392 protein-coding genes, 7 tRNA genes, 14 pseudogenes and 2 riboswitches (1 of these 415 only partly in view) are annotated in these 442,481 nt (G+C 71.4%); of the genes and pseudogenes, 176 read left to right on the top strand and 237 right to left on the bottom strand.

From position 1 onward, the window contains the following. The 5 genes and pseudogenes from ACH4TL_RS10480 to ACH4TL_RS10460 form a co-directional block, all read right to left on the bottom strand. Window positions 1-91: pseudogene (locus tag ACH4TL_RS10480) on the bottom strand (electron transfer flavoprotein subunit alpha/FixB family protein); the annotation flags it as partial. Between the two features lie 84 nt (window positions 92-175). Next, window positions 176-961, bottom strand: coding sequence for an electron transfer flavoprotein subunit beta/FixA family protein (locus tag ACH4TL_RS10475; protein WP_398425206.1), 786 nt, complete (start codon window positions 959-961; stop codon window positions 176-178). A gap of 198 nt (window positions 962-1,159) precedes the next feature. Continuing rightward, on the bottom strand, window positions 1,160-1,666 hold the full coding sequence (locus ACH4TL_RS10470; RefSeq protein ID WP_398308909.1) for a flavin reductase family protein: 507 nt from the start codon (window positions 1,664-1,666) through the stop codon (window positions 1,160-1,162). Between the two features lie 56 nt (window positions 1,667-1,722). Continuing rightward, complete coding sequence (locus ACH4TL_RS10465) at window positions 1,723-1,806, bottom strand: putative leader peptide (RefSeq protein WP_398311475.1); 84 nt, start codon at window positions 1,804-1,806, stop codon at window positions 1,723-1,725. Window positions 1,807-1,900: 94 nt separating this feature from the next. Continuing rightward, window positions 1,901-2,245 (bottom strand): TlpA family protein disulfide reductase, encoded by a 345-nt coding sequence (locus ACH4TL_RS10460; RefSeq protein ID WP_398308912.1) that lies wholly within the window; start codon window positions 2,243-2,245, stop codon window positions 1,901-1,903. 219 nt (window positions 2,246-2,464) lie between these two features. On the opposite strand from ACH4TL_RS10460, the gene ACH4TL_RS10455 reads away from it, so the two are divergent. Continuing rightward, window positions 2,465-3,196: a lysophospholipid acyltransferase family protein gene (locus ACH4TL_RS10455; RefSeq protein WP_398308915.1), complete on the top strand. Its 732-nt coding sequence runs from the start codon at window positions 2,465-2,467 to the stop codon at window positions 3,194-3,196. A 62-nt stretch (window positions 3,197-3,258) separates the two neighbouring features. On the opposite strand, the gene ACH4TL_RS10450 is transcribed toward ACH4TL_RS10455, so the two are convergent. The 3 genes from ACH4TL_RS10450 to ACH4TL_RS10440 form a co-directional block, all read right to left on the bottom strand. After that, window positions 3,259-4,320, bottom strand: a complete 1,062-nt coding sequence (locus ACH4TL_RS10450) for a threonine aldolase family protein (RefSeq protein ID WP_398308918.1) — start codon at window positions 4,318-4,320, stop codon at window positions 3,259-3,261. Continuing rightward, on the bottom strand, window positions 4,317-5,102 hold the full coding sequence (locus ACH4TL_RS10445) for an SDR family NAD(P)-dependent oxidoreductase (RefSeq protein WP_398308921.1): 786 nt from the start codon (window positions 5,100-5,102) through the stop codon (window positions 4,317-4,319). Before ACH4TL_RS10445 ends, ACH4TL_RS10450 begins: the two co-directional genes overlap by 4 nt. A gap of 68 nt (window positions 5,103-5,170) precedes the next feature. Further along, window positions 5,171-6,574: a DUF6421 family protein gene (locus ACH4TL_RS10440; RefSeq protein ID WP_398308924.1), complete on the bottom strand. Its 1,404-nt coding sequence runs from the start codon at window positions 6,572-6,574 to the stop codon at window positions 5,171-5,173. Window positions 6,575-6,860: 286 nt separating this feature from the next. On the opposite strand from ACH4TL_RS10440, the gene ACH4TL_RS10435 reads away from it, so the two are divergent. Then, the gene (locus ACH4TL_RS10435; protein WP_398308927.1) at window positions 6,861-7,544 is read left to right on the top strand and encodes a glycerophosphodiester phosphodiesterase; all 684 of its coding nucleotides are present in this window, start codon (window positions 6,861-6,863) and stop codon (window positions 7,542-7,544) included. 43 nt (window positions 7,545-7,587) lie between these two features. Here ACH4TL_RS10435 and ACH4TL_RS10430 read toward each other — a convergent pair whose 3' ends face one another. Further along, the gene (locus ACH4TL_RS10430) at window positions 7,588-8,142 is read right to left on the bottom strand and encodes a GNAT family N-acetyltransferase (protein ID WP_398308930.1); all 555 of its coding nucleotides are present in this window, start codon (window positions 8,140-8,142) and stop codon (window positions 7,588-7,590) included. Between the two features lie 114 nt (window positions 8,143-8,256). Here ACH4TL_RS10430 and ACH4TL_RS10425 point away from each other — a divergent pair, with 114 nt between their 5' ends. Continuing rightward, the gene (locus ACH4TL_RS10425; RefSeq protein ID WP_398308933.1) at window positions 8,257-8,643 is read left to right on the top strand and encodes a VOC family protein; all 387 of its coding nucleotides are present in this window, start codon (window positions 8,257-8,259) and stop codon (window positions 8,641-8,643) included. Between the two features lie 16 nt (window positions 8,644-8,659). On the opposite strand, the gene ACH4TL_RS10420 is transcribed toward ACH4TL_RS10425, so the two are convergent. Together ACH4TL_RS10420 and ACH4TL_RS10415 are read right to left on the bottom strand one after the other, a co-directional pair. Then, window positions 8,660-8,983 (bottom strand): AzlD domain-containing protein, encoded by a 324-nt coding sequence (locus tag ACH4TL_RS10420; protein WP_398308936.1) that lies wholly within the window; start codon window positions 8,981-8,983, stop codon window positions 8,660-8,662. After that, entirely contained in the window at window positions 8,968-9,675 is a 708-nt protein-coding gene (locus tag ACH4TL_RS10415) for an AzlC family ABC transporter permease (protein WP_398308939.1), read from the bottom strand. The genes ACH4TL_RS10420 and ACH4TL_RS10415 overlap by 16 nt, the downstream gene beginning before the upstream one ends. A 138-nt stretch (window positions 9,676-9,813) precedes the next feature. On the opposite strand from ACH4TL_RS10415, the gene ACH4TL_RS10410 reads away from it, so the two are divergent. The 5 genes from ACH4TL_RS10410 to ACH4TL_RS10390 all read left to right on the top strand — a co-directional run bounded on the left by ACH4TL_RS10410 (window position 9,814) and on the right by ACH4TL_RS10390 (window position 13,863). Beyond that, window positions 9,814-10,350 carry a helix-turn-helix domain-containing protein gene (locus ACH4TL_RS10410; protein ID WP_398308942.1) on the top strand — a complete coding sequence of 179 codons (537 nt, stop codon included), beginning with the start codon at window positions 9,814-9,816 and terminating at the stop codon, window positions 10,348-10,350. Between the two features lie 141 nt (window positions 10,351-10,491). Continuing rightward, complete coding sequence (locus tag ACH4TL_RS10405; RefSeq protein ID WP_398308945.1) at window positions 10,492-11,079, top strand: DUF5134 domain-containing protein; 588 nt, start codon at window positions 10,492-10,494, stop codon at window positions 11,077-11,079. A gap of 112 nt (window positions 11,080-11,191) precedes the next feature. Beyond that, entirely contained in the window at window positions 11,192-12,127 is a 936-nt protein-coding gene (locus ACH4TL_RS10400; RefSeq protein WP_398308948.1) for a M56 family metallopeptidase, read from the top strand. Between the two features lie 81 nt (window positions 12,128-12,208). Beyond that, window positions 12,209-12,898: a phosphatase PAP2 family protein gene (locus ACH4TL_RS10395; protein ID WP_398308951.1), complete on the top strand. Its 690-nt coding sequence runs from the start codon at window positions 12,209-12,211 to the stop codon at window positions 12,896-12,898. Further along, a complete protein-coding gene (locus ACH4TL_RS10390; RefSeq protein ID WP_398308954.1) occupies window positions 12,895-13,863 on the top strand; it encodes a pirin family protein in 969 nt (322 codons plus the stop codon). The genes ACH4TL_RS10395 and ACH4TL_RS10390 overlap by 4 nt, the downstream gene beginning before the upstream one ends. Before the next feature lie 522 nt (window positions 13,864-14,385). Here the strand turns inward: ACH4TL_RS10390 and ACH4TL_RS10385 are convergent. Further along, complete coding sequence (locus ACH4TL_RS10385; RefSeq protein ID WP_398308957.1) at window positions 14,386-14,523, bottom strand: hypothetical protein; 138 nt, start codon at window positions 14,521-14,523, stop codon at window positions 14,386-14,388. A gap of 149 nt (window positions 14,524-14,672) precedes the next feature. Here ACH4TL_RS10385 and ACH4TL_RS10380 point away from each other — a divergent pair. Next, window positions 14,673-14,786: pseudogene (locus ACH4TL_RS10380) on the top strand (IS5/IS1182 family transposase); the annotation flags it as partial. A gap of 95 nt (window positions 14,787-14,881) precedes the next feature. Here the strand turns inward: ACH4TL_RS10380 and infA are convergent. Beyond that, window positions 14,882-15,105 (bottom strand): annotated as a pseudogene (gene infA, locus ACH4TL_RS10375) (translation initiation factor IF-1). After that, window positions 15,102-15,260: pseudogene (locus ACH4TL_RS10370) on the bottom strand (GNAT family N-acetyltransferase); the annotation flags it as partial. The pseudogenes ACH4TL_RS10370 and infA, both read right to left, overlap by 4 nt. 319 nt (window positions 15,261-15,579) lie before the next feature. Here ACH4TL_RS10370 and ACH4TL_RS10365 point away from each other — a divergent pair. The 9 genes from ACH4TL_RS10365 to ACH4TL_RS10325 all read left to right on the top strand — a co-directional run bounded on the left by ACH4TL_RS10365 (window position 15,580) and on the right by ACH4TL_RS10325 (window position 24,033). Continuing rightward, window positions 15,580-15,762 carry a hypothetical protein gene (locus tag ACH4TL_RS10365; protein ID WP_398308960.1) on the top strand — a complete coding sequence of 61 codons (183 nt, stop codon included), beginning with the start codon at window positions 15,580-15,582 and terminating at the stop codon, window positions 15,760-15,762. Between the two features lie 59 nt (window positions 15,763-15,821). Continuing rightward, window positions 15,822-16,889, top strand: coding sequence for an amidohydrolase family protein (locus tag ACH4TL_RS10360; protein ID WP_398308963.1), 1,068 nt, complete (start codon window positions 15,822-15,824; stop codon window positions 16,887-16,889). 687 nt (window positions 16,890-17,576) lie between these two features. Further along, window positions 17,577-18,335 carry an SDR family NAD(P)-dependent oxidoreductase gene (locus ACH4TL_RS10355; RefSeq protein ID WP_398308966.1) on the top strand — a complete coding sequence of 253 codons (759 nt, stop codon included), beginning with the start codon at window positions 17,577-17,579 and terminating at the stop codon, window positions 18,333-18,335. Window positions 18,336-18,349: 14 nt separating this feature from the next. Further along, on the top strand, window positions 18,350-19,015 hold the full coding sequence (locus ACH4TL_RS10350; RefSeq protein ID WP_398308969.1) for a TetR/AcrR family transcriptional regulator: 666 nt from the start codon (window positions 18,350-18,352) through the stop codon (window positions 19,013-19,015). Window positions 19,016-19,365: 350 nt separating this feature from the next. Beyond that, entirely contained in the window at window positions 19,366-19,758 is a 393-nt protein-coding gene (locus tag ACH4TL_RS10345; RefSeq protein ID WP_398308972.1) for a nuclear transport factor 2 family protein, read from the top strand. Window positions 19,759-19,780: 22 nt separating this feature from the next. Further along, window positions 19,781-20,479 carry a type 1 glutamine amidotransferase domain-containing protein gene (locus ACH4TL_RS10340; RefSeq protein WP_398308975.1) on the top strand — a complete coding sequence of 233 codons (699 nt, stop codon included), beginning with the start codon at window positions 19,781-19,783 and terminating at the stop codon, window positions 20,477-20,479. Window positions 20,480-20,651: 172 nt separating this feature from the next. Next, complete coding sequence (locus tag ACH4TL_RS10335; RefSeq protein ID WP_398308978.1) at window positions 20,652-21,521, top strand: helix-turn-helix domain-containing protein; 870 nt, start codon at window positions 20,652-20,654, stop codon at window positions 21,519-21,521. 240 nt (window positions 21,522-21,761) lie between these two features. Next, window positions 21,762-22,970 carry an MFS transporter gene (locus ACH4TL_RS10330; RefSeq protein ID WP_398425204.1) on the top strand — a complete coding sequence of 403 codons (1,209 nt, stop codon included), beginning with the start codon at window positions 21,762-21,764 and terminating at the stop codon, window positions 22,968-22,970. Window positions 22,971-23,094: 124 nt separating this feature from the next. Beyond that, window positions 23,095-24,033 (top strand): zinc-binding alcohol dehydrogenase family protein, encoded by a 939-nt coding sequence (locus ACH4TL_RS10325; protein ID WP_398308984.1) that lies wholly within the window; start codon window positions 23,095-23,097, stop codon window positions 24,031-24,033. A 320-nt stretch (window positions 24,034-24,353) separates the two neighbouring features. On the opposite strand, the gene ACH4TL_RS10320 is transcribed toward ACH4TL_RS10325, so the two are convergent. Continuing rightward, entirely contained in the window at window positions 24,354-25,226 is an 873-nt protein-coding gene (locus ACH4TL_RS10320; protein WP_398308987.1) for a helix-turn-helix domain-containing protein, read from the bottom strand. Window positions 25,227-25,473: 247 nt separating this feature from the next. Between ACH4TL_RS10320 and ACH4TL_RS10315 the strand changes: the two genes are divergently transcribed. The 6 genes from ACH4TL_RS10315 to ACH4TL_RS10290 all read left to right on the top strand — a co-directional run bounded on the left by ACH4TL_RS10315 (window position 25,474) and on the right by ACH4TL_RS10290 (window position 30,957). Continuing rightward, complete coding sequence (locus tag ACH4TL_RS10315; protein ID WP_398308990.1) at window positions 25,474-25,806, top strand: carboxymuconolactone decarboxylase family protein; 333 nt, start codon at window positions 25,474-25,476, stop codon at window positions 25,804-25,806. Window positions 25,807-25,899: 93 nt separating this feature from the next. Next, a complete protein-coding gene (locus ACH4TL_RS10310; protein WP_398308993.1) occupies window positions 25,900-26,307 on the top strand; it encodes a cupin domain-containing protein in 408 nt (135 codons plus the stop codon). Window positions 26,308-26,345: 38 nt separating this feature from the next. Further along, window positions 26,346-27,362, top strand: coding sequence for a zinc-dependent alcohol dehydrogenase family protein (locus ACH4TL_RS10305; protein ID WP_398308996.1), 1,017 nt, complete (start codon window positions 26,346-26,348; stop codon window positions 27,360-27,362). A gap of 113 nt (window positions 27,363-27,475) precedes the next feature. Next, the gene (locus tag ACH4TL_RS10300) at window positions 27,476-28,867 is read left to right on the top strand and encodes an MFS transporter (RefSeq protein ID WP_398308999.1); all 1,392 of its coding nucleotides are present in this window, start codon (window positions 27,476-27,478) and stop codon (window positions 28,865-28,867) included. A gap of 43 nt (window positions 28,868-28,910) precedes the next feature. Then, window positions 28,911-29,282, top strand: a complete 372-nt coding sequence (locus ACH4TL_RS10295) for a DUF2255 family protein (protein ID WP_398309002.1) — start codon at window positions 28,911-28,913, stop codon at window positions 29,280-29,282. 88 nt (window positions 29,283-29,370) lie between these two features. Continuing rightward, entirely contained in the window at window positions 29,371-30,957 is a 1,587-nt protein-coding gene (locus ACH4TL_RS10290; RefSeq protein WP_398309005.1) for a Na+/H+ antiporter, read from the top strand. Between the two features lie 66 nt (window positions 30,958-31,023). Here the strand turns inward: ACH4TL_RS10290 and ACH4TL_RS10285 are convergent, their stop codons facing one another. The 4 genes from ACH4TL_RS10285 to ACH4TL_RS10270 form a co-directional block, all read right to left on the bottom strand. Beyond that, entirely contained in the window at window positions 31,024-31,893 is an 870-nt protein-coding gene (locus ACH4TL_RS10285) for a helix-turn-helix domain-containing protein (RefSeq protein WP_398309008.1), read from the bottom strand. A gap of 210 nt (window positions 31,894-32,103) precedes the next feature. Further along, window positions 32,104-33,105 (bottom strand): aldo/keto reductase, encoded by a 1,002-nt coding sequence (locus ACH4TL_RS10280; protein WP_398311478.1) that lies wholly within the window; start codon window positions 33,103-33,105, stop codon window positions 32,104-32,106. A gap of 147 nt (window positions 33,106-33,252) precedes the next feature. Beyond that, window positions 33,253-34,242 (bottom strand): aldo/keto reductase, encoded by a 990-nt coding sequence (locus ACH4TL_RS10275; RefSeq protein WP_398311481.1) that lies wholly within the window; start codon window positions 34,240-34,242, stop codon window positions 33,253-33,255. 260 nt (window positions 34,243-34,502) lie between these two features. Then, window positions 34,503-35,546, bottom strand: a complete 1,044-nt coding sequence (locus tag ACH4TL_RS10270) for an NAD(P)-dependent alcohol dehydrogenase (RefSeq protein ID WP_398311484.1) — start codon at window positions 35,544-35,546, stop codon at window positions 34,503-34,505. A gap of 349 nt (window positions 35,547-35,895) precedes the next feature. Between ACH4TL_RS10270 and ACH4TL_RS10265 the strand changes: the two genes are divergently transcribed. The 4 genes and pseudogenes from ACH4TL_RS10265 to ACH4TL_RS10250 all read left to right on the top strand — a co-directional run bounded on the left by ACH4TL_RS10265 (window position 35,896) and on the right by ACH4TL_RS10250 (window position 39,226). Continuing rightward, a complete protein-coding gene (locus ACH4TL_RS10265) occupies window positions 35,896-36,852 on the top strand; it encodes a zinc-binding alcohol dehydrogenase family protein (RefSeq protein WP_398309011.1) in 957 nt (318 codons plus the stop codon). 133 nt (window positions 36,853-36,985) lie between these two features. After that, entirely contained in the window at window positions 36,986-37,972 is a 987-nt protein-coding gene (locus tag ACH4TL_RS10260) for an aldo/keto reductase (protein ID WP_398309014.1), read from the top strand. 53 nt (window positions 37,973-38,025) lie between these two features. Further along, window positions 38,026-38,448, top strand: a pseudogene (locus ACH4TL_RS10255) (hypothetical protein); the annotation flags it as partial. A 292-nt stretch (window positions 38,449-38,740) separates the two neighbouring features. Continuing rightward, window positions 38,741-39,226: a GNAT family N-acetyltransferase gene (locus tag ACH4TL_RS10250; protein WP_398309017.1), complete on the top strand. Its 486-nt coding sequence runs from the start codon at window positions 38,741-38,743 to the stop codon at window positions 39,224-39,226. Here the strand turns inward: ACH4TL_RS10250 and ACH4TL_RS10245 are convergent. From ACH4TL_RS10245 to ACH4TL_RS10235, 3 genes are all read right to left on the bottom strand, one after another. Then, complete coding sequence (locus ACH4TL_RS10245) at window positions 39,187-39,522, bottom strand: hypothetical protein (protein WP_398425201.1); 336 nt, start codon at window positions 39,520-39,522, stop codon at window positions 39,187-39,189. The genes ACH4TL_RS10250 and ACH4TL_RS10245 overlap by 40 nt on opposite strands. A gap of 485 nt (window positions 39,523-40,007) precedes the next feature. Further along, window positions 40,008-42,578 (bottom strand): ABC transporter permease, encoded by a 2,571-nt coding sequence (locus ACH4TL_RS10240; protein ID WP_398309023.1) that lies wholly within the window; start codon window positions 42,576-42,578, stop codon window positions 40,008-40,010. A 3-nt stretch (window positions 42,579-42,581) separates the two neighbouring features. Beyond that, window positions 42,582-43,331 carry an ABC transporter ATP-binding protein gene (locus tag ACH4TL_RS10235; protein ID WP_398311487.1) on the bottom strand — a complete coding sequence of 250 codons (750 nt, stop codon included), beginning with the start codon at window positions 43,329-43,331 and terminating at the stop codon, window positions 42,582-42,584. A 317-nt stretch (window positions 43,332-43,648) separates the two neighbouring features. Here ACH4TL_RS10235 and ACH4TL_RS10230 point away from each other — a divergent pair, with 317 nt between their 5' ends. The 3 genes and pseudogenes from ACH4TL_RS10230 to ACH4TL_RS10220 all read left to right on the top strand — a co-directional run. After that, window positions 43,649-44,890 (top strand): sensor histidine kinase, encoded by a 1,242-nt coding sequence (locus ACH4TL_RS10230; protein ID WP_398309025.1) that lies wholly within the window; start codon window positions 43,649-43,651, stop codon window positions 44,888-44,890. After that, window positions 44,878-45,531, top strand: coding sequence for a LuxR C-terminal-related transcriptional regulator (locus tag ACH4TL_RS10225; RefSeq protein ID WP_398309028.1), 654 nt, complete (start codon window positions 44,878-44,880; stop codon window positions 45,529-45,531). Before ACH4TL_RS10230 ends, ACH4TL_RS10225 begins: the two co-directional genes overlap by 13 nt. A gap of 552 nt (window positions 45,532-46,083) precedes the next feature. Continuing rightward, window positions 46,084-46,290 (top strand): annotated as a pseudogene (locus tag ACH4TL_RS10220) (hypothetical protein); the annotation flags it as partial. 143 nt (window positions 46,291-46,433) lie between these two features. Here the strand turns inward: ACH4TL_RS10220 and ACH4TL_RS10215 are convergent. Then, the gene (locus ACH4TL_RS10215) at window positions 46,434-46,973 is read right to left on the bottom strand and encodes a cupin domain-containing protein (RefSeq protein WP_398309031.1); all 540 of its coding nucleotides are present in this window, start codon (window positions 46,971-46,973) and stop codon (window positions 46,434-46,436) included. 100 nt (window positions 46,974-47,073) lie between these two features. On the opposite strand from ACH4TL_RS10215, the gene ACH4TL_RS10210 reads away from it, so the two are divergent. Both ACH4TL_RS10210 and ACH4TL_RS10205 read left to right on the top strand, forming a co-directional pair. Continuing rightward, on the top strand, window positions 47,074-47,628 hold the full coding sequence (locus ACH4TL_RS10210) for a MarR family winged helix-turn-helix transcriptional regulator (RefSeq protein WP_398309034.1): 555 nt from the start codon (window positions 47,074-47,076) through the stop codon (window positions 47,626-47,628). A 90-nt stretch (window positions 47,629-47,718) separates the two neighbouring features. Beyond that, window positions 47,719-47,922 (top strand): annotated as a pseudogene (locus ACH4TL_RS10205) (hypothetical protein); the annotation flags it as partial. 42 nt (window positions 47,923-47,964) lie between these two features. Here ACH4TL_RS10205 and ACH4TL_RS10200 read toward each other — a convergent pair. The 4 genes from ACH4TL_RS10200 to ACH4TL_RS10185 all read right to left on the bottom strand — a co-directional run bounded on the left by ACH4TL_RS10200 (window position 47,965) and on the right by ACH4TL_RS10185 (window position 51,709). After that, complete coding sequence (locus ACH4TL_RS10200) at window positions 47,965-48,669, bottom strand: flavodoxin (RefSeq protein WP_398309037.1); 705 nt, start codon at window positions 48,667-48,669, stop codon at window positions 47,965-47,967. 95 nt (window positions 48,670-48,764) lie between these two features. Next, on the bottom strand, window positions 48,765-49,616 hold the full coding sequence (locus tag ACH4TL_RS10195) for an aldo/keto reductase (RefSeq protein WP_398309040.1): 852 nt from the start codon (window positions 49,614-49,616) through the stop codon (window positions 48,765-48,767). A 40-nt stretch (window positions 49,617-49,656) separates the two neighbouring features. Further along, window positions 49,657-50,685, bottom strand: a complete 1,029-nt coding sequence (locus ACH4TL_RS10190) for an alcohol dehydrogenase catalytic domain-containing protein (protein WP_398309043.1) — start codon at window positions 50,683-50,685, stop codon at window positions 49,657-49,659. 46 nt (window positions 50,686-50,731) lie between these two features. After that, complete coding sequence (locus ACH4TL_RS10185; protein WP_398309046.1) at window positions 50,732-51,709, bottom strand: aldo/keto reductase; 978 nt, start codon at window positions 51,707-51,709, stop codon at window positions 50,732-50,734. A 216-nt stretch (window positions 51,710-51,925) separates the two neighbouring features. On the opposite strand from ACH4TL_RS10185, the gene ACH4TL_RS10180 reads away from it, so the two are divergent. After that, window positions 51,926-52,822 carry a helix-turn-helix transcriptional regulator gene (locus ACH4TL_RS10180; protein WP_398309048.1) on the top strand — a complete coding sequence of 299 codons (897 nt, stop codon included), beginning with the start codon at window positions 51,926-51,928 and terminating at the stop codon, window positions 52,820-52,822. 588 nt (window positions 52,823-53,410) lie between these two features. Here ACH4TL_RS10180 and ACH4TL_RS10175 read toward each other — a convergent pair. Beyond that, window positions 53,411-53,596 carry a hypothetical protein gene (locus ACH4TL_RS10175; RefSeq protein ID WP_398309051.1) on the bottom strand — a complete coding sequence of 62 codons (186 nt, stop codon included), beginning with the start codon at window positions 53,594-53,596 and terminating at the stop codon, window positions 53,411-53,413. An 11-nt stretch (window positions 53,597-53,607) separates the two neighbouring features. Then, window positions 53,608-54,045 (bottom strand): phosphotransferase, encoded by a 438-nt coding sequence (locus ACH4TL_RS10170; protein ID WP_398309054.1) that lies wholly within the window; start codon window positions 54,043-54,045, stop codon window positions 53,608-53,610. Between the two features lie 279 nt (window positions 54,046-54,324). Between ACH4TL_RS10170 and ACH4TL_RS10165 the strand changes: the two genes are divergently transcribed. Then, entirely contained in the window at window positions 54,325-54,975 is a 651-nt protein-coding gene (locus ACH4TL_RS10165) for an alpha/beta hydrolase family protein (RefSeq protein ID WP_398309057.1), read from the top strand. Between the two features lie 167 nt (window positions 54,976-55,142). On the opposite strand, the gene ACH4TL_RS10160 is transcribed toward ACH4TL_RS10165, so the two are convergent. Both ACH4TL_RS10160 and ACH4TL_RS10155 read right to left on the bottom strand, forming a co-directional pair. Then, window positions 55,143-55,268: a hypothetical protein gene (locus tag ACH4TL_RS10160; protein WP_398309060.1), complete on the bottom strand. Its 126-nt coding sequence runs from the start codon at window positions 55,266-55,268 to the stop codon at window positions 55,143-55,145. Window positions 55,269-55,326: 58 nt separating this feature from the next. Then, a complete protein-coding gene (locus tag ACH4TL_RS10155; protein WP_398309063.1) occupies window positions 55,327-56,322 on the bottom strand; it encodes an aldo/keto reductase in 996 nt (331 codons plus the stop codon). A gap of 126 nt (window positions 56,323-56,448) precedes the next feature. Here ACH4TL_RS10155 and ACH4TL_RS10150 point away from each other — a divergent pair, with 126 nt between their 5' ends. Next, window positions 56,449-57,309 (top strand): helix-turn-helix transcriptional regulator, encoded by an 861-nt coding sequence (locus ACH4TL_RS10150; RefSeq protein WP_398309066.1) that lies wholly within the window; start codon window positions 56,449-56,451, stop codon window positions 57,307-57,309. Window positions 57,310-57,477: 168 nt separating this feature from the next. Here ACH4TL_RS10150 and rph read toward each other — a convergent pair whose 3' ends face one another. After that, window positions 57,478-60,099 (bottom strand): rifamycin-inactivating phosphotransferase, encoded by a 2,622-nt coding sequence (gene rph / locus ACH4TL_RS10145; RefSeq protein ID WP_398309069.1) that lies wholly within the window; start codon window positions 60,097-60,099, stop codon window positions 57,478-57,480. Window positions 60,100-60,617: 518 nt separating this feature from the next. After that, entirely contained in the window at window positions 60,618-61,328 is a 711-nt protein-coding gene (locus ACH4TL_RS10140; protein ID WP_398309072.1) for a class I SAM-dependent methyltransferase, read from the bottom strand. A 303-nt stretch (window positions 61,329-61,631) separates the two neighbouring features. On the opposite strand from ACH4TL_RS10140, the gene ACH4TL_RS10135 reads away from it, so the two are divergent. Further along, window positions 61,632-62,408, top strand: a complete 777-nt coding sequence (locus ACH4TL_RS10135; protein WP_398309075.1) for an SDR family oxidoreductase — start codon at window positions 61,632-61,634, stop codon at window positions 62,406-62,408. A 57-nt stretch (window positions 62,409-62,465) separates the two neighbouring features. Here the strand turns inward: ACH4TL_RS10135 and ACH4TL_RS10130 are convergent, their stop codons facing one another. The 3 genes and pseudogenes from ACH4TL_RS10130 to sigJ form a co-directional block, all read right to left on the bottom strand. Continuing rightward, window positions 62,466-63,362, bottom strand: a complete 897-nt coding sequence (locus ACH4TL_RS10130) for a LysR family transcriptional regulator (RefSeq protein WP_398309078.1) — start codon at window positions 63,360-63,362, stop codon at window positions 62,466-62,468. Window positions 63,363-63,490: 128 nt separating this feature from the next. Beyond that, window positions 63,491-64,148: pseudogene (locus ACH4TL_RS10125) on the bottom strand (aldo/keto reductase). Window positions 64,149-64,325: 177 nt separating this feature from the next. Further along, entirely contained in the window at window positions 64,326-65,228 is a 903-nt protein-coding gene (gene sigJ / locus ACH4TL_RS10120) for an RNA polymerase sigma factor SigJ (RefSeq protein WP_398309081.1), read from the bottom strand. A gap of 110 nt (window positions 65,229-65,338) precedes the next feature. Between sigJ and ACH4TL_RS10115 the strand changes: the two genes are divergently transcribed. Continuing rightward, entirely contained in the window at window positions 65,339-65,731 is a 393-nt protein-coding gene (locus ACH4TL_RS10115; protein ID WP_398309084.1) for a hypothetical protein, read from the top strand. Here the strand turns inward: ACH4TL_RS10115 and ACH4TL_RS10110 are convergent. From ACH4TL_RS10110 to ACH4TL_RS10100, 3 genes are read right to left on the bottom strand one after another with little or no spacing between them, the layout of a single operon-like run. Further along, window positions 65,721-66,164, bottom strand: a complete 444-nt coding sequence (locus ACH4TL_RS10110; protein ID WP_398309087.1) for a PaaI family thioesterase — start codon at window positions 66,162-66,164, stop codon at window positions 65,721-65,723. The genes ACH4TL_RS10115 and ACH4TL_RS10110 overlap by 11 nt on opposite strands. A gap of 52 nt (window positions 66,165-66,216) precedes the next feature. Next, window positions 66,217-66,888 (bottom strand): enoyl-CoA hydratase-related protein, encoded by a 672-nt coding sequence (locus ACH4TL_RS10105; protein WP_398309090.1) that lies wholly within the window; start codon window positions 66,886-66,888, stop codon window positions 66,217-66,219. 57 nt (window positions 66,889-66,945) lie between these two features. Next, entirely contained in the window at window positions 66,946-67,515 is a 570-nt protein-coding gene (locus ACH4TL_RS10100) for a TetR/AcrR family transcriptional regulator (RefSeq protein WP_398309093.1), read from the bottom strand. Between the two features lie 154 nt (window positions 67,516-67,669). Here ACH4TL_RS10100 and ACH4TL_RS10095 point away from each other — a divergent pair. The 6 genes and pseudogenes from ACH4TL_RS10095 (at window position 67,670) to ACH4TL_RS10070 (ending at window position 72,851) form a co-directional block, all read left to right on the top strand. After that, window positions 67,670-68,828, top strand: a pseudogene (locus ACH4TL_RS10095) (cytochrome P450). A gap of 12 nt (window positions 68,829-68,840) precedes the next feature. After that, window positions 68,841-69,239 carry a hypothetical protein gene (locus ACH4TL_RS10090; RefSeq protein ID WP_398309096.1) on the top strand — a complete coding sequence of 133 codons (399 nt, stop codon included), beginning with the start codon at window positions 68,841-68,843 and terminating at the stop codon, window positions 69,237-69,239. A gap of 307 nt (window positions 69,240-69,546) precedes the next feature. Continuing rightward, on the top strand, window positions 69,547-70,062 hold the full coding sequence (locus ACH4TL_RS10085; protein WP_398309099.1) for a hypothetical protein: 516 nt from the start codon (window positions 69,547-69,549) through the stop codon (window positions 70,060-70,062). A gap of 93 nt (window positions 70,063-70,155) precedes the next feature. Next, a complete protein-coding gene (locus ACH4TL_RS10080) occupies window positions 70,156-70,998 on the top strand; it encodes a DUF4097 family beta strand repeat-containing protein (RefSeq protein ID WP_398309102.1) in 843 nt (280 codons plus the stop codon). 78 nt (window positions 70,999-71,076) lie between these two features. Next, window positions 71,077-72,066 (top strand): ATP-binding cassette domain-containing protein, encoded by a 990-nt coding sequence (locus ACH4TL_RS10075; protein WP_398309105.1) that lies wholly within the window; start codon window positions 71,077-71,079, stop codon window positions 72,064-72,066. Continuing rightward, window positions 72,063-72,851, top strand: a complete 789-nt coding sequence (locus tag ACH4TL_RS10070; protein ID WP_398309108.1) for an ABC transporter permease — start codon at window positions 72,063-72,065, stop codon at window positions 72,849-72,851. The genes ACH4TL_RS10075 and ACH4TL_RS10070 overlap by 4 nt, the downstream gene beginning before the upstream one ends. 39 nt (window positions 72,852-72,890) lie before the next feature. On the opposite strand, the gene ACH4TL_RS10065 is transcribed toward ACH4TL_RS10070, so the two are convergent. After that, window positions 72,891-73,649 (bottom strand): transporter substrate-binding domain-containing protein, encoded by a 759-nt coding sequence (locus ACH4TL_RS10065; protein ID WP_398309111.1) that lies wholly within the window; start codon window positions 73,647-73,649, stop codon window positions 72,891-72,893. A 99-nt stretch (window positions 73,650-73,748) separates the two neighbouring features. Here ACH4TL_RS10065 and ACH4TL_RS10060 point away from each other — a divergent pair. The 3 genes and pseudogenes from ACH4TL_RS10060 to ACH4TL_RS10050 all read left to right on the top strand — a co-directional run bounded on the left by ACH4TL_RS10060 (window position 73,749) and on the right by ACH4TL_RS10050 (window position 80,212). Further along, window positions 73,749-75,322, top strand: a pseudogene (locus ACH4TL_RS10060) (FMN-binding glutamate synthase family protein). 68 nt (window positions 75,323-75,390) lie between these two features. Beyond that, a riboswitch (cobalamin riboswitch) is annotated at window positions 75,391-75,615 on the top strand. Window positions 75,616-75,780: 165 nt separating this feature from the next. Further along, entirely contained in the window at window positions 75,781-78,099 is a 2,319-nt protein-coding gene (gene metE, locus ACH4TL_RS10055) for a 5-methyltetrahydropteroyltriglutamate--homocysteine S-methyltransferase (protein ID WP_398309114.1), read from the top strand. Window positions 78,100-78,238: 139 nt separating this feature from the next. Next, the gene (locus tag ACH4TL_RS10050) at window positions 78,239-80,212 is read left to right on the top strand and encodes an APC family permease (protein ID WP_398309117.1); all 1,974 of its coding nucleotides are present in this window, start codon (window positions 78,239-78,241) and stop codon (window positions 80,210-80,212) included. A gap of 32 nt (window positions 80,213-80,244) precedes the next feature. On the opposite strand, the gene ACH4TL_RS10045 is transcribed toward ACH4TL_RS10050, so the two are convergent. Continuing rightward, on the bottom strand, window positions 80,245-81,198 hold the full coding sequence (locus ACH4TL_RS10045) for an EamA family transporter (RefSeq protein ID WP_398309120.1): 954 nt from the start codon (window positions 81,196-81,198) through the stop codon (window positions 80,245-80,247). 70 nt (window positions 81,199-81,268) lie between these two features. Between ACH4TL_RS10045 and ACH4TL_RS10040 the strand changes: the two genes are divergently transcribed. Then, the gene (locus ACH4TL_RS10040; RefSeq protein ID WP_398309123.1) at window positions 81,269-82,144 is read left to right on the top strand and encodes a LysR family transcriptional regulator; all 876 of its coding nucleotides are present in this window, start codon (window positions 81,269-81,271) and stop codon (window positions 82,142-82,144) included. Window positions 82,145-82,269: 125 nt separating this feature from the next. Here the strand turns inward: ACH4TL_RS10040 and ACH4TL_RS10035 are convergent. Continuing rightward, a pseudogene (locus ACH4TL_RS10035) lies at window positions 82,270-82,533 on the bottom strand (APH(3'') family aminoglycoside O-phosphotransferase); the annotation flags it as partial. Window positions 82,534-82,789: 256 nt separating this feature from the next. On the opposite strand from ACH4TL_RS10035, the gene ACH4TL_RS10030 reads away from it, so the two are divergent. Further along, window positions 82,790-83,422 carry a TetR/AcrR family transcriptional regulator gene (locus ACH4TL_RS10030; RefSeq protein ID WP_398309126.1) on the top strand — a complete coding sequence of 211 codons (633 nt, stop codon included), beginning with the start codon at window positions 82,790-82,792 and terminating at the stop codon, window positions 83,420-83,422. Here ACH4TL_RS10030 and ACH4TL_RS10025 read toward each other — a convergent pair. Beyond that, the gene (locus tag ACH4TL_RS10025; protein ID WP_398309129.1) at window positions 83,413-84,894 is read right to left on the bottom strand and encodes an LVIVD repeat-containing protein; all 1,482 of its coding nucleotides are present in this window, start codon (window positions 84,892-84,894) and stop codon (window positions 83,413-83,415) included. The two genes, ACH4TL_RS10030 and ACH4TL_RS10025, sit on opposite strands and share 10 nt — an antisense overlap. Window positions 84,895-84,983: 89 nt before the next feature. On the opposite strand from ACH4TL_RS10025, the gene ACH4TL_RS10020 reads away from it, so the two are divergent. Further along, the gene (locus tag ACH4TL_RS10020) at window positions 84,984-85,724 is read left to right on the top strand and encodes a DUF305 domain-containing protein (protein WP_398309132.1); all 741 of its coding nucleotides are present in this window, start codon (window positions 84,984-84,986) and stop codon (window positions 85,722-85,724) included. Window positions 85,725-85,856: 132 nt separating this feature from the next. Then, on the top strand, window positions 85,857-87,200 hold the full coding sequence (locus tag ACH4TL_RS10015; RefSeq protein WP_398309135.1) for an FAD-dependent oxidoreductase: 1,344 nt from the start codon (window positions 85,857-85,859) through the stop codon (window positions 87,198-87,200). Window positions 87,201-87,224: 24 nt separating this feature from the next. On the opposite strand, the gene ACH4TL_RS10010 is transcribed toward ACH4TL_RS10015, so the two are convergent. After that, the gene (locus ACH4TL_RS10010) at window positions 87,225-87,596 is read right to left on the bottom strand and encodes an ArsR/SmtB family transcription factor (RefSeq protein WP_398309138.1); all 372 of its coding nucleotides are present in this window, start codon (window positions 87,594-87,596) and stop codon (window positions 87,225-87,227) included. Window positions 87,597-87,742: 146 nt separating this feature from the next. Here ACH4TL_RS10010 and ACH4TL_RS10005 point away from each other — a divergent pair, with 146 nt between their 5' ends. The 6 genes from ACH4TL_RS10005 to ACH4TL_RS09980 all read left to right on the top strand — a co-directional run bounded on the left by ACH4TL_RS10005 (window position 87,743) and on the right by ACH4TL_RS09980 (window position 93,978). Beyond that, window positions 87,743-88,858 (top strand): NADH:flavin oxidoreductase/NADH oxidase, encoded by a 1,116-nt coding sequence (locus ACH4TL_RS10005; RefSeq protein ID WP_398309141.1) that lies wholly within the window; start codon window positions 87,743-87,745, stop codon window positions 88,856-88,858. A gap of 145 nt (window positions 88,859-89,003) precedes the next feature. Next, window positions 89,004-90,095 carry a WD40/YVTN/BNR-like repeat-containing protein gene (locus ACH4TL_RS10000; RefSeq protein WP_398309144.1) on the top strand — a complete coding sequence of 364 codons (1,092 nt, stop codon included), beginning with the start codon at window positions 89,004-89,006 and terminating at the stop codon, window positions 90,093-90,095. A 58-nt stretch (window positions 90,096-90,153) separates the two neighbouring features. After that, a complete protein-coding gene (locus ACH4TL_RS09995; protein ID WP_398309147.1) occupies window positions 90,154-90,831 on the top strand; it encodes a uracil-DNA glycosylase in 678 nt (225 codons plus the stop codon). A 39-nt stretch (window positions 90,832-90,870) separates the two neighbouring features. Next, a complete protein-coding gene (locus ACH4TL_RS09990; RefSeq protein WP_398309150.1) occupies window positions 90,871-91,716 on the top strand; it encodes a phospholipid scramblase-related protein in 846 nt (281 codons plus the stop codon). A gap of 22 nt (window positions 91,717-91,738) precedes the next feature. Continuing rightward, window positions 91,739-92,752 carry an N-acetylglucosamine kinase gene (locus tag ACH4TL_RS09985; RefSeq protein ID WP_398311490.1) on the top strand — a complete coding sequence of 338 codons (1,014 nt, stop codon included), beginning with the start codon at window positions 91,739-91,741 and terminating at the stop codon, window positions 92,750-92,752. Window positions 92,753-92,976: 224 nt separating this feature from the next. Continuing rightward, window positions 92,977-93,978 (top strand): hypothetical protein, encoded by a 1,002-nt coding sequence (locus ACH4TL_RS09980; RefSeq protein ID WP_398309152.1) that lies wholly within the window; start codon window positions 92,977-92,979, stop codon window positions 93,976-93,978. A 121-nt stretch (window positions 93,979-94,099) separates the two neighbouring features. On the opposite strand, the gene ACH4TL_RS09975 is transcribed toward ACH4TL_RS09980, so the two are convergent. Next, a complete protein-coding gene (locus ACH4TL_RS09975) occupies window positions 94,100-95,140 on the bottom strand; it encodes a lactonase family protein (RefSeq protein WP_398309155.1) in 1,041 nt (346 codons plus the stop codon). A gap of 110 nt (window positions 95,141-95,250) precedes the next feature. Then, window positions 95,251-96,936 (bottom strand): FUSC family protein, encoded by a 1,686-nt coding sequence (locus ACH4TL_RS09970; protein WP_398309158.1) that lies wholly within the window; start codon window positions 96,934-96,936, stop codon window positions 95,251-95,253. A gap of 81 nt (window positions 96,937-97,017) precedes the next feature. On the opposite strand from ACH4TL_RS09970, the gene ACH4TL_RS09965 reads away from it, so the two are divergent. The 6 genes from ACH4TL_RS09965 to ACH4TL_RS09940 all read left to right on the top strand — a co-directional run bounded on the left by ACH4TL_RS09965 (window position 97,018) and on the right by ACH4TL_RS09940 (window position 101,646). After that, window positions 97,018-97,524 carry an Lrp/AsnC family transcriptional regulator gene (locus ACH4TL_RS09965; RefSeq protein WP_398309161.1) on the top strand — a complete coding sequence of 169 codons (507 nt, stop codon included), beginning with the start codon at window positions 97,018-97,020 and terminating at the stop codon, window positions 97,522-97,524. A 115-nt stretch (window positions 97,525-97,639) separates the two neighbouring features. Then, window positions 97,640-98,191 (top strand): hypothetical protein, encoded by a 552-nt coding sequence (locus ACH4TL_RS09960; protein WP_398309164.1) that lies wholly within the window; start codon window positions 97,640-97,642, stop codon window positions 98,189-98,191. Then, window positions 98,191-99,330 (top strand): hypothetical protein, encoded by a 1,140-nt coding sequence (locus ACH4TL_RS09955; RefSeq protein WP_398309167.1) that lies wholly within the window; start codon window positions 98,191-98,193, stop codon window positions 99,328-99,330. The genes ACH4TL_RS09960 and ACH4TL_RS09955 overlap by 1 nt, the downstream gene beginning before the upstream one ends. 12 nt (window positions 99,331-99,342) lie before the next feature. Beyond that, window positions 99,343-99,840 carry a hypothetical protein gene (locus ACH4TL_RS09950; RefSeq protein WP_398309169.1) on the top strand — a complete coding sequence of 166 codons (498 nt, stop codon included), beginning with the start codon at window positions 99,343-99,345 and terminating at the stop codon, window positions 99,838-99,840. 51 nt (window positions 99,841-99,891) lie between these two features. Continuing rightward, a complete protein-coding gene (locus ACH4TL_RS09945) occupies window positions 99,892-100,599 on the top strand; it encodes an HAD family hydrolase (protein ID WP_398309172.1) in 708 nt (235 codons plus the stop codon). 78 nt (window positions 100,600-100,677) lie between these two features. Beyond that, on the top strand, window positions 100,678-101,646 hold the full coding sequence (locus ACH4TL_RS09940; RefSeq protein ID WP_398309175.1) for a D-alanyl-D-alanine carboxypeptidase family protein: 969 nt from the start codon (window positions 100,678-100,680) through the stop codon (window positions 101,644-101,646). A gap of 72 nt (window positions 101,647-101,718) precedes the next feature. On the opposite strand, the gene ACH4TL_RS09935 is transcribed toward ACH4TL_RS09940, so the two are convergent. The 6 genes from ACH4TL_RS09935 to ACH4TL_RS09910 all read right to left on the bottom strand — a co-directional run bounded on the left by ACH4TL_RS09935 (window position 101,719) and on the right by ACH4TL_RS09910 (window position 111,063). Continuing rightward, window positions 101,719-103,950, bottom strand: coding sequence for a hydantoinase B/oxoprolinase family protein (locus ACH4TL_RS09935; protein ID WP_398309178.1), 2,232 nt, complete (start codon window positions 103,948-103,950; stop codon window positions 101,719-101,721). Between the two features lie 26 nt (window positions 103,951-103,976). Beyond that, on the bottom strand, window positions 103,977-106,088 hold the full coding sequence (locus tag ACH4TL_RS09930; protein ID WP_398309181.1) for a hydantoinase/oxoprolinase family protein: 2,112 nt from the start codon (window positions 106,086-106,088) through the stop codon (window positions 103,977-103,979). Between the two features lie 122 nt (window positions 106,089-106,210). Then, window positions 106,211-107,347 carry an XdhC family protein gene (locus ACH4TL_RS09925; protein ID WP_398309184.1) on the bottom strand — a complete coding sequence of 379 codons (1,137 nt, stop codon included), beginning with the start codon at window positions 107,345-107,347 and terminating at the stop codon, window positions 106,211-106,213. Then, on the bottom strand, window positions 107,340-109,478 hold the full coding sequence (locus ACH4TL_RS09920; RefSeq protein WP_398309187.1) for a xanthine dehydrogenase family protein molybdopterin-binding subunit: 2,139 nt from the start codon (window positions 109,476-109,478) through the stop codon (window positions 107,340-107,342). Before ACH4TL_RS09920 ends, ACH4TL_RS09925 begins: the two co-directional genes overlap by 8 nt. Further along, window positions 109,475-110,467 (bottom strand): FAD binding domain-containing protein, encoded by a 993-nt coding sequence (locus tag ACH4TL_RS09915; protein ID WP_398309190.1) that lies wholly within the window; start codon window positions 110,465-110,467, stop codon window positions 109,475-109,477. Before ACH4TL_RS09915 ends, ACH4TL_RS09920 begins: the two co-directional genes overlap by 4 nt. Next, window positions 110,464-111,063, bottom strand: a complete 600-nt coding sequence (locus ACH4TL_RS09910; protein WP_398309193.1) for a (2Fe-2S)-binding protein — start codon at window positions 111,061-111,063, stop codon at window positions 110,464-110,466. Before ACH4TL_RS09910 ends, ACH4TL_RS09915 begins: the two co-directional genes overlap by 4 nt. A 246-nt stretch (window positions 111,064-111,309) precedes the next feature. Here ACH4TL_RS09910 and ACH4TL_RS09905 point away from each other — a divergent pair, with 246 nt between their 5' ends. Continuing rightward, window positions 111,310-111,888, top strand: a complete 579-nt coding sequence (locus ACH4TL_RS09905) for a TetR/AcrR family transcriptional regulator (protein WP_398309196.1) — start codon at window positions 111,310-111,312, stop codon at window positions 111,886-111,888. On the opposite strand, the gene ACH4TL_RS09900 is transcribed toward ACH4TL_RS09905, so the two are convergent. Then, window positions 111,885-112,661, bottom strand: a complete 777-nt coding sequence (locus tag ACH4TL_RS09900) for a LysR family substrate-binding domain-containing protein (protein WP_398309199.1) — start codon at window positions 112,659-112,661, stop codon at window positions 111,885-111,887. The genes ACH4TL_RS09905 and ACH4TL_RS09900 overlap by 4 nt on opposite strands. Window positions 112,662-112,745: 84 nt before the next feature. Between ACH4TL_RS09900 and ACH4TL_RS09895 the strand changes: the two genes are divergently transcribed. Then, window positions 112,746-113,159: a DUF5997 family protein gene (locus ACH4TL_RS09895; RefSeq protein WP_398309202.1), complete on the top strand. Its 414-nt coding sequence runs from the start codon at window positions 112,746-112,748 to the stop codon at window positions 113,157-113,159. Between the two features lie 25 nt (window positions 113,160-113,184). Here the strand turns inward: ACH4TL_RS09895 and ACH4TL_RS09890 are convergent, their stop codons facing one another. After that, window positions 113,185-113,952 carry a class II aldolase/adducin family protein gene (locus ACH4TL_RS09890; RefSeq protein ID WP_398309205.1) on the bottom strand — a complete coding sequence of 256 codons (768 nt, stop codon included), beginning with the start codon at window positions 113,950-113,952 and terminating at the stop codon, window positions 113,185-113,187. A gap of 56 nt (window positions 113,953-114,008) precedes the next feature. Then, complete coding sequence (locus ACH4TL_RS09885; protein ID WP_398309208.1) at window positions 114,009-115,484, bottom strand: sodium:solute symporter; 1,476 nt, start codon at window positions 115,482-115,484, stop codon at window positions 114,009-114,011. Window positions 115,485-115,681: 197 nt separating this feature from the next. Between ACH4TL_RS09885 and ACH4TL_RS09880 the strand changes: the two genes are divergently transcribed. Next, window positions 115,682-117,280, top strand: coding sequence for a PucR family transcriptional regulator (locus tag ACH4TL_RS09880; RefSeq protein ID WP_398309211.1), 1,599 nt, complete (start codon window positions 115,682-115,684; stop codon window positions 117,278-117,280). A gap of 16 nt (window positions 117,281-117,296) precedes the next feature. Here ACH4TL_RS09880 and ACH4TL_RS09875 read toward each other — a convergent pair whose 3' ends face one another. Beyond that, window positions 117,297-119,621 (bottom strand): glycosyl hydrolase family 95 catalytic domain-containing protein, encoded by a 2,325-nt coding sequence (locus tag ACH4TL_RS09875; protein WP_398309214.1) that lies wholly within the window; start codon window positions 119,619-119,621, stop codon window positions 117,297-117,299. A gap of 165 nt (window positions 119,622-119,786) precedes the next feature. Continuing rightward, complete coding sequence (locus tag ACH4TL_RS09870) at window positions 119,787-120,095, bottom strand: hypothetical protein (RefSeq protein ID WP_398309218.1); 309 nt, start codon at window positions 120,093-120,095, stop codon at window positions 119,787-119,789. Window positions 120,096-120,210: 115 nt separating this feature from the next. On the opposite strand from ACH4TL_RS09870, the gene ACH4TL_RS09865 reads away from it, so the two are divergent. From ACH4TL_RS09865 to ACH4TL_RS09850, 4 genes are all read left to right on the top strand, one after another. Then, on the top strand, window positions 120,211-121,560 hold the full coding sequence (locus tag ACH4TL_RS09865; protein ID WP_398309221.1) for an SGNH/GDSL hydrolase family protein: 1,350 nt from the start codon (window positions 120,211-120,213) through the stop codon (window positions 121,558-121,560). 117 nt (window positions 121,561-121,677) lie between these two features. Beyond that, on the top strand, window positions 121,678-122,967 hold the full coding sequence (locus ACH4TL_RS09860) for a hypothetical protein (protein WP_398309224.1): 1,290 nt from the start codon (window positions 121,678-121,680) through the stop codon (window positions 122,965-122,967). Window positions 122,968-123,114: 147 nt separating this feature from the next. Then, window positions 123,115-123,735: a DUF4255 domain-containing protein gene (locus tag ACH4TL_RS09855; RefSeq protein ID WP_398309227.1), complete on the top strand. Its 621-nt coding sequence runs from the start codon at window positions 123,115-123,117 to the stop codon at window positions 123,733-123,735. After that, window positions 123,732-125,885, top strand: a complete 2,154-nt coding sequence (locus tag ACH4TL_RS09850) for an ATP-binding protein (RefSeq protein WP_398309230.1) — start codon at window positions 123,732-123,734, stop codon at window positions 125,883-125,885. The genes ACH4TL_RS09855 and ACH4TL_RS09850 overlap by 4 nt, the downstream gene beginning before the upstream one ends. A 23-nt stretch (window positions 125,886-125,908) precedes the next feature. On the opposite strand, the gene ACH4TL_RS09845 is transcribed toward ACH4TL_RS09850, so the two are convergent. Then, window positions 125,909-127,507 carry a helix-turn-helix domain-containing protein gene (locus ACH4TL_RS09845; RefSeq protein WP_398309233.1) on the bottom strand — a complete coding sequence of 533 codons (1,599 nt, stop codon included), beginning with the start codon at window positions 127,505-127,507 and terminating at the stop codon, window positions 125,909-125,911. Between the two features lie 275 nt (window positions 127,508-127,782). Here ACH4TL_RS09845 and ACH4TL_RS09840 point away from each other — a divergent pair, with 275 nt between their 5' ends. Further along, window positions 127,783-128,412 (top strand): LuxR C-terminal-related transcriptional regulator, encoded by a 630-nt coding sequence (locus ACH4TL_RS09840; protein WP_398309236.1) that lies wholly within the window; start codon window positions 127,783-127,785, stop codon window positions 128,410-128,412. A gap of 184 nt (window positions 128,413-128,596) precedes the next feature. On the opposite strand, the gene ACH4TL_RS09835 is transcribed toward ACH4TL_RS09840, so the two are convergent. Beyond that, window positions 128,597-129,946, bottom strand: coding sequence for a ricin-type beta-trefoil lectin domain protein (locus ACH4TL_RS09835; RefSeq protein WP_398309239.1), 1,350 nt, complete (start codon window positions 129,944-129,946; stop codon window positions 128,597-128,599). A 192-nt stretch (window positions 129,947-130,138) separates the two neighbouring features. Here ACH4TL_RS09835 and ACH4TL_RS09830 point away from each other — a divergent pair, with 192 nt between their 5' ends. The 12 genes from ACH4TL_RS09830 (at window position 130,139) to ACH4TL_RS09775 (ending at window position 145,468) form a co-directional block, all read left to right on the top strand. Next, window positions 130,139-131,758 (top strand): phage tail sheath family protein, encoded by a 1,620-nt coding sequence (locus ACH4TL_RS09830; protein ID WP_398309242.1) that lies wholly within the window; start codon window positions 130,139-130,141, stop codon window positions 131,756-131,758. Between the two features lie 60 nt (window positions 131,759-131,818). After that, window positions 131,819-132,262, top strand: coding sequence for a phage tail protein (locus tag ACH4TL_RS09825; RefSeq protein ID WP_398309245.1), 444 nt, complete (start codon window positions 131,819-131,821; stop codon window positions 132,260-132,262). Beyond that, entirely contained in the window at window positions 132,262-132,741 is a 480-nt protein-coding gene (locus ACH4TL_RS09820) for a hypothetical protein (RefSeq protein WP_398309248.1), read from the top strand. Before ACH4TL_RS09825 ends, ACH4TL_RS09820 begins: the two co-directional genes overlap by 1 nt. Further along, a complete protein-coding gene (locus ACH4TL_RS09815) occupies window positions 132,738-132,902 on the top strand; it encodes a DUF6760 family protein (RefSeq protein WP_398309251.1) in 165 nt (54 codons plus the stop codon). Before ACH4TL_RS09820 ends, ACH4TL_RS09815 begins: the two co-directional genes overlap by 4 nt. Before the next feature lie 3,075 nt (window positions 132,903-135,977). Next, window positions 135,978-136,415, top strand: coding sequence for a phage tail protein (locus ACH4TL_RS09810; RefSeq protein ID WP_398309254.1), 438 nt, complete (start codon window positions 135,978-135,980; stop codon window positions 136,413-136,415). Next, window positions 136,415-137,140: a peptidase M23 gene (locus tag ACH4TL_RS09805; RefSeq protein WP_398309257.1), complete on the top strand. Its 726-nt coding sequence runs from the start codon at window positions 136,415-136,417 to the stop codon at window positions 137,138-137,140. Before ACH4TL_RS09810 ends, ACH4TL_RS09805 begins: the two co-directional genes overlap by 1 nt. A 55-nt stretch (window positions 137,141-137,195) precedes the next feature. Then, on the top strand, window positions 137,196-139,103 hold the full coding sequence (locus ACH4TL_RS09800) for a VgrG-related protein (RefSeq protein ID WP_398309260.1): 1,908 nt from the start codon (window positions 137,196-137,198) through the stop codon (window positions 139,101-139,103). Between the two features lie 51 nt (window positions 139,104-139,154). Beyond that, window positions 139,155-139,628 (top strand): GPW/gp25 family protein, encoded by a 474-nt coding sequence (locus ACH4TL_RS09795; protein WP_398309263.1) that lies wholly within the window; start codon window positions 139,155-139,157, stop codon window positions 139,626-139,628. After that, a complete protein-coding gene (locus tag ACH4TL_RS09790) occupies window positions 139,628-141,655 on the top strand; it encodes a putative baseplate assembly protein (protein WP_398309266.1) in 2,028 nt (675 codons plus the stop codon). Before ACH4TL_RS09795 ends, ACH4TL_RS09790 begins: the two co-directional genes overlap by 1 nt. A gap of 1 nt (window position 141,656) precedes the next feature. Continuing rightward, on the top strand, window positions 141,657-142,223 hold the full coding sequence (locus tag ACH4TL_RS09785; RefSeq protein WP_398309269.1) for a phage tail protein: 567 nt from the start codon (window positions 141,657-141,659) through the stop codon (window positions 142,221-142,223). After that, window positions 142,220-143,458 carry an NADase-type glycan-binding domain-containing protein gene (locus ACH4TL_RS09780; RefSeq protein ID WP_398309272.1) on the top strand — a complete coding sequence of 413 codons (1,239 nt, stop codon included), beginning with the start codon at window positions 142,220-142,222 and terminating at the stop codon, window positions 143,456-143,458. The genes ACH4TL_RS09785 and ACH4TL_RS09780 overlap by 4 nt, the downstream gene beginning before the upstream one ends. Window positions 143,459-143,485: 27 nt before the next feature. Beyond that, window positions 143,486-145,468 carry a DUF4157 domain-containing protein gene (locus ACH4TL_RS09775; protein WP_398309275.1) on the top strand — a complete coding sequence of 661 codons (1,983 nt, stop codon included), beginning with the start codon at window positions 143,486-143,488 and terminating at the stop codon, window positions 145,466-145,468. On the opposite strand, the gene ACH4TL_RS09770 is transcribed toward ACH4TL_RS09775, so the two are convergent. Further along, window positions 145,453-146,112: a response regulator gene (locus tag ACH4TL_RS09770; protein WP_398309278.1), complete on the bottom strand. Its 660-nt coding sequence runs from the start codon at window positions 146,110-146,112 to the stop codon at window positions 145,453-145,455. The two genes, ACH4TL_RS09775 and ACH4TL_RS09770, sit on opposite strands and share 16 nt — an antisense overlap. Then, entirely contained in the window at window positions 146,085-147,377 is a 1,293-nt protein-coding gene (locus tag ACH4TL_RS09765; protein ID WP_398309281.1) for a sensor histidine kinase, read from the bottom strand. Before ACH4TL_RS09765 ends, ACH4TL_RS09770 begins: the two co-directional genes overlap by 28 nt. A 166-nt stretch (window positions 147,378-147,543) precedes the next feature. Here ACH4TL_RS09765 and ACH4TL_RS09760 point away from each other — a divergent pair, with 166 nt between their 5' ends. The 4 genes from ACH4TL_RS09760 to ACH4TL_RS09745 are packed head-to-tail and all read left to right on the top strand — an operon-like array spanning window position 147,544 to window position 152,078. Then, window positions 147,544-148,302, top strand: coding sequence for an ABC transporter ATP-binding protein (locus ACH4TL_RS09760; protein WP_398309284.1), 759 nt, complete (start codon window positions 147,544-147,546; stop codon window positions 148,300-148,302). Continuing rightward, complete coding sequence (locus ACH4TL_RS09755; protein WP_398309287.1) at window positions 148,296-150,761, top strand: ABC transporter permease; 2,466 nt, start codon at window positions 148,296-148,298, stop codon at window positions 150,759-150,761. The genes ACH4TL_RS09760 and ACH4TL_RS09755 overlap by 7 nt, the downstream gene beginning before the upstream one ends. Window positions 150,762-150,765: 4 nt before the next feature. Then, window positions 150,766-151,635, top strand: a complete 870-nt coding sequence (locus ACH4TL_RS09750) for a helix-turn-helix transcriptional regulator (protein ID WP_398309290.1) — start codon at window positions 150,766-150,768, stop codon at window positions 151,633-151,635. Window positions 151,636-151,640: 5 nt separating this feature from the next. Next, complete coding sequence (locus ACH4TL_RS09745) at window positions 151,641-152,078, top strand: VOC family protein (protein ID WP_398309294.1); 438 nt, start codon at window positions 151,641-151,643, stop codon at window positions 152,076-152,078. A 45-nt stretch (window positions 152,079-152,123) separates the two neighbouring features. Here ACH4TL_RS09745 and ACH4TL_RS09740 read toward each other — a convergent pair whose 3' ends face one another. Then, window positions 152,124-152,741, bottom strand: coding sequence for a hypothetical protein (locus tag ACH4TL_RS09740; protein ID WP_398309297.1), 618 nt, complete (start codon window positions 152,739-152,741; stop codon window positions 152,124-152,126). A 108-nt stretch (window positions 152,742-152,849) separates the two neighbouring features. Beyond that, on the bottom strand, window positions 152,850-155,396 hold the full coding sequence (locus ACH4TL_RS09735; RefSeq protein WP_398309300.1) for an ATP-dependent Clp protease ATP-binding subunit: 2,547 nt from the start codon (window positions 155,394-155,396) through the stop codon (window positions 152,850-152,852). A gap of 258 nt (window positions 155,397-155,654) precedes the next feature. Between ACH4TL_RS09735 and ACH4TL_RS09730 the strand changes: the two genes are divergently transcribed. Further along, entirely contained in the window at window positions 155,655-157,646 is a 1,992-nt protein-coding gene (locus ACH4TL_RS09730) for a non-reducing end alpha-L-arabinofuranosidase family hydrolase (RefSeq protein ID WP_398309303.1), read from the top strand. A gap of 76 nt (window positions 157,647-157,722) precedes the next feature. On the opposite strand, the gene ACH4TL_RS09725 is transcribed toward ACH4TL_RS09730, so the two are convergent. After that, window positions 157,723-158,142 carry a YjbQ family protein gene (locus ACH4TL_RS09725; RefSeq protein WP_398309306.1) on the bottom strand — a complete coding sequence of 140 codons (420 nt, stop codon included), beginning with the start codon at window positions 158,140-158,142 and terminating at the stop codon, window positions 157,723-157,725. 101 nt (window positions 158,143-158,243) lie between these two features. On the opposite strand from ACH4TL_RS09725, the gene ACH4TL_RS09720 reads away from it, so the two are divergent. From ACH4TL_RS09720 to ACH4TL_RS09690, 7 genes are all read left to right on the top strand, one after another. Next, window positions 158,244-158,327: a putative leader peptide gene (locus ACH4TL_RS09720; RefSeq protein ID WP_370593019.1), complete on the top strand. Its 84-nt coding sequence runs from the start codon at window positions 158,244-158,246 to the stop codon at window positions 158,325-158,327. An 89-nt stretch (window positions 158,328-158,416) separates the two neighbouring features. Beyond that, complete coding sequence (locus ACH4TL_RS09715) at window positions 158,417-159,229, top strand: ABC transporter permease (protein WP_398309309.1); 813 nt, start codon at window positions 158,417-158,419, stop codon at window positions 159,227-159,229. Further along, entirely contained in the window at window positions 159,202-159,978 is a 777-nt protein-coding gene (locus tag ACH4TL_RS09710; RefSeq protein ID WP_398309312.1) for an ABC transporter ATP-binding protein, read from the top strand. The genes ACH4TL_RS09715 and ACH4TL_RS09710 overlap by 28 nt, the downstream gene beginning before the upstream one ends. A gap of 67 nt (window positions 159,979-160,045) precedes the next feature. Beyond that, window positions 160,046-161,083, top strand: a complete 1,038-nt coding sequence (locus ACH4TL_RS09705) for an ABC transporter substrate-binding protein (protein WP_398309315.1) — start codon at window positions 160,046-160,048, stop codon at window positions 161,081-161,083. After that, window positions 161,083-162,246, top strand: a complete 1,164-nt coding sequence (locus ACH4TL_RS09700; RefSeq protein ID WP_398309318.1) for an LLM class flavin-dependent oxidoreductase — start codon at window positions 161,083-161,085, stop codon at window positions 162,244-162,246. The genes ACH4TL_RS09705 and ACH4TL_RS09700 overlap by 1 nt, the downstream gene beginning before the upstream one ends. 119 nt (window positions 162,247-162,365) lie before the next feature. Further along, window positions 162,366-165,272 carry a SpoIIE family protein phosphatase gene (locus tag ACH4TL_RS09695; protein WP_398309321.1) on the top strand — a complete coding sequence of 969 codons (2,907 nt, stop codon included), beginning with the start codon at window positions 162,366-162,368 and terminating at the stop codon, window positions 165,270-165,272. A gap of 118 nt (window positions 165,273-165,390) precedes the next feature. After that, window positions 165,391-166,539 (top strand): NAD(P)-binding domain-containing protein, encoded by a 1,149-nt coding sequence (locus ACH4TL_RS09690; RefSeq protein WP_398309324.1) that lies wholly within the window; start codon window positions 165,391-165,393, stop codon window positions 166,537-166,539. On the opposite strand, the gene ACH4TL_RS09685 is transcribed toward ACH4TL_RS09690, so the two are convergent. The 11 genes from ACH4TL_RS09685 to ACH4TL_RS09635 form a co-directional block, all read right to left on the bottom strand. Further along, window positions 166,492-168,522 (bottom strand): hypothetical protein, encoded by a 2,031-nt coding sequence (locus tag ACH4TL_RS09685; RefSeq protein ID WP_398309327.1) that lies wholly within the window; start codon window positions 168,520-168,522, stop codon window positions 166,492-166,494. The genes ACH4TL_RS09690 and ACH4TL_RS09685 overlap by 48 nt on opposite strands. A gap of 39 nt (window positions 168,523-168,561) precedes the next feature. Continuing rightward, window positions 168,562-169,803 (bottom strand): acetyl-CoA carboxylase biotin carboxylase subunit family protein, encoded by a 1,242-nt coding sequence (locus ACH4TL_RS09680; RefSeq protein WP_398309330.1) that lies wholly within the window; start codon window positions 169,801-169,803, stop codon window positions 168,562-168,564. Between the two features lie 143 nt (window positions 169,804-169,946). Next, window positions 169,947-170,966, bottom strand: coding sequence for a LacI family DNA-binding transcriptional regulator (locus ACH4TL_RS09675; protein WP_398311494.1), 1,020 nt, complete (start codon window positions 170,964-170,966; stop codon window positions 169,947-169,949). A 139-nt stretch (window positions 170,967-171,105) separates the two neighbouring features. Then, entirely contained in the window at window positions 171,106-172,620 is a 1,515-nt protein-coding gene (locus ACH4TL_RS09670) for a glycoside hydrolase family 28 protein (RefSeq protein ID WP_398309333.1), read from the bottom strand. Window positions 172,621-172,750: 130 nt separating this feature from the next. Then, the gene (locus ACH4TL_RS09665) at window positions 172,751-173,773 is read right to left on the bottom strand and encodes a LacI family DNA-binding transcriptional regulator (protein ID WP_398311497.1); all 1,023 of its coding nucleotides are present in this window, start codon (window positions 173,771-173,773) and stop codon (window positions 172,751-172,753) included. Beyond that, complete coding sequence (locus ACH4TL_RS09660) at window positions 173,770-175,197, bottom strand: BNR repeat-containing protein (protein ID WP_398309336.1); 1,428 nt, start codon at window positions 175,195-175,197, stop codon at window positions 173,770-173,772. The genes ACH4TL_RS09665 and ACH4TL_RS09660 overlap by 4 nt, the downstream gene beginning before the upstream one ends. 19 nt (window positions 175,198-175,216) lie before the next feature. Then, on the bottom strand, window positions 175,217-175,537 hold the full coding sequence (locus tag ACH4TL_RS09655; RefSeq protein ID WP_398309339.1) for an L-rhamnose mutarotase: 321 nt from the start codon (window positions 175,535-175,537) through the stop codon (window positions 175,217-175,219). Between the two features lie 11 nt (window positions 175,538-175,548). Next, entirely contained in the window at window positions 175,549-176,673 is a 1,125-nt protein-coding gene (gene rhaS, locus ACH4TL_RS09650; protein WP_398309342.1) for a rhamnose ABC transporter substrate-binding protein, read from the bottom strand. Between the two features lie 29 nt (window positions 176,674-176,702). Beyond that, complete coding sequence (locus ACH4TL_RS09645) at window positions 176,703-177,674, bottom strand: ABC transporter permease (RefSeq protein ID WP_398309345.1); 972 nt, start codon at window positions 177,672-177,674, stop codon at window positions 176,703-176,705. Next, window positions 177,671-178,705, bottom strand: a complete 1,035-nt coding sequence (locus ACH4TL_RS09640; protein WP_398309348.1) for an ABC transporter permease — start codon at window positions 178,703-178,705, stop codon at window positions 177,671-177,673. The genes ACH4TL_RS09645 and ACH4TL_RS09640 overlap by 4 nt, the downstream gene beginning before the upstream one ends. Then, window positions 178,702-180,210 (bottom strand): sugar ABC transporter ATP-binding protein, encoded by a 1,509-nt coding sequence (locus tag ACH4TL_RS09635; RefSeq protein WP_398309351.1) that lies wholly within the window; start codon window positions 180,208-180,210, stop codon window positions 178,702-178,704. The genes ACH4TL_RS09640 and ACH4TL_RS09635 overlap by 4 nt, the downstream gene beginning before the upstream one ends. Window positions 180,211-180,411: 201 nt before the next feature. Here ACH4TL_RS09635 and ACH4TL_RS09630 point away from each other — a divergent pair, with 201 nt between their 5' ends. From ACH4TL_RS09630 to ACH4TL_RS09570, 13 genes and pseudogenes are all read left to right on the top strand, one after another. Further along, entirely contained in the window at window positions 180,412-183,618 is a 3,207-nt protein-coding gene (locus tag ACH4TL_RS09630; protein ID WP_398309354.1) for an alpha-L-rhamnosidase, read from the top strand. 33 nt (window positions 183,619-183,651) lie between these two features. Beyond that, window positions 183,652-184,812 (top strand): L-rhamnose isomerase, encoded by a 1,161-nt coding sequence (gene rhaI, locus ACH4TL_RS09625; protein ID WP_398309357.1) that lies wholly within the window; start codon window positions 183,652-183,654, stop codon window positions 184,810-184,812. Window positions 184,813-184,869: 57 nt separating this feature from the next. Continuing rightward, window positions 184,870-186,909, top strand: coding sequence for a bifunctional aldolase/short-chain dehydrogenase (locus ACH4TL_RS09620; protein ID WP_398309360.1), 2,040 nt, complete (start codon window positions 184,870-184,872; stop codon window positions 186,907-186,909). Window positions 186,910-187,171: 262 nt separating this feature from the next. Beyond that, window positions 187,172-188,647 carry a rhamnulokinase family protein gene (locus tag ACH4TL_RS09615; protein ID WP_398311500.1) on the top strand — a complete coding sequence of 492 codons (1,476 nt, stop codon included), beginning with the start codon at window positions 187,172-187,174 and terminating at the stop codon, window positions 188,645-188,647. After that, window positions 188,638-189,390 carry a (Fe-S)-binding protein gene (locus ACH4TL_RS09610; RefSeq protein ID WP_398309363.1) on the top strand — a complete coding sequence of 251 codons (753 nt, stop codon included), beginning with the start codon at window positions 188,638-188,640 and terminating at the stop codon, window positions 189,388-189,390. Before ACH4TL_RS09615 ends, ACH4TL_RS09610 begins: the two co-directional genes overlap by 10 nt. Before the next feature lie 29 nt (window positions 189,391-189,419). Beyond that, window positions 189,420-190,886: a LutB/LldF family L-lactate oxidation iron-sulfur protein gene (locus tag ACH4TL_RS09605; protein ID WP_398311503.1), complete on the top strand. Its 1,467-nt coding sequence runs from the start codon at window positions 189,420-189,422 to the stop codon at window positions 190,884-190,886. Window positions 190,887-190,891: 5 nt separating this feature from the next. Further along, window positions 190,892-191,563, top strand: coding sequence for a lactate utilization protein C (locus ACH4TL_RS09600; protein WP_398309366.1), 672 nt, complete (start codon window positions 190,892-190,894; stop codon window positions 191,561-191,563). Between the two features lie 120 nt (window positions 191,564-191,683). Continuing rightward, window positions 191,684-192,277 carry a hypothetical protein gene (locus tag ACH4TL_RS09595; protein ID WP_398309369.1) on the top strand — a complete coding sequence of 198 codons (594 nt, stop codon included), beginning with the start codon at window positions 191,684-191,686 and terminating at the stop codon, window positions 192,275-192,277. Next, window positions 192,277-196,902: pseudogene (locus ACH4TL_RS09590) on the top strand (putative T7SS-secreted protein). The gene ACH4TL_RS09595 and the pseudogene ACH4TL_RS09590 overlap by 1 nt, the downstream one beginning before the upstream one ends. Window positions 196,903-196,938: 36 nt before the next feature. Next, window positions 196,939-197,163: a hypothetical protein gene (locus tag ACH4TL_RS09585; RefSeq protein ID WP_398309371.1), complete on the top strand. Its 225-nt coding sequence runs from the start codon at window positions 196,939-196,941 to the stop codon at window positions 197,161-197,163. 297 nt (window positions 197,164-197,460) lie between these two features. After that, the gene (locus ACH4TL_RS09580; RefSeq protein ID WP_398309374.1) at window positions 197,461-197,850 is read left to right on the top strand and encodes a hypothetical protein; all 390 of its coding nucleotides are present in this window, start codon (window positions 197,461-197,463) and stop codon (window positions 197,848-197,850) included. A gap of 98 nt (window positions 197,851-197,948) precedes the next feature. Further along, window positions 197,949-198,470, top strand: a complete 522-nt coding sequence (locus ACH4TL_RS09575) for an HAD domain-containing protein (RefSeq protein ID WP_398309377.1) — start codon at window positions 197,949-197,951, stop codon at window positions 198,468-198,470. Between the two features lie 237 nt (window positions 198,471-198,707). Continuing rightward, window positions 198,708-199,418, top strand: a complete 711-nt coding sequence (locus ACH4TL_RS09570) for an HAD family hydrolase (RefSeq protein WP_398309380.1) — start codon at window positions 198,708-198,710, stop codon at window positions 199,416-199,418. A 100-nt stretch (window positions 199,419-199,518) separates the two neighbouring features. On the opposite strand, the gene ACH4TL_RS09565 is transcribed toward ACH4TL_RS09570, so the two are convergent. Then, window positions 199,519-200,703, bottom strand: coding sequence for an erythromycin esterase family protein (locus ACH4TL_RS09565; protein WP_398309383.1), 1,185 nt, complete (start codon window positions 200,701-200,703; stop codon window positions 199,519-199,521). A 76-nt stretch (window positions 200,704-200,779) separates the two neighbouring features. Here ACH4TL_RS09565 and ACH4TL_RS09560 point away from each other — a divergent pair, with 76 nt between their 5' ends. After that, complete coding sequence (locus ACH4TL_RS09560) at window positions 200,780-201,472, top strand: TioE family transcriptional regulator (protein ID WP_398309386.1); 693 nt, start codon at window positions 200,780-200,782, stop codon at window positions 201,470-201,472. A 42-nt stretch (window positions 201,473-201,514) separates the two neighbouring features. On the opposite strand, the gene ACH4TL_RS09555 is transcribed toward ACH4TL_RS09560, so the two are convergent. The 5 genes from ACH4TL_RS09555 to ACH4TL_RS09535 form a co-directional block, all read right to left on the bottom strand. Continuing rightward, window positions 201,515-201,991 carry a hypothetical protein gene (locus ACH4TL_RS09555; protein ID WP_398309389.1) on the bottom strand — a complete coding sequence of 159 codons (477 nt, stop codon included), beginning with the start codon at window positions 201,989-201,991 and terminating at the stop codon, window positions 201,515-201,517. Between the two features lie 21 nt (window positions 201,992-202,012). Then, window positions 202,013-202,702, bottom strand: coding sequence for a hypothetical protein (locus tag ACH4TL_RS09550; RefSeq protein WP_398309392.1), 690 nt, complete (start codon window positions 202,700-202,702; stop codon window positions 202,013-202,015). A gap of 107 nt (window positions 202,703-202,809) precedes the next feature. Beyond that, on the bottom strand, window positions 202,810-203,697 hold the full coding sequence (locus tag ACH4TL_RS09545) for an aminoglycoside phosphotransferase family protein (RefSeq protein WP_398309395.1): 888 nt from the start codon (window positions 203,695-203,697) through the stop codon (window positions 202,810-202,812). Window positions 203,698-203,807: 110 nt separating this feature from the next. Then, complete coding sequence (locus tag ACH4TL_RS09540) at window positions 203,808-206,153, bottom strand: FtsX-like permease family protein (RefSeq protein ID WP_398309398.1); 2,346 nt, start codon at window positions 206,151-206,153, stop codon at window positions 203,808-203,810. Further along, a complete protein-coding gene (locus ACH4TL_RS09535) occupies window positions 206,150-206,893 on the bottom strand; it encodes an ABC transporter ATP-binding protein (protein ID WP_398309400.1) in 744 nt (247 codons plus the stop codon). Before ACH4TL_RS09535 ends, ACH4TL_RS09540 begins: the two co-directional genes overlap by 4 nt. A 127-nt stretch (window positions 206,894-207,020) precedes the next feature. On the opposite strand from ACH4TL_RS09535, the gene ACH4TL_RS09530 reads away from it, so the two are divergent. Together ACH4TL_RS09530 and ACH4TL_RS09525 are read left to right on the top strand one after the other, a co-directional pair. Continuing rightward, entirely contained in the window at window positions 207,021-207,902 is an 882-nt protein-coding gene (locus tag ACH4TL_RS09530; RefSeq protein ID WP_398309403.1) for a sensor histidine kinase, read from the top strand. Between the two features lie 44 nt (window positions 207,903-207,946). Then, window positions 207,947-208,672 (top strand): response regulator, encoded by a 726-nt coding sequence (locus tag ACH4TL_RS09525; RefSeq protein WP_398311506.1) that lies wholly within the window; start codon window positions 207,947-207,949, stop codon window positions 208,670-208,672. 262 nt (window positions 208,673-208,934) lie between these two features. Here ACH4TL_RS09525 and ACH4TL_RS09520 read toward each other — a convergent pair whose 3' ends face one another. Then, entirely contained in the window at window positions 208,935-209,924 is a 990-nt protein-coding gene (locus ACH4TL_RS09520) for a WD40 repeat domain-containing protein (protein WP_398309406.1), read from the bottom strand. Between the two features lie 446 nt (window positions 209,925-210,370). Between ACH4TL_RS09520 and ACH4TL_RS09515 the strand changes: the two genes are divergently transcribed. The 7 genes from ACH4TL_RS09515 to ACH4TL_RS09485 all read left to right on the top strand — a co-directional run bounded on the left by ACH4TL_RS09515 (window position 210,371) and on the right by ACH4TL_RS09485 (window position 219,840). Next, a complete protein-coding gene (locus ACH4TL_RS09515; protein ID WP_246096865.1) occupies window positions 210,371-210,526 on the top strand; it encodes a hypothetical protein in 156 nt (51 codons plus the stop codon). A gap of 39 nt (window positions 210,527-210,565) precedes the next feature. Continuing rightward, window positions 210,566-212,167 (top strand): penicillin-binding transpeptidase domain-containing protein, encoded by a 1,602-nt coding sequence (locus tag ACH4TL_RS09510; protein WP_398309411.1) that lies wholly within the window; start codon window positions 210,566-210,568, stop codon window positions 212,165-212,167. 163 nt (window positions 212,168-212,330) lie between these two features. Then, entirely contained in the window at window positions 212,331-213,596 is a 1,266-nt protein-coding gene (locus tag ACH4TL_RS09505) for an ROK family protein (RefSeq protein ID WP_398309414.1), read from the top strand. Window positions 213,597-213,775: 179 nt separating this feature from the next. Next, window positions 213,776-215,032 carry an ABC transporter substrate-binding protein gene (locus ACH4TL_RS09500; protein ID WP_398309417.1) on the top strand — a complete coding sequence of 419 codons (1,257 nt, stop codon included), beginning with the start codon at window positions 213,776-213,778 and terminating at the stop codon, window positions 215,030-215,032. A gap of 23 nt (window positions 215,033-215,055) precedes the next feature. Then, window positions 215,056-216,039, top strand: coding sequence for a carbohydrate ABC transporter permease (locus ACH4TL_RS09495; RefSeq protein ID WP_398309420.1), 984 nt, complete (start codon window positions 215,056-215,058; stop codon window positions 216,037-216,039). A gap of 53 nt (window positions 216,040-216,092) precedes the next feature. Beyond that, window positions 216,093-216,908, top strand: a complete 816-nt coding sequence (locus tag ACH4TL_RS09490) for a carbohydrate ABC transporter permease (protein WP_398311509.1) — start codon at window positions 216,093-216,095, stop codon at window positions 216,906-216,908. Window positions 216,909-216,921: 13 nt separating this feature from the next. Beyond that, window positions 216,922-219,840 (top strand): glycoside hydrolase family 2 TIM barrel-domain containing protein, encoded by a 2,919-nt coding sequence (locus ACH4TL_RS09485; RefSeq protein ID WP_398309423.1) that lies wholly within the window; start codon window positions 216,922-216,924, stop codon window positions 219,838-219,840. A 21-nt stretch (window positions 219,841-219,861) separates the two neighbouring features. On the opposite strand, the gene ACH4TL_RS09480 is transcribed toward ACH4TL_RS09485, so the two are convergent. From ACH4TL_RS09480 to ACH4TL_RS09465, 4 genes are read right to left on the bottom strand one after another with little or no spacing between them, the layout of a single operon-like run. After that, window positions 219,862-220,614: an amino acid ABC transporter ATP-binding protein gene (locus ACH4TL_RS09480; protein WP_398425196.1), complete on the bottom strand. Its 753-nt coding sequence runs from the start codon at window positions 220,612-220,614 to the stop codon at window positions 219,862-219,864. 17 nt (window positions 220,615-220,631) lie between these two features. Next, window positions 220,632-221,282: an amino acid ABC transporter permease gene (locus ACH4TL_RS09475; RefSeq protein WP_398309429.1), complete on the bottom strand. Its 651-nt coding sequence runs from the start codon at window positions 221,280-221,282 to the stop codon at window positions 220,632-220,634. Further along, complete coding sequence (locus ACH4TL_RS09470; protein ID WP_398309432.1) at window positions 221,282-222,022, bottom strand: amino acid ABC transporter permease; 741 nt, start codon at window positions 222,020-222,022, stop codon at window positions 221,282-221,284. Before ACH4TL_RS09470 ends, ACH4TL_RS09475 begins: the two co-directional genes overlap by 1 nt. 51 nt (window positions 222,023-222,073) lie before the next feature. After that, a complete protein-coding gene (locus tag ACH4TL_RS09465; protein WP_398309435.1) occupies window positions 222,074-222,913 on the bottom strand; it encodes a transporter substrate-binding domain-containing protein in 840 nt (279 codons plus the stop codon). Window positions 222,914-223,130: 217 nt separating this feature from the next. Here ACH4TL_RS09465 and ACH4TL_RS09460 point away from each other — a divergent pair, with 217 nt between their 5' ends. Together ACH4TL_RS09460 and ACH4TL_RS09455 are read left to right on the top strand one after the other, a co-directional pair. After that, on the top strand, window positions 223,131-223,970 hold the full coding sequence (locus ACH4TL_RS09460) for an IclR family transcriptional regulator (protein WP_398309438.1): 840 nt from the start codon (window positions 223,131-223,133) through the stop codon (window positions 223,968-223,970). A 47-nt stretch (window positions 223,971-224,017) separates the two neighbouring features. Further along, entirely contained in the window at window positions 224,018-224,809 is a 792-nt protein-coding gene (locus ACH4TL_RS09455) for a maleylpyruvate isomerase family mycothiol-dependent enzyme (RefSeq protein ID WP_398309441.1), read from the top strand. Here ACH4TL_RS09455 and ACH4TL_RS09450 read toward each other — a convergent pair. The 7 genes from ACH4TL_RS09450 to ACH4TL_RS09420 all read right to left on the bottom strand — a co-directional run bounded on the left by ACH4TL_RS09450 (window position 224,796) and on the right by ACH4TL_RS09420 (window position 233,034). After that, on the bottom strand, window positions 224,796-226,724 hold the full coding sequence (locus tag ACH4TL_RS09450; protein WP_398309444.1) for a DUF2264 domain-containing protein: 1,929 nt from the start codon (window positions 226,722-226,724) through the stop codon (window positions 224,796-224,798). The genes ACH4TL_RS09455 and ACH4TL_RS09450 overlap by 14 nt on opposite strands. Next, entirely contained in the window at window positions 226,721-227,770 is a 1,050-nt protein-coding gene (locus tag ACH4TL_RS09445) for a rhamnogalacturonan acetylesterase (protein ID WP_398309447.1), read from the bottom strand. The genes ACH4TL_RS09450 and ACH4TL_RS09445 overlap by 4 nt, the downstream gene beginning before the upstream one ends. Window positions 227,771-227,970: 200 nt before the next feature. After that, the gene (locus ACH4TL_RS09440) at window positions 227,971-228,426 is read right to left on the bottom strand and encodes a peroxiredoxin (protein WP_398309450.1); all 456 of its coding nucleotides are present in this window, start codon (window positions 228,424-228,426) and stop codon (window positions 227,971-227,973) included. Window positions 228,427-228,523: 97 nt separating this feature from the next. Next, window positions 228,524-229,720 carry a Gfo/Idh/MocA family protein gene (locus ACH4TL_RS09435; RefSeq protein WP_398309454.1) on the bottom strand — a complete coding sequence of 399 codons (1,197 nt, stop codon included), beginning with the start codon at window positions 229,718-229,720 and terminating at the stop codon, window positions 228,524-228,526. A gap of 40 nt (window positions 229,721-229,760) precedes the next feature. Continuing rightward, window positions 229,761-231,140 (bottom strand): ABC transporter substrate-binding protein, encoded by a 1,380-nt coding sequence (locus ACH4TL_RS09430; RefSeq protein ID WP_398309457.1) that lies wholly within the window; start codon window positions 231,138-231,140, stop codon window positions 229,761-229,763. 9 nt (window positions 231,141-231,149) lie between these two features. After that, window positions 231,150-232,097, bottom strand: coding sequence for a carbohydrate ABC transporter permease (locus ACH4TL_RS09425; protein WP_398309461.1), 948 nt, complete (start codon window positions 232,095-232,097; stop codon window positions 231,150-231,152). Window positions 232,098-232,107: 10 nt separating this feature from the next. Next, window positions 232,108-233,034, bottom strand: coding sequence for a carbohydrate ABC transporter permease (locus tag ACH4TL_RS09420; RefSeq protein WP_398309464.1), 927 nt, complete (start codon window positions 233,032-233,034; stop codon window positions 232,108-232,110). A 183-nt stretch (window positions 233,035-233,217) separates the two neighbouring features. On the opposite strand from ACH4TL_RS09420, the gene ACH4TL_RS09415 reads away from it, so the two are divergent. Then, the gene (locus ACH4TL_RS09415) at window positions 233,218-234,387 is read left to right on the top strand and encodes an ROK family protein (RefSeq protein WP_398311512.1); all 1,170 of its coding nucleotides are present in this window, start codon (window positions 233,218-233,220) and stop codon (window positions 234,385-234,387) included. A 53-nt stretch (window positions 234,388-234,440) separates the two neighbouring features. Here the strand turns inward: ACH4TL_RS09415 and ACH4TL_RS09410 are convergent, their stop codons facing one another. From ACH4TL_RS09410 to ACH4TL_RS09395, 4 genes are all read right to left on the bottom strand, one after another. After that, on the bottom strand, window positions 234,441-234,749 hold the full coding sequence (locus ACH4TL_RS09410) for a hypothetical protein (RefSeq protein ID WP_398309467.1): 309 nt from the start codon (window positions 234,747-234,749) through the stop codon (window positions 234,441-234,443). A 36-nt stretch (window positions 234,750-234,785) separates the two neighbouring features. Continuing rightward, on the bottom strand, window positions 234,786-236,069 hold the full coding sequence (locus ACH4TL_RS09405) for an amidase (protein WP_398309471.1): 1,284 nt from the start codon (window positions 236,067-236,069) through the stop codon (window positions 234,786-234,788). Between the two features lie 35 nt (window positions 236,070-236,104). Beyond that, window positions 236,105-236,950, bottom strand: coding sequence for a family 16 glycosylhydrolase (locus ACH4TL_RS09400; protein WP_398309474.1), 846 nt, complete (start codon window positions 236,948-236,950; stop codon window positions 236,105-236,107). A gap of 160 nt (window positions 236,951-237,110) precedes the next feature. Beyond that, entirely contained in the window at window positions 237,111-237,530 is a 420-nt protein-coding gene (locus ACH4TL_RS09395) for an ankyrin repeat domain-containing protein (RefSeq protein ID WP_398309479.1), read from the bottom strand. 211 nt (window positions 237,531-237,741) lie between these two features. On the opposite strand from ACH4TL_RS09395, the gene ACH4TL_RS09390 reads away from it, so the two are divergent. Further along, entirely contained in the window at window positions 237,742-237,936 is a 195-nt protein-coding gene (locus tag ACH4TL_RS09390; RefSeq protein WP_398309482.1) for a hypothetical protein, read from the top strand. A 1-nt stretch (window position 237,937) separates the two neighbouring features. After that, window positions 237,938-239,536 (top strand): hypothetical protein, encoded by a 1,599-nt coding sequence (locus tag ACH4TL_RS09385; protein ID WP_398309485.1) that lies wholly within the window; start codon window positions 237,938-237,940, stop codon window positions 239,534-239,536. Between the two features lie 35 nt (window positions 239,537-239,571). On the opposite strand, the gene ACH4TL_RS09380 is transcribed toward ACH4TL_RS09385, so the two are convergent. After that, the gene (locus ACH4TL_RS09380; protein ID WP_398309488.1) at window positions 239,572-241,095 is read right to left on the bottom strand and encodes a PLP-dependent aminotransferase family protein; all 1,524 of its coding nucleotides are present in this window, start codon (window positions 241,093-241,095) and stop codon (window positions 239,572-239,574) included. Between the two features lie 159 nt (window positions 241,096-241,254). Here ACH4TL_RS09380 and ACH4TL_RS09375 point away from each other — a divergent pair, with 159 nt between their 5' ends. Both ACH4TL_RS09375 and ACH4TL_RS09370 read left to right on the top strand, forming a co-directional pair. Continuing rightward, the gene (locus tag ACH4TL_RS09375) at window positions 241,255-241,953 is read left to right on the top strand and encodes a YitT family protein (RefSeq protein WP_398309491.1); all 699 of its coding nucleotides are present in this window, start codon (window positions 241,255-241,257) and stop codon (window positions 241,951-241,953) included. A gap of 256 nt (window positions 241,954-242,209) precedes the next feature. Further along, window positions 242,210-242,587: an RNA polymerase-binding protein RbpA gene (locus ACH4TL_RS09370; RefSeq protein WP_009713547.1), complete on the top strand. Its 378-nt coding sequence runs from the start codon at window positions 242,210-242,212 to the stop codon at window positions 242,585-242,587. Between the two features lie 101 nt (window positions 242,588-242,688). On the opposite strand, the gene fxsA is transcribed toward ACH4TL_RS09370, so the two are convergent. After that, window positions 242,689-243,279, bottom strand: coding sequence for an FxsA family membrane protein (fxsA, locus tag ACH4TL_RS09365; RefSeq protein ID WP_398309494.1), 591 nt, complete (start codon window positions 243,277-243,279; stop codon window positions 242,689-242,691). A gap of 128 nt (window positions 243,280-243,407) precedes the next feature. Between fxsA and ACH4TL_RS09360 the strand changes: the two genes are divergently transcribed. The 6 genes from ACH4TL_RS09360 to ACH4TL_RS09335 are packed head-to-tail and all read left to right on the top strand — an operon-like array spanning window position 243,408 to window position 247,190. Continuing rightward, complete coding sequence (locus tag ACH4TL_RS09360; protein WP_398309497.1) at window positions 243,408-243,572, top strand: hypothetical protein; 165 nt, start codon at window positions 243,408-243,410, stop codon at window positions 243,570-243,572. Beyond that, window positions 243,569-244,024: an MrpF/PhaF family protein gene (locus ACH4TL_RS09355; RefSeq protein WP_398309500.1), complete on the top strand. Its 456-nt coding sequence runs from the start codon at window positions 243,569-243,571 to the stop codon at window positions 244,022-244,024. Before ACH4TL_RS09360 ends, ACH4TL_RS09355 begins: the two co-directional genes overlap by 4 nt. Next, window positions 244,021-244,290, top strand: coding sequence for a Na(+)/H(+) antiporter subunit B (locus ACH4TL_RS09350; RefSeq protein WP_398309503.1), 270 nt, complete (start codon window positions 244,021-244,023; stop codon window positions 244,288-244,290). Before ACH4TL_RS09355 ends, ACH4TL_RS09350 begins: the two co-directional genes overlap by 4 nt. After that, window positions 244,287-245,030, top strand: a complete 744-nt coding sequence (locus ACH4TL_RS09345; protein ID WP_398309506.1) for an MnhB domain-containing protein — start codon at window positions 244,287-244,289, stop codon at window positions 245,028-245,030. The genes ACH4TL_RS09350 and ACH4TL_RS09345 overlap by 4 nt, the downstream gene beginning before the upstream one ends. After that, a complete protein-coding gene (locus tag ACH4TL_RS09340; protein WP_009713552.1) occupies window positions 245,027-245,371 on the top strand; it encodes a sodium:proton antiporter in 345 nt (114 codons plus the stop codon). Before ACH4TL_RS09345 ends, ACH4TL_RS09340 begins: the two co-directional genes overlap by 4 nt. Before the next feature lie 4 nt (window positions 245,372-245,375). Continuing rightward, on the top strand, window positions 245,376-247,190 hold the full coding sequence (locus ACH4TL_RS09335; RefSeq protein WP_398309511.1) for a complex I subunit 5 family protein: 1,815 nt from the start codon (window positions 245,376-245,378) through the stop codon (window positions 247,188-247,190). An 86-nt stretch (window positions 247,191-247,276) separates the two neighbouring features. Here ACH4TL_RS09335 and ACH4TL_RS09330 read toward each other — a convergent pair whose 3' ends face one another. The 5 genes from ACH4TL_RS09330 to ACH4TL_RS09310 all read right to left on the bottom strand — a co-directional run bounded on the left by ACH4TL_RS09330 (window position 247,277) and on the right by ACH4TL_RS09310 (window position 252,913). Further along, window positions 247,277-247,468, bottom strand: a complete 192-nt coding sequence (locus ACH4TL_RS09330; RefSeq protein ID WP_398309514.1) for a Rho termination factor N-terminal domain-containing protein — start codon at window positions 247,466-247,468, stop codon at window positions 247,277-247,279. A gap of 87 nt (window positions 247,469-247,555) precedes the next feature. After that, window positions 247,556-248,290: a polyprenol monophosphomannose synthase gene (locus ACH4TL_RS09325; RefSeq protein WP_398311515.1), complete on the bottom strand. Its 735-nt coding sequence runs from the start codon at window positions 248,288-248,290 to the stop codon at window positions 247,556-247,558. Window positions 248,291-248,436: 146 nt separating this feature from the next. After that, entirely contained in the window at window positions 248,437-250,137 is a 1,701-nt protein-coding gene (gene lnt / locus ACH4TL_RS09320) for an apolipoprotein N-acyltransferase (protein ID WP_398309517.1), read from the bottom strand. Window positions 250,138-250,747: 610 nt separating this feature from the next. Next, window positions 250,748-252,391: an amidohydrolase gene (locus ACH4TL_RS09315; protein WP_398309520.1), complete on the bottom strand. Its 1,644-nt coding sequence runs from the start codon at window positions 252,389-252,391 to the stop codon at window positions 250,748-250,750. A gap of 81 nt (window positions 252,392-252,472) precedes the next feature. Beyond that, entirely contained in the window at window positions 252,473-252,913 is a 441-nt protein-coding gene (locus tag ACH4TL_RS09310) for an Lrp/AsnC family transcriptional regulator (protein WP_398309524.1), read from the bottom strand. A gap of 160 nt (window positions 252,914-253,073) precedes the next feature. Here ACH4TL_RS09310 and ACH4TL_RS09305 point away from each other — a divergent pair, with 160 nt between their 5' ends. Next, on the top strand, window positions 253,074-253,505 hold the full coding sequence (locus ACH4TL_RS09305) for a hypothetical protein (RefSeq protein WP_398309527.1): 432 nt from the start codon (window positions 253,074-253,076) through the stop codon (window positions 253,503-253,505). Window positions 253,506-253,599: 94 nt separating this feature from the next. Here the strand turns inward: ACH4TL_RS09305 and ACH4TL_RS09300 are convergent, their stop codons facing one another. After that, entirely contained in the window at window positions 253,600-254,772 is a 1,173-nt protein-coding gene (locus ACH4TL_RS09300) for an acyl-CoA dehydrogenase family protein (RefSeq protein WP_398309530.1), read from the bottom strand. A 349-nt stretch (window positions 254,773-255,121) separates the two neighbouring features. On the opposite strand from ACH4TL_RS09300, the gene ACH4TL_RS09295 reads away from it, so the two are divergent. The 4 genes from ACH4TL_RS09295 (at window position 255,122) to adh (ending at window position 259,710) form a co-directional block, all read left to right on the top strand. Further along, entirely contained in the window at window positions 255,122-256,375 is a 1,254-nt protein-coding gene (locus ACH4TL_RS09295; protein WP_398309533.1) for a glycoside hydrolase family 18 protein, read from the top strand. Between the two features lie 200 nt (window positions 256,376-256,575). Continuing rightward, window positions 256,576-256,734 (top strand): hypothetical protein, encoded by a 159-nt coding sequence (locus tag ACH4TL_RS09290; RefSeq protein ID WP_398309536.1) that lies wholly within the window; start codon window positions 256,576-256,578, stop codon window positions 256,732-256,734. Window positions 256,735-256,777: 43 nt separating this feature from the next. Further along, window positions 256,778-258,118, top strand: a complete 1,341-nt coding sequence (locus ACH4TL_RS09285) for a GAF domain-containing protein (protein ID WP_398309539.1) — start codon at window positions 256,778-256,780, stop codon at window positions 258,116-258,118. 68 nt (window positions 258,119-258,186) lie between these two features. Next, a complete protein-coding gene (adh, locus tag ACH4TL_RS09280) occupies window positions 258,187-259,710 on the top strand; it encodes an aldehyde dehydrogenase (protein ID WP_398309543.1) in 1,524 nt (507 codons plus the stop codon). Between the two features lie 232 nt (window positions 259,711-259,942). On the opposite strand, the gene ACH4TL_RS09275 is transcribed toward adh, so the two are convergent. Beyond that, window positions 259,943-260,413 carry a VOC family protein gene (locus ACH4TL_RS09275; RefSeq protein ID WP_398309546.1) on the bottom strand — a complete coding sequence of 157 codons (471 nt, stop codon included), beginning with the start codon at window positions 260,411-260,413 and terminating at the stop codon, window positions 259,943-259,945. Between the two features lie 93 nt (window positions 260,414-260,506). Continuing rightward, window positions 260,507-261,562: an alpha/beta fold hydrolase gene (locus tag ACH4TL_RS09270; RefSeq protein WP_398309549.1), complete on the bottom strand. Its 1,056-nt coding sequence runs from the start codon at window positions 261,560-261,562 to the stop codon at window positions 260,507-260,509. A 225-nt stretch (window positions 261,563-261,787) separates the two neighbouring features. On the opposite strand from ACH4TL_RS09270, the pseudogene ACH4TL_RS09265 reads away from it, so the two are divergent. Together ACH4TL_RS09265 and ACH4TL_RS09260 are read left to right on the top strand one after the other, a co-directional pair. Beyond that, window positions 261,788-261,886 (top strand): annotated as a pseudogene (locus tag ACH4TL_RS09265) (NADP oxidoreductase); the annotation flags it as partial. 283 nt (window positions 261,887-262,169) lie between these two features. Further along, window positions 262,170-262,796: an isochorismatase family protein gene (locus ACH4TL_RS09260; RefSeq protein WP_398309552.1), complete on the top strand. Its 627-nt coding sequence runs from the start codon at window positions 262,170-262,172 to the stop codon at window positions 262,794-262,796. Window positions 262,797-263,499: 703 nt separating this feature from the next. Here ACH4TL_RS09260 and ACH4TL_RS09255 read toward each other — a convergent pair. The 3 genes from ACH4TL_RS09255 to ACH4TL_RS09245 form a co-directional block, all read right to left on the bottom strand. Further along, window positions 263,500-264,159 carry an NADPH-dependent FMN reductase gene (locus ACH4TL_RS09255; protein ID WP_398309554.1) on the bottom strand — a complete coding sequence of 220 codons (660 nt, stop codon included), beginning with the start codon at window positions 264,157-264,159 and terminating at the stop codon, window positions 263,500-263,502. A 271-nt stretch (window positions 264,160-264,430) separates the two neighbouring features. After that, window positions 264,431-265,036, bottom strand: a complete 606-nt coding sequence (locus ACH4TL_RS09250) for a dihydrofolate reductase family protein (RefSeq protein WP_398309557.1) — start codon at window positions 265,034-265,036, stop codon at window positions 264,431-264,433. Between the two features lie 173 nt (window positions 265,037-265,209). Beyond that, on the bottom strand, window positions 265,210-267,630 hold the full coding sequence (locus ACH4TL_RS09245; protein ID WP_398309560.1) for an FHA domain-containing protein: 2,421 nt from the start codon (window positions 267,628-267,630) through the stop codon (window positions 265,210-265,212). Window positions 267,631-267,868: 238 nt separating this feature from the next. Between ACH4TL_RS09245 and ACH4TL_RS09240 the strand changes: the two genes are divergently transcribed. After that, the gene (locus tag ACH4TL_RS09240; RefSeq protein ID WP_398309563.1) at window positions 267,869-268,480 is read left to right on the top strand and encodes a DUF4232 domain-containing protein; all 612 of its coding nucleotides are present in this window, start codon (window positions 267,869-267,871) and stop codon (window positions 268,478-268,480) included. 70 nt (window positions 268,481-268,550) lie between these two features. Here ACH4TL_RS09240 and ACH4TL_RS09235 read toward each other — a convergent pair whose 3' ends face one another. Further along, complete coding sequence (locus ACH4TL_RS09235; RefSeq protein ID WP_398309566.1) at window positions 268,551-268,787, bottom strand: DUF3311 domain-containing protein; 237 nt, start codon at window positions 268,785-268,787, stop codon at window positions 268,551-268,553. A 102-nt stretch (window positions 268,788-268,889) separates the two neighbouring features. Between ACH4TL_RS09235 and ACH4TL_RS09230 the strand changes: the two genes are divergently transcribed. Further along, window positions 268,890-270,386, top strand: coding sequence for a sodium:solute symporter (locus ACH4TL_RS09230; protein WP_398309569.1), 1,497 nt, complete (start codon window positions 268,890-268,892; stop codon window positions 270,384-270,386). 7 nt (window positions 270,387-270,393) lie between these two features. Here the strand turns inward: ACH4TL_RS09230 and ACH4TL_RS09225 are convergent, their stop codons facing one another. The 12 genes from ACH4TL_RS09225 to ACH4TL_RS09170 all read right to left on the bottom strand — a co-directional run bounded on the left by ACH4TL_RS09225 (window position 270,394) and on the right by ACH4TL_RS09170 (window position 284,187). Then, on the bottom strand, window positions 270,394-271,647 hold the full coding sequence (locus ACH4TL_RS09225; protein ID WP_398309572.1) for an MFS transporter: 1,254 nt from the start codon (window positions 271,645-271,647) through the stop codon (window positions 270,394-270,396). A 12-nt stretch (window positions 271,648-271,659) separates the two neighbouring features. Beyond that, on the bottom strand, window positions 271,660-272,901 hold the full coding sequence (locus ACH4TL_RS09220) for a GNAT family N-acetyltransferase (protein ID WP_398309575.1): 1,242 nt from the start codon (window positions 272,899-272,901) through the stop codon (window positions 271,660-271,662). A 38-nt stretch (window positions 272,902-272,939) separates the two neighbouring features. Next, on the bottom strand, window positions 272,940-273,632 hold the full coding sequence (locus ACH4TL_RS09215; RefSeq protein ID WP_398309578.1) for an aspartyl/asparaginyl beta-hydroxylase domain-containing protein: 693 nt from the start codon (window positions 273,630-273,632) through the stop codon (window positions 272,940-272,942). 64 nt (window positions 273,633-273,696) lie between these two features. Then, window positions 273,697-274,350, bottom strand: a complete 654-nt coding sequence (locus tag ACH4TL_RS09210; protein ID WP_398309581.1) for a class I SAM-dependent methyltransferase — start codon at window positions 274,348-274,350, stop codon at window positions 273,697-273,699. Window positions 274,351-274,381: 31 nt separating this feature from the next. After that, window positions 274,382-276,487 (bottom strand): aminotransferase class V-fold PLP-dependent enzyme, encoded by a 2,106-nt coding sequence (locus ACH4TL_RS09205; RefSeq protein ID WP_398309584.1) that lies wholly within the window; start codon window positions 276,485-276,487, stop codon window positions 274,382-274,384. Then, on the bottom strand, window positions 276,469-277,659 hold the full coding sequence (locus ACH4TL_RS09200) for a phosphonoacetaldehyde reductase (protein WP_398309587.1): 1,191 nt from the start codon (window positions 277,657-277,659) through the stop codon (window positions 276,469-276,471). The genes ACH4TL_RS09205 and ACH4TL_RS09200 overlap by 19 nt, the downstream gene beginning before the upstream one ends. Then, window positions 277,656-278,795 carry a thiamine pyrophosphate-dependent enzyme gene (locus tag ACH4TL_RS09195; protein WP_398309590.1) on the bottom strand — a complete coding sequence of 380 codons (1,140 nt, stop codon included), beginning with the start codon at window positions 278,793-278,795 and terminating at the stop codon, window positions 277,656-277,658. The genes ACH4TL_RS09200 and ACH4TL_RS09195 overlap by 4 nt, the downstream gene beginning before the upstream one ends. Then, the gene (locus ACH4TL_RS09190; protein ID WP_398309593.1) at window positions 278,792-279,691 is read right to left on the bottom strand and encodes an isocitrate lyase/phosphoenolpyruvate mutase family protein; all 900 of its coding nucleotides are present in this window, start codon (window positions 279,689-279,691) and stop codon (window positions 278,792-278,794) included. The genes ACH4TL_RS09195 and ACH4TL_RS09190 overlap by 4 nt, the downstream gene beginning before the upstream one ends. A 40-nt stretch (window positions 279,692-279,731) precedes the next feature. Beyond that, window positions 279,732-280,922, bottom strand: a complete 1,191-nt coding sequence (locus tag ACH4TL_RS09185) for a pyridoxal phosphate-dependent aminotransferase (RefSeq protein ID WP_398309596.1) — start codon at window positions 280,920-280,922, stop codon at window positions 279,732-279,734. Continuing rightward, on the bottom strand, window positions 280,919-282,031 hold the full coding sequence (locus tag ACH4TL_RS09180) for an Ldh family oxidoreductase (protein ID WP_398309599.1): 1,113 nt from the start codon (window positions 282,029-282,031) through the stop codon (window positions 280,919-280,921). Before ACH4TL_RS09180 ends, ACH4TL_RS09185 begins: the two co-directional genes overlap by 4 nt. Before the next feature lie 105 nt (window positions 282,032-282,136). After that, the gene (locus ACH4TL_RS09175) at window positions 282,137-283,297 is read right to left on the bottom strand and encodes a glycerate kinase (protein ID WP_398309602.1); all 1,161 of its coding nucleotides are present in this window, start codon (window positions 283,295-283,297) and stop codon (window positions 282,137-282,139) included. After that, a complete protein-coding gene (locus ACH4TL_RS09170; protein ID WP_398309605.1) occupies window positions 283,294-284,187 on the bottom strand; it encodes a TauD/TfdA family dioxygenase in 894 nt (297 codons plus the stop codon). The genes ACH4TL_RS09175 and ACH4TL_RS09170 overlap by 4 nt, the downstream gene beginning before the upstream one ends. Window positions 284,188-284,380: 193 nt before the next feature. Between ACH4TL_RS09170 and ACH4TL_RS09165 the strand changes: the two genes are divergently transcribed. The 4 genes from ACH4TL_RS09165 to ACH4TL_RS09150 all read left to right on the top strand — a co-directional run bounded on the left by ACH4TL_RS09165 (window position 284,381) and on the right by ACH4TL_RS09150 (window position 287,253). After that, a complete protein-coding gene (locus ACH4TL_RS09165; protein ID WP_398309609.1) occupies window positions 284,381-285,943 on the top strand; it encodes a sodium:solute symporter in 1,563 nt (520 codons plus the stop codon). Next, entirely contained in the window at window positions 285,940-286,533 is a 594-nt protein-coding gene (locus ACH4TL_RS09160) for an RNA polymerase sigma factor (protein ID WP_398309612.1), read from the top strand. The genes ACH4TL_RS09165 and ACH4TL_RS09160 overlap by 4 nt, the downstream gene beginning before the upstream one ends. Beyond that, window positions 286,530-286,835, top strand: a complete 306-nt coding sequence (locus ACH4TL_RS09155; protein ID WP_398309615.1) for a hypothetical protein — start codon at window positions 286,530-286,532, stop codon at window positions 286,833-286,835. The genes ACH4TL_RS09160 and ACH4TL_RS09155 overlap by 4 nt, the downstream gene beginning before the upstream one ends. 67 nt (window positions 286,836-286,902) lie before the next feature. After that, window positions 286,903-287,253: a DUF779 domain-containing protein gene (locus ACH4TL_RS09150; RefSeq protein ID WP_398309618.1), complete on the top strand. Its 351-nt coding sequence runs from the start codon at window positions 286,903-286,905 to the stop codon at window positions 287,251-287,253. Between the two features lie 47 nt (window positions 287,254-287,300). Here ACH4TL_RS09150 and ACH4TL_RS09145 read toward each other — a convergent pair whose 3' ends face one another. The 3 genes from ACH4TL_RS09145 to ACH4TL_RS09135 form a co-directional block, all read right to left on the bottom strand. Beyond that, window positions 287,301-289,481 (bottom strand): putative bifunctional diguanylate cyclase/phosphodiesterase, encoded by a 2,181-nt coding sequence (locus ACH4TL_RS09145; RefSeq protein ID WP_398309621.1) that lies wholly within the window; start codon window positions 289,479-289,481, stop codon window positions 287,301-287,303. Between the two features lie 368 nt (window positions 289,482-289,849). After that, a complete protein-coding gene (locus ACH4TL_RS09140; protein ID WP_398309624.1) occupies window positions 289,850-290,527 on the bottom strand; it encodes an Hsp20/alpha crystallin family protein in 678 nt (225 codons plus the stop codon). Between the two features lie 41 nt (window positions 290,528-290,568). Further along, on the bottom strand, window positions 290,569-290,832 hold the full coding sequence (locus tag ACH4TL_RS09135; protein WP_398309627.1) for a UBP-type zinc finger domain-containing protein: 264 nt from the start codon (window positions 290,830-290,832) through the stop codon (window positions 290,569-290,571). A gap of 199 nt (window positions 290,833-291,031) precedes the next feature. Between ACH4TL_RS09135 and ACH4TL_RS09130 the strand changes: the two genes are divergently transcribed. Together ACH4TL_RS09130 and ACH4TL_RS09125 are read left to right on the top strand one after the other, a co-directional pair. Further along, complete coding sequence (locus ACH4TL_RS09130) at window positions 291,032-292,744, top strand: PucR family transcriptional regulator (RefSeq protein WP_398309630.1); 1,713 nt, start codon at window positions 291,032-291,034, stop codon at window positions 292,742-292,744. A gap of 57 nt (window positions 292,745-292,801) precedes the next feature. Continuing rightward, the gene (locus tag ACH4TL_RS09125) at window positions 292,802-293,449 is read left to right on the top strand and encodes an endonuclease (protein ID WP_398309634.1); all 648 of its coding nucleotides are present in this window, start codon (window positions 292,802-292,804) and stop codon (window positions 293,447-293,449) included. A 10-nt stretch (window positions 293,450-293,459) separates the two neighbouring features. On the opposite strand, the gene ACH4TL_RS09120 is transcribed toward ACH4TL_RS09125, so the two are convergent. Then, window positions 293,460-294,134: a hypothetical protein gene (locus ACH4TL_RS09120; protein WP_398309637.1), complete on the bottom strand. Its 675-nt coding sequence runs from the start codon at window positions 294,132-294,134 to the stop codon at window positions 293,460-293,462. Between the two features lie 126 nt (window positions 294,135-294,260). On the opposite strand from ACH4TL_RS09120, the gene ACH4TL_RS09115 reads away from it, so the two are divergent. The 5 genes and pseudogenes from ACH4TL_RS09115 to ACH4TL_RS09095 all read left to right on the top strand — a co-directional run bounded on the left by ACH4TL_RS09115 (window position 294,261) and on the right by ACH4TL_RS09095 (window position 299,483). Continuing rightward, window positions 294,261-296,405: a WD40 repeat domain-containing serine/threonine protein kinase gene (locus tag ACH4TL_RS09115; protein ID WP_398309640.1), complete on the top strand. Its 2,145-nt coding sequence runs from the start codon at window positions 294,261-294,263 to the stop codon at window positions 296,403-296,405. 78 nt (window positions 296,406-296,483) lie between these two features. Continuing rightward, a complete protein-coding gene (locus tag ACH4TL_RS09110; RefSeq protein WP_398309644.1) occupies window positions 296,484-297,440 on the top strand; it encodes a MerR family transcriptional regulator in 957 nt (318 codons plus the stop codon). Between the two features lie 9 nt (window positions 297,441-297,449). Next, window positions 297,450-298,073 (top strand): FMN-binding negative transcriptional regulator, encoded by a 624-nt coding sequence (locus tag ACH4TL_RS09105; RefSeq protein WP_398309647.1) that lies wholly within the window; start codon window positions 297,450-297,452, stop codon window positions 298,071-298,073. A gap of 132 nt (window positions 298,074-298,205) precedes the next feature. Next, window positions 298,206-298,526: pseudogene (locus ACH4TL_RS09100) on the top strand (Gfo/Idh/MocA family oxidoreductase); the annotation flags it as partial. Between the two features lie 108 nt (window positions 298,527-298,634). After that, complete coding sequence (locus ACH4TL_RS09095; RefSeq protein ID WP_398309650.1) at window positions 298,635-299,483, top strand: sugar phosphate isomerase/epimerase family protein; 849 nt, start codon at window positions 298,635-298,637, stop codon at window positions 299,481-299,483. A 34-nt stretch (window positions 299,484-299,517) separates the two neighbouring features. Here ACH4TL_RS09095 and ACH4TL_RS09090 read toward each other — a convergent pair whose 3' ends face one another. From ACH4TL_RS09090 to ACH4TL_RS09035, 12 genes are all read right to left on the bottom strand, one after another. Next, a complete protein-coding gene (locus ACH4TL_RS09090; protein WP_398309653.1) occupies window positions 299,518-300,339 on the bottom strand; it encodes an alpha/beta fold hydrolase in 822 nt (273 codons plus the stop codon). A 64-nt stretch (window positions 300,340-300,403) separates the two neighbouring features. Then, window positions 300,404-301,018 (bottom strand): RraA family protein, encoded by a 615-nt coding sequence (locus ACH4TL_RS09085; protein ID WP_398309656.1) that lies wholly within the window; start codon window positions 301,016-301,018, stop codon window positions 300,404-300,406. Then, window positions 301,015-301,680 carry an RraA family protein gene (locus ACH4TL_RS09080; protein WP_398309659.1) on the bottom strand — a complete coding sequence of 222 codons (666 nt, stop codon included), beginning with the start codon at window positions 301,678-301,680 and terminating at the stop codon, window positions 301,015-301,017. The genes ACH4TL_RS09085 and ACH4TL_RS09080 overlap by 4 nt, the downstream gene beginning before the upstream one ends. Next, complete coding sequence (locus ACH4TL_RS09075; protein ID WP_398309661.1) at window positions 301,677-302,342, bottom strand: RraA family protein; 666 nt, start codon at window positions 302,340-302,342, stop codon at window positions 301,677-301,679. Before ACH4TL_RS09075 ends, ACH4TL_RS09080 begins: the two co-directional genes overlap by 4 nt. 97 nt (window positions 302,343-302,439) lie before the next feature. Then, a complete protein-coding gene (locus ACH4TL_RS09070; protein WP_398309663.1) occupies window positions 302,440-303,258 on the bottom strand; it encodes an S-methyl-5'-thioadenosine phosphorylase in 819 nt (272 codons plus the stop codon). Beyond that, a complete protein-coding gene (gene mtnC / locus ACH4TL_RS09065; RefSeq protein WP_398309666.1) occupies window positions 303,255-303,974 on the bottom strand; it encodes an acireductone synthase in 720 nt (239 codons plus the stop codon). The genes ACH4TL_RS09070 and mtnC overlap by 4 nt, the downstream gene beginning before the upstream one ends. Next, a complete protein-coding gene (locus ACH4TL_RS09060) occupies window positions 303,971-304,549 on the bottom strand; it encodes a 1,2-dihydroxy-3-keto-5-methylthiopentene dioxygenase (protein WP_398309669.1) in 579 nt (192 codons plus the stop codon). The genes mtnC and ACH4TL_RS09060 overlap by 4 nt, the downstream gene beginning before the upstream one ends. Beyond that, entirely contained in the window at window positions 304,546-305,244 is a 699-nt protein-coding gene (gene mtnB / locus ACH4TL_RS09055; RefSeq protein WP_398309672.1) for a methylthioribulose 1-phosphate dehydratase, read from the bottom strand. The genes ACH4TL_RS09060 and mtnB overlap by 4 nt, the downstream gene beginning before the upstream one ends. After that, window positions 305,241-306,836, bottom strand: a complete 1,596-nt coding sequence (gene mtnA / locus ACH4TL_RS09050; RefSeq protein ID WP_398309675.1) for an S-methyl-5-thioribose-1-phosphate isomerase — start codon at window positions 306,834-306,836, stop codon at window positions 305,241-305,243. The genes mtnB and mtnA overlap by 4 nt, the downstream gene beginning before the upstream one ends. Before the next feature lie 951 nt (window positions 306,837-307,787). Then, a complete protein-coding gene (locus ACH4TL_RS09045) occupies window positions 307,788-308,708 on the bottom strand; it encodes an aminoglycoside phosphotransferase family protein (RefSeq protein WP_398309678.1) in 921 nt (306 codons plus the stop codon). Window positions 308,709-309,041: 333 nt separating this feature from the next. Further along, entirely contained in the window at window positions 309,042-309,647 is a 606-nt protein-coding gene (locus tag ACH4TL_RS09040; protein WP_398309681.1) for a dihydrofolate reductase family protein, read from the bottom strand. A 61-nt stretch (window positions 309,648-309,708) separates the two neighbouring features. Then, the gene (locus ACH4TL_RS09035) at window positions 309,709-311,094 is read right to left on the bottom strand and encodes a peptidase C39 family protein (RefSeq protein WP_398309684.1); all 1,386 of its coding nucleotides are present in this window, start codon (window positions 311,092-311,094) and stop codon (window positions 309,709-309,711) included. Between the two features lie 166 nt (window positions 311,095-311,260). Here ACH4TL_RS09035 and ACH4TL_RS09030 point away from each other — a divergent pair, with 166 nt between their 5' ends. Continuing rightward, window positions 311,261-311,893, top strand: a complete 633-nt coding sequence (locus ACH4TL_RS09030; RefSeq protein WP_398309687.1) for a uridine kinase — start codon at window positions 311,261-311,263, stop codon at window positions 311,891-311,893. 408 nt (window positions 311,894-312,301) lie between these two features. Next, entirely contained in the window at window positions 312,302-314,200 is a 1,899-nt protein-coding gene (locus ACH4TL_RS09025) for an AAA family ATPase (protein ID WP_398309690.1), read from the top strand. An 11-nt stretch (window positions 314,201-314,211) separates the two neighbouring features. Here the strand turns inward: ACH4TL_RS09025 and ACH4TL_RS09020 are convergent, their stop codons facing one another. From ACH4TL_RS09020 to ACH4TL_RS08970, 11 genes are all read right to left on the bottom strand, one after another. Then, window positions 314,212-315,366, bottom strand: a complete 1,155-nt coding sequence (locus ACH4TL_RS09020; RefSeq protein WP_398309693.1) for a hemolysin family protein — start codon at window positions 315,364-315,366, stop codon at window positions 314,212-314,214. Then, window positions 315,363-316,787 carry a hemolysin family protein gene (locus ACH4TL_RS09015; protein WP_398309696.1) on the bottom strand — a complete coding sequence of 475 codons (1,425 nt, stop codon included), beginning with the start codon at window positions 316,785-316,787 and terminating at the stop codon, window positions 315,363-315,365. Before ACH4TL_RS09015 ends, ACH4TL_RS09020 begins: the two co-directional genes overlap by 4 nt. A 220-nt stretch (window positions 316,788-317,007) precedes the next feature. Beyond that, window positions 317,008-317,466: a PH domain-containing protein gene (locus ACH4TL_RS09010; RefSeq protein WP_398309699.1), complete on the bottom strand. Its 459-nt coding sequence runs from the start codon at window positions 317,464-317,466 to the stop codon at window positions 317,008-317,010. A 51-nt stretch (window positions 317,467-317,517) separates the two neighbouring features. Then, the gene (gene hisG, locus ACH4TL_RS09005; protein ID WP_391175666.1) at window positions 317,518-318,366 is read right to left on the bottom strand and encodes an ATP phosphoribosyltransferase; all 849 of its coding nucleotides are present in this window, start codon (window positions 318,364-318,366) and stop codon (window positions 317,518-317,520) included. A gap of 47 nt (window positions 318,367-318,413) precedes the next feature. Beyond that, a complete protein-coding gene (locus tag ACH4TL_RS09000; protein WP_009713585.1) occupies window positions 318,414-318,698 on the bottom strand; it encodes a phosphoribosyl-ATP diphosphatase in 285 nt (94 codons plus the stop codon). Window positions 318,699-318,744: 46 nt separating this feature from the next. Then, window positions 318,745-319,218 (bottom strand): 6,7-dimethyl-8-ribityllumazine synthase, encoded by a 474-nt coding sequence (gene ribH, locus ACH4TL_RS08995; protein ID WP_398309702.1) that lies wholly within the window; start codon window positions 319,216-319,218, stop codon window positions 318,745-318,747. A 35-nt stretch (window positions 319,219-319,253) separates the two neighbouring features. Further along, window positions 319,254-320,627 carry a bifunctional 3,4-dihydroxy-2-butanone-4-phosphate synthase/GTP cyclohydrolase II gene (locus ACH4TL_RS08990; RefSeq protein ID WP_398309705.1) on the bottom strand — a complete coding sequence of 458 codons (1,374 nt, stop codon included), beginning with the start codon at window positions 320,625-320,627 and terminating at the stop codon, window positions 319,254-319,256. Next, on the bottom strand, window positions 320,624-321,319 hold the full coding sequence (locus ACH4TL_RS08985) for a nicotinamide riboside transporter PnuC (RefSeq protein WP_398309708.1): 696 nt from the start codon (window positions 321,317-321,319) through the stop codon (window positions 320,624-320,626). Before ACH4TL_RS08985 ends, ACH4TL_RS08990 begins: the two co-directional genes overlap by 4 nt. Next, a complete protein-coding gene (locus tag ACH4TL_RS08980) occupies window positions 321,316-321,954 on the bottom strand; it encodes a riboflavin synthase (RefSeq protein WP_398309711.1) in 639 nt (212 codons plus the stop codon). The genes ACH4TL_RS08985 and ACH4TL_RS08980 overlap by 4 nt, the downstream gene beginning before the upstream one ends. Before the next feature lies 1 nt (window position 321,955). After that, window positions 321,956-323,035 (bottom strand): bifunctional diaminohydroxyphosphoribosylaminopyrimidine deaminase/5-amino-6-(5-phosphoribosylamino)uracil reductase RibD, encoded by a 1,080-nt coding sequence (gene ribD, locus ACH4TL_RS08975; protein WP_398311518.1) that lies wholly within the window; start codon window positions 323,033-323,035, stop codon window positions 321,956-321,958. A 203-nt stretch (window positions 323,036-323,238) separates the two neighbouring features. Then, a riboswitch (FMN riboswitch) is annotated at window positions 323,239-323,369 on the bottom strand. A gap of 341 nt (window positions 323,370-323,710) precedes the next feature. After that, window positions 323,711-325,015 (bottom strand): alginate lyase family protein, encoded by a 1,305-nt coding sequence (locus ACH4TL_RS08970; protein WP_398309714.1) that lies wholly within the window; start codon window positions 325,013-325,015, stop codon window positions 323,711-323,713. A gap of 157 nt (window positions 325,016-325,172) precedes the next feature. On the opposite strand from ACH4TL_RS08970, the gene ACH4TL_RS08965 reads away from it, so the two are divergent. Further along, window positions 325,173-326,402 (top strand): MFS transporter, encoded by a 1,230-nt coding sequence (locus ACH4TL_RS08965; RefSeq protein WP_398309717.1) that lies wholly within the window; start codon window positions 325,173-325,175, stop codon window positions 326,400-326,402. A 6-nt stretch (window positions 326,403-326,408) separates the two neighbouring features. Here the strand turns inward: ACH4TL_RS08965 and ACH4TL_RS08960 are convergent, their stop codons facing one another. Then, complete coding sequence (locus ACH4TL_RS08960; protein ID WP_398309720.1) at window positions 326,409-327,881, bottom strand: FG-GAP repeat domain-containing protein; 1,473 nt, start codon at window positions 327,879-327,881, stop codon at window positions 326,409-326,411. Between the two features lie 198 nt (window positions 327,882-328,079). Between ACH4TL_RS08960 and ACH4TL_RS08955 the strand changes: the two genes are divergently transcribed. Together ACH4TL_RS08955 and ACH4TL_RS08950 are read left to right on the top strand one after the other, a co-directional pair. After that, window positions 328,080-329,459: a uracil-xanthine permease family protein gene (locus ACH4TL_RS08955; RefSeq protein ID WP_398309723.1), complete on the top strand. Its 1,380-nt coding sequence runs from the start codon at window positions 328,080-328,082 to the stop codon at window positions 329,457-329,459. Between the two features lie 129 nt (window positions 329,460-329,588). Further along, a complete protein-coding gene (locus ACH4TL_RS08950) occupies window positions 329,589-330,332 on the top strand; it encodes a DUF5995 family protein (RefSeq protein WP_398309726.1) in 744 nt (247 codons plus the stop codon). Here ACH4TL_RS08950 and ACH4TL_RS08945 read toward each other — a convergent pair. The 4 genes from ACH4TL_RS08945 to ACH4TL_RS08930 form a co-directional block, all read right to left on the bottom strand. After that, window positions 330,293-332,002, bottom strand: coding sequence for a flavin monoamine oxidase family protein (locus ACH4TL_RS08945; RefSeq protein WP_398309729.1), 1,710 nt, complete (start codon window positions 332,000-332,002; stop codon window positions 330,293-330,295). The two genes, ACH4TL_RS08950 and ACH4TL_RS08945, sit on opposite strands and share 40 nt — an antisense overlap. A 59-nt stretch (window positions 332,003-332,061) precedes the next feature. Next, window positions 332,062-332,859, bottom strand: coding sequence for a carbon-nitrogen hydrolase family protein (locus tag ACH4TL_RS08940; RefSeq protein WP_398309731.1), 798 nt, complete (start codon window positions 332,857-332,859; stop codon window positions 332,062-332,064). Window positions 332,860-333,009: 150 nt separating this feature from the next. Continuing rightward, on the bottom strand, window positions 333,010-333,465 hold the full coding sequence (locus ACH4TL_RS08935; RefSeq protein WP_398309734.1) for an Lrp/AsnC family transcriptional regulator: 456 nt from the start codon (window positions 333,463-333,465) through the stop codon (window positions 333,010-333,012). A gap of 11 nt (window positions 333,466-333,476) precedes the next feature. Then, entirely contained in the window at window positions 333,477-334,949 is a 1,473-nt protein-coding gene (locus ACH4TL_RS08930) for an amino acid permease (RefSeq protein ID WP_398309737.1), read from the bottom strand. Window positions 334,950-335,263: 314 nt separating this feature from the next. On the opposite strand from ACH4TL_RS08930, the gene ACH4TL_RS08925 reads away from it, so the two are divergent. Together ACH4TL_RS08925 and ACH4TL_RS08920 are read left to right on the top strand one after the other, a co-directional pair. After that, on the top strand, window positions 335,264-335,509 hold the full coding sequence (locus tag ACH4TL_RS08925) for a hypothetical protein (protein WP_398309739.1): 246 nt from the start codon (window positions 335,264-335,266) through the stop codon (window positions 335,507-335,509). Continuing rightward, window positions 335,506-336,333: a DUF2637 domain-containing protein gene (locus ACH4TL_RS08920; protein WP_398309742.1), complete on the top strand. Its 828-nt coding sequence runs from the start codon at window positions 335,506-335,508 to the stop codon at window positions 336,331-336,333. The genes ACH4TL_RS08925 and ACH4TL_RS08920 overlap by 4 nt, the downstream gene beginning before the upstream one ends. Before the next feature lie 144 nt (window positions 336,334-336,477). Here the strand turns inward: ACH4TL_RS08920 and ACH4TL_RS08915 are convergent, their stop codons facing one another. The 3 genes from ACH4TL_RS08915 to rpe all read right to left on the bottom strand — a co-directional run bounded on the left by ACH4TL_RS08915 (window position 336,478) and on the right by rpe (window position 339,801). After that, a complete protein-coding gene (locus ACH4TL_RS08915) occupies window positions 336,478-337,917 on the bottom strand; it encodes a GuaB1 family IMP dehydrogenase-related protein (protein ID WP_398309745.1) in 1,440 nt (479 codons plus the stop codon). Window positions 337,918-338,000: 83 nt separating this feature from the next. Next, window positions 338,001-338,990: a sugar-binding transcriptional regulator gene (locus tag ACH4TL_RS08910; protein WP_398311521.1), complete on the bottom strand. Its 990-nt coding sequence runs from the start codon at window positions 338,988-338,990 to the stop codon at window positions 338,001-338,003. 127 nt (window positions 338,991-339,117) lie between these two features. Next, a complete protein-coding gene (rpe, locus tag ACH4TL_RS08905) occupies window positions 339,118-339,801 on the bottom strand; it encodes a ribulose-phosphate 3-epimerase (protein WP_398309748.1) in 684 nt (227 codons plus the stop codon). 213 nt (window positions 339,802-340,014) lie between these two features. Here rpe and ACH4TL_RS08900 point away from each other — a divergent pair, with 213 nt between their 5' ends. Then, window positions 340,015-340,983, top strand: coding sequence for a serine hydrolase (locus tag ACH4TL_RS08900; protein WP_398309751.1), 969 nt, complete (start codon window positions 340,015-340,017; stop codon window positions 340,981-340,983). Window positions 340,984-340,986: 3 nt separating this feature from the next. On the opposite strand, the gene ACH4TL_RS08895 is transcribed toward ACH4TL_RS08900, so the two are convergent. From ACH4TL_RS08895 to fmt, 4 genes are all read right to left on the bottom strand, one after another. Continuing rightward, entirely contained in the window at window positions 340,987-343,206 is a 2,220-nt protein-coding gene (locus tag ACH4TL_RS08895; protein WP_398309754.1) for an NADP-dependent isocitrate dehydrogenase, read from the bottom strand. An 83-nt stretch (window positions 343,207-343,289) separates the two neighbouring features. Beyond that, the gene (locus ACH4TL_RS08890; RefSeq protein WP_398309757.1) at window positions 343,290-344,738 is read right to left on the bottom strand and encodes an RsmB/NOP family class I SAM-dependent RNA methyltransferase; all 1,449 of its coding nucleotides are present in this window, start codon (window positions 344,736-344,738) and stop codon (window positions 343,290-343,292) included. 52 nt (window positions 344,739-344,790) lie between these two features. Next, window positions 344,791-346,719 carry an ABC transporter ATP-binding protein gene (locus tag ACH4TL_RS08885; protein ID WP_398309760.1) on the bottom strand — a complete coding sequence of 643 codons (1,929 nt, stop codon included), beginning with the start codon at window positions 346,717-346,719 and terminating at the stop codon, window positions 344,791-344,793. A gap of 145 nt (window positions 346,720-346,864) precedes the next feature. Continuing rightward, complete coding sequence (fmt, locus tag ACH4TL_RS08880) at window positions 346,865-347,794, bottom strand: methionyl-tRNA formyltransferase (protein ID WP_398309763.1); 930 nt, start codon at window positions 347,792-347,794, stop codon at window positions 346,865-346,867. A 235-nt stretch (window positions 347,795-348,029) separates the two neighbouring features. Here fmt and ACH4TL_RS08875 point away from each other — a divergent pair, with 235 nt between their 5' ends. Further along, window positions 348,030-348,551 carry a hypothetical protein gene (locus tag ACH4TL_RS08875; protein WP_398309766.1) on the top strand — a complete coding sequence of 174 codons (522 nt, stop codon included), beginning with the start codon at window positions 348,030-348,032 and terminating at the stop codon, window positions 348,549-348,551. 4 nt (window positions 348,552-348,555) lie between these two features. Here ACH4TL_RS08875 and ACH4TL_RS08870 read toward each other — a convergent pair whose 3' ends face one another. From ACH4TL_RS08870 to pyrR, 14 genes are all read right to left on the bottom strand, one after another. Then, the gene (locus ACH4TL_RS08870) at window positions 348,556-350,706 is read right to left on the bottom strand and encodes a primosomal protein N' (RefSeq protein WP_398309769.1); all 2,151 of its coding nucleotides are present in this window, start codon (window positions 350,704-350,706) and stop codon (window positions 348,556-348,558) included. Between the two features lie 87 nt (window positions 350,707-350,793). Beyond that, window positions 350,794-352,002: a methionine adenosyltransferase gene (gene metK, locus ACH4TL_RS08865; RefSeq protein WP_179937790.1), complete on the bottom strand. Its 1,209-nt coding sequence runs from the start codon at window positions 352,000-352,002 to the stop codon at window positions 350,794-350,796. A gap of 320 nt (window positions 352,003-352,322) precedes the next feature. After that, window positions 352,323-353,540 carry a bifunctional phosphopantothenoylcysteine decarboxylase/phosphopantothenate--cysteine ligase CoaBC gene (gene coaBC / locus ACH4TL_RS08860; protein WP_398309773.1) on the bottom strand — a complete coding sequence of 406 codons (1,218 nt, stop codon included), beginning with the start codon at window positions 353,538-353,540 and terminating at the stop codon, window positions 352,323-352,325. A 132-nt stretch (window positions 353,541-353,672) separates the two neighbouring features. Further along, window positions 353,673-353,933, bottom strand: a complete 261-nt coding sequence (rpoZ, locus tag ACH4TL_RS08855) for a DNA-directed RNA polymerase subunit omega (RefSeq protein ID WP_020867048.1) — start codon at window positions 353,931-353,933, stop codon at window positions 353,673-353,675. A 58-nt stretch (window positions 353,934-353,991) separates the two neighbouring features. After that, complete coding sequence (gene gmk, locus ACH4TL_RS08850) at window positions 353,992-354,558, bottom strand: guanylate kinase (RefSeq protein WP_398309776.1); 567 nt, start codon at window positions 354,556-354,558, stop codon at window positions 353,992-353,994. A gap of 39 nt (window positions 354,559-354,597) precedes the next feature. After that, the gene (locus tag ACH4TL_RS08845) at window positions 354,598-354,921 is read right to left on the bottom strand and encodes an integration host factor (RefSeq protein ID WP_009713618.1); all 324 of its coding nucleotides are present in this window, start codon (window positions 354,919-354,921) and stop codon (window positions 354,598-354,600) included. 204 nt (window positions 354,922-355,125) lie between these two features. Further along, complete coding sequence (gene pyrF / locus ACH4TL_RS08840) at window positions 355,126-355,989, bottom strand: orotidine-5'-phosphate decarboxylase (protein WP_398309779.1); 864 nt, start codon at window positions 355,987-355,989, stop codon at window positions 355,126-355,128. A gap of 146 nt (window positions 355,990-356,135) precedes the next feature. Further along, window positions 356,136-357,236, bottom strand: a complete 1,101-nt coding sequence (locus ACH4TL_RS08835; RefSeq protein WP_398311524.1) for a quinone-dependent dihydroorotate dehydrogenase — start codon at window positions 357,234-357,236, stop codon at window positions 356,136-356,138. A gap of 79 nt (window positions 357,237-357,315) precedes the next feature. Then, complete coding sequence (carB, locus tag ACH4TL_RS08830) at window positions 357,316-360,627, bottom strand: carbamoyl-phosphate synthase large subunit (RefSeq protein WP_398309782.1); 3,312 nt, start codon at window positions 360,625-360,627, stop codon at window positions 357,316-357,318. After that, window positions 360,620-361,759, bottom strand: coding sequence for a glutamine-hydrolyzing carbamoyl-phosphate synthase small subunit (gene carA / locus ACH4TL_RS08825; RefSeq protein WP_398309785.1), 1,140 nt, complete (start codon window positions 361,757-361,759; stop codon window positions 360,620-360,622). The genes carB and carA overlap by 8 nt, the downstream gene beginning before the upstream one ends. Beyond that, entirely contained in the window at window positions 361,756-362,334 is a 579-nt protein-coding gene (locus ACH4TL_RS08820; protein ID WP_398309788.1) for a hypothetical protein, read from the bottom strand. Before ACH4TL_RS08820 ends, carA begins: the two co-directional genes overlap by 4 nt. Continuing rightward, window positions 362,331-363,626, bottom strand: coding sequence for a dihydroorotase (locus tag ACH4TL_RS08815; RefSeq protein ID WP_398309791.1), 1,296 nt, complete (start codon window positions 363,624-363,626; stop codon window positions 362,331-362,333). The genes ACH4TL_RS08820 and ACH4TL_RS08815 overlap by 4 nt, the downstream gene beginning before the upstream one ends. 2 nt (window positions 363,627-363,628) lie before the next feature. Further along, window positions 363,629-364,609: an aspartate carbamoyltransferase catalytic subunit gene (locus tag ACH4TL_RS08810; protein WP_398309794.1), complete on the bottom strand. Its 981-nt coding sequence runs from the start codon at window positions 364,607-364,609 to the stop codon at window positions 363,629-363,631. Window positions 364,610-364,754: 145 nt separating this feature from the next. Then, window positions 364,755-365,339 (bottom strand): bifunctional pyr operon transcriptional regulator/uracil phosphoribosyltransferase PyrR, encoded by a 585-nt coding sequence (pyrR, locus tag ACH4TL_RS08805; RefSeq protein ID WP_398309797.1) that lies wholly within the window; start codon window positions 365,337-365,339, stop codon window positions 364,755-364,757. A 222-nt stretch (window positions 365,340-365,561) separates the two neighbouring features. Between pyrR and bldD the strand changes: the two genes are divergently transcribed. Further along, window positions 365,562-366,062: a transcriptional regulator BldD gene (gene bldD, locus ACH4TL_RS08800; protein ID WP_014056259.1), complete on the top strand. Its 501-nt coding sequence runs from the start codon at window positions 365,562-365,564 to the stop codon at window positions 366,060-366,062. Between the two features lie 126 nt (window positions 366,063-366,188). Here bldD and nusB read toward each other — a convergent pair whose 3' ends face one another. The 14 genes from nusB to rpsD form a co-directional block, all read right to left on the bottom strand. Then, complete coding sequence (gene nusB / locus ACH4TL_RS08795; protein WP_398309800.1) at window positions 366,189-366,662, bottom strand: transcription antitermination factor NusB; 474 nt, start codon at window positions 366,660-366,662, stop codon at window positions 366,189-366,191. A gap of 2 nt (window positions 366,663-366,664) precedes the next feature. After that, complete coding sequence (gene efp / locus ACH4TL_RS08790; RefSeq protein WP_055557542.1) at window positions 366,665-367,231, bottom strand: elongation factor P; 567 nt, start codon at window positions 367,229-367,231, stop codon at window positions 366,665-366,667. A gap of 96 nt (window positions 367,232-367,327) precedes the next feature. Beyond that, a complete protein-coding gene (locus tag ACH4TL_RS08785; RefSeq protein ID WP_398309804.1) occupies window positions 367,328-368,434 on the bottom strand; it encodes a M24 family metallopeptidase in 1,107 nt (368 codons plus the stop codon). A 57-nt stretch (window positions 368,435-368,491) separates the two neighbouring features. Beyond that, on the bottom strand, window positions 368,492-369,448 hold the full coding sequence (locus ACH4TL_RS08780; RefSeq protein ID WP_398309807.1) for an AAA family ATPase: 957 nt from the start codon (window positions 369,446-369,448) through the stop codon (window positions 368,492-368,494). A 297-nt stretch (window positions 369,449-369,745) separates the two neighbouring features. Then, window positions 369,746-370,846 carry a 3-dehydroquinate synthase gene (aroB, locus tag ACH4TL_RS08775; RefSeq protein ID WP_398309810.1) on the bottom strand — a complete coding sequence of 367 codons (1,101 nt, stop codon included), beginning with the start codon at window positions 370,844-370,846 and terminating at the stop codon, window positions 369,746-369,748. After that, a complete protein-coding gene (locus tag ACH4TL_RS08770) occupies window positions 370,843-371,325 on the bottom strand; it encodes a shikimate kinase (protein ID WP_398311527.1) in 483 nt (160 codons plus the stop codon). The genes aroB and ACH4TL_RS08770 overlap by 4 nt, the downstream gene beginning before the upstream one ends. Window positions 371,326-371,372: 47 nt before the next feature. Next, window positions 371,373-372,557 (bottom strand): chorismate synthase, encoded by a 1,185-nt coding sequence (gene aroC / locus ACH4TL_RS08765; RefSeq protein ID WP_398309813.1) that lies wholly within the window; start codon window positions 372,555-372,557, stop codon window positions 371,373-371,375. A 178-nt stretch (window positions 372,558-372,735) separates the two neighbouring features. Then, window positions 372,736-373,581, bottom strand: a complete 846-nt coding sequence (locus tag ACH4TL_RS08760) for a shikimate dehydrogenase (protein ID WP_398309816.1) — start codon at window positions 373,579-373,581, stop codon at window positions 372,736-372,738. Window positions 373,582-373,589: 8 nt separating this feature from the next. Next, complete coding sequence (gene mltG / locus ACH4TL_RS08755; RefSeq protein ID WP_398309819.1) at window positions 373,590-375,374, bottom strand: endolytic transglycosylase MltG; 1,785 nt, start codon at window positions 375,372-375,374, stop codon at window positions 373,590-373,592. Window positions 375,375-375,465: 91 nt separating this feature from the next. Further along, on the bottom strand, window positions 375,466-375,930 hold the full coding sequence (ruvX, locus tag ACH4TL_RS08750) for a Holliday junction resolvase RuvX (protein ID WP_398309822.1): 465 nt from the start codon (window positions 375,928-375,930) through the stop codon (window positions 375,466-375,468). A gap of 2 nt (window positions 375,931-375,932) precedes the next feature. Continuing rightward, complete coding sequence (alaS, locus tag ACH4TL_RS08745) at window positions 375,933-378,620, bottom strand: alanine--tRNA ligase (RefSeq protein ID WP_398309825.1); 2,688 nt, start codon at window positions 378,618-378,620, stop codon at window positions 375,933-375,935. After that, the gene (locus ACH4TL_RS08740) at window positions 378,620-378,949 is read right to left on the bottom strand and encodes a DUF6167 family protein (RefSeq protein ID WP_398309828.1); all 330 of its coding nucleotides are present in this window, start codon (window positions 378,947-378,949) and stop codon (window positions 378,620-378,622) included. Before ACH4TL_RS08740 ends, alaS begins: the two co-directional genes overlap by 1 nt. A gap of 8 nt (window positions 378,950-378,957) precedes the next feature. After that, window positions 378,958-379,404 carry a DUF948 domain-containing protein gene (locus ACH4TL_RS08735; RefSeq protein ID WP_398309831.1) on the bottom strand — a complete coding sequence of 149 codons (447 nt, stop codon included), beginning with the start codon at window positions 379,402-379,404 and terminating at the stop codon, window positions 378,958-378,960. Window positions 379,405-379,650: 246 nt separating this feature from the next. Beyond that, a complete protein-coding gene (gene rpsD / locus ACH4TL_RS08730) occupies window positions 379,651-380,262 on the bottom strand; it encodes a 30S ribosomal protein S4 (RefSeq protein WP_009713641.1) in 612 nt (203 codons plus the stop codon). A 196-nt stretch (window positions 380,263-380,458) separates the two neighbouring features. On the opposite strand from rpsD, the gene ACH4TL_RS08725 reads away from it, so the two are divergent. After that, window positions 380,459-381,205 (top strand): DUF2470 domain-containing protein, encoded by a 747-nt coding sequence (locus ACH4TL_RS08725; RefSeq protein WP_398309836.1) that lies wholly within the window; start codon window positions 380,459-380,461, stop codon window positions 381,203-381,205. Window positions 381,206-381,236: 31 nt separating this feature from the next. Here ACH4TL_RS08725 and ACH4TL_RS08720 read toward each other — a convergent pair whose 3' ends face one another. The 4 genes from ACH4TL_RS08720 to ACH4TL_RS08705 form a co-directional block, all read right to left on the bottom strand. Then, window positions 381,237-382,604, bottom strand: a complete 1,368-nt coding sequence (locus tag ACH4TL_RS08720) for a replication-associated recombination protein A (protein ID WP_398309840.1) — start codon at window positions 382,602-382,604, stop codon at window positions 381,237-381,239. Between the two features lie 127 nt (window positions 382,605-382,731). Continuing rightward, window positions 382,732-383,379 (bottom strand): vitamin K epoxide reductase family protein, encoded by a 648-nt coding sequence (locus tag ACH4TL_RS08715; RefSeq protein WP_398309843.1) that lies wholly within the window; start codon window positions 383,377-383,379, stop codon window positions 382,732-382,734. Between the two features lie 271 nt (window positions 383,380-383,650). After that, window positions 383,651-384,913: a histidine--tRNA ligase gene (gene hisS, locus ACH4TL_RS08710; RefSeq protein ID WP_398309846.1), complete on the bottom strand. Its 1,263-nt coding sequence runs from the start codon at window positions 384,911-384,913 to the stop codon at window positions 383,651-383,653. A gap of 14 nt (window positions 384,914-384,927) precedes the next feature. After that, a complete protein-coding gene (locus ACH4TL_RS08705) occupies window positions 384,928-385,647 on the bottom strand; it encodes an MBL fold metallo-hydrolase (RefSeq protein ID WP_398309849.1) in 720 nt (239 codons plus the stop codon). Window positions 385,648-385,805: 158 nt separating this feature from the next. Here ACH4TL_RS08705 and ACH4TL_RS08700 point away from each other — a divergent pair, with 158 nt between their 5' ends. After that, window positions 385,806-386,669 (top strand): peptidylprolyl isomerase, encoded by an 864-nt coding sequence (locus tag ACH4TL_RS08700; RefSeq protein WP_398309852.1) that lies wholly within the window; start codon window positions 385,806-385,808, stop codon window positions 386,667-386,669. A 215-nt stretch (window positions 386,670-386,884) separates the two neighbouring features. After that, entirely contained in the window at window positions 386,885-388,114 is a 1,230-nt protein-coding gene (locus tag ACH4TL_RS08695; protein WP_398309855.1) for a DUF349 domain-containing protein, read from the top strand. Between the two features lie 78 nt (window positions 388,115-388,192). On the opposite strand, the gene ACH4TL_RS08690 is transcribed toward ACH4TL_RS08695, so the two are convergent. The 15 genes from ACH4TL_RS08690 to pgsA form a co-directional block, all read right to left on the bottom strand. Further along, window positions 388,193-390,715, bottom strand: a complete 2,523-nt coding sequence (locus ACH4TL_RS08690; RefSeq protein WP_398309858.1) for a RelA/SpoT family protein — start codon at window positions 390,713-390,715, stop codon at window positions 388,193-388,195. 166 nt (window positions 390,716-390,881) lie between these two features. After that, entirely contained in the window at window positions 390,882-391,475 is a 594-nt protein-coding gene (locus ACH4TL_RS08685) for an adenine phosphoribosyltransferase (RefSeq protein ID WP_398309861.1), read from the bottom strand. Further along, window positions 391,472-392,605, bottom strand: coding sequence for a protein translocase subunit SecF (gene secF / locus ACH4TL_RS08680; RefSeq protein WP_398309864.1), 1,134 nt, complete (start codon window positions 392,603-392,605; stop codon window positions 391,472-391,474). Before secF ends, ACH4TL_RS08685 begins: the two co-directional genes overlap by 4 nt. A gap of 1 nt (window position 392,606) precedes the next feature. Continuing rightward, window positions 392,607-394,358 (bottom strand): protein translocase subunit SecD, encoded by a 1,752-nt coding sequence (secD, locus tag ACH4TL_RS08675; RefSeq protein ID WP_398309867.1) that lies wholly within the window; start codon window positions 394,356-394,358, stop codon window positions 392,607-392,609. A 152-nt stretch (window positions 394,359-394,510) separates the two neighbouring features. Further along, the gene (gene yajC / locus ACH4TL_RS08670) at window positions 394,511-395,044 is read right to left on the bottom strand and encodes a preprotein translocase subunit YajC (RefSeq protein WP_398309870.1); all 534 of its coding nucleotides are present in this window, start codon (window positions 395,042-395,044) and stop codon (window positions 394,511-394,513) included. A gap of 204 nt (window positions 395,045-395,248) precedes the next feature. Further along, window positions 395,249-396,352 carry a Holliday junction branch migration DNA helicase RuvB gene (gene ruvB, locus ACH4TL_RS08665; RefSeq protein WP_398309873.1) on the bottom strand — a complete coding sequence of 368 codons (1,104 nt, stop codon included), beginning with the start codon at window positions 396,350-396,352 and terminating at the stop codon, window positions 395,249-395,251. A 67-nt stretch (window positions 396,353-396,419) separates the two neighbouring features. Beyond that, on the bottom strand, window positions 396,420-397,040 hold the full coding sequence (gene ruvA / locus ACH4TL_RS08660) for a Holliday junction branch migration protein RuvA (RefSeq protein WP_398309876.1): 621 nt from the start codon (window positions 397,038-397,040) through the stop codon (window positions 396,420-396,422). After that, window positions 397,037-397,582 (bottom strand): crossover junction endodeoxyribonuclease RuvC, encoded by a 546-nt coding sequence (ruvC, locus tag ACH4TL_RS08655; RefSeq protein WP_398311530.1) that lies wholly within the window; start codon window positions 397,580-397,582, stop codon window positions 397,037-397,039. Before ruvC ends, ruvA begins: the two co-directional genes overlap by 4 nt. Window positions 397,583-397,734: 152 nt before the next feature. Then, the gene (locus ACH4TL_RS08650; RefSeq protein ID WP_398309879.1) at window positions 397,735-398,487 is read right to left on the bottom strand and encodes a YebC/PmpR family DNA-binding transcriptional regulator; all 753 of its coding nucleotides are present in this window, start codon (window positions 398,485-398,487) and stop codon (window positions 397,735-397,737) included. Between the two features lie 165 nt (window positions 398,488-398,652). Next, complete coding sequence (pdxT, locus tag ACH4TL_RS08645) at window positions 398,653-399,252, bottom strand: pyridoxal 5'-phosphate synthase glutaminase subunit PdxT (RefSeq protein ID WP_398309882.1); 600 nt, start codon at window positions 399,250-399,252, stop codon at window positions 398,653-398,655. Between the two features lie 95 nt (window positions 399,253-399,347). Continuing rightward, entirely contained in the window at window positions 399,348-400,280 is a 933-nt protein-coding gene (gene pdxS, locus ACH4TL_RS08640; protein WP_009713658.1) for a pyridoxal 5'-phosphate synthase lyase subunit PdxS, read from the bottom strand. A 205-nt stretch (window positions 400,281-400,485) separates the two neighbouring features. Then, a complete protein-coding gene (locus ACH4TL_RS08635; protein WP_398309886.1) occupies window positions 400,486-401,028 on the bottom strand; it encodes a hypothetical protein in 543 nt (180 codons plus the stop codon). Between the two features lie 11 nt (window positions 401,029-401,039). Next, the gene (locus ACH4TL_RS08630) at window positions 401,040-402,236 is read right to left on the bottom strand and encodes a glycosyltransferase family 4 protein (RefSeq protein ID WP_398309889.1); all 1,197 of its coding nucleotides are present in this window, start codon (window positions 402,234-402,236) and stop codon (window positions 401,040-401,042) included. Then, complete coding sequence (locus tag ACH4TL_RS08625) at window positions 402,233-403,162, bottom strand: phosphatidylinositol mannoside acyltransferase (protein WP_398309892.1); 930 nt, start codon at window positions 403,160-403,162, stop codon at window positions 402,233-402,235. Before ACH4TL_RS08625 ends, ACH4TL_RS08630 begins: the two co-directional genes overlap by 4 nt. Next, entirely contained in the window at window positions 403,159-403,827 is a 669-nt protein-coding gene (pgsA, locus tag ACH4TL_RS08620) for a phosphatidylinositol phosphate synthase (protein ID WP_398309895.1), read from the bottom strand. The genes ACH4TL_RS08625 and pgsA overlap by 4 nt, the downstream gene beginning before the upstream one ends. Before the next feature lie 206 nt (window positions 403,828-404,033). On the opposite strand from pgsA, the gene ACH4TL_RS08615 reads away from it, so the two are divergent. Further along, window positions 404,034-406,244: an elongation factor G-like protein EF-G2 gene (locus tag ACH4TL_RS08615; RefSeq protein WP_398309898.1), complete on the top strand. Its 2,211-nt coding sequence runs from the start codon at window positions 404,034-404,036 to the stop codon at window positions 406,242-406,244. Between the two features lie 186 nt (window positions 406,245-406,430). Continuing rightward, on the top strand, window positions 406,431-408,086 hold the full coding sequence (locus ACH4TL_RS08610) for a hypothetical protein (protein ID WP_398309901.1): 1,656 nt from the start codon (window positions 406,431-406,433) through the stop codon (window positions 408,084-408,086). Window positions 408,087-408,167: 81 nt separating this feature from the next. On the opposite strand, the gene ACH4TL_RS08605 is transcribed toward ACH4TL_RS08610, so the two are convergent. The 4 genes from ACH4TL_RS08605 to ACH4TL_RS08590 all read right to left on the bottom strand — a co-directional run bounded on the left by ACH4TL_RS08605 (window position 408,168) and on the right by ACH4TL_RS08590 (window position 412,705). Continuing rightward, a complete protein-coding gene (locus ACH4TL_RS08605) occupies window positions 408,168-408,728 on the bottom strand; it encodes an HIT family protein (RefSeq protein WP_398309904.1) in 561 nt (186 codons plus the stop codon). A gap of 72 nt (window positions 408,729-408,800) precedes the next feature. Then, window positions 408,801-410,780, bottom strand: coding sequence for a threonine--tRNA ligase (gene thrS / locus ACH4TL_RS08600; protein WP_398309907.1), 1,980 nt, complete (start codon window positions 410,778-410,780; stop codon window positions 408,801-408,803). A 129-nt stretch (window positions 410,781-410,909) separates the two neighbouring features. Continuing rightward, window positions 410,910-412,127 (bottom strand): hypothetical protein, encoded by a 1,218-nt coding sequence (locus ACH4TL_RS08595; RefSeq protein ID WP_398309910.1) that lies wholly within the window; start codon window positions 412,125-412,127, stop codon window positions 410,910-410,912. Beyond that, window positions 412,127-412,705 (bottom strand): DUF4365 domain-containing protein, encoded by a 579-nt coding sequence (locus ACH4TL_RS08590; protein WP_398309913.1) that lies wholly within the window; start codon window positions 412,703-412,705, stop codon window positions 412,127-412,129. The genes ACH4TL_RS08595 and ACH4TL_RS08590 overlap by 1 nt, the downstream gene beginning before the upstream one ends. Window positions 412,706-412,867: 162 nt before the next feature. On the opposite strand from ACH4TL_RS08590, the gene ACH4TL_RS08585 reads away from it, so the two are divergent. Next, window positions 412,868-413,593, top strand: a complete 726-nt coding sequence (locus ACH4TL_RS08585) for a 3'-5' exonuclease (protein ID WP_398309916.1) — start codon at window positions 412,868-412,870, stop codon at window positions 413,591-413,593. 15 nt (window positions 413,594-413,608) lie between these two features. Here ACH4TL_RS08585 and ACH4TL_RS08580 read toward each other — a convergent pair whose 3' ends face one another. The 10 genes from ACH4TL_RS08580 to ACH4TL_RS08535 all read right to left on the bottom strand — a co-directional run bounded on the left by ACH4TL_RS08580 (window position 413,609) and on the right by ACH4TL_RS08535 (window position 422,178). After that, a complete protein-coding gene (locus ACH4TL_RS08580; RefSeq protein ID WP_398309919.1) occupies window positions 413,609-413,983 on the bottom strand; it encodes a VOC family protein in 375 nt (124 codons plus the stop codon). Between the two features lie 112 nt (window positions 413,984-414,095). Further along, window positions 414,096-414,167, bottom strand: a tRNA-Val gene (locus ACH4TL_RS08575). A 65-nt stretch (window positions 414,168-414,232) separates the two neighbouring features. Beyond that, entirely contained in the window at window positions 414,233-414,700 is a 468-nt protein-coding gene (locus ACH4TL_RS08570; RefSeq protein ID WP_398309922.1) for an SRPBCC family protein, read from the bottom strand. 25 nt (window positions 414,701-414,725) lie between these two features. Continuing rightward, window positions 414,726-417,482 (bottom strand): Tat pathway signal sequence domain protein, encoded by a 2,757-nt coding sequence (locus tag ACH4TL_RS08565; RefSeq protein ID WP_398309925.1) that lies wholly within the window; start codon window positions 417,480-417,482, stop codon window positions 414,726-414,728. A gap of 82 nt (window positions 417,483-417,564) precedes the next feature. Further along, window positions 417,565-418,167 (bottom strand): hypothetical protein, encoded by a 603-nt coding sequence (locus ACH4TL_RS08560; RefSeq protein ID WP_398309928.1) that lies wholly within the window; start codon window positions 418,165-418,167, stop codon window positions 417,565-417,567. A gap of 5 nt (window positions 418,168-418,172) precedes the next feature. After that, the gene (locus ACH4TL_RS08555; protein WP_398311533.1) at window positions 418,173-419,039 is read right to left on the bottom strand and encodes a carbohydrate ABC transporter permease; all 867 of its coding nucleotides are present in this window, start codon (window positions 419,037-419,039) and stop codon (window positions 418,173-418,175) included. A 17-nt stretch (window positions 419,040-419,056) separates the two neighbouring features. Continuing rightward, complete coding sequence (locus tag ACH4TL_RS08550; protein WP_398309931.1) at window positions 419,057-420,070, bottom strand: carbohydrate ABC transporter permease; 1,014 nt, start codon at window positions 420,068-420,070, stop codon at window positions 419,057-419,059. A gap of 11 nt (window positions 420,071-420,081) precedes the next feature. Next, window positions 420,082-421,365 carry an ABC transporter substrate-binding protein gene (locus ACH4TL_RS08545; RefSeq protein WP_398309936.1) on the bottom strand — a complete coding sequence of 428 codons (1,284 nt, stop codon included), beginning with the start codon at window positions 421,363-421,365 and terminating at the stop codon, window positions 420,082-420,084. A 207-nt stretch (window positions 421,366-421,572) separates the two neighbouring features. Continuing rightward, window positions 421,573-421,644 (bottom strand) — tRNA-Val (locus tag ACH4TL_RS08540). 75 nt (window positions 421,645-421,719) lie between these two features. Next, complete coding sequence (locus ACH4TL_RS08535) at window positions 421,720-422,178, bottom strand: TIGR02611 family protein (RefSeq protein WP_398309939.1); 459 nt, start codon at window positions 422,176-422,178, stop codon at window positions 421,720-421,722. 190 nt (window positions 422,179-422,368) lie between these two features. On the opposite strand from ACH4TL_RS08535, the gene ACH4TL_RS08530 reads away from it, so the two are divergent. Both ACH4TL_RS08530 and ACH4TL_RS08525 read left to right on the top strand, forming a co-directional pair. Beyond that, on the top strand, window positions 422,369-422,782 hold the full coding sequence (locus ACH4TL_RS08530) for an SsgA family sporulation/cell division regulator (protein ID WP_003959770.1): 414 nt from the start codon (window positions 422,369-422,371) through the stop codon (window positions 422,780-422,782). A 200-nt stretch (window positions 422,783-422,982) separates the two neighbouring features. Beyond that, window positions 422,983-423,546 (top strand): CGNR zinc finger domain-containing protein, encoded by a 564-nt coding sequence (locus ACH4TL_RS08525; RefSeq protein ID WP_398309942.1) that lies wholly within the window; start codon window positions 422,983-422,985, stop codon window positions 423,544-423,546. A 3-nt stretch (window positions 423,547-423,549) separates the two neighbouring features. Here the strand turns inward: ACH4TL_RS08525 and ACH4TL_RS08520 are convergent, their stop codons facing one another. Together ACH4TL_RS08520 and ACH4TL_RS08515 are read right to left on the bottom strand one after the other, a co-directional pair. Beyond that, window positions 423,550-423,720, bottom strand: coding sequence for a hypothetical protein (locus tag ACH4TL_RS08520; RefSeq protein WP_398309945.1), 171 nt, complete (start codon window positions 423,718-423,720; stop codon window positions 423,550-423,552). A gap of 69 nt (window positions 423,721-423,789) precedes the next feature. After that, window positions 423,790-424,260: a hypothetical protein gene (locus ACH4TL_RS08515; protein WP_398309948.1), complete on the bottom strand. Its 471-nt coding sequence runs from the start codon at window positions 424,258-424,260 to the stop codon at window positions 423,790-423,792. Window positions 424,261-424,395: 135 nt separating this feature from the next. On the opposite strand from ACH4TL_RS08515, the gene ACH4TL_RS08510 reads away from it, so the two are divergent. Further along, window positions 424,396-424,905: a DsbA family protein gene (locus ACH4TL_RS08510; protein WP_398309950.1), complete on the top strand. Its 510-nt coding sequence runs from the start codon at window positions 424,396-424,398 to the stop codon at window positions 424,903-424,905. Between the two features lie 61 nt (window positions 424,906-424,966). On the opposite strand, the gene ACH4TL_RS08505 is transcribed toward ACH4TL_RS08510, so the two are convergent. The 3 genes from ACH4TL_RS08505 to ACH4TL_RS08495 all read right to left on the bottom strand — a co-directional run bounded on the left by ACH4TL_RS08505 (window position 424,967) and on the right by ACH4TL_RS08495 (window position 427,833). Next, on the bottom strand, window positions 424,967-425,812 hold the full coding sequence (locus tag ACH4TL_RS08505) for a GNAT family N-acetyltransferase (protein ID WP_398309953.1): 846 nt from the start codon (window positions 425,810-425,812) through the stop codon (window positions 424,967-424,969). Window positions 425,813-425,896: 84 nt separating this feature from the next. Next, the gene (locus ACH4TL_RS08500) at window positions 425,897-426,718 is read right to left on the bottom strand and encodes an aminotransferase class IV (protein ID WP_398309956.1); all 822 of its coding nucleotides are present in this window, start codon (window positions 426,716-426,718) and stop codon (window positions 425,897-425,899) included. Next, window positions 426,715-427,833: a chorismate-binding protein gene (locus ACH4TL_RS08495; RefSeq protein ID WP_398309959.1), complete on the bottom strand. Its 1,119-nt coding sequence runs from the start codon at window positions 427,831-427,833 to the stop codon at window positions 426,715-426,717. Before ACH4TL_RS08495 ends, ACH4TL_RS08500 begins: the two co-directional genes overlap by 4 nt. 170 nt (window positions 427,834-428,003) lie before the next feature. Here ACH4TL_RS08495 and ACH4TL_RS08490 point away from each other — a divergent pair. The 5 genes from ACH4TL_RS08490 to ACH4TL_RS08470 all read left to right on the top strand — a co-directional run bounded on the left by ACH4TL_RS08490 (window position 428,004) and on the right by ACH4TL_RS08470 (window position 428,453). After that, window positions 428,004-428,076: transfer RNA gene (locus tag ACH4TL_RS08490), tRNA-Gly, on the top strand. Between the two features lie 28 nt (window positions 428,077-428,104). Beyond that, window positions 428,105-428,175, top strand: a tRNA-Cys gene (locus ACH4TL_RS08485). 1 nt (window position 428,176) lies between these two features. Continuing rightward, a tRNA-Val gene (locus ACH4TL_RS08480) sits at window positions 428,177-428,248 on the top strand. Window positions 428,249-428,298: 50 nt separating this feature from the next. Further along, a tRNA-Val gene (locus tag ACH4TL_RS08475) sits at window positions 428,299-428,370 on the top strand. Window positions 428,371-428,381: 11 nt separating this feature from the next. Beyond that, window positions 428,382-428,453: transfer RNA gene (locus ACH4TL_RS08470), tRNA-Val, on the top strand. A 203-nt stretch (window positions 428,454-428,656) separates the two neighbouring features. Here ACH4TL_RS08470 and ACH4TL_RS08465 read toward each other — a convergent pair. Next, window positions 428,657-428,863, bottom strand: a complete 207-nt coding sequence (locus ACH4TL_RS08465; protein ID WP_398293052.1) for a hypothetical protein — start codon at window positions 428,861-428,863, stop codon at window positions 428,657-428,659. A gap of 645 nt (window positions 428,864-429,508) precedes the next feature. Between ACH4TL_RS08465 and ACH4TL_RS08460 the strand changes: the two genes are divergently transcribed. After that, on the top strand, window positions 429,509-430,864 hold the full coding sequence (locus ACH4TL_RS08460) for a serine/threonine-protein kinase (protein ID WP_398309962.1): 1,356 nt from the start codon (window positions 429,509-429,511) through the stop codon (window positions 430,862-430,864). A gap of 487 nt (window positions 430,865-431,351) precedes the next feature. Here ACH4TL_RS08460 and ACH4TL_RS08455 read toward each other — a convergent pair whose 3' ends face one another. From ACH4TL_RS08455 to ACH4TL_RS08420, 8 genes are all read right to left on the bottom strand, one after another. Then, the gene (locus tag ACH4TL_RS08455; protein WP_398309965.1) at window positions 431,352-432,170 is read right to left on the bottom strand and encodes a TrmH family RNA methyltransferase; all 819 of its coding nucleotides are present in this window, start codon (window positions 432,168-432,170) and stop codon (window positions 431,352-431,354) included. A gap of 64 nt (window positions 432,171-432,234) precedes the next feature. Continuing rightward, the gene (gene cobA / locus ACH4TL_RS08450; RefSeq protein ID WP_398309968.1) at window positions 432,235-433,452 is read right to left on the bottom strand and encodes a uroporphyrinogen-III C-methyltransferase; all 1,218 of its coding nucleotides are present in this window, start codon (window positions 433,450-433,452) and stop codon (window positions 432,235-432,237) included. A gap of 135 nt (window positions 433,453-433,587) precedes the next feature. Continuing rightward, a complete protein-coding gene (gene cobT / locus ACH4TL_RS08445; RefSeq protein WP_398309971.1) occupies window positions 433,588-438,234 on the bottom strand; it encodes a nicotinate-nucleotide--dimethylbenzimidazole phosphoribosyltransferase in 4,647 nt (1,548 codons plus the stop codon). Window positions 438,235-438,512: 278 nt separating this feature from the next. Next, on the bottom strand, window positions 438,513-439,766 hold the full coding sequence (gene cbiE / locus ACH4TL_RS08440; protein ID WP_398309974.1) for a precorrin-6y C5,15-methyltransferase (decarboxylating) subunit CbiE: 1,254 nt from the start codon (window positions 439,764-439,766) through the stop codon (window positions 438,513-438,515). 297 nt (window positions 439,767-440,063) lie between these two features. Then, window positions 440,064-440,720 carry a GNAT family N-acetyltransferase gene (locus tag ACH4TL_RS08435; RefSeq protein ID WP_398309977.1) on the bottom strand — a complete coding sequence of 219 codons (657 nt, stop codon included), beginning with the start codon at window positions 440,718-440,720 and terminating at the stop codon, window positions 440,064-440,066. A gap of 171 nt (window positions 440,721-440,891) precedes the next feature. Beyond that, window positions 440,892-441,719, bottom strand: coding sequence for a MetQ/NlpA family ABC transporter substrate-binding protein (locus ACH4TL_RS08430; protein WP_398309980.1), 828 nt, complete (start codon window positions 441,717-441,719; stop codon window positions 440,892-440,894). A 30-nt stretch (window positions 441,720-441,749) separates the two neighbouring features. After that, window positions 441,750-442,463 (bottom strand): methionine ABC transporter permease, encoded by a 714-nt coding sequence (locus ACH4TL_RS08425; RefSeq protein WP_398309983.1) that lies wholly within the window; start codon window positions 442,461-442,463, stop codon window positions 441,750-441,752. Then, window positions 442,460-442,481: the 3' end of a methionine ABC transporter ATP-binding protein gene (locus ACH4TL_RS08420; protein ID WP_398309987.1), read on the bottom strand. Its footprint extends 1,061 nt past the window's final position; the window shows 22 of its 1,083 coding nt (coding positions 1,062-1,083); the start codon falls outside the window, past its right edge; it ends in the stop codon at window positions 442,460-442,462. The genes ACH4TL_RS08425 and ACH4TL_RS08420 overlap by 4 nt, the downstream gene beginning before the upstream one ends.

Here is a 442,481-nt window from a genome sequence, read left to right as displayed (position 1 = left end):
CGCCGACGCGGCGGGCGAGGGTGAGCAGTTCGAGGGTGGGCTTGCGGACGGCACCGTCCACGTGGTCGACATAGACGAGGACTTCAGCCATGGGACTTCTTCTCTCCTGCGAATCCGAGGTGTCTGGGGGCGGCGGCGGGACTCAGATGAACTTCTGACCCGCGAGGCTGCCTAATTAGACGAATTTGCGCTCCGCGAGGAAGGCGGCGAGCTGCTTGCCGCCCTCGCCCTCGTCCTTGACGATCGTGCCCGCGGTACGGGCCGGGCGCTCCTCGGCGCCGTCGACCTTCGTCCAGGCGCCCTCAAGACCCACTTCCTCGGCCTCGATGTCGAGGTCGGACAGGTCCCAGGAGGTCACCGGCTTCTTCTTGGCCGCCATGATGCCCTTGAAGGACGGGTAGCGGGCCTCACCCGACTGGTCGGTCACCGACACCACCGCCGGAAGCGACGCCTGAAGCTGCTCGGTCGCCGTGTCGCCGTCCCGGCGGCCCCTGACCGTGCCGTCCTCGACCGAGACCTCCGACAACAGCGTGACCTGCGGGACGCCCAGGCGCTCGGCGAGGATCGCCGGGAGCACGCCCATGGTGCCGTCGGTGGAGGCCATGCCGCAGACGACCAGGTCGTAACCGGTCTTCTCGATCGCCTTGGCCAGCACCAGCGAGGTGCCCAGCGCATCGGTGCCGTGCAGATCGTCGTCCTCGACGTGCACGGCCTTGTCGGCGCCCATCGACAGCGCCTTGCGCAGCGCGTCCTTGGCGTCCTCCGGACCCACGGTCAGCACCGTGATCTCCGCGTCGTCCGCCTCATCGGCGATCTGGAGGGCCTGCTCGACCGCGTACTCGTCCAGCTCCGAAAGCAGGCCGTCCACATCGTCACGGTCGAGCGTCAGGTCCTCGGCGAAGTGCCGGTCGCCGGTAGCGTCGGGCACGTACTTCACACAGACAACGATCCTCAAGCTCACGCCGGCTCTCCTACTGCATCGTCTCTTCCGGGCTGCCTTGTGCTGGCAGCATAGGCGCCCTCGGGGGCTCTTCCCGGTCGGTTCGCGGCCGGGGCGGCCCATGCACCGAACGAAATATTACTCGCCAGTACACCCAGGGTGTTCCCCGGACGCAACCCGCTTGAACTGTGACCTTGCCAACGGATGATCAGCGGGCGCTCAGTCGCGCAGCGCGTTGAAGCGTCCCTGGTGGTACAGGAGCGGCCGTCCGGCCCCCGCCGGGTCGCCCGCGACCACCTCGCCGATCACCACGCGATGGTCCCCGGCGGGTATGCGCGCCACCACCCGGCACACCAGCCACGCCAGCACCCCGTCCAGCACCGGCACTCCCTCCGGCCCGGTACGCCAGCTGGTGTCGGGGCCGAAACGGTCCGCGCCGCTGCGGGCGAAGGTCGCGGCCAGCTCCCGCTGGTGCTCCCCCAGGACGTGCACGCCGACGTACTCGGACTCGGCGATCACCGGCCAGCTGGAGGAGCCCTTGCCGACGCCGAACGACAGCAGCGGCGGCTCGGCGGCGACGGAGGCCAGGGAGGTCGCGGTGAAGCCGACGGGGTGCGGCCCCTGCGCGGTGATCACCGCGACGCCCGCGGCGTGCCTGCGGAAGACGGAGCGGAAGAGTTCGGGGGCGCTGAGCCGGGGCGTGCCGAGGTCGGGCGAAGCGGTCATGGGCATGTCCTTCTGCGGTGGGGTGCGGGCGGGGGGTGCCGTGCTGTCGTCGTCGCTCACCCGCCCGGACACCGCGCACTCGCGGTCCGCAAGAGATCCACGTGTACGCGTCCGTAGAGAAAGAGAAGGCCAGGCCGCATGACGTCACCCTGACGACGCGCGCGGCGCACCGTCAAGTGCGGACCGGCGGACGGGACTCCGCCGCGGGCTCAGCCGCCGTGACCTCACGCCGCGTCAGACCGCCTCGCCCAGAGCGGCGATGACGTCCGCGGTCCGCGGCTGCCCGGCCGCGCGGCGCACGATCCGGCCGTGGGCGTCGAGCACCAGCACAGTGGGCGTCCGCACGATGTCCAGCATCCGTACGAGTTCCAGATGCGCCTCGGCGTCGATCTCGACATGGGTGACGCCGTCGACCATGTGGGCCACCTCGGCCAGGACCCGCCGGGTGGCCCGGCAGGGCTGGCAGAAGGCGCTGGAGAACTGGACGAGGGTGGCCCGGGGCCCCAGATCCGCTCCGAGCTGGGCCGCCCCGAGCCGCTTCCCCTCGTCCTCCGCGCCCTGCCGCTGGTCGTGTCGCACGCTGTCCTCCGTATCCGATGCGGTCACATAGGGTGCAGCGACATGGGCCGTTAGGGGATTCCCCAGAGCCCGACGTGATGAGGATCTCGCGGATGGGCGGGGACCCGCGCTAGCACAGAGAGATGACATAGGGCACCATCTGCCAGAAGCCGGGAAACCTACGGCTGCGTAACTTCCGCCGGGAGAGCCCTCCCAGGGAAAACGATGAAGGGTCCCTCTATGGCAGAGCTCGTCTACCCGCCGGTGATCGGCGCGGCCCGCACCATGTTCAAGGCGCTGGACCTGCGTATCGACATGAAGGGCACCGAGAACGTCCCGGAGCGGGGTGGCGCGGTTCTGGTGAGCAACCACATCGGCTATCTCGACTTCGTGTTCGCCGGGTTCACCGCCCGTCCGGCGAAGCGGCTGGTGCGGTTCATGGCGAAGGAAGCGGTCTTCCGCCACAAGGTCTCCGGGCCGCTGATGCGGGCCATGAAGCACATTCCGGTGGACCGGGCCGCGGGCATGGACGCGTACAAGCACGCCCTGAAGGCGCTGCGCGCGGGCGAGATCATCGGCGTCTTCCCCGAAGCGACCATCTCGCGCTCGTTCGCCCTCAAGAACTTCAAGTCGGGCGCGGCCCGGCTGGCCCAGGAAGCGGGCGTACCGGTGCTGCCGATGGCGCTGTGGGGGACGCAGCGGCTGTGGACCAAGGGCCACAAGCGGGCGCTGGGGCGCAACCACTTCCCGATCACCATGCGGGTCGGCGAGCCGATGGAAGCCGACCCGACGGAGCCGTCCGACACGCTCACCGAGCGCGTGCGGGGGCGGGTGCAGGAGTTGCTGGAGGCGGCGCAGCGAGCGTACCCGGTGCGGCCGAAGGACGCGGACGACACCTGGTGGGTCCCGGCCCACCTGGGCGGCACGGCGCCCACCCCGGCGGAGGCCATCGCCCTGGACCGCGGGCGGTAATTCCCCGGGGACGCGGCGCGGCCGCCTCCCCGGGTGGGAGAGGCGGCCACGGCGGAGAGCGGCTAGCGCTTCATCTCCTCGCGGAGGGCCGCCACGAAGCCGTCGACGTCCTCTTCCCGGGTGTCGAAGGAGCACATCCACCGCACATCGCCCGCCGCCTCGTCCCAGAAGTAGAAGCGGTACCGCTTCTGGAGGCGTTCGCTCACATCGTGCGGCAGCCGCGCGAAGACCGCGTTGGCCTGGACGGAGTGCAGAATCGTCACGCCTTCGACCCCGCGCACCCCCTCGGCGAGCCGCCGCGCCATCGCGTTGGCATGGCGCGCGTTGCGCAGCCACAGGTCGCGCGCGAGCAGGGCCTCCAGCTGGACGGAGACGAACCGCATCTTGGATGCCAGCTGCATGGACAGCTTGCGCAGATGCTTCATGGCACGCACCGCGTCCGGGTCGAGGACGACCACGGCCTCGCCGAAGAGCATGCCGTTCTTGGTGCCGCCGAAGGACAGCACGTCCACGCCCGGCACATTGGTGAACGACCGCATCGGCACGTCCAGCGCCGCGGCCGCGTTGGCTATCCGCGCCCCGTCGAGGTGGACCTTCATGCCGCGCTCATGGGCGTGCTCGCAGATCGCACGGATCTCGTCGACCGTGTAGACGGTGCCCAGCTCGGTGTTCTGGGCGATCGAGACGACCTGCGGCATCGCCCGGTGCTCGTCGTCCCAGCCGTACGCCTCCCGGTCGATGAGGTCGGGGGTGAGCTTGCCGTCCTCGGTGGGCACGGTGAGCAGCTTCAGCCCGCCGACCCGCTCGGGCGCACCGCATTCGTCGACGTTGATGTGCGCGGTGTCCGCGCAGATGACGGCGCCCCAGCGGTCGGTGAGCGCCTGGAGCGCGACGACGTTGGCGCCGGTGCCGTTGAAGACCGGGAACGCCTGCGCGTAGGGGCCGAAGTGGCTGCGCATGACGTGCTGGAGATGCGCGGTGTAGTCGTCCTCGCCGTAGGCGACCTGATGGCCGCCGTTGGCGAGGGCGAGCGCGGCGAGGATCTCCGGGTGGCCGCCCGCGTAGTTGTCACTGGCGAAGCCGCGTACCTCGGGGTCGTGATGACGGCGTGCGTCGGTCCTCACGGCTTGGGAGTCAGCCACTGGCGGGTTCCGTTCACTTCCCGGGCGGGCCGCTCCCAGACTCCGGCGATGGCGTCGGCCAGCTCCGTGACGTCCGTGAAGCCCGCGAACTTCGCGTTGGGGCGCTCCGCGCGCATGGCGTCGTGCACCAGCGCCTTGATCACCAGGATGACAGCAGCGGCCGGGGGACCGCTCTCGCCCCCCAGCTTGCCGAACGAGTCGCCGAGCGCGAGCGTCCACGCCTCGGCGGCGGCCTTGGCGGCGGCGTACGCGGCGTTGCCCGCGGTCGGCTGGGACGCGCCAGCCGCGCTGATCAGCACATAGCGGCCGTTGCCGGTGCGCCGCAGGGCGTCGTGGAAGGCGAGCGAGGTGTGCTGGGCGGTGCGGATCAGCAGATCGTGCAGGGTGTCCCAGTCGGCGAGCGGCGCGTCGGCGAAGGTCTTGCTGCCGCGCCAGCCGCCGACGAGGTGGACCAGGCCGTCGACGCGGCCGAACTCCTTCTCGATCCGGTCGGCCCACGCGCGGGTGGCGTCCAGGTCGAGCAGGTCGATCGTCTCCCCGGTGACGGTGGCGCCGCCGTGGGCGTAGCGCGCGGCGTCGACGGCCTCGGCCAGCCGCGCGGGGTCGGAGTCGGAGGCGACGACGGTGGCACCGGCCTCGGCCAGACGGAGCAGCGCGGCGCGGCCCGCCGGGCCCGCAGCGCCGGCCACCGCCACCACGGCGCCGTCCAGAGGCGTCCTGCCGCCCGGCTCGTTGGGGGTCGGGCTCGACGTCGGTGTGGTCATGCTCGCTGTCTCCTCGTCGTCCGGTGCCGTGCGGCCGTCCGGTGGTGTGGCGCGGTCCGCCGCGGGGCTCACGCCGCCGCTCGTACGTCGTCGCCGCCACCGGCGGTGATGCCCTTGGTGGAGGCAACCACGTCCCGCAGCTTCTTGGCGAGAGCCTCGTAGAACATGCTCAGCGGAAATTCGTCGGGGAGCACGTCGTCGACGAGCTTGCGCGGCGGCTGCGTCAGGTCAAGCGCGTCGGGGCCCTTGGCCCAGACGGAGCCGGGGTGCGGGGCGAGATAGGTCGACACCAGCTCGTACGCCTTGAACCAGTGGACGAGCTTCGGCCGGTCGATGCCGTCCCGGTACAGCTTCTCGATCTCACCGCACAGCTGGTTGGTGACCTGCGAGGCGCGCGACCAGTCGATGTGCAGGGTGTTGTCCGTCCAGCGTACGACGTCGTGCTGGTGGAGATAGGCGAACAGCAACTGGCCGCCGAGCCCGTCGTAGTTGCGGACCCGCTCACCGGTGACGGGGAAGCGGAACATCCGGTCGAAGATCACGGCGTACTGGACGTCACGGGCCTGGGCCAGCCCCTCAGCGTCGAGCTTCACGGCCTCCTTGAAGGCGGTGAGGTCACAGCGCAGCTCCTCCAGGCCGTACATCCAGAACGGCTGGCGCTGCTTGATCATGAAGGGATCGAACGGCAGGTCGCCATGGCTGTGGGTGCGGTCGTGGACCATGTCCCACAGGGCGAACGCCTCCTGGCAGCGCCGCTGGTCGGCGAGCATGTCCCGGATGTCGTCGGGGAGTTCGATGCCCAGCGCGCGGACGGCGGCCTCGCTGACCCGGCGGAAGCGGGCGGCCTCGCGGTCGCAGAAGATGCCGCCCCAGGAGAAGCGCTCGGGGGCCTCGCGCACGGCGATGGTCTCCGGGAAGAGCACGGCCGAGTTGGTGTCGTAGCCGGAGGTGAAGTCCTCGAAGGCGAGCCCGAGGTAGAGCGGGTTGTCGAAGCGGGTGCGCTCCAGCTCGGCCAGCCAGTCGGGCCAGACCATGCGCAGGACGACCGCCTCCAGATTGCGGTTCGGGTTGCCGTTCTGCGTGTACATGGGGAAGACGACGAGGTGCTGGAGGCCGTCGGCGCGCCCCTGCGCGGGCTGGAAGGCGAGCAGCGAGTCGAGGAAGTCGGGGACGCCGAAGCCGTCGTCGGCCCAGCGGCGCAGATCGGCGACGAGCGCGCGGTGGTACGCGGCGTTGTGCGGGAGCAGCGGGGCCAGCTCCTCGATGGCCGCGATCACCCTTTCGAGCGTGTCGCGGGCGCGGTGGCGCGGTGGCGCCCCCTCGGCGTCGAAGTCGATGGAACCGTCCTTGGACTGCCAGGGGCGAATCGTTTCTACAGCACCTTTGAGGGCTGGCCAGGCCGGGTGTTCGATCACACGCTCCGCAGGCAGAATGCCACCGTCCGCTATCACGGACGAAAGAATTTCCGTCATGACGACTCCTTCACCGGAGAACCTTCCGTGTAGACACCGTATCTGTGGATGACCTCGCCGCTCAAGGCCAGGTAACGGAAATCGTCCTGCGTCACCTCCGCATCACCGCCGTTTTTCCTGCCCCATCCGCCCCGGACCATGCCACGGCCGTGCTTGAGCGGTCCTGCCGGAGTCGGCCGTTAGGCTGAGCGCCGGTCCGGCGAGCCCGTGCCTCCACACCAGCCGTAGAGCGGCCGAAGAAGCGGCCGAAGAGCGTCGAAAAGCCCGACAGAAGAGCGAGATCACGTTGACCTTTCTCACCATCGGACACCGCGGAGTGATGGGCGTCGAACCGGAGAACACCCTGCGCTCCTTCGTCCGGGCCGAGCACGAGGGCCTGGACGTCATCGAACTGGACCTGCACCTCAGCAAGGACGGCGCGCTCGTCGTCATGCACGACGCCGAGGTCGACCGCACGACCGACGGCAAGGGCCCCATCAGCGACTTCACCCTCGCCGAGCTGCGCGAACTGGACGCCGGGGACGGCGAGCGGATTCCGGTCTTCGAGGAGGTCGTGGACGCGGTGAAGGCGCCGCTCCAGGCCGAGATCAAGGACGTGGCCGCCGCACGGGCCCTGGCCGAGGTGCTGACCAACCGCGATCTGCTCGGCCGGGTCGATGTGATCTCCTTCCACGACGAGGCCCTCGCCGAGATCCGCACCCTGCTGCCCAGCGCCCGCACCGCCCTGGTGGCCAGCCGCTACGGGCTCGACGCCATCGACCGGGCGCACGCCGTCGGCGCCGGGATGCTGGTGCTCAACATCCGCCGGCTGACCCTGGAGCTGGTGGAGCGCGCCCACGCCGCCGACCTCAAGGTCATCGGCTGGACGGTGAACACCCCGGACCATCTGAAGCTGGCCCGCGGCCTCCGCCTCGACGGCGGCACGACCGACTTCCCGGAGATCCGCCGGGCGGCGCGCTACACGGCGTGAGCGCTCACACGGCGTGAGCGCCGCGCTTCCGTGGTGAGGTCGTTCAGCCCAGCGGCTTGACCAGCAGCTCGAACTCGAGATCGGCGCGGCGCGGCACGCCGAAGCGCTCGTCGCCGTACGGGAACGGGGTCATCCGTCCCGTACGGGCGTAGCCGCGCCGCTCGTACCAGGCGATCAGCTCCTCGCGGGCGGTGATCACCGTCATGTGCATCTCGCGGACGGCCCACTCGGCCGCCGCGAACCGCTCGGCTTCGGCCAAGATCAGCTTCCCGAGGCCGCCGCCCTGGAGCCCGGGCCGCACGGCGAACATGCCGAAGTAGGCGTGGTCGCCGCGGCGCTCCAGCTGGCAGCAGGCGATCAGGTCGCCGTCCCGCTCGACGAGCGTCATCCGGCTGTCCGCGCCCCGTACGACGGCCCCCACGCCCTCGGGGTCGGTGCGCTGCCCGCCCAGGATGTCCGCCTCCGTCGTCCATCCGGCCCGGCTGGCGTCCCCGCGGTACGCCGACTCGATCAGCGCGACCAGCGCCTCGACGTCGGCCTCGGTCGCCCCGCGGTAGGTGAGCGCGCCGGTGGCGGTGTTCGCGGCGGGGTGGTTCATGGTGCGGTGTCCTCTCCCTGGCGGGTCCCGGCGGGCGGCCGGGTGACCCCGCGGATGACGGGAAGAAGACCCTAACCCCGTCCCGCCCGGGCCGGGGTGCGTAGGGTCGCGGTCATGGTGCACGTACTGAGCAGCCGCACACTGCTGCGGCCGACGGACCCCGAGCGCTCGCGGGCCTTCTACGGCGAGGCGCTGGGCCTGCCGATCTACCGCGAGTTCGGGACCGGCCCCGAGCGCGGCACGGTCTACTTCCTGGGCGGTGGCTTCCTGGAGGTCTCCGGCCGCTCCGACACCCCGCCCGCACCCGGGCTCCAGCTGTGGCTCCAGGTCGCGGACGCGGAGGCGGCCCACGAGGAGCTGGCGGCCCGGGACGTGGAGATCCTGCGGCCGCCGAAGAAGGAGCCGTGGGGGCTGGTCGAGATGTGGATCGCCGATCCGGACGGCGTGCGCATCGCGGTCGTGGAGGTCCCCGAGGACCACCCCCTGCGCTACCGCCCCTAGTCCACGTCTGCCTCCGCTAATCCACACCGAGCAGGCGCAGCCCGGCCGCGGTGACGGCCGCGGCCAGGACGACCACCAGGAACGGCGCCTTGCGCCAGGCCAGCGCTCCGGCGACCGCGACCCCGGCCGGGCGGGCGATCCCGGCGGGGCCGTGGCCCTCGGTGAGCGCCGTCGTCGCCGCGACGGCGGCCAGCAGGACGATGGCGGCCGTCTCCATCAGCTTCTCCACCCGGGGCGGGAGCGTGATCCGGCTGCGCAGCAGCGGTCCGGCGATCCGGAGGGCGTACGTACCGGCCGCGAGCGCGAGGATCGCGGCGGCGAGCGTCAGGGAGCCGGGCACGGGCGCTCCTCCTCGGAGTGATTCGGTTCGTGCGGTACGGCCGCCAGCGCCACCCCGGCCAGGGCGAGCAGGACGGGCACTCCGGCGGGCAGGAAGGGGGTGGTCGCCAGGGCGATGACGACGCCCGCCGGGACCGCCCGGCGCTTGTCCCGGTCGCGCAGCGCGGGCAGGACCAGGGCCAGCAGGATGGCGGGGAACATCGCGTCCAGACCGAACACATCGGTGTCGTCGATGACGCTGCCGATCAGGCCGCCGCTCACCGCGCCCAGCGGCCAGCAGAGAAGGACGCCGAGACCGCAGGCCCAGTAGGCGGCGCGCTGCCGCGCGATGCCGTCCTGGGCGAGCGCGAAGACAACGCTCTCGTCGTTCATCAGATGGCTGCCGAGGAGGCGCCGACCGCCGCGTCCCAGGACATCGGGCAGGGCCAGCCCGAACGGCAGGTGGCGGGCGTTGACCACCAGCCCGGCCAGCACCGCAGCGATGGGGCTGCCGCCCGCGGCGATGAGCCCGATGAACAGGAACTCCGAGGCACCGGCGAGCACCAGCACGCTCAACGCGGCCGGAACCCACAGCGGGAGACCGGACGCGACGGCGATCGCCCCGTACGACAGGCTGGTGACGCCCACGGCCAGGCAGACGAGCGCGATGTCCCGCAGCAGCACACGATCGAGCGTTCTCCATATCGAATGCATGACGCATAGAATGAACAACGCGGGGTGCGTTCGTCAAACCGAACATTTATCTTCTGGAGCGAACGGATGGCACAGGATTCACCGGCAGCGGCTTCGGAGGCTCTTACGGGCGCCTCGGCAGCCTCGGGAAAGGTCCCGATGGACTCGATCGCGGCCGTACTGCGGCGCGAGCGCGGCCGCGCCGGGTTGTCGCTCACCGAGGTGGCGCGGCGCGCCGGAATCGCCAAGTCCACGCTCTCCCAGCTGGAGTCCGGCAGCGGGAACCCGAGCCTGGAGACCCTGTGGGCGCTGTGCGTCACCCTGGACGTGCCGCCCTCGCGGCTCCTCGACCCGCCGCGCCCCCGCGTCCACGTCATCAGGGCCGACGAGGGGGTGACGCTCGCCTCCTCCCAGGCCGACTACCAGGCCGCCATGCTGTCCGCGGGCCCGCCCGGCGCGCGCCGGGACATCTACCGCCTCAGCGCCGAGCCCGGTGCGGTGCGCGCCTCCGATCCGCATATGCCCGGGGTGGTGGAGCACGTCGTCCTGGCCGCGGGCCGGGCCCGGGTCGGCCTCACCGACGACCCGGTCGAGCTGCGCCCCGGTGACTACGTCGCCTATCCGGGCGACCTGCCCCACATCTTCGAGGCGCTCGAACCGTCGACACGGGCCGTGCTCCTCTCCGAACACACCTGATCCACACCTCCCGGCCCTTCCTCACCACCCGCCGGGCATCCGCGCGCTCCCCCGCTGCGCCCGTGCGCTCCCGTAACCCGGTCCGCGCGCGGGCAACCTCCCGGCATACGTCCGCGATGTTCCGGACCAGGGGGGTGTGCCGTGCACGGACCTGCGCAGGTCGGCTGGCTGCTGGTCGCGCTGTGCGCCGCCACCGGCACGTACTGCCTGCTCCAGATGCGCGGCGAGCCGACAGGGCCGGGCCGCCGGATCGCGCGCGCCGAGGCGCTCATGGGGTGGGGCATGGCGGCGATGGCCGTGCCGTCCGCCGTCCTCGATCCCCGGCCGTGGGGGCCGCCCGCCTTCGCGGCGGTGTTCGGCGTGGCGGCCGTACGGGCGGTGGGGCATCACCATCTGCACCACGCCATAGGCGCGTTGGCGATGGTGTACATGGCGTGCGCGATGATGACGGGTTCCCCGGGCGGCCACGCCCGTCACGCCTCCATGGCGGCGGGTGGTGACATGCCGTCGGACCGTCTGGCGGTCGGCATACCGGTGCTCACCGGCGCGCTCCTCGCCTACTTCGCGGTCTACGCGGTCCGGTCCGGTCTGCGGCTGCTGCCGATGACGGACGGTGCGGTGGCGGCGGTCGGCACGCCGTCCACCGGCTGGTCGCGGCGGCCCGAACTGCGGCACGCCTGCCGCCTCACGATGGCGATAGGGATGTTCGCGATGCTGCTGACGCTCTGAGCCCGCCCGCCGACGCGTACGCCGGGTGACGGCGACGGGCAAACCGTGGCGTGCGTCACTTCGTCCGCGCGGACATACCCGGGCCGACCGCCCCGACCATAGGCTGACGGCCATGATGGTCCCGCTCGCGCTGATGGGCCTCGGCGCGCTGGTGGCGGCAATGGCGCCGCGCCTGATGTCCCGTTCCACATGGGTCGACCGCGAACCCGTACTCGCACTCTGGGTATGGCAATGCGTCGTCGTCGGAGTGCTGCTGTGCTGCGCGCTCACCATGGCGCTCACCGCCGCCGCGGCCTCTGAGGCCGTCCGCGGCAACGTCTTCGCCCCCGCGCCCAACGGCGTCGTGGAGGCGTACGCGCTCTCCGGCTACGGCCCCTGGGCGGCGCCCGTCGCCCTCGCCCTGGCCTTCGGCGCCGTGTGGTCCGCGGTGATGCTCACCCGCGAGATCGGCCGCGCCCGCGCCTGGCGCCGGCAGCACCGCGCCGAACTCCTCGTCCGCTCCCCCGTCTTGCCCGGCGAGGAGCCCGCCGGGGAGCGGCTGGTGGTCTTGGAGGGCGACAGGCCCGACGCCTGGTGGCTGCCGGGCGCCATGCCCCAGCTGGTCATCACGACCGCCGCCCTGCGCCGCCTCAAGGGGCGTCGGCTGGACGCGGTGATCGCCCATGAGCAGGGCCACGCACGGGCCCGTCACCACTGGCTGCTGCACTGCGCGGGCGCGCTCGCCGGAGGCTTTCCGCAGGTGCCGGTGTTCGCGGCGTTCCGGGACGAGGTGCACCGGCTGATCGAGCTGGCCGCCGACGACTCCGCGTCACGGCGGTTCGGCCGGACGACGACGGCGCTGGCGCTCGTCGAACTCAACGAGGACCGCGGGGTGTTCGGCCCCTGCCCCAGCGGGCTCGGGGAGGTCCCGCAGCGGGTGGACCGGCTCCTGGCGCCCGCGGCCCGCTTCTCCCCCGTACGCCGGCTGCAACTCACCGCCGCGGCCGCGCTGGTCCCCGTCGTCCCCCTGGTCGTGACCCTGGTCCCGGCCCTGCGCGTGCTGGGCTGAGCCGCGCCGCCCCCGAGGTTCCCACGTGCGGCCGATCCGCGTGGTGGCACCGCACGCCCGACGTCGGCGATCATCGACACCATGCAGCCGCAGAACCACCACGCCCACGCGCTGCGCATCGCAACGGTGCTCAGCGTCCTCTCCGCCGTGCTGCTCGCTCTCGTCGCCGCCCGCTGGGGGCCGCTGACGGGCGCGGACCGGGACATCGTCGTCCCGCTGCACCGCGTCGCACTCGACCATCCCGGCTGGACCGAGACCAACAGAGTCCTGACCGACTGGGTCTGGGACCCGTGGACGATGCGCGCCCTGACCGCCGCGATAGTCCTCTGGCTGCTGCTGCGCCGGGAGCGGACGCTCGCCCTGTGGATCGTCGTCACGGCCGCCACCGGTACCGCCCTCCAGCAGGGCGTGAAGGCACTCCTCGACCGCCCCCGCCCGCACTGGGCCAACCCGGTGGACACGGCGCACTACGCCGCCTTCCCCTCCGGGCACGCCCTCACCGCGACCGTCACCTTCGGACTGCTGCTCTGGCTGCTGAAGCTGCACGGCGCCCCCGCCGCCTGGCAGCGCCTGGCCACCGCCGTGGCCGCCGTCTCCGTGCTCGGTGTCGGACTCACCCGGCTGTACCTGGGCGTCCACTGGCCCAGCGACGTCCTCGGCGGCTGGCTGCTGGGCGCGACGCTGGTCGCCTGGGCGGCCGTCTTCTACCCGCACCCCGTTATCCACAGGCACGAGCGGAAATCCTCCTCCGATGGGAAAGTTCGTCCATGAGCAATCTCGATCTGCGGCCAACGGCGACCGTCTGCGGCGGCCGCGCCGACGTCACCGCGCAGCCGGTGCGCGAGCTGCTGACCTCCAAGCAGGTCCCGCTGGGCGAGTCCACCGTGGTGCGCCGCCTGCTGCCGAACCTGGGCCGGCGCATGATCGGCGCCTGGTGTTTCGTCGATCACTACGGCCCGGACGACATCGCCGACGAGCCGGGCATGCAGATCCCCCCGCACCCCCACATGGGCCTCCAGACGGTGAGCTGGCTCCACGACGGCGAGGTGCTGCACCGGGACAGCCTCGGCAGCCTCCAGACCCTGCGCCCCGGCGAGTTGGGGCTGATGACCTCCGGCCGGGCCATCGCCCACTCCGAGGAGTCCCCCCGCGCCCACGCCCGCCTCCTGCACGGCGCCCAGCTCTGGGTGGCCCTCCCTGACAGCCACCGCCACACGGCCCCCGCCTGGGAGCACCACCCCGACCTGCCGCAGATCAGCGGCGGCGGAGGTCTCCGCGCCACCGTCATCCTCGGCGACCTCGACGGCGCCACCTCACCCGGCACCACCTTCACGCCCCTGATGGGCGCCGACATCACCCTGGCCGCGGGCACGGCCACCCACCTGCCGGTGCACCCCGACTACGAATACGCGGCCCTCACGATGTCCGGCGAAGCCGAGATCGACGGCGTCCGCCTGTCCCCCGGTTCCCTCCTCTACCTCGGCTGCGGCCGAAGCGAGCTCCCCCTGCGGGCCGATGTGGACAGCGCGTTCATGCTGCTGGGCGGCGAGCCGTTCGAGGAGAAGCTCGTGATGTGGTGGAACTTCATCGGGCGGTCCCACGACGACATCGCCCAGGCCCGCGAGGACTGGCACGCGGGCTCCCGCTTCGGCGAGGTCCACGGCTACGACGGTCCCCCGCTGCCCGCTCCCGAACTCCCTCCGGTGCCCCTGAAACCGCGCGGACGCATGCGCTGACCTGGGCTTTCATCCAGGGTGAGCCGCCACCGAACGCTTGATCATTTCCGGTCGAATCCCAGCGGCCGCATGACGCGGACACGTCTCCTGCGGCTGCTTCACCGAGGCAGCGACGAGTCCCAGGTTTGACCGTCTGTGACAGCCTCTGGCGGACCTTATGCTGACCCAACGCTGACTTTCCTGACCCTTCATCAGGTCGGAACGTCCGCTCGATCCACCCGACGGGTGCACGGCGCAAGCCGGGATCGGAGCCAGGTCGCGCTGCGCGATGTTTGAGCGACGCTCCTCGCTGGCCACTGCGGCTTCACGATGAGATCGGGCGGCAACGCGGCACGCGCCGCTCTTGTTGCTCCTCTACAAGCCGACAGGAGTGTCGGGAGGCCAATGTCCGGCGCATGAGGCGGCTGTGATCAGGTGTGGACTCGCTGCCCCGTGGTCTGATCAATGCGGCAGATGCAGCCTGGTGCTGACCTAGATCACGTTGGCCGCACGGCTGCTTTCAGGATTCGCAGCTCGGGGCAGTCAGGTGCTCTTCAGCCTCGCCCAGAGGCCGGTCGTCTCCTCGATCATGGAGAGGACCCCTCCGGCGTTCCTGAGCGACATGGTCGGCAGGCGCTCCAAGACGTCGGCCAGCTCGGCGGCGGTGTGATTCTTGAGCATGTGCCTCCCTCTACTTCCGTGCCGGACTGAAATCTCCCGTGCGGTCCGACAGCAAATTACGCCAGCGCAGGCCCTTGATAGGGGGCTCCCGAGCATATTCGAAGGCCGGGTTCAGCGCGGTGTACGTCAAGCCGCTAAGAGCGGTGCCGGACCAGCTGTGCCTGGGGGGCATCCTGTATGTGCTGCACATCGCCTGGCAGCTGCCGCCCCTGGAGCTGGGGTGCGGCTCGGGCCAGACCTGCTGGCGGCGGCTGGAGCGGTGGCCGCCGCGACCGTGCGAGCCATCATCGGGCCCCGGCCACGGAAACGCCGTGACCGGGGGCCCAGGATCAGCTACCGCCGAAGGTGCCGACCGCCGCTAGTTCCGGTACCGGAACACGATCCGGCCGCGCGTCAGGTCGTACGGCGGGAGCTCACCAGCACCCGGTCTTCCAGCACGATCTTGAAGTAGTTCTTGCAGATCTTCCCGCTGATGTGCGCGAGCACCCGGTGACCGTTCTCGAGCTCCACCATGAACATGGCGCTGCGCAGGCACTCGACGACCTTGCCCTCGACCTCGATGACATTCTTGTTCTTCGTCATCGCACCAGCTCCAGGTTGCTGCTCATCGGCCGGGCGGCAATGCCCTCGAACAGCGCCGAGGCTGCTCGGTTGGACTCGTGGACTTCGGTCCAGCCCGCGGCGAACCCGGAGCGGTGCAACGGCCCCAGCGCGTGGCCCAGCAGCGCGCGATCTACATCCGCCGAAATCTGCACGAGTCGCCGGCGTCTGTTCAGGCCAAGGAAGCCGACGCGCTGGTCAAGAACCCCGTTTTCGACGTCATCCGCGGACACTGGCGGACCATCCTCGCCCTGATGTTCGCGAACGGCGCCATGGGGGCCTCCTTCTACGCCTATGGGACCTTCGCCGTCAGCTACGCCACGGCGGAGATCGGACTCTCCCGCACCCTTGCGCTCCTGTCTGTGGTGATCGCAGGGTGCGCTGATCGACACCGGCTCCTCTGCGCTCTACATCCTCGCGGTCGCGCTCGGCGTCGGCCACGGCTCCGCCTGGTCGGTGGCGGCGGCCTTCTTCACCGAGTTCTTCCCGCCCCAGCTCCGCTACAGCGGATCCGCGATCAGCTACCAGGTCTCCGCTGCGGTCGGGGCGATCGCCCTCAGGGGGGCCGCGAGGAAGTCGAACGAACTCGCACAGCGCCAGCAGGTCCCGTCCGAGGCACCAGCCCCGGCGAGCACATGAGCGGCCCATCCGTCCCGGTGGCCAGTGCGTGACACCGTACGAAGGAGATCCTGTCGGCGATGTTGGATCCGCGATTCTTCAAAAGCTCCGATTCCGGCCGGCCGACCGAGTTCGGTGTGATTTACCCTTCGGACGAACGGTGGCTGGCCACACGAACACGCGAGGAGGTCTGCGACCCGGAACTCGAGATCGTCGACCCCCACCACCATCTCTGGGAGCAGCCGTTCCCCTATCAGCTCACCGACCTGGTGTCCGATCTGTCAGGCGGACACCGGGTCGGGGCAACGGTCTTCGTCGAGTGCGGGGCCGGCTACCGGACTGGCGGCCCGGAGGTCATGCGCCCCGTCGGCGAGACCGAAGCCGTGGCCCAGCAAGCCGCCGTACTGGACGCTGCGGGGAGTCGGACGCGGATCGCCGCAGGAATCGTCGGATTCGCCGACCTCACCATGGGTCCCGGAGTCCAGAGCCTGCTGGAGCAGCACGTCGCGGTTGCCCATGGACGGTTTCGTGGGGTGCGGTTCAGCACAGGGTGGGATGCCAGCGATCGCATCGAGAACGCGCAGGCAGCCAAGCGCCCCGGCATGCTCGCCGAGCCCGGGTTTCGCGAGGGCGTACGCGCACTCGCGCGGCTCGGCCTGTCCTTCGATGCCTGGGTGTTCCACACGCAATTGACCGAAGTGGCCGACCTGGCCGACGCCTCCCCTGGGCTGGAGATCGTGCTCAATCACTGCGGAGGCTCATTGGGCTACGGACCGTACGCCACCGACCGTCGGGGGCACTTCGCGCGTTGGGAGTCCTCACTGTTCGAGCTCGCCCGGCGACCCAACGTCTCGTGCAAGCTCGGCGGCCTGCTCGCCCGCGGCGCTGCCTTCGACTATCTCACTGCAACGGTCCCGCCTACGTCGGAGCAGCTCGCCCTGATAGGGAAACCATGGCTGGAGACGTGCATCGAGGCCTTCGGACCATCGCGCTGCATGTTCGAGAGCAACTATCCGGTCGAGAAGATGGGAGTGGACTACACCACCCTGTGGAACGCGTTCAAGAAGGCCACAGCCGAGGCGTCGCCCCACGAGCGGGCTCTTCTGTTCTCAGGCACCGCCCGGCGGGTTTACCGGCTGCCGAACTGACGAGCGCCCGTCTCGACAGGCCAGCGCACTCGGACACGCCTGCGGGGGCGTCAGGAGGAGACTGCCGACCCTCGCTCACGCTGTCAGCGCCCGACCAGGCGCGCGTGAAGCCGGACCCGGATGTGGCCACAATCCCGTAGGCCCCGGCCACCACTGCGCGAGGCCTCTGCCACTGTGGCGCGCGCTGGACGATCTCGACGTGGATACTGCTGCTGCGCACTCTGACAGCAGCCACCCCGGCAGCGATGATCACGTGAGGACATCGGTTACTCCGGTGATCGCCAAGCTCGCCGACCCGGGCGATGCACGAGCAACTCGCCCCCCGCCGCCGCCACTTCCGTGGGCTGAAGGCGGGCGGCCACCCTGATCTCGGTGCCGGGGCCGGCGCCGGGTCCGCCACCGAGGAGTTTGATCCCAGCCAGGTCCCCGCTCACCGGAGCGACCCGTCAGGTAGGGCACGCCAAAGTCCTGCATACGCCGACACACCTCGGCTGAGCCGCCAACCCACGAACCGTCTGTGACCTGGGCACATGCCGACGTCGCAGGCGGTCGATCATGCGTATCCGGTTCGTCGGGGCCGCGTCCGAGAACGAGCGGTGGGGCGCGCGACCGGCACCTTTTTGAGCGGAGCGCTCCGCTCCGATAAGTTGGACGCAGAACACCTCGCCCCGCCGACTCGGAGGACACATGAAGGCGACGAACAAGCCGACTGCCCTGGTCACCGGAGGCAGCCGGGGAATCGGCGCGGCCACATCGCGGGAACTGGCTGCCCGTGGGTACCGCGTGGCCGTCAACTACTTTTCGAACCGCGAGGCGGCCGACCAGGTGGTCAAGCGGATCGAGGCCGACGGCGGCGAAGCCTTCGCCGTCCAGGCCGATGTCTACGACCCCAACCAGGCGGCCGAACTACTGGAGCGCTCCGCAGACGGCGGACGCCTGGACGTCCTCGTCTGCAACGCCGGTGCCCGGTTCACCCCGACCCCGCTCCATGCCCTCACCTGGGACGACTTCAACACCAAGGTGACGAACGAGCTCGCGTCCGTCTACACGCTCACCCAGCGGGCGTTGGCGATCATGGCAACCCAGGGTCGGGGGCGGATTATGTATGTCTCCAGTGCCGTGGCCGACGGCCCGCCCACTACGGGCATGGCCGCGCACGGCACCGCCAAGGCCGCGCTGAACACCTTCGCCCGCTTCGTGGCCTTCGAGGCCGGTCCGCTGGGTGTCAACGTCAACGTCGTGGCGCCCGGCTTCGTGCACACCGAGGCCAGCGCCACACAGCCGCTGGAGTTCCAGCAGCGCTTGGTGGAACGCACCCCGCTCGGACGTGTTGCGGATCCGGAGGACGTGGCCCGCGCGATCGCGATGCTCGTCGGCGACGAGGCCGCCTTCATCACCGGCGCTGTCGTCTCCGTGGACGGTGGGCAAACTCTGGCGCGCGGCTGAGGGAGAATTCCGCCATGGGCGACAAGAACGCAGGCAAGCCTCGCGGTCGGCAGCGGGAGGCGGACCGCAACGATGCCCGCCTCATACAGGCGGCTCGCGAGGTCTTCGCCGAGCTTGGCTGGGACGCCCCCGTCTCCGAGATCGCCCGCCGCGCCGGCATCGGCATGGGCAGTCTCTACCGCCGCTACCCCAGCAAGGAGTTGCTGGCTCAACGCATGCGGATCGCGGGGATGGAACAGCTCGTGACCCAGGCGCGTACAGCTCTCGCCGAGGAGCCTGATCCCTGGGCGGCTTTCGCCCGCTTCCTGCGGGACGCGCTGTCAGCCCAGGGGCCCAGCGGTCCGCTTCTCCCTCTCGTCGGCGGTCGGCTACCGGCCACAGAGACGATCGTGGCCGCCAGGAACAGGCTGCGTTCCGCGCTCGACGAGCTGGTGGAAGGCGCGCACCGGGCCGGAGTGCTGCGCACTGATTTCACGTCCGCCGATATCCCCTTGCTGCTGGAACACCTCAGTACACGCATCCCCGTCGCCAATGAGCGTGCCACCACGCTGCATCTGCGGTACCTGGACCTGCTCCTCGCCGGGCTCCGCACCTCGGCTCTCGCCGAACCCACCCCCTTGCCGACACCTGCACCGCATTGGGCGGAACTCGCTGAGCTGTGGAACGCGCCCACGGAATGAATGGGTGACGACCAAAAGATATCCACAGAAGAGAATTAGTGTAGCGTCCACTTAATTCTCACTGTCTGCGCCCCTCGCTCTTGCGGGGGGGGGGACCGGCTTACCCGGATTGCAGCATGCAGGGGAAATTTCCTTCCCCCTCACAACGCGTTCTTCCGATGCAATGCTTGGTTTCGCACTGAGCAAGGCACGTGTAGGGATCTGCCGTCATGCCCCATTCCACCCGCCCAAGGGCGCCATTGTTTTCCGTTGGGGCGGTGGAGGCCACACCCTGCGCCGGACGGAAACCCCCTTGCCGCCCGAGCACCGGGCCCTTCTTGTCGTAGCCGATCCCCCCAAAGGAGCGATCCATGACCGAATCCCCGAACGTCGCCCTGATCCGGCGCCTGTACGAGTCCGGAATGGCCCCGGAGGTCACCGAGGATGTCATGGCCGAGGACCTCGTCTGGGACATAACCCCGGGCTTCCCGTACGGCGGCGTGTACCACGGCTGGGGCAGCGCGTCGAACGACTTCTTCGGCAGGCTGGCGCCGAGCTTCGAGTCCTTCGGAGCGGTCCCCGAGAACTTCTTCGGGGACGACGCCGACCACGTCTTCGTATACGGGCACTACCGCGGCCGCACCAACGGCGGCAACGAAGTCGACGCCCGGTTCATCCACCTGTGGACCATCCGCGACGGCAAAGCAGCCCGGCTACAGCAGGCCGCCGACAGCCACGTCCTCCAGGAAGCCCTGAAGGACTGAAACCAACACCGGGAGACTCCTCATGGCGAAGATCCTCTTCGTAATCACGGCGTCCGACCACTGGACGCTCGCCGACGGCACCCCTCAGCCTGCCGGCTTCTGGGCCGAGGAAGCCCTCGGCCCGTACCAGGTCTTCAAGGGGGCCGGGTACGAGATCGCGGCGGCGACCCCCGGCGGCGTACCGCCCACGGCGGACGCGCTCAGCCTCAGCCCGGAGTTCAACGGCGGCGAGGAAGGCGCGCGGCACATGCGGACCGCGCTGCGCGAGGCGACCGAGCTGGCGCACCCGCTGCGCATCGAAGACGTGGACATCGACGACTACGAGGCCGTCTTCTATCCGGGCGGCTGGGGCCCGATGGAGGACCTGCCCGACGACGCCGAGTCCGGCAAGCTGCTGACCGAGTGGCTCGCCTCGGGCAAGCCCGTGTCCCTCGTGTGCCACGGCCCCGCGGCGCTGCTCGCCACCATCGGTCCCGACGGGACGTCCCCGTTCGCGGGCTACCGTCTGACCGGCCTCTCCAACGCCGAGGAGAAGCAGAACGGTCTCGCGGACCGCGCGAAGTGGCTGCTGCAGGACCGCCTCGTCAACGACCTCAAGGTCGACTATCGCGAGGCCGACCCGTTCACCCCGCACGTCGAGGTGGACCGCACTCTGTTCACCGGCCAGAACCCGGGCTCGGCGGTTCCGCTGGCTCAGGAGGTACTCAAGACGCTGAGTTGATCTCACAGCCGCATGTACTCTCCGTGGCCCAGTACGCGCCCTGGGCCGCCAAGCCCTGTATGGCTCGCCGCCATACAGGGCTGAACCATATGATTTCCATGTGTGGACCAGGCCAACGTAGGAAGGATCTCTCCCCCTCACAACACCGGGCTTCTGTGCGAGGCTGGGGATCATGAACCGCAACCCGCATCTGAACGAGCTGGGTGAGTTCCTCAAGGCACGCCGTGCCGAGCTCAATCCCGCCGACGTCGGACTCCGCGGCGGGCAACGGCGGCGTGTGCGCGGTCTGCGCCGCGAGGAAGTGGCCCTTCTCGCCGCGATCAGCACCGAGTACTACGCGCGGATCGAGCAGGGCCGTCTCCCGGCGTCAGCTCCGCTGCTGGACGAGATCTCGCAGGTGCTCCGCCTGAACGAGGACCAGCGCACCTACCTCTTCGACCTCTCGGCGAAGGAGACGGCGCGTCCGTCCACATCCGGCGATCGCCAGCGGGTGGATACTCAACTGCAGCGCATGCTGGACGACCTCACCGCCACTCCCGCTTTCGTCATCGGCCGGCGGACCGACATCCTGGCCTGGAACCAGCTCGCCGCCGCCCTGTGGACCGATTTCGGGCGCTACCCCGAGCAGGAGCGCGTGTTCATCAGGCTGCTGTTCACAGAACCCTGGATGCGCGAACTGTACGCGGACTGGGAGGAGGTCACCCGCCTGGCGATCGCGCAGTTGCGCATGGAGAGCGCGCGGTACCCCGGCGACCCGCGCCTTGCCGCTCTGGTCGACGAGTTGTCCACCCGCGACGCACAGTTCCGTCAGTGGTGGACCGAACATGACGTCGCGATGCGGGGCAAGGGGACGAAGAATCTTCGGCACCCGGTGGTGGGGGAGCTGACGCTCGACTGGGACACGCTCATGTGCGCCACAGACCCCGAGCAGAGCATCATCGTGTGGACGGCCGAGCCCCGTTCCCCTACCTACGACGCGCTGCGACTCCTGGCGTCCTGGGCCGCGGACCAGAAACGGTCGGCCTCCGGCACCGTCGGGTAAGTCTCCATGGGGGGAGAAAACCATCCCCCGGTCAGAACTATCCCGGGCGAAAAGTCTCCCCTGCAAGGGCTGGGAAAAGTGAGCGAGTATCGCTGAACGGGAGAGATTTCCCCACCTGCCTCCCGCACCGGACACCTGCCCCAACGGAGAGAGACCGTGGCCACACCGGATAGGCCAACACCACCCCCGCCTGCAACCGCATCCGAACACCTGAACCCATTCACCGCACGCCGCACCTTCATGACTCGCGGGCTGACCTTCCTGTTCGCGGTGGCGGGGGGCGCAGCCGTCGGAAACCTGTACTGGGCCCAGCCGCTACTCGACTTCATCGCCACGGACCTGCACGCTTCCCCCACCGCGGCCGGGTGGCTCGTCACAGCCACGCAGATCGGATACGCCGCGGGCGTCCTGCTCATTGTGCCGCTCGGTGACGTACGTGACCGGCGAAGGCTCATCCCCTCGATGTTGCTGTGCTCCGCGGTCGCGCTGCTGTTGTGCGCGCTGGCACCCTCGTTCGGGATCCTGCTGATCGCCATCACCCTGTTGGGCGTCACAACCGTATCCGGGCAGCTGCTCGCTCCGCTGGCCGGTGACCTGGCTGACGACGACAACCGCGGCAGCGTGGTCGGAACGGTGGTATCCGGCATCCTCACAGGCATCCTGGTATCCCGCACGGTCAGCGGGCTGATAGCCGGTGCTGCCGGCTGGCGCACCATCTACGTCGTGGCAGCAGCAGCCGCGGTCGTCTTCGCCGCGCTGTTGCACCGGGCGATCCCTTCGCTTCCGCCAAAGACCGGCATGCCCTACCCGACGCTCATCGCCTCGGTCATAAGCGTCGTGAGACGTGAGCGCGCCGTGCGCTGGACCCTGGCTCTGGGAACCTTGGCGTTCGCGGCTTTCACGATGTTCTGGACGTCACTGACCTTCCTTCTCAGCGGCCCGCCTTTCAGTTACTCCGTGACGGAAATTGGGCTCTTTGGGCTCGCCGGTGTGGCGGGAGCCCTTGCCGCCCAGCGCGCCGGTCGGCTGCACGACCGCGGCCTGTCGCTGCCCGCGACAGGAATCGCCTGGGCCCTGGCCCTTGCGGCCTTCGTCCTGGCAGGGTTCGCCGGGCACTCCGTCACGCTCGTCGTGGTCGTCATCGTCCTGCTGGACATAGCCGTCCAGGGCGTCAACCTGCTCAACCAGTCGCGGATGTTCGCCGTGTCCCACGAGGCACGCAGCAGGCTCAACACGGCCTTTGTCACAAGCAACTTCCTCGGCGGCGCGATTGGCTCGGCCGCCGCCTCGGCGCTGTGGACGACGGGCGGTTGGACGGCCGTGACCATCGCGGGCATGGCCGTCAGCTGCTTCGCGCTCGTCGTTTGGACGCTCGGGCGCCGGGGCCCGCTCGTCGTTCCGCCACGCTCTGAGTCATCGCCTCTGGAACAGCCTCAGTCGCTCCGCTAAGGGGGAAGGATCCCTCCCCCCTATAAGCGCATCCCAGCCAAGAAACCTCCCCTTTTCCCCACGCGTACGAGGCGGAATCGTCGAGTACCTCAACGACCGCATGCCGAGCAATGAGGTAATTCGAATGAAGGCAGTAGGTTTCACGGAATTCGGCGGGCCGGATGTGCTTCAGGTCCTGGACCTGCCCACGCCCGAGGCCGGCCCGGGCGAGTTGCGCATCCGGGTACACGCTGCGACCGTCAACACGGTCGATGCGCTCCAGCGCGGCGGCCGCGGCCCGTCCGGATCCGCGGACGCCAAGCCGCCGTTCGTACCCGGTACGGACGCCTCAGGCATCGTGGACCAGATCGGACCGGGCGCTGAGACGGATCTCCGGGTCGGTGACCGGGTGATGGCGATCGTCGTACCCACCGGCTCGCACGGCGCGTACGCGGAGCAGATCGTGGTGCCGGTGGAGTCGGTGGTCCGCGCTCCTCAGGGCGCGACCGACGCACAGGCGGCAGCGCTCCCGATGAACGGCCTGACAGCGCGGCTGGCGCTGGACACGCTCGGCCTGGAGCCCGGGCAGACCGTCGCGATCACCGGCGCGGCGGGCGCGGTCGGAGGGTATGCCGTTCAGCTGGCCAAGGCGGACGGGCTCCGCGTGGTGGCCGATGCCTCGGACCCGGACGAAGTACTGGTCAAGGAACTGGGGGCAGACGTCGTACTCCGTCGCGGTGCCGAGTACCCGGACCGGGTGCGCGCGGCACTACCCGACGGGGTGGACGGACTCGTCGACGGCGCGTCGCTGGGCAGTCTCACCGCGCGGGCCGTCCGCGACGGCGGCCGAGTTGTGACGCTGCGCGGCTTCGACGGTCCCGGCGAGCGAAACGTCGTCTTCGAGCCGATCGTCGTGTTCCGCTATGCCCGGGAGCACGCCAGGCTCGACCGGCTGCGGCAGCAGGTGGAGGAGGGTCGTATCACGCTCCGGGTCGCGAAGATCCTTCCCGCGGGGCAGGCCACCGAGGCACACCGGCTCCTCGCCGAGGGAGGGCTGCGTGGCCGACTGATCCTTACGTTCTGAGCACACGACAGGGGAAGCCAGCGACGATCGGCTCCGACGTCACCGTGCCTCTGGGTGTTGGCTCGCTGCAGTAGGCGCAGTGGATTGATCGTGTCGGCGCTGCTGACAGGACGCCTCCGTTGATCTAGGACACCGGGCAGTCGTGCCCCCTTCAGCCATTCTGGATCCCGTCCGCAGACGGTGACTGTACGAAGCGCCCGGGGCGGCCGCCGTCGTGGTGTTTCACGCACCACCGCCTGTGAAACGCCGCCACGGCATGTTGCAGGATGCAGGTGATCAGGCCCGCAGCCGACCGGAGGAAGACGGTCAACGGCGTGCCGTCAGCTGAGCCGGTCAGCCTCGGCGTCGTCGATCCGGTCGGCGGCCCATGACGCGAGAAGACGCAGCCCGTCGTGCGAAGGGCTGCCGGGCTCCGCCGTCCAGACGACCAGTTCCTGGTCGGGATTGGAACTGCAGGTGAGGGTGTCCCAGTCGAGAACAAGTTCACCGACGACAGGGTGGTGGAACTTCTTCGTGCCCATGCTGCGCGATGCCACGTGGTGGCGTCCCCACCACTGCCCGAAGTCCTCGTCCTGCACGGAGAGTTCGCCGACCAGGCTGGTCAGCCGCGGTTCGTCCGGATACTTGGCGGCGAGCATGCGAAGCTGGGCCACACAATCACGTGCGACGGTGCGCCAATCCGCGTACAGCGTCCTCATACGCGGGTCGGTGAAGAGGATGCGCACGTAGTTCCGCTTCCTTTCCGGCACCTCTGCGAAGTCCGTGAGCAGGGCGGCGGCAAGCGGATTCCAAGCCAGGATGTCCATACGGCGGCCGATGACCACACCAGGAGTCGCTGTCAGATCGTCGAGCAGGCGCCGCAACTGCGGCTGCACCTTTTGCGTGGCCTGGCGGCGGGATCGTACCGCCTGCCGACCAGCCAGTTCGAACAGGTAGTCGCGCTGGTCGTTGTCCAGATGCAGGACCTGAACGACAGCGGCCAGGACCGACGCGGACGGCTGGATGCGGCCCTGTTCCAGCCGTGTGTAGTAGTCGGTACTGATGGCGGCGAGCAGGGCGACCTCCTCCCGGCGCAGGCCGGCCACACGCCGCCGGCAACCGGTGTCGGGCAGACCGACGGTTCGCGGGCGCAATTCGGCCCTTCGTGCCTTGAGGAACTCTCCCATCTCGTTAAGGTGCGGATCTCTGGTCATGCTGGACAGTCTCTCACCGCTCGGTCTTCAAGAAGGGGGGAAGGATTTCTCCCCTGGATAAGCCTGTCCGAGGATGGAATTCTCCCCTTTGCGGGCTCACGCGATAGTGGCAGGGTCGGCGGCCGGGGCCGGCTGGCGAGGCAATCCCCTCAAACAGGCGGCCCCTCTCTTCAGTGAGCACATAACCGGCCCCCGGCTGAAGGCCGGGTGACCTGGATTCCGATACACACGCTAGGAACACCACTCCATGACCGAACGAAAGAAGTTCGCGCCGCCGGCGATCCAGGAGTTCGCCCCGAAGCTCGCCGAGGTGACCGACACGGTCCTGTTCGGTGACATCTGGGAGCGGCCGGGGCTGTCCCCCCGCGACCGCAGCCTGGTCACCGTCACCGCTCTCGCCGCTCTCTATCGCGCCGACCAGCTCGGTTTCCACCTCGGCAAGGCGCTGGAGAACGGCGTCACCAAGGACGAGCTGATCGAGGCCCTCACCCACCTCGCCTTCTACGCCGGATGGCCCAACGCCATGACGGCGGTGAATCAGCTCAAGGCAATCGTGGAGGAGTCCGACCAGTCCGCCTGAGGTCCCCACCGGCCGCGCCCCATCACGGACTCGCCCCCACATACCGCCGCCGCACCGCGCGGCGGCAGCACCGCCCCCGAGGGAAAGACACACATGGAACTGCTGACGCAGCCCCCAACCATGAAGCTTCCCGCTGAGTGGTTCACCGGCGACGCCTACGCCGACGTGATCTACCGTGGCGAGGGCCCCTCTCGCATGAGGGCCAACATGGTCCGGTTCACTCCCGGTGCTCGCACCGCCTGGCACTCCCACTCTTTGGGCCAGACCCTCTACATCGTCGAGGGCATCGCTTTGGTGCAGTCTCGTGGCAGCGACATCATCGAGGCGCATCCCGGCGACGTCCTCTACACACCGCCGAGCGAGGAACACTGGCACGGTGCCGCGCCCGGCCAGTTCATGACCCACCTCGCCCTCTGGGAGACGGACGACGCCACCTGGCTCGAACACGTCTCGGACGACGAGTACAACGGCCCGCGTGTCAGCACGCGTAACCACCCCTGACGCCACGGCAGACACCCCACTAAACCTGAGAAAACATCATGCGAGCAACCATCATTCACGCGCCCGGTGACATCCGGGTTGAGGACACCCCCGAGCCGAAGATCGTGGCACCGACGGACGCAGTCATACGCACCGTTGCCACCTGCGTGTGCGGCTCCGACCTATGGGACTATCGAGGCATCAACCCGGTCGCCGAGCCCCACCCGATCGGGCACGAGTACGTCGGCATCGTCGAAGAGGTGGGCAGCGACGTAGCGACCGTCAAGCCCGGCCAGTTCGTCATCGGCTCCTTCTTCGCCTCCGACAACACCTGCCCTATCTGCCGGACCGGCTACCACACCTCCTGCCAGCACCGGGAGTTCATCAACGGCTGCCAGGCCGAGTACGTCCGTATCCCCCTCGCCGACGGCACCCTGATCGCCACCCCGGAGCAGCCGACGGAGGAGCTGGTCCCGAGCTTGCTGGCCCTGTCCGACGTCATGGGCACCGGCTGGTACGCCGCCAAGGCGGCCGAGGTCGAGGCCGGTTCGACGGCCGTGGTCGTCGGCGACGGCGCGGTGGGCCTGTCCGGCGTCATCGCCGCGAAGGAGCTGGGCGCCGAGCGCATCATCGCTATGAGCCGGCACGAGTCCCGACAGAAGCTGGCCCTGGAGTTCGGCGCCACCGACATCATCACCGAGCGCGGAGAGGAGGGTGTCGCCCGCGTCAAGGAGCTGACGAACGGTGTCGGCGCCGACTCGGTCCTGGAGTGTGTCGGCACCCAGCAGTCGATGCACCAGGCACTGCTGTCCACCCGCCCCGGCGGGGGCGTCGGCTTCGTCGGCGTTCCCCACAACGTGCAGGTCGACGGCGAGCAGCTCTTCTTCTCCCACGTCGGCCTGCGCGGTGGCCCCGCTCCCGTGCGTGCCTACCTTCCCGACCTGATCGACCGCGTGTTCAGCGGCCGTATCACCCCGGGCAAGGTCTTTGACCTCACCCTGTCCCTGGACGAAGTCGCCGAAGGTTACAAGGCCATGGACGAACGCCGCGCCATCAAGACGCTGCTGCGTCCATGACCCGAAGCCAGGCGGCGGTGGGTGCGAGATCGGCTGTGCCCGCAGCCGCCGGCACCACCGTCGCCGATGTGCGACCCCCTTCGTATGCCTTCCCCGGTCCCAGGAGTCCCCGCATGTCCGCCCCGCTCGCCGCGTCCCCATCCACTGCTGATGGTGCGCAGCAGCGCCGTCCGGCCCCCGTCTACGCGCTCTCGGCCGCCGTGCTCGGCTTCTTCGTCATCACCCTCGACGCCTCGGTTGTCAACGTTGCCCTACCCGACATCCGCGGTGACTTCGGCAGTGGCATGAGCGGACTGCAGTGGGTGATGGATGGCTACACGCTGATGTTCGCGGCGCTGCTGCTGTCCGCGGGTTCCCTGAGCGACCGGGCCGGTGCGCGGCGTGCCTTCGGGACCGGTCTGGCGGTGTTCGTCGCCTCCTCGGCGGCGTGCGGTGTGGCGCCCGACCTGGCGACGCTGATCATCGCTCGCATGGTGCAGGGCTTGGGCGCCGCGATGATGACGCCGTCGTCTCTGACGCTGATCCGCGAGGCCTATGGCGACCCGGCCAAGCGAGCCCGGGCGATCGGGCTGTGGACCATCGGCGGCGCCGTGGCCGCAGCCGCCGGCCCCGTGGCAGGGGGCGCCCTGAATCTGGTCAGCTGGCGGATGATCTTCTTCATCAACCTGCCGGTCGGTTTGGCCGCGCTGTTGCTGCTGGCCCGGGTGGCGCATTCACCGCGACGCGAGGTGCCGATGGACTGGGCCGGGCAGATCGCGGCCGTACTGGCCATGGGAGCGCTGACTTTCGGTGTGATCGAGGCCGGCGCCGACGGGCTCGGCGCGCCCCGCGTGCTCGTGTCGCTGACTATCAGCGTCCTGGCACTGGCGGTCTTCGTCAGCGCCCAGGCACGCGGAAAGCACCCGATGGTCCCGCTGGACCTGTTCCGCTCCCGGGTCGTGGTGATCGCCTCGGGGACCGGCTTCGCGTTCATCGGCGGCTTCCAGGGCATGGTGTTCGTCTACAGCATCTACTACCAGGAGCAGCGCGGGCTCTCGTCCTTCGCCACCGGCCTGGCCTTCGTACCGATGACCATCCTGTCCGGCTTCGTCAGCGTGCTGGCGGCCAGAATGGCAGAGAGGTTCGGACCCCGCGTGCCCATTGTCGGCGGCATGCTCTGCATGGGCACCGGCATGACGGTGCTGGCACTCCTGCCCGCCTCCACCCCCGTGTGGGCGCTGTCCCTCGTGATGCTTCCGGTGGGCATTTGCGGCCCGCTGGCCATGGCTCCGACGACGGCGGTCCTCCTGGACAACGTTCCCGCCCACCGCTCCGGCGTGGCCGCAGGCGTGTTCAACACCAGCCGCCAACTGGGCGGCGCCCTGGCCGTCGCGGTGTTCGGCGCCCTGCTGGCGGCCGACGACGACATCCTGCACGGCCTGCGCGAAAGCCTGGCCATCACCGCGGTGATGGCCTTCGTCAGCGCCGCGGCGAATCTGCTCCTGGTGCCGACCCGACGACCGTGACGAACCGCTTCCCGCCCTAGTCAAGGAATGTGGAGAAACACCGATGACGGCATGGACACGCGATGAACTCAACCGCATCGCCACCGCTGAGGAGTTGGAGATGGCGCCGCTCAGGCACAACGGCACCCTGCGGGGATCGGTGCCGATCTGGGTCGTCCGCGACGGTGACGACCTCTACGTCCGCTCCTTCCGAGGCACGGATGGCGGCTGGTGGCGCACGGCACGTGCGAGCCACGAGGGGCATATCCGCTCCGGCGGAGTCGACAAGGACGTCACCTTCGTGGAGGTGCAGGACGACGAGATCAACGACCGCATCGACACGGCGTACCGCACCAAGTACGGCCGCTACGGCGGCGCCTACGTCAACCCCATGGTCGCCGCGCGCTCCACGACGCTGCGGCTGATCCCCCGCTGAACAGGACTTCCGAAGGGCAAGACGGTCCCGGCGGAAGCCGCTGCCCTCCCCCCCCACCGGCAGCCGGTCCAGCACAGGAGTAAGCGCCATGCTCGGTCTTGAACTCGTCGTCGTCCTGGGCGCGGCCGTGCTGCTGGGCAATGCCCTGGGGCAGCGCTTCGGCGTCGCGCCGCCCGTCGTGCTGCTCGTCGTGGGCGCGCTTCTCGGCTTCGTCCCAGCCGTCCGCCAGACTCAACTCCCGCCCGACCTCGTACTGTTGCTCTTCCTCCCCGTGCTGCTGTACTGGGAGAGCCTGACCACGTCCATGCGCGAGATCCGCACGAACCTGCGCGGCATCGTCCTGCTCAGCACGGTCCTGGTGATCCTCACCGCGTGGGCCGTCGCCGCCGCCGGGCACGCGCTCGGACTGCCGTGGGGGGCGGCGTGGGTCCTGGGCGCGGCCGTTGCTCCCACCGACGCGACCGCGGTCGGCGCCCTGGCCGGTTCCCTGCCGCGCCGTGAGGTCACCGTGCTACGGGCGGAAAGCCTCGTCAACGATGGCACCGCGCTGGTCGTCTACGGGCTGGCGGTCGGCATCACCGTCGGCGAGGAGCACCTCACCCTTCCGCACGTCGGAGCGTTGTTCCTGCTGGCGTACGGCGGCGGGGCCGCTGTGGGCGTGGCGGTCGCCTGGGTCAACATGAGCCTGCGGCGCCACCTGGACGATCCCCTGCTGGGCAATCTCGTCATGATCCTGGCCCCGTTCACTGCCTATCTGCTCGCCGAACTGATCCACGCCTCCGGCGTGATCGCGGTCGTCGTGAGCGGACTGATCATGGCGCAGGTGGCTCCGAGCCTGATCCGCGCCGAGCACCGTCGCCAGGCGTTGGCCTTCTGGCCGCTGGCGACCTTCATCATCAACGGCACCCTGTTCGTCCTGGTCGGGGTGGAGCTCCAGTACGCGTTCCGCCACTTGAGCCGCTCCGATCTGCGGGTTGCCCTGATCGCGATCGCCGTGGTCAGCGTGGTGCTGGTCCTCGTTCGGTTCGCGTTCCTGTTCTCCTCCGCCTACCTGATCCGCCTGATCGACCGACGTCCGCAGCAGCGACTGCGGAGGATCAGTCACCGCGCCCGCACTGTCAGCGGCTTCGCGGGCTTCCGGGGCGCGGTGTCGCTGGCCGTTGCACTGTCCGTACCGGAGACCGTCGACTCGGGCGCCACCTTCCCCGACCGTGCCTTCATCGTGTTCGTCACCTCCGGCGTCATCGTGGTGACGCTCGTGGTGCAGGGTCTGCTGCTGCCGGGTGTGGTGCGCTGGGCCCGGCTGCCGCGCGACACGTCGGTCGACGAGGAGCAGATCCTCGCCGAGACCACGGCGACCGAGGAAGCCGTCAAGGCACTGCCGGAACTCGCCGCCCAGCTGGGGACCACTCCCAAGGTCACGGAGTGGCTGCGCCAGGAGCACGAAGCCCACCTGGCGACCGTACGGGCCAGAGGCGCCGGCACCGACGAAAATCCCGCCCTGCTCCACAACCGCCACTACACCGACCTCCACCTCGCCCTCATCGCCCACAAGCGCGCGACCGTCGTCCGCCTGCGCGATGAACAGCAGATAGACGACACCGTGCTGCGCCGGCTCCAGACCGCCCTGGACTACGAAGAGGTACGGCTGGCCGGACGCGAGCAGGTGGAGTGAGCCGAGCCGGCCTCGACCACGCAACGTCCCAGAGCCCAGGTCCGCTCTGCCTGCTCAGCGCACACGTCACACGGCGCCGTCCAGTCCCTCCGGCGTCCTCTCGATCGTGGACGCCAGAGAGCGCAAAGACTCGTGTGTCGGGCTTCCGGGCTCCGCGGTCCACACCACAAGCTGCTGCTCGGGATCCTCGGCGCACATGAAGGTGGACCGCTCAAGGGCCAGGTCGCCGACCACGGGATGCCGGAGCAACCTCGTGCCGCCGGCCCGCACGGCGACATCGTGCGAGGTCCACCACAGCCGGAACTGCGGATCCAGCGCGGAAAGCTCTTCGACGAGGGCTGTCAGTCGAGGGTCGTCGGGGTTCCGCCTGCTGTCCATGCGCAGGTGGGACAGGGCCAGGCGAGCCATGTCCTCCCAGTCCCGGTACAGCGCGCGGATCGCGGGCTCGGTGAACACCAGGCGCACATAGGTCCGCTGCTCCTCCGGGACACGCCCGAAGTCCATCACCAGGGCGGCGGCCATGGCGTTCCACGCCAGCAGGTCGGTGTTGCGCCCGATGACGAACCCCGCGGTCAGGTAGAGGTCGTCGAGCAGATGCCGCATCTGCGGCTGGACCCGTTGGCGAACGCTCCGGCCGACGGTGGGCGAGGACGTCTTCCCCGCGAGGGTCAGGAGGTACTCGTGCTGATCGCAGTGGAGGCGGAGCACCTGCGCGAGCACGTCGAGGACGGCCCTCGATGCCTGGACACGTCCCTGCTCAAGCCGGGTGTAGTAATCGGTACTGATCGTGGCCAGCCGAGCGACTTCCTCACGCCGCAGACCGGGAACACGCCGTGACTCACCGCTGCCGGGCAGCCCGGCCTCGCCGGGACTCAGCTTTGCACGGCGCGCCTTGAGGAAGGCCCCCAGTTCCTCAAGGCTCGGATCGCGTCGCACACCCACAGCTTCGCACGTTGCCGCGATCCCGCGCCAAACGCCCCTCCACCACAAACCCTGTCGTCACCTGGAGGCCGAGACGCCGGGCAAAGGGCACGAGGTGTGTGACCCCAGTCATCACCGAGGGGCTCCGCAAACCTTCCTCTGCTCCGCAGGAACACCCCGTAGTCCACCGGTTGCGGTCCGGAGCCCTTCTCGGTCCAAGGTGGCTCAGCGCGCCGGCGGACGGTCAGCGGCGCTCATACCGGTTGCCAGCCGAGGCGTGTAGTGCTTCTCGAGCGCAGCGATTTCTTCGTCCGTCAACGTGATGTCGAGGGCCGCGGCGGCATCCAGCAGTTGTCGCGGTTTGGAGGCCCCGACGATCGGGGCGCTGACGACTGGATTCGCCAAGACCCACGCGAGCGCGATCGTGGCCATGGACACCCCACGTGCCTGGGCCACCGACTGCACTGCGTTGACGATCTCCCGATTCGACTCCTCTTCGACGAACAGGCGCCCGTACGCGGGGTCGCTTTCGGATCGAAGGGTCTCCTCACCCCATGGCCGGGTAAGCCGACCGCGCGCCAGCGGGCTCCAGGGAACGCTCCCGACACCTTGATCGGCGAGCAGGCCGAACATCTCCCGTTCCTCTTCACGCATGAGGAGGTTGTACTGATCCTGCATGGAGACAAACCGCGTCCATCCATGCAGGTCAGCGGTGTATTGCAGCTTGGAGAACTCCCACGCCAGCATCGACGATGCACCGATGTAACGCACCTTGCCCGCCTTCACGACATCGTGAAGGGCCTCCATCGTCTCTTCAGCGGGCGTCTCGTAGTCGAGGCGATGGATCTGGTAGAGATCCACGTAGTCGGTGCCGAGCCGGGTCAGCGACGCGTCAATCTGCTCCATGATCGCCTTGCGTGACGTTCCGGAGCCACCGGGGCCGGTGTGCATCGGATAGAAGACCTTGGTGGCAAGCACGATGTCCTCGCGGCGCGAGTACTTCTTGATCGCGCGCCCGACAATCTCTTCCGAACTGCCGAAACTGTAGGCGTTGGCGGTGTCCCAGAATGTGATGCCCAGTTCGACAGCCTGCCGAAAGACCGGCTCCGATTCCTCTTCACTAAGTGCCCATTTACTGAAACCGCTCGAGGTATCCCCGAAAGTCATACAGCCGAGCGCGAGCCGACTGACAACGAGCCCTGAGGTTCCAAGTCGTGCATATTGCATAAATACTCCAGTTGACGGTAATAGCAAATTCCGCTGACGGATTGCAGCCGTGAGGCGGCCACCGAAGCAACAGGCGACGCGCTTGGCGTCGCGGTAGCGGTAGCGGTACAAGATCAAGCGGCCACACTTGACGCCTTGCTCGCCGAGCTACCAGGCGTACGCTTCGGGAGCCTCGCCTCCGGGACCCGGCCAGATCTCGTCGAGCTCTCGAAGAGTCTCCGGGGAAAGGCTCAGCTGCGGGGCTCGAAGTGTCTGGTACAGCTGCTCGGAGGTTCGCGGCCCGACGATGGTGGTCGCCACCGCCGGGTTGTTCAGCAGCCAGGCGAGCGCGACGTCGGCGGGTCGCTCGCCGAGGTCCGCGCACAGGGCTTCGTACCGTTCGAGCTGCGACCGGTAGTGCTCGACAGTGGCCAGGAAGTCGGGGGATGAGCGTCGACCGTTGTCGGCCTTCTGCAGGGCGCCGCCGAGCAGGCCGCCGCCCAGCGGGCTCCATGGGATCAGGCCGAGGCCGTAGTGGCGCAGCGCGGGGATCAGTTCGAGTTCGACCGTGCGGGCGTTGAGGTTGTAGAGGCTCTGCTCGGAGACGAGACCGAGGAAGTGGCGCTTGTCGGCTTCCTGCTGGGCGGTGGCGATGTGCCAGCCGGCGAAGTTGCTGCTGCCGACGTAGGTGACCTTGCCCTCGCGGACGAGTTGCTCCATGGCCTGCCAGATCTCGTCCCACGGTGTCGAACGGTCGACGTGGTGCATCTGATACAGGTCGATGTGGTCGGTCTTCAGCCGTCGTAGGCTGTCTTCGGCGGCCTTGCGGATCTTGTAGGCCGACAGGTACTTGTCGTTCGGGCCGGTACCCGTGGGCTGGTAGAGCTTGGTCGCCAGCACGATCTGGCCGCGCCGGCCACCGCCCTGGGCCAGCCAGCGGCCGATGATCTCTTCGGAGAGGCCATAGCCCACCTCCATGTCGGGCGACTGCGGGCCGCCGTACACGTCGGCGGTATCGACGAAGTTGATACCTTCCTCAACTGCGCGGTCGAGGATGGTGAAACTGCTGGACTCGTCGGTGACCCAGCCGAAGTTCATGGTCCCCAGGCCGAGCTTGCTCACCTTCAGACCTGTTCGGCCGAGGTGGTTGTACGTCATCGTCATCGGTGGTGCTTCTATCTGGTAGTGGCAGTACGTCGCGTACGGGGCCATCAGGTCTCGTACATCCGTTTGAAGGGCAGGGCAGGCCCCACCCCCGACAACCCGCCAGTTTCGTGGTCGGCGTACCGCCGCCGTTGACGTCGGCTACGTCGCCCGCTGACGTCTTTCTGTGTTGCCGGTCGTGGTTCTTCCTGTACGCGGACGTCCCGATGCAGCCCAAGGGTTGCACCGCAGCGGTCTCACCCTTGCGGTCCGAGTCAGGCCAGCGTCGCGATGTCGATCACGAACCGGTAGCGGACGTCGGAGGAGAGGACTCGCTCGTACGCCTCGTTGATCTTCTCAACCGGGATGGTCTCGATCTCCGCGCCGATGCCGTGCTCGCCACAGAAGTCCAGCATCTCCTGGGTCTCCCTGATTCCGCCGATCGACGAGCCGGCGTATGACCGGCCACGTGCGAGGAGGGAGAACACGTTCAGTGACAGTGGTTCCGCCGGAGCACCGACGTTGACCATGGTGCCGCCGACTGCCAGCAGCGAGAGGTAGGCATCGACGTCGAGCTTGGCGCTCACCGTGTTGATGATGAGGTCGAAGGTGCCCGCCAGTTCCTCGAAGGTGGCCGGGTCGCCCGTGGCGCGATAGTGGTCAGCACCCATGCGCAGACCATCGTCCATCTTCTTCAACGACTGGGATAGAACGGTCACTTCCGCGCCCATCGCATGCGCGAACTTGACGCCCATGTGCCCGAGTCCGCCCAGCCCGACGATAGCGACGTTCTTGCCAGGCCCGGCGCCCCAGCGATGCAGCGGCGAATAGGTGGTGATTCCCGCACACAGCAGCGGGGCGGCCTCGCCCAAGGCGACGCTGTCAGGGACACGGACGACGAAGTGCTCGTCGACGACGGTGTGGGTGGTGTATCCGCCCTGAGTCGGAGTCCCGTCCCTGTCCTGGGAACCGTAGGTGAGCGTGGTGCCGTTGAGGCAGTACTGTTCCTCACCCTTGCGGCAGGAGTCGCAGGTGCGGCACGAGTTGACCATGCAGCCAACGCCGACGCGGTCGCCGACAGTGTGCTTGGTGACCTCGGAGCCGACTTGGGTGACCACTCCGGCGATCTCGTGGCCGGGGGCCACGGGATAGTGCACCGGACCCCAGTCGCCACGGACGTGGTGGATGTCCGAGTGGCAGATGCCGACGTACTTGTTCTCGATCAGGACATCGTGCGGGCCGACATCGCGGCGCTCGATGGTGGTCTGAGTGAGCGGTTCGGTCGCGCACGTAGCGGCGTACGCGTTGACGCTGAACACGATTCTCCAAACGGGGATGAAACTGGTCGTAGCCGCAGCAACCACGGTTGTCACTGCATGCCTGTAGGCAGCCTCGTCCGCCACGGATCGCTCGCTCAGGAGGCCTGAATTTCACGGGACCGATGTTGTGCGGCATCCGTCCGGACGCAAGAGTCCTTGGCCGCGTCCGCTGCTGCCATACATAACAAGCTGCCACGTCCAGCCATCTGTGTACAGGGGAAGGTTTTATCCTGGGAAAAATCCTTCCCCCCTTCAGGATCGAGTGCTCTGGGTACGATGATTTCTGGCTCGCGGCGAGAAATGCATTAAGCCTCGCCATGTCACACCGCAAGAAGTGAGGAACGGCCGGATGAAGGTCATTGGACTGAGCGAGTTCGGCGGCCCGGAAGTACTGCAGTCGTTCGAGCTCCCGGACCCGCGCCCTGAAGCCGGCGAAGTGCGGCTCCGTGTTCACGCCGCCGGGGTGAATCCGGTCGACGCGATGGTCCGGTCCGAGCAGTTGGGGCAGATGTACCAGGGCCTCACCCCGCCCTTCGTTCCCGGGATGGAGGTCGCCGGAACCGTCGAAGAGGTAGGAAGCGACGTCGACCATCGCTGGGGCCTGGTACCAGGTGCGCACGTCGTCGGATTTGTTGACAACAGTGGGAGCCACGGTGGCTACAGCGAATATCTCGCCCTTTCCGCGGAGTCCGTGGCCATCGCTCCCTCGGGAGCGTCAGCTGCCGAGACAGCCGGTTTCCTCAACAATGCGCTCACTGCTCGGAATGTGCTCGACGCATTCCGGCTGCGACCAGGAACAACAATCCTGGTGACGGGGGCCGCGGGATCGGTCGGCGGATACCTTGTCGAACTCGCTGCCGCCGAGGGCCTTCGTGTCGTGGCGGTCGCGGCCGAGAACGATGTGGACCTCGTGCGCTCGCTGGGAGCACAGGTAGTGGTCCCCCGCGGCCCTGGCATCGCCGAGCGGGTACGCGATGAGCTTGGCGCTCCGGTGGACGCTGTCGCCGACGCCGCCTTGCTGCACGAACAGATCACTCCCGCCGTCCGTGACGGCGGCCAGATCGGCATCCTGCGCGTCTGGGACGGCGATCCCGGGCGTGGAATCAGTGTCAAGCACCTCAACGTGCGCGAGCGGCGGTCGGACCGGGACGCCATCGTCCGTCTCTGCGACCAGGTCGAGGACGGCACCATCACGCTCCGCCCCGCCATGACCTTCGACGCGAGCGATGCGGTGGCCGCGCACATCCGCCTGGACCAGGGCGGCCTGCGTGAGCGGATCGTGCTCAATTTCGACCGCGGCATGTGAGGGCACGCCTCACCAGAAGCCGCTTCGCTTAAGTAGACGCCCGGAATACCGAATGCCCTCTTGCTCTCGCTTCCCATCCGAACATTATCCGGAATTCAAGAGCAAACGACATATTCGGCAATAAGGAGAAAACATGCACACGCGAATGCTCGGACAAGACCTGCGTGTCTCGGCTATCGGCCTCGGCGCGATGGGAATGTCGCAGAGTTATGGTCCCAACCCTGGTGACCGAAACGACATGATCGCCGTGCTCCGTGGGGCCGTCGACCAAGGGGTCACGTTCATCGACACCGCGGAGGTCTACGGCCCCTACGTCAACGAGGAGCTCGTCGGTGAAGCCCTCGCCCCGGTGCGTGATCAGGTAGTGATCGCCACCAAGTTCGGTTTCCGCATCGAGAACGGTGCTCCCGTCGGACTCAACAGCCGCCCCGAACAGATCCGTGCGGTCGCTACAGCCTCCCTCAAGCGGCTCCGGGTCGAAACGATCGACCTCTTCTACCAGCACCGCGTCGACCCGGAGGTGCCGATCGAAGACGTCGCCGGCACAGTGGGCGAACTCGTCCAGGAGGGCAAGGTCCGCTGCTTCGGGCTCTCCGAGGCCAGTGCGCAAACCATCCACCGTGCACATGCCGTCCACCCGGTGACGGCAGTGCAGAGCGAGTACTCACTGTGGACACGGGATCCCGAGCAGCAGGTTCTGCCGACCTGCACGGCACTCGGGATCGGCTTCGTGCCGTTCAGCCCGCTCGGCAAAGGATTCCTGACCGGGACGGTGGACGCGTCGACATCGTTCGCGGATGGCGACGTCCGCACGACGATCCCTCGGTTCACGGCGGAGAACCGGGCGGCGAACCGGGCTCTCGTCGAGCACATCGCAACGCTCGCCCAGGCCAAGGGTGCCACGCCCGGGCAGGTCGCACTCGCCTGGCTCATTGCGCAGCATTCATCGATCGTGCCGATTCCCGGAACGCGGCGTATCGCCCGCATCGAGGAGAACATCGGCGCCACCCAGCTGCCGCTCTCCGCAGACGAACTGACAGCCCTCAACGAACTCGCCAGTCGAGTCGGGGTACAGGGTAACCGTTACAACGAGCACCACATGTCGCTTGTCGACAAGTAACGGCCGACGGGAGAGTCCAGGCCGTCGCGGCCGAAGCAGGTGCCACTCCCGCGCAGATCGTTCTTGTTTGGCTGCATGCGCAGGGTGGCAACATCTCACCCATTCCTGGTACCAAGCGCGTGCACCGGGTCGAGGAGAACACCGCAGCCGATTGCGTCCATCTGGCCGCTGTGCAGATCCAAGAGCCCAGCAGCCTGCCGCCCGCCGCGGGTGAGACGCACACGGAGGCGGGACTGCAGATGCTCGCTCGAACGCTGACCTCAGGAGGCATCCACGGCACCCCCAGTCGGCGTTCCGGGAATGCCTCATGCCGTCGGTCGACCATCCCCTGCCTGCCCGACGTTCGAACAGCACTCGCGTCCGCACAACCGTGCTCTGTCGATACCTTCAGAGCGATCACGCTGCCCGAAGACAGACACCCCAACATGGTCACTCACCGTGAAGCACCCTGCCGCACCGGCACCGCGGCCGACTGACCGCCGATCTCGCAGTAACCACGGGAGGCACTCCCCCAGCGGGCCTCGGTGACACCAAGCCCAAGGTGGCATGGCCTCAGCCAAACGGCTGGTTGAGGCCATCCCGCCTCCTGCCGTTACCCCCCTGGTTACGCGGCCCACTGGCGGAGCCCCAGAGTCCCCTGATCGCCATGTGGAAAATGGACCCTTTTCCACATGGTGGGCTGTCCTAGCCTCGTCGGCATGACAATGAACAACGCGTCCCTGACGCACCACGACGCTGAGGGCGCCACTGCTTTGTTGGAGGAGTTGTGTGACGCGTACGCGGACGCGTACGGGGTGGAATCGCACGAGGAGAAGACGAGCGCGTTCCGCCCGCCGGGCGGAGAAACAGTTCACACGGCCTGGCTTCACCCTGGTGGTTGCGCGGGCTGAAGGCCGGCTCGTCGGGTTCGTGTTCGGCTACACCCTGCCGGTCGGGGACACGCACTGGTGGGGAGGGGTGCAGCCGGAGCCGTCGGCGGCGTTCTTGGAGGAGACGGGGTCGCGGACGTGGGTGCTGTCGGAGATCGAGGTGCGGCGCGCGTGGCAGGGGAATGGCGTGGGCCGGACGCTGCATGACGCGGTGCTCGGCACTCGGAGCGAGGAGCGAGCAACGCTCGCGACGGGCCCAGACGCTCCGGCGCAGAAGGTGTACACCGGCTGGGGGTGGCAGCTGGTCGGCAGGATTCCCGGGGATGATGACGACTACTACTCGGCCTACGACTTGTTCGTGCTGGAGCTGCCGGTCAGCCGGTAGTGGGCCAGAAAGTCGTCGAGCTTGCGCACGGCCCGGCTGCGCTGCCAGGGCGTGAGGGCCGTGCGAAGGTCGGCGATGCGCTCGGTGATGCGTGGGGAGCGGTTGAAGCTGGAGATTCGGGCGATATCGCCGACGATGGCGCTGGCGTCGCTGACCTTGTCCGCCACGCGGTCCACACCGCATTCGGCACCCTGGCCACCGTCGGCGCCGACTTCAGGGTCATCCGTACGCGCAGTGTGGACGCCGCCATCGCTGAAGCCCTCGTTTGTGGGGTCAAGCCAGGCACGCAGCCTCACCACGACGGCATGACACATCGTGGAGGCTGCCCGATGTGGGCCACACTCACCAACCTGGTCAGCGCGTCGCCGTGGGTGCTGCTGTTCCCTCCGCCCAGCCCTCACCGGCATCACCATCTTCGCCGTCAGCTGCATAGGCCTTCGGGGCACGGCGCCCCAGGAACGCCCAGCCATCCTTCGCGAATGCGCGGAGATGACACGGGCGCTCAGCAAATTTCCACCCTTTAGACGGCAGCGATAGCACATGAGCATCCCCAGTGCGTGGGGTTGACCGAGAACGTGCTGGGACTTCGGCACGGCCAGGACGTAGCCGGCTCCGGCCCAGCGTGTGGCGGAAGCGCCATTCCTGGCCGTAGGCGGAATCCGCGGTCACCCAGGCGATCGGCAGCGGGGAGGCCAGGGCGCAGGCGACCATTGCCTTGGCAAGTTCGCCCTTGTTGCGAACCCCTGGTCTTCCCCAAGGACGGTGGCGATCCTCGCCCCCACTACTCTCGCAGCCCGATGGCGTGTACCGGCGCCGTACCCAGCGCCCATCGGGTGGGCAGCAGGATCGCCAGCGCGCCGATCACAGCCGCCGCCGCAACGATCCCCGAGTACAGCAGCGGAGGGATGTACGGCCATGGTGATCCGGTCAGTCCGAGGCTGACGGTCACCAGGGGAAGCAAGGGCACCGCACTGCCGATGACCACCGCGGTGATCACGACGATGACTGTCTCCACCCTCATCATGAGCGTCACCTGCCGGGCGGGGGCGCCCACGAGCCGGAGCAGGGCGAACTCCCGTACGCGGCTCAGGGTTGCCATCACCAGCGTGTTGGCGACCGCGATGGCCAGGTACCCGAAGACCAGGGCCAGCGGAAGGGCGCTGGTGAGCACGCTGGACGCCGCCCGGTCCTCCTGAGCGGCCGACATGCCCGCGTCATCGAGGACGTCGGTCCCGGGGTAGCGCTCGCCGAGATCGTCCAGCGCGGCTTTGACCTTGTCCTTGTCGGCGTCGGGCGTCGCCTTGACGAACACGGAGTCGTCCACGCGCCGGTTGCTGTGCTGGAAAACGGTGCTCTGCGGCAGGGTGACATCACCGAACCCCAGTCCCCGCTGGTAGACCGCCACCACTACCGGCTTGGCTTCCACGCCGTCGGGCAGATGCAGCCGGGCCTGCTCGCCCACGCTCACACCCAGCGTGTCGGCGGCGCCGCTGCTGAGGGCCACGGTCCCCTCGCGCAGCCGGTTCACGCTGCCGTCGGTCACCTTCAGGTCCATGGTCTTCTCCAGCCCTTCGGGGGTGACCCCCTGGGCCTGGTACTCGAAGATTTCCGGCGAGCCCCATAGCGGGCGCGAGGCGGACAGCTCCACGCGGACGACTCCGGTGGCCGCGGCCACGCCTGGCAGACGGGCCGCGTCCGTGGCCGCGGGCACGGGGACGCCGCCCGCGGCGCCGCTCAGGGTGAAGTCGGCCACCGTGCCTTGTTCCGCTTGGTCCCGGGCGGCCTCGGCGGTCGTGGTGGGGATGAAAAGCTGCACCATCGCGAATCCGATCGCGAGCGTCAGCGGGCCGATCCCGGCGGCCAGCCGCCTCGCGTTGGCCCGGGTATTGGCCACCGCCAGCCGGCCGTGGGGGCCGGTGCGCCCGCGGACAGGTCGGGCCAGCAGATGTGTCGAGAGGCTCACCACCGGAGGGCTCAGAAGCAGCACCGCGATCACCATCACCAGGCCACCGGTGCCCGCTCCGGCTACGGCGAAGATGCTGCCGAAGAACAGCGGCAGCAGGGCGGCGGCGACACCGAGCAGGAACAGCGCCACGCCCAGAGTCACCCGGCCCCGGCCCAGTTTCGGCTGGTCCACGGCCGCTTCGCCCATCGCCTCCACCGGACGGATGGCCACCGCACGCCGGGCCACACCAAGGGCCGCCACTTCGGCGGCGATGATGCCGGCGGCCACGGCGACGAGCATGGGTACCGGCCCGTAGGAGAGCGCGAAGTCCTCGGGCACCATGCCGATGGTGGTCAGCGCCGCCCGCATGAGCTGGGCGACCAGAATTCCGGGGAAGCAGCCGAGCACTGTTGCCACACCCGAGACGAGCAGTGCCTCGGCGGCCATCATCTTGTAGACCTGCCGGGGAGTGGCGGCGATGGCGCGCAGCAGGGCCAGTTCACGACGGCGCTGGTGCACGTTGAGTGCCAGGGTACTCGCCACCACGATCATCACGATGAGGATGACCGTCGCGCCGAGCGAGCCGGCCAGTTCCTGGAGTTCTTCCCGAGCGTTGGCCACATCGGGGTTCTCCACCTGGCTGCGGTCCGAGCCGGTTCGCGTGCTGACCGCCTGCCCGGGCAGGGCGTCCTCGATCCTTTCCGCGAGCTTCTCCGCGTCAGTTCCCGACGTGGCGATGACTCCGACTGCCTGCACCCGGCCTGGGTCGCGGGACAGCCGCGTCGCGTCGGATTCGGTGAAGAAGATGGGGGCGGAGCGCAGCTGTGTGTCCGCGGACTTGAGCCTGGCGATGCCGGTGACCGTGAACCGGGCGGCGGACTGGGTGGTCGCCAGCTTCACCCGGTCTCCCGGGGCGAGCTCAGCCCGCTCGGCGAGGTGTTCGTCGAGCACGACCTCGCCGGTCCGCTCCGGTGCCCGTCCACCGGTCAGTTCGAAGGGGCCGAGGACCGCGCTGTCCCAGCCGTGTCCCGTGGAGGGCCGGTCGTTGTCGCCGTCCACCAGGTCGCCGGAGCCGTTCACCACCTGGGCGGGGAAGCTGATATCGCCGACGGCCTTGCGGACGCCCGGTACCCGGGCGATCTCGCGGACCAGGCCGCGGTCCAGCGCGGCCGGTTCGGCCAGCGGCTTCTCCTTGGTCTTGCCGTCACGGACCTTGAAGGTCTGTTCGCCGCTGACGACAACGGCGGCTCCCGCGTAACGCTGGGTGGGGACGCCGGACCCGATGCCCGACTGGAGAAGGATGCCGAACGCGGTGACCAAGGCGGATGCGCCGACCAGCGCGACGAACGCACCGACGAGTCCCGCCTTGCGTTCCCTGAGGGTCATGCGGACGAGTCGGAAGATCATCGTTCACCACTCCCCGAGGCGTGTCATGCGCTCCGCCACCCGCTCGGGTGTCGGGAACCTCATCACCTCGGCGAAGCAGCCGTCGGCGAGGAAGGCCACTTGGTGCGCGTGGGAGGCCGCGACGGGGTCGTGGGTGACCATCACCACCGTGTGCCCGGTGGTGTCCACGACGTGGCGCAGGAGCTGGAGGACCTGCCGTCCGGTGCGGGTGTCCAGGGCTCCGGTCGGCTCATCGGCGAAGATGACTTCGGGGCGGGTGATCAGAGCCCTGGCGATGGCCACCCGCTGCTGCTGGCCGCCGGAGAGCTGGGAGGGCCGGTGGCCCGTACGGTCGGCCAGTCCGACCTGGTGCACGACCTGATCGAACCATGCGGGTTCCGGCGTCTGCCCGGCGAGCATCATGGGCAGGGTGATGTTCTCCGCCACCGTCAGCGAGGCGAGCAGGTTGTAGGCCTGGAAGATGAATCCGACCCGTTCCCGGCGGAGCATCGTGAGTTCGGCCTCGTTCAGTGTCGCCAGGTCCGTGCCGCCCAGGTGCACCGAACCGGAGCTGGGCCGGTCGAGTCCCGCCGCGCAGTGCAGGAAAGTGCTCTTGCCCGCGCCGGAGGGACCCATGACAGCGGTGAAGCTGCCCCGATCGAAATTGATGGTCAGGTCACGCAGGGCCGCGATCTTCCCCGCGCCCCGTCGGTACGTCTTGCTCACGCCCTGGAGCTGGACCGCCCAGCGGCTTCCGGATTGCGGCGCGGCGATCCCCGCAACCGTGTCCTGTGTTTCGCCGCTGGATATCCCGCCGGCACCCGCACCTTGACCCACCGCCGTTTTCCCCCTTTGACGAAGAGTTCATCTGCTGTCCGCACCAACGCTAAGGACGTGGATTGCCACAGGACACGGTGTGCACTGGTAGATAAAAGGTGCAGCTTGCTGCACCTTTTATCTACCAGTCGCCACCAGGAACAAGGCAGCGAGCTGGACGCCGGTGATAATGTGCGCACGACGTGTGTGGAGGGGTGGGGCGGGAGATGACTGTGGGCTACCACAGAACTATCCACACGGACTCCGTTCGCACGATGACCTGGCGGGCATTCGTCTCCCGGTTCTTTGCGTCCGTGCCGTATGTCCTGCTCAGCGGTGGCACCGCGCTGGTCGGCCTGCTGGGGCTGTATGCGCTGCTCTTCGTCTTCGCGCTGAGCCTGCTGGGGCCAGGGCTGTTGCTGTTGCCTGCCTCCCTGAGCCGATTACGCCGCAGCGCCGACGCCCATCGCCGCCGGGCAGCGGAGGTACTGGGCACCGGGATCGGGTCGGACTACCGCGTGCCCAAGGGCGGTCTGCTGGTCCAGGCGCACACCATGCTGACCGACCGGGCCACCTACGCCGATCTCGCGTGGCTGCCGCTACACGCACTTCTGGGACTGTTCAACTGCGCTCTGGCGCTCGGCCTGTGCGTGGGAGCGGTGAGCTGGCTGACCACTCCGCTGTGGTGGCTTCTCGTACCGCGGGTGCAGTTCCTCTTCTGGGAGGTCAGCTCCTGGACGGATTCGCTGGCAGCGGTGGCCGTCGGCTTGGCCTACGCCGCGCTGGCCGCGTTCCTCGTACCGACGCTGGCCCGGTCCCACGCGCGGATGACCCGTTTCCTGCTCAAGGCACGGCGCCGCAAGGTGGCCCTCGCACGCCGGATCGAGGAACTGACCGCATCGCGCGCCGAGGCCCTCGACGCCCATGCCGCGGAGCTGCGCCGCATCGAGCGCGATCTGCACGACGGCGCCCAGGCCGGTCTGGTGAGCATCTCCCTGCACCTTGGCCTGATCAAACAGGCGGTCACCCGCCACCCGGAACAGCTGCCGGAAATGATCGGCCGGACGCACGAACTGGCCGAGCAGGCCCTGGCACAGCTGCGCCAGGCCGTGCGCGCCATCTTCCCCCCGATCCTCGTCGACCGCGGACTGGCCGAAGCGGTACGGTCCCTCGTCGCCGCTTGCCAGGTGCCCACCGAGCTGGACGTCGAGATGGCCACGGCGGGTGGGCGGGCTCCCATCGCCGTCGAATCCGCCGCGTACTTCGTGGTTGCCGAAGCCCTGACGAACGTCGCCAAACACAGCGGCGCCACCGAGGCCCAGGTCCGGCTGCACACCACGAGGGACAGGATTCTGATCTCCGTGTGGGACAACGGCCGGGGCGGTGCGTCGGAGGACGCCGGAAGCGGGATCCGGGGTATCAGGCGCCGAGTCGCGGCGTTCGATGGGACTACAGAGCTGACCAGCCCGGACAAAGGGCCGACCACACTCCGAGTGGAGCTGCCGTGCGGATCGTGATCGCCGAGGACAACACCCTGCTGCGGGAGGGACTGTCGCTCCTGCTGACCAACGCCGGGCATGAAATCTGCGCGATGGTGGCGGACGGGGGCAGCCTCCTGCCCACGCTTTTGGAACACCGGCCGGACGTCGCCGTTCTGGACGTTCGGCTGCCGCCGGACTTCCGGGACGAGGGGCTGCGCGCCGCGATGGCCGCCCGGATGGAGATCCCCGGCCTGCCGGTACTGGTGCTGTCCCAGTACGTCGAGCAGGCTTACGCGTCCAAGCTGCTCGCCCAGGATGCCTCCGGGGTCGGATACCTGCTCAAGGACCGGATCGGCCGCATCGAGGAGTTCCTCCAAGCACTGGAACGGGTCGCGGAGGGCGGTGTCGCGATAGATCCCGAGGCGATCTCACAGCTCATGGTCCGCAGAACACGCAACGACCCGTTGGCCGCGCTCAGTTCGCGGGAGCGCGAGGTGCTGTCCCTGATGGCCGAAGGGCATGGCAACACCGCCATCGGAAGGCTCTTGTTCATCGCCGAGACCTCGGTGAACAAGCACATCGGGAACATCTTCAGCAAACTCGGTCTTCCCACGACCGACGGCAGCCACCGACGCGTACGCGCCGTGCTCGCGTACCTGAACGCCGCCAACGCATGAACAAGGGGCGTGCCGGCCACGTCCAGTCACACCCCTCAGCCCGGCAGGCACCGCGCCACCCCGATCAGCTCACGGTGGCGCGCCAGACCCCCAGACGATGAATCCCGACATGCCGGCTACACCAAGCTGAGCGTCACATTGATACAGACACCCACTGCCACAATGGCCAGCAACACCCACGGCCACAACCGACGTTCTTTTGGAGCCTGCCATTCAGACATCATGTTTCCTTTCGCCGTGAGGAATGAAGAACAGAACGGCCCGGAGTTGGGCTCACTGCACAGTGAGAATAATTCCCGGGGAGGAGCCCCGGGAGTCAAGCTTCCTGCAGTCCACAGGTGCAGTTCTCTGCACCCGTCCCCACACACCGGACTGTTCCGTCATCCGCTGCGTGAGATCACGGACCGCGGCCCACACCACCACGGCGGGTCGCGTTGGAGAACACCCGATGCCAGGCGGGCTCAGATCTGCGCGCTGTCCGTCACCGCCGAAGAGGTGCCGCCCCGCAGGGAAGTGAGAAGTCGGATCTGGAATGGCGGCTCACGCGGTTAGCAGTCGCCGGTTGGTGTCGGCGCCACCGAAGCAGTGCCGCGTGAGCTGAGCGAGTGCGGTGTGGTGGATGTCGTGCGCGCCGAGGTTGCCGAGCGACTGGAGGTTGCGGCGCAGTCGACTGCGCCCGCGCACGCTGACCGAGCCGCGCAGCTGCGCGCGGAGGCGGCCGTGCTGCTTCGCTTCCTCCACGGTCCCAGCACCGCATAGGGAACGGCGTCGTCTCGCACCCGAGCGGCGTGGGAGCAGGGCTGGGGATAGGTACGACCACCGCGTGACGCTCCGGACGGCACCGTGGCGTAAGCGGAACAGTCCGCTCCTCCTCGTGAGGACCAGGAGAAGAGCGGTCGCGGTCAGTCTCCGCGGCCAGGGGTACGTCCTCCGCGGGCGGGCGTACGGCGGGATCGAGCCCGGCTCCACACCGGACTGTCGAGGAAATGGTTGTCGAAGCGGTCCTGAGCGTCCAGGATCTCCTGCGGGTCGGCGGTTCCCCGGCGGACTCGGTCCAGCAGGCGGAAGTACTCGAATCGCTCGACGCCGGGGGCGATGACGATCAGCACATCGGCGTCCGAACCCGGCTCGGCCGCGAAGGCGTGCGGCATGCCCGGGGGCACGACAAGGAAGTCGCCTTCGTCCGCGATGATCACCTCATCCCCGGCGAGCGCCTGAAGTCTGCCGCCGAGGACGAAGAAGAGTTCGGCGGAGTTGTTGTGGTGGTGCGGCACCGCCCCGTCGGCACCCTGACGCAAGGTCACCCGCTGACTGCTCAGCGCCCCTGAGGTGGTGCTGGAATCGGCGAAGAGCCGCGTGGTGTTCGCCGCACCGCTCAGCGTTTCCGCCTCGGCCTCCCGCAGGAATACCGCACTTCGGCCATCTGAGGTGATCAAGGACATCTGTCGCTTCCGTTCATCCGGCCCGACTTTCGCCAGAGCAGTTGGTTACGCGTCGAATAGTACGACAGCGAATTATCTGGTCTCGAATAGCATGGGGCACGTGGTGAAGAAGACTCAGCAGAGCCAGAAGACCGGGCAGTCGCAGCACACCGACACGGTGGACGAGGTCCTTGCCCAGTGGCAGCGGGAACGACCTGATCTGGACCTCGTGGCCATGGGTGTCTTCGGCAGGCTCGGGCAGCTCTCCCTCCTCCTTGCCCCGGCCCTCGATGAGGTGTTCACCCGCCACGGCCTGCAGTCCGGCGAGTTCGACGTGCTGGCCGCCTTGCGCCGCTCGGGTCCCCCGTACACCCTGATTCCGTCGGTGCTCGCCAAGACCCTGATGCTCTCCCGCGCCGGAATGACCAACCGTCTGGACCGCCTGGAGGCGGCGGGCCTGGTGGAACGCACCCTCGATCCCGCCGACCGCCGCAGCTTCCGGGTCTCCCTCACCGGCCGCGGCTATGAAGTCGTCGACGCCGCCGTGACCGACCACGTCGCCAACGAGAACCGCCTCCTCGCGTCGCTCACCGCGGAAGAACGCGCGACTCTCCACCGGGCCCTGCGCGGCCTCCTCCGCGCCGTGAGTGACACCGGGCCGACCCGCGCTGTGTAAACGCCGGGCATCGGTCCGCGCGCCCAGCACGGCCCGGAATCCGAAGTGACGCCACGGCGTGCAGGGCGTTCCCGGCACGGCCTGCGCCCGGCTGGCCTGGCTGGTCAAGGGCACGAACGCGGTCTCCGGCAGGTCCTGGACGAGGACATCGCCCGCCTGTCCCCGCTGCGCCACGCGAACCTCAACTGCCTGGGCCGCTACAGCTTCCGTGGCGCCGTCCCCGCCGGCGGTGGTCCGCGCCCGCTGCGGGACCCGGCCTCCGGCGATGCGGACGAGGCCGCCGAGCAGCCGTGAGCTCGCGGTCCCGGCCGAGCCGAGACGTGCTCGGCAGAGCGGTCACCTGGCGGGCAGCCCGATGCGTCGCAGCCATGCCTCGACTTCGGTGTCGGCGTCCTTGACCTCTTCGCCGCGTACTGCGAGGCCCTCGGCGAGGGTCGCTCCGGGGCAGGAGGCGGCGTAGTCGCGTTCGGTGGTGCCCAGGCCGCTCATGGCGTACGTGGTGACCGGGTGGACGGTCTTGCCGCGGAAGTCGAGGGCTTCGGTGAACGTCGTCATGATCATGGGTGCCCGGACGTTCCAGATGGGGCTGGCCAGGAGGATGGTGTCGTAGCCGTCGAGGGAGGGCCGGCGGCCTTCGATGGCCGGTCGGGCGTCGGTGTCCTGCTCGCGGACGTTGCGCTTCACCGTCGCGCCGTAGTCGCGCGGGTAGGGGACGGCGGCCTGGATCCGGTAGGTGTCGCAGGCGATGCGGCCGGTGATCTTCTCGGCGAGCACCTCGGTGTTGCCGACCTTCAGGTCGGTACGCCCGCCGTAGTAGTAGTTCTCGCCCGGGCGGGAGAAGCAGGCCAGCAGGACTCGTTTCACGGGGCTTCCGGTCGTCACGGCGGACTGGGAGGGAGCGGGGGAGGCGCTGGGCGGTGGTGAGGACGGTGAGCAGCCCGCAAGGTGGGTCACGCTCGAAGCGGCGGCTGCTGTCAGCAGCGCGCCGCGCAGAACGGTGCGCCGGCTCGGCAGGGCGGCATGGTGCTGTGGCGTGATCACGGTGGACGGCTCCCGGTGCGCCGCGAAGAGTGCGGGGCCGGGCGGGTGCCCCTGGCGTTCGGGGCACCCGCGGCCGACGAGGGGTTGTCTTGCCTTCAGCTGTCCAGGCGGCGCCTGGCGAGCCAGGTGACCATCTCGGGGTCGTGGTGGTCGAAGAACAGGGAGCTGCCGGTGTCGAGGGTGGCGATCTGGGCCATCTGCTCGTCGGTGAGCTCGAAGTCGAAGACGTCGAAGTTCTCGGCCATGCGCTCGGCCCGCACCGACTTGGGGATGGCGATGACGCCGCGCTGCGTGAGCCAGCGCAGCACGACCTGGGCGACGGACTTGCCGTGCTGCTTGCCGATCCCGGCGAGCAGCGGGTTGGTGAACAGGTCGTTCTTGCCTTCGGCGAACCCGCCCCAGGACTGGATCTGCACGCCGTGCTCGCGCATGAGGTCCTGGTAGTCGGCGCGCTGGAAGAAGGGGTGGGTCTCGATCTGGTTGACCTGCGGAGTGATCTCGTTGTTGAGGATCAGGTCGATCAGTCGGTCGGGGTAGAAGTTGGCGACGCCGATCGCCTTCGCCGCGCCCTCGCGGTTGAGCGCCTCCATGGCGCGCCACTGGCCGTAGACGTCGCCGAAGGGCTGGTGCATCAGGTACAGGTCGAGGTGATCCAGGCCCAGCTTGGTCAGGGACGTCTCGAACGCGCGGCGGGCGTTGTCCTGGGCGGGGGCGTCCTGGACCCACAGCTTGGTGGTGACGAACAGCTCCTCGCGCGGGATGCCGCTGGACTTGATGGCGTGACCGACGGCTTCTTCGTTGCCGTAGGCGGCGGCGGTGTCCAGCAGGCGGTAGCCGGCGGCCAGGGCTTCGGAGACGGCGCGCTCGGTGTCCTCGGCGGGGATCTGGTAGACACCGAAGCCGAGGAGCGGCATCTCGACGCCGTTGTTGAGGGTGACGGTCTGCATGAGCGGGACGTCCTTCGCTGTGCGGGTAGGGGGCGGGTGGTCAGGGGCGGAGGAGTGCCTTGAGGACCTGGCGGTCGGCCATGGCCCGGTAGGCGTCCGGTGCCCGGTCGAGGGGGAAGGTCTGGTCGAAGACGCGGCCGGGGCTGATGGTGCCGTCCACGACGTCGGCGAGCAGTTCGGGGATGTAGGCGCGGGCGGGGCTGGCGCCGCCGGTCAGGGTGATGTTGCGCATGAACCCGGCCGGGCCGATCGGTCCCTGCTCGTACTGGGGGACGCCGAGGCGGCTGATGGTGCCGCCGTCCAGGACCGCGCCCAGCGCGGTGTCGAGGGCCTGGCGGGTGCCGACGGCCTCGATGACCTTGTCCACGCCGCCGGTCAGCTCGCGGATCCGGGCGATGCCCTCCCGGCCGCGCTCGGCGACCACGTCGGTGGCGCCGAACTCGCGGCCCGGGCCGGTGCGGGCTTGGTGGCGGCCGGCGAGCACGATCCGCTCGGCACCGAGCCGCTTGGCGGCGATCACCGCGCACAGGCCGACCGCGCCGTCCCCGACCACCAGCACCGTATCCCCGCGGCCGACGCCGGCGGTGAAGGCGCCGTGGTGGCCGGTGGTCATCACGTCGGACAGCGCCAGCAGCGACGGCAGCAGCGCAGAGTCGGCAGCCACCGGCAGCTTCACCAAAGTGCCGTCCGCGTGCGGGACACGGACGGCTTCGCCCTGCCCTCCGTCCACGCCGTCGAAGCCGTACCGGCCGCCGTTGCGGCAGGAGATGTGCAGGCCCTTGACGCAGTAGTCGCAGGTGTTGTCGCTGTAGGTGAACGGGGCGACGACCAGATCACCGCTCTTCAGGCCGGTCACGTCCGGACCGGTCTCCTCGACGACACCGAGGAACTCGTGCCCCATGGGGCGGCCGGTGCCGGTGGCGGGCATCGAGGCGTAAGGCCACAGATCGCTGCCGCACACACAGGAGGCGACGACGCGAACCACGGCGTCGGTGGGCTGGACGATCTTCGGGTCGGGCCGGTCCTCGACGCGGACGTCACCGGCTCCGTACATCACTGCTGCACGCATCGGGGGATTACTCCAAACGGGGGTCGTGCGGGGTGGTGGGGATGGATCAGCGTTCGAGCATCCGGGCTTGGGCCTCGGTGTGGGTGGCGCCGGCGGCGGGCGGCAGGGTGGAGAGCTTGTCGAGCTGCTCGGCGGTCAGCGTGACCGTGTCGGCGGCGGCGTTCTCCTCGACCCGGCTGACGCGCTTGGTGCCGGGGATCGGGGCGATGTCATCGCCCTGGGCGAGCAGCCAGGCCAGTGCCACCTGCCCGGGCGTGGCACCGGCTTCGTCGGCCAGGGCCTTGACCTCGTCGGCGAGCGCCAGGTTGTGCTGGAAGTTCTCACCCGTGAAGCGCGGGTTGTCGCGACGGAAGTCGTTCTCGTCGAACTGGTCGGTGGAGCGCAAGGTGCCGGTCAGGAAGCCGCGGCCCAGCGGGGAGAACGGCACCAGGCCGATGTTCAGCTCCCGCAGGACGGGCAGGACGCGGTCCTCGATACCCCGGGTGAACAGGGAGTACTCGGACTGGACCGCGGTGACCGGCTGGACGGCGTGGGCGCGGCGGATGGTGTCCGGACCGGCCTCCGAGAGCCCGAAGGCGCGGACCTTGCCCTCGGCGATCAGCTCGCCCACGGCGCCGGCGGTCTCCTCGATCGGCGTGTTCGGGTCGACGCGGTGCTGGTAGTACAGGTCGATGTGGTCGGTGCCCAGCCGCTTCAGGGAACCCTCGACCGCGGTGCGGATGTTGGCCGGGCTGGAGTCCAGGTTCCACGCGCCTTCGCCGGCGTGCGAGACCAGGCCGAACTTGGTGGCCAGCACCACCTTCTCCCGGCGGCCCTTCAGCGCCCGCCCGAGCAGCTCCTCGTTGGTGTAGGGGCCGTAGATCTCGGCGGTGTCGATGAGCGTGACGCCCAGCTCAAGGGCTCGGTGCACGGTCCTGATCGACTCCGCGTCATCGGTGCCCGAGCCGGTGTAGCCGTGGGACATGCCCATCGCACCCAGCCCAATCCGGGAAACCTCCAGGTCACGCAGCTTGATGTACCGCATCTCGCCTTCTCCGGTCTGTGGTGTCGCCCGTCCCCTCGCTCTCGCCCGGCCCGGCAGGTCGTGCCGGTCGGAGCCTGGGCGATGCCGAGGGGGCGGCGTCTTCCTCATCAACCTTCGCCCGGATTGCTCCGGTGTGGCAGGGCGAACTCTTCAGGGGTAATGACAGGGCCCCCTCCCGTCTGCAGGTACGGCGGTCTGCCGGGTGAAACTGGAGCCATGGCATCCCAGAGCGCGAACAGCGAGGGCGCCGAGCTGGGCCGCTTCCTGCGGGCCCGCCGCACCCAGACCAGCCCCGAGCACGTCGGCCTCACCATCGGCGCCGGCATCCGCCGCACCCCCGGCCTGCGCCGCGAGGAACTGGCCACCCTCGCCGGCATCAGCATCGACTACTACGTACGCCTCGAACGCGGCAAGGAGACCCGCCCCAGCCCCGCCGTCCTCGACTCCCTCGCCCACGCCCTGCACATGGACGACCAGGAACACCAGCACCTGCGCGAGCTCGCCGCCCGCGCCGCCCGCTACGCCCCTGAACCGCCCCCGGCCCCCAGCTGCACCGTGCGCCCCCACCTGAAACTGCTGCTGGAATCGCTGCGCCCGAACCCCGCCTACGTCATCAGCCGCAGCATGGACATGCTGGCCTGGAACCCCGGCGGCCTCGCCCTGTACGCGGGCCTGGAGGACTGGCCGGCCAAACACCGCAACCTGGCCCGCTACCTCTTCCTCCACCCCGCCTCGCGGAACCTGTTCACCGACTGGGACCGCCAGATCACCGCCTGCGTCGCCCGCCTGCGCGCCGTCGCCGGCACCGCTCCCGACGCCCCGGACCTGACCAACCTCGTCGGCGAGCTCCTTCTCAAGAGCCCCGACTTCGCCCGGCTGTGGGAACGCTACGAGGTCACCGGCCGTAAGCCCGCACAGAAGACCTTCCAGCACCCCCGCGTCGGCAAGCTCACGCTCACCTCCCAGTCCATGCATCTGGAAGGCACCCCCGGCCAGCGCATCGGCGTCTACACCGCCGAACCCGGCACCCCCGACCACGACGCCCTGCTCCTGCTCGACATGACCGCGCCCGCAGCCACCCCCCACCAGGAAGTCCCGCACACATCGCCCTGACCGCTGTTCTCGCAAACGGGGTCCTTTGCGCGAGCAAAATCAATCTTGGGTCGCCGGACCCCTGCCGATCCCGGATTCGCTCGCAAATCCCGTTCTCGCTCAAAAGCAGGATGGACCCCCTTCTGAGACTTGCATTGTGCGAAATTCCGGATCCATGACGGGCCCTCGCCGCCCCTCCCCGGCCGACCGGTCGGACGCCGACGACGTCGAACAGCACGCCTGCCCGAAGTGCGACGCCCAGCCCGGCTCGCCCTGCCGCTCACGCGGCACCCCGCCGCCGACGCCCAGATCAGCACCCTCGTCCGCGTCCGCCCCCGGTCCGAGGAGGCGCTGAGGACGGCGCGGGAGGTCAAGGCGCACGCCCCGCACTGCCGGGTCATGGCCGCGACGCCGCCGAACTCACCGCCCTGGCGGACCACCCCACCGCCCTGTTCGCGTTCTTCGCCGCGACGGCGGAGACCGAGCGGGAGAACGTTCGCGAGTCGACGCTCGAAGGGCTCGACAACGTCTATCCCCAGCTCAAGAGGCTCGAACGAGCATGCTGGTTACATAAGCGCCTTGTCATCAACTTGCCGTTCGGTCCATCCGCTAATGGGCAGCGAGGATCTCCTCAAGAACGAACGACGCATCCGTCGGCAGGCCATCGCCATCGCGAACCGCTCCGGCGCAGACGACCAGGGCCTTCCAGAGCGCCCAGCCTTGTCCACACTCCCAGGTCGCCTTGTCCACCCCTAGCCGATCGCGGAACGCGGCCCGGCTCTTGCCGGTCAGCATCGTCCAGGCGATCAGACTGGCTTACCGTCCCACGAGGCTCGCAACGCCCGTTCCGAGATCTCCTCGGCGGTCTCGGTCCGGATCAGGCCGTCCAACGTCTCCAGGGCTGCCCGGGCCCACCCGTCGTAGGTCGTCAGTGGCCCGCCTCGGAACCAATTGTGCAGTCCCGGGCCCGGTCCGCCTGTCGGGTCGATCCGCTGCAGGGACACGAGGAACTCCGCAAGGTGAATAGCGAAGGCCGTCATGTCCTCGACGACGGCACGGCCCGCAGGCTCGCCACCGATCCACCGATCCACCGACCAGTTGTGCGGAAAGCCCTCATCAGGCACGCCCTCGGCCAGCGGAACCGGGACCTCCAACGGCAACGCGGGTGCGAGAACCGGAAGCCACCGGTGCTCCTTCTCCACCGCCAGCGCGAACTCCGCGGCAGTCGGTAGCCGCACCAGCATCCCGTCACCGAGGCGAAAGGTGCAGTTCCCAACCCTGCACATCGACCGGCGGACCTCAAGGTGTCAAGCCGGAACCTACAAAGGCGTTGTGCGTCGGCCCCGCGCCCGCGGATGGCAGCCGGGAGAGCGGCAGACGGTGGAAGTCGACGGCTGGCCCCGGCTGGAGGCGGCGGCCGCGGCGCGAGCCAGGGACGCCGGTCCCGCTGGAACCCGCGACGCCGCGAGCAGGCTTCGGTGAGACTGTCCTTTGCCCCTGCTGACCCGACGTGAAGGAGCGAGATGCAGGCACTGACGCTTGGTCCCACGAACCGTGGGCCTGTCGTGCTCTTCGCGGCTGGAGCGGGCGGCGATCCGGAGCGTTACCGGCCTCTGCTGGATGACCTGGCAGCCCATGACTGCCAGGTCATCGCGCCTTGCTTCGAGCGCTTTGCGGCGCGGGAGGCGACCACTGCCGAGCTGCTCGCCCGCCCGGTCGGGCTGATCGAGGCGCTCCACCGGTGGGCGTCTCCGGACGCGGCTGTCGTGGTGGTCGGCCATTCGATCGGTGGATGGGCCGGCCTCTGTCTCGCCGGTGCGACACCGTGGGGGCGGGACGGCAAGCCGCTGGATGTCCCACGAGAGCCACGCGTCGGCCGTCTCGTCTTGTACACGCCCGCTGCCGGCTGGTTCGCCGCTCCGGGCGCCTTGGACGCGGTGACAGCTCCGATGCTCGTCTACGCGGGAGAGATGGACACCGTCACACCCGTCGAGCAGGCCATCCACTTGAAGAGCGCGCCAGCCCAGGTCGACCTTCGCGTCGTGCCGGGGGCTGGTCACTTCAGCTTCATGAATTCGCCTCCGCCGGGCACGGTCGAAGACCAGGGCTTCGACCGTCCCCGGTTCCTCGCTGACCTCGCGCAAGCGACCATGGAGTTCGCCACGGTGTCGTGAGGTGACGTGACGCGCCGTTCGGACGCTGGTCCGGACGGTGCACCTCTACGCGATCGCCGACGGCAGGCGGCCTACCACCGCTACGGCGGAGTGCCGTCGATCCGCCCCGTACGACAGGGAGCGAGTGAGCCACACCAGTTCGCCAGCGGTCATCTGCCGAGACATGGTCACGACGGCGTCCCATCGCCCCGTTCGGCAGCGAGTGCGCGATGGTCGTCGGCGTCGGTGATGGCCCACGGACGCAGCGTCAGCCGGGCGGTTTCGAGCTGAAGCGGCATCGGCGGATACGGCACAGCGACACCCTACCGACGCCGCGATGAGTCGTCGCCTTCCTCGAAGGCGGCACCGGGATCAGTTGCCGACGCCGAGGCCGGACATGAACGCGGACGGATATCGGTCGCCACGTGCCGCGCCCGGCGGCACCGCCTTCTCGATCTCGGCGAGGTCGTCCGCGGTGAGGATCAGCTCCATCGCGGGCAGCGCCTCGGCCAGCCGGTCGCGGGTTCGAGCGCCGACCAGCGGCACGATGTCGTCGCCCCGTGCGGCCACCCATGCGATGGCCAGTTGGGCGACGGTGCACCCCTTTGCGTCGGCGACCCGGCGCAGTGCCTCCACGAGGGCGAGGTTGTGTTCCACGTTCCCGCTCGTGAATCGCGGGCTGAGGCCGCGGCCGTCGCCGGGGGCCGCCGTGCGGCCGGCGGACCAGTGTCCGGAGATGAGGCCGCGGCTGAGGACGCCGTACGCGGTCAGGCCGATGCCGAGCTCCCGTAGCGTGGGCAGAACGTCCGCCTCCACCGCGCGGGAGATCAGCGAGTACTCGATCTGGAGGTCGGCGACCGGGTGCACGGCATGCGCCCGGCGGATCGTCGCCGCGTCGACCTCCGAGAGGCCGAGGTGGCGGACGTACCCGGCTTCGATCATCTCCTTGATCGCGCCCACCGTCTCCTCGATCGGCACCGCCGGGTCCAGCCGGGCGGGACGGTAGATGTCGATGTGGTCGGTGCCCAGCCGGGTCAGCGAGTAGGCCAGGTAGTTCTTCACCGCCTCGGGACGGCCGTCCATCCCGCCGAAATCCGGGCCCGGCCCTCGCAGCATGCCGAACTTGACGCTCAGCTGGTAGCTGTCCCGGTCCCGGCCGCGCAGCGCCTCGGCGAGCAGCAGCTCGTTGTGGCCCATCGCGTAGAAGTCGCCGGTGTCGACCAGCGTGACCCCGGCGTCCAGCGCGGCGTGCACGGTGGCGATGCTCTCCGCGCGGTCGGCCGCGCCGTAAGCGCCCGACATGCCCATCGCGCCCAGGCCCAGCGCGGAGGTGGCCGGGCCGGTGCTGCCCAGGGTTGTTGTCTGCATCGCGTGCTCCTTCGTCGTCGATCCGCCGCCCACTGTGCGCCCGCGCCGCGACGCACGGGAGCGGAGCGTTCATCCTGGGAGCGCCGCTCCCTGGATCGGCTCGCCCGCCGCGAGGACCATGGGGACATGCAACGTGACCAGCTCGCCGACTTCCTGCGCCGCCGTCGCGAGGCGATGCGCCCGTCCGAGGTCGGCATCGCCGAGGGGCCCCGCCGCCGCACCACCGGGCTGCGCCGGGAAGAGGTGGCCACGCTCGCCGGTATGTCGGTGGACTACGTCGTACGCCTCGAACAGGGCCGCAGCAGCCAGCCCTCGGTCCAGCTGCTCGGCGCGCTGGCCCGGGCGCTGCGCCTCTCCGACGACGAGCGCGACCACCTGTTCCACCTGGCCGGCCACCGGCCCCCGCCCGCCGACACAGTGGCCCGCCTGGCCCGTGCGGGCCTGATCCGCATGCTCGACCTGCTCGGCGACACCCCGGCCCTGGTCCTGTCCGACCTGGGCGAGGTGCTCGCCCAGAACCGGGCCGCCCTCCTGCTCATGGGCGACCACACCGGCTTCACCGGCGATCGCCGCTACCTCGCGTACCGCTGGTTCACCGACCCCGCGGTCCGCGCCGTCACCCCGCCCGAGGAGCGGGAACGCCACGCCCGCCAGCTCGTGGCCGACCTGCGTGCGGCCGCCGGTCGGCGAACCGGCGACTCCACGGTCGCCGGGCTCGTCGACCGGTTGCGGGCCGCGAGCGCGGACTTCCGCCGGATCTGGGCCGAGCACGAGGTGGCGGTCCGGCGCGCCGACCGCAAGACCCTGCTGCATCCGCGGGTCGGCCGCCTGCTGATGGACTGCGAGACCCTGGTCACTCCCGACCAGGGCCAGCAGCTGCTGGTGCTCACCCCAGCGGACGCCGAGGCCCGCGAGCGGCTGGAGCTGCTGCGGGTCATCGGTATCGAGGAGTTCCCCACGGGGGCGACGGACACGACGGCACGGTGAATTGTCCACGGGGGTGCTCGCCGATTCCCGCGCGCCGCTGTGCGCCATGCTGAGGACGTGACACCGCGAGCGGGGCAGGGGACGGGTCGCCGCCCGGTCCTCCCCCTTCACCGCCACTGATGCGTCGCTCGATGCGCGGACGAGTCCGAGGCTCCCCGGTGTGGTCGGTCAGGACAGGATCTCGACGTACCCATCGGTTCCGTGTATGCGGATCCGCTGACCGTCCCGGATCAGCCGGGTGGCCTGCTCCACGCCCACGACGGCCGGCAGGCCGTACTCCCGGGCGATCACCGCGCCATGGGTCATCAGACCGCCGACCTCCGTCACCAGGCCCGCGATTCCGACGAACAGCGGCGACCAGCTGGGGTCCGTGAAGCTCGTGACCAGGATGTCGTCCGCTTCGAGATCGGCCTCCGCCATGTCGAGGATGACGCGGGCCCTCCCCTCGACGGTCCCGGCGGAAACCGGTAGGCCGATCAGGGCTCCGGCCGGCACGTCGTCGCGCCGGTACGCCCCGGTGATGGCCTCACCGTCCGAGGTGAGCACCCGGGGCGGTGTGAGCGCCTGGTACGTGCGGAACGCGTCCTTGCGCTGCTGGATGAGCTGGTCGAGCTGGTCGTCCACCTGGTTCGTGCGGACGACGTCGTGGAACTCCTGGAAGGTGAGGTAGAAGACGTCCTCCCGCTCAGGAAGCACGTCGGCCTGCACGAGGCGCTCGGCCTCTGCCAGCAGTGCCTGCTTGTAGACGAAGTAGCGGCTGACGATGTCGTACTTCGGGTACTCCCGGTACCCGATGAAGGTTCGGACGCGGTCGATCATCCGCTTGGTCTCGTCGGCCTTCTGCTCCCCGTCCGGCAGGGCCCGCAGGCGTGACAGCACGTCCTGTTCCTTCTGCCGCGCCTTCTGCCGCCCTTCCTCGAAGCGCCGTTCGGCGGCGCCCGGTTCGAAGTTCCTGACGTTGTCGAGGATCACGGGCACGAGCATGGAGGGGCGCTCGCGCCAACGCGGCCTCGTGACGTCGATCTCGCCGACGCAGCGCATGCCGTACCGGTCGAGGTAGGTCTCGATGGCATCGCGCGCCTCGGCACCGCCCGTGAGCTTCGCCAGCTCGCCCAGGAAGCCCTCGTCCTCGACGCCCTGGAGGAACGCCACCACCTCCGGATGCGGACGGATCACGTCCGCGACGTCGAGCAGCGCCAGTCCCATCTCCGACGTGACGTTGCCGGGGGCGGACAGCGTGAGCGTGTCAGCCACGTTCTTCTCGCCCAGCCACTCCCCCAGCTTGTCGTTGAGCCACCACGTGGCATCCATCCCCGCCATGATCACCGGCAGGTTCAGCGGATCACCGAGGACTCGCTTGTGCTCCTCGAACGCCTCCAGCAGGAAGTCGAACAGCGCCGGTCCGGACTTCGTCCGGATGTCGCGCTCCACAGCGGCGATGGACGCCTGGCTGCGCTCGATCAGCCCGGTGACGAGGGCCGGATCGGTCTCGATCGGGGCTGGCGCGCCCCCGGGCGGCGGCCCGGCGGACTGCGGCGTGCCGGGAGGGGCGTCCGGGAGCGACGGGAGGAAATCGTCGCGGTCGAGGACGGCGTCCAGGGCGTACCTGAACAGCGGATCATGTTTCCCCACGACGTCCAGGAGACCGGCGCGGCCCGCGGGCGAGGCCAGGCGCGGGGTGGCGTCCACGAAGAGCCTCCCACCGGCCTCGTGCATCGGCACCCTGGCCGTCAGCTGCCACATGGAGAGCCCCAGGGGCTTCATGGCATCGGTCATCATCTGCTGATGACCGACGGAGAGATAGACGTGATTCTCCTGGTCGCCGGTCTCGGGGATGGGGAACAGCGTCGTGATCGGCCGACTCTGGACGATCTGGAAGTCGTCGTCGACCAGGCACCATTCGATGTCCTGCGGGCGGCCGAAGCGCGCTTCGATCCGCCGCCCGAGCCGCACGAGCCGCACGGCCTGCGCGTCCGTCAGCGTCGGCTGCTCCTGCCGCTGCGAGTCGATCGCCACTTCCCGCGTACCGCCGGCCGGCAGGGCGTGAACGGCACGCTGTTTGGCGGCGATGGTCTTGGCGACGACTTCGCCGTCTCGCACCGTGAAGACGTCCGGGTTCACCAGGCCGGAGACCAGGGCCTCGCCGAGGCCGAATCCGGCGTCCACGGTGGCGACCTTCCGGTTTCCCGTGACGGGGTCGGCCGTGAACAGGATGCCCGCCGCCTGCGAGAAGACCATCTGCTGTACGACCACGGCCATGTGGACCGTACGGTGGTCGATGCCGTTCCGCTGGCGGTAGATCACGGCCCGTTCGGTGAACAGCGAGGCCCAGCACCGGCTGACGTGCTGGAGGATCGCCGCTGGCCCCACGACATTCAGGTACGTGTCCTGCTGGCCCGCGAAGGAGGCCGTCGGCAGGTCCTCCGCCGTCGCGCTGGATCGTACGGCGCAGGCGGCCTGCTCGCCGAGCCGGGCGAGCGCGCCGGTGATCGCCGCCGCGAGATCGCCCGGGATGGCGATCCCTTCGATGGTCCGGCGAATCCTCGCGCTGAGCGTGCGGATCGCCTCCCGGTCGTCCGGGTTCACGCGCGACAGCTGATCGAGCCGATCGTCGATGGACGGCGCTTCCGCCATGATCCGCCGGAAGGCGTCCGTCGTCACACAGAAGCCCCCCGGCACGCGGATGCCGTCGATCCGCGACAGCCCGCCCAGCTGCGCGCCCTTGCCGCCGACGACCGCGACCTGCGTCTCGTCGACCTCTTCAAGATCCACCACGTACTGCTCGGTCATCGCGACACCCCTCCGCGGCAGGTCGCATCACCGACGCGTCCAGCGCTGTCGAACACACGCACTTCGTATCCCCATTTCCCCAGGTTGTGGCCTCGGCCGACGATTCTGCGCCGCGACCCGGGTCTTGCCGCAAGCCCCCCAACGCGCTATAACTTAAGAGTGGCAAGGAGAGGTCTCCTTGCCTTTGTCTTTGTCCGCGCCTTGTGCGGTGGGTCTCCGGGCCGGGGGTGTGGGGTCGCCGTCGGTGTACGGCTCCGGGGCTACCGAAACATGTTCACCATCATCTGATGAATCAGTCCGAGAGCCGCGATGGCTACCAGCCACCACGCGGGATCACGCCACGGGCGCTTGGGCCAGCCATCATCCTCCATCTCGAACCCCTCGCCTGTTCAGCTCGCTCCTGGGGGACAGTCGCACGCCATGTGAACGACGAGAGTTATCAGGGGTCACCAAGGGGCTCGGGGATGCGAAAGCGACGCTGGTTCCCAACGCATTTCGAGCGGTCGCCGTCCGCTTGATCAGAACGCGCGGAACTCCTCGAAAGGCGGCTCGAAAGAGGGATCGGGCAGGCGAAGAGCCTTGCAGCGGATCCTCGGTTCGTCCCGGGGACCAGCAAGGACCGTCGTCGCGGTTTCGCTGGGGAAGGCATCGGGAATCGGCATCCACCCCAGGTTCCGCTCGTAGTAGTGCGCGGCGGTTCGTACCGACGGCGCCCAGTCGTCGTCGATGACGATCAGCCCGCCAGGCCGGACGATCTTTCGCAGGAAGTAGAGATCGACGAAGACTTCATGAAACCGGTGACTGCCGTCCACGAATGCCGCGTCGGCGGTGAGCCCCTCGGTGAGGAGTTGCGGGAGCGCGATCGAGGAAGGGGCGCGCATCAGCGACGCGATCGAATCCAGCCCGGCTGAGCACAGCAGATCCCAGCCGACGTTGGACCATTCACTTTCTTGTAATGGGTCGATGATGATGTGCCGGGGACGAGGCGGTTCGACAGTGAACAGCGCCTCGCCGATCGCGAGTGCGGAACTGGCGTATGCGAGACCGACCTCGACCACCGTCTGCGCGCCCTCGGAGATCAGGAGGTCACGCAGCTGGTCGCAATCGCGTTCGGGAACGGTGACCGTCTCGAAGTCCGCCTCGCGGTCCCGCGTCCGCGGAGGGCCCTCCTGCGCGAGCCTCCGACGCACCTCGCGGATTCGCGTCTTACGTTCATCCGACGTCGTCATGCCGGTCACCTTCCCACACCCAGGGGTCACTTCGCCCGAGCGCCGGGACGTTTGGCCCGCGGCGCTGTCGAGGTGCGTCGCCGCGGCCTGGTCGAGCCGGAGGGGGCTTGCGCGGGCGGGGTGTCATAGGTGTTCCCTATGGCACCTGCTGACATTTCGTCTTTGCCTCTCGATCTTTTCCGTACGTACCGTGAGACAGCTCGACGAGGTGCTCACCGCGAATTCTCCGAAGAATCGCGCCCTGCGCACGCCGAACCTTTTCCGTCGAGCGGACAATGACGCGATCGAGAGGGACCGGTGGGAATGACCACGATCGAGAACGGATCGGGAACGCGAGAACTCGCGGGAAAGCGGGCCCTGGTCACGGGCGGTTCTCGCGGAATCGGCGCGGCCGTCGTACGCCAACTCCTGCACGCGGGTGCCGAGGTGCTCACGACCGCCAGGTCGGCGACGAGCACCGTGCCGGAAGGGGCCGCCTTCGTACAGGCCGACGTGCGGACGCGGGCCGGGGCTGAGGCGCTTGCCGCGGCCGTGCGGGAGGCGTTCGGCGGGGTGGACATCCTGGTTCACAACGCGGGCGGGGCACGGCCCCACCCAGGGGCCTTGGCCATTCCCGACGAGGAGTGGCAGGACGCGCTGGACCTGAACTACCTGGCAGCGGTGCGGCTGGACTCGCTGCTGGTACCGGGGATGCGGGAACGCCGTTCGGGGACGGTCGTGCACCTCTCCTCGGCCGCGGTCCTCACCCCGGTTGGGCCGTTCCTGCACTACGTGGCGGCGAAGGTGGCGCTGGAGAGCTACAGCCGGGGACTGGCCCTGGAGCTGGCCCCGTTCGGAGTCCGGGTCAACACCGTCTCTCCCGGCAGGGTCGCCACCCCCGGCGGCGAGGAAACGCGGGAGCGGTGGGCGCGCCTCAACGCTGCGCCGGGCCAGACCAACGCCGCCGACACCGTGCCGCTGGGGCGCGATGGTAGGCCCGACGACATCGCGCAGGCGGTGCTGTTCCTCGTGTCCGGCCGGGCGAGTTGGCTGACCGGGAGCAATCTCATCCTGGACGGCGGTGAATTCCCCCGGAGGTGACGCCGACGGAATCCCGGAAAGCTGGTTCCGAAAAGAGGCCCGCCTTCTTCTCTGCCGTCAGGGCACCGGCGAGAAGGAAACGGACGCGGACCAGGTTTCCTGACGCAGGAGTTCGAGCAGGGCCGTCTCCGCCGGGCCCGCGCCGTGCCGGACCACGGCGATGACGGGCTGGGACACGGCCGGGAGCACCGGGCGGACCAGGTGCTCGTAGCCGTGGGGTACCGCGGAGGCCGGTACGAGCGTCACGCCCAGCCCGTGGGCGGCCCAGCGCACGGCCGTCGCCGTCTGGGACACGCGGGCGGCCGTGGTCGGGGGCAGATCGTTGTCCCGCAGCACGTTCAGCAGTACGCCGTCGAGCGCGCTGTCGCGGTCGAACCTCACCCACAGCTCCCCCTCCAGCGCGCGCAGCTCGACCCGGTCCGCGGCGAGCTGCCGGTGCCCGGCGCCCAGCACCGCGACGAACTCCTCGTCACCGAGGTGGTGGGCGTCGGCGGGGCTCTGCTCGCACGCCGCCATCAGGGCGAGGTCCAGCACGCCCCGGCGCCCCAGCCGCTCCAGCTCGGCGGAGCTCGGCTCCTCGAAGACGGTGACCTCAAGACGCGGGAAGCGGCGACGCAGCGCGCCCAGCGCACCCGGCAGCTGCCGGGTGCCGAAGCCCATCTGCACCGCGACCGCCAGCTCGCCCACCAGCTCGTCGGCACCGGCCCGCGCCGTCGCCCTCGCCCGCCGCGACGCGCTCACCGCGACCTCCGCCTCCCGCAGGAACGCGCGGCCGACCACCGTGGGCACCAGTCCGGTCGGCGTACGGGCGAACAGCTCCACGCCGAGTTCCCGTTCCAGGCCGCGGATCTGCTGGGACACCGACGGCTGCGCGACGTGCAGCCGCTCCGCCGCCGCCGTCACCGAGCCCTCCTCGGCAACGGCCAAGGCGTACTCGAACTGACGAAGGCTCATGGGCTCCCCGCCCCCTCCCCGCGATCAACCCCGTCGTCAACGTTGTCTTCGTTGTCGTCGTAAGGAACCCGGTTCCTCAGGCGGAGATTCCCATGACGTCCACCAGGGCCGTGCCGACCGTGTCGCTGTCAGCCCATGGGGATCTCGCTGGAGCGGGACTCGATGGCATCGAGCGCGGCGAGGGTCGCGGCGTCGAGGGTGATCTCGCCGACCGCCATGTTGGCCTCCAGGTGGGCGGCGTCGGCGGTGCCGGGGATGAGCAGCACGTTCGGGGCGTGGTGCAGCAGCCACGCGAGGCCGACCTGGGAGGGGGTGACGCCGAGGGACTCGGCCGCGGCCCGGACGGCCGGTTCGTCGCGAGCTGGTCGTCGAGGTCGACGACCTGGTCGCCCTCGGGGCGCAGCCCGGGCCCTGTGTCCATGCGGCGGAGGTTGACGACCGCGAGCCGGTCGACGCCGAGGCTGCGCAGGTTGTCCTCGACGCCGGCGCGCAGCTGCTCGGGCCGCTGCGCCAGACGCAGCGGCAGGCGCCCGCCCGGGTTGGGTTCGGCGCCGACCTTCGTGACGACCAGGGCGTCGTCCTCGGGGCGCAGCACCTCGCGGATCACGTCGTTGGCGAAGCCGAAGCCGTAGAACTCGGCGGTGTCCACGTGGTCGACGCCCAGCTCGACCGCGCGACCGCCGCGACGGCCTCGTCGCGGCGGTCGCGCAGGCGCTCGAGCTGCATCGCGCCGTAGCCGATCCGTGCCACGGTGCGGCCGGCGAACGAAGCGGTGACTGTGGTCATGACGCTGTCTCCTCGGTCGGTGTGGCGCCATGATCCGGTGGGCGATCGGGGTGGCGCGCTCCCGGGCCCCGGCAGGCTCGTGATGCTCGGCCTTGACGAGCCGCGCCGTGACGCAATCGTGCAGCATCGCGCGCGTCCGGTCCGCCATGTCGACGACGGTGTCTCGCGTCGTCGTTCCTACGGCTCGTCCGGCGTCCACAGGCGCAGCTTCTCCGGGTTGCGGACCACCCAGATCCGGCTGGCGCGACCAGCGGAGACACCGAACGCGGCCACGGTCACCGTGACACCCGCGCGCTGGGCGACCAGGCCGGGCGCACCGGCCACCGAACGCTCCAGGAGCCGTAGCCCCGGCGCCTTGCCGGCGATCGCGATCATGTACTGGGCGATGCGTGCCCCACCCTCGACCGGGTGCGGCACGGCGCCGACCAGGCCGCCGCCGTCGGCGGTCATCACGGCGTCGGGGTCGAGCAGGCCGACGAGAGCCGCGATGTCCTTGGCCTCCCACGCCTCCTTGACGCGCCGCACGACTTCAGCCTGCCCCGCCGCCGCGGCCACCGGGGCGTGCGCGGCGCGCACCCGCCGCCGGGCCGAACTCGCCAGCTCCCGGCAGGCCCCCGGGGTACGGCCCACGATCCCGGCGATCTCGGGGAACGGGTAGCGGAACACGTCGTGCAGCACGAACGCGACCCGCTCGGCCGGTGTCATCGATTCCAGGACGACGAGGAACGCCATGGTCACCGACTCGTCCAGGGCGATCTGGTCGGCCGGGTCTGCGGCGTCACCCCCGCGGGCCCATTCGCTGCGGTCGGGCAGCGGCTCGGGCAGCCACGCACCGACGTAGCGCTCGCGCCGGGCCCGCGCCGAGCCCAGCACGTCCAGGCAGATGCGCCCGGTCACCGTCGTCAGCCAGGCACCGGGGGACGCGACGGCCTCCCGCTTGCTCCGCGGCTGCGCGTACCAGCGGGCGTACGCCTCCTGCACGGCGTCCTCGGCCTCGGCCAGCGAACCGAGCAGCCGGTAGGCCACATTGATCAGTCGGCGCCGCTCGCCCGCGACCTCCGCCGCGCCCCACCTGCCCATGACCACTCCCCCGGCCCGCCGCCCTCACCTTGCATTCCGCGTGTCCGCGTCGTCGGGCTGATGAGACCTTACCGAGCTGACGCCTCCGGGCGGACAAAGGGGACAACGTGATGACCACCCAGCCGACGGCGACCGCGACCACCTCGTTCCTGCGGATGGCGATCGCCCTCCAGACCCTGACCATCCTCTTCCAGGCGGTCAGCGCCGGAGTGCTGCTGACCTCCTCGTACGGCGAACCGCTGCACGGCATCGGGGCACGCGTGATGTACGGCGCGTCGATGCTGTACGTGCTCGCCGCGGTACTGACCTGGCGGCCGGGCGGCGGCTCGCCCCGCCCCATCGCCCACGCGTCCGGCTTCCTCGCCCTCGCCTCGGTCCAGGTCGTGCTCGGTATCGCGCACGTCCCGTCGGTCCATGTCCCGCTGGGCGTCCTGATGTTCGGCCTGAGCGTGCTGGCGCTGGCCCGCCGGAGCGCGGAAGGCGGCTGGCGCTCTAGAGGATGAGGCAGGTGGTGGTGGCGTGGGCGATCAGCTTGCCCTGGTCGTCCAGCACCTTTCCGTCCGCGGTGGCGGTGCGGCGGCCGGCGTGGATGACATTGCCTTCGGCGGTGAGCGTCTGTCCGTCGGTGCGGGCGGCCCGGATGTAGTTGACCTTGAGTTCGAGGGTGGTGTAGCCGCCACCAGCGGGGAGGGTGGTGTGGACGGCGCACGCCATGGCGGAGTCGAGGAGGGTCGCGGCGATGCCGCCGTGGACGGTGCCGAGGGGGTTGGCGAAGTCGGGGCGGGTGTCGAGGGAGACGACGATACGGCCGTGCTCGACCTCGTCGAAGCGCATGCCGAGCAGACGGCCGATGGAAGGAATGTCGGTGGGGCGTTCGGTCTGCACCCAGCGCATCAGTTCCAGGCCGGTCATGGCTGCGAGGTCGGTGGTGGTCACGGGTCGTACTCCTTGGGCGGTGGGGCGTTCGTGAGGTGGGCGGTGGGGCCGGTCAGCCGAACGGGTTCGTGGTGTCGCGCAGGGTGACCAGGACCGGGGCGTACATACGGGCCTTGATGGTGCCGAGCGTGTCACCGGCCTTGCCCACCTGCGCGTGGGCGATTTCGACGGCGGTGGAGCGCACCGCCTCCTCGGCGACGGCCTGGTCGACGATGCCGACGGCCGCGGCGTCGGACCCGCCGTAGCGGCGGGCCGTGACCATGGCCTCGTGGGCGGTCCGCGGTGTCAGCCGGGCCTGGATGAGGGCGGACATGCCCGGAGTGAAGGGGATGTTGATGTCCGCTTCGGGCAGGCACCAAAAGCCCCGGTCGGCGCGCATGACACGGAAGTCGTGGGCGAGGGAGAACATCGCGCCCGCGGCGAAGGTGTGCCCTTGCAGCGCCGCCACGGTGACGACCGGCAGCGACAGCAACCGCGCGAACAGTTCGTGGACGGAGACGACGTAGTCCCGGTGCTGGTCGGCGTGGGCGAACAGCCAGTCCAGGTCGAGCCCGTTGGACCAGAACTTGCCGGTGGCGGCGGTGACCAGGGCGCGCGGGCCTTCCGCCTTCTCCACCTCGTCCAGCGCGGCGCCGACGGCGGTGACCCAGTCGGGGTGGAAGCGGTTCTCTCCGTCCCCGAGGTCGAGGACGAAGACGTTGTCCTGACGGTCGAGCGAGGGCATGGCGAACTCCTTCGGGCCGAGCAGATACTCAATGGCAGATGCTCAATGGGGGTCAGGTCAGGTGTCCGGGCTCTCGGGGCAGTGGCGCAGGGCGTTGAGCAGCAGGTCGTGGATCTCGGCGGCGGCCGCCTCCAGCGGCTCGGTGCTCCGCTCGGCACGGCACATGATCACCGCGCCCTCGACCGCGGCGATGATGAACGCGCCGAGCCTCCGGCTGCGCTCCTCGGTCAGACCGTGGCGGACGAAGAGGCCCGCGAGAGCCTCCCGCCAGCGCGCGAAGACGGCCGCCGCGGAACGGGCCAACTGGGGTGCGTCGTCGTTGGTCTCCACGGCCACCGCCACGATCGGGCAGCCCGCCCGGAAACCGCTCTCCACCAGCCGCTCATGCCACAGCGCGAAGAACGCGTCGACGGCCGCGACCGGATCGTCCGCCTGCGCGGCGGCGTCGATCAGCCCCGCGATGAAGTCCCCCGCCAGCGCCACCGCCTCGTCGATGAGCTGCGCCCGCCCACCGGGAAAGTGGTGATACACCGAGCCACGAGGGGCACCGCTGTGGGCGAGCACCCGGTCGACGCTCGTCGCGCTCGCCCCGTACTCGCGCAGCAGCGCGGCGGCGCTGAGGATCATGCGGTCGCGACTGTCACTCCTGCGCGGACTCACCTGTCCCCCTTCCCGTGCGTGGAGCCCCTACGAGCTACCTATCGGTAACTTATGGGGTGTGGCATAGAACAGGCAAGGGGTGCGGCTGCCACCCTTGAACGTCGAAGGAGAGGCTGACGCCGTGCAGGAATCCGCAGAGGACCGCCAGAAGCCCCCCACGTGCCCGGTACGGCCCGTGCGCGGTGGCTCCGCCGGGCACACCGCTTATCTCGTCACCGGATACGCGGAAGCCAGGCAGGCGCTCGGCGATCCACGCCTGTCGAAGAACACTTCCGCCTTCTTCGCCGACAAGGGCTCCACGCGCCGACTGCACCCCGCCGTGACGCGGAACATGCTGGCCAGCGACCCTCCGCAGCACACCCGGCTGCGCAAGCTGGTGACCACGGCGTTCACCAGGCGGGCCGTCGCCGAATTGCGTCCGTTCATCGAACAGGTCGCCGATGCGCTGCTGGACGCATGGCCTCCGCAGGGCGAGGCCGACGTCGTCGCCGACCTCGCCATGCCGCTTCCCGTCACCGTGATCTGCGAGCTGCTGGGCGTTCCCGAAGGTGACCGGCCGGACGTCAAACGCTGGTCCGCCGATCTGTTCGCGGCGGGCCGACCCGACCGGATCGACGCGGCCTCGCACGCGATGGCCGGGTACATGACGGACCTCATCGCCGAGAAGCGCGACCGGCCCGGCGACGCCCTTCTGGACCGCCTCATCCGGGTGCGCGACGGCGGAGACCGGCTCGGCGAGGAGGAGTTGGTGTCCCTCGCCGTTCTCCTGCTCGTCGCCGGGCACGAGACCACCACCAACTTCATCGGCAACGCGCTCCTCGCGCTCCTTCAACAGCCCGCCGATCTGGAACGGTTGCGCCACGACCCGGATCTCGTCCCGGGCGCGCTGGACGAGCTGCTTCGCCACGACTCCCCCGTCAGCACGGCCACGTTCCGGTACACCACGGAGGCCGTCACCCTCGGCGGCACCGAAATCCCCGCCGGCGCTCCGGTGCAGGTGGCCATCGGCGCCGCCAACCGCGATCCCGCCCGCTTCGCCGATCCCGACCACCTCGACCTCGGACGGGACGACGCCACCGGACACATCAGCTTCGGCCACGGCATCCACCGGTGCGTCGGCGCTCCGCTGGCGAGAGCCGAGGCGGAAGTCGCCCTCCGGAAGGTCCTGCTCCGCTACCCGGACCTCCGGCTGGCGGTGCCCCCGGACCAGCTGGTCCGGCGTCCGACGCCTGGTCCACGGCCTGACGGCGCTCCCCGTCCTCGTCGGTCATGGCGGATGACACCGCCGACCGGTGGCGGACCCCTTATCGTGGCGCGACAGTGACCGCCGACGGGCCCGTGCGGCTGGCGTTGGCCGCCGCGCGGCGTTCTCCGGTGCCGACGTCCACTACGACGAATCCCGGTCACCCGATCCCGTCACCCCCTACGGCGCGGCGAAGGCCGCGGCCGAGACCGGAGTCCGTCTCGTGCACCCGGACGCGGTCATCGCCCGTACCTCGCTGATCATCGGCGACCGGCGCGGCTACCGCCCCCTGGTGCGGTCCGGGGCGCCTGTCGAGATCTCCTATGAGGCGGTCTGGGCCCGCGAGAACCCCCTGTCCGCCGATCTGGAGGAATTCGGGGAAGCCCTCGCCGAAGCGGCCGCGACATTGACACCTCCGCCGGTGGTAGGACAACGGCGCGGGGAGTGATGACCTTCGGCTATAGCGCGCCTGAAAACCGCTGAGCTTTTCCGCGGTGGTTTCCCTGGAAATTGCTCTCACCGCCCAGGAACCGAATTGACTGACCGGCAGGGCGCCTAGACCGCTCCGGCCGGTCGCCGTGGCCGGGTACGGATGACACCGGACGGTGGCACCACTTGGCACCATCCGGTGCCAGCGTGGCTCAATCTGGCTTCACTCACGTTTCCGCAGGTCAGAACGGCCCACCACAAACCCGCCCCGTACATGACGCCATTCAGGCTTGCACATGGCGCCATAGTGGTGCCACTATGACGTCATGGACCTCACCCCGTATGTCGACACCCTCCACCGTGAACTCGCGGTGGCCGCCGAGGCCGGCGGGGACGATGCCCGCGAGCTGGCCGAGCGGCTGACCGCCCCGCTGGAGTCGGCGACCCGGCTGACCATGCTCAACGTGCTCTCCGCCGCGATGGACGAGATCACCCGCGAGCTCGCCCCCGGCTCGGTCGACGTACGGCTGCGGGGGCTCGACCCCGACTTCGTGGTGACGATGCCGCCCGCCGACGGCGGCACCGTGGAAGCGGCGGCCGCGCCCGTCGAACCGCTCAAGGCGCAGGCGCCCGCCGAGGGTGACGAGGGTGGCACCGCCCGCGTCAATCTGCGCCTCCCCGCCCATCTCAAGGCACGCGCCGAGGAGACCGCGAGCCGCGAGGGCCTGTCGGTCAACGCGTGGCTGGTGCGGGCCGTGTCAGCCGCGGTCGACGGTGACGCCCGGCCGCGTACGGCGGAGAAGACCCGCACCGGACAGAGCTTCACGGGCTGGGTGCGCTAGCCGCGCCCGCCCACGCACCAAGAGCACGGCACTTCGCCCGCACCACGTCCCACCAGCGGGGACGCCCCTAGGACTCATGAGGACGGTACAGCCATGCCTTCTTTCGACACTCCCGAACCCATTTCTGTCGACGCCCACGTCGGCGCCGGTTCCCTCCGGATCACCGCAAGCGACCGCCTCGACACCGTCGTCGAGGTACGGCCCGGCAGTCCCGAGCGGGACAAGGACGTGCGGGCCGCCGAGCAGACCGAGGTCACGTACGCGGGCGGCGTCCTGACCGTCAGGACGAAGGAACGCCGCCTCATCGGGCCCTCCGGCACCGTCGATGTGGCGGTCGACGTGCCCACGGGCTCGCGCGTCGACGTCACCGGCTCCTGGATCAACATGCTCGGCGAGGGCCGACTCGGCCAAGTCCGGGTCAAGACCTCGGGAGGCGACATCCGTCTCGACGCGACCGGGCCGCTCCAACTGGCCGTCTCCCACGGCTCGCTCACCGTCGGCCGGATCGAGGGCACGGCCGAGATCTCCACCAGCTCCGGCAGGCTGCGCGTCGGCACCGTCGACGGTACGGCCGTCCTGAAGAACTCGCACGGCGCCACGTCCGTCGCCGCCGTGACCGGCGAGCTGCGGGTGAACGCCGCCCACGGGGACATCGACATCGAGCGCGCCGAGAGCTCGGTCACCGCCACCGTCGCCCACGGCACCCTGCGCGTCGCCGAAGTCGCCTCCGGAACCGTCCAGTTGGAGAACGGCTTCGGCGCCATCGAGGTCGGCGTCCGCGAGGGCACCGCCGCCTGGCTCGACGTCAGCTCCGAGCGCGGGCAGGTGCGCAACGGGCTGGCCGACTCCGAACCCCCCGAGGAGGCCGAGGGCACCGTCAAGATCCGGGCCCGGACCCGCTGGGGCAACATCGACGTGCGCCGCGCCCGGCACTGAGCCCCGCATCGCCACCTCACCCCCTTCCCACCACCTTCTTCAGCCTTCTAGCGGGAGGGCTCCATGCCTTCATCTGTCATGCCCACATCCAATCGACGGCAGTCGCTCGCCGCCGTCTCCACCCTCGGTCTGCGCAAGTCGTACGGCGACAAGACCGTGCTCGACGGCATCGATCTGCGCATCCCGGCCGGGACGGTGTTCGCCCTGCTCGGGCCCAACGGCGCGGGCAAGACCACCACCGTGCAGATCCTCTCCACGCTCATCACCGCCGACGGCGGGCAGGCCCAGGTCGCGGGCCACGACATCGCCACGTCGCCGGACGGGGTGCGCGCCGCGATCGGGGTCACCGGGCAGTTCGCCGCGCTCGACGATCTGCTCACCGCCGAGGAGAACCTGCTCCTCATGGCCGACCTGCTGCGCCTCGGCAAGCGCGAAGGGCGGTCCCGCACCAAGGAACTGCTGGAGCGGTTCGACATCGCGGACGTCGCGGGCAACCGGGCCGCGACGTTCTCCGGCGGCATGCGGCGCAGGCTCGACCTCGCCATGACGCTGGTCGGCGACCCCCAGGTGATCTTCCTGGACGAGCCGACGACCGGGCTCGATCCGCGCAGCCGACGCACCATGTGGGACACGGTGCGCTCGCTGGTCGAGGGCGGCACCACCGTCTTCCTCACCACCCAGTACCTGGAGGAGGCCGACCAGCTGGCCGACCGGATCGCCGTGCTCGACGGCGGCCGGATCGTCGCCGAGGGCACGGCCGACGAGCTGAAGGCGCAGATCCCCGGGAGCCACGTACGGCTGCGGTTCACCGACCCGGCCGAGTACGAGCGCGCGGCCACCGCCTTCGCCGGTGCGACCCGGGACGACGAGAACCTCGCCCTGCGCGTGGCGGGCGACGGCGGCCTCGACGCGCTGCGCGCCCTGTTCGACCGGCTCGACGCGGCCGATGTCCGCGCCGCCGACTTCTCCGTGCACACCCCCGACCTCGACGACGTGTTCCTCGCCCTGACCGGCGACGGCAGCACCGCCACCAGCGCCCCGCTTCACGTCAAGGAGACCCTGCGATGAGCACCCTCGCGTACGCCGTGCACGACTCGAAGACGATGCTGCGGCGCAACCTGAAGCACGCGCTGCGCTATCCCGCCGTGTCCCTGGGCCCGGCCATGATGCCCGTCCTGATGCTGCTGCTGTTCGTGTACGCCTTCGGGGACTCGATCGGCGTCGGTCTCCCGGGCGGCGGCGGCCGGGACGCGTACCTGGAGTATCTGACGCCCGGTGTCATCATCATGGGCGTGGCCTCCGGAGCCATGTCGACCTCGATCGCGGTCTGCCAGGACATGACCGAGGGCATCATCAACCGCTTCCGGACCATGAACATCACCCGCTCGTCGTTCATGACGGGCCATGTGATCGGCAGCGTCATCACGACGGTGGTGAGCCTGGTCCTGGTGGTGGGCGTGGCGCTCGCGCTCGGCTTCCGTCCGGACGCGAACCCCCTGGAGTGGCTGGCGGCGGCCGGGCTGATCGCGGCCATCGCGTTCGCGGTGGCCTGGCTGTCGGCGGCGCTCGGCCTGCTCTCCAAGACGGTCGAGTCCGCGAGCAACAAGCCGCTGCTGATCCAGTTCCTGCCGTTCCTCGGCTCGGCCTTCGTACCCGCCGATTCGATGGCCCCGGGCCTGCGCTGGTTCGCCGAGAACCAGCCGTTCACCCCGATGACCGAGACGCTGCGCGGCCTGCTCACCGGCTCGGAGATCGGCGACAGCGGCTGGATCTCGCTCGCCTGGTGCGTCGGCATCACCGTGGTCGGCTACACCTGGTCGCGCCGGCTGTTCAGCACCGCCACCAAGCGCTGACGCGTTCACCCGGTCGGTGCCACGACGCCCCCGTCGCCGTCAGGCCGGGGGCGTCGTGGCCGCATCCCCGCTCCCCCGCACGGGTGCGGCCAGCTCCGGATCCTGCCCGGACCGGCTCAGCGCCCGGGCGACGAACCCGGACGCCGTCAGGTGCGCCACCGTCTCGCTCAGGAACCGCACGGTCTCCGGACGTCGTGTCCTCGTCGTCCCGACGGCCTGCCGGATGGTCATGAACGCGGGCTCGACCAGGCGCAGTTCGGGGTGTTCGGCGACGTGTGCGGTGAGTGGCTGCCGGATTCCCGCCGCGGCCTCCAGTCCCTCGGCGTGGAAGACGTCGACCCCCTCCGGGCCCCGGACCACGGTGGCGTGGCGCAGGGTGCGCGTCAGGTACAGGTCGTAGGCGGAGCCCTGCTTCACCCCGATGCGGACGCCAGGACGGTCCACGTCGTCCGGTGTCCGCAGCGCGGACCCGGCCGGGACGGCGTACGTCCCCTCGATGTGCACGTACGGGGCGGTGAACGCGATCTCCGCCTCACGGGCCGGTTCGACGGCGAGGAAGCACAGGTCGGCGCGGCCGGTGGCCATGGCCTCGTACGACTTGCGGGCCGCGTCGAAGCAGCGGAACTCCACGGACAGGCCGAGGCGCCGGGCCAGCTCCCCGGCCAGCTCGACGGTGACCCCGCGCGGCGCGTCCGGGGTGCCCTGGGCGAGGACGGGGTTACCGAGGTTGACGGAGGCGCGGAGCGCTCCGGCGGGGGCGAGGTCGCGGGCGAGCGCGGTGAGGTCGGTTGTGTCCATGGGCCGAGTCTAGGAAGACCAGGCAGCGTGGCGGGGCCTTGAAGATCTCTTGACCGCGCGGCCGGGCATGGCGGACGGACACCGGGCAACCTGCGGAGGATGACACGCGTCGGAATCGTCGTCCTGATGGTGGCCGCCGCCCTGGCGTCGGGCGTGGCCGCGGTGGGGATCTCGCCCTGGTGGCCGCCGTACCGCTCGCCCTGCTGGGGCTGCTGGGGACCCGGGACCTGCTGCAACGCCGCCACTCGGTGCTGCGCAACTATCCCGTCCTGGGCCACGCCCGCTTCCTGCTGGAGGCGATCCGGCCCGAGCTCCAGCAGTACTTCATCGAGCGCAACTTCGACGGGCGGCCCTTCGACCGGGACGTCCGCAGCATCGTCTACGAGCGGGCGAAGGGCACCGACGCCGAGGAGCCGTTCGGCACCGAGCGGGATGTGTACCAGCCCGGGTACGAGTTCCTGGTGCCGTCGATGGCTCCGTGCCCGGTGCCGGAAACGGTGCCGAGGGTGCGCGTCGGCGGGCCCGACTGCGGCCGCCCGTACGACATGGCGCTGCTGAACGTGTCGGCGATGAGCTTCGGCTCGCTCTCGGCGAACGCGATCCTCGCCCTCAACGGGGGTGCGGCGGCCAGGGGTTTCGCCCACGACACCGGTGAGGGCGGGCTGTCGGAGTACCACCTGCGGCCGGGCGGCGACCTGGTCTGGGAGATCGGCACCGGATACTTCGGCTGCCGCACCCGGGACGGCGGCTTCGATCCGGTTGAGTTCGCCGACAAGGCCGCGTACGACCAGGTGAAGTGCGTGTCGCTCAAGCTCTCGCAGGGCGCCAAGCCGGGCATCGGCGGGGTCCTGCCGGGAGCCAAGGTCAACGCCGAGATCGCGCGGGTGCGGGAGGTGCCGGAGGGGCGTACGGTCATCTCGCCCCCGTACCACCGGGTGTTCTCCACGCCGCGCGAACTGGTCCGCTTCCTGGCCCGGATGAGGGAGCTGTCCGGCGGCAAACCGTCCGGCTTCAAGCTCTGTGTGGGCTCGCGGCGGCAGTTCCTCGCCGTGTGCAAGGCCATGCGGGAGGAGGGCACGGCCCCCGATTTCATCGTGGTGGACGGGGCCGAGGGCGGCACCGGGGCCGCGCCACTGGAGTTCGCCGACCACCTCGGCGCGCCGCTCACCGAGGGGCTGCTCACCGTGCACAACGCGCTGGTCGGCGCGGGGCTGCGGGACCGGGTCAAGGTCGGCGCGAGCGGCAAGATAGCCACCGGTACCGACCTGGTCAAACGCATGGTGCAGGGCGCGGATTACGGCAACGCGGCGCGGGCCATGATGTTCGCCGTGGGCTGTATCCAGGCCCAGCGGTGCCACACCAACACCTGCCCCACCGGCGTCACCACCCAGGACCCCCGGCGGGCCCGCGCCCTCGACGTCGGCGACAAGACGCCCCGGGTGCGGCGTCTGCAAGAGGCGACGGTGGCGAGCGCGCTCCAGATCATGGCGTCCATGGGGGTCACCGAACCCGCGCAGCTGCGCCCGCACATGCTGCGGCGGCGTACCGACCCCGTCACGCACAGGTCCTACGAGGAGCTGTACGAGTGGCTTGCGCCCGGGCAGTTGCTCGCCGAGGCGCCCGCGTCCTGGGCGGCCGACTGGAAGGCCGCCGACCCCGACCGCTGGGACTGACCACCGGGTGTCCCAACTCACCATCCGAATGCCGGGCCGGGGCTCGGCACACCGCCGGACGGCGCCGTAGTCTTGCCGGTGCAGCTGGTTCGCCCCGTCCGCCAGGCGGGAGGCGTCGCAAGAGGGAACCCGGTGGGAATCCGGGACTGCCCCGCAGCGGTGAACGGGAACGACCGCCGTCATACGCACTGGACCCGGGGAAACGGGTCTGGGAAGCGACGGCCACTAGGTGTCCTCTTCTTCGGAGGACGCGCCCGTGAGTCCGAAGACCTGCCACCTGCCCGCGTGCGGACGACTCGTACGCGGACATCCCGGTGACCTCGAGGGCGGGTCGGCGTACATACCCGAAACGGACGACCGCGCTGTGCCGCGCGAGACCGTACCGCCGGGTTCGTCACCCTTCGCGCTCTCGTCCCGTTGCCGGGATCTCAGGGATTCATCTCGCGAAGGAGATCTCCGTGACCGACAAGCCCGCAGCCGCGGCAGCACGGGCCACCGTGTACGGCTACCCCCGCCAGGGCCCGGACCGGGAACTGAAGAAGGCGATCGAGGGCTACTGGAAGGGCCGCGTCACCGCCGACGCCCTCCGTGCCACCGCCGCCGACCTGCGCCGGTCCAACTGGCAGCAGCTGGCCGGGGCCGGTGTCGACGAGGTCCCCACGGGTGACTTCTCGGCGTACGACCACGTCCTGGACACCACCGTGATGGTCGGCGCGATCCCCGGGCGCCACCGGGCCGCCGTCGCCGCCGATCCGCTCGACGGATACTTCGCGATGGCGCGCGGGACGCAGGACATCGCGCCGCTGGAGATGACCAAGTGGTTCGACACCAACTACCACTACCTGGTCCCGGAGCTGGGCCCGGACACCGTCTTCACCGCCGACTCCGCCAAGCAGGTCGGCGAGCTCAGGGAGGCGCGGGCCCTCGGGCTCACCGCCCGGCCGGTCCTGGTCGGCCCGGTCACCTATCTGCTGCTCGCCAAGCCCGCGCCCGGGGTGGCCGCCGACTTCGAGCCGCTGACGCTGCTCGACCGGCTGCTGCCGGTGTACGCCGAGGTCCTGGCCGACCTGCGCGCGGCCGGGGCGGAGTGGGTGCAGCTGGACGAGCCCGCCCTCGTCCAGGACCGCACCCCGGCCGAGCTGAACACCGCCGCCCGCGCCTACCGCGACCTCGGCGCCCTCACCGACCGGCCCAAGCTGCTGATCGCCTCGTACTTCGACCGGCTCGGCGACGCCCTGCCGGTGCTGGCCAAGGCGCCGGTCGAGGGGCTTGCCCTGGACTTCACCGAGGCCGCCGCCACCCAGCTGGACGCGCTCGCCGCCGTCGGCGGGCTGCCCGGCAAGCGGCTGGTCGCCGGTGTGGTCAACGGCCGCAACGTCTGGGTCAACGACCTGGGGAAGTCCCTGTCCACCCTCGGCACCCTGCTCGGGCTCGCCGACCGGGTCGACGTCTCGGCCTCCTGCTCCCTGCTCCACGTCCCGCTCGACGCGGCGGCCGAGCGGGACATCGATCCGCAGATCCTGCGCTGGCTGGCCTTCGCCGAGCAGAAGACCACCGAGATCGTCACCCTCGCCAAGGGCCTGGCCCAGGGCACCGGCGCGATCACCGCGGAACTCGCCGCCAACCGGGCCGCCCTCGCCTCCCGTGCGAACTCCGCCCTCACCCGCGACCCGGCCGTCCGCGCCCGCACCGGCGCGGTCACCGGGGCCGACGCCCGCCGCTCCCGGCCCTACGCCGAACGGGCCGGGGCGCAGCGCGCCCACCTGGGCCTGCCGCTGCTGCCGACCACCACCATCGGCTCCTTCCCGCAGACCGGCGAGCTGCGTGCCGCCCGCGCCGGCCTGCGTACCGGGCGGATCGACACGGCCGGGTACGAGGAGCGCGTCAAGGCCGAGATCCAGGAGGTGATCGCCTTCCAGGAGAAGGCCGGTCTGGACGTCCTGGTGCACGGCGAGGCCGAGCGCAACGACATGGTGCAGTACTTCGCCGAACAGCTCAGCGGCTACCTCGCCACCCAGCACGGCTGGGTGCAGTCCTACGGCACCCGCTACGTCCGCCCGCCGATCCTGGCCGGTGACGTCTCGCGCCCCGAACCGATGACGGTGCGCTGGACGACGTACGCCCAGTCCCTCACCGACCGGCCGGTCAAGGGCATGCTCACCGGTCCCGTCACCATGCTGGCCTGGTCCTTCGTCCGCGACGACCAGCCGCTCGGGGACACCGCGCGCCAGGTCGCCCTCGCCCTGCGCGACGAGGTGGCGGATCTGGAGGCCGCCGGGACCTCGGTCATCCAGGTCGACGAGCCCGCGCTGCGCGAGACGCTGCCGCTGCGGGCCGCCGACCGGGCGGCGTACCTGGCGTGGGCGACGGAGTCGTTCCGGCTGTCCACGGCGGGCGTCCGCCCGGCCACCCAGATCCACACCCACATGTGCTACGCCGAGTTCGGCGACATCGTGCGGGCCATCGACGACCTCGACGCGGACGTCATCAGCCTGGAGGCCGCCCGCTCCCATATGCAGGTGGCCCGGGAGCTGGCCGCGCACGGCTATCCGCGCGAGGCCGGGCCCGGCGTGTACGACATCCACTCCCCGCGCGTACCGAGCCCACAGGAGGCGGCCGAGCTGCTGCGCACCGGGCTGAAGGCGATCCCCGCCGAGCGGCTGTGGGTCAACCCGGACTGCGGGCTGAAGACCCGTGGCTGGCCGGAGACCCGCGCCTCGCTGGAGCACCTGGTGGCCGCGGCCCGTACGGTGCGCGGGGAGCTGCCCGCGTCCTGACGCCACGGGAGGGGGCCGCGGCGCCCCGGCCCCCTCCCCCGTCCCGCTGTGGAGTCCGGCGCGGGTCATGCTTACCCTGATTCGGCCGTTTGTTCCCGAACGGCCCGTTCGTCGAGCGCTATGTGATCAGGAGTACGCGATGGCCACCTCCACCGACGTGGAGTCCCGCCCGGAGGCGGCCCAGAAGGGGGGCCGTCTCCGCAGCTGGCTGCTGGAGGGGCTGTCCGACATGGCCAAGCAGCAGCCAGGGCCGCACGCCCAGGTCCCCGAGGGGCACCGGGGGCAGCGGTGGTGGCGGGTGATGTGCCTCACCGGCGTGGACTACTTCTCCACGCTCGGCTACCAGCCCGGCATCGCCGCCCTCGCCGCCGGGTTGCTGTCCCCCATCGCGACCCTCGTCCTGGTGGCCGTGACGCTGGCCGGGGCGCTGCCGGTGTACCGGCGGGTGGCCGAGGAGAGCCCGCACGGCGAGGGGTCGATCGCGATGCTGGAGCGGTTGCTGTCGTTCTGGCAGGGCAAGCTGTTCGTCCTGACGCTGCTGGGGTTCGCGGCCACCGACTTCCTGATCACCATCACCCTCTCGGCCGCCGACGCCACGACCCACCTGGTGGAGAACCCGCACTTCACCAACGTGCTCCACGGCCATGAGGTGGCCATCACGATGGGCCTGGTCGCCCTGCTGGGAGCGGTCTTCCTCAAGGGCTTCATGGAGGCCATCGGCGTGGCGGTGGTGCTCGTGGGCGGCTACCTGGCGCTCAACGCGGTCGTGGTGATCGTCGGGCTGTGGCATGTGGCCACCGCGTCCCATGTGGTCACCGACTGGTCGCAGGCGCTGACCGCGCAGCACAGCAATCCGCTGATCATGGTCGGTCTGGCGCTGGTGGTGTTCCCCAAGCTCGCGCTCGGCCTGTCCGGCTTCGAGACCGGTGTGGCCGTCATGCCCCATGTGGACGGCGGCCCCGGCGACACCGAGGAGCGGCCGGCCGGGCGGATCCGGGGCACCAAGAAGCTGCTCACCACCGCCGCCGTGATCATGAGCGTCTTCCTGATCACCTCCAGCTTCATCACCACCCTGCTGATCCCGCAGAACGAGTTCGAGCCGGGCGGCAAGGCCAACGGCCGCGCCCTGGCCTATCTCGCCCACGACTACCTGGGCTCGGTCTTCGGCAGCGTCTACGACGCCGCGACCATCGGCATCCTGTGGTTCGCCGGGGCCTCGGCCATGGCCGGACTGCTCAACCTCATGCCCCGCTATCTGCCCCGCTACGGCATGGCGCCGCACTGGGCCCGCGCGGTGCGCCCCATGGTGCTGGTCTTCACCCTGATCGCCTTCCTGGTCACCTGGATCTTCGACGCCGACGTGGACGCCCAGGGCGGCGCGTACGCCACCGGGGTGCTGGTCCTGATGACCTCCGCCGCCGTCGCGGTCACCATCGCCGCCCGCCGCGCCGGGCAGCGCGGCTGGACCGTCGGCTTCGGCGTGATCTCCGTGGTCTTCCTCTACACCACGGCCGTCAACGTCGCGGAACGCCCCGACGGCGTGAAGATCGGCGCCTGCTTCATCGCGGGCATCATCGCCGTATCGCTGCTGTCCCGGCTCGCCCGCGCCTTCGAGCTGCGCGTCACCGACATGGACCTGGACGACATGGCCGAACGCTTCGTCCGCGACGCCGCCACCCGCCGCATACGGTTCATCGCCAACGAGCCGGACCACCGGGACGCGGCCGAGTACCGCGACAAGACCCAGCAGATCCGGGCCGACAACGACATCCCCACCGAAGAGGACCTGATCTTCGTCGAGGTCACCGTCCGCGACCCGTCCGACTTCGAGAGCGCGGTACGGGTACGGGGCGAGGTGCTGCACGGCCGCTACCGCGTCCTGACCCTCGACGGCTCCAGCATCCCCAACTCCCTGGCCGCGCTGCTGCTGCACGTACGGGACGTGACCAAGTGCAGCCCGCACATCTACTTCGAGTGGACCGAGGGCAGCCCGTTCGCCCAGTTCCTGCGCTTCTTCCTGTTCGGCCAGGGCGAGGTCGCGCCCGTCACCCGGGAAGTGCTCCGCGAGGCCGAACCCGACCGGGCCCGCCGGCCGCACGTCCACGTCGGCTGAGCGACGGCCTCGCCCCGGCCCGCCGGCGCGGGTCAGCGGGTGCGGGTGCCCATGCGGACCGCGCCCGCACTCGCCGCGACGACCATCGCGATCGCGGCGCACTGGGTCAGCGACATGCCCTGGTCCAGCACCAGATAGCCCGCCGCAGCGGCGAGGGCCGGGGCCAGGCTCGTCAGGACCGCGAAGGTCGCCGCCGGCAGGCGTCGCAGGGCGAGCAGTTCGAGGGTGTAGGGCAGGCCGGAGCTCATCACCGCGATCGCCAGGCCCAGGCCGAGCGACTCCGGTTCCAGCAGGGCGCTGCCCGATGCCCCGATGCCCAGCGGCAGGCTGATCAGCGCGGCGACGGACATCGCGATCGCCAGACCGTCCAGCCGCGGGAAGCGGGCGCCCGCGCGGGCGTTGAGGACGATGTACGCCGCCCACATCACCCCGGCGCTGAGCGCGAAGGCCACGCCCGAGGCGTTGAGCTGGTCGAAGCCGCCCCGGCCCAGCAGATAGACCCCGGCCAGGGCGAGCCCGGCCCACAGCAGGCTGGCGGCGCGGCGTGAGGCGACGACCGACAGCAGCAACGGGCCGAGCACTTCGATGGTGACCGTCACTCCGAGGGGAATGCGGTCGATGGCCTGGTAGAAGAGGATGTTCATCCCGCCGAGCGCCAGGCCGAACCCGCTGCCCACCGCCCAGTCGGCGCGGGTGTAACCGCGCAGCCGGGGCCGGGTGATGACCAGCAGCAGCACCGCGGCGATCGTGATCCGCAGCGCGACCGTGCCGAGCGCCCCGGCCCGGGGGAACAGCAGCGCGGCGACGGCCGACCCGAACTGCACGGACACCGACCCGGCCAGTACGAGGCCGACGCCGCCGAGCGTGCCGCGGCCGGGGGCGTGGCGCAGGATTACGGGGGCGGTGGTCGACGCGGAAGCGGAAGACGCGGCCGTGGAAGACGCTGGAGCGGAAGACGCGGAGGAGCCGCGCGCCGAGGATGTCATGACCACCACGCTAAGAACCCGGCCCATGCCGTGTGAAATGCGCGGTTGCCTGTGGTTATGCTTCTGGGACATGACCATCGAGCTGCGGCATCTGCGCGCCTTCCTCGCCATCGCCGAGGAGGGCAACGTCACGCGTGCCGCCGCCCGTCTCCATCTGAGCCAGCCCGCGCTGTCCCGGACGCTGCGCCAGATCGAGGATCACTTCGGCGCCCGCCTCGTCGACCGCTCCACGCACCATCTGGAGCTGACCGCGGAGGGCCGGATGTTCCGCGACAAGGCCCTCGCCGCCCTGTCCGCCGTCGACACCGCTCTCGACCCCCGGGGCCTGCGCAGCTGGCCACTGCGGCTGGGCCACCCCTGGGCGGCGCTCGGCGACCACACCGTCCCGTTGCTGCGCCGCTGGGACGAGACCCACCCCGGCACTCCGCTGGAGCTGCTGCGCATCGACGACCGCACGGCGGGCCTCACCCAGGGGAAGGTCGACGCGGCGCTGCTGCGGGGCGAGGTCACCGCGGCCGGGCTCCGCACGGAGTTGCTGACGTGGGAGGAGCGGTTGGTGGTCATGCCCGCTGACAGCCCGCTGGCGGCGCTCCCCCGGATCACCCTGGCGGACCTGGCCACCCATCCGATCGCCCTCAACACCGTGTCCGGCAACACGACGATGGATCTGTGGCCGCCACCGGCCCGCCCCGTCGCGACCATCGAGGTGACCAACACCGACGAATGGCTCATCGCCATCGCCGCGGGCCGCGCGGTGGGAGTCTCGACGTCGGCCACCCCGAGCCATCACGCGCTGCCGTCGCTGGTCTTCCGCCCGCTCGTGGGCGCCCCTGCCGTGCCCGTCGTCCTCGCGTGGCGCGAGGGTCTTGGCCACCCGGCCATCCCGAACCTGGTGGCCCTCGCCCACCAGGTCATCGCGGCCGGTGGGGCCGGGCGCGACGGCTGATCGGCACCGGCTCAGCCCCAGGTGAGGGGGTCGAGATGCAGATAGAACCGCTCCCGGTCACGGTCGAGGACGGTGCCGTAGCGGCGGGCGAAGGTCTCGTCCGCCTCGGCCGACCGCCGGTCGTCGGCCCAGGTCTCCCGGGCGGCACCGGCGGCGTCGACGCGCCAGTCGAGGACGCGCGGTCCGGGCACGCCCTGCGTGCGGAGCCAGTCGGTACGGTCCCGCTCCGCCTCCAGGGAGGCCACGTGGCCCGCCGGGACGCACTTCGCGTAGCGCGACCGGTCGGCGGACCGGAAGACACCGGCCGCCGACTCGCCTTCCGCGACGGGCTCCCACTCGCCGCCGTCACGCAAGCGTGTCCGGAACGCGGCCGTCGACGTCACCGCCATCTCACCGGGGTTCGCACGAGCGGGCAGGCCACCCGTACACGGGTGCGGGGCTGATGCGTCGTCATGGGCCCATCCTGCCAGCCGCCGGCCCGTCGCTCCGGCGAGCTGACGTCCGTACGGAAAGGACACCGCCGGTTCGGACGATCCCCCGCGTCGCCCGAACCGGCGGAGGTAACAAGCCATCCTCAGCGATCGACGGACAGCATCCTGCCGCCTGAGTATGTTGGCTTGCAGCCAGCCAACGCAGGAGTACAGCATGTCCCCCCGCAGCCCGTCGGTCAATGAGGAGTTGCGCCGCCGGTCCCAGGCCCGTCTGTTACAGGCGACGGTGGAACTGGTCGACGAGCGCGGCTACGAGGCGACCACGCTCGCCGATATCGCCGACCGGGCCGGGGCGGCCCGCGGCCTGGTCTCGTACTACTTCCCGGGCAAGCGGCAGCTGCTCCAGACCGCCGTGCACCGGCTGATGCACACGGAGCTGGCCAGGGCGCTGGAGCGCGAGCCGCGTCCGGAGGGCGAGGGCGCGGGGCGGGAGCTGCTGGCGCGCGCGATCGACGCGATCCTGGGCCTCGCCCGGGAGCATCCGCGGCTGATGCGTACGCACATGGCGGGGATCCTCACCGCCGAGGGGTTCATCCAGTGCCCGGAGCAGCAGTTGCTGGCCGCGCTGCTGCGCGAGACGGTGACCCGCTACGGCTCCCGGGACCCCGAGGCCGACTACCGGCTGCTGCGCGCGCTGCTGATGGGCGCGGTGGTCGCGGTGCTGCTGCCGGGGGCGCCGATGGAGCCGGAGCGGCTGCGGGCGGAGCTGTTCCAGCGCTATGGGCTGGACTGGGAGCTTGGTGTCCCGCCGGGCGGGGAGTCGCCCGGCGGGGACCGTCAGCGGTAGTCCGGCTGCGTCTGTACGTTCAGCTCGCGCAGCCGCACCGACCGAGCGCTGTCGGTGCGCCGGTCGTCGATCTTCAGGACGTCGAAGCCCTTGGTGATGTCGTTCGAGTAGATGTAGCCGTTGTAGTAGTACGCGGACCAGGAGCCGCCAGTGACCAGCTGGTCGGCCGAGATCGGGCCGCGTTCGAAGTAGCCGATCTCCTTGGGGCGGTCGGAGTCGGTGAAGTCCCAGACGGATACGCCGCCCTGATACCACGCCTGGACCATGATGTCACGGCCCTTGGCCGGGATCAGCGAGCCGTTGTGGGCGACGCAGTTCTCGGTGTCGGCCTGGTGGCGCGGGATCTTGTAGTAGCTACGGAACACCAACTTCCGCTTGTTGCCCTTGCCGACGATGTCGTAGATGCCGTCGGCGCCGCGCGTCGGGCCGGTCGCCTCGTTGCAGGTCGCGGCAGTGCCGCCGCCCAGCTCATCGGTGAACACGACCTTGTTGCCGCGCTCGTTGAAGGTCGCCGAGTGCCAGAAGGCGAAGTTGACGTTGTCCTCGACCCGGTCGATGACCCGTGGCTTCGCGGGATTCGCGATGTCCAGGAGGATGCCGTCGCCCATGCACGCGCCCGCCGCCAGCTTCAGCTCGGGGAACGTGGTCAGGTCATGGCAGCCGGTGGTCTGGCTGACGCCCGGGTTGGCCGGGGCGCCGGGGTTGCCGCCGTCCGGGAAGAGGACGGGGAAGTCGACGACCGCGGCCTTCTCGGGCGCGTCGCGGGGCACCTTGATGACGGAGATGCCGTCGTGCGGGGGCTTGCAGTCCGGGAAGGTCTCGCTGGGCGCGTACGAGGAGACGTACACGTACACGTTCCTGCGGTCGGGCGCCAGGGTGTGGGTGTGCGAACCGCACGAGGTCTCGACGGCGGCGACGTACCGCGGGTTGCTCTTGTCGCTGATGTCGAAGACCTTCATGCCCTCCCACGAGGACTTCTCGGTGGCGGGCTGCGTGGTGCTGTTGCAGGAGTTGTCGCTGCGCGAGGAGTCGGTGGAGAGGAAGAGCAGGTTCCCCGAGACGGAGACGTCGTTCTGCGCACCGGGGCAGAGCACCTGGCTGACGATCTTCGGGCGCGCGGGGCGGCTGACGTCGTAGATGACGAAGCCGTCGTAGTTGCCGGCGAAGGCGTACCGGCCCTGGAATGCCAGGTCCGAATTGGTTCCCTTGAGGTCCTGCTTGGGGATGTTGGTGAGGTGACTGACGTTGTCGCTGTGAACGATCTCGTCCACCCCGGGGATGTCGCCGTTCTCGATGGCGGCCCTGGTGTCGGATGCCTGATCCTTCGTCACCCGCTCGCTGTGCGGCGCGTCACCGGGGTCCGGTGTCGCGGCCGCGGGGCCCGCCGCCAGCAACGAGGCCACCAGGCCGAAGGCGGCGACGGCCGCACCGAGGTATCCGCGCCGCTGCGGGGATCTTTCCCACGGCTTCACTGCGTCCTCCCTTAGGTCCCTTGTGCCGCTCGGAGTTGAGCGGGTCGTGGACGTGGGCAGTATCGCGCCTCCCATGTACACCACAACAGATGGCACCATCCTCGTCGGACATAACTCAACAGGCCCAGGAGGCAACGGTGTTGCACCGGCGTACGAGGCTCCACTCCGCATCGCTCACGCTCGTGGCGGTCACCGCCGCCGCGGCGCTCGCCCTCACCGGCTGCGAGGGGGACGGTGAGCGGGCGGACACCGGGAAGGGGCCGCAGGACGGAAAGCCCTCGGTGATCGCCCCGGGGAAGCCGGGCGAGGCCGCGAAGAAGCTGTCCGCCGAGGAGGCGGCGAAGGCGGGCGACGACGACTCCCCCAACGCCGCCGACCGCGCTTACATCGGCATGATGATCGAGCACCACCGGCAGGCCCTGGTCATGACCGCCCTCACCCCCGACCGCGCGAGATCGGCCAAGGTGAGACGGATCGCCGAGCGCATCGCGGCGGCACAGGAGCCGGAGATCGAAGCGATGCGGGGCTGGCAGCAGACCACCGGCGGCCCGGCGACCGGCGAGCACCACCACGGCGGGCAGGGCGGCGGGACCGGGACGGCGGACATGCCCGGCATGGCCACGGCCGAACAGCTGAAGGCGCTGCGCGCCGCCAAGGGCGCCGCCTTCGACGCGCTCTTCCTCAAGCTGATGATCGCCCACCACCGGGGCGCGGTCTCCATGGCCACGGATGTGCTCGCCCGGGGCAACAACGTGCGGGTGGAGGAGATGGCCACCGATGTGATCGCCCAGCAGAGCAGCGAGATCCACCGGATGCGGAAGCTGGCGTGAGCGACGCCCCTCGGCGGCACGCCTGAGCGGGGCTCGCATGCGGCTTGCGTCCCCCGGCGCCCGGCGCGTGGTGCCGTACGCCGCCGCCCGCCGGGTGCGATGCTGGAGACAGCCTGCGGAAGGAGCTCCTCCGTGCTTCGCGTCGCCGTCGTGGGATCCGGGCCGAGCGGCGTTTACGCTGCCCAGGCGCTCGTCCAGCAGCAGGCCCTACCCGAGGTGTCGGTGCATGTGCTGGACCGGCTGCCCTGCCCGTACGGGCTCGTGCGATACGGCGTCGCCCCCGACCACGAAAAGATCAAGTCGCTCCAGAACACCCTGCGCGCGGTCCTGGAGCACCCTCGGGTCAGCTTCCTGGGCAATGTGCACGTGGGCCCCCCGCCGCTGGTGCCGCACCGGCTGCTCGGGCTCTACCACGCGGTGGTCTACTGCGTGGGCGCGGCGACCGACCGACGGCTCGGCGTGCCGGGCGAGGAGCTGCCCGGCAGCTTCTCGGCCACCGAGTTCGTCTCCTGGTACAGCGCCCATCCGGACGCCCCCGGCGACGCCTTCGCGCTCGGCGCGCGCTCCGCCGTGGTCGTCGGGGTCGGCAATGTCGCGCTGGACGTGGCGCGCATCCTGGCCCGCGGTGCGGAAGAGCTGCGGCCCACCGACGTCCCCCATCTCGCGCTGGGCGCGCTCGCCGACAGCCGGGTCGCCGATGTGCATGTGGTGGGGCGCCGCGGCCCGTCGCAGGCGAAGTTCACCACCAAGGAGCTGCGCGAGCTGGGCTCGCTGACCGGCGCCGATGTGCTCGTCGCGCCCGAGGAGCTGGCGCTGGACCCGGCGTACGGCGACCCGTCGGGGCTGCCCGCGGCCAACCGGCGCAATGTCGAGGTGCTGCGCGACTGGGCGCGGCGTGCGCCGATGGGCCGTCCGCGCCGCATCCATCTGCGGTTCTTCCTGCGGCCAGCGGCGCTGCTCGGCGAGGGCGCGGTGCGCGCCGTACGGTTCGAGCGGACCGCGCCGGACGGGCGGGGCGGGGTGGCGGGCACGGGCGTGTTCGAAGACATCGAGGCGCAGTTGGTGCTGCGGTCGGTGGGCTACCGGGGCGTACCGCTGCCGGGGCTGCCGTTCGACGAGGGGCGCGGCACCGTGCCGAACGCGGCGGGCCGGGTGCTGCGCGACGGGGTGCCCGCGCCCGGCGAGTACGTGGCGGGGTGGATCAAGCGCGGCCCGACCGGGGTGATCGGCACCAACCGGCCGTGCGCCAAGGAGACGGTCGCCTCGCTGCTCGCCGACGCCGACGTCCTGGCGGCGCGGCCAGTGGCGGAGGACCCCCTCGCGGCGCTGCGCGCGGCGGGTGTGGAGCCGGTCGAGTGGACCGGCTGGCTGCGGATCGAGGCGGCGGAGGCGACGCTCGGGGAGGCGCTGGGGCGTACGCGGGTGAAGATCCCGGACTGGACGGAGCTGCTGGGCGCGGCCCGCGGCGAGGAGTGAACCCGCGCATACGGCACATGCGGCTCAGCCGTGGCCGCCCGTCCGGTCGTCCTGGAGGGCGACGGCGGCCAGGACGCTGTCGAGCAGCCCGGGGAAGAGCGCGTCCAGGTCCGCGCGGCGCAGGGCGTTCATCTTGGCGGTGCCGCGGTAGATCTGCTGGATGACGCCGCATTCGCGCAGCACCCGGAAGTGGTGGGTGGTGGTCGACTTGCTGACGGGCAGGTCGAACACCGAACAGGACAGGTCGCAGCTCTCCTCGGCCAGGGTCCGCACGACCCGCAGCCGCATGGGGTCGGACAGCGCGTGCAGCACGTCCTCCAGCCGGATCTCCTCGCGCCGCGGGTGCTCCAGCGAACGGCCCGTCCCCGGCGGCTGAGGTGTGGTCTGCGTCTGCACGACTGCTGCTCCTCGGTCGCTTCGTCACGGGCCCTACATTGTACGAAGATTCTCGTAGTTTGACATCCGTCGTAGTTTGACATCTGCCGTAGTACGGCGTCTATCGTACAAGGCAACCTGGAGGAGACCACGAGACGGAGCCTGCCGTGAGCACCCTTTTCACGCCCCTTTCCCTGCGGTCGCTGACCATCCCGAACCGGATCTGGATGGCGCCGATGTGCCAGTACTCCGCCGAGGTCTCCGGACCGGACACGGGGGCGCCCGGTCCCTGGCACTACTCCCACTACACCTCGCGGGCCACCGGCGGTGCCGGGCTGATCCTGATCGAGGCGACCGCGGTCAGCCCCGAGGGCCGGATCTCCCCGGCGGATCTGGGGATCTGGAACGACACCCAGGTCGAGGCGTTCCGTCCGATCACCGCGTTCCTCAAGGAGCGCGGCACGACGCCGGGCATCCAGATCGGCCATGCCGGGCGCAAGGCGTCGACCGACCGGCCGTGGCGGGGCGGCGCGCCGCTCGGGACGGACGAGGAGGGCTGGCGGCCGGTGCTCGGGCCCAGCCCGGTGCCGTTCGCCACCGGGCACCCGGTCCCGGACGAGCTGACCACCGCGCAGATCGACGAGATCGTCGGACAGTTCGCTGACGCGGCGCGGCGCGCGCTGGCTGCGGGCTTCGAGGTCATCGAGATCCACGGCGCCCACGGCTATCTGATCGGCGAGTTCCTCTCCCCGTACAGCAACCACCGCACCGACGAGTACGGCGGCTCCTATCGGAACCGGACGCGCTTCGCGCTCCGGGTCGTGGAGGCGGTGCGCGCTGTGTGGCCGGACGAGCTGCCGCTGCTCTTCCGCGTCTCCGCCACCGACTGGCTCACCGAGACCCGCCGGGACCGGAACGCGGACGCCGGCGAGCGCGACGGCTGGACGGTCGACGAGACCGTACGGCTCGCCGCTGATCTGCGGGACCGCGGCGTGGATCTGCTGGACGTCTCCAGCGGCGGCAACGCGACGGGGGTCCCGATCCCGTCGGGCCCGGGCTATCAGGTGCCGTTCGCGGCGCGCGTCCGGGCCGAGACCGGGCTGCCCGTCGCCGCGGTCGGGCTGATCACCGAACCGGAGCAGGCCGAGAAGATCGTGGCGACCGAGGAGGCGGACGCGGTGCTGCTCGGCCGCGAGTTGCTGCGCGACCCGTACTGGCCGCGGCGCGCCGCGCGCGAGCTGGGCGCGGACGTGCCGGTCCCGGCCCCGTACGCACGAGCCTGAGACACCCGCGCCGACCTGCGGGAAGACGCCTCCACGGGCCGATGTCGGTGGTGGGGTGCAGACTCTGTGATGCCGGACACATCCTTCGTCACTCTTCTTCACCCCCTCACCTCTCCTCATCCACGCCCCAAGGAGTGAGTCCGTCATGGACGATGTTCTGCTCGCCGTCGGTACCCGCAAGGGTCTCTTCCTCGGCCGCCGCCGCTCCGGCCCGGACTGGGACTTCACCGGGCCGCACTTCCCCATGCAGGCGGTGTACTCCGTCGGCATCGACACCCGCCGCTCCGGGCGCCCCCGGCTGCTGGCCGGGGCGGAAAGCTCCCACTGGGGCCCGTCGGTCTTCCGCTCCGACGACCTCGGGGAGAGCTGGCACGAGCCCGCCCGGCCCGCGGTGCGGTTCCCGGAAGGCACCGACACCTCGCTGGAGCGGGTGTGGCAGCTGCACCCGGCGGGGCCCGCCGCGCCCGACGTGGTGTACGCGGGCACCCAGCCGGGCGCGCTGTTCCGCTCCGAGGACGGCGGGGAGACGTTCGACTTCGTGCGGAGCCTGTGGGACCACCCGCAGCGGCCCGAGTGGGGCGCGGGGTTCGGCGGCCAGGCGGTGCACACGGTGGTCACCGACCCGCGGGACGCCGACGCGGTGACGGTGGCGGTCTCGTCGGGCGGGGTGTACCGGTCGGTGGACGGCGGGGCGAGCTGGGCGCCGTCGAACAGCGGGCTCAAGGCGGAGTTCCTGCCTGATCAGTACCCCGAGTTCGGCCAGTGCGTCCACAAGATCGCGCAGGACGCGGCCGACCCCGACCGGCTGTATCTCCAGAACCACGGCGGGGTGTACCGCAGCGACGACCGCGGGGCGCACTGGTCGGAGATCGGCCAGGAGCTGCCCGCCGACTTCGGGTTCGCGGTCGCCGCCCATCCGCGGCGCGGCGGGGTCGCCTATCTCTTCCCGGTGTCCGACGGCTCGGACCGTTATCCGCCGGACTACCGCTGCCGGGTCTACCGCACCCAGGACGCGGGCGCGTCCTGGGAGGAGCGGTCCGCCGGGCTGCCGGGCGAGCCGCACTACGGGGTGGTGCTGCGGGACGCGCTGCGCACGGACGACGCGGACCCGGTCGGGGTGTACTTCGGCAATCGCAACGGGGAGGTGTACGCGAGCGCGGACGAGGGCGAGAGCTGGCAGCGGATCGCCCACTATCTTCCCGATGTGCTCTGTGTGCGAGCGGCGGTGATCGGATGAGGCCGTGACCGGCCGGGACAGCACGCGGCGACGCGCTGAGCCACTAGAGTGACGCGGTGTGGCTGCACGACCGTTGAACGAAATTGTGGAACCGGGCTGGGCCAAGGCACTTGAGCCGGTGGAAGAGCGCATCGCGTCGATGGGTGACTTCCTGCGGGCCGAGATCGCGGCGGGCCGCACCTATCTGCCCTCCGGACCGAATGTGCTGCGCGCCTTCCAGCAGCCCTTCGACGAGGTGAAGGTCCTCATCGTGGGCCAGGATCCGTATCCGACGCCCGGTCACGCGGTGGGGCTGAGCTTCTCGGTGGCGCCGGAGGTGCGGCCGCTGCCCGGCAGCCTGGAGAACATCTACCGCGAGCTGCACACCGACCTCGGACTGCCGCGCCCGTCCAACGGCGATCTCACGCCCTGGACGCGGCAGGGCGTACTGCTGCTCAACAAGGCGCTCACCACGGCGCCGCGCCGCCCAGCGGCCCATCGCGGCAAGGGCTGGGAGGAGGTCACCGAGCAGGCCATCCGGGCGCTCGCCGCGCGCGGCCGTCCGCTGGTGTCCATCCTCTGGGGCCGCGACGCGCGCAACGTACGGCCGCTGCTCGGGCCGCTTCCCTCGGTCGAGTCAGCGCACCCCTCCCCCATGTCCGCCGACCGGGGCTTCTTCGGTTCGCGCCCGTTCAGCCGGGCCAACGAGCTGCTGGCGCAGCAGGGCGCGCAACCCGTCGACTGGCGCCTTCCCTGAGCCCTTCTTTCCAGGTGGGCGAGGGGTAGTCTGCCCGCCATGACGACACCTCCGAACACCCCTGCGGGCTGGTACGCCGACCCGCAGGGCACCCCCACCCAGCTGCGCTGGTGGGACGGTGCCCGCTGGACCGAGCACACCCATCCCGGGCAGCAGCCGAGCCAGCCGGGGCAGCAGCCGGGCCAGTTCCCGCCGCAGCAGGCCGCCCCGCCGCACCCCCAGCCGGCCAAGGTCCAGCACCAGGTGCAGCAGCAGGCCCATGTCGCGCCGACCGCGGGCGGCGGAGGCTCGCTGTTCACCGAGCCGGTGCTGGTGGTGAACCAGAAGGCCAAGCTGATCGAGCTGACCAACGAGTACAGCGTCTTCGACCAGCACGGCCAGACCATCGGTTCGGTGGTCCAGGTCGGTCAGAGCACGATCAAGAAGGTCGCGCGGTTCGTCTCCAGCCTCGACCAGTTCATGACGCACAAGCTGGAGATCCGGGACGCGGTCGGGCAGCCGCATCTGGTGCTCACCCGCCCCGCCAAGTTCATCAAGTCCAAGGTGCTGGTGGAGCGCCCGGACGGGCAGCCGGTCGGCGAGATCGTCCAGCAGAACGCCATCGGCAAGATCAACTTCGGGATACAGGTCAACGGCCAGCAGATCGGCGCCATCAAGGCGGAGAACTGGCGCGCCTGGAACTTCGCCATCGTCGACCACACCGACACCGAGGTCGCCCGGATCACCAAGACCTGGGAAGGTCTGGCGAAGACCATGTTCACGACGGCGGACAACTATGTCCTCCAGATCCACCGTCAGCTTCCCGACCCGCTGCTGAGCCTCGTGGTGGCCACCGCCCTGACCGTGGACACCGCGCTCAAGCAGGACGCGCGCGGGTTCGGCTGAGCCGGTGGACGATGCGACACATGTGCTCGGCATCGACTCGGGCGGATCGGGCGTACGGGTGGCCGTGGCGCGCGCCGGAGACCGGCTCGGCGGCGCCGCTGAGACGCCGCTGACCTGGTCCTCGGCCACCCCCGCCGCGGTCGGCGACCGGGGCATCGACGCGGCCGGACTGCTGGAGCGGGTGCTGCCCGCCGCCCATGAGCTGCTGCACCGGGCCGGGGCACCGCGCCCGGCGGCCGTCTGCGTGGGCGCCGCCGGGATGGCCTCGCTCGGCGACGATCTGCGGGCGACGCTGCCGGGCGCGCTCGCGCAGGAGTTCGGGGTGCGCCGCCTCGCGCTCGCGGCGGACGCGGTGACCGGCTACGCGGGTGCGCTCGGCCAGCGGCCCGGAGCGGTGGTCGCGGCGGGCACGGGCCTGATCGCGCTGGGCGCGGTGCCGGTGCCGGTGGATTCGGCCGGGGGCACGGAGGGTGACCGTACGCCCGGGTGGCGGCGGGCCGACGGCTGGGGGCATCTACTGGGCGACTGCGGCGGCGGGGCGTGGATCGGCCGGGCCGGTCTGGAGGCCGCGATGCGCGCGTACGACGGCCGCGAGGGCGGCTCACGGCCGCTGCTGGACCGGCTGGAAGCGGTCTTCGGCCCGCCCGCCGAGCTGCCGGGGCGGCTGTATCCACGGCCCGACCGGCCCGCCGTACTGGCCTCCTTCGCGCCCGAGGTCGGCCGGTGCGCCGCCGGGGGCGATCCGGTCGCGGAGGCGGTCCTGCGGGACGCCGCCCGTCATATCGCCCAGGCCGCGGAGGCGGTCTGCCCCCGGCCGGAGCCCGGTGAGATCGCGCTGACCGGCGGTCTCTTCCGCATGGGCGCGCCCCTGCTGGTGCCCCTGCGTGCCGAGTTGACCGCGCGGCTGCCGGGCGTCCCGGTCACCGAGGCCGCCGGGGACCCGCTGGACGGCGCGCTGCGCATCGCGGCGGCGCTCGCCGCCGGAGAGCTGCGGCTGCCGCTGGACGCGCGGCTGCTGAGCGTCCTCACGGCGTGACGCACGCGGCATCCGGCCCATGACGCGTTTCGTGACACACGACGGCCAACGGCCGATAGCCGGGACGGGGGTTCCGGATGACGGACACCCTATCGGCTGTGCGAGCAGCTCCGTTCGCCCACCGCACAGCATCGAACAGTGAGGCTCGGCAAAAGGGGACAGAAAACACCCAGTCGCCCCCCTCCCGAACAGCCAACCCTATAGAGCGACTAACATGCGGCGCCATGAGCTCCCCCACAGGGCCCGCGTCCGGCCTGCCAGTACGAATGCCGCGTCCCCGCCAGTCCGGACGGCACCGCCGCCCGGAGCCCGCGGCCGCACCCGTGGGCGCACCGCCGCTGGTGCTGGCCGTTCCGGGGACGCCCGAACCCGCCACCCGGGGCTTGGCCGAGGAGATCGTGAGCATCGCCCGCTCCGAGCTGCCCGGCCTCGACGCCCAGGTCGGCTATGTGGACGTGGACGGCGAGAACGAGGAGTTCCCGCAGCTGGAGGCCGTGCTCGCGCGGGCCGCCCAGGACCGCACCGAACGGCTGCGCCAGGCGCGGGAGGCCGCCAAGGCCACCGCCGCCGCCACCGCGGAGGCGATCGCCGCGGCCGAGGCCGCGGGCGAGGAGATCCCGGAGATGCCTCCGCCGCCCCCCGTCCCGACCGACGGCCCGTCGGCCGTGGTGGTCCCGCTGCTCGCGGGACCCGACAACGCGCTGCTGCGCCGGATACGCCAGGCCGTCGTGCACAGCGGCTCCGCCGCCGAACTGACCGACGTCCTCGGCCCGCACCCGCTGCTCGCAGAGGGGCTGCACGTCCGGCTGTCGGAGGCGGGCCTCGCCCGCGCCGACCGGGCCCGTCTCTTCACGGTGGCGACCGCCGCGGACGGCATCATCCTGGCCACAGTGGGCGGCGGTGAGGCGGCCGACGCCGGTGGGATCACCGGCATGCTGCTCTCCGCGCGGCTCGCCGTGCCGGTGATGGCCGCCGCGCTGGACGAGGACGGTGCCGTGGTCCGCGTCGCCGAGCAGCTGCGCTCCGCCGGTTCGGCCCGGCTCGCGCTCGCGCCGTACCTCATCGGCCCGGAGGTGGCCTCCGGGCTGACCAAGGCGGCCGCCGAGGAGGCGGGCTGCGCCGCGGCCGAGGCGCTGGGCGCGTACCCGGCCGTGGGCAAGCTGGTGCTGGCGAAGTACGCGGCGGCGCTGGGCATCACGCTCCCGGCGTCCTCGGGGGTGCGCTGAATCGTCCCTCCGGCCGGAGGTACACGTCCGGCGGAGGTGTACGTACCGGTGGAGGTGTCCGTGATGCGCGGGGCGTGCCGCCCCGCGCACGGCGCGTTCCCCGGGGCCGGTCGCCCGGCCGTCAGCCGAAGATCACGCAGGACGCGGCCGGTGCCGCGATCGCACCGCCGCGGCTCGGTACCCCGGTGGTGGGGTCGAGGTCGAACCAGGTGACCTCGCCCGAGCGTTCGTTCGCGACGTAGAGACGGCCGCCCGGAGGGTCGAGGACCAGGTCACGCGGCCAGTGGCCGCCGCAGGGCGTGGTGGTGACCAGCTCCATGCGGTCGCCCGGGGTATCGAGCGCGAGCGTCGCGACGCTGTCGTGGCCGCGGTTCGCGACCCAGACGAAGCGGCCGTCGCGGGAGACCGCCGCCTCGGAGGGGAAGGTGGCGGTATCGGTGCCGGGCGGGACGACGCGGGTCTCGCCGAGCGGTTCGAGGGTGCCGGACGCCGCGTCCCAGCGGCACACCGTGACCGTCGGATCCAGCTCGTTGACGACGTACGCGCGGTCGCCGCGCGGATGGAACGCGAGATGGCGCGGTCCGCTCCCGGCCCGCAGCCGGACCTTCCGGTGCGCCCGCGGCCCGGCGGGCTCGTACACGAACACCGCGTCGGCGCCGAGGTCGACACTCAGCAGCCAGCCGCCGGACGGATCGGGCAGCACCTGATGGGCGTGCGGCCCGCTCTGCCGCTCCCGGTTCGGGCCGCTGCCCTCGTGCCGCAGCACCGCCGTCGGCTCGCCGAGCCCGCCGTCGTCGCCGACCGGCAGCGAGCTGACGCTGCCGGAGCCGTAGTTGGCGGTGAGCAGATGCCCGGCGGCGAGCGCGAGATGGGTGGGCGCCGCGCCGTGGACGGGCACGGGTCCTTCCAGGAGGGTGAGCGGGCGGTCGCGCTCCCCGGTCCGGAAGGCGGCGGCCGCGCCGTCGTCCGTCTCGCTCACCGCGTAGAGGACGTCGCCGCCGGGTGAGAGCGCGAGATACGAGGGGTTGGCGACCTCGTCCGTGGCGTACCGCGGGGTCAGCGCGCCCGTGGCGGGGTCGACGTCCGCCGCGGTGACCCCGGCCCCGCCCGCCGCGGTGAACGACCCGATGTACGCCCTGTACGCCCGCTTCTCCGTGCTCACCGTGCTGCCTCTCCAGCAGTCTGCCTGTCCAGCGGTTCCGCTGGCGCCGACGCTAACAGCCCGGCCCTGACCAGGACTCTGGAATGAGCGATTCCGCGCGTGACGCGCCGTCAGCGCGCCCCGGTCGGGGTAACCGCGGCCGAGTCGCGCAGCGGGTCCACGAGGCCCGCCAGGGCGGCCTCCAGCTCGTGCAGATGGGCCAGGGCCCGCTCCGTGGCCGGGTGGTGCGGCAGCGGCCCGGCAGCGGGCGCGGGGGCGGCGGAGGGCGGGGTGACGGGGACGGTCAGACGGCCCACCGCCGCCTCGACGCGCGCGCACGCCGCGGTCAGCCGGGCGTCGTGGGACGCCGCCGGGTCGGCCGCGAGCGCGGCCAGGCCGCGCGCCTGGCGGGCGCAGTCGTCGAGCGCCAGCATGACCTGCCGGGCCCGGGCCCGGCGGGCGCGCAGCGGGCTCAGCGGGTGCAGCAGCGGCGCGATCGACATCCGCAGCGCCCCCAGCGCCGACTCCAGCTCGGCGACGTGCCGCACCGGGTCCGCGCCCTGATCGCCCGCGAGCCGCCGCGCGGCGTCGGCGGCGCAGTGCCGTACGGAGTCCAGGGCACGCCGGATCCACGCGTCCGTCGCGGCGTGGGTGGTCACCGGGAGCACGAGCGCCACGGCCAGGGCCGCCCCGGCCGCACCGATGGCGGTCTGCTCCAGGCGCAGCGCGAGCAGCCCCGGGTGCAGCACGCCGAGCAGGCCGTACAGCAGCCCGGCCATCAGCGTCACGAAGAACACCATCCAGCTGTACGACAGCGGCGCGGTGTAGAAGATCCCGAAGACGCACGCGGCGACGAGGACGGCGGTGGGCGCCGGGGCCCCGTGCAGCGGTACGGCGACGGCGAGCCCGGCCGCGATGCCGCTGACGGTGCCGACGACCCGGCGGAAGCCGCGTACCAGCGTCTCGCCGCGCGAGGCGGTGTTGACGAAGATCCACCAAGCGGTGCCGACGGCCCAGTACCACCGCTCGCCGGACAGGGCCTGGCCGAGGGCGAGCGCGAACGCACAGGCCGCGGCCGCCTGGAAAGCCTGCCGGGTGGCGGGCCGACCCAGCCCCCGCCCGCCGGGCGGCGCGGGCGCGGCGGCGGGCGGCCCTGCGTCCCGCCGCTCGACGCGCCACAGGCCGAACCGTACGAGCGCGGCGACCGCCACGCCCATCGGCACCGCGACCACCAGCACGGGCAGCTCCCGCCATCCCGCCTCCAGGAACTGCGCCGCGAAGAACATCATGAACGCGAAGATGCCGAGCGCGTTGCCGCGCGGCCCCCAGCGCCGGGCCGCGACCCCGCAGAAGACCACCGTGAGGAAGGCGGCGTCGCGCCCGAGCGGAACCCGGTGCAGTACGGCGGCCAGCGCCAGCACCGGGAGGCCGACGGCCGGGAGCAGCGCGGTGGTGACGGCCTGCCGCCGGGGCGTCGGGTCCGCCACCGTGAAGAGCGCGAGGAGCGCCGCGAGTCCGCTCACGACCGCGGCGTCAAGCGGCAGCCCGGCCCATGCCACCGCGGCGACCGCCGAGCCGACGCCGAGCACGGCCCGCGCCGCGATCCGCAGCCGCCGCAAGCCCGGGTCCCCGGCCGCCGCGACCGTCCTCGCGCCCAGCTTCCCCACCGTCCGAAACGCCCGCAGCACCGCCGTGACCTGTCCCTTTCCCGTCCGGGCATGACAAAGGCGCTGCGGGGACCCGGATGCGGCTTCCTTGCCGTCCGGCGCAGCCCAGCGCAACGCCAACTGCCCCCAAGAGAAGCACTCCGCCGCCATCGGCTCAAGCGATCTCCGTATCTCTGGGCCATTGGTACAGTCGCCGGACGGAGAGGCCGACCACGAGGGAGCCGATGGCCCATGCCCGCATCGGTGGGCGGCGCGGTGGACGCGCTCGACGCGAAGATCCTGCGGCTGCTGCTGGAGCAGCCGCGCACCAGCGTGCGCGAGTACGCCCGGCTGCTGGGCGTCGCCCGCGGCACCGTGCAGGCGCGGCTGGACCGGCTGGAGCGGGCGGGCGTGATCACCGGCTACGGGCCGTCCCTCTCCCCCGCCGCCCTCGGCCATCCGGTGCTGGCGTTCGTGCACATCGAGGTCACCCAGGGGCATCTGGACGACGTGGGCGACGCGCTGGCCGCCGTCCCGGAGATCATCGAGGTGTTCTCGACCACGGGCGCGGGTGATCTCCTGACCCGGGCCGTGGCGCGGGACAACGAGCATCTGGAGGACGTCGTACAGCGGCTGATCCGGCTGCCGGGGGTGCTCCGCACCCGCACCGAGATGGTGCTCAGGGAGCGGGTGCGGCACCGGATGCTGCCGCTGGTCGACGCCGTGGGCCAGACCGCCGGGACCCGAAGGCGGGCCTGATCACGTCGTTGGCTTGCTGCCCCCTACCGTGCGCGCGACGCACCCTCCCACAGGCAGACCCAAAGATCGGTTTAACATATAGGCAGCTTTGTCGTGCTCAAAACCGGGGGGATTCATGAGCAACGAGGACCTGCCCGAGCCGAAGGACAGTGAGCTGCCGCTACCGCCAGGCACATCACCGGTCCGCGACGGCTTCTTCGCACCACCACCTCTGGCTTCCCAACCGGGCCGGAGCAACATCTACGACCCCACCGCACCCGCCCCCAAGCGGCCCCTCGCCCCCGGTGTGCAAGGGCCGGTGCCGCAGAACCTGGCGATCGCGCCCAGCGTGCTGCGCGGTGCGGCCGGTAAGGCGGACGAGGTCTACGACACGCTCCACAAGCAGGCAGCGTCCCTGGAGGAGCCGACGGCCACGGCTGCCAAAGCGGTGGACGGCCTCCAGACGCAGAGCGCGCTGAAGCGTTCGCACAAGCACTGGGAGGAGCAGGCGGGTACGGTCACCGCCTGGCTCGCCCACATCTCCGAAAGCCTGCGCCTGGCGGCCAACACGCATGTGAAGCAGGACGGGGACACGGGAGACTCCTTCGGCGGGCGGAAGCAGAGTCCCTTCCTCAAGGACCAGAGTCTGCCCCAGGATCCTTCGGCTTCCTCCATCTGGAGGTACTGATGACCCTCCCCTACGAGGACTTCTACGAGGACTTCAGTACGGCCGACTTCGCCGCCCTGGACACCCTGGCGACGAAGTGGAAGGGCGTCCACGAAAAGATCAAGGGCCTCGACGACAAGATCCACGACGAGGTGCTCAAGCCTCTACGGGACAAGGGGTATTGGGAGGGCATGGCCGCGCCCTACGCCTGGGCGCAGATCGACGACATCCAGCGTCAGGCGACGGCCGCCGCCAAGGTCGTCGACGCGGTGCGCAGGTCCATAGAGGATGGCGCGGGAGAGCTGAAGGCCATTCAGAACAGGCTTCACGAGGCAGTGAAGGGCTTCGGCGAGCAGGGGATGCACGTTGGCGCAAGGGGCAAGGTCAACGCCTCCAGTGGGCAGGACAACCTCTCCGAGAAGGACGCCAAGAAGGTCGACGCCGCCCAGAAGAAGCTCAATCTGATCCTCCGCGATGCGTTCGAGGCCGACCAGAACCTGTCGGTCACCTTGATGGCCAACATCGGCACCGATCAGTGGTTCAACACCAAGAAGGTCCGTACGGACATCAACCACACCGGCGGCATCAGCACGGACCGCTTCGACGAGATCGGCCGCGAGCTGAACGGTCTCGCCCCCAATCCGGAGAAGAACCACCTCACGCCCCGTGCCCTGGCGGCCAACTGGCTGGCCGGGACTGGCGACGACAAGTACGCCTTCTCCCAGCACGACCCGTTCATCGAGCAGCTCCGCAAGAGTGAGAGCATGGACAGCATCCGGAGCCAGACCCTGGACGGGTGGAAAGCAGGCAACGCGGAGGGCGAGGCCAAGTACCAGATTTCAGGAATGTCGCTCCCCGAACAAGGGGCCACATTCCTCGAGGACATGGCCGGCCTGTCCGGAGTCGACAACCTCTGGGGCGGAGACACCAACGAGGCTCAGTCCCTGCTCGGCTCCTACGCTGTGGACTACGTCGTCAAGGGTACCGATCCCGACGGCAAGCTCGTCGTGCAGTACAGCCTGAAGAACGACACCGACATGCGGTCGTTCATACCCGGATATTCGTCCGCCGAGGAGATTGCCAACCATGACACCGGGCCCGGCGCCGGCATCGCGGAACGAATGGTCTGGACCGAGCGCATCGATCCAGCCGACAACTGACAGGCCAATCACGTGACGAAGACCAAGAAGCCGGGACTCTTCCGCAAGCTCTGGCGCAATTGTTTTTTCCGGTTCACGCTGATCGGAATGATGTGCCTAATATTTCCGGTCGGGTGCATCGGGGTGCTGAACGCGGTGTCCGGAGAGTGTCTACGGCCCAATATCAAGGTGCCCGAGAGTGTCCTGCCCGGAGCCTACCGGGGCCCCGACGGCATGCGCATTAGCCTCTACCGCAATGGAGACGTCCAGGTGCGCAATTGGCCCTACGACCAGCTCCTGGACGACGGGCGCCACTTCGACGGACGCGGCCGCTGGGGGTATGGCCTGGGCACGACCGTTCCCAGCGGAGACAAGTACCCGTATGTCTCGCTGGGTTTCGACGAGCGCGCCTCCAAGGGCGACGTCCCGGTGGAGAGGCAAGACCTCATGGTCAGCGGCACTCCGCAGGAGCCCGTGCTCTTCGAGCAGGACGACCCCGACAAATGCGCCGACGCGGAGTTCCGGCGCTAGCCGATCATGCCGGTTGCGGCACGCCATGCCGCACCCGGCATGCTGGTGCCCATGAACATCAGCACTTCCGCGCCGCGCACCCCTTCCGTGATCTTCGACCTCGACGGCACGCTCGTGGACAGCGAACCGAACTACTACGAGGCGGGTCGGCGCACCCTCGCGCAGTACGGCATCACCGGTTTCACCTGGGAGGAGCACACCCGGTTCATCGGGATCGGCACCCGCGAGACCCTGGAGACGCTGCGGGCGCGGTACGCGATCGACGCGTCGGTGGATGAGCTGCTCGCCGTCAAGAACGGGCATTACCTGGAGCTGGTCCGTACCTCCACCCTCGTCTTTCCCGAGATGCGGGCGTTCGCCGAGCGGCTGTGTGCCGCCGGGCATCCGATCGCCGTCGCTTCCGGGTCCTCCCGGTCCGCGATCGAGGCGGCGCTGGCCACTACCGGGCTGGACGCGCTGCTGCCGCTGTACGTCTCCGCGGAGGAGATCGGGCGCGGCAAGCCCGAACCGGACGTCTTCCTGGCGGCCGCGCGCCTGCTGGCCACCGATCCGGCCGACTGTGTGGTGATCGAGGACGCCGGGCCCGGGGTGGAGGCGGCGCGGCGGGCCGGGATGCGCTGCGTCGCCGTCCCGTACCCGGCGAGCACCGAGGACCCGGGGGACGGTTCGCCGTACGACTCAGCCGGGCTGATCTTCCGGGGCGGGCAGCGCGCGTTCGACGCGCGGGCGGCGTACGACTGGGTGACGTCCGGAAAGTGACGCCCTGACACATCCCCCTTTCTCCCCCGGTGAGACGATGCGGACGCCCGAACCATCATCGGAGGAGAGCGAAGGCGTATGGGAAGACATGGGGGCTTGGCGGTGCGCCGCTGGGGAGCGGCGGTCATCGCGTCCACGGCGGCGCTGGCGGTCGCCGTACCGGCGACGAGCGCACAGGCGGCACCGGCCGCGCGGACGGCGCAGGCCGCACCGGCCGCCGCCGGTCCGTCCGGCATCAGCGCCAAGGGCGCGTATCTGCTCGACAGCGGCGCGAACAAGAAGCTGTGGAGCAAGGGCCCGGACACCAGGCGTCAGATGGCGAGCATCACCAAGCTCATGACGGCGGTCGTGGTGCTCGACACCCGGGGGGTGAACCTCAGCAAGAAGGTCACCGTCAAGCAGGCGTACCTGGACTACATCAGGACCAGCGGCGGCAGCGCGGCGGACCTGAAGAAGGGCGACAAGCTCACGGTCCGGCAGCTGCTGTACGGGATGCTGCTGCCGTCCGGCTGTGACGCCGCGATGGCCCTCGCCGACACCTTCGGCAGCGGGAGCACCACCGCGAAGCGCACCAAGTCGTTCGTCGCCAAGATGAACAAGAAGGCGAAGGCGCTGGGGATGTCCAAGACCCGGTACGACTCCTTCGACGGCATCTCCACCCACGGCTCGAACTACACGACCGCGCGCGACCTGTCGAAGCTCGCGCGGCACGCGCTCGGCAACGCCACCCTGCGCACGGTGGTCAAGACCGTCGACACCGAGCAGAAGGCCCCGGCGGCCAACGGCCGGACCAGGTACTACTACTGGACCAACAGCAACAAGCTGCTGGGCTCGTACAACGGCGCCATCGGCATCAAGACCGGCACCGGCACCGCCGCCGGGAAGTGCATCGTGTTCGCCGCCAAGCGCAGCGGCCGGACGGTCGTCGGGGTGCTCCTCGGCGACAGCAACCGGTATCCGGACGCGAAGAAGATGCTGGACTGGGCGTACCACACCCGCACCGCGGTGACCTGGCGCCAGCTCCCCGCGGGCGCCCCGCAGGACTGACATCCGTACGCGACGAAGCGCCCGGTGCTCCGGCCGGAGCACCGGGCGCTTCGTACGCCGCTGAGAGCCCGCTCAGGCGCGCTGGGCGAAGTCCCGCCAGGGCTTGCCCGCGACGGGCTCGGTGTCGACCCACAGGGACGTCACACAGTGCGGGCAGACATGGGCGACGACGGTGAGCTCGTCGTGGACGCGGACGTCCCGGCCCAGGTCGTCCGGGCCGAGCGTCACCCGGCCCGCGAGGCCCTCCCAGCCGTCCGACAGGCTGCCGAGCCCGGTGCCGCAATGGCGGCAGGCGGCCGACGGCCCGCCGGGGCCGGGCACCGTGATGAGGGCGCTGCCCCAGATCCCGGTGGGCTCCCCCGTGACCGTACGGATCCCCGGCGCCGCCGGGGATCCGGTGGCCGGGGCGGTCATACGGGCCCTGCGGTCCTCACGGATCCGCTCGCGGCGGGCCGCCGTCGCGGGCTCGTCCACGCGGCCGTCCGGGGCCAGGGCGACCCCGTACAGCCGGTCGGCGGCCCCGGGGGTCACCGCGTGGCGTTCGACGTCGGCGGCCACCCGGGCGGGGTCGCGCAGCAGCGGGTCGCCGTAGCCGCCGCCGTTCTGGACGGTGCACTCGAAGACGTCGCCGTGGGCGATGCGGGCCGCCGGGGAGACGCCGGGCAGCGTTTCATGGCTGCCGTCGAGGTCGGCGAGGCGGGTGACGGCCCGTCCGGTGGCGAGCCGGTCCAGCGGCGCGGCGGAGGTGACGCGCTCGAAGCGGGCGCACGATCCGGGCAGGCCGCCGAAGAGGCCGGTGCGGTTGGGCAGCGAGACGCCATGGGTGCCCAGGACGCCGGTCACCTCGGGGGTGTCGATCGGGGTGAGGGCGAACTGGATGCCGTTGCCGCCGCGGTAGGTGCCCGCGCCGCCGGAGTCGGGGACCTGACGGCGCCACAGGTACATCAGCGGATGCCGCATCTCCTGCTGTTCGGCGTCGGTCGCGCCGCCGCCGAGGATGACCATGGCGCCGCCCGCGTCGACGCCGTCGCGGAAGGAGAAGGCGGGCCCGCCCCACATCAGCGAGTCCATGTACATCGAGGCGAACGGCTGCCCGTGCTGGTCGGCGCCGCCGAACTGGCTCAGCTGCCACGATCCGTCGCTCGGGCCGAAGGCGAAGCTCTCGTACTTCTCGGAGAAGCTGAGCATCTTCGCGATCGCGCCGCCCGCTGAGCAGGTCGCGGTCCAGTTGGCGCCCGCGGCGCCGCCGCTGACGGGCATCGGCTCGACGGCGGTGACGCACAGCCCGTCGGGCGCCTTGACCTCGACCGGGCGCATGATGCCGTGGTTCCAGGGGATCTCCGAGCCGAACGTGCACAGCATGAGCGTGGCCACGGCGCCGAGCAGGCCGCCGCGGGTGGTCATGCCGTACGCGGGGCTCTGCGGGCTGGAGCCGGAGAAGTCGAACACGAGCCGGTCGCCCGTCTTCTCCATCCGGCAGGGGACCTCCAGCAGTTCGATGCCCTGGTCGCCGTCGTTCCCCGAGCCGTCGGGGCGGTCCAGGTACGAGGTGTGCTCGTACACCCCGTCCGGCAGTTCGCTCAGCATGGCCCGCAGATCGGCCTCGCTGTGGTCGAGGGTGCGCTCCATGGTGGTGCGCACCTGGCCGCTGCCGTAGCGGTCGCACAGCTCGTGGAAGCGGCGCTCGGCGACGCGCAGCCCGGCGAGGAAGGCGCGGAAGTCGTTGGCGACCGTGCCCGCCATGCGGGAGTTGGCGACGATGGTGTCCCACAGCTCCTGGTTGACCGTGCCCTTGCGGACGATCCGGCCCGGCGGGATCCGGATGCCCTCCTGGTAGACGTCGGTGGCGGTCGTGCACCAGCTGCCGGGGTCCATGCCGCCGAGGTCGACCTGGTGGGCCATGCAGCCGAGCCAGGCGACGAGTTCGCCGTCCCGGAAGACCGGGGCGCAGAACTGCACGTCGTTCTGGTGCATGGCGGCGATGTAGGGGTCGTTGATGATGAAGACGTCACCGGGCTCGATGTCGTCGTAGCGGCGCTGGAACTCCTCGATCGCCATCGCGCCCGTGTAGACCGGGGTCAGCAGATAGGTGCCGATGACGGCCATCTCGCCGGAGGCCGTGTAGATGCCGAAGTTGTAGTCGGTGGCGTGGACGACCGGGGAGCCGGAGACGTGCTCGACGGTGGTGGCGCCCTCGGCGTTGATGGACCAGAGCTTGTGCCGGATCACCTCATGGGTGACGGGGTTGACGGGGTCGGCCGTCCCGTTCGCGGCGGCCGCGGTCGGGCGTGCGGCGGTGTTCATCGTTGCTCCTTGGTCGGGGGCGCTGCTCACGGGCGGTTGTGGATGACGATGCCGCCGAGCCGGTCGACGACACCCTCCTGGCCGGCGCCGATGACGACGGTGGTGTCCGGCAGCTCGACGATGGCCAGGCCCTCGATGCGCAGGCCCTCGTGGAGGTGGTCGCCGCGGTAGACGGCCGCGTCGGTCCACTCGCCGCCGCTGAACACCCGCCGGGTGCCCGGCTCGGCCATGGTCGCGGCGCCCTGGGACGGCCGTCCGGTGTCGAGTTCGGCGCGGGGCACCGGGCTCGCCGCGACGACCCGGAAGGTGGTGATCTCCACCCCGGCCTCGGGGAACGCCGAGCCCTTGCCGAACCGGCCCTCGTAGGTGTCGATGAACCGCTCCACCATGGCGTTCACGCCCTCGGCGGTGACCGGTCCCTCGCCGAAGCCGACGGTCAGCACATGGATCTGGGCCCGGAACCGGATCTCGACGGACCGGGCGACGGTCACCGTCTCCCGGTCGGCACCGGCCGCGACGAGCCCGTCGGCGGCCCGCTCCTCCAGCGCGGTGAAGGCCGCCTCGATCTCGTCCGGCGGCAGCGCGGCCCCGTAGTCGGTGGTGCCGGGCGGCGCCTGGAGGGGCTTGGACAGCTCCTCGACCATCGTCAGGTCCGAGCTGCCGATGCCGAACGCCGAGTGGACGGAGGCGGTGAGGGGTACGACGATGCGCGGACAGCCCAGCTCGGCGCCGTAGGAGAAGGCGTGCAGCGGACCCGCGCCGCCGTACGCGAACACCGCGAAGTCGGCCGGGTCGTAGCCCTGTTCCACGGTCACCTGGCGCACCAGGTCGGCCATCCGGGCGTCCACGATGGTCTTGATGCCCTCCGCGGCCTGTTCGACGGTCAGACCGGTCGGCCGGGCGATGTGCTCCTCGATGGCGGCGCGGGCGCGCTCCACGTCGAGGGTGAGCCGCCCGCCGAGGAAGTTGTCCGGGTTGAGGTAGCCGAGCACCAGGTCCGCGTCGGCGACCGTGGGCCGCTCGCCGCCGCGCCCGTAACAGGCAGGGCCCGGGTGGGCGCCCGCGCTCTCGGGTCCGACGGCCAGCACCCCGCCCCGTACGGAGGCGAGGGAACCGGCCCCGGCGCCGATGGCCCGCACCGCCACGGACGGCAGGGCGAGCCGGTCGCGGCCGATGAGGGTGGTGTTGGACATGACGGGACGCTCGTCCAGCACCAGCCCGACATCGAAGCTGGTGCCGCCCATGTCGGTGGTGACGATGTTGCGGTGCTGATCGCGGCTGCCCAGGTACTGGGAGGCGACGACCCCGCCGACCGGCCCGGACATCACGGCCGCCGCCGCGCGCTTCTCCGCCTCGGCGAAGGTCGCGAGCCCGCCGCCGGACTGCATCAGCAGCGGCCCGGTCCGCAGGCCCGCCGCGGCCAGGGTGGATTCGAAGCTGTCCAGCGACGCGCCCAGCAGCGGGCGCAGGCCCGCGTTGACCGCGGTGGTCAGGGTGCGCTCGTACTCCCCGATCCGCGGCAGGAAGTCGCTCGACAGCGTGACGCTCGCCCCCGGCACCTCCTCGGCGACGATCTCGCCGACCCGGCGCTCGTGGGCGTCGTTGGCGAAGGACCACAACAGCGAGACGGCGAACACCTCGGCCCCGGCGTCCCGCAGCCGCGCCACGGCGCGCCGCACGTCGTCCTCGTCCAGCGGGCAGACGACGCGGCCCGCGTAGTCGACGCGCTCGGTGACCTCCTCGGTGCGCGAACGGGGCACGGCCGGGGGCTGTTTCACCAGGGTGCGGAACCGCTTGATCTCCTCCTCTTCGAGTCCGGTCCCCTTGAACCCGCGCATGGTCGTCAGGGTGTCCCCGAAGCCACGGGTCTGGATCAGGCCGACCTTCTTGGTGCGGCCTTCGAGCATGGCGTTGGTGGCGATCGTGGTGCCGTGGGCGAACATCTCGACGTCCGCGAGCAGTTCGGCCAGTTCGACGCCGCGCTCCTCCGCGGCGTCGACCAGGGTGTTCAGCACCCCCTCGGCGGGGTTGTCGGGAACGGTGGAGGACTTGTACCGGCCGACGCGTCCGATGTCGTCGATCACGACGGTGTCGGTGAAGGTGCCACCGATGTCGGAAGCCACGTAGTACGAAGGCATCCGGGAAGGATCACTCCTCGGTCTTCAGCTGATGCACGACATGAACGAGCCTTTCGGCCGCGCCGGATCGCTGTCAACCAGAGATGATCTTCGTGGGGGTGAGGCCCGAGGGGGCCGGGGCGTCACGCGGCGGCGTGCGTCCCGGCCCCCTCGGCGCGGTGGATGGGCGTACCCGAGCCGGTCAGCGGCACGCCGGTGCCGCCCCGCCGCGCCGCGACGATCTCCGCCGCGATGGACAGGGCGGTCTCCTCGGGCGTACGGGCGCCGAGGTCCAGGCCGATCGGCGAGCGCAGCCGGGCCAGTTCGCGGTCGGTGAGACCGACCTCGCGGAGCTTGCGGGTGCGGTCCTCATGGGTGCGGCGCGAGCCCATCGCGCCGACGAACGCCACCGGCAGCCGCAGGGCCTCCTCCAGCAGCGGCACGTCGAACTTGGCGTCATGAGTGAGCACGCACAGCACCGTTCGGGCGTCGGTCGCCGTCTGCCGCAGATAGCGGTGCGGCCAGTCGACCACGATCTCGTCCGCCTCGGGGAAGCGGTGCCGGGTGGCGAAGACGGGCCGGGCGTCGCACACGGTCACGTGGTAGCCGAGGAACTTGCCCGTGCGGGCCAGTGCGGCGGCGAAGTCCACGGCGCCGAAGACGATCATCCGTGGCGGCGGCACGCTCGACTCGACGAACACCGTCAGCTCCGCCGGGTCCTCCTGGCGCCCCGGCAGGGTGAACGCGCCGGTGCGGCCCGAGGCGAGCAGGGCGCCCGCCTCGTCCGCCGCCGTACGGTCCAGCTCCATCGCGCCGCCGAGGCCTCCCTCGTACGAGCCGTCGGGGCGGACGAACAGCGCCCGGCCGAGGAGTCCGGCCGGGCCCCCGGACACCCGGGCGACCGCGGCCGTCTCCCCGCGGGCGGCGGCCGCGAGGGCCGCCGCGAACACCGGCCGGTCCGGGGCGTCCGCCCGCACCGGGGTGACCATGACCTCCAGCACACCGCCGCAGGTCAGCCCCACCGCGAACGCGTCGTCGTCGCTGTACCCGAACCGCTCCAGGACGGTCTGGCCGTCCCCGAGCGCCTCGACGCAGCGGTCGTACACCGCGCCTTCGACACAGCCGCCGGAGACCGACCCGATGACCGTGCCCTCGGCGTCGACGGCGAGGGCGGCGCCGGGACCCCGCGGCGCGCTGCCACCGACGGCCACGACGGTGGCGACGGCGAAGTCCCGGCCCTCCTCGACCCACCGGTTCAGCTCGGCGGCGATGTCAAGCATCCCCGTCCTCACCCGGCGCGGTGCCCGCCAGCAGGACGCGGTCGGGGCGGATCGGCAGGTTCCGGTGGCGTACGCCGGTCGCGTGCCAGACGGCGTTGGCGATCGCCGCCGCCGCTCCGACGATGCCGACCTCGCCGATGCCCTTGATGCCGACCGGGTCGTCCGGGTCCGGGTCGTCCACCCAGCCCACCTCGATGGGCGGCACGTCGGCGTGCGCGGCGACGTGATAGCCCGCGAGGTCGGGGCCGACGTGGCTGCCGAAGGCCCGGTCCCTGACCGCCTCCTCGTGCAACGCCATGGACAGGCCCCAGACCATGCCGCCGCGGAGCTGGCTCTGCGCGGTCAGCGGGTTGACGATCCGGCCCGCGGCGAAGATGCCGAGCATGCGCCGGGCGCGCACCTCGCCCGTGGTGATGTCCACGGCGACCTCGGCGAACTGGGCCCCGTAGGAGTGCCTTTCCTTCTGGGCGAGGGCGCCGATGGCCTCCGCGGTGTTCGACCGCGCGGTGATGCCCTGCTCGGGGATGGCGCCGCCGAGGGCCAGTTGCTCGCGCAGCTCCTTGGCGGCGGAGGTGACGGCCCAGGCCCACGAGCGGGTGCCCATGGAGCCACCGGCGATCATCGCCTGGCCGAAGTCGCTGTCCGCGATCCGCATGTGGATGCGGCTCGGCTCCACCTCCAGCGCGTCCGCGGCGATCTGGGTGAGCGCCGTCCTGGCGCCGGTCCCGATGTCGGCCGCGGTGATCCGCACCGTGAACGTGCCGTCCGCCTCGGCGGTCACGGCCGCCGTGGACGGCATGGCGTTCGAGGGGAACGTGGCCGCCGCCGTGCCGGTCCCGAGCAGCCAGCGGCCCTCGCGGCGCACCCCGGGGCGCGGATCGCGGTCCGCCCAGCCGAACCGGCGAGCGCCCTCCTCGAAGCAGTCGATCAGCCGGCGGGTGCTGAACGGCAGCCCGGACACCGGACCCGCCTCGGGCTCGTTGCGCGCCCGCAGCGCGATCGGGTCCAGGCCGCACTTCTCGGCGAGTTCGTCGAGCGCGGACTCCAGCGCGAACGAGCCCGGTGCCTCGCCCGGCGCGCGCACGAAGGTCGGCGTCGGCACATCCAGCGCCACCACGCGGTTGACGGTGTGGTGCGCGTCCGCGTCGTACATCGCGCGCCCGTAGTCGGCGCTGCGCTCGATGAACTGGTGCACGGTCGACGTGAGGCTCAGCGCCTGGTGGTCGAACGCGCACAGCCGACCGTCCGCGTCGGCGCCGAGCCGCACCCGCTGCACCGTGGGGCTGCGGTAGCCGGTGACGGAGAACATCTGGCGGCGCGTCAGCACGACCCGGACCGGGCGGTGCAGAACGGTCGTGGCCATCACGGCGGCCACCTGGTGGGCACGGAGTCCCTTGGAGCCGAAGCCGCCGCCGACGTGCTCGGAGAGCACCCGCACCGAGCCGAGGTCGAGGGAGAACATCTTGGCCAGCTCGTCGGCCACCCACATGCTGCCCTGGTTGGAGTCGACGACCTCCAGCCGGCCGCTTTCCCAGCGGGCGGTGGCCGCGTGCGGCTCCATCATGGCGTGGTGCTCTTCCGGAGTGGTGTACTCCGCGTCCACCACGGCGGCCGCGGCGGCGAGCCCGGCCTCCAGGTCGCCCTTCCCGGTCTCCGCCCCCGGGTCCTCCGGCTTCCGCGCACCGGGGTGCGCGGCGGAGAACGCGACGTCGTGCGGCTCCTCGTCGTAGCGGACCACCAGCGCCTCGGCGGCCTCCCTGGCCTGCTCCGGCGTCTCCGCGACGACCAGCGCCACCGGCCAGCCGGCGAACGGCACCCGGTCGGTCTGGAAGAGGGTGACGGTCGGGTCGGGCTTGCCCAGCAGGCCCAGGTACTCGCCGTCGACCTGCGGGGCGTTCCCGTGGTGCAGGACGGTGAGGACGCCGGGCATCGCCTCGACGGGTTCGGTCTCCACGGCGCGGATGCGGCCGCGGGCGATGGTGGACACCACCAGCCAGCCGTGGGCCAGGTCGGCGAAGGGGATCTCACCGGCGTAGCGGGCCGCTCCGGTGACCTTCTCGCGGCCCTCCACGCGGGTGTGCGCGGTGCCGACGGACGGGGTGACGGCGGCGGTTCCGGTCGTCGTGGTCATCGGGCGGCCTCCTCGGAGAGTTCGGTCAACATGGCCACGACGAGGTTGCGCATGAGCGTCACCTTGTATCCGTTGTGCGGCAGCGTCCGGGCGGCGGCCAGTTCGGCGTCCGCGGCGGCGGCGAACGCGTCGCCGGTCGCCGGGCCCCCGGTCAGCACGCGCTCGGCCTCGCGGGCGCGCCACGGACGGGACGCCACGGCCCCGAAGGCGAGGCGCACTTCGTGGACGGCGCCGTCGCGGATGTCGAGGGCTCCGGCGATCGAGCCGATGGCGAACGCGTACGAGGCGCGCTCGCGCACCTTGCGGTAGCGGGAGACGGTGGCGACCGGGGCGGGCGGCAGGCTGATGCCGGTGATCAGCGCGCCGGGCGGCAGGGCGGTCTCCAGATGCGGGGTGTCCCCCACGGGCAGATAGAACGCGTCGAACGGCAACTCGCCCGGCCCGTCGGCCGTTTCGTAATGCACGACGGCGTCGAAGGCGGCCAGCGCCACGCCCATGTCCGAGGGGTGGGTGGCCACGCAGTGCTCGGACGCGCCGAGGATCGCGTGGTTGTGGTGCTCGCCCTCGATGGCGGGACAACCGCTGCCGGGGACGCGCTTGTTGCACGGCTTGGCGGTGTCGGTGAAGTAGCCGCAGCGGGTGCGCTGGAGCAGGTTTCCGCCGACCGTGGCCATGTTGCGCAGCTGGCCCGAGGCTCCGGCCAGCACGGCCTGGGCCAACGCGGGGTAGCGGGACCGCACATCGGGGTGGGCGGCGAGGTCGCTGTTGGTGACGGTCGCGCCGATGCGCAAGGCCCCGTCCGGGGTTGCCTCGATCCGGTCCAGGGGGAGGTCCCGCACGTCGATGAGGCGCGCGGGCCGCTCGACCCCGGTCTTCATCAGGTCGACGAGGTTGGTGCCACCGCCGAGGTAGCGCGCGTCGGGGTCGTCGCCGAGGAGGGCCACCGCCCCGGAGACGTCGTACACGCGCTCGTAACCGAATTCCCTCATGCCGCTGTCTCCGCTTCCGTCGTGCCGTTCCCGTCACCCGCGCCGCCGTGCGGGGGCTGCGCGGCCTCCGCCGCCCGTGCGACCGCCTCGACGATCGACACGTACGCACCGCAGCGGCACAGGTTGCCGCTCATCCGCTCCCGGATCTCCTCCGCGGTGAGCGGCTGCACCCCGGCTTCGGGCCGCACATCGTGGGTGGCGGCGCTCGGCCAGCCCGCCGCGTGCTCCTCGATCACGGCGATGGCCGAGCAGATCTGCCCGGGGGTGCAGTAGCCGCACTGGTAGCCGTCGAGGTCGAGGAAGGCCTGCTGCACCGGGTGCAGGTCCTCGCCTTCGGCCACGCCTTCGATGGTGGTGATGTCGCGTCCCTCGGCGGCCACCGCCAGCTGGAGACAGGACACGGCTCGGCGCCCGTCGATCAGCACGGTGCAGGCACCGCACTGGCCTTGGTCGCACCCCTTCTTGGTGCCGGTCATGTCGAGGCGTTCGCGCAGGGCGTCGAGCAGGGTGGTGCGATGGTCGACGGGCAGCGTGTGCTTCTCGCCGTTGATGTTCAGCGTGATGGCGCTGGACGTCGGGGAAGTGGCTGGGGCCATGATCAGCCTTCTTTCGCGTATCTGGTGCGCGTCGAGCGAGATGATCCGGGCAGGCGGTGCGGGACGGGCCCGGAAGGGGCAGAAGGGTGGCGAGCGGTACCGGCCGTTCGCACCGGCCGGTTCTGCCGCTATCGTAGCCCTAACCGGACAACTGTCCGGCAGGTTTGAACCTATCGGACAGCTGTCCGGTCAGCAAGGGCGGTCCAGCGGCTATTCCCGCGGACGCGATACCGGAGAGGAGGACGGGTGCGGGAGAAGAAGGACGCCCCCCAGCGCTCGGACGCGCAACGGAATCGCGAGCGCATCCTGGAAGTGGCCCTGGCCGAGCTGACGTGCTCGGCGGACGCCCCGCTGAGCACGATCGCGAAGAAGGCGGGCGTCGGGCAGGGCACGTTCTACCGCAATTTCCCCAACCGCGAGGCCCTCGTCCTGGAGGTCTACCGCTACGAGGTGCAGCAGGTCGCCGACGCCGCGGCCCAACTGCTGTGCACCCGCCCGCCGGACCGGGCGCTGCGGGAGTGGATGGACCGCCTCGCCCGGTACGCCATGACCAAGGCGGGCCTGGCCGCGGCGCTCCACAAGGCCATCAGCTCGCACGGCAGCCTGGTCAAGCTGGCCCGCCCCCCGCTGACCTCGGCCGTCACGCTCCTGCTGACGGCGAACGAGGAGGCGGGCACCATCCGCCCGGGGGTCACCCCCGACGACTTCATGCTCGCCATCGCCGGGCTGTGGCAGATCGACCCGCAGGGTGACTGGCAATCGCGCGCCGGACGGCTGCTGGACCTTGTCATGGACGGGCTACGGGCCGGGGCGCCGGGACGCTAGGAACGGCGGCGGGGCTTGCCGCGCTTGGCGCCCTTGGGGGCAGCGGTACGGCCCCGCGGGTTCTTCCCGGCCGCCTTACCGGACGCCGCCTTCCCGGATGTGGTCTTCCCGGGCCGCGGCTTGTCCGCCGCGGGCTTGCGCTTCTGCTGGGCCGGGGGCGGCGTACGGCCACGGGTGCTGTTGACCGTCCGGCCCCGGACGATCCCGATGAAGTCCTCCACCAGATCGGTGTGCGCGTCCTCCGGCCACGACAGCGCCACGCTCGACTGGGGCGCGTCCGTGACCGGCCGGTACGTGAGGTCCCTGCGGTGGTGCAGCCGGGCCAGCGACTGCGGCACGACCAGCAGCCCCACCCCGGCCGCCACCAGCTCGATGGCGTCCGCCGTGGTGGCGGGGCGCTCGATCGCGGGCTGTCCCGGCGGGCGCTCCCAGCCGAGCACGTCGTCGAGGGGGTGCAGCACGATGTCGTCGGCCAGATCCCCGGCCGTCACCTCGTCCACCGCCGCCACGAGGTGGTCCTTCGGCACCACGACCACGCTCGTCTCGGTGTAGAGGGGGATCGCGCTGAACACCGTACGGTCCACCGGCAGCCGTACGAGCCCCGCGTCGGCGCCGCCGTCGCGCAGCACCTCGGGGGCTTCGGCGGCGGTCACGTCGACGAGGGTCAGCGGGACGTCGGGCAGGCGCTCGTTCCAGATCCGCACCCACTTGGCGGGCGTCGCCCCCGGGACATACGCGAGCCGGAACGTAGGGGATTCTTCCGAGCCTGTCACCCCGCCAGGCTACCGGTCGCGGTACGGGGCCGCGGTCCGAGGCCGTGGTCCGGGGCCGCGTCCGCGCTCGATACCCTTGACGGCATGAAGTCGCACCAGACCACCCAGACGATGAAGCCCGCGACCGCGGCGAAGAAGCTGGGTGTGTACCTCCAGGCCACCCCCGCCGAGTTCCAGGAGGGTGTCGTCTCGCGCGCCGAACTCAACGCCCTCCAGACCGATCCGCCCGAGTGGCTGCGGGAGCTGCGCCGGAACGGCCCGCACCCCCGGCCGGTGGTCGCGGCGAAGCTGGGCACCTCCATCGCGGGGCTGGCGCGCGGCGGCATCACCGAACCGCTCACCACCGAGCAGATCGACGCCCTGAAGGCGGAGCGTCCGGAGTGGCTGGAGAAGGAGCGCGCCACCCAGGCCGAGGTGCGGAAGGAAGCGGTGCGGATCAAGGAGAAGCGGGCGGAGCAGGCGGAGCGCGCCGAGCAGACCCGCCCGCCGCGGTCCTGACCCTCCTCCGCCCCGCCGTCTTTCGTCAGTCCTGGTAGTCGGGGGCGATGCGCTCCACGAGCCGGAGCAGCGCCGACCAGGCCAAGTCGTACGCCTTGTCGTCCTGGAAGTCGGAGTCCTGGTCCTCCCCCGCGAGTTGACGGGCGGTCAGTTCGCAGACGTCCGGGGACGGCAGGACGGGTTTCGCTCCCCCGGCGGTCGCCGCGACCTGGATCTCGCACGCCTTGTCCAGGTAGTACATGCGCAGGAATGCCTGGGCGGGGGTTTCCCCGACGGTGAGCAGCCCGTGGTTGCGCAGGATCATCGCCGGGTGGCCGGCGAGGTCGGCGACGAGCCGCCGCTGTTCGGCTAGGTTGAGCGCGACGCCCTCGTAGTCGTGGTAGCCGAGCCTGCCGTAGAACTCCATGGAGATCTGGTTGAGCGGGAGCAGCCCGTCCTCCTGGGCTGCGACGGCGCAACCGGCCTTGGTGTGGGTGTGCAGGACGCACTGGGCGTCGGTCCTGGCGGCGTGGACGGCGCTGTGGATGACGAACCCGGCGGGGTTGACGGGGTGCGGGGTCTCCTCGACGGGGCGGCCGGACAGGTCGACCTTGACCAGGTTCGACGCGGTGATCTCCTCGAAGAGAAGACCGTAGGGGTTGATCAGGAAGTGGTGTTCGGGGCCGGGGACGCGGGCGCTGATGTGGGTGAAGATCAGGTCGGTCATCCGGAAGTGCGCCACCAGGCGGTAGACCGCCGCGAGTTCGCGGCGCAGCCGCAGTTCCTCGGTGGGGTGGGGCGTGGATGCGGTCACGGGGTTGTGTCCTTCGGTCGCTTCGGTCGTGGGGGTGACGGAGGAGTCGATCGGTCTCAGACGGACGCCGGGGCCGGTTCCGGCGCGGTGATCTTTTCCTCGCCCGCCAGGCGGCGGCGCCAGGCGTCGACCGCGGCCTCCTCGGTCGGCTTGGTGGCGAGGCTTACGGCCACGTAGGCGACGAGGGCGGCGAGCAGGCCGAAGTAGATCGGCTCGTTGGCGAGAAGGCCCTCGGTCACCATGAGCGTGAGCACCGTGACGCCGCCCGCGATCATCGAGGCGAGGGCGCCGGGCAGGTTGCCGCGCTTCCACACGAGCCCGCCGAGGATGGGCACCAGCAGGCCGCCGACCAGGAGGTTGTAGGCGACGGTGAGGGCGGCGAGGACATCGCCCAGGACGCAGGCGATGACGATGGCCGCCACGCCGAGGATCACGATGGCCAGCCGGTTCGAGCGGATCTCGTCGCGGTCGTCCGGGCCGCCCTCGATCTCCGTGGCGCGGGCGCCACGGCGCAGCCGGGCCCAGATGTCGTTGTTGGCCACGGTGGCCGAGGCGATCAGGGCGCCACTGGCGGTGGACATCATCGCCGACAGGGCGGCGGCGAGGACGAGCCCCCTGATCCCGATGGGCAGGGTGTGCTGGACGATGGTGGCGAACGCCTGGTCGGCGCTGGCCAGATGCGGGTAGAGCGCCTTGGTGGCCATGCCGATGAAGGCCCCGGCCAGGGCGTAGACGAGACAGTAGATCCCGGCGGCCGTACCGCCCCAGCTGGCCACCCGGTCGTTGCGGGCGGTGAAGACCCGCTGCCAGATGTCCTGCCCGATCAGCATGCCGAAGGTGTAGATCAGCACATAGGTGAAGATCGTCTGCCCGCCGATGGAGGTCGGGGAGAAGTAGCCGTGCGGCAGCTTCTCCGCCATTGCGGAGAACCCTCCGGCCTTGATCACCGCGATGGGCAGCAGCAGGACGAGCACGCCCACGCTCTTGATCACGAACTGCACCATGTCGGTGAGCGTGATGGACCACATGCCGCCGAGCGCCGAGTAGCCCACGACGATGGTTCCGCCGACGACGACCGCGACCCAGCGCGGTACGTCGAACAGCACGTCGAAGACGCTGGCGTACGCGATCGTCGAGGTCACGGCCAGCATCAGGGTGTAGACCCACATCACCAGGCCGGAGATGACGCTCGCCGCGTCGCCGTAGCGCAGGGAGAGCATGTCGGCGACGGTGTAGACACGCAGCCGGGCGATCCGGGCGGAGAAGAAGACGCTGAGGGCCAGCAGCCCGAGACCGATGGCGAAGACCATCGCGGCCCCGGAGACACCGTAGGTGTAGCCCAGGCGTACGCCGCCGATGGTGGAGGCGCCGCCCAGAACGATCGCGGCCATCGTGCCCGTGTACATCAGCGGGCCCAGCCGCCGCCCGGCGACCAGGAAGTCGCTCTTGGAGGCGGCGAGTCTCTTGCCCCACCAGCCGACACCGACGATGGCCAGCAGATATCCGAGCATGACGAGGTAGTCGACGGCCATCAGGTCCTCCGGAGCGGTACGGCGTGGAGCCAGGCCCTGTCCGGCGGATCTTCGCGGGACAGGACCTAGGGGTGATGCGTGACCTTATCCACGGTGCACACTGGCCCTGAACCCGTGGATTCGCCCGATGTGAAACCGTCCATTGGACGAATCCGACACCCCGGCGCGGTGCCGCGGGATGAGAGGATCCCTGCCTTGTGACCGAGCACGAACCACCCTCCGTCCCCCTTGGTGTGCTGCTCGCCGATCCCTCGCTGGGGCTGCGCCAGGTCGCCGGACCGGCCGATGACCGGCGCATCGGCACGGTCGGCACCACCGAGATCGAGGACCCCACGCCCTATCTCGTCGGCGGGGAACTCCTGCTCACCGCCGGGGTGCGGCTGCCGCCCGACGCGGACGGCATCGACACCTATGTGGCGCGCGTGGTGGCGGCCGGGGTCGCCGCCCTCGGCTTCGGCGTCGCCCCGGTGCACCAGGAGATACCGGCCGCGCTCGTCGCCTCGTGCGACCGCCACGGGCTGCCCCTGCTGCGGCTGCCGCCCCGGACCCCGTTCGTCGCCGTCGGCCGGGCCGCCTACGCCGCCATCGCCGAGGCCCGCAACCGCGATCTGAAGAAGATCTCGCGGGCGCAGTCGGCCCTCGCCTCGGCCGCCGCCCGTCCCGACGCGCTCCAGGCCGTGCTCACCCAGCTCACCGCCCACACCGGCACCTGGTCGGTGCTCTTCGACGGCCGGGGAAACGAACTGTTCCGCGCGGGCAGCCGTCCCCCGGACCCGGTGCCCGGGCTGCTGCGCGACCTCGCCGTCCGTACGACGTCCCGCCCCCGCACCGGCCGGGACGCGGGCGGGCCGCCGCCTCCCGCGGCGGCGGCCGATCACGACGACGGTGTGCGGCTGACCGTGCACACGCTGCCCGGCGCCGACGGCACCACCACCCTGGCCCTCGGCCAGGCCGCCACGGCCACCACCGAGGCCCTGCCGCTCGTCCACCGCCAGGTGACCAGCACGGCGACCGTCCTGCTGTCGCTGCTCACCAGCCCGCGGCACGCGCTGAACACCGACAGCCACAGCGTCGGGGCGCTGGTGCGGCTCATGCTCGGTGCCACCCCGGCGGAGGTGGCGCCCGCGCTCGTACCCTCCGAGCATCCGGCGCACGACCACTGGATCGTCGTCCACGGGCGGCAGGCCCCCCACCGGTCCGCGCGGGACCGGTCCGCAGCCGGGCCGCGGCGTGCCGAGGACCCCGCGCAGCTCGCCGCCCTCGGCACGGCGCTGGGCACGCCCTATCTGCACATCGAAGGACCGGCCCTGAGAGCGCTCGTCCCCAGTGCGCCGGGCACCCGCGCGCACGCCCCCGCCCAGGCCGCCGCCCTCGGGTGGATCCTCGGCTTCAGCGACCCCGCCGCCGCGGCCGACCTGCCCCGCGCCGACGCCAGAGCCGCACGGGCCCTGCAACGCGCCATCGCCTCCGACGTACCGGCCGTGGTGCACGAGGCCACCGCACCGGCCGTGCACAGCCTCGTCTCGCCCGCCGACGCCCGGGAGTTCGCCCGTGCGCGCTTCGCCGCCCTCGACCGGGCCGGGCCGCCGGGCGCCGACGTCCTGGTCGGCACCCTGCGCACCTGGCTGACGTTCCACGGCAGTTGGGACCGTACGGCCGCCGAGCTGCGGGTCCACCGCAACACCGTACGCCACCGCATGACCCGGGTCGCCGAACTCCTCGGCGCCGACCTCCAGGACCCGGCCGTCCGCATGGACCTCTGGTTCGCCCTGGAGTGGCTTTCCGACGAGGGGTGACCAGGGGGTGTCCCCCCTAGTCCGGCAGCCCCCATGGCTTCGCGTCGCCGACGGCCGGTACGTCGCGCGGGCCCGTTTCGGGGCGAGTGCCGCGCGGGGCGACGACGGCCGTCCCGTCCCGGCGGAGCGGGACCTCGATGCGGCCCGGCCCCGTCTCCCGGTACGGCAGCCGTCTGCCGCGCTCGTCCCGTACGTCGACGGCACCGCGGATGCCGTGGTCCAGCACCAGCGGCGCGCCCGCCTCGCTGTGGACGCGCACCCACCGGGTGCGGCCGCCCGCGCGGTCGGCGTCCACGAGGAACGCGCCCTGGGCGCGCAGGGACTGGACCGAGGCGTCGGGCCAGCGCCGGGACACGGAGGGGAAGACCCGCACCACGCCGCCGTCGCTCTGCACGGCCATGTCCAGCACCGACTGGGTGGCCGTGAGGGGGCTCTCGATGCCGAGGTTGCCGCCCTCGACGTACATGGTGTTCTCGGTCATCCAGGCGTTGTTGATGACATTGCCGCCGGTGAAGTAGGTGAGGAAGTCCAGGGCCTCCTCGGGGCGGTCCATCCGCGAGGCCATCGAGGAGGCGGCGGCGTAGCTGTAACCGGCCCACAGGGCACGGTCCTTGACCCAGTGGTCGAAGGTGGTCCGCATGATGTCGCGGTTGCCGGGCCGGTCCCAGCCCAGTTCGTGCAGCGGGTACAGCCACAGCATGTGGGAGAAGTGGCGGTGGGATTCGGTGAGCGGCTTGCCCGCGCCGATCATGACGCCGGTGGCGTCGCTGGGATAGTCCACCAGGCGCTTCAGGACCTCGCGCCAGCGCGCGGCGCGCGGATGGTCCGTACGGAGGATCCGCAGGCAGTCGAGGAGCGTGGCACAGCCCCAGCGGAGCAGGGACAGGTCGTAGGTGCAGTCCTCGGCGTCCGCCCACTCGGGCGAGCGGGTGAGCGGGAGGTGGAGCTTTCCGTCGGAGCCCTCGTAGAGGAAGTGGTCGTAGAAGTTCACCGCCTTGACGAGGACCGGGTAGAGGACGTCGCGCACGATGCGGGTGTCCATGGTGTGGCGGTAGCTGAGCCAGACGTTGTGCATGGCCCAGATGAGGTTGCCGTTGTTGTCGGTCTTGGTGGCGGTGCCGGGGATGCCGACCGTCTTGGCGCCGGGGCGCAGCATCCAGTCGGAGGGGTGGGCGAGGGCGTAGGTCTGCCCGTCCTGGTACTCCGGCGGCACGGAGAGCGGCAGGTTCTTCTCGAAGGTCTTGAAGGTGGAGGTGACGGAGTCGAGTTCGGGGTGGTTGGAGCCCTGGATCAGCCAGGTGGCGATCTGCACGTTGAGGTTCCACCACACGGCGGTCCAGCTGCCGCCGGTCTCCGGATACCACGGACCCCATTCGGACATCGAGGGGCCGTCGGCGCGGGTGGCGCAGGCCGCCTTGTAGAGCTGGATCCAGTAGAAGTCCTGGAGCCGCTTGTCGGGTACGGACAGCAGGCTGCGCCGGTAGAAGCGGTGCCACCAGGCGCGGTGTTCGCGCACCAGTTCTTCGGGGTCGGCGGACAGCGTACGGGCCACTTCGGCGACGGCCAGCCCGGTGGTGCGCGACAGCTCGCCGGGATGGCGGTAGACGATGTGCGCGGCGAGCAGTCTGCCGGTGCCGACGCGCCGTTCGCGCCACGCGGTGGTCCAGCCGCCGCCCGCGATCAGCGGCTGCTCCACGTATCCGGTGTCGCCCGCGTGGCCGGTGCGGGGGTCGGGGTTGCCCGTGTAGTCGGCGGGCTTGTCCTTGGTGCGCGGCGAGGCGGCGGGCAGCCAGGTGAACGACCAGGCCGCCGCGGTCTCGCCCGCGCTGGGCCGGGTGGAGATCAGCAGCGCGGTACGGGAGTTGTGCACCAGCATCGAGAAGCGGACGCTGCCCCGGGTGGTGGTGACGGTGCCGCGCAGCTCGGCGTCCCAGAGGTCGAGGGTCCAGTCGACGCCGGTCACCTCCCCGGCCAGGATGAGGTCGAAGTGGCCGATGGGCAGCCGGGAGAAGCCGTACGGGGCGCGCCACTGCGGCCGCTGGTCCTGCACCTGGCCGTGGCTGACCATGACCTTCACGGAGTTGGGCGTGGCGCCCCGGTAGACCTGGACGCCGAGCAGTCCGTTGGCGAGGAAGGGCCCGTCCTTCCAGTCGCCCGGCATCCGCCGCCACCGCAAGGCGGCGGCCCTGACCACGCGTTCGGTGAGGTCTCCCGCCCCGTTCGGCTGCTGGGGCGCGGCCCAAGCGGTGCCGGATCCCGCCAGCCAGCCCGCGGCGCCGACGGCGGCCGCCGAGCCGATCACACCTCTTCGAGAGATCCCGTTCCCTGTCGTCGGGGTCACGTATGTGCCTCCCATACCTGGTGGTGAACTACCCGGCATGGTGCAGGGGTTGGAGCAGCTAGGGAAGACCTCCGACGTATCGGAATTCCACGCGTTCCATCTACGCAGGTGAATGAGGCGTGCGCGATCGCAGCACAACGAGAGGGGTGCCAGTCAACCGATCTCTCAGCCGCTGACCATGAAGAGGAGAGCGACCACACCCCCGAAGCCGACACCGCCGAGAGCGGTTCCGGCGATGGCCGTCCACAGACGGCCCGCGCCGCGGCGGGCGTGGTGGATGCCCATGGCGCCGAGGGCGACGGCGAGGCCCCCCGCGATGGGCACCAGAGGGAGGGTGAAGGACAGCAGCATGGACGGCAGTACCCCGACGATGGCGAGGACACCGACGACGGAGAAGACACCGAGGACCAGTGCGGTCGGGCCCAGCGCGACGGCGGGCGTGTCGGTACGGCGGGTCGCGGTCGGCTCGGCCATGAGTGTCCCTCCCCCGGAACGGGCTCACGTGACGTACCGATCGTAGCGGGGGTACCGCGGCACCCCGGTGGGCAGGGTGGGTGGGTCAAGTCCCCGTGCTGGAAAGGACGTTGTCGTGCGAGGAATTCTTCGAAGACTTGGTCCGCTGGTGGCGGTTCTCCTCACCGTGGCGCTGGTGTCCGTCGCCCAGGGTGCGGAGCGGAGCCGGGCGGGCGGCGCGTCCGCCGGCGAGGGAAGCGGGCCGCGTCCGGGCGGCCACTGGGTGGGGACCTGGACGTCCATGCCGCAGCTGACCGAGCCGGGCAACATGCCGCCCCCGCCGTACACCCAGGACGGCGCGGTGTTCGCCGACAGCACCCTGCGGCAGACCGTGCACCTCTCGGTGGGCGGCCGTCAGCTGCGGCTCCGTTTCTCCAACGCCTTCGGCGGCGCGCCCCTGCCCATCTCCCGCGTCTCCGTGGCCCTCCCCGAGGGCGGCGGGGCCGGGGTGAGCGCGATCGAACCGGGCAGCTCCCGGCCCGTCACCTTCGACGGCCGTGCCGCCACGACGGTGCCGACGGGCGCGCTGGTGGTCTCCGACCCCCTCGACCTCCGGCTGCGGCCCGGCACGAACCTCACGGTGACGATGTACCTGGCCACCGGACAGCAGTCGACGGCCATCACCTCCCACCCCGGCTCGCGCACCGCCTCCCACATGCTGCGCGGCGACCATGCCGACGCCACGGACCTGCCCGGCGCGGCCTCGGTCGAGCACTGGTACTTCCTGAGCGGCGTCGAGGTGTGGTCACCGGCGCGCACCCGGGCCACCGCCGTGCTGGGCGACTCGCTCACCGACGGCCGGGGCTCCACCAGCAACCACAACGACCGCTGGACGGACCAGCTGACGGCCCGTCTGCGCGCCGACCACAGGACGGCCGACACCGCGGTGCTCAACCAGGCGGCGGGCGGAAACCGGATCCTCCAGGACGGGCTGGGCCCGAACGGCCTGGCCCGGCTGGACCGTGACGTGCTGGCGCAGAGCGGTGTCACCTCGCTGGTGGTCTTCGAGGGCATCAACGACATCGGCACCGCGCCCGCCACCCCCGACGCACAGCGGGACGTGGCCGACCGGCTCATCTCCGCCTACGGCCAGATCGTCGTGCGCGCGCACGCGCAGGGAATCCGCGTCTACGGCGCCACCCTCACGCCGTTCGGCGGCAACACGCCCTACGACGACGCGGCGGGCCACCGCGAAACGGCCCGGCAGCGGGTCAACGACTGGATACGGACCAGCGGCCGCTTCGACGCCGTCGTCGACCTGGACCGGGCGACCCGGGACACGGCCGATCCGGGCCGCCTGCGCCCGGACCTCGACACGGGCGACCATCTGCATCTCAACCCCGCGGGCTACCGCGTGATCGCCGACGCCTTTCCGCTGCGCCTCTTCCTGAACCGGCCGCTGCCAAGGGAGTTCGGCCGCCACTGACGCCACGCGCGGCGGCCCCGGTTCCTTGCTGTGTCCCGTTCCCTTCCCGTACGAATGAACGACCCCGCGCCCGTCGGCGCAGGACGAACGAACACACGGCGAATCAGGAGCGCACGCATGCACAGCGACCGCACGGTCGAGGCCAGGACGTCCGGAAAGCAGGGCCCGCTGTCGCGCCGGTGGTTCCTGGGTGTCTCCGGTGCGGCCCTCCTCACAGCGGGCTGCAAGGACACCGGCGGCAAGACCGGGAGCGGCAAGTCCGAGAGCGGCGAGAACACATCCGAGCGCGAGGCCGTCGTCCCGAGCGGCGCGCTGGGGGCCAACTTCAACGAGGACCCCTCCACCATGGACTTCTCCATGCTGGAGGGCCTCTCCGCGGGCTGGCTGCGCGGGTTCGTACCCATGCCGGACCTCGACGAGACCCCCGCCCGGGAACAGGACACCGTCAAGACGCTCCTGAGCGCGCACGACCAGGGGTACGGCACGGTCCTGTCGCTGAAGTTCCCCTACAACCACCGCCCGATGCCCGCCGTGGACAGCGCGGACATGGACGCCGAACTGGCGCGGGTGGACAAGGTGCTGGACGCCGCCATGGACAAGGCGGACATCCTCGCGCTCGCCAACGAGCCCTTCATCGAGAGCCTGAAGAAGGACCACGACGACGGAACGCTGAACGCCTTCTACGAGAAGGTCGCGCAGCACGTCATCGCCTACCGCAAGAAGCACTTCGGGGAGCGCTGCCGGACCCGCCTGTACATGGGCTCCCTCAACCACCTCGACAAGCCCGACTGGCGTACGTCGGCGACCGATCGCTGGATGGAGTTCACCCGCAAGACCCCGGAGATCGAGGGCGTGGACATCCACCCGCACGTGGCCGCCATCGAGGACTCGCAGAAGTACCTGGACTACATCCTTCCCAAGCTCCGCCACGACCAGAAGTTCCTGGTCACCGAGTTCTCCCTGGTCCTGTGGTGGAAGGAGCACATGAGCGACACCATCCCCGCCGAGTTCGCCCGGCGCTACAAGCTGCCCGCGGACACCAAGGTGTGGCAGGTGATCAAGCAGGCGACCGAGCACCCCTTCACACAAACGAAGTGGCACGACTTCCTGTCGATGAGCCCGTGGTACGAGACCCACAAGCACTTCCTGCGGAACCAGGTCCAGAAGTTCCGTGACACGGGACAGCTCGCCGTGGCCACCTACGGCGTGGCGCAGGCGCCCGCGATGGTGAAGGACTTCGGGCCCAAGAAGCCGCCGTGGCTGCTGAACAGCCTGTACTCCAACCTGACCGTCCAGGAGGGCGAGGGCGGGAAGCCCGCGCAGAGCTACGGCTTCTTCGACGACTTCCGCGCCCTGCAACGCGCCGAGGACCGCCGCCCGGTGCGCACGGCCGAAACGACGACGTGAGCCGACCGCGCGGACACCGGCCGCTGCCCCCGATGGGGAACGCGCGCACATGGTGAACCCCGCGGAATGACACGCAGGATGGCTGCCCACGGGCCGGTGCCACGGTCCGCGGGCAGGACGTACCACCGGCGTGAGGAGCGGCAGCACGTGATCCATGAGATCGACGAGGCGCTGCGCGGGCTCCTGCGGACGCCCCTCTCGGGTTCGGGCGCCGAACTGGTCTTGGACGCGCCCACCCGGGAGTGGGCCGCACGGCGCACCGGACCCGCGGTCAACGCCTATCTTTACGACATCCGGGAAGAGCTGTCCCGCCGGGAGCGGGGCCCGGTGGCGCTGCGGGACGACCGCGGCGTCGTGGTCAAACACCGGCACCCGTACCGGTGGTTCCGGCTCTCCTACCTGGTCACGGCGTGGACGGCCAACCCGCAGGACGAACACCGGCTGCTGTCGGCCGTACTGGGGTGCCTGCTGCGCAACGAGTTCCTTCCGCCGGAGGCGCTGGGCGGTGTGCTGGCGGAGCTGGGCGTCCCGGTGCCGGTGAGCGCGGCCGTGCCGCCGGCGGAGTCGCGGTCCATCGCGGACGTCTGGTCGGCGCTGGGAGGCGAGTTGAAGCCGTCCCTGGACGTGGTCGTGACGACCCCGTTCCCGGTGTCGCCGGAGTTCGAGGCCGCGCCTCCGGTCACGCAGGCAGGGGTCCGGGTCCGCAGCACGACCGGATCGCCGGACGACTCGGGCTTGCGCACCGGCCCCCGCCGGGAGCTGTCATGACCGCCGCCGCGGGTCCCGATCCGGCCGGTCCGCTGCTGGCGCGGCTGGCGCTGCTGCGCGAGCGGATCGCGGCGCTCGTGGCGCGGCGGGGCGAGGGCGACCCGACGGCGGACGACCCCATGCGGGGCCTCTACGTATCGCCGGAGGCGGCCCACCATCTGCTCCACGCGCCGCCGGTCAGGGAACAGGTGGCGGACGAGGACGCCTACGCACCCCTGCTGCGCGGGCAGGCCCCGGAGCGGACCGGACGTGACCGGGTGGCCGAGGTGGCGGCGCGGTTCGGGCTGCTGCCGCTGGATGTGCACATCCTGCTGGTGGCCGTCGCGCCCGAGGTCGACCGGTCCCTGGAGCCCCTGTACGGCTATCTCAACGACGACGTGGGCCGCCGGCGCGCCTGCGTCTCCCTCGCCGTCGAACTCGCCGGGTTGCCCGCGCACTCGGCCGCGGCCCGGGCGCGCTTCCACCCCTCCGCTCCCCTGGTGCGGCACCAGCTGCTGGACGTCGCCGACGAGGACCGGCCGCTGCCCGGCCGGGGCTTGCGGGTGCCGGAGCGGGTGGTCGCCCATCTGCTCGGGGACGACGCCCCGACCGGCGAACTGCTCGGCGCCGTGGCGGTGTCGGAGGCTTCCGGCGCCGGGCGGGAGCGGCAGGGTGATTCCGGCGGTGAGTTCTTTCCCCGGCTCGCCGGGCTGGCCGTTCGGGTCAGGGACGAGGGCTCCGCGACGTCCGCGGACCTCCCGGCGGTGGTCCACGTACGCGAGGCCGGGCCCGCGGCCGTGTCCGGCCCGGCGATCACGGCGCTGAACGACGCCGGGCTGCCCGTACTGCGCCTCGATCCGTCCGCCCGGTCCGCCGACGCGGTGGCGGGGCTGACCGGTCCGCTCCTGCGCGAGGCGCGGCTGCGGGGCGCGGGTGTGGTGGCCGGGCCGCTTCCGAGGGAGGCGGGGGCGCTGGTGCGGGCGTTGTGCGCGGCGGCGCCGGGCGAAGCCGCCCCGGACGCCGGGGCCGAGGCAGCGCCCGGCACCGTCTCCGACGGGCCCTCGGCGGCGCCGGTTCCGGTCGTCCTGTTCGGCCCGCATCCGTTCGACCCGGGCTGGACCTCCGTACCCGTACCGTCCTTCGACGCCCCGGACACCGGGGCGGCCCCGGATGCCTGGGCGGACGCGGTCCCGGCTGACGAGACGGCCGGGTTCGACCTCGCGGCCGCCGTCTCCGCCTACCGCCTCGACCCGGAACGGGCCGGGCGGGCGGTGACGGCCGCCCGGGGGCTCGCCGCGCTGGACGGCGGGCGGCTGACCGCCGACCACGTACAGCGCGCGGCGCGCCAGCAGTCCGCGCCCGCCCTCGAACGCCACGCCCGGCGCGTGGAACCCGGCGTGGACTGGTCCGATCTGGTGCTGCCCGACGAGCCGCTGGAGCGGCTGCGCGAGCTGGTGTCCCGGGCGCGCCACCGCGAACGGGTCCTGCGGGAGTGGCGGCTGCGCCCGGGCGGCGGGCGCGGCCGCGGTGTGGTGGCCCTGTTCACGGGCGAGTCGGGCACGGGGAAGACGCTCTCGGCGGAGGTGGTGGCCGCCGAGCTGGGGCTGGACCTCTACGTCGTGGACCTGTCGGCGCTCGTGGACAAGTACATCGGCGAGACCGAGAAGAACCTCGAACGTGTCTTCGCGGAGGCCGACCGGACCGATGCGGTCCTGCTGTTCGACGAGGCGGACGCGGTGTTCGGCAAGCGCGGTGAGGTGAAGGACGCGCACGACCGGTACGCGAACCTGGAGAGCGCGTATCTGCTCCAGCGGCTGGAGTCCTTCCACGGCATCGCCGTGCTCACCAGCAACTTCCGGGGGAACATCGACGAGGCGTTCACCCGGCGCCTCGATCTCGTCGTCGACTTCCCGTTCCCCGATGCCGAACACCGCCTCGCTCTGTGGCAGGGCTTCCTCAAGGACGCCCCGTGCGCGCCGGATCTGGAACTGCGGCGCTGCGCCGCCGAGTTCGAGCTGGCGGGCGGCGGAATCCGCGGCGCGGCGGTCACCGCGGGCTACCGCGCGGCCGCCCGGGGTTCCGCGCTGAGCACGGACGACGTGCTGGAGGGCGCGCGGCGCGAGTACCGGAAGGCGGGACGCCTCGTCGTGAGCGGTGGCGCCCTGTACTGACGGCCCACCGCCGGGAAGACCGCTCAGCGGTGCGGCTTCGTCCGGTGGACTCCGCACGCCCCGGGCCGTGTCTGCCCGGCGGCGGCACGCGTACGGGGCGGTCCGGGGCCCGGTGCGGCGCGCGCTTCCGGGAGGGCGCCGGGCCCCTCCGGTGGTACGGGCGGGGCGACGGCGTGCGGGTCAGCCGCCGCGCCGGGACGCGCCTGTTCCCGTCTCAGCCAGCGGAGGGCGAGTGCGATCTCCTCGGCGTCGGCGTCGCGTGACCTGTCCGCCGCCACCAGCCGCCGCACATAGCCGTGTAAGGCCATGCGCAGGGCCGCGGTGCCGGGTTCGGCCAGCCGTTCACGGGCGTAGAGACGCAGCAGGTCGTGGAGTCGGTACCGGCCGGACGTGGCTGCGGGCTCCACGAGCCCCAGGTCCGCCAGCTCTTCCAGCGCGGCCACCGCGCCGCGCCGGTCGCATCCGGAGGCCGCCGCGATCACGCGGGCGCCGAAGTTCGCCGTCTGGACGAGGCCGAGCCGGTCGAAGACGGTCCGCGTGCCCGGGCTGAGCTTGCGGCGGGAGCGCGCGAAGGCGGCGGTGACCGCCAGGTCGCCGGAGCGCAGCCGGGTCAGCCGCCGGCCCTCGTCCCGCAGCTCGTCGGCGAGCGGGGCCAGGCCCCACGGGGGGCGCGCAGCGAGCCGGTTGGACACGATGCGCAGCGCGAGGGGCAGATGTCCGCACAGCTCCGCGAGGTCCCGGGCCGCGCCGGGTTCGGCCCGCAGCCGGGCGCTGCCCACACCCTGGCGCAGCAGGTCCAGGGACTCCTCCGGGGTCATCGGGCCGGGCCGCAGGCGGACGACACCGTGCAGACCGCTGAGCGGCCGGCGGGAGGTGACCAGCGCGAGACTGCGCGGTCCCACCGGCAGCAGGGGGCGCACCTGGGCTTCGTCCGCCGCGTCGTCGAGGAGGACGAGGACCGACCGCTCGCGGGTCACGGACCGGTACAGCGCTTCCCGCTCCGCCCCGTCGGCGGGAATGTGCCCGGCGGGCAGTCCCAGGGTGCGCAGCAGGGAGCCGAGCAGATGCTCGGGACTCGGCGGCGCGTCCCGCGTGCCCCTGAGGTCGAGCGCCAGCTGTCCGTCGGGGAACAGCGGGGCGGCATCCTCGGCGGCCCGTACGGACAGCGTGCTCTTGCCGGTTCCCGGCTGCCCCGAGACGACGCAGGCCGCCGTCTCGGCGAGCGCGCCCCCGGACGCGCGCTCGGCGAGGTCGCGCACGGTGCGCAGTTCGGCGGTGCGGCCGGTGAAGCCGGCGAACCGGCCCGGCAGGGTGCAGGGGCCGCCGGGTCCGGGGGCGTCCGGCGCGCTCCGCCGACCCGTCAGGGCGCGGTACTCGCGGTCGTCCAGGCCCAGCGCGTCGGCCAGCTGTCTCAGGGTTCTCCGCTGGGGGCTGCGGCTGCGGCCGCCTTCGATGTCGCGGAGCCCGCGGACGCTGACGCCCGCCTCCTCCGCGAGGTCCCGCTGGGTGAGACCGACGGCCTCACGCCACTCCCGGACCAGATCACCGAGGGGCGCGCGGGCCGCCTCCGCTTCCCCGCGCCTCGCTCCCCCGTCCTCCCCTGTGCGTTCATGCCCGACCATGTGTCCTTCATCCACCCCGTCGCGACATCTTGCTGGCACCCTCGTCGGCTCTTGTCCACCGAACAGGTGAGTTCTCGTCACTCTAACGCGAGGAGATGACGCCGCCCCGGGCATACCCACGCCGACCGGCAGTAATCGGCGGCGTTCTGCCGCAGACTGCCGGTCGCACTGCCTGCTCGTTGCATTGACCATGTGGTTGCCTGGCAGTGTCCCGCAGGCCACGGGACCCGACCTGAGTGAGACACCACACCAAACGGGGAGAGTGAACGAAAGCGATGCCGACACACGTCACATCACCGCCCATCGAAGTGGCGGTCCAGGCCGCGGACCCGGTGTCCCGGGCCGGAGCGGTGGAACTCATCCGCCACCAGCCGGACGTCGAGGTGAACCCGCGAGGCGACGCATCGGTGACGGTGCTGCTGGTGGAGTCCGTCGACGAGGAGACCCTCGGCACACTGCGCCGCCTGGTCCGGAGCGGGACACGGGTGGTCCTCGTCGCCCACGCTCTGCGCGAAGCGGAAATGCTCACCGTGGTGGAGTGCGGAGTGTCCGCCGTCCTGTGGCGGCACGAGGCGACCGGGGAACGCCTGTCCCGCGTGGCGCGCTCGGCCCACCGTGGGGACGGCGACCTTCCCCCTGACCTCGTCGGACGGCTGCTGGAGCGGCTCGGGCAACTCCAGCGCAGCGCCTCACAGGGAACGGCCGCCCCGGCGACCGGCCTGACCGCCCGTGAGGTCGATGTGCTGCGGCTGGTGGCAGAGGGCCTGGAGACCCGGGAGATCGCGACCAAGATGGCGTACTCGGAACGCACGGTGAAGAGTGTGCTGCACGACATGATGACGCGGCAGCTGCTGCGCAACCGCGCGCACGCCGTGGCGTACGCGCTGCGCGAGGGCTATATCTGAGGGCCCCGGTACCGGCTCCGCCCCTGAGCGGGTGCCTTGTCGATCAGGCCGGATCAGCGAGCGGCGTCCGGTGCGGGGGGGGCACCTCCCAGCGGTGAATGGGTGAGGCGCGGAGCGCGGGGCCGCGAGGTGCCGTGCCGGGCGCGACGGGCGCCCGGCAGGACATCCCCTGAGACCGGGCGCATTACGCGGGAAGGTCCCACTTCTGGTTGTCGTGCCCGGTGCAGTCCCACAGCTCGAGCTTCGTCGTGTTGTCGTCCTTGCCCCCTGTGGGGTCCACGCACTTGCCCGACTGCGGATTCACCAAGGTGTGTCCCTTGGTGTACTGGAACTGCTGGGCCGGCTCCCCGTTGCAGCGGGCGAGCTGGACGACCGTGCCGTTCTCCCGGCTGCCGTTGGCCGCGTCCATGCACTTGCCCAGCGACCGGATGGTGCCGTTCTTCTCCATGGTCCACTTCTGCCCGTCCGGACCCTTCGGCTTGCAGTCGAAGATCTGCAATTGCGGGAGTCGTTCTGGGTCGGCGCTGCCGGGGACCTCGATGCACCGCTTCGACGTCACACCCACGATCGTGCCCGTCCTGGGCTGCTCTTCCTTCTTCTCGCCACCCGAGGGCGCGGCCGGGGCCGGCGGCGGAGCGGCGGGAGGCGGCGGTGTGGTCTTGGGCGTCTTCGGAAGCTCCTGCTTCTCGTCGCCGCTCTTGTCGTCGCTCTTGTCGCCGCCGTCGTCGTCGCTCTTGTCGCCGCCGTCGTGCACGGGCTCGTGCGTCGCGCTGGCGACCTGCCGGGCCTGGCTGGCGGGGGTCCGGTCGATCGAGAGCCACAGGCCGACGAACGCCACGGCGAGGACCAGGGCGAAGGCGCCGAGCCCGAACAGCCAGCGCGGGAAGACCGGCCGCTGCACGAACGTGCCCGCCACGTCGATCGGAGTGGCGGCCGACCGCTGCACCGCGACGGTCAGGGCGTGGCTCTCCTTCTGCCCCGTCCACAGGATGTTCGAGGGCCGCAGCCCCACCTTCACGAACGCCGCGCGGCCCGGCTCGATCTGCACGGCGCCCGGACGTACGTCGAACTCCAGGGCGCTGCCCTGGTCCCGGCCGGACAGGGAAGCGGTCAGCTTGGTGTTGCCGTAGTTGTCCACCGCCAGCTTGGGCCTCGCCCGGAATCGGCCTCGGGTGGTGGGCGGCAGCAGTTCCGCCTTCGCCTCCACGAACGGCGCGATGGTGAGGTTGCCCTCGACCACCGTCGTCAGCTCGGGGTTCTCAGTCGGCACGATCTGCACGCCGTACGGGTTCGCGCCGGCGTGGGCCTCGGGCGAACGGGGCGGGGAGAAGGTCAGCTCCACACTCCCCGTCGCCCCCGGGTACAGCCGCAACGTGGCCGGTTCCACCGAGCACCACAGGCTCGGGTCACCCACCGGTACGACGCGGTACTCCTCGACGACGTCCGCCGTGTTGCGCAGCCGCAGCGTGACCGTGGTGCTGCCACCGGCCTCTACCGGGGCGGATTCGGGTTCCAGGGAAGTCCAGATGCTCACGCCCCGCACGCTAGGAGGCGCACACGGCGCCGTCACCGCACGCGGGGGAAGCACCGCGGGAAGCCCGCGGGGACCGCGGGGACGCCCGCCGCCGCCCCGGGCCCTGCACCCCCATACCTCGCCCCGCGCCCGCCGAACGTCCACGCTGGGCTGCGCAGTCTCGTACACCGCCTTGTCCTTCGAGGAGCACGCATGCCCACGTACCTGTCCCCCGGCGTCTACGTCGAGGAGGTCGCCGGTGGCTCACGTCCCATCGAGGGGGTGGGCACCTCGGTCGCCGCCTTCGTCGGGCTGGCGCCGAAGGGCCCGCTCGACGAGCCCACGCTGGTGACCAACTGGTCCCAGTACGTGGCGGCGTTCGGCGAGTTCACGGACGGGTACTACCTGGCGCACTCCGTCTACGGCTTCTTCAACAACGGCGGCTCCGCGGCGTACGTGGTCCGCGTGGGCGGCTCCGCGGACGACCAGGGTGCCCAGGAGGGGCGCCCTGCCGCGTCCCAGCGTGCCCCGGAACACGCCCCGGCGCAGATCACGGTGGGCGAGCCGGCCACGCTCGGCGGCTTCAAGGTGGCGGCCGTGGCCGCCGGTTCGGCGAGCGACGACGGTTCGCTGACCGTCGAGGTGGCGCACCCCGAGGGGGAGGGGCCCGCGGACCGCTTCACGCTCAACGTCAAGGACGGTGACCGTACGGCCGAGACGTTCGAGGTGAGCGCGAAGAAGACCTCGCGCAACTACGTCGTCAGCCAGGTCAAGGAGCGTTCCAAGCTCATCGCCGTGGAAGAGGCCACGCAGGGCGGGCAGCTCGCCCGGCCCGACGCGCAGAGCACCGTCCTGGCCGCGCCCGTCAAGGAGAAGTCCCCCGCCACCGCGTCGCGCGGGGGCGCGCCCGCGCCGGAGGGGAGCGCGAGCGCGTCCCGGTACATCGGTGACCCCACCGACCGCACCGGCTTCGGCGGCCTGGAGGCCCTGGACGAGATCAGCATGGTCGCCGCCCCTGACCTGATGGCGGCCTACCAGAGCGGCGCCCTGGACCTGGACACCGTCAAGGCCGTGCAGCTCGCGATGATCTCCCACTGTGAGCAGATGGGCGACCGGATGGCCGTCATCGACCCGCCTCCCGGGCTCAACGCGCGCCAGGTCCGCGAGTGGCGGCAGGACACCGCGGGCTACGACTCCCGGTACGCCGCCCTCTACTACCCCTGGATCAACATCTTCGACCCGTCCACGGGTCAGGGCCGCACCGTCCCGCCGAGCGGCCACATCGCCGGGGTGTGGGCGCGCAACGACTCCGAGCGCGGTGTGCACAAGGCCCCGGCGAACGAGATCCTGCGCGGCGCCGTCGACCTCGAACTGCAGATCACCCGCGGCGAGCAGGACCTGCTCAACCCCATCGGTGTGAACTGCGTCCGCGCCTTCGCGGGGCGCGGCATCCGCATCTGGGGCGCGCGCACGCTCTCCTCGGACCCGGCCTGGCGCTACCTGAACGTGCGCCGCTACTTCAACTACCTGGAGGAGTCGATCCTCGTCGGCACCCAGTGGGTGGTGTTCGAGCCCAACGACCAGGCGCTGTGGGCCCGGATCCGGCGCAACATCTCCGCGTTCCTGGTGAACGAGTGGCGCGAGGGCGCGCTGTTCGGGGCGAGCCCGGAAGAGGCGTTCTACGTCAAGTGCGACGAGGAGACCAACCCGCAGGAGTCCGTCGACGTGGGCCGGGTGGTCTGCGAGATCGGCATCGCGCCGGTGAAGCCCGCCGAGTTCGTGGTCTTCCGGCTGGCCCAGTTCTCCGGTGGCGGCGGCGAGCTCGACGAGTAACGGCCGACGAGCCGTTCGCACCCACCGCCCCACCCACAACGAAGCAGAGGAAGCCCCAGCATGTCCCTCCAGCCCGGTGACGCCCTCACCTCGCACAACTTCGGCCTGCAGATCGACGGCGTGATGGTCGAGTACTTGCAGGAGGTGAGCGGCCTGTCCATCGAGCAGGACGTCATCGAATACCAGCAGGTCTCCGCCAACGGCAAGCCCGTCACGAAGAAGCTGCCCGGCGTGAAGAAGGCCGGTGAGTGCACGGTCACGCGCGGTATGACGACCTCCGCCGCGTTCTCCCAGTGGATCAACAACTCCATCTCGGGGAACATGGGCAGCGCCCGGAAGAACGCCTCCATCATCATGATGGACTACCAGAACGCCCCGGTGAAGCGGTACAACCTGCGCAACGCCTGGTGCAGCAAGGTCGAGGCCAGTGGCGTCAAGGCCGGTGACGCCTCCGCGCTCACCGAGCAGGTCACGATCGTCTTCGAAGAACTGGTCATCGAGTGATGCGTCGCTCGGCACCCAAGGGGGCGGCCTCGGCCGCCCCCTCCGCCCCCTCCGCTCCGGACCTTCCGGCCGATCCGGGCCCTGCCGAGGCCCCGGCCCAACAGGACTCCCTGCGGACGGAGTTCGCCTTCGAACTCCCGCGCGGCTACCTGGACGAGAGCGGCACCGTCCACCGCTCCGGGACGATGCGCCTGGCCACCGCGCGGGACGAACTGGTCCCGCTGCGCGATGTGCGGGTGCAGGAGAACCCCGCCTATCTGTCCGTGGTGCTGCTCGGCCGGGTCATCACCCGGCTGGGCACGCTCCCCGTGGTGCACGACGGCACCGTGGAGAACATGTTCGCTTCCGACCTGGCGTTCCTCCAGGACTTCTACCGGCAGATCAACGCCGAGGGCCACACCCGCGCGGCCGTGGCCTGCCCGCACTGCGAGGAGTCCTTCGAGGTCGAGCTGGCCGGGAGCCGCCTGGGGGAATCGTGACGTACGCGGCCGAGCGCATCCACGAGGAGGTCGCGTACCTCGCCTACCACTTCCACTGGGGCATGGGGGACATCCTCGACCTCGAACACCGCGACCGGAGCCGGTACGTGGAACAGGCCACTGCGTTGGTCGCCCGCGCCTCCGCCGAGGGGAGCCGGTGATCATGGGCATCAGGGACGTATGGAACAGCCTGCGGCACGGCACGCCCTCGGCTGACATCGCCGACGCGGGGCCGCCCGCTGAGCACCCGGCCGGGGATTCCGGCCCCCACCGCGCCACGGGTGAATGGGCCGCCGCAGGTCCGGTGCAGCGCGTGCTCGGCACGCCGCGGACCGTCTCGGCGCCGGACTTCGCGTCCCGGCTCAGCACGCACCAGAACCCCTCGTTCCGCAGTGAGCCCGCCCATGTGGTCGCCCGTACGGCACCGTCGGGCATCGTCCACGGACTGCTCACCCCGAGTCCGGTCACCTCCGAGGTCCCGCCCCCACCCCTGCCGGTCGCCCCGCCCCCCGGTTCGGGGGACGGCGGCGGCGACACCGCCGCAGGCCCGTCCGCCCCCGGCCTGCCGGGCACGGGGCAGCCGATGGTGCGGCGCCGCGCTGCCGAGCCGCCGCAGGCAGGCGCCGCCGGTACGCCGCGGCCGATTGCCACCCAGGAGACTGCCCGCCGGACGACACCACACGCGGCCGCCACGGGCGACACTCCGGTGCAGCGCACGCCCTCGCCGGGGAGCGGAGCGGGCGACCCGGCCCCCGCCGCGAGCGGGTCCGCTGCTGATCACGGCGGTGCACCGCGACGTGCCGACGCGCCCACGTCCCGGCGGCCGGGTGCCCCCTCCGGAGCTGCCCGGCGGACGACACGGCAGTCAGCCACCGCCGCCGACACCCCCGTGCGGCGGACACCCGCGCCCGGCGACGGAACGGGCGACACGGCACCGCCCACGGCCGGGGCCGCCACGGCACACAGCCGCGGCGGCGGCGCCCCTGCCGCACACCCCCGCTCCGCACCCGGCCACGGCGGTCCATCGCAACGTGACGGCGCGTCCCCGGCCCGGCCGGGTGCCGCCTCGGCCAGGACAGGGACCTCGCAACCGTCCAGCACCCAGGGCAGTGCGCGTCCTACCGCACGGCCTGCGACCGCAACGGGTGACACTCCCGTGCAGCGCGCGGCCGCGCCGGGCGACGCCACGGGCGGCCGGGCGGCTGCCCATGGCCGAGAGACGGGCGACGCAAGCGGCATCGAGCCGTCGACTCCTTCCGGGGAACCGCGTGCCTCAGGAGCCCCGAGGCACAGCGAGCCCACCGCCCCGGTGACGCACCGCGCACCGGGCACCCGCGCGCCCGGGTCCTCCATGACCACCGCGCCACGTCAGGTGACGCAACGTCGGCTTGGCGCCGTCCAGCGGGCCACGGCAGCACCGAAGGCCGAGCGGCAACACTCCGCGGAACCCTCCGCGGGCGGCCGCGCCGGAACGGGCCCCGCCCACGCGGACGCGGCGGGCACTCCCTTCACGGGCCCGAGGCCCGATAACGCCGACAGGGCGACTGCTGCCGCGAACCCCGGCCCGGATGGCCCGAACGCAGCGTCGCCACCAGCCGCGTCGACGGCGAAGTCCGGGTTCGGAGGCAACGTTCCGACGCCCTCGACAGGCGCGGACGCGCCGTCGCCGAGTCCGCGCGAGGAGGCCCCGCGGACCAACCCGCCGGCGCAGGCCCCGATCCAGCGGGCCACGGCACGACCGACCGCCCGGCCGCAAGAGTCCGCGGCGCCCTCCGCAGGCGACTCCGTCGGAACAAGCCCCGCCCACACGGGTACAACGGGCACTCCCGCCACGGGCCCAACCCCCGAGAACCCCCGCGGCTCCAACACCGCACCGCCACCGGCCGAACCGGTGCAGCGGGCGACGACGACGGCGAAGGCCAGGCCCGAGGGCGGCGTTCCCACGCCCTCGACACGCGCGGGCACGCCGTCGCCGAGCCCGGCTGAGGAGGCCCCGCGGACGGACCCGCCGACGCACGCCCCGCGGACGGACCCTTCGGCGCAGGCCCCGCGGACGGACCCTTCGGCGCAGGCCCCGATCCAGCGGGCCACGCCGCCCGGCCCGGCCCGACAGGTGCCCGGTCCGGTGACGCCGCCTCGTACGGACACGGCCCCGGGGAGTGGCCCGGCCACCGCGGGTCCCGCTGCCGCGCCGCGCGTCCAGCGCAGGCGTGCGGGGCTCGGCGCGCCGCGCTCCAGCGCCCCGGCGCCGCCGGAGGCCGCGTCGGCTCCTCCCACGGCCGAGACGCCCCGTCAGCAACCGCTGTCGGGGGGTCCCGTCGCCGCCGAACCCGCTCCCGGGGCACCGAAGCAGAACACCCGGCCGGTGACGGCACAGCACCGCGCCTCCCCGGCCCCTACCCCTGCCCCTGCCCCTGCCCCTGCCCCGGCCCCGAGGGCCGCGTCCCCCGCCACGCCGCCGGTCCAGCTCAGCCGGGTGCCGGGCCTCGTACGCACACCGGAGGCGGCATCCGCCGCTTCGCCGAGCCGGGCTCCGTCCGCTCCGCTCGCGACGGCACGTGCCCTGACGGCACCGCCCTCCGCGACGCCCGCGGGGCCCGGTCGGTCGTCGCATGCGCCGGGCGGCGCATCGCCCCCTGCCGTGCGGCCCCACGCGGCGCGAGGACCGGCCGGTTCGCCCGAGCAGGCCGGTACCCGTACCGCCGCGCCCGTCGTGCGGCCCGGTCCGGTGACGTCCGGCCCGCGTTCGTCCCCCGCGCCTCGTGCGGCGGCCCCTGGAGCGGCGGCTCCGGCGGCCGTGCGGCGGAGCGCAGCCGCCGGAGGCGCGCTGCCCACCGCCGCGCCCGCGCCGAGGGCGGGAACCGGGGCAGGCGCGCCTGCACCCGCGCCTGCCCCGGTGCAACGGCGGACCGCGCCACCCCCGAAAGCCGCACCCGCGCCCGCCCCGACACCTGCCGCCGCACCCGCACCCGCGCAGAGCCACGCCACGTCATCGGCGGCCCGGCCCGCCGCACCCGCACCCGCACCCGCACCCGCACCCGCACCCGCACCCGCACCCGCACGGGGGCAATCCCCGGCGGAGCTGGACGAGTTGGCGCGGCGGCTCCTCGGGCCGTTGTCCCGGCTGCTGCGGGCCGAGTTGCGGACCGACCGCGAACGGGTGGGGCGTCTGCGCGACCCCCGCCGCTGAACCGCCACACCGTCCACCACCCACCTCCCGGAGAAAACAGCCACCGATGACCACCACCCAGGACCCCGGCTCCACCATCTACTTCAAGCTGACCATCGACGGCCGGAACCTCGGGCTGTTCAACGGTTGCGAGGGCCTGTCGTCCGAGGTGCAGGTGGAGCAGCGGGAGGAAGGCGGCAACAACGGGTTCGTCTGGCAGCTCCCGTCCCGGGTGACGTTCTCCTCCATCCGGCTGACCCGTCCCCTCACGCCCGACACCGCGAAGGTGGCCGCGTGGATCTCGTCGGTGGCGACCGGGGTGCAGCGGCCCACCGCGCAGATCGCCGCGTTGCGCGCGGACGGTTCGCTGGTGGCCCAGTGGGGTCTGGTGGATGTGCTGCCGATCCGCTGGCAAGGGCCGTCCCTGGACCCGGCCAGCCCGGCCGTGGCCACCGAGACGCTGGAGATCACGCACCACGGCTTCACCGACGCCGGAGGGGCCTGATGCCCGCGATCGGCTCCCGTGGCGGCGGTGCCAGCCTGGTCCGTGCGTCGCTCGCCGTGCATCAGCCGCCGACCAGTCTCGCGGGCGGGATCGGCGGACGGATCGGGCAGGTGGAGTTCCAGTTCAACCCGAGCCAGCTCCAGTTGACGCGGTCGGCGTCCTGGAGCGCCCAGCCGTCCGTGGGCTACGCGCGCGGCGCGCCGCCGGAGTTCGTCGGCGCGCAACCGGCGTCGCTGGAGCTGGAGGTGTTCCTGGACGCCTCGGCGAAGCCGGGGTCCTCAAAGGTGCAGAAGCAGGTGGATCTGCTCTTGTCGTGCTGCGAGGTTCATCCGCCGACGCTGTCGACCAATCGCCCTTCGCCACCGTGGGTCAGGTTCTCCTGGGGTTCGTTCAACACCGTGCAGTTCGTGGCGCACGTGGACAGCGTCAGCGCCACGTACACCCTCTTCAGCCCCACCGGGGAGCCCACGCGGGCGACCTGCCACCTGACGCTGACGGAAGTGCCGCTGCCGACGAAGGGGCAGAACCCGACCTCGGGGGCGCTGTCCGCACGGCGGGTGCACCGGGTGGTGGCCGGGGACACGTTGCAGTCGCTGGCCTGGCGGGAGTACGGGGACGCGGCGGCGTGGCGGGTGATCGCGGAGGCGAACGGGATCGACGACCCGATGCGCCTCACGACCGGCGCCGAACTTCTGCTGCCCGCGATCGACGACACCGGCGGATGATCCCGGCCCCGTTCCCCCTCGACGCCCGAACACCGAGAGACGAAAGACGACCGCGATGAGCGAGAAGACGTACACCAGCGTGCTGCACGTGGAGGTGGAGGGCGCACCGCTCCCGGAGGCGCTGGAGCGGTTGCTGGTCGACGGCTGGGTGGACGCCAGTGTCAACGTGCCCTCGGCCTTCCAGCTCACCTTCAGCGACGTCGGCAGGGACCTGCTGAAGACGTTCCGGCAGATCTCCGTGGGCGCGAAGGCGGCGCTGTTCCCGGTCACCGACGGGCGCCGGGGCAAGGCGATGCTCACCGGTGACATCACGGCGATGGAGGTGGACAAGGACGGGATGGGCAGGTCGCTGGTGGTGCGCGGCTTCGACCCTGGGCACCGGCTGCTGCGCAACCGCCGGGTCGAGGGCTACCCCAACATGACCGCCGGTGACATCGCCCGCCGCCTCGCGGCGCGCAACGGGCTGACCACGGGGCGCATCGACAGCACGCGGTCGGTGTACGAGCTGGCCACCCAGCCCAACATCACGGACTGGGACTTCCTGTGCCGGCTGGCGCAGGAGAACGACGTGCATCTGTACTTCGACAACATGGGCAAGATGTGCTTCACGGACCTGGTGTCCGCGTCCGGCGCGCCGTCCGACTCCACTCCGTCCTCGAAGAGCCCCTACGTGCTGGAGTTCGGCGCCAACGAGCTGCACAGCAGGGTCGGGGTGACTTCCGCGGGGCAGACGCGGACGGTGCGGGTCCGGGGCTGGGACGTGAAGACGAAGCGGCCGCTGCGGGGTCAGGCGAGCGCGGGGACCACTCAGGAGGCACGTACGGACCTCACCCCGGCCAAGGCCACGGCCCGGTTCGGGAAGTCGGAGCTGGTCGGCACGGACGTGCCGTACGGGACGCAGTCCCAGGTGGGGCACGCGGCGCGGGCGCTGGCCGAGGACGTGGCGTCGTCGTTCACCGAGCTGGAGGTGGCGGTCACCGGCAATCCGGATCTGCGGCCGGGCATCCCGGTGGCGCTGAACGGCGCGGGGTTTCCGTTCGAGGGCAAGTACACGGCGACCGGTGTGCGCCACGTCTTCGCCAGTGGCAGCCCGTACACGACCTGGGTCTCGGTGACGGGGCGTCAGTTCCGTTCGCTGTACGGGCTGGCCTCGGGCGGTGGCGGGAGCGAGGGGGCGCAAGCGCTTCCCGGTGTGGTCAACGCGATCGTCACCAACATCATGGATCCGCTGCGGATGGGACGCGTCAAGCTGCGTTTCCCATGGCTCTCCGACACGTACGAGAGCGACTGGTGCCGGGTCGCCCAGTTCGGCGGTGTGCGCGGCGGCGGGCTGCTGCTGCCGGAGGTCGAGGACGAGGTGCTGGTGGCGTTCGACCGCGGTTCGCTGGAGCATCCGTACGTCCTCGCCGGGCTGTACAACGGGAAGGACAAGCCGACCGACGACCCCGATGGCATACAGCCGGTGGACCGCACCAGGGGCCGGGTCAACTGGCGCAGCCTCGCCTCGCGCAACGGCCACATCGTGGAGCTGATGGACCGGCAGACCCCGCCCAAGCAGGGCATCCGATTGCAGACGGGGAACGGCAAGCTCACCGTCCACCTGGACCAGACCCGGACGAGCGTGACGATCAACAGCAGGGGCGAGGTGTCGATCGAGGGCACCCGTGGCGTCGAGGTCAAGAGCGGCGGAAACCTGGACCTGCGGGCCGGGGGCGCGGTGAACATCCGCGGTGGCGGCGCGGTCAACATCCGGGGCGGCGCGGGAGTCAACGTTCGCGCGGGCGCCGAGGTCGGCATCCGGGCCGGTGGCTCGCTGAACCTGAACGCGGGCGCCGCGGCCACTCTGAACGCGGTGGGCACCCTCCAGCTCTCGGCGGCCGCCTCGGCCCAGTTCAGGGCGGTGTCCGTGGCGCTCCAGGGTGTGGTCACCGCGAACGGGATACCGGTCCCGCCGGTCCCGTGACGGGTCCGCGGAACGAGCGGCGGCGGGTACGGACGGAAGGACGGAGCGGACATGGGTGAGCAGTTCGTCGGTGCGGGATGGGGTTTCCCGATGCGCACCGACGCGTCCGGGGGCATCGCCCTCGTACAGCGCGAACGGGAGGTCGAGGAGGCGATCCGGCTGGTGCTGTCCACGGCTCCCGGGGAGCGGCCGATGCGGCCGGAGTTCGGCTGCGCCATCCACGACCTGGTGTTCGCGCCGGTCAACGAGGCGACGGCAGGCCGTATCCGCCACGAGGTGCGGGCCTGCCTCGACCGGTGGGAGCCGCGGATCGAGGTGAGCGAGGTGGGCGTCGCCCCCGCGCCGGACGAGCCCGCCGCGCTGCTGATCGACGTCCGTTACGAGATCCGCGGCAGCAACAACCCGCGCAGCCTGGTCTTCCCCTTCTACGTCATCCCCTCGCACGACGGCCCGGACGACGAGGCGCCGGGCGGCGAGGGCGACACCGCATCGGAGAACAACACCGCTTTGGAGAACCACCGCTGATGGCCCTGCCCTCACCCCACCTGGACGACCGGCGCTTCCAGCAGTTCGTCGACGACGCCAAGCGGCACATCCAGCGGCGATGCCCCGAGTGGACCGACCACAACGTGTCGGACCCGGGTGTGACGCTCGTCGAGACGGTCGCGGACATGGCCGACCAGCTCGTGTACCGGCTCAACCGAGTGCCTGAGAAGAACTACCTGGCGTTCCTCGACCTGATCGGCGTCTCCCTCTTCCCGCCCGCCGCCGCCCGCGCGGACATCACCTTCTGGCTGTCCGCGCCGCAGCCGGAGACGGTGCGCCTGCCCGCCGGTACGGAGGTCGCGACGGTGCGCACCGAAACGGAGGACGCCGTGGTGTTCGCCACCGAGGAGGACCTGCCGATGGTGCCGTGCGAGCTGTCCCGGGTCCAGACACAAGGCACCGGGCAGCCGCCCTCCGAGTGCACCTCGGACATCCTCGACGGCCAGGATGTGATGGTCTTCGCCGAGGCCCCGAGGCCGGGCGACGCGCTGCTGCTGGGTCTCGACACCGCCGTCCCCTCGTGTGCCGTCGTCCTGCGCCTGGACAGCCGGGTCGACGGTGTGGGCGTGGACCCGCGCAATCCGCCGCTGGTGTGGGAGGCGTGGACGCCGGTGGGGTGGCGGACCTGTGAGGTGGAGGAGGATTCCACCGGCGGTCTGAACCGTCCCGGCGAGGTGGTGCTGCACATTCCGGCGGGCCACGCAGTCTCGCGCGTCGGCCGGTTCGACGCGGGCTGGGTGCGCTGCCGCGTGGTGGCGGCCGATCCGGGGATGACGTCGTACACCACGTCGCCCACGGTCCGCGAGGCGTCCGCGTTCACCATCGGCGGCACGGTACGGGCGGCGCACGCCGAGACGGTCACCGACGAAACGCTCGGCGAGTCCTCCGGTGTGCCGGGGCAGCGGGTGCGGCTGGCCCGCACCCCGGTGGCGGCCGGTGAACCGCCGCTGGAGCTGGAGGTGTCGGACGGGTCGGGCTGGCAGCCGTGGTCCGTGGTGCCGCACCTGTCCGCGTCCGGCCCCGACGACCGGCACGTCACGCTCGACCAGGCGACCGGCGAGGTGGCGTTCGGCCCGGCGGTGCGCCTGCCGGACGGCACCCTGCGGCAGCACGGGGCCGTCCCGCCCAAGGGCGCGGCGATCCGCGCCGCCCGCTACCGTACGGGCGGCGGCAGGATCGGCAACGTGGCCCGCAACTGCGTTCGCGTGCTGCGCAGTTCGGTGCCGTACGTGGCCCGGGTGGACAACCGCGAGGCGGCGCGCGGCGGTGTGGACGGCGAGACCGTCGACGAGGCGAAGGTCCGCGCGCCGATCGCGCTGCGCGCCCAGGACAGGGCCGTCACCCGGCGCGACTACGAGGAGCTGACCCGGCAGGCGGCCCCCGAGGTCGCCCGTATCTCCTGTCAGGCCGCGGATCCGGCCGCGGCGGGGGGCACGGTGGGCCCCGGTGGCGCGGACGGTACGGCCCTGAGGGGCGGGGCGGACACAGGCGCGGGCGACCCCGGGGAGAACGCCGTACGGGTCCTGGTCGTGCCCCAGGCGGTGCCGGACGTCGGCGGGCGGCTGCGCTTCGAGCAGCTGGTACCCGGCGACGAGCTGCTGGAGAAGATCACCCGCTTCCTCGACGAACGCCGCGCCATCGGCACCCGGCTGGCCGTCGGCCCGCCCTACTACCAGGGCGTGACGGCGGTGGTCACGCTGCACGCGTACCGCAGCGCCGACGCGGACACGGTGCGCCGGGCCGCCCTCGACGCGCTGTACGCCCACCTCGACCCGCTGGTCGGCGGCGTGGACGGCACCGGCTGGCCGTTCGGGCGGCAGGTCCAGGCGGGCGAGCTGTTCGCGGTGCTGCAGCGCGTACCGGGCGTCGAGCTGGTGGACGAGGTGCTGCTGCACCCGGCCGACCCGCTCACCGGCAAGCGCGGCGACGCCACCGACCGCATCCGGCTTTCCGGTCCGTCGCTGGTCTTCCCGTTCGACCACCGCGTCCGCGTGATCGGAGGCTGAGGTGAGAGGCGCGCTCGAAGGACTGGAGTCACCGCACCCGCTGGGCGAGCGGCTTCCGTCCGTCTTCGCCGACGACGACTTCGCCCAGCGTTTCACCGGCGGCCTCGACGCCCTGCTGGCGCCGTTGCTGAACGTCCTCGACTGTCTGGACGCCTACTTCTCCCCCGCGCTGGCGCCCGAGGACTTCGTGGACTGGCTCGCCGGGTGGGTCGGTGCCGAACTCACCGGGGACGAACCGGAACCCCTGCTGCGGCACACCGTCGCCACGGCGGTGGATCTGCACCGACGCCGCGGCACCCGGAGCGGGCTGCGGGACGCCGTCCAAGCGGCGTTCAGCGTCCCGCCCGAGATCACCGAGAGCGGTGGGGCGGCCTGGTCGCCCCGCCCGCTCGGCCCCTTCCCCGGCGATCCGCGGCCCGGCGTCCATGTGGTGCTGCGGGTGCCGGACCCGGACGCCGTCGACGTACGGCGGCTCGACGACCTGGTGGCCGCGGCCCGGCCCGCACACCTGCCCTACACCGTGCGCGTGGAACGCGCGGAAAGCACCGAGAGGAACACCCCATCGTGAATGCCAGCCACCACCGCACCTGCACGGAGTGCGGCGCGGCCCGTCAGGACAACCAGTCGTTCTGCGACGAGTGCGGCGCCTTCCTCGGCTGGGAGGAGGACACCGCGAGTACGCCCGGGGCACAACGGGCCCAGAAGCCGACGCCGTCCGCTCCGGACCGGGACGCGCCCGAGGCCGGCCGGCCCCAGGACGCCACGCGCGACGCACCCCACGCCGCCGCGGCGGACGACACGGCGCTCGGCACACCGGCCACCGCGTCGGACACCACACCGACCACCACGGCGGACGCCGCCCCGGCCGCCGCTGAGAACGCCGCGACGCCCGCGCGGGACGCCGACGAACGGGCCCGCGCCCTGATCGTCCCCGTGGCGGACCCGTCGGCGTCTGACCCCGCCGCCGACGGGATCGCTCCGGTCCTGCCCGGGACACCGCGGGCCGACGCGCCGCGCGCCCGCGCCGTGGCGCCCGAGGAGGCACCGCAGAACGGCATCGCGTGCCCGTGGTGCGACACGTCCAACCAGCCGCACCGCCACTTCTGCCGCCAGTGCGCCATGCGGCTCGCCGAAACACCCGCCCAGCCGGTGCGGCCCCGGCTCCCCTGGTGGCGCCGCATCCTGGGGCTGCGCGGCGACGAGACACCGTTCGCGGGCGACCGGCCACGGCTGCGCCGGGGCGTGAGCGGCGTGGTGTCCATGGTGGTGGGGCTCCTCGTCGTCACGGCCGTGGTCGTCGCGGCCGTCATCTGGACCGGACCGGCCGTGGCCGCCGTTCAGGACCACTTCTCCAAGCGCGCGCTCATCCACCCGAGCACCGTGACGGCCACACACTCCGACTCCAGCCACCTCCCCCAGAAGGCGGACGACGGCAAGTCCAACACCTGGTGGGGGACCGGCTACTCGGGCGACTCCTCGGGGCAGGCCTGGGAGGCCAACTTCTCCGGACCGACCCGGCTTCTGGACGTCGTCATCACCCCGGGCGTCTCCACGAAGCCCGACGAGGGCCGCGACCAGTCACGTCCGCGCCAGATCGAGGTCCAGCTGACGCGGTCCGACGGGGAGACCGAGAAGCACGAGCTGAACCTGAACGACGGCTCGGAGCAGACCTTCCCCCTGCGCGCCAAGGACGTGGTCAGGGCACGACTCCAGATCAAGTCCGCGTACGCGGAACCGGACAAGCAGGTCGCGGTGGCGGAGGTCGAGTTCTTCGGCCCGTCCACCAACAACGACGCGGCGTGAGACCCGCCCCCTGACGGAGACGCACCCATGCACGCACGGGACACCGGCAAGACCCCGGCCACCGCCCCCCATACCCCCGCCCCCAGCACCGTCCACTCCACGGCACCGGAGACGGGGAGCCATGCCGGGCCCGGGGCCGGTTCGGCCCCGTCGCTCCTGGCGCTCCAGCGCGCCGCGGGCAACGCCGCCGCCGTCCGCTCGGTCCAGCGAGCCCAGCAGGCCGGGGAACAGGCCGGGGAACAGCACCGGCACGGCCCCGGCTGCGGCCACCGCCCGGTGCAGCGCTCGGCCGTCCCCGAGGTGCTGGGCAGCGGCGGCACGTCCCTGGACGAACCCGTACGCCACGAGATGGAATCCCGCCTCGGCGCCGACTTCTCCGACGTCCGGCTGCACACCGGCAGCGCCGCCCGCGCCTCCGCGGCGGAGTTCGGCGCCCGCGCGTACACCTCCGGCAACCATGTGGTGATCGGCGACGGCGGCGCTGACAAGCACACCCTCGCGCACGAGTTGACGCATGTCATCCAGCAGCGCCAAGGCCCGGTCGCGGGCACCGACAACGGGTCGGGGCTCAAGGTCTCCGACCCCTCCGACCGCTTCGAGCGCGAAGCCGAAGCCAATGCCTCCCGCGCCATGGCGGGGCCCGTCCCACGCGCCACGGCCCCCGCGGAACCCGCTGGGCACCACGGGACCGCACACTCGGCCGACATCCAGCGTGCGCCGGGAAACCTGGCTACGGACAGGCCCGGTGCACGAGAGGCGACCGCGGACCGCGCCGCCCAGAACCAGCTGGTGCAAAATCCGGAGGAGTTCCTCAACCGTTCCGCCCTGGCTCTCGACTTCATGTTGGGCATAAAGGAGCGCACACCGGAACTGCCCCTGGACGTCAACGGGTTCGTGGAGAGGATGGACAACCGGGCTCGGCACTGGTTCGTCCTGGTCCCCGACCGCCGGCGCGCCAGGAAGGACAGGCCCGCGTATCTGCTGACCCCGGCCGTGGAGAAGTACGTCGAGGAGTCCGACGGCAGCGACCGCCTGCTCTCCCCCCTCGTGGGACACCCCGCGCTGCCCGCGGTCCTGCCCTCGAACGGATACCTCGCCTCGTCGTACGTCCCCTACTTCCAAGGGGTTTCGAAAGCCCCCGACACGCGCGTCGGCCACACCGACATCCCGCACGACGCCGGGGCCCAGGGACACGGTTCCGAGTTCGTCTTCACCGCCACGATGAACGGCTGTGCCTTCGCCGTGACGGGCAGCGCGCAGCGGGGCCACTTCACCGCCTGGCACTATCAGTCGCCCAGCAGCATCAGCAACCAGCCCCCGGCCAGGGAATTCCGCCGGGACCGCGCCCCCACCGACTGGTTCGGCCCCGAGGAGTACAAAAGTACCGTTCAGAACGGAATATTCGAGACGACGAACATGCTGTGGAACGGGCCGGACAGCTGGGAGGTCCTCAGCCAGGAGACGCATGTCAACCGACACGACATGGGCGACGCCCAGATCAAGTCGGTCCGCCGCCGTCCCTTGCGCATGGCCGCGGGAGGGGAAGCCCAGTACACCGCGAGGATCTACGCCGGTCTCGCGAGGGATCAACTCGAGGACTTGATGCGGAAGCTCACATACGCCAGGGACAACAGCGGCGAGCAGGCCGCGGAACTGGAGAAGAACGTCTTCAAGCCTCTTGAGATCGCCATGGCGAGAGAACCTCTGGAGCTCAAGGACCTGGACAGCTTCGCGGCGCTCTCCGAGGTCGCGCTCATGCTCAAACATCAGCGCTTCGAGGTGCTGGACCGGGCCAGGGACTGGATTGAGGCCCACTTCACCGCGGCTCGCGGCGGCATGTTGGCACTACTGGACAACGCGGAAAGTCTGCGCAAACGCCAGAAGGGTGTCTCCGACCTGATCGCCGAGTTCTCCAAATGGGGCTGGCTCGCAGGTCTCCTGGAGGAGGCCGCGGACCACCCCGCCGCCCCTGCCACCGGGGCGGGCCCGGGGGATCACGCCCGCAGGTAGGTGAGAACCGCCAGCACTCTGCGATGGGTCGCGTCGGCCGGGGGCAGGTCCAGCTTGCCGAGGATGTTGCCGATGTGCTTGCCCACGGCCGCCTCGGACACCACCAGGTCGCGGGCGATCGCACCGTTGGACTTTCCCTCCGCCATCAGGGCCAGCACCTCCCGCTCGCGCGGGGTGAGCCGTTCCAGCGGGTCGCGGCGGCGGCGCAGCAGTTGGCGCACCACTTCGGGGTCGACGACCGTGCCGCCGTCCGCCACTTCGCACAGGGCGGCCACGAACTCCTCGACCCGCCCGACGCGTTCCTTCAGCAGATAGCCGACGCCCGTTCCGTCGCCGGAGTCCAGCAGGTCCGAGGCGTAACGGCGCTGCACGTACTGGCTGAGCACCAGGACGGGCAGCGCGGGCCGGGCCTCGCGCAGCCGTACCGCCGCGTGCAGTCCCTCGTCCTGGAACCCGGGAGGCATGCGGACGTCCGTGAGGACGATGTCGGGCGCGTGCTCCTCGACCGCGGCGAGCAGGGCGGGAGCGTCGCCGACGGCCGCGACCACGTCGTGGCCGCAGCGGCGGAGCAGCCCGATGAGCCCTTCGCGGAGCAGCACGCTGTCCTCGGCCAGTACTACGTGCAAGCGCCGGTCCGTTCGCAAGGAAACTCCACACGCAGCAGGGTCGGTCCGCCCGGCGGGCTGGACAGGGAGAGTCTGCCACCGAGCGCGGCCACCCGGTCCCCGAGTCCGGTGAGCCCGCTTCCTCTGCCTGGGTCCGCGCCGCCCCGGCCGTCGTCGCGCACCTGGAGGAAGAGCCGCCCGTCGCGGTGTGCGCCGCTCACCTCCGCACGGCCCGCCCCGCTGTGCCGGGCGACGTTGGTGAGGGCCTCGCGGACCACGAAGTACGCGGCCGCCTCGACCGCCCGCGGCAGCCGCCCGGCCCCGAGCTCCAGCTCCACCTCCACGGGCACCGCCGAGCGGTCCGCGGCATCGGCGACGGCCGCGGGGAGGCCGTAGTCCGCGAGGACCTTGGGGTGGATGCCGTGGATGAGTTCGCGCAGCTCCACGAGCGCCTTGTCCGCCTCCTCCTGGGCCGCGGCGAGCTGGTCGGCGAGCGGCCCGGGTGGGGCGTCCAGACGGGCCAGGCCGAGCGTCATCGTCAGCGCCACCAGCCGCTGCTGCGCCCCGTCGTGCAGATCGCGTTCGATGCGGCGCCGTTCCGTCTCGAAGGCGTCCACCAACCGCAGGCGGGATCGGGCGAGTTCGGTGACCTCCGCCCTCAGGTCGCCCTCGCGCGGGGCGATCAGCAGACGCGTCAGTTCGGCCCGGGCCCCGGCCGCCACCCCCAGGACATAGCCGCACAGGCCCAGCAGGACCAGTCCGAGCACGGCGACCGCGAAGGCCACCGGCCACGAGGTGACGAGCCACTGCTTGAGCACCTTCGTCTCGTGGCCGCCACCGACCGTGGCCATCAGCAGCGGTGTCGCGACCAGGGACAGCGGGGCGAGCAGCGCGACGGCGACGACGAGCGCGTCGACCGGCCACAGCGCCACCGCGAACAGCACGGCGTACCCGAGTTCCCGCCATGTCGCGCGCTCCCTCATGCGGGTCGTCAGCCAGGCCCACAGTCCGTACGCCGTGGGCGCCCGATGCCGGTCGGGGGCCGGGTCCCGGTCGATCAGGCACAGCCTGCGCCGTTCCGCCCAGGCCACCGGGATTCCGGCGAGCGCGGCGAGGACGAGCAGCGGCAGGCCCACCAGCACGACGGCGAGGACGCCACCCGCCACGGCCGTGGCCACGATCCCCACGAGGGCGACCGCGCCGGTCACCGCGCCGGTGAGCAGGTAACCGGCCGAACGCCACGGCCATGACGACAGCAGGAAACCCGGGCCGGACATGGCCTGCCACACATTCCGAGAGTGCATGGAGGTCACCGTAGAAGGGCCGCCCCGCCCGTGCCATCGGTCCAGGGGGCGTACCGGGGGTATGCCTGGCCCTACCCCAGGTCTCGGCTCTGCCGTACTGCGCCGACGTGTCCGCGTGCGATGTGGTGTCGCTCGACATTCTCGACATCCGAACGGGTGGGGACACATGAACCACGACGCGCGTCACGACGCGGTCCAACTGCGCTCCGTCAGCAGACACTTCGGCTCCGGCGAGGACGCGGTGACCGCGCTCGACCAGGTTTCGCTGTCCTTCCCGGCGGGCACGTTCACCGCCGTCATGGGCCCGTCCGGCTCGGGCAAGTCGACCCTGCTCCAGTGCGCCGCTGGGCTGGACCGCCCCACGTCGGGGTCGGTCACCGTGGGCGGGACCGAGCTGACGACGCTGAGCGAGACCCGGCTGACCCTGCTGCGGCGCAGGCGCATCGGCTTCGTGTTCCAGGCGTTCAACCTGCTGCCGTCCCTGACCGCCCAGCAGAACGTGGCGCTGCCGCTGCGGCTCGCGGGCCGCCGTCCCTCCGCGGCCCGGGTGCGCGACGCGCTCCGGCAGGTCGGGCTCGGCGAGCGGGCACGGCACCGGCCGTCCGAGCTGTCCGGTGGCCAGCAGCAGCGGGTCGCCCTGGCCCGCGCCCTGATCACCCGCCCCGAGGTGCTGTTCGGCGACGAGCCGACCGGCGCCCTCGACACCCGGACCAGTCGTGAGGTGCTGGCCCTGCTGCGCGGCATGGTCGACGACGAGGGCCAGACGGTCGTCATGGTCACGCACGACCCGGTGGCCGCCTCCTGTGCGGACCGGGTGGTGTTCCTGGTCGACGGGCGGGTCGGCGGCGAGCTGCGCGGGGCGGGCGCCGACACCATCGCGGCGCGCATGACCACCCTGGAGAGCCTGGAGGACGTGGCGTGCTGAGCATCGCCCTGGGCACCCTGCGCACGCGCTGGGTCACCTTCGTCGGCAGCTACGTCGCCCTGTCGCTGGGGGTCGCGCTGCTCGCCGTCATGGGCCTGTCCCTCGCCTCGTCGCTGGACGCGCCCGACCGGAAACCCGAACGCTTCGCCGCCGCGCCGGTGGTGGTCAAGGGAGCCGACACGCTCCGGGTGCGCACCCCGAACGGCACCCGGGTCCAGCGGCTCGCGCATCCGCGTGCCGTGCCCGCCGGGATCGTGGCGGAACTGCGGAAGCTCGGGCCGGTGGTCGAGGACCGCTCGTTCGCCGTACGGGCGCGGGGCGGGCCGGGCGATCTGGTGGGCCACCCCTGGTCCACCGCCGCCTTCGCCCGCTACGAGATCCGCGCGGGCCGCGCGCCGCGCGCCGCCGACGAGGTGGTCATCAGCGGCGACTGGGCGAAGCCGGACGAGCGCGTACGGACCGACGGCGGGACCGTACGGATCGTCGGCACCGTACGGGTCGCCAGCACCGGACGCGGCTTCGAGAACGCCATCTTCTCCACCGACGAGCGCGCCGCCCACCTCTCGCCCCGCAGCGTCCAGCTCGTCGTGGACGCCGACGCGGCGGCCGTGCGCGCCGCGGTGCGCGGCAGCGAGGGAGTCAGGGTCCTCACCGGGGACGCGCGCCGCCTCGCCGACGCCGATCCGGACCGGGACCGCGAAGCGCTCATGGCGATGAACGCCCTGTTCGGCACGGCCGGTGGCGTCACCGCCTTCGTGTCGGTGTTCGTGGTGGCGTCCACCTTCGCCTTCGCGGTGGCCCAGCGGCGCCGGGAGTTCGGACTGCTGCGCACGGCCGGGGCGACTCCGGGGCAGCTGCGCCGGATGGTGTTCGCCGAGGCACTGATGGTCGGTGTGCTCGCCTCGGCCACCGGTTGTCTGCTCGGCGCGTACGGTGCGCCACGGCTGGCCGCCTGGGTGGTCGACGGTGGCGTCGCGCCCGGCTGGTTCGCCATCGGCGACCACGTCTGGCCGTACCACGTGGCGTTCTGGACGGGCCTGCTCGTCGCGCTGTGCGGCGTGGCGGCCGCGTCGTGGCGGGCGGGCCGCACCGGCCCCGCCCAGGCCCTGCGCGAGGCGGCCGTGGACACCGGGACGATGCCCCGGGGGCGGTGGCTGTCCGGCCTCGCCCTCCTGGCGACCGCCGTCGTCACCCTGGTCCTGGCCCTCGTCACCGACCCGGGCGAGCTGCTGCACCGTAAGACCTATGTGAGCCGCCCGATGCTGCTCATCGCCGCGGTCGCGCTGCTCGCCCCGGCGGTGGTGCGCCCGCTGACCCGGCTGATCGCCTGGCTCCCGGCCCAACTCCCCGGCGCGGGCGGCATGCTGGTGCGGGAGAACGCCGCCGCCGGGGTGCGCCGCACCGCAGCGATCGTGGCGCCCGTCCTGGTCACGGTCGCCCTCACCGGCTCGCTGCTGGGCGCCACCGCGACGCTGAACGAGGCGAAGGCCACCGAAATCCGCGAGCGGACGGCGGCCGACTTCGTCGCCACCCCGGCAGGCGGAGCGGGGTTCGACGCGGCCACCCTGCGCACGCTGCGCGCCGTGCCCGGCGCCGAGGTGTCCGCGAGCGCGCCGAGCGCCGTGTACGTCCTGGAGGACGGCGTGTCCCTCGTGAAGTCCGAGGCCCGCGCCGCCGACCCCGGCCCGCTCTCCGCCACCACCCGGCTGCCGGTCCGGGCCGGAAGGGCGAGCGACCTCGACGACGACTCGATCATCGTCAACGGCGAGTGGCAGCAGCACGCCGTGGGCCGACGAATCCCGGTGTGGCTCGGCGACGGCACCCGGAAGTCGCTGCGGATCGCCGCGGTCATGGCCACCGGCACCGGTGGCAACGGCGTCTACGTCACCCCGCGCAACGCCCCGGGCGCCACCGTCGACCGCGTCGACATCACCCTGACCGACGGCGCCGACGCGAGCGCCGTGGCGGCCGGGCTGCGGAAGGCGGTGCACACCGCGGGCGGGCGGCTGCTCACCAAGGACCAGTGGGTGGCGGCGCGTTATCCCAGGACGAAGGAGACCACCCGGACCGGCCTGCTGCTGGTCCTCGGCATCGCCCTCCTCTACACCGGCATCTCCCTGGCCAACACCATGGCCATGGCCACCTCCGACCGCGTCCGCGACCTCGCCGCGCTGCGGCTGGCCGGGGCCACCCCCTGGCAGATCCTGCGGCTGGTGGGCGCCGAGGCGCTGATGGTGGTGGCGGTCGGCGCGATCCTGGGCGCCCTGGTCGCCGGGGGCGAGCTGGCGGGCATGGCGAGCGCCCTGACCCTGCTGTCCGTGCACGCCGCGATCCAGATCCCCTGGGCGGCCATCGGCGCGGCCACCGGCGCGTGCGCGCTGCTCGCCGTGGTCGCGTCCGTCATCCCCGCCGCACTCGTCCTGCGCCCGGGCCGATGTCAGCGGGGCGTCGCATACTGACCACATGGCTGCTGAGGCGTTCCGGGAGTTCGTACGGTTCGCGCCCCGGCTCGGGGGCATGGTCGGGTCCGCGGTGGGCTACCGCACCGGCGGGCTGGCACCCGCCCTGCACCGGGGCTTGCCGTCCCCCTGGCTGACGTTGATCTTCTCGCTCGAAGGGCCGGTGACCAGCGGGGGCACCCTGGAGCAGGCACGGGGTGCCGATGCGGTGCGGGCGGACATCGTGGTGGGCGGGCTGCACCAGAGCCCGGCGTACATCATCCAGCCGGAGCACGAGACCGGGGTGCAGCTGGCCGTGCATCCGCTGGCGGCGCGCAGGCTGTTCGGCCTGCCCGCGGGGGCGCTCGCGGATGAGCTGGTGGTGTCGGGGACGGAGGTGCTGGGCGCGCGGGCGGCCGAGGTCCACGAGCGGATGCGGGAGCGGTCGGGGTGGGAGGAGCGGTACGCCCTGCTCGGCGCGTATCTGCGGGCGCGTGCGGCCGCGGCGGACGAGGCCGCGCCGGCCCGGCGCGAGATCGCCGAAGCGTGGGCGTGGCTGGCCCGGCGCCGGGGCGCGGGCACGCTGCGCGGGCTGGCCGGGCATGTGGCGCTCAGCCCGCGGCGGCTCACCGCGCTCTTCCGGGCGGAGACCGGGCTGAGCCCGAAGCAGGCCGCCCGGCTGATGCGGTTCGAGCACGCCAAGGCCACCGTGGCGCGGGCCGTCGCCGCGCGCGGCGCTGCCGAGCTGGCGCGGGTCGCGGCCGACTGCGGCTACTACGACCATGCGCATCTGGTGCGGGACTTCCGCCAGTACACCGGCGTCAGCCCCACGGCCTGGCTCGCCGAAGAGTGCCGGAATATCCAAGCCGGGGGGCACCGGAACGGCGAAGAGTGAAGGGCATGAACCCCATGGAATCCCCAGCACAGCGTTCCCCGAGCATCTGGCCCACGCTCCAGGCCCATGACGCGCCCGCCCTGATCGACTTCCTCGTCGGCACGGTCGGCTTCCTGCGCACCGCCGTGTACGAGGACGGCGACCGCGTGGCGCACGCCCAGCTGGACTGGCCCGAGGGCGGCGGGATCATGCTCGGCTCGTACAAGCCGGAAAGCGCGGAATGGTGTCTGCGGCCGGGCACCTTCGGCGCCTATGTGGTCACCGACCACGTGGACGACCTGTACGAGCGGCTGAGGGCGGCGGGGGTCGAGGTCATCCGCGAGATCGCGGACCAGCCGTACGGCAGCCGCGAGTTCGCGATCGCCGACCCCGAGGGGAACAGGTGGTCCTTCGGCACCTACCGCGGCGAACCCCGACCGGCCACGGCCTCCCAGCCCGCCTGAAGCAGGCGGGCGGGGAGGCCATCGGTCACGGCATCGGCATCGGCATCAGCCGAGGTCGAAATTGAAGTTGGTCACGTACCAAGCGTCCTTGATCTTGGCGGACTCAATCTTGACGTCCAGCTGTCCCGGCTTCAGTCCGGTGGAGTTGGACAGGACGACCTTGTTGAGCGTCTGTCCATCAATGGTGATCTTGTCGCCGGGGACCTCCACCTTGTCGCCGTCGGCCTGAACCTTGGCGACGTCCACCTTCGGCTCGCCCCCGGACTGCTTGGGCGTGAACGACTCACGCAGCTTCCCGACGTTCTCGACCATCTTCCGCACGTCGGGCTCGTCACTCGCACACCGCGACGGGGTGCCGACCGGCCCGGGTGACGACCCCTTGGCCGGGCCCGCCATCACCAGGCACGCCTGCTTCGGCTGCCCCTTGACGACCGCCGTCACCCACGCGGCGACCGCGCCCTCGGCCGTGGCCTGGCGGTTGCCCGAGGGCTGCGAGGACTGCGAAGGCTGCGAGGCCTCCGAACTGCTCGAACTGCTTGCCGCCGGCTTGCTCCCCGAGTCGGACTCCGTCTCCTTCGAGCAGCCCGTGACACCCACGACGGCCGCCACTACCGCGACCCCGGCGATCCAGCCGACCGTCTTGTTCTTGTGACTCGCTGACACTCTTTCAGAAGCCTTCCATAGACATCATGTGATCCGATGTCACCCCGAGGCCTCTCATCGAGACGCCACATCGGCCATGGAGACGTCGGGGAAGGCCGAACGGTTCTCTCAAGGCCGCTGGGCCGTCACGGCCTCGGCGGTGTGGAACTCCAAGTGTCCGCCCTCGACCCCCACCCGGATCAAATCGCCGGAGGTGAGGGCGCCGTCGAGGAGCATCCGGGACAGCCGGTTGCCGACCTCCCGCTGAATCGTACGGCGCAGCGGCCGCGCCCCGTACTCGGGTTGGTGGCCGTGGTGGGCGAGCCAGTCGATGGCTTCCGGGGCGAACTCGACGGCGATGTCCTGGGCGTGCAGCCGACGGCGGGTGTCCTCCAGCATCACGTCGGTGATCCGGCGCAGTTGCTCGTCGTCGAGCTGCCGGAAGACCACGGTCTCGTCGATGCGGTTGAGGAATTCGGGGCGGAAGTGCTCGCGCAGCGGGCGCAGGACGCGCTCGCGGCGGGCCTGTTCGCCGGTCTCGGCGTCCGTGGCGCCGAAGCCGAGCGCGGCGCCGCCGATGGCCTCGGAGCCCAGGTTGCTCGTCATCACGATGACGGTGTTGCTGAAGTCGACGGTGCGGCCCTGGGCGTCGGTGAGGCGGCCGTCGTCCAGCACCTGGAGCAGGATGTTGAAGACATCGGGGTGGGCCTTCTCGACCTCGTCCAGCAGCAGCAGCGAGTACGGGCGCCGGCGCACGGCCTCGGTGAGCTGCCCGGCCTCCTCGTGGCCGACGTAACCGGGCGGGGCGCCGACCAGGCGGCTGACGGAGTGCCGCTCCTGGTACTCACTCATGTCGAGCCGCACCATCAGCTCTTCGCTGCCGAACAGCGCCTCGGCCAGCGCCCGCGCGAGTTCGGTCTTACCGACGCCGGTGGATCCGAGGAAGAGGAAGCTCCCGGTGGGGCGGCCGGGGTCGGCCAGTCCGGCCCGGGAGCGCAGCACCGCCTCGGCGACGGCGCCGACGGCCTCGTCCTGCCCGATGACGCGCTTGCGCAGATGCTCCTCCAGGCCGAGCAGGCGGTCCCTCTCCTCCTGGGTGAGGCTGCTGACCGGAATGCCGGTCTGCCGGGACACCACTTCGGCGATGTCCTCGGCGGCGACCTCCAGGCTCTGCCCGTCGTCCGGCTCCGTGCCGCCGTCCGCCTCGATACGGTGCGTCAACTCGCCAATGTGGTCACGCAGTTCGGAAGCACGTTCGTACTCCTCGGCGGCCACCGCCTGGTCCTTGTCCCGGGACAGCTGCTCGACCTCCCGCTCCAGAGCCCGCACATCGGTACCCCTGGTCCGCGAGCGCAGGCGCACCCGGGCACCGGCCTGGTCCATCAGGTCGATGGCCTTGTCGGGCAGGAAACGGTCGGTGAGGTAGCGGTCGGACAGCTCCACGGCGGCGCGCAGCGCCTCGTCGGCGAAGCGGACCTGGTGATGGGCCTCGTAGCGGTCGCACAGGCCCCGCAGGATCTCCACCGCGTCGGCGGCGGTGGGCTCGGGCACCAGGATGGGCTGGAAACGGCGGGCCAGCGCCGCGTCCTTCTCGATGTGGCGCCGGTACTCCTCCAGCGTGGTGGCGCCGATGACATGGAGTTCGCCACGGGCCAGCGCGGGCTTGAGCATGTTGCCCGCGTCCATGGAACCGCCCTCGCCACCACCGCCGGTGCCCGCCCCGACGACGGTGTGCAGCTCGTCGATGAACACGATCAGCTGCTCGGAGTGGGTACGGATCTCCTCGATGATGCCGCTCAGCCGCTCCTCGAAATCGCCCCGGTAGCGGGTGCCCGCGACGACGGCGGACAGGTCCAGGGCGACCACGCGGCGGCCGAGCAGGATGTCGGGGACGTCCCCTTCGGTGACGCGCTGGGCGAGCCCTTCGACGATGGCGGTCTTGCCGACACCGGCGTCGCCGATCAGCACCGGGTTGTTCTTGCCGCGCCGGGACAGCACCTCGACAGTCTGCTCGATCTCGTCGCCGCGCCCGATGACCGGATCGATGCGGCCCTCGTGGGCGAGTTCGGTCAGATCGCGGCTGAACTTGTCCAGGGTGGGCGTGTCCTGCGCCCGGCCCCCGGGCTGCTGCCCCGCCACGGTGGCCTGCGGCTGCCCCGGCCCGACCCGCGGTCCCTGCTGGGCCGCCGCGGGGTCGAAGTGGAGGGTGTTGAGGATGCGTCCGGCGGCGGAGTCGGGGTTCGCGGCGAGCGCCCCGAGGACGTGCTCGGGCCCGATGTACGACGCGCCGGTGGCGCGGGCCAGGTCATGGGCGTCCAGCAGGGCCCGCTTGACCGCGGGGGTGACGGACAGCCGGTTCTGCGGCGGTCCGTCACCACTCGTACGGTCGATCTGGGCGGCCAGCGCCTCGGTGTCGGCCCCCGCCCCCGCCAGCAGACCCCGGGTCGGCTCCGCGGTCAGCGCCGCGCGCAGCAGATGCTTGGTGTCCAGGTCGGTGCTGCCGTGCTCGGCGGCGTAGGAGACGGCGTCGGCGACCAGTTGCCGGGCGGGGTCGCTCATCAGGCGACCGATGTCGATCTGCCGGGGACCGCGCGGCCCGCCACCGAGGAAGCGTGTCAGGTATTCCTCGAACGGGTCGGGACCGAAGCCCCCCGGCCCCATGAAACCGCTGTTCATAGCCTTCCGTTCCGCGGTTCCGGCCGAGTGGGTGCCACCCGCGCCGATCCCGCTGCTCTGGTAGGCGTCGTGCTTTCGGGGCGCGGGTGCCCGGGATCGGCGCGGCTTACACCTGACCCTTCCATGTCGGTCGTGTTCATGCCACGATGCAAAACATGGGAGCGCTCCCATTTTGCTCCCATCCCTGACCCGCCGAGGAGAGACATGCCCCCAACACCACGACGACGCGGCCGACGCCGAGCCTCGATGCTCGGGTTATTGGCGGCCACCGCCATGACGATGACCGGCCTCGCCGGTACCGCGGGTGCCGCGACCGGCCCCGCTCAAGAGAAGGCCGCCAAGGCGTCCACGCTGGGCGCGCAGGCTGCCCAGTCCGGGCGGTACTTCGGGGCCGCCGTGGCCGCCGGGAGGCTCGGCGACGGCACGTACGCGAGCATCCTGAACCGTGAGTTCAACATGGTCACACCCGAGAACGAGATGAAGTGGGACACCATCGAGCGGTCCCGCGGCTCGTTCAACTTCGGGCCCGGTGACCAGATCGCGAACCAAGCCGCCTCGCACGGACAGCGCCTCCGAGGACACACCCTGGTCTGGCACTCCCAGCTGCCGAGCTGGGTGAGCGGCATCGGCGACGCGGGCACCCTGCGCAGCGTGATGAACAATCACATCACCACGACCATGGCCCACTACAAGGGCAAGATCTACGCCTGGGACGTGGTGAACGAGGCGTTCGCCGACGGCGGCAGCGGCCAGCACCGCCCCTCGGTGTTCCAGAACGTGCTGGGCAACGGCTTCATCGAGGAAGCCTTCCGCACCGCCCGGTCGGCCGACCCGGCGGCCAAGCTCTGCTACAACGACTACAACATCGAGGACTGGAACGCCGCGAAGACCCAGGGCGTCTACCGCATGGTGCGCGACTTCAAGGCGCGCGGGGTGCCCATCGACTGCGTCGGCTTCCAGGCCCACTTCGGCACCGGCGGCCCGCCCGCCAGCTTCCAGACCACCCTGTCCAGCTTCGCCGCCCTCGGCGTGGACGTGCAGATCACCGAACTGGACATCGCGCAGGCACCGGCGGCCGCGTACACGAACACGGTCAGGGCCTGCATGAACGTCGCGCGCTGCACCGGCATCACCGTCTGGGGCATCCGGGACAGCGACTCCTGGCGCGCCGGGGAGAAGCCGCTGCTCTTCGACAACAACGGCAGCAAGAAGGCGGCCTACAACGCCACCCTGACCGCCCTGGGCGGCACGCCCGCGACCAAGTCCACTGCCGCGCCCGCCTCCCCCACAGCCTCCCTGCCCAGCAGCTTCAAGTGGAACTCCAGCGGGATCCTGATGTCCCCGAAGCCGGACGCCACCCACAACATCGCGGGGCTCAAGGACCCCACGGTGGTCTACCACAACGGCAAGTGGCACGTCTTCGCCAGCGTCGCCAGCTCCTCCGGCTACAACCTGGTGTACCTCAGCTTCAGCGACTGGTCCCAAGCGGCCTCGGCCACCCATCACTACCTGGACCGCACCGCCATCGGCACCGGCTACCGGGCCGCGCCGCAGGTGTTCTACTTCGCGCCGCAGAACAAGTGGTACCTGGTCTACCAGACCGGGAACGCCTCGTACTCGACCAACAGCGACATCAGCAACCCCAACGGCTGGAGCGCACCGAAAAACTTCTACTCCGCCATGCCGGACATCATCAAGCAGAACATCGGCAGCGGCTACTGGGTGGACATGTGGGTGATCTGTGACAGCGCCAACTGCTACCTGTTCTCCTCCGACGACAACGGACACCTGTACCGCTCGCAGACCACCCTGGCCCAGTTCCCGAACGGCTTCACCAACACCGTCATCGCGGCCCAGGACTCCAACAAATACGCCCTGTTCGAAGCGAGCAACGTCTACAAGGTGCAGGGCAGCAACCAATACCTGCTGATCGTCGAGGCCATCGGATCGGACGGCAAACGCTACTTCCGGTCCTGGACCTCCAGCAGCCTCGCGGGCTCCTGGACCCAGCTGGCCGCCTCCGAGAGCAACCCCTTCGCCCGGGCCAACACCACCGCCTTCCCGGCGGGCGCCTGGACCAAGGACATCAGCCACGGCGAGCTGATCCGCGCCGGAACCGACCAGACCCTCACCATCAACCCGTGCAAGCTCCAGTACCTCTACCAGGGCAAGGACCCGAACGCCGGCGGCGACTACAACACCCTGCCGTGGCGCCTGGGCCTCCTCAACCAGACCAACTCCGCCTGCTGAACCGCCGCAGACTCCGGCTATGGGCGCGGAGGCGCACCGGCCCCGCGCCCGTACCCGGTCGCTCAGCCCAGGAAGCTCAGCCCAGGAAGCTCAGCCGCACCTCGCGGTGGGGGTTGTCCCGGTTGGTGTCCACCAGGCACACCGACTGCCACGTGCCGAGCGCCAGGCTGCCGCCGAGGACGGGGAGGGTGGCGTGGGGCGGGACGATGGCCGGGAGGACGTGGTCGCGGCCGTGGCCCGGGGAGCCGTGGCGGTGGCGCCAGCGGTCGTCGGCGGGGAGGAGGTCGCGGAGGGCGGCGAGGAGGTCGGTGTCGCTTCCGGCGCCCGTCTCCAGAATCGCGATCCCGGCGGTCGCGTGCGGGACGAACACATTGAGCAGGCCGTCGGCGCCCGGTGCCACCTCGCGCAGATACGCCTCGCAGTCGGCGGTGAGGTCGGCGACGGTCTCGGAGGTGCCGGTGGTGATGTCGAGCGTGTGGGTGCGGAAAGTAGCCATGACTCCATCCTGGTACGTGCTCGCTTAAAACTCCCGCAACAAAGGTCCGAGGGGCAAGACGGCGTTGACCTGCCTCGGACGGGCTGGCTAGCTTCGAGGGCATGTCTACGTCAGCCCTGCTCACCACGCGCGGTCACATCGACCTGCTGCGGGTGGCGTCCGCCACGTGTCCCGGCGCCTGCTGACCTTCTCTCACACCTCTCTCGTTCTCGTCGTGCCGCGCTGACCCTCGTGTTGTGCGGGCGCCGAGGCGTACCCCCTTCATGGAGTCCCCGTGTCCCCGGTTCTTCTCGAACCGGTCGTGCCCCTGTCCGCGCGCCGCCGCACCGTACCCCGCTGGCTGCGCCGCACGACCGGTCCCCTTTCCCTGCTGCTGCTCTGGCAGGTGTGCAGCGCGACCGGTGTGCTGCCGACCGACGCGCTCGCCTCGCCCGGAACCATCGCCGGTACCGCCTCCGGTCTGATCGAGGACGGCACGCTGCCGCACGCCATGCTGGTGTCGGTGCAGCGGGTGCTGAACGGGCTGGTGATCGGCGGGGTCGTCGGGGTCGGGCTGGCACTGATCTCCGGCCTTTCGCGGCTCGGTGAGGACCTGGTCGACGCGACCGTGCAGATGCTGCGCAGCATCCCCTGGGTCGGGATGATCCCCCTGTTCATCATCTGGATGGGCATCGGCGAGGCGCCGAAGATCGCGCTCATCGCGCTCGGTGTCGCCTTCCACCTCTATCTGAACGTGTACGCGGGCATCCGCGGCGTGGACGCGCAGCTCATCGAGGCCGGGAACTCGCTGGGACTCGGCCGCTGGGGGCTGATCCGCCATGTGGTGCTGCCGGGGGCGCTGCCCGGGGCCATGACCGGGCTGCGGTACTCGCTGGCCACCGCCTGGCTGGCGCTGGTCTTCGGCGAGACCATCAACGCCGACGACGGGATCGGCTTTCTGCTCAACCGCGCGCGGGAGTTCTTCCAGACCGACGTCATCGTGGTCTGCCTGATCGTCTACGCCGTCCTCGGCCTGCTCGCCGATTTCATCGTCCGCACTCTGGAGAGGCTGCTGCTGCAATGGCGACCGACCTTCACCGGCAAGTGAACCCCTTGAAGAAGGAAGCGACGGCCGATGACGCCGTACGGGTCAGCTCGCTCACCCGGTCCTTCGACGGCCGCGCCGTCATCGACGACCTCGAACTGACCGTCCGCAAGGGCGAGTTCGTGGCGCTCCTCGGCCGCAGCGGCTGCGGCAAGTCGACGCTGCTGCGCGTACTGGCCGGGCTCGACCGGGAGATCGAGGGCGAGGTGCTGGTGCCGCGGCGCAAGGCCGTGGCCTTCCAGGCGCCGCGGCTCATGCCGTGGAAGCGGGTGTGGCGCAATGTGCTGCTCGGCCTGCCCGGCCGCCCCGGGCGCGAGGTCGCCGAGAAGGCGCTGAACGAGGTGGGCCTCGGCCACCGGACCGACGCCTGGCCCAAGACGCTGTCCGGTGGCGAGGCGCAGCGTGCCTCGCTCGCCCGGGCACTGGTGCGCGAACCCGATCTGCTGCTGCTCGACGAGCCGTTCGGCGCCCTGGACGCGCTCACCCGCATCACCGCACAGCGGCTGGTCGCCGACGTGTGGCAGAGCCACGGCTGCGCGGTGCTGCTGGTGACGCACGACGTCGAGGAGGCGTTGCTGCTCGCCGACCGGGTGCTGGTGATGGACGGCGGTGTCATCGCGCACGAGATCCGGGTGAACCGGGACCGCCCGCGCGACATCGCCGATCCGCACCTCGCCGATCTGCGCACCGAACTCCTGGATCGGCTGGGCGTGGAAGCGCCCGAGACCGCCGCGGTCGAGAAGGTCGCGTAACGCCTCCTCGGCTCCCTCTCGTACGAACCCCCCTGCACCACCCTCACCATGAACGGAACCCGCTGACATGAGACGGCGAATCGCCCCGGCCCTGCTCATCACCCTCGCCCTGCCGCTGTCCGCCTGCGTCAGCTCCCACTCGCAGAACGCCTCGTCCGGCTCCCCCGGCGACACCGACGGCAAGGGCGATGTGACCCTCAACGTCGGTGACCAGAAGGGCAACGACGAGGCGGTGCTGCGCGCCGCCGGTGAACTGAAGAACCTCCCCTACAAGATCAAGTGGTCGACGTTCACCTCAGGGCCGCCGATCCTGGAGGCCGTGAGCGCCAAGGCCGTGGACATCGGCGGCGTCGGCAACACCCCGCCCGTCGTGGCCGCCGCCGCCAAGTCCAAGATCAAGGTCGTGGGCGCCAAGCACGGTACGACCGACGGTGAGGCGATCCTCGTCGGGAAGGACTCGCCGCTGAGGAAGACCGCCGACCTCAAGGGCAAGACGGTGGCGGTGGCGCAGGGCAGTTCGGCCAACTACCAGCTGGTCGCCTCGCTCCGTAAGGCCGGGCTGTCCATCAAGGACGTCAAGGTCAGCTACCTCCAGCCCGCCGACGCGCTCGCCGCCTTCAGCCGCGGCAAGGTGGACGCGTGGGCCATCTGGGACCCGTACACGGCCCAGGCGCAGAAGCAGACGCACGCGCGGGTCCTCACCACCGGCAAGGGCGTGACCAACGGCCTCAACTTCCAGGTGGCCAACCCCTCGTCCCTCGACGACAAGAAGAAGACGAAGGTCATCAAGGACTATCTGGAGCGGCTGCGGCGCGCCCAGAAGTGGGTCTACAAGCACCCCGAGGCATGGGCCAAGGTGTGGGGCAAGGAGACGGGGCTCCCGTACGACGTGGCGCTGGAAGCCGTGAAGCGCACCAACGGCACCCGGGTGTACACGGCCATCGACAAGCCCGCCATCGCCTCCGAGCAGGAGATCGCGGACACCTTCGCCAAGCTGAAGCTCACCCCGCGCCGCTTCACGTTCGCCGACTACGTGGACACCCGCTTCAACGGCGGCCTGCCGCCGTCCAGCACCGCGCCGCGCACCTTCGGGAAGGGCTCCTGATGTCCGTCCGTCTGCACTGGTTCCTGCCGACGGGCGGCGACGGGCGCACCCTCGTCGACCGGCACGCCCACTCCGGCGGTGACCGCTCGGGCGCCACCCCGGTGAGCGGTGTCCGGGCGCCGGACATCGACTACCTGACGCAGATCGCCAAGGCCGCCGAGCATCTGGGGTTCGAGGCGGTGCTCACCCCGACCGGCACCTGGTGCGAGGACGCGTGGCTGACGACGGCCGCGCTCGCCCAGCACACCGAACGGCTGAAGTTCCTGGTGGCCTTCCGGCCGGGGCTGATCTCACCGGTGCTGGCGGCGCAGATGGCCGCCACGTACCAGCGGATCACCCGGGGGCGGCTGCTGCTCAACATCGTCACCGGCGGCGACTCCACCGAGCAGCGGCGCTTCGGCGACCGTCTCGACCACGACCAGCGGTACGCCCGTACGGCGGAGTTCCTGGAGGTCGTACGGGGTGTGTGGGGCGGCAAGCCGTACGACTTCGACGGCGAGCACTACCAGATCGCGGGCGGGCTGACCGCGGTGCCGCCCGACCCGCTGCCGCAGATCTTCTTCGGCGGCTCCTCCCCGGCCGCCGGTCCGGTCGCCGCCCGGCATACGGACGTCTATCTCACCTGGGGCGAACCGCCCGCCCAGGTCAAGGAGAAGATCGACTGGATCCGGGGGCTGGCGGAGCGGGAGGGCCGTGACGTCCGTTTCGGCATCCGGCTGCACACCATCGCCCGCGACTCCTCGCGCGAGGCATGGGCCGTCGCCGACCGGCTGCTCGACCAGCTCGGCCCGGAGACGGTCGCCTCCGCGCAGCGGGCGCTGGGGCGCAGCGAGTCGGTGGGCCAGCAGCGGATGCTGGCGCTGCACGGTGGCTCACGCGACCAGCTGGAGATCTCGCCCAACCTGTGGGCGGGGATCGGTCTGGTGCGCGGCGGCGCGGGAACGGCCCTGGTCGGCAGCCACGCCGAGATCGCCGACCGGATCGAGGAGTACCACGCGCTCGGCATCGAGCACTTCGTGCTGTCGGGCTATCCGCATCTGGAGGAGGCGTACTGGTTCGGCGAGGGCGTGACCCCGGAGCTGGCGGGTCGCGGCCTGCTGGCGGACGGCCGCCCGGCCCCGGGCGCGGGCGCCGCGCCGCTGCTGGTCGCCGGGGGCCGCTGACAAGGGACTCCTCGCCTCCTCGCCCAGCTCTCGGACGCGAGTATGTTGAATAGTGATGTTCTGGGGCATACCCGGCGGACCGCCCCGGTTCCGTGCGCGCTCGCGGCGGGAGGTGAGCCATGGCCGAGCAGGAACCCCTGGTCCAGGCCGGTACCGCCCGGCTGCGCACGATCATCACGGCGGGCGATGAGCTGGGCGACGCCGAGCTGCTGGGCTTCGCGCTGGACCACGCGGTCACGGAAGCGGGCGGGCTGGGCGGCATGGTGCATCTGCGGGGCCCGGTCAGCCCGGGGCTGCTGCTGATGGCGGCGCACGGACTCGCGCGTACGGTCGCCCGGCACTGGGAGAAGATCGAGGAGTCCGGCGTCACCACCCCGGCCCGCGCGGTGGCCGACGGGGTGCCGGTATGGGCGCCCGCCCACACCGCCGCCGCTCGCGGCCCGGCGCTGCCCGCCGACTGCGGGCTGCTGGCGGTTCCGCTGGTCACCCCGGGCGGGGTGGCGGGCGTGCTGTCCGTACTGACGGACCGCGCGCAGGAGCCCACCCGGCGGCAGCGGGAGTCGGTCGAGACCCTCGCCGCGTGGGCCGCGCTGCGGCTGCGGGAGCACGCACCGGCCGCCTGGCCCGCCGAAACCTCCCCGGACCGGGACGACGCGGGCCCGGACGGCCAAGTGCGGCAGGAGCCGTCCGCCACCCGTCTGCGGCAGGCGCTCAAGGCGCTCAGGGTGGGGTCCTGGGAGTGGAACCTGGCCACCGGAGAACTGGTGTGGGACGAGCCGACCCTGGCCCTCTTCGGCATGGATCCGGGCGCCCCGAAGCAGCCGTTCGAGAACTGGACGCGCCTGGTCCACCCCGATGATCTGCCCTGGGTGCTGGTCGAGGCCGAGCAGGCGATCCGCCACCGCAGGGTCTTCAGCGTGGAGTACCGGATCTGCCGACCCGACGGGACCACGAGCTGGGCCAGCGCGCGGGGTCGGGTCCTGCTCGGACAGGACGATCAGCCCGCCGGCATGGTCGGCACGGTATGCGACATCACCGAGAGCCGCATCACCCGGGACGCGGTGAACCGTGCGCTGCGCCATATGAGCGACGCGTTCTTCGCGGTCGACAGCGAGTGGCGGATCACCTTCGTCAACGTCGAGGCGGAGCGGCTGCTCGGCACCCCCCGGACGCTGCACGGCCGGACGCTGTGGGACGCCTTCGCGCAGCTCGGCGTCGATGCCGCGGAAACGGGCCTCGAGGCCCACTGCCGACAGGCCGCCGAAAGCGGCACACCCGTCGGATTCGAGATGCGGTGGCCCGCCAACGAGCGCTGGTACCACATGCGGCTGGTCCCTGTTCCCGAAGGGCTGACGGTCTACGCCACCGATGTCACCGAGCGCCGGTCACGCGAGGAGGAGCGCGCCGCGGCGGAACGCGCGGCGGCCGAGCGCACCACCCGGATCACCGAGTTCACGGACGCCCTCGCGGAGGCCCTGACCATGCAGGACGTGGTGAAGGCCATCGCCGAGCGGGTGCTGCGGCCGTTCGGCGCCTCCGGCCTCGTCGTCCAGCTCATCGAGGGGAAGGTGATACGGGTCGCCGGCGCCGTCGGATATCCGCGCGCCTTCCTCGACTCCATCGACGGGTCCCCGATCGGTGACGTCTCCCCGATCGCCGAGGTGTACTACAGCAGGACACCGGCCTTCGTCGGCTCGGCGGAGGAGTACATCGCGCGCTATCCGGCGATGGCCTGGCGCCCGGCCGCGGCCGAGAAGGCCGCCTGGGCCTTTCTGCCGCTGACCGTCTCCGGCCGCTGCATCGGCTGCTCGGTCATCGCCTTCGCCGAGCCGCGCCATCTCGACGAGGAGGAGCAGGCCCTTCTCACCGCCCTCAGCGGGCTCATGGCGCAGGCCATCGAGCGAGCCCGGCTGTACGACACGGAGCACAACCGGGCCAAGGAGCTCCAGCGGGGACTCCTGCCGCAGACCCTGCCATCGCTGGGCACGGTCACCACCGCAGCGCGCTATCTGCCCGCCAGCGAGGGCATCGACGTCGGCGGCGACTGGTACGACGTGATCCCGCTGTCCGGCGCCCGGGTGGCTCTGGTGATCGGCGATGTGATGGGCCACGGCCTGTCCGAGGCCGCCACCATGGGGCGGCTGCGCACCGCCGTGCGCACGCTCGCGGATCTGGATTTCCCGCCCGCCGAACTCCTCACCCGTCTCAATGACCTGGTCAACGACCTCGGGGACAACTTCTACGCCACCTGTCTTTACGCGGTGTACGACCCGGCCACCACCATCTGCTCCTTCGCCCGGGCCGGGCACCCACCGCCGGGGATCATCCTCCCCGGGAGCGCCGTCCAGTTCCCCGACCACGCCCCCGACCCTCCGCTGGGCGCGGCCAGGCCGCCGTTCGAGACGGTCGAGGTCTCCCTCCCCGAGGGCAGTCTGCTGGTGCTGTACACCGACGGGCTCATCGAATCGCCCACCCGCGACATCGACCGCGGCATGCGCCACCTGGCGAGAGCGCTGTCCGGCGCGTTCACGGTCCGGGGCGGGCGCGAACCCCTGGAGCGGCTGTGCGACGACGTCCTGGCGGAGCTGCTGCCCGAGAAGGAGCTCACACAGGACGACGCCGCGCTGCTGATCGCCCGTACCCATGCGACAGCCCCCGACGACATCGCCGCCTGGCCGCTGTCCGACGGCCCGATCGCCGCGAGCGAGGCCCGCGACCACGTCCGCGACCAGTTGACCCACTGGAACCTCGACCCGCTCATCATGACCGCGGAGCTACTGGTCAGCGAGCTGGTCGGAAACGCCGTCCGGCACGCCAAGAGCCCCGTCGGGCTGCGTCTGCTGCGCGGCGAGGGGCTGATCTGCGAGGTGTCCGACGGCAGTCTGACCACGCCCCGGATCCGCCACGCCGCGGAGACGGACGAGGGCGGCCGCGGGTTGCAGTTGGTGGCCGCGCTCTCCCAGCGCTGGGGCACCCGCTACACCGGTGACGGAAAGTGCATCTGGACCGAGCAGCAGGTGCCGTGACCGCGCGGCTGGTCACGAGCCGCCGAGGCGCCGCATGACGCGCTGCGGGTGGCCGAGAGCCGGGGCATGCGGCTGGAGGATGGGGAAGAACCGGCGCCGGAGCCGAGTTAGTAGAAGCATGAACAACGTGGACGTCGTGGTCGTGGGCGCCGGGCAGGCGGGGCTGTCGGGGGCGTATCACCTGCGGCGAGCGGGATACGAGCCGGGCGCCGGGTTCGTGGTGCTCGACCACTCCCCCGCGCCCGGCGGGGCGTGGCAGTTCCGGTGGCCGTCGCTGACGTACGGCAAGGTGCACGGGATGTACGACCTGCCCGGGATGCGGCTGGCCGGCGACGACGCCGATCCCGAGCGGCCGTCGTCCGAGGTGGTCCCGGCGTACTTCGCGCGCTACGAGCGCGCCTTCGACCTGCGGGTCGTACGCCCTGTGCACGTCACCGCCGTACGCGACGGCGACGACGGCGGGCTGCTGGTCGAGACCTCGGCCGGGACGTGGTCCGCCCGCGCGCTGATCAACGCGACCGGCACTTGGGACCGGCCCTTCTGGCCGCGCTACCCCGGGCAGGAGACCTTCCGGGGGCGGCAGGTGCACACCTCGCGGTACCCGGGGCCCGAGGCGTTCGCCGGGCAGCGGGTGGTCGTCGTCGGGGGCGGGACGTCCGGGGTGCAGCATCTGCTGGAGATCGCCGAGGTGGCGGCCGAGACCACCTGGGTCACCCGCCGCCCCCCGGTGTTCCGCACCGGGCCGTTCGGCGAGGACCAGGGGCGGGCCGCGGTGTCGCTGGTGGAGGAGCGGGTACGGCGGGGGCTGCCGCCGCAGAGCGTGGTGTCGGTGACGGGGCTGCCCATGACGGAGGCGATGGAGCGGGCCAAAAGGCGAGGGGTGCTGGACCGGCTGCCGATGTTCGACCGGATCACGCCGGACGGGGTGAGCTGGGCGGACGGCCGCACGGTGGCGGCGGACGTCATCCTCTGGGCCACCGGTTTCCGCGCCGCGATCGACCACCTCGCCCCGCTGCGGCTGCGCGAGCCGGGTGGCGGGATCGCCGTCGAGGGGACCCGGGCCGTCCGGGATCCCCGGGTGCACCTGGTCGGCTACGGCCCGTCGGCGAGCACGATCGGGGCGAACCGGGCGGGCCGGGCCGCGGTGCGCGACATACGGGCGCTGCTGGACACGGCTCCCGCCCTTGCGACCGCCATGCCTCGTGGTCAGGCAGAAGGCTCACAGGCTCGTGGGGCCTTCGAGGGCTTGCAGCATCCCCGCGGGTAGCCGGTCGTTGCCCCAGCTGCGCTCGATGTAGCCGATGATCCGCGCGATGTCTTCGGCGGGCACCCGCTCCGGTTCGCCACTCTCGAGCGGGTCGGCGTGGAAGATGTAGAGGCGCGAGGCGAACTGGTCGAACGGCAGTGAGGCCTCGCCGAACCGCTCGCCGTTGCCCGCGGTGGAGACGACGACGCCGTCGCCCCAGTCCTGGCCGCTGTCGTTGTTCGGGTTGAAGAAGTACACCCGCATGACGTCCTGCGGGTCCGGCGCGGCCCGCAGGATCGTGATCGCGTGCCAGCCGACGTAGCGGGCGGCGCTGTCGGTGACGGCGACGCCGGCCGGCTGCGGATGGATCAGCGGCTGCCCGCCGTTGTAGGACGGGTGGTAGGTGGCGTGGAACTGCCGCAGGAACTCGTCGAGGTCGACCAGGTTGCCGGTCGCGACGTCGACGTTGATGTGGAACCCGCGGCCCGCCCACCAGCCGTGGAACTCGGGGTTGACCCACCGGTGCGGATCCCCTGGCCGCTCGGCGCAGCGCCGCCCCATCTCGGCGTAGATCCGGTCCAGGTGGGGCACCAGGAGCAGCGATACGGGGTCCAGGTCCATCGGCAGCGTGCTGGCGACTCCGGCCACGCTGTCCTTCGACGAGATCGGCTGACCCTCGAAGTGCATGAGGATCTCGTCGTCGCGGGCCGCCCAGACCACCATCTGCAGCAGGTAGTCCGGGTCGTTGTAGGACCACATCGACAGCGCGCGGGCCGACTGGCAGGTGGGGTTGTCGCCCTGGCCGACGCCGAGCGGCTGGCCCAGCATCGAGAGCACGCCCGCGACCAGCCGCGCCCGCGGGCCCGGCACGTCGCCGAAAACCGTCGTCAGCCGCTCCCGCGCGACCGGGGAGAGCTCAAGGGCCAGCTGGCGCCAGAGCGCGGGCACGATCGGCGGCTCGTAGAGGATGCCGCGGTCGAGCAGCAGCGCCAGCCCGTAGACGCTCTGCGCGGTCTGCGGGTGCACGGCCACCTCGATCAGCCGGTGCACCAGTTCGCTGTAGCGCAGCAGGCAGTTCCGGCCGGTGTCGGACAGCCCGAGCGCCTCAGCGAGGAGGTAGTCACTCTCGCGCAGCAGGAACCGGAGCAGTTCCGCGTGGTACGGCGACACCAGGCCGGTGTCGTGCATCGCCCGCGCGAACCCCGCCGCCTCGTACTGCAGGCCACCGGTGTCCATCGCCTCGAGCCGGGAGCGGAAGACGTCGATGCCCGGATCCTCCCGGCACGCCTCGGTGGTCCCGTACAGACTCGTGATGAGCCGGTCGATGCCCAGCCCCGACGACACGCCGAGAGCGACGTCCGGATCGTCGAGGTAGATCGCGATCCGGGTGATCAGGGACTGCACCGACTCGACCTGTATCGGACGCTGGCGCAGGATCCGCCAGATCTCGTCGACCAGGTTGTCCATGAGGCTGTCGTAACCGATCCCGTCCGCGAGGTGACGGAACAGGTCCCGGATGAGCTGCGCGGTCCGGCCCTGCTGGGTGCGCTCCGCCTCGCTGGGCGCGGTGAACAGCAGCTCCAGGTTCATCGCCATCACCTGGGACAGGAACTGGCGGGCGTCCTCGGCGGGCAGCGTCGGGTGCGCGAAGTCGCCGAGGGCGACGGCGAGCATCCGCAGCTCGCTGGTCGCCTCCATGACGACGGTGTCGGCGTCTCCGCTGTGCAGGCTCGGGCCGACCAGCGCCGGGATGAGGATGTCCGGGGACGCCCAGTCCGTCCCCTGGAAGAGCCCGGCTTCCTCGAGCGCCTGTGCCCTGGCCCGGACCGCCGCGGCGCCGCCCGGCTGCATGAGCACCCGCCGCAATGCTTCCAGGACCCGCCGCAGCTTCGTGTGCTTGCCGAAGTCACGGGTTTCGGCCATGGCCTGGATGGCGTCGTCGAGTGAGGTCACGCGCTTGTCCAGCGTCGTGGCCTCACCCCTGACGTCGACGGTCGGTTTCAATGGGTTTCCTCGGGTAGGTCTCCTGCGCCGACAGGGCCGTCAGACGTAGAAGTCGAGCTCTTCCTGCTTCTTCAACAGGTCGCGCATCCGGTAGGGGTCATCACCGAAGAAGTACACCAGGCCCCAGTGGGTGCCGAACGCGGTCCTCTTGGTGACAGTCTCCTCGAGCGGCGTCGAGAGGTCGTGCGACTCGTAGTAGTCGTCGTCCTCGGTCTCCTGCGGGATCTCCAGGTCGCTGACGACACGGCGGCGCGGGTAGACGCCGAAGCATCCGGCGACCCCGGACGCGTCGACCACCTCGCGCGGGAAGAAGGCGTCGATCTCCTCCTCGGTCGTCTTCGGATCGAAGGCCAGCACCAGTGCATGGTAGGCGTTGAACCCGTATGTCCGCTCCAGTAGCTCGAACACCTTGAATCCCGGCGGGCGGTAGGCTACCTCACCGAAGTACATCTCGCCGTCGCTGGTGACGAAATACTCTGGGTGCACGAAGCCGAACTCGATGTCGAACGTCTTGATGAGCTTCTCGATCTGCGCCGTGATCTGCGGGCGGTACCGCTCCAGTTCCGGGGTTGCCGGCACGAACACCGAATAGCCCAGTGTGACGTATTCGGAGATGTTGAGGAACTTGATCTTTCCGTTGTGTATCCACGCCTCGACCGCGAACTCCCAGCCGTCGAGGTGGGATTCCATGAGGACCGGGAACTCCTCATCCGGAATCGTGTCGATCTCGTCCGGGGTGCGGATGACGCGGTGCCCGAGGCATCCTGCTTTGTCGAACGCCTTGACATGGATCGGGTCGTTCGGGTCGCCGTCCAGCTTGAGCAGGGTCTGATTGACGCGCTTGAGGAAGCGGATCACATCGTCCCGGTCGTGGGCTTCCTCGAATATTCCGACCCGGATGCCGCCGAGTTGCGCGCGGCGCTTCATCAGCGCCTTGTCCCGCAGCAGCATGGACTGACCGTACAGACGCGGGTTGTCCAGCAGAACGGAGTTGATCGCCCCCGCCCATTCAACCGTTTCCTCGAACAGCGGGATCGCGACGTCGACGCCCTCGTTCCGAAGGGTCTCGGCGATCTCCAGGGAGCGGTCGTTGAGCCGTTCGAAATTCCACGGCAGGTAGGGGATGTCGTGGTCGACGCAGTACTCCTCGGCCCACTCCGGCGCCACGACGACGTATCGCCGGTCGAACCGATCGAGGGCTTCCACCGCATTGAGACTCCAGCCAAGAAGCGCTACATAGCCTTTGTCCGGGTTCCTGGTGATCGGTTCGACTTGTGGCATAGACAGTTTCTCCTTCGGGCGCAGTGCGCGCATCGGCGGCGTAACTGGCGCCTACCCGGCGATCTGACACGCAAGCACCTCACGCCCCCGATCGGCGCCGAGCCAGGTTCCGTGGCGAAGCCGCCCGGGGAACAGCCCGCGGCCTACGCGCCCGGCTTCGCCGCCAGCGTGGAGTCCCGTACGACCAGCTCCGGCTGGAGGACGATCCGCTGGTGGCGGTGGACGTCGGTGTCCTCGCCCGTCTCCTCGATCAGCAACTCGGCGGCCGTACGGCCCATCCGGAACGCGGGCTGCCGCACCGAGGTCAGCGGCACGGCAGCGGCCGCCGCGAACTCGATGTCGTCGTAGCCGACCAGCGCCACCTCGCCCGGCACCGACACCCCGGCCGCGAAGAGCGCCTGGAGCACGCCGAGCGCCAGCAGGTCGTTCGCGCAGAACACCGCGGTCGGCCGGGGCGAGATGCCCAGCAACCGGGCACCGGCGTCACGGCCCGCCGCCACGTCCAGCCGCTCGGCTTCGATGTGCAGCAGCGCCTCCGGCGGCAGGCCCTCCTCGGCGAGCGCGGCGAGCGCCCCGGCGCGGCGGTCCTGGCACTGCGGCAGCTGCATCGGGCCGCTGACGTACAGCAGCCCGCGGTGTCCCTGGGCGATGAGGTGGCGGGCGGCGAGCGCGCCGCCCTCGATGTCGTCCACCGACACCGAGCACCCCTCGGAACTGGGCACCTCACGGTCCACGAGGACGAAGGGGATGTCGTGGCGGCGGAAGTTCTCCAGGTTGCCGCCGGTGGCGTCGGCGGGGGTCACCAGGACTCCGCGCACCCGGTGCTCGGCGAAGAGGGAGAGGTAGTCGGCCTCCTCGTCGGCGCTCTGCGCGCTGTTGCACACCATGACGCCGAGCCCCGCGTCGCGCGCGGCGCGCTCGGCGCCGCTGGCCACGTCCACGAAGAAGGGGTTCGCCATGTCGAGGACCAGCAGCGAGATGATCCGGCTGCGCCCGGCGCGCAGCTGGCGCGCGGATTCGCTGCGTACGTAGCCCAGCCGCTCGATCGCGGCCTGCACCCGGTCGCGGGTGGCCTCGGCGACCATCTCCGGTCGGTTGATCACGTTCGAGACGGTGCCGACGGACACTCCCGCCTGCCGCGCGACGTCCTTGATCCCCACCATGCGCCCCACGACCTCGGCCTCCGCCTTCCCGCAGCCCACCTCGGCCGCGGGACCCATGCTATGGCGTGAACGGCACGGATTTCCTCCACCCCGCCGCGGGTGCGCACCACGCGGCGGGCCGGCCGGTCGGTGGACCGGTCTACGAGCAGTTCTGGGTGGAGCCGGAGGCGCTGACACGCAGGGCGCCGCCGGAGGTGTTCGCGCCGCCGGTCTGGCAGTAGCCGCTGACGTTCTGGAACATGAGGTCGGCGGGGCTGTCGTCGCCGCGCTGCGCGGTGAAGTGGTCGAAGCGCAGTCCGCTGCCGCTGTTGGCGATGACCGCCGGACGGCCGTCGTCCTTCGCGAACCGCACCGAGCTGTCGGTGAAGGTGACGCGATCGGCGTTGTGGAGGTACCAGCCGAAGGCGGGGCGGGTCCCGATGCTCTTCGGGTTGTAGTCCTTGGCGTCGTTGCTGGGGACGCCGGTGGACATGGTGTCGTTGCCGCCGGGCACGGTCAGGTCGACGCCGGTGAAGGTGACGTCGCTGATGTGGTTGCTTCCCGACTCGCCCCACAGGGTGGGGCTGAAGGAGGGGCTGTTGCCGGTGCCGGTGATGTTGTCGTAGGTGATGTCGCTGATGTGGCCGACGCCCGGGTTGTTTCCGCAGCGTTTTCTGGTACCGATCTTCTGCATGATCGGCGAGTGGACGTCTCGCATGGTGATGTCGCGGTAGTGGACGTCGGAGATGTCCCCGCCGTCCATGGACACCATGCCGAGCCCGGACTTGTCCGCGCCGTTGATGGTGATGCCCTGGAAGTCGTAGTCGGTGAAGTCGCCGCAGGTCTCGGAGCCGAACATCAGGGCGTTGCAGCACTCCGCGGAGAGCTTGGTGTCGCGGACCTTCACATGCCCGTTGGGGAGCTTGGCGCCGAGGGCGTAGTCGCTCTTGAAGACGAGCGCGTCGTCATTGGCGGCGATGTTCGCGTTCGTGATGGTGGCGTTGGTGGTGCTGATGACGTTCCAGCCGTCGCGGTCGCTCGCGGTGTCGATCGTGAGGTGGTCGGAGGTGACGTCGTCGCAGCCGTTGATCAGCGCGGCGAAGTGGCCGCCGCGGCGCAGGGTGATCCCGCTGAGGGTGAGGCCCTTGCAGCGGGTCAGCGAGATGATCTTGTCCGCCTCGCCGGAATCCGGGTTGCCGGTGATGAGGTTGCCGGCACCGTCGATCGCTCCGGAGCCGGTGAAGCCGATGTTGGTGAGCTTGTCGCCGTAGAACATGGCGTTGTGGAAGTGGCTGTGCCCGTAGTCCTGGTAGCCGTCGTTCGGGTTGGACTCGGGCTTGTCATAGGTGTCCGCGCTGGAGCCGAGGATGGTGGCACCGGCGTCGAGCTGAAGGGTGACGTTGCTCTTCAGATGGACCGTGTTCTTGGACTTGTACTGCCCGGATGGGAACGTGACGGTCCCGCCTCCGGCGGCGGCCGCCGCGTTGACGGCCTTCTCGATCGCTCCGGTGTCGTTGGTGGACCCGTCGGCCTTGGCCCCGTAGTCCTTGACGTCGAAGGTGGCGGCCCGGGAGGGTGCGGCGGGAGCGGCGGGAGCGGCGGCCACCGTGGACACCTGGGCCGGTCCGAGTACGACGGCGAGCACGAACACCGCTGATGCGGGGAGTTTTCTCACTCTTCCTTCTCCTTCGCATATCGGGGTGATTGCTTCAAGGAGATCCGATGTATTCCTGTGAAAGGTGCAGACCATGGTGGAATGTACTCAGCCCGCCGAAGCTGTCAATGGATACCGAAAAACCCAGTGGTCAGCCTCGTAGCCCGGTCATGCTCGATCCACGGACGACGAGCTCGGGTCGCAGCACGATGCGTTGATGGCGATGGTCATCCGATCCCTCGCCCGTCTCGTCGATCAGCAGCTCGGCCGCCGTACGACCCATCCGGAACGCGGGGCGGCGCACCGAGGTCAGCGGCACCGCCGCGGCCGCCGCGAACTCGATGTCGTCGTACCCCACCAGCGCCACCTCGCCCGGCACCGACACCCCCGCCGCGTACAGCGCCTGGAGCACGCCCAGGGCCAGCAGGTCGTTCGCGCAGAACACCGCCGTCGGCCGCGGGGAGATGCCCAGCAGCCGGGCACCGGCGTCACGGCCCGCCGCCACGTCCAGCCGCTCCACCTCCACATGGCGCAGCGCGGCCTCGGCGACGCCCTCCTCGCGCAGGGCGTTCAGCGCGCCGGTGCGGCGGTCGCGGCACTGGGCGAGGTGCATCGGGCCGCTGACGTACGCCACCGTGCGGTGCCCCTGGGCGAGGAGGTGGCGGGCGGCGAGCGTGCCGCCCTCGATGTCGTCCACCGACACCGAGCACCCCTCGGAGCTGGGCACCTCGCGGTCCACGTAGACGAACGGGATGCCGTGGCGGCGGAAGTTCTCCAGGTTGCGGCCGGTGGCATCGGCAGGGGTGACGAGGACGCCGCGTACCCGCTGCTCGGTGAAGAGCCCCAGGTAGTCGGCCTCCTCCCGGGCGCTCTGCGCGCTGTTGCACACCATCACCCCGAGGCCCGCATCGCGGGCGGCGCGCTCGGCGCCGCCCGCCACGTCCACGAAGAACGGGTTCGCCATGTCGAGCACCAGCAGCCCGACGATGCGGCTGTGGCCCGCGCGCAGCTGGCGCGCCGACTCGCTGCGGACGTAGCCCAGCCGCTCGATGGTGGACAGAACCCGGGCCCGGGTCGCCTCGGACACCGAATCCGGGCGGTTGATGACGTTGGAGACCGTGCCGACCGAGACCCCGGCCTCCTTCGCCACCTCCTTGATGCCCACGCCCGTCAGGACGGCAGCCGGAAGTCGATGACCCGGAGGGCCGAGGGCGTGGTGCCGCTCGACTTCCGCTGGTACATGAACGACAGCACGCCGTCCTGGGCGAGGCGGGTGTCGTCCACGACGACCTCGCCGAAGGCGTTCAGCCCGCTGCCGTCGAAGAGTGTCTTCCAGTCGGTGTAGCCCGAGGCGCTGGACGCGGCGACGATGCGGCCGTACGGCATGACGGCGTAGGCGTTGTCGTACTTGTCGAAGGCCAGATGGGTGCGCTGGCTGGAGTTGAGGGCGACCGGGATCTCGGTCTTCTTCCAGGCGCCCGCGGCGTTCTTGAAGAGGTGGAAGGCGCGGCCGTTTGCGGTGCGGTCGGCCACGTAGTCGGTGGTGCACTGGCCGAAGCGGCCGGGGACATAGCTGATGACGGCGTGCGGGCGCCCGGCGGAGTCGGTGGCCTGGCTCTCCTGGTTCATCAGCGAGTGGTCGGGGTTGAGGGGGTCGACGACCGTGCCGGTGTCGTTCACGGTCACCTTGTCGGCGCCGCCGGTGGTGCCGACCACGGTGCCCGCCGCGTTGCGCCAGGTGCGGCCGCGGTCGGTGCTGTAGACGTAGCCGGTGTCGTGGTTGGTGAGGCCACCGGCATTGCACATCACCGCGTTGTTCTGCTCGCGCCAGGTGTAGAAGGCGTGCAAGCGGCCGTCCGAGCCGTAGTCGATGCCGTGCAGATACATGTTGCGGGCGGTGCTGGAGCCGTGCTCGCTGGTGTACGTCCCCGTGGACGCGGACCATTCGCCGAGCGCGGTCCACTTGGTGCCGTCGTACTCGGCCAGCGCGTTGCGCCCGTTGCCGGAGACCCCGACGCGGTAGCTGAGCTGGAGACGGCCCTCGGGGGTGGCCACGAACTGCGGATACGTGAACTGGGAGGTGAGCGCGAGCCCGTCGAGGGTGGTCTGCACGGCGCCGAACTGGGCGCTGTTCCAGGGGTGTCCGGCGGGGTCGTCCAGCAGCCCGGCCACCGACTTCACATAGAAGAAGCCGCTGCTGTGGGAGTCCATGTTGAGGTGCAGGCGGCCGTCGACGCGCGAGATCCCCATGGAGATCACGTTGTGGGAGTCGTCGGCGGTGAGCTGATGCGCCAACCGGACGGTCTGCCACTCCGCCCCGCCCAGCGCGCGGCGGCCGATGACGGTGGTGCGGTCGCCGGTGTACCAGACGGCGTACTGGTAGCCCTTGTAGGTGAGCAGCCCGTTCTTCTGGAACGCGTTGTTGTTCACCAGGCCGTTGTACGACTCGAAAAAGATGGCCTTCGGGTCGAGCTGGGTGTCGGCGACCTTGCTGACCGCCGGGCCGGGGGCCGCGGTGGTCGCGGCGGTGGCGCTTCCGGCCGGGACGGCGGCGGTGAGGAGGGCGGTGGCCAGGGCGGCGACGGCCAGGGGTCTCATATGCGTATGTCTCCGTGTCCTAGGCGAGGTGGAACACTTCGGTGAGCGGTGCCATGGCCTCATCCGGCTTGGCGCCGTCCAATGCCTCAAAGAAGTCCGCCATCTCCGCCTGCCACCGCGCGTTGACGTCGGTCGCGGCCATCGCGGCCTGTGCCGCCGCGAAGTCCTCTGTCTCCAGATAGCCGACGAGAAGCCCGTCCTCCCGCAGGAAGAGCGAGTAGTTGTGCCACCCGGCCTCGGACAGCGCCTCCAGCATCTCCGGCCACACGGCCGCGTGCCGCTCGCGGTACTCGGCCAGCCGCTCCTGGCGGACCTTCAGCAGAAAACACACACGCTGCATCACCGGCCGCCTCAGAAGTCGTACTTGTCGATGTTGGACTTGTCGAAGACGGTGGGAGGGCCGAGGATGACCTCGCCCTTCTTGCCGACCGTGTACTCGCCGAGCTTCCCGGCCTTGAACTGCTCCCCCTCGGCCCCGGTGATCTGCCCGGAGGCGAGCGCGGCGGCGGCGTACGAGCCCAGGTACCCGAGCTTCTTGGGGTCCCACAGCGCGAACTGCTCGACCGTGCCGTCCTTGACGTACTTGCGCATCTGGTTCGGCGTGCCGAGGCCGTTCAGCACGACCTTGCCCTTGTACGAGGAGTCGCTGATGTAGCGGGCGGCCGCGGCGATGCCGACCGTGGTGGGCGAGATGATGCCCTTGAGCTTGGGGTACGCCTTCAGCAGGCCCTGGGTCTCCTGGAACGACTTCTGGTCGTCGTCGTCCCCGTACACCGTCTTGACCAGCTTCATGTTCTTGTAGGCGGGCTTCTTCAGCTCGTCCTTCATGAAGCCGATCCAGGTGTTCTGGTTGGTCGCGTTCTGGGTGGCCGAGAGGATCGCGATCTCGCCCTTGTAGTCGAGTTGCTTCGCCAGGTGCTGGACCTGGCTGCGGCCGATCTCCTCCGAGCTGGCCTGGTTGATGAACACCTGGCGGCAGGCCGGGGCGGTGTCCGAGTCGTACGCGACGACCTTGATGTTCTTCTTCATGGCCTGCTTGAGCGGGCCGCACACCGCGTTGGGGTCGTTGGCGGCGATGAGGATGGCGTCCTGCCGCTGCTGGATCAGGGTGTTGATGTACGAGACCTGGGAGGAGGCGCTGGCGTCGGACGGGCCGACCTCCTTGCCCTTGCCGCCGAAGTCCGCGGCGGCGGCGATCCCGGAGGTGTCCAGGATCTTCAGGTACGGGTTGTTGATCTGCTTGGGCAGGAAGGCGAGCTTCAGGCCCTTCTTCAGCGGGGCGTCCGGGTCGGCCTTGGCGTCGCTCTTGGCGGGGCCGCCGTTGTCGGTGTCCTTCTTGGTCGTGCCGCCGCAGCCCGCGAGCGTGACGGCGAGGGCACAGACCGCGGCGGCGGTGGCGACGGCGCGGCGGCGGCTCGAAATGTGGCTGTGGCGCGCAGCGCCTCGTTTGAGGGTGGTGGGCGACGGGAGGGACATGAAGAGACCTTTCGCGGTGCGTGGATGGGTCAGCTGGTCGGGGCGGCGGCGCGCCGCTGACGCCAGGCGCTCACCGTGGCGATCATGCGGGGAGTGAGGACGGAGGCCACCAGCAGCAGCCCGGTGACGATCACCTGGACCTCGTTGGCCACGTCGCCCAGGGTCAGCAGGTTCTTCAGCACGCCGATGAGCAGCACCCCGGCGACCGCGCCGAACAGCGTCCCCTTGCCGCCGTCGAAGTCGATCCCGCCCAGCAGGACGGAAGCGATGACGAGCATCTCGAAGCCCTGGCCGTTGTCGGCGCGGGCACTCCCGTACCGCAGGGTGAACACCACCCCGGCGAAGGCCGAGACGAGGCCCGCCACGACGAACAGCAGCAGCTTGATCCGCTTGACGCGGATGCCCGCGAAGTACGCGGCGTCCTCCTGGGCGCCGATCGCGAACAGCGACCGGCCGAGCCCGGTGGAGTGCAGCACCACGGCGGCGACGACGGCCAGCACGATGAACAGCGCCACCGGATAGGTGAGGAAGGTCCCGGGCACGGTGGTGGTGTCGACCGCCCACTTCGCGTACGTCTCCGGGAAGTCGGTGATGGCGTTCGAGCCGAGCACCACCGAGGCCAGCCCCCGGTACAGCGCGAGGGTGCCGATGGTGACGGCGAGCGACGGCAGTCCGACGCGGGTGACCAGCCAGCCGTTGAGCAGCCCGCCCGCCACGCCGACCAGCAGCACGAGGGGCACGATGGTCTCGAACGCCCAGCCCTTGTCCCACAGTTCACCGGTCAGCGCGCTGGACAGACCGAGCATCGAGGCCACCGACAGATCGACCTGCCCGGCCACCACCAGCAGCGTCATCGGCAGCGCCATCAGCGCGACCTCGACGATGTCGTTGAAGGCGAAGGCGAGGTTGTCGCGGCTCGCGAAGCCGTCCGTCGCACCGAGCCCGGTGACGAAGACGGCCACCAGCAGCACCCCGACCGCGGTGTCCCACCTCAGCTTCATCGGGCGCTCCTCTTCCTCAGCGCACGGGTCATGCGCACGTTCACGATCCGGTCCACGCTGATGGCGGCGAGCAGCAGCGCGCCCGCGATGGCGTCCGCCCAGAAGGAGTCGACCTTCAGCACGGCCAGCGCGCTGCCGATGGTGGTGAGCAGCAGCGCGCCCAGCGCCGCGCCCCACACCGTGCCGGTGCCGCCGACGATGGCGACGCCGCCGACCACCACCGCGCTGACCACGGTCAGCTCCCAGCCGTGGGCGTTGTCCGCGACGACGGTCCCGAAGCGGGCCAGCCACAGCGCCCCCGCGAAGCCGGAGACGGCGCCGGAGAAGAGGTACGCGCCGAGCACCCGGCGCCGGATCGGCACCCCGGCGAGCCGCGCGGCCTCGGGGCTGGAGCCGATGGCGTACAGCTCCCGGCCGCTGCGGTACGTCCGCAGGAAGTACGCGCACCCCGCGAGCACCGTCGCGGAGATCATCGGCAGATACGGGATGCCCAGCACGCTGCCGCTGCCCAGGTCCAGCACGGGCTGCGGCACATCGGCGGCGTTGATCTGCTCGCCTTGCGCCCACCAGTAGTCGAGGCCCTGGATGATGTAGAGCATCCCGAGGGTGACCACCAGCGCGGGCACCCGGCCGAAGCTGACGAGCGACCCGCTGACGAGGCCGCAGACCGCGCCGACGACGACGCCGAGCAGCAGCACCGTCAGCGCCCCGTGGTCCGTCCCCGAGACGAACTTCCCGCAGGCGAAGGCGGACAGGCCCACCACGGACCCCACCGACAGGTCGATGTTGCGGGTGATGACCACGACGGACTGCCCGACCGCGAGCAGCACCAGGATCGCGGCGTTCAGCAACAGGTCCTTGATGCCCTGGTCGTTCAGGAAGCGGGGCTCGGCGACCCAGGTGAACAGCACCAGCAGCACCAGCGCGCCCGCGATGCTGATCTCCCGCGCCCGGAAGACGGCGTCGACCAGCGAGCGCGCCGAGCGTTCCGTGTCCGGCGCCGGTGCGGGTTTCTCGACCGTGACCGTCATGCCACCCTCCCTTTGAGCCCCGTCGCCGCGGCCATCACCGACTCCTCGGTGGCCTCGGCGCGCGGGATCTCGGCCACCAGCCGCCCCTCGTGCATCACCAGCACCCGGTCGGCCATGCCGAGCACCTCGGGCAGATCGGAGGAGATCATCAGCACCGCGAGCCCGTCGGCGGCCAGCGACGACAGCAGCCGGTGCACCTCGGCCTTCGTGCCGACGTCGATGCCGCGCGTCGGCTCGTCCACGATGAGCACCGCCGGGTCGGTGGCCAGCCACTTCGCCAGCACGACCTTCTGCTGATTGCCGCCGGAGAGCACCCCGACGTGGTCGCCCAGGCTGCCGTACTTCAGCTGGAGCCGCACCGCCCAGTCCGACGCCCGCCCGCGCTCCAGCGCCCGCTTCACCATGCCCGCGCGGCCCAGCCGGTCGAGGCCGGTCAGCCCGATGTTGCGTTCGATGGACATCTCCATGACCAGGCCGCGCTGGCGCCGGTCCTCGGGCACCAGCGCGAGCCCGGCATCCATGGCGGCGGTCGGCGAACCGGGCCGCAGCACCGTGCCGTCCACCCGCACCTCGCCCGCGTCCGCCCGGTCCACCCCGAAGACGGCCTGCGCGACCTCGCTGCGCCCGGCGCCGACCAGCCCCGCGAGCGCGACGATCTCCCCGCGCCGCACGTCGAACGACACGTCCCGGAAGACGCCCTCGCGGGTCAGCCTGCGCACCGACAGCGCGGTCTCGCCGACCCGGGTCGGCTGCTTGGGATACAGCTCGTCCAGGTCCCGGCCGACCATGCGGCGTACGAGATCGTCGTGCGTCACCCCGTCCAGCGGCTCGGACGCCACCCAGCGCCCGTCCCGGAGCGTGGTGACCCGCTGGCACAGCTCGAAGATCTCCTCCAGCCGGTGCGAGATGAACAGCACCGCGGCGCCCTCCGCGCGCAGCGCCTCGACCACCGCGAAGAGCCGGGCGGTCTCGCTGCCGGTCAGCGCCGCCGTCGGCTCGTCCATGATCAGTACGCGGGCGTCGAAGGAGAGCGCCTTGGCGATCTCCACGATCTGCTGGTCCGCGATGGACAGCCCGCGCGCCGGCCGGTCCGGGTCGAGGTCGACCCCGAGCCGCGCCATCAGACCGGCCGTCGACGCGCGCACCGCCTTGTGGTCGATCCGGCCGAACGGCCGCCGGGGCTGACGGCCCATGAAGATGTTCTCGGCGATCGACAGATCGGGGAAGAGCGTCGGCTCCTGGTAGATCACGGCGATGCCCACGTCACGGGCGTCGGCGGGACCGTGGAAGACCACCGGTTCACCGTCCAGCAGCACCTCGCCGGAGTCCGGCCGGTGCACTCCGGCCAGCGCCTTGATCAGCGTCGACTTGCCCGCGCCGTTCTCCCCGGCCAGGGCGTGCGCCTCACCGGCGAAGAGCTCCAGCGAGACGTCCCGGAGGGCCCGTACGGCGCCGAAGGACTTGTTCACCCCCTTGAGGGCGAGGACCGGAACAGACTGGCTCACGGATTCTCCTGAAGCACACGAATGAAATGTTTCAATCTGGATTCCGGGAAGCTAGCTCCGAGCCATGCACCCGTCAAGGGGGTGCGCGGCAGGTAAATCCCGTACCTGCGCGACCACTTGACGCACCCCGGCCATCGCCCCTACGGTCCAGGCGCCTGTTCGATTGAATCGTTTTCATCCAGCCGTTCCTGGAGGAAGCCCGTGATCAGCAGACGCCACCTGCTCGCCACCACCGCTGCCACCGGTACGGCCCTCACGGGTCTGCCCGCCCTCACCCCGACCGCCGCCGCGGAGGCCCGCCCCACCGCGGGACTGCGGATCCGGAGCACCACGGTCGAGTACGCCACCCATCCGCTCGGCCTGGACGCACCCCACCCCCGGCTGAGCTGGATCCTCGAATCCGACGCCCGCGACCAGTCGCAGAGCGCCTACCGCGTCCGGGTCGCCACCTCCCCGGACCGGCTCGGCGACCCGGACGTCTGGGACAGCGGCAAGCGGACGTCGAGCCGATCGGTCCTGGTCGACTTCGACGGCCCTGCCCTGCGTCCCCGCACCCGCTACCACTGGTCCGTGCGCGTCTGGGACGACCGCGGCCGCCCCTCCCCGTGGTCCGCCCCCGACTGGTGGGAGACCGGACTGCTCGGCGCGGAGCAGTGGCAGGCGCGCTGGATCACCGCGCCCACCGAGGTGACCGCGCCGCCGCGACTGGACGGCGCCGCCTGGATCTGGTTCCCCGAAGGCGACCCGGCCGCCGACGCCCCGGTGGCCACCCGCTGGTTCCGCACCACCGTCCGGGCCACCGGCACCGTACGCCGCGCCCGCCTGGTCGTGGCGGCCGACGACGGCTTCACCGCCCACGTGGACGGCACCGAGGTCGCCACCCGCGAGGCGCTGGGCGTGGCCAAGGCGTGGGCCCACCCGGTCACCGTCGACGTCACCGAGCACCTGCGCCGGGGAGCGGCCACGCTCGCGGTCGCGGCCACCAACGCCGAGCAGGGCCCGGCCGGTCTGCTGGCCACCCTGGAGCTGACCACCGAGGACGGCACCACCCACCACCACACGGATGCCACCTGGCGGACGACCGACAAGAAGCCGCCCGCCACCTGGACCTCCCCCGGCCACGACGACAGCGACTGGGCAGACGCCAAGGAGCTGGCCCCCTGGGGCAGCGGGCCATGGGGCAAGGTGCTGCCGCAGGAGTCGCCCGCCCAGCTGCGCCGCACCTTCACGCTCGCGGGCAAGCCCGTCGCCCGCGCCCGGCTGTACGCCACGGCGCTCGGCCTCTACGAGGCCCGCCTCAACGGCGTCCGCGTCGGCCATGACCAGCTGACCCCGGGCTGGACCGACTACCGAAGGCGCGTGCAGTACCAGACGTACGACGTCACCCACGCGCTGCGGCGCGGCGCCAACGCCCTCGGCGTGACCCTCGCCCCCGGCTGGTACGCCGGAAACGTCGCCTGGCTCGGCCAGCACCAGTACGGCACCCACCCCGCGCTGCTCGCCCAGCTGGAGGTCACGTACACCGACGGCAGTACCGAGCGCGTCACCACCGACCCCGAGTGGCGCGCCGCCACCGGCCCGCTAGTGGCCGCCGACCTGCTGATGGGCGAGGCGTACGACGCCCGCCTGGAGACCCCGGGCTGGACCTCACCTGGCTTCGACGACACCGGATGGCGGCCCGCCACCACCGCCGAGAACATCACCACCGAGGTGGTGGCCCAGGTCGACGCGCCGACCCGGGTGGAACGCGAACTCACCCCGGTCAAACGCACCGAACCCGCCCCCGGCGTCCACCTCTTCGACCTGGGCCAGAACATGGTCGGCAGCGTCCGCCTCACGGTCTCTGGGCCGGCCGGGCACACGGTCCGGATCCGCCACGCCGAGGTGCTGAACCCCGACGGCACCGCGTACACCGCCAATCTGCGCACCGCCCACCCCGTCGACACGTACACCCTGAAGGGCGGTGGCACCGAGACCTACGAACCGCGCTTCACCTTCCACGGCTTCCGCTACGTCGAGGTCACCGGCTACCCCGGCACACCACCCCTCGCCGCGGTGACCGGCCGGGTCATGCACACCGCCGCCCCGTTCACCATGTCCTTCCGCACCGACGTGCCGATGCTCAACCGGCTCCACTCCAACATCACCTGGGGCCAGCGCGGCAACTTCCTGTCCGTCCCCACCGACACCCCGGCCCGCGACGAACGGCTCGGCTGGACCGGGGACATCAACGTCTTCTCCGGCACCGCCGCGTACACCATGGAGTCGGCCCGGTTCCTCACCAAATGGCTTCAGGACCTGCGCGACGGGCAGGGCGCGGACGGCGCCTTCCCCGATGTGGCGCCGGTCGTCAGCGGCCTCGGCAGCGGCACCGCGGGGTGGGGCGACGCCGGGGTGACCGTCCCCTGGAACCTGTACCGGGCGTACGGCGACACCCGGGTGCTGCGCGAGAACTGGGCCGCCATGCGCGACTGGATCGCGTACCTGGAGAAGCACAGCTCGGACCTGCTGCGCCCCGCCGAGGGCTACGGCGACTGGCTCAACGTGGACGCCGAGACCCCCAAGGACGTCATCGGCACCGCCTACTTCGCGCACGCCACCGACCTCGTCGCCCGCACGGCACACGTCCTCGGCGAGGCCCCGGCCCGCTACGAGGACCTGCTGGCCCGCGTCAAGAAAGCCTTCACCGCCGCGTACGTCTCCGCCGACGGCAGGATCAAGGGCGACACCCAGACGGGTTACGTCCTGGCGCTCTCCATGGACCTGCTGCCCACCGCCCTGCGCCGCCCGGCGGCCGACCGCCTCGTCGCCCTGATCGAGGCCCGCGACGGACACCTGTCCACCGGCTTCCTCGGCACCCCGCGGCTGCTCCCGACGCTCACCGCCACCGGCCACACCGACCTCGCCCACCGCCTCCTCCAGCAGCGCACCTTCCCCTCCTGGGGGTACCAGATCGACCGGGGCTCGACCACGATGTGGGAGCGCTGGGACTCCATCAAGCCGGACGGCGGCTTCCAGGACGTCGGGATGAACTCCTTCAACCACTACGCCTACGGCTCGGTCGGCGAGTGGATGTACCAGAACATCACCGGCATCACCCCCGCCGCCCCCGGCTTCCGCCGCATCCTGATCCGGCCCCGCCCCGGCGGCGAGGTGCGGTCCGCCGAGGGCCGCCATGACTCCCCCTACGGGCCGATCGCCACCCGCTGGTCACAGCGGGACGGCGAATTCACGCTCGCGGTCTCGGTACCGGTCAACACCACCGCCGAGATCTGGGTGCCCGCGCGCCGCGAATCCGACGTGACCCAGCGCGGCGCCCGGTTCCTGCGGCTGGCCGACGGCTGCGCGGTGTACGCCGCGGGCTCTGGTTCGTACCACTTCTTGACGCGCACCGACCTGCGCGATTAGCTTTCTTGAATCGTTTCACTTCCAAGGAGACCCATGTCTGACGTTCCGGCCGTGAAGGCGGCCCTCAAGAGCCAGGCGGTCGAGACGCCGTCATGGGCGTACGGCAACTCCGGAACCCGTTTCAAGGTGTTCGCCCAGCCCGGTGTGCCCCGCACCCCGCAGGAGAAGCTGGACGACGCCGCCCAAGTGCACGCCTTCACCGGCGTCGCCCCCAGCGTCGCCCTGCACATCCCCTGGGACAAGGTCGACGACTACACGGCACTCGCCAAGCACGCCCAGGAGCGCGGGCTGAAGCTGGGGGCGATCAACTCCAACGTCTTCCAGGACGACGACTACAAGCTGGGCTCGGTCACCCACCCCGACCCGGCGGTCCGCCGCAAGGCCGTGGGCCACCTGCTGGAATGCGTCGACATCATGGACGCCACCGGCTCCCGCGACCTCAAGCTCTGGTTCTCCGACGGCACCAACTACCCCGGCCAGGACGACATAGCGGCCCGCCAGGACCGTCTCGCCGAGGCCCTGAACACCGTCTACGACCGCCTCGGGGACGACCAGCGGCTGCTGCTGGAGTACAAGTTCTTCGAGCCCGCCTTCTACACCACGGACGTCCCGGACTGGGGCACCGCCTACGCCCACTGCCTGAAGCTCGGTCCCAAGGCCCAGGTGTGCGTGGACACCGGCCACCACGCCCCGGGCACCAACATCGAGTTCATCGTCGCGCTGCTGCTGCGCGAGAAGAAGCTCGGCGCGTTCGACTTCAACTCCCGCTTCTACGCCGACGACGACCTCATGGTCGGCGCCGCGGACCCCTTCCAGCTCTACCGCATCATGTACGAGGTCATCCGCGGCGGCGGTCTCACCCCGGACATCGCCTTCATGCTCGACCAGTGCCACAACATCGAGCCCAAGATCCCGGCCATCATCCGCTCCGTGATGAACGTCCAGGAGGCCACCGCGAAGGCCCTCCTGGTCGACCGCGACGCCCTCGCCGCCGCCCAGCAGTCGGGCGACGTGCTCGGCGCCAACGCGGTGCTGATGGACGCGTACAACACCGACGTACGGCCCCTCCTCGCCGAGGTGCGGGAGGAGCTGGGCATCGACCCCGACCCGATGGCCGCGTACCGGGCGTCCGGCTGGGCGGAGCGGATCGTCGCGGAGCGCGTGGGCGGCGAACAGGCGGGCTGGGGCGCCTGATCCGCACCCCGCCGCGAAACCACTGAGACAGGCCCGCACCCCACACATGAGGACGACATGACCGCAGAACTCCACCCCGAAGCGGCCACGCTGCTGGAGCGGAGCCACCGCCTCGGTGCTGATCCGCGCAACACCAACTACGCGGGCGGCAACACGTCCGCCAAGGGCACCGACACCGACCCCGTCACCGGCCAGGACGTCGAGCTGATGTGGGTCAAGGGCTCGGGCGGTGACCTGGGCACCCTCACCCACTCCGGCCTGGCCGCGCTCCGCCTGGACCGCCTCCGCGCGCTCACCGGCGTCTACCCGGGCGTGGAGCGCGAGGACGAGATGGTCGCCGCGTTCGACTACTGCCTGCACGGCAAGGGCGGCGCGGCGCCGTCCATCGACACCGCCATGCACGGCCTGGTCGACGCCGCCCACGTGGACCACCTCCACCCCGACTCCGGCATCGCCCTCGCCTGCGCCGCCGACGGCGAAGCGCTCACCAAGGAGTGCTTCGGCAACCAGGTGGTCTGGGTGCCCTGGCGCCGCCCCGGCTTCCAGCTGGGCCTGGACATCGCCGCCATCAAGAAGGCCAACCCGCAGGCCATCGGCTGCATCCTCGGCGGCCACGGCATCACCGCCTGGGGCGACACCTCCGAGGAGTGCGAGGCGAACTCGCTCCGCATCATCCGCACAGCCGAGCGGTTCCTCGCGACACGCGGCAAGGCGGACCCCTTCGGCGCGGTCGTCCACACCACCCTCCCCGAGGCCGAGCGCCGCGCCCGCGCCGCCGCGCTCGCCCCGGTGATCCGGGGCCTGGTCTCCACGGACCGCCCGCAGGTGGGCCACTTCACGGACAGCGACACCGTCCTGGACTTCGTCTCCCGCGCCGAACACCCCCGCCTGGCGGCGCTGGGCACCTCGTGCCCGGACCACTTCCTCCGTACGAAGGTCCGCCCCCTCGTGCTGGACCTCCCGCCGGACGCCCCCCTCGACGCGGCGATCGACCGCCTCAAGGAGCTCCACGCCGCCTACCGCACCGACTACGCGGCCTACTACGACCGCCACGCCACCCCCGACTCCCCGGCGATGCGCGGCGCCGACCCGGCGATCGTGCTGATCCCGGGCGTGGGGATGTTCAGCTTCGGCAAGGACAAGCAGACGGCCCGGGTGGCGGGCGAGTTCTACGTCAACGCGATCAATGTGATGCGGGGCGCCGAGGCGGTGTCGTCGTACGCGCCCATCGAGGAATCCGAGAAGTTCCGCATCGAGTACTGGGCGCTCGAAGAGGCAAAGCTCCAGCGCATGCCGAAGCCCAAGCCACTGGCCACCCGCATCGCCCTGGTGACCGGCGCGGGCTCGGGCATCGGCAAGGCGATCGCCCACCGCCTGGTGGCCGAGGGCGCCTGCGTCGTGGTGGCGGACATCAACGCCGAAAACGCCGTCTCCGTGGCTCAGGAATTGGGCGGTCCGGACAAGGCGGTCCCCGTCACGGTCGACATCACCGACGAGGAGCAGATCGAAGCGGCCTTCGCTCAGGCGGCCCTGGCCTTCGGAGGCGTGGACCTGCTGGTCAACAACGCCGGGATCAGCATCTCCAAGCCACTCCTCGAAACGACGGCCAAGGACTGGGACCTCCAGCACGACATCATGGCCCGCGGCTCCTTCCTCGCGTCCCGCGAGGCGGCCCGTGTGTTCATCGCCCAGAACATGGGCGGCGACATCGTGTACATCGCCTCCAAGAACTCCGTCTTCGCGGGCCCGAACAACATCGCGTACTCCGCCACCAAGGCCGACCAGGCGCACCAAGTGCGCCTTCTCGCCGCCGAGTTGGGCGGCCACGGCATCCGCGTCAACGGCGTGAACCCCGATGGCGTCGTCCAGGGCAGTGGCATCTTCGCGGGCGGCTGGGGCGCGCAGCGCGCCGCGGTGTACGGCGTACCCGAGGAGAAGCTGGGCGAGTTCTACGCCCAGCGCACCCTGCTCAAGCGCGAGGTGCTCCCGTCCCATGTGGCGAACGCGGTGTTCGCGCTCACCGGCGGCGACCTGTCGCACACCACGGGCCTGCACATCCCGGTGGACGCGGGGGTCGCGGCGGCGTTCCTGCGCTGACGCGCGCGCGAGGGGGACGCGGTCGCAGGGGTGGGGTCCTGGACGATGACGTGTATTTGTGGCGCCTGCTTCCGGCCCACCCCACGCCTCCGGGCGCCGGCGCCAAAAATATACGAGTCCAGGACCCTGCCCCGGAGGCCCCGGCCCCCGCCCCGGACCGAACACCGCAACCACACTTACGGCAACCCACCACGAGGTCAACGTGCCCCGAACAGAACACCGCTTCGCCGCCGTGGACCTCGGTGCGTCCAGTGGCCGCGTCATGGTCGGCCAGGTCAGCCCGGACACGCTGACGCTCCACGAGGTGCACCGCTTCCCCAATGAGCCGGTGCGCCTCTCCGGCACCCTGCACTGGAACATCCTGTCCCTCCACCAGGGCGTCCTGACCGGCCTCAAAGCGGCCGCAGAGGCAGCCGCGGAAGCACCCCTGACCAGCATCGGCATCGACACCTGGGCCGTCGACTACGGCCTCATCGACGCCACCGGGGCGCTCCTCGCCAACCCCGTCCACTACCGCGACACCCGCACCGCCACCACGGCGGACAAGGTCCGGGCTGCCATCTCGCCCCCGGACCTCTACGCCGCCACCGGCCTCCAGCACCTCCCCTTCAACACGATCTACCAGCTCGTCGCCGCCCAGGGCACCCCCGCCCTGGCCGCCGCCCACCGCCTGCTCCTCATCCCGGATCTCATCGCGTACTGGCTGACGGGCGAGGCGGGCACCGAGCTGACGAACGCGTCCACCACCCAGCTCATCGACCCCCGCACCCGCACCTGGTCCACCGAGGTCGCGGACGCCCTCGGCATCGACCTGTCCCTCTTCCCGCCCCTGCGGGACCCCGGCACCCCCGCCGGACACCTCCTCCCGGACGTCCTCGCCGCAACCGGCCTCCCGCACTCCACCCCCGTGACCGCGGTCGGCTCGCACGACACCGCCTCCGCCGTCGTGGGTGTCCCCGCCACCAGCCCCCGCTTCGCGTACATCGCCACCGGCACGTGGTCACTGGCCGGTCTTGAGCTGGACGCGCCGGTCCTCACCGAGTCGAGCCGCCTGGCGAACTTCACCAATGAGCTGGGCGTGGACGGCACGGTGCGCTATCTGCGCAACATCATGGGCCTGTGGCTGCTCCAGGAATGCCTGCGCACCTGGGCGGACACCGGCAGAGAACACCACCTCCCCACCCTCCTCAAGGCGGCAGCCGAGGCCACCCCCCTCCGCTCCGTCGTGGACGCGGGTGACCCCGCCTTCATCGCCCCCGGCGACATGCCCGACCGCATCGCCGCCGCCTGCCACCGCACCGGCCAGCCCGCGCCCCGTACGCCCGCCGAGACGACCCGCTGCGTCCTGGACTCCCTCGCCCTGGCACACCGCCGGGCGATCGAGGACGCCGTCCGCCTGTCGGGCCGTACCGTCGACACCGTGCACATCGTCGGCGGCGGCGCGCACAACACCCTGCTGTGCCAGCTCACCGCCGACGCCTGCGGCCTTCCCGTGGTCGCGGGCCCGGCCGAGGCGGCGGCGCTCGGAAACGTCCTGATCCAGGCGCGCACAGCCGGAACGATCAGCGGCGGGCTGCCGGAACTCCGCGCGCTCCTTCACAGCACCCAGCCACTGAGGCAGTATGAGCCCACGGGTGATCACTCGGCATGGGACAGGGCAGCTTCCCGCCTGGACGGCACACGGGTCACCGGGACCGAGGCGGCGGGACAGGGCCACGAGGAGGAACGGTGCGGGTAGCGCTCTTCATCACCTGCGTCAACGACACGCTCTATCCGCGCACCGGCCAGGCCGTGGTCACCCTGCTGGAGCGGCTGGGCGTGGAGGTGGGTTTCCCGCCCGAACAGAGCTGCTGCGGCCAGCCGCAGTTCAACACGGGCTACCGCCACGACACGGAACCCCTCCTGCGCCGCTACGCCACCGCGTTCCACGGCTACGACTACATCGTCACCCCCTCCGGATCGTGTGCCGCGATGGTGCGCGACAACTATCCGAGGATGGGCGCGAAGGCCGCCGCCGAGGGACGTGGCGAGGAGCTGGCGGACCTGGCCGCCACCGTCGTCCCCAAGACCTACGAACTCACCGAGTTCCTGACCGGGGTCCTCAAGGTCACGGACGTCGGCGCGTACTACCCCCACACGGTCACGTACCACCCCACCTGCCACGGGCTGCGCATGCTCGGCCTGGGCGACCGGCCGCGCGCGCTCCTGTCCGCCGTCAAGGGGCTGGACCTGGTGGAGCTGCCGGGCGCGGAGGAGTGCTGTGGCTTCGGCGGCACGTTCGCGGTCAAGAACGCGGCCGTGTCGGCGGCGATGGGCGCGGACAAGGCGCGCAACATCACGGCGACCGGCGCCGAGGCGGTCTGCACGGTCGACAATTCCTGCCAGATGCACATCGGCGGCACCCTCGCCCGGCAGGGCTCGTCGGTGCGCCCGGTGCACATCGCGGAGATCCTGGCCAGCACGGAAGGAGACGTCTGGTGAGCGGTACCCACCAAGCCACCTATCTGGGGATGCCCGCGTTCCCGGTGGCGGCCGACGCCTCCACCCGCGACACCCAGCTGCGCGCCAACCTGCGCCACGCCACGCACACCATCCGCGCCAAGCGCGCCACGGCCGTGTCCGAGCTGGACGACTGGCAGCGGCTGCGCTCCGCGGGCGCGGCCATCAAGGACCGCACGCTGCGCCACCTCGACCACTATCTGGAGCAGCTGGAGAGCGCGGTCACGGCGGCCGGGGGCCAGGTGCACTGGGCGGCCGACGCGGACGAGGCGAACCGCATCGTCACCGAGCTGGTGCGGGCCACGGGCGAGCGCGAGGTCGTCAAGGTCAAGTCGATGGCCACGCAGGAGATCGGCCTGAACGACGCCCTCTCCACCGCCGGGATCACCGCGTACGAGACCGATCTCGCCGAACTGATCGTGCAGCTCGGCGACGACCTCCCGTCCCACATCCTGGTCCCGGCGATCCACCGCAACCGCGGCGAGATCCGCGACATCTTCACGGAGCGCATGGCCGGATGGGGCCGCCCGGCCCCCGAGGGGCTGACCGACGCGCCCGCCGACCTGGCGGAAGCGGCACGCCTCCACCTCCGCGAGAAGTTCCTGAACGCCAAGGTGGGCATCTCCGGCGCCAACTTCATGATCGCGGAGACCGGTACCCTGGTCGTGGTCGAGTCCGAGGGCAACGGCCGGATGTGTCTGACCCTCCCCGAGACGCTGATCTCCGTCGTCGGCATCGAGAAGGTGGTCCCCACCTTCCAGGACCTGGAAGTGTTCCTCCAGCTCCTCCCCCGTTCCTCGACAGCGGAGCGGATGAACCCGTACACCTCCATGTGGACCGGCCCCACGGACGGCGACGGCCCCCGCGCCTTCCACCTCGTCCTGCTGGACAACGGCCGCACCGACACCCTCGCGGACACCGTGGGCCGCCAGGCGCTGCGCTGCATCCGCTGTTCGGCGTGTCTGAACGTGTGCCCGGTGTACGAGCGGGCCGGCGGCCATGCGTACGGCTCGGCGTACCCGGGCCCCATCGGCGCCATCCTCACCCCGCAACTGCGCGGCACCCAGAGCGAGTTGGACGCCTCCCTGCCGTACGCCTCCTCGCTGTGCGGCGCGTGCTACGAGGTGTGCCCGGTGGCCATCGACATCCCCGAGATCCTGGTCCATCTGCGCGAACGGGTCGTCGAGGGCGGCCCGGCATCGGTGCGCGGCACCCGCGCGGTCGTCAAGCCCGCCAAGGGCCACGCCGCGGAACGGGCCGCCATGCGGGCCGCGCGCTGGGCCCTCGACCACCCCGGCGTGCTGCGCACCGGCCAACGCCTGGCCGCCCGCACCCGCCGCTTCCACCCCCGGCGGCTGCCCGGGCCGGGGCGGGCGTGGAGCGATACGCGGGAGCTGCCGAAGGTGCCGGAGGAGTCGTTCCGCGACTGGTGGCAACGTACGCGGGGCACGTCCCCTGACGCCCACGATGCGAGGTGACCCCCATGAACGCATCCCCAACCAGCTCCCCGACCGGCTCCCGCGCCCTCGTCATGGCCCGTATCCGCCGCGCCCTGGCGGATGTCCCGCGCGACGAGACACCGCCCGAGGTCGCGGTCGACCGTACGTACCACCGCGTACACGGCGACCGCACCGCCGCCGAGACCGTCGACCTGCTCGCCGAAAACCTCGCCGACTACCGCGCGATCGTGCACCGCACCACGGCCTCGGCCCTGCCCGGTTTGATCGCGGACCTGCTCACCGCGCACGGCGCGACCAGCGTGGTCGCCCCCTCCGGCCTCCCCGCCGAGTGGCTGTCGGCCACGGACGCCGTACGGCTGACGGACTCCCCCGACCAGACGCCCCACGACCTGGACGACGTGTCCAGCGTGGTCACCGCCTGCGCGGTGGCCATCGCCGAGACCGGCACCATCATCCTGGACGCCGATACCGACCAGGGCCGCCGCCGCATCTCCCTCGTCCCCGACCACCACATCTGCGTGATCCGTGTCCCGGCCCAGGTAGTCGACTCGGTCCCGCAGGCCCTCGAACGCCTCGACCCGGCCCGCCCGTTGACCTGGATCTCGGGCCCGTCGGCGACGAGCGACATCGAGCTGGACCGCGTGGAAGGCGTCCACGGCCCCCGCACGCTGGAAGCCGTGCTCGTCACCGAGTGACACCCCCGCCACGAAGCTGACACGAATTCGAACACACCGCCCACCCTCCGTCGCTCCCAGTGATCGAATGTCGTACGGTGCTGGTTGGTTGGAGGCCGTGTCGAACGGGGAGGGCGAACGGTGAGCGGTGGCGGGGGCGCCAAGGGCGGCAACATAGACCTGGCCTTCGACAAGGATTCGCAGGCCGAGATCGTGAAGGGCCTGCGGTCGGCGATCGGCGAGCTGCGGGAGATCTCCTCGGCGTCCGACGCGGAGACGGGGGCAGGCTTCGAAGACCTCTCCATGACGTCCATGGAGGCCGGACACAACGGCCTGGCCAAGGACTTCGAGGAGTTCTGCGAGCTGTGGGACTGGGGTGTGCGCGGCCTCATCGAGGACGCCAGCAAGCTCGCGGAGAAGGTGGGACTGGCGGCGGGCTCGCAGTGGGAGCAGGAGCAGTACGCCCAGGGCACCTTCAAGGTGGCCGCGAACTCGATGCTGGGCAATCCGCACCTGGACGAGAAGACGGTCATGAAGAAGGACATGGACGAGCTGATCTCGGTCGACACCTGGACGCCGGACTACAGCAAGGAGTCCTTCGAGAAGGCCGCGTCCGACGCCGAGAAGACTTGGGACACCGCCGGCGAGGAGGCGGGGTACCGGCATAAGTCGACCGGCATTCAGCAATTCGTCGACCAGGCCTCCGAAGAAGGCGCCAAGAGGGGCAACCGCTGATGGGTCTCGGTGACCTGACGCCCGACTGGATGGACGACGCCGTCGAGAAGGGCACCGAGGCCCTCGGCGACGGCGTCGAATGGGCCGGTAACAAGACCGCGGACGGGCTGGACAAGGTCGGCTGGGAGAGCGGCGCGGACTTCGTCCGCGACAAGTCCCGCTCCGCCGCGAACTACCTGGGCGCGGATGTCGCCGAGATGCAGCTCGGGGAGACCGATGACCCCAAGAAGCTGATCTACGGCAGCCCGAGCCGGATCCGCTCCACGGTCAAGCACCTGAAGGACTTCCAGTCGGCGTTCGAGAAGGTCGGCAACGGCCTGAAGGCGCTGGACTCCTCCCACTGGAAGGGCGAGGCCGCCGACGCCTTCCGGGAGGAGGTGTCGGTCAAGCCGAAGGAGTAGTTCAAGGCCGCGGACGCGTGCAAGAAGGCCGCCGGGGCGCTGGAGGACTTCGCCGGTACCGTCTCCTGGGCGCAGGGTCAGGCGCAGGAAGCGATCGACGCGTACAAGGCCGCCAAGGCCGCGTCGGAAAACGCCCGTTCGGCGCACAACGCGAAGGTGGACGCGTACAACACCGCTGCCGACGCGTACAACGCGAAGGCGGAGTCCGGCAAGGACCCGGGCAAGAAGCCCACCAAGCCGGGCGAGTTCCACGACCCCGGCGCCGCCAAGGCGAAGGCCGCCCAGGAGAAGCTGGACGAGGCGCGGCGCCAGCGGGACGAGGCGGTCATCGCAGCGCGCAAGTCGGTCCAGCAGGCCAAGGACGCGGCCCCGCCGAAGCCGTCGTACGGCGACCAGTTCGGCGCCGGTCTGGACGGACTGGGCGCGGACGCGATGCACTTGACGGGCGGTGTCATCAAGGGCGTCGCGGGGCTGAACTCCTTCGCGCGCAGCCTGAACCCGATGGACCCGTACAACCTGACCCACCCGGCCGAATACCTCACGAGTCTGAACAACACGGCGGCCCAGCTCCACACGGTGGCCAGCAACCCGGGCGCGGCCCTGAAGACCATGTACAACGAGTTCTCCAAGGACCCGTCGGAAGGCCTGGGCCGGGCCCTCCCCGAGCTGTTCGGCACGAAGGGCCTCGGCGCCGTTCGCAAGGGGGCGACGCTGGGCAAGTCCGGTGGTCTCCTGAACAAGGTTCGCGAGGCGATAAAGGGCCGCAAACGCGGCGAGAACACCACCGACAACAAGAACAAATGCAGCGGCGGAACCGACCCGGTCGACCTGGCGACGGGGAAGATGTACCTCCCGCAGACGGACGTCTCCCTGCCGGGTGCGCTACCGCTGGTGTTCCGCCGCCAGGTGGAATCCGGCTACCGGGTCGGTCGTTGGTTCGGCCCGTCCTGGTCGAGCACGGCGGACCAGCGGCTGGAGATCGATGCCGAGGGCGTCGTCTTCGTCAGCGAGGACGGCCTGCTGCTGTCCTACCCTCACCCGGCCCCGGATGTCCCGACCCTCCCCTCCGCGGGCCCCCGCTGGCCCTTGGCACGGGACCCCCACGGCGACTACACCGTCACCGACCCCTCCACCGGCTGGGTCCGCCACTTCAACGGCCCACGGGACGTGGACCCGGGCGGCGACGGGGTCGCACTGCTGGAGCAGATATCCGATCGCTCCGGCCACTGGATCACCTTCGAGTACGACGCCGAGGTCACCCCGACCGCCATCGCGCACAGCGCCGGGTACGAGCTGAAGCTCATCACCGCCGAGGGCCGGATCACCGCCCTCCACCTGGCGGGCGCGGGCGAGGACGGTGGCGACCAGGAGCTGATCCGCTACGCGTACACGGACGGCAACCTCACCGGCGTGACGGGCTCCTCCGGCCTCCCCCTGCGCTTCGCATACGACGACGAACGCCGCGTCATCGCGTGGACCGACACCAACGACCGTCGGTACGACTACGTCTACGACCACCAGGACCGCTGCATCGCCGAGGGCGGCGAGGCGGGCCACATATCGATCCGCATCTCGTATGACGAGGTCGATCAGGCAACGGGCCACCGCGTCACGACGGTCACCACGCCGGAGGGCCACACCACCCGCTACTTCATCAACGACGCGGGGAAGGTGGCCGCCGAGACCAACCCCCTGGGCCACACCACCCGCACCGAGTACGACCGCCACGACCGCGTCCTGTCCCGCACCGACGCGCTGGGGCGCACCACGGCTTTCGCCTACGACGAGGCGGGCCACCTCACGCGGATCACCGCCCCCGACGGCAGTGAATCGACGGCGACGTACAACGGCCTCGGCCTTCCGACATCCGTCACCGGCCCGGACGGCGCCACTTGGACGCAGACGTTCGACGAGGCGGGCCGCCGCACCTCGGCCACCGACGCGGCGGGCCACACGACCCGCTACTCGTACGACTCGTACGGCCATCTGTCATCCGTCACCAACGCCTTGGATGAAACGACCCAGGTCCGCTGCGACAAGGCGGGCCTGCCGGTGGAGATCACCGACCCACTGGGCGCGGTAACCCGCTACGCCCGCGACGCCTTCGGCCGCCCCGTCACGATCACCAACGCCGTTGGCGCGACCACCCACCTCACCTGGACGGTGGAGGGCAAGCTCACCCGCCGCACGAACCCCGACGGCTCCAGCGAAACCTGGACGTACGACGGCGAAGGCAACTGCACCACCCACACCGACGCCATCGGCGGCACCGCCGTCTTCGAGTACACCCACTTCGACCTCCTCGCGGCCCGCACCGGCCCGGACGGCGTTCGCTACGAGTTCGAGCACGACGCAGCCCTTCGCCTCACCCAGGTCACCAATCCGCAGGGCTTGACGTGGTCCTACGAGTACGACCCCGCTGGCCGCCTGACCTCCGAGACGGACTTCGACGACCGCACGGTCACGTACGAACACGACGCGGCCGCCCAACTGATCCGCCGCACCAACCCCTTGGGCCAGGCCATCACGTACGAGCACGACGCGCTCGGCCAGATGACCCGCAAGACCGCCGACGCCCACACCACAACCTTCACCTACGACCCAGCAGGCCGCCTCACATCCGCCGTCGGGCCGGATACGGAAGTCGTCTATCAGCACGACCGCGTGGGCCGGATCAAGTCCGAGATGGTGAACGGCCACGTTCTGGCCCACTCATACGACCCCCTGGGCCGCCGCACCCGCCGCGTCACCCCGAGCGGCGCGACGACGACGTACGCGTACGACGCGGCAGGCAACCGCACCGCCCTGACCGCCGGTGGCCACACGCTGGCCTCCGAACACGACGAGGCGGGCCGTGAGACCACCCGCCGTATCGGCGACACCCTGACGGTCACCAACACCTGGGACCCGCTGGGCCGCCTCACCACCCAATCCCTGACGGGCGCATCCGACGCGCCCCTCATCCAACACCGCGCCTACACCTACCGCGCGGACGGCAACGTCACCGCCGTGAACGACCGCCTGAGCGGCCCGAGCACCTTCGACCTGGACGCGGCAGGCCGCGTGACAACGGTCCGCGCCACTGGCTGGACCGAGACGTACGCCTACGACGAAGCAGGCAATCAAACCCAGGCGACCTGGCCCACCAACGGTGCACCCCAGGAGGCCACGGGCCCCCGCACCTACACCGGCACCCGCATCACCCGCGCCGGCGCCATCCGCTACGAGCACGACGACGCGGGCCGCCTCACCCTCCGCCAGAAGACCCGTCTGTCCCGCAAACCCGACACCTGGCGCTACACCTGGGACGCCGAAGACCGCCTCACCGGCGTCACCACCCCCGACGGCACGCTCTGGCGCTACCTCTACGACCCCTTCGGTCGCCGCACCGCCAAGCAACGCCTCGCGGCCGACGGCGAAACCGTCCTGGAGCAAACCGACTTCACCTGGGACGGCCCGACCCTGGTCGAGCAAACAACCACCACCCCAGACCTCCCCCACCCCGTCACCCTCACCTGGGACCACGACGGCCTCCGCCCCATAGCCCAGACCGAACGCATCACCGAAGCCACCACCCAGCGCGAAATCGACGCCCGATTCTTCGCCATCATCACCGACCTCGTCGGCACCCCCACCGAACTGGTCGACGAATCAGGCACCATCGCCTGGCACACCCGCTCCACCCTCTGGGGCACCACCACGTGGGCCGCCGACAGCACCGCGTACACACCCCTCCGCTTCCCGGGCCAATACTTCGATCCGGAAACCGGCCTCCACTACAATTTCCACCGCTACTACGACCCAGATTCCGCCCGCTACCTCTCCCCCGACCCCCTAGGCCTCACCCCCGCCCCCAACCCCACTACGTACGTCCACAATCCCCACACCTGGGCTGACCCCTTCGGCCTGGCTCCGGACTGTCCCGAACATGCGGCGGTGACGGAAACTCGCAGCAGAAAGGGAGATGGGAGCATCGTCAGTCAGCACCCCATGACGGCTGACGAAGCTCTGGATGCCGCTGAGAAATTCTTGGGCGACGGATACAAGGAGCTGGGGCAGAACCGAGGGGTGTTCCGTAGCGCGGACGGACTACGGCAGTTCCGAATGGATCCCGATTCGCTACAAGGAAACCACTGGCCCGACATTCCGCACGTGCACTTTGAGATATTCGAGCCAGGCGGGAAGAAGGCCGTGGTCAACAATCACGTCCCACTGGTCGAATAATTTACGCGAGGAAACATAAGATGGCTTGGAGGCTCGATGATCGAGATTGGCAAAGTTGGCTGGATCCGATCCGGGGATGATGCGGGAAAATACGTCAAGATTCAGGAGCTCCCCGACTCTCCACCGAGCTACCTGATCCTCATGGCACATGATCGAGAATTTGAGAACGGTTACGGCGACTACTGGGTAGAGGATTTCGAATCGTTGGAGGGATTTTTTGCGGAAGGTAACTGGATTGTCGAATGGATCGGAACCCCTTAGTCCCTGACGGCTTTGGTCGGCACACAGCGAGAGAGCTGGTGACCTCACTAAATACACCCCGGGGCAGTCGACTCGGGATCCAGTCTCGCAGTGGTACCACGAGTTTCTGAGTAACGACGAACTTCTACACGCCGTCAATAACGCCCCAAAAGGGAGACGGAATTGCCGTCTCCCGTAGCGGGATCATTCTGGGAGGCCATCACCGCTGGGACGAACTCCTAACAAGGGTCAACGACGGGCGCATCGACCCCGATACACCAATCCGTATCGACGTCTATGATGGAGAATAGTGCCACGATGTCCATGATTCATTCGAGTGATCCCGACTTCCGCGTGTTTCAGATTAGCTTCGACATGCTACTCGAAATTCAAATAGAAGCGGAAGAAGAGGGTTGGGCGACTCGATGGACCTCGGTAGATGCGCTCCGCAGCCAGGTCAAGGAAGAAAGTGTCGTTCTCCAGTCACTGATGCGCGAGGAGCGAGGAGGGGTCGTGCGGGCCTATCGATGCCTCATGCTGTTCTCGACCGTTGATGACAGGAACGCTGGCGGAATTGCCACACTCGACCTTGCCCCCACGAGATTCGAATCACTAGAGCGGCTCGATCGAGATCCAGACGTCCGGAAGGCGCTTACCCGCATATTCTCCCTTGCGATGGGCGGAATTTCGATGGTCTCGAAAAAATAGCAGGCTGCGCCGATACACACGACCACAGAAGTCGGACCATTTCACCTCCCTTCTCCATCAAGGCGTCCTTCATCAGGGCTTATTGCTACCATGCCGTCATGGCTCGCTCCACGCAGCGTCCGCTGCTCTTTCTCGATGTCGACGGACCGCTTATCCCATTCGGAGCGGAATCCCCGCACTATCCGACGTATGGGCCAGACCTTGAACCGGCCAATGCCGACACAAATCCGCTCCTGGCCAGAATCAATCCCGATCATGGGCTCCGACTGGCGGCGCTCCCTTGCAAGATAGTCTGGGCGACGACGTGGATGGCTGACGCGAACGAGTGCATCGCTCCCCGTATTGGCCTGCCGAAGCTGGCAGTGGTGGACTGGCCAGAACCATCCGATATCGATGATCACGATGAACGCAACGGAATTCACTGGAAGACCCGCGCCCTCGTCGATTGGGCAGCGGGCCGCACTTTCGCTTGGGTCGACGACGAGATCTCCGATACTGATCGGGGCTGGGTGGCCACCCACCATCGGGGACACGCCTTGCTGCATCGCGTCGATCCCCGTCATGGTCTGGCTGATGCCGACTATGCGACTCTGGACTCGTGGCTGCGGCAGCCATTCTGACTCGGCTAAATACAGCCGAGGAGCACTCCAACTGATCACCTGTCTCAGCGCCCGCGTAGCAGCACAAGAGCCACGACGTGGCACGGCCTGAACCACAGCCAGGCCAACCTCGGAGCACTTGCCCGGCAGCGGCGAAATCGCAGTTACGGGATGACTCGTACGGTCAGCCGCGGCCGACCGCACCGGCAGGCGGTGGCCCCGTCACACGCCGACCTGGTTCACCTCTACGCTGTCGCCATGCCTACCGACCGCGCCCCCGAGCCCACCCTGATCCTCTGGGACGTGGACCAGACGTTGGTCAGCATCAAGGGCGGGGTGAGCCGCAGCCTCTATGAGCTCGCCTTCGAGAAGGTGACCGGGAGGACGCTGGGGGAGCTGGCGGGCATGGCGGGGCGTACCGAGCAGGCCATCATGGTGGAGACGCTGCGTCTCAACGGGATCGACGAGCCGGAAGCGCTGTTCGGCGACTTCTACGCCGCGCTGACGGCGGCGGCCGAAGAGCTGGAGGGGCGGATGCGCGAGGTCGGGGTCGTGTTGCCCGGGGCTCGGGAGGCCATCGCCTCGTGTGCCGGGCGGCGCGCCGTGCAGTCGGCGGTCACCGGCAATCTCCGCCCGATCGCCATCACCAAGCTGGGCGCGCTCGGTCTGGGCGAAGGGCTCGACTTCGAGGTCGGCGGCTACGGTGACGACGGCAGCGATCGGGCCGACCTCGTGCGTCGGGCGCGCAAGCGGGCGTCGGAGAAGTACGGTCACGCCTTCGAGGGCAAGCGGACCGTCGTCATCGGGGATACGCCGCGCGATGTGCGGGGTGCCCTCGATGCCGACGCTCTGGCCGTAGCCGTTGCCAGCGGGCGCAGCTCCGCCGATGAGCTGCGGGCGGCCGGGGCGGACATCGTGCTGGCGAGTCTCACCGACTTCACCGATCGCTGTGCTGAAGTCCTCGGTTGATGGCACGGCTGAGAGGTTCCCCGTAGGCGGATAGCTCGTGCCTCGCTCCTCGCCCCTGGTTGTGGCATTCCCCCACGGGCCGGACGGATCGCAGAGAGGCTCAGATTTCCCTGACGAAGACGATGGCGTCCATCTGGTCGGTGGTGGCCGGGTCGAGCGGCGCGTACGTGTGGTCGGCCGGGACGCGGGGCGTCGGCTTGTGGTCGAGGGACGTGGCGAGGCGGCCGGGATCGATGGCGGTGCGGGGGTGGGGTAGGGCGGACAGGAGCCCTTCGAGGGTGTCGGGGTGGGGGACATCAGCGCCGCGGGTGCCGAAGGTGGATGCGGCGAAGGCGTACTGGTCGCCGAGGCGGGTGGCCATGATGGCGCCCGCGCTCCACCACTGGTGCGGCGTGTCGCCGAACCGCAGCTCGCTCTCGGGACGCTGCAAGTGGCCGTTGTGGGCGAAGGCGAGGGTAGGGCCGCGGCGCGCCTCGCGGCGCATGAGGGCGTCGAGGTTGTCGGCCATCATCACGGCGCGCAGCGACAGGAGCGCGCCGATGCGAGTGGGCCCGGTGTCGGCCATGCCGGAGTGGTAGCGCAGGAGTCCGGTGGCGGTGCGGGCGTGCAGTTCGGCGTGCCAGAGGTCGTCGGGGGACGTGGCGGCTGCCAGTTGGGGGGCGTGCGCCGTGAGCAGGGCGCTCAGGTCGTCGGCGACCAGGCGCAGCTTCCCGGCCTCGGGGGTGCGGCCGATGGACCGGGCGGGTTCCATCATGGCGTCGGGGTTGGTCCAGCGCTCATCGGGGCCGAGTAGTTCGTCGAGGGTTTCGCGGCTCCAGGACAGGTCGAGGTGGGCGGCGAGGTAGTCGTACAGGGCGGTCAGGGCGGGGCGGGGGCTGGCGGCGCCGGTGATCTCCAGGGGGCCGTCGAAGCCGTAGAAGCGGAGCCGTTCGTGCGCGGGGCGCCGTTCGTTGTGGGCGCGCATCCAGCGCAGGAGCTCGCGGTTGGCGGGCGAGGCGCCGAAGCCGTGGCTGAAGCCGCTGCTCATCACGCCGTCGAGGGTCCCGGCGCCACCGGCGACGTAGGCGTCGGCGGCCAGGGCCGCCAGGCAGTCGCTCTCGATGGCGATCGAGCGGTAGCCCTCGTGTCCGACGAGGTGGCGGAACAGCTCGTTGCGCAGTTCGGGAAAGGCTTCGACGCCATGGGTGGGCTCGCCGAGGCCGAGCAGGCGGGTGGCGGGAGACAGGAGCGCGGTGAGGGCGCCGCCGGTGAAGGGACGGGCCGCGTCCCGGATGGTTGGCGTCATGGATTCAACCGTATCGTTGAACCTTCGGTGTAAACTTTGGCGGCACTTTCCCTGCTAATAGAGGCGAACCTTCAAAATGCGGTTGCGGCCCATCGATCTGGCGCGCGAGCACGGCCTGTCCACGCAGGCGGTGCGCAACTACGAGGGAGCGGGGATTCTGCCGTCGGCCGAGCGTTCGCCGAGCGGCTATCGCGTCTACGCTCCGCGCCATGCGGCGGCGCTGCGGGCGTTCCTGGCGTTGATCCCCGCGCACGGCCATGCGACGGCCGGGGCGATCATGCGGGCCGTGAACGGTGGCGCGGTCGAGGAGGCGCTGTGCCTGATCGACGAGAGCCACACGCAGCTCGCCGACGACCGGCGCACGCTGGAGGACGTGGAGGAGGCGCTGCGCGACCTGGCGCCACCGCGCGAACCGGAGCCGGGCGTCACCTTCATCGGCCCGCTCGCGCGCAGGCTGGGCATCCGGCCCGCGACATTGCGCAAATGGGAGCGGGCCGGGCTGGTCGTGCCCCAGCGCGAGCCGCGCACCGGCTATCGCGTGTACACCTCCGCCGATGTGCGCGACGTACTGCTGGCCCACCAACTGCGCCGCGGCGGCCACGGGCTGGAGCAGATCGCACGCGTACTGGAGCGGGTACGGACGGCAGGCGGGCCGGAACCGCTCCAGGCGACGCTGCGGGAGTGGCGCGACCGGCTGACGGCGCGGGGCCGGGCGATGCTGGCGGGCGCGGCCGCGCTCGACGCGTATCTGGGGAGCCGACACGCCTGACGGGGGCTCATCACTCCCCAACACCGCCCGGATCGCACCTGGTCAGCCCATGTCGCTCACCTGCGGGGTGACTGTGGCGATGAAGTCCCGGATGCCCTGGCGGGAAGCGGCTCTGCGGTCGCTGAGTTGCTCACGGTTCTCGACCCGGTGCAACTCGGTCACGGTGTCCAAGATCTGCTCGGTGAGCTCCACGAGCTCCGGGTCGTCCGAGACCATCTGGGCCCGGAACATCGCCTCCTGAGCCGCGTACCGCATTGTGTAGACCTCCTCACGCAGTTCGGGAGTGTCCTCATCGGATCGGTTCTCATGGATGACGTACCACCGGTGTACAAGCACACGACGGTAGTTGAGCAGCGCAGCGGCATACGAGCAGTACGCGTCCAGTCGCTCTTGCCGCAGCTTCTCGGTCCGTGTGAAGTGCTTGGTCCGCTCATCGGACCGCTGCTGGATCAGATGGGTAGCACCCGAACCAAGCAGCGTTCCCAGCACGGCTATGACGCTCGCGAAAACAGTCTCCACGCAGAGCAGTTCAGCACACGATCAAGAAGGCTCTTCGGCCACATCAGCTCCCAGCGACACGTCCGAGAGATGGCGCTGCGTGTGGGCGAATGCCTCCTCAGCGTTCAGGCTCCCCGCATCCACGGTCAGAACGTGCCACGGAGTCCGCGAGAGGAGGCGGCGGGTCAGTTCGGCCTCGAAGCGCAGATGAGCGGCGGCCGACGGGAGGTCGTGGACAGCCCGCGTACCGGGGGAGCCAGCCAATTTGCGCACGTACCAGTCTTCCCAGGCGGCACCTTCTCGCTCGACCGCTCGACGCAGCGCGGTCTCCGGGTCGTCGTGGACGTACACCATGGTGACCTGTGCCGGCTCCACGGCCCGGTTCAGCTCTGCCATGACCTCGACGAGAGCCGTCTCCTCGTGGCCCCATGCCACGAGGGACGGGATGAACGGCAGAAGGGCATCCGTCACCAGGTATTCCTTGCCAGCCGCGAGTGACTCCGCGACGTAGGCCCGCGTGCACTCGACCAGAGTCGCGGGCTGGACGGCGGCGGCCCCACCGGCGAACTCCTCGGCCACGGGCCGGAAGGCCGGACGTGTGAGGATGTCGGCCTCCTCGAAGTGGTCGACCGACGCTCCGGTGTCGGCGAGCCATTCGGCCACCGCACGGCACAGGGTGGACTTGCCGACACCAGGGCTGCTTCCGATAACAGAGATCAGGCGCACAGTCATGGCGGCAGTCTTCCAGTCGCACCGTCCTCGGCCGTCTGGACCTTCCGCAGGGCTTTCTCACGCGTGAGCGGCGGGGCGAATTGCTCCCTGGCCACCTTGGTGAAGGCTCACCCCTCCCCCAGCACCGCCCGGATCACGTGCCGGGCGTTGCGCGCCATGGCCGGGGTCCTCGTACGGTGATACGGCAGCGCGATCAGCGCCTGGGAGAGGGTCCGGCCGCGGCCACGGTTCCACATGGCGTCGTCCACGGCGAGTGCGTCGCGGAAGACCGCTCTCGCGTCGGCCGGGAGGAGATTCCAGGCCGGGAAGAGGTCGCAGGCCGGATCGCCCACGCCCATGCAGCCGAAGTCGATCACCGAGGTGAGTCGGCCGTCGGCGTCCACGAGCAGGTTGCCCGGCATCAGGTCGGCGTGCAGCCATACCGGTGGGCCGTCCCACTCCGGGGTGCGCAGGGCGTCGTCCCAGATGGCGGTTACGGCGTCGCAGTCGATGTCCTCCTCCGGGATGGTGCGCAGTTGCTCGATCGACGCTCGGGTCTCCGCATCGAGGGAGGAGAGGGGGCCGCCGCGGTAGGCATCCGGTGCCCCGGGCAGGGAGACACCGCGCATCGCGGCCACGAACTCGGCCAGGTCCTTGGCCAGCAGGACCGGCTCGCTCAGGGCGCCCTCCTTGGGGTTCCGCCCCGGCAGCCAGCGGTGCACCGACCACGGCCATGGGTAACCCTCGGCGGGTTCCCCGGTGCCGAGCACCTCGGGGATGGCCGTGGGCAGCAGGGGCGCGAGGCGCGGCAGCCACGTACGCTCCGTCGCCACGTCCCCGGCACCGCCCGCCGCCAGCGGAAGCCGTACGGCCATGGCGTCGCCCAGCCGGTACACGGCGTTGACGGTGCCGCCGGACGGGAAACGCCGCACCGACAGGCCCGCCCACTGCGGGAACTGTCCGGCGATCAGCCGCCTTACGAGGAAGTCGTCGACGCGTGTCTGGCCTGGGGTCATGGGGCACCATTCGACCGGCGGACGGCGCCGACGGCAAGCAATTTTCCGGGCGCCAGGGCGCTGAACATCGCCGACTTCCCAGGCCAGCGGCTCCCCCGCTGCCGCGACCATCACTCGGTGTGCAGGACCCGGGCGATGGTCTGCCGGGCCGCCGCACGCGCCGGGATCACCGCGCCCAGTGCGGCGATCGCCACCCCGGCCAGTGCGGGTAGCGCCATGGTCCCCGGGTGCCACACGTCCAGCATCCGGTCCGGGAAGGTGAGCTGGGCGGCGTGCTCGGTGATCGGGATCACCACGTGGTACGCCGCGACGCCGAGCGGCAGCCCCAGGATCCCCCCGGTCAGCCCCAGCCCGGCCATGGACACCACCAGCATCACCGTGACCTGGCGTGGTGTCATGCCGATCGACTTCAGCATTCCGAGGTCGCGCTGCCGCTCCCGGGCGCTCAGCACGACGGTGTTGAACACCCCCATCGCGGCGACGAGCGTCAGCAGCAGGGTCAGTGCGGACGCGGAGCTGATGACGGTCACGGCATCCGCGTTCACCATGGTGTTCTTCGTCGGGTAGAGCCCTGGATCCACGGCTCGTACGGCCTTCGCGTAGGCGCTGAAGTCGGCGCCGCGGGCGAGCCGCACCCAGTACTGGTTGGCCTGCGCGTCCGGTATAAGGGCGGTCACCGTGGACCAGTCCGCCCGCATCCAGTCCTGCCGTCCGGCCAGGACCTCCCCGACCAGGGTCACGCGCTCCTGGCGGCCGTCCGCCGCGGTCAGGGTGAAGGAGTCACCGAGCCGCAGCCCCTGCTTGGCCAGGAATCGGCCGGAGGCCACCACCTCGCCGGGCCCGCGCATCCAGCGGCCCCGCGCCAGGTCGTCCCGGAGCGCCGACCGTCCCCCGCGCACCCCCTCGATCGCCACGCCCTCACTCCGCCCGAGGATCCGCACGTCGGTGAAGCCCACGGCGGCCACGTCCGCGACCTGCGGCAGACCGCGCAGGAGCGTCTGTGTCGCGGCGTCGTCGTGGTGCGGCGCGGTCTGATCGAACCGGGTCTGTCCTCGCCAGACGGTCGACTGGGCCTTGCCGACGCCTTGAACCACGTCGCTGTAGGAGACCATGGTGGCCGAGAGGCCGGTGGCGAAGGTCACCGTCGCCACCCCGAGGAGGACCGAGGCAACGGTGAGCAGTGCCCGTCCGGGCCGGGCGAAGGGCAGGCCCAGACCAAGGGTGACCGAGCGCGGCAGCCGGACGCCGGTGAGCCACCGCTGGATGGCCGGTCCCCGTCCGCCGTGCGGCGCGCTGCCCGCGCTGATGGCGCGCGCCGCGGAGAGCCGACGGGCGCGCAGGGCCGGGATCAGGGCGGCCAGCAGCACCGTCAGGGGCATGCCGAGCGCGGTGGTCGCGTACGCCCAGAAGCCGATCGCCGGGGCCACGTTCGCGGTGCCGAGCTGGGCGCCCTGGAAGACCTGGTGCAGCAGCGGCCGCGCCACCACCCCGCCGAGGGCCGTCCCGGCCGCCGCACCCGCCGTGGCGGGAACGCAGACCATCACCAGGTAGACCGCGACGACCTGATTCGGCGTGAATCCGAGGGACTTGAGCACGCCGATGTGCCGGAAGCCGGACACCACGGCACCGCTCACCACATTGCCCACGATCAGAATCGCCACCAGCAGGCCGAGGATCCCGAAGGCCATGAGGAACGGCACGAACACGTTGGGATTGGCCGCGATCTGAGCCTTCAAGGTCAGGTACGACTGATGCGCGACCAGTGATCCGGACGGCAGGCCGGCGCTCACCGCCGCCGTGTTCTCACTGACCTGACGGGCCGTCGCGGCCCGGTCGAAGCGGTAGAGCATCTGGTACGCCGTGGGGTGCAGGTCCGCGACCTGCCGTGGGGAGACCCATGCCTGCGCGGTCCGGCTCACGCTGGACGCGAGGCCCACCACGGTCAACGGCGGCAGCCCGGGCACGTGGATCCGCGTGCCGAGCGGCGAGTGCGGCCCGTCGCTCATCCCGGGCGCGTCCGGTAACGCCAGCACGATCTGCCCCGGTCCGGCAGCCCAGTGCCCGGCGAACAGGTCCAGCCGGTCGACCTCGCCGCCGGGGCCCGCACGCCCCACGACCGTCAGGGGGCCCGGCGCCACCCCGGGCATCTCGGCCGCCGCGCTCTCCGGCATCTCGATCACGGCTTGCCGGAACGGCCCGGCCGAGGCCCGTACGCCCGGACGTTCCGCGGTCCGCCCCAGTTCCTCACCGGAGACCTTCGCCGCGTCGAACGTGGCGACGACATGCGCGCCGTGGGCCCGCCCGAAGAGCCGGTCGAAGGGCCCGGACACGACATCCAGTAGGCCGAGGGCCACCACCAGGGCGATGCTGGAGACCAGGACCACCACCCCGATCACCGAGGTCTGGAGCCGTCGTCGGCGCACGGCCGCGCGCGAGGCGCGCCACACCGCGCTCATGCCGTCCGCTCCAGGGTCCGTTCGCCAGTGATCCGGCCGTCCGCCATCGTCACCAGGCGGCTGGCGCAGCGCGTGGCCAGTCGTTCGTCATGCGTCACCAGCAGCAGGGTCTGGCCCAGTTCGTTGAGGTCGATCAGCAGGTCCATCACCTGCTCACCCGCATGGCTGTCCAGGGCGCCGGTCGGCTCGTCCGCCAGAAGCAGCGCGGGGCGGTTCATCAGCGCGCGGGCCACCGCCACCCGCTGGCGCTCTCCGCCGCTGAGCGCGGCGGGGTAGATGTTCCTGCGGTCGGCGATGCCGAGTTCGTCCAGCAACTCCATTGCCCGGCGCCGGGCTTGACGGGCGGGCGTACCGGTGAGCTGGGCGGCCAGGGCGACGTTGTCGAGCGCGGGCAGGTCGTCGATGAGGTTGAAGAACTGGAAGATCATGCCGATCCGACGACGCCGGAAGAGGGCCAGCCCGGTCTCGTTGATCCGCCCCAGGTCCTCACCGTGCACGCGCACGTGGCCGGCGCTCGGCCGGTCAAGGCCGGCGATCATGTTCAACAGGGTCGATTTGCCGCAGCCGGACGGCCCCATCACCGCCACTGCCTCTCCGGCGCCGATCTCCAGCGACACGCAGTCCAGGGCGACGGTGTCGCCGTACTCCTTGCGCAGGCCGCCGACCAGGACGACTTCCTGGCCGCGCGCGGCGACCAGACCCGCCCCCGCGGTCGTGCTGCTGATGTCTTCGGTGGTCATGGCAGGACGGTAGGCCGCCTGGGACGCCCGGGCGTCGGCCCCGGGAGGTAACCCGGGACCGTGGTCATCCTGGCGATGTACGGGGTGGCTCCACGGAGGGACGCCCGCCGACCGGTTCCCTGGCACGATGGGCGAGGTGTGGAGATCCGACACCAGCCTGCTGCTCAGCGCCCTCGCGACGGTCGGCCTGGCAGTGGCCGGGGGCGCCACCGTGCTGCTGGCGCGCGCCCGCCGCCGCTGTCGCAGGGCTCTGGAGGAGCGGCGTTGGCTGCTGGAACGCGAGCGGGAGGCGGCTGCCCGCACGGCGGTCGCGGCCGAACGGGCCCGTATCGCCCGCGAGTTGCACGACATCGTCAGCCACAAGGTCAGCCTTATGGTCGTGCAGGCGACCGCGGCCCGCGAGGTGCTGGCCACGCTGCCGGATGCGGCGGAGACCGCGTTGCAGGCCGTCGAGGGTGCCGGACGCGACGCGATGACTGAACTGCGCCATCTGCTGGGCCTGCTGGCGCCCTCGCCCGACGGCGACGATGACGGGGCCGAGCGGCACGGCGAGGGAGACCCCTCCGGTCTCGCACCGCAGCCGAGCCTGAGCCAACTGGGCACCCTCGTCGACCGGATCGCCTTCGCCGGGCTCCCGGTCGAGGTGCGCATCTCCGGGGAGCCGCGTGCGCTGCCGCCCGGTATCGACGTCACCGCATACCGGATCATCCAGGAGGCCCTGACCAACACGCTCAAGTACGGCGACGGCAGCACGGCGACCGTGACGGTGCGCTATGCCGACCACGGTCTGCGGGTCGAGGTGCTCAACAGCGGACCGAGCGTGCTGTCCGCCGACTCCGTGAGCACAGGTGCCGTACCGGAGCCCCGCAAGCGCCGGGACGACGGAGCGGGGCGCGGCCTGATCGGCCTGCGCGAGCGCGTCGCCGTCTACGGAGGCCACTTCGATGCCCGGCGCCGCATCGGCGGCGGGTACCGTGTCCGCGCCCGCCTCCCTCTGGAGCGCCCGTGACCGAGCCCGCCGGAGGCCGCCGCGTCCACCACGAGCCGAGCCGGATCCGGAACCCCCAGGAGCCGGGCGCGGTCCCGGGCCGGGAATCCGGCGCCCCACGCGTCCTCGTGGCCGACGACGAGGAACTGATCCGCACCGGCTTCCGCCTCATCCTCTCCTCGCGCGGCATCGAGGTCATCGGCGAGGCCGCAGACGGCGTGGAGGCCATCGCGGAGGCCGAGCGGCTGCACCCCGATGTCGTTCTGATGGACATCCGGATGCCGAATCTGGATGGTCTGGAAGCCGCCAAGCGCGTACTGCGTCTGCTTCCGGAGTGCCGGGTCCTCATGCTCACCACGTTCGACCTCGACCGGTATGTCTACGCGGCGCTCGCCGCCGGGGCGAGTGGCTTCCTGCTCAAGGACGTCACCGCCGCCCACCTCGCCGCGGCCGTAAGGCTGGTGAACACCGGTGACGCTCTGCTCGCCCCCTCGATCACCCGCCGCCTGGTCGAGCGCTACGCGACCACCCATGCGGCGACCGTGGAGCGCACACCCGCGGTTCACCGCGACCTGGCTCCGCTGACGCCCCGTGAACGGGAGGTGCTCGCTCTGATGGGCCGGGGCCTGTCGAACGCCGAGCTCGCGGAAGCCCTCACCCTGAGCGAGGCCACCGTGAAGACTCACGTAGCCCGGATCTTCGCGAAGCTCGCCCTCCGCGACCGCGCCCAGGCCGTCGTCCTCGCCTACGAGACGGGTCTGGTCACCCCCGGCCGCTCCGCCACCGAGTGACATGACCGGCGATCAGCCGCCGTACGAAGGCGTCGCCGACGCGCGTCTGGCCTGGGTTCTTGGGGCACCATTCGACCAGCGGACGGCGGCGGGGGCAATCGATTTTCCACGGGGTTCAGCCGTGCGCGTCGTCACCGGGGCCCGCAGACCGGCACCGAGTCCTACCGCCTGGCTCCCACCAAGGATCAGGCCGAACAAGCCCAGGCCAGCTGACCGGGCGCCACACGGGATCGGCTGGCCCTTCGGCATGTCCGGCGCCTTGTCAGAGGGTCAGGTCCCACATGCGTACGACGCCATCCCGACCGGCGGTCATGGCGACCGGGCGATCCTGCATCGTGGTGACCACCACAGCTTCAACGCTCCATTTGTGCCCGGTCAGTGGCGGCCCGACTTGTCGACCGCTGGAGAGATCCCAGATCCGTACGGTCCCGTCCTCGCCGCCGGTCACCGCGACCGCATGGTCGCCGACCATGGCGACGTCCAAGGCGTTGATGCCGCCCTCATGACCGATGGAAGGTTCGTGGATCGGATCGTCGTCTTCGTCCCCGGACAGGTCGAATACGTATACCTTTCCGGAGTCCGTACCCGCCACGACGACCGGACGACCGTCAAGCCGGGAGAAGGCGACGGCATGCGCGCTGCCCTCGTCGTCCACATGGAACGACGCGACCTGCTCACCAGTTACCGCATCCCACACCTCCACCCCTTCTTCCCCGCCCCCAACGACCAGCGAGCGGCCGTCGACGCTTGCGGTGGCCAGATCCCAGATGGAGCCGGCGTCCAGTTCCACCGGAGGCTCCTCCCCGTTCAGCCCCCACACCCGGGCTCCGTCCCAGTGGATCCCACTACTTGCCACGAACAGCGGCGGTCCCTCGCCTTTCACCGTAGCGATGGACGAGACGTAGAGCTCGTCGGTCGGCCCGCGGAGCAACTCGCCGCTGTCCAGGTCCCAGATTGCCGCTCCCTGCTCGTCCCCGCCGGCGGCCACCACCACGCGCCCGTCGGAAACGGCCATGGCCACCGAATCGACATCGTTCTTGGCATCCGGGTGCTCGGCGCCAAGTGGGTGCTCTGCGAAGGCGTACACCAACGGCCGCTCCTGCCACTCGTCCTGCAACGGGGCCCAGCTCCACAGCGTGTAGAAGCCGGTACACACCACCAGAGGCGCCCCGTCCGCCTCGACCACGGCAAGACCGTCGATGCGGGGATTGCCAGGCGCTGCGCTGCTCAGAATCAAACGTTCGTCAGACACCCGGGCAGGGTAATCCGCGGGTCCGACAGCCTGGAAAGCAGCGACTCCCGGACCGCCGTCAGGCGTCCGAGGCGCCGCCGCGGCGGCGAAGGCGAGGCGAAGACACCGCCGAGCGAGAAGGCGGCGTGGAAGGCGGACCCACATGACCGGCCGCCCGTAACCGCGTTCGGTCTCGACGGCGTGGGCGTTCACGCTGACGTCGAGGCAGCCGTCGCCCACCCCGAGCACCAGCAGTGCCGCCTGCGGCGATCCCCCGCACCGGGGCACGGCGGGCCGGGGCATATGCCAGAGCGGATGGCGAGGGAACACCCGTGCGGCGGATGCGTTGTTCCTCACATACCGTGGGTAACACCCCAGTTGAGAGGTTTAGGCCACAGCGCTTGTCAGTGGCTGCCCCTACTCTATGGGGCATGCGTCCGACTCCTACTCCCCAGAGCCCTGCCTTAGTGACCACCTCCACCGACCAGGCCAACGAGGCGATCCGCGTGTTTCTGCGGGCCCGGGCCGGGCGGGCCTTGCGGCCTGCCGAGCGGGCGGAGTACGGGCGGCTGCTCGGGGTGTACACGCGGGCGCTGCGCGGTGAGATGGAGCAGGCGGCCTGATCGGCAGGGCGCCGACCACACCTGGGGGGCGGCGACGCCATGCGTACAGCGGGGAGAGTCGTACTCGGTACGGCTTTAGCGGGGTTCATCGGTGTTGCGGGGTTAGGGGGATACAACCTCTACATGGGGGTGACCGGCGGCACTGGGCCGTCGGTTCCGGACGGCGCGGTGACGCCGGCCGAAGTGAAGGACACGGCGCGGGACTTCCTCGCCGCGTGGGCGGACCAGAACGATCTGCGGGCCGCCGCGTTCACCAATGACGCCCAGAGCGCGACCGCCGCGTTGAGCGGCTACCGCGAGGACGGCCGGGTGGAGAAGGTGACGCTCACCGCGGGCGAGGCGCACAGCGCCACGGTGCCGTTCCGGGTCAAGGCGGAGATCGTCTACGGGAAGACCCGTTCGACCTGGACGTACGACTCGAAGCTGACCGTCGTGCGCGGCCGGACGACGGGCAAGCCGCTGGTGGACTGGAAACCGGCGGTGATCCACCCGAAGCTGACGAGCGGTGAAACGTTGCAGACGGGCATGGCGGACGAGCAGCCGGTCCGGGTGCTGGACCGGAGCGGCAAGGAAGTGAGGCAGGGCCGCTATCCGTCCCTCGATCCGGTGCTCGACGCGCTGCGATCGCGCTACGACGAGAAGGCCGGCGGCGCGTCCCGGGTCGAGGTGGCGGCGGTCAAGGCCGACGGTGCGCCCGGGGCGACGCTGCACGTGGTGACGAAGGGCAGGCCCGGGAGTCTGCGTACGACGCTGGATCAGGCGGTGCAGCGGCGCGCGGAGTCGGCGGTGAGCGGGCGCGACGGGGCGTCCGTGGTGGCGCTCAAGCCCAGCACCGGGGAGATCCTGGCGGTGGCCAACGCGGACAAGGCCGAGTTCAACGCGGCGCTGCAGGGACAGACGGCGCCCGGGTCGACGTTCAAGATAATCACCGCCGCCGCGCTGCTGGAGTCCGGCAAGGTGACGCCCGGCCAGCTGGTGCCGTGCCCGAAGACGGCGGCGTACGCGCAGGGCATGACGTTCCACAACGTCGAGGACAGCGAGAACCCGAGCGCCACCTTCGCGCAGGACTTCGCGGCCTCCTGCAACACCGCGTTCGTCTCGCTCGCGGGCGACATACCCGACGACGGGGTGGCGGCGGAGGCGCAGGCGGTGTTCGGCATCGGGCTGGACTGGCAGGTGGGCGTCACGACGTTCGACGGCTCGGTGCCGACGGAGGGCGGGGACGGCAAGGCGGCGGCGGTCATCGGGCAGGGCACGGTGCAGATGAACCCGCTCACCATGGCGTCGGTCGCGGCCACCGTGCGGACGGGCGCCTTCAAGCAGCCGGTGCTGGTGCCGCCGTCGGTGGACGACCGGCGCGTCGCGGCCAGCGAGCGCGCCCTGAGCCCGGCGGCCGTGCAGCAACTGAAGGGCATGATGCGGCTGACGGCGACGAGCGGCACCGCGGCGAGGGCGATGGCGGGCCTCGGCGGCGACATCGGCGCCAAGACCGGTTCGGCCGAGATCGACGGCCAGGCGAAGACGAACGCCTGGTTCACGGCCTACCGGGACGACATGGCCGCGGCGGCCGTGGTCACCTCGGGCGGCCACGGGGGCGACGCCGCCGGACCCGTCGTACGGCAGGTGCTCGCGCCGCGCTAGGGTTTCCGTCGCCTCGTAGTGGGGGCGCCTCACCCCGCCTCTCCTGCGGATCCTCCACCCCCGACGCTTCGTACAAGGGTTGTGCGAAGGGGTTGTCTATGGTCTGGCGCACGCTCTAGCCTGGCGCGGCATCAGCGACAAGAGCCACGGAGGGGATTCCGGCGTGAAGCGCACCTCCCGCGACAAGCGCACGTCCCGCGACATACGCACCGCCAACCGCTACGGGGTGCTGCGCCACATCGTCGCCGAATCCCCGGTGTCCCGGCAGGAGGTGGCCGCGGCGACCGGGCTGAGCCTCGCCACGGTCGCCAACCTCGTCGGCGAGCTGCTGGATCTCGGCATGCTGGTCGAGGTCGGTTACGAGGACTCCGACGGCGGCCGGCCGCGCGGGCTGGTCGCCGTCAACTCCTCCGGGGGCGCGCTGATCGGGGTGGACGTCGCGGAGACGTACATCCATGTCGAGCTGTTCGACCTCGGCCTGGCCGTCCTCGCCCGCGCCGACGCCGAGGTGCGCCCGGAGCGCCCCGAGGAGAACGACCCGACCAAGGTGGTGGCGCACATCGCCGCCGCCGTGGCGTCCGTGGTCGGGCAGGCGGGCATCGCGCCCGAGCGGGTGCTGGGCGTCGGGGTCAGCATGCCGGGGCAGGTGGACCGGGAGGGCGGGGTGTCGGTGTTCGCGCCCAACTGGGACTGGCACGACGTACCTCTGCTGCGGATGCTGGCCGATCACATCCCGTATCCGCTGTACCTGGACAACCCGCTGCGCGCGTGCACGGTGGCCGAGCAGTGGTTCGGCGCGGCGCGCGGGCGGGACGACGCGGTGGTGGTGAACCTCGGTACGGGCGTGGGCGCCGGGCTCGCGCTCGGCGGGTCGCTGCACCGCGGGGTGAGCAACAGCGCGGGCGAGTGGGGCCACACCACGCTCATCCTGGACGGGCGGCAGTGCCACTGCGGCAACCGGGGCTGTGTGGAGACGTACGTCGGGGCGCCCGGCATCATGCGGAATCTGCGCGAACTGAGCCCGGACAGCCCGCTGCTGCACCCGGACGACCAGACGGCGACCATCGGGGCCCTGGGGCGGGCGCTGGCGGACGGGGATCCGGTGGCCGCCCGGGTGGCGCGCGACACCGCCCGCTATCTGGGGGCGGGCCTCGCCGATCTGATCAATCTGCTCAACCCGGAAGTGATCGTGCTCAGCAGCTGGGTCGCGGCCGCCCTGGGCGAAGGACTGCTGGCCGAGGTGCGCGAGGCGGTGGCCGGGCGCGCGCTGGGGCGTCCGCTGGCGAGCACCGAGATCGTGCTGTGCCCGATCCCGTCGAACCCGGTGAGCCTCGGGGCGGCGACCTTCGTACTGGAGGGGTCGCTGGCGGCCGTGGGGCAGAAGCTCCGTCGTACGAACGAGGTGCGAGGCCGCCGCACCTCCGCCTGACGAGGGCATGGGAGCGTACCCCGTCCCGTTCGAACCCTCGAACCGCCCCAAAAGTCACGCCACCACACTTCGTCCAACCCCTTGCCGAAGTCTTCGTCTATGGCTAACGTCCCGCTGCACCAACGCACTTGGCCATGAATCTGATCGTGAGCTGTCGCGAACCGAGACAAGGACGTCACATGTCGGCAATGAACAGAGCCAGGGACTGGGACCGCCGCAGCGTGCTGCGCGCCGTCGGCGGGGTGGCCGCCCTGGGCGGGCTCGCCGCCTGCGGCTCGAATACCGGCCGCTCCAGCGGCGACGGCAAGTCGATCAAGCAGATGTACCACGCCTACGGAGAGCAGGGCACCCAGCAGGCCGCCAAGAAGTTCGCCGACGCGTACGACAAGGCGAAGGTCACCATCGAATGGGTGCCGGGCGAGTACGAGTCCAAGCTGGCGACCTCGCTGCTGGGTTCGGGCCGACCCGACGTCTTCGAATACCACCCCGATCTGCAATTGGTGCGCTCGAAGCAGATCGTCCCGCTCGACGACGTCATCGCCGACGTCAAGGACGACTTCCTGCCGGAGGACATCACGGCGAATTCCGTGGACGGAAAGATCTACGGAATCCGCATGATCGACGACCCGCAGTTCTTCTTCTACCGCAAGTCCCTCTTCGAGGACGCCGGGGTCAAGCCGCCGACCACGTTCGACGAACTCATCGACATCGCCCACAAACTGACCAAGGGCAAGGTCAAGGGGCTGTACATCGGCCAGAACCTCAAGACCATCAGCAAGCCGCTCGTCTGGTCCAACGGCACCCACTACCTCACCGAGGACCACAAGATCGCGTACCACACGGCGGAGCTTGAGGACACCCTCACCAAGGCGCGGGAGCTGTACCAGAGCAAGTCGCTGCTGCTGGGCGCCCCGACCGAGACCTGGGACCCGACCAGCTTCGTCCAGGGGCTGTGCGCGATCCAGTGGTGCGGGATATGGGCGATCCCCGCGATCCAGAAGGCGTTCGGCGACGACTTCGGCATCTTCCCCTTCCCCAAGTCCGGGAAGAAGGGCCGCCCGGTGGTCTACAACGGCGGCTGGTCCACGTATGTGTCGGCGAAGGCCAAGGACGTGGACGCGGCCAAGGAATTCGTCAAGTGGCTGTGGATCGACCAGAAGAAGTACCAGCAGGAATGGGCGCTGGACTACGGGTTCCACATTCCCGCGCGCAAGAGCATCGCGGCCGGTGCGGACAAGCTGAAGGACGGGGTCGCGGCCGAGGCGGTCGAGCTGTTCAACAGCCATGGCATCTTCGACGACCCGTACTGGACCGAGGGCATGTTCAACATCGTGCTCGACGCGGTGGTCAATTCGGTGCGTGACAGCAAGAATCCCGCGTCCGAACTCGACAAGGCCGACAGAAAGATCGAGCGCGAGCTGAAGAAGCTCGGATAGGCCGCGGCCGGACCGGAACTGACATGGCGACCACCACACCCACCCAGAGCGCAGCGCCCGGCCGCGCGCCCCGCAAGGCGGCCCCCGCCGGGCGGCGGCTGCGCGGGCTCGGCGGCGCACGCGGCCGCACCCTCAACTTCTGGCTGTTCACCGGCCCGTTCCTGATCGGGCTGATCATCTTCGTCTACGTACCGATCGGCTGGAGCCTGTGGCTCAGCCTGTACAACGCGAAGGGCACCGTCGCTCCCACCGAGTTCGTCGGGCTCGGCAACTACGCCGACATGCTCAGCGACGGCGACTTCGTGGACAGCCTGATCAACTTCACGATCTTCGCCGCGATCATCGTCCCGATCACCTACGCCTTCTCCCTCGCCCTCGCACTGCTGGTGCACCGCATCCGCTTCATGAAGGCGTTCTTCCGCTCGGTGTTCTTCCTGCCGACCGCGTGCAGCTTCGTCGTGGCCTCGCTGGTCTGGAAGATGTCGATGTTCAACGGGCTGCACTACGGCATGGTCAACACCGTGCTCGACTGGTTCGGCGTCGACTCCGTCGCCTGGCTCGCCTCACCCCACCCGCCCTGGTACTGGCTGGTGATCTGCACCGCGCGCCTCTGGCTCCAGAGCGGGTTCTACATGATCCTCTTCCTGGCCGCGCTCCAGAACATCCCGCGCGAGCTGTACGAGGCGGCGGCCGTCGACGGCGCCAAGTCCGGCTGGCAGACGTTCCGCCACATCACCCTGCCGCAGCTGCGCGCCACCTCGGTCGCGGTCGTCCTGCTGCTGCTGATCGCGGCGTACCAGGCGTTCGACGAGTTCTACAACATCCTCGACGAGGGCCGCGCCACCTGGGGCCGACCGCCGCTGGTCGAGCTGTACCTCCAGGCGCTCGGCGCCAACCAGGACTACGGGCACGCCAGCGCGGGCGCCCTCATCCTCGCCCTGCTCATCGCCATGGTCACCCTGGCCCAGGGCAAGCTCCTCGGCCTCGGAAGGGGTGACGACAAGTGACCGTCACGGCGTCCGGCCCCGTCAGGGACGGAAAGCGCACCCCGCGCTCCGTCATGGGGAGCACCGGGCTCTATGTCGCGCTCGGCGTGGCGACCCTGCTGTTCCTCGTGCCCTTCTATCTGATCGTCCGCAACGCCCTGTCCACCGACCCGGACATCACCGGCGAGAACTGGTCGTTCTTCCCCACCGACCTCCAGTGGGGGAACGTCAAGGAGCTGTTCGACGACCCCTCCGTACCGTTCGCCCGGGCGCTGTGGAACTCCACCGTGGTGGCCGTGCTGCACACCCTCGGGACCCTGCTGGTGTGCTCGCTGGCCGGGTACGGGCTGGCCCGCATCCCGTACAAGCACGCCAACAAGGTGCTGTACACGGTGCTGTTCACCCTCATGGTCCCGGCCGCGGTGACCTTCGTACCGAGCTATGTGCTGGTCTCGTCCCTCGGCTGGGTCTCCTCGCTGCGCGGGCTGATCATCCCCGGCCTGTTCAGCGGCTTCACCGCGTTCCTCTTCCGGCAGTACTTCCTGGGCTTCCCCAAGGAGCTGGAGGAGGCGGCGCGGGTCGACGGGCTGGGCTACTGGGGCGCGTACTGGCGCATCGTCGTGCCCAACTCGCTCAACTTCTTCGCGGCCATCTCGGTCATCACGTTCATCAGCGGCTGGAACGCCTTCCTGTGGCCCCTGGTGATCGGCCAGGATCAGAGCTCGTGGACCGTGCAGGTCGCGCTGTCCTCGTACATGACCGCACAGACGATCAACATCCACCTGATCTTCATGGCAACGGCCGTATCGATCCTGCCACTTGTGCTCGTCTTCGTGTTCCTCCAGCGCTGGCTCGTGCAGGGTGTGGCACAGACCGGTATCAAGGGCTGACCGAGGAGAGTCGATGAACTCGCGCGCGCAGACACCGCCGCTTCCCTACTACGAGGACGTCTCCCCCGGCACCGGATGCCTGCCGCCGCGCGCCTGGGCCCCCGGCTCCGACGCCGCCCGGCTGAGCCTCGGCGGCACCTGGGCGTTCCGGCTGTCGCCGACCGCGGGCGCCGAGGACGACGCGTTCGCCCGACCCGGCTACGACGCCTCCGGGTGGGACGAGATCCCGGTGCCCGCGCACTGGGTGCTGCACGGCCACGGCGCGCCGATCTACACGAATGTGAACTATCCGTTCCCGGTGGACCCGCCGCACGTGCCCACCGAGAACCCGACCGGCGACCATCTGCGCGTCTTCGACCTGCCCGGCGACTGGCCGGACGGCGGGGAGACGGTGCTGCGCTTCGAGGGTGTGGAGTCCTGCGCCCGGGTCTGGCTCAACGGGGAGGAGCTGGGCACCTTCAAGGGCAGCCGGCTGCCGCACGAGTTCGCGGTCGCGGGGCTGCTGAAGCCGTCGGGGAACGTGCTGGCGGTGCGGGTGCACCAGTGGTCATCCGGCAGCTACCTGGAGGACCAGGACCAGTGGTGGCTGCCGGGCATCTTCCGCGAGGTGACGCTGGAGCACCGGCCCGCGGGGGCCGTGGCCGACCACTTCGTGCACGCCTCGTACGACCACCTCGGCGGCGCGGGCACGCTGCGGGTCGACGCCGGACCGGGCGGCGGCCGGGTCACCGTGCCCGAGCTGGGGCTCGACCTGGCCACCGGGGAGAGCGCAACCGTCCCCGTCGAGCCGTGGACGGCGGAGACGCCGCGGCTGTACGAGGGCACGCTGACCGCCGGGGGCGAGACCATCGCCCTGCGGATCGGCTTCCGTACGGTCGCCGTCGAGGACGGCGTGTTCAAGGTCAACGGCCGGAGGGTGCTGTTCCGGGGCGTCAACCGGCATGAGTTCCACCCGGAGACCGGCCGCGCGCTGGACCTGGCGACCATGCGCCGCGATCTGGAGCTGATGAAGCGGCACAACATCAACGCCGTGCGCACCAGCCACTATCCGCCGCACCCCGCCTTCTTCGACCTGTGCGACGAGCTGGGGCTGTGGGTCATCGACGAATGCGACCTGGAGACCCATGGCTTCGTCGACCTCGGCTGGCGGAACAACCCGGTCGACGACGACCGCTGGACCCCCGCGCTGCTCGACCGGGCCGCCCGGATGGTCGAGCGCGACAAGAACCACCCGTCCATCGTGATGTGGTCGCTCGGCAACGAGTGCGGCACCGGCCGCGGTCTTTCCGCGATGGCCGACTGGATCCGGGAGCGCGACCCGTCCCGGGTGATCCACTACGAGGGCGACCTGTCCTGCGCCGACACCGGGCTCTACTCCCGGATGTACGCGCCGCACGAGGAGGTCGCGCAGATCGGCAGCCGCACGGAGGCGCCATGGGGCGATCCCGCGCTGGACGCGCGGCGCCGGGCGCTGCCGTTCATCCAGTGCGAGTACGCGCACGCCATGGGCAACGGGCCGGGCGGACTCAGCGAGTACCAGCGGCTGTTCGAGACGCACGAACGGCTCCAGGGTGGGTTCGTCTGGGAGTGGATCGACCACGGCTTCGCCCAGCACACGGCGAACGGCACGCTCTACTACGCGTACGGCGGGGACTTCGGCGAGGAGCTGCACGACGGCAACTTCGTCTGCGACGGGCTCCTCTTCCCCGACCGCACGCCGTCCCCTGGGCTGATCGAGTACAAGAAGGTCGTCGAGCCGGTGCGGATCGAGGGCGACGGGCCTTCGGGGACTGTCCGGATCACCAACGGCCACGACTTCACCGACCTGTCCCATCTCGCCTTCACCTGGGCCTACGAGGCCGAGGGCGTGGCGATCGGGTCCGGTGAGCTGACCGTGCCGCCGCTGGCCCCCGGCGAGTCCGCCGACCTCAAGCTGCCCGCGCCACCGGCCACCCCGCCGGGCGACGAGACCCACTGGACGGTCGAGGCACGGCTCGCCGCGGACACCGCGTGGGGTACGGCGGGACACGTGGTGGCCTGGGCGCAGCTGCCCGGTGTGGCAACTGCCCCCGCCCCTGTCACGGCCACGGCGGCGCCGCGCCGCGACGGGGACCGGATCACCCTCGGCCCGGGCGTCTTCGACGCCGCCACCGGCACCCTGACCGCGCTCGGCGGGCTCACGCTCACCGGCCCCCGGCTCGACATCTGGCGCGCCCCCACCGACAACGACAACGGCGCGTCCTGGCAGCCCGACGAGCGCTACGGGCTGATCTGGCGGGAACTGGGCCTGCACCGGCTCCAGCACCGGATCGAGGCGGTGGACCTCGCGGACCGGGCGCTGACCGTCCGTACCCGGGTCGCCCCCGCGGCGACCGACCTCGGGCTCACGGCGGTCTACCGGTGGACGGCGGAGGGTGACCGGCTGCGGCTGGCCGTCTCCGTCACCCCGCTCGGCGAGTGGACCTGCCCGCTGCCCCGGCTGGGCGTACGGCTCGGCGTACCGGCCGGGCTGGGCGCCGCGGAGTGGTTCGGCGGCGGCCCCGGCGAGGCGTACCCGGACACCCGGGCCGCCTCCCGGCTGGGGCGCTGGGCGCGGTCGGTGGACGACCTCCAGACGCCGTACGTACGGCCGCAGGAGAACGGGGCGCGGGCCGATGTGCGCTGGGCGCGGCTGACCGCCCCGGACGGCACGGGCCTGCGGATCGAGGGCGACCCGCCCTTCTGGTTCACCGCCCGCCGCTGGACGACGGAGCAGCTGGATGCGGCCGAGCACACCCCGGACCTGGTCGCGTCGCCCGACACGGTGTGGGTCAACCTCGACCACGGCCAGCAGGGCATCGGCAGCCAGTCCTGCGGCCCTGGGGTGCTGGAGCCGCACCGGCTGCCGGCGGCCCCGGCGGAGTTCTCGTTCGCCTTTACGCCGCTCAGCTGATCCGGCGGCCAGGGCCCGGGGTCAGGTGTCCAGCACCCGGTGGAGGAACTGCTGGGTGCGGGCCTCGGCCGGGCTGCCGAAGACGCGCTCGGGCGTGCCCTGTTCGAGGACGACACCGCCGTCCATGAAGACCACGTGGTCGGCGGTGTCCCGGGCGAACCGCATCTCGTGAGTGACGACCACCATGGTCATGCCCTCGTCGGCCAGGGACCGCATGACGCCGGTGACCTCGCCGACCAGCTCCGGGTCGAGGGCGGAGGTGGGTTCGTCGAAGAACATGACGGCGGGGTCCATGGCGAGCGCGCGGGCGATCGCCACGCGCTGCTGCTGGCCGCCGGACAGCTGGGCCGGGTAGGCGTCCGCCTTGTCGGCGAGCCCGACCCGGGTCAGCGCCTCCCGGCCCCGCTCGGCGGCCTCCTTGCGGCTGATCTTCCGTACCTTGAGCAGCGCGAGGGTCACGTTGCCCAGCGCGGTGCGGTGCGGGAACAGGTTGAACTGCTGGAAGACCATGCCGACGTGGCCGAAGATCTCGGGTGCGCGCCTGCGGTCGTGCAGCGGGACTCCGTTGACCCAGACCTCGCCGCGGTCGGCGCGTTCCAGGTCGCACATGATGCGCAGCAGGGTGCTCTTGCCGGAGCCGCTGGCTCCGATGAGCACCACGACCTCGCCGGCGCCGACCTCGATGTCGACGCCCTTGAGGACCTCCAGGTCGCCGAAGCGCTTGTGCACGCCGGACAGGGCGACCTGGGCGGTGGTGGCGGGGGGCCGCTCCATGGGGGACTTGGTGATCATCAGGCGGTCACGGCCTTTCTCTCCATGCGCCGGACGACGACCGACAGCGGGGAACAGATGACGAAGTACAGGACGGCGATGGCCAGGTACGTCATGCCCGGGTGTCCCGCCCGGTCCACGATGGCCTGGCCCTCGCGGAGGAGTTCGGCGTAGCCGATGACGACGGCGATCGAGGTGTCCTTGACGAGCGAGAGGTACTGGCCAACCAGCGGGGGCAGCACGATGGCCCGGGTCTGCGGGAGGATGACCGACCCGAAGGTCTGGGTACGGCTCAGGCCCAGGACCCGCGCCGCCTCCCACTGGCCGCGCGGTACGGCCTCGATGCCGGAGCGGAAGATCTCCGCGACGTAGGCGCCCTGGAAGAGGGTGAGCGCGAGGAGGGCGGCGCCGAAGACGCTGATGTTCCCGATGCCGAGGTACGCGGCGCCGAAGTAGATGAAGAGCATCTGGACCAGCAGCGGGGTGCCCCGGAAGACCTCCAGGTAGCAGCGGGCGAGCTGGGCCAGGACGGGGACGCGGCTGGTGCGGATGGCCGCGACGACCAGCCCGAGCAGGGTGCAGGCGACGATGGCCGCGGCGGAGAGCTCGACGGTGGACCACAGCCCGGATACGTACAGGTCCCCGTTGGACCACAGGACCGACCAGTCCATCACGCCTCCTTGCGGACCAGGACGAGGCGGCGGGCCGCGGTCCGCAGACCCGCCAGGACCGACTGCCGGGCGCGGATCGGGCGCAGCGGCGGTTTGAACGCCGCGCGGCCGATCAGCTCCGCCACCAGCACGACCAGATTGGTGAGCACCAGGTAGAGGACGGCGGCGATGCCGAACACCTGGATGGTGAGCAGGTTGCGCGAGTTGATCACCATGGCGGTGCCGGTCAGCTCGGGCACGGAGATGGCCGACAGCAGGGACGAGCCCAGGATGATCTGGACGAGCTGGTTGATCACGGCCGGATAGACGTTGCGCAGCGCCTGTGGGAGCACGACGTGCAGGAAGGTACGGAAGGGGCTGAGGGCCAGCACGCGGGAGGCCTCCCGCTGGCCGCGCGGGACGGCCTGGATCCCGGCCCGGAAGATCTCGGTGAGGTACGCGCCGACGTTGAGACCGAGCGCCGCGATGCCCGCCTGTACGGGGCTCAGCCGCAGCCCGGCCGAGGGCAGGGCGAAGTAGGCGACGAACATCTGGAGCAGCACCGGGGTGTTGCGGATGACCTCGACGTACACGGCGGCCGGGGCGCGGACGAGGGCGTGGCGCGACCGCCGGGCGAGGGCGCCCAGCAGCCCGAGGGCGCAGGCCAGGACGAAGGCGGCGAGGGACAGCTTCAGGGTCAGCCAGGCCGCGGCGAGGTAGGTGGGCCAGTCCTGGAGGGCGTAGGTCCAGTCGGCGAACATGGGTTCCTCCACGCCGGGCGGCGGCCGTGGGCCGCCGCCCGGCAGGGCTTTTTAGTAGGACGGGTTGAGGGGGTACACCGGCTTGACGCCGAACCACTTCTTGTAGAGGGCCGCGTTCTGGCCTGAGGTGTTGAACTCCCGCAGCCAGGTGTTGATCCACTGCAACCAGTCGGGGTCGCCCTGGCCCACGCCGATCGCGTTGTACTCCAGCGGTACGACGGAGACCTTGGTGACCTTGAGGGAGGGGTCGGACTTGGCCTGGTAGTTGAGGAAGTTGGAGTCCTCGACCATGGCGTCGGCCTGGCCCTGCTTGACCGCGAGGACGGCGGCCGCCGAGGTGTCGTACTCCTGGATCTGCGCCTTGGGGTTGCCCTGCTTCACGGCCGCCCCGTTGGTCGAGCCCTTGGTGACCGCCACCTTCTTGCCCGAGAGGTCCTTCAGGCTCGCGATGTTGCTGGACTTCTTCACCATCAGCACCTCACCGGCGACGATGTACGGATCGCTGAAGGCGACCTGCTTCGCGCGCTCGGCGGTGGTGGTGAAGTTGCAGATCACGGCGTCCACCTTGTGCGTGCGCAGATTGGGGATGCGGTTCGCGGAGGTGGTGTCGACGATCTTCGCCTTGACGCCCAGCGCCTTGGCCATGGCCTTGGCGACATCGACGTCGAAGCCCTGGGGCTTGTTGGCCTTGTCGGTCGATCCGAAGGGCGGGAAGGTCAGACAGCTGGCCACCCGCAGCGTGCCGCTGCGGGTCACCTTCTGGAGGGTGGAGTCCTGGGCCCGGGAGGCCGGGCTCTGGCTGGAGGAGCAGGCAGCCAGCAGGGAGGTGGCGGCGAGGGCGCTCACGGAGATCGCGGCCAGTCTGCGGGCATGAAGGCGTCGTCGTCCCATGGCGGGACTCCCTTCGGGGTGAAAAGAGGCGGGACAGATCATCGAGGCCGCGATCGTCGATGATCGGTCGGGCCCGGGGAATTCTGCAATGCAGAACTCAATTCCGTAATTGGTGCGCACAAGCTAGCCGAGCCGGTCAAGGCCGTCAATGGTTGATTTCAAATTCCGGCATCCAGTGCTGCTGTGCAAAATCGGCGAGGTCCGCTACCGTCCCGGCATGACTTCTCGGCCGGGCACCGCACACGGCGGCCAGGACGACCGGCCCGCCGGGACCGGCCCTGGGCGCAACACCTCGTCCTCGCTGCGCCGCGCGCTGTCCATCGTGATGTTCCTGGCCGAGGACCGCGGGCATCCGCGCGGTGCGACGCTCACCGACCTGGCCGAGGGCCTGGCCCTGAGCAAGAGCACCGTGCTGCGGCTGCTCGCGCCGCTGCGGGAGGTGCGGCTGGTGGACCAGGACACGGAAAGCGGGCGCTACCGGCTGGGCCCGCAGAACGCCTTCCTCGGCCAAGTCTATTTGGAGCGGCTGGACTTCCGCGAAACCGCGGCCCCACATTTGCACGAACTCGTCGAAGGCATAGGGGAAACGGTCCACTTGGTGGTCTTCGACCCGCCGGAGATCGTTTATATCGACAAGGTTGAAAGTCCCCAACCGGTGCGCATGCATTCCCGCATAGGCAGCCGCCAGCCCGCGTACTGCACCGCCGTCGGAAAGGCTTTTCTCGCCTACGCCGCACCCGCCGTGGTGGACCAGGTGATCGCACGCGGCATGCCGCCCCGCACCCCGGCCACCATCACCACCGCCGAGCGCCTGCACGCCGAACTGGCCGCCGTGCGGGTGCGCGGGTACGCGATCGACGACGTGGAGAACGAGGAGGAGATCCGCTGCGTCGCGGCGCCGGTCTTCGACCACAGCGGGGCGGTCGCCACGGCGATCAGCGTCTCCGGCCCGGCCTCCCGCGTCACCCGCGACCGCGTCGCCGAGATCGGCGAGAGCCTCCTCGCCTCGGCCACGTCCCTGTCCGAACGCCTCGGCGGAACCCGGCCGCCCGCTTAGCCGCTCACCGTCGGCCCCTTGTCAGTGGTGACCTCTACCGTGGGGTCATGACTCTCCTGAGCTTTGACCGGATGTGTGCCGAGATCGTCACGCAGACCGGGCTCCTGGCGTCCCGGATCGAGGGCGCGGATCTGACGGTGCCGGTTCCGTCCTGCCCCGACTGGAACGTGGGCCAGTTGCTGCGGCATCTGGGCGGCGGCCAGCGCTGGGCGACGGACACCGTGCGCGCGCGGGCCACCGAGGCGCTGCCCGACGACCACTTCCGCGATCTGTCCCCGTACGCCGACGAGGACCCGGCCGTGGTCGGGCCGTGGCTCACCGAGGGCGCGGCGGAGCTGGCCGAGGCGCTGCGGGAGGCCGGGCCCGACGCGCGGATGTGGACGCCGGTGCCCGGCGGGAGCGCGGCGTTCTACGCGCGCCGGTTCGTCCATGAGACGGTCGTCCACCGGGCCGACGCGATCCTCGGCCTCGGCTGGGAGTTCACCCTCGACCGGGAGGTGGCGCTCGACGCGCTGGACGAGTGGATGGAGCTGGGCTCGCTTCCGTTCCACTTCGAGGTCCACCCCTGGATGCGCGAACTGCTCGGCCCCGGCCGCACCCTCCACCTCCACGCCACCGACACCCCGCCGGAGGCGAGGGCGGAGTGGGTGGTCGACCTCACCGGCGAGGCCATCACCTGGCGCCGGGCGCACGAGAAGGCGGCCGTCGCGGTGCGGGGCCCGCTGACCGAGCTACTGCTGCTCGTCTACAAGCGGCGCCCCGCACACGGCGGGGGGCTCGAGGTGCTCGGCGATGCGAAGCTGCTCGACTTCTGGCTGGAGCGGGTCAGCTTCGCGTGAGCGGGGACGGGACCGCCGGGTCGACGCGGACCGCGCTCGCCGACAGATGGGCGCGGTAGGCGGCGCCGTCCCACCAGGCGACCCGGACCTCGTAGCCGTCGTCGGCGGGTGCCACGTCCACGCGGGCCAGCGTCCCCAGCGGGGGCGGGTCCGGTTCGGCGGTCAGCCGGGCCAGGCAGACGAACAGGTCACCGGCCGCACCGCCGGTGGTCTCGCCGGTGAGAGCGGGGGCGACGGCACGGCCGGAGAAGGCCGTGGCCGCGGCGGGCAGCGGGTCGGCGGTCAGCAGGCCGTGCAGCGGGAGGAGTTCGGAGAGCGGGTCCCCGTCCAGGCCTGGAGGGCCTGCCGCCCAGCCGGTCTGGCGTACGGCGTGGCCCGGGGCCGCGCCCGCGACCAGGTGGACGCGGACCTCAGCGGCGCCGTGCGCCAGCACCAGGGCGGTGATGCGGACGTCGTCCGGCCCCTCCTCCCCCACCACCCGGGGGCGGTGGCGGGAGGCGGCCCAGCCGTCCCCGGTGCCCAGGGGCTCAAGACCGGTCCGCAGGGAGACCCGGTCGCCGCTCAGCAGGCCGAAGTGGTTGTCGGGCGCGGCGCCGTACGGGACGGGGCCGGTGGCCGTGGAGTAGGCGAGCCGGGCGTAGTACGGGTCGTCCTGGTCGGGGTCGCCGGGCGGCGGGAGGTGTTCGCTGCCGTGGTTGTGGAGGCGTACCAGTCCGTCGGCGGTGGTGGTCTGGAGCAGCCAGTTGGGGCCGGTGACCGCGCGCGTGCCGTCGTGGCCCGCGGTGGCGGGGCCCGGCTCCTCGCGGGCCGTCCACACGGCGTGGTCCTCAGGGAGCAGCAGCCCGAGGAAGCCCTTGGCGGCCCAGTAGGGGGACGCGGGGCCGGAGTAGGGCTGCACCAGGCCCTCGTAGCGGCCGTGCCAGCCGAGCGACAGCAGCCCGTCGCCCGCCGCCGCGCCCCGGTCGAGGAAGTGGCGCAAGGTGCCGGAGGCGAGGCGGCGGGTGGTGCCGGGGGTGAGCGGGGTGTGCCCGGTGAGGGCGCCCAGCCACAGCGGGGCGGCGGCCGCGAAGCGGTAGATGAGCGAGCGGCCCTGGTGGAGCGGGGCGCCGTCGCCGCCGAAGAGGTGGGCGTAGTCGCCGAGATGGGCGGTCAGCCGCTGTCCGTAGCGGGCGAGCCGTTCGGGGTCGCCTGACAGCCATGCCTCCAGGGCCGGATAGAGGTGCAGGGCCCAGCCGTTGTAGTAGTCGAAGGCGCGGTTCGCGCCGTCGCTGTACCAGCCGTCGCCGGTGTACCAGGGCTCGATGCGGTCAAGGCCCCGGGCGACGACGGCTCGGGCGGCCTCCGGTGCCACGTCCGCCTCGGCGAGGAAGCCGCCCACGGACACCGGGAACAGCTCCCAGTTGGTGGGCACGGGGGTGGCGGTGAGCGCGTCCGTGAGCCAGGCGCCGACGCGCTGGCGCACGCCGTCGTCCAGCCGGTCCCACAGCCAGGGGCGGGTGATCCGCAGCCCGAGCGCGATCGAGGCGGATTCGACCAGCGGCTGACCGCGGTCCTCGATCCGGGGCCAGTCCTCGGGGCCGTCGCCGCCGGGCCGCCGGGTGCCGGTGGCGAATCCGTCCGCGTACCGCTCCAGCAGGCCGTGCGGGTCGGCGCCGCGCGCGCCCGCCACGCGGAACGCGGCCAGCAGGAAGGTGCGGGCGAACCCCTCGAGGCCGTCCGAGCGGGCGCCCGACCAGCTCGGCCGGTGGCCCGGCAGCTGGTAGAGGGCCCGGCCGGGGGTGGCGTACGGGGCGACGGCGGCGAGCAGCCCGTCGGCGGCCGCCTCCCAGTGGGCCCGGGTCCAGCCGGTGTGGGGGCTGGTGGCGCGGTCCTCGGCGGGCAGCGGGAAGGGATGGGTCCCCTGGGGGCGGGTCACCGGATCACCCCGCCGGGGACCAGATGGCGGGCGCGCAGCTCGCCGAGCACGAGCCGCGCGAACTCGGTCGCGCCGTGGGCGGAGGTGTGGGTGTTGTCGCGGGCCTCTTCGTACAGGTACAGCGCCTTGGAGCCCTCCGGCCCGAGCCGTTCCACCAGCTGCCGGGTGAGCGCGGTGAGGTCGATGAGGGGGACGTGCCGCTCGGCGGCCAGGGCGCGCATCTCGGCGGGCAGGTTCACGCCGAGGCCGTTGATGTGCAGCGCGGTGGCGTTGTCGAGGGTGCCGTCGTCGTTGAACCAGCGGCGCACGATGGGCGTGACGAGGACGGGCTTGCCGCCGCGCGCCCGTACCCCGTCGAGCAGCGCGGTGAGGTTGGCGCGGTAGTCGGCGGCGGTCGTCTGCTTGTCGTTGTGGGCGAACTGGATGAGGACGGTGTCGCCCTTGCGGATCAGCGGCCGCATGGTGGGGAACAGCCGGGGGTCGGCGAGGAAGGATCCTGAACCCTCGCCGGAGTCCGCGTAGTTGGCGACCGAGAGGCCGCGCCGGAAGAACTGCGGAAGCTGCTGCCCCCAGCCCGTGTACGGGGCGGCGATCTGGTCGCAGGCGGTCGAGTCCCCGGCGATGAAGAGCTGCGTCCGGCGGCTCGGGGTGACCCGCAGATCGGCGAGGCGGGGCGCGTCGCCGCCGAAGGTGAGGTCGAGACCGGGCGATCCGCTCGGGCCGGTCGGCTCTCCCTCCGGCTCGCGCACATTGACGGTGAAGGTCCGCGTGAGCCGCTGCCCGGCGGCGGTCTCCGTCGCGGGCAGCAGGGTGCGCCGCGACTCGGCGGTGACGGCGGTGCTGCCCGCGTCGGCACCGCCGAGGACGGCGCGGACGTCGTACGTCCCCGGGGCGACGTCGAAGTGGCAGCTGACGGGCGCGGTGCCGGTGCAGTTCCGGAGGGCGTGGCCGGGGCGGTGGCCGGAGGTCCCGGCCCATGCCGGGGCGCCGGGCAGCAGGGCGACGCAGGCGGTGGCGGCCAGTAGTGCGGTACCGGCGCGTCTCATGTCAGGCTCCTCAGCTCGGCGCGTGCGGCGTGCGGCGTACGTTGCGGCGTGCGCGGGCGTTACTTACGGGCGGGCGGCCCGACCCTACGCCGCTCGGCAAGCGCTTGCTAGAGGTGCCACCAAGGTTTACCGGGCGATGCGACGCACCGCCCGTGCAAGTGTTTTCGGCTCTGTGCGGCTCTATTCGGCTCTGCCCGGCGCTACGCGGCCCGGCGCCGGAGCGCGTCGAGCGCCCGGTCCGCGTGCACCCCCATCCGGAACTCGCTCCGGACGATCTCCAGCACCCGGCGATCGGTGTCGACCACAAAGGTGACCCGCTTGGTCGGTACGGCCGCGATACCGCGCTTCACCCCGAACCGCTCCCGCACCGTGCCCTCCGGATCCGACAGCAGCGGATAGCCGAAGGAGTACGCACGGGCGAACTCGGCCTGCTTCTCGACCGCGTCGGCGCTGATGCCGACCGGTTCGGCGCCCAGTTCCCGGAACTCCGCCGCGATGTCGCGGAAGTGGCAGGCCTGCTTGGTGCAGCCGGGCGTGAAGGCCGCCGGATAGAAGAACAGCACGACCGGGCCTTTCGCCAGCAGCCCGCTCAGGGTGCGGATGTCACCGCTCTCGTCGGGAAGTTCGAAGTCCTCGACCACATCACCGATGTCCATGAGGATCAAGCTATACGGCCGGACCGCCGGAGGGTGTGGCGATCCCGGGGCGATCCCCGGGCGATCCCTCCGGCGGTCCGGCTCACGGCGCGGGCCGTTATGCGGGGGCGTCCCCGAAGTCCGGGATGTCCAGGCGGGCGCCGCCCTGGAGCGCGGACCGGTGGGCGACGATGCCCGGCAGGGTGTAGCGGGCCGCGACCCAGGCGTTCACCGTGGGCAGGGTGCGGGTGGTGACGGCGGTGACGAAGTCGTCGACGAGGAAGTGGTGGCTGCCCTCGTGCCCGTTGGGCAGCTGGGCGAACTCCTTCGGCAGCCGCGACCGGTCGTGCACGGGCGCGCTGCCCGAGGTGAAGGCGTCCCGCAGCGCGGGGGCGACCTCGGCGAGCGACGGATCGTCGGGGGACAGCGTCGGCGCGGGCTGGAGGTGCGCGGAGACGTCCTCGACCCCCTTCTTGTCCTGCCAGAAGCTGACAGTGGCGAGCTGTTCGAGACTGCCCTCGGTGCCAAAGAAGCGGAATCGCGACTCGCGGATGTGCGAGGGGTAGCCGACCCGCCGGAACTCGTTGATGCGGAACGACCCGCCCCCTGCCGCCTCGAAGAGCGCGGTGGCGTTGGAGAAGTCGTTGTCGAACTGGCTGACCTCCCGGTCGAAGACCCCGTCCCCCCGCTCGTCGCGGACGCCTATCGCGGACACGCTCACCGCGTGGGTCTGCCAGGCGCCCAGCACCCCGCCGACCGAGTGGGTGGGGTAGAGCAGCGGCGGATAGCTGGCGGTGGACTTCCAGTGCTCCCCGCCGCTGTACTGGTACGCCTCGTAGAAGCCGAGATCCATGTCGTGGACGTAGTCGCCCTCGGCGTAGAACAGCCGGCCGAAGCCGCCCTCGGTGATCTTCTGCCGGGCGTAGACGGTGGCCGGGTTGTACTGGCTGGTCTCGCCCATCATGTACGTCAGCCCGGTCTCCCGGACGGCGTCGATGATGGCGGCGATCTCCTCCTCGCTGACCGCCATCGGCACGGCGGAGTACACATGCTTCCCCGCGCGCAGGGCCTGGACGACGAGGGGACCGTGGGTCCAGCGCTGGGTGAACAGCGCGACGGCGTCCACGTCGGATTCCAGCATGGCCTCGAACGTGGGGTGGGTCCCGGCCAGCCCGTACTGGGAGACCAGCCGGTCAGCGCGCTCGGGCAGCAGATCGGTGACGGTGACGTCCCCGACGCCCGGATGGGCCTGGAACAGCTTGGCGAACTGGCCGGCGAACTGCCCGGCGCCGACGATGCCAAGGGTGAACGGCATGGAAGACCCTTTCACTGGTCAAAAGTCACTGATCGAAAAGTCACTGGTCGAAGAGGAAGTTGATCTGCCCGTTGGTGCGGTCGAGCACGCGGGACGCGGACGCCCCGTTGGCGTAGATGTCCTGGAGCGCGGGGGTCATCAGGGCCTGGACGTCGGCGGCGTAATTGGTGATCGGGAAGGAGAACGTCGTCCGGTCGGCGACTGGCCGGGTGAAGGCGGAGACGTCGAGGCCGTCCTTCTTGTACGCGGCGATGGCGGCGTCGGTGCCCGCCTTGGTCGCGGGGAAGACGATGCCGTGTTCACCGACCTTCTTCTGGCAGGCGTTCGACGCCAGATAGGCCACCCACTTCTCCGCGCCCTTCTTGTTCTTCGCGTGCTTGCTGATGGAGTCGGCGAGGCCGTTCATCATGGTGGCGCGGTGGCCGGACGGGCCGACGGGGGTCAGGGCGGTGCCGACGTCGACGCCCTTGAGCCCGGCGAAGGTCGAGATCATCCAGGAGCCGTGCATCGCGACGGCGGCCTTGCCCGAACCCAGCTGGGTCTGTGGCTGATTGGATTCCGACCAGTCCTCGAACGGCGGCATGTAGCCCTTCTTCGCCAGGCCGTAGTACCACGCGATGGTGTCCTTGAAGGCGGCCTGGTCGTAGTTGTAGTGGTCGCCCCACACCTTCTTGTTGGTGAACTGCCAGCCGGTCGACGCCGCGAAGGGGCTCCACTGGGTCTGGCCGCTGTCGATGCCGTCGACGTTGGTGGCCAGTCCGTAGGTGCGTACGTGGTTCTTGTCGAAGCCCGGCTCGTCTCCCCGGACGCCGTTCCGGTCGACGGTGAGATGGGCGATGGCCTTCTCGAAGGTGCCGCCGTCCCGGGGGTTCCAGGTCAGGGAGTCGAGCTGCCCGGCGGAGATCCCGGCGGCCTTGGCCATCTTCTTGTTGTAGAAGAGGGCGACGGTGTCCCAGTCCTTCGGGGCGCCGTAACGATGGCCGTCCTGGCCGATCCACGAGGCGCCGAGACCGGGCTGGTAGTCGGCGTTCTTGATGCCCTTGGTGGCGGGCAGCTCATCCAGCGGGGCCAGCACGCCGAGGTCGGTGAACTGGGCGAACTTGGAGACGTGGTCGGTGAAGACATCGGGCGCGGTGTCCGCGATGAACGCGGCGGTGAGCTTGGTCCAGTAGTCGTCCCACCCGACCTGGCTGATCTTGACCTTGAGCCCGGGGTTGTCCTTCTCGAAGCCCTTCGCGCACGCCTCGTAGGCGGGCAGCTGATTGGCGTCCCAGAGCCAGTAGCTGACGGTCCGCTGCGCGGAGACCGAGGAGGAGCCCTGCGGTGCGCAGCCCGCCACGAGGGTGAGCGCCGCGGCCCCGCCGAGCGCTACCGCGGTGCGGAGTGCGCGAGGTGCGCGGAAGGTTCGTACCGTTGCCATCGCTGCCTCCTACTTGATTCCGGTGAAGCCGACGGAGTTGACGATGCGCCGGGCGAAGGCGGCGAACAGCAGGAGCATCGGGAGGGCTGCGATCAGCGTCGCCGACATCAGCCCGGCCCAGTCCACCCCGGTCTGCGGCGACTGGGCGCGGAAGATGCTCAGCGCGACGGTGAGCACCCGGGAGCTGTCGCTGTACGACACCATGAGCGGCCAGAAGTAGTCGTTCCAGGCCGTCATGTAGGTGAGGACGGCGAGGGTCGCGATCGGCGCTCCGGACATCGGCAGGATGACCCGGAAGAAGACCCGCACCTTGCCCGCCCCGTCCAGCAGCGCGGCCTCCTCGATCTCCGCGGGGATGTTCATGAAGAACTGGCGGAGGAAGAAGACGGCGAACGGCGTCATGAACATCGTGGGCAGCGCGATGCCCAGCAGACTGTCGACCAGCCCCAGCTCCTTGATGAGTACGAAGTTCGGCAGCAGGGTGAAGATGGCGGGCACCATCAGCCCGGCGAGCACCACCCCGAACACGGTGTCCCGGCCGCGCCATTTCAGGCGCGCGAAGGCGTAGGCGGCCATGGCGGAGAACAGCACCTGGCAGCCGGTGATCACGGTCGAGACGAGCACCGAGTTGAGCAGATAGCGAAAGAAGTTGAGGCTGCCGCCCGAACCGCCCTGGGCTAGGGCGTCCTTGGTGCTCTGGAGTCCCAGGACCCGGGCGAAGCCGCCGAGGCTGATGTCGACGGGCAGCAGGGAGGAGGGGTGGGCGGCGAGCGCGGTGTTGGTGGACAGCGCGGTCCGCAGGATCCAGTAGAAGGGGAAGAGCGTCACCACCATGATCCCGCCCATGAGGGCCCAGGCGAGGACGCGGCCGGGCGAGGGCCTGCGCCGCACCCTGAGCACGGGCCGGGTGGTGGCGGGGCTCGGGGCGCCGAGCTTCGCGGATGTCGCCAATGCCATGACGGGCTCCCTAGCCGAGGTCGGTCTGGCCGGCCTTGGTGAGCCGGTACTGGACGATGGTGATCACGCTGAGGACGATCAGCAGCGCGACGGACATCGCCGAGGCGTAGCCGAACTGGAAGCGTCCGAACGCGGCGCCGTAGATGTAGTACTGGAGCACGTTGGTGGCGTTGGCCGGGCCTCCGTCGGTGGTGACGGCGACCGTGTCGAACACCTGGAACGACCCGATGACGGTCATGATGAGCACCAGCGCGAGGATCGGCCGCAGCAGGGGCAGGGAGATCCTCCAGAACATCCGCCACTCCCCCGCCCCGTCGATCCGGCCCGCCTCGTACATGTCCTTGGGGATCGCCTGGAGCCCGGCGAAGAGCAGCAGGGCCGTGTAGCCCACGTGCCGCCAGACGTTGACGAGGGCGATGGTCGGGATGGCCCACGTCTGGCTGCCGAAGAAGGCGATGTGGCCGAGGCCGAGGGCGCCGAGTATCTGGTTGCCGATGCCGAGCTGGGTGTCGAGCATCCACAGGAAGACGATGCCGGTGACCACGTTCGACACCAGATACGGGGTGAGCACGATGCCGCGGACCAGCGCCGACTGGGTCAGCCGCTGCATCAGGACGGCGATGAGCAGGGCCACCACCGTCTGCACCCCGATGTTCAGGACCACATAGGTGACGGTGACGCGCAACGAGCCCCAGAAGATCGGGTCGTTGACCATGCGCACGTAGTTGTCCAGGCCCACCCACTCCGGCGGGGTCAGCAGGTTGAAGCGGGTGAAGCTCAGATAGATGCCGCGCAGGGTGGGCCAGAGGAGGAAGACGAGGAACCCGAACAGGGCGGGTGCGATGAACGCCGCCGCGAGCAGCCCGTCGCCGCGGGCGTCCCGGCGGCGGGCGCCCGGGTGGTGGGTGCCCGCGCGGTGGGGCGAGGCGATGGCCATAAGACTCCCTTGTCCGTCTGGTCCGTGACGTGGTCCATGGCCGATTAGTTTTGTGACGAAAAAATAGAGCTGTCAAGACCCCTGCACGGGGTGTGGAAAACCCGTTGTCCACAGCCCTCGACCCCGCCATTGTTTTCGTCGGGAAAGATATATAGGCTCCAGGATGTGGATGATGACGGCTCGATGAGTGCGCTGGCGGCCAGTTGGGCACCGCTGAGTCCCGCCGAGCGGGCGGTGGCGATCGAAGTGCTGATGCACGGGCCGCTCTCGCGCGGCGACATCGCCAGACGGCTGGATCTGTCGGCGGGCAGCCTCACCCGGCTGACCAAGCCGCTGATCGAGTCCGGGCTGCTGGTCGAGGAGGCATGGCCCGCCGCGTCCCGTCCGGCCCGGCCCAACGGACAGGGGCGCCCCTCCCAGCCGCTGGACATCGTGGCCGAGTCCCGCTACTTCGCCGGGTTCAAGATCACCGGCGATGCGGTGTACGGCGTGGTCACCACGCTCAAGAGCGAGGTCGTGGCCCAGCGGACCCGCCCGCTGGGCACCCATGACCCCGAGGAGATCGCGGACCTCCTCCAGGAGTGCGTCCAGGACTTCAGCCGCGACTTCCCCCGGCTGGCCGGGATCGGCGTGGGCGTCGGCGGCCATGTCCGGGGCCGGTCGACCGTCGTCGACTCCGCCTTCCTGGACTGGGACGACGTCCCGTTCGCCGAGCTGCTGGAGCGGCGCACCGGGCTGCCGGTGGTGGTGGAGAACGACGTGGTGGCCCTCACCGAGGCCGAGACCTGGTTCGGCGCGGGGCGCGGGCTGGACCGCTTCGTCGTGCTCACGATCGGCGCGGGCATCGGATACAGCCTGGTCATCGGCGGCACCCTGGTCCGCGGCGCGGAGGACGGCCACGGCCTCGGCAAGCGCTGGATCATCGACCCGCACGGTCCGCTCACCCCGGACGGGGAGCGCGGCAGCGCGGTCGCGATGCTGTCCATCCCGAACATCCGCTACCAGGTGCAGGCCGCACTGGGCCGCGAGATCGACTATCCGGGCATTCTCGCCCTCGCCGCGTCCGGCGACCCGGTCACCGGCCGGGTGATCGACGAGGCGGGGCGGGGCCTCGGCATCCTGGTGGCGCAGATCGCCAACTTCGCGATGCCGCAGAAGATCGTGCTCGCCGGGGAGGGCGTCGGCCTGGTCGACGTGGCGGGCGAGACGATCCACCGGACCATCGCCGCCCATCGCCATCCGCTGGCGGATCCGGTCGATCTGGAGACCAAGGTCTCCGACTTCAACGACTGGGCGCGGGGCGCCGCCGTGCTGGCCATCCAGGTGCTCGTCCTCGGCAAGACCGACGGCTAGGACGGCTGGGGCCGATAGGACGGATCGTCAGCCTCCGGCCCGGCCGCGGGGTTTCAGTACCGCAAGCGGGCCGTGTGACCGTCGATCCGCAGGATGCACTCCGTGAACAGCGCCATCGGGGCGCTGCCGTCCGCGGGGACCAGCCGCAGTTCGAGGTCCATGATGGATCTGATGACCTGGGCGGTCCGGCTGCCGTCGGGGTCCGGGCCGCGCAGCGCGGACCATGACTCGAACTTGTCCCGGGCGTTCTCCCAGGCCGGTCCGGGCGTGAAGTGGCACAGGAAAACCGGCTGATCGACACCGTACTGCCGTAACTCGCCGACCGTGGCCTCACCCTGCATAAGCCACCACGTGGCAGACATCGCGCCCCCAACTCGGTACATGGGACTGGATACAGATCATACGGGTGCGGAAGGTCCGCCGAGGACCAACTCGATTCCGGGGCCCCACTCCAGCAGCCGCTCGTCCGCCCCCGGACGGGCCACGCACTGCAGGCCGAGTGGAAGGGAGCCCGCCGCCCGGCCAGCGGGCAGACCGAGGACCGGCAGTCCGGCCACGCTCCAGGGGAGGCACATGATCGAGTCACCCGTGCTGGCGAGGCCGCGCGGCGCCGGGCCCGTGGCCCCCGGGGCGATCCACAGGTCGATGCCCTCCACGTCCATCGCCGCGATCAGCCGCTCCCGGTAGCGCTCGCGATCGCGCAGGGCCGAGGCGTAGGTGTCCCGGTCGATCCGCTGCCCCTGCCGGATCGCGGTGACCGTCTGCTCCCGGTACAGCTCGCCGTAGCGCGGGAACCACTCGGCGTGGGTGCGGGCGACCTCGTAGCGGTTGATCACCCGCTGCCGGGCGACCAGGGTGTCGACGTCGGCCGGGAACGGGATCCGGCGGACCGGGAATCCGGCGTCGGCCAGCCGCCGCGCCCGCTCCTCGAAGGCGTCCAGCGCCGCCGGCTCCGCCCGGCCGAGGTACGGACCGGTCGGCACGGCGAGCACCGGCCGCGGCCCCTCCCCCGGGACCCCGCCGACCGGGACCCCGCCGACCGGGACCGGCCGCCAGTCGTCGCACAGCACGGCCGCCGCCGGGCTCAGTCCGTACGTGTCCGGGGCGAACAGGCCCACGGTGTCGAAGGTCGGCACGTTGGGGATGACGCCGTCGGCCGGGATGCGGCCGTGGGTCGGCTTGAAGCCGACGACCCCGCAGTACGCGGCCGGGCGGATCATCGAGCCGATCGTCTGGGTGCCGATGGCGAGCGGCACCATGCCCGCGGCGACGGCCGCCGCCGAACCGCTGCTGGAGCCGCCGGGGGTGTGGGCCACATCGTGCGGATTGCGGGTCGGGCCGGGCGCGGTGACGGCGAACTCGGCGGTGACGGTCTTGCCCGCCACCAGCGCGCCCGCCGCCCGCAACCGGCCGACCAGCGACGCCTGCGGACCGGCCAGCGCCTCGGCGGGGACGGCCGAACCGGCGCGCGTGGGCAGCCCGTCGACGTGCACGATGTCCTTGACGCCGACCGGCACCCCGTACAGCGGCGGCCGGTCGGCGGGGTCGGGCCACCGCTCGGCCGCCGCCCGCACCTCGCGCCGCAGCCGGTCGCGTCGGCCGGGCTCGGGGACGAAGGCGTGGATGCGGCGGTCGGCGGCCTCGATCCGGTCGCAGATGTCCATGGGCGGCGCGGTGTCCATGAGCGGCAAGGCTACGGCCGCGCGGGGACACGGCGTCAGTTGCCGCCGGTCACCTTCACGTAGTCGACCACCAGCTGCTGCGGGAAGGTGGTGCTGCCGTCCGGGTCGCCGGGCCAGTAGCCGCCGACCGCGAGGTTGAGGATGAGATAGAAGCCGTGGTCGAAGACCCAGCGATTGCCGTTCAGATCGGCGGGGGTGCGGGTCTGGTAGACGTTGCCGTCCACCGACCAGGTGATCTTGCCCGGCGACCAGTCGACGGCGAACGTGTGGAAGGCGTCGGCGAACTTCGCCCCGCCCGGGAGGGTGTAGCCCGCGCCGATGCCGCCAGAGCCGGAGTAGCCGGGGCCGTGGATCGTGCCGTGGACGGTGCTGGGCTCGAAGCCCACGTTCTCCATCACGTCGATCTCACCGCAGTTGGGCCAGCCCGCGCTGCCGATGTCGTTGCCCAGCATCCAGAACGCGGGCCACATGCCCTGGCCGCGCGGCAGCTTCATGCGGGCCTCGACATGGCCGTAGGCGGTGGTGAAGGTGCGGGCGGTGGAGAGGCGGGCGGAGGTGTACTCGCAGCGGCCGTACCAGCAGTTGTAGTTGGCGGGGTTCTCCTTGCGGGCGGTGATGACGAGGTTGCCCTGACCGTCCAGCGCGGCGTTCTTCGTACCGTCCGTGTAGTACTGCCGCTCGTGGTTGTTGACGTTGTCGCCGGTCTCGTAGCCCCATCTGCCGCCGTCGACCGCGCCGCCCGCCGGGCCGTCGAAGTTCTCGGTGAAGGCCGCGGCGGAGGTGCGCTCCCCGGCGGCGGCCGGTGCGGTGAACCACGGGGTGGCGGCGAGAGCGGTGGCCGAGAGCAGGCCGATCAGGGTGGTTCGCAGCGTCCTTCGCATGGCGCAGATGCCTTCCTGTGTGGGGGTCCCGGGCCGACGGCCGGGGAGGGAAGGTGCGCGCCATAATCTCCAGCGCCGCGCTGCCCATGTCAACAGGTCTGGACCAACCCCGTCGATCCTTCGATACGTACGGAGTTGGCCCGACCCGTCGCTCCCTGCGCTACGCGCCCGCGGGGCCGAACAGCGCGAGCAGGTCGTCGCGCCCGAACATGCGCGCCGTGTCGACCGCCGAGGGGGAGCCCGCGCGCGGGTCGGCACCGGCGGCCAGCAGGACCCGCAGCACCTCCTCCTCGCCCTTGAAGGCCGCCCCGGCGATGGGGGTCTGCCCCCGGTCGCTGACGCGGTTGGGGTCGGCGCCGCGCTCCAGCAGGGCGGACACGACCGCGGCATGGCCGTGGTAGGCGGCCAGCATGAGCAGCGAATCGCCCTTGTCGTCGGTGAGGTTGGCCGGAACGCCCGCGTCCACGTAGGCGGCGAGCGTGTCGGTGTCACCGTGCCGGGCCAGGTCGAAGACCTTGGCCGCCAGCTGGAGCACCTCCGGGTCGTGCGCGGGTTCGCTCTCGGGGTTCGGTGCGCTCATCGCGTATCGCCTCCGGCTTCGCTAGCTGTGCGTTCACTGCCTGTGCATGCCGCTACCCGCGCACACGCCACCTGTGCATGTGATCACCGGCACGTGACCATTGTGGCGCCTGCGTCACCAATCTCCCCGTTTGCACCTTTCCTCGGATGGATACATGCTGTGACCCTGAAATGACTCATGGTGAGCATCCCCCACCAGCCAGGAGACCGAGATGATCCTGTCCATTTCCGGTGTCGTCCTGCTCGGCATCGTCGTCTTCATCTTCTTCCGCAAAGACGGCCTCAAGCCATCCCACGGCGTCGTCTGCGCCCTCTTCGGCTTCTACCTCTCGAGCACCGCCATCGCCCCGAGCATCAAGGCCGGTGGTGCGAGCCTCGCCGGCCTGCTGGGCGGGATCAAGATCTGACGTGGGCCTGCCACCACTCCCCCGGCTCCGGATCGGCGGCGCCGGGGGCGTCCCGTTCCGCCGCGGCCGCGAGTTCGCCCGCACCGCGGCCGACAGCGCCGCCGACGTCCTCCATCCGCTGTTCGCCCTCTCCCGCGGCCTCGGGGTGCTCGCCGCCGGAGTGCGGCGCCGCTGGGTGGACCTCCCGGGCGAACAGCGGGGGCCCGCGTTCTTCGTCGCGGCCGCCTGCGTGTTCGTGGTCTTCCTGCTGCCGTACGGGCCGCTGGCCTCGGGCGTCGGCCTGCTCGCCGCCGCGGCCTGGGCGGGCCGCGCACGCGCCGCCGCCTCCCCCGAACCGGGCGCCGACGGGACCGAGCGGCTGCGCCTGATCTACGAGGCGCTGGTGCCGTACTTCGCCGCCGCCGAGGACCCGGACCCGCTCTACAGCCACGGCGGGGATTGGGCGCGTCCGTTCGAGTCGTTCGACTTCGGCGAGGACGGGCGGCCGACCCGGCTGGTGCTGCGGTACCCCGCGTACTTCACGGACGGCGAGGCCGGGTCCCGGGCCCGCATCGAGCAGTTGCTGTACGCGAAGTCGGGGCGCGACCGGGAATACTTGTTCACCTGGGACGAGGAGGCGAACCGGCTCACCCTGGCGGTGCTGCCCGCCCTGTCCACCGCGATCTGCGCCCAGCGCTTCGTCACCGCGCCGGGCGAGACGGTGCTCGGCTTCACGGACGCGTCCTCCGTACGGCGGACCCTGCCGGTGCTGGAGGGCGACGACGAGACGGCTCAGGACGCCGACGCGGAGGAGCCGGACGGCGCGACGACGACCCGGGACGTGCCGCCCGTCGTCTGGCGCACCGGGCCGCGCTCCACCGAACCGCATCTGCTGGCGCTCGGCCGCCCCGGCAGCGGCACCACCACCCTGCTCCGCTCGATCCTGCTCCAGGCGCTGCCGCACGGCGACGTGCTGGTGGTGGACGGCAGCGGGACCGGCGAGTACGCGTGCCTCAGCGGCCGGTCCGGGGTGCTGGCCGTGGAATGCGGGCTCGCCGGGGTGCTGGCGACGCTGGAGTGGGCCGGGCACGAGACCGAACGGCGGCTGCTCGCCGCCAACCGCGCCCGCCAGTTCGGCCATCCGCCGCCGGAGGACGTCCAGCGTCCGCTGTGGATCGTGCTGGACCGGCCGTCGGCGCTCAGCCCTGTGGCGGCCGCCGACGGCCGTACGGACCCCCAGGAGCTGCTCCAGGTGCCGCTGCGGCACGGGCGGGCGGCGAACGTACGGGTCGTGGTGGCCGATCAGCTCGACGCGGCGGAGGGGCTGAGCGAGGCCGTACGGTTCCACACCCGCGCCCGGGTCGTCCTGGGCCCGGCGTCACTCGACCAGACCACCGCCGTACTGGGCGCCCCGCCGCCCACCACCCCGGTGCCGGAGGTACCGGCGGGCCGGGGGTACGCGCGGCTCGGCGCGGGCCCGGTGCACCGGCTCCAGGTACCGGCCACGCCCGACCCGTACGACGACGCGACGAGCGAGGGCCAGCGGCGGGCCGTGCTGCGGCTGCTGCCGGGTCCCGAGACGGGCTCCCCGGACGAGCGGACGGTGGTCACGAAGGGGTGACCACCACCTCCGGGCCCGGCAGGTAAGGGACCAGGTCAGGCCACCCAGGTGCGCGGGGTCTCCGCCTCCGTCGTCGCGCCCGTCGCCACCAGGTCCGCGGCGGCCGCCAGGCGCTCGGCGGCCTTGTCGGCCACCGCGCCCGTCACCGTGAAGGGGAGCCGGACGTAGCCCTCGAAGGCGCCGTCCACGCCGAAGCGCGGGCCCGAGGGGACGCGCACGCCCAGCCGGGCACCGGCCTCGGCGATGCGGGAGCCGGAGAGGCCGCCGGTGCGGGCCCAGAGGGTGAGGCCGCCGTGCGGGACGGTGAACTCCCAGTCGGGCAGGTGGCGTCGTACGGCGGCCACGAGCGCGTCCCGGTTGCCGCGGGCGAGCGCGCGGCGGACCTCGATGGCCTCCTCCCAGCCGCCGGTGTTCAACAGCCAGGCGACGGCGAGCTGTTCGATGACGGGCGTGCCCAGGTCGGCGTAGGCGCGGGCGGCGACGAGGCTGCGGATGACCTCGGGCGCGGCGCGGACCCAGCCGATGCGCAAGCCCGCCCAGAAGGTCTTGCTCGCGGAGCCGACGGTGACGACGGTGCTGCCCGCCGGGTCGAACGCCGAGACCGGGCGGGGCAGCTCGATGTCGTCGTCCAGCCGCAGCTCGGCCATGGTCTCGTCGGCGATCAGGACCGTCCCGGCCGTGCGGGCGGCGTCGACGAGGCGGCGGCGCTGCTCCTCGGTGGCGAGCGCACCGGTGGGGTTGTGGAAGTCCGCGACGACGTAGGCCATCCGGGGGGCGGCGACGCCGAGGACCTGGCGCCAGGCGGGGATGTCCCAGCCCCCGAGCCGGCCGGCCATCGCGACGGGCACCAGCCGGGCGCCCGCCTCCCGCATCAGCTGGAGCACATTGGCGTAGCTGGGCGAGTCGACGGCGACCCGCTCACCGGGGCGCACCATGAGACGGCAGGTGGCGGCGACGGCGCCCATGGCGCCGGTGGTGACCATGATCTGCTCGGGCATCGTCGGCACGCCGCGGGCGGTGTAGCGGTCGGCGAGGGCCTGGCGCAGGGCGGGCAGGCCCGCGGGGTAGTCGCCGTGGGTCGCGGCGTACGGCGGCAGCTCCTCCAGGGCGCCGCTCATCGCCCGGGTCAGCCAGGGCTCGGGGGCCGGGAGCGCGGCGCAGCCGAGGTCGATGACGGAGGCGGCGGCCTCCGGGGGCAGCGGGTCGAGCCCGCGGGTGGGCAGCGGGCTTCCGGCGGGCATGGCGGTCCAGCTGCCCGCGCCGCGCCGCGACTCCAGGAACCCCTCGGCGCGCAGCGCCTCGTAGGCGGCGGCGACGGTGGTGCGGCTGACGGCGAGCGCCGCGGCGAGTTCGCGCTCGGCGGGGAGGCGGGCCGCGACCGGCACCCGGCCCTCCAGCAGGAGCAGCCGCACGCCGTCGGCGAGGCCGCGGTAGGCGGGGACGCGGCGGCCGCCGTTGAGCGGTGCGACGGGGCTCGCGGCGGTCGCGTCGCGGGTGTGCTGGGAGCCGAGCAGGCGGGCCAGTTGAGGTGCCCCCACCGCGGAGGTCCACGGACTCATGAGATGCGGTCCACCTTTCTCGGATTGGCCATGGAACTGGACTGGTTCCATGCATCAGAGTGACATGTCACCGGCCAATGGCACCAGTCCGGCCGCCGGGCCGGGCCACACCGATACGGCCGCACACCGCCGCTCGTCCACCGGGAGGACGCGTTGTCCATGGAACCCTCGGGGGGCTCCCGCCTCGCCCGCCGCCTCGTCCAGCTCTACGGGGGGCTCGTGCTGTACGGCGTGGGCATGGGCCTCCAGGTGCGCGCCGCGCTCGGCCTCGATCCATGGGACGTGTTCCACCAGGGGATCGTGAAGCGCACCTCGCTGTCGTTCGGCACGGTGACGGTCATCGTCGGGGTCGTCGTGCTGCTGCTGTGGATTCCGCTGCGGCAGCGGCCGGGGCTCGGCACGGTGTCCAACGTGATGGTGATCGGGGTCACGGTGGACGCCACCCTGTGGCTCGTACCACAGCCGGACGCGCTGGCGCTGCGCATCCCCCTGCTACTGGTCTCGGTCGTGGTGGGCGGCGCGGCCACCGGGCTGTACATCTCGGCGCGGTTCGGACCGGGGCCGCGGGACGGCCTGATGACGGGGCTGCACCAGCGCACCGGCAGGTCGGTGCGGCTGGTGCGGACCGGGATCGAGGTGGCGGTGCTGGCCACGGGGTTCGCGCTGGGCGGCTCGGTGGGAGTGGGCACCGTTCTGTACGCACTGGCCATCGGGCCGCTTTCGCAGTACTTCCTGGGCCTGTTCGCGATACCCTCAGCCACCGGCGACACACCCGGGAACGCTCCCGCGCGGTCAACGGAGAGTTCACCGGTGGTGGCGGAGGGCGGTCCACGGAGTCCGATCCGTGACCTGATTTAGTCCTCGCGCACAGGGAGCGGTAGTGTACGCCCTTGGCCCACCAGGCGGACCGTTACTGCGCGCTAAAGCATGAGAAACGCTGGGTGACATCTGCTGCCAGATGTGACAAACCGGGCGCCTGTGGGTAGAACAACGGGGCGGCACGACGGGCGACGCATGTCCCAGTACGGGAATCTTCACCGCCGACCGGACGTTGACCGGATGACGACGACAGCGACACCTGTCCTGTGGGCGAGAAGCCCGGGAGGCACGATTCATGAGTGAGCGAGCTCTTCGCGGCACGCGACTCGTGGTGACCAGCTACGAGACCGACCGCGGCATCGATCTGGCCCCGCGCCAGGCGGTGGAGTACGCATGCCAGAACGGACACCGATTCGAGATGCCGTTCTCGGTAGAGGCGGAGATCCCGCCGGAGTGGGAGTGCAAGGCGTGCGGCGCCATGGCACTCCTGGTGGACGGCGAGGGTCCTGAGGAGAAGAAGGGCAAGCCCGCGCGCACGCACTGGGACATGCTCATGGAGCGGCGTACCCGTGAGGAGCTGGAGGAGGTGCTGGCCGAGCGGCTGGCGATCCTGCGCTCGGGCGCCATGAACATCGCCGTGCATCCGCGCGACACGAGCCGCAAGTCTGCCTGACCTTCACGGCAGTACTGACGCATAAGGGCCGGGGCCACGCTTACGCAGTGGCCCCGGCCCTTACGCGCGTCTCCGCACCCGGTCGGTCCTGTCGGCCCTTGTCAGTCCTTGTCGTCCCGGACGATCTCGTTCCGGCCCGCGCCGCCCGCGTCCTCGCGCGCCGCGTCCTCGCGGATCACCTCGCCCTGGATGACCTGGCCGTCCTCCGGCCCCGCCCGGCGGTCCCGCCCGGCCTGCCGGAACCGGTCGTCCAACGAGCCCGGCGTGTAGCCCATCCGGCGCGACAGCGCGGACTCGGCGCGCCGCCGCAACAGCGCCGCCGTCGGCGGGAACAGGCACAGCAGCGCGGCCACGTCCGAGACCAGCCCCGGGATCATCAGCAGCAGCCCGCCGAGCATGGTGAAGGAGTTGCCGGGACGCCCCGGCTGCTCGGCGGGCTCGGCGCCCGGCTGCACGGTCCGGGCCAGGTTCTGCCAGGCCCGGCGCCCCGCCCGCTTGACGACGGCTGAGCCGACGACCGCGCCCGCGACCAGCAGCAGGAAGACGGTGAACCCGCCGGCCGCCTCCCCGACCAGGGTCAGCAGCCAGATCTCCAGCACCAGCCAGGCGGCGATGCCCAGCGGTACGAACGTACGGGCACGGCTGCGCTTCGGGCGGGTCGGGTCGCTCTGCGGGGATGCGCCGGTCATCATGCCTCCAAGTGTGCCCGGGCCCCGGCGCGATACGGACCCCGGGGCCGGGGATCCGGGACGTCCCGCACACGCATCCACAGGGAATCGGCGGCGGCCGTCCGGGTACCCGCCGCCGCGGAGGTGGCGGAATGTCCGGTGTGCTGGAGGTGCTGGCCTGGTGGCTGGTGCTGACCGGGGTCTGGCTGGTGCTCATCGGCACCGTCGACCCGCTGGAGGTCATGGTGGGCGCGGCCGCCGCGCTGCTCACCGCACTGGTCGCCCGGGCCGCGCGCCGGGTGGTGACGGGGCGGTGAGCGCGGCCGACGGCTGGCTGCTGGTGGCGCTGGTGCCGCTGCTCGCGCTCGTACCGGTGCTGTGGTGGGTCTCCCGCGGGGCGCCGGAGGACCGGCTGATCGCCCAGAACCTCAGCTCGCTGCTGGGCGGCCTGGCCCTCCTCCCGGCCGCGCAGGGCTTCGGCCGCCCCGCTTACGTGGACGTGGCGCTCGTGCTGTCCGTGCTCGGGCCCACCGGCACGCTGATCTACGCCCGCTTCCTCGGCGTCCTGCCCGCCTCCCGGCTGGTCCGCCGGACGGCGCTGCTAGGGGTTCCGGCGATCGTGCTGCCGCTGTGCGTGGCGGCCGGGCCCGGCCGGGCCATGGTGAAACTGCTGCTGGTCGGGGCGCTGCTGATCGCGGGCAGCGTGGTGACCGGCGCGGGCGGCGGCCCCATGAACAGGAACACAGCGGACGGGGGCCGTACGGCATGACCGACGCCCTCATCGTCGTCGCGCTGCTGCTGGTCGCGGGCGCCGCCACCGCCGCCGTGCTCAACCGCGACCCGGTGCGGCAGGCGCTGGTGCTGTCGTTCCTCGGGCTGGCGCTGGCCCTGCTGTTCACGTTCCTCCAGGCCCCGGACGTCGCGCTGTCCCAGCTCGCGGTCGGCTCGGCGGTGACCCCGCTGATGATCCTGCTGACCGTGCGGAAGGTGCGCCGCCACCCCGGCGACGGGCACCGCGACGGAGACGAGCGATGAGCGCCCGCGGCCGGCTGTGGCTCTTCCTGCCGGGGGCGGCCGTCTTCGCGGCGCTGTTCGCCACCGCCTGCTTCTCCCTGCCGCCGTTCGGCACCAGCCACCATCCGTACGGGGAACGGGCCGTACGCGCCGCCCTGAGCCACCACACGGCCAATGTGATCGCGTCCGTCAACTTCGACCTGCGCGCCCTGGACACGCTCGGCGAGGAGACGATCCTGTTCGCCGCGGTGCTCGGCACCGTCGTCCTGCTGCGCCAGACCGCCGACGAGCGGCGGAAGCGGCCCGCGCCCGCCGTGGTGCACCCCCGGGTGCGCCGGTTCGCGCTGCCGATGCTGCCGCTCGCGATGCTGATCGGCCTCTATCTGATCGCGCACGGCCAGGTCAGCCCGGGCGGCGGCTTCCAGGGCGGAGTGGTCACGGCGACCGCGCTGCACCTCCTCTACATCGGTGCCGACTACCGGGCGCTGGAGCGCGTCCGGCCGATCCCCCTGTACGAGATCGGGGACGCCGCCGGGGAGGCGGCCTACGTCGTCACCGGACTGGGGGCGGTCCTCGCCGGATCGGCGTTCCTCGCCAACGTCCTCCCCCTCGGCACCTTCGCCACCCTGTCCTCCGGCGGCACCGTGATCCTGCTGAACGCGGCCGTCGGCATCGAGGTCACCAGCGGGATCGTCGTCCTGCTGGCCCGGTTCCTGGACCAGGCCGTGGAAATCGAGAACGACGGAAAGGAGCGGGTGTGACCGTCCTGCCGTACCTGATCGCCGGATGGATCTTCCTGATCGGGGTGTACGGGCTGGTGACCAGCCGGAACCTGATCCACGCCGTGGGGTGCCTGGCCGTCGCCCAGTCCTCCACGTACGTCCTGCTGCTCGCCGTCGGCTACCGCCGCGGCGGCACCGCCCCGGTGTTCTCCGACGCGCCCACCGACAGCCGGGTGGTCGATCCGGTGGTCCAGGCGCTCGCCCTCACCGACATCGTGGTGGGCGCGACGGTGACCGCGCTGCTGCTCGCCCTCGTCGTCCAGCTCCGCAAACGGCACGGCACGGTCGACCCGGACGCGCTGTCCGAGCTGAAGGGCTGACCGGATGGACGCCGCGCGGCTGCTGCCGCTGGCGGTCGCCGTACCGCTGTTCGGCGCGGCGGTGCTGGTGGCCGCCGGGCGGCGGCTGCCCCGGCTCGTCTCCGACGTCCTGGGCTGCGCCTTCGCCGCCGCCACCGCCGCGACGACGCTGATCCTCGCGGGGCACTCCGCGGGCCGCCCGGTGGAGTGGGTGGGCGGCTGGCATCCGGTGCGCGGCGAGGGCGTGGGCATCGTGCTGGTGGGCGATCCGCTGGGCGCCGGGCTCGCGGCGCTGGTCTCGCTGCTGGTGGTGACCGTCCTGGTCTACTCCTGGCGCTATTTCGAGGAGCCGCCGCGCGGCCACACCGGCTCCTTCCCGGCGCTGATCCTGCTGTTCCAGGCGGGCATGTGCGGCTTCGCGCTGACCGGCGACCTTTTCGACGCGTTCGTCTTCTTCGAGCTGATGGGCGTCGTCGCGTACGCGCTGACCGGTTTCCGGGTGGAGGAGCCCAAGCCGGTCCAGGGGGCGCTGGCCTTCGGCGTGGTGAACTCCCTCGGCGCGTACTGCGTGCTGCTGGGCATCACGCTGCTCTACGCGCGCACCGGGGAGCTGGGCTTCGCTCAGATCGGGCGGGCGCTGGACGCGCGTGCCCCGGACGGTCTGGTCCTCGCCGCGTTCGTCCTGGTGACGACGGGTCTGCTGGTGAAGGCGGCCGCGGTGCCCTTCCACTTCTGGCTGCCCGACGCACACGCGGTCGCCCCCACGCCGGTGTGCATGCTGCTGTCCGGCGTGATGGTGGAGCTGGGCGTGTACGGGGTCGGCCGGGTCTACTGGACGGTCTTCTCCGGCCCGGGCGGCATCGCGCACCCCGCGGTGATCCGCGCGCTGCTGGCCCTCGGTGTGCTCACGGCCGTGCTGGGCGCGGTCATGTGCTGGCAGCAGCGCCATCTCAAGCGGCTGCTGGCGTTCTCCACGGTGGCCCACACCGGGCTGTTCCTGACGGGCCTTGCCGTGCTCTCCCCCGCGGCCGTCTCCGGGACGGCGCTGTACGTCGCGGGCCACGCGGGCGTGAAGGCGGCCCTGTTCGCGTGCGCGGGCATCCTGCTGGACCGGTACGCGTCCGTGGACGAGCACCAGCTGTACGGGCGGGCCCGGGAACTCCGTCTGGTGGGTGCCCTGTTCGCGGTGGGCGGCCTGGCGCTGTGCGGGCTGCCGCCGTTCGGCCCGGGGCTCGGCAAGGCGGTCGCTGAGGAGGCCGCCGGGCAGGCGGCGGGCTGGCTGCCCGCGCTGTACGTACTGGTGTCGGCGGTGACCGGCGGCGCGGTGCTGCGGGTGGGCCTGCGGGTCTTCGCCGGGGCGGGCCCTCCGCCGCACGGCAAGCGGGGCGCGGGCCCGGAGACCACCGGCGAGGAGGAGCCGGAGACGGGCGGCCGCCTCGGGCGCATCCCGGTGCCGATGCTGGCCGTACCGGCGGTGCTGCTGGCAGGGGCGCTGGCGGTCGGGCTGGTACCGCCGCTGGCGTCGGCCGCGGGCCGGGCCGGGGCGCTGTTCACCGACGGCTCCGGCTACCGGGGCGCGGTGCTCGGCGGACGCGCGGCGTCCGCCCCGGCGTTCGCGCCGCCGCACTGGTCGGCGGCCGGGATCCTGCTCGGGCTGCTCTCCACGGCCCTCGCCGTCGCCCTGGCCGCGACCGCGGTGCGGCGGCCGACCCGCACCGGGGCGGCCGCGCTGCTCGCGCCCGTACGGCGGCTCCAGTCCGGGCACGTCGGCGACTATGTCGCCTGGATGGTCGCCGGGACGGCCCTGCTGACCGCGCTGACCGTCCCGGGGATCCGCTAGCGGATCGTGTCGGCGTAGGGATGTCCGGTGTCCGGTTGGCCGGGCGTCCCGGCACACGGGCTGCCGGGTGCCCGGAGGTCTCGGGGTCAGCGGCCGCGGCGCAGAGCGGAGATCAGCTGACTCTTCGACATCTGCGACCTGCCCTCGATCCCGGCCTTCTGGGCCTCGCGGTACAGGTCCTCCTTGGTACGCGTCTCCATGCCGCCGGACTTCGCCCCCTTGGGGGCCATCGTCCTGCGCCGTGTGCTCTTGCTGCTCTTCATGGTGGTCTTGGGCATGTTCGGCCTCCTTTTCCGCCTTCAGTGTCCGGCAGATGACCGACCGCCGCCCGTGGGACTACTCCGAGCGCGCAAGGGCCCCGATGGCTACGTGTCCTTGCGGCCCAGGAGCTTGTTGACCCGGGAGCCCACACCCCAGGACATGACGCGCCAGGCGGCCTCGGTGACGATGTCCCGGCTCATCTTGCTCTCGCCGCGCTCGCGCTCGATGAACGTGACGGGGACCTCGATGACGTGGAAGCCCGCCTTGACGGCGCGCCAGGCCAGGTCGATCTGGAAGCAGTAGCCCTGGGAGGCGACCGCCTCCATGCCGAGCCCCTCCAGGGTCTCCTTGCGGAACGCCCGGTAGCCCGCCGTCATGTCGCGGATCGGCACGTCCAGCATGAGCCGGGAGTACGTGCTGCCGCCCCGGGAGATGAACTCGCGCGACTTGGGCCAGTTGACGATGCGTCCGCCGGGCACCCAGCGCGAGCCGATGACCAGGTCCGCGCCCTTGAGCGCGGTCAGCAGCCGGGGCAGTTCCTCGGGCTGGTGCGAGCCGTCCGCATCCATCTCCACCAGGACGCCGTAGTCGTGCTCGATGCCCCAGCGGAAGCCCGCCAGATAGGCGGCGCCCAGGCCCTCCTTGCCCTTGCGGTGCAGGACCTTGACGTGGTCGTCGTCGGCCGCCAGCTCGTCGGCGACCTTGCCGGTGCCGTCCGGGCTGTTGTCGTCGGCGACGAGGATGTGGGCGTCCGGCACGGACTCCCGGACCCGGGCGACGATCGGCGCGAGGTTCTCGGCCTCGTTGTAGGTCGGAATGATGACCAGGACGGTGCCCAGCGGCCCGTACTTCCGCCGTCCCCCGTCGTCCTGGCCGGTGCGGCGCGGCTCCGGACCCCCGTCCTCGGTGCCCGGCCCCTCGGCCCCGGTGCGCGGCTGGTCGGCCTCGGTGGTCGGCTCCTCGGCCTCGCGTGCGTCGCTCACGGCTACTGCCCCTTCTCGTCCGTACGTCCCCGACGGCCGATCATGATCGCGGCCGCGCAGGACAGAACGCCCACCATAGCGAGCACCCACTCCGGGGTCGCACCGACGCGGTCGGCGAGGGTCGTACCGTCACGCAGCGGGATGCGCGCGGTGAGCACATCTTGCGTGAATTCTTTCGTCCGCTGCTCGATCGTGCCATCCGGCGCGACGACCGCGCTGATCCCGCTGGTGGCCGCGGTGATCACCGGGCGGCCGTGTTCGATGGCCCGGAGCCGGGACATGACCAGCTGCTGCTCGGGCTGGCCGCTGCGGCCGTAGGTGGCGTTGTTGGTCTGGACGACGATCGCCCTGGCGCCCGCGTTGACCGTGTCGCGGACGATCGCGTCGTACGCGACCTCGAAGCAGATCACATCGCCCAGCCGGGCCGGGCCGACGTTCAGCAGCCCGGTGTGGTCGCCGGGGTAGAAGTCCCGGGGGATGCGCTGGAGCCGGGTGATGACCTTGCTGAGTTCCTTGCGGAACGGCACGTACTCGCCGAAGGGCACCGGGTGCTGCTTGGTGTACGAGGCACCGGGACCCTTCTTCGGGTCCCAGACGATGCCCTCGTTGAACACGTACCCCGGCTTGGTGGGGTGGTCGACCAGGGCGCCGACCAGCACCGGCACGCCGATGGCCTTCACCGCTTCGTCGCTCCGGGCGTACGCCTCCCGGTACTGGAAGGGGTCCAGGTCGGAGGAGTTCTCCGGCCATATGACGAGGTCGGGCTTCTTGATCCGGCCCGCCTTGACGTCCTTGGCCAGTTCGAGCGTGGCGTGGACATGATTGTTGAGGATCTTCATGGGACGGCCCAGGAAGTCCATGCCCGCCTGCTGCACATTGCCCTGGACCACGGCGACGTCCACGCTGTCGTCCGCGCGGGTGGGGATCGGCACCGCGAATCCGGCCGCGGTCACGGCGACGGCCACGACGACCGCACCGGCGGCGGGCAGCACGCCGCGCGCCGGGAGGCCGCCGGCCGCCCGCAGCCGCCACAGGGCGAGCGCGGCGGAGGCCAGCAGCCCGCCGGCCAGCGCGACCGCGAAGGTGACCAGCGGGGCGCCGCCGAGCGCGGCGAGCGGGGTGAACGGCGACCCGGTGTTGGCGAAGGCCAGCCGCCCCCAGGGGAAGCCGCCGAACGGCACCCGGTCCCTGGCCCACTCCTCGGTGACCCACAGACAGGCCGTCCACAGCGGCCACAGGGACGGCACCGGCAGCCGGGAGACCAGCGCGAACCCGGCGCCCATCAGCACCAGGAAGAGCGATTCGATGACGGACAGGCCGATCACCGCGTCCCAGCCGATCACGCTCAGCCACTTCAGCAGCAGCACGAAGAACGGCAGCCCGAACGCGAACCCCGTCCAGGCGCCCTGGCGGGCGCTGCGGCCGTGGGTGAGCAGGCTCAGGGCCGCCACGGCCAGCAGGGACAGCGGCCAGAGGCCGAACGGCGGGAAGGCGAACCCGAGCGCGAGCCCCGCGACGGCCGCGAGCGCGCTGCGCCCCGCCTCGCGGCGGGCGAGCCGGACCAGACGGCCCCACCGGCCCGGGCGGGCCCCGCCGGGGGCCGCGGACGCCTCCGCCGCGGCGGGCGTCAGCGGCCGGTCCGGGCGCTCTTCGGCCGGGCCTGACGAGGCGGTTTCGGCGGTGGTGTCGGGACCCGAGGGCACGGTGCGGCCTTCCTGCGAAACAAGCTCTGGTGAGGTGACCGTATAACGCGGGCACGCGGCTGTGTCCCCGAGGTGGGGAACGCGGGGAAGAAGACCGGGGTTCCCTGTTCGATCCCGTTCGCGCCGGTGTTCGGCGATTTCGGCGGAGTGCCGACGGAATCCGGCGGAATTTCGGCGGATGCCGCCCCCTCGCGGGGGGCGGTCCGCCGTGTGCGTGCGGATGGGGGCCCGACGCCCTTCGGGCCGGCCTGGGACCCGCTGGCTGCGGGTCGACCGAGAGCCGTTGTCTACTGAGCGTCCGGGCCCCTCCCGGGTCGCACCTGCCGACCCGGTAACCCTTCCTCGCCCCCGTGCGCTGGACCTGGCTCCCAGTGGTGACGGCCTGGGCGGCGCGTCTCCCTCTGGCCCAGCGGCGTTCGACGACTGCGTGAAGATTCCCCGGTCGGGTGTCCAGTGGTGGACGGGGCCGAACCTACCGGCCACCGACCGGACCCTGTCAACAGTCGCATGACCTGCGGGGTTTCCTCAAATGACCAGGTCAGTACGGACAATGTTCAGGTACCGCGACAGGCCGGTGGGACATCGTTCGGCGGTACGCGAACGCGTCGCGTCACTCGTCCGGACGGCTGTGCACCGTGCGTCCGCCGACCACCGTGCGCACGCACACGGGCAGTTGGCGACCGGGAGTGAGGTCGGGCAGCCCGGGCGTGCCGGAGCGCGGATCGGTCGACCATCCGGCCACCCGCGTGTCGGGGACCTGGACGACGAGTTCCCCGGTCCGCCACACCGCGTAGTCGGCGGGCGCGCCGGGCACGAGGACGCCCGCGTCGTCCCGTCCGATGGCCCGCCAGCCGCCGCGGGTGTGGGCGGTGAAGGCGGCGCGGGCGGAGACGCGGTGCTCGGGGGTGCGGTGGAAGGCGGCGGCGCGCACGGTGCCCCACGGGTCCAGCGGGGTGACGGGGCTGTCGGAGCCGAGCGCCAGGGGCACCCCGGCCCGCAGCAGCGCCGCGTACGGGTTGAGGGTGCGCGCCCGCTCGGCGCCGAGCCGCTGGGCGTACATGCCCTCCTCGCCGCCCCAGGCGGCGTCGAAGGCGGGCTGGACGGAGGCGGTGAGGCCGAGGTCGGCGAAGGCGGCGACGGTCTCGGGGGTGAGCATCTCGGCGTGCTCGACGCGGTGCCGGGCGGCGCGGACCCGGGCCAGGCCGACCTTGTCGGCGGCGGCCCGTACGCCCTCCACGACGGCGGTGACGGCGGCGTCGCCGATGGCGTGGAACCCGGCCTGGACGCCGCCCTCGGTGCAGACGGCGACATGGGCGGCGACGGCGGCCGCGTCCAGGTAGGCGGTGCCGCGGTGCGGGGCGTCGGCGTAGGGCTCGTGGAGGCAGGCGGTGTGGGAGCCGAGGGCGCCGTCCACGAAGAGGTCTCCGGCGGCGCCCGCCGCGCCCAGCTCGCGCAGCTTCTCCAGCCCGGCGGCGCCGGTCACGGCCTCGGCCCAGTAGCCGTGGACCCGGGGTCCCGGCTCCTCGGCGGCGAGCCGCAGCAGCCCGGTGAGGTCGTCCTCGCCGGAGATGCCGGGGCCCGCGCATTCGTGGACCGAGCCGATGCCGACCGAGGTGGCGTGGGCGAGGGCGGCGCGCTGGGCGTCGGCGCGCTGCCCGGGCGTCACGCCCGCGTACGCGGCGGCGCGCACGGCGTGGTGGGCGTCGGCGGTCAGCGGCGCCCCGGGGTGGTGGCCGGCGCGTCCGGTGATGTCCGGGACGCGGTCCAGCAGCGCGGTGGTGACCACCGCGGAGTGCACATCGGTCCGGCTGAGGTAGAGGGCGCGGCCGCCGGTGGCCCGGTCCAGTTCGGCGCGGGAGGGCGGACGGCCCTCGGGCCAGCCGCTGGCGTCCCAGCCATGGCCGAGAAGCACCGGGTCGTCGGGGTGGGCGGCGGCGTGCGCCCGGACCCGTTCCAGGGCGTCGACGAGGGTGGGGGTGCCCGTCAGATCGAGCCCGGTGAGGGCGAGTCCGGTGGCGGTGGTGTGCACATGCGCATCGGTGAACGCGGGGGTGACCAGCGCCCCGTCCAGCCGCACCACCTCGTCCACGCCGTCGGCGAACGCGTCCGCGGCGCCCTCGGAGCCGACCCAGGCGATGGTGTCGCCCTCGACGACCATCGCGGTCGCGAACGGGTCGGCGGGGCTGTGCACCTCGCCCCCGCGCAGCAGGACGGTACGGCCTTCGGCGGCCTGGACGGGGGTCGGGTCGTTCACGGCGGGCTGCCTCGCGGGGTCGGTTTTCGGACTTCCGGGCTCGGGGGAACTACGCGTCCGGCCGAGCCCGTACGGGGGTGGTCAGACGCGCGGCGGGCGCGCCTCGTACGGGGTGGACAGCACGACGGTGGTGCGGGTGGAGACCCCGGCCAGCGTGCGGATCCGGCTGAGCAGGTGCTCCAGCTCCAGCGGGGTGGCGACCCGCACCTTGAGGATGTAGTTCTCGTCGCCCGCGACGCTGTGGCACGCCTCGATCTCGGGGACCTCGGCGAGCCGGTCGGAGATGTCGTCCGGCGCGCTGGGGTCGAAGGGTTTGACCGAGATGAAGGCGGTCAGGGGCAGCCCCACGGCCTCCGGGTCCACGACGGCCGCGTAACCGCGGATGACACCCCGCTGTTCGAGGCGGCGGACCCGCTGATGCACGGCCGATGTGGACAGGCCGGTGGCCTTGCCCAGGTCCGTGTAGCTCATCCGCCCGTCCTTGACGAGCAGCTCCACGATTTGTCTGTCCAACTCCTCCACAGCCGATCACCTTATGTGGTCGGAAGGCTCTCGGCACAGCGGGCACACCCCGTGGACCGGCTCGGGACGCACAGCATCTGCACGGGGCATGTGACGAACACCACATCTCCTGGTGAGTGTCCTATGAGATGCGGCGATTACCTATGCGGCGGCAAGGGAAATGCTTGCTGTGGTCGAGGCCGACGCGCCTGGCCAGCCCACCCGAGGGGGAAATCTCATGCCCTACGTTGAGCGCCTCGACGAAGGCGACGTCGACACCTACGAGACGTACGAAATGTTCCGGGTCACCTGCCCGGACTGCGCGCAGCCCATCGCCCTGCTCGCGGACGAGGACGTTCTCCCGGAGCACGCGCTGTGCCCGTCTCCGTGGAACCCGTTCGGCCTGACCGTGTGCGCCGGCACCGGGCGCGGGGTGATGGACGCCGCCGCCGCGGACGCCTCGCTCGACGCGCACGAGCAGGACGCGGCGCTGCTGCTGACGCTGCCGGAGGGCCTGGACTGGCGGAAGCAGCCGTTCTCGCACATCGGCGGCCCCGGCTCGCGCCCGATCAGGACGCCGATGACGCCGCGCCGCGCCGTGTCCCCCGCGTAAGCCCCGCAGGACACACGCACGCACACGGAGGGGGCCCGGCAACGCCGCGCCCCCTGACCGCTCCGTACGGGACGTCCGTACGGCGATACGCCGCCTACCGGCTCTCCGGACCCGCGACATGGCGCGCGATGACCACCCGCTGGATCTGGTTGGTGCCCTCCACGATCTGGAGGACCTTGGCCTCTCGCATATAGCGCTCGACCGGGAAGTCCGCCGTGTAGCCGTACCCGCCGAACAGCTGTACCGCGTCGGTGGTGACGCGCATCGCGGTGTCGGTGCAGAACAGCTTGGCCATGGCCGCCTGCTTGGAGAACGGCCGCCCCGCGTCCCGCAGCCGGGCCGCGGCCAGGTAGAGGGCGCGCCCGGCCTCGATCTGGGTGGCCATGTCGGCCAGCATGAAGCGCAGCCCCTGGAAGTCGGCGATCGGATGGCCGAACTGCTGACGCTGCGCGGTGTACGCCAGCGCCTCGTCCAGGGCCGCCTGCGCGAGGCCGACCGCGCAGGCCGCGATGCCGAGGCGGCCCGCGTCGAGGGCGGACAGCGCTATCGCGAAGCCCTGGCCCTCCTCGCCGATCCGGCGGCTGTCGGGAACGCGGACCCGGTCGAGGTGGATCTGCGCGGTGGGCGACCCGTTCATGCCCATCTTGCGCTCGGGCGCGGCGGCGGAGAGCCCGGGGGCGTCGCCGGGCACCAGGAACGCGCTGATGCCGCGGGTGCGCTCGGGGCCGGTGCGGGCCAGGACGGTGTAGAAGTCGGCGATGCCGCCGTGGGTGATCCACGCCTTGCCGCCCTCCAGCGTCCAGCCGTCGCCCTCCCGGGTGGCCCGGGTGGTGAGGGCGGCGGCGTCGGACCCCGAGGAGGGCTCGGAGAGGCAGTACGCCCCGAGCAGCCCGCCGCCGAGCATCGCCGGCAGGTGCTCGGCCAGCTGCTCCTTGCCGCCGAAGGTGGCGAGCCCGTGGCAGGACAGCGTGTGGACGCTGACGCCGAGGCCGACGGTGAGGCGGGCCGCGGCCAGCTCCTCCAGGACCTGGAGGTAGACCTCGTACGGCTGGTCGCCGCCGCCGAACTCCTCGGGGTACACCAGCCCCAGCAGCCCCGACTCGGACAGCAGGGCGAACAGTTCGCGGGGGAAGTGCCCGGCGGCCTCCTCCTCGGCGGCGCGGGGGCGGATCTCCCGCTCGGTCAGCTCGCGGACGAGCGAGATCAGGTCGCGGGCTTCCTCGGTGGGCAGTTCGCGTTCCACCGGCTGCGGGCCGTGGTCGGTCATGGCGGCGCTCTCCTCTCCCTGTAGGGCGCGGCGGCGGCGTACGCGCCCGGTGGGGCGGCGCCGCCCGGATACTGCCTTGTCGCCGGTCGTCCCGTCGGGTCGCGAGCGGGGTGATGACCTGCACCGTGGCGGTTGGAGTATGCCCGATCCGGGGGCCCGCGTCACCGGTGTATGGATCTTCAACGAAGTTCGCCCGTCCGGGTGTTGCACGGACGGGATTGGCCCAGACCATTGACCCCACTGGTCTAGTCCTTCTACCGTTCTCCCACCCTGCCCTGCGCGTGCATGTCAAGATCGGGTCAGGTCGTCGGGCACTTCACCTCCCCTCACCCCCCACCGAGGAGAACCCATGCTCAGACCACGCGGACTGCGGGCCTCACTCGCGGCCCTCTCGACGGCGGTGCTGACCGCCACCCTCCTGGCGGGCGCGGCGACGGCCAGCCCCGCCGCCCCGGCGGCGGAATCCCCCACCACCAACGCCAAGACATCCCAGGCGGCCGGCAGCAAGGTCGTCGGCTACTTCACCGAATGGGGCATCTACCAGCGGAACTACCACGTGAAGAACGTGGAGACCTCCGGTTCCGCCGCCAAGCTCACCCACATCAACTACGCCTTCGGCAACGTCACCGGCGGAAAGTGCGCGATAGGTGACGCGTACGCCGACTACGACAAGGCGTACGACGCGGCGGGCAGCGTCGACGGCAAGGCCGACACCTGGGACGCGGGCGCCCTGCGCGGCAACTTCAACCAGCTGCGCAAGCTCAAGAAGCTCCACCCGAACCTCAAGGTCCTGTGGTCCTTCGGCGGCTGGACCTGGTCCTCCGGGTTCGGCGAGGCGGCCAAGAACCCCGCGGCGTTCGCCGAGTCCTGCTACAACCTGGTCGAGGACCCGCGCTGGGCGGACGTCTTCGACGGCATCGACATCGACTGGGAGTACCCCAACGCCTGCGGCAACACCTGCGACACCAGCGGCCGCGCCGCGTTCAAGAACGTGATGGCCGCGATGCGCGCCAAGTTCGGCCAGAACAACCTGGTCACCGCCGCGATCACGGCCGACGCCTCCTCCGGCGGCAAGATGGACGCCGCCGACTACGCGGGCGCCGCGCAATACGTCGACTGGTACAACCCGATGACGTACGACTTCTTCGGCGCCTGGGCCGCGCAGGGCCCGACGGCCCCGCACTCCCCGCTCACCTCCTACAGCGGTCTGCCCCAGCAGGGCTTCTACACCGACGCCACGATCCAGAAGCTCAAGGGGCTCGGCGTCCCGGCCTCGAAGCTGCTGCTGGGCCTCGGCTTCTACGGACGCGGCTGGACCGGCGTCAGCCAGGACGCCCCCGGCGGCACCGCGACCGGCGCCGCGCCGGGCACGTACGAGGCGGGCATCGAGGACTACAAGGTGCTCAAGAGCAAGTGCCCGGCCAACGGCACGGTCGCCGGGACGGCCTACGCGCACTGCGGCAACCAGTGGTGGAGCTACGACACCCCCGCCACCATCGCCGGGAAGATGACCTACAAGCAGCAGCAGGGCCTCGGCGGCACCTTCTTCTGGGAGCTGAGCGGCGACACCACCAACGGAGAGCTGATCAAGTCCATCAGCTGACGCCGGACAGCGCCGAAGGAGCCGGGAGCCATGCGCTCCCGGCTCCTTCGTACGCACCCGCTCCGGTGAACCGATCCGGCGCCGGAGCCGTATCGCAACGCGGCTTGTTCTGACTATTGCGGGGCATCCGCCTCACAAGGAAATCTGAGCGCTGGGGTGGCCCTGACCGGCCCGTTGCGCATGAACCAAAGGATCGATCAATGAGTTCCGAGCAGTGCCCGAGCTGTGGCGGCCAACTCGCCGTCAACCAGGACGGGTGGAAGATCTGCCACTCCTGCGGCTACGCCTCACCGCCCGGCTTCGCCCCCGCCCCAGCGCCCGGCACCTGCGTCGTCCCCACCGCCGCCCCTCCCACCTGACCCTCCGTCCCACCCGACCCTCCGTACCGTTGAGCGAGGCCCCGTGGTCAATCCCTGGCTGGCGATGGCATCCGGCACCGATCCGGTGGAGCGCACCCGCGCGGTGCGCCGCGCGCACGAGGCGTTCCTGACGGAGGGGGCCCTGGGGCCGGCCGTCCGCCCGGTGGTGGCGGACTCCTGGCGGCGCTCGGCCGACGCCCGGGTGGCGCAGGAGTGCGCGGCACCGATCGATCTGGCCGACGACGCTCTGGAGGCGTACCGGGCCGACCATCCGCTGGCCGGGCTGATGCCCCTGTTCCGCGAGCTGCTGGGGACCATCGCGCACGACGGCGCCCACCTCCTCGCGGTCTGCGACGACCTCGGCCGCATGCTGTGGGTGGAGGGGCACACCGGAATGCGCCACCGGGCCGAACGGATGAACTTCGTGGCCGGGGCGCGCTGGGACGAGCGCCACGCGGGCACCAACGCCCCCGGCACCGCGCTCACCCTCGACCACGCGGTGCAGATTTTCGCCACCGAGCACTTCAACCGCAGCGTGCAGCCGTGGACCTGCGCCGCGGCCCCCATCCACGACCCGCACTCCGGTCGGCTGCTGGGCGCGGTGGACCTCACCGGCGGCGACCATCTGGCCGCCCCGCACAGCCTCGCCCTGGTCCAGGCGACCGCCCGCGCCGCCGAGGCGCAGCTGGCCGCCCTGGCGCCCCCGGCGCACGGCCCGCGCGTCACGCTGACGGCGCTGGGCCGCGACGAGGCGGTGCTGGTCACCGAGGGGCGGCGGCTGCGGCTCGGGCGCCGGCACAGCGAGATCATGGTGCTGCTCGCTGGCCATCCGGAGGGCCTGAGCGGCGAGCGGCTGGCGCTGGAGCTGTACGGGCCGCGGGCCGACCACCGGTCGCCGGTGACGCTGCGCGCCGAGATGTCCCGGCTGCGGCGGCTGGTGGGCCCGCTGCTGGGCTCGCGCCCGTACCGGCTGTGTGCGCCGGTGCGCACCGATGTGAGCGTGGCGGCCGAGGAGTTGGCGGCCGGTGAGGTGGCCACGGCGCTGCGCGCCTATCCGGGGCCGCTGCTGCCGCTGTCGGAGGCGCCCGGGGTGTGCCGGATGCGGCTGACGCTGGAGGACGGGCTGCGGCGGGCCGTGCTGTCCAGCGCCGACCCGGAACTGCTGCGGCGCTGGGCGCAGTCCCCGTGGGGCGAGGACGACCTGGAGGTGGCGGAGGCGCTGCTCGCCTCCGAGCCGCCGCACTCCCCCGGCCGGGCGGCCCCGGCGGCGCGGGTGCGGCGGCTGCGCGAGGTGTACGGGCTGGCGGAGGGCGCTCACCGGGACGAGAGTCACGGGGACGGGGATCACGGGGACGCAACGTTGCCGCAACGTTGCCGCGTCTAACCTCCCCCTCATCTCCGCCCGTCCCGTGTCGGGCGGAGCCCGCAGGTACGACAGGGAGGGCCGCCCCCATGACGCGTTACGCAAACCCCGGCTCCGAGGGATCGGTTGTCAGCTTCCGGCCGCGCTACGACCACTGGATCGGCGGGGAGTACGTACCGCCCGCCACGGGCCGGTACTTCGAGAACCCGACCCCGGTCAACGGGCAGCCGTTCACCGAGATCGCCCGGGGCACCGCCGAGGACGTCGAACGGGCCCTGGACGCCGCGCACGCGGCCGCGCCCGCCTGGGGCCGTACCGCGCCCGCCGAGCGCGCCGCGGTGCTGCTGAAGATCGCCGACCGCATGGAGCAGCACCTCGAGGAGCTGGCGGTCGCGGAGAGCTGGGAGAACGGCAAGCCGGTACGGGAGACGCTGGCCGCCGACATCCCGCTGGCCATCGACCACTTCCGCTACTTCGCGGGGGCGATCCGGGCCCAGGAGGGCAGTCTCTCCGAGATCGACGACGACACGGTCGCCTACCACTTCCACGAGCCGCTGGGCGTGGTCGCCCAGATCATCCCGTGGAACTTCCCCATCCTGATGGCCGCCTGGAAGCTCGCCCCGGCACTGGCCGCGGGCAACGCGGTGGTCCTCAAGCCCGCCGAGCAGACGCCCGCCTCGCTCCACGTCTGGATGAACCGGGTGGCCGACCTGCTGCCGCCGGGCGTCGTCAACATCGTCAACGGCTTCGGCGTGGAGGCCGGAAAGCCGCTGGCCTCCAGCTCGCGCGTGTCCAAGGTCGCCTTCACCGGCGAGACCACGACCGGCCGTCTGATCATGCAGTACGCGAGCGAGAACCTGATCCCGGTGACGCTGGAGCTCGGCGGCAAGAGCCCGAACATCTTCTTCGACGACGTCTCGGCCGCCGACGACGACTTCCTCGACAAGGCTCTGGAGGGCTTCACGATGTTCGCCCTCAACCAGGGCGAGGTGTGCACGTGTCCGTCGCGCGCGCTGATCCAGGGCGGCCACTACCAGGACTTCATGGACGCGGCCGTGGCCCGTACGGAGAAGATCGTCCAGGGTCATCCGCTGGACACCGACACCATGATGGGCGCCCAGGCGTCCAACGACCAGCTGGAGAAGATCCTCTCCTACCTCGACATCGGCAAGCAGGAGGGCGCCCGCGTCCTCACCGGCGGCACCCGCGCCGAACTGGGCGGCGAGCTGGCGGGCGGCTACTACGTGCGGCCCACCATCTTCGAGGGCGGCAACCACATGCGCGTCTTCCAGGAGGAGATCTTCGGTCCGGTGGTGGCCGTGGCCCGCTTCGCGGACTTCTCGGACGCCATCGAGATCGCCAATGACACCCTGTACGGGCTGGGCGCGGGAGTCTGGACCCGGAACGGCACGGCCGCGTACCGGGCCGGACGCGCCATCCAGGCGGGCCGGGTGTGGACGAACTGCTACCACGCCTACCCGGCGCACGCCGCCTTCGGCGGCTACAAGCAGTCGGGGATCGGGCGCGAGACCCACAAGATGATGCTGGGCCACTACCAGCAGACGAAGAACCTCCTGGTGTCGTACTCCCCGAAGAAGCTCGGCTTCTTCTAGGCACCGCAATCAGGGCGCCTGACCAGGGCAGATGCCCGTCAGGCGCCCTGTCGGCGCGCGATCTGGGCCGCGCGCTCGCCTCCACGTGATGCCGTACGCCGCAGCGTCGATGTGGTTTCCCGCCGCGTTGCGGAACAGACGTCCGTCAGGCGCAACACCGAAGCACCGTATGTCCAGCAGCGGACGGGTGGCGCGACTCCGGCCGGGCGACCAGAGGCCCGCAGGCAGCCTGCTACACGTCGCTATCGGAGTACCTGTCGGGCGTGTCGGCGAACACCCCGTGGAGCATGCCTGTGGCCTGACCGACTTCGATGAGGTAACCGTCGGGGTCGCGCATGTAGCAGCGCAGCTCGGCCTTGCGGTCGAGGGGCTCGGTGAGGAACTCCGCGCCTTTCGCCACGGCATCGGCGTAAAAGGCACCGATGTCGGCGACCCGGACGTTCAGGAAACTGGACACTGTGCTGCCGTTCTCCGGCGGCGCAAGGGTCACGCCGGGCTTGTCAGGCGTGGGCCCGCCTCCAGGGTTCATGATGATCCAGCTGTTGGCCACCTTTACGATGGCTGGGTTCTCCTCCAGAACGACCTCGCCGCCGAAGATGATGGCGTAGAAGCGCCGCGACACGGCAACGTCGCGCACGGTCAGGAAGTGGGTGAGGATGAGCCCCTGCTCGGGAGCAGGAAGATCGCCGTGAGTCGTCGTCATCGCTGTGGCCTTTCAATGTGGGTGGAGAGCCGCCGCGTGCCGCGGCTCGGGCCGGAAAGGGGACGCCCTCTTGCTCCAGCGCGATCCCTCCCATCACCATCCGTCGACATCGACGACAGCTTGGGCGAAAGCATGAGGAGCTTCCTGCGGGACGTTGTGGCCGACCTTCAGGACACGGTGCGCATACCTGCCCGAGAACTTCTTGCGATAAGTTGCCCCGCCCCCGGGTGGTGTAAATGGGTCGTGCTCACCATCGATGGTGATCGTCGGCACCCCGATGACCGGACCTGCGGCAAGCCGCCTTTCTATGTCGTCATATCGCGGGTCTCCCTTGGCCAGGCCCAGCCGCCAGCGGTAATTATCGATCACGATACTGACATAATCGGGGTTGCCGAAAGCCGAAGCAGTGCGATCGAACGTGACCTGATCAAAATTCCATGTCGGAGAGTTGAATCTCCAGACAAGCCTGGCCAAATCGCGCCGGTATTTCCGTAGTCCGCGCTCGCCTCTGTCCGTGGCAAAGTAGTACTGGTACCACCACGCCCATTCTTCCTCGGGTGGCGACGGCAATTTGTTCGCCTCGGGGTTCGTGATCAGATAGCCGGTCACGGAGACCAGTGCCCTACAGCGCTCCGGCCAAAGCGCTGCGACGATGTCGGCCGTGCGGGATCCCCAATCGAATCCCGCAAGGATCGCCTTCTTGATCCTGAGAGCATCCATCAAGGCGATGACGTCGAGGGCGAACACCGACTGCTGGGCGTTCCGTGGCGTATGTTTCGAAAGAAAACTGGTTGTGCCATAGCCGCGCAGATAAGGGACGATCACCCGGTACCTCTTGGCGGCGAGCAGAGGCGCAACGTCGACATAGCTGTGAATGTCGTAGGGCCAGCCATGAAGAAGAATGACCGCACGGCCGTCGGCGGGGCCGGCTTCGGCATAACCTACGTTCAAGACGCCGGCCTTGACCTGCTTCAGCGAGCCGAAGGAACTACTCACCGGATTTTGGGCCAAGGTCCGTTCCGCGAGGTTGCCGCGGTCGGACTTCGCTCGCGTGCAATCGGTGATGCCGAACTGGGCTGCCGCAACGGCTGCGGCAGCAAGTCTTACAAAGCGACGGCGCGCGGGTCGGATTCCTTCGGGATCCCCCATGGCCAAACTCCTTGGTCAAGACGGGCTCGGCTCAGGAAGGCGGAAGAAGGACGGTGTTCCCTAGCTCAATCCAAACAATCGGCAGAAGGATTACGCAACAGCAGCAGCCCAGAGATTGAGCCGTCCGAGTGATTCACCCTGGCCCGTCACCTTTACCTCGGATCAAGATGCCCACCAGGCTCTGTCCTGGTCGGCAAGTCCCGGAAAACTCCACGTCAACCTGGCAAGATCCTCGTAGACATCTCCAACGCCACCGCCGACGGACCGGACGGACCGCCCGCCGACCTGCTCCACCCCGTCTCAAGCCTCGCGGAGCGCACGCAAGCCGGAGCGTCGCGGTGCAGTGGTCGCACGAATACCCACGACGGTGCTTCGAGGTCGCCGCGGCAGATTCGACAGCTCCGATCGGCAGCCCGGCATCGTGGACCTGGGCCCCCAAAGTGACGCAACCGGTTGACGACGCGCTTACGCGCCGCCGGGACACCGAGTGGCGGATCGTGGACGCATTACCACTCCGCTGTTCGCGCGCCGCCCCCGAGCCGTCATCGATATTGACTATCAAATGTGGTGACCAACGAAGTTGTGGCCAAACCCCAAGGAGCAGATGATGAGCGAGCGGAGCAGGTTCCTGGAGTCGATCACCCGTAAGAACGCCGCCGTGGTGCTGGTCGACCACCAGGTGGGTCTTCTGTCCGGCGTCCGGGACATCCCGGTCGGGGAGCTGAAGCACAACGTGGTGGCGCTGGCACGAGCGGCGACCGTGTTGGGCATCCCGCTGGTCGTCACCACCACCGCAGCTGACAGCATGTGGGGGCCCACCGCCCCCGAGCTGGTCGAGGCGCTGCCGGCCGGACAGGAGATCATCGACCGCAGCACTGTCAACGCCTGGCACGACGACCGGGTCCGCGAGGCCATCGAGGCCACCGGGCGGCAGAAGCTGATCTTCGCCGGGGTGTCGCTCGAGGTCTGCGCGGCACTTCCCGCGATCTCCGCAGCGGCCGCCGACTACGACGCGTACGTCGCCGTGGACGCCTCCGGCACCTTCAGTCAGGCCACGCGAGAGGCCGGACTGCTACGCATGCAGCAGGCGGGCATCGTCGTCAGCGACTACGCCACCCTCATGGTCGAGGCCCTCGCCGACAATGCCGCCCCCGAGTCCGGCAACGTCTACGCCGCCCTCGACATGCCGTTCGCCGTCCTGGTCGGCCAGATCTCCGCGGCCTACCAGGCCTAGCGGCCCACCGGGCGACCGCTCGCCGACCGCCGCGTCCTCAGCGCTTTTCCCGCGTCAGGGGTGCGGCGGCACGTGCGGCCGCAGCGGTCACGCCTGCGGCGGCAGCGGGCCGACGGCCGGTGAGTGGCCCCGCCGCCCACGGGGCGCGACGCCCCCTGAGCAGGCATGATGGACCTGGCACTCTGTCGGGTCGGCAGAACCTCCGGTCGGGCCGCCTACGGCGCGGGGGGCCGCACCTGCTCGGCGCTCTCCAGCGGGTCCACCATGTGGTGGACGCCGACGAAGCTCGGGAAGCCAGCTTCCGCACTCATGGCACACCTCGGGGCGGGTTGGCTCGGCACTCAGGAGCCGAGGTCGATCGCGACCAGCTTGCCCTTCTCGTCCAGCTTCCGCACCCGCTGAAGCTTGTTCACCTCCTTCAGCGGGCTCTACCGCCCAGGCGCCCCGGGGTCCGTCTTCAACCCGGTGAAGAACGGCCGACTGCCGCCGGGTGGCCTGGGCCCGGGCTATCGAGACCTTGGCCTCGCGGACCGCCCCTATCGTGGACTGCCAGGTCCACTACGCCAAGGAAGCGCACGCACGCCCATGGCGTAGAGGTTGCCCGGGGGCTTCGCGCTGGAGACGGTGCCGCCCAGCCCACGCCTTCCCCCGTCGAGGCCGTTCGTGGACGCCCACATAGGCAGTGGCACTGCCAGTCCTGGAATCAGTCCTCGGCCCGCTGGGTGAGAGGTGCGTCGGTGCGGTCGCCGGGGAACTCGTACCAGCGGCGCTGCAAGCAGACGAACTGCACGTCGGCCCGTACCAGCTGCATGAACCCGGAGATGATCTCGGCGAGCCGCTCCTGTGCTTCGGGGCGGGCGAGCCGACCGTCCTCGGTGAAGCCCTCGTGCGCGCGGGACAGGCTGAACATGTCGGGGTAGACCCGCGTTCCCAGGTGCTCCAGCGGGACCCGTAGCGCCCACAGGCCGCGGTTGCCACCGATCAGCGACGGAGAGGCCGACAGCAGCAGCGCGTGCCTGGTCTTGAACGGCTGCGGCCGTACCCGTGACACCCAGTCGATGGCATTCTTCAGCAGCCCCGGAACGGAGCCGTTGTACTCGGGGGACGAGATCACGAACGCATCGCAGCGCTTGATCCGCTCGCACAGGGCCAGGGCACCCGCGGGCAGCCCCTCGGCGGCCTCCACATCCCCGTCGTACAGCGGCATGTCGAAATCCCGCATGCTGGCCATGTCGACCTCGGCACCGGCCCCGGCGACCAGGCCCGACGCCAGCGAGGCCAACCGCGCGTTGGTGGACCCGACGCGGCGGGCCGCACCGAAAACAAGAACGCGAACGGGAGCCGGGCCAACGTCCGTGGTCATCTTCCGGCCCCTTCCAGCGGGCGGGCTTGTCCTCAGCAGACAGTTTTCCCGGCCCCCGGTCTGCCGCACGCGACGACACGCCTGCGGCTGGCGGCGTCACCCTCGAGGCGGTCCCAGGCCGGTGCATGGTGGTGTGGGTGGGCTCGCAGCAAGATCCGGCCCGTTTCTCGCACGAGGACGACCGCCTCGACCCGGCTCATCTCCACCGCACCGGTCAGGCCCCCTCAGTCGAGGTCACCTTGGCCAGACCCATGATCCGGCCGGACAGCTCCTAGTAGCTGTCGTAGCTGGGCCTACCGTTCGGCCGGTAGACGGCGACGATGGTGCCGCCCTTCGTCGCCGAGACGCTGACCGGCTTCAGCGCGGTGGGGATCGCTCCGTCGGCGAACAGCCGCTTGCCGGTGCCGATGATCACCGGATGGATGGTCAGCCGGTACTCGTCGACGAGGCCGTGCCGCATGAGGGTCTGGGCGAGGTCACCGCTGCCCACGACGTTGATGTTGCCGCCGTCGGACGCTTTCAGCTCGCGTACGGCATCGGCGATGTCGCCCTCCAGCAGCGTGGAGTTCTGCCACTCGACGGACGTCAGGGTCCGGGACGCCACATACTTGTGCATGCTGTTCATCCGATGGGTGAACGGGTTGTCGGGATCGGCGGTCGGCCAGTACGACGCGAAGATCTCGTACGTCTTGCGGCCGAGCAGCATCGCGTCGGAGGACTCGTACCAACCGGCGATGGCCGCGCCGACCTCGTCATCGGCCACCGGCTTCTGCCAGCCGCCGTGCTCGAAGCCGCTCTCAGCGTCCTCGTCCGGACCGCCCGGCGCCTGCATGACGCCGTCCAGCGTCAGGAACGTGCAAACGATGATCTTGCGCATGGTGCGCTCCCTTCGTCGACGGGTAGACCGCACAACCGCCGGAAACTCATCGGCGGAACTTCCGCGGCGCAGCACCAGGGCCGTCGTGTGGATCAGCCCGGCTGTGAAGTGCGGTACCTCTTGGCCGACCCGAGGGCGCCTGACGGGGCGAACGCCCGTCAGGCGCCCTGCCGTCAGTCCCGCATGACCTCCGGTTCGTGCCGGCGCAGCAGACGGGCCACCGCGAAGCCGCAGACCAGCCCGATCGCCAGGAGCACGCCGAGGTCGATGCCCCACTGGGTGACGGTGTGGGCCCACAACGGGTCGACGTCGTCGGGCTTGTCGAGATTCCACGGCGGCATGGTGTGCGCGAGGTCGAGCGTGGTCCCGGCGCCCGCGACCGCCCAGCGGGCGGGCATCAGCCAGCCGATCTGTTCGATGCCCGGGGAGTCGAACAGCTGGAAGAGGACCCCGGTGAAGACCACTTGGACGACGGCGAACATCACGAGCAGCGGCATGGTCTTCTCCGTGGTCCTCACCAGCGCGGAGATGACCAGACCGAACATCATGGTGGTGAGGCCCAGTGCGCTGATGACCACACAGACCTCGACGTCCGTGGGCATGAGCAGTCCCTGGGCGGGCAGTTGGCGGACGGAGAAGCCGATCGCGCAGATGACGACCCCCTGCATCGCGGTGATCAGACCGAGGACGATCACCTTCGACATCAGGTATGCGGACCGGGAGAGTCCCGTGGCTCTCTCCCGTTCGTAGATCACCCGTTCTTTGATCAGTTCACGTACGGAGTTGGCCGCGCCGGTGAAGCACATGCCGACGACCAGCACCAGCAGGATCGTTCCGGACTCCTGGTTGTAGCTGAAACGGCTGTCGGGCGGTGGCGGGGCGAGTCCGTATCGCGCCGGGATCAGACAGCTCACTCCGCCCAGCACGGCCGGGAGCAGCAGCATCAGCGCCATGAAGCCCTTGTCGGAGGCGATGACCGACACATAGCGGCACATCAGCGTCCACAACTGGCCGAGCCAGCCCTGTGATCGGGGCTTCAGCGCTCGCGCGCGCGGCTGCGCCGCGGGGGCGCCCGGCGCTGGCGGCGGTACGGCCGAGTCGATCTCCGCGACGCACCGGGCGTACTGCCGGGAGGCCAGCCAGCGCCCGCCCCAGTCGTCGTCGCGTTGGTTCTCGAAGGCGGAGAAGACATCGGCCCAGCTGTCGTGGGCGAAGAAGTCCAGGGCCTCGCCCGGGGGACCGAAGTACGCCACGGAGCCGCCGGGCGCCATGACCAGCACCCGGTCGCACAGGGCCAGTTCGGCGACCGAGTGCGTCACCACCAGCACGGTGCGGCCGTCGTCGGCGAGCTCCCGCAGCAGCTTCATGACGTCGCGGTCAAGGCCCGGGTCAAGACCTGAGGTGGGCTCGTCGAGGAAGAGCAGGGAGGGCTTGGTCAGCAGTTCCAGGGCGACGGACACCCGTTTGCGCTGACCGCCCGAGAGCGAGGAGACCTTCTTGCCCCGGTGGGCGTCGAGCCTGAGCTCCCCGAGCACCTCGTCGATACGGGCCTTGCGCTCGGCCGCCTTGGTGTCACCGGGGAAGCGGAGCCTGGCCGCGTACTTCAGAGCGACGTCGACCGTCAGCTCCTTGTGCAGGATGTCGTCCTGCGGGACGAGGCCGATGCGGTGGCGCAACTCGGCGAACTGGGCGTAGAGATCGCGCTGGTCGTAGAAGACCTGACCGCGGTCCGCGGGCCGGTAGCCGGTGAGTGCGCGCAGCAGGGTGGACTTGCCCGAGCCGGACGGCCCGATCACCGCGACCAGCGACTTCTCGGGGATGCCGAAGGAGACGTCGTCCAGGATGGTCTTGCCGCGCCCCACGGTCACGGTCAGGTTGCGGGCGGTGAAGGAGACCTCACCGGTGTCGACGAACTCCTCCAGCCGGTCCCCGGCGAGCCGGAAGGTGGAGTGGCCGACACCGACGATGTCGTGCGGACCGATGATCCGGCGGCGGTCCACGGGCTGCCCGTTGACGAAGGTGCCGTTGTGACTGCCGAGGTCGACGATTTCGAAGCGGCCACCGGGCAGCGGCCGGAACTCCGCGTGGTGGCGGGAGACATGCGGGCCCTCCACCACGAGTTCGTTGTCCGGCGCGCGGCCGATCCGCAGCCGTTGCCCCAGGACGATCGGGTGGACGCCCGAGGGGTTCCGGTCGAAGGAGAGGGTCGCGGCGGCTCCACGGGGAGGGTCCGCGGGTGCTTCGAACCGCCGGGTGTCCCGGTCCTCGTCAGCGGGCGCGTGATCATCGCTCACCGCCGCCGGGGCTCCGGTGAAGTCCAGCCGGGTGCCGGTGGAGCCGTCCCCCAGCCGGACGATCGAACCGTGGGCGATCTCGATCCGCTGGACCCGGCTCCCCTCGGCGAACGTGCCGTTCGCGCTGCCGAGATCTTCGACGACCCACGTTCCGCCGTCGCAACGGATCACCAGGTGCCGCCGGGAGACCCGGCGGTCGACGCACGGGACGTCGGCCTCCAGGTCGCGCCCGATGGTGTAGCTCCGGGACGCGTCCAGGGTCCAGGTGCGTCCATTGGCATGCAGTACAAGTTCCGGCACGTGTGTCCCAAGTCGGTCGGCGCGTAGATCATGGCCGGTGTGGAAGAGGGCGTGGGACCTGTGGAGGTTGCGCGCTGGAGCTGTGCGTTGTGCCTGGCAGGGCGTGTAACAGGACGGTAATGGCGGATGGTTGTACGGAACGGGGTGCCGATCGGTCTGATCTTGGTGCTCGAAAACGCTCGCTCGTACCGACTCGTACGAGCGGCCGGCACCCCCAACCGATACTGAGGAAGAAACGATGCGCGTCCACAAGCTCACCTTCGCCGCTCTCGCCGTTGCCGCGGGCCTCTCACTCACGGCCTGTCAGAACGACGACGGCACGGGACAGAGCGACCCGTCATCCGCGTCCTCCGCGTCCGCCTCGGACGGCGGCTCGGCGCAGGGCGGCGGGAAGGAATCCGCCGGAACCGGCTCCGACGAGAACGGCAAGGCCGACCACTGCCGCACCGACGAGCTGGAGATCACGGCGATGGACAGCACCATCGACGGCGACCCCGACGGCACGGTCGCGGTGACACTGAAGAACGGCGGCGGCCGGGACTGCTCGCTGTCCGGGTACGCGGGTGTCGACCTGAAGACCGACTCGGGGTCGCTGTCCGCGAAGCGCACGGGTGAGAAGGCGACCCCGAGCGTCCTCAAGGACGGGAAGTCGGTGTCCTTCGGCGTCAACTACCCGCTCAACGACTCGGGCGGCTCCGGCATCCGCGTCACCGGGCTCGTGGTGACCCCGCCGGACGAGACGAAGTCGGTCACCCTCGACTGGCCGGGCGCCGCCACGCTGCCGGTCACGGACGGCTCCGGCTCCCCGGTGAAGGTCGGACCGATCGGGAGCGCCGGTCAGGGCGGCTGACCGCCACGTCCCCGGGTGCTCGGGCCGCACCGCGCCGCTGCCCGGGCACCCGCCCATGCCGGGCGCCGGGTCAGCGGTCCCGCGGGGGCCGGACGAGGAGGTGCGCGGCGAGCATGGCGACGGTGCAGCCGGGTACCCAGGCCAGCTGGTACCAGTAGAAGAACGGCACCCCGGCCAGCCGCGGCCGGTCCTGCGCGTACGAGGGGACCCACAGCAGCGCGACGACGGGGGCGAGCAGGCATACGGCGGCGGCGAGGCGCCGCCATGGCCGTCGCCGCCCGGGGAGTGCGGGCACCGGCTCCGTCACCGGGACCTCCTCATTCCTGTCGGTCTGTGCGAGAGTTGCCGTGGCCTGCGATTCGGTTGACAGGTTCGGTGGTTCGGCGTCCAAGGGGGAGGGCGGGGGACGATGAGTGATGCCCCGTTGGCCGCGGCGTTCCTCGTCGTCGTCGGTGGTGCCTCGCTACTGGCCCTGACGGCCCGTCGGCTGAATCCGAACGACGATCTCCCCTCGCTCGAACGCTGGGCGCTGGCCGACCGCAGCCTCGGTACCGGCTGGGCGTGGCTGCTGCTGGGCGGCACGGTGTTCACCGCGTACACCTTCACCGCGGTCCCCGGCATGGTCTACGGGCGCGGCGCCTCGGCCTTCTTCGCGCTGCCGTACACCGTCATCGTCTGCCCACTGGCGTTCGTGCTGCTGCCCCGGATGTGGGCGGTGGCGCGGGAGCACGGGTACGTCACCGTCGCCGACTTCGTCCGCGGCCGGTACGGTTCGGCGCCGCTGGCCCTGGTGGTCGCGCTGACCGGGATTCTGGCCGCCATGCCGTACCTGGCGCTCCAGCTGCTGGGCATCCGCGCGGTGCTGAGCGCCACGGGGCTCGCCTCCCGGGCCGGGTTGCGCGATCTGGTGATGGTCGCGGTCTTCGCCGGGCTGGCCGCCGCCACGTACCGGCACGGGCTGCGCGCGCCCGCCGTGATCTCGCTGCTCAAGTGTGTCGCGGTCTTCGGGTCGACGCTGGCGGTCTGCTGGCTGGTGCTGGTCCGCATGGGTGGTCCGGGCGCCGTCTTCGAGGCGGCCGCGGCCCGGCTCCCGGACTCCGCGGCGCGGTCCTCCCTCATCCTCTCCCCCGGCCAGCAGCCCGCGTATGTCACGCTCGCCGCCGGTTCGGCCCTCGCGCTGCTGATGTATCCGCACGTGCTGACCGCGGCGTTCGCCGCCTCCAGCGCGCCCGCCCTGCGCCGGGTCAGCATCGCGCTGCCGCTGTGGACCAGCGTCCTCGCGCTCTTCGGGATGCTGGGCATCGCGGCCCTCGCGGCGGGGGTGCACGTGCCCGAGCACAGCGCCGAGACGGCCGTACCGATGCTGGTCGACCGGCTGCTGCCGGGGTCGCTGGCCGGGCTGGTCCTCGGCGCCATCGCGATCGGGGCGATGGTCCCGGCCACCGTGATCTCGATCGCGGCGGCGACCTCCTTCGTGCGCAATGTGTACGTCGAGTACTTCCACCCCACCGCCACCCCCAAGCGGCAGGTGCGGATCGCGCGGATGGTCTCGCTCACCGCCAAGGCAGGGGCGGTGGTGTTCGTCTTCGGGCTGCGCCACCAGGACGCGATCAACCTCCAGCTCCTCGGCGGCGTCTGGATCCTCCAGGTCTTCCCCGCCGTCGCCATCGGCCTGTACACGACTCGGCTGCATCCGCGCGCGCTGCTGACCGGCTGGGCCGCCGGGATGCTGCTCGGTACGGTCCTGGTGATCCGGGAGGGCTTCTCCCCCGTCGTACCGCTGGGCCTGTTCGGCTGCTCGCTGGAGGTCTACGCCGGTCTCGCCGCCCTGCTGCTCAACCTCGCCGTCGCGGTGGCCGGCACCGCCGTGCTGAACCGTTTCGACCAGGTGCGCTCCAGCCGCTGACGGGCACTCAGGCGCTCTCCCTCGTACGGCGCGCTCCGAGGGCCCACACCATCGAGAGCGTTACCGTGGCGAGCGCCAGCAGCTCGACCCCGGCTCCGGTCAGCGCGAGCACCGTGACCGACCCGTGCTCCATGGCGAGGCCGCCCAGCGCGCCGCCGACCGCGAGGCCCAGATAGGACGACGAGCCGTTGAGGGAGAGGGCGACCGTCGGCTCGGGAATGTCCATGCTCGCTATCCGGTGGTTCTGCGCCGGGGGCAGCGCCCACGCCGCCGTGCTGATCACGCACAGCAGCAGCCCGAACAGGACGGCCGTGCCCCAGGAGTCGTCCGGGGCGAACGCGGCGACCGGCACCAGGGCGGCCAGTCCCGCGAGGAGGACGGCGACGGCCCCGTGGTACGCCCGTCCGCCGCCGTACGCGTCGGCTGCCCGGCCGCCGACGGCACTGCCGAGGAGCGCCGCGAGCCCCGACACCAGCAGGAACGCGCTGACCCCGGCCGCGCCCACCCCCGTGACCTCCATCGCCAGCGGCGCCACATAGACGACGACCGTGAACTCGCCCGCGCACGCGAGGACGTTGGACAGCAGGGCGACGAGCACCCCGGGGTGGGCCGCCGCGGTGAGCCGCTGCCGGATGGTGACCGCCGCCGGCGCGGGCACCCGGGGAATGGCCACGGTCAGCACGGCGGCCGCGAGCGCGGCGAGCATCGCCACCAGGACGAGCGTCGCCCGCCAGTCGCCGATGGCGCCGATCAGGGTCCCGAGCGGAACGCCCAGCGCGGTGGCCGCCGACATGCCGCCCGCCACGACGGCGAGGGCGCGGCCGCGCCACTCCCGCGGGGTGGCGCTCACCGTGACGATCATGGCGCACGGCAGATAGAGGCCCGCCCCGACGGCCGCCAGGACGCGCGACGCCATCAGGGTCGGGTAGTCGGGGGCCAGCGCGCCCAGCAGATTGGCGGCGATGAAGACCGTCAGCGCGGTCAGCAGCAGCCGCTTGCGGCCGAGCCGGCCGGTGACCGCGGCCAGGACCGGCGCCCCGATCGCGTACACCAGGGCGAAGACGCTGATCAGCTGGCCCGTCGTGGCCTGGGACACCTCGAGGTCGGTCGCGATCCGGTCGAGCAGACCGCTGATGATGAGGCTGTCCGTACCGATGCTGAACGCCCCGAGCGCGAGCGCCAGGAGCAGCACCCGGTTCGGTCCGCCCCGCGGGGCGGCCGTCTCCGTGGCCGTGTCGCCCGCGGTCTCTCCTGCCGTCATGCCAGCCCCACCTCAGCTCGTGTACCGCTTCAGGAACGCGGAGTTCCGTTCGTCCACCAGGCCGAGCAGATCCCCCAGCCGCGCCAGCGCGGTCGTGTCCGGCGTCCAGACCCACAGCTCGCGGGGCTCGATCACGGCGCCCCGGCGGGCCTTCGCCTCGAACCCCTCCAGCCCCAGCCGCACCGTCGTCGCGCCGCTCTCGATCGCGGTCCTGATCGGGTAGTAGAACGCGGCCCAGGGGTACGAAGCGCCACGGTCCTCGACCCCGTAGTCGCATCCCCAGGTCATGAAGACGACGCTCTCGCGGCCGTGCAGATGCAGGGCGCACGCGATGATCTCGCCGTCCTTGCGGACGGCCGGAATGCGCACGGCCTCCGGCAGCCGTCCCGCCAGTTCGATCCGCGCCCGGCGGATCGCCTCGGGGTCGGCCAGGCCACCGTGCTTGACGAGCGTGGCTGCCTCCAGTTCGGCGATCCGGTCCACGTTCGCGACCAGGTCGACCTCACCGGCCGACAGACCGGGGGCCTCCCGTAACCGCCTTTCCTCCAGGCGGTACAGGCGGCGCCTGCGGCTCGGCAGTCCGTCGAGGAACGCCTCGTAGTCGCCGCATCCGCCGGTCCTCATCTCGGACGCGCCGGTCATGGCGCCGCCGCGGAACCCGGCCTCGGTGAGCACCGCCCGCAGCGCGGTGTCCTGCGGCCTGACGAACGGCAGGGCGACCGCCCCGGCGCCGCGCGCGACCGCCTCGGTCTGCGCCGCCCCGACCAGCTTCCGGACCAGGTCCCCGGATTCGGCCGGGGCCGCCTCGGGATGGCACAGCACCTCGCTGCGGTCGAACTCCCTGACGACGAGGCAGGGCCCGACCCCCCGGGTCAGCACCTGCCACAGCGGCTCCGCACCGCCTGGCGCGTCCGGCTCTCCCGCCGCGGCGTGGACGAGTGAACGCTGCGCACGCCGAAGGGAGTCCGCCCGGTCCTTGCCCTCGTCCTCGCCTTCGCCGAGCCGAAGGACCGCCTCCGAGCCGAGGAACTTCCACGGATCGCTGGTCAGCCCGCTGCCCGGGACGGCGAGGACGCCCCGGAGGGCTCCCCGCAGCCCTCCCGCGGCCGACCGTGCCGTGATCAGCACGCTCTCCCCCGGCTCCAGGTACTCCCGGAACTGGAGGAAGCCGCGGCTGGAGTCGATGTCCGCCTCCCGGGTCAGCTCCTCCCATTCGGCGGACCCGACCTCGTCCACGCTGCGCAGAACGCTCATGTGCGGCACTGTGCCACCCTCTCAACTCCCGGACGCCACTAGATGTCGCCGCCCGACTGCTTGATGAACTGGGCGGACCACTTGCGCTTCGCCCGCAGGCTGAGCCGGTTGACCGCGTCGGGCACCAGGCCCATGGGACGGCGGATGTCGATGATCAGCATGACCCGGCGGCCGTCGCTCTCGTTGTAGACCTCGTGCTCGAAGGTGTCGTCGATGAGGATGCCCTCGCCCTCTTTCCACGTGTGGATCTCCCGGTCCACACGGAGCCGGGGAGGGTTGTTCTCCGGGACCGTCAGCGGCAGGTGGTACCGGAGAATACCGGCGTACGGGCCCTCATGGGCCTTGAGCGTCACACCGGGTTCGAGGATGGCGATGATCGCGTTGACGACGCGCGGGGTGCGCTCGGCGAAGTCCACGAACAGCGGGCAGTCCCGGTAGGCGTCCGAGTTGGTCTCGCCCAGCATGTACGCGTAGTACAGGCGCCAGTCGGTGGACACCTCCGCAGCCCGCAGCGGGTCGATGTCGCCGTACGGACGGACGTCCCGCGACTCGATCAGCTTGGTCACCTCGGCCTTGATCTGGTCGAACTGGTGGTCCAGCTTCCGCGACTCGGGGAAGAGGACGTGCGGCGACATGATCCGGAAGCGGGTGCGGCCGCCGCCGCGCTTCAGGAAGTAGCGGTTGAGCGCGTTGCGCACACCCGGCTGGTTGATGCTCAGGGAACCCTTCACGGCTGACTCTCCTACGATCGCTGTGCGGTGCGGTGGGGAACGGACGCGCGGATGTGCCCCGGGGTCATCGCGCGGCGGGACGGCAGGTGGCGTAGAGGAAGCCCGGGTGCACCTCGTCCACCCGGCACGTCCAGCCCAGGGCGGTCAGCCGCTCCTCCAGCTCGGCCGGACCGCGGAAGACCTTGACGATGCGGAAGCTGCGCCCGTCCTTCAGGCTCCGCCGGACGGCGACCGTCGGCTCCTGGTCGTCCTTCTGCTCCAGCCGCCGCTCGTGGTCGGTGACGTCCACGAACTCCACGACGCCGTCCGGCCGGACGGCCCGGCGCACGGCCGCCCAGAAGGCGTCGAACTTGTCGTCGGGCACATGGGCCAGCCAGTGGGCGAAGAACACGGCGTCCCACTGGCGATCGGGCGTCCAGTCGAACAGGTCCTGCTGCCGGAAGTCGACGTTCGGCAGCGCGTGCCGCCGGGCCTCCTCGATCATCTCGGCGGAGCCGTCCAGCGCGGTGACCCGCTCGGCGAGCCCGGAGAGATGGCGCGTCCAGTAGCCGGTGCCGCTCGCCAGCTCCAGCACCTCACCGCGGATGTTCTTCGCCCGCAGGCGCTCCAGCACGGGGTCCAGCGCGGGGTCCATGTACGGCACGAAGGTCGCGTCGTATTCCGTGGCCCGGGCCCGGTAGTAGTCGAGTTGGCTGTCGATCAGGGAATTGCCGGTCATCGTGTGGGTTCCTCTCCCGGAATACCGGACGTCAGTGGGAAGTGCCGATCATGGCGACGAGGTGGTGCGGCGAAAGGAGCATCTTTTCCTTGAAGGTCTCGTTCAGCCGTCCGCATTCGATGGACTCGGCGCCCGATGACCACATCAGCTCGACGATCTCCCACCACAGCGCGTAGTACGGGCTGAACCTGAGGTCGGCGCGGCCGCGCACATAGCCCCCGGCCCACGCCTGGAGCCGCTTGGCCTCCTGGAAGCAGACCGCCACCGCCAGGGGCTCGCCGCCGTTCTCCCGTATCTCCACCACCCGTACCGGCTCGTCGAGTTCACGCAGGAAGGCGGCGAGGCGCAGCGGGTCGTAGTACTTCGGCGAGCCGGTACGGGTGGCGCTGGCGGCGATGAGTTCGAGCAGCGGCACCAGCCCCTGATAACCGGCTCCGTGCACCCGGACCTGCCCCTGCTCCCGGTACCGGCGCAGCTGGCGCTGGTAGTCGCGGCGCACCGATCGGCGCATCCCGGCCAGATAGGTGGCCTCGTCGGGGGCGTCGGACCGGTGCAGCGTCCAGCGGGGCACCAGGTCCTGGCGCCGGAACCCGTGGCGCTCCAGCGCCGGGAGCATCGGGTTGTCGGCGCTCAGGTTGACGAACCCCCAGGAGGGCGCCCCCAGTTCGGCGGCGCGGGCGGCGAACGCCGTGCTGAGCGCGGCGACCGCGGCGTCGTCGGCGGCCAGCAGCCGGGAGTCCGGGGAGTGCCACATCGGCGAGAGCAGGGCCTGGTCGCCGTCGGCGAGCCCCAGCAGGCCCAGCGGGTCGCCCTGGAGGTAGGTAGGGGCGGCGGCGACGAGTTCACCGCCCCTGCGGACCTCCAGATAGCGCGGCTCGCTGATGCGCTGGACGGGATGGTGCTCGTACGCGGTGAGGAACGCCCGGGTGTGGAAGATCGGGGCGTCCAGCCGGGCCACCAGGCCGTCCCATTCCGGCGCCAGCTCCTCGGCGGTGGCGCTCGCGCTGACGACCGGTGCCGCGTCGGCGGCGGGAGCCCCGGCGGCGTCCGCGTGGCGGGCGGCGGCGGGCGGTGTGGCCGTGGCCAGCCCGATCGCCCGGGCGCACGCGTCGATGTCGGCGGTCTCGACGGGCCCCATGTGGCCGATGCGCAGCACCTCGCTCTTCCACGGGCCGCGCCCCGAGGACACCCATACGTCGTGCTCGGCGGCCAGGGTCTGGCGGACGTGTTCCGCGTTGGCCCGCGGCATCCGTACGGCGGTCACCGTCGGGGAGCTGTGGGCCTCGTCGGGCACGATCCCGAAGCCCTGGTCGCGCAGCGCGTCCCGGCAGCGCCGCGCGGTGCTCGCATGGCGCTCCCAGACTGCCGGGGCGCCCTCCTTCTCGATGGCGGTGAGGGCCGCGTCGAGGGCGTAGAGCACCGACAGCGCGGGGGTGTAGGCCGTCGTCGCCTCCCGGGCGTGCTCGGCGGCGCGGGCGAGGCTCAGGTAGTACGAGCCCTCGCCCGGCTCCGCGGCCCGGGCCAGGGCCCGTTCGGAGACGGCGACGAGCGACAGACCCGGCGGGCAGGCGAGCGCCTTCTGCGTCACGCTCACGGCGACGTCGAGGCCCAGGGCGTCGAAGCCGATCTCGGTGGCGGCGAGGCTGCTGACGGTGTCGACGAGGATCAGGCAGTCGCTCACCGCCCTGATGGCCCGCGCGTACTCGGCGAGCGGTGCGACGACCCCGGTGGACGTCTCGTTGTGGGTGAGGAGGACGGCGTCGTAGCCGGAGGCGAGGCGTTCGGTGATCTGCTCGGTGGGCACGGTCTGCCCCCAGGGAGCGGCCAGGACGTCGACCACCGCGCCGTGGTGGGCCGCGATGTCCGCGAAGCGCTCGCCGAAGTAGCCGAGCTGGACGGAGAGTACGCGGTCCCCCGGCCGCAGCACCGAGGCGGCCGCCGCCTCCAGGCCGCCCGTACCGGAGCAGGTCAGCGTCAGGACGGGCCCGGTGGTGCCGAACAGCGTGCCGAGCCGGGGCCCGAGGCCGCCGAAGAGATCGCGGAACCCGGCCGAACGGTGGCTGATCATCCGGCCGTTCATGGCCGCCAGCGTGGCCGCCGGCACCTCGACCGGACCGGTCACCCGGTAGTTGCGCATATCGCGTCCGCCTTTCCGCCGGTGTCGCCGCACAGGATCGTGTCCAGCCCCGCCCGCACCTCGTGGCGCTCCAGCCGCACGGGCGTGCCCGTCATCCGGTCCGAGGACATGCCCTCGGCCACCAGCACACCGAGCGGCGTCCCGGTCCGGGTCGCGTACGGGCCCGGGGCGCGCCGGTCGAGCAGCGACCGCAGGACTCCGGCCAGGTCCTGGCCCCGGGAGCCGGCGCCGGCTCCGAAGAGGGTGCGCAGCTCCCGAACCGCCTCCCGTACGGCCGCGGGGCCGCGCGGGTCGGTCACCCGCCCGGGCTCCGCGCCCTCCACCAGCGGGGCCAGCCAGGTGAGGTTGATCGCGCAGGCCAGGCCGTGCGGGATGCCCAGATGGGCGGTCAGCGGATAGGACATGGCGTGCGCGGCCGTGGTCCGGGTGAGGTCGATGGCCCGGCCCGCCAGGGTGGCGGCCCGGCTGAGGGCGTCGCGTTCCGCCCGGCCGGGCAGCTGGTCCGCGTCCCGCAGTACGGGGACGAGGGCGCGCAGGGCCTGCGCCGCCCACTCCCGGGACCGCGGCGTGGAGCGGACCGACCACAGCGACTCGACGGCGTGCGCGAGGGTGTCGAAGGCGCAGGTCCAGGTCAGGTCCGCGGCGCAGGTCTCGGTCAGCTCCGGGTCCACGACGGCGATGTCCGCGCGCGCCGCCGGGGTGTCGAGGGAGACCTTGCGGCTCCCCCGGTAGAGCGTCGCGAACTGCGTCACCTCGCTGCCGGTGCCCGCCGTGGTGGGGACGAGCAGCAGTTCGGGCCCGTCCGCCGGGGCCGGTCGGCGTCCGGCGATGACGTCGTCGGCCTCGTCGGCGTCGCCGGGCAGCACCCGCGCGGCCTTGGCGACGTCGAGGGCCGAGCCGCCGCCGATGCCCACCACCAGGTCGGCGCCCGAGGCGTGGCGCACCCGGGCCGCCGCCACGGCCTGGCCGACCGTGGGGTTGGGGTGGAAGGCGGTGAACGTCGGGGCGTCCGGCGGCAGCCAGGAGGCGGCCGGGGCCCGGTCCAGGGTGCCCCGGCTCGCGACGACCAGCACCCGGCGGCCCGCGCACAGCCCGGGCACCTGGGTGGCGCTGCCCCGGCCCGCCAGCAGGGTGGTGCCGGTCCGGCCGCGAGGTCCCGCCGTACCGCTCATCGCGCCTCCCGGACCGCGGCGGCCTTGCGGAAGCGGTCGGCGATCTCGACCGGTCCTGTGGACGCGGTGGCCCTGGGGTGCACCTCGCCCGGGGTGGGCACGACGGAGAGGGCGAGCAGCACCGGTCCTTCGGCGGTCAGGGCGGTCCGTATGCTCCCGGCGAGGTCGGGGGCGGAGGCGCAGGTGAGCACGGTGCGGTAGCCGAGCCCCCGGCCCAGCTCCGCCCAGTCCACGCATGAGGAGGTGGTGGGCTGGCAGCCGGTGGATTCGTAGCAGCCGTTGTCCAGAACGACGTGGACGAGGTTGCGGGCGCCGGACGCGCCGATGGTGGCCCCGGTCCCCAGGTGCATGAGGAACGCCCCGTCGCCGTCGAGCACGACCGTGCGCCGGTCCGGGTGCGCGGTGGCGAGCCCGGCGCCGACGGCCGACGCGTGGCCCATCGAGCCCTGCATGTAGAAAGTGCTGTCACGGTCCCGCTCGTGGTGGACCTGGCGGGAGACGTATCCGGTGGTGGTGACCAGCAGTTCGTCCGTCAGCTCCGGCATGAGGGCGGCCACGACGCCCGGCCGGGTGAGCCGGTCTTCCGCGGCCCGCTCCGGGGCGGGGTAGGCGTCGGGGATCTTGCCGATGGCGCCCCGGGGGACCAGCAGGAAGAACGGTCGGCCCTGGGCCCGTGCCTCGGCGGCCTGCCCCAGCGCCTCGTCCAGCTTGCCCGGCCACAGCACGGCGTACGGCACGTCCAGGGTCTCCAGCAGCCCGATGCTGGACGCGCCCATGGCCGCGTGCTGCGGCTCGTCGTCGGCCGGGTCCGGCCAGCCCCGCAGGGTCATGACGACGAGCAGCGGCACCCGGTAGGGCAGCAGGAGGGAGGTGAGCGGGTTGATCAGATTGCCGAAACCGGAGTTCTGGCAGAGGACGGCCGAGGTGCGGCCCGCCAGTTCCCAGCCCGCCGCCAGGGCGAGCGCGGCCCCCTCCGACGCGGCGGGCGTCAGGTCCCCCGCCCGGTCGAACAGCGCCCACGGCCCGGCGAGATGCCCGCACGGGACCCCGGCGACGCTCCGCACGCCGTGGGCGCGGAGGGCGGCGACGAACTCTTCTGCGGGGAGCGGCTGGTTCATCGGTTCTCTTACGCTCATCGGTCCATCTCCAGCCATTCGTCCATCCCGGAGATGGCGAAGATGTCCTTGACCGTGGCGATACGGGGCTCCACCGCGGCGGTCGAACCCTGCGCGAGGACGGTGGCCCAGGTGTCCCTGATGGCGGTGATGGCCGCCCGCATCCCCTGGTTGGCGTAGATGACCATGGCGATGCCCGCCTCGCGCGCCTCGTCGGCGGAGAAGTCGGCGTACGTGGTCGGGACCACCACGACCGGCGCCCGGTGGTTCCACTCCCGCATGAACGACACGACCTCGCGGGAGTCCACGGCCTTCGAGTGGACCAGGACCGCGTCGGCCCCGGCGTCGGCGTAGGCGTGGCAGCGCTTCAGCGCCTCCTCCAGGCCGAGTCCGCAGATGAACGCCTCGGTCCGGGCGATCAGGACGGTGTCCGCCGACGCCTGGGCGTTCTTGGCGGCCTCCAGCTTGTTCGCGAACTCGTCCACTCCGAGGAGCTTCTGACCGGAGTTCACGAAGCTGTTCCGCTTGGGGAAGATCTTGTCCTCGATGCAGACGCCGGCGACGCCCGCCTCCTCGTAACGCATCATCGTGTAGGCGGCGTTGAGGCTGCCGCCGAACCCGGTGTCGCAGTCGGCGACCACCGGTACCGCCACCGAACGGTGCATGGCGACGGCTCCGGCCAGGTACTCGGCCATGCCGAGCAGGCTGACGTCGGGGAGGCCGTGCGCGGCGGAGATCTCCAGACCTGACGCCCACACGGCGTCGAACCCGGATTCCTCCGCGAGCCGGGCCGACAGACCGTCGTGTGCGCCGGCCGCCCGGATCAGGCGTCCGCCAGCGAAGGCGTCTCTGAGCGCGGCGGCGCGGGGTGCGGACTGGGTGGACGTGGCGGGTGGAGCGTACGGAGCGATGCTCATCGGGTTCCCCCTCAGTTGAGTCGGTGAGTAGTTGAGTCCGTCAGCCGGTGTGGTGGCTCGCGGCCGCCGTGAGGCAGTCGGTCAGCCGGCGGGCGGCGGCGAGCAGGACGTCATGGGTCTCGGCGACGCACAGCCGCAGATGGCCCGGCATGCCGAACGTCGAGCCCGCGCGCAGGCCGACGCCCGCCCGGCGCCGCAGGGCCGCGCACAGTTCCTGGTCGTTCCGGGCTCCGAGCAGCCCGCGCGCCAGGGCTTCCGAGGCGTCGAGGCACAGGTAGATGCCCCCGGCAGGCGGGACGGGGCGCACATACGGCACGGCCGCCATGGCCCGTACCGCCCGGGCGCGCTGCCCGGCCAGTTCAGCGGCGCGCCGGGCGACGCCCTCCCCCGTGGGGGCGTCGCCCGGGCCCGTGTCCGTCTCGTGGCGCAGCACGGCCGCCGCGGCGGCCTGGGCCAGTCCCGAGACGGGTCCCGTGGTGTGCTCGACGGTGTCCCGCACCGCCGCGCACCGGTCCGGATCCGCCCATACCCAGCCGATGCGCAGCCCGGCCAGGGCGTACACCTTGGAGACCCCGCCGACGACGATCTCGGTGGGTCCGGCCCGCAGGGCGGTGTCGATCCGGTCGCCGTACGCCCAGTAGATGTCGTCGACGATCAGGCAGACGTTCCGCTCGGCCGCCCAGGCGCGCAGCGCGCGCATGCGCTCCGGGTCGTAGCAGGCGCCCGAGGGATTGACCGGGCTGTTGACCAGCACGGCCGCGGTGCGGGGTGTACGGGCGGCCTCCAGCCGCTCCGGGGCGGCGAGCAGGGCGTTCCCGGGGTCGCCGGGCACGGTGACCGGGGCGCCACCGGCCTGCCGCACGACGGCGGGGTAGTGGCTCCAGTGCGGGGCGGGCACCAGGACCTGACGTCCCCGCGCTACCCCCGTGAGCGCGGCGAACAGGCCGTGGCGTGCCCCGGCGGTGACCGTGATGTGCTCGGGGTCCACCGCCGATCCGGTGCGGCGCGCGTAGTGAGCGGCCACGGCCGCGCGCAGTTCCGGCAGGCCGGGTCCTGGCGGATACGCGGAGGCGCGCGGGGAGTCCATGGCCCGCGTGACCGCGTCCCGGGCGGCGCGGGGCAGTTCCTCCACGATCTGGCCGGACGACAGGTCGATCAGCGCCGGGGCCGTATCGTCGCGCCGCTGGTCCGGGGAGGCGGCGAGCGGAGGGCCACCGGGGCCGCGGTTCACGGGCGGCCGTCCCGCGCGGTGAGCGGCTTGATCCCGGTGAGTTCGGCGATCCGCCCCAGGTCCCGGACGACGGGCGGCAGCAGCGGAATGCCCTGGGCCGACCGTTCCGCCGACGACCGGTGGCGGCGCTCCCCCGGCAGCCGCACCGGTACGTCGGCGTCGGCGGGCCTGGCGGCGCGGATCTCGTCCGTCATCGCCGTGACGGCCCGGGTGATGTGCCCGGTGTCGCCGAGCGCCGCGAGGTCCAGGGCCAGCACGAACTGCCCGAGGTCGGCGCCCTGCGGGCCGTAGGTGTGGCGGCTCCAGCTGGCGCCGGTGAGGGGGCCGCAGAGCAGTTCGGCGAGGAGGCCGATGCCGGAGCCCTTGTGGCCGCCGTGCTCCTCGCCGAGCCCGCCGACGGGCAGCAGCGCGTAGCCCTCCCTGGCCTTGAGTCCGGCGACGACCCGCGGGATGTCGGTGGAGGTGGCGCCGTCCGGGCCCACGGCCCAGCCGGGCAGCATGGGGCGGCCCTCCCGGTCCAGCCGTTCCAGCTTGCCGCGCGGGACGATGCTGGTCGCCGCGTCGTAGCAGAGCGGCTCGCCGGTGGTGGGCACGGCGTAGCTGACCGGGTCCGTGCCGAACATGGGCTCGGCGGCGCCGGTGGGCGCGACCTGGGGGGTTGCGTTGGTGGTCACCAGGGCGAAGGCCCCGGCGCGGGCGGCGCGTTCGGTGTACCAGCCCGCGATGCCGATGTGGTTCGAGCGGCGGACGGCGACCGCGGCGACCCCGTGTTGCGCGGCGCGTTCGACGGCGAGGTCGACGGCGAAGCACAGGGCGGGCTGGCCCAGTCCGTTGTCCGCGTCGACGACGCTCACCCCGCCGGTCTCCTGGACGACCCGGGGCCGGGCGGCGCCGTTGATCGTGCCGTTCCGCAGTCCTTCGACATAGCGGCGGAGCCGGGCGACGCCATGGCTGTCGACGCCCGCGAGGTCGGCGGCGACCAGGACGTCGGCGGTGAGCACCGCGTCCGCCTTGTCGGCGCCGACGGAGACGAGCGCCTCGACGACGAATGAGGTCAGCGGCTTCCTGCCGACCACCAGAGCCCGGCTCGTGCCGTCACTTGGGTTCATGTCGCTCCAGGGAGGAGGGGTTTCACGGATGGTCAGGTCCCACGCCGCGCCGTGGTGCGGTGACGCGTCGCTGAGTGATGTCCGGTGTTTCGCCCGTACGGCTCGTCAGGTCGGGCGGGCCGCCCAGGTACGGCAGGCGGCCTCGGCGGCCCGCGCGAGCCCTTCCCGGAGCGCGTCCCCGGTCACCGGGGCCGTGGGCGGCGGATCGGCGATGAGGTGGGTGGTGACGAGCGGGCCGGTCCCGGCGCTTCCGGTGGCGCGGACGGCGACCAGGGCGGTGGGCAGCCCCCGCTCCCGGCGCAGCCGGGCGACGGTGCCGGGCAGCTTGCCGTGCCAGGTAGCCGCGTCGACGGCGCCCTCGGCGGTCAGCGCGAGGGGCGCCGTACGGACGGTGTCATGGGGATCGGTGATCTCCAGCAGCGCCTCGGCGCCGCTGCCCGCCGTCGTGTCCGCCACCGCCGCCAGCCCGAAGCCGATGCCGCCACCCGCCCCGTACCAGGGGGCCCGGAACCGTTGCCCGGCGCCCTGGTCACCGGCGTCCGCGAGCAGCGCGGCCAGGTGCCGCAGGGCCCGGACCGCCGCGGGGCGGTTGTGCTCGGTGATGCCCTTCTGGGCGCCGAAGGAGTCCAGGTTGCCCGACAGGGGCGTACGTACGTCGGCGAGCAGACGCAGCGTCACACCGGACAGCAGTCGGCGGGCGGGAGCCAGGTCCACCCGCACCGCCTCGGCGATGCCCGCGGGTCCGGGCGGTACGTCGCGGCCGTCGCGGTCCAGGAAGCGGGCGCCGAGCGCGGCGAGCGCACCGGCCCCTCCGTCCACCACGGCCGTGCCGCCGAGGCCGAGGAGGACGGTGGTGGCCCCGGCCGCCACGGCGGCGGCGAGCGCCTGGCCCGCCCCGGTCGACGCCGCCTCCAGCGGCCGCAGTTCATGGGGGCGCAGCGCCCCGAGGCCGCAGAGCCCGGCGGTCTCGACCGCGGCGGTCCGCCCGTCCAGGGCCAGCCACTGGGCCTTCCGGGTCCGGCCGAGCACATCGACGGCCTCGACCGGGTGGCGGCTGCCCCCGCACGCCGCGTACAGGGCGTCGAGGGTGCCGTCGCCGCCGTCGGCGAGCGGCCTGAGCGCCACGTCCGCGCCGCGCCCGGCCCGGTGGACCCCCGCGGCCAGCGCCTCGGCCACCTCGGCGGCCGTGGCGTATCCGCGCAGGCAGTTGGGGGCCACGACGACGTCGGGGGTGGACGGGGCTGGTGGTACCTGCCCGGCGCTCATGACGCCGCGGTGGTGCGACGTATCCAGGTGCGCAGGAGGAGCCGGGTGTGATCGGGCTCGTCCAGGAACTCGGTGCGGCCGTGCAGCAGCGAGAGGTTGTCGAACAGGGCGAGTTCGCCTTCCCGCAGCTTGCCGGTCAGGATCGCGGGGCTGGAGGCGATCAGGGCGTCGAGCGCGTCCAGGGCGGTGGCTTGCGCGCCGGTGAGCGCGGGCACCTGCGGATGGTCGTGGCCGTGGTCGATGTAGCTGCGCAGGTAGGTGATGGCCGGGCGCTCCCGCTGGACGAACAGCACGGGCTTGGCCGTCGTGGGGTCCTCGCCTGGCTGCTGGTCGCCGCGCCGGTCGAAGCGGAAGGGGGCCCGCAGCGTGTCCAGCACCTCGGGGTCGAGCGCCCGCAGCACGTCCCGGACGTGGAGGCACTGGAGGGCGCCGCCGCGCTGGGACTGGCGTACGCAGAACAGGGTGAACACGTCGGGCGCGGGCAGCGGCGCCTCCGCCCCGTCGGTGTGCAGGTCCCCGCCGAAGCGGGAGTCCGAGTAGCGGGTGCGGCCGCGCTGGCTGATGCTCATCCCCCGGTCCCGCACCTCCCGGACGAGGGTGCCCTCGCGGTTCTGCGGAAGCGGCTCGCCGATCAGCGAGGTGGCGCGCAGCACGGCTCGCTCGGCGCCCTCCCGGTCGGTGGGAAGCCCGGACAGGACCAGCACCCCGGCCCCGTCGTCGAGGTGTTCGGCCACCATCGGCGCCAGGGCGGCCCGTGCGGCGTCCCGGTCGGCGGCGCCCTCGTCGGCGCTGGTCAGGTAGTCCCTGAGCGCTCCGGCCGCCTCGAACCGTACGCCGTCGAAGCCGTCCCTGTGCGTCACCCGGGTGAGCCGCTGCCCGCTGACTGTCACTGGCGTCCCCCTGTTTCCTCGCCCCTGCCGCGGGACGGTTGCCCCACGGTCTGTGGAAAGGGTTGCTCGAGGAGCCGAAGAGGTTGACAGAAGATTTCCGCGAGCTTTCGCCGAGGTTCTCTGTCCTCGAACGGGCCTCCATGCGCAACTGGGTAGGGACGGCTCGTGGGCATGAGCACCGAAACGGGGACGGATGACGGAAACTTCCATGGCTGTGGCCTTTGGCTCGGTCATCGGCGCGGCGTCGCTGCTGGCCGCGTTCGCGCGGAGGTTCCACCACAGCGACGATCTCCCCTCGCTCGGGGGCTGGGCGCTGGCCCACCGGAGCCTGGGGCCCGGATGGACCTGGCTGCTGCTGGGCGGCACGATGTTCACCTCGTACACCTTCACCGCGGTGCCGGGCCTGGTGTACGCCGAGGGCGCCCCGGGCTTCTTCGCCCTCGCCTACACCGTGATCGTCTGTCCGCTGGCCTTCACCCTGCTGCCCCGGCTGTGGCGGGTGGCGCACCGCCATGGCTATGTGACGGCGGCGGACTTCGTCCGGGGCCGCTACGGTTCGCCGCCGCTGGCGCTGATGGTCGCCCTCACCGGCATCCTGGCGACCATGCCGTATCTGGCGCTCCAGCTGCTCGGCATCGAGGCCGTGCTGGAGGCCGCCGCGCTCGGCCCCGGGGGCGGGTACGGCGACCTTCTGGTGGTGGCGCTGTTCGCGGGGATCGCCGTGGCGACGTACCGCCACGGGCTGCGCGCCCCCACCGTGATCTCGGCGCTGAAGGCCCTGGCCGTGCTGGGCTCGATCGTCGCCCTGGTGACGCTCGCCCTGACCCGGCTGGGCGGCACAGGACCGGTCTTCGACGCGGCGGCGCGGCGGCTGGCGGCACGGGCGTCCGGCGACGCGTCGCTGATGCTGGCACCGCATCAGCAGGGGGCGTTCGCCACGCTGGCGCTGGGCTCTGCGCTCGCCCTGCTGATGTATCCGCACGTGCTCACCGCGGGCTTCGCCGCCACCGGCCCCGACGCGCTGCGGCGGGCGTCGGTCGCGCTGCCCGCCTGGACGGCGGTGCTGGGCCTGTTCGGCACGCTCGGCCTCGCGGCCCTGGCCGCCGGGGTCTTCACGCCCCCGGGCCGGGCCGAGGCGGCCGTCCCGCTGCTGGTGGACCAGCTGATGCCCACGGTGCTGGCCGGGCTGGTCTTCGGGGCGATCACCGTGGGGGCGCTCGTCCCGGCCGCGGTACTGTCGATAGGAGCGGCCGCCTCGTTCGCCCGCGACATCTACGCCGAGTACTTCCAGCCGACCGCCACGCCCAAGCGCCAGGTGCGGATCGCCCGGGTGGCGACGCTGGCCGTCAAGGCGGGCGCTGTCGCCGTCGCGTTCGGCCTGCGGGACCAGGAAGCCGTCAACCTGCAACTGCTGGGCGGGGTCTGGATTCTCCAGATCTTCCCCGCCGTCGCCATCGGGCTGTACACCCGGCGGCTGCACCACCGGGCGCTGCTCGCGGGCTGGGCCGCGGGCATGGTGGCGGGCACGGCGATGGCCGTGACCCAGGGCTTCTCCGCCGTTGTGCCCCTCACGTTCGGCGGCCACGATCTGGAGGTCTACGCGGGGCTCGCGGCCGTCCTGCTCAACCTCGGGGTCGCGGTCGTGTTCACCGTGGTGTTCGACCGGGCGGGAACACCGCGCGGTACGGACGCCACCGCACTGCCGTCCCGTCTGATCGCCGGGCACCACATCGAGAGAGGAACGAGCGGTTCATGAAACGGACTCGTCAGGACGGGCGGCCCACCCTGTTGCCTGCCGTCGCGGGAACCGTGGCCACCACCACGGACGGCGAACTGCCCCTGGCCGGGGACGCCGAGGAGCTGGAGCGCGAGGCCGGGCTGTCCCGGCTGTTCGATCTGCACTACATGCCGATGCTCCGGCTCGCCACCCTGCTCGGCGCCGACGATCCGGAGAACATCGTGGCCGAGGCGTACTACCAGATCTACCGCAAGTGGCGTAAGTTACGCGATCCTTCGTCCGCGGAGTCCTATCTGCGCTCCGTCGTCTGCAATCTGAGCCGCATGCGCATCCGCCATCTCCAGGTCACCCGGAAGCACATCGAGCCGCCCGCGGATTCGGCGATCTCCGCGGAGGCTTCCGCGCTCCTCCGCGACGACCAGCGCATCCTCGTCGCCGCGCTGGGCAAGCTCCCGCGCCGGCAGCGCGAGGCGCTGGTGCTGCGCCACTGGCTCGGCCTGAAGGAGGGAGAGATCGCGGAGGCGATGGGAATATCGTCCGGCTCGGTAAAGACGCACATCTCCCGCGGTATTGCCGCGCTCACCCAGGTCATGGAGTCCCGACGATGAGCGATTCCCCGTCCCCGCCCTCCCCCACCGGGGTGGAACAGCAGCTCAGCGAAGCCCTGGGGGCGCTGGCCCAGAACGTCTCCCCCACGCCCGGCGCCTATCGCGCGGCGCGCGGCGACTGGCGGCGCCGGGAACGGCGACGGCGGCTGGTCCTCGCCGTGCTGATCACCGTGGTCTTCACGCTGGCCACGCTCATCGGGCTGTGGGTGCTCAACCACGCTCCTTCGAAACCCGGAGTGATCTTCAACGACACCGACTCCACGGGACAGCACGAGCCCGCGCGCCACGCCGGGCCCCCGTGATCCGGACGGCCGCGGCGCGCACTCCCGTGCAACCATCTCGCAACGTCGAGGGGAGTTGAATGGGCGGATGACGGAGATCTCACGCATCGCGCTGACGGAGTCCGCGGCCGAGCTGATCCGCAAGCTGCGGGCCGACCACGGCCCGCTGATGTTCCATCAGTCGGGCGGCTGCTGCGACGGCAGCGCGCCCATGTGCTACCCGCTGGGCGAGTTCCGTACGGGCGCCTCCGATGTGCTGCTCGGGGAGCTGGAGGTGGACGGGGTCGAGGAGCCGGTGGGCTTCTGGATGTCCGCGTCGCAGTTCGAGCGGTGGCGGCATACGCATCTCACGGTGGACGTGGTGCCGGGGCGCGGCAGCGGCTTCTCGCTGGAGGCACCGGAGGGCGTCCGCTTCCTGATCCGCTCCCGGCTGCTGTAGCCGTACGCCCCCGACTGCCCGTACGGCCACTGGCGCGCGTACGGCGCTCAGCTGGCGTCGGCCAGCGCCAGGGTGTGCAGCCGCTCCGGGGGGCCGGGGCGGGCGTAGTACCAGCCCTGGGCGGTGTCGCAGCCCAGCATCCGCAGGTGCTCGGCCTGCACCGCCGTCTCGACGCCCTCCACGGTGACCGCCAGGTCGAGCGTGTGGGCCAGCGAGACGATGCCCTCCACGATCTTGACGTCGACGGGATCGGCCGGGGCGCGCTGCATGCCCCGGGTGAAGGAACGGTCCAGCTTGAGGGTGCTGACCGGGAGCCGGCGCAGGTAGGAGAGGTTGGAGTAGCCGGTGCCGAAGTCGTCCAGGGCGATGTCCACGCCCAGGTCGGCGAGTTGCCGCAGCGGCCGCAGGGCGTCCTCGTCGGCCCCGATGAGGTCGTTCTCGGTGACCTCCAGGCACAGCGCGCTCGCGCACAGTCCGGCGTTCTCCAGGACCGCCACGGTGTCGGACACCAGCGAGGGATGGCTCAGCTGGTTGGGCGACAGGTTGACGTTGACCCGCAGCCGCTCGGCGTCGCACTCGGCGGCGTCCTGCCAGGCGCGGGCCTGCCGGGCGGCCTGCTCCAGCACCCAGCGGCCGAGCGGCACGATCAGGCCGGTGTCCTCGGCGAGCGGGATGAACTGGTCGGGGCCGAGCACCCCGTGCACCGGATGCAGCCAGCGCACCAGCGCCTCGGCGCCGCGTACGGTGCCGTCGGTGAGCCGCACCAGCGGCTGGTACTCGATGAAGAACTCGCCGTGCTCCAGGGCCGACGGCAGCCCGTTGCTGAGGCTGTGACGGGCGATCACCCGGGCGCTCTCGTCGGCGTCCGCGAGTTCGTAGCGGTTGCCGCCCGCGGCCTTGGCCCGGTACATGGTGATGTCGGCGCTGCGCAGCACCTCGGCCCGGCAGATCTCCCCGGCCCGCCCGTCGACGACGCCGATGCTGGCCCGTACCCGCAGCTCACGGCCCTCGACCTGGACGGGGTCGGCGAGCGCGGCGAGCATCCGGCGGGCCATCGCGGTGCCGTCCGCCTGGGCTGCGGGCCCGGTGACCAGTGCCAGGAACTCGTCGCCGCCGACCCGGGCGATCAGCTCGTGGGGGGAGGTCACACAGCCCTGGAGCCGTTCGGCGACGGCCCGCAGCATCCGGTCCCCCGCGACGTGCCCGAGGCTGTCGTTGACGGCCTTGAAGCCGTCGAGGTCCAGGTAGCAGACGCCGAAGCGCTCGGCGTCGGCCGCCGCGGCGAGCGCCTGGTCGAGGCGTTCCAGGAACAGGGCCCGGTTGGGCAGCCCGGTCAGCTCGTCATGGGTGGCCTCGTAGCGCAGCCGCTCGCGCAGCAGCCGGTGCTCGGTGATGTCCTCGGCGAGCGCGAGCTGGTACTGGGGCGCACCGCCGGAGTCGCGGAGCAGGGTGACGGTGAGATTGGTCCACAGCACGCTGCCGTCGTCGCGGTAATGCGGCTTCTCGATGCGGAAGTGGTCGCGCTCGCCCGTCACCAGCTCCCGGTACAGCTCGTGGACGCCCGGCGCGTCGTCGGGGTGGACGAACTCGGTGACGTTGCGGCCCGGGCGGAAGAAGGAGGCGCCGCCGAACATCCTGGCCATCGCGTCGTTGACGACGAGGACCTCGCCGTCGAGCCCGGCGATCCCCACGCCGATCACCGCGCCCTCGAACACGGCCTGGAACTTGGCCTCGCTCGCGTGCAGCGCCTTCTCGGCCTCGACGCGCGCGGTCAGCGCGGCGCGGGAGATGGCGTTCCGCTCGTCGCGCTCACGCTCGCGCAGCGCCCGGACGAAACCGGCGGCGAGCGCGTGCTGGAGCCGGGCGCAGCGGGCGCGTACGTCCTCGTCGCTCATCGGCCGGTGCGGCGGGGAGTAGAGCACCAGATACGTGTCGATGATGCCCAGGATCGCGGGCAGCGCCTCGGGCTCCGCGCACTGGGCGTCCACGAGCGCGGCGCCCACCTCGTAGGCGTCGGCGGTGTCGAAGGGGGTGGTGTGCAGGGCCTCGCTCAGCCGGTGGGCGAGCGGAAGCAGATAGTCCTCGAAGGCGTCGAGGGTCATGGTGGTGGCCGCCATCGGATGGACGGCCCGGCTCCAGACGGCCGCGAACCGCCGCAGCCCGTCGTCGTCCGCCGCGGCGTCCCCGGCGCCGTCCCGACGTCTCGGCCCGCCCGGCGTCGAGCTCATATCGCACGCCTCGCCGGAGGGACGCCGCCTGGGGCTGGTCCGTCCTCGCCTGTGGCGTCGATGTCCGCGCCTGTGGCGTAGATGCCCGCCGGCCGCCAGGTGGCCTTCAAGTCCCGCACTTCCTTCGCCCTCTTCCGGCTTCCGGGGCCGCCCTCGGGGTCGTCCGCGTCCTCGGGGCAGTGGAGCACGACGAAGAGCGGCAGGGCAACCCGCTGCTGAGGCGAGATTACTGATCAACCGTTGGCTGGGGAAAGGAAAAATGGACATTGGCCATCCGGATGTTCTCGCGGAGACGGGAGAACCCGGGAGAAGCCGGGCATCGGTCGGCGACACCCCGGGTGGGGCGCCGCCGTGGGGAGGGTTTGAGTTCAGCGGTTGCGTCCGCGGAAGCCCCAGCCGGATGTGCGGGTCTCATCGGCCTGTTGGGACTCCGGAGTGCCCTGTGTCTCCTGGGGCTCCTGGATGCCCGGAGTGCCCTGCGTCTCCTGGGTCCCTTGAACTCCCTGAGCCCCTTGAGTGGCTTGAGTCCCTTGAGTTTCGGTGGCCTCACCGGTCACTCGCGTCGTCCCGGCCTCCCCGCTTTCGGTGATCTCGACATGACGGGGTTTCACGGCCTCCGCCTTCGGGACCGTGATGGTGAGCACACCGTCGGCCATCCCGGCCTTGACAGCCATGGTGTCGACCTCGGCGGGCAGCAGCATCCGGTACTCGAAGCGCCCGGTGCGGCGGGTGCTCCGGCGCAGCACGCCCTCGCGCTCGCGTTCCCCGATCTCGCCGGAGACGGTCAGCTCCTGGCCGCTCACCTCCACGTCCACGTCGTCGCGCCGGACGCCGGGGAGGTCGACTTCGACCCGATAGGCGTCGTCGGCCTCGGTGACGTCGGCGGCGGGCGCCCACGCGGCGAGGGCGGGCGGGCCGGCGCCGACGGTGGATTCCAGGAGTCCGCCCATCTGGCTGAGCAGTTCGTCGAATTCCGCCAGGGGGTTGCGGCCCCAGCCCCGGGGGCGTTCGAGGGGGCCTGCGCCCCGGTGTCGTCGGACGGGCATGCTCATCGTCCTTCACCTCCGTGGTGATGGTTGTCGGCAGGTCAGACCAGGGCCTCGTGGACGTAGCACCACCGCCATTCCTCGCCCTGTTCCAGGGGCTCGACGATGGGATGGCTGGCCGCGGCGGCATGGGCGCGGGCGTGCTTGAGCGGGGAGGAGTCGCAGCAGCCGACGTGTCCGCAGGTCAGGCAGAGCCGCAGATGCACCCACGGCGACCCCAGGCGCAGGCACTCCTCGCACCCCTGCGGGGTGTGCGGGGCGACCGGGCGGACCATGGACAGATGGGGGTCGGGCTCGATGGCCATGCGTTCGCCCTCCTAGCGGTCATTGGCCGGACCATTGGCGGGACGGAGGCCCACGCCGTCAGGGTGACAAGGCGGGCGAGGGTGCGCCTGCGCCCCCGGGGTCGAAATTACGTCCCTGAATTCGCCCTCTTGCGGTGATTCGCCGGGAGGTGGGTACTCCGGTGCCGAGTGAAGCGCCGAGGACGCCCGGAGTGACCGCATGGCCCCACCAGGTGCCGCCGATGAGCTGATGCTGCGCTGTCTGCCCCTGTTCGGCAGCCGGGACGAGGCGGAGATCCTGCGCCGCGCGATGGCCCAGGTCGGTACCGTCGGCCCGGGCCGCGCCGAGGCGGGCTATCTGCTGCTCGGCGACGGCCTGGTGCGCTGCCCCGACGACGGCCTCGGGGCGACCGCGGCGCTGGACGCGCGGGTCCGGGAGCTGGCGGGCCGGGACGGTCCGGTGCGCTTCCCCCGGCGGGCCTGGGGGTGGGCGTTCGCCCTGCGCGAGCCGTACGGGCCGCACGTCCCGGACGGACCGTACACGCAGGACGCACCGCACGCGCCGGACGGGCTGCGCGGCGCGCTCGTGGTCAGCTCCCCGCACCGGCCGGGCGAGGACGAGCGGTTCCTGCTCTCCCTCCTGGTGCACCAGACCTCCGCCGCGCTGTCCATCGCCGCCGCCCACCGCCGCGAGCGCGCCCAGGCCGCCGAGCTGCGCCGGGCCCGGGGCGAGCGGGAGGCGATCCGGCGGCGGCTGGACCGCGCCCTCGCCGACCTGGGCCAGCTGCGCGCGGTGCACGACGCCCTCGTCCGGGCCGCCGTCCGCGGCGACGGCGAGGCGGGCATCGCCCGGGCGCTGCACCGCGTCACCGGGCTGCCCGCCGCCGTCGAGGACCGGTTCGGCAATCTGCGGGCCTGGGCGGGCCCCGGGCGCCCCGACCCGTACCCCAAGCCCGATCCGGCGCAGCGCGAGGAGCTGCTGCGCGACGCCGCCCGCCGGTCCGGCCCGGCCCGGCTGCGGGACCGGCTGGTCGCGGTCGCGGCGCCGCGGGGCGAGCTGCTGGGCGCGCTGTGCCTGGTGGACCCCGAGGGCCGGGCCGACGAGCGGGCCGTACGCGCCCTGGACCACGCGGCGTCCGCGCTCGCCCTGGAGCTGGCGCATCTGCGCGAGCTGGCCGAGCTGGAGCTGCGGCTGCGGCGCGAGCTGGTGGACGACCTGCTGACGGGCGCCGACGACGACAGCGCCTACGCCCGCGCCGAGGCTGTCGGCCACGATCTGCACGGCCCGCACCATGTGGTCGCGGTGCGCTGGGCGGACGGACCGGCGGACGACGGGTTCCTGCGCGCCGTCGGCCGGGCGGCCTCGGGTCTTGGGCTGCGGGTGCTGCCGACCCGCCGCTCCGGTGCGGCGGTGCTGGTGGCACGGGGCCGTCCGGTCGAGCGCGCGCTGCACACCGCGCTCGCCCGGGAGCTGGGCTCACCGGCCGGGGCGGTCGGCGTCGGCGGGCGCTGCGACACCCCGCACGAGGTGCCGCGTTCGTACCAGGAGGCGCTGCGCGCGCTGGAGGTCAGACAGGGCTCGCACAGCGCGTACGGCATCACGTTCTTCGACGATCTGGGCCTGTACCGCATCCTGCGCACCGGTGGGGATCAGCGGGAGGTCGAGCAGTTCGTACGGGAGTGGCTGGGCCCGCTGCTGGACTACGACGCGCTGCACCGATCGTCGCTGGTCGAGACCCTGACCGCGTACTTCGACCGCGGCGGCCACTACAGCGAGACGGCCGCCGCCATGGTCATCCACCGCTCCACGCTGCGCTACCGGCTCCAGCGGATCCGCGAGATCAGCGGAAGCGATCTGACGGACGTGGACAGCAGGCTCAACCTCCAGGTGGCCACCCGCATCTGGAAGATCATGCGCAGCGGCCCCGAGTGAACCGCGCCGCGCCGGGCACTCGGAGGGACCGTCCGCGGTGAGGAGGTGGGCTCGGAGATGAGCGAGAAGGACCGGAACGACAAGAACACGCGCGTGGTGCGCAGTCTGCTGGACCGGCAGGGCACGACGTACGCGACCGAGGCCGGAATCACCCTGCGGAACACCCCCGGCCCCCTCTACCAGCTGCTGGTGCTGGCCCATCTGCTGTCCTCCCGGATCAAGGCGGACATCGCGGTGGCCTCCGCGCGCGCCCTCTTCGACGCCGGGATGCGCGAGCCGCGGAAGATGGCCGACGCCACCTGGCAGCAGCGGGTCGACGCGCTGGGCGAGGGCGGCTACCGCCGTTACGACGAGCGGACCGCGACCCAGCTCGGCGAGGCGGCCGAGCTGGTGCTGCGCGAATACCAGGGAGACCTGCGGAAGCTGCGCGAGGCCGGGGACCCGCGGAAGCTGCTGCGGGAGATCACCGGCATCGGACCGGCCGGGGTCGACATCTTCCTGCGGGAGGCGCAGGGCGTCTGGCCGGAGTTCGCCCCGTACGTCGACCGCAAGGCGCGGGAGGGCGCCGAGCGCGTCGGCCTGCCGAAGAGCGCCGTGTCCCTGGAGAAGCTGGTGCCCGGCGAGGACCTCCCCCGGCTCGCCGCGGCCCTGGTCCGGGTGGCGCTCCACGGCGACGCCGCGCAGGAGGTGCGCGCCGCCGCGTAACGCCTCGCGGTCAGCGGCCGACGGTGCGGAGGAAGTGGTCGGCGTCCTCGGGTTCGCCGAGCCGTCCCACCTCCAGCCAGGAGCCGTCGGTGAAGCGGAGCCGGAACGTGGCGAATCCGCGCGGCTGTCCCGCCTCGCCGTCGATGCGGACCTGGTCGAGGGAGAACTCCGCCACGGTCCGGAAGTCGTCGGCCTTGGTGGGCGACAGCCGTCGGCGGGGGGACGTGGCGATGCAGACGCGCTCGCGGGCCAGCATGACCAGGCGCTTGGGGTTCGGCGAGTGTCCGTACCAGCGCAGCAGCAGCTGGCCCGCGGTCAGATTCCAGTCGCCGTCGAAGATGCCGCCCGTCGGGTCCTGCCCGCGTCCGGGGGCGGCAGGGCGGGCGTCCGGCGGAGCGTCCGGCTGCCCGGCTCGCGGTCGGCGGTCACGTCGCGGCTGGAGCAGCCGCCCGAAGCCGTCACCCAGCTTGTCGATCAGCATCATCGGGATGACGACGAAGAAGAACACGACGGCCCCGGCGTACAGCAGCCAGTGGCGGCCGGGCCTCAACCGTCCCCTGCCCGCGGCGCGGTGCACGTCCTCGGGCGGCGTGGGGATGGGCTTGCGGATCTCGCACCAGACCAGGGCCACGGGCTCCTCGCCCAGTATCTTCCGGGCCCGCCGGTGGACCGCGCGCTTCGCCATGCCGACGATCGTAGAACAGGCCCTTGACCTCCCGTCCGGCCGGGAAGCCGGGAGATCTTTCCGGCAGTGGTGGGTTCGTTTACGCTGTCGCTCGCTATCGCGCACCACCTGAGGGGTGACGGGGGAATGTCCCGACCGGACCATGGTCGACCTGCGGTTCCACCTGTTGACGCGGGGCAATCCCCGGCGTGGCCGACATCGCCGCCACCACACCGCCCGCTGGGGCCCGCCGACCCTGCGGAGACCGGTCCGTACCGGCTGGAGGCGGTGCTGGGCGCGGGCGGCATGGGCCGCGTGTTCCTGGGGCGTACCCCGGCGGGCAGCGCGGTGGCGGTCAAGGTCGTACACCGCGAGTACGCGGGCGACGCGGCGTTCCGCAAGCGCTTCGCGCAGGAGGTGGCCGCGGCCCGGCGGGTCCAGGGTCTGTACACCGTGCCGGTCGTCGACGCGGATCTGCGGGCCGATGAACCCTGGCTGGCCACGGCGTACGTGCCCGGTCCTTCCCTTCAGCACGCGGTCGCCGACAGCGGGCCGCTGCCCGAGGACGCGGCGCTGGGGCTGATCGCCAGGGTGGCCGAGGCGTTGCAGTCCATCCACGCCGCCGGTGTGGTCCACCGCGATCTCAAACCCTCCAACATCATCCTCACCGCCGAGGGCCCGAAGGTCATCGACTTCGGTATCGCCCGGGCCGCGGACGTCACCGCGGTGACCGCCGCCGGGATGCGCTCCGGAACGCCCGCCTACATGGCGCCCGAATACATCAGGGGGCAGAGCGTCACCGAGGCCGGTGATGTGTTCGCCCTCGGAGTCGTCGCCCACTTCGCCGCCACCGGACGGCTCGCCTTCGGCGGCGGCGCCGACCACGGCGTGACCTACCGCATCCTGGAGCAGGACCCCGACCTCGACGGCTGCCCCGAGCCCATCCGGTCCATCGCCGCCCGCTGCCTGGAGAAGGACCCGGCGGCGCGGCCGACCCCGGCCGAGGTCATCGAGCGGTGCCGCCCGGGCGCCACGACGGGCACCGCCGACGCCCCCACCCTCACCGCCGTGGCGCCGCCGAGGTCCGAGCCCGTCACGCCCCACGCGCCCACGGCACCGGGCCCCTCGGACCCTCACACGTCCCCGACGGACCCGGCGAGCCCGGCGAGCCGGGCAGACCCGGCGGCCCCGGACCCCCTCACCGCCCCCACCCCGGGGCTGTCCCTCGTGATGGGCGGAGTCGGGGCCGCGGTCCTGGTCCTCGTCATCGTCCTGATCGCCCTCTCCCTTCCCCCGTCGACCCCCGACCGCCCCGAATTCCGCTACCGCGGTTACGAGCCCACGGCCTCCATCGGCCCCACCGGCAAGTCCAGGCAGTCCGAGGGCATGGCGTTCAGCCCGGACGGCAAGACCCTCTCCACCGGCAGCTTCGAGGGAAAGGTCCGGCTGTGGGACGTCCGCAGCCGCAAGCCGAAAACGTCCTTCACCCTCAGCGACCGGGTCGGCAACGTCCTCGGGACCAGCAACGTGACGTTCAGTCCCGATGGCAAGCTCCTCGCCGCCACCAATCAGACCGGCTGGGTGAGCCTGTGGGACCTGGCCGAGCACCGGAAGGTCCGCTTCCTGGACAACGCCGGGGAAAGCGTGGCCTTCAGCCCGGACAGCAAGCTGTTCGCCACCGGCAGTGAGAGCAAGGCGGTGGACTTGTGGGCCACCCACAGCAGCTCGGACGAGACCCTCGCCTACTTCGACCCCGAGGCGCCCGCCACCGAGGTGGCCTTCAGCCCGGACGGCCGGATGCTGGCCTCTTCGAGCGACGACTCCGACAGCAACCTCACGCCGAAGCACTCGGCGAAGCTGTGGAAGGTCGCGGGCCGCGATCCGGAGCCGTACGGCCGACACGAGCCGCTCGCCACCCTCGACCACGCCTCGGGAGTGAGGTGTGTGGCGTTCAGCCCGGACGGCAAGACCCTGGCCACCGGCAGCACCGACGGCAAGGTGCGGCTGTGGGACGTGGCCACCCGCAAGCCGCGCGCCACCCTCGGCGACACCTACGTCAGCTCGGTCGAGGACCTGGCGTTCAGCCCGGACGGCAGGACGCTCGTCACCAACGCCGACCCCGGGATGCTGCTGTGGAACGTGGCCACCCGCAAGCCGCGGGCCGTCCTGTCGAAGGGCGGACAGACGTGGAACGACACGATCAAAGAAGTGGCCTTCAGCCCGGACGGAAAATTCATCGCGGGCAACGACCAGGGGCGCCGCAGGGTGCTGCTGTGGAAGAACCCCGGATAGCACGCACCGCGCCACCAGCTCGCCGACCTTGACCTTGCCCCTGAGGGCAAGGTTTAGCGTTTGAGCGAGGTGAACGGCATGAAGATCAGTGAGCTTGCGCGTCGGACCGACGTGACGACCAAGGCGGTGCGGTACTACGAGTCGCTGGGGTTGATCACACCCGAGCGCCTGTCCAACGGCTACCGGAGCTACGACGAGACCCACATCCGCCTCGTCCGGGAGATCAGGGCCCTCCAACGGCTGGGCATCCCCGTCGAGCGCACCCGGCCCTTCCTGGAGTGCCTGGCCTCGGGGCGGCCGCACGCCGACGACTGCCCGGCCTCACTGGCGAGCTACCGGGAGGCCATCGACGAGTTCACCGATCACATCGAGGCGCTGACCGCCCGCCGCGCGACGCTCATCGCCCACCTCAACGCCGCCGCCCACCGGGGCGGTGGCGCCGGATCGCCCCTCAAGACCGGAACGGGAAGCGACGACTATCTGACGCTGCCCGCGGACCTGCCCGCCCCAGAGGACGACGGCGCAGCGGACCATCTGCCCGGCACGAAGGTGCCCCACCTCGCCCTGCCCAACACGGCGGGCAGGGCGGTCCGCCTGGACGCGCTCGGCCCCCGGCGCACGGTGATCTACATCTACCCCCTCACTGGCCGCCCCGGCACCGATCTCCCGGAGGGCTGGAACTCCATCCCCGGGGCCCGCGGCTGCACCCCCGAGACATGTGGCTTCCGCGACCACTTCCAGGACCTCCTGGAGGCCGGCGCCGGCCGTGTGTACGGGCTGTCCAGCCAGGACACCGACTACCAGAACGAGGTCGTGGAACGGCTCGGGCTGCCGTTCGACATGCTCTCCGACCGCGCCCTCGGGCTGGCCGACGCGCTCGGCCTGCCCACCTTCGAGACCGGTGGAATGCGCCTGTTCACGCGGCTGACGCTGGTCATCCGCGACGGCGTGATCGAGCACGCCTTCCACCCCGTCTTCCCGCCGAACGAACACGCCCAGCAGGTCCTCGCCTGGCTGCGCGGAAACCCCTTGTAGGTGACTGACTTGTACACTCCGAAACACTTCGTGCCCGACGAGGCCGCCGTCCATGACCTGCTGACCCACCAGGGCGCGTCCGACCTGATCACCATGACCCCGCACGGCCTCGTGGGCACCCTGCTCCCCTTCGTCTACGACCCGGACGCCGGGGAACACGGCGCCCTGATCGGCCACATGGCCCGCGGCAACGACCACTGGCGCCAGCCGGTTCAGGGCGAGGCCATGGTGATCGTCCATGGGCCCGAGGCGTATGTGACGCCGACGTGGTACGCCACCAAGGCCGAACACCACCGCGTGGTGCCGACCTGGAACTATGTGATCGCGCACGTGTACGGGCAGCTCGTCGTGCACGACGACCCGGCCTGGACCGAGGCGCAGATCCGCCGCCTCACCGACCGGCACGAAGCCGGATCCGCCGAGCCCTGGTCCGTCGACCAGGCCCCGGCGACGTTCATCGAGCGGCAACTGCGCGCCGTCGTCGGCGTCGAAGTGCTCATCAGCCGCGTCGAGGCCAAGTTCAAGCTCAGCCAGAACCAGCCCCAGCGGAACGTCGAAGGCGTCGTCGCGGGCCTCGAAGCCCGCGGCCGGGCCGACGACGCGGCAGTCGCCGAGGCGATCCGTACCCGATGAGGGGAATTTGAGGTATCGCCGAGGCTTGAATGATGACCTTCGGCTCTCAAGACTTGCAGCGGAGCACCGACGACCGGATCGTCTTCGGCCGCCAGTACCGAGCCGCTCCCCGAGCCGAAGGAGCACGCTTTCATGCGGATAGGAATCATGGGGCTGGGCCGGATCGGGGCCTTCCACGCGTGCACCCTGGCCGGGCTGGACACCGTGGATTCCCTGGTGGTCACCGACCCGGTGGCCACCGCCACCGCCACCGCCTCCGCCGCGGAGCGGTTCGGAGCCACCGCCGTGGACTCCCCTGAAGCCGTGTTCGCCGCGAGCGTCGACGGCGTCGTCATCGCCGCGGCGACCGACGCCCACCCCGAGTTGATCCTCGCCGCGGTCAAGGCGGGCGTTCCGGTCTTCTGCGAGAAACCCGTGGCCCGCGGAGTCGAGGAGAGCATGGCCGCTCGACGCCGGGGACGCGCTGACCACCATGCGGCTCATCGACGACTGCTACCGAAGCGCCGGTTTCACCGTGCGACCAGCTGAGGCCGCCTGGAAAGAGAACGGGAACGGAGGAGCATGACCACCGAGAAATTGCTGGCCACCTGCTGGACCACGGCAGGCGACGCGGTCCCGGGCAGCGGCGACGAGCGCAGCCCCCTGGGCCTTCGTGAACGCGCGGAAGCCGCGAGCGCAGCGGGCTTCCAGGGCTTCGGACTGGTGTACGCGGACCTGGTGGAAGCCGAGCGCGAGCACGGGCTCGCGGGGATCAGGTCCATCTTCGAGGACAACGGGCTCGACACCATCGAGCTGGAACTCCTCACCGACTGGTGGACGGACGGCCCCCGCCGCACCGCGTCGGACGTCGTCCGCGGGAACCTCCTGAGGGCCGCCGAGGCACTCGGCGCCCGCCACATCAAGATCGGCCCCGATGTCCAGGACGGACCGTGGGAACTCGACTTCTGGGCGCGGGAGTTCGCCGCGCTCGCCGCACAGACCGACGCCGTGGGAGCCCGGCTCGGCATCGAGTTCCTCCCCTGGACCAACGTCAAGACCGTGCACGACGGGCTCCGGCTGGTCGAGGCCGCCGGACATCCGGCAGGGGGCCTCATCATCGACGTCTGGCACACGGAGCGCGCCGGGACTCCCCCAGCCGACCTGGCGAAGGTGCCCGGGTCCCGGATCGTGGGCGTGGAGCTCAACGACGCGGACGCTCAGGTCCACGGCACCCTCTTCGAGGACACCACCCGGCGCCGTCGCCTGTGCGGAGAGGGCTCCTTCGACCTCCCGGAGATCATCACCGCGCTCCGCGCCACGGGCTGGTCGGGCCACTGGGGCGTGGAGATCCTCTCCGACGCCCACCGCGCGCTGCCGGTGCGCGAGGCCACCGACGCGGCGTACCGCACGGCCGCGGCGCTGCTGAAGTGAACCGGCTGGACCGGACCCCGGCCCGGCCGGTTTCTCAGGAGCCGGCGTCGGCGCGGCAGACGAGGTCGGCGATGCGGGCCCACATCTGCGGCGGGTTGGAATACATCGGGAAGTGGGCGCAGTGTGCGATCTCGGCGAGTTCGACGCCGCCGTCGGACAGGGCGGGGAGATAGGACAGGGTGTCGTTCTGCTCCCCGTACATGAACATCGTCGGCGCGGGGAGTGAGAGGAACCGGTCGAGCAGCTTGCCGTGGTCGGAGAGCTCGACCATGGACTCGAAGATGCTCCTGGCCGCTCCGGCCCGGACCTTGTGGGGAAGGCTCGACGCGTACAGGGCGCCGCCGTGGAAGCGTGACCCTCCGATGCGTTCGGCGAACCCGGCGAGGAACTCGTCGGGATCGTCGTGGGCGTGGGTGACGATCTGTCGGCTGAGGAAGCAGTCCTCGGGGGCGACGTTGCCCTCGATGTTGGTGAAGCTCGCGATCCTGCCGGGGTCGCCGTCGGCGAGCAGGAGCGCGGTCAGGCCGCCCATCGAATGCCCGATGAGGTGGAACCGGTCGATCTGCCTTGCCGCCAGGACCTGTTCGGCGACGGAGACGAGGAAGGGCACGGACACGGCGCCGAGGTCGGCGCAGCCGCTGCCGCCGCAGCCGGGGGCGTCGTAGGCCAGGACGGGGCGGTCGGCGAGCCGTTCCTGCTGGACGACGTCCGCGTAGTCCTCCTTCGTCGAGCCGAAGCCGTGGAGGAACACCAGGGGCGTGCCGGTGCCGTCCCGGTGGAGGCCGGACACCTCGACGCGGGTTCCGCCGACGGTGAGCGGGATCGTGAATCGTTCGAGCTTCCTGACGGGGCTCATCGGGCTTCCTCCATCTGGTGTACGGCTGACTCGTGGTTGGTGCCCCGGGTAGGGTCCGAAGTGGTCACCGCCCGGCCGCTTCGAAGTTGTTGTACAGGTCGAGGGTGCTGTGGCCCTCCCGCAGCCGCTTCATCAGCTCGTTCTCGTGGGCCACGCGCGCGTCGGCGCGGTCGAGGATCCGCTCGGTGCCGGACGCGGGAAGCGCCACGACTCCGTCGACGTCCCCGACGATCAGGTCGCCGGTGTGGATCGTGACGCCACCGGCCTTCACGGGGCGGCGGAAGACGCCGGGGAAGTCCTTGCGCGTGCCGAGGATCGCGTTGTCGCGTGAGAAGACCGGGAAGCCGAGCGCCTGGATCTCCGCCGCGTCCCGGACTCCGCCGTCGATGAGCAGACCGGCGATCCCCCGGTGCTGGGCGGCCGCCGTGAGGATCTCGCCCCAGTGGCCGAAGCGGGCGCCGCCGACGTCGACGGCCAGGACCGATCCGGGCGGGGCCTGGAGGACGGCATGGTGCAGGGCGAGGTTGTCGCCACCGGCGCCCTGCACGGTGAACGCGGGGCCGCACAGCCGGGCACCGGCCCACAGCGACCGGATCCGCGGGGACAGCGCCACGGGAAGTCCGGACGCCTCGGACAGGGTCGCGCTGGAGTGGCCGCGGGCGAGGTCGTCCGCGCTCACGAGGGGTCCTTCCGCGTCTGGAGCGAGTGGTAGCCGTGCCGCGCCCGCGCCTCGGCGAGGGTCGCGCCGCCGCGTACGGCCTCGACGATGGCCTCTTCGACGCGGTCGATACGGCGGGCGATGTCCGCGGCCTCGTCCCAGCGGGCGGCCGGGACGGCCACGGCGCCGTCGTCGTCGGCCACCAGGATGTCGCCGGGGCGGATCAGGACGCCGTCGATCGTGACGCCCGTCTGGACCGCGGCCACCCGGACGCGGTCCTTGCCGGTGCGCATGAACCGGGAGACCGACCAGATCGGGTAACCGGCGGCGGTCGCCACGGCGACATCGCGGCAGGTGCCATGAATGACGGTGCCCGCGATGCCGCGCTCGTGGGCGGTCCGGCTCATGATGCCGCCCCACACCGTGCAGTCGGTGCGGCCGGCGTTGTCGATCAGGATCACCGCCCCGGCCGGGACGTCGTCCAGGAAGTCGCCCACCGTGCCGCCTGCCTCGTCGACCGGTTCGTAGGTGACGGTGAAGACCGGTCCGACGGTCCGCTGGCCCTGGCGCAGCGCGCCGATGCCGTGGAGTGATCCGGGAAGCCCGAGCGAGTCGAGGGCGTCGGAGACCGACGCGGTGGACACGTCGGTGGCCAGCTGCGCGGTGGCGGTGGGGTCGCTCATCGGCCCGACTCCTGCTCTCCGGCGAGGCGGGCGTCGTGCATGGCCTGGGACAGGGGTGTGCCCGCCCGCACCTCGTCCGCGATGGCGCGCTCCCGGGCGACAACGGCGGTGGCGATCTCGGCCACTTCCTCCGCCCGGTCGCGCGGGACGACGACGAGACCGGTCTCGTCGGCGAGAACGACGTCGCCCTGCTCGACCGTGAGCCCGGCGACGCCGACCGGCTCACCGGTGGAGCGCTGCTGGAGCCTGCCCCGCGCCGTGGCCGGGACCGCACCTCGCGAGAACACGGGGAATCCCAGCTCACGGGCCTCCGCCACGTCGCGGCAGACGCCGTCGGCGACGACGCCGCGGACACCGCGAAGGGACGCGCCGAGGCTCAGGATGCCGCCCCAGCACGACACATCGGTGCGGCCCTGGTTGTCGACGACGATCACGCTCCGGTCGTCCGCGCTCTCGACGGCCGTCGTGGCGATGTGGGCTCCGGCAGGGCCTTCGGTGCGCGGTTCGAGCCCCACGGTGACGGCGAATCCCACGACGGCCGAGGGCCCCCACGCCGGACGGATGCCGCCGACTCCGGAAGGAAGCCCGAGCCGGTCGAGCGCGTCGCTGACGCTCGCGGAGTCGAGCGCCGCGAAGCGGTCCAGGAGAGATGCGTTGCTCATGGCTTCCACTTCAACAGCCACGAGCCATATTCGGAAGGTTTGCTTTCCTCTCTCAGTAAGAGGCCACGCGAATCGTGGTTCGCCGAGGCCGCGGGCCTCAGGGAAGGTCGATCGGCAGGCTCATGCCGTCCAGCACCCGGGCACACGCGCAGTCCCGCTGCTCCGAAAGCAGCTTCACGGCCTCCAGAATCACTCCGCGCAGCCGCTCGGTGTTCTCGGCGAAGACCTTGAAGACGTCCTCCTGGGAGACGCTCTCGTCGGCGTCGATGCCCGCGTCGAGGTCGGTCACCAGGGCGATGGAGGTGTAGCAGAGCCCCAGCTCCCGGGCGAGTACGGCCTCCGGGTGCCCGGTCATGTTCACCAGGGACCACCCGGCCGCCGCGAACCACTGCGATTCGGCGCGGGTGGAGAACCGTGGTCCTTCGACCACGACCATCGTGCCGCCGTCATGGGCCTCGGCCCCCGCGCCCGCGGCGGCCTTCAGTACGGCGTCACGTCCGTGTCCGCAGTACGGGTCGGCGAACGACACGTGGACGGCGCCCCGGTCGTAGAAGGTCTGCACCCGGCCGCTGGTCCGGTCGACGAGCTGGTCGGGGACGACGAGCGTCCCGGGGCCCAGGTCCCGCCGCAGCGAGCCCACCGCGCACGGCGCGAGGATCCTGCGTACGCCCAGGGAGCGCAGGGCCCATATGTTCGCCCGGTAGTTGATGGTGTGCGGCGCGAACGTGTGCTGTCTGCCGTGCCGCGGCAGGAAGGCCACGCGCCGGCCGCCGACATCGCCGACGGAGATGGCGTCGGAGGGGGCACCGTACGGTGTCTCGACCGTCACCTCCTCCGCGTTCGCCAGCAGCTCGTAGAAGCCGCTGCCGCCGATGACGCCGATCTCCGCGAGGTTCTGGTTCTCCGCCTCGGTCACGCTCGTTCCGTTCCCTTCATCAGGTCGTCCAGGTCCCGTTCGTCCAGCGAACGGATCGTCGTGTGCCCCGGGACGGCCCGGGGGCGCGGATCGTCATCCCGTCGTACGCCCACCGTGTGCCAGCCCGCGCCGGCCGCGGCGTCCAGCTCCTCGGCGGAATCGCTGAGGAACAGCGTCGCGCCGGCCGGGACACCGATCTCCTTCGTGATGCGCCGGTAGGAGTCGGCGGACTTCTTGCTCCCGGCCGTATCCAGGTCGAAGTAGCCCTGCAGCAGCGGAGTGAGATCGCCGTACGGGGTGTGCGCGAACCAGTTCACCTGCGCCGCGACGGAGCCGGAGGAGTAGATGTGGAGCGCCGCGCCCGACTTCTTCCAGCGCCGCAGCACGTCGGGGACCTCGGCGTACACATGCCCGGTGAGGGAACCGTCGGCGTAACCCGCCGCCCAGATCCAGCCCTGGATCGTCTTCAGCGGAGGCGCCTTGACGTCCTGGTCGGTCCAGGCCGTGAGTGCCGCGACGGCCCCGGCCTCGTCCAGTGTCCCGGTCCTGAGGTGGTCCCGGATCTCCGCGAGGAGCTGAGCCGCCCGGGGCGTGCCGCGGTGCTCGGCGAACCACTGGGGCAGCCGCTCCCGCGCGTACGGGAAGAGCACATCGTGGACGTGCGCCGCGGAGCCGACCGTTCCCTCGATGTCGAGGACGACCGCGCATCCGGTCATCGGTCCCCCGCCAGCAGCTCGTCGAGGCGGGGGAAGTTCTGGGCGACCGGGTCGCCGGTGAAGTCGCCCACCCAGCCTTCCTCTTCCTTGAAGAAGCGGATGGCGGCGAACTCCGGCCGCGGGCCCATGTCGAACCAGTGACGTGTGCCGGCCGGTACGGACAACAGGTCGCCCGCCTCGCACACGACCGCGTACACCTTGCCCTCGATGTGGAGGTAGAAGCAGCCGGTGCCGTGGGCGAAGAACCGCACCTCGTCCTCGGAGTGCCGGTGCTCCTCCAGGAAGGTGGAGCGGGCCTTCGCGGCGCGCTCCGCCCACTCCGGTCCGGGGGCGGGATGGAGCTGCGCCACGTCGACCAGGACGAGGCCGTCCCGGGCGCAGAGCGCGTCGACCTCGGCCCGGTAGGAGGCCAGCAGCTCTTCCTGGGTGGTGTCCGCGGTCACCGTGGTGCGCAGCTCCCAGTGGCCGTACTCCACGCCGAACTCCTTCAGTACGGCGCCGATCCGGGCCTCGTCCCGGGTGCGCAGCACCACGTCGCCGGGCGCGTCCTGCGGCATTACCTGGAGCAGGGTCATCGGTTCACGGTCTCCTTCACATCGGTGGGCGCGTCCCGGGCGCCGAGGACGAGCAGCTGGCAGATGGCTTCCAGGCACTCCAGCCGATTGCGGGCCTGGGCGAGGTCCCTGCCCCAGGTAGTGATGCCGTGGTCGGCGATCAGCAGGCCCGGGGGCGCGTCGGGGTGGGCGGCGAGGTAGGCCGCGGCCTCGTCCGCGATCCTCCGTACCTCGGGCCAGTTGCGGAAGACCGGGAGCTCGGTCCGGGCGGGGTCGTCGAGGCCCAGGCCCTTGAGGAGTTCGAACCGGTCGAGCGGGAGTACGGCCGTACGGTCCCGCTCGCCGGTGCGGCACGCCATCACCGTGGCATAGGGCGAGTGCACGTGAATGACCGCGCGGGCGTCGGTCGCCCTGTAGACCGCCGTGTGGATCGAGGTCTCCGCCGAGGCCCTGAGCGGCCCCGGGACCAGTACGTCCCCGGTCGTGGCGTGCACGGCGACCATGTCCTCCGCGGTCAGTTCGCCCTTGTCGCGGCCGCTGGCCGTGATCAGTGCCGTGTGTCCGCCGTCGTCCGGGAGGCGCACGGAGAGGTTGCCCGACGTGCCGGGCATCCAGCCGCGTGCGTACAGGTCGCGGGAGTACTCGGCGAGGGAAGCGCCGAAGGCGGTGGACGCGCCGGACCGCTGCTCCATGGGCCGATCCTCACGCGCCGTCATGCCGCCACCTCGCACAGGGACAGAAGTTCACAGGGCTTCAGCCGCTCGGCTCCGGGCAGGCCGGTGAGCGCGACGAGGACCACCGCTCCGGCGACCTTGGCCTGCGATGCCTCGACGAGTTCGCCCGCCGCGAGCAGGGTGCCGCCGGTGGCGAGCACATCGTCCACGCACAGCACCCGCTCGCCGGGCGCGATGGCGCCCTGCCGGACCTCCGGGCGATCCTCCCCGTACTCCAGCGCGTACCCGACGGAATGCACCTGACCGGGCAGCTTGCCGGGTTTCCGGACGAGGCTGAGCGGGACCCCGGAGCGCGCCGCCAGGACGGCTCCCAGGAGGAAGCCGCGGGACTCCACGGCGACGATGCGGTCGTACTCGCCCGAGAAGTGCTCGTGCACATGGTCGGCGATGTCCCGCAGCAGGCCGGGCTCGGCGTAGAGCGCGGAGAGGTCCCGGTAGACCACGCCGGGCTCGGGGTGGTCGGGGAACTCTTCCAGGAGTCCGGCGATACGGGTACGGAGACGCCCGGCGCGCTCTTCGCGGTGAGCGTGGCGTGGCCGGACCACCCGGTCCTCGGTGACGATCGCGGTGATCAGCTCTCCCGCGGTCACATCGAACGCGGGGTTGAAGACCCGGGCATCCGCCGGTGCCACCGCCGCCCCCGCGAAACCCGTGACCTCCGCCGGGTCACGCTCTTCGACGACGATCCCGCTGCCGTCGGGCAGATCGTGGTCCCATGTCGACTCCGGCGCGACGACGATGAAGGGGATAGCGTGCCGGGCGGCCGCGACCGCGAGCCCGTACGTACCGATCTTGTTGGCCGTGTCGCCATTGGCGGCGATCCGGTCCGCACCGACCAGGACGCAGTCGACCAGCCCCTGCGCCATCGCGGCGGCGGCTGCCGAGTCCACGCAGATCCGGTACGGCACCCCGGCCTCGCCGAGCTCCCAGGCGGTGAGCCGAGAGCCCTGGAGGAGCGGCCTCGTCTCGTCGACCAGGATCTCGGCCACCCTTCCGCGACGAGCGAGTTCCAGGATGCCGCCGAGGGCCGTCCCCACCGCCGCCGTGGCCAGCCGGCCCGTGTTGCAGTGGGTCAGGAGGCGCAGCGGGCGGTCGGGTATGAGCGATCCGACCAGGTCGGCGGCGCGGGCTGCCGCCGCGGAGTTGGTCGCCGCGTCCTCGGCGACCATCGTGATGGCTTCGTCGAGCACTGCCCGGGGACCGTACGGCAGTTGCGCGAGAGCGCGGCGTACGCCCCAGGCGAGGTTGACGGCCGTGGGCCGGGCGGCGGCGATGCGGTCGGCGTCGGCTCTCACCGCCTCCTCGTCCACCACGCCCGTGTGCTCGTCCTGGTGTGCCCGAGCGGCGAGAGCGACTCCGAAGGCACCCGCGAGACCGATGGCGGGGGCGCCCCGGACGGCCAGCGACCGCACGGCGGCGATCAGCGCGTCGACGTCCGCCAGGCGTAAGAGCTCGTACGTGTGCGGGAGGCCGCGTTGATCCACGGCCACGACAGCGTCGTCCTCCCAGTACAGGGATAAGCCGGAGTGATCCGCGGAGGACCCGCCGGGGTCGTCGTGCTTCGATACGCCCATCGCGCATCCCTACCTTCTTCGCGTTGCTTCGTCCCTCCGCTCCCGCGTGTCCCAGAAGCGCTCACGGAGCCGGCTTCGCAGGATCTTACTGATGGGATTGCGTCGCACCTGGTCAGCGCACTCTTAACTGGTGGGGTCCCTAAAGTTCGCCGGATGACCGGTCGCATGCGGGACCGGTCACAGGATTGCTCGCCCCTGGCAGCCGGGGGCTGCCGGTGCGCGCCCCTGTCAGCGATGACTCCCTCAAACACACGGCCCCTGGGAGCCAGCGGAAGCCTCCATGCCGCTTTCGCCGGACGATGCCTGTACATTCCGGGTGCGCTTGGCACACTATTCTGGATCAGCCAGATCGAAGCGCTCCGGCGGCCCGCAGACGCTGGCAGCCGGCAACCGGGATTCAAGACGCAAACCTCAAGCTCTTCTGTCTGGCGCGAGGCTGCTCGCGCCAAGTCGAAGACAGAGGTCTGAGAGACGGGCAGTACGAAATCATGCGAAGGGGACTTCGCCCAGCGCTTCACGTTCGACCCACCGCTCTGAGGACGGCATACCTGCCCCCGGACCCGCAACGTGACCGCCCGGGGGGCGGGGCCGACCAACTGAGAGCTTCCGGGGCTGGTTCTCTGGAGCCAGCCCCGGAAGCCGAACCAGATCGCCCGAGACGGATACGGGAGCGTGGCCTGTCGGCGGAACCCCAGGGCAGAGCACCGGCCAGTGCCCGCCGTGCGGCCGGTGAATACCTCGCGAGGGGCCGACAATCGCGAGGGTGGTCTCAGCCCTGCTGCGCCCCAGGCGGTCCAGGCGAGCACCGTCCCCGACGCGTACGCGAAGTGGGAGCCGCTGGCCACCGCACTGCAGAAGGCCCTCGCCCAGTCCCTCAAGGACAGCGGCGGCTCCGACAAGGGCAGCAAGGCTGATGCCTCCGCCGTCGCCAGGTGTGAGAACGAGGACGGCTCAGTCCCCAGTCCGATCCCGAAGGAGGATCTCCTCAAGAACGAACGACGCATCCGTCGGCAGGCCGTCGCCATCGCGAACCGCTCCGGCGCAGACGACCAGGGCCTTCCAGAGCGCCCAGCCTTGTCCACGCTCCCAGGTCGCCTTGTCCACCCCTAGCCGATCGCGGAACGCGGCCCGGCTCTTGCCGGTCAGCATCGTCCAGGCGATCGACAGATCGCAGGCCGGGTCTCCGACTCCGCAGGTGCCGAAGTCGATGACGGCCGAGAGCGCACCGTCCTTCACCAGAAGGTTCCCCGAGGCCATGTCACCGTGGAACCAGACTGGCTTACCGTCCCACGAGGCTCGCAACGCCCGTTCCCAGATCTCCTCGGCGGTCTCGGTCCGGATCAGGCCGTCCAACGTCTCCAGGGCTGCCCGGGCCCACCCGTCGTAGGTCGTCAGTGGCCCGCCTCGGAACCAATTGTGCAGTCCCGGGCCCGGTCCGCCTGTCGGGTCGATCCGCTGCAGGGACACGAGGAACTCCGCAAGGTGAATAGCGAAGGCCGTCATGTCCTCGACGACGGCACGGCCCGCAGGCTCGCCACCGATCCACCGATAGACCGACCAGTTGTGCGGAAAGCTCTCATCGGGCACGCCTCTGGCCAGCGGAACCGGGACCTCCAACGGCAACGCGGGTGCGAGCACTGGCAGCCACCGGTGCTCCTTCTCCACCGCCAGCGCGTACTCCTCGGCAGTCGGTAGCCGCACCAGCATCTCGTCACCGAGGCGAAAGGTGCAGTTGTCCCAACCCTGCGCATTGACCGGCCGGACCTCAAGGTCGGACCACTGCGGGAACTGCGCGGCGATCAACCTGCCCGCCACCGCGGTGCCGACTGGTTTCCGGTCCGGCAACGGCAAAACCTCGGGCGTCTCGTTCATCGGAGGCGACCGTACGACGCCCCATCAGATCACCACAAGCGATTTCCGATCGCCCCGAACCTCATCCGGGAACTGTCCGTCCCCCAGCCCGAACGGCTCGGAACAATGCCCCCAGGCCGCTGCCCCGGCAAAGGCCACGCGTACTACCTTCACGACCAAGGGCTACCGAGCCGCCCGCCGCGCACCTCCACACCGCAGTCCGCCGCCTGATCAAGGTGCACCAGCTGGGGACGGTGTACGGCCTGGGCTGGGCCGTTACTGGGCGGTGCGCGATAGCGGGCATGGTCCTGGTGCTGCTGTGCCGAGTCTGCCCGGTGATGCAAACGGAGCCACCTAGCAGCTGTCGTAGCTGGGCTTACCGTTTGGCCGGTAGACGCCGACGATGGTGCCGCCCTTCGTCGTCGAGACGCTGACCGGGTCCAGCGCGGTGGGGATCGCTCCGTCGGCGAACAGCCGCTTGCCGGTGCCGATGATCACCGGGTGGATGGTCAGCCGGTACTCGTCGACGAGGCCGTGCCGCATGAGGGTCTGGGCGAGGTCACCGCTGCCCACGACGTTGATGTTGCCGCCGTCGGACGCTTTCAGCTCGCGTACGGCATCGGCGATGTCGCCCTCCAGCAGCGTGGAGTTCTGCCACTCGACGGACGTCAGGGTCCGGGACGCCACGTACTTGTGCATGCTGTTCATCCGATGGGTGAACGGGTTGTCGGGATCGGCGGTCGGCCAGTACGACGCGAAGATCTCGTACGTCTTGCGGCCGAGCAGCATCGCGTCGGAGGACTCGTACCAACCGGCGATGGCCGCGCCGACCTCGTCATCGTCCACCGGCTTCTGCCAGCCGCCGTGCTCGAAGCCGCTCTCAGCGTCCTCGTCCGGACCGCCCGGCGCCTGCATGACGCCGTCCAGCGTCAGGAACGTGCAAACGATGATCTTGCGCATGGTGCGCGGTCACAGTCGACCTTCGGCGGCTATCTGCCGCCGGAGCGGGATGCGGGCCCGGTCACAGGACTCCCAGCTCCCGCAGAACGCGGTGCTGACTTGGTGCTGGCTTAGCCGGGAAGTACAGGTAGCACACGCCACCCGAACCGCCCTTGACCTGGCCGTTCGCGTCGTACCGCTTGGTGCGGAGCCAGATGTTCTCCCACTGTCGTCGCTTGTAGACGTGGCGGACGGACGCGTTGTCCGGTGAGGCCGGGTCGTTGGCGATGATGTCGCCGGTGGCGGTGAAGCCGATGACGGTCATGAGGTGGCCCGCGGTGCCGTAGCCCGCGCCGTCCAGCTCGTCCTTGAGGAAGGACTGCGAGGTGATCACCGGGATGCCCGCGGCGATCAGCTTCTCGACGTCGGTCAGGGAGCCGAGCCGGGTGACCACGCCCTGCATGTCGCGGTAGGTGGCGGCGTAGGCGGCGTTGAAGGGCCAGTTGCCGCAGCCGTCGTACTGGTAGTCGAACGTGGCGCGGGCGGCGTGGCAGACCTGGGGGTCGGCGTAGTCCGGGTTGACCCAGGCCAGGTCCTCGGCGGTGGGCTTGCGGCCCCAGTACTCGATGATCATCTGCGAGGAGGTGGGGCTGCACCAGGCCTCGCCGCCGTTGTCGTACTCCGGGTACTGACCCTTGTGGATCTCCTGCGAGTAGCGCGGTACGGCGAGTTCGCGGCCCTTGGGCAGGCTCGGCTCGGAGGCGGGCACCTCGAAGCGGTCGGGAAGGTCCGAGCCCATCGCGCCGACCCGCCACACGGTGGGGGTGCCGGTGGTGCCGGGCTTGCGATAGAGGGTCAGTCGCAGCTGGTACGCCGTCAGCCGGAGGCCGCTGGCCGGATCGTCGACGGCGAGGGTGTCGGTCCACACCGAGCTCTTGTCGTCGCTCTGGTCGTCGACAGAGGTGCGCCGGATGGTGTCGGCGCCGTCCCCGGAGGCCCAGCGGCCCATGACGTACCAGGGGGTCTTCGTGCCGTCGGAGTACGTGCCCTTCAGCTCGGCCTGGATCCAGGTGCCCGCGGGGGTGCGGGCGTTCCAGGAGACGATGGCCTCGGTCGCGGGTACGGAGAGCTTGCGCACCGCCGAGGTCCAGGTGGCGTACTCCCAGGCGGCCTTGGTGCCGGTGTGCGGGTCGGTGTAGTCGACGGTGCCTGCCGGGCGGGAGATCACGATGCCGGGGCGGGCTCCGGCCTCGGCGCGGACGCCCTTGGCTGCACCGGTCAGCCAGTCGGCGTGGCTGGTCCATCCGTGGTACTCGGCGGTCGCCTTCTTCGCGGCCGAGGCCGCCGAGGCATCCGGAGCAGTTGGCTGGGCGGCCGCCGTAGAGGCCGTCTGTACGGCGGCCGCGCCCGCGACGCCGAGGGCGGCGGCGAGCACGGAGCGGCGGGGCGTGAATCCGGAACTGGTCATACGGGGCTCCCCCAGTCGTCGTCCAGCGGCGGCGGATGCGCGACAGTCGCACAACTATGGCCGCTGCGAGTGGTGTCAGGCCAGTGCTTCCCCGCCGCGCCCACGGACCAATATTGGTGTGGACCAATGGAGTGAATACCGCCGGGTAGCCGTAGAGTGGCCCCCCATGGAGACCGCCGACCGCTCCGCCGGGACGCTGCGCGCGTTCGCCCGGCGGCTGAGCGCCCTGCCGCCGTCCTGCGGGCCGGTCCGGCTCGTCGCGGTCGACGGGCACGCCGGTTCCGGGAAGACCACCTTCGCCGGGCGGCTCGCGGAGGCGCTGGGCGGCGCACCGGTCGTCCATACGGACGATCTCGCCACCCACGAGGAGCCGTTCGGCTGGGCCGGGCGGTTGCAGGAGCACGTCCTGACGCCGCTGAGCCGTGGTACCACCGCCCGGTACGCCCCGTATGACTGGGTCGGGCACCGCTTCGCGGACACCCTGCGGCGACTGGACCCCGCGCCGGTCATCCTCCTCGAAGGCGTCGGCGCCGGGCGTCGCGCCGTACGCCCGCGGCTGGCCCATCTGGCGTGGATGGAGATGCCCGACCGGGACGCCTGGCGGCGCGGAAGGCTGCGCGACGGCCCCGAACTGTCCACATTCTGGGACGGCTGGCAGTCAGTCGAGTGCGAGCATTTCGCCGCCGACCCCTCGCGCCCCCATGCGGAAACCTTGATAGCGCAGCGAAAAGAGGGGTACGCGTTGCAGACGGGGCCCGCCGCGACCACCCGAACGACCCCCGACGGTCACTCACCGTGAACGGGGGAGCGACAACCGGGCGGACCCCGTGTCCGACCTGCCGGGCACGCCTCAACTCGGCTTGACCTGGGGCCCATACAGGTCTTACGTTCTCAATGTGCGACTCGTACGAGTCGCCCCACATCGCGAAGCCCCCGGTTGTTCCCCCGTGATCGGGGGCTTCGTCCTGTCCGCACCCGTTCGGCACCTTTTGGCGGCTGCCGTACGGCGTCGTATCATCACTCTCGGTGACTCACCCGTTCCGGCCGTGTGCGCCCCTTACACGCCCCCGCGCACGCCTGCCAAGCCTTGTGCGATTGCGACGAACAACAGTGCGGCACCCTCGGCCGGTGCGGCCTGCGCAGGTACGATGCCCAAAGGGCAGCCGCCCCGGCGGCATCCACGGGGGCAGGGGTTGTGGGGGACGTGATGGATTTCGGCACGCAGGGTTCGCACACCCCGGCCGATCTCGCCTGGCTTCGTGCCGTGGACGCCTACACGATGGGCGCCTACGCACAGGCCGAGGAGGAGTTCAGGGCCGCGGTGCGGCACGATCCGGGCATGGCCGACGCATGGCTCGGTCTGCACGCGCTGCGTGCCGACACGGCGACCGCGCTGTTACGCATGTACCGGCACCGCGATCGCTTCGGCGAACAGCGCACCCGGCACCGTCGTACCCTCAACTCCTGGTACTGGCTGGGCTGGTGGGTCCAGCCAGTGCTGGAGACCAGCCGGGATCTGCTGCTGGCGCACGCCTCGCACTGGCTCGACGGCCGCCACGTCCCCGAGCTGGACCGGGCGCTGGCGGGCTGCCCGCCCGTGGAGGCCGATCCGCAGGCCCGCTTCCTGCACGCCTGCCGCGCGTATCTGGTCAAGGACTGGGAGCAGCTGGTCCGGCACACCGAACCGCTGCTGGACGATCAGTTCCTCGGCATCGAGGCCGGGCTCTTCGGCGGCATGGCCCGGGTCCGGCTCGAGATGTACGGCCAGGCGGAACCGCTCCTCTCCGCCGCCCTGATGCGTTGCCGCAGCGAACAGCCGCAGCGCAAGGAGCTGCGCTACTGGCTGGCCCGCGCCCATGAGGGCACCGGGCGCAGCGCGGCGGCGCTCCCCCTCTACCGCGCGGTGCACCGCATCGACCCCACCTTCATGGACACCTCGGCGCGGCTGGCCGCGATAGCGGAGTCCGACGGCCTGGACGAGACGGCCGACCTCGCGACCGTGACCCTGCCCGGGGTCAGCAGCCAGGACGCCACCGACGGCGCGATAGGCGACCCGGCCGACACCCTGTCTGCCCCCGCCGATCCGGGCGACGGCCGTGATCTGCGCACCGGGGGCGACGGCTCGGACGGCCCGCCCCTCATGACCACCCCGGCGACCGGCGGCGACGGCACCCGCGACCGGGGCGGGCTGCCCGCCCAGCCCGGCCCTTCCGACCCGGCGCTGCTGGAGAGCGCGCTCCAGGAGCTGGAGCGGATGGTCGGCCTGGAGCCGGTCAAGCGGCAGGTGCGGGCGCTGTCCGCGCAGCTCCACATGGCCCGGCTGCGCGCCGGGCAGGGCCTGCCGGTCCAGCCGCCGAAGCGGCACTTCGTCTTCTCCGGCCCCTCCGGCACCGGCAAGACCACCGTCGCCCGCATCCTCGGCCGGGTCTTCTACGCGCTCGGACTGCTCGGCGGCGACCATCTGGTCGAGGCCGGGCGCGCCGACCTGGTCGGCGAGTACCTCGGCCAGACCGCGGTCAAGGCGAACGAGCTGATCGACTCGGCGCTCGGCGGGGTCCTCTTCGTCGATGAGGCGTACAGCCTGTCCAACTCCGGCTACAGCAAGGGCGACGCGTACGGCGACGAGGCGCTTCAGGTGCTGCTCAAGCGCGCCGAGGACAACCGCGACCGGCTGGTGGTCATCCTCGCGGGCTACCCCGAGGGCATGGACCGCCTCCTGGCCGCCAACCCCGGCCTCGGCTCCCGCTTCACGACGCGCGTCGACTTCCCCAGCTACCGCCCGCTCGAACTCACCCGCATCGGCGAGGTGCTGGCCGCGGAGAACGGCGACGTGTGGGACGAGGAGTCGCTGGAGGAGCTGCGCAGCATCAGCGGCCACGTGGTCGACCAGGGGTGGATCGACGAGCTGGGGAACGGGCGCTTCCTGCGCACCCTGTACGAGAAGAGCTGCGCGTACCGGGATCTGCGGCTTTCGGGGTGGACGGGCACGCCGACCCGGGACGATCTGGCGACGCTGCGGCTGCCGGATCTGATGCAGGCGTACGGGGAGGTCCTGTCGGGCCGCGGTCCGATGCACCGCGACCCGGAGGACCCCCCGCTGCCGTAGCCCTGGCCGCCCTAGCGGGAGACCATCGCGGGCTCCTCCGAGGCCGAGGCCGAGGCCGGAGCCTGGGACGTGGCCGGGGTCTGGGCCCGGACCCGGGTGGTACCGCGCGGCTCGGCGGCCGTGCGGCCGCGGCCGCTGTCCCGGTGGGCCGGGTCACGGACCTCGCCGACCAGCATCTCCAGCACGTCCTCCAGCGCGACAAGACCCAGCACCTTGCCGGACGCGTCGGCGACGGCCGCCAGGTGGGAGGCCGCCCGGCGCATCGCGGTGAGCGCGTCGTCCAGCGGCAGTTCGGCGCGCAGGGTCTCGATCGGATGCCAGACCCGCTGGGGGACGGCCCGCTCGGGGGCCTCCAGGTCCAGGACGTCCTTCACGTGCACGTAGCCCATGAAGGCGCCACCGGCGCCGCGCACCGGGAAGCGGGAGTAGCCGGTCCTTACGGTCAGCTCCTCGATCTGCCGGGGCGTGACCGAGGGGTCGACGGTGACCAGGCCCGCCGGGTCGAGGAGGACGTCGGTGACCGGGCGGCTGCCCAGCTCCAGGGCGTCCGCGAGCCGTTCGTGCTCCCCGTCGCCGAGGAGCCCGGCCTGCCGGGAGTCCTCGACCAGATGGGTCAGCTGCTCGCTGGTGAAGACGGCCTCGACCTCGTCCTTGGGCTCGACCCGGAAGAGCCGCAGCACCAGCCGGGAGCAGGCGCCCAGCATCGCGGTGACCGGACGGCACAGCCGGGCGAACCCGACGAGGCCCGGGGCCAGCCACAGCGCGGTCTTCTCGGGCGCCGCCATGGCCAGGTTCTTCGGCACCATCTCGCCGATCACCAGGTGCAGGCAGACGACGACGGCGAGCGCGATGGCGTAGCCGAGCGGGTGGACCAGCCCCTCGGGCAGATGCACGGCGTGGAAGACCGGCTCCAGCAGCTTGGCCACGGTCGGCTCGGCGACCGCGCCGAGGGTCAGCGAGCAGATGGTGATGCCGAACTGCGCGGCGGCCATCATCTGCGGCAGGCTCTCCAGCCCGGTGAGCACCGTACGGGCCCGTGCGGAGCCCTCGGCCGCCCGCGGCTCGATCTGGCTGCGGCGCACGGAGACCAGGGCGAACTCGGCGCCGACGAAGAATCCGTTGGCGAGGACGAGGAGGGCGGCGAAGAGGAGTTGGACGAGGCTCATCGCTCAGCTTCCTTCTCAGCTACGACGGCTACGGCTCCAGTTCCGGCGGCGGATTCGGCGGCGGACCCGGCACCGGTCGCGGGACCGGTTCCGGCACTGGTACCCGCTGCGGTCCGGACGATCCGTACCCGCTCCGCCCGGTGGTGGCCGACCTGCCGGACGGCCAGCTTCCAGCCGGGCAGCTCGGCGGTGTCCCCGGGGGCGGGGATCCGGGCGAGCAGATCGGCGACCAGACCGGCCACCGTCTCGTACGGCCCGTCGGGCGCCTCCAGACCGATCCGGCGCAGGGTGTCGACGCGACAGGCTCCGTCGGCGTCCCACGCGGGCCGCCCGTCCTCGGCGACGGACTGGACCAGGTCGGGCGTGTCGGCGGCCTCGTCGTCGTGCTCGTCGCGGACCTCGCCGACCAGCTCCTCGACGATGTCCTCCAGGGTGACGACACCGGCCGTGCCGCCGTACTCGTCGACGACCACGGCTATCGGCTGCTCACTGCGCAGCCGCTCCAGCAGTGGCTGGACGGGCAGCGTCTCTGGAACGAGCAGCGGGAGCTGGGCGATGGACTCGACGGGGGTGCGCAGCCGGTCGTCCGCGGGCACCGCGAGGGCGTCCTTGAGGTGGACCATGCCGATGACCTCGTCGAGGCGGTCGCGGTAGACCGGGAACCGGGAGAGCCCGGTGGCCCGGGTGAGGTTGAGCACGTCCACGGCGGTCGCCGTGGACTGGAGCGCGCTCACCCGCACCCGCGGGGTCATCACATGCTGCGCGGTGAGGTCGCCGAGCGAGAGGGTGCGGACGAACAGATCCGCGGTGTCCTGCTCGATCGCCCCGGCCAGCGCCGAGTGGCGGGCCAGCGAGACCAGCTCACCGGGGGTACGGGCGGACGCCAGCTCCTCGGTCGGCTCGACGCCCAGCGCCCGCACCAGCCGGTTGGCGACCGTGTTGAGCAGGGCGATGACGGGCCGGAAGAAGTGGGCGAAGGCGGACTGCGGCCCCGCGACGAAGCGGGCGACCTGGAGCGGCCGGGAGACCGCCCAGTTCTTGGGCACGAGTTCGCCGATCACCATCTGCACGGCGGACGCCACCAGCATGCCGATGACGACGGCGACGCCGGAGACGGCGCCGTGCGGCAGCCCCACCGCGGACAGCGGCGCGGTCAGCAGATGGCCGAGCGCGGGCTCGGCGAGCATGCCGACCACCAGGGAGGTGATGGTGATGCCGAGCTGGGTGCCGGAGAGCTGGAAGGACAGCTCGCGCAGCGACGCGACGACGGTACGGGCCCGCCGGTCGCCTTCTTCGGCGGCCCGCTCAGCGTCCGGCCGCTCGACCGTGACCAGGCCGAATTCGGCGGCCACGAAGAAGCCGTTGGCGAGGATGAGGACGAGTGCCGCGGAGAGCAGCAGAAGAGACAGGGTGACGCTCATGCCGCCGCCTCGGGGTCGGCGGCGGCGCAGGTACTACAGGACGATCCGTCCATCTCTGGAGGGAGTCACTCCTCGGGTCGCAGGTGAGGCCCGCCGGCTGCGCGCGAGGGGTGCGGGCAGGTCGAGGCGGGGTGGGGCGTCGTTCGGCCCCGGCAACAGAGTAAACAAGGATGGGCGGTTAGGGGCAGGCCCCTCGCCCGGTCAAGAACGCGGTGTCCGGTTACTGCGTGGTGGCGCCGCCCGTGCCGTGGTGTTCGGCGAGGACCCGCAGGGCGCGGGCGTCGTCGATCGCCCGCGCCTTCGCTACGCCCACCTGGATGCCCATCGCGGGCAGGCTGGTGCCGTCGGCGAGGTCCAGATGGACCCAGGCGTCACCGGGCCGCAGATTGACCCGCAGCACCTCGGCCCACTCCAGCCGACGGGTGGTGATGAGGTTGACCACGGTCACCCCGGTCTCGTCGGCCACCACCTTGGGGCGGCTGAACAGCGCGAGACCCGCGAAGAACAGCAGCCCGGTGCCGACGAAGCTGGCCTGCTCGCCCGGCGACAGGTTCTCCAGGAGCAGTCCGATCGCGCTGAGGACGACGACGAGGGCCGCGCCCACGGTCAGCAGGACGATCCGGGTGACGGTCGGCCGGAAGGTGACCGGGAGGGCGGGCGGCTGGGCGGCGGCGGACACGTGTGATGGGTCTCTCGTGAGAGGAGGAGTTGGGAGGGCGGGAGCCGGGGCTCAGAGGCGGCAGGCGTGGATGCCCGTGGTGAGGATCGCCCGCGCGCCCAGCTCGTACAGCTCGTCCATGATCCGCTGGGCGTCCTTGGAGGGGACCATCGAGCGGACCGCGACCCAGCCCTCGTGGTGCAGCGGGGAGACGGTGGGCGACTCCAGGCCAGGGGTGAGCGCAACGGCGCGCTCGACCTGCTCGACCCGGATGTCGTAGTCCATCATCACGTAGCGCCGGGCCACCAGGACGCCCTGCATCCGGCGGAGGAACTGGCGCACCTTGGGGTCGTCGGTGGGCGCGCCGGTACGGCGGATCACCACGGCCTCCGACTCCAGGATCGGCTCGCCGATGATGTCGAGACCGGCGTTCCGCAGGGTGGTGCCGGTCTCCACGACATCCGCGATGATCTCGGCGACGCCGAGCTGGATGGCGGTCTCCACCGCGCCGTCCAGGTGGACGACGGCGGCGTCCACCCCGTGGTCGGCAAGGTGCTTGGTGACCAGGCCGGAGAAGGAGGTGGCGACCGTCATCCCGCCGAACTCGCTCACATCGGTGGCCGTACCGGGCCGGGTGGCGTAGCGGAAGGTGGACCCCGCGAAGCCGAGCTGGAGGATCTCCTCGGCCTGGGAGCCGGAGTCCAGCAGCAGATCACGGCCGGTGATGCCGATGTCGAGGCGGCCGGAGCCGACGTACACGGCGATGTCGCGGGGGCGCAGGAAGAAGAACTCGACGTCGTTGTCGGAGTCGACCAGGACGAGTTCCCTGCGGTCCTTGCGCTGCCGGTAGCCCGCCTCATGGAGCATCGCCGACGCAGGCTCCGACAGTGAACCCTTGTTGGGGACGGCGATGCGCAGCATGAGGGGTGTTTCCTTCGTACGAGGGATGGGTGGTGAGCGGTGGTGGGTCAGAGGTGGGCGTAGACGTCGTCGAGGGTCAGGCCCTTGGCGACCATCATCACCTGGAGGTGGTAGAGGAGCTGCGAGATCTCCTCGGCGGCCGCCGCGTCGCTCTCGTACTCGGCGGCCATCCACACCTCGGCGGCCTCCTCGACGACCTTCTTGCCGATCGCGTGCACACCGGACTGGAGCAGCTCGGCGGTACGGGAAGTGGCGGGGTCGGCCGTGGCGGCCTTCTGCTGGAGCTCGGCGAAGAGCTCCTCGAACGTCTTCTTGGACATGGTGTGCGCCATCCTACTTGCGTCGGACGGCGCGACTTCGCGCAGGGCCGGGCGACCTTTACGCGACCGACCTCAGGGTGACGGCGGTGGCGACGGCCGCGGTGACCGCCTCGTGCCCCTTGTCCTCGCTGGAACCGGCGATTCCGGCACGGTCGAGGGCCTGCTCCTCGGTGTCGCAGGTCAGCACGCCGAAACCGATGGGAACGCCGGTGTCCACGCTGACCTGGGTGAGGCCCTGGGTGACGCCCTGGCACACATAGTCGAAGTGGGGCGTGCCGCCCCGGATCACCACGCCCAGCGCCACGACCGCGTCGTAGCCGCGGTCCGCGAGGACCTTGGCGACGACCGGCAGCTCGAAGCTGCCGGGCACCCGCAGCACGGTCGGCTCGGCGATGCCCAGCTCGCCCAGTGCCCGCCGGGCGCCGTCGACCAGGCCGTCCATCACCTTCTCGTGCCACTGCGCGGCGATGACGGCCACACGCAGGTCCCCGCAGTTCTCCACGGACAGTTCGGGGGCACCCTTACCGCTCACGTCACTCCTCAAGTCTTGTCTACGTACGGGTGGTTCTACTGGTTGCCGCAGGCGGACACGGGCTCCGGGCTGTCCGCCCGGCGTCCCTCCTCCGGCCCCTCCAGCCAGGGGAGGTCATGCCCCATCCGGTCCCGCTTGGTCCGCAGATAGCGCAGATTGTGCTCCCCGGCCTGGACGGGCATCGGCTCCCGGCCGGTGACCCGCAGCCCGTGGCGGACCAGTGCGGTGGTCTTCTCGGGGTTGTTGGTCATCAGCCGCAGGGAGCGCACGCCCAGGTCGGCCAGGATCTCGGCGCCCGCCGCGTAGTCACGCGCGTCGGCGGGCAGGCCCAGCTCCAGATTGGCGTCCAGGGTGTCCCGGCCCAGCTCCTGGAGCTGGTACGCGCGCAGCTTGGACAGCAGCCCGATGCCGCGCCCCTCGTGGCCGCGCAGGTACAGCACCACGCCGCGGCCCTCGGCGGTCACCCGCTCCAGGGAGGCGTGCAGCTGGGGGCCGCAGTCGCAGCGCAGCGAGTGGAAGACGTCGCCGGTCAGGCATTCGGAGTGGACCCGGACCAGCACGTCCTCGCCGTCGCCGAGGTCGCCCTGGACGAGCGCGATGTGCTCGACGCCGTCGGCGGTCGCGCGGTAGCCGTACGCCTGGAAGTCGCCGAAGGCGGTGGGCAGCCGGGTGGTGGCCTCGCGCCGGACGGCGGGCTCGGCGGCCCTGCGGTACGCGATCAGGTCGGCGATGGAGATGATCGCGAGGTCGTGCTTGTGGGCGAAGGCGACCAGGTCGGGCAGGCGCAGCATCACGCCGTCCTCCCCCGCGATCTCGCAGATCACGGCCGCCGGGCGCAGTCCGGCCAGCCGCGCGAGGTCGACCCCGGCCTCGGTGTGGCCGTCGCGGGCGAGCACCCCGCCGGCGCGGGCGCGCAACGGGAAGATGTGGCCGGGGCGCACGAAGTCGTCCGGGCTGATGTCCGGGTCGGCGAGCAGGCGCAGCGTGGTGGCCCGGTCGGCGGCGGAGATGCCGGTGCTGACGCCGTGTGCGGCGGTGGCGTCGACGGACACGGTGAAGGCGGTCCGCATGGACTCGGTGTTCTCCTCGACCATCTGCGGCAGCCGCAGCCGGTCGAGGTCGTCGCCCTCCATGGGCGCGCAGATCAGCCCGCGGCACTCGTTCATCATGAAGGCGACGATCTCCGGGGTGATCGTCCCGGCGGCCGCGATGAGGTCGCCCTCGTTCTCCCGGTCCTCGTCGTCCACGACCACGACGGGACGGCCCGCCGCGATGTCGGCGATCGCCCGCTCGACGGGGTCCAGCGCCAGCTCGTCCGGCGGCCACGCGTCCGTGGTGGCGTCGGTGACGTCGGTGGTGTCGTCCTCGGCTGCCGGTCGCGGCTGCGTCGTCGCGTATGCGTCGCTCATGACACTGACACTCCTTCCATTGCGGGGGTGGTCGCGCTCGGAGACGTCCGGGTGTCGGGGGACGTCCGGGGGTTCTCGGTACGGGAGCGCAGCCACCAGTCGCGCGCCCCCCACAGGACGAGCGCGAAGTAGATGACGTAGACGAGGCCGGAGAAGGCCAGTCCGCTGCTGAAGGCGAGCGGGACGCCGACGACGTCGACCAGCATCCACGCGAACCAGAACTCGATCAGGCCACGGGCCTGGGCGACCATCGCGGCGAGGGTGCCGACGAAGATGTAGGCGTCGGGCCACGGGTTCCAGGACAGTTCGGGAACGGCGGTGAACAGGGCGCCGACGGCGAGCGTTCCGGCCGCGAGGCCGGTGAGCAGCGCCGCGCGCTCGCGGCCGGTGGCGAAGCGGACGGCGACCGCGCCGCCCTCGTCGCGGCGGCCGCGCCGCCACTGCCGCCAGCCCCAGGCGGCGATGCCGATGACCAGGAGCTGCTTGCCGACGCCGCCGCTGAGGTGGGCGGTCGCGTACGCGGCGACCAGGACGACGCCGGAGGCGAGCTGCGCGGGCCAGGTCCACAGGGAGCGGCGGCGGCCGAGGGCGAGGGCGGCCAGGCCGATGGTGTTGCCGATGGCGTCCGACCACAGGATGTGCTGGCCGAATATCTGCCCGGCCTCGGCGCCCAGCCAGTCGAGGGCACTCATTCGATCGCTTCCTTGTCCGTGTACGGGTCCGCGCCCTGGCCCGCGCCCCCGTGGGCGATCAGGCGCTCGACGTATTTGGCGAGGACGTCCACCTCGAGGTTGACCGGGTCGCCCGGCTGCTTGACGCCGAGGGTGGTGAGGGCGAGCGTCGTCGGGATGAGGCTGACGGTGAAGAAGTCGGGGCCCGCGTCCACGACGGTCAGGCTGATGCCGTCGACCGTGATGGAGCCCTTCTCGACCACATAGCGGGCGAGTTCGGCCGGGAGCGAGATCGTGACGATCTCCCAGTGGTCGGAGAGCTTGCGCTCGATGAGCGTGCCGGTGCCGTCCACATGGCCCTGGACGAGATGGCCGCCGAGCCGCCCGCCGAGCGCCATGGGGCGCTCCAGGTTGACGCGCGAGCCGACGCCGAGCGCGCCGAGGCTGGAGCGGTTCAGGGTCTCGGCCATCACGTCGGCGCTGAACCGGCCGTCCCCGGTGTCGACGACGGTGAGACAGACGCCGTTGACGGCGATCGAGTCGCCGTGCCGCGCGTCCTCGGTGACGACGGGGCCGCGCACCTGGAAGCGGGACGCGTCGCCCAGATTCTCGACGGCGACGATCTCACCCAGTTCTTCGACAATTCCGGTGAACACGTCAGTTCTCCTCGGCGAGGGTGGTGGTGGGTGCGGCGGTGATGCGCAGATCGGGTCCGAGCCGGGTGACATCGGCCGTATCCAGCCGCAACGCCCGCGCGATCGTGGTGATTCCGGCGTCGGCGAGGACGGCGGGGCCCGCGCCCAGCAGGACGGGGGCGAGATAGCCGACGACCTTGTCGACGGCGCCCGCCGCGAGGAACGCCCCGGCCAGGGTGGGCCCGCCCTCCAGCAGGACGGAGCGGACCCCGCGGTCGTGCAGGGCTGCGAGCAGCGCGCCGATGTCGAGCCCGCGCCCTGTTGTCGCGCGGGGCAGCCGCAGGGCTTCCGCCCCGGCGGGCAGCCGCGCGGTGTCGGCGTCCTCGGCGACGGCGATGAGCGTGGGCGCGGCCTCGTCCAGGATGCGGGCGTCCGGCTTCAGCGCCGTCGCGTCGGTGTCGACGGCCACGCGCAGCGGCTGTGTGACGCCCTCCCGGTCGCGTACGGCGAGATGCGGATCGTCGGCGCGCAGGGTGCCGGAGCCGACGAGCACGGCATCCGCCTCGGCGCGCAGCCGGTGCACATCGGCGCGGGCCTCGGACGAGGTGATCCAGCGGCTCGTGCCGTCGGCCGCCGCGCTGCGGCCGTCCAGGGTGGCGGCGTACTTCCACAGCACGAAGGGGCGGCCGCGGCGCATCGCGGTCAGCCACGCCTCGTTGGCCGCCTCCGCCTCGTCGGTCAGCGGCCCGGCCGCGACGTCGATCCCGGCCGCGGCGAGGGTCGCGGCGCCGCCGCGCGCCTGGGCGGTGGGGTCGGCGACCGCGTACCGGACGCGGGCGACCCCGGCGTCGATGAGCGCCCCGGCGCAGGGTCCGGTGCGGCCGGTGTGGTTGCAGGGTTCGAGGGTGACCAGCGCTGTGCCGCCGCGGGCCCGCTCCCCCGCCGCGCGCAGGGCGTGCACCTCGGCGTGCGGGCCGCCCGCGCGCTGGTGCCAGCCCTCGCCGACCGGCTGTCCCTGGGCGTCGAGGATGACGCAGCCGACGACGGGGTTGGGGCTGGTGTGGCCGAGACCGCGGGCGGCGAGCGCGACGGCACGGCGCATCGCGCGGTCTTCGGCCGCTGCGGATGCCGCTGCTTCGGCTGCGGGGGCCACCGGGTCCTCCTGCCTCTTCGGGCACGGACTCCGGGGCTGTCGGAACGACAAGGAGCGGGAACGCCACCGCCGGGACGCCGGGATCGCCACGTTTACGCCCGCGCCGGGAGCGCGGCCGCCGCGAAGACGGCGCACCGGTGAAGTCGCTACCGCCGCGCACTGCCTCCCATCCGGACTTTCACCGTCGGTCCAGGAATTTCACCTGGTCAACCGGCCGCTGGCGGCGGACGGGTCGCGGACTGTAACCGCCGGTTCGGATTTTCACCGACCCCGGAGTGCGCTGACGTCACTGGTACGGCTTCAGTGTGCCACGGCGATCAGCGCAGGTGGGAGACGGGACCGATGTGTGCTGCCTCACCCACCCGGCCCGCGCCCCCGCCGTTCCCCCACCCTGCCCGCCCGGGGTGGGGGCCCGGGGCTCCGCCGCCGGACGCCCCCGTCCGGCCGGGAGCCGGTCGCGCTCGGTGCGTCGCCAGCCGGTGGCCCGTGCCCCCGTGCCGGGCCGGTGCGCTCCCGGGAGCCCCGGGGTGAGGCCCCGGCCGGGCGCCTTCGCATGGCTTCCCGGAGCGGGGGTCCGGGGGCCGGGCCCCCGGGTTCGGGAAGGGGCGGGGTGGGGATGGCCCCCTAGCCCTGCGCGATGCTGTCGAGCTGTTCCACCGCGGGGCGCAGGGACCACAGGTCGCCGCCGGGTGGGGTCTGGAGCTCGGGGACGGCGGCGCGGGCGCGGGGGTCGCCCGCGTCGGCCGCCGCGTGCACCAGGTCGCTCGCGGCGTACGCCTTGAACTCCAGGTCGGGGTAGGGCCACGGCTTCGCCCCGGTGGCGGCGGGCAGCAGGAAGTCGACGGCCTTGAAGAGGTTCGAGCCGGTGGGCCCGGTGTAGCGCCACAGGTCGACGCCGACGTGCCGCCCCACGGCCGCCATCCGCGTGTACGCGACGAGGTTGAACGTGGAGTAGTGGAAGCTGCGGGTGCGGGCGAGTTCCTGGGGCTGGCTGCCGTCGGCGGCGATCTGGGTGTCGATGCGCTTGGTCCGGGCGTCGCGCAGCACCGTACGGGCGAGGCCCCGGTCGCCCACGGCGGCGGCGAGGGCGGCGACCTGCATGTCGTAGAAGGTGCCGTGGTTGTTCTCGGCGGCGCCCTCCTCCTTGCCGAAGTCGCTGTTCACCAGCCAGTCGAGGAACTGCTTGTTCCAGGTGCGGAAGCCCGCGTGGTCGCCGCGCGACCAGCCCGGGGCGCCGGTGTCGAGGATGGCGGCGGCGTCCAGGAGGCTGGTGAAGCCCTGGGAGAAGTCGATGATGCCGATGGAGCGGCCGTCGTACTTGCAGGGGATGAACTGGGCGTGGTTCAGGCTGGGGTTCATCCGGGTCGCCGGGGTGACGAACCAGGTGCGCAGGATGTCGGCGGCGTGCTCGGCGTACCCCCGCTTGCCGGTGTAGTACCAGGCGAGGGACAGCTCGTAGGCGGATTCGAAGACCTTCCCGACCTCGGGCCGGTCGGTCATCTTGTCCACATCGGGGTTCCGTTGGCCATCCTTCTGAACATAGGGGCAGCCATACGGATTGTCGTCAGTCTTCGGCTGGCTGGGCCACCAGTAGGGGGCCTGGCTGAAGTAGTCGTGCTTGTCACCGCTCGGCGGCACCTGGTCCTTGTCGGTGACGGTCCACGGCCCCTGGGTCATCCACTGGTCGGCCTGAGTGGTCAGGTCGCGCAGGGTCCGCTTCAGCCCACGGTCTCCGAGCTGGAGTTTCAGCTTGGTCAGGGCCAGCCGGGAGCCGTCGAGCACCACCGTGTCCGGCACCCGGCCGGACCCTCGGCCCCGGTCGGCGCCCTGGGCGGACGGCGCCGCCAACGCGGCCAGGAGGGCGAGCAGGGCAGCGAGGACGACGATCGCGCGGGTGGGTAACCCGCGCTCCGCTGGAGTCGCAACCATCGAGCACTCCAATCAGATATCTGAACCGCATTCAGAATCGAGATTGATGGTCAGGGTAGGGATGGACCATGACCACGACAAGAGATCGTGCGGAAATAGCCTTGAGCCGGACCGCCGGGCCCGCGCAGAGTACGGATATGAGCAGCGATGAGCCTCGATGAGCGGCGGTACGGAACCGACCCCGCGTGACGTACGGCGCGCCCGCATGGCCGTCGCCACGGTGTTCGCGGTCCACGGCGCGGTCACCGGCAACTTCGCCACCCGTATCCCCTGGGTGCAGGAGCAGTTGGGCATCAGCGCGGGACGGCTCGGGATCGCCCTCGCCTTCCCCGCGATCGGCGCCTCCTGCGCGATGCCGCTGGCCGGGGCGATCAGCCACCGCTTCGGCGCCCGCGCGGCGCTGCGCGGGCTGATCGCCCTGTGGTGCCTGGCCCTGGTGCTGCCCCCGCTCTCCCCCGGCGCGGTGTGGCTGTGCGGGGCGCTCTTCGTGTACGGAGCGACCGCCGGGATGGCCGACGTCGCCATGAACGCCCTCGGCGTGGAGATCGAGGAACGGCTCGGCCGGTCGATCATGTCCGGGCTGCACGGCATGTGGAGCGCGGGCGCGCTGCTCGGCTCGGCGGCGGGCACGGTGGCCGCCCACGCGGGCACCGACGCCCGGGTGCACCTCGCGATCGCCGCCGCGGTGCTCACGCTGCTGGGCACCGGCGCCTGCAGGTGGGTCCTGGACCTGCGGAGCGCCCCCGAAGAGCATCCGCCGCCCCGCTTCGCCCTGCCGCCCCGCTCCGCGCTGGTCATCGGCGCGGTGGGGCTCTGCGCGGTGTTCGCCGAGGGCGCGAGCCTGGACTGGTCGGCGGTCTATCTGCGGGAGGTGCTGGACTCCTCCCCCGGTGTCGCCGCCGCCTGCACCACGGCCTTCTCCTGCATGATGGCCGCGGCCCGGTTCGCCGGGGACGCGGTGGTGGGCCGGATCGGCCCGGTGCGGACCGTACGGGCGAGCGGGGTGCTGGCCACGCTCGGCGGGGTGCTGGTGGTCACGGCAGCGGGTCCGGTGCCCGCGATCGCCGGATTCGGCCTGATCGGGCTGGGCATCGCGGTCGTCGTTCCCCTCGCCTTCGCCGCCGCCGGGCGCAGCGGCCCGGCCCCGAGCCAGGCGATCGCGGGCGTCGCGACGATCATGTACACCTCGGGGCTGATCGCCCCGGCGGCCATCGGCTCGATCGCCGACATCACCTCGCTGACCGTGTCCTTCGGCCTGGTCACGGCGCTGTCGCTGGGGCTGGTAGCCGGGGCCGGGGTGCTGCGCGGGCCGTCCGCCACGGCGGGCCCGGGCGGCGCCCCGGAGCCCGGCCGGGCGGACCGCGCCCCCGATACGACGGCCTCCTGATGCCTGCTACTTCTTCACGAACTCCGTGGTGGTGAAGGAGGACTTGTCGCGGGAGCCGGTGCCGTCGGTGATCCACCAGTGGGTGGGCTGCTCACCGTAGAGGCCGAACAGGGTCCCGGCCCCCCAGTTCATGATCAGCTCGTCCTTGCCGTCGCCGTCGTAGTCGGCGGCCCCGGCGGACCGGGCGTGCCGCCACTTCTTCGGCGTCTTCTTGCCGTCGGCCTTCGCGGGCCCCTGCCGGGTGACCGGGGTGCGCCGGTCGCCGTCGATGAGGGTGGCGCCCTCGTACGTGGCGACGAGGATGCCGTCGCGGCCGTCGCCGTCCGGGTCGGCGGCCGTGAAACCGCCGGGTCCGTAGTCCGTGCGCGCGCCCTTGGGCGCCTCGGGCAGGTCGTGCGTGACCGGTGCGCCGCCGCTGCCCGGGTACACGGTCAGCTTTCCGTCGACGTCCTCCGGCTCGGCCCCCTCACCGGGCTCGTCGTTGCGGCTGCCGTCGTCCCCGACGGCCACATCGCGCTGTCCGTCGCCGTCGAAGTCGCCGAAGGCGTGGGCGTTCCCGCCGCGCAGCTTCCGGCCCTCGGCGGCCAGGCCGCTGCCGCGGCGGGCCGCGTGGAGGGTGTTGCCGGACTGCTCGCCGTCGCTGACGCCATGGACCAGCAGCGATGTCGCGCGGGCCTTGCCGGTCGGGTCGATGTCGTCCGCGGCCAGCTCCCCGTCCGTGAACGGCAGGCTGGTGTCGGTGCGCTTCGGCTCGCCGGAGCGGGGGAACGGGCCGTACAGCACCACCGTGGAGGACTGGTTCTGGGCGAGCCCCGCCAGGTCGTGGTGGCCGTCGCCGTCGAAGTCGCCGCGTACGACCGAGGTCACGCCCAGCTTCGACACGCTCTCCGGCAGCCGTACCCGGGTCACCTCGGCGCCCTTCCGCGGGCCGTCGGGGCCGCCCCACATGACGTACGGGGTGGACGGCGGCGCGCTGATGTTCCCGTCCCCCACGCGCTCCCCCGACGGTGCGGTCGTGACGACGTCCGCGAAGCCGTCGCCGTCCAGGTCGGCGGTGACCACATCGTCCCTGGAGACGGAATCACGTCCGATGGCGCCCACCGGAGGGTTCGCCGGGGGGCCTGGCAGGCCCAGGTCGCGGCGGCCCAGGACGGTACGGGTCGCGGGGTCGAGCCCCTTCCCCGAGCCGTAGACCACGCCGACCCGTTCGTCGGTGCCCTCGGCGGGGTCCTGACCGGGCTTGAAGAGGGGCAGTACGAGGTCGCGGTGGCCGTCCCCGTTGAGGTCGTCCGGGTCCTTCGACCCCTTCCCCCGCGAGGGCGCCCGGCTCTCGGTGGGCGCGCTGGGCTGCCCGGCGGCCGAGGTCCCGCCCTTCGAGGAGGACGGTTCGCCGCCGTCCGGGCCGCATCCGGTGAGCGGGGCGAGGGCCAGGCAGGCGGCGCAGACGGCGAGGGTGTGGGAGGTGGATCGAAAGGCCATGCGCGCCACCCTCACACCCGGTGCGGCGCCAACTCCAGGGCGGCATCAGGACTGTTGCCCAGTTGTCGATCAACCGTCGGGTTGCGGACCCGGGCGGGGCCGGGCGAGGCCGAGCGGCGTATTTTCGGCCAACTAACATTGCTCCGATCCCCCTGTCATGCGGATCTCCTCTGTATGCCGAAATGAAGTGGAGCAGTCATGGGCCTCGGCGTGCGCTGGACCCTGCACGGCGACGGGCGCACCCCCGCCCCGGGAGCCGTCGTCCGGCCGGATGAGCGGCTGTCGTGGCCGCGGACGGCGGGCCTCGGCGCCCAGCATGTCGTGGCGATGTTCGGGGCGAGTTTCGTCGCCCCCGTGCTGATGGGTCTCGACCCCAACCTCGCGATCATGATGTCCGGGGTCGCGACCATGCTGTTCCTGCTGGCGACCCGCGGCCGGGTGCCCAGCTATCTGGGGTGCAGCCTGTCGTTCGTCGGCGTGGCCGCGGTGATCCGGGCGCAGGGCGGCGGCAGCGCCGCCGTGACCGGGGCGATCCTGGTGGTGGGCGGGGCGCTACTGCTGAGCGGACTCGCGGTGCGGCGGTTCGGGGCGCGGATCATCCACGCGGCGATGCCGCCCGTGGTGACCGGTGCGGTGGTCATGCTGATCGGCTTCAACCTCGCGCCGGTGACCGCCTCGACGTACTGGCCCGCCGACCAGTGGACCGCGCTGCTGACCATGCTGGTCACCGGCGCGGCCGTGGTCTGTCTGCGCGGCTTCTGGTCGCGCATCGCGATCTTCCTCGGGCTGCTCTTCGGCTACGCGATCTCCTGGATCTTCGACCGCGTCTTCGGCACGATCCACTCGATCGACGGCAGTGGGAAGGTCACCGACCACTGGCGGCTGGACCTGTCCGGCGTCACCAAGGCCGACTGGATCGGGCTGCCGTCCCTGCACGCGCCGCAGTTCCACTGGTCGGCGATCCTGGTCGCGCTGCCGGTCGTCATCGCGCTGATCGCCGAGAACGCCGGGCATGTGAAGGCCGTCGGCGAGATGGTCGGCGATCCGCTCGACGACCAGCTCGGCACGGCGATCGCGGCGGACGGCGCCGCGACCATGCTGTCCACCGCGGTCGGCGGCCCGGCCACCACCACGTACTCCGAGAACATCGGCGTCATGGCCGCCACCCGCGTCTACTCCACCGCCGCCTACTGGGCCGCCGCCGGGTTCGCCCTCCTCTTCGGGCTGTGCCCCAAGTTCGGCGCGATCGTGGCGGCGGTGCCGGGCGGGGTGCTGGGCGGCATCACGGTGATCCTGTACGGCATGATCGGCCTGCTCGGCGCGCAGATCTGGGTGCACAACGGGGTGGACCTGCGGAACCCGCTGAACCTGGTGCCGGTGGCGGCGGGCGTGGTCATCGGCGTCGGGGGCGTGAACCTGAAGATCAGCGACAACTTCGAGCTGAGCGGGATCGCGCTGGGCACGATCGTGGTGATCGTCGGCTACCACGCCCTGCGCGCGCTGGCCCCGGCCCATCTGAAGCCGTCGCGGGAGCCCCTGCTGGACGCGGGGACCAGCACCTACGACGACACCCCCTAGGGACCGTCAGCCGCTGGGGGGCAGGCGCGGGCGCGCGGTAACGGTCCGCGCCGAACCGTTGCGCCGTCCGGGGGATGTGACGGCGCACCGGGTCCCGGGGGGCGGGGGTGCGCTGCCACGCTGTTGCGCATGACGATGCCCGCCCAGCGGCTGGAGACGCCGCGTACCGTGCAGAGCGTCGTGGCGCGCATGAGCGCGCTCGGCGCGGCGCTGCCGCCCGAGGACGGGGTGGCGGTCTTCAACCGGGTGTATCTGTCGGTGACCGAGGAGGTCGGCCGCCGTCTCGGCAGCGGGTACTTCCAGGACCCGGCCGCCACCGAGGAGTTGGACGTACGGTTCGCCTGCCGCTATCTGGCAGCGGTCGACGCGGGGGCGGCCGGGCGGCGGCCACCGGCCTGCTGGCGGCCGCTGTTCGAGCTGCGTGCCCATCCTGCCGTCCGCCCGGTGCAGTTCGCGATGGCCGGGATCAACGCGCACATCGGGAACGACCTGGCGCTCGCGCTGGTGGACACCTGCCGCGCCCGGGGCGTGGAACCGGCCGCCCTGGAGGGCGACTTCGACCGGGTCGGGGCGCTGCTGGCCGGGATGGAGGAGCGGATCCGGGAGGAGCTGATGCCCGGCCCGGACGCGCTGGAGGCGGCCGATCCGCTCACCCATCTGATCGGCTCCTGGAGCCTGGACAAGGCGCGGGACGCCGCGTGGGCGGCGTTCCGCGCCCTGTGGGGGCTGCGGGGGCTGCCGGAGCTGGTGGAGGAGTTCGCGGAGCGGATCGACAAGAGCGTGGGGCTCGTCGGGCGCTGTCTGCTCACTCCCCTGCCAGGCACCGGAGGCGGTCAGTCCTCGGGGAGTTCCACGGGCGCGATCTCGTCGTAGAGGTCGCCCGGCCCCGGGTTGCCCGGATCGGTGGCGCCGCCGAAGCGGCGCATCACGCCCCACACCGCGTTGAGCGCGGTCTGCACGGCGCCCTCGGCCCAGCCCGCGGTCCAGGAGATGTCGTCGCCCGCGAGGAAGATGCCGCGCTGATCCGCCGGCAGCCGGTCCTGCATGAAGTGGGTGAACAGCCGCCGCTGGTAGCGGTAGTGGCCGGGCAGGTTGGCCTTGAACGCGCCCATGAAGTACGGCTCGTTCTCCCAGGACACCGTGACCGGGCTGCCGATGATGTGCTTGCGGATGTCGACCTTCGGATAGATCTCCGACAGCGACTTCAGCATGACCTCCATCCGCTCGTTGGCGGACAGCGGCAGCCACTTGAGGCTGTCGTCGCACCAGGTGTACGAGAGGCAGATGACGGCGGGCCGGTCCGGGCCGTTGTCCAGCAGATACGTGCCCCGGGTCATCCGGTCGGTGAGCGTCATGCTCATCGTGTCCCGGCCCGTCTCCTCGTCCGTGTCCAGCCAGAACGGCCGGTCGACGGGCACGAAGAGCTTGCTGGACTCCATGTAGTGGGTGCGCTCGATCGCCGTCCAGTGGTCGATCGGGAAGAGCGAGTCATCGCAGTCGATCTTGGAGAGCAGCATCCAGGACTGCGCGGTGAAGACGACCGCCCGGTACGAGCGGATGTCGCCGCTCGCGTCCGTCACCACGATCCGGTCGCCAGCGGCGCGGTGCAGCCGGGTCACGGCCGGGCGCGGCGCGCCGTCGTGCACGGAGGACAGCGAGGTGCCCTGCGCCCAGTGGACGATCTTCTGCGGCTCGCGCTCCCACAGCCGCAGCGGGAGCTGCTGGCTGCCGCCGACGATGCCGCGGTGGTGGTCGTCGGCCTCGGTGTAGACGACGCGCAGGATCTCCAGGATGGAGTTGGGGAAGTCGGTGTCCCAGCCGCCGGTGCCGAAGCCGACCTGGCCGAAGATCTCCCGGTGGCGGAAGGAGGTGAAGGCGGAGGAGTCGCAGAGGAAGCCGTAGAACGTCTGGTTGTCCAGCTTCTCCACGAGCTTCGCCCAGATCTCGCGGATGCGCGGCACGTCGCGCTCGCGGATGGCGCGGTTCATGTCGGAGAAGCCGGCTCCCTCCTCCAGACAGGCGTTCCAGGCGGCGGCGACCTCGCGGTACACCTCCGGCAGGTCGTCGATGGTGCGGGCGTAGTGGGACTCGCCCTTGAGGTCGACGACGGTGGACGGGGTGTCCGGGGCCAGCGGGTTGGGGAACGGCGCGGTGGTGAGGCCGACCAGGTCGATGTAGTGCTGGAGCGCGGTGGAGGACGGCGGGAACCGCATCGCGCCCATCTCGGCGGTCAGTTCCTGGTCGCAGCCCTCGAACCCGACCGTGCGCAGCCGCCCGCCGATCCGGTCGGCCTCGTACACGACGGGCTTGAGCCCCATCTTCATCAGCTCGTACGCGGTCACGATGCCGGACAGCCCGCCGCCGATGACCGCGACCTCGCTGCCGTGCTCGGTCGCCGGTATCTGGCCGAGGCCCGCGGGGTGGGCGAGGAAGTCGTCGTAGGCGTAAGGGAAGTCCGGGCCGAACATGGTGACCGGCGGGAGGGTGTCGGTGTGCTCGGACTCGTGCTCGTCGTGGACGGCGGTGGGCACCGTGGACGTCATCGGGTACGGACTCCTTGCGGATGCGGCGGTGAGGGTGAAAGTGAGGGAGGGGCGACGGGTCAGCCGAGGGACCCGTACAGCCCGGGGCGGCGGTCGCGCAGGTAGGTGTTGATGCGGCGCGAGGTGGCCAGCAGCCGGGGGTCGGCGTCGCCGAAGATCAGCTCCTCGGAGCGGCCCGCCCGGGCGCGCATGGTGCCGTCGGGCCCGGCCAGACAGCTCAGCCCGATGAAGTCGAACTCGCCCTCGGGGCCGCTGCGGTTGACGTACGCGATGTACATCTGGCTCTCGAAGGCCCGTACCGGGACGAGCGATTCGGCGACGAACTGGAAGGGGTGCATCTGCGCGGTCGGCACCAGCAGCAGATCGGTTCCGGCCAGGGCGTGGGCCCGGACGTTCTCCGGGAACTCCACGTCGTAGCAGATCATGATGCCGATGGTCAGCCCGCCGAGTTCGGCCTGGACGACGGGGGTGTCGCCGGGGGTGAACCAGTCGTTCTCGAAGCAGCCGAAGAGGTGGGTCTTGCGGTAGTTGGCGAGCGGGGTGCCGTCGGGGCCGACCAGGCGGGCGGAGTTGTGGACGGCGTCCCCGGCGCGCTCCGGGTAGCCGTACAGGACGGCGATGCCGTGCTCGGCGGCGATCTCGGCCACGGCTTGGCCGCTGGGCCCGTCGGCGGGCTCGGCCATCCGGTGCACCCCGTCGCCGATGGCGTAGCCCGTCAGGAACATCTCGGACGTGACCAGCAGCCCGGCCCCGTCCGCCGCGGCGCGCTCGGCGGCGGCGTCGAGGGCCTTGAGGTTACGGGCGGGGTCGCCGGGGTGACCGGAGCTCTGGAGCAGGGCGGTGCGCAGCGGCGGCATGGGGACCTCTGGGGAGACGTGACCGTACGCAGAAAACGGTACGTTGCGCCGAGAACGGCCGACAAGCCGCGATCGTTGCGCGCTCGCCGTGCATCCGTTACGCGTTTTCGGCCCGATACGGCGATTCGTTGCGCACCGCCCGGGGAGGGACTACGTGGGGGCGCCCGAGGTGTAGCGCCGCAGCAGCGGCGACAGCACCAGCACCGACTTGGTGCGCTCCACGAACGGTTCGCCCGCTATCCGCTCCAGCACCCGCTCGAAGTGGCGCATGTCGGCGGCGAAGACCTGGACGACGGCGTCCGCGTCGCCGGTGACGGTCGACGCGGACGCCACCTCGGGGTAGCGCGACAGGCCCCGGCGGATGTCGTCGGGCGAGGTGTTGTGGCGGCAGAACAGCTCCACGAACCCCTCGGTCTCCCAGCCCAGCGCCGCCGGGTCCACCCGTACGGTGAAGCCCGTGATGGCGCCGTCGGCCCGCAGCCGGTCCACCCGCCGTTTGACGGCGGGGGCGGACAGGCCGACCAGTTCGCCGATGTCGGCGTAGGAGCGGCGGGCGTCTTCGGCGAGGGCGTGGACGATGCGTTCGTCGAGGTCGTTCAGTCGCACTGAGGGGGGTGTCACTTCTCTGCTGTGGCCAGTCGGGATCGGCGCATGCCGTAGGCGAAGTACAGCACAAGCCCGACGGCCATCCAGACTCCGAAGACCACCCAGGTCACCAGTTCCAGGCTGTTCATCATCCACAGGCACAGCCCGAAGCCGATGAGCGGGAAGAGCGGCGACAGCGGCACCCGGAAGGTCCGCGGCATCTCGGGCCGGGTCCGGCGCAGCACGATCACGGCGATGTTGACCAGCGCGAACGCGAAGAGCGTGCCGATGCTGGTGGCGTCGGCGAGCTGGCCGAGCGGGATCGCGGCGGCGAGGACGCCGCAGAAGAGCGAGACGATGACGGTGTTGGCGCGCGGCACCCCGGTCCCGGCGTGGACCTTGGAGAAGACCGAGGGGACCAGCCCGTCGCGGGACATCGCGAAGAGGATGCGGGTCTGGCCGTAGAGCACGGTCAGCACCACGGAGGCGATCGCGATGACCGCACCGGCCGCCAGCACGACGGCCCAGAAGCTCTGCCCGGTGACGTCCTTCATGATCCCGGCGAGCGCGGCCTCGGTGCCGGCGAACTTCTTCCACGGCAGGGCGCCCACGGCCACGGCCGCGACCAGGCAGTACAGCGCGGTCACGATGACGAGCGAGAGCATGATCGCGCGCGGCAGGTCGCGCTGCGGGTTCTTGGCCTCCTCGCCCGCCGTGGAGGCGGCGTCGAAGCCGATGTACGAGAAGAAGAGGGTGGCCCCTGCGGCGCTGACGCCCGCCATGCCCAGCGGCATGAACGGCGTGTAGTTCCCGGCCCGGATGCCGGTGAAGGCGACGGCGCAGAACAGGACCAGCGCGGCGATCTTCACCGCGACCATGATCGTGTTGGCCCGGGCGCTCTCCTTGGCGCCGCCCAGCAGGAACGCCATGGCCAGCAGCACCACGAGCAGCGCGGGCAGGTTGAACACGCCGCCGTCGCCGGGCGGGGCGGCCAGTGCGTCGGGGATGGTGACGCCGAGCGTGCCGTCCAGCAGCTCGTTGAGGTACTGCCCCCAGCCGACCGCGACGGCCGCGACCGAGACGCCGTACTCCAGGATCAGACACCAGCCGCACACCCAGGCGACCAGCTCGCCCATGGTCGCGTAGGCGTACGAGTACGAGGACCCGGAGACCGGGATGGTGCCCGCCAGCTCCGCGTACGACAGCGCGGAGAACAGCGCGGTCAGCCCGGCTATCACGAACGACACGACGACCGCGGGACCCGCGTCCGGCACGGCCTCGCCGAGGACGACGAAGATGCCGGTGCCCAGCGTCGCGCCGATGCTGATCATGGTCAGCTGCCAGACGCCCATGGTGCGCCGCAGGCTTCCGCCCTCGCCGTGGCCACCCTCGGCGACCAGCCGCTCCACCGGTTTGCGCCGCATCAGGCGGGCGCCGAGCCCACCGGCCGGAGGCCCTGACTCCGGTCGCTGGGCGGTGGGAGGGGCTGCGCCGTGCTCCAACACGTGGGGGGCTCCTTAATCGCTGCCATCGGCATGGATGTCTGGTGACGGCGGACCGGACGCGGGCATAGCGATGCCCGGTGACAAATCCGCAGGTGGGAATCGCCGAGCAGTCGCCCTGGCGCCACTCAGCGTCAGCGCAAGACCCTATGAGCCGTCCGGCCACGGCCGTAATGCACCATCCTTGCGCATACGTGTCCGAACATTGCGCGCGGGGGCGCTCGCCAGGGAATCATTGCGACACCCGTGCGCGAGTCACCCCCCGATTCACCCGAATGCCGCGATACGGCACCAATTTGGCGGTCGTTGGTGGGGACGTGACGACTGACAGGCTGCAACCCCCTGACCACGCTCCGCTCACAGCCGAACCCGTGTTCCGGGCCCGGGATCACGGGACGGAGGACGAGCGCTTCCCGCACGATTACCCCCTCGAATACTGCTCGAGGGTCTGGGAGGACTTCCTCACGACCCTGGGCAGGATCGAGGACGACTTCCTCCAGCGCTCCGGTACGACGCACTCCGGCGCGGCGGAGCCGGGCGTCGAGGCGGGCGTCCAGGCATGACGTACACCGAGCCGAGGCCGGGCGGCTACGGGCCTCACCCCACCGGCCACTACCCGCCGCCCAACCCCGCCGAGCGGTTCGACATGGGCGTCGAGTACGAGATGAATCCTTTCCCCCTGCCGGACCCGGATTCCCTGGAGGGCCGCTGGGACCTGGAAGGAGATCTGGCGCGACTGCTCCAGACCACCTCCGCCCACCCCACCGTCCCCCCGCCCGTCGCCGCCCCCGTCCCGCCTTCCGTCCCCGTGTCCGTCCCCGTCTCCGCGCCCGTCGAGGACCCGGTGGCGCACTCCACCGGGCCGATCCCCATCCGGTCCCCCTCCCCCACCCATGTGCGCGGGCGCGGCAAGCGCCGCCGGGTCCGCTTCCGGCTGCCGACCATGCCGTGGCTCCAGATGATCAGCCTGATCTTCGCGGCGATGACCACCGTGATCGTGGCCATGCTGAGCGTGCTGGGCGGGATGATCTCGTACCGTCCGCTGCGCTATCTGGCCTCCCCCAGCACCTCGGAGTCCATGGCGGCGTGGTGGCCCCTGCTGGTCTACGGGCCGTGGCTGGTCGCCTCGCTGTCCGTGCTGCGGGCCGCGCTGCACCGCCGCGGGGCGGCGCACTCGTGGGCGGTGGTGGTGCTGTTCTCCACGATCGCGGTGTTCCTGTGCGTCGCGCACGCCCCCAAGAACGCGCCCAGCATGGCCGTCGCCGGTCTCCCCCCGGTGGCCGCGCTGGTCTCGTTCCACCAGTTGGTACGCCAGATCACCCTCACCAGCCCGCCCCGGCACGCCCTGCCCCGACGAGGCGGTGACCCCCGCGGCGTCATCCGGTAACACCACCGCACACACGCGGGCGGCCCCCACTCACCCGAGCCGAGTGGGGGCCGGCCCCCTTCATTTAGGGCTCGGTTCTCCCCCAGCTACCGCTGGGAGGTGCCCCCAGCCGAACCAAGCGCCCAGAGCCGAGGCGAACCCGGCTCACTCCCAGCTGGCGTGCAGCGGCTTGCCCTCCGCGTAGCCCGCGGCGCTCTGTACGCCGACCACGGCGCGCTCGTGGAACTCCTCCAGCGAGTTCGCGCCCGCGTAGGTGCACGAGCTGCGCACCCCCGCGATGATCGAGTCGATCAGGTCCTCGACGCCCGGCCGGGCCGGGTCCAGGAACATCCGCGAGGTCGAGATGCCCTCCTCGAACAGCCCCTTGCGGGCGCGCTCGTAGGGCGACTCCTCGCTGGTGCGGTTGCGCACCGCGCGCGCGGACGCCATGCCGAAGCTCTCCTTGTACGGCCGCCCGTCGGCGGCGTGCTGGAGGTCGCCCGGGGACTCGTACGTCCCCGCGAACCACGAGCCGACCATCACGTTGGACGCCCCGGCCGCCAGCGCCATCGCCACGTCACGCGGATGCCGGATCCCGCCGTCCGCCCAGACGTGCTTGCCCAACTTCCGCGCCTCGGCGGCGCATTCCAGCACCGCGGAGAACTGCGGGCGGCCCACGCCGGTCATCATGCGGGTGGTGCACATGGCGCCAGGGCCGACGCCGACCTTGACGATGTCCGCGCCCGCCTCGATCAGATCGCGCACACCCTCCGCGGCGACCACGTTGCCCGCGACGACGGGCACCCGCGGACCGAGCGCGCGGACCGACTTGAGCGCGCCGATCATCGACTCCTGGTGGCCGTGCGCGGTGTCCACGACCAGGGCGTCCACCCCGGCGTCGAGCAGCGCCTTGGCGCGCCCCTCCACATCGCCGTTGACGCCCACGGCGGCGGCGATCCGCAGCCGTCCGTCCGCGTCCACGGCGGGCTGGTACAGCGTGGCGCGCAGCGCGCCCTTGCGGGTCAGGATTCCGGCCAGCCTGCCGTCTGCGTCCACGGCCGGGGCGAACTTGCGGTGCGCCGCGTCGAGGCGGCCGAAGGCGTCCTGGGGGTCGATGTCGGCGTCGAGCAGCAGCAGCTCCCGGGACATCACCTCGGACAGCTGCGTGAACCGGTCCACGCCGGTCAGGTCGGACTCGGTCACCACGCCCACCGGGCGGCCGTCCTGCACCACGACGCCCGCGCCGTGCGCCCGCTTGGGCAGCAGCGACAGGGCGTCGGCCACAGTGCCGGAGGGGGCGAGCACGATCGGGGTGTCCAGGACCAGGTGGCGGCCCTTGACCCAGCGGACGACGTCGGCGACGACCTCGATCGGGATGTCCTGCGGAATGACGACGAGGCCGCCGCGCCGGGCGACCGTCTCGGCCATCCGGCGCCCCGCGATCGCGGTCATGTTGGCGACGACGAGCGGGATGGTGGTGCCGGTGCCGTCGGGTGAGGCCAGGTCGACGCCCTGGCGGGAGCCGACCGCGGAGCGGCTCGGCACCATGAACACATCGTCGTACGTCAGGTCGTACGGCGGCTTCTGATCGTTGAGGAAACGCACGTACTTCAGTGTCCCATGCGACCCGCAATACAGACCTTAATCAAACGGTGCTCCCGACGCCCGAGGGCGCCGGGAGCGCGCGCCTACGCGCCGTCGGGGTCGGCCCGGTCGAGGGCGGGGCGGGGGCCCGGGTCGGCCTCCAGCAGCAGATGGTCGGCGGCCGTGGTGTCCGTCACCAGGCTGGTGACCAGCCCCGACCGCAGCACCGCGCCGATCGCCTCCGCCTTGCGGCGGCCGCCCGCGATGGCCACCACCTCGGGGATCCTGCGCAGCCGGTCGGCCTCGACCGTGATGCACCGCTCGCCCAGGTCACGGCCGATGCGGCGGCCCTCGGCGTCGAAGAGGTGGGCCGACATCTCGGCGGCTGCGCCCAGGCTCTCGTAGTGGGCCCGCTCCTTCTCCGTGAGCATGTCGTACACCGTGGAGATCCCGGCCTCCCAGGAACCGATGGACACACAGGCCACGGTGACCTTGTCGAAGTACTCGAAGGCCCGGGCGATCCCGGTCTGCCCGCGCAGCGCGTCGGCCGTGGCCGTGTCCGGCAGCAGCATCGGCGCGTAGATCGGGTGGGCCTCGCCGCCGGAGACGGCGGCGGCGCGCCGGACCGCCTCGACCGAGCCGCGCTCGGCCGTGCCCGCGTCGTACACGCCGGTGAGCTGGACGACGGTGCACGGCGGCAGCCGGTGCAGCGCCGCGGCCATGTGGATGGTGGAACGGCCCCAGGCCAGCCCGAGCACATCGCCCTCGTTCACCAGCTCGCCCAGCAGGTCGGCGGCGACCTCGCCCAGGTTCTCCGGGTCGGGGGTGTCGGCCTCGGCGTCCGCCGGGGACTCGACGACGACCGCGTGGCGGAGCCCGTACCGGGCGCGCAGCGCGTCGGAGCGCTCCGCGTCGAGCTCGGCGGGAACCCGGATCTCGATCCGCACCAGGTCGCGTTCGAGCGCGGTCTCCAGCACCCGCGCGACCTTGAAACGGCTGACCCCGAACTCCTCGGCAATCTGGATCTTGGACTTGCCCTCGAGGTAGAAGCGGCGCGCCATGGCCGCCGCCTGCACCAGTTCGGCGGGTCCCATCCGCGTGGCTGAACGGCCCGTCGACACCGCGGTCTCCTCACTTGTCAATGTTCCGGCCTCACCGTTCATCCTGTCAGAAACGGTGGAGTTGGTTCGCGCTTTACCGTGACGTTCACCGACCGGTAGCTCAGTGGCCGCACGGCCCCGTGGCGCCCGACGCCTTCTCGGCCAGGGCGCGCAGCTCGCGTACGGCCTTGTCCGGGTCCTGCGCACCGTAGACCGCGGAACCCGCCACGAACACGTCGGCGCCCGCCTCCGCGCACCGCTCGATGGTCGAGGCGGACACCCCGCCGTCCACTTGGAGCCACATCTCCAGGCCGTGCCGGGAGATCAGCTCACGGGTGCGGCGGATCTTGGGCAGCATGATGTCGAGGAACGCCTGCCCGCCGAAGCCGGGCTCCACGGTCATCACCAGCAGCATGTCCAGCTCGGGCAGCAGGTCCTCGTACGGCTCGATGGGGGTCGCGGGCTTGAGCGCCATCGCCGCCCGCGCGCCCTTGGCCCGGATCTCGCGCGCCAGCCGTACGGGCGCGGCCGCGGCCTCCACGTGGAAGGTGACCGAGCCCGCCCCCGCCTCCACATAACTCGGCGCCCAGCGGTCCGGGTCCTCGATCATGAGGTGGCAGTCCATGGGCGTGTCCGTCGCCTTGCCCAGCGCCTCCACCACCGGCACTCCGAGGGTCAGATTGGGCACGAAGTGGTTGTCCATGACGTCGACATGGAGCCAGTCGGCACCCTCGACGGCCTTGGCTTCGTCCGCGAGGCGGGAGAAGTCCGCGGACAGGATGCTGGGATTGATCTGCACGGCCATGGCACCAGCCTGCCACGCCCGGCGCCGGGCCATGGACCCGGGATGATCACGATCCGGTCGCCGCCCGGTCGGCCCGCCCCCGTCGCCACCCCGGACGCCCCCGGTTGCCTCGTCCCGCTTGCGGCCGTGCGGGCGGCGCGATGTCGTGATCGTGGATCTTGGAAAAGGCCGAAGGCGAAGGCGACGATGCGACCGATCACAACAGGACAGCGCATGCCCGGGCGCAACCACGCCGCCCTCTCCCTCGCACTGGCGGCGGGACTCCTCACCGCTCCGGTGGCCCGAGCGGGGACCGCCACGGCGAGCCCGGTGGTGGCCTGCGCCTCGGCCGTGCCCGGGCTCGCCGCCAGGCTGTCCCTGGACGTCACCGCCGCGCTGCGCGGCAGGCCCGCCACCGCCGCGGTCGCCCTGCGCGACCACACCACCGGCACCCGCTGCACGCTCCGCGGTGACCAGTGGTTCGACTCGGCGAGCGTGGTGAAGGTGACCGTTCTTGCCGCCCTGCTGCGGGACGCGCGGACCCACCACCGGCTGCTGACGCGCCACGAGAACGCACTGGCCGCCGCCATGATCACCAGGTCGGACAACGCCGCCACGACCGCCCTGTGGCGCCGCCTCGGGGTGCAGCGGGTCACGGCGCTGCTGCGGCTCGCCGGGATGACGCGGACCGTGCCCGGCGACGGCGGGCACTGGGGGCTGACCCGGATCACCGCGACGGACCAGCAGAGACTGCTGGAACTGCTGACCCACCGCAACCCGGTCCTCGGCAGCAGATCCCGCCGTTACGCCCTCGGGCTGATGCACAGGGTCGTCCCCTCACAGCGCTGGGGCACCCCGGCGGGCGCGCCGCGCGGCACCACGGTCCAGGTGAAGAACGGCTGGCTGCCCCGGGCCACGCACGGCTGGCGGGTGCACAGCATCGGCGCGTTCACCGGACACGGCCACGACTACACGCTCACGGTGCTCACCGAGGACAACGCCCGCATGAGCGACGGCGTCGCCACGATCCAGGCCGTGGCCCGGGCGGTACACCGGGGCCTCGACGCGGCCGCGGTCACGGCGGCGCCGTACGCCCCGGCCCTCGTCCCACGGGAGGCGATGCCCACGGTGCCCTGGCGGCGCCATCGATACGGAACCGCCCCGGCCGGAAGCACCGGCCGGGGCGGAACGCATCCGGGATGACCGTCAGCTCAGGGCGGACAGCGCCTGGTTGAGGGTCTGCGACGGACGCATCACGGCCGACGCCTTGGCCCCGTCGGGCTGGTAGTAGCCACCGATGTCGGACGGCGAGCCCTGGACGGCCAGCAGCTCGTCCACGATCGTCTGCTCCTGCTCGGTCAGCGTCGCGGCGAGCGCCTTGAACGCCTCGGCGAGCTGGGCGTCCTCGGTCTGCTTGGCCAGCTCCTGCGCCCAGTACAGGGCCAGGTAGAAGTGGCTGCCGCGGTTGTCGATGCCGCCGACGCGACGGCTGGGCGACTTGTTCTCGTGGAGGAACGTGGCGGTCGCCCGGTCCAGGGTGTCGGCGAGCACCTGGGCCCGCGCGTTGCCGGTGGTCGTTGCCAGGTGCTCGAAGCTGACCGCGAGCGCCAGGAACTCGCCCAGGCTGTCCCAGCGCAGGTAGTTCTCCTTGACCAGCTGCTGCACGTGCTTGGGCGCGGAGCCGCCGGCGCCGGTCTCGAACAGCCCGCCGCCGTTCATCAGCGGCACGACCGACAGCATCTTGGCGCTGGTGCCCAGCTCCAGGATCGGGAACAGGTCGGTCAGGTAGTCACGCAGCACGTTGCCGGTGACCGAGATGGTGTTCTCGCCGCGGCGGATGCGCTCCAGGGAGAACGCGATCGCCTCGACCGGCGACATGATCTCGATGCGCAGCCCCTCGGTGTCGTGCTCCGGGAGGTACTGCTTGACCTTGGCGATGAGGTTGGCGTCGTGGGCGCGGCCCTCGTCCAGCCAGAACACCGCCGGGTCGCCGGTCGCGCGGGCGCGGGTGACGGCGAGCTTGACCCAGTCCCGGATCGGGGCGTCCTTGGTCTGGCACATCCGGAAGATGTCGCCCTCGCTGACCGTCTGCTCCAGCACCAGGTTGCCCTGGCCGTCGGTCACCCGGACGGTGCCGGTGGCCGGAATCTCGAAGGTCTTGTCGTGGCTGCCGTACTCCTCGGCCTTCTGCGCCATCAGGCCGACGTTGGGCACCGAGCCCATCGTCGACGGGTCGAAGGCGCCGTTGGCGCGGCAGTCGTCGATGACGACCTGGTAGATGCCCGCGTAGCTGCTGTCCGGGATGACCGCGAGGGTGTCGGCCTCCTCGCCCTTGGTGTCCCACATGTGACCCGAGGTGCGGATCATGGCGGGCATGGAGGCGTCGACGATGACGTCGCTCGGGACGTGCAGGTTGGTGATGCCGCGGTCGGAGTCGACCATGGCCAGCTCCGGGCCCTCGGCCAGCTCCGCCTCGAAGGACTCCTTGATCTTCGCGCCCTCGGGCAGCGACTCCAGGCCCTTGAGGATGCCGCCGAGCCCGTCGTTCGGGGTGAGCCCGGCCGCGGCCAGCGCCTGGCCGTACGCGGCGAACGTCTTCGGGAAGAAGGCCCGTACGACATGGCCGAAGATGATCGGGTCGGAGACCTTCATCATCGTGGCCTTCAGGTGCACCGAGAACAGCACGCCCTCGGCCTTGGCCCGCGCGACCTGCTCCTTCAGGAACTCGCGCAGCACGGCCACGCGCATCACGGACGCGTCCACGACCTCGCCCGCGAGCACCGGCACCGACTCGCGCAGCACGGTGGTGGAGCCGTCGTCACCGGTCAGCTCGATGCGCAGCGCACCGTCCTCGGCGATCACCGCGGACTTCTCGGTGGAACGGAAGTCGTCACCGGTCATGTGGACGACGTTGGTCTTGGAATCGGCCGACCAGGCGCCCATGCGGTGCGGGTTGGCCCTGGCGTAGTTCTTGACCGACGCGGGGGCGCGGCGGTCGGAGTTGCCCTCGCGCAGCACCGGGTTGACCGCGCTGCCCTTGACCTTGTCGTAGCGGGCGCGGATGTCCCGCTCCTCGTCGGTCTTCGGGTCGTCCGGGTAGTCCGGCAGCGCGTAGCCCTGCTCCTGCAGCTCGGCGATGGCCGCCTTCATCTGCGGGATGGAGGCCGAGATGTTCGGCAGCTTGATGATGTTGGCCCCGGGCGTCTTGGCCAGCTCGCCCAGCTCGGCCAGGGCGTCCTCGATGCGCTGGCTCGCCTCGAGGCGCTCGGGGAACTGAGCGATGATGCGCCCGGCCAGGGAGATGTCCCGCCGCTCCACGGAGACCCCGGCCGTCGAGGCGTAGGCCTCGACCACAGGCAGGAACGAATACGTCGCCAAGGCCGGGGCCTCGTCGGTGTGCGTATAGATGATGGTCGAGTCAGTCACCGGGTGCTCCGCTCCACGTCTGTAACATTGCTCGACATCAAGATATCCCGTGACGGCCTCCCGTTCGAACGCCCCCCGCCCCTTCAGGCGGTGCGGCGCAGTAGGGCCAGGTACATGGCGTCGGTGCCGTGCAGATGTGGCCACAGCTGGACGTCGGGACCCTCGCCCAGGGCGGGGACGCCCGGCATCAGGGGGCGGGCGTCGATCCACTCCGCCGTCGCGCCCTGGCCCTTGCGGGCCTCGCCGAGCACGTCCTCGACCACGGCGCGGGTCTCGGCCGGGTGCGGGGAGCAGGTCGCGTAGCCGACGACGCCGCCGACGCGAACGGCGGTCAGCGCCTCGCGCAGCAGTCCGCGCTGGAGCGGGGCGAATCCGGCCAGGTCCTCCGGGCGGCGGCGCCAGCGCGCCTCGGGGCGGCGGCGCAGGGCGCCGAGGCCGGTGCACGGGACGTCGACCAGCACCCGGTCGAAGCTCTCCGGCCGCCACGGCGGGCGGGTGCCGTCGGCGGCGATCACCTGGTACGGGCCGGGGTTCCCGGCCAGGGCCCGTTCCACCAGGCGGGCGCGGTGCGGCTGCTTCTCGGCGGCCAGCAGGGCGGCGCCGCGGTCCGCGGCGAGCGCGCCGAGCAGCGCGGCCTTGCCGCCGGGGCCGGCGCAGCCGTCCAGCCAGCGCGCGTCGGGGCCGTCCAGCGGGGCGTTCGCGAGCGCGAGGGCGACGAGCTGGCTGCCCTCGTCCTGCACCCCGGCGCGCCCCTCGCGGACCGCGTCCAGCGCCCCGGGCTCGCCGCCCTCGGTGAGCCGCACGGCGTACGGGGACCAGCGGCCCGGCAGCGCGGAGTCCTCGCCGACCGCGGCGACCAGTTCATCGGGGCGGGACCGTCCTGGGCGGGCGACGAGGGTGACCTCGGGGCGTTCGTTGTCCGCCTCCAGCAGGTCCTCGATCCCGGCCCGGCCGCCGCCGAGGGCGTCCCACAGCGCCGAGACGATCCAGCGCGGATGGGCGTGCACGACGCCGAGATGGTCCTCGGGGTCCTCGTCGTACGGCGGGGCGACCCGCTCCAGCCAGGTGTCGAGGTCCGCGTCGGCGATCCTGCGCAGCACCGCGTTGACGAACTTGGCGCGCCCGTCGCCCAGCACCACCCGGGCCAGCTCGACGCTCGCGGAGACGGCGGCGTGAGTGGGGATGCGGGTGCCCAGCAGCTGATGGGCACCCAGGGTCAGCACGTCGAGGACGGGCGGGTCCACCTCGCGCAGCGGGCGGTCCACGCATTCGGCGATGATCGCGTCGTAGGTGCCCTGGTGGCGCAGGGTGCCGTAGACCAGCTCGGTGGTGAGCGCCGCGTCCCGGGCGTCGAAGCCGCCGTCCTCCCGCGCCTTGCGGAGCAGGGGCGGGAGGACGAGGTTGGCGTACGCGTCCCGTTCGTCGACGGCCCGCAGCGCCTCGAAGGCGAGGATCCGTACGGGGTCCTTCTTCGGTCGGCGGTAGGGCTTGCCGGGGCGGCTGCGACGGGGAGGGCCGGACTGGGGGCTCACGGGAAATGTGCTCCGGAAGGTATGGGGTGATCAGCCCCCCAGCCTACGCGGCTCAGCTCAGCGCCCCCGCCGCCTCCCTGGGCTCGCCGGGCTCGTCGGGGCCTCCGGGCGTTCCGGGTTCCTGGGTTTCGAACTGGGTGCGGTACAGCTCCGCGTAGCGCCCGTCGGCGGCGAGCAGCGCGTGGTGGGTGCCGCGCTCCACGATCCGGCCGTCCTCCACGACGAGGATGAGGTCCGCCGCCCGCACCGTGGACAGCCGGTGGGCGATCACCACCGCGGTCCGCCCGTCCAGCGCCTCGGCCAGCGCCTCCTGCACGGCGGCCTCGGAGGTGGAGTCCAGATGGGCGGTGGCCTCGTCGAGGATCACCACCCGGGGACGGGCCAGCAGCAGCCGGGCGATGGTCAGCCGCTGGCGCTCACCGCCGGAGAGGCGGTAGCCGCGTTCGCCGACGACCGTGTCGAGACCGTCCGCGAGCGACGCGATCAGCCCGTCGAGACGGGCCCGGCGCAGCACCTCCCACAGCTCGTCCTCGGCCGCCTCGGGGCGGGCCAGCAGCAGATTGGCGCGGATCGTGTCGTGGAAGAGGTGGCCGTCCTGGGTGACCATGCCGAGGGTTTCGCGCAGCGAGGCGGCGGTCAGGTCGCGGACGTCCACACCCGCCAGCCGCACGGCGCCCGCGTCGGTGTCGTACAGCCGCGGCAGCAGCTGCGCGATGGTCGACTTGCCCGCGCCGGAGGAACCCACCAGGGCGACCATCTGGCCGGGCTCGGCGCGGAAGGACACCTCGTGCAGCACCTGGACGCCGCCGCGGGTGTCCAGGGTCGCGACCTCCTCCAGGGAGGCGAGCGAGACCTTGTCGGCGGACGGATAGCCGAAGTCGACGGCGTCGAACTCCACCGACACCGGCCCGTCCGGCACCCGCCGGGCGTCCGGCTTCTCGGTGATCAGCGGCTTCAGATCCAGCACCTCGAAGACCCGCTCGAAGCTGACGAGCGCGCTCATCACCTCCACCCGCGCCCCGGCCAGCGCGGTCAGCGGCGCGTACAGCCGGGTCAGCAGCAGCGCGAGGGAGACGACGGCGCCGGGTTCGAGGCTGCCGCGCAGCGCGTAGTAGCCGCCGAGGCCGTAGACGAGGGCGAGCGCCAGGGCGGAGACGAGGGTCAGCGCGGTGACGAACGAGACCTGGACCATCGCCGTACGCACCCCGATGTCCCGCACCCGGCGGGCCCGCGCGGCGAATTCGGCGGACTCCTCCGCCGGGCGGCCGAACAGCTTCACCAGCGTCGCGCCGGGCGCCGAGAACCGCTCGGTCATCTGGGTGCCCATCGCCGCGTTGTGGGCCGCCGCCTCGCGCCGCAGCGTGGCGAGCCGGCGGCCGACCCGGCGGGCGGGCAGCAGGAACATCGGCAGGATCAGCAGCGCGAGCAGCGTGATCTGCCAGGAGATGCCGACCATCACGACGAAGGTGAGCAACAGCGTGACCGCGTTGCTCACCACTCCGGAGAGGGTGTCGCTGAACGCCCGCTGCGCGCCGATCACATCGTTGTTGAGGCGGCTGACCAGCGCACCGGTGCGGGTGCGGGTGAAGAACGCGACCGGCATCCGCTGCACATGGTCGAAGACGGCGGTGCGCAGATCGAGGATCAGCCCCTCGCCGATGTTCGCGGACAGCCGCCGGGTCAGCAGCCCGAGCGCCGCCTCGGCCACGGCGATGGCGGCGATCAGCCCGGCCAGACCGGTCACCGTGGACGGGTGAGCGTGGTGGTCGATCGCGTCCACCACCCGGCCCGCGAGCAGCGGGGTGGCGACCGCGGTCACCGCCACCACCGTGCTCAGCAGGACGAACAGCAGCAGCGGACGGCGGTGCGGGCGGGCGAACGCGCCGATGCGGCGCAGGGTCGCCCGGGAGAAGGGCCGCCGGTCGTCGCTGGCGTGGGTGGCCTGGTACAGGGAATGCCACGCGGTGACTTCCATGCTCATCGCGCACCTCCGAAGGGTTCGGGGTGCCGCCACGGGAGTTACGCCGGTGGGTCCGGACCGGCGGCACGTACTGAGGACGGTAGGACTTGAACCAAGGTTCAGGTCAACGCGCGACCTCCCCCGGGCGCGTCCGCGCCCCGGCTCGTCAGCCCAGCCGCTCGCCCTCGGCGATCCGTACGCCACGGGCCCAGTCCGCCCCGGGCATCGGCTTCTTGCCCTGCGGCCGGACCCAGGTCAGCTGCACGGCGTGGCTGCCCGTGCCCACGTACACCGCCTTCTTGGTCGCGGCGAGCGCACCGGGCGCCAGGTCCGTACGGTCCGCCGCCGGCGCCGCCGAGACCACCTTCAGCCGCTCCCCGCGGAACGTCGTCCACGCGCCGGGCGCCGGAGCGCACCCCCGCACCAGCCGGTCGACCCGCAGCGCGGGCGCCGACCAGTCGATCTCCGCGTCCTCGACGTTGATCTTCGGCGCGAGCGAGACGCCCTCCGCGGACTGCGGCACCGCCCGCAGTGAACCGTCCTCGATGCCGTCCATCGTCGCCGCGAGCAGCCCGGCCCCGGCGAAGGCCAGCCGGGTCAGCAGATCGCCGCTGGTGTCGGTGGGCCGTACGTCCTCGGTCACCACCCCGTACACCGGCCCGGAGTCCAGCCCCTCCTCGATCTGGAACGTCGACGCGCCGGTCACCTCGTCGCCCGCCAGCACCGCGTGCTGCACCGGCGCCGCGCCGCGCCACGCGGGCAGCAGCGAGAAGTGCAGATTGACCCAGCCGTGCGCCGGGACCTCCAGCGCCGCCTTCGGCAGCAGCGCGCCGTACGCCACCACCGGGCAGCAGTCCGGGGCGATCTCGGCGAGCCGGGCGAGGAAGTCCGCGTCCCGCGGCCTGGCCGGTTTCAGCACCTCGATGCCCGCCTCCTCGGCCCGCTCCGCGACCGGGCTGGCCACCAGCCGACGGCCGCGCCCGGCAGGCGCGTCGGGGCGGGTCACGACGGCCACCACCTCGTGCCGGTCGGACGCGATCAGTGCGTCCAGCGCGGGCAGGGCGACCTCGGGGGTACCGGCGAAGACGAGCCTCATGGGTGGCGAACTACCTCTCAACAGGGCGGTACGGGGCGGAGAACGGCGGAAACGCCGCCTCAGTCTATGATCCGCGCACCCCAGGGGGCGTACGGGCCGACTCCCGCACGCCCCGGACCGTGACCGACGGGCGGGTGTCGCGTTGGTCAAGAGAGATTGACCTCGCCGGTCCGCGACCGCGGCCCGGTTCCCCTTCCCGCCCACCCCCTTCACCGCCGGTTCGAGAGGCTTGTTCATGGCCGACCACGCAACTCACGACGCCCAGGCACGGGCCAGCCTGCACCTCCTGGTCCGGGACATCGAGCGGGTCCGCCGACAGGTGGACGCGCTGCGCACCCTCACCGCCCAGCTCGGCAACGTCTACCGGCCGCGGCGCACCGGACCGGCCGCGGGCTTCGTCGTCTACGGCCGCGCCCCCGCGCCCACCGTGCGGCTCGCCCAGGAACTGCGGGACAGCGTCGAGACCCTGGTCACCGCCGCGGTCGACTTCGACCGCTCGCTCGGCTTCTCGTGGGACGCGGTGGGCTCCGCACTCGGCGTCACCAAGCAGGCGGTGCACCGCCGTTACGGCTCCCGCCGCACCTCGGCGACGAGCACCGCGGAGAGCGGCGAGGCCCCGGCGGGGCACAGTCCCGAGCCCGCCGCCGTGCCGCCGGTCCCGTCCGTACCGGCCGCCCGCTCCATCCCCCCGCAGTCCGCCCCGCCGCTGCGCGAGGACCCCCGCCCCAGCGCCTTCCCCGGCCCCCGCAACGGCTGAGGTTTTACCCGATGTCCAGGGGGTCGACCCGGATCGTCGGGTCCTTGTCGCCGCGGGCCAGCCGTAGCGCCTTGGCCTCCTTGACCGCCGCGGCCAGGGCGCGGCCCTGGCCCGGGGGCACCCGCAGCAGGGCGCGCTCCCACTGCGCCCCGGGCGGCGGATCGCCGGGGCGGCGCGGGCGGCCGGGCGGGGTGGGCGCCAGCGGGACCGGGCCCAGCGTCTCGGTCCCCTCCGGCAGCGAGGCCGACGCGATCAGCTCGGCCACCGCCTCCCCCGGACCGGCCACCGCCGCCATCCGGGAGACCGGCGGAAAGCCCAGCTGGGACCGCTCGGCGAGTTCACGCGCCGCGTAACCGGCGGGATCCCATCGCACCAGCGCCTGGACGGGCCGCTGCGTCGGTTCCGCGGTCACCACGACCAGCCCGCCGTCCTCGTGCCCCCGGACCAGCGCGGCCGCTTCCAGCCAGCGGCGCAGCGCGTCCTCGCCCGCGCGCAGGTCGGGTCGGCCGAGCAGGGCCCAGCCGTCGAGCAGCAGGGCCGCCGCGTAGCCGCCCTCGGCGACCGGCTCGGCACCCGGGGTGCTGACGACGAGCGACGGACGGTCGGGCACGGTGTCCAGCACATGGTCCCGGCCCGAGGTGCGCACCGGTACGGCGGGGAACGCCCGGCCCAGCTCCTCCGCGGTGCGCCGGGCGCCGACGACGCTCGCCCGCAGCCGTACGCCCCCGCACTCGGCGCAGTGCCAGGCGGCCTCGGCCCGGCCGCACCAGCCGCAGGCCAGCCGGTCCGCGTCGCGCGCCTCCAGCGGGCCCGAGCAGTGCCGGCAGCGGGCGGGCTCGCGGCAGCGCTCACAGGCCAGCCGGGGTACGTAGCCCCGGCGCGGCACCTGCACCAGCACCGGACCGCGGTTCAGCGCCTCCCGTACGGTCTGCCAGGCGAGCGTGGGCAGCCGGGCGGCGCGGGCCTCGGCGTCCCGGGCCACCTCGCCCTCGTCCACGGTGCGGATCAGCGGGGCCGCGGCGCGGACCTGCTCGCGGTCGGCCTCCAGCGGCCGGGCCCAGCCGTTCTCCACCAGCTGGGCGGCCTCCACGGTGCGGCCGAGGTCGCCCAGCAGGAAGCCCGCCTTCTCGTGCACGGCGCGCAGCAGCAGGACGTCGCGGGCGTGCGGCTGCGGGGCGTGGTCGTCGCTGTGGCTCTGGTCGCCGTCGTCCCAGATCCCCACCAGCCCGAGGTCCCGGACCGGCGCGAACATGGCGGCCCGGGTGCCGACGACGGCCCGCACCGACCCGCGGCTGAGGGCCAGCCACCGCCGGTAGCGCTCCTCGGGCCCGAGGTCCGCGGTGAGCAGCACATGCCGCCCCGCGCCGCCGAGCGCCCGGGTGAGCGCCGCGTCGACCCGGGCGGCGGTGCGCCCGTCGGGGACGACGACGAGGGCGCCGCGCCCGGAGGCGAGGGTGGCGGCGACCGCGGCGGCCCATTCGTCCGGCCAGTGCGGGCCTGGCAGCGCGGTCCATACGGCCCGGGGCGTGCCGCCGCCCGCGAGCGCGTCCAGAAACCCCGGCCCGGCCGGGTAGCGCGCCCAGCTGCCGGGCGCGGGTGGCCCGGGCGGGGGCAGCGGCGCCGGTGACGCCTCGGACTCGGCGCGGACGTTCCGCTTGGGCATGGCCAGCTGGAGGACGTCGGCGAGCGATCCGGCGTACCGGTCGGCGACGGCCCGGCACAGCGCGAGCAGCCCGGGCCCGAGCACCGGCTCGGGCGAGACGACCTGGGCGATCGCGGCCAGCGGCCCCCGGTAGTCGGACTCGGCGACCCGCTCGACGATGTACCCGTCGAGCAGCCCGCCGCCCTCGCGCCGCCCCTCGCGCACCTTGCCGGTCCCGGCCCCGAACCGCACCCGCACCCGCACCCCGGGCCGCGCCTCGGCGTCCATCTCGGCCGGGACCGCGTAGTCCCACAGCTTGTCCAGGTGCACCGGCCCCTTGTCCACGAGCACCTTGGCCACCGGCCGCTCCTTGGCCAGCGCGGCCCCGCGCCAGGTCCGCGGCTTGGCCCGCGGCACCTTGGCCTTGCGCACGCTGTCCCGGATGAGCGCGAGCTGCTCACCCCCCTGCGGCTCCCCCGCCGGGGCCTTGCGCTGCTCGTCGTCCCTGCTCACAGATCAAGTCTTAGCAGAGGACTCGGACAGCCGAAGGCCCGGACGCCGCGCGGGGCATCCGGGCCTTCGGTTCACGCCATGAAGGGACTACAGACCGGCCGCCGCGCGGAGGGCGTCGACGCGGTCGGTGCGCTCCCAGGTGAAGTCGGAGTCCTCACGGCCGAAGTGGCCGTAGGCCGCCGTCTGGGCGTAGATCGGGCGGAGCAGGTCGAGGTCGCGGATGATCGCGGCCGGGCGGAGGTCGAAGACCTCGGAGATGGCCTTCTCGATCTTCTCGGCGTCGATCGTGGCGGTGCCGAAGGTCTCGACGAACAGACCGACCGGCTCGGCCTTGCCGATCGCGTAGGCGACCTGGACCTCGCAGCGCTGGGCCAGGCCCGCGGCCACGACGTTCTTGGCGACCCAGCGCATGGCGTACGCCGCGGAGCGGTCGACCTTGGACGGGTCCTTGCCGGAGAAGGCGCCGCCACCGTGGCGGGACATGCCGCCGTAGGTGTCGATGATGATCTTCCGGCCGGTGAGACCGGCGTCGCCCATCGGGCCGCCGATCTCGAAGCGGCCGGTCGGGTTGACCAGCAGCCGGTAGCCCTCGGTGTCCAGCTTGATGCCGTCCTCGACCAGCTGGTTCAGGACGTGCTCGACCACGAACTCCTTGATGTCGGGAGCCAGCAGCGAGTCCAGGTCGATGTCGGAGGCGTGCTGCGAGGAGACGACGACGGTGTCCAGGCGGACCGCCTTGTGGCCGTCGTACTCGATGGTGACCTGGGTCTTGCCGTCCGGGCGGAGGTAGGGGATGGTCCCGTTCTTCCGGACCTCGGACAGGCGGCGGGAGAGCCGGTGCGCCAGGTTGATCGGCAGCGGCATCAGCTCGGGCGTCTCGTCGCACGCGTAGCCGAACATCAGGCCCTGGTCGCCCGCGCCCTGCTTGTCCAGCTCGTCCTCGTCGCCCTCGACCCGCAGCTCGTAGGCGGAGTCGACGCCCTGGGCGATGTCGGGGGACTGCGAGCCGATGGACACCGAGACGCCGCAGGAGGCGCCGTCGAAGCCCTTCTTCGACGAGTCGTAGCCGATGTCGAGGACCTTGTTGCGGACGAGCGTCGCGATATCGGCGTACGCCTTGGTGGTCACCTCACCGGCCACGTGGACCAGGCCGGTGGTGATCAGGGTCTCGACGGCGACCCGGGAGGTCGGGTCCTCCTTGAGCAGGGCGTCGAGGATGGAGTCGCTGATCTGGTCAGCGATCTTGTCGGGGTGACCCTCGGTCACGGATTCCGAGGTGAACAGGCGGCGGGACACATCGCTCCCTGGGGTTGCAGCGGCTGCTGGCTGATCATGGGCGGGACCGCCCGGGGGCTGCGCCCGATGCGGTTCCTCGGCCAGTTTATCCGGCGAATCCGCCGGTCGAGCATCCCCGTCCCACAGGACGGGCAGGCCTGACCTGGAACATACCTCGCATCGAGCTGAAATACAGCAAGGCCCCCATGACAGATAGCTGCCATGGTCCAATCGGGCGCTCCCTGCCCTGGATCAACCCACGGTGCCGGCAATGCCTACCCACGTGCGGCCGAAGGTCACGCGAACGTCTTGTGAAGATCACGCGAAGAGCCGTCACGGCCTCAGGCGAATCGGGCAGCGACCAGGTCCCAGACGGTCTCGGCCAGGGCCTCCTTCGGGCCGTACGGAACGGGCGTCTCGGCGCCGTCCGCCGCGAGCACGACCGCCTCGTTCTCCTCCGAGCCGAAGGTCTTGTGCTCCCCCACCTCGTTCACCACGAGCAGATCGCAGCCCTTGCGGGCGAGCTTCGCGCGACCGTTCACGAGAACGTCATCCGTCTCGGCGGCGAAGCCGACGACGATCTGTCCTGGACGCGCGCGATCGGCGGAGATTTCGGCCAGTACGTCCGGGTTGCGCACCAGGGCGACCGGTTCGGGCTCCTGCCCGTCCTGCTTCTTGATCTTTCCCGGGGCGTAGCGGGCGGGCCGGAAGTCGGCGACCGCGGCGGCCATCACCACCGCGTCGGCGTCCGCGGCGGCCTTCAGGACCGCCTCCCGCAGCTGGACGGCGGTCCCCACCCGCACCACATCGGCACCGGCCGGGGCGGGCAGCTCGCTGTTGGCCGAGACGAGCGTCACCCTGGCGCCCCGGGCCACGGCGGCGCGGGCCAGGGCGTACCCCTGCTTGCCGGTGGAGCGGTTGCCCAGGTAGCGCACCGGGTCCAGCGGCTCGCGGGTGCCTCCGGCGCTGATCACCACATGGCGTCCGGCCAGATCGGCGCGGAGCGCCTCGGGGCCGCGGGCCAGCACCCGGCGGGCGACCTCGAAGATCTCCTGGGGGTCCGGCAGCCGCCCCTTGCCGGTGTCCACCCCGGTCAGCCGCCCGACGGCGGGCTCGACGACCACACAGCCACGGCGGCGCAGGGTCGCCACGTTCTCCTGGGTCGCGGGGTGCTCCCACATCTCGGTGTGCATGGCGGGCGCGAAGACGACCGGACATCGGGCGGTCAGCAGCGTATTGGTGAGCAGATCGTCGGCGAGGCCGTGGGCGGCCTTGGCGAGCAGATCGGCGGTGGCGGGGGCGACCACGACCAGGTCCGCGGACTGGCCGATGCGCACGTGCGGCACCTCGTGGACGGACTCCCACACCTCGGTGCCCGCCGGATGCCCGGAGAGCGCCGACCACGTGGCCTCGCCGACGAAGTGCAGCGCCGAGGCGGTCGGCACGACGCGGACGTCATGGCCGGACTCCGTCAGCCGCCGCAGCAACTCACACGCCTTGTACGCGGCGATCCCGCCGCCGACCCCCAGCACGACCCGGGGCTTGTCCGCCATGGCCATCGCTCGCCTCTTCCCCGCCGATTACGATTCCCCGCCGATTACGGTTCCGCCGATTACGAGCGGATACGTACCCATGACACACCACGAGCCCGGCAGCGAGGCCGCCGGGCCGGTGATGAGCGATTTCGGATCTTACTGAGCCGGGCCCTCGATGGCCTCGGAGGTCAGCAGACCCGCGTTGATCTCGCGGAGCGCGATCGACAGCGGCTTCTCGTGGACGTGGGTGTCCACCAGGGGGCCGACGTACTCGAGCAGACCCTCACCGAGCTGCGAGTAGTACGCGTTGATCTGGCGCGCACGCTTGGCCGCGTAGATCACGAGGCTGTACTTCGAGTCGGTCGCCTCGAGCAGCTCATCAATCGGAGGGTTGATGATGCCCTCGGGCGCGGTCATGGGAGAGGACACTCTCTAGCCTTCCTTATTACGCCTCATGGCAAGAATGAATTGAAGATCAAGCCACTCGCATCAAGGCTAGCAGCTCACTCGCCACGTCCTCGACGGAGGTGTTGACCAGGGTGGTATCGAACTCGGATTCGGCGGCCAGCTCGACGCGGGCCGCCTCCAGCCGCCGCTCGATGACCTCGGGCGCCTCGGTCCCCCGGCCGGTGAGCCGGCGGACCAGCTCCTCCCAGCTGGGCGGCGCGAGGAAGACCAGCTGGGCTTCCGGCATGGTCTCGCGGATCTGCCGCGCGCCCTGGAGGTCGATCTCCAGCAGCACCGGCTCGCCCGCGTCGAGCCGGTCCATGACCGCCTCACGGGGGGTGCCGTAGCGGTTGCCGGCGAACTCGGCCCACTCCAGCAGCTCGCCGTTGGCGATGTGCTTGTCGAACTCTCCGTCGTCCACGAAGAAGTACTGGACGCCGTGCCGCTCGCCGGGGCGGGGCCTGCGGGTCGTGGCCGAGACCGAGAGCCAGACCTCGGGGTGTGCCTTGCGCATATGCGCGACGACCGTGCTCTTACCGACCCCGGAGGGGCCGGAGAGCACGGTCAGCCGCGGGCGTACTGGATGTGCTGCCATGCAGCAGATTATCCAGGTTCCCGGCAGTGCCGGAAAACGTCAGCCGGCTGCGCCGCCGAACTCACGCTCGAGGGATGCGATCTGGTTGGAGCCGAGCCCGCGCACACGACGGCTCTCGGAGATGCCGAGCCGCTCCATGATCTGCTTGGCGCGGACCTTGCCGACGCCCGGCAGGGACTCCAGGAGGGCGGAGACCTTCATCTTGCCGATGACATCGTTCTCCTGGCCCTGCTTGATGACCTCGTGCAGAGACGCGCCGGAGTGCTTGAGCCGATTCTTGACCTCGGCGCGCTCCCGGCGAGCCGCGGCGGCCTTTTCGAGCGCGGCTGCGCGCTGTTCAGGGGTAAGGGGCGGAAGAGCCACGCCTACGTCACCTCGGATGTCGAACTGTCGGATATGGACCGGTGAGGAACCTAGTCGGCCCTCACCTGCGGAGCAACGCGCAACGCAACAGCGCGTTCGCTCTCGTCGGAGACTAGCGGCCGATCCCGCTCCAGTCAGCGAGAACAGACGAAAAGTCCTGGTCAGACTCGCTCGACTGGGACATTCATGGACAAAATAGCCCGGTTATTCAGCCACGGCACGCACGTCATCAGCCATTCGGGCCGCCGCCTCGACCAGCGCGGAGGCATCCGGTCCGTGCTTCAGGACCCCTCGGCTGACGCTCGGAACGACATTGCGGACCGCCGCCCCGAAGACCCCCGGAAGATCCGCGGGGGTCGCCCCCTGGGCGCCGATGCCGGGCGCCAGCAACGGCCCGTCGATCGCCAGCTCCGCCCCGATCCGCTCCGCGGTGGAGCCGAGGGTCGCCCCGACGACCGCCCCGTACGAGCCGAGCGCGCCCCTTTCGGCCTCGTCGGCGTTCTCGGCCTTCAGCTGGGCCAGCACGGAGGCGGCGACCGTCGTCCCGTCCGGCCGCGCCGCGTGCTGCACCTCGGCGCCCTCCGGGTTGGACGTCAGCGCCAGTACGAAGACCCCGGCGCCGCTCGCCCGCGCGGCGTCCAGCGCGGGCCGCAGCGAGCCGAAGCCGAGGTAGGGGCTGACGGTGACCGCGTCCGAGAACAGCGGGCTGCCGGGGTCGAGGTAGGCGGCGGCGTACGCGGCCATCGTGGACCCGATGTCGCCGCGCTTGGCGTCCATCAGCACCAGCGCCCCGGCGTCCCGGGCGTCCGCCACGGCCCGCTCCAGCACGGCGATGCCGCGCGAGCCGAAGCGCTCGAAGAAGGCCGACTGCGGCTTGAGCACGGCGACGCGCCCGGCGAGCGCGTCCACGACGGTCCGCGTGAACCGCTCGAGCCCCGCGACGTCGTCCCCGAGCCCCCAGTCGGCGAGCAGGGACGCATGCGGGTCGATGCCGACGCACAGCGGCCCACGCTCGTCCATGGCCCGTCGCAGGCGGGTCCCGAAGGGGGTGGGGGCGGGGATCGTCATGGTGTCTCCTGGGGGATTCCGGCCCCTCCGGCGGAGAGGCAAGCGTGTCCGGGCGGTGATGCCCCACCACCCAGCCCCTCCGGCGATTGAGGAGCGGGGTCCGGGGCGGAGCCCCGGCGGGGGTGTGGGGGCGGAGCCCCACCCGACTACGCGGCGGCGTCGGCACCGACCGCGTCGGCCAGCGTGTCGTACGGAGAGGCGGCGAGCCGGGCAGCCAAGCCGCGATGGATCTCGCGGGCCCAGAACGGCCCGCGGTAGATGAACGCGCTGTAGCCCTGCACCAGCGTCGCCCCCGCGAGGATCCGCTCCCACGCGTCGTCGGCCGTCTCGATCCCGCCGACACCCACGAGCGTGAGCCGGTCCCCCACCCGGGCGTACAGGCGGCGCAGCACCTCCAGCGAGCGGGCCTTCAGGGGGGCGCCGGACAGCCCGCCGGTCTCGGCGGTGAGCGCCGAGGGGGACGTCAGCCCAAGACCCTCCCGCGCGATCGTCGTGTTGGTGGCGATGATGCCGTCAAGACCCAGCTCGACCGCGAGGTCGGCGACCGCGTCCACGTCCGCGTCGGCGAGATCTGGCGCGATCTTTACCAGCAGCGGCACCCGGCGCCCGGTCACCGTGCGGTCGGCGGCCTCGCGGACCGCGGTCAGCAGCGGGCGCAGCTGGTCGACGGCCTGAAGGTTCCGCAGTCCGGGGGTGTTGGGCGACGAGACGTTGACGACGAGGTAATCCGCGTGGGCGGCCAGTCGCTCGGTCGAGGTCACATAGTCGGCGACCGCTTCCGCCTCCGGGACGACCTTGGTCTTGCCGATGTTGACGCCGACCGTCGTGCGGAAGGCGGCGCGGCGGGCCGCGAGACGGTCGGCCACCGCCGCCGAGCCCTCGTTGTTGAAGCCCATGCGGTTGATCAGCGCACGGTCGCCGACCAGCCGGAAGAGCCGCTTCTTGGGGTTGCCGGACTGCGGCTGACCGGTCACGGTGCCGATCTCGACGTGGTCGAAGCCGAGCATCGCCATGCCGTCGATCCCGGCGGCGTTCTTGTCGAATCCGGCGGCGAGCCCGAACGGCCCGTGCATCCGCAGGCCCAGCGCCTCGGTGCGCAGCGCCTTGTGGCGGGGGGCGAAGACGGCCGCGAGATAGGTGCGCAGCACGGGGACGCGGGCGGCCAGCCGGATCCAGCCGAAGGCCAGGTGGTGGGCCTTCTCCGGGTCCATGCGCCGGAAGATCAGGTTGAAGAGCAGCGAGTACATGAGGGGGCCTTCCGCGGGCGGGGAGACGGGGGTCGTCGCGTAAGAGGGGGACACCGGCCGGTGTCCCCCTCTTCGCGCCTCACTCCTCGCGGGCGGCGGTCAGATGTTCCGCGTGTTCCTGGAGCGACCGGACGCCGACCGCGCCCCGGCCGAGCGCCTCGATGCCCTGGACGGCGGCGGCGAGGGCCTGGACGGTGGTCAGGCACGGGACGCCGCGGGCGACGGACGCCGTACGGATGTCGTAGCCGTCGAGCCGGCCGCCGGTGCCGTACGGGGTGTTGACGATGAGGTCCACGTCCCCGTCGTGGATGTACTGGACGATGGTCCGCTCGCCGTTCGGGCCCTCGCCCTCGCTCTGCTTGCGGACGACGGTGGCGTTGATGCCGTTGCGCTTGAGCACCTCCGCCGTGCCCGAGGTGGCCAGCAGCTCGAAGCCGAGGGCGACCAGCTCCCGGGCCGGGAAGATCATCGAACGCTTGTCGCGGTTGGCGACGGAGACGAAGGCGCGCCCCTTGGTGGGCAGCGCCCCGTACGCCCCGGCCTGCGACTTGGCGTACGCCGCGCCGAAGACCGAGTCGATGCCCATGACCTCGCCGGTCGAGCGCATCTCCGGGCCGAGGATGGTGTCCACGCCGCGCCCCGAGGCGTCGCGGAACCGCGACCAGGGCATCACGGCCTCCTTGACCGAGATCGGCGCGTCCAGCGGCAGCGTGCCGCCGTCGCCGGTCGCGGGCAGCAGGCCCTCGGCGCGCAGCTCGGCGATGGTCGCGCCCAGCGAGATCCGGGCGGCGGCCTTGGCCAGCGGTACGGCGGTGGCCTTGGAGGTGAAGGGAACCGTGCGGGAGGCGCGCGGGTTCGCCTCCAGGACGTACAGGATGTCCCCGGCCATCGCGAACTGGATGTTGATCAGTCCGCGGACGCCGACACCGCGCGCGATGGCCTCGGTGGAGGCGCGCAGCCGCTTGATGTCGAAGCCACCGAGGGTGATCGGGGGCAGCGCGCACGCCGAGTCGCCGGAGTGGATACCGGCCTCCTCGATGTGCTCCATGACGCCGCCGAGGTACAGCTCCTGACCGTCGTAGAGCGCGTCGACGTCGATCTCGATCGCGTCGTCGAGGAAGCGGTCGATCAGCACCGGGTGCTCGGAGATGAGGCCCGCGTGGCGCTCCAGGTACGCGGCGAGCGAGGTCTCGTCGTAGACGATCTCCATGCCGCGGCCGCCCAGCACGTACGAGGGGCGGACCATGACCGGATAGCCGATCTCGGCGGCGATGCCCTTGGCCTGCTCGAAGGAGAAGGCGGTGCCGTACTTGGGGGCGGGCAGCCCGGCCTCGGTCAGCACCCGGCCGAAGGCGCCGCGCTCCTCGGCGAGGTTGATCGCCTCGGGCGAGGTGCCGACGATGGGCACGCCGTTGTCCTTGAGGGCCTGGGCGAGGCCGAGCGGGGTCTGGCCACCGAGCTGGACGACGACGCCCGCGACCGGGCCCGCCTGCGTCTCCGCGTGGACGATCTCCAGGACGTCCTCCAGGGTGAGCGGCTCGAAGTAGAGCCGGTCGGAGGTGTCGTAGTCGGTGGAGACGGTCTCCGGGTTGCAGTTGACCATGACGGTCTCGTAGCCCGCGGCGCTCAGCGCGAAGGAGGCGTGGACGCACGAGTAGTCGAACTCGATGCCCTGGCCGATCCGGTTCGGGCCGGAGCCGAGGATGATCACGGCCGGGGTCTCGCGCGGGGCGACCTCGGACTCCTCGTCGTAGGAGGAGTAGAAGTACGGGGTCCTGGCGGCGAACTCGGCGGCGCAGGTGTCGACCGTCTTGTAGACGGGCCGGATGCCGAGCGCGTGCCGCACCTCGCGGACCACGTCCTCGCGCAGCGAGCGGATTCCGGCGATCTGGGCGTCGGAGAAGCCGTGCCGCTTGGCCTCGGCGAGCAGCTCGGGGCCGAGCTTGTCGGCGGCGGCCAGCTCGTCCGCGATCTCCTTGATCAGGAAGAGCTGGTCCACGAACCACGGGTCGATCTTCGTGGCGTCGAAGACCTCCTGCTGGGTCGCCCCGGCGCGGATGGCCTGCATGACGGTGTTGATCCGGCCGTCGGTGGGGACGTCGGCCGTCCGGAGCAGTTCGGCCTTGTCCCCGGGCTCGCCGGTGAAGTCGAACTGGCTGCCCTTCTTCTCCAGCGAGCGCAGCGCCTTCTGGAGCGCCTCGGTGAAGTTACGGCCGATGGCCATGGCCTCGCCGACCGACTTCATGGTGGTGGTGAGGCGGGCGTCGGCGGCCGGGAACTTCTCGAACGCGAACCGCGGCACCTTGACCACGACGTAGTCGAGCGTGGGCTCGAAGGACGCCGGGGTCTTCTCGGTGATGTCGTTGGGGATCTCGTCCAGCGTGTAGCCGACGGCCAGCCGGGCGGCGATCTTCGCGATCGGGAAGCCGGTGGCCTTGGAGGCCAGCGCGGAGGAGCGGGAGACGCGCGGGTTCATCTCGATGACGATGACCCGGCCGTCCTCGGGGTTGACCGCGAACTGGATGTTGCAGCCGCCGGTGTCCACGCCGACCTCGCGGATGACGGCGATGCCGATGTCCCGCAGCACCTGGTACTCGCGGTCGGTCAGCGTCATCGCCGGGGCGACGGTGATCGAGTCGCCGGTGTGGACGCCCATGGGGTCGAAGTTCTCGATGGAGCAGACGACCACGACGTTGTCGTGCTTGTCGCGCATCAGCTCCAGCTCGTACTCCTTCCACCCCAGGATGGACTCCTCCAGCAGCACCTCGGTGGTGGGCGAGAGGTTCAGGCCCTGGCCGGCGATGCGGCGCAGCTCCTCCTCGTCGTGCGCGAAGCCGGAGCCCGCGCCGCCCATGGTGAAGGAGGGGCGGACGACGACGGGGTAGCCGCCGAGCTCGTCGACGCCCGCGAGGACGTCGTCCATGGAGTGGCAGATGTACGAGCGGGCGGACTCGCCGTGGCCGATCTTGGCGTTGACGGCCTCGACGACCTCCTTGAACTGGTCGCGGTCCTCGCCCTTGTGGATCGCCTGGACGTTGGCGCCGATCAGCTCGACGCCGTACTCGTCGAGGGTGCCCGCCTCGTGCAGCGAGATCGCGGTGTTCAGGGCGGTCTGGCCGCCGAGCGTGGGCAGCAGCGCGTCGGGGCGCTCCTTGGCGATGATCTTCTCGACGTACTCCGGGGTGATCGGCTCGACGTACGTGGCGTCGGCGATCTCCGGGTCGGTCATGATCGTGGCCGGGTTGGAGTTGACCAGGATGACCCGCAGGCCCTCGGACTTCAGCACCCGGCAGGCCTGGGTGCCGGAGTAGTCGAACTCGGCGGCCTGGCCGATGACGATCGGGCCGGAGCCGATGACCAGGACGGACTGGATGTCGGTGCGCTTAGGCACGCTGGCCCTCCATCAGGGTGACGAAGCGGTCGAACAGGTACCCGGCGTCGTGCGGGCCCGCGGCGGCTTCGGGGTGGTACTGGACGCTGAATGCGGGGCGGTCGAGCAGCCGCAGCCCCTCGACCACGTTGTCGTTGAGACAGACGTGGGAGACCTCGGCCCGCCCGTAGGGGGTGTCGCTCGGCGCGTCGAGCGGGGCGTCCACGGCGAAGCCGTGGTTGTGCGCGGTGACCTCGACCTTGCCGGTGGTGCGGTCCTGCACCGGCTGGTTGATGCCGCGGTGGCCGTACTTCAGCTTGAAGGTGCCGAAGCCGAGGGCGCGGCCCAGGATCTGGTTGCCGAAGCAGATGCCGAACAGCGGGGTGGACCGCTCCAGGACGGCGCGCATGAGGGAGACGGGGTGCTCCGCGGTGGCCGGGTCGCCCGGGCCGTTGGAGAAGAACACGCCGTCCGGGTTCACCGCGTAGATGTCCTCCACGGTGGCGGTGGCGGGCAGGACGTGCACCTCGATGCCGCGCTCGGCCATCCGGTGCGGGGTCATGCCCTTGATGCCGAGGTCGATCGCGGCGACGGTGAACCGCTTGGTGCCGATCGCGGGGACGACGTACGTCTCCTGGGTCGCCACCTCGCGGCTGAGGTCGGCGCCCTTCATCTGCGGGGCGGCCTGCACCTTGGCGAGCAGCGCGGCCTCGTCCGCGACCGCCTCGCCGGAGAAGATGCCGACGCGCATGGCGCCGCGCTCGCGCAGATGGCGGGTGAGGGCGCGGGTGTCGACGCCGCTGATGCCGACGACGCCCTGGGCGGTCAGCTCCTCGTCCAGCGAGCGGCGGGAGCGCCAGTTGGAGGGCGTACGGGCCGGGTCGCGCACCACGTAGCCGGAGACCCAGATGCGCCCGGACTCGGGGTCCTCGTCGTTGACGCCCGTGTTGCCGATGTGCGGGGCGGTCATGACGACGACCTGGCGGTGGTAGGACGGGTCGGTCAGGGTCTCCTGGTAACCGGTCATCCCGGTGGAGAACACGGCCTCGCCGAAGGTCTCCCCCACGGCCCCGTAGGCGCGGCCGCGGAAGGTGCGGCCGTCCTCCAGGACGAGTACGGCGGGGGTCTGGGCCCCCCTGGTGGAGGTCGTCATCGTGCGCCTTCCTGGTTGTGCTCTGCGTTCTTGACGTCTTCGGTGACGTCGAGGGCTTCGACCCAGGCCGCGTGCTCGGCGGCGTGGTCGGAGCGGAATCCGGAGTCGATCTGGCGGTCGCCGAGCTGCCAGGTGACGATCAGCAGCCCGCCCTCGGCGAGGACCTTGCCCGCGATGCCCTTGTCGAGCCGGGCGCCACGGAGGCTTGCGGCCGGGATGAAGAAGTCCTGGGCGCCGGGCCGTACGACGCTCAGGCCCGCCTCGGTGAGGGTCAGCTCGACGCGGCTGCGGGTGCCGAGGCCATGGGCCACGATGCGGTCGAGCCACTGTCCGGCAGTGGTGGAGCCGTGGTAGCGGCCGGTGAGCGTCAGCGTGGCGGGGCCCGGCTCGGCCGGGGCCTCGGGCAGCTCGGGCAGATCGCCCTGGAGGGTGCCGCGCCACTTCCAGCCCTCACGCATAAGCCAGTAGACGAGCGCGATGAACAGCAGCAGACCGACGACCCAGCCGATGCGGGCGGCCCAGTCGGTGACGTCCGCGGACCGCTGCTCAGCTGCCAGATGGGTCAGAGATATCACGCGAGTTTCCCGTCCACGACCGTCGCCCGGCCCCGCAGGAAGGTGTGCGTCACCCGGCCCGGCAGCTCCCGGCCCTCGTAGGGGGTGTTGCGGCTGCGGGAGGCGAAGCCCGCGGGGTTCACCTCACCACGGTAAGCGGAGTCCAGCAGGGTGAGGTTGGCGGGCTCCCCCGCGGCGACGGGACGGCCGTGCCCGGTGAGGCGGCCGATGGCGGACGGACGGGTGGACATCCGGTCGGCGACGCCCGCCCAGTCCAGCAGCCCGGTGTCGACCATGGTGTGCTGGACGACGGACAGCGCGGTCTCCAGGCCGACCATGCCCATGGCCGCCGCGCCCCACTCGCAGTCCTTGTCCTCGTGCGGATGCGGGGCGTGGTCGGTGGCGACGCAGTCGATGGTGCCGTCGGCCAGCGCCTCGCGCAGCGCCATGACGTCGGCCTCGGTGCGCAGCGGCGGGTTCACCTTGTAGACCGGGTCGTAGGAGCGCACCAGCTCGTCGGTGAGCAGCAGGTGGTGCGGGGTGACCTCGGCGGTGACCCGCCAGCCCTTGGACTTGGCCCAGCGGACGATCTCGACGGAGCCCGCCGTGGAGAGGTGGCAGATGTGCACCCGGGAGCCGACGTGCGCGGCGAGCAGCACATCGCGGGCGATGATCGACTCCTCGGCGACGGCGGGCCAGCCGCCCAGGCCCAGTTCGGCGGAGACGATGCCCTCGTTCATCTGGGCACCCTCGGTGAGCCGCGGCTCCTGGGCGTGCTGGGCGATGACGCCGTCGAACGCCTTCACGTACTCCAGCGCGCGGCGCATGATCACCGCGTCGTCGACGCACTTGCCGTCGTCGGAGAAGACCCGGACACCGGCGGCGGAGTCGTGCATGGCGCCCAGCTCGGCGAGCTTCTTGCCCTCCAGGCCGACGGTGACGGCGCCGATGGGCTGCACATCGCAGTAGCCGGACTCCTTGCCGAGCCGCCACACCTGCTCCACGACGCCCGCGGTGTCGGCCACGGGGAAGGTGTTGGCCATGGCGTGGACGGCGGTGAAGCCGCCGACCGCCGCGGCCTTGGTGCCGGTGAGGACGGTCTCGGAGTCCTCCCGTCCCGGCTCGCGCAGATGGGTGTGGAGGTCGACCAGGCCCGGCAGCAGGATCTGCCCGGCGGCGTCGATCACGGTGGCGCCGTCCGCGTCGAGGCCGGTGCCGACGGCGGCGATGCGCTCGCCCTCGATCAGCACGTCCTGCGGCTCGCCGCCGAGCACCTTCGCGCCGCGCAGCAGCGTCTTGTTCGTGTCGCTCATGGTTACTGGTTCTCCTCGGTGCGGGCGGCGGCGACGGCGGGCTCGTTGCCGCCGAGCAGCAGGTACAGGACGGCCATGCGGATCGAGACGCCGTTGGCGACCTGCTCGACCGCGGTGCAGCGGTCGGAGTCGGCGACCTCGGCGGTGATCTCCATGCCGCGGTTCATCGGGCCGGGGTGCATGACGATGGCGTGCTCGGGCATCCGGGCCATCCGGTCGGCGTCCAGGCCGTAGCGGCGCGCGTACTCGCGCTCGGTGGGGAAGAAGGCGGCGTTCATCCGCTCGCGCTGGACCCGCAGCATCATCACGGCGTCGGACTTGCCGACCACCGCGTCCAGGTCGTACGAGACGTCACAGGGCCAGCTCTCGACGCCGAAGGGGACGAGGGTGGGCGGGGCGACCAGGGTGACGTCGGCGCCGAGGGTGGACAGCAGGTGGACGTTGGAGCGGGCGACCCGGCTGTGCAGCACGTCGCCGACGATGGTGATCCGGCGGCCGGACAGGTCCTGGCCCACGCCGGACGCCCCGGAGGCCAGCCGGCGGCGCATGGTGAACGCGTCGAGCAGCGCCTGGGTGGGGTGCTCATGGGTGCCGTCGCCCGCGTTGACGACCGAGCCGTTGATCCAGCCGGAGGTGGCGAGCCGGTGCGGGGCGCCGGAGGCGTGGTGCCGGATGACGACGGCGTCGGCGCCCATCGCCTCCAGGGTGAGCGCGGTGTCCTTCAGGGACTCGCCCTTGGAGACCGAGGAGCCCTTGGCGGAGAAGTTGATGACATCGGCGGACAGCCGCTTGGCGGCCGCCTCGAAGGAGATGCGGGTGCGGGTCGAGTCCTCGAAGAAGAGGTTCACGACGGTGCGGCCGCGCAGGGTCGGCAGCTTCTTGATCGGCCGGTCGGCGAGCCGGGCCAGCTCCTCGGCGGTGTCGAGGATCAGGACGGCGTCGTCGCGCGAGAGATCGGCGGCCGAGATGAGGTGACGCTTCATCCGGTTGCTCCGTGGGTGAGGAGGTGTGCGGGCGTGCGGGCGGGCAGGCGCCTGGTCCGGTACCGGACCGTGAGGCCCGTGCACCGGGGTCCGACAGGCCGGGTACCCGGGATCGCCGGGAGCCGTCGCCGTCGGTGCCGGGGCGCTACTTTCCGTCCGCGGGGGTGGCCTCGCGCAGGCCGAGGAGCACGCTGTCGCGCCCGTCCTCCTCGGTGAGCTGGACCTTGACCGTCTCCCGCAGCGACGTGGGGAGGTTCTTGCCGACGTAGTCGGCCCGGATCGGCAGCTCCCGGTGGCCGCGGTCCACCAGGACCGCGAGCTGGACGGCGCGCGGCCGCCCGATGTCACCGAGGGCGTCGAGCGCGGCGCGGATGGTGCGGCCGGAGAAGAGCACGTCGTCGACGAGGACGACCAGCCGGCCGTCGATGCCGTCGCCGGGGATCTCGGTGCGGGCCAGCGCGCGGGCGGGCCGCAGCCGCAGGTCGTCGCGGTACATCGTGATGTCGAGCGAACCGGCCTTCAGCTCACCCGGGGCCTTGCCGGTGATCTCCTCCAGCCGGGCGGCCAGCCGCCGGGCGAGGAAGACACCGCGGGTGGGGATGCCGAGGAGCACCACGTCGTCGGCGCCCTTGGCGCGCTCGACGATCTCGTGGGCGATACGGGTCAGGACCCGCGCGATGTCCGGTGCTTCGAGCACGGAGCGCGCGGCGTCCGAGGTACGGGCGTCCATGGGATACGGACCTCCTTCTCCGCCTCACGGGACGGACCTTAAAGGACGTCGGATTTGCGCCATTCACAGTAGCAGGGGCGCAGGGGGCGCTCGTCAACACCCCTGGCGAGAGCCCCTCCGCTCCATTCGGCTTGACGAATGGAGATTACGCTACGTAACCTTCACAGTGAGTTACCAGCCGCGCGGCCGAGCCGCACGTCGATTCAGTGTCCGGGGAGCTTTATGTCCAGCGAATACGCCAAACAGCTCGGGGCCAAGCTCCGCGCCATCCGCACCCAGCAGGGCCTCTCCCTTCACGGCGTCGAGGAGAAGTCCCAGGGCCGGTGGAAGGCCGTGGTGGTGGGATCGTACGAGCGCGGTGACCGCGCCGTGACCGTCCAGCGTCTCGCCGAACTGGCCGACTTCTACGGCGTCCCGGTGCAGGAGCTGCTGCCGGGCACCAGCCCGGCCGGGGCGGCCGAGCCGCCCCCGAAGCTGGTGCTTGACCTGGAGCGGCTGGCCCATGTGCCGGTCGAGAAGGCGGGCCCGCTCCAGCGGTACGCCGCCACGATCCAGAGCCAGCGCGGTGACTACAACGGCAAGGTGCTGTCGATCCGGCAGGACGATCTGCGCACCCTCGCCGTGATCTACGACCAGTCGCCGTCCGTACTGACCGAACAGCTGATCAGCTGGGGAGTGCTGGGCGCCGACGCGCGCCGCGCGGTCCAGCACGAGGATGTGTGACGCGCGCCCGTCGCGCCAGCGCACCCTCTCCACCAGCAGAAACGTGCCGCCGGGGGCGGTGGAAGTGCCGTACGGCCTCCACCGCCCCCGGCGGCTTTGTGCGGACTCTCCGGAGCGGCCCGGCGGTTATGCCTGGCTCTCCTGGTCGCGGGTCTCGTGGTCGCGAGCGTCCTGGTCGCGGCGCAGCCCCGGCTTCAGCTCCTTGAGGCGGCCGAGCAGACCGTTGACGAACGACGGCGAGTCGTCGGTGGAGAACTCCTTGGCGAGCTGCACCGCCTCGTCGATCACCACCGCGTCCGGAGTCGCGTCCTCCCACACCAGCTCATAGGTGCCGAGTCGCAGGATGTTCCGGTCGACCACCGGCATCCGGTCCAGCGTCCAGCCCACCGCGTAGGTGGCGAGCAGCTCGTCGATCCGCGCGGTGTGCTCCGCGTATCCCTCGACGAGCTGCATCGTGTATTCGCTGACCGGAGGCTGCCGATCGTCGGTCCGGGCGTGCCGTATCCAGTCCGCGAGGACGGTCTGCACGGAGCTGCCACGCTGATCGGCCTCGAAAAGGATCTGAAAGGCACGCTTACGGGCCTTGTTGCGGGCAGCCACGGTTAGTTGTTCACCCGACCGAGGTACTCACCGGAGCGGGTGTCGACCTTGATCTTCTCACCGGTGGTGATGAACAGCGGGACGCCGATCTCGTAGCCGGTCTCGAGCTTGGCGGGCTTGGAGCCACCGGTCGAGCGGTCGCCCTGGACGCCCGGCTCGGTGTACTCGATCACCAGCTCGACGGCGGCGGGCAGCTCGACATACAGAGGGTTGCCCTCGTACATCGCCACGACCGCCTCGAAGCCCTCGAGCAGATACCGGGCGTTGTCGCCGACGACCTCGGGGGTGACATAGATCTGATCGAACGTGTCCATGTCCATGAACACGAAGCTCTCGCCGTCCTTGTACGAGAACTGCATGCCGCGCTTGTCGACATTGGCCGTCTCGACCTTCACGCCGGCGTTGAAGGTCTTGTCGACCACCTTGCCGGACAGCACGTTCTTGAGCTTGGTGCGCACGAAAGCAGGGCCCTTGCCGGGCTTGACGTGCTGGAACTCGACGACGGACCACAGCTGGCCGCCGTCGAGCTTGAGCACCATGCCGTTCTTGAGGTCGTTCGTGGATGCCACGGTTGCGGGATCTCCTGGACTGCGACTGGTGGAGACCAGAGAGCCGCGGTGCGCCATTATCAGCCAGGGCCGACAGCGGAAAACCGTCAGCCAGAACTACAGCGCGAGCAGCTCTTTGGTCGTGATGGTGAGTAGCTCGGGTCCGCCGTCCGCCTCGGGGCGGACGACGAGCGTGTCGTCGATCCGGACACCGCCCCGTCCCGGGAGGTGGACCCCCGGTTCGACGGTGACCGGCACACAAGCGTCCAGTTTACCCATGGCCGACGGCGACAGCCGAGGGTCCTCGTCGATTTCCAGGCCCACGCCGTGTCCGGTACGCGTCTCCAGACCCTCCCCGTACCCCGCGGCGTCCAGCACCTGACGGGTCACCCGGTCCACGTCCCGGTACCCCATGCCCGGCAGCAGCGCCTCCCGTCCGGCCCGCTGAGCGGCGAAGACGACGTCGTACAGCTCGACCTGCCAGTCCGCGGGCGAGGGGCCGACCACGAACGTACGGCCCACCTGGCAGCGGTACCCGCGGTAGTCGGCGCCCAGGCAGATGGTGAGGAAGTCGCCCTCCTCGACCCTCCGGTCGGTGGGCAGATGCCCGGCCCGGCCCGCGTGCGGCCCCGCGGCGACCACCGTGGGGAACGCCGGTCCGTCCGCCCCGTGGTCCACCAGGCGGCGCTCCAGCTCCAGCGCGAGATGGCGCTCGGTGCGGCCCACCAGGATCGACTCCAGCAGCTCGCCGAGCGCCTGGTCGGCCAGCTCCCCGGCGATCCGCATGCAGGAGATCTCCTCGTCGTCCTTGACGATCCGCAGCTGTTCGACGGCCCGCCCCAGGTCGGTGAGGCGGAGCCGCGGCGCGGCCGAGCCGACCGCCCGGTGGCGGGCCACGGTCAGATCGTGCTCCTCGACGGCCAGCGACTCGGCGCCGTCCACCGCCGCCAGGTCGGCGGCGGCCACGGCCGGGTCACCGTCAGGACCGGACAGCATCAGCAGCCGCAGATCCTCCGGATGCGGCCCCGGCACCAGCCCCCACGAGGACGCCTCGGGGGCCACCAGGACGTCCTGGACGGGCCCGAGGAGCAGGGCGGCACCCGGGGGCGCGTCGCCGCACAGATAGCGCACGTTGGCTGGCCGGGAGACCAGGGCGGCCTCGCTCCCGGCCGCCGCGGTCTGGTCGTGCAGGCGGGCACGTCGGGCCGCGTACACCTGGGACATGCCCCGAGCGTACGCACTACGCCCCACCCCGGCCGTCCGAACGGGTCCGGATGGGGTTCAGAAGGCGGGCGGGCTGGCGATGGAGCGGGCTACCACCTCGTCGAGCATGCGGGCGGTGGTCTCCACGTCGTACGTCGAGTTGTCGATGATCGGCAGCCCGGAGCCGTACCAGCCCGCCATCCGGCCGTGGATGCGGGCGACCTCTTCGTCGCTGAGGCGGCGGTTGCCGCTGCGGGCCGCGTTCCGCTCCAGGACGATTTCGAGGCCGGGCAGCACCACCACGGGGAGGAGGCCGGGGCCGACGTGCCGCTTCCAGCCGCCGAGGCCGACGACGGGGCGGTCCGGGAAGACGGCGTCGTCCAGGATGCAGGAGATGCCGTTGGCGAGGAAGTTACGCGCGGCGAAGCCGCAGGTGCGGCGGGCGAGACGATACTGCGCCTCGGAGTTCTCGTTCCAGCCCGACTGGGGGTTGGCGAAGCCCGACCTGACCCATTCGCGGACGTCGTCCAGGCTGATGTGCGCGGTGGGGACGCGGCGGCGGTCGGCCCAGTAGCGGGCGACGGTGGTCTTGCCCGCCCCGGCCGGGCCGATGAGCAGCACGGCGACGGCGGCCTGCGAGGCGTCGGCCATCGCCGGATCGGCGGGCGGGTGCGGCAGCGGGACGGGAGCGCCGGGCGGGAGCTGGATGTGGCCGGTGGTGTTGGCGCGGTCGACGGGCGGCCCGGGGGGCGGCTGCGGGGTCGGGTGCGCGGTGTGCGGGTGGCCCGCCACCGGGGGCGGTGCGGGGGCGGGCGGTGCGGGCACCGGGGGCACCGGCGCCGGCGGCATGGGCGCCGCGGGATGCGCGGGCGGTGCCGGTGGGGTGGGCACGGGAGGTACGGGCGGGGCCGGGTGGTGCGGATGGGGACCGGGGGGCTGACTCGCGCTCTGGGGCCAGCCTGTGCCCTGCGGCCCGGGGCCCTGCCCCGCCGGCCGGTGGGACGGTGGCAGCGGAGCTCCCACTGCATGCTGCATCCGGTGGCACTCCGTCTCGTACAGGCGGCAGTCGTGACGGACAACTGTCGCGTGGTGACGCGGCCCTGGGGCCGCTCCTACCGAACGGTACCTGCCCAGGCCGTCGCTGTGTGAACGCCCGGAAAACCCGCCGCGTGCCCGTCACGACGCGTCAGCCAGGCAATTCGTCCGCCCTAATGCCCAACTGCCGGGAAAACCAGGGGCGTTCGAAAGCCCGCGGCGGCGCCGCGGGTTTCGATGGCGGGGACGGGGATGACACAGTTGTGACGGAACCCGGGCACTCCGCAGAGGTCCGCGTCAGGCTTCCCGGGAGATCTCCCCGTACGCCGCGAGCAGCACCGCCGGGTCCGGCCCCTCCAGCACGGTCGGCTTGGCGATGCCGTCGAGCACGATGAAGCGCAGCAGGTCACCGCGGGACTTCTTGTCGACCTTCATGGTCTCCAGCAGCTTGGGCCACTGGTCGCCGCGGTAGGTGAGCGGCAGGCCGACGGACTCCAGGACGGCGCGGTGCCGGTCGGCGGTGGCGTCGTCCAAACGGCCCGCGAGACGGCCCAGTTCGGCGGCGAAGACCATGCCGACGGAGACGGCGGCGCCGTGCCGCCAGTTGTAGCGCTCGTTCTTCTCGATGGCGTGCGCGAGGGTGTGCCCGTAGTTGAGGATTTCGCGCAGCCCGGATTCCCTGAGGTCGCTGGAGACGACCTCGGCCTTGACCCGGATGGAGCGCTCGATCAGCTCGGCGGTGTGCTCGCCGCCGGGGGTGCGGGCCGCGGCCGGGTCCTGCTCGATCAGCTCCAGGATGGCCGGGTCGGCGATGAATCCGGCCTTGATGACCTCGGCGAGGCCGCTGATGTAGTCGTTGACGGGCAGCGAGTCCAGCGCGGCCAGGTCGCACAGCACCCCGGCCGGGGGGTGGAACGCGCCGACGAGGTTCTTGCCCTCGGCGGTGTTGATGCCGGTCTTGCCGCCGACCGCCGCGTCGACCATGCCGAGCACGGTCGTCGGGACGGCGATCCAGCGCACCCCGCGCAGCCAGGTCGCGGCGACGAACCCGGCCAGGTCGGTGGTGGCGCCGCCGCCGACGCCGACGATGACATCACTGCGGGTGAAACCGGTCTGGCCGAGCGCCTTCCAGCAGTACGCGGCGACCTCGGCGGTCTTGGCCTCCTCCGCGTTCGGCAGCTGGATCGCGATGGCGTCGTACCCCTGGTCGGCGAGGTCCTGGCGGATCGCCTCGCCGGTCTCGGCCAGCGCCTCGGGGTGGAGGACGGCGACGCGCTTGACCCCGTCCCCGATCAGCCCGGGCAGCTCGCCGAGGAGCTGGCGGCCGACCAGGACCTCGTACGGCGCGGTGCCCGCGGTGCCGCCGACCTGGATGCGCGTGGGGGTTTCGGTGCTCATGCCTTCTTCAGCTCCAGTGCGTCCATGACGGCGTCGGCGACCTCGTCGGGGGTGCGGCCCTCGGTCGTCACGACGGCCCGGGCGACTTCGGTGTACAGCGGACGGCGCTGCTCCATCAGCTCGCGCCAGCGCTGGCGGGGGTTGACGGCGAGCAGCGGGCGGGGGGCGTCGAGGCCGGTGCGCTTGACGGCCTCGGCGACGCCCATCTCCAGGAAGACCACAGGGAGGCCGGTGAGCAGGGCACGGGTGTCCGGATCGAGGATCGCGCCGCCGCCGAGGGCCAGCACGCCCCGGTGACCGGTGACGGCGGTCCGTACGGCCTGCTTCTCCAGCTCGCGGAAGTGGGGCTCGCCCTCATTGATGAAGATCTCGGAGATCTCCTTGCCCGCGGTCGCCACGATGTCGGTGTCGGTGTCGCGGAACGTGGTGCCCAGGCGCTCCGCGAGCACCTGTCCGACGGTGGACTTGCCGACGCCCATGGGCCCGACCAGGACCGCGGCGGGGCCGCCCGCCGCCTGTGGCCCGCTCACCGGATGGCCAGGCCGTCGAGGAAGCCCCGCACGTTGCGGCGGGTCTCGGTGACCGAGTCGCCGCCGAACTTCTCGGCGACCGCGTCCGCCAGCACCAGGGCGACCATGGCCTCGGCGACGATCCCGGCGGCGGGCACCGCACACACGTCCGAGCGCTGGTGGTGGGCCTTGGTGGCCTCGCCGGTGGTGACGTCGATAGTGGCCAGCGCGCGGGGCACGGTCGCGATCGGCTTCATGGCGGCCCGTACGCGCAGCAGCTCGCCCGTGGTCAGCCCGCCCTCGGTGCCGCCGGAGCGGCCGGAGGAGCGCTTGATGCCCTCGCCGGTCGACACGATCTCGTCGTGCGCCTGGGAGCCGGGCACCCGGGCGAGGTCGAAGCCGTCGCCGACCTCGACGCCCTTGATGGCCTGGATGCCCATCAGCGCGGCGGCCAGCCGCGCGTCGAGACGGCGGTCCCAGTGCACATGCGAGCCGAGGCCTACCGGCACGCCGTACGCCAGCACCTCGACGACGCCGCCGAGGGTGTCGCCGTCCTTGTGGGCCTGGTCGATCTCGGCCACCATCGCCTTGCTCGCGTCGGCGTCGAGGCAGCGCACCGGGTCGGCGTCCAGCCGCTCGACGTCGGACGGCTTCGGGTAGACGCCGTACGGGGCCTTGGCCGCGGCCAGCTCGGTCACATGGGAGACGATCTCGATCCCGGCCGTCTCCTTGAGGTAGGAGCGGGCGACGGTGCCGAGGGCGACGCGGGCGGCGGTCTCACGGGCGCTGGCGCGCTCCAGGATGGGCCGGGCGTCCGCCACCCCATACTTCTGCATTCCGGCGAGATCGGCGTGGCCGGGGCGGGGGCGGGTCAGCGGCGCGTTACGGGCCAGCCCCTCCAGAACCTCGGGGTCGACCGGGTCGGCGGACATGACCTGTTCCCACTTGGGCCACTCGGTGTTGCCGATCATGATCGCGACCGGCGAGCCGAGGGTGAGGCCGTGCCGGACGCCGCCGATGAAGGTGACCTCGTCGCGCTCGAACTTCATCCGCGCCCCGCGGCCGTAGCCGAGCCGCCGCCGCGCGAGGGCGTCCGCCACCATGTCGGTGGTGATCGGCACCCCTGCGGGCAGTCCCTCCAGCGTCGCCACAAGCGCGGGGCCGTGCGACTCCCCCGCGGTCAGCCAGCGCAACCTGCTCAACGGTGCTCCCTCATGCTTGCCCCTCGACGTGTACCGGCGGGACCTGGTGCGGCCCGGGCCCGCCTCCTTCCGATCCTCCCACGTCCGGCGGACGGCCCGGGGTGGCGGTCCACCAGACGGACCTGTACATGAGACATCGGGGGCGACGCCGGGGAACGCGGAGGACGTCAGTGGGACGTCAGTGGGAGCGCGCTGCGAGGGCGGCCTCGCCCGCCTCGCGCATCGCGGCGAGCGGCGCCGGGGCGTGCCCGGTGATCTGTTCGACCTGCGGCACGGCCTGGTGGACCAGCAGGTCGAGCCCGCTGACCACGGCGCCGCCGCGCGCCGACCAGGCGGCGGCCAGGGTGGTCGGCCAGGGGTCGTAGAGGACGTCGAAGAGCGTGCCGGGGCGGTCGGGGACGGACGCGGCGAGCGCGTCGGTCGTCCCGGCGGGGGTGGTCGCGATGACCAGCGGGGCGTCGAACGCCTCGGCCGCGTCACCCCAGTCCGCCGTGCGCACCGCTGCGCCCAGCCGCTCGCCCCACTGCCGCATCTCGGCCGCCCGGGCGTCGCTGCGGACGTACGCGGTGACCTCGCCGTCGCAGACGCGGGCGAGCGCGGCCAGGGCGGAGGAGGCGGTGGCCCCGGCGCCCAGGACGGCGGCCCGCTCCACCCGCTGGACGCCGCGCTCGGCGAGCGCCGCCACCATGCCGGGGATGTCGGAGTTGTCGCCGAGCCGTCGTCCGTCGTCGGTCAGGACGACCGTGTTGGCGGCCTCCACCGAGGCCGCCGTGTCGCTGACGCGGTCCAGCAGCGGGATGACCGCGCGCTTGAGCGGCATGGTGACGGAGAAACCCGCCCAGTCCGGCTCGCCCGGTTTGCCGAGCCGCTCGAAGAAGCCCGGCAGCGCCGCCTCGTCCAGTTCGACGGTGCCGTAGTGCCAGCCGTCGAGCCCCAGCTTCCGGTACGCGGCGTTGTGCAGCGCCGGGGAGAGGGAGTGGGCGACCGGCGAGCCGAGCACGGCGGCGCGGCGGGTGTGCGACATGACGTTCCTCAGTTGTTCCTGCGCTGCTTGTTGAACTTGTCGACCAACTTCTGGTGCTCCGCGTAGGTCTTGGAGAACTCGCTCGTCTTGCCGTCGAGCGAGATGAAGTAGAACCACCCGTTGTCGGTCGGGTTCATGGACGCCTTCAGCGCGTCCGCGCCCGGATTGCCGATGGGTCCGGGCGGCAGCCCCTTGTAGAAGTAGGTGTTGTACGGATTGTTGTATCCCTTGATCTCGCTGATCGGGATATCGAGCTTGCTCTGATTCTTGATGTAGTTGTACGTGGAGTCGAATTCCAGCTTGCCGTAGGTCTCGGTGTTGGTCGGCTTGAGCCGGTTGTAGACCACCTCGGCCATCTGGCGGAAGTCGCTGTGGGTGATGCCCTCCGCCTGCACCAGGCTGGCCACGGTGAGCAGCTGGAGCGGGGAGTCCAGGCCCTCTTCCTTGGCCTTGCCCTCCAGGTCGTACCGCGCGTAGTTCCGCTTGGCCTCGGCGACCATCTTGCGCAGGACGTCCTCGGGCTTGGCCTTCTTGGCCACGCTGTAGCGGGACGGGTAGAGGAATCCTTCCAGCGGATCCTTGATCTTGGAACTGTCATTCGCCCAGGAAGGCAGCCCGAGGTTCTTGGCCTCCTTCTTGGCGACGGCCGCCGTGGTACCCGCCTTGACGCCGGTCTTCTTGTCGATCGCCGCGTAGACGGCGGCATCGCGCATACCCTCGGTGACGATCAGGGCATTGTTGCCCGCGGGGCTGAGCATCAGCTTCACCGCGGCCGCGCCGGACATTTCCTTGCGGAGGCTGTAGCTGCCCGGCTGGACGAACTTGCCGCTGTCCTCGACGGCTTCCACAAAGGCGCCACTGCTCTTGACCACGCCCTTTTCGGCGAGGATGCCGCCGATTTCGGCATTGCCCGAACCGTCGGGCACCTCCACCTCGACCTGGCCGCTGCCCTGGCCCTCGTAGTCCGGCGCCGGTCCGAAGCGGGTCTGCCAGAAGTCATAGGCGAAGTAGCCGCCTCCGCCGACCGCGCCCACGAGGACGACGGTGACGAAGAGGCAGGCGACGCCGCTGCGTCGCTTGGTTCCGGACTTCGCCTTCGCCTGCTTGGACTTCTTGCCCTTCTGGGAGCGGCCCTCGGTGCCGTCGGCGGCGTCGTCGTCCGATGTGATGCTGCCGCCGGGACCGCTGCCGTCCAGGAAGAACGGATGGTCCTCTGTCTTGCCGGGCGCTTCCTGATCCTCCTGTGCCTCCTGCGGCACCTGGGGCATCTGCTGGGTCTCCCCCGGCGCCTGCGCGTCCGGCTGCCGCTGCGGCTCGTGCTGCTGCTGCGGCTCGTGCTGCTGCTGCGGCTCGTGCGTCGCCTGCTGCGGGAAGCCCTCCTGGACGCCACCCTGGGCCGCGTAGCCGTACGGATCGTTCGGGTCCGTCCCGGCGCCGTACGAGCCGTCCCAGCCGGGGTCGTACCCCTGCTGTCCCTGCTGCCCGTACTGCTCCCAGGGCGGCTGCTGTTGCTGCTGCGGGAACGGCTGGGCGTCCTGCGGGTACCCGTGCGGGTACTGCTGGTGCCCGTAGGGGTCCTGCCCGTAGCCCTCCTGGCCGTAGCCGCCCTGGCCGTAGCCGTCCTGCGGGTAGCCCTCCGGGGCGTAGGGGGCCTGTCCGTAGGGGTCGTTCGGGTCCTGCGGGTACGGTTCCTGACCTGTCACCGCCTGGTGGCCGCCCCATCCCTGGTCCCCGTACAACGGGTCCTCGGGATGCCACGGTTGGGAGCCGGGTCCCCGGCCGTACTCAGTCATCGAACCCCTAGCGATGGCGGTGGCAGCCGCCCGGTGCGCTCGGGGCACAAGCGGTGGCTGCCATGTCGCGCGGAACGTTACCGTATCGCGATCAGATGACCACTTCGACGGCCTCGCCTGGCGCCCGGCCGGAGGTCCGCTCGGTCTCCAGCGCGCTCTGGAGAATGACCACCGCGGCTGCCTGGTCAACGACCGAGCGGCCCTTCTTGGACGACACCCCGGAAGCCCGGAGGCCATGCGCCGCTGTGACGGTCGTCATACGTTCGTCCACCAGCCGCACGGACACCGGCTGGACCCGCCGCGCCAGCTCCCGGGCGAAGGTGCGCACCTTGGCCGCGGCCGGCCCCTCGCGCCCGTTGAGCGAGCGCGGGAGGCCGATCACCACCTCGATGGGCTCGTACTCCTCGACGAGGGCCGCCAGCCGCTTGTGGGCGGCCGGGATGTCACGTCCCGGCACGGTCTCCACGGGGGTGGCGAGGATCCCGTCGGGGTCGCACGAGGCGACCCCGATCCGGGCGTCCCCGACGTCGATGGCGATGCGCCGGCCGCGTCGCACGGCTACCGGCCCGATTCCGCGACGAGCCGCTCGACGGCCTCGATGGCGTCGCCGACGGCGTCCGGGTTCTGACCGCCGCCCTGGGCGACGTCCGGCTTGCCGCCGCCTCCGCCACCGAGCGTCTTGGCGGCGGTGCGGACCAGGTCACCGGCCTTGAGGCCGCGCTCGCGGGCCGCCTCGTTGGTGGCGATGACGGTCAGCGGGCGGCCGCCTGCCACGGTGAACAGGGCGACGACGGCGGGCCGGTCGACGGCCCCCGACTTCTGGTCCAGCCGTCCGCGCACGTCCAGCACCAGCTTGCGCAGGTCGTCGGCGGTCGTGCTGTCCGGCACCCGGCCGACGGCCAGGGAGACGCCGCGGACGTCCTTGGCGCCCTCGGCGAGCCCGGCGGCGGCCTGGAGCACCTTCTCGGCGCGGAACCGCTCGATCTCCTTCTCGGCGTCCCGGAGCTTGGAAAGCATCCCGGAGATCTTCTCCGGCAGCTCCTCGGGACGGCCCTTGACCAGGTCGGTGAGCTGGGAGACGACCGTGTGCTCACGGGCGAGGAAGTTGTACGCGTCCACGCCCACCAGGGCCTCCACGCGGCGCACACCGGAGCCGATGGAGGACTCGCCGAGCAGCTTCACCAGACCCAGCTGGGCGGTGTTGTGGACGTGGGTACCGCCGCACAGCTCCTTGGAGAAGTCGCCGATGGTCACCACGCGCACCCGGTCGCCGTACTTCTCGCCGAACTCGGCGATGGCGCCCTGCTTCTTGGCGTCGTCCATGCTCATCACCTCGGCGGTGACGTCGAGTTCGCGGGACAGCACCTCGTTGATCTTCTGCTCGACGTCGGTGAGCACCGTGCCGGGGACGGCGGTCGGCGAGCCGAAGTCGAAGCGGAAGCGGCCGGGCGAGTTCTCCGAACCGGCCTGGGCGGCGGTCGGGCCCAGGGCGTCGCGCAGCGCCTGGTGGGTGAGGTGGGTGGCGCTGTGGGCGCGGGCGATGGCCCGGCGGCGCTTGATGTCGATCTCGGCGTACGCGCCGGAGCCGACCGTCACCTCGCCGACCTGGACGACGCCCTTGTGCACGCTGACACCGGGCACCGGCTGCTGGACGTCCCGCACCTCGACGACGGCGCCGGAGGCCAGCTTGATCTTGCCGGTGTCGGCGAGCTGGCCGCCGCCCTCGGCGTAGAAGGGGGTGCGGTCCAGGACGACCTCGACGTCGTCGCCCTCGGAGGCGGCGGGCGAGGACACCCCGTCGACCAGCAGGCCGACGACGGTGGACTCGCCTGAGGTGTCGCTGTAGCCGGTGAAGACGGTCGAGCCGGAGGTGTCGGCGACCTCGCGGTAGGCGGACAGGTCGGCGTGGCCGGTCTTCTTGGCCTTGGCGTCGGCCTTGGCGCGCTCCCGCTGCTCCCGCATCAGGCGGCGGAAGCCGTCCTCGTCCACCGAGAGGCCCTGTTCGGCGGCCATCTCCAGGGTGAGGTCGATCGGGAAGCCCCAGGTGTCGTGGAGCAGGAACGCCTTGTCGCCGGGGAGCACGGTGGAGCCCGCGGCCTTGGTGTCGGTGACGGCGGTGTCGAGGATGTTGGTGCCGGCCTTGAGGGTCTTCAGGAAGGCCGACTCCTCGGCGAGCGCGACGGTCTCGATGCGCTTGCGATCGGTCAGCAGCTCCGGGTACTGCTGGCCCATCGTCTTCAGGACGGTGTCCACCAGCTCGCCGACGACCGGCTCGGCGGCGCCGAGGATGCGCATGTTGCGGATGGCGCGGCGCATGATGCGGCGCAGCACATAGCCGCGGCCCTCGTTGCCGGGGGTGACGCCGTCGCCGATGAGCATGACGGAGGTGCGCATGTGGTCGGCGACCACGCGCAGCGACACGTCGGACTCATGGGCGGCGCCGTAGGCGACCCCGGTCAGCTCGGTGGCCTTGTCCATGACGACGCGCAGGGTGTCGGTCTCGTACATGTTCTGTACGCCCTGGAGGATCATCGCCAGGCGTTCGAGGCCGAGACCGGTGTCGATGTTCTGGCTGGGCAGCTCGCCGAGGATCGGGAAGTCCTCCTTGCCCTCGCCCGCCCCGCGCTCGTACTGCATGAAGACCAGGTTCCAGATCTCCACGTAGCGCTCGTCGTTGACGGCCGGGCCGCCCTCGACGCCGAACTCCGGACCGCGGTCGTAGTTGATCTCGGAACAGGGACCGCAGGGGCCGGGGACGCCCATGGACCAGTAGTTGGGGCCCATGCCCAGGCGCTGGATCCGCTCGGCGGGGACGCCGACGACGTCGCGCCAGATGCGCTCGGCCTCGTCGTCCTGCTCGTAGACGGTGATCCAGAGCCGCTCGGGGTCCAGCCCGTAGCCACCGTCCGCCACGGAGCCGGTGAGCAGCTCCCAGGCGTAGGTGATGGCGCCTTCCTTGAAGTAGTCGCCGAACGAGAAGTTGCCGCACATCTGGAAGAACGTGCCGTGCCGGGTGGTCTTGCCGACCTCTTCGATGTCCGGCGTACGCACGCACTTCTGCACGCTCACGGCGCGCTTGTAGGGCGGCTGGACCTCGCCCAGGAAGAACGGCTTGAAGGGGACCATGCCCGCGTTGACGAGCAGCAGGGTCGGGTCGTCCGCGATGAGCGACGCCGACGGCACGACGGTGTGCCCGCGCTCCTCGAAGAAGCGCAGCCAGCGGCGGCGGATTTCAGCCGACTCCATCAGTGGTCCTCATTTCGGGCGTTCGGGTAGGGGTGGCGGGATGTGGGGGTGAGCTGGGCCCGGCCGCGCTGGGCGGGCAGCTGGGTGAGGTCGTTCGGGGGCGCTGAGGTCAGGCCCAGGGCGTCCTTGAGGGCCGCCTCGCGGTCGGCCATGCCGTCGCGCACGTCGAGCGCGAAGACCTTGATCCGCCGTCCGGCGAGCACCGCCCGGTCGGCGGCCTGCGCCGCCAGGCTCTCGGGGGTGAGCTGGTTGAGCTTGCGCTGGACCTTGGTGGTGGCCCACACACCGGCTGCGACGCCGGTGGTGAACCAGAATGTACGGCGGAACATCCGGTCTCTCAGCCCTTCGATCCACGGTTGCGGCGGCCGCCCCGGCGGGCGGACGGCAGGGTCTTGCCGATGACGACGGTGCGCGCGGGCGTGGCCTCGCTCCCGGACTGCGCCTTGCGGCCGATCGCGCGCCGGACGCCGTAGCCGAACGCCGCCACCTTGACCAGCGGTCCGCCGAAGGCGGAGGAGACGGTCGAGGACAGCGCGGAGGCGTTCGAGGTGACTTCCTGGACGTCGGAGGCGATCGAGTCGACGCGCGCGAGCTGGGTGTTCGCCTCGCGCACGGTCGCGGACGCCTCACTGAGCAGCGGCACCGCCTGCTCGGTGACGTCCTCCACCAGCCGGGTGGCCGCCTTGAGCGTCTGGGCGAGCCTCACCAGGGCGAGGGCGAGGAAGGACACCAGGATCGCCCAGAAGACGGCCACGAGGATCCCGGCCACCTCTCCACCGGACACGTTGCACCGCTCCCTGCTGCCGATCACGTCGGTCGTCGTCGTTCAGGTCGTCCGTCGTTTCAAGTCGTCCGTCGCCCGGCGGTCTCGGGCGGTCATCCGGGCGCGGGCGGCAGGTATCGACCCTATCGCGCCGGGCAGGTCCGGCTGAAACGCATTCCGCTGGGCCAAACAGCCCGCGGGTTCCCCTCGACACACACCGGTCGATGGGGAACCCGCGGGCTGGGATGAGTGGGTACGTCCGCCAGGTCAGCGGGCGTAGTACTCGACGACGAGCTGCTCGTCGCAGATCACCGGGACCTCCTTGCGGTTCGGGTCCCGGTCGAGCCGGAACGCGAGCGCCTTGAGGTTGACCTGGAGGTAACGCGGGGTCTCGCCGTCGGGGGCGTAGCCACCCTCGCGGGCCACCTGGAAGGGGTGCTTCTCGCGGCTGCGCTCGCGGACCATCACCACGTCGTCCGGGCGGACCCGGAAGGAGGGCTTGTCGACCTTGCGGCCGTTGACCTCGATGTGACCGTGGACCACCATCTGGCGGGCCTGGTAGATCGTGCGGGCGATTCCCGACCGCAGGACGAGCGCGTCCAGACGGCGCTCAAGCTCGATGATCAGGGCTTCGCCCGTCTTGCCATCGACCTTCCGAGCGCGGTCGTAGGCACGGGCCATCTGGCGCTCGCTGATGTCGTACTGAGCGCGCAGACGCTGCTTCTCCAGCAGCCGGACCTTGTAGTCACTGGTCTGCTTGCGGCCACGGCCGTGCTCGCCGGGCGGGTAGGGACGGGCCTCGAAGTACTTGACGGCCTTCGGCGTCAGCGCGATGCCGAGCGCGCGCGACTTCTTGACCTTGGGACGCGACTGGTTCACGTGGAACGAACCTCCATGTAAGTTAGGTGAGCCTTACCTTAACCGAGGAGAACGCATGTTTCGACCTGGGATCCCCCTGCCCACCAGCACTGGTCAGAGCCTTCGGGAGGGTCAGCCGCGTCCCATGGAAGACGCCCTGCGGCCCACTGCGGCAGAGCGTGTACGGACTCTCGTCAACAGCAAGGCTACGGCGTCGTTGACGATTCCCGGAATCGAGGTCCCCGACGAGCTGGCCACCGACGAACCGGCCGCCCGCACCGTAAATCCGGACGGCGATGTGCTGTTGCTGGTGCACGGCGGCTCACCCGCGGCCCGCGCCGCGGCCTACGCGCAGGACGACGATCTGACCTGCGTGATGGAGATCACGGACGTCGCCCCGGTCTCGGTGCCCCAGCGGATCCGCGGCCGGGCCTGGGTCGCCGGGTGGCTCACCCCCGTACGCGGCGACGACCGCGCCGCGAGCGCGGCCCTGCTCGCTGGGGCCCATCCGGTCGGCGAGCTGCTGGGCCTCGGCGAAGCCCTCCAGTCCGACTCCGCCGCCGGTCCGCGCACCCGGAACCCCGCCTGGACGCTGCTGCGGCTGGAGGTCGCCGAGGCGTGCGTGGACGACCTGTGGGGCGCGGACGGCGTCGAGCCGGACGACTTCGCGCGGGCCGCCCCCGACCCGCTCGCCCCGCACGAGGCCGAGCTGCTCCAGCATCTGCACGCGGCCCACAGCGAGCAGGTGCGCGGGCTGTGCGCCCTGCTGGGCGAGCGCTCGTCCACGGTGTGCACCCGCGGCCCCGCCGTCCCCGTGGCCCTCGACCGCTTCGGCCTGCGCGTCCGCTTCACGGACGACGCCGACCGGCCCTTCGACGCGCGCTTCGACTTCCCGGAGCCGGTGCGCGGCGTCTCCGGACTGCGCCGCGCGATGCACGCCCTGTTCGAGGCGGCCGCCGACTGAGCCGGGCCCCGGGTCCGGGAGCTCCTCGCGCCTACGAGGACTCCGGCGGCGGATCGCCGCGCAGCCGCGCCCGGACCCGCTCGACCACATCGGCGTAGCGGGCCTCCGCGCCGTACCGCGTCGGCTCGTAGTAGCGCTTTCCCTGGATCTTGTCCGGCGCGTACTGCTGCGCCGCGATGCCGCCCGGCAGATCGTGCGGATACAGATACCCCTGGGCATGGCCGAGCTTTTCGGCGCCCTTGTAGTGCCCGTCCCGCAGATGCGGCGGCACCGGGCCCGCGAGCCCCGCCCGCACATCCGCCAGCGCCGCCCCGATCGCCGTCGTGGCCGCGTTGGACTTGGGCGCGAGCGCCAGCGCGATCGTGGCGTGGCTCAGCGTCAGGGCGGCCTCCGGAAAGCCGATCAGCGCGACCGCCTGCGCCGCCGCGACAGCGGTGGGCAGGGCCGTCGGGTCGGCCAGCCCGATGTCCTCGCTCGCCGAGATCATCAGCCGCCGGGCGATGAACCGGGGGTCCTCCCCCGCCTCGATCATCCGCGCCAGATAGTGCAGCGCCGCGTCCACGTCCGAGCCGCGGATCGACTTGATGAGGGCGCTTGCCACGTCATAGTGCTGATCACCGGCCCGGTCATAGGTGACCGCTGCCCGGTCGACCGCCTCCTCCAGCGTGGTCAGCGTGATCTCCGCCTCGCCCTTGGCGATCGCCGACCCGGCCCCGGCCTCCAGGGCGGTGAGCGCCCGCCGGGCGTCGCCGCCCGCGATCCGCAGCAGATGTCCCTCGGCCTCCTCGGGGAGGCCGACCGCGCCGCCGAGCCCCCGCTCGTCGGCCAGCGCGCGGCGCAGCAGCCCGCGCAGATCGTCGTCGGTCAGCGGCTCCAGGGTGAGCAGCAGCGAGCGGGACAGCAGCGGGGAGATCACCGAGAAGTACGGGTTCTCCGTGGTGGCCGCGATCAGGGTGACCCAGCGGTTCTCCACGGCGGGCAGCAGCGAATCCTGCTGTGCCTTGCTGAAGCGGTGGATCTCGTCCAGGAAGAGCACGGTCTCCCGGCCGTACGCCCCCGAGGAGCGGCGCGCGCCGTCGATGACGGCCCGCACCTCCTTCACCCCCGCGGTGATCGCCGACAGCTCCACGAACCGCTTCTGGGTGGCCTGGCTGACCACGTACGCGAGCGTGGTCTTCCCGATGCCGGGCGGGCCCCACAGCAGGACCGAGGACGGTCCTGCCGGGCCTCCGCTGCCCTCGCCGACCAGTCTCCGCAGCGGCGATCCGGGGCGCAGCAGATGCTGCTGGCCCACGACCTCGTCCAGCGTGCGCGGGCGCATGCGCACGGCCAGCGGACTGCTGGACGGGTCCTTCTCCTGGCGGTCCTCGGCGGCGGCGGTGAACAGGTCTGGCTCCACCCGGGAAGCCTATGACACGGCACCGACAGCAGGGCCTTCCAGGGTTGGGGCTGTCAGGGGGTTGGGGCTGTCCAGGGGGTTGGGGCTGTCCAGGGGGTTCGGGCCAGCTCGTCCTCCAGGGGTGGGGCTAGCTCGTCCAGAAGTCCCACCAGCGCGTCAGGATGAGCATCCCGATCACGCCGATCCACATCACCGGCACCACCCAGTGGAACTCCAGCAGCCCGCGCCGCAGCCCGTCCGGCGCCGGGAGGTAGCCGTGCTTGAGGTTGTGGCCGGTGACGTAGCAGAACATCACGATGGTGGCGACCCAGGCGAGGCAGCACCACAGGCACAGCGAGCCGATGACGTACAGCGACTGGTACTGGAGCCAGGTCACGAAGCCGACGCCGAAGAGGGTGCCCGCGTTGAACGTCAGCCAGTACCAGCGCGGGAAGCGCACCCCGGCCAGCAGGGACATGCCCACGCAGATCACGATGCCGTAGGCGACCAGGCCGAGCATCGGGTTCGGGAAGCCGAACGCCGCGGCCTGCTTGCTCTCCATGATGTTGCCGCAGGAGACCACGGGGTTGAGGCTGCAACCTGGGGTGAAGACCTTGCCGTCGGCCTTGTACTCGAGGATCTTGTTCTTGTCGAGCGTGATGACCCAGGCCGCCAGCAGCCCCATCGCGCCGGTGATCACGAGCAGGAGCGCGAAGGCGCGGCCGCCTCCCGTTCCGGTCCGTGCGCCGTCCCGCGCCTCGTCGGACTCCACGTCGTCCATCAGTGTCGTCGCCATATCGCCGTCCGTCGCTCTCCACACTGTCCGGCCCCGTCGGGCACGGCCATTGTGCCCCAACACGCGGCGCCGCCATGCCCTGTTGTCAGGGCCCGACCATCTTCCCGGGTCCCCCGTTCAGCGGACGTAAGGACGGGCCGACGGGGCCGGAATCCCGCCCCGGGAGGGGCGGGACCGGTGGGCGAAGGGCGGTCCCGATTGGCAGGATGAATCGCTCCCGCCACGTTGACGCCGCCCGGCCGGTCGGCCCGGGGCAGGCCGCGCCGGGCGGTCAGCCCAGCTTCGACTGCACCGTGGTCACGATCTTGGCCAGCGGAACGGCCTCCTGTTCGCCCGATTCCATGTCCTTCAGCTGGACCACGCCCTCGGCGAAGTCCCGCTCGCCCGCCACGATCGCGTACCGCGCGCCGCTCCGGTTCGCGGCCTTCATGGCGGCCTTGAGCCCCTTGCCGCCGTACGCGAAGTCCGTCGCCACGCCTTCCTTGCGCAGCTCGGCGACCACGCCGAAGAGGACCTTGCGGGCCTCCTCCCCCAGCGGCACGGCGAAGACGCTGGTCGCGTCGGGCAGGTCCAGCCGGACGCCCTCGGCCTCCAGCGCGAGCACCGTACGGTCGACGCCGAGCGCCCAGCCCACCGACGGCAGCGCGGGGCCGCCGATCATCTCGGACAGGCCGTCGTACCGGCCGCCGCCGCCGACCGCGGACTGCGAGCCGAGCCCGTCGTGGACGAACTCGAACGTGGTCCGGGTGTAGTAGTCGAGGCCGCGGACCAGCTTGGCGTCGTCCTCGAACTCCACGCCCTGCGCGGTGATCAGCTCGCGCACCTGCGCGTGGTACTCCCGGCAGCCGTCGCACAGGTAGTCGCGCAGCAGCGGCGCCCCGGCCAGCTGCTTCTGGACGGCCTCGCGCTTGTCGTCGAGCACCCGCAGCGGGTTGATGTCGATGCGCCGCCGGGTGTCCTCGTCCAGGTCGAGCCCGCGCAGGAAGTCCTGGAGGGCGGCCCGGTAGACCGGGCGGCACTCGGCGTCGCCGAGGGAGTTCAGCAGGATGCGGAAATTACGCAGTCCCAGCGACCGGTAGGCGTCGTGCGCGAGGATGATCAGCTCGGCGTCAAGGGCCGGGTCCTCGGCGCCGATCGCCTCCGCGCCGACCTGCGAGAAGTGGCGGTAGCGGCCCTTCTGGGGGCGCTCGTAGCGGTAGTACGAACCGGAGTACCAGAGCTTGACGGGCAGGCTGCCCGCCTTGTGCAGGTTGGCCTCCAGCGCGGCGCGCAGCACCGAAGCGGTCCCCTCGGGGCGCAGCGCCAGCTCGTCGCCGCCCTTGGTGGTGAGGGTGTACATCTCCTTGGTGACGATGTCGGTGGACTCGCCGACGCCGCGCGCGAAGAGTTCGACGTTCTCGAAGCCGGGGGTCTCCACGTAGCCGTAGCCGGACCGCCGCAGCGGGGTGGCGATGGCGTCCCGCACCGCGAGGTAGGTCGCGGAGACCGGCGGGATCAGGTCGTAGGTGCCCTTGGGGGCCTTGAAGGTGCTCAACGTGGGTTCTCTCGTCACATTCCTCGTCGCGGAGGCGCGGCCGCGTCGGCGGCGTCTCCGGGGCCGGCGGCCACCTGCCGCAGGAAGGGGTTGGTGGCGCGCTCGCGGCCGATGCTGGTCTGGGGGCCGTGGCCGGACAGCACCACGGTCGAGTCGTCGAGCGGCAGGCACACACGGGCCAGCGATTCGAGGATCTCGGCGTGGTCGCCGCCGGGCAGATCGGTGCGTCCGATGGAGCCGGCGAAGAGCAGGTCGCCCGAGAAGAACACCGGGGGGATGTCCGGCTGTTCGGGCAGCCTGAAGGTCACCGACCCCTTGGTATGGCCCGGCGCGTGCGCGACGGTGAACTCCATCCCGGCCAGCTTCAGTTCGGAGCCGTCGGCCAGCTCCTTGACGTCGTCCGGCTCGCCGACGGTCAGCTCGCCCATCAGCTGGGCGCCGATGGACCGTCCGAGCGCCTTCGCCGGGTCGCTCATCATGTAGCGGTCGGCGGGGTGGATCCAGGCCGGTACGTCATGGGCGCCGCAGACCGGGACCACCGAGGCGACGTGATCGATGTGGCCGTGGGTGAGGATCACGGCCACGGGCTTGAGCCGGTGTTTGGCGACGGCCTCCTCGACGCCTTGGGCCGCTTGGTGGCCCGGGTCGATGATCACGCACTCCTCGCCGGCGGCAGGGGCGACCAGGTAGCAATTGGTCCCCCAGGCCCCGGCGGGGAACCCGGCAATGAGCACGATCGTCCTTAAATGTCGTCCGGAAGAGTCGGCCGGCGGAAGAATGTCGGCAGCTCCAGAGCCTACCGGCGGCGGCCCCGGCACAGCGAACCCGTATACGGTACGGCCGAGCCCTCCGGCAGGACACCGAATGACATACGGCGTGAGGAGACGACCCGGTGGTCAGTAGCGAGCAGCGGCGGCGGCAACTTGCCCGGGAGAAGTACCTGCGGCAGCAGCAGCGGCGCGAGACGGCACGGCGCAAGTCCCGGCAGCGCAATGTGGTGATCGCTTCCGTACTGGCCGTGGCGCTGCTCGGCGGCGGCGCCGCGGCGGCCGCGGGCGCGTTCTCCGGGGACGACAAGGACAAGAAGAAGGACGACTCCGCCGCGGCCACTCCCTCGGCCCCCGCGACCAGCAAGGCGCCGGACCCGTGCGCCAAGGAGGCGAAGGCGGTCAAGGGCGAGAAGCCGAAGAAGATGTCGTTCAAGAAGGAGCCCGCGGTCTCCATCGACACCTCGGCTTCGTACACGATGAAGCTGGAGACCACCTGCGGGGACATCTCCATCGACATGGACGCCGCCAAGGCGCCGCACACGGTCAACTCGTTCGACTTCCTGGCCGGAAAGGGGTACTTCGACCACACCAAGTGCCACCGGCTGGTGAACCAGGGGATCTACGTGCTCCAGTGCGGCGACCCGCAGGGCACCGGCGCCGGCGGCCCCGGCTACACGCTGCCGGACGAGAACCTGAAGGACTCCTCGCTCAAGGGTGGCAAGTACCCGGCGGGCACGGTCGCGATGGCGAACCAGTACAACCCGCAGACCAAGAAGGGCCGCGACAGCGGCGGCAGCCAGTTCTTCCTGGTCTACCAGGACAGCCAGCTGCCGCCGGACTACACGCCCTTCGGGAAGATCTCCGCGGACGGCATGAAGGTCCTGAAGAAGATCGCCAAGGCCGGAGCGGCTCCCCCGGACCAGACCATGAACACCGCTCCGAACGCCAGCGTGGTGATCAACAAGGCGACGGTCGGCAAGTCCTGAGGTCGCCGGGCGTGCGTACTGCGAAATTTCGGTCGCGCAGGATACGGACAGCCGGGGCACCGGTCGCCTATGTTGGCGTTGTGCAGGGTGCCTGCCGCGATGGCCGCACCACCCTGCTGTGAGAGACCGCCCGGGCGTCGCCGCCCGGCCGGAAGAAACTGTGGACGATGCCCGCGGGCCGCACGCCCGCCCCGGCATCATGTGGAGGAGGCGCTGTGAGCAGCGAGCCTTGGGGCCGCGTCGACGAGGCGGGGACCGTGTACGTGCGTACGGCCGACGGTGAGCAGGTCGTCGGGTCGTGGCAGGCGGGATCGCCGGAAGAGGCCCTCGCCTACTTCGAGCGCAAGTACGACGGTCTGGTCGTCGAGATCGACCTCCTCGAGCGCCGGGTCAAGACCACCGACCTGTCGGCCAAGGACGCGACGGCGGCCATCGAGCACATCCGGCAGCAGGTCGACGAGCACCATGTGGTCGGCGATCTGGACGCGCTGCGCAAGCGGCTCGACCAGCTCGCCAAGACCGTCGAGACGCGCCGTGAGGAGCGCCGGGCGGCGAAGGCGGTCCAGACCGACGAGGCCCGCCAGGCCAAGGAGGCGCTGGTCGCCGAGGCCGAGGAGCTGGCGGCCAGCGAGCAGTGGCGGGCGGCCGGGGAGCGGCTGCGCGCCCTGGTCGACACCTGGAAGGGCCTGCCGCGGCTGGACCGCAAGACGGACGACCAGCTGTGGCACCGCTTCTCGCACGCCCGCTCGGCGTTCTCCAAGCGGCGCAAGGCGCACTTCGCGGCGCTGGACGCGCAGCGCGAGGAGGCCCGGCAGACCAAGGAGAAGCTGGTCTCCGAGGCGGAGGCGCTGTCCGGCTCCACCGACTGGGGGCCGACCGCGGCCCGCTACCGGGAGCTGATGTCCGACTGGAAGGCCGCGGGCCGTGCGCAGCGCGAGCACGAGGACGACCTGTGGAACCGCTTCCGCGGCGCCCAGGACGTCTTCTTCCAGGCCCGGGGCGAGGTCTTCGCCGAGCGGGACGCCGAGCAGCGGGAGAACCTGACCCGCAAGGAGGAGCTGGTCGTCGAGGCCGAGAAGCTGCTCCCGATCTCGGACCTGAAGGCGTCCCGCGCGGCGTTCCGGTCGATCAACGAGCGGTGGGAGGCCATCGGCCATGTGCCCCGGGACGCCCGCGCCCGTATCGAGGGCCGGCTGCACGCGGTCGAGCGCGCCTTCCAGGAGGCCGACGAGGCCGAGTGGCGGCGTACGAACCCCGAGGCGCGGGCGCGCGCCCAGGGGCTCACCGGTCAGCTCCAGGACGCGGTCGACAAGCTCCGTTCCCAGATCGACGCGGCCCGCGCGGCGGGGAACAACGCGAAGGCCGACAAGCTCTCCAAGGAGCTGGAGGGGCGGCAGGCGCTGCTCGACCAGGCGCTGAAGGGCCTGGAGGAGTTCGGCGGCTGACGCCGGGCACCTGATACGTCCGACGCGAATGGCGGCCCCGGGAGACCGGGGCCGCCATTCGCGTTCTGCGGCGTTTTCTCAGCGTGCCCGGGCTGAGGTGACCCGGTAGACGTCGTAGACGCCCTCGACGCCGCGTACGGCCTTCAGGACGTGTCCCAGATGCTTGGGGTCGCCCATCTCGAAGGTGAAGCGCGAGGTGGCGACCCGGTCGCGGGAGGTCTGGACGGCCGCGGAGAGGATGTTCACGTGCTGGTCGGACAGGACGCGGGTGACGTCCGACAGCAGCCGGGACCGGTCCAGCGCCTCGACCTGGATGGCGACCAGGAAGACCGACGACTGGGTGGGTGCCCATTCGACGTCGAGGATGCGCTCGGGCTGCTGGGAAAGCGAGTCCACGTTGACGCAGTCGGCGCGGTGGACGGAGACGCCGCTGCCGCGGGTGACGAACCCGATGATCGGGTCGCCCGGCACCGGCGTACAGCAGCGGGCCAGCTTGACCCACACGTCCTCGACGCCCTTGACGACCACGCCCGGGTCGGCGCTGGAGCGGCGCTTGGAGCGCCGGATCGGCGGGGCGGTCTCGGCGATGTCCTCGTTGGCGGCCTCCTCGCCGCCGAGGGCCGAGACGAGCTTGCCGACCACGTTCTGCGCGGAGACATGGCCCTCGCCGATGGCCGCGTAGAGCGAGGAGATGTCCGGGTAGCGCATCTCGTGGGCGAGGGTGACCAGCGAGTCGCCGGTGAGGATCCGCTGGATCGGCAGGTTCTGCTTGCGCATCGCCCGGACGATCGCGTCCTTGCCCTGTTCGATGGCCTCGTCGCGGCGCTCCTTGGAGAACCAGCCGCGGATCTTGTTGCGGGCCCGCGGTGACTTGACGAAGCCCAGCCAGTCGCGGGAAGGACCGGCACCGGCCGCCTTGGAGGTGAAGACCTCCACCAAGTCGCCGTTGTCGAGGGTCGACTCCAGCGGCACCAGCCGCCCGTTGACCCGGGCCCCGATGGTGCGGTGGCCGACCTCGGTGTGGACGGCGTACGCGAAGTCCACCGGGGTGGCCCCGGCCGGGAGCGCTATGACGTCGCCCTTGGGGGTGAAGACGAAGACCTCGTTGCGGGACAGGTCGAACCGCAGCGACTCCAGGAACTCGCCGGGGTCCTCGGTCTCCTTCTGCCAGTCCAGGAGCTGCCGCAGCCACGCCATGTCGTTGACGGCGTCGTCCTTGCCCGCCTTGCCCCGCGGCACGTCGGTGCGCACCTTCGAGGTCCCGGCGACCGCCTCCTGCTTGTACTTCCAGTGCGCGGCGATGCCGTACTCGGCGCGGCGGTGCATGTCGAAGGTGCGGATCTGGAGCTCGACCGGCTTGCCGCTGGGCCCGATGACCGTCGTGTGCAGCGACTGGTACATGTTGAACTTGGGCATCGCGATGTAGTCCTTGAACCGCCCGGGCACCGGGTTCCACCGCGCGTGGATGGTCCCGAGCGCCGCGTAGCAGTCGCGGACGGTGTCGACGAGCACCCTGATGCCCACCAGGTCGTAGATCTCGGCGAAGTCCCGGCCCCGCACGATCATCTTCTGGTAGACGGAGTAGTAGTGCTTGGGGCGGCCGGTGACGGTCGCCTTGATCCTCGCCGCCCGCAGATCGCCCTGGACCTGGTCGGTGACGACGGCCAGGTACTCGTCGCGCTTGGGGGCGCGCTCGGCGACCAGCCGGACGATCTCGTCGTACATCTTGGGGTAGAGGATCGCGAAGGCGAGGTCCTCCAGCTCCCACTTGATGGTGTTCATGCCCAGCCGATGGGCGAGCGGGGCGTAGATCTCCAGCGTCTCGCGGGCCTTCTTCTCCTGCTTCTCCCGCTTCAGGTAGCGCATGGTGCGCATGTTGTGCAGCCGGTCCGCGAGCTTGATCACCAGGACCCGGGGGTCCTTGGCCATCGCGACGACCATCTTGCGCACGGTCTCGGCCTGGGCGGCCTCGCCGAACTTGACCTTGTCCAGCTTGGTGACGCCGTCGACGAGCAGCGCGACCTGGTCGCCGAAGTCGCGGCGCAGGGTGTCCAGGCCGTACTCGGTGTCCTCGACGGTGTCGTGCAGCAGCCCGGCCATCAGGGTGGCCGGATCCATACCCAGCTCGGCGAGGATCGTGGTCACCGCGAGCGGGTGGGTGATGTACGGATCGCCGCTCTTGCGCTTCTGGCCGCGGTGCCAGCGCTCGGCCACCTGGTACGCGCGCTCGATCTGGCGCAGCGTGGCGCCGTCCGCCTTGGGGTCGTTGCCGCGCACGATGCGCAGCAGGGGCTCCAGGACGGGGTTGTACGGGCTGGAGCGCTGCACGCCGAGGCGGGCGAGGCGGGCGCGCACGCGGTTGGACGAGCCGGTACGCGGGGCCGGGCTCTGCGTGGTGCGCGGCGCGGCCGGGGCGGGCCGCAGCTCGCGGTCCGCGGCGGGCGCCTTCGGCCGGGTCGGCTCGGCGGCGCCGGACGCCGGTGCCGGACGGTCCGCACCGTTTCCGGGCGTGGCTGAGGCCGCCGTCGTCTGCTCGGCGGCGGTGGTCGCGTCCCGGGCGGGACGGACTCCGGGGGAGAGCGGCTGGGCCTCGTCTGGCAAGAGAGCACTCCTCAAGCGGTCCGGACCCCGGGGGGTCGGGGTGCCAATGGTATCGATCCCGCCACTCCGCTTGCCTCTCGGCCGCGAGTCCGGGCAACGCCGGAGGGCGGGGACCCGTTCCTTGCGCAGGTCCCCGCCCTCCGGCGGCAGTGTCGGCGGATTCCGGTCAGACCGTGATCAGGGCCTCCAGCGGGGCGCTGTCCAGCGCGCTCAGCAGGCGTCTGCGGCCTTCCAGGAAGCCCAGCTCCATGAGCACGGCGACTCCGGCGACCTGGGCACCGGCCCGCCGGATGAGCTGGAGCGACGCCTCGGCGGTGCCGCCGGTGGCGAGCACGTCGTCGATGACCAGGACCCGGTCCCCCGGCTCCAGCGCGTCCGCGTGTATCTCGATCTCCGCGGTGCCGTACTCCAGCTCGTACGCCTGCCCCAGGGTCGCCCCGGGGAGCTTGCCCGCCTTGCGGACCGGTACGAAGCCGATTCCGGCGCGCACGGCGGCCGGTGCGGCGAGGATGAAGCCGCGCGCCTCCAGGCCCACGACCTTGTCCGCCCGGTGCCGCACGCACAGCTCGGCGAGCGCCTCGGTCAGCGCGGAGAAGGCCGCGGCGTCGGCCAGCAGCGGGGTGATGTCCTTGAACATCACGCCCGGCTGCGGATAGTCCGGCACGTCTTGGATGCGGCTGAGCAGCAGCCCGCGCAGCTCCTCGGCGCCGAGCGGCCCGGCGGCCGCCGTCAGGGTCGGCTCTGCGGCCTGCTCGCTCATCGGCGCTTCCCCGAGGGCCGCCCACGGCCCCGGTTGCGGGAGGCGGGCTGGCGGCGCTGGCCGACGACTCCGGCCGGAGCGGCGTCCTCCAGATCCGCTTCGCCGCCCTCGGAACCAGCCCCTTCGCCGTCCTGGGCCTCTCGCTCGGCATCAGCCTTGGCGGCCGCGGCGCGCTTGGCGCGCACCCGCTTGGCCAGCGCCTTCATCTGCGGGTCACGGCTCTTGAAGTCGGCGACCAGCGGGGTGGCGATGAAGATCGAGGAGTACGCACCGGCGGCGAGACCGACGAACAGGGCGAGCGAGATGTCGTTGAGCATGCCCGCGCCGAGCAGACCGCCGCCGATGAAGAGCATCGCGCCGACCGGCAGCAGCGCCACGACCGTGGTGTTGATGGATCGCACCAGGGTCGAGTTGAGGCTGCGGTTGGCCACTTCGGCGTAGGTGAAGCGGGTCTGCTTGGTGATGTCCTTGGCACCCTCCTTGAGACCGTCGAAGACCACGACGGTGTCGTAGAGGGAGTAACCGAGGATCGTCAGCAGACCGATCACGGTGCCCGGGGTGACCTCGAAGCCGACCAGCGCGTAGACACCGACGGTGATGGTGAGGTCGTGGACCAGGGCGATCAGGGCGGCCAGCGCCATCCGCCATTCGAAGGCGATCGCGAGGTAGATCACCACCAGGACCATGAAGATCGCCAGGCCCTGCCAGGCCTTTCCGGCGATCTCCTCACCCCAGCTCGGGCCGACGAGCTGGGTGTCGATCTTGTCGGTCTTGACGCCCAGCTCCTTGGCCAGGTTCTCCTGGACCGGCACGGCCTCCTTGGTTCCCAGCTCGCTGATCTGGATGCGCAGGCCGCCGCGGCCCAGCTCCTGGACGACCGCGGTGTGGCCGCCGGACGCCTTCTCCGCCACCTCCTGGGCCTGGGAGACCGAGACCTTGCTGCTGGGAGTGTTGAAGACCGCGCCGCCGGAGAACTCGATGCCCATGTTGAGGCCGCGCACGGCCAGGCCCGCGATCGCCGTGATGGTGATCAGTATCGAGATGGCGTACCAGATCTTCCGCTTGCCGACGAAGTCGTAGCCGACCTCGCCTCGGTAGAGCCTGGCGCCGAGACTGCCGAGTCGCGACATCTCACGCCTCCTTCGGGGTGTCGGCGGGGCCGGGGGCGGCGGGACGACGGCGACGCAGCGGTGGTTTGGCCCCGAGGCGCTTGGGATCCAGACCGGACCACGGATGGCCGTTCCCGAAGAACGGGCGGCGGGCGAGGAGCGTCATCAGCGGCTTGGTGAACAGGAACACCACGACGACGTCGAGCAGCGTGGTCAGCCCCAGGGTGAAGGCGAAGCCCTTCACCTTGCCGACGGTCACGATGAAGAGCACCGCGGCGGCGAGGAACGACACGAAGTCGGAGACCAGGATGGTGCGCCGGGCCCGCGGCCAGCCGCGCTCGACGGCCGGGCGCAGCGAGCGGCCCTCACGGATCTCGTCACGGATGCGTTCGAAGTAGACGATGAACGAGTCGGCGGTGATACCGATCGCCACGATCGCACCGCAGACGGCCGGCAAGTTGAGCGCGAAGCCGATGCCCGGGCCGAGCAGCACCATGATCGTGTACGTCAGTATGGCGGAGACCCCGAGAGACGCCATGGCCACCAGGGACAGACCGCGGTAGTAGACGACCAGGTAGATCACCACGAGGGCGAGGCCGATGGCACCGGCGATCAGACCGGCGTCCAGCTGCTCACCGCCGAGGGCCGCGGAGACGGTGGTCTCGTCCGCGATGTCGAACGACAGCGGCAGCGCGCCGAAGGACAGCACGTTGGCCAGGTCCGCTGAGCTCTGCTGGGTGAAGCCGCCGGAGATGGTGGCCCGGCCGCCGGTGATGGCGCCCTGGGTGACCTCGGGGTCGGAGACGACCTCGCCGTCCAGGACGATCGCGAAGCGGTTCTGCGGGGACTGCTGCTTGGTCAGCTCACCGGTCGTCTTGGCGAACTTCTTGGCGCCCTTGTTGTTGAAGTCGAGCTGCACGATCCAGCCCGAGGCGTTCTGGCTCTCGAAGACGGACGAGGCGTCGTCGACGTCGGTGCCCTCGACCTCGGAGGGGCCCAGGACGAACTTGGAGTCACCCTTCTGGCTGCACGCCAGCACGGGCTCGGTCGGCTTGCTGTTGGCCGCCTTCTCGGATGCCGCGGCACGCCCCGCCCGGGTGGTGCAGTCCAGCGCCGCGAAGTCCTTGGCCAGCTTCTCCTGGGCGTCCGAGGGCTTGCCCGTCTCGCCGCCCTGGGGGGTCTTGGACGGGGTGGGGGTCGGCGCCGCCTTGTCGGCCTTCAGCGCCTCGGGGACGGCCCGGCCCTGGGTGGTGGAGCTGGGAGTGGGCGAGCCCGAGGGCTTTCCGCTGCTCCCCTTGTCCTGCTTGCCCTTCGACGCGCTCGCGGAGGGGGACGGGGTGCTGCTGGGCTGCTTGGTCTTGCCGCCGGTCGTGGTGGTCATCACCGGCCGGAAGTACAGCTGGGCGGTGGTGCCCACCTGCTGGCGGGCCTGCTTCGCGTTCGTCCCCTTGGGGATGTTCACGATGATGTGCTTGTCGCCCTGCGTCTGGACCTCGGCCTCGGAGACACCCAGGCCGTTGACTCGCCGCTCGATGATGCCGACGGCGGTGTTCATGTTGGCCGTGTTGATCGCGTTGGGCTTGCCCGGCTGGTTCTTGGCCTCCAGCGTGAAGCTGGTGCCGCCCGCGAGATCGATGCCCAGCCGCGGTGTGGTGTGACCGGAGAGGAACATCCCCCCGACGAGCGCCACCATGGCGATCACGATCACGGCCAGCGCGCGCCCGGGCCTGCCCTGTGACCCGGGGGACCTGCGGCCCTTCTTCGGTGCTGCCACCTTGTCGATTCTCCCTGTCCAACCGCCCCGCAGCGGATGTGCGCGGGGCGGCCACGAAGTCTTGTGGGGGTGTGCCCCCGCCGGAGCCTAGAGCGAGCGTCCATGAAACACGGCGCGCCGAGCGGTGGCACGCCGTGGCTCACGGTGCGGGACTACTTCGCGTCGGCGCCGCCGTCCCGCTTCTCGCCCTCGGCCGCGTCGGCCGCGTCGGCGTCGTCCTTGCCGAGGTCGATCTTCTTGGCGTCCTTCTTGAGGTCGGCCTTCTCGCCCTCCGGCTCACCGGCCGCCTTCGTCTCGTCGGCGGCGTCGGCGCCGTCCGCGGGCGTGGTCAGCGAGGAGGCGTCGTCGGGGACGACAGGGGTGTCGGCGACCTCGGCGCCTTCGGCGACCTCGTCCTCCGGCTCGATGCCGTGGACGATGTGGTTGTACTCGGCGTCCGAGAGGACGGCACCGATCGCGTTCTTCGCGTAGATCGCGTGAACGGCGGGGGCCACCTCGAGGAGGACCGTGTCGTCGTGGACCTCCTTGACCGTCGCGTACATGCCGCCGATGGTCCGCACGCCGGTGCCCGGCTGCATGGTGTCGCGCATCTGTGCGGCCTGGCGCTGCTTGTTCTTGGCCGACCGAGTCATCAGGAACATGGCCCCGATGAGCACGATGAACGGCAGGAGAGTCACGATATTCACGGGACGGAGATCCTTCACACGACCGCTGGGGCGCGGCCTGGTCTACGGGGATGGGTATGCCGTACGGAGGAACGTCCGGCATACGGACGGCATCGGCGGAGTCTAAGCGAGCCCGCACCTATGGAACAACGCCCGGCGTGGCACCCGGGTTCCTGACCCCGCCATTATTCGCTCTTCACGGGACGATCCGGAGAATACGCGCCTTCACGCCTCGAACAGGCCGGTCTGGCCGCCCCCGGTGCCGCGCTGCGGCGGGGTGAGGCCCAGGTGCTCCCAGGCCGCGGGGGTACCGACCCGCCCCCTGGGCGTACGGGCCAGCAGGCCCTCGCGCACCAGGAACGGCTCGGCGACCTCCTCCACGGTCTCACGCTCCTCCCCCACAGCGACCGCCAGGGTCGAAAGCCCCACCGGGCCGCCGCCGAACAGCTTGAGCAGGGCGCTGAGCACCGCCCGGTCCAGCCGGTCGAGCCCCCGGCCGTCCACGTCGTAGACCGCGAGGGCGCTCGCTGCGATCTCCCGGGTGATCAGGCCGTCGGCCTTGACCTGGGCGTAATCGCGGACCCGGCGCAGCAGGCGGTTGGCGATACGGGGCGTGCCGCGGGAGCGCCCGGCGATCTCGGCCGCCCCCTCGGCCTCTATCGTCACCTCCAGGAGCTTCGCGGAGCGGTGGATCACGCGCTCCAGCTCGGCGGGGGCGTAGAACTCCATGTGGCCGGTGAAGCCGAACCGGTCGCGCAGGGGGGGCGGCAGCAGCCCGGCCCTGGTCGTCGCGCCGACCAGGGTGAACGGCGGCAGCTCCAGCGGGATGGCGGTGGCCCCCGGCCCCTTGCCGACGATGACGTCGACGCGGAAGTCCTCCATCGCCATGTACAGCATCTCCTCGGCGGGCCGGGACATCCGGTGGATCTCGTCGAGGAACAGCACCTCGCCCTCGGTGAGCGAGGAGAGGATCGCGGCGAGGTCGCCCGCGTGCTGGATGGCCGGTCCTGAGGTGATGCGGATCGGGGCGCCCATCTCGGCCGCGATGATCATCGAAAGGGTGGTCTTGCCGAGCCCGGGCGCGCCGGAGAGCAGCACGTGGTCAGCGGTGCCGCCGCGCTGCCGGGCCGCCTTGAGGACCAGGTCCAGCTGCTCGCGGACCCGCTCCTGGCCGACGAACTCCCCCAGGTCCTTGGGGCGGAGGGCGGCCTCCACCGCCTGGTCGTCCCCGTCGGCGTCGGCGCCCACCAGCCGGCTGCCCGCACCGCCGGGCAGGGCGCCGGTGAGGTCGTCGGCGGCGTCGGCCGGTGCGGTCTCGTCCCAGTTCACTGCGTTTCGCCTCGCGAGGTCTCATCGAGCGGTCCGGCCGGGCGCGATATCGCGCGCCCGGAGCCGGTCAGCGGGTGCGGTTCAGGGTCTGGAGGGCGGCCCGCAGCAGCTGCGCCACCTGCGGCGCACCGCCGTCGGCGAGGGCCGCCTCGGCCTGCGGGGTGACGGCGGCCACCGCCTCGTCGGCCTCCCGGGTGGCGTAGCCGAGGCCGACCAGGGCGGTGTGCAGCTGGTCGCTCCAGCCCGCGGCGGCGGGCGGGCGGGCGGCGGGCACGGCCCGGCCGACCGGCTCGCCGAGCCGGTCCTTCAGCTCCAGGAGCAGCTTCTGCGCGCCCTTCTTGCCGATGCCGGGGACGGCGGTGAGCGCCTTCTCGTCACCGGTGGAGACGGCGAGCCGCAGCGCGTCGGGGGCGTGCACGGCCAGCATGGCCTGGGCGAGCCGGGGGCCGACCCCGCTGGCGGTCTGGAGCAGCTCGAAGACCTGGCGCTCGTCGTCGTCCGCGAAGCCGTAGAGCGTCAGGGAGTCCTCGCGGACCACGAGCGAGGTCGCGAGCCGGGCGGGCTCGCCGATCCGCAGCCCGGACAGGGTGCCCGGGGTGCAGTGGACCGCCATCCCGACGCCGCCGACCTCGAGGACGGCGGTGTCCGGGGCGAGGGCCGCGACCGGACCGGAGACGAACGCGATCATGTAATACGGCCTTTCGTGGAACGGCTCGTGGGGCGGTGGGCCGCGACGGCCTGCTGGAGCCGATTGGTGGCGGGGGCGCGCCAGATGTGGCAGATGGCGAGCGCCAGGGCGTCGGCGGCGTCGGCCGGTTTGGGCGGGGCGTCCAGCCGCAGCAGCCGGGTGACCATCGCGCCGACCTGCGCCTTGTCGGCGCGCCCTGAGCCGGTGACGGCCGCCTTGACCTCGCTGGGGGTGTGCAGCGCGACCGGCAGCCCGCGGCGCGCCGCGCAGAGCATGGCGACCGCGCTGGCCTGGGCGGTGCCCATGACGGTGCGCACGTTGTGCTGGCTGAACACCCGCTCCACCGCGACGCATTCGGGCCGGTGGGCGTCCAGCCACTCCTCCATGCCGCGCTCGACGAGGACGAGCCGGTCGGCGATCGCGAGGTCCGCCGGGGTCCGTACGACGCCGACGCCCAGCATCCGCAGCGGGCGGCCCGCGCCCCCGTCGACCACGCCGATGCCGCACCGGGTCAGCCCCGGGTCCACGCCGAGCACCCGCACCGCGCCCCTCCCCTCGATCACGCTTCGGTCATCTGTTCCTGGCAGTCGTCCCGCAGGCTAGCGGCTGCCACCGACAAACCCGTCCGACAACGCCGACGGGCCGGTGGGGTGTGTCCCCGCCGACCCGCCCGCCTACGCGTACTGATGTGCCCTCAGGCGTCGACCTTGGCCATGACGTCGTCGGAGACGTCGAAGTTGGCGAAGACGTTCTGCACGTCGTCGCTGTCCTCGAGCGCGTCGATCAGCTTGAAGATCTTGCGCGCGCCGTCCTCCTCCAGCTCCACCTGCATGGTGGGCACGAAGTTGGTGTCGGCCGAGTCGTAGTCGATGCCCTCCTTCTGGAGCGCGGTGCGGACCGCGACCAGGTCGGTGGCCTCGCTGAGCACCTCGAAGGACTCGCCGAGGTCGTTGACCTCCTCGGCGCCCGCGTCGAGCACCGCGGCCAGCACGTCGTCCTCGGACAGCTCGCCCTTGGGGACGATCACGACGCCCTTGCGGTTGAACAGGTACGACACCGAGCCCGGGTCGGCCATCGAGCCGCCGTTGCGGGTCATGGCCACGCGGACGTCGGAGGCGGCGCGGTTGCGGTTGTCGGTGAGGCACTCGATGAGCACCGCGACCCCGTTGGGGCCGTAGCCCTCGTACATGATCGTCTCGTACTGGGCGCCGCCCGCCTCGAGACCGGCACCGCGCTTGACCGCGCTGTCGATGTTCTTGTTCGGAACCGACTGCTTCTTCGCCTTCTGGATGGCGTCGTAGAGCGTCGGGTTACCCTCGACGTCGGCCCCGCCCATCCGGGCCGCGACCTCGATGTTCTTGATCAGCTTCGCGAAGAGCTTGCCGCGCTTGGCATCGATCACGGCCTTCTTGTGCTTCGTCGTAGCCCATTTAGAGTGGCCGGACATCCGCCTGTCTCCTTCGCGTTACCCAATGCTGTACGAACGCCTGCGATCCTACCGGGATCGCCGGTCAGCGCGCGGCCCCCGCCCTCCCGTCGCCCACCACCACCCTCAACGGAGCGCTACGCGCGCTGAGCCCTCCCGTCGCCCACCACCACCCTCAACGGAGCGCTACGCGCGCTGAGCCATCTCCACGAACAGGGCGTGCACCCGGTGGTCGCCGGTCAGCTCCGGGTGGAACGAGGTCGCGAGGACATTGCCCTGCCGGACCGCGACCGTATGACCCCCGTACGTCGCCAGCACCTCGGCAGCCGCGCCCACCGACTCGACCCACGGCGCGCGGATGAAGACGCCCTCCACCGGGCCGCCCTCGATGCCCTCGATGTCGACCGCGGCCTCGAAGGACTCGTTCTGGCGGCCGAAGGCGTTGCGGCGCACGATCATGTCGATGCCGCCCAGGGTCTCCTGGTCGTCCCGGCCGTCGAGGATCTTGTCCGCGACCATGATCATCCCGGCGCAGGTGCCGTACACCGGCAGGCCGGCGCGGATGCGCTCGCGCAGCGGCTCCAGCAGCCCGAAGATCACCGCGAGCTTGGACATGGTGGTGGACTCGCCGCCCGGGATCACCAGGCCCTGGACCTCGGCCAACTCCTCGGGGCGGCGCACCGGCCGGGCCTGGGCACCGGCAGCGGCGAGCGCGGCCAGATGCTCACGGACGTCGCCCTGGAGGGCGAGCACGCCGATGAGGGGGGTCTCGGACGTCTCGGACACGGTACGGGGCCTCTCGGAATCTCAGGGTGAACGCGTTCGGTGGACGGCCCGCGGGTGGCGCGGACCGTCCACCGTCAGGCAGCGCGGTGCGGTGCTTACCAGCCGCGGTTGGCGTACCGCTCGGCCTCGGGGAGGGTGTCGCAGTTGATGCCGACCATGGCCTCGCCCAGGTCGCGGGACGCGTCCGCGATGACCTTCGGGTCGTCGTAGAAGGTGGTCGCCTTCACGATCGCCGCGGCGCGCTTCGCCGGGTCGCCGGACTTGAAGATGCCCGAGCCCACGAAGACGCCCTCCGCGCCGAGCTGACGCATCAGCGCGGCGTCGGCCGGGGTGGCGACACCACCGGCGGAGAACAGCACGACGGGCAGCTTGCCGGTCTGCGCGATCTCCGCGACCAGCTCGTACGGGGCGCGCAGCTCCTTGGCCGCGGCGTACAGCTCGTGGTTGTCCAGGCCGCGCAGCCGGGCGATCTCGCCCTTGATCTGGCGCAGGTGACGGACCGCCTCGACGACGTTGCCGGTGCCGGCCTCGCCCTTGGAACGGATCATGGCCGCACCCTCGGCGATCCGGCGCAGCGCCTCGCCCAGGTTGGTGGCACCGCACACGAACGGGGTGGTGAAGGACCACTTGTCGCTGTGGTTGACCTCGTCGGCCGGGGTCAGCACCTCGGACTCGTCGATGTAGTCGACGCCCAGGGACTGGAGCACCTGCGCCTCGACGAAGTGGCCGATCCGGGACTTCGCCATGACCGGGATGGAGACCGCGCTGATGATGCCGTCGATCATGTCCGGGTCGGACATCCGGGCCACGCCGCCGTCCTTGCGGATGTCGGCCGGGACCCGCTCCAGCGCCATGACCGCGACGGCCCCGGCGTCTTCGGCGATCTTGGCTTCCTCCGGCGTGACGACGTCCATGATCACGCCGCCCTTGAGCTGCTCGGCCATGCCGCGCTTGACGCGGGCGGTGCCGGTCGCGGGAGCCGCCGGATTCTCTGCGGACGGGGACGTGCTGGCGGACGTGGTGGACACGGTTTGACCTCACTCGATAGTGAAAAGTGCGATGAACCCATCGTAGGGCCGTTCGATACCCGTTCATGACCCGGCCATCCGGTCCGGGTCATGGGCGTGTGTGGTACACACACGTACGAAACCCGGTCAGGACGCGCCCCGGCAAGGGCCAATCGAAGGCCGGTGGCTCCGAAGCCCTCAGGCCGAAGCCCTCAGGCCGAAGCCCTCAGGCCGCCGCGCGCGCCACCAGCGCCGCCGGAGGCTCGTCGTCCATCTCGAACGCCAGCGGGAACGGGGCATGGCCCGCGAGCCGGAACCAGCGCACCTTGCGGTGGCGGCGCAGCGCCCGCGCCGCCCGTACCGCGTCGTTGTGGAACCGCCGCGCCATCGGCACCCGGCGCACCGCCTCGGCCAGCTCCTCCAGCGCCGCCTCGCCGCCCGGCGCCGCCCGCACCGCCTCGACCTGCGCGGGCTCCTCGAAGACGGCCCGCAGCGCCTGGCTCAGCTCGCTCTCGGCGACCTCACGGTGCTCCTCCTCGGCCTGCCGGGCGGCGTGCGCGGCCTGATAGAGCACCATCGACGAGGCCGGGTCGAGCACTCCGGCGGTGCCCAGCTCCTGGGTGATGGAGGCGCGGCGCAGCAACTGCGCGTCCAGCGCCGCCCGCGCCGCGTCCTGACGGCTGTGCAGCCGGTCAAGACGCCCCGCGGTCCAGCTCAGATAGACGACGACGGCCACCAGCGCGACCGCGACCCAGATCAGTGTGCTCACGCCGCGCCACGCTACCGCCTACCGGCCCGCCCCTGTCCGGCCCTGTCCTCGTCGCGGGTCAGGCCCAGGCGGGTCAGGAGGCGGACGCGGTCGTCGGCGTCGACGGACGACGTACCGTCCGTCACCGTCTCGTAGACCGCCAGGACGTCCGCCCCCACGGTCGACCAGTCGAAGCGCCGCACATGGCTGCTGCCCCGCTCCCGCAGCTCCGCGCGCCGGTCCGGGTCGCCCAGCAGCCGTACCGCGGCGGCCGCCAGCGCGTCCGCGTCCTCGTTGGCGAACAGCTCACCGGCCGCTCCCCCGTCCAGGACCTGGGCGAAGGCGTCCAGGTCGCTGGCGAGGACCGGCGCACCCGCTGACATGGCCTCGACCAGGATGATGCCGAAGCTCTCGCCGCCCGTGTTGGGCGCGATGTACACGTCCACGCTGCGCAGGAAGCGCGCTTTGTCCTCGTCGCTGACCATCCCCAGGAACTCGACCCGCTTCCGCAGCTCCTTCGGCAGCTCCTCGACCGCCTCCTTCTCGTCGCCGCGCCCGGCGACCAGCAAGCGGGTTCCGGGCCGCTCGGCGAGGATCTTCGGCAGGGCGCGCATCAGCACCGGCAGCCCCTTGCGGGGCTCGTCGATGCGGCCGATGAACCCGATCGTGTCGCCCTGCCACTCCTCCTTCGGCTCGGCGTCGGCGAAGAAGCCCACGTCGACACCGTTGGGGATGACGACGGCGTCGCCGCCCAGGTGCTCGACCAGGGTCCGCCGCGCGTACTCGCTGACCGCGATCCGCGCGCTGATCTTCTCCAGCGCGGGCTGGAGGATCGGATACGCGGCGATCATGGCCCGCGAGCGGGGGTTGGAGGTGTGGAAGGTGGCGACGATCGGGCCCTGCGCCGCCCAGCAGGCCAGCAGCCCGAGGGAGGGCGAGGTGGGCTCGTGGATGTGGATGACGTCGAAGGCGCCATCGTGCAGCCAGCGCCGCACCCGCGCTGCGGACAGGAAGCCGAAGTTCAGCCGGGCCACCGAGCCGTTGTACGGCACCGGGACCGCGCGCCCCGCGGAGACGGCGTAGGGCGGCAGCGGGGTCTCGTCGTCCGCGGGGGCGAGGACGGAGACCTCGTGGCCGCGCCGGATGAGGTGCTCCGCCAGGTCGCGGATGTGGAACTGCACGCCACCCGGTACGTCCCAGGAGTAGGGGCAGACGATCCCGATCCTCACGTCTTCTCCATTCCAGGACTCTGCTCCAGGTCTCCTCGACCGTGATCCAGATCGGCGAGCCACAGCCGCTGGAGCATGTGCCAGTCCTCCGGGTGCTCGGCGATCCCCTCAGCGAACGCATCGGCGACCCGCTGGGCCATGACGGCCGTCTGCTCGGCCCGCGTGCCGTCCCGCACCACCTCGACGGGCGGATGGACCCGCCCCCGCATGACCGGGGACTCGTCGTACCACAGGGTGACCGGCAGCAGCAGCGCGCCGGTCTGCGCCGCGAGCAGCGCCGGGCCCGCGGGCATCTTCGCGGGCTCGCCGAAGAACGACACCTCCACGCCGGAGGCGGACAGGTCCCGGTCGGCCACCAGACAGACCAGACCGCCCGCCCGCAGCCGCCGGGCGAGGGTCCCGAACGCGGCTCCGCCCTCGTGCGGCAGCACCTCCATGCCGAGCCCCTCGCGGTAGGCGACGAAGCGGTCGTACAGCGACTCCGGCTTCAGCCGCTCGGCGACCGTGGTGAACGGCACCTCCAGCTTGGTGGTGACCCAGGCCCCGGCGAGGTCGTAGTTGCCCATGTGGGGCAGCGCGAGGACCACCCCGCGGCCGCTGGCCAGACCGTCCACCAGATAGTGCGCGTCCTTGATCTCGACGCCGCCGCGGATGCGCTCCGCGCTCCAGGTGGGGAGCCGGAAGGACTCCATCCAGTAGCGCATGTACGACCGCATGCCCGCCCGGGACAGCTCGGCCAGCCGCCGCGGCGATGCCTCGGGGACGACGCGCGCCAGATTGGCCTCCAGGCGCAGCACACCCTTGCCGCGCCGCTTCCACGCCTGGTCGGCGATCCGCTGCCCGAGGCGCACCGCGGTCGGCTCGGGGAGCTTCTTGACCGTGCTCCAGCCGAGCCCGTAGAGCGCGTCGGTCAGCCTGTCCTTCACCGTGTCTCGCCCCCCTGGGCCACCGGCCGCTCCGTGGCGTCCGCCTCGGCGGCCTCCCGGCGCACGGTGACCACCCGCTGCACGAGGGTCACCGCACTGCCCACCGCGACGATCCACAGCGCGATCGGAAGCAGGATCTCGATGTGCGGCACACCGAACATGTGCAGGCCGGACAGACCGCAGGCGACCAGCGAGATCACCAGCCGCTCGGCGCGCTCCACCAGCCCGTTGACGTTCACCGGCAGCCCGATGCTCTCGCCGCGCGCCTTGGTGTACGAGACCACCTGGCCGCTGGCGAGACAGAAAATCGTCACCGCACACAACACATTGTCGTCGCCCCCGCCCGCGTACCACAACGCCAGACCGCCGAAGATCGCCCCGTCGGCGACCCGGTCCAGCGTCGAGTCGAGGAACGCTCCCCAGCGGCTGGAGCGGCCCAGCTGCCGCGCCATATTGCCGTCGATCAGGTCCGAGAAGACGAAGAGCGTGATGACGACGGTTCCCCAGAAGAACTCACCCCGGGGATAGAAGACCAGCGCACCCGCGATCACACCACCGGTTCCGGTGAGCGTCACCGCGTCCGGGCTGACGCCGAGGCGGATGAGCAGGGCGGCGAACGGTGTGAGAACACGCGTGAAGAAAGCACGCGCGTACTTGTTCAGCATGGCCTTCCCGGTGGGTCGATACGGGCCGGATGGTCAAAAGGCCACCGGCGGGCCCATCGTAGCCAGGCGCCACCGGGGCGCAGCGCACCTGTCGGACCGCTCCCACACCCCTCCCGTACGACGCCCGGATGTGCGACGTATGGACGCACCGTGACCTCGGTGGAAAGCTCGAAGTATCGCAAGGTGTCGACCGGGAGGCGAGACACATGGGCGACAAGACGAACACACACCCAGGGGCCGCCGGAAGGGCAGCGGCGGCCGACCGGCCCAGCTCCCTGCGGAATGTGGTGCTGGTCGGCCACAGCGGGTCCGGGAAGACGACGCTGGTGGAGGCCCTGGCGCTGGCGACCGGCGCGATCAACCGGGCCGGCCGGGTCGAGGACGGCGGCTGCCTCTCCGACCACGACGAGATCGAGCACCGGCAGCAGCGCTCGGTGCAGCTGTCACTGGTCCCCGTCGAATCGGGCGGGATCAAGATCAATCTGCTCGATACCCCAGGTTATGCCGACTTCGTCGGGGAATTGAGGGCCGGTCTGCGGGCAGCGGACGCGGCCCTCTTCGTCGTTTCGGCGGCCCAGGACGCGGTGGGCATCGCGGGCGCCACCCGCATGGTGTGGGAGGAATGCGCGGCGGTCGGGATGCCGCGCGCCATCGTGATCACACACCTTGAGGCGGCCCGCGCCAGCTTCGAGGAAATGACCGAGATCTGCCGCCGGACCTTCGGCGGCGACGACCCCGACGCCGTTCTGCCGCTGTACCTGCCGCTGCGCGGCGAACCGGCGCCGGACGGGCACGCCCCGGTGACCGGGCTGATCGGCCTGCTCTCCCAGCAGGTCTACGACTACTCCTCCGGGGTGCGGACCGAGACCCCGCCCACCGACGGCCAGGTCCCGCTGGTCTCGGAGGCCCGCGACCGGCTCATCGAGGGGATCATCGCCGAGAGCGAGGACGAGACCCTCATGGACCGCTATCTGGGCGGCGAGGAGATCGACGTCAAGACGCTGATCGACGACCTGGAGAAGGCCGTCGCCCGCGGCAGCTTCCACCCCGTGCTGGCCGCCGCGCCCGCCGCCGACGGCTCCAAGCAGGGCCTCGGCACCACCGAGCTGCTGGAGCTGATCACCCGCGGCTTCCCGACCCCGCTGGAGCGCGAGGCACCCGCGGTCACCACTCCGCAGGGCGCCGCGTGCCCGGCGCTGGTCTGCGACCCGGACGGGCCGCTGGCCGCCGAGGTCGTCAAGACTTCCTCCGATCCGTATGTCGGCCGGATCTCGCTGGTCCGGGTCTTCTCCGGGACGCTGCGCCCTGACGAGACGGTGCATGTCTCGGGGCACGGCCTGGAGGACCGCGGCCATGAGGACCACGACGTGGACGAGCGGGTGGGCGCCCTGTCCGCGCCGTTCGGCAAGCAGCAGCGCATGCTGTCCCAGGCCATCGCGGGCGATCTGGCGTGCGTCGCCAAGCTGACCCGCGCCGAGACCGGGGACACGCTTTCGGCCAAGGACCGGCCGCTGCTCATGGAGCCATGGCAGATGCCCGACCCACTGCTGCCCGTCGCCATCGAGGCGCACAGCAAGGCGGACGAGGACAAGCTGTCGCTGGGCCTCTCCCGGCTGGTCGCCGAGGACCCGACGATGCGTCTTGAGCAGAATCCGGACACCCACCAAGTGGTGCTGTGGTGCCTGGGCGAGGCCCATATGGACGTCGCGCTGGAACGGCTGCGCGCCCGCTACGGGGTCCAGGTGGACGCGGTGCCGTACCAGGTCGCGCTGCGCGAGACGTTCGGCGCCAAGTCCACCGGGCGCGGACGGCACGTCAAGCAGTCCGGCGGGCACGGCCAGTACGCGATCTGCGAGATCGAGGTGGAGCCGCTGCCGGGCGGCTCGGGCATCGAGTTCGTGGACAAGGTCGTCGGCGGCGCGGTGCCCCGGCAGTTCATCCCGTCCGTCGAGAAGGGCGTACGGGCCCAGGCGGCGCGCGGCGTCTCCACCGGAAATCCGCTGGTCGACGTGCGGATCACGCTGCTGGACGGCAAGGCGCACTCGGTGGACTCCTCCGACGCCGCCTTCCAGACGGCGGGCGCGCTCGCGCTGCGCGAGGCGGCCGCCGACACCTGGATCGAGCTGCTGGAGCCAGTGGTCAAGGTCGGCGTCCTGATCTCCGACGACTACGTCGGCGCCGTCATGAGCGACCTGTCCGGGCGGCGCGGCCGGGTCGTCGGCACCGAGCAGTCGGGCGGTGGGCGGACCCTCATCCAGGCGGAGGTCCCCGAGATCGAGATCGGCCGGTACGCGGTCGACCTGCGGTCGCTGTCGCACGGCACGGGCCGCTTCAGCCGCTCGTACGCCCGGCACGAGCCGATGCCGCCGCACGTCGCCGAGCGGGTGCGCGGCGAACGGGCCGCGGCCGGGGCGTAGTTCACGGGCCGCTGCGACGCCGTCCGCCCCAACTCCGCCGGGGTGGGCGGCGGTCGGCTCGCGCCCTCCGCGGGGAGGTGAGGACGGGGAAGTTTTCCACAGGCAACCACGCCCTGGCGACAGGCGGTACGCACCCCGGATACGCTGAGGTCGCAGCGCAAGCGGCGTGCGGTATTGGGGGCGTTGGTGACGGACGGATTCGATTTCAGTCCCGGGGCACAGGTGCCCCTGTCCGGGTCGGATGGAGAGACGGCGGCGACACAGGCCCTGGCCTCCGCCGCCTACCGTGACGACCCGGTGGCGAAGCTGCTGGAGGCCAACTCCGAGTGGACCGTCTCGGAGGTGAAGGCACCGAAGATCTCGCTGTTCGAGCCGAACCTGGGCGAGGCGTTCTCGCGCGCCGTCCAGCTGCGTATGCTCGGCGGCGGCCGCAAGCAGGTGATCCAGTCCTTCGGCACCGAGCCGCAGACGATCGTCGAGCACTGCCTGGCCGCCAACCGGATCCGCAAGGTCCGCGACGCCCGCCTCACCGTCGTCATGGTGATCTTCGGGCTGCTCTTCCTCCCCGGGGCGCTGCTCTGGCTCGGCGCCTTCCAGCTGCGCCGCTCGGTGGCCGGAGCCCAGGACAAGCGGATGGGGGCAATCGGCACCGTCCTGATGGCGGCCCTCGGCATCTTCGTCCTCATCTTCCTGGTGAAGCTGCCGTTCAACGGCTTCTGGGGCATATACCTGCGCGGTGTGGTGGTCGCCCCGGTGATCGGCTGGTACATCGCCAAGCAGATCTGCGAGCGCACCTCCAAGGAGCTGCGCGACTACTGGGGCGGGCTGCTCTCGGGCACCGGCGTCGGCGCCAAGGTGCCCGAGACGGTGCCCAACCACCCGGGCCAGACCTCCGCCGAGGTGCTGCGCAAGTCGCTGCACAAGCTCACCGCCGAGCAGTACAGCAACGTGGTCTTCTACGCCGGCCCCAAGGGCATACTCGGGATGGGTACCCGCTGGGGCAGCTGGCAGCTCGCCGAGGACCTGGTGTCGGCCGACCCCGACAAGGAGATCGACCCCTTCCGCAGCTGGGACGTCATACGGGCGATCCACGACCAGCTGCGCATGCTGGAGCGCACCCCGCTGCACACCGGCGGCTTCACCAGCCCGCCCCAGGTGCGCCACTGGGTGGTCTCCCCCATCGGGGAGGGTGCCAAGTCGGTCGAGCGCGGCGGCGCCTCCGAGGAGGAGGGCTTCCAGATAAAGGGCGTCGAGCTCCAGCGGATCTGCGATCAGCAGCAGTTCGGCTCCGGTGACCGGCACTATCTGGGTGTGCAGTTCGTGCTGTGGGACGGCCAGTTGGTGATCACATTCATGATCACGGTGACGCTGCTGCACAAGACGATGCGCATCGAGGTCACCGGGCATGCGCTGGGCCCGGTGAACTCGCTGTTCTTCGGCAAGCCCTCGGCGCCCTCGAAGACGGTTCCCAAGACCTTCCGGTTCTGGGAGACCAAGTCGGTTCCGCTGCCGCTGGTGAAGCCCTCCGAGGTGGTGCGGCTCGCCGCGCGCGCCCCCTTCACCTGGTACCCGCCGATACTCGACCACCTCGGCGGCAAGCTCGTGCTGCCCGAGCCGTTCGGGCTGCGCCACGCCTGGGCCGACAAGCCCTGGCGGCACCGCTTCATGGCGGACGACGCGCTGCGTACCGCCACCCCCGTGCTGCGGGTGGTCCACGAGGCGGCGATCGGCGTGCTCAAGCACCACGGCGTGGACACCGAGCGCTTCGGCAACCGCTCGCTGGCCCTCAGCGGCCAGATCCAGGACGCCTCCCCGAAGAAGGCCGACCTCTACGACGCGTAGGCCCCGGCGTGACGAAAGGGGCGTGGCCCCCGGCGGTCTGCCGGGAGCCACGCCCCTTTTCGTGTCGTACGGCGGTGCTGCTCAGCCCTTCGGCCAGGCGTCGGCGAGCAACCGGCGGGTGTCGGCGAGCAGTTGCGGCAGCACCTTGGTGCGGCCGATGACCGGCATGAAGTTGCTGTCGCCGCCCCAGCGGGGCACCACGTGCTGATGCAGATGGGCGGCGATCCCGGCCCCCGCGACGGTGCCCTGGTTGAGCCCGATGTTGAAACCGTGTGCTCCCGAGGCGGTGCGCAGCGCGGTCATGGCGGTCTTGGTGAACTCGGCCAGCTCGATCGTTTCCTCGGCGTCCAGCTCGGTGTAGTCGGCCAGGTGCCGGAACGGAACGATCATGAGGTGCCCGCCGGTGTACGGGTACAGGTTGAGCACGGCGTAGACGCGCTCCCCCCGGGCGATGATCAAGCCGTCCTCGTCGGACTTGTCCGGAATAGAGCAGAACGGACAGCCATCGCCCGACCCCGGGCCGGTGGGCTTGTTCTCGCCCTGGATGTACGCCATCCGGTGGGGCGTCCACAGGCGCTGGAACGCGTCCGGCGTCCCCACTCCGATCTGCTGCTCCGGCTCACTCGTCATGCGGGCCAGCATATTCGCCCCCGGCGCCCTGGGATGCGACGAGGGGCGGCCCCCCGGCCGGGAGCCGCCCCTCATGGCTTTGGATCACACCTGGATGCGGCGCTCCACGGCGTCGACGATCTCGGCGATGGCGTCCTGGACCGGGATGCCGTTCTTCTGCGAGCCGTCGCGGTAGCGGAAGCTCACCGCGTCGTTGGCGACGTCCTCGTCACCGGCGATGACCATGAACGGGACCTTGCTGCGCTGAGCGTTGCGGATCTTCTTCTGCATGCGGTCCGAGGACGAGTCGACCTCCACCCGCAGGCCCTTCGCGCGGGCCTGGGCGGCGAACTCCTCCAGGTACGGCACATGGCCGTCGCCGATCGGGATGCCGACCGCCTGCACCGGGGCGAGCCACGCCGGGAAGGCCCCCGCGTAGTGCTCCAGCAGGACCGCGAAGAAGCGCTCGATCGACCCGAACAGCGCCCGGTGGATCATGACGGGCTGCTGGCGCGAGCCGTCGGCCGCGGTGTACTCCAGGTTGAAGCGCTCCGGCTGGTTGAAGTCGACCTGGATGGTCGACATCTGCCAGGTACGGCCGATCGCGTCCCGCGCCTGGACCGAGATCTTCGGGCCGTAGAAGGCCGCGCCGCCCGGGTCCATGACCAGCTCAAGGCCCTGCTTCTCGGCGGCCTTGCGCAGCTCCTCGGTGGCCTCTTCCCACTGCTCAGGCCCGCCGATGAACTTGTCGGAGTCGTCGCGGGTGGACAGCTCCAGATAGAAGTCGTTCAGACCGTAGTCGCGGAGCAGGTCCAGCACGAAGGTGAGCAGATTGTCCAGCTCATCGGCCATCTGCTCCTTGGTGCAGTAGATGTGCGAGTCGTCCTGGGTGAAGCCCCGGGCCCGGGTCAGGCCGTGGACCACGCCGGACTTCTCGTACCGGTAGACCGTGCCGAACTCGAACAGCCGCAGCGGCAGCTCACGGTAGGACCGCCCGCGCGCCCTGAAGATCAGGTTGTGCATCGGGCAGTTCATGGCCTTGAGGTAGTAGTCCTGGCCCTCGAACTCCATGGGCGGGAACATGCCCTCCATGTAGTGCGGCAGGTGGCCCGAGGTCTCGAAAAGCTTGGCCTTGGTGATGTGCGGGGTGTTGACGAACTCGTACCCCGACTCCTCGTGCCGCTTCCGCGAGTACTCCTCCATCTCCTTGCGGATCACGCCACCGCGCGGGTGGAACACCGCCAGGCCCGAGCCCAGCTCGTCCGGGAAGGAGAACAGGTCCAGCTCGGCGCCCAGCTTGCGGTGGTCGCGCTTCTCGGCCTCCGCCAGGAAGTCCAGGTACGCCTTCAGCTCGTCCTTGGTCGGCCAGGCGGTGCCGTAGATCCGCTGGAGCTGCGGGTTCTTCTCGCTCCCCCGCCAGTACGCGGCGGCGCTGCGCATCAGCTTGAAGGCCGGGATGTTCCGGGTGGTCGGCAGGTGCGGACCACGGCACAGGTCCTTCCAGCACAGGTCGCCGGACTTCGCGTCGAGGTTGTCGTAGATCGTCAGCTCGCCCGCGCCGACCTCGGCGGAGGCGCCCTCGGCGGCGTCAGCGGCCGACCCCTTGAGGCCGATCAGCTCCAGCTTGTACGGCTCGGCGGCCAGCTCCTCACGGGCGGCCTCGTCGGTGACCGCACGGCGCGAGAACCGCTGGCCCCTCTTCTGGATCTCCTGCATCTTCTTCTCGATGCGCTTGAGATCGTCCGGCTGGAACGGGGTCTCGACGTCGAAGTCGTAGTAGAAGCCGTCCTTGATCGGCGGGCCGATGCCGAGCTTGGCCTCGGGGAACAGCTCCTGCACGGCCTGCGCCATCACATGCGCGGTCGAGTGGCGCAGGATGTCCAGACCGTCCTGGCTGGTGATCTCCACCGGCTCGATCTCTTCGCCGTCGGCGGGCTCGTACGCCAGGTCCTTCAGCTGCCCGCCCACGCGCGCGGCGACGATCGAGCGGTCGCCGGCGAAGAGGTCCGCCGCCGTAGTGCCCGTCGTCACCACGCGCTCTTCCCGCTCGGAATCGCGTTGGATGACCACACGGACGTCTGACACCGGTCTCTCCTGACTGAAGGATCGCTACCCGCGGCGAATGCCGCGCAGCGAGAATCGTACCGAGCCGACCGGCCCGACCGCGAAACGGTTGTCCTGGCGGGCAACGACGGCGGCGCCGCCCCGGCGCGCTCAGTCCTCGCCGCACGCCTCCTCGAAGAAGTCCGGGTTCTCCTGGAGCGACTTGAGCAGCCGGTCCCGCTCCGCGTCGTCCACCCGCACCGGTGCCACGCCCCCGGCTCCGCTCAGCCGCCGGAAGCCGCCGCGGCTCTCCAGCCGCCCGCTCACCCGGATCGGCAGCCCGACCAGATGGGCATGGCCCGCGATCCGGTAGTCGTCCTCGTCCAGCACGATCCGCAGCTGCGCCACGTCCGCCCCGGCCAGCACCCGCAGCCGCACCGTCCCCGGGCCGCCAGGACCGGCGCGGCCCAGGCGCACCACGGCGCCGGTGACCCGCACGGGGACGGACGGCTCATCCCGTACGTAGCGGGCCCCGGCCTCGCGCAGCCCCGGCAGGTCCCCGGGCGTGAACGCGACGGGTTCGGGCCGGGTGGAGAACCCCGGCGGCGGACCGGCGGCCGCTGACCACTCCAGGGCCATCCGCGCGCCCTCGGTGCCCTGGACGAGCGCGACGACGGCCTCGGTCAGCTCACGGCTCGCCCCCGCCGCCACGGCTGCGTCGAACGCCTCCATGCCGCCGGTGGCCCGCTGGTAGTCGACGGCGTCGCGCAGCGCGTACAGGGCGCGCAGCAGGGTGGCGGTGACGGCCCGGCCGTCCTCGACGGGGACGAAGACGGTCAGCTGATGGCCGCCCGACGCGGCGCCCGCGGGGCCGGTCAGCACGTGTTCCAGAGATGCCTCGGCCGCCCGGCGGTGCCGTGCGCCGTAGTACCCGGCCCTGCCCCGGGCGGCGAGCGCCCCGGCCAGCAGGGTGGCCCTGGCGGCGGCGCGCAGCCGCTCCTGCGCGGGCCAGGCGGCGCCGCCGTGGGACCCGTCGTGGGACTCGGGCATCTCTCGCCACCAGCGGATCTCGTCGCTGGGCACGGCGAGTCCGGTCAGCACCTCGCGCGCGGAGGGCGCGGCGCTGCGGGCCAGGGCGAGCAGCGCCTCGCCGAGGAGGTCGACGCTGTCGGGGAAGTCGCGGCGCTCGGGCACGAGCAGGCTGGTGCCCGGCAGCTCGCCCGGGGGCGTCCAGCGGGCGTAGCGTCCCCGGGCGCCGCCGCGGCGGTGCCAGCCGTGCCGGGCGAGGAGCGCGCCGAGGACGGCGGGGTCCACCTCGTCGGGGCGGGGCGCGGGCGTATGGAGCCTGGGCTCCGGAAGGCGATGCGTGGGGGGCCGGTCGCGGTCCATCAGGGTCTCCCTCCCGCCCCGACCCGGGTCATGATCTCGCAGAGCGCGCGGTCGTCGAAGATCCGCGAGGTCGGGATCCGCACGGTGGTCCGGCGGCGGCCCGTCACCGGGTGGCCCGCCAGGTTGATCCAGTAGCAGCAGTGCCGCAGTGCCAGACGGTCGTGACCGGCCCGTATCCAGTCGTCGCGGTCGCGCGGCACGATCATCACCACAAGGATCTTGTGCACCGAGACCGGGCTGCGGGCGAGCTTGACCAGATGGTCGTTGTCGAGGGTGAAACCGAAGGTCGGGCCGGGCGGATGCGGTGCCAGCTGGTACGTGGCCTTCAGCTGCACCTTGATCGTCACCTCGTCGTCCACGGCGTGGCCGGGCGCGCTGTGGCTGACGTGCCAGTCGATGCCGTGGTCCGGGAAGGGCTGCGCGAGCGAGCAGCCCGCGGCCGCCGCGACGGCGTGCAGATAGCCGACCTGGAGCGTCTCCATGCAGGCGGTGGTGGCGATGTGGCCGCGCGAGGGCGCGGTCCGCTCGGGCAGCAGACCGCTCGCCGACGGGGCCGGTTCAGGCTGCGCGAGCGCCATGTGCGTGACGCCTTCCGGTCGTCGCCGGTGTCCGTACACCTGTGTTGTCTCCCCGTCAGTTGCTGTGCAAACAGCGGTGGTTCGTCCATCCCCCTCCGGGTATCACCAGGTCGGGGCGGGGTCCGGAGGTCATGGGGCACGTATGCACGAGGAGTTGAGGCCATGTCGTCCTGGTTCGAGGGGCCGCTCGCCGCGTTCGACACGGAGACGACGGGGATCGATGTCGAGCACGACCGGATCGTGTCGGCCGCTCTCATCGTCCAGCGCGGCGCGGGAAGCCTGCCGGAGGTGCGGCGCTGGCTGGTGAGCCCGGGCATACCGGTGCCGCGGGCCGCGACAGAGATACACGGGCTGACCGATGAGCATCTCCAGCGGCTCGGCCGATGGCCCGCGCCGGTGATGGACGAGGTGGCGCGGGCGCTCGCCGAGCAGACGGCGCGGGGCACCCCGGTGGTGGTGATGAACGCCCCGTTCGATCTGACGCTGCTGGACCGCGAGTTGAAGCGGCACCGCAATGCCACCCTGGCGACCTATCTGTCGCTGCGCGCGCTGTGCGTCCTCGATCCCCGGGTGCTGGACAAGCACCTGGACCGCTACCGCAAGGGGCGCCGCACGCTCACCGATCTGTGTGCGCACTACGGCGTCGAGCTGACGGGCGCGCACGACGCGGCGGCGGACGCGATGGCCTCCCTGGAGGTCGTGCGGGCGGTGGGCCGCCGCTTCGCGTCACGGCTGGAGAAGCTGACGCCCAGTGAGCTGCACGACCGCCAGACGGTCTGGTACGCGGCGCAGGCGCGCGGCCTCCAGGCGTGGTTCGCGCTCAACGGCTCGGACGAGGTCTGCGACCCGGCGTGGCCGCTGCGGCCGGACCTCCCGGCGGCAGCCTGAGGCACATCCGGTCTCTCAGGCGTGCCGGAGCCGGAACGGGTGCCCGGCCGGGTCGGAGTAGAGGCGGACGTCGTTCGGGCCGCCGTTGTCCTTGGTGTCCAGCGGCCGCGCGCCCAGGTCGACGACCTGGCGTTCGACGGCGTCCATGTCGTCGACCACGAGTTCCAGATGGGCCTGCTGGGAGTCGTCCGGCCGGGGCCAGCTCGGCGGGGCGTAGCCGTGGTCGCGGAGGAAGGCCATGCGGGCCCCACTGGGGGCGGTGATGTCGATCCGGTCGAGGCTGGTCACCGGCGTGATCTCGGCGCCGAGCACGGTGGCGTAGAACTGGGCCAGCTCTTCGGGCTCGGCGCAGTCCAGGGACAGGACGACGGTGGTGGTCGTGACGGCCATGGGCTCCCTTTCGATTCGTCCGCGGGAGCCAGGCGGGTACCCAGGTCGGGCGGCGGCACGCCCGGAAAGCACCGGGGCCGGGCCGCCTGTTGGCGGCCCGGCCCCGGATCGGTGGGCGATACTGGGTTCGAACCAGTGACCTCTTCGGTGTGAACGAAGCGCTCTCCCGCTGAGCTAATCGCCCGGGATGTTCGCCCGGGTCTTCCCCGGTGGAACGACCTGAACAATACAGGTCGGGCGAGGTGTGGTTCAAACCGGATTCCGGTCGGGCCGCCGGGTGAGCATCCGGGCCCGCAGCCCCCGGCGCCCGGCGCGCATCATCAGGGCGTGGTTGGCGCGGAACAGCGGCCGCCCGAGCACCGCGAAGCGCCGCAGCAGCGGTTTGCGCGCCACCACGTCCTGCTCGAACAGGGCGCGGGTGCCCGCGCCGCGCGCGGTGACCGTCCAGCGGGCCCAGCCGTCCAGGTCGCCGGAGAAGTCGATCCGCAGCGTGCCGCGGGCGGGGTCCCGGTGTGCCTCGGTGACGGTGACGCGCAGGTCGTACGGGATGAGGGAGCGGAAGCGGGCGGTGCCGGTGCGGTCGTCGAGCCGCCGCACCTCACGGACCTGGGGCCACCACCGCGGATAGCCGTCGGGGTCCGCCAGCGCCGCGAAGACGGCGGCGGGCGGTGCGTCGAGGTCCCATCGGCAGTGGAAGCGGTAGTGGCACCAGTCCATGTCCTCAAGTGTGCGGCAGCCCCCGCTAGCCGGGCAGCTTGTCGCCGAGCAGGGCCAGGTTCTGGATGGCGGCCAGGCCGTACTGGGCGGTGGCGTTGGTGCTCACCCAGGGCGCCTCGACGCCGGGCACCAGCACGTCCGGGCCCGTGACCTTGGTCGTCTTCCAGCTGACGGAGGCGTCCGGGTAGCCGTCGCCCTCGTGGTACTCGGTGAACTTCTGCCAGGCGCGGGCGGCCAGTGTGTCGTCCTTCAGCTGCACGGCGGCGTAGGCGTCGAGCCGGGAGTGGCCCTGGACGAGGATCAGCGAGCCGAAGTCGGTGCCGTAGCGGGCCTTCTGCTCGGCCTTGGTGGCGTTGAAGTAGCGGCAGTAGTCCAGCCAGGCCTCCTTGAACTTCGGCATGTCGATCAGGTCGATGACCTCGGCGCACACCTCGACCAGGCCGAAGACGGCGGACAGATGGGAGACGCTGACCCTGGGCTTGTCGGCGACGGCGTACTTGCCGGTGTCGAGGTCGTACAGCCCGCTGCCCTGGACGAAGCCGTTGGGCTGGGCCGCGATGGTCTCCATCGTGGAGCGCAGCCGCGCCTCGGCCTTCTCCGCCTTCGGGCCGCGCCGCTCCCATTCGGTGAGCCAGGCGCCCGCCAGACCGCTCCAGTCGGTGCCGAAGCCGATGTCCAGGGCGTGCGGATCGGGCTTGTAGTCGGGGTCCTCGCGGACCTTGCGCTGCGGATCGAGGACGAGGAACGTCTCGTCGGAGTCGACCAGGGCGTGCATGATGTCGCCGATCCGCTCGTCGGCGGTGAGGTAGTAGAGGTAGCGGCGGTAGAGGGCGGTGGAGATGCGCTGCTGCTTGGCGCTGTCGGCGAAGTGCTGGACGCCGTGGCGGGTGCCGAGCCCGGTCCATTTGCCCAGGTGGTAGGCGTCGACCTCGCCGGTGTGCCGGGTCATGGCCTCCGCGAAGCGGTAGATGTCGGCGCGCCCGGAGCGCAGATACGCGAGCCAGAGCCACAGGTCGGGCGAGAGTTCGGAGTTGTCCCAGGCGTAGCCGCCGACGTCGTACCGCCACTGGTGCCGGTCCTCGTCGTACGTGTGCATGATGTCGCCGTAGTCCCAGAAGCCGTACCAGCGGCGCTGTTCGACCTGGCCCTTGTGGTACGCGAAGAGGAGGTCGAGACGATCCTCGATCTTCGCCTTGGCGGCGGTGGAGCGGTCGACGGGGGCGAAGAGGCCGCCGAAGACCTTGGCGCGGACCAGGTCTTCGGGTCCGGCGACGAGTTGCGGCGGGGTGCGCAGGGCGGCGGCCTGCTGGAGGAGGGTGTCGGCGCCGGGGGTGGCGGCGTTGGCCCAGAAGGTCAGCTCGCTGGTGCGGGCGATGCCGTACGGGGTGCCGAACTTCGGCTCGTAGTCCTCGTACGTGATGTTGAGCCCTTCCAGCTGCTCGGGGTAGGTGTCCTGGCCCAGGCCGTCGTGGTAGAAGCGCAGGTCCATGGGCTGGGCCTCGGGCGACCAGAGCCACAGGGTGACCTCGGCCTCGTCGCCCGCGGCGCCCCGGATGTCGAGCTGGGCGGGGAACTTCTCCCAGAAGTCGCGCAGTCCGAAGGAGAGCCCGCCGCTGACCCCGCCGACATAGCCGAAGCCGGACGCCCGGCCGCCGCCGCCCGCGGGGATCCAGCCGTGGCCCGGCTTGGTGCGCTTGCGCAGGGTGAAGCCGTCGGCGGAGAGCTGGGAGAGGGTGTAGTCGCCCCAGGTGGGGATGAGGTGCAGCCGGCTGGTGACCCGCTGGTCCCAGGTGGCGGGGTCGGCCAGCTTCTCGCCCTTGACCTGGGCCTTGCGGACGCTCGCGCCGGGGTCCCGGCGCAGTCCTGTGATGCCCTTGACGGCCTCGGTGAGGAATCCCTTGTCCTCGCCCGCGATGCGGATGTGGCGGTCGTACGCCTCGTCGCGCATGGGGACCGAGAAGCGGACGCCGAGGCCGCGGATGAAGTCTTTGTTCTGGTCACCGTCGAACGTGATGGTGTGCACCATGCGGAACGAGTCGGCGCCCGCGTAGAAGTAGAGCCGGACGCTGAAGGGGAGCCAGCCGCGGCCGCCCTTGCGGTGCTTGCCGTCGATGCGGACGACGGCGCGTACGGGGCCCTTCTGCTCGACCTTGGCGCCGCTGATCTCGCCGTCGAACCGGTCCCACTTGGCGCTGCCGTGGTCGCCGTCGTCGATGTCGCCCTGGCGGAGCAGGACGAGACGGCCGTCGCGGGCGATCTCGGTGCTTCCGCGGGTGACGGACCGTACGAGCTTTTCGCCGTCCTTGGAGATCACGGCCTTGATCACGCCGGTGTCGACGGTGATCCTGCCGCCCTTCTCGCTGACGGTGACCTTCTTGGCGGGGGCTGCGGGCTCACCGGGGCTGAGCCGGTAGGCGGTGGTGTCGCCGAGCCCCTCCCCCGCCGCGTGCGCGGTCCATTTGAGCGAGCCGTCGGGCCAGTAAGCGGTGGCCCAGGTCTGGAGGGGCACGTCCTTGCCGTCGGCCGTGGTGAGGGCGAACGTCCGGTCGGCGGGGTGGGCGCCCTTGGGCCAGGGGACGCCGAAGGTGGTGCCCGCGGCGGCGCCGAGGCCGCCGTCCTCCAGCCAGGTGATCTTCATGGGGTCGTCGGCGGCTTTCTCGTCGGCGACCCGGTCGGCGGCGGCAGCCTGCGGGGCGTTCCGCGCGAGCAGCCAGGAGAACGGGACGGCGGCGCCGGTGGCGGCGGCGGCCTTGAGGAGGTTGCGCCGGGGGATCGGGGGCATGTCGGTCTCACCTTTCGTACGGGGGCAGGTGCATGACATGGGTGGCTTCAGGGGACGGCGACGCGGGACGGGCGCCGCCGGGTCAGACGCGGGCGCGGCGCTCGACCGCGACCGCACAGGCCGCGAGGGCGCCCACCGCCGGGGCGGCCAGCGGCAGCATCTGCCAGGCGGCGACGGTGACCACCGCCAGCCCGCCCGCCAGCAGCAGCGATCCGCCGGGGTCGGCGGCCAGGCCGCGGCGTACGGCGGTGCGGGCCACCGCGGCCCAGCCCGCGCCGGGCCGCCACGCGGCGGCCGTCCGCAGCCCCAGGACGATCACCGTCAGCGTGCCCGCCATGCTCACGGCGATCAGCGCGGGCCCGCCCGGCAGGGCGCCGGTGCGGGCCACGCGCAGATCGAAGGCGAGCAGCGCGAGCGCCGCCCACCACAGCAGGGAGAACCGCCAGCCGCCGCGGGTCGCCTCCCGCACCCCGGAGACGAAGTCCCGCAGCGTGGAGCGCTCGCCGTCCAGATGGCGGCGCAGATGCGCGCAACCGGCGGCGAACGACGGGAGCAGGGTGAGCAGCGGCAGCGCGGCGAGCACCACCCACACCCCGGTCAGCAGACACTCGGCGAACAGGGAGAAGCGCACCAGCCGCCGCGCGGGCCGCTCGGGAGCGCGTACGGCGGCGGTGTCCCGGACCACGGCCCTCAGCCCTTCAGCCCGGAGGTCGAGGCGCCCTCGACCAGATAGCGCTGGAAGGCGAGGAAGAACAGCAGCACCGGCAGCAGGGCCACCAGCGACATGGCGACCATGCCTCCGTAGTCGGCGACGCTGTCCTGGTCGATGAAGAGCTTCAGCCCCATCGAGACCGTGTACTTGTCGGGCTCGTTGAGATACAGCAGCGGGCCGATGAAGTCGTTCCAGGACCAGATGAAGGTGAAGATCGCGCTGGTGATCAGGGCCGGGCGGCACAGCGGCAGCACGATGTTCCAGTAGATGCGGAAGTGGCCGCAGCCGTCCAGCCGCGCCGCCTCGTCCAGCTCGCGGGGCAGGCCCCGCATGAACTGCACCATCAGGAAGACGAAGAAGGCGTCCGCCGCCAGGTACTTGCCGAGCAGCAGCGGGACGTAGGTGTTGATCAGCTCCAGCTTCTGGAACAGGATGTACTGCGGAATGATCAACACCTGGAAGGGCAGCAGCAGGGTGGAGATCATGAGCGTGAACAGCGCGTTCCGCCCGGCGAACCGGATCCTGGCGAAGGCGTACGCCGCCAGCGAGCAGGAGATCAGCACCCCGATCACCGAACCGACCGCCAGGAACAGCGAGTTGGTGAAGAAGGTCTGGACGGGGACGTCCGCGATGCCGTCGGCGAGCCGCCGGTAGTTCTCGGTGATCGGATCGGTGGGCAGCAGCTGAAGGCTGCCGATGATCTCGTCACCGGGCTTGAACGAACCGCCGATGACCCACACCACGGGATAGAGGATCACGGCCAGCACGGCGAGCGCGCCCGCGTGCCAGGCCACCGAGCGGATCCGCGCCCGGCCCGTGCCGGTCAGGGACTTCGAGGGCGTCAGGGAGGTCGAGGGAGTGGTCACCGGGCGTCCTCCTCGTAGTGCACCCAGCCGCGCTGGGTCTTGAACAGCACCGCGGTCACCAGGCCGATCCCGAGCATCAGCATCCAGGCCATCGCGGCGGCGTAGCCCATGCGCAGGTTCCGGAAGCCCTGTTCGTACAGGTACCAGCCGTAGACCAGCAGCGAGTCGCCCGGGCCGCCGGTGTTGGTGCCGGAGCCCGCGAGCACGACGGCCGAGGTGAAGACCTGGAAGGAGTGGATGAGTTCCAGCAGCAGATTGAAGAAGAGCACCGGGGAGATCATCGGCAGGGTGATGGAGCGGAACCGCCGCCACGCCCCCGCGCCGTCCATCTCGGCCGCCTCGTACAGCTCGCGCGGCACCTGCTTCAGCCCGGCGAGGAAGATCACCATCGGGGCGCCGAACTGCCAGACGGTCAGCGTGATCAGGGTGGGCAGGGCCCAGTCCGGGTCACCGATCCAGCCGCCGACGTCCCAGCCGAACAGACTCATCGACTTGTCGACGATCGCTTCGTCGTTGAAGATCGCCCGCCAGACGATGCCGATGCTCACGCTCGCGCCGATGAGCGAGGGCGCGTAGAACGCCGAGCGGTAGAAGCCCTGCCCCTTGCGCGGCTTGACCAGCAGCAACGCCACCCCGAGCGCGGCCAGCAGCTTCAGCGGGGTGCCGATCAGGACGTACTTCAGCGTCACCTCGACCGACGTCCACCAGCGGTCGTCCCCGAACATCTCGCGGAAGTTCTTGAACCCGACCCAGCGGGGCGGGTCGAAGAGGTTGTAGTCGGTGAACGCCAGATAGAGCGAGACCAGCATCGGGCCGAGCGTGAGCACCAGGATGCCGACGCACCAGGGCGTCAGGAAGAGATAGCCCGCCAGGGTCTCCCGGCGGGCGGACCGCCGCCCGGCCGCCGCGCCCTGAGCGTCCGGCGCGGCCCCCTTGCGGGGCCCGGGCCGGGGCGCGGCGGCCGGGAGCTGCGCCCCCTCGGCCGCCGCGCGCGTCGTGGTTCGTGTCACGGAAGCTCTCCTCACGAGCCGAGCGCGGATTCCGCCTCGTCGAAGAACTGGTCCACGGCCTTGTCCACCGAGCTCTGGCCCACCGTGACATCGGCGTAGGTGCGCAGGAAGGCGGCCTCGGCGACATCGGTGCCCGCCGGGTGCGGAGTGATCGGCTCCAGCTTGTCGGTCACGCTCTTCTCATACGCGGCGATCTTGGCGTCGACGCCGGTGGGCTTGTACGCCTCGTTCTGCGCGGTGGTCGCCGGGATGCCGCGGTTGTAGCCCATGATCTTGCCGACCTCGGGATCGTGCGTCATGAAGTCGATGAGCTGGGCGACTTCCTTGGGGTGCTGGGTGCGGGCGGAGCCGCTGAGCATCAGCGAGGAGAGGTACTGCGCGGTCCGCTTGCCGTCCGTGGTCGGCAGCGGCCCGAGTTCGAGCGGGGTCTTGGTCTCGTCCGCGAAGCGGACCATGAAGTTGTCCCAGGTGAACTCGGCGGCCGACAGGTTGGCGCTGATGGTCGCCTTGGGCTTGGCCTGTTCGGTCTTCTTGCCCGGTACCAGCTCATCGGCCTTGGCGTGCTGCTGCCAGGTGTTCCACCACTGCTTGAGGTCGTCCTTGGTGAAGCCGAGCTTCTTGTCCTCGGTGAAGAACGCCTTGCCGTGCTGGCGCAGATAGAGGTCGTACAGGTACATCACACCGGCGTTGTCGCTGGCGCCGTAGAGCGTGCCGTCGGACTTCCGCACCTTCTTGGCGGCGGCGAAGAAGTCGTCCCACGTCCATCCGTCCTTGACGGTGACGCCCGCCTTTTTGAAGGCGGCCGGGTTGTAGAAGAAGCCGAAGGTATTGGCGCCGACCGGCACGCCCCAGAGCTTTCCGTCGATTTCCCCGGATTTCTCCAGGCCGTCCCGGAAACCCTTGAGATTGAGATTGCCCTCCTTGGCCTGCTTGTTGAGATCGAGGAGCAGATTCTTCTCCCCGTACTTGCGCAGGAAGGCGTACGAGTTCTGGAAGACGTCCGGTGCGTTGCCACCCGCGGCCTGGGTGTTGAACTTGCTCCAGAAGTCGGCGTATTCGGCGAAATCCGTCTTCACGGTGATGTTCGGGTGCTTCTCCTCGAAGAGCTTCACCGTCTTCTTGATCATGACGGCCCGGTCCTTGGCACCCCACCAGGCGTAACGGATGGTCACCTTCCCGCCGGACGAGCTGCCGCCGTCGCCGCCGCAGCCGGTGGCCAGCAGCCCCAGCGCGACCAGCCCCGCCGCGGCCCCCCGAAGCCCTCTCGCCCTCGCCGTCCATCGCCGAGCACTCATGACACGCCCCTCCCGGGCAGGTCTGTCCGAGCTGCCCCCACGAAACCACGCTTGAAACGTTTTAGGTAAGCGCTTGCCGGGACAAGTTAGAGAGCGGCGCCGCGTACGTCAACGGTTCGGACAGGATCGATACGGAAGCGCTTCAACGACGAGCACGCAAACGCCGAGGGCCCGGAGGCTGGAAGCCTCCGGGCCCTCGGTCCGGGGTGGGCGATACTGGGTTCGAACCAGTGACCTCTTCGGTGTGAACGAAGCGCTCTCCCGCTGAGCTAATCGCCCGGGCGCACGGCCAACATTAGCGTATGCCGGACCGTGCTCATGACCATCGCACCCGGCCGGACGGCCGGACTCGGCTCACTCCTTGATCTTCCAGGGCATGACGAGGCCGAACTTCCACACGTAGACCGTCACGGCCACGGCGCAGATCACGACCCCGATCGTGGTCAGGATGATGTTCCGCTTGCGCACCGCCGGATCCAGGGCCCGCTGGGCCGCCTCGGTGACCTTGCGCTTCGTCCAGCGCAGCACCAGTTGCGCCCAGACGAACTCGGTCGCCCAGATCGCCATGCCGCCGAAGATCACCAGCCAGCCGGGGCCGGGCAGCGGAAGCATGATGATGCCTCCCACCACGACCGCCAGCCCGACGATGAAGACCCCGACCTGCCAGCTCAGGTGCAGCGTGCGCGACCGCTTGATGAATCGCGGCGCCCGGGAACCGAAAACCGGCTCCTCCGACGACGCGTCGTCCCCCGTCGCGACCTCGGGTGCCGGTGGCACGGCATCCGCACGTCGCTCGTCACTCTCCGCATTCATGCGACCCAACCTACCCGATGCGCCGAAGTCACCGTAATGGCCGCACCGGCGGGCCCGCGGCTCGGCCGCTTGAGCTATCGGAAGACCCGCAAAACGGTCAGAGGGGTTTACAACGGCACCGTAGGTGGCATGTCGATTTCGCCGACGTGCGAATCCCCGAGCGCACACTGAGCGAAAGGCCCTGGCGCTTATGAACACCACGGTCAGCTGCGAGCTGCACCTGCGCCTCGTTGTGTCGAGCGAGTCCTCACTGCCTGTACCCGCGGGACTGCGGTATGACACGGCCGATCCTTACGCCGTGCACGCCACCTTCCACACCGGAGCCGAAGAGACGGTCGAATGGGTTTTCGCCCGCGACCTGCTCGCCGAGGGGCTGCACCGGCCCACCGGCACCGGAGACGTCAGAGTGTGGCCGTCCCGCAGTCACGGCCAGGGCGTCGTCTGCATCGCCCTGAGCTCCCCGGAGGGGGAGGCTCTGCTCGAGGCCCCGGCGCGGGCCCTTGAGTCGTTCCTGAAGCGGACCGACGCCGCTGTGCCACCCGGCACCGAACACCGCCATTTCGACCTCGACACCGAGCTCTCCCACATCCTGGCGGAGAGCTGAGACCCGACGAGAGCTGAGCGCGGCCGTCCGACTCGGGGAGACGGCGACATCCCAAAAATGGCAGAGGCAGGCGGCGGTGCCGCCGCCGTGGAACCGTCCGCGGCGGCGGCACCGCCGTGTCGCCCCGCCGTGTCACGCTCCGGGCCCGGCGCCGCTAGAGTCGAGCGCGTCGGAGGACCCAGCGGGCCAGGGAGCCAATCGTGCTGATCAACCACGACACCCGGTGCGCGCTCGACGCGGTCGTCGACCTGGTGAACACCGCACCCGGGGACGCGAGCGAGGATCGCCTCGCGGACGTCGCCGCGCTGCGCCGGTTCGTCGAACGCAACGACATCAGCGACACCGGCACGCTCGGTGAGCGCGACCTGACCGCCGTACGCTCCGTACGCGCCCGGTTCGCCGAGGTCTTCGCCACGGCCGGCAGCGGCACCCGGCACACCGCCGAACTGCTCAACACGATGATCGCGGCCGCTGGGACCACTCCCCGGCTGACCGACCACGACGGCTACGACTGGCATGTGCACTATTTCGCCCCGGGAGCGTCCCTGGCCGACCATCTCGCGGCCGACGGCGGCATGGCGCTGGCGTTCCTCGTGGTGGCGGGCGAACACGAGCGGTTGCGCCGCTGTGAGGCCCCGGACTGCCGGTTCGCCTTCGTGGACCTGTCGCGCAACCGCTCCCGGCGCTACTGCGACAGCCGCACCTGCGGCAACCGGCTGCACGTCGCCGCGTATCGCGCGCGGCGCAAGGAAGCGGCGAGCTGAGCGTCACCACCGGTAGAGGTCGTGGAGCGCGGTGCCGAAGAGCAGCATGCCTATGAAGGCGAGGAAAAGCATCAGCGGCGGCTGGGAGAGGGCGAACAGACAGCCGCGCGGCTCGTCGCTCGGTGGAACAGGGGGTCGTTCGAGAGGGGATTGCTCCCCGGGTGTGTGCAGCATCTCGCCGGAGATCATGGCGCAGCGCGAAGCCCCGCTGCGACCGACGAGCGCTTTTTGATCGGGAGGTTGTCAGATCCCGTGCTTTTTGAGAATGGCCTCGATATCTGAGAAATCTTCTGTACCGGAGCTGCCAGAGCTGCCCGCCCCGGTCGGTTTCGGCGTGCCCGCCGCCTTCGCTCCGCCGGCCCCGCGCCCGGCCCCCAGGGCGGGTCCCGAGGCTCCCGGGGCCACCGCCCCGTTCCGCTCCGCCGCGGCCGCCGCGCGCCGCTCCTTGCGGGTGCCGCCCGCCCGGCGCTCGGCCGCCCGGCTCACCATGAACAGCAGCCAGGAGAGCCCCAGCAGGCCGAAGCCCGCCCAGACCGTCGGGTTGAAGACCAGACCGCTCAGCCAGTCCAGGATCCCAGTCATCGCCAGGCCCACCGGAAGCAGCGCGTAGGCCGCGATCCGGACCGCGGTCCGGAAGCGCTTGCGGTACGCGGTCAGACCGGCGATGCCCAGACCTGCCGCGGACAGCGCCGCGCAGATGGTGTCGGTCAGCATCCGTTCCTCCCGCCGATGGGTCACCCAATATGTCCATCGTGCACCCCTCGGGGCGGCGGGGGCCACAGCCGGGGCCCGGGATCAGGGTCATCTCCGGGTTCGGAGGAGGCCCCGGGGGCTGGAAGACTGACCCCCATGAGCGACACCGATCCCGCCCGACCCGTACTCGACGTGTGGTGCGAACTCCAGTGCCCCGACTGCCGTACCGCGCTGACGGACGTGCGCGCCCTGCGCGAGCGCTTCGGCGACGCCCTGGAGATCCGGCTGCGGCACTTCCCGCTGGAGCGCCACAAGCACGCCCACGCGGCGGCGCAGGCCGCCGAGGAGGCCATCGCGCAGGGGCAGGGCTGGCCTTACGTCGAAGCCGTGCTGGCGCGCGCCGAGGAGCTGAGCAGCCGGGGTGAGCTGATGCTCGTCGAGGTGGCGCGGGAACTGGGCCTGGACGCCGAGGAGATGGACACCGCTCTGATCGACGGCCGCCACATCCTGATCGTCGACGCGGACCAGGCCGAGGGCAAGGCGATCGGGGTGACCGGCACCCCGACGTATGTGATCGGCGGGGAGCGGCTGGACGGCGGGAAGAGCCAGGAGGGGCTGCGGGAGCGGATCGAGGAGATCGCGGCCCGGCTGCTGGACCGTTCGTAGACGAGGGGCTTCGGCGTAGCGGCCTTGGCACGGCGGCCTTCGGGCAGCGGCCGGGTCGCGCTCAGAGCAGCGGCTTGACGAGGTGGTACTCGACCGCCTCGTAGCCCAGCGACTCGTACAGCCGCAGCGCGGGGGTGTTGCCGCCGAAGACGTGCAGGCCGAGGGTGCGCGCCCCGGCGGCCAGGCTGTCGCGCTCGGCGGCCAGCATCAGGGTCCGGCCGTGGCCGTGGCCGCGGTGCTCCTCGGCGACCTCGACGGAGAAGACGTACGCCTCGCCCCGCTCCTCGGCGTCCGGCTCCCCGGCGCGCAGCGCGATCCAGAGGGCGCCCACGTCCGTACCGCCGTGGGCGAGGACCCGTAGCACCGTTCCGGGGCTGGCGAGGCCGTGCGGCAGCAGCGCCGCGTAGTCGGCGTCCGCCTTGGCCTCGGCCGCGTCCGGGGTGAGGCCGCTGTCCAGCACGCTCTGGACGTACCGGGCGCGCTCATGGGCGTGCCAGGCCGGGTAGTCGGCCTCCGACATGGCCCGTATCGCGCTGCCCGGCGGCAGCTCCGGCGGCTCGGCCAGCGGTTTGATCATGTTACGGCCGCGCTCGCGGTAGCCGAGCGCGGCCGCCAGCCCGAGGGCGGTCGCCGCCCGGGCGGGGACGCCCACCACCAGCCGGGTGCAGTTCCAGCGGCGCAGCACCTCCTCGGCGGCGAGCGCGGCGACCGTGCCACGACCGCGGTGCCGGTCGGCGGCGTCGATGTGGAGGTGCTCGATCCGCCCGACGGCCGGGCCCAGCCGGAGGTCGGTGGTGAGCCGCACGCTGCCGACGGGGCGGCCGTTGACGCACACCTCGTACGAGCGCGCGCGCCCGCCGTCGTCGGTGTACCGGTCGGGCGTGGTGGGCCGCAGGGTGGTGGTCACGATGGTGTTCTACCCGGGCCCGGGGCGCACGTCATCAGGTTTACGGCGAGAGGCTTCCGTTCCGTTTGCCCCGGCCCGTACGGGTCACGGGTCGAGGTCGGAGGCCGCCCGCTCGGTGAAGATCCGCATGGCCTTGGCGGTGACCGGTCCCGGCGTGCCCGGTACGGTCCGGTCGTCCACCTGCCGTACGGCCTGGACGTCGCGGGTCGTGGAGGTCAGGAAGACCTCGTCGGCCCGCTCCAGGACGTCGAACGGCAGCTCGGTCTCCCGGGCTCCCACCCACTCCAGGACGAGGGCGCGGGTGATGCCCGCGAGGCAGCCGGAGGCGAGCGGCGGGGTGTGGAGTTCGCCGTCGAGGACGACGAAGACGTTGGTCCCCGTGCCCTCGCAGAGCCCGCCCACGGTGTTCGCGAACAGGGCCTCGGTGGCGTCGTGTTCCCGGGCGCGGGCGAGCGCGACCACGTTCTCGCCGTACGAGGTGGTCTTGAGACCGGCGAGCGCGCCGCGCTCGTTGCGGGTCCAGGGGACGGTGACCACGGCCGTGGTGTCCGCCCTGCGGTGGGTCTCGACCAGCGCGACGACGAGCGTGGGGTCCGCCGTGCCCCGGTCGGAGCCGAGGGGCGAGAGCCCTCCGGTGTAGGTGATCCGCAGCCGCCCCAGCGGCATGGGGTTGTCGGCGAGGACCGCCTCGCAGGCCCGCCGCACCTCGTCGAGGTCCGGTTCGGGCAGGCCCAGGCCGCGCGCCGAGCGGGCCAGCCGGTGGAGATGGCGGGTGAGCGCGAAGGCGCGGCCGTCCAGCGCCTTGACCGTCTCGAAGACGCCGTCGCCGACCGTCAGCCCGTGGTCGAAGACCGACACCTGGGCGCTGTCGGCTTCGTGCAGGGATCCGTCGAGCCAGATCGTCACCGCATGGTCCTTCCCGTCGGCTGTTGTACTTCCGACGCTACCGCGAGCAGTCGCGCCGCCTTGAGTTCGGTTTCGTCCCACTCGCGCTCCGGGTCGGAGCCCCAGGTGATCCCGGCCCCGGTGCCGAAGCGCAGCACGGCGCCGCCGGGGGGCGTCCGGTCGGTCCCAGTCCGGTCGGTCCCCGTCCGGTCGACGCACGTCCGGTCGATGCATGTCCGGTCGATCCAGAAGGTGCGTATCCCCACGGCCAGCTCGCCGGTGCCGCGGCCCGCGTCCACCCAGCCGATGCCGCCGCAGTACGGGCCGCGGGGCGCGGTCTCCAGCTCCCCGATGACGCGCAGGGCACTGGACTTGGGCGCCCCCGTCACCGACCCGGGCGGAAAGGCGGCCGCGAACAGCTCCGCCCAGCCCGCCCCGGGCGCCAGCTCGCCGCGCACCGTGGAGACCAGGTGCACCAGCCCGGGATGCGGCTCGACCTCGCACAGCGCGGGGACCGTCACCGAGCCGGTCACGCAGACCCGGCCCAGGTCGTTGCGGACCAGGTCCACGATCATCACGTTCTCGGCGTGGTCCTTCTCCAGCAGGTCCTCCGCCGAGCGGCCGGTGCCCTTGATCGGCCCGGACTCCACCGTGCGGCCCGAGCGGCGCAGGAACAGCTCCGGCGAGGCCGTGGCGACCTCCACCCCGTGGTCCGGCAGCCGCACGGTGCCCGCGTACGGGGCCGGGTTGCCGCGGGCCAGCAGGGCGGTCAGGGCGTCCACGTCCGCCGCGTACGGGTCGGGCAGCGGCGCGGAGAGCACCCGGCAGAGGTTGGCCTGGTAGACCTCGCCCGCCGCGATGTGGCGGCGGACCCGGCGCACGCCCTCGGTGTACCCGGCCCGGTCCAGCGAGGAGGTCCAGTCGGTGGTGCGGGGGCCGCGCCAGGCGCCGGGGGCGGGGGCGGGCACGGGTTCGCGGCGTACGTCACCGAAGCGGGCGCAGACCACACGGCCTTCGAAGTCCGCGACAACAGCCCAGAAACCCTCGGTGTCGAGTGCCGAGGGATCGCTCGTCACGTCGCGAAGATCGGTGGCGAGCAGGCCGCCGAAGCGGGCGAGCGGGGGCAGGTCGTGCACGCTTGCGAGTCTATGGCGCCTGGTCACAGGGGTCGCGGGAGGGACCACCGCGGGACGGCCCGCCGGTGAGCAGGGCAGCACGCTGCGGAAACGGAATTTGAGCTGGCTCCGGAATCCGCTAGAGTTCAACACGTCGCCGGGACGCGGAAGCGCCCCGGGAAACGACACCTGCGGACGTGGCTCAGTTGGTAGAGCATCACCTTGCCAAGGTGAGGGTCGCGAGTTCGAATCTCGTCGTCCGCTCGGAGTGGGGGTTCACGCCCCCGCGCTTGGTGGAGTGGCCGAGAGGCGAGGCAACGGCCTGCAAAGCCGTCTACACGGGTTCAAATCCCGTCTCCACCTCGGACGATTAGCTCAGCGGGAGAGCGCTTCCCTGACACGGAAGAGGTCACTGGTTCAATCCCAGTATCGTCCACTCGGGACCTTCGTGGTCCCACCCTCCGGGGTCCTCGTGGCCCCACACCCGCGCGATTAGCTCAGCGGGAGAGCGCTTCCCTGACACGGAAGAGGTCACTGGTTCAATCCCAGTATCGCGCACGCAGTCCCCGGGACGATTAGCTCAGCGGGAGAGCGCTTCCCTGACACGGAAGAGGTCACTGGTTCAATCCCAGTATCGTCCACATGGATCGGCCGAGGGCCGGAGCGAGAAGCTCCGGCCCTTTGTCGTGTGCGCTGTTGTGCCGTGCGCTGTTGGCCCAGTAATGGCGCGAGCCCGGACAGCTCCCCAGCTGTCCGGGCTTCGTGCCGTCCGCCGCACCCCCGTCCCCACGGGGTTGATGGCCGGAAGTCCCCGGCCCGGGCCGCTCTCCCGGGCCTGGGGCGCTCAGCGCCCCAGCATTCCCGCCACGGACGACGCTTGTGTGACGACGGCTTCCCAGCCGCCGAACGCGATGCTCAGCAGGACGGCCAGCGGCAGCACCATGGCCGCCGCGACCAGGGGATGACGGGTGCCGGTCTGCGGGCTGCCGAAGGCGTCGAGGGCCCTGCGCCCGCGCGCCCTGACGACTGTGCGACCTACCGTGTCCGCCATCGTCCTTCCTCCGTCACATCTGGAGCGGCGAGCGTCTGACCTCGGGGGACGAGTGCTGCGCCCGCCGCTTGACCTCAACATTAGGCGCGCGGGCCGGTGCGCGGCGTCATGCCCTCGTACCGCTTGCCGGGCCTCCCGGAGGATGACGCCGGACCGGGCCTCGTACTCCCCTGGGTGGAGAAATCCGCCGGGGACTTGGGGTCTTCCCGGAGGGGTCCGCCGGGGCGGACCCGTTTCGGGTGACTTCGCTCACTTCCACCGCCCCGCGCCGCGCCGCCGGCCGGGTCCGCCGCCGCGCCCTCGCGGCCGCCACGTCATACGTCCGGGTCGTGTCGCCCGCGTCCCCCACTGTCTCCACACGATCGCCCTTCACTGCCCCAATTCCCCCTCTGAGACGGTCTTTTGAGATCAAGCACGGGCAGAGCGGGGCACGGATTGCCACGATTCCGGCCCACTTCTCCAGGATCTCGGGCACCGCTGACAATCCATCGGCCGACGCATGCGCGGCCTCTCAGCGCGCGGGGCCGTCAATCCGTAAGCTGTGCACGTCAGACGGACGGCAGTGGACCGGCAGCAGACGGCAGCGGATGGGGCTCCCCACCAAGGGGTGAGGGAAGGGCTCCCCACCGGAGGTAGGGGACGGACATGGCGATGATGCGGCTCCGGCGCGAGGACCCGCGTGTCGTCGGCTCCTTCCGGCTTCACCGGCGGCTCGGCGCGGGCGGTATGGGGGTCGTCTACCTCGGCTCCGACCGGCGCGGGCAGCGGGTGGCGCTGAAGGTCATCCGGCCGGATCTGGCGGAGGACCGCGAGTTCCGGTCGCGGTTCGCCCGCGAGGTGTCCGCCGCGCGGCGGATCCGCGGCGGCTGTACGGCGCGGCTCGTGGCCGCGGACCTGGAGGCCGACCGGCCGTGGTTCGCCACCCAGTACGTGCCGGGGCCCTCCCTGCACGACAAGGTGAACGAGGAGGGCCCGCTTCCGGCCGCGCACGTCGCGTCCGTCGGGTCCGCGCTGGCCGAGGGGCTGTTGGCGGTGCACGAGGCGGGGGTCGTCCACCGCGACCTCAAGCCGTCGAACATCCTGCTCTCCCCCAAGGGCCCGCGCATCATCGACTTCGGCATCGCCTGGGCCACCGGCGCCAGCACGCTGACCCACGTCGGCACGGCCGTCGGCTCCCCCGGCTTCCTCGCCCCCGAGCAGGTGCGGGGCGCGGCCGTCACCCCGGCGACGGACGTCTTCGCGCTGGGCGCGACGCTCGCGTACGCCTCTACGGCGGATTCGCCGTTCGGGCACGGGAGTTCCGAGGTGATGCTGTACCGCGTCGTGCACGAGGAGCCGCAGCTGCTGGGGGTGCCGGACGCGCTGGCTCCGCTGCTGCACGCGTGCCTCGCGAAGGATCCGGAGGACCGGCCGACGACGCTCCAGCTCTCGCTGCGGCTGAAGGAGATCGCGGCGCGGGAGGCGCATGGGCACGGCGCGCCCCATGGGCAGGGTTCGCCCCATGGGCACGGCGGGCATGGCGGGCACGGTCATGCTGCGGACGGGCGTCCCGTGGGGCGTCGGGCCGACGCGTACGCGGACCAGCACACGGAGCGCCGCCCCGGCCCGGGGACGCCGCCCCGGGGTGCGGTGGCGCCGCGGGCGTCGTCGCCGCGGTCCGGGCCGCCCGGTGCGGGCTCGGGGGCGGCGCGTACGGCGGGCCGCAACACCCCGGCGCGGCCTCCGGCGCCGCGCCGCGGCGGCGGGGGCGGGAGCGGGGGCGGCGCTCAGCGGCCCCCGGCCCGTCCGGTCCGCACCGCCCCGAACGGCCGCCGCCCCGGCGGCCCGGACCGGGTCCGGCTGCTGCGGCAGCGGCTGACGGTCTTCGTGGTGGTGACGCTGCTGGTCGCGCTGGGCATCGCGGCGGCCCAGGGCTGCGAGGGCCCGCCCCGCGGCCTGCACGTACCGACGGCGCCTACGGCGCCGGGTGCGCCGGAGGCAGGCCCCGAGAGCGGGCTCTGACCTGGTTGGCCGGGCGCAGCCGCTGGGGTGGTGGTGCCGGGTGCGGGGCCTCCGGGGCAGGGCCCTGGACTCGTATATTTCTGGCGCCGGTGCCCGGAGACGTGGGGTGGGCCGGAAGTAGGCGCCACAAATACACGTCATCGTCCAGGACCCCACCCCTGCGGCCCCACCCCCTCCCCCGTCGCGTCGGCGGCCACCCGCCGGTGGCCCCCGGCTCCCGACCCGCTCCCGGTCCGCCCGGCGAGGCTGGCGCCGGCGGGGGTGGGATGCGACCCCGCCCCCTCCCGTCGCGTCGGCGGCCGCCCGCCGGTGGCCCGGGGCCGGGCCACGTCCGGTTCGCCCGGTGGGCGCGTCCCCACGCCTCCCGCCGTACAGCGCCCACCGGCCGGTGGGCCGACCGGGCCCGGTGCCAGTTCACCCAATGGCGCGGGCAGCGGGGCGGGTGGCCGCACGGCGGCTGCCGGTCGGTGGCCCGGCCGGGGAGCCGTTAGGCGCTTGGGCGGCCTGTCGTTACGGCGTAGAACGCTACGGCTGCCGCTGCGCCTACGTTGAGGGAGTCGACGCCGTGGGCCATCGGGATGCGGACCCATTCGTCGGCGGACATCAGGGCCTGGGTGGAGAGGCCGTCGCCCTCGGCACCGAGCATCAGGGCGACGCGGTCGAGGCGGTGGGGGGCGGCGTCGTCGAGGGAGGTGGCCTTTTCGTCGGGGGTGAGGGCGAGGATCTTGAAGCCCGCGTCCCGGACCGCCTCCAGACCGCGCGGCCAGGTCTCCAGGCGGGCGTACGGGACGGAGAAGACGGCGCCCATGGAGACCTTGACGGAGCGGCGGTAGAGGGGGTCGGCGCAGTCCGGGGAGAGGAGGACGGCGTCCATGCCGAGGGCGGCGGCGCTGCGGAAGATGGCGCCGATGTTGGTGTGGTCGTTGACGGACTCCATGATCACGACGCGTCGGGCGCCGGAGAGGAGTTCCTCGGCCTCGGGCAGCGGTTTGCGCTGCATGGAGGCGAGGGCGCCGCGGTGGACGTGGTAGCCCGTGACGCGTTCGGCCAGTTCGGGGCTGACCGCGTAGACGGGGGCGGGGACGTCCTCGATGACGTCGCGCATGACGTCGACCCACTTGGACGACAGCAGCATCGAGCGCATCTCGTAACCGGCGAGGCGGGCCCGCCGGATCACCTTCTCGCCTTCGGCGATGAACAGGCCCTCGGCGGGCTCGCGCTTGCGCCGTAGCTCCACATCGGTCAGACCCGTGTAGTCGCGCAGCCGCGGGTCGTCGGGATCATCGACGGTGATGAGATCAGCCACTTGAGTGATACTGCCTTGTCCTGGATGCCGTGCCAATGCGGCGACGGGAGGAAGTTACCGGTGGTTACGCCGGACGGGAGCCGACGGAGACCACGTCGCCGATGACGATGACGGCCGGGGGCCGTACGCCCTCGGCGGCGACCGTGTCGCCCACGGTGGCCAGGGTGGCGTCCACGCGGCGCTGGGCGGCGGTGGTGCCCTCCTGGATCACGGCGACGGGGGTGTCCGGGCTCCGGCCGTGGTGGACGAGGGCGGCGGCGATGGCGCCGATCTTCTCGACGGCCATCAGGAGGACGAGCGTGCCGCGCAGGCTGGCGAGCGCGGACCAGTCGACGAGGGAGCGCGGGTCGTCGGGGGCGACATGGCCGCTGACCACGGTGAACTCATGGGCGACCCCGCGGTGGGTGACCGGGATACCGGCGGCGGCGGGGACGCTGATGGAGCTGGAGATGCCGGGGACGACGGTGCAGGGGATACCAGCCTCGGCGAGCGCCTCGGCCTCCTCCATGCCGCGGCCGAAGACGAACGGGTCGCCGCCCTTGAGCCGGACGACCGACTTACCCGCCTTGGCGTGCTCGATCAGCGCGTTGTTGATCGCCTCCTGGGCCATGAAGCGGCCGTACGGGATCTTCGCGGCGTCGATGACCTCGACGTGGGGCGGGAGTTCGTCGAGCAGGTCGCGGGGGCCGAGCCGGTCGGCGACCACGACGTCGGCCTCGGCGAGGAGCCGGCGGCCGCGGACGGTGATCAGGTCCGGGTCGCCGGGGCCGCCGCCTACCAGGGCGACCCGCGGGCCGCGGGTGCGGTGGCGGGGCGCGGCGAGGGTGCCGTCGCGCAGGCCCTCGACCACGGCGTCGCGGACGGCGGCGGAGCGGCGTGGGTCCTGCCCGGTGAGCACGGCGACGGTGACGCCCTCGCTGCGCCCGGTGGCCGGGGTCCACGCGGAGGCAGCCTCGGCGTCGTCGCTGCGTACGCACCACACGCGGCGCGCCTCGGCCTCGGCGGAGGCGGCCGTGTTGGCGGCCGGGTCGTCAGTGGTGATCAGCGCGTACCAGGCGCCCTCGAAGTCGCCTTCGCTGTAGCGGCGGCGCTCCCAGCGCACCTCCCCCGCCTCGGCCATGGCCTCGACGGAGGGCGTCGCGGAGGGCGAGATCAGCAGGACGTCCGCGCCCGCGGCGATCAGCGCGGGCAGCCGCCGCTGGGCGACCTGGCCCCCTCCGAGGACGACGACGCGCCGCCCGGAAAGGCGCAGTCCGACGGGGTATGCGAAGGTCTCGGACATGGCGGTGCGGCTCTCCTCGTGCAGAATGCCTGCCGCTGCGGCGCTGGAGCGGCTGATCAAGTGACGCGATCAAGTGACGCTGATCAAAGGGTGGGGCGTGGCCCCCGCCGACACCTTACGTGGCGGGGGCGCACGTCAGTTCTTCTCCGTGACTCCCGCGGAGTCGAACGTGGCCACCTCGTGCATCGCCCGCGCGGCGCTCTGCACCACGGGGAGGGCGAGCAGGGCGCCCGTGCCCTCGCCGAGGCGCAGGTCCAGGTCGACCAGGGGGCGCAGGCCCAGCTTGTTGAGGGCCGCCACATGGCCCGGCTCGGCGCTGCGGTGGCCCGCGATGCACGCCGCCAGCACCTCGGGGGCGATGGCGCGGGCGACCAGGGCGGCGGCGCCCGCGCTGACGCCGTCCAGGATGACGGGCGTACGGAGGGATGCGCCGCCGAGGAGCAGGCCCGCCATCGCGGCGTGCTCCAGGCCGCCGAAGGCGCACAGGACGCCGATGGGGTCGGCGGGGTCGGGCTGGTGCAGCTCAAGACCGCGCCGTACGACGTCGATCTTGCGCGCGTGCATCTCGTCGTTGATGCCGGTGCCGCGGCCGGTCACCTCGGCAGGGTCGGCGCCGGTGTAGACGGAGACCAGGGCGGCGGAGGTGGTGGTGTTGGCGATGCCCATCTCGCCGGTGAGCAGCGCCTTGTTCCCGGCGGCGACCAGGTCGCGGGCGGTCTCGATGCCCACTTCGAGGGCGCGCAGCACCTCTTCGCGGGTGAGGGCCGGTCCGGTGGTGAAGTCGCCGGTCCCCGCGCGGACCTTGCGCGGCAGCAGGCCGGGGGTGGACGGCAGTTCGCTCGTCACGCCCACGTCCACGACGCACACCTCGGCGCCGACCTGGCTCGCGAAGGCGTTGCAGACGGCGCCGCCGCCCAGGAAGTTGGCGACCATCTGGGCGGTGACCTCCTGCGGCCACGCGGTGACGCCCTGGGCGTGCACCCCGTGGTCCCCCGCGAAGATCGCCACCGCGGCTGGCTCCGGAATCGGCGGCGGGCACTGCCGGGACAGCCCGCTGAGCTGCGCGGAGATGATCTCCAGCATGCCGAGCGCCCCGGAGGGCTTGGTCATCCGCTTCTGCCGCTCCCACGCCTCGCCGAGCGCCTTGGCGTCCAGCGGGCGGATGCCCTGGAGGGTTTCGGTCAGCAGGTTGTGCGGGTCCTCGCCGGGCAGCGCGCGCCGCCCGTACGTCTCCTCGTGGACGACCCACGACAGCGGGCGGCGCTTGGACCACCCGGCCCGCAGCAGCTCCGGCTCCTCCGGGAACTCGTCCACGTACCCGACGCACAGGTACGCCACGGCCTCCAGGTGATCGGGCAGCCCGAGCGTACGGACCATCTCGCGCTCGTCGAAGAAGCTGACCCAGCCCACCCCGAGCCCTTCGGCGCGGGCGGCGAGCCACAGGTTCTCCACGGCGAGCGCCGAGGAGTACGGCGCCATCTGCGGCTGCGTGTGCCGCCCGAGGGTGTGGCGGCCGCCGCGGGTCGGGTCGGCGGTGACGAGGATGTTGATCGGCGTCTCGAGGATCGCCTCGATCTTCAGTTCCTTGAACTGCTTGGCCCGGCCCTTGGGGAGGGACTTGGCGTACGCGTCGCGCTGGCGCGCGGCCAGCTCGTGCATGGTGCGCCGGGTTTCCTCGGAACGGATGACGACGAAGTCCCACGGCTGGGACTGCCCCACGCTGGGCGCGGTGTGCGCGGCTTCCAGTACGCGCAGCAGCACCTCGTGCGGGATGGGGTCGGGCCGGAAGCCGTTGCGGATGTCCCGGCGCTCGCGCATCACGCGGTGCACGGCGGCGCGCTCGGCGTCGTCGTATCCCGCGTCGGCGCGGGGGCCGAGGGGGATGACGACGGGCTCGTCGTCATCCTGGTCCTCCTGGTCCGTGGGCTCCTGATCCTCCTGGTCCTCCTGGTCCCCGGCCTCCTGGTCCGTGGCTTCCGCCTCGGGGGCCTCGTCGGCGGCTTCCGCTTCGGGGGCTGCGTCGGTGGCTTCGTCCTCGGGGGCCTCGCCGTCGGGTGCCTCGGGAGCGCCCTCGTCGGCCGGGGCCTCTGCTCCGGCCGACTCGGCGGAGGCAGGCTCGTCAGCCGCCTGCCCGTCGGCGTCGTCGGGCGCCGCGTCCTGGCCGGGGGCAGCCGGGTCGGCCGGGATCTGCCCATCGGCAGCCTCGGCCAGCGCTTCGGCCTCCTCGCCCGGGTCAGCCGGATCGGCGGCAGCCTGCGTCTCAGCGGGCGTTGCCTGACCGTCAGCGACGGGGGCCTCCGCCTCGTCGGGCGCGGGCTCTACGGCGCCCTCCGCCTCAGCCGCAGCCGGATCGGCGACCGCGTCGGCACCGGCCTCCCCATCGGCGGGCGCAGCCGCGTCAACCGGGTCCGCGCCGGGGCCCTGCGCCTCAGCAGGCGACGCCTGCTCGTCGGCGACCGGGGCCTCCGCCTCAGCAACTGCCTGCCCGTCGGCGGCGTCCAGCGCCGCGTCCTCGCCCGGGTCAGCCGGATCGGCCGGGCCCTGCTCGTCGGCGTCGGCGTCGGCCGGAGCCTGCCCATCGGCAACCGGGGCCTCCGTCTCGCCGGGCGCAGGCTGCGCCTCGGCTTCCGGCGCCGGGGCCTGCGCCTCGGCCTGCGCCTCGGCGTCTGGTGCCGGGGCCTCGCCCGGGCCAGCCGGGTCGGCGGCAGCCTGCGCCTCAGCGGGCGTTGCCTGACCGTCAGCGACGGGGGCCTCCGCCTCGGCGGCAGCCGGGTCGGCAGCGGCCGGAGCCTGCCCATCGGCTGGTGCGTCCACGGCAGCAGGGTCCTGCTCGGCGGCAGGGTCCTGCACCTCAGCGGGCACCGCCTGCCCATCGGCGACCGGGGTCTGCGCCTCGTCGGGCGCGGGCTGCGCGTCGGCCTCTGGCGCCGGGACGTGCGCCTCGGCGGGCGCGTCGGCAGCAGCCGGGGCCTGCTCATCGGCGGGCACAGCCACGTCAGCAGGGTCCTGCGCCTCGGCGGGCACTGCCTGCCCGTCAGCGACCGGCGCTTGCGCCTCGTCGGGCGCGGACTGGACGTCGGCCTCCGGCCCCGGGGCATGGGCCTCGGCGGCAGCCGGATCGGCAATCGGATCGGCAGCACCCGGGGCCTGCCCATCGGCTGGCTCAGCCACGGCGGCAGGGTCCTGCACCTCAGCAGGCACCGCCTGCCCATCGGCAACCAGCCCCTCCGGGGCAGGGGCCTGCTCTTCAGCGGCAGCCGAGTCCACGGCTGCGTCGGCAGCGGCCGGGGTCTGCCCATCGGCGACCGGGGCGTGCGCCTCGCCGAGCGCAGGCTGCGCGTCGGCCTCCGGTGCCGGGGCCTGCTCATCGGCGGGCGCAGCCACGTCAGCAGGGTCCTGCGCCTCGTCGGGCGCGGGCTGGATGTCGGCCTCCGGCTCCGGGGCAAGGGGCTCGGCGGCAGCCGGATCGGCCGTCGGGCCGGCAGCGGCCGGGGCCTGCCCATCGGCGGGCGCAGCCGCGTCAGCAGGGTCCTGCACCTCGGCGGGCACCGTCTGCCCATCGGCAACCAGCCCCTCCGGGGCCAGGGGCTGCGCCTCGGCGGCGGCCGGGGCGTGTCCTTCGGCAATCGGGGCCTGGGCCCCATCGGGCATCGCCTGCACGTCGGCCTCCGGGGCCGGAGCGTACGCCTCGGCGGGGGCCGGGTCGGCGACTATCGCCTGGTCAGGGGTGGGGGCCTCGTGGGGGATCTGGGCCGGGATGACGGCGTGGGGGCCCGCGTAGAGCTGGTCCGGGGTGGCGCCGGGCTGGGTCTGGGCCGGGATGTCGACCGGCTCCTGGATGCCCATCCCGCCCTCGGGCGGGACGTCGGCGTAGCCGAGGTCCATGGGCGCCGGGTGGGCGCCCTCCGGCGGCATCGGGTGGTCGCCGAGACCGACCGTTTCTGCTGGCGGCTGGGGGCCCCAGGCGTCACCGGGCTGCGGGGCGTCGCCGATCTGCGGGATGTCGGCGAGCTGCGGGCCGGAGAGCGTGCCGGGGTCCTCGGGCTGGGACTGGTGGGGCTGGGTGGCGAAGTACTGCGGACCGGCGGCGTACTCGGGGGCGCTGGCGTAGTCGACGCCACCGGGGTACTCGGGCTCCGGCTCCGGCGGGGGCGTCGGCTGGGGCTGCTGGACGCGCGGGGCGGAGTGCCGCCCGGCGGCCGGGCCGCGGTCGGCGAGGGAACGGACCACGCCGCCGGAGGTGTCGGGCACGGGCGGGCCCATGTGCAGGGGGCGGCGGGGAGGCGTGGGGGGCGCGGCGTGCGCGGCGGGGGCCGGGGGCGGCTTCGGCGCGGCGGGCTGCTCCGGCGCCGGGTGGGTGACCGGCCCGGCCGGGGGGTCGGCCACCGGCTGCGGCTCGGGCATCTGGGTGTCGGCGTACGCGGCCATGCCGGGGTCCAGCACCCCGCCCTCGTACAGCCCGTGGCCCGGCTCCTGCGGCTGCGGGTACATCGGCTGCTGCTGCATCGCGGCGGCGGCCTGCATCTGCTGCTCGTACAGCGCCTGCTGGTCGTACTGCATCTGCATCTGCGGGTCGTACTGGGCCTGCTGCTCGCTCCAGGCGCCCTGGGCGCCCGGCATCAGCAGCAGGTCGTCCTCCTCGCCGCCGGTTTCGGGGCCGTCGACGAAGGTGTAACCGGCGTCGGCAGGCGGGGCGTGGACATCCGCCGGGTGCGGTTGTCCGAGTCGTCCGCCTGCGTTCTCCGGCAGTCCCTCGCCCGGGACCTGGCCGGTGTCGGTCATGCGTACCCCTCGCCCATCGCTAGTGCTCCTTCCAACCGCCTACCGCCGGGAGCAAGCCCCGTGAGCAAGAACGAGCGTGCGCCGTGCGCGGCACGTAGCACGCCCGAGGCTTGCCTACCGCCGCCCGATAAAGGAGAGGCACATTCCGGCCTTTGGCCGATAAAGCGCCGAACACCGGGCAGCGGTACAGGCAGTACAACGATCCGCCAGCCTACCCCGCGCGACGCTTCAGGAAGGTCACCGGGGCGAAGCTCGGGGCGAACGTCACAGAGACAAAATCACTGGTGCGGGCGGTGTCCGCAGACGAGGAAGGCGACCGCGCGCTCGCGTTCGGCCCATACCCGGGTGTCCAGTTCGACGGATTGGAGCAGCAGACACTCGACCCCGTAGCCGCCGTCCTCCAGGGCGGCGCCGATGGCTTCCGCCTCGTCGCGGGTGGCGGCGTGGGTGACGATGCGCTCGGGGCGGCGCGCGGCGCACGCGGCGACGACGGGCGCTCCCCCGCCGCCGATGCGGACGACGTCCGGTTCGGGCAGGTCTTCGAGGACTTCGGGCGCGGTGCCGTGGACGACCTGGAGCTGGACGCCGAAGCGGCGGGCGAGCGCTTCGGTGCGTTCGCAGGCGTCGGGGTCGCGGTCGACGGCGATGACGGCGGCGCCGAAACCGGCGGTCTCGACGGCGGCGGCGCCGCTGCCCGTGCCGATGTCCCAGATCAGGTCGCCGACGCGGGGGCCGAGGCGGGCGAGTTGGAAGGCGCGCAGCTGCTGCGACTCGTGCTCGCCGAGGACGGTCGCGTACGCGGGGGCGGGCAGCGCCCAGCCGCGTACGGAGCCGGGGTAGCCGGGGTCGCGCCCGGCGATCCAGCCGCCGCTCTGGAGCGCGCCGCGGGCGGGCCCTGCGGGGGCGCCGACGGGGGTGGCGGCGACGCCGGAGCCGCCGATGACGATGACGACGTTGGGGTCGCGCCAGGTGTGGTCTGCGGCCTTGTCGGAGGTCAGCACGGTGACCTGCTCGCGTTCGGTGCCCAGGGCCTCGCAGATGACGAAGGTGCGGTGCACCGGGCCGAGGAGCAGGGCGAGTTCCGCGGGTCCCGCGCCCGGTGAGGTGAGGACGGCGACCTTGGTGTGGGCGCGGCATACGTTGACGGCGCGCCGCAGGTCGCGGCTGTGGGCGACGACGACCTGGGCGTCGTCCCAGGGCATCCCGGCGCGGGCGAACGCGGCGGCGACGGAGGAGACGGCGGGCACGACCTCGACCTCCAGGCCGTGCTCGGGGGCGCGCAGGGCGCGTACGACGCCGAAGAAGCCGGGGTCGCCGTCGGCCAGGACCACGGCCGAGCCGCGGTGCTGGGCGATGCGGCGGGCGGCGAGGTCCACGCTGCCGAGCCGGATGCGTTCGGCGCCGGGCGGGACTTCCGGCAGCGCCAGGTGGTGGGCGGCTCCGGCCACGAGGGTGGCCGCGCTGAGGGCGGATCGGGCCACGTCCATGAGCGGGGAGCCGTCCCAACCGATCACCGTGACGCGGTCGGCCATCGTCGTCTGTCTCCCCTGTGTGTCGCAGGAACGTGTCGCAGGAACATGTCGCAGGTCGGTCGCGTGCCGCGACGGCCGGGGCGGGTGCGCCGCGGTGCGCGTGCCGTGGACGCGCGTATCGCGGCGGTGGGCGGGCCGGACCGCAGGTGTTCAGCCCGGAGAGGTTACCCCGCCCGGTCCGGGCCACCGGACCGGGGGCAGGGGCGGAGGTGGTGTGCCGGGGCGCACCGGAGGCACTACGCGCCGGGGTTCAGCACCGGGCAGCAGCGGCAGAGCAGCAGCACCGGGCGTGGTCCGTCAGCGCCAGTCGGTGTACTCGGAATACGTCGGGAAGATGCTGAAACCCTCCGTCTCGTCCCGCTGCTCGGGCGCGCCCTCCAGATCCTCGGGCAGCAGGCTCCAGACGATGAGGTCGGTGCGCACATCGGTCCAGCCGCCGTCCTCCGTCTGGGTGCGCGCTATGTACGCGTTGCGGAGCACGCCCTCGCTGATGCAGCCGACCTTCTGCGCGACCTGCTGCCCGGCGGTGTTGCCCGCGGCGGTACGCAGCTCGAGACGCTCGAACTTCTGGTCCTGGAACAGCCAGCGGGCGACGGCCAGCACCGACTCCACGGCATAGCCCTCGCCGCGCGCCCACGGGGCGGTGATATAGCTGATCTCGCTGCCCAGCACCTTCCAGTCGGTGTTGCGCAGATGCACGATTCCGACGAGCCGCTGGGTGAGGAATTCGGCGACCGCGAAGACGATTCCGCGTCCCGTGGTGCGTTCGGCGGGGGCGAGCCGCAGCGCCTGGTCGCGCGCGTCGCGATGGGTGTACGGGTGGGGGGCCCGGCTCCAGGTGATGATGAGTTCGTCGTTCATCATGTCCGCGAGCGCGGGCACGTCCGCTTCCTCGAACGGGCGCAGCACCAGCCGTTCCGTGCTGATGGAGATGTCCGGGAAAGTGGATGTCATGCGCCGCTCCGTAACCGGGGGTCGTTTCAAAGTCGTGGCGAAGAGCCCAGCATGCAGCATCGGCCAGGCGAAATGCAGCACGGGGTGCGGAAACGGAAGACCCCGCATCCGATTGTCGCCCGGATGCGGAGCCTTGCGTGGTGCGTCGGTGGTTTTTCGGAATGGTAGGTATCAGAACGACGCGAGGACGGATCCGTCGTACTTGTCCTTGATGAACTTCTTCACCTGCGGCGAGGTGAGGAGCTTGGCGAGCTTCTTGACCCGGGGGTCGTCCTCGTTGCCCTTCTTCACGGCGAGGAAGTTGCCGTAGGGGCTGTTGTCCGGGGACTCCAGGATCAGCGCCTCCTTGGCGGGCTTGAGGTGAGCCTGGATGGCGTAATTGCCGTTGATGACGGCGGCGTCCACATCGTCCAGGGACCGCGGCAGCTGGGGCGCCTCCAGCTCCTTGAACTTCAGGTTCTTCGGATTGTCCGCGATGTCCTTGGGGGTGGCCTCGGTGCCGACGCCCTTCTTGAGCTTGATGATGCCGTGGGAGTCCAGCAGCTGGAGCGCCCGGGCCTCGTTCACCGCGTCGTTGGGGACGGCGACGGTGGCGCCCTTCTTGAGGTCGTCGGCCTTCTTCACCTCGTGCGAGTACAGGCCCAGCGGCTCCAGGTGCACGGTGACGACGGGCACGATGTCGCCGCCGCGCTTCTTCGTGTAGTCGTCGAGGAACGGCTTGTTCTGGAAGTAGTTGGCGTCCACCGAGCCGTCCTGGGTGGCGGGGTTCAGCGAGTTGTAGTCGGTGAACTCCTTGACCTCCAGCTTGAGCCCTTCCTTCTTGGCCAGGTGGTCCTTGACGTAGTTCAGTATCTCGGCGTGCGGGACGGGGTTCGCGCCGACGACGAGCGGGCCGTTCTTGTCGGTGCTGCCCGAGCTCGGCGGGGCGCAGGCGGACGCACCGGCGGCGAGCGCGGCGGCGGCGAGCAGGGTGACGGAGGTCTTGATGCTGTTACGCACGAAAAGTGCCTTTCGGGGGACGGGGTGTCGTCAGGAGGTCTTGGTCCGGGAGCGCAGCAGCACCAGCCGGGGCGCGGCCGAGTCGGGGCTGCGGTGGGAGAGGGCGCGGGCCGCGAGGTCGCCCGCGAACTGGATGAGGGAGATCACCACGGCGAGGATGGCCACGGTGACCCACATCAGCTCGGTCTCGAACCGCTGGTAGCCGTAGCGGACGGCGAGGTCGCCCAGGCCGCCCGCGCCGACCGTGCCGGCCATCGCGGAGTAGCCGATGAGCGCGACGATCGTGGTGGTGGCGCTGGAGATCAGCGACGGCAGCGACTCGGGCAGCAGGACCTTGCGTACGACGGTCCAGGTGGAGCCGCCCATCGCCTGCACGGCCTCGACCAGCCCGCCGTCGACCTCGCGCACGGAGGTCTCCACGAGGCGGGCGTAGAAGGGGATGGCGCCGATCGCCAGCGGCACGATCGCGGCCGCCGGGCCGATGGTGGTGCCCACGATGGCGCGGGTGAAGGAGATCAGCGCGACCATGAGGATGATGAACGGCATCGAGCGGGCGATGTTGACCACCTGACCGACGACCTTGTTCACGACCACGTTCGGCAGTACGCCGCCGCGGTCGGTGAGCACCAGCAGCACACCGAGCGGCAGTCCGCCGACGATCGCGATGACGGCCGACCAGCCGACCATCCACAGGGTTTCCAGACACGCCTGCTGCAACAGGGGCTGCATCTCGGACCAGGTCACTTGGCGCCCTCCTTGAGC

Origin of the sequence: Streptomyces sp. NPDC021115, assembly GCF_044333065.1 — a bacterium.
Lineage (GTDB): Bacteria > Actinomycetota > Actinomycetes > Streptomycetales > Streptomycetaceae > Streptomyces.
This window is presented reverse-complemented; position numbering and strand designations above follow the sequence as displayed.

Bases quoted from the DNA above. Each gene is read 5' to 3' on its own strand.
- ACH4TL_RS10470 (WP_398308909.1), bottom strand. From the start codon at position 1,666: ATGACCGCTTCGCCCGACCTCGGCACGCCCCGGCTCAGCGCCCCCGAA.
- ACH4TL_RS10465 (WP_398311475.1), bottom strand. From the start codon at position 1,806: ATGCGGCCTGGCCTTCTCTTTCTCTACGGACGCGTACACGTGGATCTC.
- ACH4TL_RS10455 (WP_398308915.1), top strand. From the start codon at position 2,465: ATGGCAGAGCTCGTCTACCCGCCGGTGATCGGCGCGGCCCGCACCATG.
- ACH4TL_RS10445 (WP_398308921.1), bottom strand. From the start codon at position 5,102: ATGACCACACCGACGTCGAGCCCGACCCCCAACGAGCCGGGCGGCAGG.
- ACH4TL_RS10440 (WP_398308924.1), bottom strand. From the start codon at position 6,574: ATGACGGAAATTCTTTCGTCCGTGATAGCGGACGGTGGCATTCTGCCT.
- ACH4TL_RS10430 (WP_398308930.1), bottom strand. From the start codon at position 8,142: ATGAACCACCCCGCCGCGAACACCGCCACCGGCGCGCTCACCTACCGC.
- ACH4TL_RS10425 (WP_398308933.1), top strand. From the start codon at position 8,257: ATGGTGCACGTACTGAGCAGCCGCACACTGCTGCGGCCGACGGACCCC.
- ACH4TL_RS10415 (WP_398308939.1), bottom strand. From the start codon at position 9,675: ATGCATTCGATATGGAGAACGCTCGATCGTGTGCTGCTGCGGGACATC.
- ACH4TL_RS10410 (WP_398308942.1), top strand. From the start codon at position 9,814: ATGGACTCGATCGCGGCCGTACTGCGGCGCGAGCGCGGCCGCGCCGGG.
- ACH4TL_RS10400 (WP_398308948.1), top strand. From the start codon at position 11,192: ATGATGGTCCCGCTCGCGCTGATGGGCCTCGGCGCGCTGGTGGCGGCA.
- ACH4TL_RS10395 (WP_398308951.1), top strand. From the start codon at position 12,209: ATGCAGCCGCAGAACCACCACGCCCACGCGCTGCGCATCGCAACGGTG.
- ACH4TL_RS10390 (WP_398308954.1), top strand. From the start codon at position 12,895: ATGAGCAATCTCGATCTGCGGCCAACGGCGACCGTCTGCGGCGGCCGC.
- ACH4TL_RS10385 (WP_398308957.1), bottom strand. From the start codon at position 14,523: ATGCTCAAGAATCACACCGCCGCCGAGCTGGCCGACGTCTTGGAGCGC.
- ACH4TL_RS10360 (WP_398308963.1), top strand. From the start codon at position 15,822: ATGTTGGATCCGCGATTCTTCAAAAGCTCCGATTCCGGCCGGCCGACC.
- ACH4TL_RS10355 (WP_398308966.1), top strand. From the start codon at position 17,577: ATGAAGGCGACGAACAAGCCGACTGCCCTGGTCACCGGAGGCAGCCGG.
- ACH4TL_RS10350 (WP_398308969.1), top strand. From the start codon at position 18,350: ATGGGCGACAAGAACGCAGGCAAGCCTCGCGGTCGGCAGCGGGAGGCG.
- ACH4TL_RS10345 (WP_398308972.1), top strand. From the start codon at position 19,366: ATGACCGAATCCCCGAACGTCGCCCTGATCCGGCGCCTGTACGAGTCC.
- ACH4TL_RS10340 (WP_398308975.1), top strand. From the start codon at position 19,781: ATGGCGAAGATCCTCTTCGTAATCACGGCGTCCGACCACTGGACGCTC.
- ACH4TL_RS10335 (WP_398308978.1), top strand. From the start codon at position 20,652: ATGAACCGCAACCCGCATCTGAACGAGCTGGGTGAGTTCCTCAAGGCA.
- ACH4TL_RS10330 (WP_398425204.1), top strand. From the start codon at position 21,762: ATGACTCGCGGGCTGACCTTCCTGTTCGCGGTGGCGGGGGGCGCAGCC.
- ACH4TL_RS10325 (WP_398308984.1), top strand. From the start codon at position 23,095: ATGAAGGCAGTAGGTTTCACGGAATTCGGCGGGCCGGATGTGCTTCAG.
- ACH4TL_RS10320 (WP_398308987.1), bottom strand. From the start codon at position 25,226: ATGACCAGAGATCCGCACCTTAACGAGATGGGAGAGTTCCTCAAGGCA.
- ACH4TL_RS10315 (WP_398308990.1), top strand. From the start codon at position 25,474: ATGACCGAACGAAAGAAGTTCGCGCCGCCGGCGATCCAGGAGTTCGCC.
- ACH4TL_RS10310 (WP_398308993.1), top strand. From the start codon at position 25,900: ATGGAACTGCTGACGCAGCCCCCAACCATGAAGCTTCCCGCTGAGTGG.
- ACH4TL_RS10305 (WP_398308996.1), top strand. From the start codon at position 26,346: ATGCGAGCAACCATCATTCACGCGCCCGGTGACATCCGGGTTGAGGAC.
- ACH4TL_RS10300 (WP_398308999.1), top strand. From the start codon at position 27,476: ATGTCCGCCCCGCTCGCCGCGTCCCCATCCACTGCTGATGGTGCGCAG.
- ACH4TL_RS10295 (WP_398309002.1), top strand. From the start codon at position 28,911: ATGACGGCATGGACACGCGATGAACTCAACCGCATCGCCACCGCTGAG.
- ACH4TL_RS10290 (WP_398309005.1), top strand. From the start codon at position 29,371: ATGCTCGGTCTTGAACTCGTCGTCGTCCTGGGCGCGGCCGTGCTGCTG.
- ACH4TL_RS10280 (WP_398311478.1), bottom strand. From the start codon at position 33,105: ATGCAATATGCACGACTTGGAACCTCAGGGCTCGTTGTCAGTCGGCTC.
- ACH4TL_RS10275 (WP_398311481.1), bottom strand. From the start codon at position 34,242: ATGACGTACAACCACCTCGGCCGAACAGGTCTGAAGGTGAGCAAGCTC.
- ACH4TL_RS10265 (WP_398309011.1), top strand. From the start codon at position 35,896: ATGAAGGTCATTGGACTGAGCGAGTTCGGCGGCCCGGAAGTACTGCAG.
- ACH4TL_RS10260 (WP_398309014.1), top strand. From the start codon at position 36,986: ATGCACACGCGAATGCTCGGACAAGACCTGCGTGTCTCGGCTATCGGC.
- ACH4TL_RS10240 (WP_398309023.1), bottom strand. From the start codon at position 42,578: ATGATCTTCCGACTCGTCCGCATGACCCTCAGGGAACGCAAGGCGGGA.
- ACH4TL_RS10230 (WP_398309025.1), top strand. From the start codon at position 43,649: ATGACCTGGCGGGCATTCGTCTCCCGGTTCTTTGCGTCCGTGCCGTAT.
- ACH4TL_RS10215 (WP_398309031.1), bottom strand. From the start codon at position 46,973: ATGTCCTTGATCACCTCAGATGGCCGAAGTGCGGTATTCCTGCGGGAG.
- ACH4TL_RS10195 (WP_398309040.1), bottom strand. From the start codon at position 49,616: ATGCAGACCGTCACCCTCAACAACGGCGTCGAGATGCCGCTCCTCGGC.
- ACH4TL_RS10190 (WP_398309043.1), bottom strand. From the start codon at position 50,685: ATGCGTGCAGCAGTGATGTACGGAGCCGGTGACGTCCGCGTCGAGGAC.
- ACH4TL_RS10185 (WP_398309046.1), bottom strand. From the start codon at position 51,709: ATGCGGTACATCAAGCTGCGTGACCTGGAGGTTTCCCGGATTGGGCTG.
- ACH4TL_RS10180 (WP_398309048.1), top strand. From the start codon at position 51,926: ATGGCATCCCAGAGCGCGAACAGCGAGGGCGCCGAGCTGGGCCGCTTC.
- ACH4TL_RS10175 (WP_398309051.1), bottom strand. From the start codon at position 53,596: ATGCTGACCGGCAAGAGCCGGGCCGCGTTCCGCGATCGGCTAGGGGTG.
- ACH4TL_RS10170 (WP_398309054.1), bottom strand. From the start codon at position 54,045: ATGCTGGTGCGGCTACCGACTGCCGCGGAGTTCGCGCTGGCGGTGGAG.
- ACH4TL_RS10165 (WP_398309057.1), top strand. From the start codon at position 54,325: ATGCAGGCACTGACGCTTGGTCCCACGAACCGTGGGCCTGTCGTGCTC.
- ACH4TL_RS10155 (WP_398309063.1), bottom strand. From the start codon at position 56,322: ATGCAGACAACAACCCTGGGCAGCACCGGCCCGGCCACCTCCGCGCTG.
- ACH4TL_RS10150 (WP_398309066.1), top strand. From the start codon at position 56,449: ATGCAACGTGACCAGCTCGCCGACTTCCTGCGCCGCCGTCGCGAGGCG.
- rph (WP_398309069.1), bottom strand. From the start codon at position 60,099: ATGACCGAGCAGTACGTGGTGGATCTTGAAGAGGTCGACGAGACGCAG.
- ACH4TL_RS10140 (WP_398309072.1), bottom strand. From the start codon at position 61,328: ATGACGACGTCGGATGAACGTAAGACGCGAATCCGCGAGGTGCGTCGG.
- ACH4TL_RS10135 (WP_398309075.1), top strand. From the start codon at position 61,632: ATGACCACGATCGAGAACGGATCGGGAACGCGAGAACTCGCGGGAAAG.
- ACH4TL_RS10130 (WP_398309078.1), bottom strand. From the start codon at position 63,362: ATGAGCCTTCGTCAGTTCGAGTACGCCTTGGCCGTTGCCGAGGAGGGC.
- sigJ (WP_398309081.1), bottom strand. From the start codon at position 65,228: ATGGGCAGGTGGGGCGCGGCGGAGGTCGCGGGCGAGCGGCGCCGACTG.
- ACH4TL_RS10115 (WP_398309084.1), top strand. From the start codon at position 65,339: ATGACCACCCAGCCGACGGCGACCGCGACCACCTCGTTCCTGCGGATG.
- ACH4TL_RS10105 (WP_398309090.1), bottom strand. From the start codon at position 66,888: ATGCCCTCGCTCGACCGTCAGGACAACGTCTTCGTCCTCGACCTCGGG.
- ACH4TL_RS10100 (WP_398309093.1), bottom strand. From the start codon at position 67,515: ATGATCCTCAGCGCCGCCGCGCTGCTGCGCGAGTACGGGGCGAGCGCG.
- ACH4TL_RS10085 (WP_398309099.1), top strand. From the start codon at position 69,547: ATGGACCTCACCCCGTATGTCGACACCCTCCACCGTGAACTCGCGGTG.
- ACH4TL_RS10080 (WP_398309102.1), top strand. From the start codon at position 70,156: ATGCCTTCTTTCGACACTCCCGAACCCATTTCTGTCGACGCCCACGTC.
- ACH4TL_RS10075 (WP_398309105.1), top strand. From the start codon at position 71,077: ATGCCCACATCCAATCGACGGCAGTCGCTCGCCGCCGTCTCCACCCTC.
- ACH4TL_RS10070 (WP_398309108.1), top strand. From the start codon at position 72,063: ATGAGCACCCTCGCGTACGCCGTGCACGACTCGAAGACGATGCTGCGG.
- ACH4TL_RS10065 (WP_398309111.1), bottom strand. From the start codon at position 73,649: ATGGACACAACCGACCTCACCGCGCTCGCCCGCGACCTCGCCCCCGCC.
- ACH4TL_RS10050 (WP_398309117.1), top strand. From the start codon at position 78,239: ATGGCCACCTCCACCGACGTGGAGTCCCGCCCGGAGGCGGCCCAGAAG.
- ACH4TL_RS10045 (WP_398309120.1), bottom strand. From the start codon at position 81,198: ATGACATCCTCGGCGCGCGGCTCCTCCGCGTCTTCCGCTCCAGCGTCT.
- ACH4TL_RS10040 (WP_398309123.1), top strand. From the start codon at position 81,269: ATGACCATCGAGCTGCGGCATCTGCGCGCCTTCCTCGCCATCGCCGAG.
- ACH4TL_RS10030 (WP_398309126.1), top strand. From the start codon at position 82,790: ATGTCCCCCCGCAGCCCGTCGGTCAATGAGGAGTTGCGCCGCCGGTCC.
- ACH4TL_RS10020 (WP_398309132.1), top strand. From the start codon at position 84,984: ATGGCACCATCCTCGTCGGACATAACTCAACAGGCCCAGGAGGCAACG.
- ACH4TL_RS10000 (WP_398309144.1), top strand. From the start codon at position 89,004: ATGGACGATGTTCTGCTCGCCGTCGGTACCCGCAAGGGTCTCTTCCTC.
- ACH4TL_RS09990 (WP_398309150.1), top strand. From the start codon at position 90,871: ATGACGACACCTCCGAACACCCCTGCGGGCTGGTACGCCGACCCGCAG.
- ACH4TL_RS09980 (WP_398309152.1), top strand. From the start codon at position 92,977: ATGAGCTCCCCCACAGGGCCCGCGTCCGGCCTGCCAGTACGAATGCCG.
- ACH4TL_RS09970 (WP_398309158.1), bottom strand. From the start codon at position 96,936: ATGGCGGCGGAGTGCTTCTCTTGGGGGCAGTTGGCGTTGCGCTGGGCT.
- ACH4TL_RS09965 (WP_398309161.1), top strand. From the start codon at position 97,018: ATGCCCGCATCGGTGGGCGGCGCGGTGGACGCGCTCGACGCGAAGATC.
- ACH4TL_RS09960 (WP_398309164.1), top strand. From the start codon at position 97,640: ATGAGCAACGAGGACCTGCCCGAGCCGAAGGACAGTGAGCTGCCGCTA.
- ACH4TL_RS09955 (WP_398309167.1), top strand. From the start codon at position 98,191: ATGACCCTCCCCTACGAGGACTTCTACGAGGACTTCAGTACGGCCGAC.
- ACH4TL_RS09945 (WP_398309172.1), top strand. From the start codon at position 99,892: ATGAACATCAGCACTTCCGCGCCGCGCACCCCTTCCGTGATCTTCGAC.
- ACH4TL_RS09940 (WP_398309175.1), top strand. From the start codon at position 100,678: ATGGGAAGACATGGGGGCTTGGCGGTGCGCCGCTGGGGAGCGGCGGTC.
- ACH4TL_RS09935 (WP_398309178.1), bottom strand. From the start codon at position 103,950: ATGAACACCGCCGCACGCCCGACCGCGGCCGCCGCGAACGGGACGGCC.
- ACH4TL_RS09930 (WP_398309181.1), bottom strand. From the start codon at position 106,088: ATGCCTTCGTACTACGTGGCTTCCGACATCGGTGGCACCTTCACCGAC.
- ACH4TL_RS09925 (WP_398309184.1), bottom strand. From the start codon at position 107,347: ATGCTTGACATCGCCGCCGAGCTGAACCGGTGGGTCGAGGAGGGCCGG.
- ACH4TL_RS09920 (WP_398309187.1), bottom strand. From the start codon at position 109,478: ATGACCACGACGACCGGAACCGCCGCCGTCACCCCGTCCGTCGGCACC.
- ACH4TL_RS09915 (WP_398309190.1), bottom strand. From the start codon at position 110,467: ATGAGGGAATTCGGTTACGAGCGCGTGTACGACGTCTCCGGGGCGGTG.
- ACH4TL_RS09910 (WP_398309193.1), bottom strand. From the start codon at position 111,063: ATGGCCCCAGCCACTTCCCCGACGTCCAGCGCCATCACGCTGAACATC.
- ACH4TL_RS09895 (WP_398309202.1), top strand. From the start codon at position 112,746: ATGAAGTCGCACCAGACCACCCAGACGATGAAGCCCGCGACCGCGGCG.
- ACH4TL_RS09885 (WP_398309208.1), bottom strand. From the start codon at position 115,484: ATGGCCGTCGACTACCTCGTCATGCTCGGATATCTGCTGGCCATCGTC.
- ACH4TL_RS09870 (WP_398309218.1), bottom strand. From the start codon at position 120,095: ATGGCCGAGCCGACCGCGACCCGCCGTACCGACACGCCCGCCGTCGCG.
- ACH4TL_RS09860 (WP_398309224.1), top strand. From the start codon at position 121,678: ATGCACAGCGACCGCACGGTCGAGGCCAGGACGTCCGGAAAGCAGGGC.
- ACH4TL_RS09850 (WP_398309230.1), top strand. From the start codon at position 123,732: ATGACCGCCGCCGCGGGTCCCGATCCGGCCGGTCCGCTGCTGGCGCGG.
- ACH4TL_RS09845 (WP_398309233.1), bottom strand. From the start codon at position 127,507: ATGGTCGGGCATGAACGCACAGGGGAGGACGGGGGAGCGAGGCGCGGG.
- ACH4TL_RS09840 (WP_398309236.1), top strand. From the start codon at position 127,783: ATGCCGACACACGTCACATCACCGCCCATCGAAGTGGCGGTCCAGGCC.
- ACH4TL_RS09830 (WP_398309242.1), top strand. From the start codon at position 130,139: ATGCCCACGTACCTGTCCCCCGGCGTCTACGTCGAGGAGGTCGCCGGT.
- ACH4TL_RS09825 (WP_398309245.1), top strand. From the start codon at position 131,819: ATGTCCCTCCAGCCCGGTGACGCCCTCACCTCGCACAACTTCGGCCTG.
- ACH4TL_RS09820 (WP_398309248.1), top strand. From the start codon at position 132,262: ATGCGTCGCTCGGCACCCAAGGGGGCGGCCTCGGCCGCCCCCTCCGCC.
- ACH4TL_RS09810 (WP_398309254.1), top strand. From the start codon at position 135,978: ATGACCACCACCCAGGACCCCGGCTCCACCATCTACTTCAAGCTGACC.
- ACH4TL_RS09805 (WP_398309257.1), top strand. From the start codon at position 136,415: ATGCCCGCGATCGGCTCCCGTGGCGGCGGTGCCAGCCTGGTCCGTGCG.
- ACH4TL_RS09800 (WP_398309260.1), top strand. From the start codon at position 137,196: ATGAGCGAGAAGACGTACACCAGCGTGCTGCACGTGGAGGTGGAGGGC.
- ACH4TL_RS09795 (WP_398309263.1), top strand. From the start codon at position 139,155: ATGGGTGAGCAGTTCGTCGGTGCGGGATGGGGTTTCCCGATGCGCACC.
- ACH4TL_RS09790 (WP_398309266.1), top strand. From the start codon at position 139,628: ATGGCCCTGCCCTCACCCCACCTGGACGACCGGCGCTTCCAGCAGTTC.
- ACH4TL_RS09775 (WP_398309275.1), top strand. From the start codon at position 143,486: ATGCACGCACGGGACACCGGCAAGACCCCGGCCACCGCCCCCCATACC.
- ACH4TL_RS09765 (WP_398309281.1), bottom strand. From the start codon at position 147,377: ATGCACTCTCGGAATGTGTGGCAGGCCATGTCCGGCCCGGGTTTCCTG.
- ACH4TL_RS09760 (WP_398309284.1), top strand. From the start codon at position 147,544: ATGAACCACGACGCGCGTCACGACGCGGTCCAACTGCGCTCCGTCAGC.
- ACH4TL_RS09750 (WP_398309290.1), top strand. From the start codon at position 150,766: ATGGCTGCTGAGGCGTTCCGGGAGTTCGTACGGTTCGCGCCCCGGCTC.
- ACH4TL_RS09745 (WP_398309294.1), top strand. From the start codon at position 151,641: ATGAACCCCATGGAATCCCCAGCACAGCGTTCCCCGAGCATCTGGCCC.
- ACH4TL_RS09735 (WP_398309300.1), bottom strand. From the start codon at position 155,396: ATGAACAGCGGTTTCATGGGGCCGGGGGGCTTCGGTCCCGACCCGTTC.
- ACH4TL_RS09725 (WP_398309306.1), bottom strand. From the start codon at position 158,142: ATGGCTACTTTCCGCACCCACACGCTCGACATCACCACCGGCACCTCC.
- ACH4TL_RS09720 (WP_370593019.1), top strand. From the start codon at position 158,244: ATGTCTACGTCAGCCCTGCTCACCACGCGCGGTCACATCGACCTGCTG.
- ACH4TL_RS09710 (WP_398309312.1), top strand. From the start codon at position 159,202: ATGGCGACCGACCTTCACCGGCAAGTGAACCCCTTGAAGAAGGAAGCG.
- ACH4TL_RS09705 (WP_398309315.1), top strand. From the start codon at position 160,046: ATGAGACGGCGAATCGCCCCGGCCCTGCTCATCACCCTCGCCCTGCCG.
- ACH4TL_RS09700 (WP_398309318.1), top strand. From the start codon at position 161,083: ATGTCCGTCCGTCTGCACTGGTTCCTGCCGACGGGCGGCGACGGGCGC.
- ACH4TL_RS09695 (WP_398309321.1), top strand. From the start codon at position 162,366: ATGGCCGAGCAGGAACCCCTGGTCCAGGCCGGTACCGCCCGGCTGCGC.
- ACH4TL_RS09690 (WP_398309324.1), top strand. From the start codon at position 165,391: ATGAACAACGTGGACGTCGTGGTCGTGGGCGCCGGGCAGGCGGGGCTG.
- ACH4TL_RS09680 (WP_398309330.1), bottom strand. From the start codon at position 169,803: ATGCCACAAGTCGAACCGATCACCAGGAACCCGGACAAAGGCTATGTA.
- ACH4TL_RS09675 (WP_398311494.1), bottom strand. From the start codon at position 170,966: ATGGTGGGGATCAAGGACGTCGCGCGGCAGGCGGGAGTGTCCGTCGGC.
- ACH4TL_RS09660 (WP_398309336.1), bottom strand. From the start codon at position 175,197: ATGAGACCCCTGGCCGTCGCCGCCCTGGCCACCGCCCTCCTCACCGCC.
- ACH4TL_RS09655 (WP_398309339.1), bottom strand. From the start codon at position 175,537: ATGCAGCGTGTGTGTTTTCTGCTGAAGGTCCGCCAGGAGCGGCTGGCC.
- rhaS (WP_398309342.1), bottom strand. From the start codon at position 176,673: ATGTCCCTCCCGTCGCCCACCACCCTCAAACGAGGCGCTGCGCGCCAC.
- ACH4TL_RS09645 (WP_398309345.1), bottom strand. From the start codon at position 177,674: ATGAAGCTGAGGTGGGACACCGCGGTCGGGGTGCTGCTGGTGGCCGTC.
- ACH4TL_RS09640 (WP_398309348.1), bottom strand. From the start codon at position 178,705: ATGACGGTCACGGTCGAGAAACCCGCACCGGCGCCGGACACGGAACGC.
- rhaI (WP_398309357.1), top strand. From the start codon at position 183,652: ATGTCTGACGTTCCGGCCGTGAAGGCGGCCCTCAAGAGCCAGGCGGTC.
- ACH4TL_RS09620 (WP_398309360.1), top strand. From the start codon at position 184,870: ATGACCGCAGAACTCCACCCCGAAGCGGCCACGCTGCTGGAGCGGAGC.
- ACH4TL_RS09615 (WP_398311500.1), top strand. From the start codon at position 187,172: ATGGTCGGCCAGGTCAGCCCGGACACGCTGACGCTCCACGAGGTGCAC.
- ACH4TL_RS09605 (WP_398311503.1), top strand. From the start codon at position 189,420: ATGCCCGCGTTCCCGGTGGCGGCCGACGCCTCCACCCGCGACACCCAG.
- ACH4TL_RS09600 (WP_398309366.1), top strand. From the start codon at position 190,892: ATGAACGCATCCCCAACCAGCTCCCCGACCGGCTCCCGCGCCCTCGTC.
- ACH4TL_RS09585 (WP_398309371.1), top strand. From the start codon at position 196,939: ATGATCGAGATTGGCAAAGTTGGCTGGATCCGATCCGGGGATGATGCG.
- ACH4TL_RS09580 (WP_398309374.1), top strand. From the start codon at position 197,461: ATGTCCATGATTCATTCGAGTGATCCCGACTTCCGCGTGTTTCAGATT.
- ACH4TL_RS09575 (WP_398309377.1), top strand. From the start codon at position 197,949: ATGGCTCGCTCCACGCAGCGTCCGCTGCTCTTTCTCGATGTCGACGGA.
- ACH4TL_RS09570 (WP_398309380.1), top strand. From the start codon at position 198,708: ATGCCTACCGACCGCGCCCCCGAGCCCACCCTGATCCTCTGGGACGTG.
- ACH4TL_RS09565 (WP_398309383.1), bottom strand. From the start codon at position 200,703: ATGACGCCAACCATCCGGGACGCGGCCCGTCCCTTCACCGGCGGCGCC.
- ACH4TL_RS09560 (WP_398309386.1), top strand. From the start codon at position 200,780: ATGCGGTTGCGGCCCATCGATCTGGCGCGCGAGCACGGCCTGTCCACG.
- ACH4TL_RS09550 (WP_398309392.1), bottom strand. From the start codon at position 202,702: ATGACTGTGCGCCTGATCTCTGTTATCGGAAGCAGCCCTGGTGTCGGC.
- ACH4TL_RS09545 (WP_398309395.1), bottom strand. From the start codon at position 203,697: ATGACCCCAGGCCAGACACGCGTCGACGACTTCCTCGTAAGGCGGCTG.
- ACH4TL_RS09540 (WP_398309398.1), bottom strand. From the start codon at position 206,153: ATGAGCGCGGTGTGGCGCGCCTCGCGCGCGGCCGTGCGCCGACGACGG.
- ACH4TL_RS09535 (WP_398309400.1), bottom strand. From the start codon at position 206,893: ATGACCACCGAAGACATCAGCAGCACGACCGCGGGGGCGGGTCTGGTC.
- ACH4TL_RS09530 (WP_398309403.1), top strand. From the start codon at position 207,021: ATGGGCGAGGTGTGGAGATCCGACACCAGCCTGCTGCTCAGCGCCCTC.
- ACH4TL_RS09510 (WP_398309411.1), top strand. From the start codon at position 210,566: ATGCGTACAGCGGGGAGAGTCGTACTCGGTACGGCTTTAGCGGGGTTC.
- ACH4TL_RS09500 (WP_398309417.1), top strand. From the start codon at position 213,776: ATGTCGGCAATGAACAGAGCCAGGGACTGGGACCGCCGCAGCGTGCTG.
- ACH4TL_RS09495 (WP_398309420.1), top strand. From the start codon at position 215,056: ATGGCGACCACCACACCCACCCAGAGCGCAGCGCCCGGCCGCGCGCCC.
- ACH4TL_RS09490 (WP_398311509.1), top strand. From the start codon at position 216,093: ATGGGGAGCACCGGGCTCTATGTCGCGCTCGGCGTGGCGACCCTGCTG.
- ACH4TL_RS09485 (WP_398309423.1), top strand. From the start codon at position 216,922: ATGAACTCGCGCGCGCAGACACCGCCGCTTCCCTACTACGAGGACGTC.
- ACH4TL_RS09480 (WP_398425196.1), bottom strand. From the start codon at position 220,614: ATGGAGCGGCCCCCCGCCACCACCGCCCAGGTCGCCCTGTCCGGCGTG.
- ACH4TL_RS09475 (WP_398309429.1), bottom strand. From the start codon at position 221,282: ATGGACTGGTCGGTCCTGTGGTCCAACGGGGACCTGTACGTATCCGGG.
- ACH4TL_RS09470 (WP_398309432.1), bottom strand. From the start codon at position 222,022: ATGTTCGCCGACTGGACCTACGCCCTCCAGGACTGGCCCACCTACCTC.
- ACH4TL_RS09465 (WP_398309435.1), bottom strand. From the start codon at position 222,913: ATGGGACGACGACGCCTTCATGCCCGCAGACTGGCCGCGATCTCCGTG.
- ACH4TL_RS09460 (WP_398309438.1), top strand. From the start codon at position 223,131: ATGACTTCTCGGCCGGGCACCGCACACGGCGGCCAGGACGACCGGCCC.
- ACH4TL_RS09455 (WP_398309441.1), top strand. From the start codon at position 224,018: ATGACTCTCCTGAGCTTTGACCGGATGTGTGCCGAGATCGTCACGCAG.
- ACH4TL_RS09445 (WP_398309447.1), bottom strand. From the start codon at position 227,770: ATGAGACGCGCCGGTACCGCACTACTGGCCGCCACCGCCTGCGTCGCC.
- ACH4TL_RS09440 (WP_398309450.1), bottom strand. From the start codon at position 228,426: ATGGACATCGGTGATGTGGTCGAGGACTTCGAACTTCCCGACGAGAGC.
- ACH4TL_RS09435 (WP_398309454.1), bottom strand. From the start codon at position 229,720: ATGCCGTTCACCCTTGGCATCGTCGGCGCCGGGCAGTTCGCCGGCCAG.
- ACH4TL_RS09430 (WP_398309457.1), bottom strand. From the start codon at position 231,140: ATGGCAACGGTACGAACCTTCCGCGCACCTCGCGCACTCCGCACCGCG.
- ACH4TL_RS09425 (WP_398309461.1), bottom strand. From the start codon at position 232,097: ATGGCATTGGCGACATCCGCGAAGCTCGGCGCCCCGAGCCCCGCCACC.
- ACH4TL_RS09420 (WP_398309464.1), bottom strand. From the start codon at position 233,034: ATGGCCATCGCCTCGCCCCACCGCGCGGGCACCCACCACCCGGGCGCC.
- ACH4TL_RS09415 (WP_398311512.1), top strand. From the start codon at position 233,218: ATGAGTGCGCTGGCGGCCAGTTGGGCACCGCTGAGTCCCGCCGAGCGG.
- ACH4TL_RS09410 (WP_398309467.1), bottom strand. From the start codon at position 234,749: ATGTCTGCCACGTGGTGGCTTATGCAGGGTGAGGCCACGGTCGGCGAG.
- ACH4TL_RS09405 (WP_398309471.1), bottom strand. From the start codon at position 236,069: ATGGACACCGCGCCGCCCATGGACATCTGCGACCGGATCGAGGCCGCC.
- ACH4TL_RS09400 (WP_398309474.1), bottom strand. From the start codon at position 236,950: ATGCGAAGGACGCTGCGAACCACCCTGATCGGCCTGCTCTCGGCCACC.
- ACH4TL_RS09395 (WP_398309479.1), bottom strand. From the start codon at position 237,530: ATGAGCGCACCGAACCCCGAGAGCGAACCCGCGCACGACCCGGAGGTG.
- ACH4TL_RS09390 (WP_398309482.1), top strand. From the start codon at position 237,742: ATGATCCTGTCCATTTCCGGTGTCGTCCTGCTCGGCATCGTCGTCTTC.
- ACH4TL_RS09380 (WP_398309488.1), bottom strand. From the start codon at position 241,095: ATGAGTCCGTGGACCTCCGCGGTGGGGGCACCTCAACTGGCCCGCCTG.
- ACH4TL_RS09375 (WP_398309491.1), top strand. From the start codon at position 241,255: ATGGAACCCTCGGGGGGCTCCCGCCTCGCCCGCCGCCTCGTCCAGCTC.
- ACH4TL_RS09370 (WP_009713547.1), top strand. From the start codon at position 242,210: ATGAGTGAGCGAGCTCTTCGCGGCACGCGACTCGTGGTGACCAGCTAC.
- fxsA (WP_398309494.1), bottom strand. From the start codon at position 243,279: ATGATGACCGGCGCATCCCCGCAGAGCGACCCGACCCGCCCGAAGCGC.
- ACH4TL_RS09360 (WP_398309497.1), top strand. From the start codon at position 243,408: ATGTCCGGTGTGCTGGAGGTGCTGGCCTGGTGGCTGGTGCTGACCGGG.
- ACH4TL_RS09350 (WP_398309503.1), top strand. From the start codon at position 244,021: ATGACCGACGCCCTCATCGTCGTCGCGCTGCTGCTGGTCGCGGGCGCC.
- ACH4TL_RS09345 (WP_398309506.1), top strand. From the start codon at position 244,287: ATGAGCGCCCGCGGCCGGCTGTGGCTCTTCCTGCCGGGGGCGGCCGTC.
- ACH4TL_RS09335 (WP_398309511.1), top strand. From the start codon at position 245,376: ATGGACGCCGCGCGGCTGCTGCCGCTGGCGGTCGCCGTACCGCTGTTC.
- ACH4TL_RS09330 (WP_398309514.1), bottom strand. From the start codon at position 247,468: ATGCCCAAGACCACCATGAAGAGCAGCAAGAGCACACGGCGCAGGACG.
- ACH4TL_RS09305 (WP_398309527.1), top strand. From the start codon at position 253,074: ATGCTTGCTGTGGTCGAGGCCGACGCGCCTGGCCAGCCCACCCGAGGG.
- ACH4TL_RS09300 (WP_398309530.1), bottom strand. From the start codon at position 254,772: ATGACCGACCACGGCCCGCAGCCGGTGGAACGCGAACTGCCCACCGAG.
- ACH4TL_RS09295 (WP_398309533.1), top strand. From the start codon at position 255,122: ATGCTCAGACCACGCGGACTGCGGGCCTCACTCGCGGCCCTCTCGACG.
- ACH4TL_RS09290 (WP_398309536.1), top strand. From the start codon at position 256,576: ATGAGTTCCGAGCAGTGCCCGAGCTGTGGCGGCCAACTCGCCGTCAAC.
- adh (WP_398309543.1), top strand. From the start codon at position 258,187: ATGACGCGTTACGCAAACCCCGGCTCCGAGGGATCGGTTGTCAGCTTC.
- ACH4TL_RS09275 (WP_398309546.1), bottom strand. From the start codon at position 260,413: ATGACGACGACTCACGGCGATCTTCCTGCTCCCGAGCAGGGGCTCATC.
- ACH4TL_RS09270 (WP_398309549.1), bottom strand. From the start codon at position 261,562: ATGGGGGATCCCGAAGGAATCCGACCCGCGCGCCGTCGCTTTGTAAGA.
- ACH4TL_RS09260 (WP_398309552.1), top strand. From the start codon at position 262,170: ATGAGCGAGCGGAGCAGGTTCCTGGAGTCGATCACCCGTAAGAACGCC.
- ACH4TL_RS09255 (WP_398309554.1), bottom strand. From the start codon at position 264,159: ATGACCACGGACGTTGGCCCGGCTCCCGTTCGCGTTCTTGTTTTCGGT.
- ACH4TL_RS09250 (WP_398309557.1), bottom strand. From the start codon at position 265,036: ATGCGCAAGATCATCGTTTGCACGTTCCTGACGCTGGACGGCGTCATG.
- ACH4TL_RS09240 (WP_398309563.1), top strand. From the start codon at position 267,869: ATGCGCGTCCACAAGCTCACCTTCGCCGCTCTCGCCGTTGCCGCGGGC.
- ACH4TL_RS09230 (WP_398309569.1), top strand. From the start codon at position 268,890: ATGAGTGATGCCCCGTTGGCCGCGGCGTTCCTCGTCGTCGTCGGTGGT.
- ACH4TL_RS09225 (WP_398309572.1), bottom strand. From the start codon at position 271,647: ATGACGGCAGGAGAGACCGCGGGCGACACGGCCACGGAGACGGCCGCC.
- ACH4TL_RS09220 (WP_398309575.1), bottom strand. From the start codon at position 272,901: ATGAGCGTTCTGCGCAGCGTGGACGAGGTCGGGTCCGCCGAATGGGAG.
- ACH4TL_RS09210 (WP_398309581.1), bottom strand. From the start codon at position 274,350: ATGACCGGCAATTCCCTGATCGACAGCCAACTCGACTACTACCGGGCC.
- ACH4TL_RS09205 (WP_398309584.1), bottom strand. From the start codon at position 276,487: ATGCGCAACTACCGGGTGACCGGTCCGGTCGAGGTGCCGGCGGCCACG.
- ACH4TL_RS09200 (WP_398309587.1), bottom strand. From the start codon at position 277,659: ATGAGCGGTACGGCGGGACCTCGCGGCCGGACCGGCACCACCCTGCTG.
- ACH4TL_RS09195 (WP_398309590.1), bottom strand. From the start codon at position 278,795: ATGAGCGTAAGAGAACCGATGAACCAGCCGCTCCCCGCAGAAGAGTTC.
- ACH4TL_RS09190 (WP_398309593.1), bottom strand. From the start codon at position 279,691: ATGAGCATCGCTCCGTACGCTCCACCCGCCACGTCCACCCAGTCCGCA.
- ACH4TL_RS09180 (WP_398309599.1), bottom strand. From the start codon at position 282,031: ATGAACCCAAGTGACGGCACGAGCCGGGCTCTGGTGGTCGGCAGGAAG.
- ACH4TL_RS09175 (WP_398309602.1), bottom strand. From the start codon at position 283,297: ATGAGCGCCGGGCAGGTACCACCAGCCCCGTCCACCCCCGACGTCGTC.
- ACH4TL_RS09165 (WP_398309609.1), top strand. From the start codon at position 284,381: ATGACGGAAACTTCCATGGCTGTGGCCTTTGGCTCGGTCATCGGCGCG.
- ACH4TL_RS09160 (WP_398309612.1), top strand. From the start codon at position 285,940: ATGAAACGGACTCGTCAGGACGGGCGGCCCACCCTGTTGCCTGCCGTC.
- ACH4TL_RS09155 (WP_398309615.1), top strand. From the start codon at position 286,530: ATGAGCGATTCCCCGTCCCCGCCCTCCCCCACCGGGGTGGAACAGCAG.
- ACH4TL_RS09150 (WP_398309618.1), top strand. From the start codon at position 286,903: ATGACGGAGATCTCACGCATCGCGCTGACGGAGTCCGCGGCCGAGCTG.
- ACH4TL_RS09145 (WP_398309621.1), bottom strand. From the start codon at position 289,481: ATGAGCTCGACGCCGGGCGGGCCGAGACGTCGGGACGGCGCCGGGGAC.
- ACH4TL_RS09140 (WP_398309624.1), bottom strand. From the start codon at position 290,527: ATGCCCGTCCGACGACACCGGGGCGCAGGCCCCCTCGAACGCCCCCGG.
- ACH4TL_RS09135 (WP_398309627.1), bottom strand. From the start codon at position 290,832: ATGGCCATCGAGCCCGACCCCCATCTGTCCATGGTCCGCCCGGTCGCC.
- ACH4TL_RS09130 (WP_398309630.1), top strand. From the start codon at position 291,032: ATGGCCCCACCAGGTGCCGCCGATGAGCTGATGCTGCGCTGTCTGCCC.
- ACH4TL_RS09125 (WP_398309634.1), top strand. From the start codon at position 292,802: ATGAGCGAGAAGGACCGGAACGACAAGAACACGCGCGTGGTGCGCAGT.
- ACH4TL_RS09120 (WP_398309637.1), bottom strand. From the start codon at position 294,134: ATGGCGAAGCGCGCGGTCCACCGGCGGGCCCGGAAGATACTGGGCGAG.
- ACH4TL_RS09115 (WP_398309640.1), top strand. From the start codon at position 294,261: ATGTCCCGACCGGACCATGGTCGACCTGCGGTTCCACCTGTTGACGCG.
- ACH4TL_RS09110 (WP_398309644.1), top strand. From the start codon at position 296,484: ATGAAGATCAGTGAGCTTGCGCGTCGGACCGACGTGACGACCAAGGCG.
- ACH4TL_RS09095 (WP_398309650.1), top strand. From the start codon at position 298,635: ATGACCACCGAGAAATTGCTGGCCACCTGCTGGACCACGGCAGGCGAC.
- ACH4TL_RS09090 (WP_398309653.1), bottom strand. From the start codon at position 300,339: ATGAGCCCCGTCAGGAAGCTCGAACGATTCACGATCCCGCTCACCGTC.
- ACH4TL_RS09080 (WP_398309659.1), bottom strand. From the start codon at position 301,680: ATGAGCGACCCCACCGCCACCGCGCAGCTGGCCACCGACGTGTCCACC.
- ACH4TL_RS09075 (WP_398309661.1), bottom strand. From the start codon at position 302,342: ATGAGCAACGCATCTCTCCTGGACCGCTTCGCGGCGCTCGACTCCGCG.
- mtnC (WP_398309666.1), bottom strand. From the start codon at position 303,974: ATGACCGGATGCGCGGTCGTCCTCGACATCGAGGGAACGGTCGGCTCC.
- ACH4TL_RS09060 (WP_398309669.1), bottom strand. From the start codon at position 304,549: ATGACCCTGCTCCAGGTAATGCCGCAGGACGCGCCCGGCGACGTGGTG.
- mtnB (WP_398309672.1), bottom strand. From the start codon at position 305,244: ATGACGGCGCGTGAGGATCGGCCCATGGAGCAGCGGTCCGGCGCGTCC.
- mtnA (WP_398309675.1), bottom strand. From the start codon at position 306,836: ATGGGCGTATCGAAGCACGACGACCCCGGCGGGTCCTCCGCGGATCAC.
- ACH4TL_RS09045 (WP_398309678.1), bottom strand. From the start codon at position 308,708: ATGAACGAGACGCCCGAGGTTTTGCCGTTGCCGGACCGGAAACCAGTC.
- ACH4TL_RS09040 (WP_398309681.1), bottom strand. From the start codon at position 309,647: ATGCGCAAGATCATCGTTTGCACGTTCCTGACGCTGGACGGCGTCATG.
- ACH4TL_RS09035 (WP_398309684.1), bottom strand. From the start codon at position 311,094: ATGACCAGTTCCGGATTCACGCCCCGCCGCTCCGTGCTCGCCGCCGCC.
- ACH4TL_RS09030 (WP_398309687.1), top strand. From the start codon at position 311,261: ATGGAGACCGCCGACCGCTCCGCCGGGACGCTGCGCGCGTTCGCCCGG.
- ACH4TL_RS09025 (WP_398309690.1), top strand. From the start codon at position 312,302: ATGGATTTCGGCACGCAGGGTTCGCACACCCCGGCCGATCTCGCCTGG.
- ACH4TL_RS09020 (WP_398309693.1), bottom strand. From the start codon at position 315,366: ATGAGCCTCGTCCAACTCCTCTTCGCCGCCCTCCTCGTCCTCGCCAAC.
- ACH4TL_RS09015 (WP_398309696.1), bottom strand. From the start codon at position 316,787: ATGAGCGTCACCCTGTCTCTTCTGCTGCTCTCCGCGGCACTCGTCCTC.
- hisG (WP_391175666.1), bottom strand. From the start codon at position 318,366: ATGCTGCGCATCGCCGTCCCCAACAAGGGTTCACTGTCGGAGCCTGCG.
- ACH4TL_RS09000 (WP_009713585.1), bottom strand. From the start codon at position 318,698: ATGGCGCACACCATGTCCAAGAAGACGTTCGAGGAGCTCTTCGCCGAG.
- ACH4TL_RS08990 (WP_398309705.1), bottom strand. From the start codon at position 320,627: ATGAGCGACGCATACGCGACGACGCAGCCGCGACCGGCAGCCGAGGAC.
- ACH4TL_RS08985 (WP_398309708.1), bottom strand. From the start codon at position 321,319: ATGAGTGCCCTCGACTGGCTGGGCGCCGAGGCCGGGCAGATATTCGGC.
- ribD (WP_398311518.1), bottom strand. From the start codon at position 323,035: ATGCGCCGTGCCGTCGCGCTCGCCGCCCGCGGTCTCGGCCACACCAGC.
- ACH4TL_RS08970 (WP_398309714.1), bottom strand. From the start codon at position 325,015: ATGGTTGCGACTCCAGCGGAGCGCGGGTTACCCACCCGCGCGATCGTC.
- ACH4TL_RS08965 (WP_398309717.1), top strand. From the start codon at position 325,173: ATGAGCGGCGGTACGGAACCGACCCCGCGTGACGTACGGCGCGCCCGC.
- ACH4TL_RS08960 (WP_398309720.1), bottom strand. From the start codon at position 327,881: ATGGCCTTTCGATCCACCTCCCACACCCTCGCCGTCTGCGCCGCCTGC.
- ACH4TL_RS08955 (WP_398309723.1), top strand. From the start codon at position 328,080: ATGGGCCTCGGCGTGCGCTGGACCCTGCACGGCGACGGGCGCACCCCC.
- ACH4TL_RS08950 (WP_398309726.1), top strand. From the start codon at position 329,589: ATGACGATGCCCGCCCAGCGGCTGGAGACGCCGCGTACCGTGCAGAGC.
- ACH4TL_RS08945 (WP_398309729.1), bottom strand. From the start codon at position 332,002: ATGACGTCCACGGTGCCCACCGCCGTCCACGACGAGCACGAGTCCGAG.
- ACH4TL_RS08940 (WP_398309731.1), bottom strand. From the start codon at position 332,859: ATGCCGCCGCTGCGCACCGCCCTGCTCCAGAGCTCCGGTCACCCCGGC.
- ACH4TL_RS08920 (WP_398309742.1), top strand. From the start codon at position 335,506: ATGACGTACACCGAGCCGAGGCCGGGCGGCTACGGGCCTCACCCCACC.
- ACH4TL_RS08910 (WP_398311521.1), bottom strand. From the start codon at position 338,990: ATGGGACCCGCCGAACTGGTGCAGGCGGCGGCCATGGCGCGCCGCTTC.
- rpe (WP_398309748.1), bottom strand. From the start codon at position 339,801: ATGGCCGTGCAGATCAATCCCAGCATCCTGTCCGCGGACTTCTCCCGC.
- ACH4TL_RS08900 (WP_398309751.1), top strand. From the start codon at position 340,015: ATGCCCGGGCGCAACCACGCCGCCCTCTCCCTCGCACTGGCGGCGGGA.
- ACH4TL_RS08885 (WP_398309760.1), bottom strand. From the start codon at position 346,719: ATGAGCATGGAAGTCACCGCGTGGCATTCCCTGTACCAGGCCACCCAC.
- fmt (WP_398309763.1), bottom strand. From the start codon at position 347,794: ATGAGGCTCGTCTTCGCCGGTACCCCCGAGGTCGCCCTGCCCGCGCTG.
- ACH4TL_RS08875 (WP_398309766.1), top strand. From the start codon at position 348,030: ATGGCCGACCACGCAACTCACGACGCCCAGGCACGGGCCAGCCTGCAC.
- coaBC (WP_398309773.1), bottom strand. From the start codon at position 353,540: ATGGCCATGGCGGACAAGCCCCGGGTCGTGCTGGGGGTCGGCGGCGGG.
- rpoZ (WP_020867048.1), bottom strand. From the start codon at position 353,933: ATGACCGCGCCCGAGGGCATCATCAACCCTCCGATTGATGAGCTGCTC.
- gmk (WP_398309776.1), bottom strand. From the start codon at position 354,558: ATGGCAGCACATCCAGTACGCCCGCGGCTGACCGTGCTCTCCGGCCCC.
- pyrF (WP_398309779.1), bottom strand. From the start codon at position 355,989: ATGACGATCCCCGCCCCCACCCCCTTCGGGACCCGCCTGCGACGGGCC.
- ACH4TL_RS08835 (WP_398311524.1), bottom strand. From the start codon at position 357,236: ATGTACTCGCTGCTCTTCAACCTGATCTTCCGGCGCATGGACCCGGAG.
- carA (WP_398309785.1), bottom strand. From the start codon at position 361,759: ATGACGACCTCCACCAGGGGGGCCCAGACCCCCGCCGTACTCGTCCTG.
- ACH4TL_RS08815 (WP_398309791.1), bottom strand. From the start codon at position 363,626: ATGAGCGACACGAACAAGACGCTGCTGCGCGGCGCGAAGGTGCTCGGC.
- ACH4TL_RS08810 (WP_398309794.1), bottom strand. From the start codon at position 364,609: ATGAAGCGTCACCTCATCTCGGCCGCCGATCTCTCGCGCGACGACGCC.
- pyrR (WP_398309797.1), bottom strand. From the start codon at position 365,339: ATGGACGCCCGTACCTCGGACGCCGCGCGCTCCGTGCTCGAAGCACCG.
- bldD (WP_014056259.1), top strand. From the start codon at position 365,562: ATGTCCAGCGAATACGCCAAACAGCTCGGGGCCAAGCTCCGCGCCATC.
- ACH4TL_RS08785 (WP_398309804.1), bottom strand. From the start codon at position 368,434: ATGTCCCAGGTGTACGCGGCCCGACGTGCCCGCCTGCACGACCAGACC.
- ACH4TL_RS08780 (WP_398309807.1), bottom strand. From the start codon at position 369,448: ATGCAGCATGCAGTGGGAGCTCCGCTGCCACCGTCCCACCGGCCGGCG.
- aroB (WP_398309810.1), bottom strand. From the start codon at position 370,846: ATGAGCACCGAAACCCCCACGCGCATCCAGGTCGGCGGCACCGCGGGC.
- ACH4TL_RS08770 (WP_398311527.1), bottom strand. From the start codon at position 371,325: ATGGGCGTCGGCAAGTCCACCGTCGGACAGGTGCTCGCGGAGCGCCTG.
- ACH4TL_RS08760 (WP_398309816.1), bottom strand. From the start codon at position 373,581: ATGTCGCACACCCGCCGCGCCGCCGTGCTCGGCTCGCCGGTCGCCCAC.
- mltG (WP_398309819.1), bottom strand. From the start codon at position 375,374: ATGACTGAGTACGGCCGGGGACCCGGCTCCCAACCGTGGCATCCCGAG.
- alaS (WP_398309825.1), bottom strand. From the start codon at position 378,620: ATGGAGTCGGCTGAAATCCGCCGCCGCTGGCTGCGCTTCTTCGAGGAG.
- ACH4TL_RS08740 (WP_398309828.1), bottom strand. From the start codon at position 378,949: ATGTTCCGCCGTACATTCTGGTTCACCACCGGCGTCGCAGCCGGTGTG.
- ACH4TL_RS08715 (WP_398309843.1), bottom strand. From the start codon at position 383,379: ATGGCGACGACACTGATGGACGACGTGGAGTCCGACGAGGCGCGGGAC.
- ACH4TL_RS08685 (WP_398309861.1), bottom strand. From the start codon at position 391,475: ATGAGCGAGCAGGCCGCAGAGCCGACCCTGACGGCGGCCGCCGGGCCG.
- secF (WP_398309864.1), bottom strand. From the start codon at position 392,605: ATGTCGCGACTCGGCAGTCTCGGCGCCAGGCTCTACCGAGGCGAGGTC.
- ruvA (WP_398309876.1), bottom strand. From the start codon at position 397,040: ATGATCGCGTTCGTCTCCGGTCCGGTCGCGGCCCTCGCCCCGGACACC.
- ACH4TL_RS08650 (WP_398309879.1), bottom strand. From the start codon at position 398,487: ATGTCCGGCCACTCTAAATGGGCTACGACGAAGCACAAGAAGGCCGTG.
- pgsA (WP_398309895.1), bottom strand. From the start codon at position 403,827: ATGCTGAACAAGTACGCGCGTGCTTTCTTCACGCGTGTTCTCACACCG.
- ACH4TL_RS08615 (WP_398309898.1), top strand. From the start codon at position 404,034: ATGGGCGACAAGACGAACACACACCCAGGGGCCGCCGGAAGGGCAGCG.
- ACH4TL_RS08605 (WP_398309904.1), bottom strand. From the start codon at position 408,728: ATGCTGGCCCGCATGACGAGTGAGCCGGAGCAGCAGATCGGAGTGGGG.
- ACH4TL_RS08595 (WP_398309910.1), bottom strand. From the start codon at position 412,127: ATGGACCGCGACCGGCCCCCCACGCATCGCCTTCCGGAGCCCAGGCTC.
- ACH4TL_RS08590 (WP_398309913.1), bottom strand. From the start codon at position 412,705: ATGGCGCTCGCGCAGCCTGAACCGGCCCCGTCGGCGAGCGGTCTGCTG.
- ACH4TL_RS08585 (WP_398309916.1), top strand. From the start codon at position 412,868: ATGTCGTCCTGGTTCGAGGGGCCGCTCGCCGCGTTCGACACGGAGACG.
- ACH4TL_RS08580 (WP_398309919.1), bottom strand. From the start codon at position 413,983: ATGGCCGTCACGACCACCACCGTCGTCCTGTCCCTGGACTGCGCCGAG.
- ACH4TL_RS08570 (WP_398309922.1), bottom strand. From the start codon at position 414,700: ATGGACTGGTGCCACTACCGCTTCCACTGCCGATGGGACCTCGACGCA.
- ACH4TL_RS08565 (WP_398309925.1), bottom strand. From the start codon at position 417,482: ATGCCCCCGATCCCCCGGCGCAACCTCCTCAAGGCCGCCGCCGCCACC.
- ACH4TL_RS08545 (WP_398309936.1), bottom strand. From the start codon at position 421,365: ATGAGTGCTCGGCGATGGACGGCGAGGGCGAGAGGGCTTCGGGGGGCC.
- ACH4TL_RS08535 (WP_398309939.1), bottom strand. From the start codon at position 422,178: ATGAATGCGGAGAGTGACGAGCGACGTGCGGATGCCGTGCCACCGGCA.
- ACH4TL_RS08530 (WP_003959770.1), top strand. From the start codon at position 422,369: ATGAACACCACGGTCAGCTGCGAGCTGCACCTGCGCCTCGTTGTGTCG.
- ACH4TL_RS08520 (WP_398309945.1), bottom strand. From the start codon at position 423,720: ATGCTGCACACACCCGGGGAGCAATCCCCTCTCGAACGACCCCCTGTT.
- ACH4TL_RS08515 (WP_398309948.1), bottom strand. From the start codon at position 424,260: ATGCTGACCGACACCATCTGCGCGGCGCTGTCCGCGGCAGGTCTGGGC.
- ACH4TL_RS08510 (WP_398309950.1), top strand. From the start codon at position 424,396: ATGAGCGACACCGATCCCGCCCGACCCGTACTCGACGTGTGGTGCGAA.
- ACH4TL_RS08465 (WP_398293052.1), bottom strand. From the start codon at position 428,863: ATGGCGGACACGGTAGGTCGCACAGTCGTCAGGGCGCGCGGGCGCAGG.
- ACH4TL_RS08460 (WP_398309962.1), top strand. From the start codon at position 429,509: ATGGCGATGATGCGGCTCCGGCGCGAGGACCCGCGTGTCGTCGGCTCC.
- cobA (WP_398309968.1), bottom strand. From the start codon at position 433,452: ATGTCCGAGACCTTCGCATACCCCGTCGGACTGCGCCTTTCCGGGCGG.
- cobT (WP_398309971.1), bottom strand. From the start codon at position 438,234: ATGACCGACACCGGCCAGGTCCCGGGCGAGGGACTGCCGGAGAACGCA.
- cbiE (WP_398309974.1), bottom strand. From the start codon at position 439,766: ATGGCCGACCGCGTCACGGTGATCGGTTGGGACGGCTCCCCGCTCATG.
- ACH4TL_RS08435 (WP_398309977.1), bottom strand. From the start codon at position 440,720: ATGACATCCACTTTCCCGGACATCTCCATCAGCACGGAACGGCTGGTG.